At 67.4% G+C, this 458,409-nt stretch carries 400 protein-coding genes, 3 tRNA genes and 7 pseudogenes (1 of these 410 only partly in view); 200 read left to right on the top strand and 210 right to left on the bottom strand.

Features of this window, described 5'->3' with window-relative positions:
* Positions 1-1,575: the 3' portion of a regulator gene (locus tag ASF26_RS02325; protein WP_200925874.1), read on the top strand. It extends 18 nt beyond the left edge of the window; 1,575 of the gene's 1,593 nt are visible here — the last part of the coding sequence; its start codon lies off the left edge, out of view; the stop codon is at positions 1,573-1,575.
* Between the two features lie 140 nt (positions 1,576-1,715).
* On the opposite strand, the gene ASF26_RS02320 is transcribed toward ASF26_RS02325, so the two are convergent.
* From ASF26_RS02320 to ASF26_RS02265, 13 genes and pseudogenes are all read right to left on the bottom strand, one after another.
* Positions 1,716-1,952 carry a DUF2171 domain-containing protein gene (locus ASF26_RS02320; RefSeq protein ID WP_056248955.1) on the bottom strand — a complete coding sequence of 79 codons (237 nt, stop codon included), beginning with the start codon at positions 1,950-1,952 and terminating at the stop codon, positions 1,716-1,718.
* 12 nt (positions 1,953-1,964) lie between these two features.
* Positions 1,965-2,561 (bottom strand): ferritin-like domain-containing protein, encoded by a 597-nt coding sequence (locus tag ASF26_RS02315; protein ID WP_056249773.1) that lies wholly within the window; start codon positions 2,559-2,561, stop codon positions 1,965-1,967.
* Between the two features lie 195 nt (positions 2,562-2,756).
* Entirely contained in the window at positions 2,757-3,365 is a 609-nt protein-coding gene (locus ASF26_RS02310) for a hypothetical protein (protein ID WP_056248949.1), read from the bottom strand.
* A 161-nt stretch (positions 3,366-3,526) separates the two neighbouring features.
* Positions 3,527-3,739, bottom strand: a complete 213-nt coding sequence (locus tag ASF26_RS02305; RefSeq protein WP_056248946.1) for a hypothetical protein — start codon at positions 3,737-3,739, stop codon at positions 3,527-3,529.
* Between the two features lie 441 nt (positions 3,740-4,180).
* Complete coding sequence (locus ASF26_RS22450; RefSeq protein ID WP_244475809.1) at positions 4,181-5,551, bottom strand: calcium-binding protein; 1,371 nt, start codon at positions 5,549-5,551, stop codon at positions 4,181-4,183.
* A gap of 76 nt (positions 5,552-5,627) precedes the next feature.
* Positions 5,628-5,948, bottom strand: a pseudogene (locus ASF26_RS23010) (calcium-binding protein); the annotation flags it as partial.
* 74 nt (positions 5,949-6,022) lie between these two features.
* Positions 6,023-6,408: pseudogene (locus tag ASF26_RS23610) on the bottom strand (hypothetical protein); the annotation flags it as partial.
* A complete protein-coding gene (locus tag ASF26_RS23000; RefSeq protein WP_200925871.1) occupies positions 6,305-6,832 on the bottom strand; it encodes a hypothetical protein in 528 nt (175 codons plus the stop codon). The gene ASF26_RS23000 and the pseudogene ASF26_RS23610, both read right to left, overlap by 104 nt.
* A gap of 475 nt (positions 6,833-7,307) precedes the next feature.
* Positions 7,308-8,384 (bottom strand): glycosyltransferase, encoded by a 1,077-nt coding sequence (locus ASF26_RS02285; RefSeq protein ID WP_056248930.1) that lies wholly within the window; start codon positions 8,382-8,384, stop codon positions 7,308-7,310.
* A 10-nt stretch (positions 8,385-8,394) separates the two neighbouring features.
* On the bottom strand, positions 8,395-9,345 hold the full coding sequence (locus ASF26_RS02280) for a galactosyltransferase-related protein (protein WP_056248927.1): 951 nt from the start codon (positions 9,343-9,345) through the stop codon (positions 8,395-8,397).
* Positions 9,346-9,377: 32 nt separating this feature from the next.
* Entirely contained in the window at positions 9,378-10,487 is a 1,110-nt protein-coding gene (locus tag ASF26_RS02275; protein ID WP_056248923.1) for a glycosyltransferase, read from the bottom strand.
* Between the two features lie 16 nt (positions 10,488-10,503).
* The gene (locus ASF26_RS02270; protein ID WP_056248918.1) at positions 10,504-11,376 is read right to left on the bottom strand and encodes a galactosyltransferase-related protein; all 873 of its coding nucleotides are present in this window, start codon (positions 11,374-11,376) and stop codon (positions 10,504-10,506) included.
* Positions 11,366-13,420, bottom strand: a complete 2,055-nt coding sequence (locus tag ASF26_RS02265; protein ID WP_056248915.1) for an HAD-IIB family hydrolase — start codon at positions 13,418-13,420, stop codon at positions 11,366-11,368. The genes ASF26_RS02270 and ASF26_RS02265 overlap by 11 nt, the downstream gene beginning before the upstream one ends.
* Positions 13,421-13,492: 72 nt before the next feature.
* On the opposite strand from ASF26_RS02265, the gene ASF26_RS02260 reads away from it, so the two are divergent.
* Both ASF26_RS02260 and ASF26_RS02255 read left to right on the top strand, forming a co-directional pair.
* Positions 13,493-14,533, top strand: coding sequence for a glycosyltransferase family 4 protein (locus ASF26_RS02260; RefSeq protein WP_056248912.1), 1,041 nt, complete (start codon positions 13,493-13,495; stop codon positions 14,531-14,533).
* Positions 14,534-14,541: 8 nt separating this feature from the next.
* A complete protein-coding gene (locus tag ASF26_RS02255; protein ID WP_056248909.1) occupies positions 14,542-15,747 on the top strand; it encodes a glycosyltransferase family 4 protein in 1,206 nt (401 codons plus the stop codon).
* Here ASF26_RS02255 and ASF26_RS02250 read toward each other — a convergent pair.
* Positions 15,735-16,718 (bottom strand): hypothetical protein, encoded by a 984-nt coding sequence (locus tag ASF26_RS02250; RefSeq protein ID WP_056248907.1) that lies wholly within the window; start codon positions 16,716-16,718, stop codon positions 15,735-15,737. The two genes, ASF26_RS02255 and ASF26_RS02250, sit on opposite strands and share 13 nt — an antisense overlap.
* Before the next feature lie 701 nt (positions 16,719-17,419).
* Here ASF26_RS02250 and ASF26_RS02240 point away from each other — a divergent pair.
* On the top strand, positions 17,420-18,253 hold the full coding sequence (locus tag ASF26_RS02240) for an aminoglycoside phosphotransferase family protein (RefSeq protein ID WP_056248900.1): 834 nt from the start codon (positions 17,420-17,422) through the stop codon (positions 18,251-18,253).
* Positions 18,254-18,456: 203 nt separating this feature from the next.
* Here the strand turns inward: ASF26_RS02240 and ASF26_RS02235 are convergent.
* The 10 genes from ASF26_RS02235 to ASF26_RS02190 form a co-directional block, all read right to left on the bottom strand.
* Positions 18,457-18,533 (bottom strand) — tRNA-Pro (locus tag ASF26_RS02235).
* 63 nt (positions 18,534-18,596) lie between these two features.
* Positions 18,597-19,352, bottom strand: a complete 756-nt coding sequence (locus tag ASF26_RS02230) for a 4'-phosphopantetheinyl transferase superfamily protein (protein WP_056248896.1) — start codon at positions 19,350-19,352, stop codon at positions 18,597-18,599.
* A 30-nt stretch (positions 19,353-19,382) separates the two neighbouring features.
* Positions 19,383-19,583, bottom strand: a complete 201-nt coding sequence (locus ASF26_RS02225) for a hypothetical protein (protein WP_156462834.1) — start codon at positions 19,581-19,583, stop codon at positions 19,383-19,385.
* A gap of 123 nt (positions 19,584-19,706) precedes the next feature.
* On the bottom strand, positions 19,707-20,579 hold the full coding sequence (locus ASF26_RS02220) for an RNA polymerase factor sigma-32 (protein WP_026176254.1): 873 nt from the start codon (positions 20,577-20,579) through the stop codon (positions 19,707-19,709).
* A 308-nt stretch (positions 20,580-20,887) separates the two neighbouring features.
* Positions 20,888-21,490, bottom strand: coding sequence for a CarD family transcriptional regulator (locus ASF26_RS02215; RefSeq protein WP_056248890.1), 603 nt, complete (start codon positions 21,488-21,490; stop codon positions 20,888-20,890).
* A gap of 581 nt (positions 21,491-22,071) precedes the next feature.
* The gene (gene fdxA, locus ASF26_RS02210) at positions 22,072-22,410 is read right to left on the bottom strand and encodes a ferredoxin FdxA (protein WP_018045675.1); all 339 of its coding nucleotides are present in this window, start codon (positions 22,408-22,410) and stop codon (positions 22,072-22,074) included.
* 251 nt (positions 22,411-22,661) lie between these two features.
* A complete protein-coding gene (locus tag ASF26_RS02205; protein ID WP_056147056.1) occupies positions 22,662-22,961 on the bottom strand; it encodes a S4 domain-containing protein in 300 nt (99 codons plus the stop codon).
* A 56-nt stretch (positions 22,962-23,017) separates the two neighbouring features.
* Entirely contained in the window at positions 23,018-26,419 is a 3,402-nt protein-coding gene (locus tag ASF26_RS02200; RefSeq protein WP_056248887.1) for a helicase-related protein, read from the bottom strand.
* A 76-nt stretch (positions 26,420-26,495) separates the two neighbouring features.
* Positions 26,496-26,861 (bottom strand): hypothetical protein, encoded by a 366-nt coding sequence (locus ASF26_RS02195; RefSeq protein WP_056248884.1) that lies wholly within the window; start codon positions 26,859-26,861, stop codon positions 26,496-26,498.
* 70 nt (positions 26,862-26,931) lie between these two features.
* On the bottom strand, positions 26,932-27,825 hold the full coding sequence (locus ASF26_RS02190) for a DUF3108 domain-containing protein (RefSeq protein WP_056248881.1): 894 nt from the start codon (positions 27,823-27,825) through the stop codon (positions 26,932-26,934).
* 310 nt (positions 27,826-28,135) lie between these two features.
* On the opposite strand from ASF26_RS02190, the gene rpmB reads away from it, so the two are divergent.
* The 5 genes from rpmB (at position 28,136) to ASF26_RS02165 (ending at position 31,115) form a co-directional block, all read left to right on the top strand.
* Positions 28,136-28,441 (top strand): 50S ribosomal protein L28, encoded by a 306-nt coding sequence (gene rpmB / locus ASF26_RS02185; protein ID WP_018046086.1) that lies wholly within the window; start codon positions 28,136-28,138, stop codon positions 28,439-28,441.
* 142 nt (positions 28,442-28,583) lie between these two features.
* Entirely contained in the window at positions 28,584-29,513 is a 930-nt protein-coding gene (locus tag ASF26_RS02180; protein ID WP_056249770.1) for an AEC family transporter, read from the top strand.
* A 73-nt stretch (positions 29,514-29,586) separates the two neighbouring features.
* Positions 29,587-30,060, top strand: a complete 474-nt coding sequence (locus ASF26_RS02175) for a nuclear transport factor 2 family protein (protein ID WP_056248878.1) — start codon at positions 29,587-29,589, stop codon at positions 30,058-30,060.
* A 7-nt stretch (positions 30,061-30,067) separates the two neighbouring features.
* On the top strand, positions 30,068-30,625 hold the full coding sequence (locus tag ASF26_RS02170; RefSeq protein WP_056248875.1) for a TetR/AcrR family transcriptional regulator: 558 nt from the start codon (positions 30,068-30,070) through the stop codon (positions 30,623-30,625).
* 58 nt (positions 30,626-30,683) lie between these two features.
* On the top strand, positions 30,684-31,115 hold the full coding sequence (locus ASF26_RS02165; protein ID WP_156462833.1) for a hypothetical protein: 432 nt from the start codon (positions 30,684-30,686) through the stop codon (positions 31,113-31,115).
* A gap of 615 nt (positions 31,116-31,730) precedes the next feature.
* On the opposite strand, the gene cobT is transcribed toward ASF26_RS02165, so the two are convergent.
* From cobT to ASF26_RS02145, 4 genes are all read right to left on the bottom strand, one after another.
* Positions 31,731-33,632: a cobaltochelatase subunit CobT gene (cobT, locus tag ASF26_RS02160; protein ID WP_056248865.1), complete on the bottom strand. Its 1,902-nt coding sequence runs from the start codon at positions 33,630-33,632 to the stop codon at positions 31,731-31,733.
* Positions 33,633-33,637: 5 nt separating this feature from the next.
* Positions 33,638-34,135, bottom strand: coding sequence for a DUF29 domain-containing protein (locus ASF26_RS02155; RefSeq protein ID WP_056248862.1), 498 nt, complete (start codon positions 34,133-34,135; stop codon positions 33,638-33,640).
* Between the two features lie 20 nt (positions 34,136-34,155).
* Complete coding sequence (gene cobS / locus ASF26_RS02150) at positions 34,156-35,139, bottom strand: cobaltochelatase subunit CobS (protein ID WP_056248858.1); 984 nt, start codon at positions 35,137-35,139, stop codon at positions 34,156-34,158.
* Positions 35,140-35,375: 236 nt separating this feature from the next.
* The gene (locus tag ASF26_RS02145) at positions 35,376-36,008 is read right to left on the bottom strand and encodes a DnaJ domain-containing protein (RefSeq protein ID WP_056248854.1); all 633 of its coding nucleotides are present in this window, start codon (positions 36,006-36,008) and stop codon (positions 35,376-35,378) included.
* Between the two features lie 140 nt (positions 36,009-36,148).
* Here ASF26_RS02145 and ASF26_RS02140 point away from each other — a divergent pair, with 140 nt between their 5' ends.
* Positions 36,149-36,427 carry a BolA family protein gene (locus ASF26_RS02140; RefSeq protein ID WP_018046101.1) on the top strand — a complete coding sequence of 93 codons (279 nt, stop codon included), beginning with the start codon at positions 36,149-36,151 and terminating at the stop codon, positions 36,425-36,427.
* A gap of 31 nt (positions 36,428-36,458) precedes the next feature.
* Entirely contained in the window at positions 36,459-36,881 is a 423-nt protein-coding gene (gene arfB / locus ASF26_RS02135) for an alternative ribosome rescue aminoacyl-tRNA hydrolase ArfB (RefSeq protein ID WP_200925870.1), read from the top strand.
* Position 36,882: 1 nt separating this feature from the next.
* Here arfB and ASF26_RS02130 read toward each other — a convergent pair whose 3' ends face one another.
* Entirely contained in the window at positions 36,883-37,617 is a 735-nt protein-coding gene (locus ASF26_RS02130; protein ID WP_056248849.1) for a YoaK family protein, read from the bottom strand.
* Between the two features lie 230 nt (positions 37,618-37,847).
* Entirely contained in the window at positions 37,848-38,822 is a 975-nt protein-coding gene (locus tag ASF26_RS02125) for a methyltransferase domain-containing protein (protein WP_056248846.1), read from the bottom strand.
* 70 nt (positions 38,823-38,892) lie between these two features.
* Between ASF26_RS02125 and ASF26_RS02120 the strand changes: the two genes are divergently transcribed.
* Genes ASF26_RS02120 through ASF26_RS02110 form a run of 3 tightly spaced genes read left to right on the top strand, consistent with a single transcriptional unit; the run spans position 38,893 to position 42,250 of the window.
* Entirely contained in the window at positions 38,893-39,939 is a 1,047-nt protein-coding gene (locus tag ASF26_RS02120; RefSeq protein WP_056248842.1) for a ligase-associated DNA damage response exonuclease, read from the top strand.
* On the top strand, positions 39,936-41,777 hold the full coding sequence (locus tag ASF26_RS02115) for a cisplatin damage response ATP-dependent DNA ligase (RefSeq protein WP_056248838.1): 1,842 nt from the start codon (positions 39,936-39,938) through the stop codon (positions 41,775-41,777). The genes ASF26_RS02120 and ASF26_RS02115 overlap by 4 nt, the downstream gene beginning before the upstream one ends.
* On the top strand, positions 41,774-42,250 hold the full coding sequence (locus tag ASF26_RS02110) for a secondary thiamine-phosphate synthase enzyme YjbQ (protein WP_056248836.1): 477 nt from the start codon (positions 41,774-41,776) through the stop codon (positions 42,248-42,250). Before ASF26_RS02115 ends, ASF26_RS02110 begins: the two co-directional genes overlap by 4 nt.
* Before the next feature lie 36 nt (positions 42,251-42,286).
* On the opposite strand, the gene ASF26_RS22440 is transcribed toward ASF26_RS02110, so the two are convergent.
* From ASF26_RS22440 to ASF26_RS02090, 4 genes are all read right to left on the bottom strand, one after another.
* Positions 42,287-42,991 (bottom strand): response regulator transcription factor, encoded by a 705-nt coding sequence (locus ASF26_RS22440; RefSeq protein WP_162240212.1) that lies wholly within the window; start codon positions 42,989-42,991, stop codon positions 42,287-42,289.
* A 683-nt stretch (positions 42,992-43,674) separates the two neighbouring features.
* Positions 43,675-45,000, bottom strand: coding sequence for an O-antigen ligase family protein (locus ASF26_RS02100; RefSeq protein ID WP_056248830.1), 1,326 nt, complete (start codon positions 44,998-45,000; stop codon positions 43,675-43,677).
* 316 nt (positions 45,001-45,316) lie between these two features.
* The gene (locus tag ASF26_RS02095; protein WP_056248827.1) at positions 45,317-46,492 is read right to left on the bottom strand and encodes a glycosyltransferase; all 1,176 of its coding nucleotides are present in this window, start codon (positions 46,490-46,492) and stop codon (positions 45,317-45,319) included.
* Positions 46,493-46,607: 115 nt separating this feature from the next.
* A complete protein-coding gene (locus tag ASF26_RS02090) occupies positions 46,608-47,597 on the bottom strand; it encodes an NAD-dependent epimerase/dehydratase family protein (protein WP_056248823.1) in 990 nt (329 codons plus the stop codon).
* Positions 47,598-48,242: 645 nt separating this feature from the next.
* On the opposite strand from ASF26_RS02090, the gene ASF26_RS02085 reads away from it, so the two are divergent.
* Complete coding sequence (locus tag ASF26_RS02085) at positions 48,243-49,634, top strand: UDP-glucose/GDP-mannose dehydrogenase family protein (RefSeq protein ID WP_056248817.1); 1,392 nt, start codon at positions 48,243-48,245, stop codon at positions 49,632-49,634.
* Between the two features lie 290 nt (positions 49,635-49,924).
* Here ASF26_RS02085 and ASF26_RS02080 read toward each other — a convergent pair whose 3' ends face one another.
* From ASF26_RS02080 to ASF26_RS02065, 4 genes are all read right to left on the bottom strand, one after another.
* On the bottom strand, positions 49,925-51,082 hold the full coding sequence (locus ASF26_RS02080; RefSeq protein WP_056248815.1) for a DegT/DnrJ/EryC1/StrS aminotransferase family protein: 1,158 nt from the start codon (positions 51,080-51,082) through the stop codon (positions 49,925-49,927).
* Complete coding sequence (locus ASF26_RS02075) at positions 51,063-52,358, bottom strand: glycosyltransferase (RefSeq protein ID WP_056248813.1); 1,296 nt, start codon at positions 52,356-52,358, stop codon at positions 51,063-51,065. The genes ASF26_RS02080 and ASF26_RS02075 overlap by 20 nt, the downstream gene beginning before the upstream one ends.
* Before the next feature lie 111 nt (positions 52,359-52,469).
* A complete protein-coding gene (locus ASF26_RS02070; RefSeq protein ID WP_082477477.1) occupies positions 52,470-53,561 on the bottom strand; it encodes an SDR family oxidoreductase in 1,092 nt (363 codons plus the stop codon).
* Between the two features lie 664 nt (positions 53,562-54,225).
* Complete coding sequence (locus ASF26_RS02065) at positions 54,226-55,029, bottom strand: response regulator transcription factor (protein WP_162240211.1); 804 nt, start codon at positions 55,027-55,029, stop codon at positions 54,226-54,228.
* A gap of 424 nt (positions 55,030-55,453) precedes the next feature.
* Between ASF26_RS02065 and ASF26_RS02060 the strand changes: the two genes are divergently transcribed.
* The 4 genes from ASF26_RS02060 to ASF26_RS02045 all read left to right on the top strand — a co-directional run bounded on the left by ASF26_RS02060 (position 55,454) and on the right by ASF26_RS02045 (position 68,793).
* Positions 55,454-56,683: a hypothetical protein gene (locus tag ASF26_RS02060; protein WP_156462831.1), complete on the top strand. Its 1,230-nt coding sequence runs from the start codon at positions 55,454-55,456 to the stop codon at positions 56,681-56,683.
* A gap of 294 nt (positions 56,684-56,977) precedes the next feature.
* A complete protein-coding gene (locus ASF26_RS02055) occupies positions 56,978-61,618 on the top strand; it encodes a MupA/Atu3671 family FMN-dependent luciferase-like monooxygenase (RefSeq protein ID WP_056248797.1) in 4,641 nt (1,546 codons plus the stop codon).
* A 34-nt stretch (positions 61,619-61,652) separates the two neighbouring features.
* Positions 61,653-67,886 carry a type I polyketide synthase gene (locus ASF26_RS02050; protein WP_056248794.1) on the top strand — a complete coding sequence of 2,078 codons (6,234 nt, stop codon included), beginning with the start codon at positions 61,653-61,655 and terminating at the stop codon, positions 67,884-67,886.
* 52 nt (positions 67,887-67,938) lie between these two features.
* A complete protein-coding gene (locus ASF26_RS02045) occupies positions 67,939-68,793 on the top strand; it encodes an FkbM family methyltransferase (protein ID WP_056248790.1) in 855 nt (284 codons plus the stop codon).
* Here the strand turns inward: ASF26_RS02045 and ASF26_RS02040 are convergent.
* Positions 68,771-70,309, bottom strand: a complete 1,539-nt coding sequence (locus ASF26_RS02040) for a right-handed parallel beta-helix repeat-containing protein (RefSeq protein ID WP_056248787.1) — start codon at positions 70,307-70,309, stop codon at positions 68,771-68,773. The two genes, ASF26_RS02045 and ASF26_RS02040, sit on opposite strands and share 23 nt — an antisense overlap.
* 332 nt (positions 70,310-70,641) lie before the next feature.
* On the opposite strand from ASF26_RS02040, the gene ASF26_RS02035 reads away from it, so the two are divergent.
* Positions 70,642-72,834: a polysaccharide biosynthesis tyrosine autokinase gene (locus tag ASF26_RS02035; RefSeq protein ID WP_056248784.1), complete on the top strand. Its 2,193-nt coding sequence runs from the start codon at positions 70,642-70,644 to the stop codon at positions 72,832-72,834.
* A gap of 184 nt (positions 72,835-73,018) precedes the next feature.
* The gene (locus ASF26_RS02030) at positions 73,019-74,365 is read left to right on the top strand and encodes a polysaccharide biosynthesis C-terminal domain-containing protein (RefSeq protein ID WP_244475790.1); all 1,347 of its coding nucleotides are present in this window, start codon (positions 73,019-73,021) and stop codon (positions 74,363-74,365) included.
* 330 nt (positions 74,366-74,695) lie between these two features.
* On the opposite strand, the gene ASF26_RS02025 is transcribed toward ASF26_RS02030, so the two are convergent.
* Together ASF26_RS02025 and ASF26_RS02020 are read right to left on the bottom strand one after the other, a co-directional pair.
* The gene (locus ASF26_RS02025; protein ID WP_018046139.1) at positions 74,696-75,424 is read right to left on the bottom strand and encodes a Crp/Fnr family transcriptional regulator; all 729 of its coding nucleotides are present in this window, start codon (positions 75,422-75,424) and stop codon (positions 74,696-74,698) included.
* A 385-nt stretch (positions 75,425-75,809) separates the two neighbouring features.
* Positions 75,810-77,081, bottom strand: coding sequence for a polysaccharide biosynthesis/export family protein (locus tag ASF26_RS02020; RefSeq protein ID WP_056248779.1), 1,272 nt, complete (start codon positions 77,079-77,081; stop codon positions 75,810-75,812).
* A 394-nt stretch (positions 77,082-77,475) separates the two neighbouring features.
* Here ASF26_RS02020 and ASF26_RS02015 point away from each other — a divergent pair, with 394 nt between their 5' ends.
* The 3 genes from ASF26_RS02015 (at position 77,476) to ASF26_RS02005 (ending at position 81,000) form a co-directional block, all read left to right on the top strand.
* On the top strand, positions 77,476-78,480 hold the full coding sequence (locus ASF26_RS02015) for a UDP-glucuronic acid decarboxylase family protein (protein WP_056248777.1): 1,005 nt from the start codon (positions 77,476-77,478) through the stop codon (positions 78,478-78,480).
* Positions 78,477-79,439, top strand: coding sequence for a WecB/TagA/CpsF family glycosyltransferase (locus ASF26_RS02010; protein WP_156462830.1), 963 nt, complete (start codon positions 78,477-78,479; stop codon positions 79,437-79,439). Before ASF26_RS02015 ends, ASF26_RS02010 begins: the two co-directional genes overlap by 4 nt.
* Before the next feature lie 103 nt (positions 79,440-79,542).
* Positions 79,543-81,000 carry a sugar transferase gene (locus ASF26_RS02005; RefSeq protein ID WP_244475789.1) on the top strand — a complete coding sequence of 486 codons (1,458 nt, stop codon included), beginning with the start codon at positions 79,543-79,545 and terminating at the stop codon, positions 80,998-81,000.
* Between the two features lie 622 nt (positions 81,001-81,622).
* Here ASF26_RS02005 and queC read toward each other — a convergent pair.
* The 3 genes from queC to queE form a co-directional block, all read right to left on the bottom strand.
* The gene (gene queC, locus ASF26_RS02000) at positions 81,623-82,333 is read right to left on the bottom strand and encodes a 7-cyano-7-deazaguanine synthase QueC (protein WP_018046134.1); all 711 of its coding nucleotides are present in this window, start codon (positions 82,331-82,333) and stop codon (positions 81,623-81,625) included.
* A 2-nt stretch (positions 82,334-82,335) separates the two neighbouring features.
* The gene (queD, locus tag ASF26_RS01995; protein ID WP_056146969.1) at positions 82,336-82,695 is read right to left on the bottom strand and encodes a 6-carboxytetrahydropterin synthase QueD; all 360 of its coding nucleotides are present in this window, start codon (positions 82,693-82,695) and stop codon (positions 82,336-82,338) included.
* A 61-nt stretch (positions 82,696-82,756) separates the two neighbouring features.
* Entirely contained in the window at positions 82,757-83,389 is a 633-nt protein-coding gene (gene queE, locus ASF26_RS01990) for a 7-carboxy-7-deazaguanine synthase (protein ID WP_056146971.1), read from the bottom strand.
* A gap of 363 nt (positions 83,390-83,752) precedes the next feature.
* Between queE and ASF26_RS01985 the strand changes: the two genes are divergently transcribed.
* From ASF26_RS01985 to ASF26_RS01975, 3 genes are all read left to right on the top strand, one after another.
* The gene (locus tag ASF26_RS01985; protein WP_056146974.1) at positions 83,753-85,261 is read left to right on the top strand and encodes a D-alanyl-D-alanine carboxypeptidase family protein; all 1,509 of its coding nucleotides are present in this window, start codon (positions 83,753-83,755) and stop codon (positions 85,259-85,261) included.
* A gap of 31 nt (positions 85,262-85,292) precedes the next feature.
* On the top strand, positions 85,293-86,411 hold the full coding sequence (locus ASF26_RS01980) for a GTP-binding protein (protein ID WP_056248769.1): 1,119 nt from the start codon (positions 85,293-85,295) through the stop codon (positions 86,409-86,411).
* A 138-nt stretch (positions 86,412-86,549) separates the two neighbouring features.
* Entirely contained in the window at positions 86,550-87,404 is an 855-nt protein-coding gene (locus tag ASF26_RS01975) for a hypothetical protein (protein ID WP_018046129.1), read from the top strand.
* A gap of 39 nt (positions 87,405-87,443) precedes the next feature.
* Here the strand turns inward: ASF26_RS01975 and ASF26_RS01970 are convergent, their stop codons facing one another.
* The 5 genes from ASF26_RS01970 to ASF26_RS01950 form a co-directional block, all read right to left on the bottom strand.
* Positions 87,444-87,770, bottom strand: a complete 327-nt coding sequence (locus ASF26_RS01970) for an HPr family phosphocarrier protein (protein ID WP_018046128.1) — start codon at positions 87,768-87,770, stop codon at positions 87,444-87,446.
* Between the two features lie 174 nt (positions 87,771-87,944).
* Positions 87,945-88,346, bottom strand: coding sequence for a PTS sugar transporter subunit IIA (locus tag ASF26_RS01965; RefSeq protein WP_026176340.1), 402 nt, complete (start codon positions 88,344-88,346; stop codon positions 87,945-87,947).
* A 122-nt stretch (positions 88,347-88,468) separates the two neighbouring features.
* On the bottom strand, positions 88,469-88,993 hold the full coding sequence (locus ASF26_RS01960; protein WP_056248767.1) for an HPr kinase/phosphatase C-terminal domain-containing protein: 525 nt from the start codon (positions 88,991-88,993) through the stop codon (positions 88,469-88,471).
* A 12-nt stretch (positions 88,994-89,005) separates the two neighbouring features.
* Positions 89,006-90,763, bottom strand: coding sequence for a sensor histidine kinase (locus tag ASF26_RS01955; RefSeq protein WP_018046125.1), 1,758 nt, complete (start codon positions 90,761-90,763; stop codon positions 89,006-89,008).
* Between the two features lie 168 nt (positions 90,764-90,931).
* A complete protein-coding gene (locus ASF26_RS01950; RefSeq protein WP_018046124.1) occupies positions 90,932-91,642 on the bottom strand; it encodes a response regulator transcription factor in 711 nt (236 codons plus the stop codon).
* Positions 91,643-91,980: 338 nt separating this feature from the next.
* On the opposite strand from ASF26_RS01950, the gene ASF26_RS01945 reads away from it, so the two are divergent.
* The 6 genes from ASF26_RS01945 (at position 91,981) to lepA (ending at position 99,389) form a co-directional block, all read left to right on the top strand.
* The gene (locus ASF26_RS01945) at positions 91,981-92,805 is read left to right on the top strand and encodes a DUF2470 domain-containing protein (protein ID WP_082477475.1); all 825 of its coding nucleotides are present in this window, start codon (positions 91,981-91,983) and stop codon (positions 92,803-92,805) included.
* A 125-nt stretch (positions 92,806-92,930) separates the two neighbouring features.
* Entirely contained in the window at positions 92,931-95,879 is a 2,949-nt protein-coding gene (locus ASF26_RS01940) for a response regulator (RefSeq protein ID WP_056248760.1), read from the top strand.
* Between the two features lie 135 nt (positions 95,880-96,014).
* Positions 96,015-96,437, top strand: a complete 423-nt coding sequence (locus ASF26_RS01935) for a hypothetical protein (RefSeq protein ID WP_056248755.1) — start codon at positions 96,015-96,017, stop codon at positions 96,435-96,437.
* 123 nt (positions 96,438-96,560) lie between these two features.
* Positions 96,561-96,848 carry a BrnT family toxin gene (locus tag ASF26_RS01930; protein ID WP_056248752.1) on the top strand — a complete coding sequence of 96 codons (288 nt, stop codon included), beginning with the start codon at positions 96,561-96,563 and terminating at the stop codon, positions 96,846-96,848.
* On the top strand, positions 96,823-97,131 hold the full coding sequence (locus tag ASF26_RS01925; RefSeq protein WP_018046143.1) for a BrnA antitoxin family protein: 309 nt from the start codon (positions 96,823-96,825) through the stop codon (positions 97,129-97,131). Before ASF26_RS01930 ends, ASF26_RS01925 begins: the two co-directional genes overlap by 26 nt.
* A gap of 452 nt (positions 97,132-97,583) precedes the next feature.
* A complete protein-coding gene (gene lepA, locus ASF26_RS01920; protein WP_027171154.1) occupies positions 97,584-99,389 on the top strand; it encodes a translation elongation factor 4 in 1,806 nt (601 codons plus the stop codon).
* 55 nt (positions 99,390-99,444) lie between these two features.
* Here lepA and ASF26_RS21765 read toward each other — a convergent pair whose 3' ends face one another.
* Complete coding sequence (locus tag ASF26_RS21765) at positions 99,445-100,482, bottom strand: DUF4238 domain-containing protein (RefSeq protein WP_082477474.1); 1,038 nt, start codon at positions 100,480-100,482, stop codon at positions 99,445-99,447.
* Between the two features lie 385 nt (positions 100,483-100,867).
* Between ASF26_RS21765 and ASF26_RS01915 the strand changes: the two genes are divergently transcribed.
* Positions 100,868-102,412, top strand: a complete 1,545-nt coding sequence (locus tag ASF26_RS01915; RefSeq protein WP_056248748.1) for a sensor domain-containing diguanylate cyclase — start codon at positions 100,868-100,870, stop codon at positions 102,410-102,412.
* A gap of 105 nt (positions 102,413-102,517) precedes the next feature.
* Positions 102,518-105,592: an N-6 DNA methylase gene (locus ASF26_RS01910; RefSeq protein ID WP_056248744.1), complete on the top strand. Its 3,075-nt coding sequence runs from the start codon at positions 102,518-102,520 to the stop codon at positions 105,590-105,592.
* 87 nt (positions 105,593-105,679) lie between these two features.
* Here ASF26_RS01910 and ASF26_RS01905 read toward each other — a convergent pair whose 3' ends face one another.
* The 4 genes from ASF26_RS01905 to ASF26_RS01890 form a co-directional block, all read right to left on the bottom strand.
* The gene (locus ASF26_RS01905; RefSeq protein WP_056249758.1) at positions 105,680-106,108 is read right to left on the bottom strand and encodes a hypothetical protein; all 429 of its coding nucleotides are present in this window, start codon (positions 106,106-106,108) and stop codon (positions 105,680-105,682) included.
* Between the two features lie 145 nt (positions 106,109-106,253).
* The gene (locus ASF26_RS01900; protein WP_056146951.1) at positions 106,254-106,640 is read right to left on the bottom strand and encodes a hypothetical protein; all 387 of its coding nucleotides are present in this window, start codon (positions 106,638-106,640) and stop codon (positions 106,254-106,256) included.
* Positions 106,641-106,705: 65 nt separating this feature from the next.
* Positions 106,706-108,577 carry a methylmalonyl-CoA mutase subunit beta gene (locus ASF26_RS01895; protein ID WP_056248741.1) on the bottom strand — a complete coding sequence of 624 codons (1,872 nt, stop codon included), beginning with the start codon at positions 108,575-108,577 and terminating at the stop codon, positions 106,706-106,708.
* 213 nt (positions 108,578-108,790) lie between these two features.
* Positions 108,791-109,594 (bottom strand): undecaprenyl-diphosphate phosphatase, encoded by an 804-nt coding sequence (locus ASF26_RS01890; protein WP_056249755.1) that lies wholly within the window; start codon positions 109,592-109,594, stop codon positions 108,791-108,793.
* Positions 109,595-109,799: 205 nt separating this feature from the next.
* Here ASF26_RS01890 and ASF26_RS01885 point away from each other — a divergent pair, with 205 nt between their 5' ends.
* The 4 genes from ASF26_RS01885 (at position 109,800) to ASF26_RS01870 (ending at position 115,226) form a co-directional block, all read left to right on the top strand.
* On the top strand, positions 109,800-110,492 hold the full coding sequence (locus tag ASF26_RS01885; protein WP_056248737.1) for a glutathione S-transferase family protein: 693 nt from the start codon (positions 109,800-109,802) through the stop codon (positions 110,490-110,492).
* 83 nt (positions 110,493-110,575) lie between these two features.
* Positions 110,576-111,706 carry a tRNA epoxyqueuosine(34) reductase QueG gene (gene queG, locus ASF26_RS01880; protein ID WP_082477493.1) on the top strand — a complete coding sequence of 377 codons (1,131 nt, stop codon included), beginning with the start codon at positions 110,576-110,578 and terminating at the stop codon, positions 111,704-111,706.
* Positions 111,703-112,566: an SDR family oxidoreductase gene (locus ASF26_RS01875; protein ID WP_056248734.1), complete on the top strand. Its 864-nt coding sequence runs from the start codon at positions 111,703-111,705 to the stop codon at positions 112,564-112,566. The genes queG and ASF26_RS01875 overlap by 4 nt, the downstream gene beginning before the upstream one ends.
* 950 nt (positions 112,567-113,516) lie before the next feature.
* On the top strand, positions 113,517-115,226 hold the full coding sequence (locus ASF26_RS01870; protein ID WP_162240210.1) for an EAL domain-containing protein: 1,710 nt from the start codon (positions 113,517-113,519) through the stop codon (positions 115,224-115,226).
* A 105-nt stretch (positions 115,227-115,331) separates the two neighbouring features.
* Here ASF26_RS01870 and ASF26_RS01865 read toward each other — a convergent pair whose 3' ends face one another.
* Positions 115,332-116,381: a GNAT family N-acetyltransferase gene (locus tag ASF26_RS01865; RefSeq protein WP_056248727.1), complete on the bottom strand. Its 1,050-nt coding sequence runs from the start codon at positions 116,379-116,381 to the stop codon at positions 115,332-115,334.
* 246 nt (positions 116,382-116,627) lie between these two features.
* Positions 116,628-117,017, bottom strand: coding sequence for a hypothetical protein (locus tag ASF26_RS01860; RefSeq protein ID WP_056248716.1), 390 nt, complete (start codon positions 117,015-117,017; stop codon positions 116,628-116,630).
* A 159-nt stretch (positions 117,018-117,176) separates the two neighbouring features.
* Here ASF26_RS01860 and ASF26_RS01855 point away from each other — a divergent pair, with 159 nt between their 5' ends.
* From ASF26_RS01855 to ASF26_RS01780, 16 genes are all read left to right on the top strand, one after another.
* A complete protein-coding gene (locus ASF26_RS01855; protein ID WP_056248712.1) occupies positions 117,177-118,697 on the top strand; it encodes a helicase HerA-like domain-containing protein in 1,521 nt (506 codons plus the stop codon).
* A gap of 124 nt (positions 118,698-118,821) precedes the next feature.
* Entirely contained in the window at positions 118,822-119,241 is a 420-nt protein-coding gene (locus ASF26_RS01850) for a transcriptional regulator (protein ID WP_056248708.1), read from the top strand.
* Between the two features lie 195 nt (positions 119,242-119,436).
* Positions 119,437-119,751, top strand: coding sequence for a 50S ribosomal protein L21 (gene rplU, locus ASF26_RS01845; RefSeq protein ID WP_018041679.1), 315 nt, complete (start codon positions 119,437-119,439; stop codon positions 119,749-119,751).
* 32 nt (positions 119,752-119,783) lie between these two features.
* Complete coding sequence (rpmA, locus tag ASF26_RS01840; protein WP_018041680.1) at positions 119,784-120,050, top strand: 50S ribosomal protein L27; 267 nt, start codon at positions 119,784-119,786, stop codon at positions 120,048-120,050.
* A gap of 155 nt (positions 120,051-120,205) precedes the next feature.
* A complete protein-coding gene (locus tag ASF26_RS01835; protein ID WP_056248704.1) occupies positions 120,206-120,676 on the top strand; it encodes a hypothetical protein in 471 nt (156 codons plus the stop codon).
* An 83-nt stretch (positions 120,677-120,759) separates the two neighbouring features.
* Complete coding sequence (obgE, locus tag ASF26_RS01830; RefSeq protein ID WP_027171138.1) at positions 120,760-121,794, top strand: GTPase ObgE; 1,035 nt, start codon at positions 120,760-120,762, stop codon at positions 121,792-121,794.
* Between the two features lie 52 nt (positions 121,795-121,846).
* Positions 121,847-122,122 carry a type II toxin-antitoxin system VapB family antitoxin gene (locus ASF26_RS01825; RefSeq protein ID WP_056248701.1) on the top strand — a complete coding sequence of 92 codons (276 nt, stop codon included), beginning with the start codon at positions 121,847-121,849 and terminating at the stop codon, positions 122,120-122,122.
* Positions 122,122-122,544, top strand: a complete 423-nt coding sequence (locus ASF26_RS01820) for a type II toxin-antitoxin system VapC family toxin (protein WP_056248697.1) — start codon at positions 122,122-122,124, stop codon at positions 122,542-122,544. The genes ASF26_RS01825 and ASF26_RS01820 overlap by 1 nt, the downstream gene beginning before the upstream one ends.
* Positions 122,544-123,695 (top strand): glutamate 5-kinase, encoded by a 1,152-nt coding sequence (gene proB, locus ASF26_RS01815; protein ID WP_056248693.1) that lies wholly within the window; start codon positions 122,544-122,546, stop codon positions 123,693-123,695. The genes ASF26_RS01820 and proB overlap by 1 nt, the downstream gene beginning before the upstream one ends.
* Before the next feature lie 107 nt (positions 123,696-123,802).
* Positions 123,803-125,101, top strand: coding sequence for a glutamate-5-semialdehyde dehydrogenase (locus tag ASF26_RS01810; protein ID WP_056248689.1), 1,299 nt, complete (start codon positions 123,803-123,805; stop codon positions 125,099-125,101).
* A gap of 35 nt (positions 125,102-125,136) precedes the next feature.
* Positions 125,137-125,748: a nicotinate-nucleotide adenylyltransferase gene (locus ASF26_RS01805; protein WP_056248686.1), complete on the top strand. Its 612-nt coding sequence runs from the start codon at positions 125,137-125,139 to the stop codon at positions 125,746-125,748.
* Between the two features lie 73 nt (positions 125,749-125,821).
* The gene (rsfS, locus tag ASF26_RS01800) at positions 125,822-126,253 is read left to right on the top strand and encodes a ribosome silencing factor (RefSeq protein ID WP_018041688.1); all 432 of its coding nucleotides are present in this window, start codon (positions 125,822-125,824) and stop codon (positions 126,251-126,253) included.
* A 32-nt stretch (positions 126,254-126,285) separates the two neighbouring features.
* Complete coding sequence (gene rlmH / locus ASF26_RS01795) at positions 126,286-126,786, top strand: 23S rRNA (pseudouridine(1915)-N(3))-methyltransferase RlmH (protein WP_056248683.1); 501 nt, start codon at positions 126,286-126,288, stop codon at positions 126,784-126,786.
* A 62-nt stretch (positions 126,787-126,848) separates the two neighbouring features.
* Positions 126,849-128,180, top strand: a complete 1,332-nt coding sequence (locus ASF26_RS01790) for a peptidoglycan DD-metalloendopeptidase family protein (RefSeq protein ID WP_056248680.1) — start codon at positions 126,849-126,851, stop codon at positions 128,178-128,180.
* On the top strand, positions 128,180-129,502 hold the full coding sequence (locus ASF26_RS01785) for a S41 family peptidase (RefSeq protein ID WP_018041691.1): 1,323 nt from the start codon (positions 128,180-128,182) through the stop codon (positions 129,500-129,502). Before ASF26_RS01790 ends, ASF26_RS01785 begins: the two co-directional genes overlap by 1 nt.
* A gap of 161 nt (positions 129,503-129,663) precedes the next feature.
* On the top strand, positions 129,664-130,887 hold the full coding sequence (locus ASF26_RS01780) for a divergent polysaccharide deacetylase family protein (RefSeq protein ID WP_056248678.1): 1,224 nt from the start codon (positions 129,664-129,666) through the stop codon (positions 130,885-130,887).
* 301 nt (positions 130,888-131,188) lie between these two features.
* Here the strand turns inward: ASF26_RS01780 and ASF26_RS01770 are convergent, their stop codons facing one another.
* Positions 131,189-132,382 carry a murein L,D-transpeptidase family protein gene (locus tag ASF26_RS01770; RefSeq protein WP_056248672.1) on the bottom strand — a complete coding sequence of 398 codons (1,194 nt, stop codon included), beginning with the start codon at positions 132,380-132,382 and terminating at the stop codon, positions 131,189-131,191.
* A gap of 133 nt (positions 132,383-132,515) precedes the next feature.
* Positions 132,516-135,068: an ABC transporter ATP-binding protein gene (locus tag ASF26_RS01765; protein WP_056248669.1), complete on the bottom strand. Its 2,553-nt coding sequence runs from the start codon at positions 135,066-135,068 to the stop codon at positions 132,516-132,518.
* Between the two features lie 253 nt (positions 135,069-135,321).
* Here ASF26_RS01765 and ASF26_RS01760 point away from each other — a divergent pair, with 253 nt between their 5' ends.
* Positions 135,322-136,179, top strand: coding sequence for a class II glutamine amidotransferase (locus tag ASF26_RS01760; protein WP_056248666.1), 858 nt, complete (start codon positions 135,322-135,324; stop codon positions 136,177-136,179).
* On the opposite strand, the gene ASF26_RS01755 is transcribed toward ASF26_RS01760, so the two are convergent.
* Positions 136,152-136,835, bottom strand: coding sequence for a TenA family protein (locus tag ASF26_RS01755; RefSeq protein WP_056248662.1), 684 nt, complete (start codon positions 136,833-136,835; stop codon positions 136,152-136,154). The two genes, ASF26_RS01760 and ASF26_RS01755, sit on opposite strands and share 28 nt — an antisense overlap.
* On the bottom strand, positions 136,832-137,719 hold the full coding sequence (locus ASF26_RS01750) for an aldose 1-epimerase family protein (protein WP_056248657.1): 888 nt from the start codon (positions 137,717-137,719) through the stop codon (positions 136,832-136,834). The genes ASF26_RS01755 and ASF26_RS01750 overlap by 4 nt, the downstream gene beginning before the upstream one ends.
* Before the next feature lie 247 nt (positions 137,720-137,966).
* On the opposite strand from ASF26_RS01750, the gene ASF26_RS01745 reads away from it, so the two are divergent.
* Positions 137,967-139,667 carry an HWE histidine kinase domain-containing protein gene (locus ASF26_RS01745; RefSeq protein WP_056248656.1) on the top strand — a complete coding sequence of 567 codons (1,701 nt, stop codon included), beginning with the start codon at positions 137,967-137,969 and terminating at the stop codon, positions 139,665-139,667.
* A gap of 291 nt (positions 139,668-139,958) precedes the next feature.
* On the opposite strand, the gene ASF26_RS01740 is transcribed toward ASF26_RS01745, so the two are convergent.
* The 8 genes from ASF26_RS01740 to urtA all read right to left on the bottom strand — a co-directional run bounded on the left by ASF26_RS01740 (position 139,959) and on the right by urtA (position 148,233).
* Positions 139,959-140,987, bottom strand: coding sequence for an aliphatic amidase (locus ASF26_RS01740; RefSeq protein WP_056248652.1), 1,029 nt, complete (start codon positions 140,985-140,987; stop codon positions 139,959-139,961).
* A gap of 69 nt (positions 140,988-141,056) precedes the next feature.
* Positions 141,057-141,374 carry a zinc ribbon domain-containing protein gene (locus tag ASF26_RS01735; RefSeq protein WP_056248648.1) on the bottom strand — a complete coding sequence of 106 codons (318 nt, stop codon included), beginning with the start codon at positions 141,372-141,374 and terminating at the stop codon, positions 141,057-141,059.
* A gap of 234 nt (positions 141,375-141,608) precedes the next feature.
* Positions 141,609-142,838 carry a formamidase gene (gene fmdA / locus ASF26_RS01730; protein ID WP_056248644.1) on the bottom strand — a complete coding sequence of 410 codons (1,230 nt, stop codon included), beginning with the start codon at positions 142,836-142,838 and terminating at the stop codon, positions 141,609-141,611.
* Between the two features lie 228 nt (positions 142,839-143,066).
* Positions 143,067-143,819 (bottom strand): urea ABC transporter ATP-binding subunit UrtE, encoded by a 753-nt coding sequence (urtE, locus tag ASF26_RS01725; protein ID WP_056248641.1) that lies wholly within the window; start codon positions 143,817-143,819, stop codon positions 143,067-143,069.
* Between the two features lie 14 nt (positions 143,820-143,833).
* A complete protein-coding gene (urtD, locus tag ASF26_RS01720; RefSeq protein ID WP_056248637.1) occupies positions 143,834-144,619 on the bottom strand; it encodes an urea ABC transporter ATP-binding protein UrtD in 786 nt (261 codons plus the stop codon).
* Positions 144,620-144,631: 12 nt separating this feature from the next.
* Positions 144,632-145,798, bottom strand: coding sequence for an urea ABC transporter permease subunit UrtC (gene urtC / locus ASF26_RS01715; RefSeq protein ID WP_056248634.1), 1,167 nt, complete (start codon positions 145,796-145,798; stop codon positions 144,632-144,634).
* Positions 145,799-145,811: 13 nt separating this feature from the next.
* On the bottom strand, positions 145,812-146,738 hold the full coding sequence (urtB, locus tag ASF26_RS01710; protein WP_056248633.1) for an urea ABC transporter permease subunit UrtB: 927 nt from the start codon (positions 146,736-146,738) through the stop codon (positions 145,812-145,814).
* A 235-nt stretch (positions 146,739-146,973) separates the two neighbouring features.
* Positions 146,974-148,233, bottom strand: a complete 1,260-nt coding sequence (gene urtA / locus ASF26_RS01705) for an urea ABC transporter substrate-binding protein (protein ID WP_056248630.1) — start codon at positions 148,231-148,233, stop codon at positions 146,974-146,976.
* Between the two features lie 318 nt (positions 148,234-148,551).
* Here urtA and ASF26_RS01700 point away from each other — a divergent pair, with 318 nt between their 5' ends.
* Positions 148,552-151,986, top strand: coding sequence for an ATP-binding protein (locus ASF26_RS01700; RefSeq protein WP_056248627.1), 3,435 nt, complete (start codon positions 148,552-148,554; stop codon positions 151,984-151,986).
* Positions 151,979-152,881, top strand: coding sequence for a DNA-binding response regulator (locus tag ASF26_RS01695; protein WP_056248624.1), 903 nt, complete (start codon positions 151,979-151,981; stop codon positions 152,879-152,881). The genes ASF26_RS01700 and ASF26_RS01695 overlap by 8 nt, the downstream gene beginning before the upstream one ends.
* 2 nt (positions 152,882-152,883) lie before the next feature.
* On the opposite strand, the gene ASF26_RS01690 is transcribed toward ASF26_RS01695, so the two are convergent.
* The 4 genes from ASF26_RS01690 to ASF26_RS01675 all read right to left on the bottom strand — a co-directional run bounded on the left by ASF26_RS01690 (position 152,884) and on the right by ASF26_RS01675 (position 157,859).
* Complete coding sequence (locus ASF26_RS01690) at positions 152,884-153,990, bottom strand: acyltransferase family protein (protein WP_082477472.1); 1,107 nt, start codon at positions 153,988-153,990, stop codon at positions 152,884-152,886.
* A gap of 137 nt (positions 153,991-154,127) precedes the next feature.
* Positions 154,128-156,257: a TonB-dependent receptor gene (locus tag ASF26_RS01685; protein ID WP_082477471.1), complete on the bottom strand. Its 2,130-nt coding sequence runs from the start codon at positions 156,255-156,257 to the stop codon at positions 154,128-154,130.
* 362 nt (positions 156,258-156,619) lie between these two features.
* A complete protein-coding gene (locus ASF26_RS01680) occupies positions 156,620-157,003 on the bottom strand; it encodes a hypothetical protein (protein ID WP_056248621.1) in 384 nt (127 codons plus the stop codon).
* 10 nt (positions 157,004-157,013) lie between these two features.
* On the bottom strand, positions 157,014-157,859 hold the full coding sequence (locus ASF26_RS01675; protein ID WP_056248619.1) for an alpha/beta hydrolase: 846 nt from the start codon (positions 157,857-157,859) through the stop codon (positions 157,014-157,016).
* Positions 157,860-158,060: 201 nt separating this feature from the next.
* Here ASF26_RS01675 and ASF26_RS01670 point away from each other — a divergent pair, with 201 nt between their 5' ends.
* From ASF26_RS01670 to ASF26_RS01655, 4 genes are all read left to right on the top strand, one after another.
* Entirely contained in the window at positions 158,061-158,840 is a 780-nt protein-coding gene (locus ASF26_RS01670) for a site-2 protease family protein (protein ID WP_056248615.1), read from the top strand.
* Between the two features lie 56 nt (positions 158,841-158,896).
* Positions 158,897-159,151 carry a hypothetical protein gene (locus ASF26_RS01665; protein WP_027171111.1) on the top strand — a complete coding sequence of 85 codons (255 nt, stop codon included), beginning with the start codon at positions 158,897-158,899 and terminating at the stop codon, positions 159,149-159,151.
* A gap of 133 nt (positions 159,152-159,284) precedes the next feature.
* Positions 159,285-160,292: an SDR family oxidoreductase gene (locus ASF26_RS01660; RefSeq protein WP_056248612.1), complete on the top strand. Its 1,008-nt coding sequence runs from the start codon at positions 159,285-159,287 to the stop codon at positions 160,290-160,292.
* A 10-nt stretch (positions 160,293-160,302) separates the two neighbouring features.
* On the top strand, positions 160,303-161,214 hold the full coding sequence (locus ASF26_RS01655) for an alpha/beta hydrolase (protein ID WP_244475786.1): 912 nt from the start codon (positions 160,303-160,305) through the stop codon (positions 161,212-161,214).
* Between the two features lie 28 nt (positions 161,215-161,242).
* Here the strand turns inward: ASF26_RS01655 and ASF26_RS01650 are convergent, their stop codons facing one another.
* The gene (locus tag ASF26_RS01650) at positions 161,243-161,620 is read right to left on the bottom strand and encodes a winged helix-turn-helix domain-containing protein (protein ID WP_056248608.1); all 378 of its coding nucleotides are present in this window, start codon (positions 161,618-161,620) and stop codon (positions 161,243-161,245) included.
* A gap of 214 nt (positions 161,621-161,834) precedes the next feature.
* Here ASF26_RS01650 and modA point away from each other — a divergent pair, with 214 nt between their 5' ends.
* The 3 genes from modA (at position 161,835) to ASF26_RS01635 (ending at position 163,326) form a co-directional block, all read left to right on the top strand.
* The gene (gene modA, locus ASF26_RS01645) at positions 161,835-162,632 is read left to right on the top strand and encodes a molybdate ABC transporter substrate-binding protein (protein ID WP_056248605.1); all 798 of its coding nucleotides are present in this window, start codon (positions 161,835-161,837) and stop codon (positions 162,630-162,632) included.
* Positions 162,633-162,644: 12 nt separating this feature from the next.
* Positions 162,645-162,854: a molybdopterin-binding protein gene (locus ASF26_RS01640; RefSeq protein ID WP_018041720.1), complete on the top strand. Its 210-nt coding sequence runs from the start codon at positions 162,645-162,647 to the stop codon at positions 162,852-162,854.
* Positions 162,855-162,942: 88 nt separating this feature from the next.
* On the top strand, positions 162,943-163,326 hold the full coding sequence (locus tag ASF26_RS01635; RefSeq protein WP_082477470.1) for a hypothetical protein: 384 nt from the start codon (positions 162,943-162,945) through the stop codon (positions 163,324-163,326).
* Positions 163,327-163,363: 37 nt separating this feature from the next.
* Here the strand turns inward: ASF26_RS01635 and ASF26_RS01630 are convergent, their stop codons facing one another.
* Positions 163,364-163,579 (bottom strand): hypothetical protein, encoded by a 216-nt coding sequence (locus ASF26_RS01630; RefSeq protein WP_018041722.1) that lies wholly within the window; start codon positions 163,577-163,579, stop codon positions 163,364-163,366.
* A 503-nt stretch (positions 163,580-164,082) separates the two neighbouring features.
* Here ASF26_RS01630 and ASF26_RS01625 point away from each other — a divergent pair.
* Positions 164,083-165,423, top strand: a complete 1,341-nt coding sequence (locus tag ASF26_RS01625; protein ID WP_056248602.1) for a PLP-dependent transferase — start codon at positions 164,083-164,085, stop codon at positions 165,421-165,423.
* Positions 165,424-165,425: 2 nt separating this feature from the next.
* Positions 165,426-166,487: an isopenicillin N synthase family oxygenase gene (locus ASF26_RS01620; RefSeq protein WP_056248597.1), complete on the top strand. Its 1,062-nt coding sequence runs from the start codon at positions 165,426-165,428 to the stop codon at positions 166,485-166,487.
* A 436-nt stretch (positions 166,488-166,923) separates the two neighbouring features.
* Here the strand turns inward: ASF26_RS01620 and ASF26_RS01615 are convergent, their stop codons facing one another.
* The 6 genes from ASF26_RS01615 to ASF26_RS01590 form a co-directional block, all read right to left on the bottom strand.
* Entirely contained in the window at positions 166,924-169,044 is a 2,121-nt protein-coding gene (locus ASF26_RS01615; RefSeq protein ID WP_156462828.1) for a calcium-binding protein, read from the bottom strand.
* Positions 169,045-169,763: 719 nt separating this feature from the next.
* Complete coding sequence (locus ASF26_RS01610; RefSeq protein WP_056248591.1) at positions 169,764-170,918, bottom strand: VWA domain-containing protein; 1,155 nt, start codon at positions 170,916-170,918, stop codon at positions 169,764-169,766.
* Positions 170,915-173,224 carry a DUF5682 family protein gene (locus ASF26_RS01605; RefSeq protein WP_056248588.1) on the bottom strand — a complete coding sequence of 770 codons (2,310 nt, stop codon included), beginning with the start codon at positions 173,222-173,224 and terminating at the stop codon, positions 170,915-170,917. The genes ASF26_RS01610 and ASF26_RS01605 overlap by 4 nt, the downstream gene beginning before the upstream one ends.
* A gap of 225 nt (positions 173,225-173,449) precedes the next feature.
* The gene (locus tag ASF26_RS01600) at positions 173,450-174,550 is read right to left on the bottom strand and encodes an AAA family ATPase (protein ID WP_056248585.1); all 1,101 of its coding nucleotides are present in this window, start codon (positions 174,548-174,550) and stop codon (positions 173,450-173,452) included.
* Between the two features lie 3 nt (positions 174,551-174,553).
* On the bottom strand, positions 174,554-176,101 hold the full coding sequence (locus ASF26_RS01595; protein WP_056248581.1) for a DUF5691 domain-containing protein: 1,548 nt from the start codon (positions 176,099-176,101) through the stop codon (positions 174,554-174,556).
* Complete coding sequence (locus ASF26_RS01590) at positions 176,101-177,456, bottom strand: SWIM zinc finger family protein (protein ID WP_056248579.1); 1,356 nt, start codon at positions 177,454-177,456, stop codon at positions 176,101-176,103. The genes ASF26_RS01595 and ASF26_RS01590 overlap by 1 nt, the downstream gene beginning before the upstream one ends.
* Before the next feature lie 537 nt (positions 177,457-177,993).
* Between ASF26_RS01590 and ASF26_RS01580 the strand changes: the two genes are divergently transcribed.
* A complete protein-coding gene (locus ASF26_RS01580) occupies positions 177,994-178,188 on the top strand; it encodes a hypothetical protein (RefSeq protein ID WP_018041732.1) in 195 nt (64 codons plus the stop codon).
* Between the two features lie 544 nt (positions 178,189-178,732).
* Here the strand turns inward: ASF26_RS01580 and ASF26_RS01575 are convergent.
* Positions 178,733-178,921, bottom strand: coding sequence for a hypothetical protein (locus ASF26_RS01575; protein WP_056248574.1), 189 nt, complete (start codon positions 178,919-178,921; stop codon positions 178,733-178,735).
* Between the two features lie 756 nt (positions 178,922-179,677).
* On the opposite strand from ASF26_RS01575, the gene ASF26_RS01570 reads away from it, so the two are divergent.
* Positions 179,678-180,940: a calcium-binding protein gene (locus ASF26_RS01570; protein WP_056248572.1), complete on the top strand. Its 1,263-nt coding sequence runs from the start codon at positions 179,678-179,680 to the stop codon at positions 180,938-180,940.
* 127 nt (positions 180,941-181,067) lie between these two features.
* On the opposite strand, the gene ASF26_RS01565 is transcribed toward ASF26_RS01570, so the two are convergent.
* The 3 genes from ASF26_RS01565 to ASF26_RS01555 form a co-directional block, all read right to left on the bottom strand.
* Positions 181,068-181,143 (bottom strand) — tRNA-Phe (locus tag ASF26_RS01565).
* Between the two features lie 100 nt (positions 181,144-181,243).
* Complete coding sequence (gene yacG, locus ASF26_RS01560; RefSeq protein WP_056248569.1) at positions 181,244-181,438, bottom strand: DNA gyrase inhibitor YacG; 195 nt, start codon at positions 181,436-181,438, stop codon at positions 181,244-181,246.
* Positions 181,435-182,082, bottom strand: coding sequence for a Maf-like protein (locus tag ASF26_RS01555; RefSeq protein WP_056249735.1), 648 nt, complete (start codon positions 182,080-182,082; stop codon positions 181,435-181,437). Before ASF26_RS01555 ends, yacG begins: the two co-directional genes overlap by 4 nt.
* 288 nt (positions 182,083-182,370) lie before the next feature.
* On the opposite strand from ASF26_RS01555, the gene ASF26_RS01550 reads away from it, so the two are divergent.
* A tRNA-Gly gene (locus ASF26_RS01550) sits at positions 182,371-182,445 on the top strand.
* Positions 182,446-182,532: 87 nt separating this feature from the next.
* On the opposite strand, the gene ASF26_RS01545 is transcribed toward ASF26_RS01550, so the two are convergent.
* The 6 genes from ASF26_RS01545 to ASF26_RS21760 form a co-directional block, all read right to left on the bottom strand.
* Positions 182,533-183,756, bottom strand: coding sequence for an integrase (locus ASF26_RS01545; protein ID WP_056248567.1), 1,224 nt, complete (start codon positions 183,754-183,756; stop codon positions 182,533-182,535).
* Complete coding sequence (locus ASF26_RS01540) at positions 183,746-183,946, bottom strand: hypothetical protein (RefSeq protein WP_348271068.1); 201 nt, start codon at positions 183,944-183,946, stop codon at positions 183,746-183,748. The genes ASF26_RS01545 and ASF26_RS01540 overlap by 11 nt, the downstream gene beginning before the upstream one ends.
* A gap of 55 nt (positions 183,947-184,001) precedes the next feature.
* Entirely contained in the window at positions 184,002-184,565 is a 564-nt protein-coding gene (locus ASF26_RS01535; RefSeq protein ID WP_056248559.1) for a MerR family transcriptional regulator, read from the bottom strand.
* Positions 184,566-184,719: 154 nt separating this feature from the next.
* Positions 184,720-184,989, bottom strand: a complete 270-nt coding sequence (locus ASF26_RS01530; RefSeq protein WP_056248555.1) for a hypothetical protein — start codon at positions 184,987-184,989, stop codon at positions 184,720-184,722.
* A gap of 1 nt (position 184,990) precedes the next feature.
* A complete protein-coding gene (locus ASF26_RS22435) occupies positions 184,991-185,887 on the bottom strand; it encodes a hypothetical protein (protein WP_156462827.1) in 897 nt (298 codons plus the stop codon).
* Between the two features lie 11 nt (positions 185,888-185,898).
* Entirely contained in the window at positions 185,899-186,162 is a 264-nt protein-coding gene (locus ASF26_RS21760) for a hypothetical protein (protein WP_082477469.1), read from the bottom strand.
* Between the two features lie 394 nt (positions 186,163-186,556).
* Here ASF26_RS21760 and ASF26_RS22430 point away from each other — a divergent pair, with 394 nt between their 5' ends.
* The 3 genes and pseudogenes from ASF26_RS22430 to ASF26_RS22425 all read left to right on the top strand — a co-directional run bounded on the left by ASF26_RS22430 (position 186,557) and on the right by ASF26_RS22425 (position 189,312).
* Positions 186,557-187,360, top strand: a complete 804-nt coding sequence (locus tag ASF26_RS22430; RefSeq protein ID WP_156462826.1) for a hypothetical protein — start codon at positions 186,557-186,559, stop codon at positions 187,358-187,360.
* A 187-nt stretch (positions 187,361-187,547) separates the two neighbouring features.
* A pseudogene (locus tag ASF26_RS01520) lies at positions 187,548-187,954 on the top strand (Tellurite resistance protein TerB); the annotation flags it as partial.
* A 272-nt stretch (positions 187,955-188,226) separates the two neighbouring features.
* Complete coding sequence (locus ASF26_RS22425) at positions 188,227-189,312, top strand: hypothetical protein (RefSeq protein WP_156462825.1); 1,086 nt, start codon at positions 188,227-188,229, stop codon at positions 189,310-189,312.
* Between the two features lie 97 nt (positions 189,313-189,409).
* Here the strand turns inward: ASF26_RS22425 and ASF26_RS01515 are convergent, their stop codons facing one another.
* The gene (locus ASF26_RS01515; protein ID WP_156462824.1) at positions 189,410-190,234 is read right to left on the bottom strand and encodes a hypothetical protein; all 825 of its coding nucleotides are present in this window, start codon (positions 190,232-190,234) and stop codon (positions 189,410-189,412) included.
* Positions 190,235-190,628: 394 nt separating this feature from the next.
* Here ASF26_RS01515 and ASF26_RS01510 point away from each other — a divergent pair, with 394 nt between their 5' ends.
* From ASF26_RS01510 to ASF26_RS21750, 3 genes are all read left to right on the top strand, one after another.
* Complete coding sequence (locus tag ASF26_RS01510; protein WP_056248543.1) at positions 190,629-190,865, top strand: hypothetical protein; 237 nt, start codon at positions 190,629-190,631, stop codon at positions 190,863-190,865.
* Between the two features lie 647 nt (positions 190,866-191,512).
* Complete coding sequence (locus tag ASF26_RS21755) at positions 191,513-192,415, top strand: XRE family transcriptional regulator (protein ID WP_162240209.1); 903 nt, start codon at positions 191,513-191,515, stop codon at positions 192,413-192,415.
* A 182-nt stretch (positions 192,416-192,597) separates the two neighbouring features.
* On the top strand, positions 192,598-192,882 hold the full coding sequence (locus ASF26_RS21750; RefSeq protein ID WP_082477466.1) for a hypothetical protein: 285 nt from the start codon (positions 192,598-192,600) through the stop codon (positions 192,880-192,882).
* Positions 192,883-193,001: 119 nt separating this feature from the next.
* Here ASF26_RS21750 and ASF26_RS22420 read toward each other — a convergent pair whose 3' ends face one another.
* Both ASF26_RS22420 and ASF26_RS22415 read right to left on the bottom strand, forming a co-directional pair.
* The gene (locus ASF26_RS22420) at positions 193,002-194,600 is read right to left on the bottom strand and encodes a helix-turn-helix domain-containing protein (RefSeq protein WP_156462823.1); all 1,599 of its coding nucleotides are present in this window, start codon (positions 194,598-194,600) and stop codon (positions 193,002-193,004) included.
* The gene (locus ASF26_RS22415; protein ID WP_156462822.1) at positions 194,597-194,959 is read right to left on the bottom strand and encodes a DUF6516 family protein; all 363 of its coding nucleotides are present in this window, start codon (positions 194,957-194,959) and stop codon (positions 194,597-194,599) included. Before ASF26_RS22415 ends, ASF26_RS22420 begins: the two co-directional genes overlap by 4 nt.
* A 367-nt stretch (positions 194,960-195,326) precedes the next feature.
* Between ASF26_RS22415 and ASF26_RS23295 the strand changes: the two are divergent.
* Positions 195,327-195,656, top strand: a pseudogene (locus ASF26_RS23295) (transposase).
* Positions 195,657-195,864: 208 nt separating this feature from the next.
* Here ASF26_RS23295 and ASF26_RS01495 read toward each other — a convergent pair.
* A complete protein-coding gene (locus ASF26_RS01495; protein WP_156462819.1) occupies positions 195,865-196,368 on the bottom strand; it encodes a hypothetical protein in 504 nt (167 codons plus the stop codon).
* A gap of 255 nt (positions 196,369-196,623) precedes the next feature.
* On the opposite strand from ASF26_RS01495, the gene ASF26_RS01490 reads away from it, so the two are divergent.
* Entirely contained in the window at positions 196,624-197,478 is an 855-nt protein-coding gene (locus ASF26_RS01490; RefSeq protein ID WP_056248527.1) for a hypothetical protein, read from the top strand.
* A gap of 196 nt (positions 197,479-197,674) precedes the next feature.
* Here the strand turns inward: ASF26_RS01490 and ASF26_RS01485 are convergent, their stop codons facing one another.
* The 5 genes from ASF26_RS01485 to ASF26_RS01465 form a co-directional block, all read right to left on the bottom strand.
* Positions 197,675-198,304: a hypothetical protein gene (locus ASF26_RS01485; protein ID WP_082477464.1), complete on the bottom strand. Its 630-nt coding sequence runs from the start codon at positions 198,302-198,304 to the stop codon at positions 197,675-197,677.
* Between the two features lie 122 nt (positions 198,305-198,426).
* Entirely contained in the window at positions 198,427-198,912 is a 486-nt protein-coding gene (locus ASF26_RS22400; protein WP_156462818.1) for a hypothetical protein, read from the bottom strand.
* A 114-nt stretch (positions 198,913-199,026) separates the two neighbouring features.
* Positions 199,027-200,097, bottom strand: coding sequence for a hypothetical protein (locus ASF26_RS01475; RefSeq protein ID WP_056248517.1), 1,071 nt, complete (start codon positions 200,095-200,097; stop codon positions 199,027-199,029).
* A gap of 26 nt (positions 200,098-200,123) precedes the next feature.
* Positions 200,124-200,321 carry a hypothetical protein gene (locus ASF26_RS01470; protein ID WP_056248514.1) on the bottom strand — a complete coding sequence of 66 codons (198 nt, stop codon included), beginning with the start codon at positions 200,319-200,321 and terminating at the stop codon, positions 200,124-200,126.
* 86 nt (positions 200,322-200,407) lie between these two features.
* A complete protein-coding gene (locus ASF26_RS01465; RefSeq protein ID WP_244475785.1) occupies positions 200,408-200,749 on the bottom strand; it encodes a helix-turn-helix domain-containing protein in 342 nt (113 codons plus the stop codon).
* 153 nt (positions 200,750-200,902) lie between these two features.
* Between ASF26_RS01465 and ASF26_RS01460 the strand changes: the two genes are divergently transcribed.
* Positions 200,903-201,208 carry a hypothetical protein gene (locus tag ASF26_RS01460; RefSeq protein WP_056249732.1) on the top strand — a complete coding sequence of 102 codons (306 nt, stop codon included), beginning with the start codon at positions 200,903-200,905 and terminating at the stop codon, positions 201,206-201,208.
* A 344-nt stretch (positions 201,209-201,552) separates the two neighbouring features.
* Here the strand turns inward: ASF26_RS01460 and ASF26_RS01455 are convergent, their stop codons facing one another.
* From ASF26_RS01455 to ASF26_RS22395, 4 genes are read right to left on the bottom strand one after another with little or no spacing between them, the layout of a single operon-like run.
* Positions 201,553-202,488, bottom strand: a complete 936-nt coding sequence (locus ASF26_RS01455; protein WP_056248504.1) for a DUF1376 domain-containing protein — start codon at positions 202,486-202,488, stop codon at positions 201,553-201,555.
* On the bottom strand, positions 202,485-203,891 hold the full coding sequence (locus tag ASF26_RS01450; RefSeq protein ID WP_056248499.1) for a DnaB-like helicase C-terminal domain-containing protein: 1,407 nt from the start codon (positions 203,889-203,891) through the stop codon (positions 202,485-202,487). Before ASF26_RS01450 ends, ASF26_RS01455 begins: the two co-directional genes overlap by 4 nt.
* Positions 203,888-204,118 carry a hypothetical protein gene (locus ASF26_RS01445; protein WP_056248495.1) on the bottom strand — a complete coding sequence of 77 codons (231 nt, stop codon included), beginning with the start codon at positions 204,116-204,118 and terminating at the stop codon, positions 203,888-203,890. Before ASF26_RS01445 ends, ASF26_RS01450 begins: the two co-directional genes overlap by 4 nt.
* Entirely contained in the window at positions 204,115-204,330 is a 216-nt protein-coding gene (locus tag ASF26_RS22395) for a hypothetical protein (protein ID WP_156462817.1), read from the bottom strand. Before ASF26_RS22395 ends, ASF26_RS01445 begins: the two co-directional genes overlap by 4 nt.
* Before the next feature lie 324 nt (positions 204,331-204,654).
* Here ASF26_RS22395 and ASF26_RS01440 point away from each other — a divergent pair, with 324 nt between their 5' ends.
* From ASF26_RS01440 to ASF26_RS01395, 10 genes are all read left to right on the top strand, one after another.
* The gene (locus ASF26_RS01440; RefSeq protein ID WP_056248490.1) at positions 204,655-205,713 is read left to right on the top strand and encodes a zinc ribbon domain-containing protein; all 1,059 of its coding nucleotides are present in this window, start codon (positions 204,655-204,657) and stop codon (positions 205,711-205,713) included.
* A gap of 209 nt (positions 205,714-205,922) precedes the next feature.
* Positions 205,923-208,484 (top strand): response regulator, encoded by a 2,562-nt coding sequence (locus ASF26_RS01435; RefSeq protein ID WP_056248487.1) that lies wholly within the window; start codon positions 205,923-205,925, stop codon positions 208,482-208,484.
* Between the two features lie 570 nt (positions 208,485-209,054).
* Positions 209,055-209,750, top strand: coding sequence for a cellulose biosynthesis protein BcsS (bcsS, locus tag ASF26_RS01430; protein WP_056249729.1), 696 nt, complete (start codon positions 209,055-209,057; stop codon positions 209,748-209,750).
* Positions 209,751-210,049: 299 nt separating this feature from the next.
* Positions 210,050-212,500 carry a UDP-forming cellulose synthase catalytic subunit gene (gene bcsA / locus ASF26_RS01425; protein WP_200925881.1) on the top strand — a complete coding sequence of 817 codons (2,451 nt, stop codon included), beginning with the start codon at positions 210,050-210,052 and terminating at the stop codon, positions 212,498-212,500.
* Between the two features lie 11 nt (positions 212,501-212,511).
* A complete protein-coding gene (locus ASF26_RS01420) occupies positions 212,512-215,043 on the top strand; it encodes a cellulose biosynthesis cyclic di-GMP-binding regulatory protein BcsB (RefSeq protein WP_056249725.1) in 2,532 nt (843 codons plus the stop codon).
* Positions 215,040-216,221: a glycosyl hydrolase family 8 gene (locus ASF26_RS01415; protein WP_056248480.1), complete on the top strand. Its 1,182-nt coding sequence runs from the start codon at positions 215,040-215,042 to the stop codon at positions 216,219-216,221. The genes ASF26_RS01420 and ASF26_RS01415 overlap by 4 nt, the downstream gene beginning before the upstream one ends.
* Positions 216,206-218,254, top strand: a complete 2,049-nt coding sequence (locus tag ASF26_RS01410) for a hypothetical protein (RefSeq protein WP_056248476.1) — start codon at positions 216,206-216,208, stop codon at positions 218,252-218,254. Before ASF26_RS01415 ends, ASF26_RS01410 begins: the two co-directional genes overlap by 16 nt.
* Positions 218,251-219,255 carry a cellulose biosynthesis protein BcsN gene (bcsN, locus tag ASF26_RS01405; protein ID WP_056248473.1) on the top strand — a complete coding sequence of 335 codons (1,005 nt, stop codon included), beginning with the start codon at positions 218,251-218,253 and terminating at the stop codon, positions 219,253-219,255. Before ASF26_RS01410 ends, bcsN begins: the two co-directional genes overlap by 4 nt.
* A 1,188-nt stretch (positions 219,256-220,443) precedes the next feature.
* Positions 220,444-221,487: an LLM class flavin-dependent oxidoreductase gene (locus ASF26_RS01400; protein WP_056248468.1), complete on the top strand. Its 1,044-nt coding sequence runs from the start codon at positions 220,444-220,446 to the stop codon at positions 221,485-221,487.
* Between the two features lie 119 nt (positions 221,488-221,606).
* On the top strand, positions 221,607-222,164 hold the full coding sequence (locus tag ASF26_RS01395) for a TetR/AcrR family transcriptional regulator (protein ID WP_056248465.1): 558 nt from the start codon (positions 221,607-221,609) through the stop codon (positions 222,162-222,164).
* A gap of 12 nt (positions 222,165-222,176) precedes the next feature.
* Here ASF26_RS01395 and ASF26_RS01390 read toward each other — a convergent pair whose 3' ends face one another.
* Positions 222,177-223,340, bottom strand: a complete 1,164-nt coding sequence (locus ASF26_RS01390; RefSeq protein WP_056248462.1) for a dimethylmenaquinone methyltransferase — start codon at positions 223,338-223,340, stop codon at positions 222,177-222,179.
* A 161-nt stretch (positions 223,341-223,501) separates the two neighbouring features.
* Entirely contained in the window at positions 223,502-224,632 is a 1,131-nt protein-coding gene (locus tag ASF26_RS01385; RefSeq protein WP_056248458.1) for a mechanosensitive ion channel domain-containing protein, read from the bottom strand.
* A 450-nt stretch (positions 224,633-225,082) separates the two neighbouring features.
* Between ASF26_RS01385 and ASF26_RS01380 the strand changes: the two genes are divergently transcribed.
* Both ASF26_RS01380 and ASF26_RS01375 read left to right on the top strand, forming a co-directional pair.
* On the top strand, positions 225,083-225,373 hold the full coding sequence (locus tag ASF26_RS01380; protein WP_056248455.1) for a NepR family anti-sigma factor: 291 nt from the start codon (positions 225,083-225,085) through the stop codon (positions 225,371-225,373).
* Positions 225,373-225,948, top strand: a complete 576-nt coding sequence (locus ASF26_RS01375; protein WP_056249723.1) for a sigma-70 family RNA polymerase sigma factor — start codon at positions 225,373-225,375, stop codon at positions 225,946-225,948. Before ASF26_RS01380 ends, ASF26_RS01375 begins: the two co-directional genes overlap by 1 nt.
* Positions 225,949-226,002: 54 nt before the next feature.
* Here the strand turns inward: ASF26_RS01375 and ASF26_RS01370 are convergent, their stop codons facing one another.
* The 3 genes from ASF26_RS01370 to argH form a co-directional block, all read right to left on the bottom strand.
* Positions 226,003-226,668 (bottom strand): hypothetical protein, encoded by a 666-nt coding sequence (locus ASF26_RS01370; protein ID WP_056248451.1) that lies wholly within the window; start codon positions 226,666-226,668, stop codon positions 226,003-226,005.
* Between the two features lie 199 nt (positions 226,669-226,867).
* Positions 226,868-227,191: a hypothetical protein gene (locus ASF26_RS01365; RefSeq protein WP_056249718.1), complete on the bottom strand. Its 324-nt coding sequence runs from the start codon at positions 227,189-227,191 to the stop codon at positions 226,868-226,870.
* Positions 227,192-227,307: 116 nt separating this feature from the next.
* Entirely contained in the window at positions 227,308-228,705 is a 1,398-nt protein-coding gene (gene argH, locus ASF26_RS01360; RefSeq protein ID WP_056248446.1) for an argininosuccinate lyase, read from the bottom strand.
* A gap of 54 nt (positions 228,706-228,759) precedes the next feature.
* Here argH and ASF26_RS01355 point away from each other — a divergent pair, with 54 nt between their 5' ends.
* From ASF26_RS01355 to ASF26_RS01345, 3 genes are all read left to right on the top strand, one after another.
* Positions 228,760-229,398, top strand: coding sequence for a TlpA disulfide reductase family protein (locus tag ASF26_RS01355; protein ID WP_056248443.1), 639 nt, complete (start codon positions 228,760-228,762; stop codon positions 229,396-229,398).
* Positions 229,399-229,441: 43 nt separating this feature from the next.
* A complete protein-coding gene (locus tag ASF26_RS01350; protein WP_056248438.1) occupies positions 229,442-230,608 on the top strand; it encodes a hypothetical protein in 1,167 nt (388 codons plus the stop codon).
* A gap of 195 nt (positions 230,609-230,803) precedes the next feature.
* Complete coding sequence (locus ASF26_RS01345) at positions 230,804-231,088, top strand: hypothetical protein (RefSeq protein WP_348271065.1); 285 nt, start codon at positions 230,804-230,806, stop codon at positions 231,086-231,088.
* Between the two features lie 10 nt (positions 231,089-231,098).
* Here the strand turns inward: ASF26_RS01345 and murJ are convergent, their stop codons facing one another.
* A complete protein-coding gene (murJ, locus tag ASF26_RS01340; protein ID WP_056248433.1) occupies positions 231,099-232,628 on the bottom strand; it encodes a murein biosynthesis integral membrane protein MurJ in 1,530 nt (509 codons plus the stop codon).
* Positions 232,629-232,945: 317 nt separating this feature from the next.
* Entirely contained in the window at positions 232,946-233,545 is a 600-nt protein-coding gene (locus tag ASF26_RS01335) for a superoxide dismutase (protein WP_018041792.1), read from the bottom strand.
* Between the two features lie 238 nt (positions 233,546-233,783).
* Here ASF26_RS01335 and ASF26_RS01330 point away from each other — a divergent pair, with 238 nt between their 5' ends.
* Positions 233,784-234,755, top strand: a complete 972-nt coding sequence (locus tag ASF26_RS01330; RefSeq protein ID WP_056248430.1) for a hypothetical protein — start codon at positions 233,784-233,786, stop codon at positions 234,753-234,755.
* A gap of 7 nt (positions 234,756-234,762) precedes the next feature.
* Here ASF26_RS01330 and ASF26_RS01325 read toward each other — a convergent pair whose 3' ends face one another.
* The 7 genes from ASF26_RS01325 to ASF26_RS01295 all read right to left on the bottom strand — a co-directional run bounded on the left by ASF26_RS01325 (position 234,763) and on the right by ASF26_RS01295 (position 243,491).
* Entirely contained in the window at positions 234,763-236,523 is a 1,761-nt protein-coding gene (locus tag ASF26_RS01325) for an HWE histidine kinase domain-containing protein (RefSeq protein WP_056248426.1), read from the bottom strand.
* Positions 236,524-236,674: 151 nt separating this feature from the next.
* Positions 236,675-237,412: a tRNA (guanosine(46)-N7)-methyltransferase TrmB gene (gene trmB / locus ASF26_RS01320; protein WP_200925868.1), complete on the bottom strand. Its 738-nt coding sequence runs from the start codon at positions 237,410-237,412 to the stop codon at positions 236,675-236,677.
* 3 nt (positions 237,413-237,415) lie between these two features.
* Positions 237,416-238,594, bottom strand: a complete 1,179-nt coding sequence (metK, locus tag ASF26_RS01315) for a methionine adenosyltransferase (RefSeq protein ID WP_018041796.1) — start codon at positions 238,592-238,594, stop codon at positions 237,416-237,418.
* A gap of 139 nt (positions 238,595-238,733) precedes the next feature.
* A complete protein-coding gene (locus ASF26_RS01310; RefSeq protein ID WP_056248423.1) occupies positions 238,734-239,156 on the bottom strand; it encodes a helix-turn-helix domain-containing protein in 423 nt (140 codons plus the stop codon).
* A 596-nt stretch (positions 239,157-239,752) separates the two neighbouring features.
* Positions 239,753-240,937: a GNAT family N-acetyltransferase gene (locus tag ASF26_RS01305; protein ID WP_056248419.1), complete on the bottom strand. Its 1,185-nt coding sequence runs from the start codon at positions 240,935-240,937 to the stop codon at positions 239,753-239,755.
* Between the two features lie 103 nt (positions 240,938-241,040).
* Positions 241,041-242,333, bottom strand: coding sequence for a hypothetical protein (locus ASF26_RS01300; RefSeq protein WP_056248414.1), 1,293 nt, complete (start codon positions 242,331-242,333; stop codon positions 241,041-241,043).
* A gap of 6 nt (positions 242,334-242,339) precedes the next feature.
* Positions 242,340-243,491: a glycosyltransferase gene (locus ASF26_RS01295; RefSeq protein WP_056248410.1), complete on the bottom strand. Its 1,152-nt coding sequence runs from the start codon at positions 243,489-243,491 to the stop codon at positions 242,340-242,342.
* 166 nt (positions 243,492-243,657) lie between these two features.
* Here ASF26_RS01295 and ASF26_RS01290 point away from each other — a divergent pair, with 166 nt between their 5' ends.
* The gene (locus tag ASF26_RS01290; RefSeq protein WP_056248409.1) at positions 243,658-244,881 is read left to right on the top strand and encodes a DUF1972 domain-containing protein; all 1,224 of its coding nucleotides are present in this window, start codon (positions 243,658-243,660) and stop codon (positions 244,879-244,881) included.
* A complete protein-coding gene (locus ASF26_RS01285; protein WP_056248406.1) occupies positions 244,878-246,131 on the top strand; it encodes a cellulase family glycosylhydrolase in 1,254 nt (417 codons plus the stop codon). The genes ASF26_RS01290 and ASF26_RS01285 overlap by 4 nt, the downstream gene beginning before the upstream one ends.
* Here ASF26_RS01285 and ASF26_RS01280 read toward each other — a convergent pair.
* Both ASF26_RS01280 and ASF26_RS01275 read right to left on the bottom strand, forming a co-directional pair.
* Positions 246,091-247,326 carry a VpsF family polysaccharide biosynthesis protein gene (locus ASF26_RS01280; RefSeq protein WP_056248402.1) on the bottom strand — a complete coding sequence of 412 codons (1,236 nt, stop codon included), beginning with the start codon at positions 247,324-247,326 and terminating at the stop codon, positions 246,091-246,093. The two genes, ASF26_RS01285 and ASF26_RS01280, sit on opposite strands and share 41 nt — an antisense overlap.
* A 76-nt stretch (positions 247,327-247,402) precedes the next feature.
* Positions 247,403-249,526: an exopolysaccharide transport family protein gene (locus ASF26_RS01275; protein ID WP_056248400.1), complete on the bottom strand. Its 2,124-nt coding sequence runs from the start codon at positions 249,524-249,526 to the stop codon at positions 247,403-247,405.
* A gap of 294 nt (positions 249,527-249,820) precedes the next feature.
* On the opposite strand from ASF26_RS01275, the gene ASF26_RS01270 reads away from it, so the two are divergent.
* Positions 249,821-251,332 (top strand): hypothetical protein, encoded by a 1,512-nt coding sequence (locus tag ASF26_RS01270; RefSeq protein ID WP_056248396.1) that lies wholly within the window; start codon positions 249,821-249,823, stop codon positions 251,330-251,332.
* 6 nt (positions 251,333-251,338) lie between these two features.
* On the opposite strand, the gene ASF26_RS01265 is transcribed toward ASF26_RS01270, so the two are convergent.
* The 3 genes from ASF26_RS01265 to ASF26_RS01255 all read right to left on the bottom strand — a co-directional run bounded on the left by ASF26_RS01265 (position 251,339) and on the right by ASF26_RS01255 (position 254,814).
* The gene (locus ASF26_RS01265) at positions 251,339-252,526 is read right to left on the bottom strand and encodes an NAD(P)/FAD-dependent oxidoreductase (RefSeq protein WP_056249708.1); all 1,188 of its coding nucleotides are present in this window, start codon (positions 252,524-252,526) and stop codon (positions 251,339-251,341) included.
* A gap of 222 nt (positions 252,527-252,748) precedes the next feature.
* On the bottom strand, positions 252,749-254,149 hold the full coding sequence (locus ASF26_RS01260; protein ID WP_056248393.1) for an ATP-binding protein: 1,401 nt from the start codon (positions 254,147-254,149) through the stop codon (positions 252,749-252,751).
* Complete coding sequence (locus tag ASF26_RS01255; RefSeq protein ID WP_056248389.1) at positions 254,146-254,814, bottom strand: response regulator transcription factor; 669 nt, start codon at positions 254,812-254,814, stop codon at positions 254,146-254,148. The genes ASF26_RS01260 and ASF26_RS01255 overlap by 4 nt, the downstream gene beginning before the upstream one ends.
* A gap of 155 nt (positions 254,815-254,969) precedes the next feature.
* Between ASF26_RS01255 and ASF26_RS01250 the strand changes: the two genes are divergently transcribed.
* The 8 genes and pseudogenes from ASF26_RS01250 to ASF26_RS01210 all read left to right on the top strand — a co-directional run bounded on the left by ASF26_RS01250 (position 254,970) and on the right by ASF26_RS01210 (position 261,952).
* Positions 254,970-255,626 carry a hypothetical protein gene (locus tag ASF26_RS01250; RefSeq protein WP_056248384.1) on the top strand — a complete coding sequence of 219 codons (657 nt, stop codon included), beginning with the start codon at positions 254,970-254,972 and terminating at the stop codon, positions 255,624-255,626.
* A gap of 71 nt (positions 255,627-255,697) precedes the next feature.
* Positions 255,698-256,120, top strand: coding sequence for a hypothetical protein (locus ASF26_RS01245; RefSeq protein ID WP_056248382.1), 423 nt, complete (start codon positions 255,698-255,700; stop codon positions 256,118-256,120).
* 205 nt (positions 256,121-256,325) lie between these two features.
* The gene (locus ASF26_RS01240; protein WP_056249705.1) at positions 256,326-257,624 is read left to right on the top strand and encodes an MFS transporter; all 1,299 of its coding nucleotides are present in this window, start codon (positions 256,326-256,328) and stop codon (positions 257,622-257,624) included.
* A 106-nt stretch (positions 257,625-257,730) separates the two neighbouring features.
* The gene (locus ASF26_RS01235) at positions 257,731-258,873 is read left to right on the top strand and encodes a metallophosphoesterase (RefSeq protein ID WP_056248377.1); all 1,143 of its coding nucleotides are present in this window, start codon (positions 257,731-257,733) and stop codon (positions 258,871-258,873) included.
* 43 nt (positions 258,874-258,916) lie between these two features.
* A complete protein-coding gene (locus ASF26_RS01230; RefSeq protein WP_056248374.1) occupies positions 258,917-260,185 on the top strand; it encodes an arsenic transporter in 1,269 nt (422 codons plus the stop codon).
* A 24-nt stretch (positions 260,186-260,209) separates the two neighbouring features.
* Positions 260,210-261,130, top strand: a pseudogene (locus tag ASF26_RS23725) (DMT family transporter).
* Between the two features lie 307 nt (positions 261,131-261,437).
* Entirely contained in the window at positions 261,438-261,668 is a 231-nt protein-coding gene (locus ASF26_RS01215; RefSeq protein ID WP_056248366.1) for a hypothetical protein, read from the top strand.
* A 29-nt stretch (positions 261,669-261,697) separates the two neighbouring features.
* The gene (locus tag ASF26_RS01210; RefSeq protein WP_056147723.1) at positions 261,698-261,952 is read left to right on the top strand and encodes a BrnA antitoxin family protein; all 255 of its coding nucleotides are present in this window, start codon (positions 261,698-261,700) and stop codon (positions 261,950-261,952) included.
* 57 nt (positions 261,953-262,009) lie between these two features.
* On the opposite strand, the gene ASF26_RS01205 is transcribed toward ASF26_RS01210, so the two are convergent.
* Positions 262,010-264,202, bottom strand: coding sequence for a PBP1A family penicillin-binding protein (locus ASF26_RS01205; RefSeq protein WP_056248363.1), 2,193 nt, complete (start codon positions 264,200-264,202; stop codon positions 262,010-262,012).
* A 387-nt stretch (positions 264,203-264,589) separates the two neighbouring features.
* On the opposite strand from ASF26_RS01205, the gene ASF26_RS21740 reads away from it, so the two are divergent.
* Positions 264,590-265,003 carry a TonB family protein gene (locus tag ASF26_RS21740; RefSeq protein ID WP_082477460.1) on the top strand — a complete coding sequence of 138 codons (414 nt, stop codon included), beginning with the start codon at positions 264,590-264,592 and terminating at the stop codon, positions 265,001-265,003.
* Positions 265,004-265,124: 121 nt separating this feature from the next.
* Here ASF26_RS21740 and ASF26_RS22390 read toward each other — a convergent pair whose 3' ends face one another.
* Entirely contained in the window at positions 265,125-265,262 is a 138-nt protein-coding gene (locus ASF26_RS22390; protein WP_156462815.1) for a hypothetical protein, read from the bottom strand.
* A gap of 538 nt (positions 265,263-265,800) precedes the next feature.
* Between ASF26_RS22390 and ASF26_RS01200 the strand changes: the two genes are divergently transcribed.
* Both ASF26_RS01200 and ASF26_RS01195 read left to right on the top strand, forming a co-directional pair.
* The gene (locus ASF26_RS01200) at positions 265,801-266,739 is read left to right on the top strand and encodes a pirin family protein (RefSeq protein ID WP_056248360.1); all 939 of its coding nucleotides are present in this window, start codon (positions 265,801-265,803) and stop codon (positions 266,737-266,739) included.
* 72 nt (positions 266,740-266,811) lie between these two features.
* Positions 266,812-268,563, top strand: coding sequence for a monovalent cation:proton antiporter-2 (CPA2) family protein (locus tag ASF26_RS01195; protein WP_056248358.1), 1,752 nt, complete (start codon positions 266,812-266,814; stop codon positions 268,561-268,563).
* An 11-nt stretch (positions 268,564-268,574) separates the two neighbouring features.
* On the opposite strand, the gene mnhG is transcribed toward ASF26_RS01195, so the two are convergent.
* The 12 genes from mnhG to ASF26_RS01140 form a co-directional block, all read right to left on the bottom strand.
* On the bottom strand, positions 268,575-268,916 hold the full coding sequence (gene mnhG / locus ASF26_RS01190) for a monovalent cation/H(+) antiporter subunit G (protein WP_056248355.1): 342 nt from the start codon (positions 268,914-268,916) through the stop codon (positions 268,575-268,577).
* Entirely contained in the window at positions 268,913-269,197 is a 285-nt protein-coding gene (locus ASF26_RS01185) for a K+/H+ antiporter subunit F (RefSeq protein WP_018041825.1), read from the bottom strand. The genes mnhG and ASF26_RS01185 overlap by 4 nt, the downstream gene beginning before the upstream one ends.
* A 27-nt stretch (positions 269,198-269,224) precedes the next feature.
* Entirely contained in the window at positions 269,225-269,716 is a 492-nt protein-coding gene (locus ASF26_RS01180) for a Na+/H+ antiporter subunit E (RefSeq protein WP_056248350.1), read from the bottom strand.
* Positions 269,713-271,320, bottom strand: a complete 1,608-nt coding sequence (locus ASF26_RS01175) for a monovalent cation/H+ antiporter subunit D (protein ID WP_056248347.1) — start codon at positions 271,318-271,320, stop codon at positions 269,713-269,715. The genes ASF26_RS01180 and ASF26_RS01175 overlap by 4 nt, the downstream gene beginning before the upstream one ends.
* Positions 271,317-271,685 (bottom strand): Na+/H+ antiporter subunit C, encoded by a 369-nt coding sequence (locus ASF26_RS01170; protein WP_018041828.1) that lies wholly within the window; start codon positions 271,683-271,685, stop codon positions 271,317-271,319. The genes ASF26_RS01175 and ASF26_RS01170 overlap by 4 nt, the downstream gene beginning before the upstream one ends.
* A complete protein-coding gene (locus tag ASF26_RS01165; RefSeq protein ID WP_056248342.1) occupies positions 271,685-274,615 on the bottom strand; it encodes a monovalent cation/H+ antiporter subunit A in 2,931 nt (976 codons plus the stop codon). The genes ASF26_RS01170 and ASF26_RS01165 overlap by 1 nt, the downstream gene beginning before the upstream one ends.
* 197 nt (positions 274,616-274,812) lie before the next feature.
* Positions 274,813-275,376: a DNA-3-methyladenine glycosylase gene (locus ASF26_RS01160; protein ID WP_056248339.1), complete on the bottom strand. Its 564-nt coding sequence runs from the start codon at positions 275,374-275,376 to the stop codon at positions 274,813-274,815.
* On the bottom strand, positions 275,373-276,089 hold the full coding sequence (gene rnhA, locus ASF26_RS01155; protein WP_056248335.1) for a ribonuclease HI: 717 nt from the start codon (positions 276,087-276,089) through the stop codon (positions 275,373-275,375). The genes ASF26_RS01160 and rnhA overlap by 4 nt, the downstream gene beginning before the upstream one ends.
* A gap of 51 nt (positions 276,090-276,140) precedes the next feature.
* Positions 276,141-276,779 carry an urea carboxylase-associated family protein gene (locus ASF26_RS01150; protein ID WP_056249702.1) on the bottom strand — a complete coding sequence of 213 codons (639 nt, stop codon included), beginning with the start codon at positions 276,777-276,779 and terminating at the stop codon, positions 276,141-276,143.
* A complete protein-coding gene (gntA, locus tag ASF26_RS01145; protein WP_056248332.1) occupies positions 276,769-277,491 on the bottom strand; it encodes a guanitoxin biosynthesis heme-dependent pre-guanitoxin N-hydroxylase GntA in 723 nt (240 codons plus the stop codon). Before gntA ends, ASF26_RS01150 begins: the two co-directional genes overlap by 11 nt.
* Positions 277,492-277,891: 400 nt before the next feature.
* Positions 277,892-278,428: a GNAT family N-acetyltransferase gene (locus ASF26_RS21735; RefSeq protein WP_082477458.1), complete on the bottom strand. Its 537-nt coding sequence runs from the start codon at positions 278,426-278,428 to the stop codon at positions 277,892-277,894.
* Positions 278,429-278,631: 203 nt separating this feature from the next.
* Positions 278,632-280,092 (bottom strand): PLP-dependent aminotransferase family protein, encoded by a 1,461-nt coding sequence (locus ASF26_RS01140; protein WP_056248329.1) that lies wholly within the window; start codon positions 280,090-280,092, stop codon positions 278,632-278,634.
* 354 nt (positions 280,093-280,446) lie between these two features.
* On the opposite strand from ASF26_RS01140, the gene ASF26_RS01135 reads away from it, so the two are divergent.
* From ASF26_RS01135 to ASF26_RS01100, 8 genes are all read left to right on the top strand, one after another.
* Positions 280,447-280,929, top strand: a complete 483-nt coding sequence (locus ASF26_RS01135; RefSeq protein ID WP_018041839.1) for an MSMEG_0572/Sll0783 family nitrogen starvation response protein — start codon at positions 280,447-280,449, stop codon at positions 280,927-280,929.
* Between the two features lie 127 nt (positions 280,930-281,056).
* Positions 281,057-282,148, top strand: coding sequence for a Nit6803 family nitrilase (locus ASF26_RS01130; protein WP_156462847.1), 1,092 nt, complete (start codon positions 281,057-281,059; stop codon positions 282,146-282,148).
* On the top strand, positions 282,093-283,181 hold the full coding sequence (locus ASF26_RS01125) for an MSMEG_0568 family radical SAM protein (protein WP_018041841.1): 1,089 nt from the start codon (positions 282,093-282,095) through the stop codon (positions 283,179-283,181). Before ASF26_RS01130 ends, ASF26_RS01125 begins: the two co-directional genes overlap by 56 nt.
* A gap of 8 nt (positions 283,182-283,189) precedes the next feature.
* Complete coding sequence (locus ASF26_RS01120; RefSeq protein WP_056248324.1) at positions 283,190-283,735, top strand: MSMEG_0567/Sll0786 family nitrogen starvation N-acetyltransferase; 546 nt, start codon at positions 283,190-283,192, stop codon at positions 283,733-283,735.
* Between the two features lie 2 nt (positions 283,736-283,737).
* Positions 283,738-284,712 carry a sll0787 family AIR synthase-like protein gene (locus ASF26_RS01115; protein WP_056248319.1) on the top strand — a complete coding sequence of 325 codons (975 nt, stop codon included), beginning with the start codon at positions 283,738-283,740 and terminating at the stop codon, positions 284,710-284,712.
* 5 nt (positions 284,713-284,717) lie between these two features.
* Positions 284,718-285,896, top strand: coding sequence for an MSMEG_0565 family glycosyltransferase (locus ASF26_RS01110; RefSeq protein WP_056248314.1), 1,179 nt, complete (start codon positions 284,718-284,720; stop codon positions 285,894-285,896).
* A complete protein-coding gene (locus ASF26_RS01105) occupies positions 285,889-286,176 on the top strand; it encodes an MSMEG_0570 family nitrogen starvation response protein (RefSeq protein WP_056248311.1) in 288 nt (95 codons plus the stop codon). The genes ASF26_RS01110 and ASF26_RS01105 overlap by 8 nt, the downstream gene beginning before the upstream one ends.
* 25 nt (positions 286,177-286,201) lie before the next feature.
* Positions 286,202-287,485, top strand: a complete 1,284-nt coding sequence (locus tag ASF26_RS01100) for an MSMEG_0569 family flavin-dependent oxidoreductase (protein ID WP_056248307.1) — start codon at positions 286,202-286,204, stop codon at positions 287,483-287,485.
* An 80-nt stretch (positions 287,486-287,565) separates the two neighbouring features.
* On the opposite strand, the gene ASF26_RS01095 is transcribed toward ASF26_RS01100, so the two are convergent.
* The 3 genes from ASF26_RS01095 to ASF26_RS01085 are packed head-to-tail and all read right to left on the bottom strand — an operon-like array spanning position 287,566 to position 291,364.
* On the bottom strand, positions 287,566-289,821 hold the full coding sequence (locus tag ASF26_RS01095; RefSeq protein ID WP_056248303.1) for a xanthine dehydrogenase family protein molybdopterin-binding subunit: 2,256 nt from the start codon (positions 289,819-289,821) through the stop codon (positions 287,566-287,568).
* Between the two features lie 14 nt (positions 289,822-289,835).
* Positions 289,836-290,849 carry a xanthine dehydrogenase family protein subunit M gene (locus ASF26_RS01090; RefSeq protein WP_056248300.1) on the bottom strand — a complete coding sequence of 338 codons (1,014 nt, stop codon included), beginning with the start codon at positions 290,847-290,849 and terminating at the stop codon, positions 289,836-289,838.
* Complete coding sequence (locus ASF26_RS01085) at positions 290,846-291,364, bottom strand: (2Fe-2S)-binding protein (protein WP_056248297.1); 519 nt, start codon at positions 291,362-291,364, stop codon at positions 290,846-290,848. The genes ASF26_RS01090 and ASF26_RS01085 overlap by 4 nt, the downstream gene beginning before the upstream one ends.
* A gap of 443 nt (positions 291,365-291,807) precedes the next feature.
* On the opposite strand from ASF26_RS01085, the gene ASF26_RS21730 reads away from it, so the two are divergent.
* Together ASF26_RS21730 and ASF26_RS01080 are read left to right on the top strand one after the other, a co-directional pair.
* Positions 291,808-293,400, top strand: a complete 1,593-nt coding sequence (locus ASF26_RS21730; RefSeq protein ID WP_082477456.1) for an AAA family ATPase — start codon at positions 291,808-291,810, stop codon at positions 293,398-293,400.
* Between the two features lie 346 nt (positions 293,401-293,746).
* The gene (locus ASF26_RS01080; RefSeq protein ID WP_056248294.1) at positions 293,747-295,132 is read left to right on the top strand and encodes a dipeptidase; all 1,386 of its coding nucleotides are present in this window, start codon (positions 293,747-293,749) and stop codon (positions 295,130-295,132) included.
* Between the two features lie 288 nt (positions 295,133-295,420).
* On the opposite strand, the gene ASF26_RS01075 is transcribed toward ASF26_RS01080, so the two are convergent.
* The 6 genes from ASF26_RS01075 to ASF26_RS01050 form a co-directional block, all read right to left on the bottom strand.
* Positions 295,421-296,101 carry an AAA family ATPase gene (locus tag ASF26_RS01075; RefSeq protein WP_056248290.1) on the bottom strand — a complete coding sequence of 227 codons (681 nt, stop codon included), beginning with the start codon at positions 296,099-296,101 and terminating at the stop codon, positions 295,421-295,423.
* A 244-nt stretch (positions 296,102-296,345) separates the two neighbouring features.
* On the bottom strand, positions 296,346-296,753 hold the full coding sequence (locus ASF26_RS01070; RefSeq protein ID WP_056248288.1) for a DoxX family protein: 408 nt from the start codon (positions 296,751-296,753) through the stop codon (positions 296,346-296,348).
* A gap of 168 nt (positions 296,754-296,921) precedes the next feature.
* The gene (cynS, locus tag ASF26_RS01065) at positions 296,922-297,410 is read right to left on the bottom strand and encodes a cyanase (protein WP_056248285.1); all 489 of its coding nucleotides are present in this window, start codon (positions 297,408-297,410) and stop codon (positions 296,922-296,924) included.
* Between the two features lie 61 nt (positions 297,411-297,471).
* Positions 297,472-298,434 carry an ABC transporter ATP-binding protein gene (locus ASF26_RS01060; RefSeq protein WP_056248282.1) on the bottom strand — a complete coding sequence of 321 codons (963 nt, stop codon included), beginning with the start codon at positions 298,432-298,434 and terminating at the stop codon, positions 297,472-297,474.
* 10 nt (positions 298,435-298,444) lie between these two features.
* Positions 298,445-299,284: a nitrate ABC transporter permease gene (ntrB, locus tag ASF26_RS01055; RefSeq protein WP_027170993.1), complete on the bottom strand. Its 840-nt coding sequence runs from the start codon at positions 299,282-299,284 to the stop codon at positions 298,445-298,447.
* Between the two features lie 3 nt (positions 299,285-299,287).
* On the bottom strand, positions 299,288-300,649 hold the full coding sequence (locus ASF26_RS01050) for a CmpA/NrtA family ABC transporter substrate-binding protein (RefSeq protein ID WP_056248279.1): 1,362 nt from the start codon (positions 300,647-300,649) through the stop codon (positions 299,288-299,290).
* Between the two features lie 160 nt (positions 300,650-300,809).
* Here ASF26_RS01050 and ASF26_RS01045 point away from each other — a divergent pair, with 160 nt between their 5' ends.
* Positions 300,810-302,726, top strand: a complete 1,917-nt coding sequence (locus ASF26_RS01045) for a sigma 54-interacting transcriptional regulator (RefSeq protein ID WP_056248277.1) — start codon at positions 300,810-300,812, stop codon at positions 302,724-302,726.
* A gap of 141 nt (positions 302,727-302,867) precedes the next feature.
* Positions 302,868-303,443, top strand: a complete 576-nt coding sequence (locus tag ASF26_RS01040; RefSeq protein ID WP_056248273.1) for a PilZ domain-containing protein — start codon at positions 302,868-302,870, stop codon at positions 303,441-303,443.
* Between the two features lie 8 nt (positions 303,444-303,451).
* Here ASF26_RS01040 and ASF26_RS01035 read toward each other — a convergent pair whose 3' ends face one another.
* On the bottom strand, positions 303,452-304,378 hold the full coding sequence (locus ASF26_RS01035; protein ID WP_056248270.1) for a LysR family transcriptional regulator: 927 nt from the start codon (positions 304,376-304,378) through the stop codon (positions 303,452-303,454).
* 129 nt (positions 304,379-304,507) lie between these two features.
* On the opposite strand from ASF26_RS01035, the gene ASF26_RS01030 reads away from it, so the two are divergent.
* Complete coding sequence (locus ASF26_RS01030; RefSeq protein ID WP_056248267.1) at positions 304,508-305,440, top strand: ring-cleaving dioxygenase; 933 nt, start codon at positions 304,508-304,510, stop codon at positions 305,438-305,440.
* Positions 305,441-305,496: 56 nt separating this feature from the next.
* Complete coding sequence (locus tag ASF26_RS01025; RefSeq protein ID WP_056248263.1) at positions 305,497-306,144, top strand: alpha/beta hydrolase; 648 nt, start codon at positions 305,497-305,499, stop codon at positions 306,142-306,144.
* On the opposite strand, the gene ASF26_RS01020 is transcribed toward ASF26_RS01025, so the two are convergent.
* Positions 306,084-307,331 (bottom strand): glycosyltransferase family 4 protein, encoded by a 1,248-nt coding sequence (locus ASF26_RS01020; protein ID WP_056249700.1) that lies wholly within the window; start codon positions 307,329-307,331, stop codon positions 306,084-306,086. The two genes, ASF26_RS01025 and ASF26_RS01020, sit on opposite strands and share 61 nt — an antisense overlap.
* A 23-nt stretch (positions 307,332-307,354) precedes the next feature.
* On the bottom strand, positions 307,355-308,170 hold the full coding sequence (locus ASF26_RS01015) for a methyltransferase domain-containing protein (RefSeq protein WP_244475784.1): 816 nt from the start codon (positions 308,168-308,170) through the stop codon (positions 307,355-307,357).
* Positions 308,171-308,482: 312 nt separating this feature from the next.
* On the opposite strand from ASF26_RS01015, the gene ASF26_RS01010 reads away from it, so the two are divergent.
* Both ASF26_RS01010 and ASF26_RS01005 read left to right on the top strand, forming a co-directional pair.
* The gene (locus tag ASF26_RS01010; RefSeq protein WP_056248258.1) at positions 308,483-309,574 is read left to right on the top strand and encodes an adenylate/guanylate cyclase domain-containing protein; all 1,092 of its coding nucleotides are present in this window, start codon (positions 308,483-308,485) and stop codon (positions 309,572-309,574) included.
* Positions 309,571-310,053, top strand: coding sequence for a YaiI/YqxD family protein (locus ASF26_RS01005; protein ID WP_056248255.1), 483 nt, complete (start codon positions 309,571-309,573; stop codon positions 310,051-310,053). Before ASF26_RS01010 ends, ASF26_RS01005 begins: the two co-directional genes overlap by 4 nt.
* 45 nt (positions 310,054-310,098) lie before the next feature.
* Here the strand turns inward: ASF26_RS01005 and ASF26_RS01000 are convergent, their stop codons facing one another.
* Together ASF26_RS01000 and ASF26_RS00995 are read right to left on the bottom strand one after the other, a co-directional pair.
* Positions 310,099-311,040 carry an HD domain-containing phosphohydrolase gene (locus ASF26_RS01000; protein WP_244475783.1) on the bottom strand — a complete coding sequence of 314 codons (942 nt, stop codon included), beginning with the start codon at positions 311,038-311,040 and terminating at the stop codon, positions 310,099-310,101.
* A gap of 242 nt (positions 311,041-311,282) precedes the next feature.
* Positions 311,283-312,614, bottom strand: a complete 1,332-nt coding sequence (locus ASF26_RS00995; RefSeq protein ID WP_056248248.1) for an NAD(P)/FAD-dependent oxidoreductase — start codon at positions 312,612-312,614, stop codon at positions 311,283-311,285.
* Positions 312,615-312,898: 284 nt separating this feature from the next.
* Here ASF26_RS00995 and ASF26_RS00990 point away from each other — a divergent pair, with 284 nt between their 5' ends.
* Positions 312,899-313,615, top strand: coding sequence for a sulfate transporter family protein (locus ASF26_RS00990; protein ID WP_056249691.1), 717 nt, complete (start codon positions 312,899-312,901; stop codon positions 313,613-313,615).
* 12 nt (positions 313,616-313,627) lie between these two features.
* Here ASF26_RS00990 and ASF26_RS00985 read toward each other — a convergent pair whose 3' ends face one another.
* A complete protein-coding gene (locus tag ASF26_RS00985) occupies positions 313,628-314,785 on the bottom strand; it encodes a complex I NDUFA9 subunit family protein (RefSeq protein WP_056248246.1) in 1,158 nt (385 codons plus the stop codon).
* Between the two features lie 538 nt (positions 314,786-315,323).
* Here ASF26_RS00985 and sfnG point away from each other — a divergent pair.
* The 3 genes from sfnG (at position 315,324) to gltX (ending at position 319,271) form a co-directional block, all read left to right on the top strand.
* Positions 315,324-316,433, top strand: coding sequence for a dimethylsulfone monooxygenase SfnG (sfnG, locus tag ASF26_RS00980; RefSeq protein ID WP_056248241.1), 1,110 nt, complete (start codon positions 315,324-315,326; stop codon positions 316,431-316,433).
* 167 nt (positions 316,434-316,600) lie between these two features.
* A complete protein-coding gene (locus ASF26_RS00975; RefSeq protein WP_056248238.1) occupies positions 316,601-317,851 on the top strand; it encodes an SfnB family sulfur acquisition oxidoreductase in 1,251 nt (416 codons plus the stop codon).
* Positions 317,852-317,924: 73 nt separating this feature from the next.
* Complete coding sequence (gene gltX, locus ASF26_RS00970) at positions 317,925-319,271, top strand: glutamate--tRNA ligase (RefSeq protein WP_056248235.1); 1,347 nt, start codon at positions 317,925-317,927, stop codon at positions 319,269-319,271.
* A gap of 283 nt (positions 319,272-319,554) precedes the next feature.
* Here the strand turns inward: gltX and ASF26_RS00965 are convergent, their stop codons facing one another.
* Positions 319,555-321,252, bottom strand: coding sequence for a methyl-accepting chemotaxis protein (locus ASF26_RS00965; protein ID WP_056248231.1), 1,698 nt, complete (start codon positions 321,250-321,252; stop codon positions 319,555-319,557).
* On the opposite strand from ASF26_RS00965, the gene ASF26_RS22910 reads away from it, so the two are divergent.
* The gene (locus tag ASF26_RS22910) at positions 321,209-321,460 is read left to right on the top strand and encodes a hypothetical protein (RefSeq protein WP_162240205.1); all 252 of its coding nucleotides are present in this window, start codon (positions 321,209-321,211) and stop codon (positions 321,458-321,460) included. The genes ASF26_RS00965 and ASF26_RS22910 overlap by 44 nt on opposite strands.
* Before the next feature lie 110 nt (positions 321,461-321,570).
* On the opposite strand, the gene ASF26_RS00960 is transcribed toward ASF26_RS22910, so the two are convergent.
* Positions 321,571-322,509 (bottom strand): LysR family transcriptional regulator, encoded by a 939-nt coding sequence (locus tag ASF26_RS00960; RefSeq protein WP_056248229.1) that lies wholly within the window; start codon positions 322,507-322,509, stop codon positions 321,571-321,573.
* A 120-nt stretch (positions 322,510-322,629) separates the two neighbouring features.
* Here ASF26_RS00960 and ASF26_RS00955 point away from each other — a divergent pair, with 120 nt between their 5' ends.
* Positions 322,630-323,490, top strand: a complete 861-nt coding sequence (locus ASF26_RS00955; RefSeq protein ID WP_056248225.1) for a DMT family transporter — start codon at positions 322,630-322,632, stop codon at positions 323,488-323,490.
* A 24-nt stretch (positions 323,491-323,514) separates the two neighbouring features.
* Here the strand turns inward: ASF26_RS00955 and ASF26_RS00950 are convergent, their stop codons facing one another.
* From ASF26_RS00950 to ASF26_RS00935, 4 genes are all read right to left on the bottom strand, one after another.
* The gene (locus tag ASF26_RS00950) at positions 323,515-324,786 is read right to left on the bottom strand and encodes a hemolysin family protein (protein ID WP_056248223.1); all 1,272 of its coding nucleotides are present in this window, start codon (positions 324,784-324,786) and stop codon (positions 323,515-323,517) included.
* A 125-nt stretch (positions 324,787-324,911) separates the two neighbouring features.
* Complete coding sequence (locus ASF26_RS00945; protein WP_018041882.1) at positions 324,912-326,141, bottom strand: MFS transporter; 1,230 nt, start codon at positions 326,139-326,141, stop codon at positions 324,912-324,914.
* Between the two features lie 136 nt (positions 326,142-326,277).
* Positions 326,278-328,341, bottom strand: coding sequence for an OmpA family protein (locus ASF26_RS00940; RefSeq protein ID WP_056248218.1), 2,064 nt, complete (start codon positions 328,339-328,341; stop codon positions 326,278-326,280).
* A gap of 226 nt (positions 328,342-328,567) precedes the next feature.
* Complete coding sequence (locus tag ASF26_RS00935; RefSeq protein WP_056248215.1) at positions 328,568-329,578, bottom strand: DUF2865 domain-containing protein; 1,011 nt, start codon at positions 329,576-329,578, stop codon at positions 328,568-328,570.
* Between the two features lie 151 nt (positions 329,579-329,729).
* Here ASF26_RS00935 and ASF26_RS00930 point away from each other — a divergent pair, with 151 nt between their 5' ends.
* Positions 329,730-330,266 carry a CreA family protein gene (locus tag ASF26_RS00930; RefSeq protein WP_156462846.1) on the top strand — a complete coding sequence of 179 codons (537 nt, stop codon included), beginning with the start codon at positions 329,730-329,732 and terminating at the stop codon, positions 330,264-330,266.
* A gap of 67 nt (positions 330,267-330,333) precedes the next feature.
* Here ASF26_RS00930 and ASF26_RS00925 read toward each other — a convergent pair whose 3' ends face one another.
* Positions 330,334-330,675 (bottom strand): hypothetical protein, encoded by a 342-nt coding sequence (locus ASF26_RS00925; protein WP_056248212.1) that lies wholly within the window; start codon positions 330,673-330,675, stop codon positions 330,334-330,336.
* Between the two features lie 369 nt (positions 330,676-331,044).
* On the opposite strand from ASF26_RS00925, the gene cysS reads away from it, so the two are divergent.
* The 3 genes from cysS to ASF26_RS00910 all read left to right on the top strand — a co-directional run bounded on the left by cysS (position 331,045) and on the right by ASF26_RS00910 (position 334,078).
* The gene (gene cysS / locus ASF26_RS00920) at positions 331,045-332,427 is read left to right on the top strand and encodes a cysteine--tRNA ligase (RefSeq protein ID WP_056248208.1); all 1,383 of its coding nucleotides are present in this window, start codon (positions 331,045-331,047) and stop codon (positions 332,425-332,427) included.
* A 108-nt stretch (positions 332,428-332,535) separates the two neighbouring features.
* The gene (locus ASF26_RS00915; RefSeq protein WP_056248205.1) at positions 332,536-332,874 is read left to right on the top strand and encodes a helix-turn-helix domain-containing protein; all 339 of its coding nucleotides are present in this window, start codon (positions 332,536-332,538) and stop codon (positions 332,872-332,874) included.
* A gap of 289 nt (positions 332,875-333,163) precedes the next feature.
* Positions 333,164-334,078 (top strand): HipA domain-containing protein, encoded by a 915-nt coding sequence (locus ASF26_RS00910; RefSeq protein ID WP_244475782.1) that lies wholly within the window; start codon positions 333,164-333,166, stop codon positions 334,076-334,078.
* A gap of 137 nt (positions 334,079-334,215) precedes the next feature.
* Here ASF26_RS00910 and ASF26_RS00905 read toward each other — a convergent pair whose 3' ends face one another.
* Positions 334,216-336,741 (bottom strand): caspase domain-containing protein, encoded by a 2,526-nt coding sequence (locus ASF26_RS00905; protein ID WP_056248199.1) that lies wholly within the window; start codon positions 336,739-336,741, stop codon positions 334,216-334,218.
* 640 nt (positions 336,742-337,381) lie between these two features.
* Here ASF26_RS00905 and ASF26_RS00900 point away from each other — a divergent pair.
* Complete coding sequence (locus tag ASF26_RS00900; protein ID WP_082477454.1) at positions 337,382-339,556, top strand: TonB-dependent siderophore receptor; 2,175 nt, start codon at positions 337,382-337,384, stop codon at positions 339,554-339,556.
* 182 nt (positions 339,557-339,738) lie between these two features.
* On the opposite strand, the gene ASF26_RS00895 is transcribed toward ASF26_RS00900, so the two are convergent.
* Positions 339,739-339,954, bottom strand: coding sequence for a hypothetical protein (locus ASF26_RS00895; RefSeq protein WP_056248196.1), 216 nt, complete (start codon positions 339,952-339,954; stop codon positions 339,739-339,741).
* 268 nt (positions 339,955-340,222) lie between these two features.
* Positions 340,223-340,828, bottom strand: a complete 606-nt coding sequence (locus tag ASF26_RS00890) for a helix-hairpin-helix domain-containing protein (RefSeq protein ID WP_056248191.1) — start codon at positions 340,826-340,828, stop codon at positions 340,223-340,225.
* Positions 340,829-341,047: 219 nt separating this feature from the next.
* Here ASF26_RS00890 and ASF26_RS00885 point away from each other — a divergent pair, with 219 nt between their 5' ends.
* The 4 genes from ASF26_RS00885 to ASF26_RS00870 all read left to right on the top strand — a co-directional run bounded on the left by ASF26_RS00885 (position 341,048) and on the right by ASF26_RS00870 (position 347,916).
* A complete protein-coding gene (locus tag ASF26_RS00885; RefSeq protein ID WP_056248188.1) occupies positions 341,048-342,913 on the top strand; it encodes an ABC transporter ATP-binding protein in 1,866 nt (621 codons plus the stop codon).
* 203 nt (positions 342,914-343,116) lie between these two features.
* On the top strand, positions 343,117-344,253 hold the full coding sequence (locus ASF26_RS00880) for an S-(hydroxymethyl)glutathione dehydrogenase/class III alcohol dehydrogenase (protein WP_018041895.1): 1,137 nt from the start codon (positions 343,117-343,119) through the stop codon (positions 344,251-344,253).
* A 194-nt stretch (positions 344,254-344,447) separates the two neighbouring features.
* Positions 344,448-345,281 carry an S-formylglutathione hydrolase gene (gene fghA / locus ASF26_RS00875; RefSeq protein WP_056248185.1) on the top strand — a complete coding sequence of 278 codons (834 nt, stop codon included), beginning with the start codon at positions 344,448-344,450 and terminating at the stop codon, positions 345,279-345,281.
* Between the two features lie 427 nt (positions 345,282-345,708).
* Positions 345,709-347,916, top strand: coding sequence for a TonB-dependent siderophore receptor (locus ASF26_RS00870; RefSeq protein ID WP_056248180.1), 2,208 nt, complete (start codon positions 345,709-345,711; stop codon positions 347,914-347,916).
* Between the two features lie 74 nt (positions 347,917-347,990).
* Here the strand turns inward: ASF26_RS00870 and ASF26_RS00865 are convergent, their stop codons facing one another.
* The 9 genes from ASF26_RS00865 to ASF26_RS00825 all read right to left on the bottom strand — a co-directional run bounded on the left by ASF26_RS00865 (position 347,991) and on the right by ASF26_RS00825 (position 358,567).
* Positions 347,991-348,953 carry an aliphatic sulfonate ABC transporter substrate-binding protein gene (locus ASF26_RS00865; protein ID WP_056248177.1) on the bottom strand — a complete coding sequence of 321 codons (963 nt, stop codon included), beginning with the start codon at positions 348,951-348,953 and terminating at the stop codon, positions 347,991-347,993.
* A 29-nt stretch (positions 348,954-348,982) separates the two neighbouring features.
* Entirely contained in the window at positions 348,983-349,522 is a 540-nt protein-coding gene (locus ASF26_RS00860) for a cupin domain-containing protein (protein ID WP_056248173.1), read from the bottom strand.
* Positions 349,523-349,561: 39 nt separating this feature from the next.
* Entirely contained in the window at positions 349,562-350,503 is a 942-nt protein-coding gene (locus tag ASF26_RS00855) for an ABC transporter substrate-binding protein (protein ID WP_156462813.1), read from the bottom strand.
* Positions 350,503-351,606, bottom strand: coding sequence for an LLM class flavin-dependent oxidoreductase (locus ASF26_RS00850; protein ID WP_056248163.1), 1,104 nt, complete (start codon positions 351,604-351,606; stop codon positions 350,503-350,505). The genes ASF26_RS00855 and ASF26_RS00850 overlap by 1 nt, the downstream gene beginning before the upstream one ends.
* A 37-nt stretch (positions 351,607-351,643) precedes the next feature.
* A complete protein-coding gene (locus ASF26_RS00845) occupies positions 351,644-352,786 on the bottom strand; it encodes an acyl-CoA dehydrogenase family protein (protein ID WP_056248158.1) in 1,143 nt (380 codons plus the stop codon).
* A gap of 237 nt (positions 352,787-353,023) precedes the next feature.
* Entirely contained in the window at positions 353,024-353,299 is a 276-nt protein-coding gene (locus tag ASF26_RS00840; RefSeq protein ID WP_056248155.1) for a hypothetical protein, read from the bottom strand.
* A 102-nt stretch (positions 353,300-353,401) separates the two neighbouring features.
* Entirely contained in the window at positions 353,402-354,556 is a 1,155-nt protein-coding gene (gene ada, locus ASF26_RS00835; RefSeq protein WP_244475807.1) for a bifunctional DNA-binding transcriptional regulator/O6-methylguanine-DNA methyltransferase Ada, read from the bottom strand.
* A gap of 61 nt (positions 354,557-354,617) precedes the next feature.
* Positions 354,618-356,177, bottom strand: coding sequence for a PepSY-associated TM helix domain-containing protein (locus ASF26_RS00830; RefSeq protein WP_056248152.1), 1,560 nt, complete (start codon positions 356,175-356,177; stop codon positions 354,618-354,620).
* A 122-nt stretch (positions 356,178-356,299) separates the two neighbouring features.
* Positions 356,300-358,567: a TonB-dependent siderophore receptor gene (locus ASF26_RS00825; RefSeq protein ID WP_244475781.1), complete on the bottom strand. Its 2,268-nt coding sequence runs from the start codon at positions 358,565-358,567 to the stop codon at positions 356,300-356,302.
* A 556-nt stretch (positions 358,568-359,123) separates the two neighbouring features.
* On the opposite strand from ASF26_RS00825, the gene oxlT reads away from it, so the two are divergent.
* Both oxlT and ASF26_RS00815 read left to right on the top strand, forming a co-directional pair.
* The gene (gene oxlT, locus ASF26_RS00820; RefSeq protein WP_056248147.1) at positions 359,124-360,443 is read left to right on the top strand and encodes an oxalate/formate MFS antiporter; all 1,320 of its coding nucleotides are present in this window, start codon (positions 359,124-359,126) and stop codon (positions 360,441-360,443) included.
* Positions 360,444-360,532: 89 nt separating this feature from the next.
* Positions 360,533-360,718: a hypothetical protein gene (locus ASF26_RS00815; RefSeq protein WP_056147533.1), complete on the top strand. Its 186-nt coding sequence runs from the start codon at positions 360,533-360,535 to the stop codon at positions 360,716-360,718.
* A 77-nt stretch (positions 360,719-360,795) separates the two neighbouring features.
* On the opposite strand, the gene ASF26_RS00810 is transcribed toward ASF26_RS00815, so the two are convergent.
* The 7 genes from ASF26_RS00810 to ASF26_RS00780 form a co-directional block, all read right to left on the bottom strand.
* Positions 360,796-362,469 (bottom strand): methyl-accepting chemotaxis protein, encoded by a 1,674-nt coding sequence (locus tag ASF26_RS00810; RefSeq protein WP_056248143.1) that lies wholly within the window; start codon positions 362,467-362,469, stop codon positions 360,796-360,798.
* Positions 362,470-362,840: 371 nt separating this feature from the next.
* A complete protein-coding gene (gene panB, locus ASF26_RS00805) occupies positions 362,841-363,665 on the bottom strand; it encodes a 3-methyl-2-oxobutanoate hydroxymethyltransferase (RefSeq protein ID WP_056248138.1) in 825 nt (274 codons plus the stop codon).
* 340 nt (positions 363,666-364,005) lie between these two features.
* Entirely contained in the window at positions 364,006-364,725 is a 720-nt protein-coding gene (locus ASF26_RS00800) for a cytochrome c biogenesis protein CcdA (protein WP_056248134.1), read from the bottom strand.
* A 50-nt stretch (positions 364,726-364,775) separates the two neighbouring features.
* The gene (locus tag ASF26_RS00795) at positions 364,776-365,156 is read right to left on the bottom strand and encodes a thioredoxin family protein (RefSeq protein ID WP_056248130.1); all 381 of its coding nucleotides are present in this window, start codon (positions 365,154-365,156) and stop codon (positions 364,776-364,778) included.
* A 77-nt stretch (positions 365,157-365,233) separates the two neighbouring features.
* On the bottom strand, positions 365,234-365,839 hold the full coding sequence (locus ASF26_RS00790; RefSeq protein ID WP_244475806.1) for a rhodanese-like domain-containing protein: 606 nt from the start codon (positions 365,837-365,839) through the stop codon (positions 365,234-365,236).
* Positions 365,840-365,847: 8 nt separating this feature from the next.
* Positions 365,848-366,693, bottom strand: coding sequence for a quinoprotein dehydrogenase-associated SoxYZ-like carrier (locus tag ASF26_RS00785; RefSeq protein WP_056248126.1), 846 nt, complete (start codon positions 366,691-366,693; stop codon positions 365,848-365,850).
* Positions 366,694-366,728: 35 nt separating this feature from the next.
* The gene (locus ASF26_RS00780; RefSeq protein WP_244475780.1) at positions 366,729-367,676 is read right to left on the bottom strand and encodes a quinoprotein relay system zinc metallohydrolase 2; all 948 of its coding nucleotides are present in this window, start codon (positions 367,674-367,676) and stop codon (positions 366,729-366,731) included.
* A gap of 190 nt (positions 367,677-367,866) precedes the next feature.
* Here ASF26_RS00780 and ASF26_RS00775 point away from each other — a divergent pair, with 190 nt between their 5' ends.
* From ASF26_RS00775 to murC, 7 genes are all read left to right on the top strand, one after another.
* Positions 367,867-368,442, top strand: coding sequence for a TetR/AcrR family transcriptional regulator (locus ASF26_RS00775; protein WP_056248123.1), 576 nt, complete (start codon positions 367,867-367,869; stop codon positions 368,440-368,442).
* A gap of 91 nt (positions 368,443-368,533) precedes the next feature.
* A complete protein-coding gene (locus ASF26_RS00770) occupies positions 368,534-369,520 on the top strand; it encodes a GTP-binding protein (RefSeq protein WP_056248120.1) in 987 nt (328 codons plus the stop codon).
* Between the two features lie 72 nt (positions 369,521-369,592).
* Positions 369,593-369,829: a hypothetical protein gene (locus ASF26_RS00765; protein ID WP_056248116.1), complete on the top strand. Its 237-nt coding sequence runs from the start codon at positions 369,593-369,595 to the stop codon at positions 369,827-369,829.
* Between the two features lie 328 nt (positions 369,830-370,157).
* Complete coding sequence (locus ASF26_RS00760) at positions 370,158-370,379, top strand: hypothetical protein (protein ID WP_056248113.1); 222 nt, start codon at positions 370,158-370,160, stop codon at positions 370,377-370,379.
* 185 nt (positions 370,380-370,564) lie between these two features.
* Positions 370,565-371,731 carry a putative peptidoglycan glycosyltransferase FtsW gene (locus tag ASF26_RS00755; protein WP_018041921.1) on the top strand — a complete coding sequence of 389 codons (1,167 nt, stop codon included), beginning with the start codon at positions 370,565-370,567 and terminating at the stop codon, positions 371,729-371,731.
* Entirely contained in the window at positions 371,728-372,837 is a 1,110-nt protein-coding gene (gene murG / locus ASF26_RS00750) for an undecaprenyldiphospho-muramoylpentapeptide beta-N-acetylglucosaminyltransferase (protein WP_056248110.1), read from the top strand. Before ASF26_RS00755 ends, murG begins: the two co-directional genes overlap by 4 nt.
* A gap of 55 nt (positions 372,838-372,892) precedes the next feature.
* Positions 372,893-374,299 carry a UDP-N-acetylmuramate--L-alanine ligase gene (gene murC, locus ASF26_RS00745; protein ID WP_018041923.1) on the top strand — a complete coding sequence of 469 codons (1,407 nt, stop codon included), beginning with the start codon at positions 372,893-372,895 and terminating at the stop codon, positions 374,297-374,299.
* Positions 374,300-374,306: 7 nt separating this feature from the next.
* On the opposite strand, the gene ASF26_RS00740 is transcribed toward murC, so the two are convergent.
* On the bottom strand, positions 374,307-374,696 hold the full coding sequence (locus ASF26_RS00740; RefSeq protein ID WP_056248107.1) for a helix-turn-helix transcriptional regulator: 390 nt from the start codon (positions 374,694-374,696) through the stop codon (positions 374,307-374,309).
* Positions 374,697-374,707: 11 nt separating this feature from the next.
* A complete protein-coding gene (locus ASF26_RS00735; protein ID WP_082473252.1) occupies positions 374,708-374,962 on the bottom strand; it encodes a type II toxin-antitoxin system RelE/ParE family toxin in 255 nt (84 codons plus the stop codon).
* 62 nt (positions 374,963-375,024) lie between these two features.
* Between ASF26_RS00735 and murB the strand changes: the two genes are divergently transcribed.
* From murB to ASF26_RS00680, 11 genes are all read left to right on the top strand, one after another.
* Positions 375,025-375,954, top strand: a complete 930-nt coding sequence (gene murB, locus ASF26_RS00730) for a UDP-N-acetylmuramate dehydrogenase (RefSeq protein ID WP_056248104.1) — start codon at positions 375,025-375,027, stop codon at positions 375,952-375,954.
* A gap of 35 nt (positions 375,955-375,989) precedes the next feature.
* A complete protein-coding gene (locus ASF26_RS00725) occupies positions 375,990-376,223 on the top strand; it encodes an AbrB/MazE/SpoVT family DNA-binding domain-containing protein (protein WP_056248099.1) in 234 nt (77 codons plus the stop codon).
* A complete protein-coding gene (locus ASF26_RS00720; protein ID WP_056147482.1) occupies positions 376,210-376,566 on the top strand; it encodes a type II toxin-antitoxin system PemK/MazF family toxin in 357 nt (118 codons plus the stop codon). The genes ASF26_RS00725 and ASF26_RS00720 overlap by 14 nt, the downstream gene beginning before the upstream one ends.
* A gap of 47 nt (positions 376,567-376,613) precedes the next feature.
* Complete coding sequence (locus ASF26_RS00715) at positions 376,614-377,537, top strand: D-alanine--D-alanine ligase (protein WP_056248096.1); 924 nt, start codon at positions 376,614-376,616, stop codon at positions 377,535-377,537.
* Positions 377,504-378,478 (top strand): cell division protein FtsQ/DivIB, encoded by a 975-nt coding sequence (locus ASF26_RS00710; RefSeq protein ID WP_056248090.1) that lies wholly within the window; start codon positions 377,504-377,506, stop codon positions 378,476-378,478. The genes ASF26_RS00715 and ASF26_RS00710 overlap by 34 nt, the downstream gene beginning before the upstream one ends.
* A 72-nt stretch (positions 378,479-378,550) precedes the next feature.
* Positions 378,551-379,873, top strand: coding sequence for a cell division protein FtsA (gene ftsA / locus ASF26_RS00705; protein ID WP_056248087.1), 1,323 nt, complete (start codon positions 378,551-378,553; stop codon positions 379,871-379,873).
* A gap of 102 nt (positions 379,874-379,975) precedes the next feature.
* The gene (gene ftsZ / locus ASF26_RS00700; protein WP_056248084.1) at positions 379,976-381,727 is read left to right on the top strand and encodes a cell division protein FtsZ; all 1,752 of its coding nucleotides are present in this window, start codon (positions 379,976-379,978) and stop codon (positions 381,725-381,727) included.
* Positions 381,728-382,042: 315 nt separating this feature from the next.
* Complete coding sequence (lpxC, locus tag ASF26_RS00695) at positions 382,043-382,990, top strand: UDP-3-O-acyl-N-acetylglucosamine deacetylase (protein ID WP_056248080.1); 948 nt, start codon at positions 382,043-382,045, stop codon at positions 382,988-382,990.
* A gap of 221 nt (positions 382,991-383,211) precedes the next feature.
* Positions 383,212-384,090 (top strand): outer membrane protein assembly factor BamD, encoded by an 879-nt coding sequence (locus ASF26_RS00690; protein WP_018041933.1) that lies wholly within the window; start codon positions 383,212-383,214, stop codon positions 384,088-384,090.
* A 120-nt stretch (positions 384,091-384,210) separates the two neighbouring features.
* On the top strand, positions 384,211-385,884 hold the full coding sequence (gene recN / locus ASF26_RS00685; RefSeq protein WP_056248077.1) for a DNA repair protein RecN: 1,674 nt from the start codon (positions 384,211-384,213) through the stop codon (positions 385,882-385,884).
* Between the two features lie 98 nt (positions 385,885-385,982).
* Positions 385,983-386,192 carry a hypothetical protein gene (locus tag ASF26_RS00680; protein WP_056248074.1) on the top strand — a complete coding sequence of 70 codons (210 nt, stop codon included), beginning with the start codon at positions 385,983-385,985 and terminating at the stop codon, positions 386,190-386,192.
* 42 nt (positions 386,193-386,234) lie between these two features.
* Here the strand turns inward: ASF26_RS00680 and ASF26_RS00675 are convergent, their stop codons facing one another.
* Positions 386,235-386,486: a hypothetical protein gene (locus ASF26_RS00675; RefSeq protein ID WP_056248072.1), complete on the bottom strand. Its 252-nt coding sequence runs from the start codon at positions 386,484-386,486 to the stop codon at positions 386,235-386,237.
* A gap of 289 nt (positions 386,487-386,775) precedes the next feature.
* Between ASF26_RS00675 and pstS the strand changes: the two genes are divergently transcribed.
* The 6 genes from pstS (at position 386,776) to phoB (ending at position 392,310) form a co-directional block, all read left to right on the top strand.
* A complete protein-coding gene (pstS, locus tag ASF26_RS00670) occupies positions 386,776-387,810 on the top strand; it encodes a phosphate ABC transporter substrate-binding protein PstS (RefSeq protein ID WP_056248069.1) in 1,035 nt (344 codons plus the stop codon).
* Between the two features lie 141 nt (positions 387,811-387,951).
* On the top strand, positions 387,952-388,926 hold the full coding sequence (gene pstC, locus ASF26_RS00665; protein WP_056248065.1) for a phosphate ABC transporter permease subunit PstC: 975 nt from the start codon (positions 387,952-387,954) through the stop codon (positions 388,924-388,926).
* Between the two features lie 19 nt (positions 388,927-388,945).
* Positions 388,946-389,842: a phosphate ABC transporter permease PstA gene (gene pstA / locus ASF26_RS00660; RefSeq protein ID WP_056248055.1), complete on the top strand. Its 897-nt coding sequence runs from the start codon at positions 388,946-388,948 to the stop codon at positions 389,840-389,842.
* A gap of 46 nt (positions 389,843-389,888) precedes the next feature.
* Positions 389,889-390,707: a phosphate ABC transporter ATP-binding protein PstB gene (gene pstB, locus ASF26_RS00655; RefSeq protein WP_018041940.1), complete on the top strand. Its 819-nt coding sequence runs from the start codon at positions 389,889-389,891 to the stop codon at positions 390,705-390,707.
* 85 nt (positions 390,708-390,792) lie between these two features.
* Positions 390,793-391,518 carry a phosphate signaling complex protein PhoU gene (gene phoU / locus ASF26_RS00650; RefSeq protein WP_056248050.1) on the top strand — a complete coding sequence of 242 codons (726 nt, stop codon included), beginning with the start codon at positions 390,793-390,795 and terminating at the stop codon, positions 391,516-391,518.
* 90 nt (positions 391,519-391,608) lie between these two features.
* Positions 391,609-392,310 (top strand): phosphate regulon transcriptional regulator PhoB, encoded by a 702-nt coding sequence (phoB, locus tag ASF26_RS00645; protein ID WP_056248047.1) that lies wholly within the window; start codon positions 391,609-391,611, stop codon positions 392,308-392,310.
* Positions 392,311-392,615: 305 nt separating this feature from the next.
* Here the strand turns inward: phoB and ASF26_RS00640 are convergent, their stop codons facing one another.
* Together ASF26_RS00640 and ASF26_RS00635 are read right to left on the bottom strand one after the other, a co-directional pair.
* Positions 392,616-394,307 (bottom strand): methyl-accepting chemotaxis protein, encoded by a 1,692-nt coding sequence (locus ASF26_RS00640; protein WP_056248042.1) that lies wholly within the window; start codon positions 394,305-394,307, stop codon positions 392,616-392,618.
* A 314-nt stretch (positions 394,308-394,621) separates the two neighbouring features.
* Positions 394,622-394,867, bottom strand: a complete 246-nt coding sequence (locus ASF26_RS00635) for a hypothetical protein (RefSeq protein WP_244475779.1) — start codon at positions 394,865-394,867, stop codon at positions 394,622-394,624.
* Positions 394,868-395,072: 205 nt separating this feature from the next.
* Here ASF26_RS00635 and ASF26_RS00630 point away from each other — a divergent pair, with 205 nt between their 5' ends.
* Positions 395,073-395,243: a hypothetical protein gene (locus ASF26_RS00630; protein ID WP_198290806.1), complete on the top strand. Its 171-nt coding sequence runs from the start codon at positions 395,073-395,075 to the stop codon at positions 395,241-395,243.
* A 135-nt stretch (positions 395,244-395,378) separates the two neighbouring features.
* Here the strand turns inward: ASF26_RS00630 and ASF26_RS00625 are convergent, their stop codons facing one another.
* Positions 395,379-401,153: a DUF3320 domain-containing protein gene (locus ASF26_RS00625; RefSeq protein ID WP_056248033.1), complete on the bottom strand. Its 5,775-nt coding sequence runs from the start codon at positions 401,151-401,153 to the stop codon at positions 395,379-395,381.
* Between the two features lie 306 nt (positions 401,154-401,459).
* On the opposite strand from ASF26_RS00625, the gene ASF26_RS00620 reads away from it, so the two are divergent.
* From ASF26_RS00620 to ASF26_RS00605, 4 genes are all read left to right on the top strand, one after another.
* Positions 401,460-401,783, top strand: a complete 324-nt coding sequence (locus ASF26_RS00620) for a hypothetical protein (RefSeq protein ID WP_056248029.1) — start codon at positions 401,460-401,462, stop codon at positions 401,781-401,783.
* Complete coding sequence (locus tag ASF26_RS00615; protein WP_056248023.1) at positions 401,780-403,300, top strand: PepSY-associated TM helix domain-containing protein; 1,521 nt, start codon at positions 401,780-401,782, stop codon at positions 403,298-403,300. The genes ASF26_RS00620 and ASF26_RS00615 overlap by 4 nt, the downstream gene beginning before the upstream one ends.
* Complete coding sequence (locus ASF26_RS00610; RefSeq protein ID WP_056248020.1) at positions 403,297-403,635, top strand: DUF3325 domain-containing protein; 339 nt, start codon at positions 403,297-403,299, stop codon at positions 403,633-403,635. The genes ASF26_RS00615 and ASF26_RS00610 overlap by 4 nt, the downstream gene beginning before the upstream one ends.
* Before the next feature lie 75 nt (positions 403,636-403,710).
* Positions 403,711-405,000 carry an ArgE/DapE family deacylase gene (locus tag ASF26_RS00605; RefSeq protein ID WP_056248017.1) on the top strand — a complete coding sequence of 430 codons (1,290 nt, stop codon included), beginning with the start codon at positions 403,711-403,713 and terminating at the stop codon, positions 404,998-405,000.
* A 73-nt stretch (positions 405,001-405,073) separates the two neighbouring features.
* Here the strand turns inward: ASF26_RS00605 and ASF26_RS00600 are convergent, their stop codons facing one another.
* Complete coding sequence (locus ASF26_RS00600) at positions 405,074-405,820, bottom strand: glucose 1-dehydrogenase (RefSeq protein WP_056248014.1); 747 nt, start codon at positions 405,818-405,820, stop codon at positions 405,074-405,076.
* Between the two features lie 107 nt (positions 405,821-405,927).
* Between ASF26_RS00600 and ASF26_RS00595 the strand changes: the two genes are divergently transcribed.
* Positions 405,928-406,281, top strand: a complete 354-nt coding sequence (locus ASF26_RS00595) for a helix-turn-helix domain-containing protein (protein ID WP_056248011.1) — start codon at positions 405,928-405,930, stop codon at positions 406,279-406,281.
* Positions 406,282-406,678: 397 nt separating this feature from the next.
* Positions 406,679-408,499, top strand: coding sequence for a translational GTPase TypA (gene typA / locus ASF26_RS00590; RefSeq protein ID WP_018041955.1), 1,821 nt, complete (start codon positions 406,679-406,681; stop codon positions 408,497-408,499).
* A gap of 77 nt (positions 408,500-408,576) precedes the next feature.
* Here the strand turns inward: typA and ASF26_RS00585 are convergent.
* The 7 genes and pseudogenes from ASF26_RS00585 to ASF26_RS00560 all read right to left on the bottom strand — a co-directional run bounded on the left by ASF26_RS00585 (position 408,577) and on the right by ASF26_RS00560 (position 414,800).
* Positions 408,577-410,231: pseudogene (locus ASF26_RS00585) on the bottom strand (acyl-CoA synthetase).
* A 119-nt stretch (positions 410,232-410,350) separates the two neighbouring features.
* Positions 410,351-410,515 (bottom strand): hypothetical protein, encoded by a 165-nt coding sequence (locus tag ASF26_RS22990; RefSeq protein WP_200925866.1) that lies wholly within the window; start codon positions 410,513-410,515, stop codon positions 410,351-410,353.
* Positions 410,516-410,566: 51 nt separating this feature from the next.
* Positions 410,567-410,815, bottom strand: coding sequence for a hypothetical protein (locus ASF26_RS00580; RefSeq protein WP_056147424.1), 249 nt, complete (start codon positions 410,813-410,815; stop codon positions 410,567-410,569).
* Entirely contained in the window at positions 410,816-411,154 is a 339-nt protein-coding gene (locus ASF26_RS00575; RefSeq protein ID WP_056249673.1) for a hypothetical protein, read from the bottom strand.
* A 51-nt stretch (positions 411,155-411,205) separates the two neighbouring features.
* Positions 411,206-412,459 (bottom strand): DUF2254 domain-containing protein, encoded by a 1,254-nt coding sequence (locus tag ASF26_RS00570; protein ID WP_056248008.1) that lies wholly within the window; start codon positions 412,457-412,459, stop codon positions 411,206-411,208.
* Between the two features lie 92 nt (positions 412,460-412,551).
* The gene (gene cysK / locus ASF26_RS00565; protein ID WP_027170903.1) at positions 412,552-413,526 is read right to left on the bottom strand and encodes a cysteine synthase A; all 975 of its coding nucleotides are present in this window, start codon (positions 413,524-413,526) and stop codon (positions 412,552-412,554) included.
* Positions 413,527-414,305: 779 nt separating this feature from the next.
* Positions 414,306-414,800 (bottom strand): META domain-containing protein, encoded by a 495-nt coding sequence (locus ASF26_RS00560; RefSeq protein ID WP_056249669.1) that lies wholly within the window; start codon positions 414,798-414,800, stop codon positions 414,306-414,308.
* A gap of 313 nt (positions 414,801-415,113) precedes the next feature.
* Here ASF26_RS00560 and ASF26_RS00555 point away from each other — a divergent pair, with 313 nt between their 5' ends.
* Complete coding sequence (locus tag ASF26_RS00555; protein WP_244475778.1) at positions 415,114-415,434, top strand: helix-turn-helix transcriptional regulator; 321 nt, start codon at positions 415,114-415,116, stop codon at positions 415,432-415,434.
* Between the two features lie 26 nt (positions 415,435-415,460).
* Here the strand turns inward: ASF26_RS00555 and ASF26_RS00550 are convergent, their stop codons facing one another.
* Entirely contained in the window at positions 415,461-416,696 is a 1,236-nt protein-coding gene (locus tag ASF26_RS00550) for an FAD-dependent oxidoreductase (protein ID WP_056248006.1), read from the bottom strand.
* Complete coding sequence (locus ASF26_RS00545; protein WP_056248002.1) at positions 416,693-417,649, bottom strand: LysR family transcriptional regulator; 957 nt, start codon at positions 417,647-417,649, stop codon at positions 416,693-416,695. Before ASF26_RS00545 ends, ASF26_RS00550 begins: the two co-directional genes overlap by 4 nt.
* Positions 417,650-417,852: 203 nt before the next feature.
* On the opposite strand from ASF26_RS00545, the gene ASF26_RS00540 reads away from it, so the two are divergent.
* The 8 genes from ASF26_RS00540 to ruvC all read left to right on the top strand — a co-directional run bounded on the left by ASF26_RS00540 (position 417,853) and on the right by ruvC (position 426,927).
* Positions 417,853-418,914, top strand: a complete 1,062-nt coding sequence (locus ASF26_RS00540) for a class 1 fructose-bisphosphatase (protein WP_056247998.1) — start codon at positions 417,853-417,855, stop codon at positions 418,912-418,914.
* A gap of 34 nt (positions 418,915-418,948) precedes the next feature.
* On the top strand, positions 418,949-419,809 hold the full coding sequence (locus ASF26_RS00535) for a phosphoribulokinase (protein WP_018041968.1): 861 nt from the start codon (positions 418,949-418,951) through the stop codon (positions 419,807-419,809).
* A gap of 61 nt (positions 419,810-419,870) precedes the next feature.
* Positions 419,871-420,557 (top strand): ribulose-phosphate 3-epimerase, encoded by a 687-nt coding sequence (gene rpe / locus ASF26_RS00530; protein ID WP_056247996.1) that lies wholly within the window; start codon positions 419,871-419,873, stop codon positions 420,555-420,557.
* A complete protein-coding gene (locus ASF26_RS00525; protein ID WP_056247994.1) occupies positions 420,551-421,297 on the top strand; it encodes an HAD-IA family hydrolase in 747 nt (248 codons plus the stop codon). Before rpe ends, ASF26_RS00525 begins: the two co-directional genes overlap by 7 nt.
* 276 nt (positions 421,298-421,573) lie before the next feature.
* Entirely contained in the window at positions 421,574-422,320 is a 747-nt protein-coding gene (locus ASF26_RS00520) for a YebC/PmpR family DNA-binding transcriptional regulator (protein ID WP_056247992.1), read from the top strand.
* A 569-nt stretch (positions 422,321-422,889) separates the two neighbouring features.
* Complete coding sequence (locus ASF26_RS00515) at positions 422,890-425,769, top strand: PAS domain-containing protein (RefSeq protein ID WP_162240206.1); 2,880 nt, start codon at positions 422,890-422,892, stop codon at positions 425,767-425,769.
* The gene (locus ASF26_RS00510) at positions 425,762-426,133 is read left to right on the top strand and encodes a response regulator (RefSeq protein WP_056247988.1); all 372 of its coding nucleotides are present in this window, start codon (positions 425,762-425,764) and stop codon (positions 426,131-426,133) included. Before ASF26_RS00515 ends, ASF26_RS00510 begins: the two co-directional genes overlap by 8 nt.
* Before the next feature lie 230 nt (positions 426,134-426,363).
* Positions 426,364-426,927 carry a crossover junction endodeoxyribonuclease RuvC gene (ruvC, locus tag ASF26_RS00505; protein WP_056247985.1) on the top strand — a complete coding sequence of 188 codons (564 nt, stop codon included), beginning with the start codon at positions 426,364-426,366 and terminating at the stop codon, positions 426,925-426,927.
* An 80-nt stretch (positions 426,928-427,007) separates the two neighbouring features.
* Here ruvC and ASF26_RS00500 read toward each other — a convergent pair whose 3' ends face one another.
* Positions 427,008-427,625, bottom strand: coding sequence for a YceI family protein (locus ASF26_RS00500; RefSeq protein ID WP_056247983.1), 618 nt, complete (start codon positions 427,623-427,625; stop codon positions 427,008-427,010).
* Between the two features lie 83 nt (positions 427,626-427,708).
* Here ASF26_RS00500 and ruvA point away from each other — a divergent pair, with 83 nt between their 5' ends.
* The 4 genes from ruvA (at position 427,709) to bfr (ending at position 430,594) form a co-directional block, all read left to right on the top strand.
* Positions 427,709-428,326 carry a Holliday junction branch migration protein RuvA gene (gene ruvA, locus ASF26_RS00495; RefSeq protein WP_018041976.1) on the top strand — a complete coding sequence of 206 codons (618 nt, stop codon included), beginning with the start codon at positions 427,709-427,711 and terminating at the stop codon, positions 428,324-428,326.
* Positions 428,327-428,441: 115 nt separating this feature from the next.
* Positions 428,442-429,431 (top strand): hypothetical protein, encoded by a 990-nt coding sequence (locus ASF26_RS00490; RefSeq protein WP_156462812.1) that lies wholly within the window; start codon positions 428,442-428,444, stop codon positions 429,429-429,431.
* 321 nt (positions 429,432-429,752) lie between these two features.
* Positions 429,753-430,034, top strand: a complete 282-nt coding sequence (locus ASF26_RS23280; protein ID WP_082477446.1) for a (2Fe-2S)-binding protein — start codon at positions 429,753-429,755, stop codon at positions 430,032-430,034.
* A gap of 62 nt (positions 430,035-430,096) precedes the next feature.
* Entirely contained in the window at positions 430,097-430,594 is a 498-nt protein-coding gene (gene bfr / locus ASF26_RS00485; protein WP_018041978.1) for a bacterioferritin, read from the top strand.
* Positions 430,595-430,624: 30 nt separating this feature from the next.
* Here bfr and ASF26_RS00480 read toward each other — a convergent pair whose 3' ends face one another.
* The gene (locus ASF26_RS00480) at positions 430,625-431,296 is read right to left on the bottom strand and encodes a Uma2 family endonuclease (RefSeq protein WP_348271064.1); all 672 of its coding nucleotides are present in this window, start codon (positions 431,294-431,296) and stop codon (positions 430,625-430,627) included.
* A gap of 43 nt (positions 431,297-431,339) precedes the next feature.
* Here ASF26_RS00480 and ruvB point away from each other — a divergent pair, with 43 nt between their 5' ends.
* From ruvB to tolB, 8 genes and pseudogenes are all read left to right on the top strand, one after another.
* Positions 431,340-432,428, top strand: a complete 1,089-nt coding sequence (gene ruvB / locus ASF26_RS00475; protein WP_187273365.1) for a Holliday junction branch migration DNA helicase RuvB — start codon at positions 431,340-431,342, stop codon at positions 432,426-432,428.
* Between the two features lie 183 nt (positions 432,429-432,611).
* Complete coding sequence (locus ASF26_RS00470) at positions 432,612-433,556, top strand: metallophosphoesterase (RefSeq protein WP_056247973.1); 945 nt, start codon at positions 432,612-432,614, stop codon at positions 433,554-433,556.
* Positions 433,557-433,651: 95 nt separating this feature from the next.
* A pseudogene (locus tag ASF26_RS00465) lies at positions 433,652-434,526 on the top strand (metallophosphoesterase).
* A complete protein-coding gene (ybgC, locus tag ASF26_RS00460) occupies positions 434,523-434,936 on the top strand; it encodes a tol-pal system-associated acyl-CoA thioesterase (protein WP_018041983.1) in 414 nt (137 codons plus the stop codon). The pseudogene ASF26_RS00465 and the gene ybgC overlap by 4 nt, the downstream one beginning before the upstream one ends.
* 249 nt (positions 434,937-435,185) lie before the next feature.
* Positions 435,186-435,902 carry a protein TolQ gene (gene tolQ, locus ASF26_RS00455; RefSeq protein ID WP_018041984.1) on the top strand — a complete coding sequence of 239 codons (717 nt, stop codon included), beginning with the start codon at positions 435,186-435,188 and terminating at the stop codon, positions 435,900-435,902.
* 32 nt (positions 435,903-435,934) lie between these two features.
* Positions 435,935-436,378 carry a biopolymer transporter ExbD gene (locus ASF26_RS00450; RefSeq protein WP_026175616.1) on the top strand — a complete coding sequence of 148 codons (444 nt, stop codon included), beginning with the start codon at positions 435,935-435,937 and terminating at the stop codon, positions 436,376-436,378.
* Positions 436,379-436,393: 15 nt separating this feature from the next.
* Positions 436,394-437,803: a cell envelope integrity protein TolA gene (gene tolA / locus ASF26_RS00445; protein WP_056247970.1), complete on the top strand. Its 1,410-nt coding sequence runs from the start codon at positions 436,394-436,396 to the stop codon at positions 437,801-437,803.
* A 217-nt stretch (positions 437,804-438,020) separates the two neighbouring features.
* Positions 438,021-439,352, top strand: a complete 1,332-nt coding sequence (gene tolB / locus ASF26_RS00440) for a Tol-Pal system beta propeller repeat protein TolB (RefSeq protein WP_056247966.1) — start codon at positions 438,021-438,023, stop codon at positions 439,350-439,352.
* A gap of 158 nt (positions 439,353-439,510) precedes the next feature.
* Here the strand turns inward: tolB and ASF26_RS00435 are convergent, their stop codons facing one another.
* A complete protein-coding gene (locus tag ASF26_RS00435; protein ID WP_056247964.1) occupies positions 439,511-440,743 on the bottom strand; it encodes an MFS transporter in 1,233 nt (410 codons plus the stop codon).
* 309 nt (positions 440,744-441,052) lie between these two features.
* On the opposite strand from ASF26_RS00435, the gene ASF26_RS00430 reads away from it, so the two are divergent.
* On the top strand, positions 441,053-442,087 hold the full coding sequence (locus ASF26_RS00430) for a hypothetical protein (RefSeq protein ID WP_244475777.1): 1,035 nt from the start codon (positions 441,053-441,055) through the stop codon (positions 442,085-442,087).
* Positions 442,088-442,100: 13 nt separating this feature from the next.
* Here ASF26_RS00430 and ASF26_RS00425 read toward each other — a convergent pair whose 3' ends face one another.
* The 6 genes from ASF26_RS00425 to ASF26_RS00400 all read right to left on the bottom strand — a co-directional run bounded on the left by ASF26_RS00425 (position 442,101) and on the right by ASF26_RS00400 (position 449,706).
* Complete coding sequence (locus ASF26_RS00425; protein WP_056247958.1) at positions 442,101-442,733, bottom strand: redoxin domain-containing protein; 633 nt, start codon at positions 442,731-442,733, stop codon at positions 442,101-442,103.
* Positions 442,734-442,738: 5 nt separating this feature from the next.
* Complete coding sequence (locus ASF26_RS00420) at positions 442,739-444,916, bottom strand: protein-disulfide reductase DsbD domain-containing protein (protein ID WP_056249662.1); 2,178 nt, start codon at positions 444,914-444,916, stop codon at positions 442,739-442,741.
* A 146-nt stretch (positions 444,917-445,062) separates the two neighbouring features.
* The gene (locus ASF26_RS00415; protein WP_056247955.1) at positions 445,063-446,337 is read right to left on the bottom strand and encodes an FAD-dependent oxidoreductase; all 1,275 of its coding nucleotides are present in this window, start codon (positions 446,335-446,337) and stop codon (positions 445,063-445,065) included.
* Between the two features lie 178 nt (positions 446,338-446,515).
* Positions 446,516-446,779, bottom strand: a complete 264-nt coding sequence (locus ASF26_RS00410; RefSeq protein ID WP_147830911.1) for a hypothetical protein — start codon at positions 446,777-446,779, stop codon at positions 446,516-446,518.
* A gap of 121 nt (positions 446,780-446,900) precedes the next feature.
* Positions 446,901-448,745: an aminopeptidase P family protein gene (locus tag ASF26_RS00405; protein WP_056247948.1), complete on the bottom strand. Its 1,845-nt coding sequence runs from the start codon at positions 448,743-448,745 to the stop codon at positions 446,901-446,903.
* 43 nt (positions 448,746-448,788) lie between these two features.
* Entirely contained in the window at positions 448,789-449,706 is a 918-nt protein-coding gene (locus ASF26_RS00400) for a 50S ribosomal protein L11 methyltransferase (protein ID WP_056247946.1), read from the bottom strand.
* 498 nt (positions 449,707-450,204) lie between these two features.
* Here ASF26_RS00400 and modB point away from each other — a divergent pair, with 498 nt between their 5' ends.
* The 3 genes from modB (at position 450,205) to ASF26_RS00385 (ending at position 452,602) form a co-directional block, all read left to right on the top strand.
* Entirely contained in the window at positions 450,205-450,897 is a 693-nt protein-coding gene (gene modB / locus ASF26_RS00395) for a molybdate ABC transporter permease subunit (RefSeq protein ID WP_056247943.1), read from the top strand.
* An 8-nt stretch (positions 450,898-450,905) separates the two neighbouring features.
* Positions 450,906-452,051, top strand: a complete 1,146-nt coding sequence (gene modC, locus ASF26_RS00390; RefSeq protein WP_056247940.1) for a molybdenum ABC transporter ATP-binding protein — start codon at positions 450,906-450,908, stop codon at positions 452,049-452,051.
* Between the two features lie 158 nt (positions 452,052-452,209).
* The gene (locus ASF26_RS00385) at positions 452,210-452,602 is read left to right on the top strand and encodes a hypothetical protein (RefSeq protein ID WP_056247937.1); all 393 of its coding nucleotides are present in this window, start codon (positions 452,210-452,212) and stop codon (positions 452,600-452,602) included.
* 227 nt (positions 452,603-452,829) lie between these two features.
* Here ASF26_RS00385 and flaF read toward each other — a convergent pair whose 3' ends face one another.
* Positions 452,830-453,411 (bottom strand): flagellar biosynthesis regulator FlaF, encoded by a 582-nt coding sequence (flaF, locus tag ASF26_RS23275; protein WP_244475776.1) that lies wholly within the window; start codon positions 453,409-453,411, stop codon positions 452,830-452,832.
* A gap of 75 nt (positions 453,412-453,486) precedes the next feature.
* Here flaF and ASF26_RS00375 point away from each other — a divergent pair, with 75 nt between their 5' ends.
* The gene (locus tag ASF26_RS00375; protein WP_056247930.1) at positions 453,487-453,741 is read left to right on the top strand and encodes a hypothetical protein; all 255 of its coding nucleotides are present in this window, start codon (positions 453,487-453,489) and stop codon (positions 453,739-453,741) included.
* A 12-nt stretch (positions 453,742-453,753) separates the two neighbouring features.
* Here ASF26_RS00375 and ASF26_RS22985 read toward each other — a convergent pair whose 3' ends face one another.
* The 7 genes from ASF26_RS22985 to ASF26_RS00345 form a co-directional block, all read right to left on the bottom strand.
* Complete coding sequence (locus ASF26_RS22985; RefSeq protein ID WP_197031090.1) at positions 453,754-453,909, bottom strand: hypothetical protein; 156 nt, start codon at positions 453,907-453,909, stop codon at positions 453,754-453,756.
* A gap of 190 nt (positions 453,910-454,099) precedes the next feature.
* Positions 454,100-454,363 (bottom strand): hypothetical protein, encoded by a 264-nt coding sequence (locus ASF26_RS00370; RefSeq protein WP_227437903.1) that lies wholly within the window; start codon positions 454,361-454,363, stop codon positions 454,100-454,102.
* 189 nt (positions 454,364-454,552) lie between these two features.
* Positions 454,553-455,077 carry a metallophosphoesterase family protein gene (locus ASF26_RS00365; protein WP_056247927.1) on the bottom strand — a complete coding sequence of 175 codons (525 nt, stop codon included), beginning with the start codon at positions 455,075-455,077 and terminating at the stop codon, positions 454,553-454,555.
* A 13-nt stretch (positions 455,078-455,090) separates the two neighbouring features.
* Positions 455,091-456,095, bottom strand: a complete 1,005-nt coding sequence (locus ASF26_RS00360; protein ID WP_056247925.1) for an energy transducer TonB — start codon at positions 456,093-456,095, stop codon at positions 455,091-455,093.
* Positions 456,096-456,100: 5 nt separating this feature from the next.
* Positions 456,101-456,583, bottom strand: a complete 483-nt coding sequence (gene tolR, locus ASF26_RS00355; RefSeq protein WP_056147332.1) for a protein TolR — start codon at positions 456,581-456,583, stop codon at positions 456,101-456,103.
* A 111-nt stretch (positions 456,584-456,694) separates the two neighbouring features.
* Positions 456,695-457,387: a MotA/TolQ/ExbB proton channel family protein gene (locus ASF26_RS00350; RefSeq protein ID WP_056247920.1), complete on the bottom strand. Its 693-nt coding sequence runs from the start codon at positions 457,385-457,387 to the stop codon at positions 456,695-456,697.
* A gap of 86 nt (positions 457,388-457,473) precedes the next feature.
* Positions 457,474-457,950 carry a Tat pathway signal protein gene (locus ASF26_RS00345; protein ID WP_156462811.1) on the bottom strand — a complete coding sequence of 159 codons (477 nt, stop codon included), beginning with the start codon at positions 457,948-457,950 and terminating at the stop codon, positions 457,474-457,476.
* Positions 457,951-458,409 lie beyond the last annotated feature (459 nt).

Raw genomic sequence — 458,409 nt, 5'->3', positions numbered from 1 at the left:
AACACGGCCGGCGCATCCCGCCGCCCGGCCCTCTGGGTGCCCGGCGACTGGAACGCGTTCTTCGGCTTCGGCACCAACATCCTCGTCAACATGCTGGTGCTCACGGGCCTGCTGCGCTTCGTCCTCGGCATGCCCGACGCGATCACCTTCGGGCGCATCCTGCCCGCCGTCGGCCTGATGCTCTTCCTCTCCACCGCCTATTACGGCTGGCTCGGCTACCGGCTCGCCAAGACCAGCGGCCGCGACGACGTCTGCGCGCTGCCCTCCGGCATCAGCGTGCCGCACATGTTCATCGTGGTCTTCGTCATCATGCTGCCGATCAAGCTCTCCACCGGCGATCCGGTGAAGGCCTGGGAGGCGGGGCTCGCCTGGGTGTTCATCCAGAGCTTCATGCTGATGATCGGCGGGTTCATCGCCCCCGTCATCCGGCGCATCACGCCGCGCGCGGCGCTCCTCGGAACCCTCGCCGGCGTCTCCGTCACCTTCATCGCCATGCGCCCGGCACTGGAGCTGATCCAGACCCCGGTGATCGGCGTCGTCGCCTTCGCCATCATCCTGCTCGCGTGGTTCGGCGGCGTGCGCTATCCGGGCCGGCTTCCGGCCGGTCTCGTGGCCATCCTGTTCGGCATGGCCGTCGCCTGGGGCGCCAAGCTGGTCGGTATCGACATCGGCGGGGTCAGCGGCCCCGGCCTGACGAGCGCGCTCTCCGGCATCGGGTTCTCGGTGCCGCTGCCGGCCATCGGCCACGTCTTCGGCGGCTTCGAGTTCATCGGGATCATCCTGGTGACGGCGATCCCCTTCGGCATCTACGACCTCGTGGAGGCTATGGACAACGTCGAGAGTGCGGAAGTGGCGGGCGACGCCTACCCGACCACGCAGGTGCTCACCGCCGACGGGATCGTCAGCCTGATCGGGTGCCTCATGGGCAACCCGTTCATCAACGCCGTCTATATCGGCCATCCCGGCTGGAAGGCGATGGGCGGGCGGATCGGCTATTCCTTCGCCACCGGCATCGTCGTTCTGCTGCTCGCCTGGCTGAACCTGATCTCACTGATCTCCAGCGTGGTGCCGATCGTCGCGATCTCGCCGATCCTGCTCTATATCGGCATGCTGATCGGGGCGCAGGCCTTCCAGGAGACGCCGCATTCGCACGCGCCCGCCATCGTTCTGGCCTTCGCGCCGCATCTCGCGGCCTGGGCCAAGACGCTGATCGACGGGGCGCTGGGGGCGGCCGGCACGAGCGCCGCTGTGGTGGGCATGGACAAGCTCGGGCAGGTCGGCGTGCTTTATCACGGCCTCGCCGTGCTCGGCGAAGGCGCGATCCTCGGCGGGCTGATCCTCGGCGCCATCGCGACCTTCATCATCGAGCGCGACTTCCCGAGGGCCTCGGCCTTCGCGGCGGCCGGGGGCGTCTTGACCTTCTTCGGCTTCATGCACGGCCCCGCCGTCGGCTTCGCGGTGACCCCGACCCTGGCGCTCGCCTACATGCTGGTGGCCGGCCTGCTCTTCGTGGCGGCCCGGGGCGCGGTCCCGGTCCCGGCGATGGCACCGACCGCGCACGCGCCGGCGGAGTAGGTTTCGCGTCGCTCGCGGGCATGGACGAATCCGTCCGGTCTGGGGCGCGGCCTTCGGTCCCGATGCCAGACCGGGGTGAGGCCGGAAAAAAGGGGTCGCTTCATCGGCAACCCCTTCGTATCCCGGCCCGACGCGCCGCGCTATTCCGCGGTGCCCCATTCGTCCTTGGCCTGGGCAGAGGTCCGGTTCAGCTTGACCTTGCCATCCTCCACCGCATCGATCGAGTCGATGTGGAGGAAGTGGTGCCGACCCTCGGCTTCGGGATCGGTCCGGGTGAGCTTGATGCGCTGCCCGTCGAGGTGGTCCACCGTGCCCACATGCCCGTCATCGGAACCGACGACCGGCATGTGCTCCTGGATCTTGCTGGTATCGACCATGGTGCGATCTCCCTACTCGGCCTTAATCTTGGCCTTGGACCCGGACTCAACTTTGGCGCCCTTCTTCCGGGGAGCCGGCTCGCCCTCCGTGCCGGCCTCGTCTTCGGTCCCGGCCTCGTCGGAGCCCTCCACATTGAGGCTCAGGGCGATCTGCGTGAGGAGTTCGTCGGTCTTCTTCTCCTCCTGGAGGGTCTCGTCGAGGAGCTTGGCAGCGTCCTCGTAGCCGAGCTGCCTCGCCCAGGTCTTGAGGGTGCCGTAGCGGGCGATCTCGTAATGCTCGACGGCCTGTGCGCAGCCGATCAGGACCGCGTCCGCCGCCGGGCTGTCGCCGAAGTCCTCGAGATCCTCGTCCATCTCGGCGGTCAGGCCCTGCATGGCCTCGCAGGTCTTGGCCCGCGCCGACTTGCCGATGATCTCGAACACCTGCTGGAGGCGCTCGACCTGGACGGCGCTCTCCTCCGCATGGGTCTCGAACGCCTGGCGCAGCTCGTCGTGCTCGGCGGATTTGGCCGACTTCTTCAACGCGCGAACGGATTGCTTCTCGGCGTAATAGACGTCCTTGAGGGTCTCATAGAAAGCATCATTCAAGTTTTTCTGTTTGGCGGCCATGGACATCATTCCACTTCAACGAGTGTATTATTCCGTACCGACGCGTCATGGCGCTGTCAGTCATCCAAGGAACGCTCGCTTTGCCTTGAGGCTCCCAAAAATGAGAGATCTATATTTGGGGGAAAACTATGGGGATCGCGCTCGGCCGTGGAACCTTTCGCCGTCAGGCTGCCATGCTTGGCGGTCGCGCCGAGGTCAGGACGCGGCGGGAGGATGGAGCCGCAGGCGTCCGGCCTCCCCGTGGGCCGTGAACCAGTCCCGCTCGGCGTCCCAGGGGTGGCCCGACCAGCCGGCGAAGCCGAACCCATAGACGTCGATCGGGGGCAGGGACGGGCTCCGCCCCTCGAGGATGGCGAGCGCCACCAAGAAGCCCGTGCTCGGATTCGGGGTGCCGGAGACGCGGGGGGCGAGCTGCTGGCGGGCGCGGTCATGCAGGGCGGAGGGCAAGACATGGACCGGGCGGTGGGCGAGCTTGTCCCGCAGGGGAGCCGTCCAGCAGACGCGCTCATGCGCTCCCTCCTCGTCCGGCGAGAGTTCGGGGAAGGCCAGCAGGTAAGTGCGGGCCTGCCGGATCACGGGGCGATCGAGGAACCCGTCATCCTCCACCCAAGCACGGGCCTGGCCTCCGCGATTGACGAGGGCGAGGAGGGTCACGCGCGATCCCGCCGGGCCGCCGAAACCCGCGGCGTTGTTGAAGCGCACCACGCAGGACGCCCCATCGATAGCCTGGCCGTGATCGCCGATCTCCGGCGCGTTGCCGACGAGGGCGAGGTGGGGATCGTCGATGTCCGGCCATGACGACATGGGTCGAGTTCCTTGAACAGGCCGCCGGTGCGGGGTCTCGCGGATTGGCGTTGGGTCCTGAGCAGGTTTCGCAGAAGTGGCCCCCGGTTCTGCGATCGAAAACCTGCGACACAGCAAAGAGCTAAGCCGGGTGGTGCGTTGGCTTGCCAACGCGAGCCTGCTTAGGCCGGTCCGTCCGGCCGGGCCAAGGACGATCCCGGCGCCGTCCGCTCCAGGGCGTTGAGGGCGTCCGCCATCGCGTGCGCGGCTTCCCGACCCAGGCCGACCTGCCGGACGCTCTTCACCAGCGCCGGCTCCAGAGTCTTGGTGTCGTAGACCGTCCATCCTCCGAGTTCGGGAGCGATGGCGTAGACGGCATGCTCGTTGTCGTTCATGGCGTGCCTCGCATTCGAGGAGAGAGGATAGGGCGCGCAGGCCCGACTCCCAGCCTTGCGCGGCGGCCCCCTTGCGCCCGCGCCGCGTCTTCACGCCCTGTCAGCCGCCGGAATCATGGTGCACTGGTTCGGACAACACGCAAAAGCCCGCCTCGGCCGAAGCCGGGCGGGTGAAGTTTTGCTCATAGGAAGGCTCCCCGAGAGGAGCGACATCATCTTGGCCCTTCTGGTATACCAGCGTCAAGCCCGGAAGGTCACCGGGTCGGCGGAAACCGCCGCCTCGTCGGCTCCGGCGCCTCTCCGAGAGAATCGTCGCCCCATTCTGCACCGAGATCCTCGGAAGAGAGCGGCGAGCCGTCGGCTCCCCGCTCCTCGTGTGGCTTTGTCGGCGGGTCGGGCCATCCGGAGCCGGAGGGCGATCGACCGCCGGGGGAGCCCGCGTCAGACGATGAACGACCCGCTGTCGAGGACATGATGACCCTGGAGGAGGACGGCGAAGTCGGCCGCTCCGTCGCCGTTGGTATCACCCTGCAAGAGGGTGTTGCCGCCGCCGAACTTCATCCGCAACTCGCCGGCCTCGCCCGAGAACGCCTCGGTTCCGACGAACTGGAAGCCCTGGTCTCCGGCTAGTCCCGAATTCGCATCGATCGCGCTCAGGTCGATGCGATCGCCCGCGGCGAAGTCGAAGTCCTTGACGATGTCGCGTCCGCCGATGGCGACGTCGCTGTCGGTGACGTCCTTGAACACGAAGGTGTCGGCACCGCCCCGGCCGTAGAGCAGGTCACGGCCGTCGCCGCCGTAGATCTCGGTGTCACCGGCATTGCCGTAGATCTCGTTGTTGCCGGCATTGCCGTTGGCGACGAGATCCCCGTTTCCGCTCAGGACCATCTTTTCCGTATTGGCTTCCATCGTATGGCTGACGGTCGCGCGGATCGTGTCGTAGCCTTCGCCCGGCTGTTCGATGGCGCGATCCCCGGCATTGTCGATGACATAGGTGTCGTTGCCAGTGCCGCCGCGCATCGTATCGGACCCGCTGCCGCCGAGCAGGGTGTCGTTGCCGGCATGGCCCGTGACGACATCGTCGCCGGCACCGCCGCTCAGACGGTTGTTGCCGTCATTGCCGGTGATGTCGTTGTCGAGGTCATTGCCGGTACCGCTGAAGTTGCGCGTTCCCGTCAGAATGAGGTCCTCGACATTGGCGGAGAGGCCGTAGCTCACCGAGGCATAGACCGTGTCGTGGCCCTGGCCCGGGAGCTCCACGATCTTGTCGCCGACCCTGTCGACGAAGTAGGTGTCGTCGCCGAGACCGCCATGCAAGACGTCGTTGCCGGTCCCGCCGTCGAGACTATCGGCTCCGCCATTGCCGAACAGGATGTCGTTGCCGCCGGCGCCATTGAGTACGTTGTCCCCGCCGGTGCCGAAGATGGCGTTGTTCAAGGCGTTGCCCGTCCCGTCGAGGTCACCGGCTCCGGTCAGGACGAGGCGCTCGAGATTGGCCCCGAGGGTGTAGTCGATCGAGGAGCGCACGGTATCGTTGCCCTCCTGGGTCAACTCGACGACCTGATCGCTTGCATCATCGACCACGTAGGTATCGCTTCCGGTGCCCCCGCGCATCGTGTCCGCGCCGGTACCGCCGATGAGGGTGTCGTTGCCGCCTCGTCCAGCGAGAGTGTCGTTTCCGGCGCCGCCGTCGAGACGATTGTTGGCTCCATTGCCTACGAGGCTGTTGTCGCCCTCGTTGCCGGTGGCGCCGATGGCGGCGGATCCGGTGAGGATGACGTTCTCCAAATTGGCGCCGAGGCTGTAGGTCACCGACGAGCGGACGGTATCATTGCCTTCGCCGGCGGCCTCGATGACCTGATCGCCCGTGGAATCCACGACGTAGACNATTGGCGCCGAGGCTGTAGGTCACCGACGAGCGGACGGTATCATTGCCTTCGCCGGCGGCCTCGATGACCTGATCGCCCGTGGAATCCACGACGTAGACGTCATCGCCGGCCCCGCCGCGCATGATGTCGTCGCCCGTGCCGCCGATGAGGACGTCGTCGCCGCCGCGGGCGGTGAGGCTATCGGCGCCGCCCCCGCCGTCGAGGCGGTTGTCCCCGTTATTTCCGGTGATGCCGTTGTCGAGAGTATTGCCTGTTCCGTCGATGTCGCCGCTGCCGGTGAGGACGAGGTTCTCAACATTGGCGGGGAGGGTGTAGGTCACCGACGAGCGGACGGTGTCGTCGCCCTCGCCGGCATCCTCCACCACGGTGTCGCCGGCCGAATCGACGATGTAGNACATTGGCGGGGAGGGTGTAGGTCACCGACGAGCGGACGGTGTCGTCGCCCTCGCCGGCATCCTCCACCACGGTGTCGCCGGCCGAATCGACGATGTAGATATCGTCGCCGCCGCCGCCGATCATGGTGTCGTTGCCGGCGCCGCCGTCGAGGATGTCGCCGCCGTTGCCGCCGCGCAGCGTGTCGTCGCCATCGCCGCCGGTCTGGGTGCCGCCCGCGTCGATGACGATGTCGATGAGATCGGGGGTGGCGTCGAGATTGAGGCCGACCAGGGAGACCGTTTCATCGAGGGTTCCGAGCCGTCTGGGTGCCGCCCGCGTCGATGACGATGTCGATGAGATCGGGGGTGGCGTCGAGATTGAGGCCGACCAGGGAGACCGTTTCATCGAGGGTTCCGAGCAGGATGTCCACGGTGCCGCCGACGAGATCCGTGACGAGGGTTCCGACGCTCCCGAGGATCCCGGCACTCGTTTCCGATCCTAGGTCGACCGGCTGAAACGGCAGGTCGATCGTCGCCAGGACCGTATCGCCGAGCTTCACCTCGACGCCGTCATAGCCGCCGCTGGCCGAGACCGTTCCGGTCGTCAGGCCGGTCGAGGCTTCGATCTCCCAATTGCCGGTGTAGTTGTAGGTGAGCCCATTCGCCTCGATGGTGAGAACGTCGAACGTATCCGTGCGGCTGCCGCCGAGTAGGAGATCGCCCACGCTGTCGACGAGGCCGGTGAATGTGAGATCGGCACCACCCAGATTGGGAACGAAGAAATCGCGAACGTCGAAACCAGCATTGGTCAGGATCGATACGGTGGCCATTGTTTTCTCCAAACNATGTGAGATCGGCACCACCCAGATTGGGAACGAAGAAATCGCGAACGTCGAAACCAGCATTGGTCAGGATCGATACGGTGGCCATTGTTTTCTCCAAACCCACAAATCGAGAACGACGGGATAGATTGAAGATCATGCCGGCTTACATGGCATGGCGGGCACTTGATGCCCGAGCTGCAAAGACCGAGCCTCCTCGATCGGTTCCGGAGCAATGGCGTGGTTGCTACATTATTGGCGGTTAGGTACGATTTAATACTTAATGATCATTTTCGTATGCTTCATGAACTGTATTCATTTTGCTGCAGTGAGTTATCGTTTTGTGCCGTGCAGCATTCGACGGAGATCGGAGGCTAAATCCTTCGATTTCGAGCCGTTTCGGGTCGTCCGATCGGGCCTGCCAGTGCGACCGCGCGGCAGCGGCCGGGCAAGGGATCCCGGCCGGTGCCGCGTCCCGCTCTTCCTATCGATCCCGGCCGCCGGGGTGCGAACGTCGGACGTCGGCGTACAGCGCCTCACACGCGTTCAACCAGACGTCGTGGGTGAAGTGGCGGAGGACGCGCCCATGCGCGCTGCGTCGCGGGATGGCCAGCGCTCGCCCGATCGCGTCGGCGAGGGCGATGTTGTCTCCGGGCCGGGCGAAGGCGCCCGCCTCGCCGATGACCTCGCGGGCTGCTCCCCTGTCGATGCTGGCCACCGGCAGGCCGCAGGCCATGGCCTCGATGGCGACGAGGCCGAACGGCTCGTCCCAGCAGGGGGTGAACAGGAAGACCGAGGCCCGGCCGATCTCCGCCGCGAGGGAGGCCCCGTCGAGATGGCCGCCATAGCGGATCGCGCCGCCGAGGAGTGGCCTGACCGCCTCTTCCCAGTATGGGGCGTCCTCCGTCGAGCCGAAGAGGGTGAGGGCGATGCCCGCCTTCCGCGCCGCCTCGATGGCGAGGTGCGTCCCCTTGTAGGGCGTGATCCGGCCGCACCAGACGGCGCTGCCGTCGCCACGGTCGCGGTAGGGCCAATCGGCCGGGTCGATGCCGTTATGGAGCACCGACACTCCGGGCGGCGCCCCATCCGGGAACCAGGCATGCAGCTGCCCTTGCGACGTCACCGTGATCCGATGCGAGGGGGCGACACCGTCGTGAACGAACCAGCGCAGGGCATCGTAGGGCGGGACGTGGAGGGAGGTGACGGTGGGCACGGCCTCCGTTCGCCCGCGCGCCAGGGGCAGGCGGCTGAGGCTGTTGTTGTGGACCACGTCGAAGCCCCCGGCGGCGATCCGGTCGCAGGCGGCGGCGTAGCCGGCATCGAGATGAGCGATCAGCGCCGGGTTGCCGGTATGCTCCTGGCCGGGGAACGTCCGCTCCTGGTGCTCGGGCAGGACCGGGTCAAGGGTGAAGCGCGGGTCGCTGTCGCCGGAGGCGAACAGCACGACCTCGTGGCCGCGGGCCTGCAGCCCCCGGGCGAGGTGCCAGCTATGGGCCTCCATGCCGCCCTTGAAGGGCTGGGCGATGGGCTGGCGCACATGGGCGAGGAGCGCGATCCTCATCGGATGGCTTTCATGCCGGCTCGGGCTCCGCCGCGAGGGTTCCGGCCCGTTCGGCGAGGGCGGCGTTGCGCGCATCCAGGATGCGGATGACCGAGGCGGTGTTCGAATAGGGCTGGTGGCTCTGCTGGCCCGTGAGCACCAGATCGTCGGCATCCGGGCGGCGCAGGATGCGGATCGGCCGGCCGGGCGTGTCGTCGATCAGGCCCATGAGGCGGAACGCATGGAGCCAATGGCCCATGGTCCGGTAGCCCCACTTCGCCTCGAACAGTTCGGCGTTGCGCACCACGCTGTCGAGATGGTGGATCGGCGGCATGTGGTGCGGGTGGTACTGGTGATAGACGCGCGCGCCTTCGAGCCAGGCGATGGCGATGCCGCGCTGGTCGAGGAGCTTGCCGAAATCGGTGTCCTCGCCGCCATAGCCCACATAGCGCTCGTCGAAACCGCCGACGCCGAGGAAGGTCGCCTTCCGCATGGCGAAGTTCAGGGACCAGAAGCAGCGATAATCGTTGCAGATCTCGATCCCCTCGGCCGGCGGGCCGCGCCGGTCCGAATGCCGGACGGCGATATCCGCGAACCCGTCGGAGCTCCACGCGCCGGCGGTGGCCCCGCCGGGGAGATAGAGCACCTCGCCCATCAGCAATCCGTCGCATTCGCCGAGGCGACGGGCGTAATCCGCCACGAGGGTCGGCGCGGGGATGCAGTCCACGTCGAGGAAGACCACCGCCTCCCCCGACGCGGCCGCCACGGCGCGATTGCGTGCGGCGGCCAGCGGCAGCGGGTCGCCCGCCACCGGGATCTGGCGGATCGGGAACGGCGCCTCCGGCAGGTCGTAGGGCTGGTCCTGCATGCGGGCGACGACGAGTTCGGCGGGTGCTTGCGTCTGACGCATCAGGCCGAGGACGAGGTTGGTCAGATGGGCAGGCCGTCCCTTGGCCAGCGTCACGACGGAAACGGTCGACATTCTCGAAGTCCGATTTTGGGAAGCGGAAGGGCTCAGGGGGCGGGCGCGCCGGCCCAGAGTTCGTCGGTGAGGGTTTCGAGCCAGCCGGCGGCGCGGGCGGCGGCGTCCGGGGCGTGGAGCGGGCGCAGGGTCTCGCCGTCGAGCCGGCGCGCCCGGTCGAGGAGATCGCGCCAGCCCTGGAGGTCGCCGGGCCAGTGCGGGGCCTGCACGGCGACGCCGAGGCGCACCAGGGCCTCGGCCTTGCGGGTCTGCTCGCCGAAATAGCGCCATTCGGGCATCACCACGAGGCGCCCGCCCACCCGCGCGACCTCGTGGACCGTGTTGTCGCCGGCGGACGCGATGACGATGTCGGCGGCCGCGAGGTAGTCGGTCACGGACGGCACCCAGCCGAGTTCGCGCAGGTTGCCGAAATCGGTCTCGTGGCCCTCGCGGTGGGTCGGCCCCAGGGTCAGCCAGAGGGCGTCGGGCACGGCGCGCGCCGCCACGGTGAGGGGCGCGTAGGGCGTGCCGCTGCCCCCGCCGCCGGTGACGGCGACGACGATCTCCCGGTCGGGATCGAGCCGCAGGCGGGCGCGGGCCTCGGCGCGGGGGAGCACCGGATCGACGCTGGTGCAGAGGCCGCCGCTGTAGAAGGTCCTGGCGCGCAGATAATCCGGGTAATCGTCCTGCTCCAGCCGCTCGTCGAAGGGGGCGAGCATGCCGATACAGGCCTCGTAGGCGCCCACATGGCCGATGTCGGAGCGGTCGCCGTGCATGCGGATCTGCACGGCCGGCACGCTCGCCGCGCGCGCCAGCAGGGCGATCTCGGCCGAGACGTCCACCACGAACAGGCCGACCTCCCGGTCGTCGAGATGCTCGAGGATGGTGCGCATGGTCCGGCGCGTCTCCCTCACGCCCAGCGGCACGCAATGCATCACGCGGGGCGTCGGCTCGGCGAACAGGCGCGCGGTGGGCACCCTGGCGCCGATCATGTCGGGCAGGGCGACGATCTCGATGTCGCGGGAGAACCCGTCGAACAGGCTCGGATCGGCGGTGAGGACGGAGACCGGCCGCGTGGCGGAAAACTCGGCCACCACGGCGCGGGTGCGGTTGGCGTGTCCGCGCCCCTGGTGGTGGACGAAGAAGGCGATGGGTTTCGTCATGGGGCTCGGGTCGGGGTCAGGAGAACAGGCGCGTGCCGGGCTGCCGGGCGGCGGCGATCTCGGCGGGGTCGGGGGTGCGCAGGCGCCGGATGGAGGTGGCCTGCGCGTCCCAGGCGATGAGGCCGGCCTCGCGGAACTGGCCGAGCCAGTATTCCATGCACCAGCTGCCGTGCCGGGCATGGAAGCGGGTGGCGTTGCGCAGGATCGACTCGAAATGCGGCAGGGGCGGCACGTGGACCGGGTGATGCTGGTGGTAGGCCCGCGCCCCGGCGATCCAGAAGGTCGGCAGGCCGGAGGCCGCGAGGCGCAGGGCGAAATCGGTTTCTTCGCCGCCATAACCCGAGAAGCCCTCGTCCATGCCGCCGACGCTGCGGTAGGCCGAGGCCGGGAGGGCGAAGGACAGGCCCCAGAGCTCCCGCGCCTCCGGCTCCGGGCGCAGTCCGGTCTCCGGGATCGGGGGCTTGGCCGGATGCACCCGCCCGGCACGGTCGAGTGCCTCGCAATCGAGGCTGGCCCCCACTGCGCCCTCGGGCAGGTAGAGCACTTCGCCCAGCAGCAGCGCCTCGGCCTCGGCTCCGGCATAGGCCGCCACCAGACCCGGCCCGGGGATGCAATCCACGTCGAGGAAGATCAGGCGCGAGCCCTGCGCCGCCTCGGCGGCGCGGTTGCGGGCGGCGGCCAGCGGCATCGGCTCCCCTGGTACGTGCAGGTGCCGGACGGGACAGCCGGGATCCGGCAGGTCGTGGGCCGGCTCCGGCTGCATCCAGGCGATCACGAGTTCCAGGGGCGCCTCCGTCTGTTGGGCGAGCCCGCGCATCAGGTTGCGCAGATGCCCGTCCCGGTGGCGGACCAGTGTGAGAACGCTCACCGAGCACGCTCTAGCCGGCATGGACGGGCATCTTCCGGAAATGCGCCACGCCCTCGATGACGCCGCGGGCATGCGAGGCGCGGGCGACGTAGGAATGGCCGAGCGCCGCATGGGTGGCGAGGTCGTCGGAGAAGTTGGCGACGATGATCGCCTGTCGCCGCACCCGCAGCATCTCCACGTCGTTGCCGGAATCGCCCGCCACGAACACGTTGCCCTCGGCGAGCCCGTACAGCGCGCGGACATGGTCGACCGCCGTCCCCTTCGAGGCCGCCGGCGGCAGCACGTCGAGGTAGCGGCCGTGGCTGTGGATGATGGAGGCGGCGAGGCCCGAGGCGTCGAGCCTGCCCCGCACGCGCCGGGCGGTGGCGGCATCGCCGAAATAGCTGAGCTTGTGCGGGCGCTGCTCCAGGGGGCCTTGCGGAACGAGGTCGGGAACCTGCCCGAGCACGGCCCGCACGTCCTCCCGGCTCCAGCCACGGGAGACCGTGTCCCGCCACGCCCGGTCGGCGGTGTAGCTCACCCCGTTGGCGTCGAGATGGTAGATCTCCGACCCCACCGACGTGATCATCACCTGGGGGCGCGGGCTCGCCTGCTGCTCCAGGATCGCCATGGCGCTGTGGAACGACCGCCCGGTGGCGACGCCGAAGGCGAGGCCCTCCTGCTCGCTGCGCCAGAGGCGGAACGCGGTGAGGCCGGCGTCGCACCCGACCAGGGTGTTGTCGATGTCGCAGATCAGGAGCTGGCGCGGATGGCTCGACGGCGCCTCGGCCGCCCCGAGGGCGCGCAGCAGGGCGTGGTAGCGCAGGGCGTGCCGGTCCCAATCGTAGGCCGCCGCCGCCCGCTCGCCGCCGGCGACGTAGCGGTCGCGCAGGCCGGGCTCGGTGAGGATGCGCAGGCAGGCCCGCGCGATCCCGGCTGGATCGCGCGGATCGACGAGGAGGCCGTTGCCGCAGGTCTCGACGATGTCGTTGGGACCGCCGCTGTCGGTGGCGACCAGCGGCAGGCCGGCGGCAGAGGCCTCGAGCAGGGTCAGGCCGAAGGGCTCGTTGAGGGCCGGGTTGACGAACACCCCGCCGCGCTCGCGGGCATAGGCGTAGAGGGCCGGCACGTCGTCGGGGCGGTGGGTCTTCGGATAGGCCACAAGCCCGTAGAGATCGTGGCGGTCGATGAGCACGAGGAGGTCGCGCATGGTCTCGGCCATGCCGCCGTCGAGGTCGTCGAGGTCGTCGCGGGTGCCGGCCACGAGGACGAGGTTGGCCCGCGCCTGCAGTTCCGGGCTCTCGCCATAGGCGGTGACCAGGGCGGCGAGGTTCTTCCTCGCCACGGGCCGGGCCAGCGCGAGCAGCGCGGGTTTTCCGGGCTCGCGCAGGAAACGGTCGATGGAGGCGTCCACCCTCGGGCAGGTCCGCGCCGCGTGGAAGCGCGCCAGGTCGCTGCCCGGCGGCAGCACGCGGATGCGGCCGGGATCGTAGGCGGCATAGGTCGCGTATTGCACCTCGGCCTCGTCGCGCGAGGAGGCGATGACCAGGGCGGCGCGGGCCAGGGCCGTCTCCTCGGCCGCGATCCGGTGGGCCAGGGACGGGGTATCCGTCGGCGGCCGGCCCATGGCGCGGGCCTTCACCCGTCCGAGGGAATGCGCGGTGAACACGAAGGGGATGCCGAGCCGGTCCTCGACCAGGGCGGCGACGGCGGCGGCGTCGGCATAATGCGCGTGGATGATGGCAGGGCGCACGGGCTGCGCGGCGATCCAGGCGACGAGGGCTTCGGAGAAGCTCGCCACCTCCCCGTGCAGCGCTTCCTTGGGCAGGTAATCCGGCGACGCGCTGGCGAGTCGCACGATCGTCACCTTGTCCGATACGGCTTCCTCGGGCACGGCGTAGTCGGCTCCGAGCGCACTCTCGAACAGACGGGTGGCGATGACGATCCGGTCCGAGGCCGGGTCCCGGTCACAGGCCCGGACGAGATCGAGCAGGTAGCGGATATGGCCGCCCGTATCGGCGGTGAGGCCGTAGGCGACGTCGTCACCGCGAAGACATCCTTGAAGCGCGATATGAAGAACGAACATCAGCGGCGGGGTGCCGGCGCGTCAACCACGGATAAAATGTCGACTTTCATACCTAAAACACAAGAACAACCCGTGATCCGTATCGCGCAGGTCGCAACCAACATCTTTCCGACCCCTCCGACGCATCATGGCGGGACGGAGCGCGTCATCCATGATCTCAGCATAGCACTGCGAAACTTGCAGGTTGAGGTAACGCTCTTCGCCCCGGCGGACAGTGTGACAGATATACCAAGGGTCGGGGATCATCTCAGTCTCGCCGCCCTGGAGGCCCGTGAGGGCCGCGTGGCTCCGGGGGTGCCGGCGGCCCTCGAAGCGCTCCAGATGGAAGCGCTTGCCCGCCGCCTCGACGATTTCGACATCGTCCATTGCCACGGCGAGTTCGCGCATGCGCCCGTGCTCGGCGCGCGGCGATGCCGCAGCCTGACGACCGTGCATTGGCGCGTGGACGAGCGCGACCGGGCGCTGTTCTTCGCCGGCTTCCCCGACCTGCCCGTGGCGGCGATCTCGGCGGCGCAGGAAGCCGGCATCCCGGCGGCGAACCGCGCCGGCATCGTCCATCACGGCATCGCCCGCGACCGTTACGCCCTACGGAGCGAGCCGGAGGGCCATCTCGCCTTCATCGGCCGGATGACCGACCAGAAGCGGCCCGACGTCGCCATCCGCGTCGCCCGCGCGGCGGGCCTGCCGATCCGCCTCGCCGGAACCGTGGATGTGGGGAACCCGGATTACTTCGACCGGGCGGTCCGCCCGCTGCTCGGTGACGACGCCGTCTATGTCGGCCCGGTGGACGATTCGGCCAAGGGCCGGCTCCTCGGCGGCGCGCGTGCCCTGCTGTTTCCCATCGACTGGCCCGAACCCTTCGGCCTCGTGATGATCGAGGCGATGGCCTGCGGCACTCCCGTGATCGCCTGGAACCGGGGCTCCGTGCCCGAGATCGTCGAGGACGGGGTCACGGGCTTCGTCGTCTCCTCCGAGGCCGAGGCGGTGGCGGCCCTGGCGCGGGTGGGCGAGCTCGACCGGGCGCAGGTGCGCCGCCGCTTCGAGGCGCGCTTCACCGCCGAGCGCATGGCCGCCGACTACCTCGCGATCTACCGGCGCCTGCTCGGCCGGTGAGCGGGCACATGCGCACGGCGCTCATCGCCTGGGACTATCCCCCCGCCCCGAGCGGCCTTTCCACCGCCGCGCGCGAGATCGCCGAGAGCCTGAGCGCGCTCGGCGTCGCCGTCACGGTGTTCACCCTCGACCGCACCGGCTCCGGCGACCATGCGGGCGTGAAAATCGAGGGGATCGGCCTCCCGCCGGGCTCCGCCCTCGCGCGGCTGCGCCTGTGGGGATCGGCCGGGCACCTCGCCGCGCCCATCGCTTTTCGCCGGGCGGTGCTGCGGGCCCATGCCCGGCATCCCTTCGATTGCATCGAGGCCACGAACTGGTATGGGCCGGCCGCCCTCCTCGGAGGCGGCGCGGCCCCGCCCCTGGTGACCCGCAACTCCACGCCGGCCGCCTTCTCGCGCGAACCGGCCGCTTCCCTGCGCGACCGCCTCGACGGTCTCGCCGCCGACCGGCTGGAACGCCGGCAGGCCAGGGCGAGCGCCGGCCTGATCTCGAACACCGGCGAGCACGCGGCGCGGATGACGGCGCTCTACGGCCTTCATCCGGCCCGGCCCCATATCGTCCGGCCCCATGCGGTGATCGGCCTGAGCCTGCCCCCGGAGATGCTGGAACGCGCGCGTGCCGCACCCTACCCGGAGGCCGCGGACGGCCCGGTCCGCCTGCTGTTCGTCGGCCGGGCCGAGCCGCGCAAGGGGTTCGACCTCCTGCTCGCCGCCGCCGCGATCCTCGGTGCCGACTGCGAATCCGGTGCGCTTCCTCTCTTCGAGATCGCCCTCGTCGGCGTGCCCGAGGCCGATCTCCCGGCGGATTGTCCCGCCGCCGCGCGACGGCGCCTGCACCCCCTCGGCCGGATCGACGCCGTGGCCCTGGAGGCCGCCTATGCGCGAGCGCATGCGGTGCTCGCCCCCTCGCGCTACGAGAGTTTCGGCCTCGTCTACCAGGAGGCCCTGGCCCATGGCCGCCCGGTGGTGGCCTGCGCCGAGGATGCCAGCGCCCGCGTCTTCATCGGTGGGCCGGGCGCAGGCCTTCTCGCGCGGGAAGCGACGGGGGCGGCCCTGGCCGAGGCCATCCGTCCGCTGCTCTTGGATTCCGCCCTGCGCCTGCGCCTGCGGGACCGCGCCCTGGCGGCGAGCGGGGCCTTCGACCGGGCGCGGCTCGGGGCCGAGACCCTGGCGCTCTACGAACGCGCCATCGCGTCGGCGGGTCAGGGCCGGTAGGGGCGCAGCAGCGCCGTCTCCTCCTCCGGCCGCCCCCGGCCGGGATCCATCGCCTCGTAGCGCCGGGACCGCGCCTCCACGTGGGCGCGCGAGAGCCGGTGCTCGATGGCGCCGTGGAGGGTGATGAAGCTCCGCCGCCACGCGCCGCCGAGATCGGGACGCTCATGAACACGCCCGCGGAAGCGGACATGCGCGCGATTCAGACGGTACTGAACGTCCGGATAGACATCCGACAGGATTCCATCGACGCAGTTGCGCCGGGGCAGGCCGATGGAGAGGACGTCTCCCTCCTCGGCCAGGGCGGCAAGGGCCGGAAGCAGCTCACCCACGGCGGGCGCGAGCGCCTCGTCGGCGTCGAGCTGGAGCATCCAGACGCGCCGCGACAGGTCCTGCAGGGCGTTGCGCTGGGCCGCGAAATCGCCGGCGAGGGGCCGGGCGGCGATCCGCACGGCCCCGGAGGGATAACCGGCGATGGCGGCGGAAACCGGCTGGCTGTCGGGGGCGTCGACGAGGATCGCCACGTCGCTCGTCCAGGCCGCATGGGCGGGAAGGCGGGCCAGCACGGAGTCCAGATCCTGCGGCCGGCAGAGGAGGCCGAGCGAGACCGTCGCCGGCGACGCGGCGTCGAGATCGAACAGGTCGCCGCCGGCGGCCCCCTCGGAATGCGGATGCAGCAGGGCCGCCCGGTCGGCCTCGCCGACCGCACTCACGCCACGGCGCAGCCGGGTGGCGGCAAGGCGCAGAGTGTAGATGTCGAGACCGTAGGGCGCTTGCGGATCGAGGCGGAACGCGCGCCCGGCCAGAGCCCGCGCGAGATCGGCCCAGCATGCGGCCGGGTCCGCCCCGTCTTGGACAAGCACGCCGCACGAGGCACAGGCGATGGGAAACGCCCGCCGCCGCCCATCCTCGTGGACGATGTGCCGGTCCGTCGGCGCGAGGCTATCGGCCTCACAGACGAAACAGCGTCGCATGGTTCTCCCTCATCGCGCCCGGCCTCCCCGCGCCGGGCATCATCGGCATGAATGCGCGGTTTTTGAGAGGGTATGACGGGGCACGGCCCCTCCGACGAGCCCTTCCTCTGAACGAGCCGACCTGCCGGGCTGGCGCCGAGGCGAATTTTTTCGGTTGAAGCCAAGCTTCGCCGCCCTAGATTCCGCCGGCCTACCCACAAGGAAGGATATCCGATGAAAGACCTGCGCTCCCTCGCGCTCGCCGCGGCGCTCGTATGTGCCGGCTTGACGTCAACGGCCCAGGCCGCTCCCCTGGCCGTGGATGCCACCTCGCTCGGACAGCCGGTAGCGACCGAAACCGTCCAATACGGGTACGGGTACCGGCCCCGTTACGGGCATTCGCCCCAGTATCGTTATCGGAAGCACATTCGCCGACAGATGCTCCATGAACGCCGCTATGACGCTCACCTGCGTCGCCAGGACCGAAATTATCGTCGGGCTTACCGTTACGGCTACTGACGGGCTGCAGACTTCAGGGTGAAGAGCCCGCGCATTCAGACCCCGCCCGGCGAAAGCCGGAGCGGGGTTTTTGCTGCGTGATGTGTGCAGCGGCACCTCGTCCCCCTGCCGGCACCGTTCCCGTCTCGGAATGGATTGCCGGCTGATCTTCAGCGATCATACTCTCGCGCATGGCATTCAGGGGGCCATGACGATGGATCGATATGGTATCGCAGCAAAAGGTCGCGCTCGATCGGGCACATCGCATCGGTGAGGGAAGAAGCGCCGAAGTCTTCATCGAAAAATCGGGACAGATACTGAAACTCTACAAGGCGAAATGGGGAAAGTCTCTCGCCGAAAAGGAGTTCGTCGCGACGTCTTTCGCTCATTCCCAGGGCCTGCGCGTCCCGGCTCCTTTGGGAATCATCGAGCGGCAAGGACGATCCGGCGTGCTGTTCGAGCACATCGATGGCAAGACCGTTCTCGAACATTTCAGGAGGAACCCGGTCGGCATGCTGGGCGCCCTGAGGCAACTCGCCCGTATTCAGATCGGCATCCACACCATCGTCAATGCTCCGCTTCCCAACCAGCAGGACGCACTGCGTGTTCAAGTCTCCCGAGCGAGAGTGCCGGCCTGGTTGAAGCAAACGACGCTCGCCGTGCTCGATCGCCTGCCCGACGGGGACAACCTATGCCACGGAGATCTCCACCCCGAGAACGCGCTCTACACGCCGAGCGGTCTGGTCGTCATCGACTGGGAGAAATCGACGGCAGGGCATCCCGCAGCGGACGTCGCTCGCACCGAGCTCATCCTTCGATCCGGACGCACCGGCGCCGTCAACGCTTGGGCGAAGGCGGCCGATGCGCAGGTCCGCGCGAGACTGGCCGATTTCTATGTCTGGACGTATTGCCGATTGAGCGGCATCGACAGGCGGGACATCGACGCCTGGCGACTGCCCATGATCGTCGCCCGCCTTTCCGGGCAGGCCGCCCCGAACGAGGAAGACCTTCAGGCGGAAGCGAGACGGCTGGGAAACCAATTCGCGCATCTGATCTGATGCGTGACCCGCCGCCGGGACCGGCCTGAGGCACTGCGAGCGAGCCGAGCCGTAATGTAGCGGGGTGGGCGGGGCCAACGGCACGCCGTTCGAGAAGGCGGCGGGCAATATCACGCGGAAACCGACGCTCGTCATGCGGTCCACGCCGTGCGGCCGGGATTTTTTTCGGGAAGCAGTAAGAGACTGCGAACTCTCGGGAAATTTGGTCGGAGTGGCAGGATTTGAACCTGCGACCCCCACGTCCCGAACGTGGTGCGCTACCAGACTGCGCTACACTCCGACGGCCGGCGTCTCCACCGGCGAGCGGACGTATAGCGAGGCCGGCGCGGGGCCGCAAGCGCCATCATGGCCCTTGTTGCGATATGGCGGCGGGACGGGCGGCCCAATCGGGGGCGAGGGTGCGGCGGACGTAGGCGATCCCCGTCGCCATGACGGCGACGGCGGCGGCATGGCCCGGTGCCGTGGCGAGGGCGTGCAGGCTCCACGCATGCGTGCCCTCCGGCATCGTCAGCATCGTCGCCGTTCCCGGCGTGACGGAGACGGCAAAGCCGTCGAGGCGCAGGGAGAGGCCCTGGCCGGTGGCCTTCGCCACGGCCTCTTTGCGTGTCCAGCAGGCGAAGAACGCCGCAATGAGGTCGCGTGGCGGGAGGGTTTCGAGGGCGGCGATTTCCCGTGGGGCGAAATGCGCCCGCGCGATGCGCAGCAGATCGGGCATCGGGCGTATTTCTTCCACGTCGACGCCGATCTCCGCCGAGGAGGAAAGCCCGATCAGGGCGCGGCTGCCGGAATGGGACAGGCTGAAGCGGCATGACCCGGCCTGCTCCCCCGCGAGATGCGGTTTGCCGGATGGCGCCGCGCCGAAGACGAGGCCGCGCGGGTCCGATCCGAGCCGTTCCCCAAGCACGAGGCGCAGGGCCGCATGGCTTGCCTCGAACCGCCAGCGATCCACGTCGCGGACGAATCGGGCGGCGCGCGCGATCTCGTCGTCGGAGAGAAGGTCGCGGCACGTCGCCCGATGGTCGATGGCCTGGGTGAGATCGACGTCCCAGACGGTGACGTCAGAACTCGTGCTCGTGCGATCCAGCGTCTCGCTGCCCATCGGCTCCCTAGGACAGGCGACGGTCACCCGTCAGATCGACGGGCCGGAGGTGCCGCCCCACTCGTGAACGACGACGAGGCCGAGATAGGCGATCTGACAGAGGGCCGCGAGGCCATAGAACGTGCCGACGGCCGCAGGCCACGCGAGACCCTGCTCGACGGCGACGGCGGCAGTGACCGTCATGCTCGCGACAAGGATCACCGCGAGGGCCATTAGCGGTCTATGCGCCACACCGATCTCGTCATGGACTTCCCGCACAACGCACCTCGACGCCATCGACGCCCGTCATCTCACACGTGGGATGCCGAAGCGTTAATGTGCCGGGGCGGGGCGCGGGCGGCAAGTACCGTCCAATCAGACGTACACGTTACCGGCGGTCTGTGGAAAACGCTCGGCCAGGGCGCGCCGGAGCTTTTCCAGGGCGCGGTTCTCGATCTGACGGACCCGCTCCTTCGAGATGCCGAGGCGGCGGCCGAGCGCCTCCAGGGTCGCCTGATCCTCCGTGAGTCTCCGCTCGCGCAGGATGCGCAATTCGCGCTCGGACAGCACAGTGAGCGCCTCATTGAGCCAGGTGAGCCGGCGCTCGCCATCCACCGAGGCCGAGACCGTCTCGTCGGGCAGGTCGGACCCGTCCACGAGGAAATCCATCCGCTCGGAGGAGGCCTCGCTCTCTTCGCCCACGGGAGCGTTCAGGGACATGTCCGGTCCGGACAGGCGCGCATCCATCAGGGCCACGTCCTCGCGCGAAACGCCGATGGCGGTGGCGATGCGGCGATGGATCTCATCGCCCACATGCTCCTCGGTGGATTGCATCAGCTTGGCGCGAAGGCGACGCAGGTTGAAGAACAGGGCCTTCTGGGCCGAACTCGTGCCGCCGCGGACGATGGACCAGTTGCGCAGGATGTAATCTTGGATCGAGGCCCTGATCCACCACGTGGCATAGGTGGAGAAGCGGACTTCCCGCTCCGGTTCGAACCTGGCCGCCGCTTCCATCAGGCCCACATGACCTTCTTGGACGAGATCGGCCATGGGCAGGCCGTAATGCCGGAAGCGTCCCGCGATGGCGATCACGAGGCGCATATGGGCAGAGATCAGGCGGTGGAGTGCGTGTTCGTCACGCTCGTCCTTCCAGCGGACAGCGAGGCCACGTTCCTCGTCTCGCGCCAGGAAAGGCGCCTCCATGGCCGTACGAATGAACTGTCGCCGTATCCCCGCGATGTCCGCCATTCCCGCCTCCGCCTTTCGTCCGTTGCGTGCGTGCGCCGCGACGGACGTTCGGGGTCGGTCGACCCGAATGGTCCAGAGAGCGAGGGCACCAGCCCGGGGGCATCGCCCAGGCACCGAACAACGGAGCCGTTGCGTGGATAGTTCCGCAGGCTCGGGCTGACAGGGGGCCGTGACCCTGCGGCGCATCGGAGCAGTTGGGCGACGGTCGCCGGCGGAGCCGGCAGATGCGGTGCCGACAAAGAAAAAGGCCCGGCGCTGGTGCGCCGGGCCCGATCGTCGACCGGATTCGTCCGAGATCGGCTTTCCGCTCAGGCGGCTTCTTCCCGGATCTCGTCGCTATCGCCGTCCGTCTCAGCATCGCCCTCGGCTTCCGCCTCACCCTTGGCGCGGCGGGGCGACTTGGCGAGGCTCTGCTCGATCAGCTTGAGCGCCTCAGTCTCGGTGATCTTGTTCACCGAGGAGATCTCGCGCAGCACGCGGTCGAGGGCGGCCTCATAGAGCTGGCGCTCGCTGTAGGATTGCTCGGGCTGGGCCTCCGAACGGTAGAGGTCGCGGACCACCTCGGTCACCGACAGCAGGTCGCCGGAATTGATCTTGGCCTCGTATTCCTGGGCGCGGCGCGACCACATGGTGCGCTTGATCCGGGCGCGGCCGGTGAGCACGTCGAGGGCCTTCTTGACGAGTTCCGGCTCAGCGAGCTTGCGCATGCCAACGCTGTTGGCCTTGGCGGTGGGCACGCGCAGGACCATCTTGTCCTTCTCGAACGAGACGACGAACAGCTCGAGCTTGTAGCCGGCGATTTCCTGCTCCTCGATCGCAGTGATGCGGCCGACGCCATGAGCTGGATACACCACCGCTTCGCCGGTCTTGAAGCCTTGGCGGCCTGCCGTCGTCTTCTTGGCTGTGGTCATGCGAGAAGCGCCTCCAGAACATCGCGCGGGTCGAGTCGCGCTGAACCTTCATTCCCGGGGTGGGTGACCCGGCTTGAGCCCCTTGTCCGCCGGCCATCGATGCGTCATGCACCGGCCGAGCGGGTCCCAGGCTAACCGACCATCCACACCATGCGATCGGGTTCGCGGAAGGCGCACGCGCCTCCAGCGGTCGATCACATGCCGCCTCGTCTCGCCGAGGTAGCGTCCCACGAAGATGGGAAGCCGACTCTGTCGAAAAGTTTGAAAACCACCGGTGAGGTAGCCAAAGGCAGCACGTCAGGCACGAACGACGGCAGGCGGTCTACATACCACAAACCGGGCGCCGAATCAAAGGATTGCCGACGCAGGGCATGCGTGAGGGACCGGTCGGGCCGGGCTCGGCACGGCGCCCGATGCACGCGGAGAGGGAATCTCCGAAGACCTGCCGGGTCGACGCTTCCAAGGGCCGGCCCGCCATCCGCGGCGTCGTGAAGCGTCCGCGTCCGTCGGCCGGCCAGTGATCACGTGTCCGTGACTTCGAGGTGAAGCGGACGTTCCGGGCAACCGGCCAGGCTGCAGGGTCAGTCGCCGGTGCCGGGGGAGGCCGAGAAATGCGCCTCGAGCTTGCCGGCGACACCGTCCCAGTCCTTGGCGTCGGACGGGGCGTCCTTCTTCTGGGTGATGTTGGGCCAGCTCCGCGCGTAATCGGCATTGAGCTTCAGCCAGGTCTCCAGGCTCGGCTCGGTGTCGGGCTTGATCGCCTCGGCGGGGCATTCCGGCTCGCAGACGCCGCAATCGATGCACTCGTCGGGGTGGATGACGAGCATGTTCTCGCCCTCGTAGAAGCAATCCACGGGGCAGACTTCCACGCAGTCCATGTACTTGCACTTAATGCAATTGTCGGTGACGACGTAGGTCATGTGCCCTTCAGCCTTATCCGTGGTGGGGTGGATCGCGAGACCCGAGCCCGCTTTGGCCCCGATCCTAGACCGGCCTCCCGCACGGCTCCGTTAACGCGTCCGTGTGTCACGCGCCTCGCGGACGGCGCGTCGACCGCCCCGCCCGTCATTTCCGCACGGCTCTATCCCCTGCCAGAGTGGCTGACAAGCAGCGGCGGCTCACGCCGGCTGCGGCAGGTGCGTCCGTGCCACACCCCTGGGGGAGAGGCGCATCACGCCGCGCCGTCGTCGGGTTCCGGGGACGGGCCGCCCGACAGGATGGCGTAGAGGCCCCGCGCCTCGGGAGCGGGGCCGCGCCGCTCGCCGAGCTCCAGTACCCGCACCACCGCCGTCACATGGGCGGCGGCGACGGTGACCACGTCACCGATGCCGATCCCCTTTGCGGGATTGTCGGCGCGCGTCCCGTTCACGCGGACGAAGCCGTCCTCCACCAGGGCGGCGGCAAGGGAGCGGCTCCGCGCGAAGCGGGTGAACCAGAGCCACTTGTCGAGACGCTGCCGCCCCGGCTTCATCCAGATCTAAGCAGGTTCGGCAAAAGTGGTCACCGGTTCAGCGTCCCGAAACCCGCTTAGCGCTTGCCGCCGTCGCCGGCTTCGAGCTGAGCCTTGAGTGCCGCCAGCTTGGCGAAGGGCGAATCCGGGTCCGGAGCCCGCTCGCGGCGCTGCGGACGCTGCTCCTGCTGCGCGGCGGGCCGGCCCTCGTCGCGGCGTTCGGGACGGACCCGGCCGGGCTCGAACCGCTCGCGGCGGGGGGGACGTCCGCCCTCGGGCCGGCCGCCATCCCGGCGGCCTCCTTCGGGCCGGTCGCCCTGTCCGCCGCGGTTACGCTCGGCCCCCTCGGGACCGCCCGCGCGGGGAGCGCCGGCATGAGCGGGGCGCCGATCCTGACGGCCTTCGCCCGGAGCGCGGTTGCCCGCCGGCGCGCCGTCACGGCCGCCGCGTGGGCGGTTCTGCCGCGGGGCGGAACTGCGCTGATGCCGCTGGAGACGCCAGATTTCCACCAGCACCGGCTCGGTCGGGACAGAATCCGTGGCGGCCTCGGCCTCGGCGGCTTCACCGGAGACCGTCTCGGCGGTGTCCGGTTCGATACCCGCGAGGGTCGCGGATTCCGCCACGGGGACGGGGGCTGCCTCGGGCTCCTCAGGGGCCTCCACCGCCGTCTCGGCGGCGGCCGGTGCCGGCTCGTCCTCGACGGTGCCAGTCTCGGCAAGGTCTGTCTCGGAAGACGCGGCCTCCTCGGACACCGCCTCGGGATCGGGCACACCTTCCGCCACGGGCTCGGCCGTGTCGGTCGAGGTCTCGCCTTCGGAAGTGGCCTCGTTTTGGGAATTGGCCTCGCCTTCGGGCTGGGCTTCGTTCTCGGGCTTGGTCTCGCCTTCCGGCTTGGCCTCCTCGTCGGTCGCGGGGGCGGCCTCCTCGGACACCGTCGCCGACCCGTCGGTCGATGCGGTCGCCGGGGCGATGGGCTGGGTCGCAGCGGCGGGGCGCAGCGGCACGGTGATGGCCGGGCCGGGGCGGCTCTCGGCGACGTAGCCGAGGGATTTCAGGATCGATCCGAAATCCTCGCCCGAACAGCCGACCAGGGAGGTCATACCCACGGTGGCGACGAAGGCATCGCCGTCGGCGGTGCCGGCCGGGGCCTCGCCGGGAGTGGTGCCGGGCACATAGGTCACCGCCGGGCGGATCAGGTCGGCGAGACGCTCCAGGATGTCGACGCGCACGGCGCGCTCACCACAGACGCGGAAGCCGGCGGCGCGGTAGAGGCCCTTGGCGATTTCGGGATCGACTTTGATCGAGGTGCGGCCGGAACCGGCCAGATGCGCGATCTCGTCGAGGCCGCGCTGGTCGAGGCCGCCATTCTTCAGCGCCCAGAGCTGGGCGGCCAGGGTGCGCGGCGCCGGCTTGAGCAGGGCCGGCAGGAAGATGTGATAGGCGCCGAAGCGGACACCGTGGCGACGCAGCGCCCCGCGCCCTTCCTGATCGAGGGTGCGCATCTCGTGCATCACCTTCGAGCGCTCCAGGACGCCGAGCGATTCGACCACCTGGTAGCCGATGCCCTTCGAGAGGCCGACGAGGTCGGCCGCCGTCTCGATCTCGATCAGCGGGCCGAGGAGGCGGACCACATAGGCCTTGAGCCAAGCGACCAGCCGGGTCTCGACCTTGTCGCGGGCAGGCCCCGTGAGCTGCTCGTCGGCGAGCAGCCGCACATGCGGCTCGAACAGCTTGTCGCCCGGCATCAGCTTGGCCACCGGGTCTCCGGTCCAGCGGATGATGCCGTCATGGGACAGGACCAGGGACGAATCCGCCGCGGCCGAGAAGCGCTCGGCGCGCGCCTCGATCTCGCCGCCGAGCGCCTTTTCGGCGGCGCTTCGCAGGGTCTTGGCCTCGTGGCCTTCCGCGCCCGGGTCGGCGACGAACTGGAACCCGTGCAGATGGCCGACATGCTGGCCCTCGACGGTAACGTCCCCGCCGGCGGTGATCTCAGCTTCCAACATCGTATTCTCTCTCAGGCGCCGCATCAGGACGCTAGTGCGCCGATCGACGAAACGGCTCGCAAGGCGCTCGTGCAGGGCGTCGGACAGCCTGTCCTCTACCCGACGCGTCTCGCCCTGCCAATGGACGGGATCAATCAGCCAGTCCGGACGGTTCGCGACGAAGGTCCAGGTTCGCCCCTGGGCGATGCGCTGGGACAGGGCGTCGATGTCGCCGTCGGTGCGGTCGATCATCGCCACGTGCTTGGCGAACCAGTCGTTGGGAATGCGCCCGGCCATGCCCCGCATGAGGAAGCGGAACAGCTGGGCGACGAGATCCGCATGGGTCTGGGGATGGACCTTGCGGTAATCGGGCACGCCGCAGGTATCCCACAGCCGTCGCACCACCGTCGGATTGGTGGCGATGTCGCGGATGTCGTCCTCGCGCATCAGGATTTCGAGGGCGGACTGATCCTCGCCCATGGGCGCGCGGGTCAGCCCCTTCTCGTTGGGGTGCGCGTCCAGGCTCTCCTGAAGGGCCTTCAACGAGGAGAAGTCCAGGTCGGGGTTGCGCCATTGCAGCACCCGGAGGGGCTCGAAATCGTGGTTCTCCAGGGCCTCGATCATCTCGGGCTCGAATGGGGCGCAGCGCCCCGTGGAGCCGAAGGTGCCGTCCGAGAGGTGGCGGCCGGCCCGCCCCGCGATCTGCCCCATCTCGGGGGGCGTCAGCCTGCGGAAGCGGGTGCCGTCGTACTTCCAGTTCGCCGCGAAGGCGACGTGATCGACGTCGAGGTTGAGGCCCATCCCCACCGCGTCCGTGGCGATGAGGTAGTCGACGTCGCCCGACTGGTAGAGCTCCACCTGGGCGTTGCGGGTGCGCGGAGACAGCGCACCGAGCACCACGGCGGCCCCGCCGCGCTGGCGCCGGATCAGCTCGGCGATGGCGTAGACCTCCTCCGCTGAGAAGGCGACGATGGCCGTGCGCCGGGGCAGGCGCCCGAGCTTCTTCTCGCCCGCATAGGTCAGTTTCGACAGGCGGGGGCGGGTGGTGGTGTGCACGCCGGGAATCAGCGACTGCACCAGGGGCAGCATGGTGGAGGAGCCGATGAGCAGCGTCTCCTCGCGCCCGCGCTGGTGCAGCAGGCGGTCGGTGAAGACGTAGCCGCGGTCCATGTCGGCGGCGAGCTGGATCTCGTCGATGGCGACGAAGGCCACGTCGAGGTCGCGCGGCATCGCCTCGATGGTGGAAATCCAGTAGCGCGGCCTGTCCGGCTTGATCTTCTCCTCGCCGGTCACGAGGGCGACCTGCTCGACCCCCACCCGCGCCACCACGCGCAGGTAGACCTCCCGCGCCAGCAGGCGCAGGGGCAACCCGATCATCCCCGTGGGATGCGCGAGCATCCGCTCGATGGCGAGATGGGTTTTGCCGGTATTGGTCGGCCCGAGCACCGCCGTGACGCCGCGCGAGCGGGCCTGCGGGGGGAGGGAGCGGCGCGTCATGTGCGAGGGGCTGGTCCCTTCGGCCGAGAAGCCGGCGGCGGTTCTTGCGGCGGCCCGTCGAAGAAGGCCGCTTGGGTCAGTCGTCGCTGCGCAGGGGCCGTCCGGGCGGCCGGACCCCACGTTGCGTCTCTCCGCCATATGGGGCGCCGCCGCCCCGATAGCCACCGCCCCGGTACCCATAAGGATCGACGTAGATCTCCACCGGGTCCTCCGGCCGCTGCGGTGCGAGATCGGCGCAGAGCGTGTCGGGCATGGCGACGAGGGGGCCGCGCCGGGGCGGCTTGCCCTCGATCACCTCGGCCGAGGAATAGGCGTCGCCCCCGCAGGGCGAGATGTCCGTGCTCAGCCCGCCGGCATGGGCGGGGTCGGGCCATCCCGACGCGCCGATCAGAATCGCCGCGAGCGTACCGAGGCCGCGATGAGGGAAGAGGCGGCGCTTCATCGGGTGGTTCCGGGTCCGGGAGGAATGCGCCAGGCGGCCGCAGACGATTCCCGCCCGGCCGGAGCCGCGTCTATTGATCGACCAGCGTCGCCTGCGCCACCTGGCTCGAGGCCTGCCCTGCGGCTTGGGCGGTCACGGTCTGGGCTCCGCCCCGGTTCCACCGGGTCGCCTCGATGATGTTGGTGCCCAGCGTCGTGCGCACGGCGATGCGCACCGGCAGCAGTACGCGGGTGCCTTCCACGGGGGCGAGCCACACCGACATGTCGCGGTTGTCCTCCATGAACTTCACGCCCGGCCGGTCGGGGCGGTGCCCGGCGATGGCCTGATAGCGGGCGTTGCAGACGAGGACGGGGCCGGAATAGCCGGGCTTCTCGACGGTGCGCGTCTCGCCGTAGCTGAGCACCACGTTGAAGCGCGTTGCGCCGTCGAAGACCGGGATGGTGCGGTTGCAATTGGCCTGGTCGGTGAGCTCGCCGCGGCTCACCGCCGGCATCATCAGGGCGCTGGCCGGATCGACGATGCCGCGCTTGTTGGCCGGGGTCACCGGCACGCGGTCGCCCATGTCGATCAGCGGCGGCGTCACCTCCGATTGGGTGACGTTGCCGCGCGCCAGCGCCATCCGCACGGCGATGCCGGAATTCGAGGTCTTGGTGGAGATGGCAAAGGCGCTCGGCTGCGGCCCCTCCGCGATGAGGCCGCTGGCACGGGCCGAGCCCATGCCCCCGGTCACGGCGCCCACGAGGCCGGTGAGCCTTGCCGAGACGTCCATGCGGTAGCGCGCGCTCTCGAACCGGCCCGACACCTGGGCGGTGCCGATGGGAATGCCGGCCAGAGCGATGCCGTAATCGACGGTGACGGTCGCCGGGGCGGCGGCGGTGGCTTTCGGCCGCGCGAATCCCTCGGAGGCGGGAATCACCCCGAGGGTGGCGAGGAGGCTGGCGCGAAGGAGGCGCGTGGCACGCATGGCTTGAGGCTCTGAGGTTCCAGGGCGTGGCGCCGTGCGGCGGAAGGGACCGGGCGGCATCGTTCCGCCATCGTCTCCGCTCGTGGTTAACACATCGTATGAATGCCGCGGCGCCGGCCTTGAAGCCCGGCTTTTCCCATGGGCAAAACTCAGCGTCGCCCTTGACGGATACCCTGCCGCTCCCCTATAGGCTCGCGCCTTCAATGAGACGCCGCTCGATCGGTTCTGGCGTGCGTGAGGCCCGTGGCGCATTGCGACCGGCCTTCCGCCAACGCCCGGTCTGACGCGGAACGAGACGGGAAGTAGAACAATGTCGCGCCGTTGCGAACTCACGGGCAAAGCCGTGCAGACCGGCCACCTCGTGAGCCACTCGAACCGTAAGACCAAGTGCCGGTTCCTGCCGAACCTGTGCCAGGTCACGCTGCAGTCGGACGCCCTGAAGCGTCGGGTGCGCCTGCGCGTCACGGCCCATGCCCTGCGCTCGGTGGAGCACCGCGGCGGCCTCGATGCCTTCCTCATCAAGGCCCGCGAGATCGAGCTGTCGCAGACGGCCCGTCTGATCAAGCGCGAACTCCACAAGAAGCTCGCCGAAGTCGAGACCCCGGCCGCCGCCTGAGCCTGCGATATCGGAGCGCCGGCGAGAGCCCGCTTCGATCACGCTCGACGTCTCATTCTGATTTCGAACGGCCGCCGCATGCTTTGTGCATGCGGCGGCCGTTCGCGTTGATTCCACCTTCTCCGCTTTCCGGCTCTCTCCGATGACCGTGCTGTCGCTCATCGCCCCGATCTTCGGGCTGATCCTCATCGGCTGGGTCGCGGCGCTCGCCGGATTCCTGTCGGAAAAGGTCAGCGACGGCCTCTCCGAATACGTCTTCGCCATCGCGGTGCCGGCGCTCATCATCGCCACGCTGACGCGGCCGGGTCTCACCGGCGAGGTCACCTGGTCGTACTGGCTGAGCTATTTCGGCGGCGCCGGCCTGTCCTGGCTCGTCGGCTCGCTGATCGGCCTGCGCCGCGAGGGCGTCGGGCGGACGGGGGCGATCCTGCACGGGTTCGCGGCGAGCCAGTCGAACACCATCTTCATCGGCGTCCCGATGATCCTGCAGGCCTATGGCGACGCGGGCGCCTTCCCGCTCTTCATGCTGCTCGCCGTCCACCTGCCGCTGATGATGGGCTGCGCCACCTTCCTCATCGAATCGGATGGACAGCGATCGGTCCTCCAGCGGGTGAAGGGGCTCGGCCTCGTCCTCTTCCGCAACCCGATCTTCCTGTCGCTGATGCTCGGTCTCGTCCTGAGAAGCTTCGGGCTCGCACCCGGCGGCATGGTCAAGTCGCTGGTGGATGCGCTGGCCGGCACCGCCTCCACCTGCGCGCTGATCGCGCTCGGCGCCGGCCTCGTGCGCTACCGGGTGCTGCACGACCTGCCCGGCGCCATGGTGGTAACGACCCTGAAACTCGTCCTGCATCCGCTTGCGGTCTGGGTGCTGGCCTTCCACGTCTTCACCATGCCTCCCGCCTATGCCGGGGTCGCCACCCTCTTCGCGGCGATGCCCGTGGGTATCAACTCCTACCTGCTGGCCGTCCGCTACAAGGCCGAGACGGGTTTGATCGCCGCCGCCGTCATGCTCTCGACGCTGCTCGCGGTGGCCACCACCGTGGCCTGGCTCGCGATCCTCGGACACAGCTGAACCGTCCGACGCCTTGACCGGCGCGGCGCGTCTTTGTACCGATCGGTACAGACAAACGCAGGAGCCCGAGCCCATGTCCGAATCCCGCCCGCCGCTGCCCCCCTTCACCCGCGAGACCGCGATCCAGAAGGTCCGCGCCGCCGAGAACGGCTGGAACGGTTGCAACCCGGAGAAAGTCTCGCTGGCCTACACGGCGGACAGCCGCTGGCGGAACCGGTCGGAATTCTTCTCGGGCCGTCCGGCCATCGTCGCGTTCCTCACCCGCAAATGGGCGAAGGAGCACGAATACCGGCTCATCAAGGAGATCTGGGCCTTCACCGAGGACCGGATCGCCGTGCGCTTCGCCTACGAGTTCCACGACGCGGCCGGCGACTGGTTCCGGGCCTACGGCAACGAGAACTGGGAGTTCGACGCCCAGGGCCTGATGCGGCTGCGGCATGCCAGCATCAACGACCTCGCCATCTCCAAATCGGAGCGCAAGTTCCACTGGGACCGCGCCGCGCCCCGCCCCGACGATCATCCGGGCCTCACCGAACTGGGGCTCTGATCGCCACATGACGAGAAAGCCGGGGGCGTGGGAGGACGCGCTGCCCGCCATCGCCGAGGTGTTTCGCGAACACGGCTACGAGGGTGCGAGCCTCGCCCTCATCGGCGCCCGCACAGGGCTGGGCAAGGGCAGCCTCTATCACGCCTTTCCCGGCGGCAAGGCCGAGATGGCTGAGGCCGTCCTCGACACCATCGGCGCGTGGTTCGAGGAGAAGGTCTACGCGCCGCTGCGCGACGATCCCGATCCGCGGGCGGCGATCCGGCTCATGCTGTCGGAGACGGACGCCTATTTCCGCTCCGGCCGGAGAATTTGCCTCGTGGGCGCCTTCGCGCTCACCGAGGGGCGAGACGGGTTCGCGGACCGGATCGGCGGCTACTTCCGGGATTGGCGCGAGGCCCTGGCTCAGGCCCTCCTCCGCGCCGGACGCCCGGCCGCCGAGGCGGATTCCCTCGCCGAGGAGGCCGTCCTGACGATCCAAGGCGGCCTGGTCCTCGCCCGCGCCCTCGACGATCCGGCCGTGTTCGGGCGGATGCTGGGGCGGTTGGAGGAGCGGTTGCTGGCGTAATGGGTGACACTCCAGCGGATGCTATCCATCCTCGACGTTTAGGATGGTTGGAAAGCGGATGGGTTATGAAATGGGTTCACATATGGTCAGTGGATTCAAGCTTCTCGACGACGCAATGAGAATGCCAGCACCAGCCACGCCCTTGTGGAGCATCGTGGATATTCGGTTCGCTCATCTGCACGACTGGCCATTGCAAGTCATGCTAGAGCGTGAGGCAAGCCAGTTGCTCCTGACGTTCCACGATGTGCTTAGTTTTCGTGCGAACGACCATACGGCGATTGCCAATTACTGGATCGTGCGTTCCGAAGAGCAAGTTGCTGTCGGGTCAATCTACCAGATCGGCACAAGCACCTATCTGGACGAATTTTCTCAAAGCACTTCGGCTCTTGGTGGGCTGCAGATTATCCACTACCTGATCGCAGGCTATGACCTTTGTGTTGAGGTGTTGGCGATCCGCCCGCCGGAGATCGTTGTGAACGTGTCTCGTTAGGCTACTTGCTGATTTAGCGCTGTCGGCTGACCAAATATCCGGCTTCTGGCCGAGCCAAAAATCTAGGTCAACGACATCGCTGTATCCAGGCTGGGTAAGAGCGCCAACAGTACCAATTGCTGTACTTGGTTCATCTTCAAAGTCGAAGGGAGCGGCCAATGCGAGCTGCTTTCCGTCCTGTGCCGCCGCCACGATAGGCTAGCCGTAGGAAGCTGTTCTACAGCAGTTCGAGGCGTTCGTAATTTTAAATATCCTTGGTTGAATTTTAGTCCACGATGCCGTTCACGGATGATCTATTCGGGTTCTGGCGAACGCGGATCCTCTCTTCTGGAAGACTACAAGATTCATAATTCTGCTTTGCAGGCATGGCGCGTTCCTCTCCCCCTTGTGGGGAGAGGTTAGGAGTGGGGGTGGCTCCGCCAGCCTTCGTAAGCTGAGGGTCGCCCAATTACCCCCACCTCCAACTCCTCCCCACGAGGGGGAGGAGGGCCGCGTAGCACGCGAAATGTGTCAATGCGGTAGCTTGGAAGGAGAGGAAGCCTGACGCCTCCACCGGGCCCGACGTGATGAACCGAAGCCCGTATGACACATACCCCGGCCGTCGGAGCCTGACGCCTAACGCCGCCCGCCCGCAGCCCTGCGCACGGGCACGGCACCGCCCGCATCCTCCTCGAACAATTCCGCCAGCTTCTCCGTCATCGCGCCGCCGAGCTCCTCGGCGTCGATGATGGTGACCGCGCGGCGGTAGTAGCGGGTCACGTCGTGGCCGATGCCGATGGCCAGGAGTTCCACCGGGGAGCGGGTCTCGATGTCCTCGATCATCCAGCGCAGGTGGCGTTCCAGATAGTTGCCCGGATTGACCGAGAGGGTCGAATCGTCGACCGGCGCGCCGTCCGAGATCACCATCAGGATCTTGCGCTGTTCGGGCCGGGCGAGGAGGCGCTTGTGCGCCCAGTCGAGGGCCTCGCCGTCGATATTCTCCTTGAGCAGCCCCTCGCGCATCATCAGCCCGAGGTTTTTTCGCGCCCGGCGCCACGGCGCATCCGCCGACTTGTAGACGATGTGGCGCAGGTCGTTGAGGCGGCCCGGCGCGTTGGGCTTGCCCGCCGCCAGCCACGCCTCGCGCGACTGGCCGCCCTTCCAGGCGCGGGTGGTGAAGCCCAGGATCTCCACCTTCACGCCGCAGCGCTCCAGGGTCCGCGCCAGGATGTCGGCGCAGGTGGCCGCCACCGTGATCGGCCGGCCGCGCATGGAGCCGGAATTGTCGAGCAGCAGCGTGACGACGGTGTCGCGAAAATTGGTGTCCTTCTCGCGCTTGAACGAGAGCGGCTGGAACGGGTCGGTCATCACCCGCACGAGGCGGGCGGGATCGAGCTGGCCCTCTTCGAGGTCGAATTCCCAGGCGCGGTTCTGCTGGGCCAGGAGCCGGCGCTGCAGGCGGTTGGCGAGGCGGCCGACGACGCCCTGGAGATGGGCGAGCTGCTTGTCGAGATAGGTGCGCAGGCGCGCGAGCTCGTCGGCGTCGCACAGATCCTCGGCGTCGATCATCTCGTCGAAGCGGGGATTGAACACCTTGTATTCGGGGCCGCGCGGCTCGACGGGCCGGTTGTTGGGCGGACGCTTGGCCTCGGAGGCCTCCTCGGATTCGGCGTTCTCGGACTCGTCCGGCAGCTCGCCCGAGGGCGCGTCGGCGGCTTCCGTCGCGCCGTCCTGCAACTCGTCGGAGGCTTCCTCGGAGGTCTCCATCTCGGACTTGTCGCCCTGGGACTGCTCCTCGGCTTCGCCCTCGCTCGGGGTCTGCTCGTCGTCCTGCCCTTCGTTCTCGTCCTCGTTGTCGTCGTCCTCGGGGTCGAGCGGCGTCTCGTCCGCCATGTCGAGGGAGGACAGCAATTCGCGCACGGAGCGGGCGAAGGAGCGCTGGTTCTCGAGATTGCCGATGAGGCCATCGAGGCTGGGACCGGCCTTCTCCTCGATATGGGAGCGCCACAACTCGACGATCTTGCGAGCGGCCTTGGGCGGGGCTTCCCCGGTCAGGCGCTCGCGCACCATCAGGGCGACGGCATCCTCCATCGGGGCATCGGCCCGGTCGGTGATGTCCTCGTACTTGCCGCCGCGATGGTAGCGGTCCTCCAACATGGCCGTGAGGTTCGAGGCGACGCCGGCCATGCGGCGCGAGCCGATGGCCTCCACGCGGGCCTGCTCCACGGCATCGAACACGGCGCGCGCGCCGGCATTCTCGGGGGCGAGGCGGCGATGGACGGCCACGTCGTGGCAGCCGAGGCGCAGGGCCATCGAATCGGCGTTGCCGCGCAGGATCGCCACATCCTCCGGCGTCAGCTTGCGCGGCGGTTCGGGCAGGCGCGCCTTGTCGCCAGTGAGCGCCGGCCGGTCGCTGGCATAGACCACCTCGATCTCGGAGCGCTTGGCGATGGCGCGCAGGCATCCGGCCACCGAGCGCTTCAGCGGTTCGGCGATGGGCTCCCGGCGTTCGCCGGCTTTGCGGTTCGAGATGGCCACGATCGCTACTTCTTCACCGAGTCGAAATCGAAGGGGCGGTCCAGGATGTCGTCCCAGCCGTAAGGGCATTCCGCTGGAAACTCATCCGGCGGCAGATGGGTCTCGTCGGCGGCCCAGTCGCGCGCATCCGGGTAGGCATTGCTCAAGGCCTCGTCGATGCGGGGCTTGAGACCGGGGTTGCTCGCCAGGATCCGCGAATAACGCCGCCGCTGCTCACGGATCGAGAAGATCCAGCTCGCCGTACGATGCTCCGGTTGCTGGTCCCATGTCAGCATGTGCATCACGAGGACGCGCAGGGCGCTCTGGAGCTTGGCGAACTCGCTCTTCGACAACCCCTCCAACTCCTCGGCGATGTGTTCGACGTCGAGTGCATCGACCCGCCCGGCCCGGAGCAGGGCGACCTGCTCCTGAACCCAGGTGTAGAGGTCGTCCTCGTAGCGCGTCCGGCTCGAGCGGGAGGCCGCGCCTTCGGTCGGTTCGCCCTTCAGAGCCGGTTCGCCCATCGCGTCCTCCGCGTCGTTCCTCAGCTCAGCGCCACGTTCATCGCGCTCTCGGGCAGTTCCTTGCCGAAGGCGCGCTGGTAGAATTCCGCCACCAGGGTGCGTTCGAGCTCGTCGCACTTGTTGAGGAAGGTCACCCGGAAGGCGAAGCCGATATCCTGGAAGATGTCGGCGTTCTCGGCCCAGGTGATCACCGTGCGCGGGCTCATGACGGTGGAGAGGTCGCCGTTCATGAAGGCGTTGCGGGTCAGGTCGGCGACGCGGACCATGCGGCTGACGATGTCGCGGCCGCCGTCGCGCTGGTAATGCAGCGCCTTCGACAGGACGATGTCCACCTCGCGGTCATGGGCGAGGTAGTTCAGCGTCGTCACGATGGACCAGCGGTCCATCTGGCCCTGGTTGATCTGCTGGGTGCCGTGATAGAGGCCGGACGTGTCGCCCAGCCCCACCGTGTTGGCGGTGGCGAACAGCCGGAACGCCGGGTGGGGCCGGATCACCCGCTTCTGGTCGAGGAGCGTCAGGCGGCCGGAGACTTCGAGGACGCGCTGGATCACGAACATCACGTCCGGGCGGCCGGCATCGTACTCGTCGAAGACCAGCGCCACGTTGTTCTGCAGCGCCCAGGGCAGGATGCCGTCCTGGAAGGCGGTGATCTGCTTGCCGTCCTTTAGTACGATCGCGTCCTTGCCGACGAGGTCGATGCGGGAGACGTGGCTGTCGAGGTTGATCCGGATGCAGGGCCAGTTCAGGCGGGCGGCGACCTGCTCGATATGGGTCGACTTGCCGGTGCCGTGATAGCCGGTGACCATGACGCGGCGGTTGCGGGCGAAGCCCGCCAGGATCGCCAGGGTGGTCTCGCGGTCGAAGATGTAATCCGGGTCGAGATCGGGAACGTGCTCCTCGCTCTGCGAGAAGGCCGGCACCATGAGGTCGAGATCGATGCCGAAGGCCTCGCGGACGGAGACGGTCCGGTCGGGCAGCGAGGCGGGGGTGTCGTCAGAGAGCATACGGGACCTCGTCGGGGCGGGCTCCGGCATGGACCGGGCTCGCGGGATCTATCACGGTGGGCATTGCCGGTTCCCGCGCGGGGCAGGACGTGGAATGCCACCTTGTAAGGGGCTGCGTCGGCGGACGCCAAGGGGTGCGAGAACTCGATATAGGGCCTCCCGCGCGGATTGCCGCCTCACGCCGCACGAGATTTCGAAAAACGCTGCATCGTTCGTGCCGCGTTCCGGGATCCGACTCAGCACAGGCCGGCGGCGCGCAGGGTGTCGTGGGCACGGATGATGTCGCGCAGGCGCTCCTCGAACGAGCGGTCGCCGCCATTGGCGTCGGGGTGGAAACGCTTCACCAGCACCTTGTACTGCGCCTTGATGGCGGCGGTGTCGGCGTTCTCGTCGAGGCCCAGCACGTCGAGGGCCTTGAGGGCCGCCACCGTGAGGCGCGGCCGGCTCGGCTCGGGCTTGGCCCGGCGCGAGGTCTCGCCGACGCCTTCGCTGCGCAGGATGTCGAGGGGGTCGACATAGGCCCAGTCGCGCTTCGGCTCGCCCGGTTTCGCCCCGGCCGCCCGCGTCGCCGGGTTCACGCCCATGGCCCAGGTCGGGCGGTGACCGATCACGGCGTCCTTCTGGTAGGCCTGGACGGCGGCGTCGTTCATGCCGTCGAAGTAGTTGTAGGTGGCGTTGTAGGCGCGCACGTGGTCGATGCAGAAACGCCAGTACTGGCCTTCCGCCTTGCGGCCCTTGGGAGCGCGGTAGAGCCCGGCATTGGTGCAGCCGGGGGTCTCGCAGCCCGTCTGGGATGCGGCCTTGGCCTCGTCGCAGGTGGGCTTTCGCTTGATGCGGATGCTGTCGAACAGGCGCGAGTTGAGATCCATGGTGGGGCGATTATGAGAAGGCGTGTCCGAGACACAAGGGCGGCGGGCCTGATGACGCATGCGGAGATCGGGGGTTGACGATCCCGAAGCCTCCAGGCGCCTACGGGACGGGAACGAAGCGACGGAAAGGCGAGGACACGATGGCCGGCACGCTCAAGGATTGGATCACCGGAGCGCTCGACGCGCAACTGGCGCCGCAGGCCCTGGCGGTGGTGGACGAATCCCACCTCCATGCGGGCCATTCGGGCGCGCGGCCCGAGGGGGAGACGCATTTCCGGGTGGAGATCGTCTCGGCCGCCTTCGAAGGGAAGAGCCGGGTCGATCGCCACCGCATCGTGAACGGCGTTCTCGACGAGGCGTTCAAGCGCGGGCTCCACGCCCTCGCGGTGAAGGCGAAGGCGCCGTCCGAGGCCGCCTGAACGGCTCCGGCATACGAGGAAGATGGTGGCGATGGCCCTGCAATGCACCCCGCATCTCGCCATCGACGAGGCGGAACTCGAAGAGACCTTCGTGCGCGCCTCGGGGCCGGGAGGGCAGAACGTCAACAAGCTCTCCACGGCGGTGCAGCTCCGCTTCGATGCGCGGCGCTCGCACTCCCTGCCCGACGCCGTGGCGGTGCGCCTGATGCGCCTCGCCGGGCGGCGGCTGACGCTGGACGGCATCATCGTCATCATGGCCCAGCAGTTCCGGACGCAGGACCGCAACCGGGCCGATGCGCGCGAGCGCCTCGCCGCCCTCGTCGCCGAGGCGGCGGTGCCGCCGACGCCGCGCCGGGCCACGCGCCCGACCCTCGCCTCGAAGAAGCGCCGCCTCGACGAGAAGTCCCGCCGCGGCGCCACCAAGCGCCTGCGCAGCGACGGCGGGGGCGATTGAGTTACTTCACCGGTCCCCTTGCGTCCGGCGGATGGTATTCTTCGGCGCCAGTCACATAGGCGCTGCCGGGCTTCAGGACCGTGAGGGCGATGGCGACCAGGGCGAGGAGTGCCGCGAGGGCCGCCGGGAATAGGAAGGCATCCTCGCCGTAATGGGTCTGGAGGAAGCCGCCGATCACCGCGCCGGTGCTCAGGGCTCCCCAGAGCGGAGCCTGGATCCAGAACGAGGGCGCGACCTTGCCCAGCAGAAGATTGGCGAGCCCGGTCCCGAAGCGCACCACCGCGCCCGTGACGTAGGTGAGGGCGAGGCTGCGCCCGGCCTCGTCCTGCAGCGTGGCGTTCTGGAGGCCGAGCGCGATGACGATGGGATAGACGTGCAGCGGCCAGGAGAAGGTGCCGTAGGGCATGACGAGGCCGATGGCGAGGAGCACGGCCTGGAGCAGCAGCATCACCGAGAGCCGCCAGCGCCCGACCCAGGCCGCGATCAGCGTGCCCGCGAAGGCGCCGAAGCAGAACATGACGATGACCGAGCTGACCCGCGCCGTGCTCTCCCAATCGAACTTGCTCACCGAGACGCCGAAGCGGGTGGTGTTGCCGCTCATGAACGACATGAAGAGTTGTGAGAATTCGAGGAAGCCGATGGAATCGGCGCAGCCGGCCAGCGCCGAGAGGGCGAGAGCGAAGGGGATGCGCGTCGTCGGGCTGGCGGGAAACGACTTATCGGTCTTGTCGGCCATGCGTCTGCACAGGCTCCTTCGGAAGAACGGATCGGACGGATCGAGGCCCGACCTTACCGATCGGGCGCCGCGGAGGAACCGCTGGCGTCCGCCCGGAGGGCAGAGCTCGGGGAGTGCCGTGCCGTGCAACACATGACGAGGGGGTTCGGTTCAACCCAATCGTGCACAATCGGGATTACGGCGCCTAAGCCTCGGGAAGGCTCGTATTGGCATGCCAACGCGGCCCTCGCTCAGGCCTTCGGGGTGCCGCGGGTTCTGGGACGCAGCACCGCCACCCGTCCCACGACGTCGATCCCGCGCTCGCGGCGGATCGCCGCCGGTTCGAGGCTCGCGAGGTCGAAACCGGCCTCGTCCGCCACCTGCCGGAGGTAGCGGTCGCCATGGGCGTAGCGGGCGTCGGCCCCGAGGACGAGGCCGCCTTCGGGATGCCCCTGCACCGTGAAGGCCACGAGGCCCGTGGGCCGCAGGATGCGCGCTGCGTCCGCCATCACCCTCGTGAGGCCGCCCACATAGATGAAGACGTCCGCCGCCACGACGAGGTCGGCACTGTCCGAGGGCTCGTCCGCGAGAAGGCGGGTGAGATCCCCCTCCACCAGACGGTGGTAGCGCTTGCGCCGGGCCGCCTCCGCGAGCATGCCGGGCGAGACGTCGATCCCCGTGAGGGTCCGGGTCCGGCCGGCCAGCGCCTCGCCCATCAGGCCGGTGCCGCAGCCGAGGTCGAGCACGTCGCCGAAGCTCTCCGGCGCCGCTTCCAGGGCATCGAGAGCCTGCACCAGGAGTTCCGGCCCGCGATAATGCAGGTCGTTCACGAGGTGGCGCTCGAAACGCGGGGCGTAGCCGTCGAACAGGGCGCGGATATAGGCCGGCGAGATCGAGCCGAGGGCGTCGCCCTGGCCGATCTGGACGAGGCGCAGCCGGGCACCGAGTTCGTCGTGCGGATCGAGATCGAGGGCGTTGCCATAGGCCCTGAGGGCGGCGTGGTGGTCGCCGGGATCCGCCGTGGCGAGGTGGCGGGCCTCCCGCGCCCTCCCGAGGAGGAACCAGGCGGCGGCGTAACGCGGCGCGATCTCCAGGGCCTGCTCGGCCATCTCGGCCGCCCCCTGCGCGTCGCCCTCCACGAGGCAGGCCTCGGCATAGGCGTAGCGCCGGTCGGCGAGAAGGTCGCCCGAACTGTTCTGAAGTGACGTCTGCGCTCGCGGGTTCATGCGAGCGCCCTATATCACGTCGCATGATCCGCCATCCCCATGTTCGGCCCCTCTCAGTTCGGCCCCCCGCATGAGCCTGAGTGCGAGCGACCTCCTGACCCTGACCCGCGAGGGCCTGTATTGTCCGCTGGGTGGATTCCACGTGGACCCGACTTGGCCGGTGCCGCGTGCGCTCATCACCCACGGCCATGCCGACCATGCCCGGTCCGGCCACGGCAAGGTGCTGGCCACGGGCCAGACCCTGCGGATCATGGCCGTCCGCTACGGCGAGGATTTTTGCGAGACGCGCCAGGAGGCGGTGCTCGGCGAGGAGATCCGCATCGGCGACGTCACCGTGCGCTTCGCGCCCGCCGGCCACGTCCTCGGCTCGGCCCAGATCGCGATTCAAGCGCAGGGCGTCCGGGTGGTGGTGTCGGGCGATTACAAGCGCGCCTACGACCCGACCTGCCTGCCCTTCGAGGTGGTGCCCTGCGATGTCTTCATCACCGAGGCGACCTTCGGCCTGCCGGTCTTCCGGATGCCGGACACGGCGGGCGAGGTGCGTAAGCTCCTCGATTCCGTCGCCCTGTTCCCCGAGCGCGCCCATATCGTCGGCGCCTACGCGCTCGGCAAGGCGCAGCGGGTGATGGCCCTGCTGCGGGAGGCCGGCTACGACGAACCGATCTATCTCCACGGCGCCATGGAGAAGTTGACCGAACTCTACAAGCGCGAGGGCATCCCGCTCGGGGAGACGCCGAAGGTCGTCGCGACGGAGCGCGGAAAACTCCACGGCGCCATCGTGCTCTGCCCGCCCTCGGCGATCCAGGACGTGTGGTCGCGCAAATTCCCCGATCCCGTCACCTCCTTCGCCTCGGGCTGGATGCGGGTGCGGGCGCGGGCCCGGCAGAAGGGCGCCGAACTCCCCCTCGTCATCTCCGACCATTCCGACTGGCCCGACCTCTGCCGCACCATCCGGGAGACCGGGGCGGGGGAGGTCTGGGTCACCCACGGGCAGGAGGACGCCCTGGTGCATTGGTGCGGGACACAAGGGATCAAGGCCAAGCCGCTGCACATGCTGGGCTATGGCGATGACGGCGAGGGCGAAACCACCGCGCCGGCCGAGGAGGCCGCCGCGTGAACGATTTTGCCCATCTCCTCGACCGCCTCGCCTACGAGCCGCGCCGCAACGCCAAGCTGCGCCTGCTGCAGGATTACTTCGCCCATGCCCCCGATCCGGAGCGGGGCTGGGCGCTCGCCGCCATGACCGGCAACCTCAGCTTCCGCGAGGCCAAGCCGGCGATGATCCGAGGCCTGGTGGAGGCGCGGGTCGACCCGGTGCTGTTCGCGCTCTCGCATAACTATGTCGGCGATCTCGCTGAGACCACGGCGCTGATCTGGCCGTCTCAAAACCCTCCCCCCTCTGCGGGGGAGGGTGCCTGCGGAGCAGGCGGGAGAGGGGACGACCTCTCCGGAGATGGCGCTCCCCTCTCCCGACCCTCGCTGACGCGAGGGCCACCCTCCCCCGCAGAGGGGGGAGGGGACGCAGTGGCCGGCCCCGGCCACAACAACCCGCCACCGCACATCCCCACCCTCGCCGAGGTGGTGGACACGCTGCGCACCACGAAGAAATCCGACCTGCCGGCCCATATCGCCGGCTGGCTCGATGCGCTGGACGAAACCGGGCGCTGGGCGCTGTTGAAGCTCATCACCGGGGCGCTCCGCGTCGGCGTCTCGGCGCGCCTCGCCAAGACGGCCGTGGGGGCGCTCGGCGGCCACGAGGCCGATGCGGTGGAGGAGGTCTGGCACGGGCTCGAGCCGCCGTATCTCGGCCTGTTCGCCTGGGTTGAGGGGAGGGGGGAGCGCCCCACCACCCTCAACCCCGCCCCGTTCCGCCCGCCGATGCTCTCCCACCCCATCGACGAGGAAACGGACTTCGCGAAACTCGACCCGGCCGCCTTCTCGGGCGAGTGGAAATGGGACGGCATCCGCGTCCAGCTCTCGGGCGGCCGTGACGAGGCCGGGCAGCAGGTGGCGCGGGTCTATTCGCGCACCGGCGAGGACATCACGCATGCCTTCCCCGATCTCGCCGATGCGATCACCTTCACGGGCACCATCGACGGGGAGTTGCTGATCCTGCGGGAGAGCCGGGTTCAGAGCTTCAACGTCCTGCAGCAGCGCCTCAACCGGAAGGCGGTGACGCCCAAGCTGCTGGAGGAATTTCCGGCCCATGTGCGGGCCTACGACCTCCTCACGGCGGAGGGCGAGGATTTGCGCCAGCTGCCCTTCGCGACCCGCCGCGCCCGGCTGGAGGGCTTCGTCGCCGCTCTGGATCACGCCCGCATCGACCTCTCGCCGCTCGTGACTTTCGCCACCTGGGACGATCTCGCCGAGGCCCGTGCCGATCCGGCCTCGGTGGGGGCGGGCGAGGATGCCGACGCCATCGAGGGGGTGATGCTGAAGCTGCGCGACAGCCCCTATCTCCCCGGCCGCCCCAAGGGTCCGTGGTGGAAGTGGAAGCGCGAGCCGCATCTCGTGGACGCGGTGATGATGTATGCCCAGCGCGGGCACGGGAAGCGCTCGTCCTTCTATTCGGACTACACCTTTGGGGTCTGGCGCGAGCGGCCGGAGGGCGGCCGCGAACTGGTGCCGGTGGGCAAGGCCTATCACGGCTTCACCGATGCGGAACTGGCCAAGCTCGACCGCTACGTCCGCAACAACACGACGAAGCGCTTCGGCCCGGTGCGCGAGGTGGCCTACGGCATCGACGAGGGGCTGGTGCTGGAGATCGCCTTCGAGGGGGTGCAGCGCTCCACCCGGCACAAATCCGGCGTCGCCATGCGCTTCCCCCGCGTCCACCGCATCCGCTGGGACAAGCCCGCCGCCGAGGCCGACCGGATCGAGGCCCTGGAGACCATCCTGGCCCGCGGCGAGCGCGAGATCGCGCCGGGCGCCATCATCGAGGGAGAGACACCATGAGAGGTTCGGGCAGGATCGGCGGGATCGAAGGCTTTCAGGAGGGCGAGATCCGGCGCCAGGCGAGCGCCCGCGTCACCGTCTCGACGCCGGGCCAGGGATTCACGGATATCACCGCGTCCGTGGCCGATTTCCTGCGGCGCAGCGGCATCGGGCAGGGCCTGCTCACCCTGTTCTGCCGGCACACCTCGGCCTCCCTGACGATCCAGGAGAATGCCGACCCGGACGTGCGGAGCGACCTGATGACGGCGCTGGACGGTCTCGCCCCGCGCCTCCCCGGTGGCGGGTACATCCATTCGGCGGAAGGCCCCGACGACATGCCGGCGCATATCCGCACCCTCCTGACCGATTCGGGGCTCACGATCCCCGTCACCGACGGGCGGCTCGTCCTCGGCACCTGGCAGGGCATCTATCTCATCGAGCATCGCGACCGGCCGCATCGGCGCGACATCGTCCTGCATGTGGCCGGAGAGTAGGCGGCGTGCCGTCATCGGGCACGCCGCCGATTCGGATCACGCGGTCCGCCCGTTGCGCCGGGCGCCGACCTTGGGCGTTCCGTGCTTCGAGACCCAGACCGCGGCCTGCGTCCGGTTACTGACGTTGATCTTTCTCAGCACGTTCTTCACGTGGATCTTCACGGTCGCCTCGGAGATCCGCAATTCCCGGGCGATGGACTTGTTCGAATGCCCGGTGGCCAGGCAGGCCAGAACCTCGATCTCGCGGTTGGAGAGATCCGAGACCGTCGCGGGGGACGCGTCGGCGGTCTTCGGGAGCGTGGCGAGTGACGGTTTCGGGAAGCCGTACGCCCCGCCGGTCAGGTGAGACGCGGCATCGATGGAGATCACGATGTTGCCGCCCATCACCACGTTCAGCGACCGGATCAGCGCGATCGGCTGCGCGCTCCGGTTGAGGCAGGCCTGGATGCCCATCTGGAGCAGATAGCGGGGCACCGCCGGATCGGTCTCGGCCGTCAAAGCGACGATCCGGGCCTGGGGAAAGTGGGATTGCACAACCGGGACCAGCGCCGCCTCCATCTGCTCCTGGCCGAACTCCGTGAGGATGACCAGGGCCGGCAAGTGTCCGGGGCTCATGTCGGAGATGTCGTCGATGGAGTCGAGGATCGAATAACCGTTTTGATTTAATATTCCGACGAGCCCGTCGCGCTCAAGGCCGCGCGGCCCGATAATGATGGCGGGTATGCTTGCAAGAGAAGGCATTCGACCGTCCGGTCTGCCGATGAGGCTGGGAATGAAATCGGATTTGAGAGGCTCGGAGGCGGCTGTGACACTGAGTGACATCTGACTTACTCCAAATTGCATTTGGTAAATCGCTGACATTGGCAACATTCTGCCGATAGCGACCGATCGGGCCGCCGCTCGATTGGCAGGATCGTCCTTGCGCCGAAGAAGCAAAACTCACTCGCAGTTCAGCAAGTCCGAAATAATCGTCCGTATCGGGCGAGACGACTTTGTATGCGCGACGTTATTATTCTATGTTAATAAATCTACTGATGTCTCGGCGTCCTTCAAATACTGAATTTCGCTGCGGTCAGCTAACACGACAATATCGAGCGTCACAAGCAAAAACGGGAACTCTAATTCATGGCATTCGTGCCGTCGAAATCGGTGTAGCTCGATGTCGCCGGAGTCCGGCAAAGCATCCGTTTCGGATAGATTCGCCCCTTGCGGCGCTCTTACTCGCGGATCGAAACCTCGACGTGCCGCGGTGGGGGCGCGCCTGCAACGCGGCCCCGCACACCCTGGATCGACGAGATCTTGCCGGAATGTATGCCGTGGTATGACTACTTAGATCGATGTCTATCGAAGACTGTCGATGATCGCAGCACGGCGACGACCATCGACGGTGCAGGAACGTCTCGAATTGCGCGGTCGGCGATATTCTACTGGACGTTGCGCCCGAGGGGGGAACGGTAGATCATGCTGGCGCCGATGCCGAAGCCGAAGACGCACCAGAACCAGATGCCCAGCATCGGTCCTTCGAGCGCCACGTCGAAACACGCGTCCACGAACATGCCCAGCGCGTAGCAGGCGATCCAGATGAACAGCTTGGCCCAGTGCTCCTCCCCGCGCCGGCGGGCCCAGAGCAGGCTGTGGAACAGCATCGCGAACCAGGTCGCCAGCACGCCGAGCCACAGCACGAGACCGGGGACGCCCGAGCGCGCCAGATAGGTCATGTTCACGTTGTGGGGGCTGCGCAGCACCGCGTCCGCCGTCACCCATTGCTTGTAGCCGTCCTCGAGGGCGATGTTCACGCCAAAGCCCTTGCCCGTCCAGAAAAACGGCCCGCGCAGGGTGTAATCCTGGATCGTCGCCCACCAACGCAGGCGGAACTCCTTCGTCGCCTCGAAATTCGAGGCCTCGCTGACGCCGACCACGCTCTTCAGGCCCTCGACGAGCTGCTTGGGTCCCGTCGCCCGCTCGTTGCCGGGGAGCTGGATGCTGAGATCGAACACTGTCGCGATGACCGCGGCGACGAAAAAGACCAGGACGATGGGTAGGAACTGCCGCAGCCGGCGCCCGGCGATGGCCGCGACCACCACCGGCACGAGGCAGGTCAGCATGGCGCCGCGGCTCGACGTGACGATGATCATGCTCGCCATCAGCACCGCGATCCAGAGTCGCGAGAAGCGGCCGAGCCCGAGCATGACGAAGACGGCGATGGCCGCGAGGTGGCTGGCGGCCTCGCCGGCCCGGACGCTGGGGATCTGGATCTCGGTGCCCGGGATCTTCAGGAACGCCGAACTCAGGCCGTACACGATGCCGCCGGCCAGGGCATAGAACCGCGCGAACCGGCCATAGGTGTCGATGGCCCGCCAGAACCGGCCGGGCTCCTCCAGCAGCAGGGCGACGACGATCAGGGCGAACAGGCCATAGAGGGCCAGCACGCTGTCGCGGGGGGCGTCCATCCCGTAGGGACCCACATACGGCACGGTCCGGTAGACGACCCAGCCCATCAGGACGATGAGCATCCGGCTCGCCGGCGTCGCCAGGATGGCGAGCCAGCATCCGGACCGCAGCAGCGCGATGAGCCCTCCGGCCAGGGCCATCTCGCCGACGAAGAGCGGCGGGATGCCCAGATAGGCGAAGGTCTTGCCCAGGATGGCATAGCCCAGGAGCACGATGACGAGGGCGCGGGAGTAGCGCTCGTTGAAGTCGTCGGCGGACCGGCCGAGGGGGAGGGCGGTGTCGAGGCGGGACTGGATCACGCGGGCGACTTCTTTAGAGGGGGGCGGGAGTTATGTCAGCACTTTCAGCGTCGTTCGATTAGATGGTTCGTCCGATTCACTTGCGAAAATACATCATCCCACCAGACCACCTCATCCTGAGGTGCCCTTTGCTTGAGCAAAGGGCCTCGAAGGAGCGCTCCAGCCACCCAAGCGATCCCTGGAAGAGTCCTTCGAGGCCGCTACGCGGCACCTCAGGATGAGGTCGAGCCTTGGACAAACACCTGGAACCTGCCTAGCTCCTTGATGTGTCGCAGGTTTTTATCGCAGAACCGGGGGCCACTTCTGCGAAACCTGCTTAGACCGCGATCGGCATCGTCCGGTGCGAGTCCATCGCCTCGGCGTAAATCCCCAGGAGCTGGTTCGTGGTGACGGTCTCGCTCCAGCACGATTCGTATTTCGACCGCGCCGCCCGGCTCATGCGCTGGGATGCGGAGCGATCGGTGAGGATCCGCGTCATGGCGCGGGCGAGGTCGGCGGCGTCGCCCGGGGCGGCATGCAGGCCGGTCACGTCGTCCGAGACGATCTCGGCGAGAGAGCCGATCCGTGAGGCGATCACCGGCAGGCCCAGGGCGAAGGCTTCGACCACCACCATCGGCAAGCCCTCGTACCAGAGCGAGGGGACGAGGAGGGCGCGTGCCTCCCTCATCGCGGCGCGCACCTGCGCGGGGGTGACCTGGCCCCGGTAGTCGAGATCGGGCGAGGCGGCGACCTTGTCCGCCAGCGGCCCGGTGCCGACGACCGTGACCCTGCGGCCGGCGATCCTGGCTGCGGCGATCAGGGTCTCGATGCCCTTCTCGCTGGTGAGGCGCCCCACGAACAGCAATCCTTCCCGCTCGCCCTCCCGGACCGGGCCGGGATCGGCGAGCCCGTTCGCCTTCACGGCGATGCGTCCACCGGGCAGGCCGGCCGCGATGAACCGGCCGCGTTCGAATTCGGTGAGCGCGACGAAGCGATCCACATGGTTCGCCCAGGTGCCGATCTGCTTGTGATGCTGGATCGATCGCGCCACCGCCAGCGATCCGAGCCGGGAATCCCGGTAGCACCGGTGCAGCACCGCATTGTAGGCGGAGCCGCCGACGCAGACCTCGCAGGGCGCGCCGTTCCGCGTCAGCATCGCGTTGGCGCAGATGATCCGGTAATTGTGCAGCGTCTGGATCGTCGGTGTTCCCGTCTTGCGCACGGCCACATGCACCATCGGCGAGATCAGCGGGAAGTAATTGTGCACGTGGACCACGTCCGGCCGGAAACCGTCGACCTCCTTCAGGACGAGGCCGATGTTCTTCGGCGAATTCACCGACTGGAACGCCGCGCGCAGGCGGTCGATCGGCGTGACGATGGATGTGTTGCTCAAGGTGAAGAGCCGGACGTCGCAGCCGGCCCGTTCGAGGGCGCCGATCTCCTGGGCGACGACGGAATCCTCGCCGCCGTGGAACTGGTACTCGTTGTGGACGATCAATACGCGCTTCGACATCCGGATCGCCTCACGGTCGTTGCTGTGGCTGCTGCATCTTCGTCGCGAGGCCGTCGCCGAATACTTCGGCGCCGCATCCGTGCCTGTCGAATCGGATGCGGCGCCGGGCGCGGGGTCATTCGGCCGCGACGGAATGCCGGACCGGATGGGCCTGGGCGATCTCTTCCTCGATCCAGCGATAGGTCGGCACGAGCCCCTCGCGGATCATGATCGTGGGTTCCCACTTGAGGACCTTGCGGATCAGGCTGTTGTCGCTGTTGCGTCCGCGCACGCCCTGCGGCTTGGTCAGGTCGTGGCGCTTGGTGATCGTCTTGCCCGCGATCTCGGCCGCGATCTCGACGAGGTCGTTGATGGTGATCATCTCGTCCGTGCCGAGATTGATCGGGGCGCAGTAATCCTCCGCCATCAGCCGGCACAGGCCCTCGACGCAATCGTCGATATACATGAAGGAGCGGGTCTGCAGACCGTCGCCCCAGACCTCGATCTCGCCGCCGTCGGGGCAGAGCACCACCTTGCGCGAGATCGCGGCGGGCGCCTTCTCCCGGCCGCCGTCATAGGTGCCGAGCGGACCGTAGACGTTGTGGAACCGTACCGACCGGGTCGGGATCTTCCAGTCCTCGGTCATGTATTGGCACAGTTTCTCCATGTAGATCTTCTCGAGCCCGTAGCCTTCCTCCGGCTGGGCCGGCCACGCGACGTCCTCGGCGAGGGGGGTGACGTCGGGCGAGAGCTGGAGGTGCTGGGGATAGACGCAGGCCGAGGAGGAGAAGAGGAACTTCTCCAGGCCGCTGTAGCGCACGGCCTCGACCATATGGGCGCTGATCAAAGTATTGTTGAGGGTGATCTCGGCATGGGAGCCGCTGATGAAGCCGATGCCGCCCATGTCGGCCGCCAGATGATAGACCTCGTCCATGTCCTTGACGGCGATGGCGCAATTGTCACGCATGCGCAGATCGACCTGGAGGAAATCCTGCGCGGCCGAGGCTTCGTATTGCGGAAGCTTGATGTCGGCCCCTCGGACCCAATGGCCCTGGCTGACGAGGCTTTTCACGAGATGGTGCCCGATGAACCCACCGGCCCCGGTCACAAGTATCTTTTTCTTCATGACAGACCGTCCTTATTCAATGCGTGCCGCCAGAAGGACTGCATGATCGTCGACTGTATTGGTAGGAACCTTGAGAGTTAGATCGAACGCGCTCATGGTGCCGCGTATAGTACCCTTGCGCCGCACGGGGCGACTTGGCGGGGTCGGTGCCGACATCGCGGTCATAGGTGCCGGGCAAATGTGAGCCCACGGCCTCCGCCATCCTCCGGATGCTCATGCCGAAGTCGGACATCTGTCATTTGTCAGAGCAGGTCATCCAAGCCGACCACCTCATCCTGAGGTGCCGGAGCGTAGCGGAGGCCTCGAAGGAGGTTTCCAGAGACCACTGCGATCCCTGGAGGGTTCCTTCGAGGCCGCTGCGCGGCACCTCAGGATGAGGTCGTGCCTTGGAACAACAACTCGACGAGGTCCTGAATCTCGTCCCGCGCGGGTCCTGTCAGGCCACCGAATCGGGATGACGAAATGTCGGATCGACTGTTCGACGCGAAGAAGTGGCGTCGTGCGTGTAGCTTTCGGACTAGTTCCCGCCCACTCGGAAGAGATGTTCTCCAGGACAGGATGATATTTTAAGGTTGTCGCTTGCGGCGGTTGCTGTTCGGCACGAGCGGTCGCCTTTGCTCATCTGAACGATCCATGGAGGCTGGAATGCGGGTGGCGGTCATCGGCGTCGGATATGTCGGGCTCGTATCCGGGGCGTGCTTCGCCCAATTCGGGCACCATGTGCATTGCGTGGACAAGGACCCTCAGCGGATCGCCGCCCTGTGCGCTGGCCGGATGCCGATCTACGAGCCGCATCTCGATGCCCTCGTGGCCGACAACGTCGCGGCCGGGCGACTGACCTTTGGCACCGATCTCGCGGCGGCGGTCCGCGACGCGGAGGTGGTGTTCATCGCCGTCGGCACGCCCGCCCGGCGCGGTGACGGCCATGCCGACCTCGCCCACGTCTTCGCCTGTTGCCGCGACATCGCGCAAGCGATCCAGGGCTATACCGTGGTGGTGACGAAATCGACCGTCCCGGTGGGCACGGGGGACCGGGTCGAGCACATCATGCGCGTCGTCCAGCCCCAGGGGGCCTTCGCCGTCGTCTCGAACCCGGAATTCCTGCGCGAAGGCGCGGCCATCGCGGATTTCCAGCATCCCGACCGGATCGTCATCGGCACCCAGGACGAGCGGGCGCGGGCGATCATGACCAACCTCTACCGGCCCCTGGCGGAGGCCGCAGTGCCGCTGTTCTTCACCACCCGGCGCACCGCCGAACTGGTGAAATACGCCGCCAACGCCTTCCTCGCCATGAAGATCGGCTTCGTCAACGAGATGGCCGACCTCTGCGAGCGGGCGGATGCGGATGTGGCGGGAGTCGCCTACGGGATCGGCCTCGACCGGCGGATCGGCGCGCAATTCCTCCAGCCCGGCCCCGGCTTCGGCGGCTCGTGCTTTCCCAAGGATATCCAGGCGCTGATCAAGTCGGCGCAGGATTACGGCGTCCCTTCCCGCATCATCGAGACGGTGGCGGCCGCCAACGAGCAGCGCAAGCGATCGATGGCGCGCCGCCTCATCAAGGCCTGCGGCGGTTCCGTGCGCGGACTGACCATCGCGGTGCTCGGCCTCACCTTCAAGGCGAATACGGACGACACCCGCGAGGCGCCGGCCACCTCGATCATCACCGCCCTGCAGGACGAGGGCGCCGAGGTGCGGGCCTACGACCCCCAGGGGATGGACCAGGCGAGGGCGCTCATGCCCGACATCGCCTACGCCACCGACCCCTATAGCTGCGTGGCCGGCGCCCATGCGGTGGCGATCGTCACGGAATGGAGCGCGTTCCGCACCCTCGACCTCGCCCGTCTCCGCTCGCGCATGGCCGGGCCGGTCCTCGTCGATTACCGCAACATCATCCCGGTGGCGGAAGCCACGGAGGCGGGCTTCCGCCACGTGGGCATCGGCCGGCGCAGCGTCACGGCGGAGCGCCCGGCGCCACGGATCGACCTGACTCAGCCACAGGGCGCGGTACTGCCGGAACTCGCGGTCGCCGCGGGGTGATCCCGCGACGGCATCGACCGCGCGAAAGCCGCTCCGCGAATACGGGGCGGCTTTCGTGTGTCGATCCTATTCAGGAGTTTCACTTGGGGAAGTCGGTATCGTTGCAAGACGATCGATCTTCCCACCCTCTCACCTCATCCTGAGGCGCCCTTTGCGCAAGCAAAGGGCCTCGAAGGAGACCTCCAGTTCTCTGAGCGAGGACTGGAGCCCTCCTTCGAGGCCGCTTCGCGGCGCCTCAGGATGAGGTCAGGGGTTGGAAAGACGGGGAACGGGTTTCGGGAGGCCCGTGTTCACCGTCCGGTCGCGGTCCGCAGGGCGGGTTTCGGCCAGAACGCGGAGGCCTGGGCCAGCACGGTCTCGATCACCTCGTCCTGCTCGTCGATGCGCAGATCCGGGAAGAGCGGCAGCGAGAGCGTGCCCTCGCCCCATTCCTGCGCCACGGGCAGGGACGAGGCTTCCGGCACGTCGCGGTAGAGGGTCAGGGTGGGCACGCTGCGGTAATTCACCGTCGTGCCGATGCGGGCCTCGCCCAGCGCCCGGAGCATGTCGTCGCGGCGGCCGTCGGGCACGTGGATCGGGAACAGGTGGCGGGCCGAGACCACGCCCGGCTCCAGGGCCGGCCAGGTGAACGGGGTGCCGGCGAGCGCGCTCTCGTAGCGCCGGCTCAAGGCCTCGCGCCGGGCGCACTGGACCTCCACCTGCTCGATCTGGGGGGCGAGCAGGACGGCGAGCAGGTCCGGCAGGTTGGCCTTGGTGCCGAGGCGGTCGATGTCCCAATGGTTGTAGGTGCCGCCCTGGAAGCGCTGGGCCGCGCCGGCGGACATCCCGTGCAGCACCGTTTGCACCAGGGTCCGGGCGAGGTTGGGATCACGGGTGACGACGGCGCCGCCCTCGCCGCAGGTCACGTTCTTCGTCGCGTAGAAGGAGAAGATCGCCGCGTCGCCGTCCTGCCCCGGCCGGCGCCCGTTGCGGCTGCCCTCGAAGCAATGGGCCGCGTCCTCGATGATCCGGATCGAGGAAGGAATCGCCGCCCGCAGGGCCGGGATGTCCACCATCTGGCCGTAGAGATGGACCGGGATGATCGCCCGCGTCCGCTCCGTCACGGCCGCCGCCGCGAGAGCGAGATCGATCAGGAGCGTGTTCGGGTCGCTGTCGACGAAGACCGGCGTCGCGCCCACGAGGCGCACCACGTTGGCCGTCGCCGCGAAGGTCATGGCCGGTACGATGACCTCGTCGCCGGGGCCGATCCCCATGGCGAGGAGGGTCGCCACCGCCCCTTGCGTCCAGCTCGAGGTGAGCTTGGCATGCGGCACGCCGAAGAAGTCCCGCAGCAGGTCCTCCACGCGCGCCCCCTCGGGGCCCGTCGTCAGGAACGCGCTGCCGAGGACCGAGGCCACCCGCACCGCGTAGTCCGGCGAGAGCGCATGCCTATAGAACGGGACTGCCATCCGTTGCCTCCATGTCTTCGCTGAGGGCCGGCGATGCCGGTGTGGTTCGGTAGAGGGCGTGCAGGCGTGCCGCGACCACGGTCCAGTCGGCCGAGCATCCCATCCGGTGGGCGCCGCGCGACATCGCCCGCCATTCCGCGGAATCGAGGGAAGACGCCCGGGCGAGCGACCGGGCCACGGCCTCGGCCGTCAGATCCTCGATGAGGAGGCCGGCCCCGTGCCGTGCCATCGCCTCGGTCATCCCCGCCTCGGCGGTGATGAGGAGCGGCACGCCCAGGATCTGGGCTTCGAGGGCCGCCGTCGGCCAGCGGTCGAGGCGCGAGGGAAAGGCGAAGAAGTCCCAAGACCGGACGACCTCGTCCCGGTCGGCTCCGTAGCGCGGCCCCTCGAAGGTCACGGCGGACCCGATTCCGAGGCGGAGGGCCGTCGCCGCCAGCGCCTCGCGCTCGTCGCCCGGACCCATGACGACGAGGCGGCCGGTGCCGCCCTGCCGCCGGTAGAGGGCGAACCCCTCGATCAGGAGATCGAGGCCCTTGTGGAACGTCGCGAGCCGGCCGCAGAAGCCGAAGACGGGCGCGCCGCCGGCAGGGCCCAATAACCCGCCGGCAGGGCCGGGCCTGTCGACGAATCCCGGACGCCCGCCGAGCGCGCTCGAATAGACCCCGTGGGGCACGAGGACCGACCGGGCCTTGGGCGCCAGGCGGCGCAGCTCGGCCTGTTCCAGGGCGGTGATGACGTGGACGAAGCGCGCCCCCTCCAGAACGCGGCGCTCCAGCAGCCGGACGTAGAGGGCGGTCGACGGCTTCACCAGCCGGCCGGCCCGGTCGTAGAAATGCGAGAAGCAGGCGTGGAGGCTGATGACGTAGGGGATGCCGCGCCGGCGCAGCATCCGCGTCAGCGAGACCAGGAGCGGTTGGCGCGCGCCGTGGAAGTGGAAGACCGTCCGCGTGTCGGCCCCGTCGAGGAAGGCCTCGCGGGAGCGGCGCGACAGGCTCACCGTGCGGCCGAGGAGCCTGAGCCCCTCCAGCGGGACATGATTTAGCCGGATGCCCGCCGGCACCGTCATCCCGTGCGGGTCGCGCGACAGGAACAGGATGCGGGACGCCTCGCCCGACAGGGTCTGTTCGGTGACGAGGGAGCGGGTATTCTGATGAATACCGTTGGCGAAGGAGGGATATCCCTCCTTGTTCTCGATGATGACATGACGGACGGAGAGCGGGGAGCCGCCATCCGGCCGTCGGACCGGGGACGAGGAAGGCATGTCATAGGCTCGCATGGGTGTCCTCCTAAGCAGGTTTCGCAGACGTGGCCCCCGGTTCTGCGATCGAAAACCTGCGACACGGCACTCTTGGACCGGTCGATGGGAGGCGCGGGTCCGGATCGGCTCTCAGGCGCGCGCCCCGTCCGCGGCGGTCTCGAATTGCGGGCGGGGGAAGACGCCCGGGCTCGCGGCGACGGTCTCCTCGGCCGCGAGGGGCAGGCTCAACCCCTGGAGCGGATCGGCGAGCAGCATCTTGTACCACTTGACCGTGTTGCAGGCGGGCGTGTTGCGCAGGAGCTTGGCTTCGATGGCGTTCTGGATCTCGATGACGGCGTCTTCGATCCGGTACCGTGCCCCGAAGCCGAAGTGTTCGCGCGCCTTGGCGAAGCTCACATGGTAATCGCGCCGGTCGGGTCCGCCGGGCATGAACTCGATCTCGCTCGGCCTCGTGACGGTGTTCTTCACCGCGAGCGCGATGTCGACGATCTGGCGATTGTCCCAGCCGACGTTGAAGGCCTCACCGGCGACGGCTCCGGCGGGAGCGCGCAGGGCGCCGAGGAACGCGGCGGCCACGTCCCGTACATGGACCAGGGGGCGCCATTGCGAACCATCCCCCCCCACCGTGATGCGGCCGCGATCCAGGGCGTCGAAGCTCATCTGGTTGACCACGAGGTCGAAGCGCATGCGCGGCGACAGGCCGAAGACGGTGGCGTTCCTCAGCGCGGTGGCGACGAAATGGCCGGTATTCAGGGCGAGCACGGCCTCTTCGGCCCTGGCGCAGGTCTGCGCGTAGATGGTGAGCGGGCGCAGCGGCGTGTCCTCGGAGAGGAACAGGTCCTGGCCGGCACCGTAGACCGCGCAGGAACTGGCGAAGAGGTAACGGCGGACGCCGGCACGCTTGGCGGCCATCGCGGCCCGGATGCGGCCCGTCTCGTTGATGGACCGTGTCAGTTCCGGGTCGAGGTCGCCGGACGGATCGTTGGATAAAGCGGCCAGATCGATGGCATAATCGCAATCGTCATAGGCGCGGTGATCGATGGTCCTGATGTCCTGCTTGACGATCTCGAGTTTCGGATGGCCGTCATACTTCGAAAGACACGGCGTTCCAAAGTAGAACGCGTCGATGGCCCTGACCCTGTACCCGCTGCGCAGCAATTCTCCGACCATGACGGATCCAATATATCCGCCAGCTCCCGTGACAGCAATTTTTGCGTTCATGGCTCTCTTTCCATCACGTCATGAAAACGATCTACATCAGTCTTGATATTCAATTTAAAGTGATGGTTCTGGTAAATCAAAAGAACAATCGGACTAATAACTATGGAACCGTGATGTCTTCGATAGTGCCAAATCAAGCCGATCTGGTGCGCGAAGGGGTTAGTCGAGACAACTCCCGGTGCGGCAGGCTTCATCCACTCCGATCGACCGGCGATGAGCGCTGATGTGCGGTGCCGGCGGGGCGCGGGCGTCGCGTCATCCGAAGGGCCACGCGACGCGATGGCGTACAATTGGACGTGGCAGGGTTGGCCGGGGCATCGCGATATCGCGAGCGAGGGCAAGCGCCGGCCTGACAGGGTGTCGGTCGGGCCAAATGCTATGAGGTGTAGTTCAAGTCTTTATTGGGAGGATTGCCGCCCTGCATCGACCTGGCGCCGGCCGAGAGGGGAGGTCGCGCGAGGACTCTCAAGGCCGATTTGGTTGGGTGCCTCAGCGGATGCTCATGCCAAAGCAAAACATCCAATCAGACGACCTCATCCTGAGGTGCCCTTTGCTGCAGCAACGGGCCTCGAAGGAGCCCTCCAGAGACCAAAGCGGTAACTGGAAGTCTCTCTCACAGTCGCTACGCGGCACCTCAGGACGAGGGAACGCCTCGACGGTACTGTTAAACGGTCGCCATCTCTTCGAGCACGTCGTTCAGGGACGCCACAGCCGGATGATGCGCGACCAGTCGACTCCGGTCCCCGGCGTTGCAGTATCTGATACCCCAGAGCGCGGCCTGTGTTCTGTTTCGTACATTGATCTTTCGGAGGATCGCCTTGACGTTCCCCTTCACACGTCCCTCGGCAATGGAGAGGCGCTCGGCGATCGTACGGTTCGAATCGCCCTTGATCAGGCAGGCGATAATGCTGAGTTCCCGCTCCGAGAGATGGAACGCCTGATCGTCCGAGGGAGACCGATCCTCGCCGGTGGGTGCGGGCGCCTGATCCTCCTCCTCACATGGCTCGGTCTTCACATGCGCGCGAACCGACAGGTGCGGCACGACGCAGTGATCGAGGAGGATCAGTTCCAGCGCCTGAACCAGCGTATCCGAACCGGCGCTGGATAGAAGGATGGCCGCCGCGCCGCATTCCAGCATCGGTGCCACATGCTCGGCTTCACAGGTCGCGCAGATGCATATGATGAAGCTATTGGGGAAGCGAAGACGAGCGTTGATGATCTCTTCGGTCGGCGCGTCCGCGGTCGGTTGAATACTCATGACGATAATCAAATTTGAATCAAATGTTTCGGTAAAATCCTGGACTTGGTCCAGGCCTCCCACCATGGAGACGACGTCGAAGCCGCTCTTTATCAAGATGTAGCGTAAACCTTCTCTGTAGAGCGCCGTCCCACCGCTAATGACGGTTGCCGGACGTTTTGCGGGAGCAATATTGAGTCGTGGAAAGGTAGTTCCGGATACATGAATCATCGCTGGACCCCCACCGATTCGCATTGGATAAATCGACCGCTCCGTCTTCAAGTAATGTACAAACCGATACATTAAATTGAGACTCTGGTATGAATTGGAACAATCTGATCGTCAATGAAAAATGGGTTAGCTAATCCTTTTTTGGTCATCCCATTTGATCGATGCCGGATTCCGACTTCGCCGAACCATCCGAAAGCTCTATGCAGATGTTAATGTGTGGCGGTTCTTGGTGCGAACATTGAGGGGGGCACTCAGGGATTTCTACGACGTCTCAAATTCAGCGACTGTATAGATTCCGCTCGGATCCTTCGGGACCGGTCATACGCCCAGATCGTCCGTTCGGAGTAGGTCTCTTTCGATCTCCGATGACTGGCAACGCGAGGTACAATCGGCGGCATACAGCTGCGGTGATGTGAGATTCGATATGTTGGGCAGGTGGTTGCACGCTCATGACAGCTTTGCCGGCTCCAAAAGATCGCTCGATGCCGGCGATGCGGCGCAGGTCGGTTCGGTCCGCGCGCCGCTCCCCGGGGGAGGGGGGTGGGCCGAGTCGTTCCGGCACGACCATGCCGACCTCGTCGGCCCAATTCGGCCGGGCTCCCGCTTCTCGGGCAACCTCTATTGGCTGCTGGCCACCACCTCCATTCTCAGCGCGATCGTGTTTGGCCTCGTGGTCGAGACGACCCGGTCCGTGGGAGCGCGCGAGGCGCGCCAGGAGCAGGACGGGCATCGGGCCGCCTTGCAGCAGGCCGAGGACAGGATCACGACCCTCGCCTTGGCGCTTCGCTCCGAGAAGGACGCGGCCGAGATCGCCCGCTCCCTCCTGGGCCGGCAGGTCGATGAAGGGCGCCGGGCTTTGGAGGCCGTGGAGGCCGACCTGAAGCGGACGCAATACGATCGCCAGCTTCTGTCCGCCCACGCGGAAGACCGCGAGCAGGCGCTCCGGCGCCTCGAAGGGCAATTCGAGGCCAGCCGCGGGGAGGTCTCGACCCTCCGGTCCGAGGCCGCGGATCTCCAGGCCCGCGCCGATGCGGCGATCCGCGCGCAGGCGCTGGCGGATGAGGCACGCCGGGTGGCCGAGACCGCCCTGGCGGAGGTCGGGCTCGCCCGCGATAGCGATGCCCCGGCGCGGATGGAACTGGCGTCGATCGATGCCGATGCGACGGCCGACGTCGCGAAGGGCGACGCTGCGGAGGGCGGGTCCGGCGCGGCGCGGGCCGCTGTGTCCAAGGTCCGGGAGATCGCGCCGGTGGACGACGCGCCCGTGAGCGACCTGCGCCCGAGATGGTTGACGCTCGGCGGCGCCACCTTCGCCTCCCTCGACGCGCTGACCTTCGCGAGGGGCATCGCCATACCGAAGCCGAAAGCGCTGCCGACGCCCTCCGTCCTCCGCCGCGTGGCTCCGCGCCCGAATCGCGGGTGGCCCCAGGCGAACGCCGCCGCGCCGTCCTCCGCCAATGCCGCCCCCGCCGGGAAGGCGCTCTCCGACGACGGAGGCGCCGGCCCGGACGGCGAGGCCCACGACACGGTCCGGGCCTCGCGTCTTCCGGTTTCGTCGCTCATGCGCCCGCCGCTGACCCAGGGGGCACCGCAATTGAAATCCGCCCGCGGCGACGGGGCGCCATCGAGGAAAAAGCTCAGTAATCCGAAGTAGTGCTTCTCTTGAGGGGATTAACGCCGCATCTTTTATTTGAAAGGTCGAGGAAACGAGTTCGGCCCGTCATGCGGGTCCGGGTTCGTCTCAATAATCCCTTTCAGGAATGACGGCCGGTAAGATTGCTGTCAGGATCGTTGGCCCCTATTCGATCATTGCCTCAACAATTCGTCGAAATTCATGTCTTTGTTTGCCGGAACGAGCATTTTGTCTCGAATTTGAAAATTCGAAACCTCGCTTCTTGTTTCAACTCATCGATTCCCATGACGTGCAGCGGTGCCGGAGCCTGTCGAGATGGAATTCATCGGGAACCCTCCTCGGGACGATACGGCCTCGTATCACGCTGAGGACGATGCGAGACCCACCGCCTGCTTCATCGGCGATGGGACGCTGCTGATCCGATGCGCGGAGCTCTTCCTGGCCGCCGGGCATGTGATCTCCGCCGTCGTCACGCGAGATCCCCGCGCCGCCGACTGGGCGCGCCGTGTTGGGCTCACCCTCATCGACAAGGACGCGTACCTGAAAGCGGGCCAGGGCCAGGGCCACGTGCCGGTCGATTTCCTGTTCAGCGTCGGCAACCTCGACGTGATCCCGCCCGCCATCCTCGCCCGCGTCCGGCGCCGGGCGATCAACTTTCACGATGGCCCCCTGCCGAGGCATGCCGGCCTCCATGCCACGACCTGGGCGATCCTCGCCGGGGAGACCTCCCATGGCGTGACCTGGCATCAGATCGACGAGACCATCGATACCGGCGCGATTCTGGCGCAGGAGCATTTCGACATCCTGCCCGGCGACACCGTATTCAGCCTCAACGGCCGCTGCTACGAGGCCGGCGCCTCGAGCTTTGCCGCCCTCCTCGACGGGTTCGTTTCGGGCTGCGTGGAAGCGAGGCCGCAGCGGGGCGAACGCCTCTATCACGGCCGGCTCAAGCGCCCGGATCGCGCGGCGACCCTGGATTTCCGCCAGCCCGCCGCGAGGATCGCGGCCCTCGTCCGCGCCCTCGATTTCGGCCCGGTGCCCAATCCGCTGGCGCGCCCGAAGATCTTCACCGGGCGGGATCTGGTCCTGGTCCGGGGCGCTGAGATCGGTCCCGCCTCCGATCATCGTCCGCCCGGCACGATCATGCGGGTGGCCCCCGACCTCGTTTCCGTCGCGACGGCCGATCGCGAGATCGTCCTCACCGGCCTCACGACTCTGCGGGGCGAGCCGGCAGGGGCGATGTTCGACCTCGGCACGGTCCTGCCCGAGATCGAAGGACCGCGCGCCGAGGCGATCACCGCCGCCCAGCGCCTCGCCGCCGCCCACGAGGCGTTCTGGATCGAGCGCATGGCCGATGTCGCCGCGCCGACGCTGCCCTATCCCCGTCGCGGGGCCGGAGGCTCCGAGGCCGCGCCGTATTCCATCGCCATCCCGCTTGGCCCGACGGCGAGCCTGGACGACGCGGCGGCGGCCTTCGTCGCCTGGATCGGCCTCGTTTGCGACACGCCCCGGATCACGCTGGGGCTCAGCGAGGCCGCCGCAGATTCCGAACGCGATACTTGGCCGTGGTTCCTACCGGACCGTCCCCTGACCCTGGCCATCGACCGTGACGGCTCGGTCGCGGAGCTCCGGGCGGCGTTCGCAGCCGAGCGCGCGGACCTCGCCGCCAGGGGCATTCTGGCCGCCGATCTACCGCAACGCGCCGACTCTCCCGACATGCGCGAAAGGGCCGTCGCATGGCGCAAGATAGGCCTGGTCCATGGCGGTGCGAAACCGGGTCTCCTGACGCGTTCCGGCTCCGAATTGTTGCTGGTTTTGAGCGATGGGGAGAGCCGGGCGGAGCTCCTCGTCTGCGGCCAAACTTTCGAGGTCGAGGTCGCGCAGGCCATGGCCGGGCAGTTCGCGGCCTTCCTCCAAATCTTCCTGGCCGATCCCGAAATCCGCCTGGGCGCGCTCCCCCTCGTGCCGGAGAAAGAGGCGGCCATCGTGGCCGCACTCAACGCCACCACCCTGCCTTTCCTGCACAATTGCACGATCCAGGACGAGATCGCCGCCAGGGCGGCCGAGCTGCCCGAGCGGGACGCCGTGGTGGTCGGCAAAACCCGCCTCACCTATGGCGAGCTCGACCGCGCCGCCGGGGAACTCGCCGGCCGCCTCGTCGCGGCCGGAATCGGGCCGGGGACCATCGTCGGCATCTGCCACGAGCGGGTGCCGGACCTCGTCGTCGCCGTCCTCGCGACCTTGAAGGCCGGTGCGGCCTACCTGCCCCTCGATGCCGACTATCCGCGAGAGCGCCTCGCCTACATGCTCGACGATTCGGGCGCCGAGGTGCTGCTGACGAGCCGCCCGATCCAGGAACGCCTCGCCTTCGCTCCGGCGCAGATGCTCTACACCGCGGAGGCCAGCGGCGAGGCCGCGCCGCCCCCCGGTCGCGCCGGCGGGCAGGATCTCGCCTACGTCATCTACACGTCCGGTTCGACGGGCCGGCCCAAGGGCGTGGCGATCACCCATCGCAACCTGATGAATTTCTGCGCCGGCATGGATGCCCGCATCCCGCACGACCCCCCCGGCATCTGGCTCGCGGCGACGAGCCTGTCCTTCGACATCTCGGTGCTGGAGATCCTCTGGACCCTGGCGCGCGGCTTTACGGTGGTGCTGCACGGCCAGCGCTCCGAGCCGAGTCCCGGCCCCGGCTTCAGCCTGTTCTACTTCTCGAACGACGACGCGGCAGACCCGCAGGACAAGTACCGCCTGCTGCTGGAGGGCGCACGTTTCGCCGATCGCAACGGTTTCGAGGCGGTGTGGACGCCGGAACGGCACTTCCATGCCTTCGGCGGCCTCTACCCCAATGCCGCGCTCAGCGCCGCCGCCCTCGCCGCCTGCACGGAGCGGGTCAAGATCCGCGCGGGCAGCTGCGTCCTGCCGCTGCACCATCCCCTGCGCGTCGCCGAAGACTGGGCGATGATCGACAACCTGTCGAAGGGCCGGGCCGGGATCGCCTTCGCGTCGGGATGGCAGCCGAACGACTTCGTCCTGGCGCCCGAGCGGTTCGCCGAGCGCAAGGAGAGAATGGCGGGGCAGATCGACGACATTCGCCGTCTCTGGCGCGGCGAGCGCCTGCCGTTCCCCAACCCGCTGGGCAAGGTCGTGGAGATCGGCACGATGCCCCGGCCGATCCAGCCCGAACTGCCGATGTGGCTGACGGCGGCCGGCAATCCCGACACCTTCGTCCAGGCCGGGCGGCTCGGATGCGGCGTCCTCACCCATCTCCTCGGCCAGACCCTCGAGGAACTGGCGGACAAGATCCGGCAATACCGCCAAGCCTGGCGGGAGGCCGGCCATGCCGGCGAGGGCCACGTGACCCTCATGCTTCATACCTTCGTGGGCGAGGACGAGGATGCGGTCCGTGAGACCGTCCGCGAGCCGATGAAGCGCTATCTCGGCAGCGCGATGGATCTGGTCAGGCAGGCCGCCTGGACCTTCCCCACCTTCGTCCAGCGCGCGGCCTCCGACGGCCGTACGCCGGCGGAGATCCTCGACGCCGAAGACCTGTCGCCGGCCGATCGCGACGCGCTGCTGGACCACGCCTTCGAGCGCTATCACCGCACCGGCGGCCTGTTCGGCACCCCGGAATCCTGCCTCGGCATGGTCGAGGCGGTGCGGCGCATCGGGACCGACGAGATCGCCTGCCTCGTCGATTTCGGGGTACCGACCGATCTCGCCCTCGACCATCTCAAGCACCTGAAACGCCTGATGGTTCTGGCCGGGACCCTCACCGCGACAATGCCCGCCTCGGTGCCCGAGGACATCGTCCGGCACCATGTCACCCACTTCCAATGCACGCCGTCCATGGCCCGGATGCTGGTAGCCGATGCGGCGGGCCGGCGCGCCCTCGCGCAGCTCGGCACCATGATGGTGGGCGGCGAGGCTCTGAGCGCGGACCTCGCGCGCCAGCTGCGCGACCTCCTGCCCGGCAGATTCCTCGGCATGTACGGCCCGACGGAGACGACGATCTGGTCGGCCGTGGTCGAGATCGACGGCGTGGAACGCGGCGTGACCCTCGGCGAACCCATCGCCAACACCACGTTGCACGTGCTCGACGCGCACCGGCGCCCGTGCCCGGCCTATCTGGCGGGCGAGCTCCATATCGGCGGCGAGGGCCTCGCCCGTGGCTATCTCGGTCGCGAGGATCTGACGGCGGAGCGGTTCGTCCCCAATCCCTTCGGTCCGGGCCGGCTCTACAGGACCGGCGACCTCGTCCGCCGGGACGCCTCGGGAGCGCTGATCTTCCTCGGGCGGCTCGACCATCAGGTTAAGGTCCGGGGGCACCGGATCGAGCTCGGCGAGATCGAGGCCGCATTGGCGCGCCAGCCCGGCATCGCCGCCGCCGTCGTGGTGGCGCGCGAGGATACCGACGGCGACCAGCGTCTGGTGGGCTACGTCACCGCCAGGGACGGCGCGACCCTGCGGCCCGAGGCCCTGCGCGAGGCGGCCGCCTCGACCCTGCCCGCCTTCATGGTCCCGGCTGTGATCGTCGTTCTGCCTGCCTTCCCGATGACCCTGAACGGCAAGGTCGATCGCGGCGCGCTGCCGGCGCCGCATCCGTCACCGGAGACACAATCGGCATCGCCCGAGGCGCCGATGTCCTCGGTGGAGGCACTGATCGCCGGCATCTGGAGCGAAGCGCTCGGTCGCCAGGTGGCCGCCACGAACGAAAACTTCTTCGACCTCGGCGGTCATTCCCTCCTCGTGGTGCAGGTCCAGCGCCGCCTCGGCGAGGAGCTCCGCCGCGAGATCGCGATCACCGACCTGTTCCGCTTCCCCACGATCCGCACCCTCTCCCTGCATCTCGGAGGATTCGCCACCGGCCCCTCGGCCACCGACCGGGGACACGATCGGGCCAAGGCGCGGCAGGCGCTCCGACGCCGCCAGGAGATGCCGGCGACGGTCGCCTGAGCCCTCGGTCACCAGAGAATACGTGAGGTACGCCATGTTTTCGCCGACCCCCGACACAGCAGGTGATGCACCGGGCCGGATCGCCATCATCGGCATGGCGGGGCGTTTCCCGGACGCCGCCACGACCGGCGAGCTCTGGCATCTGCTGAAGTCGGGACGCGAGGCGACCCATTGGTTCAGCGACGAGGAACTGTTGGCCTCCGGCGTCTCCGGCACGCATCTGCGCGACCCGCGCTACGTCAAGGCCGGCATGGTCCTGCCCGACATGGAAGCGTTCGATGCGGGCTTCTTCGGCCTGAGCCCTCGGGAGGCGGCCATCCTCGACCCCCAGCACCGGCATTTCCTCGAATGCGCCTGGGAGGCGCTGGAGGATGCGGGCCATCGTCCCGAGGCGTTCGCGGGGGCCATCGGCGTCTTCGCGGGCTGCGGGATGCAGGCCTACTTCGCCAACAACCTGCTCACCAATGCCGAGCTCGTCGAACAGGTGGGGCTCTTCCTCCTGCGTCATACGGGCAACGACAAGGACTTCCTCGCCACCCGGGCCTCCTATCTCCTCGACCTGCAGGGTCCGAGTGTTTCGGTGCAGACCGCCTGCTCGACCTCCCTGGTCGCGGTCCATTTCGCGATCCAGAGCCTGCTCTCGGGCGAATGCGACATGGCTTTGGCCGGCGGCGTCACCATCGAGGTGCCGCACCGGCAGGGCTACCGCGCTGCTGAGGGCGAGATCCTGTCGCCGGACGGGCATTGCCGCGCCTTCGACGACGCGGCCAACGGCACCCTGTTCGGCAGCGGGGCCGGCATCGTGGCCCTGCGCCGGCTCGAAGACGCCGTCGCCGCCGGCGACCACATCTACGCGGTCATCTGCGGTTCCGCCGTCAACAACGACGGCTCGACCAAGGCCGGCTACCTCGCGCCCAGCGTCGAGGGGCAGGCCCGCGCGGCGGCCGAGGCCCTCGCGGTCGGGGGGATCGACCCCGGCAGCGTCAGCTACATCGAGGCGCACGGGACCGGCACGCCGGTGGGAGACCCCATCGAGCTCGCGGCCCTGAGCGAGGCCTATTCCCTCCCCGGCCGGCGCCAGTTCTGCGGCATCGGCTCGCTCAAGACCAATATCGGGCATCTCGACACGGCGGCTGGCGTCGCGGGCCTGATCAAGGTCGCCCTGGCGATGCACCACGAGGAACTCCCCGCGAGCCTCAACTGCGTCCGGCCCAACGGCCGGTTCGATTTTTCCGCGAGCCCGTTCACCGTGGTCACGACGGCCAGGCCCTGGCCCCGCACCGGGACGCCCCGGCGCGCCGCGGTGAACTCCCTCGGGGTCGGCGGCACCAACGCCCATGTCATCCTGGAAGAGGCCCCGGCCGCGCCTGTGCCGGGTCCCGCGCGGGACTGGCAAATCCTCGCCCTGTCGGCACGGACCGCCGAGGCCCTCGACGGGGCGAAGCGCAAATGGCGGGAGGCGCTGGCCGATCCCTCGCCGGACCTCACCCTGGCGAACGCGGCCTTCACCACCCAGACCGGCCGCCGCGCCTTCCCGCATCGCTGCGCCGTCGTCGCCCGCGATCATGCAGGGGCGTGCGAGATCCTGGCCGGCCACACGCATCGCCGCATGGGAACGGGCAGCGCCGGTGCCGGGACCGTCGGCGCGGTCTTCATGTTCCCCGGCGGCGGGGCGCAATATCCCGGCATGGGCCTCGACCTCTACCGGGACGTGCCGGCCTTCCGCGAGGCGCTGGAGGCCTGCCTCGCGCTGCTGCCGCCCGATGCCCCGGACGGCCTGCGGGCGCTGCTCCTCGACAGCGAGCCGGGCGATGCCGCCGCCGCCGCCCTCCTCGCGCGGCCGCGCTACACCATCCCGGCCCTGTTCATCGTCGAATACGCCACGGCGCGCATGATGCTCGCCTGGAACATTCGCCCCGCCGCCGTCATCGGGCACAGCATGGGCGAGTATGCCGCCGCCTGCATCGCCGGCGTGATGTCCCTCGCCGATGCCCTGTCCGTCGTCGTCCTGCGCGGGCAGATCTTCGAGGCCGCGCCCGCGGGCGCCATGCTGGCGGTGTCGCTGCCCTCCGCCGAGCTACGCGAGCGGATGGGTGACGCCCTCGACATCGCGGCGGAGAACGCCGCGACGCTCACGGTGGCGACCGGCTCCGTCCACGAGATCGCTGCCCTCGAACGGCGGCTGGCGGAGGACGGGATCGAGTTCCGCCGCCTGCGCATCGACGTCGCCGCCCATTCGCGCATGCTCGACCCCTTCCTCGACCGGTTCCGCGCGCGCCTGGACGCGATCGCCCTCCGCGAGCCCACGCTCCCCTTCGTCTCGAACCTCAGCGGCGCCTTCGTCGGGCCGGGTGAACTCACGCGGCCGGACTACTGGGTCTCGCATCTCCGGCAGACCGTCCGCTTCGCGGCCGGCGTTTCGGCGATCCTGGCCGAGCCGGACCGGGCGCTCCTGGAGATCGGGCCGGGCCACAGCCTCGGTGCCCTCGCGCGTCTCGCGGAGGGCGGGGGCTTCGCGCCTCTGGCCATCGCTCCGACCATGGGCCAGCCCGGCGATACGGAATCGGATCTCTGCGTCGCCCTGACCGCGATCGGCAAGCTCTGGGCCTGCGGCCATGACGTCGATTGGGCGGCGATCCGTGGGAGTGACGACGCGCGCCGGGTTCCCGTGCCGACCTACGCCTTCGAGAAGCAGCGGCACTGGATCGAGCCGGTGCGGGCGGCGACGATGCCGGTGGCCTTCGATACCGGGGCGGACGGGCTCCAGCGTCTCGATTCCATGGAGAACTGGTTCTCGGTGCCGCACTGGATGCCGGTGCCGGTCGCGCCCCGAGCGGCCGCGCCGGACCGGACATGGCTGTTCTTCGCCGATGCCTCGCGTCTGAGCACCGCGATCCTGGCGGCCCTGGAGAACCGGGGAGCGCGTGTCACCGTCGTGCGTCCAGGCGAGGCCTTCACCGTCCGCAACCGCCTGTTCCAGCTGACGCCCGACCAGCCGACCCAGTACCGGGACCTCGTCGCGGCCCTCGACCGGGATGGAATGGCGCCGGACCACATCCTCCACCTCTGGTCGACGAGCGCGCCGGACCCGTCCCCGGATCGCCCCTGCGCCGAACAGGCACTGGGCTTCGACAGCCTTCTCGCCCTCTGCCAGGCGATGCAATATTGCGACGTCGCGGTGCCCAAGCGCCTGAGCGTCGTGACGAGGGAGAGCCAGTCGCCCCCGGACCATGCGGCCCGCCACCCGGAGCGCGCGACCCTGCTCGGCCTGTGCCGCGTCCTGCCCCGTGAGATGCCGGGCCTGGCGACGCAGCTCATCGATCTCGGCGGCGAGGATGTCCCCGGCCGCGACGTGGATCCGGTGGCGGAGGCCGCCCTCGTCCTGGCGGAGTGCGACGCGGAGCACGGCGTCGACCTCGTGGCCCATCGCGGAGGCACGCGGCTGGTTCAGCGGATGGTGCCCACGCGCATCGAGGGGCCGGCGGGGCTTCCCCATCGGCTGCGCCGGCGCGGCGTCTATCTCGTCACCGGCGGTTTCGGCGGCCTGGGCCTCGCCCTCGCCGGGTGGCTGGCGCGCGACGTGTCCGCGCGGCTCGTGCTGGTGGGGCGCGATGCCTCCGCCCATGTGGCGGCGATCCGCGACCTCGAGGCCGAGGGGGCCGAGATCCTCGCGGTGAGCGCCGACGTGACCGACCGCGCCGCCATGGAGCGGGTCGTCGTCGCCGCGCGGCAGCGCTTCGGCGCGCTCCACGGTGTGTTCCACGCGGCCGGCTCCATCGACGATGGCCCGATCATGGAGAAGACCGTCGAATCGAGCCGCCGGGTGATGGCGCCGAAGCTGGCCGGGGGGCTGGTCCTCGACGCGCTGCTGCCGGAAGGAAGCCTCGACCTGTTCGTGGTATTCTCCTCCACCAGCGCCCAGATCGGGCCGCCCGGCCAGGTCGATTACGCCGCCGCCAACACCGCCCTGGACGCCATGGCCGCCCGGCGCGGCGACGGCCTCTCGGTGGCCTGGGGGATCTGGGGCGATATCGGCATGGCGGCCCGGATCTACGGGGGAGCGGCCCTGTCCGGTACCCCCGAAGGTCACCCGCTCCTTGGGGTCGAGACCGGCCGCACCGAGACCGCCATCACCTTCCAGGCCCTCTACGACCCCGCCCGCATGTGGGTGCTGGCGGAACACGTCCTCGACGGCCGTCCGATCCTGCCCGGCGCGGCCTATGCCGAGATCGCGCTCGCGGCCGCCACGGCGGGGTTCACGTCCTCCGGCGTCGATCTGCGGGGGCTCACGGTCGATCTTCCCCTCGTGTTCGAGCCGGGCGTGAAGCGTCTCGTGCGCACCACGCTGACGGCCCTCGACGGCGGAGGCTTCGCCCTCTCCGTCGAGAGCCGCCCCCTCCTGGGCGAGGAATGGGTCGAGCATGCGCGCGCCACCCTGTGGCCGGGATCGACCCTGCCCTGGGCGGTCCGGCGGGTGGCCCGCCGGGCGGCGCGCCGGGAGGGGGTGCACGCGCTTCCGGGCCTCGGCTTCCCGCAGGGCGAGACCGTGACGTTCGGGCCGCGCTGGCACACGATACGCTGGATCGAGCGCGGCGATTGGGAGGCCGTGGCCGAACTCGAACTGGCCGCCGAGTTCGCGGGCGACCTCGACGGGATCACGGCGCACCCGGCGCTCACCGATATCGCGACCACCTTCGGGCTGCATCTCCTCGCGCCCCCGGCCGACGACATGGTCTACGTCCCGACCTCGATCGAGCGCATGCGGATCGCGCCGGGGCGCTGGCCCTGCCGGATCCGCAGCCACGCCCGGCTCACGGCGTTGCAGCACGGCGCCTCCGCCCGGTTCGACGTGGTCATCGGCGATGTGAACGGCGTGCCGCTCGCCGTCTTCGAAGGCTTCACCCTGCAGAGCGTGTCCCGCGCGGTGAAGTCCTCGCAGGCCGAGGCGCATCCGCCGAGCCTCGAGGCGCGGCTGAAAGCCGGCATCATGGCGGCGGACGCTCCCGACCTGTTCCGCCGGGTCTTCGATTGCAGGGGCAGCGGCATCGTCGCGTCGTCGATCGCGCTGTCCGACCTGCGCCGGGAGGCCCTGTCCGCGATCCGCCCGAAGCCGCCGGTGGCACAGCGTTCGGCCGGGCCGGCCAGCGGCGAGGCGGACTATGCGAGCGAGATCGAACGCGAGATCGGCGGATACTGGGCCGACCTGCTCGGCATCCCCACGGTGCGTCCCCAGGATGATTTCTTCGAACTCGGCGGTTTCTCGTTGCTGGCCGTCCGGTTGTTCGCCCGCATCCGCAAGAACCACGACGTGGACCTGCCGATCGCCACCCTGTTCCGCGCCTCCACCTTACGCCAACTGGCGAGCCTCGTCGGCGGGATGATCGCGCCCGAACCCGCAGCCGACGGTGCCGCCGGGGCGGGCGTGTTGGACAAGGTGCTGGCGATGCCGGCCGTCGCCTGGTCGCCCCTGGTGGAGATCTGCCGGGGCGTCCCCACCCGCGCCCCGATCTTCTGCATCCATGGCGGCCAGGGCAACGTCCTGAACTTCGAGAAGCTGAGCCGGCGCCTCGGCCGGGATCAGCCCTTCTATGGATTGCAGGCGCGCGGCGCCGACGGGCGGCTCGCGCCGCAGGACTCCATCGAGGAGATGGCGGCCTCCTACATCGCGGCCATCCGCGAGGTCGATGCGCACGGTCCCTACCGGATCGCGGGTTATTCCGGCGGCGGGGTGATCGCCTACGAGGTCGCGCAGCAGCTGACCCGCGCGGGCTATTCCATCGCGCTCCTGGTCCTCTTCGACACCCTGTCGACCACCAGCGTCGCGCAGCAGCACAGCACCGTCGAACGGCTCTGGGCGGTCCGCCGCTGGAGCCTCGGCTATACGCTGGGCTGGCCCTCCCGCCTGATCGAGCGCCGCCGCCGCGCCGCGGAATTCGCGCGGGAGCGCTTCGACCCGAACGTCCCGATCCCCGACATGTACCGCGCCCAGTTCATCATGAACGCCTATCTCGTCGCGCAGGGCCGCTACAGGCCCGAGCCCTATGCGGGGAGCATGCTGCTGTTCCGCTCGACGGACGCGTATGTCCCCTATCTCCTCGCCGGCCCGGATCTCGGCTGGGGCGGCCTCGTCCGGGGGGGGATCGATATCCACAAGATCGCGGCGACGCACGAGACGCTGTTCCAGGAGCCCGCCGTCGACAAGCTCGCCGGCATCCTCCGGCGCAGGCTCGACGGCCTGATGCACTATCCCGTGCGCAAGAGCGCCTGATCCGCCCCGTTCCGCGATTGACGGCACCCCGTGCCCGGCAGGGAGACCGAAGATGGATTTCGTCGATCGCGCCTACAGGCACTACAGCGACGTCAAGCAACTCGGCCTGCCCGTGCTCCTCCGCGGGCTGCACCGCCGCGCATCTTCCCGCGAGGCCCGTCTGGTCCGGACGGTCCACGGTGCGTTCTACATCCGGCCGCACACGTCGGACATGGAGGTGCTGAGATCCGTCTTCGGCCGCATGGTCTACGACCTCGACCGGGTCCGCCAGGGGGCGGCCACCCGGAGCGAGTACGAGCGGATCTGCGCGGCGGGACACACGCCGATCGTCATCGACGGAGGCGCCAATGTGGGAATCGCGGCGCGCTACTTCGCGCGGGCCTATCCGAGGGCGGTGGTGCTGGCGGTGGAGCCGGACGAGGGCAACCTCCTCGTCTGCCGTAAGAACACCGAGGTCTGCCCCAATATCTGCGTCGTCCCCACCGCCCTCGGTGGCCGGAGCGGCTGCGTGAACCTCGAACACGGCGACGGCGACGCCGACAGGGGGCGGACCGAGCGGTCGGACCAGGGCATCCCGATCACCGTCATCCCAGAACTCAAGGACCTGATCCCCAATGGCGAGCTGCTGATCGTCAAGATCGACGTCGAGGGCTTCGAGAAGGACGTGTTCTCCGGCGAGATCGGCTGGGTCTCCGAGCCGCATGCGATCATCGTCGAACCGCACGACTGGATGCTGCCGGGCGACGGAACCAGCTTTCCCCTGCAGGACATCCTCCTGCGCGAGCGGCGGGAGATGATCCTGTCGGGCGACAACCTGATGCTTTTCAAGTCCCGCGCCGCATCCGCGAGGGGCGACACGTCGCGCTGGCCGACGAGGGGGCTTCTCAAGGTGGTGCCGTCCGCGTGACGAGGCGGCCGAGCTTCTCCTGCCCGGCCTCGCGAAAACCCGCATAGTCGATGGGCGTCCGCCCCCAGATGAAGACCGGCTTCACGTCGGCGGGCGCGGCGTAGGTGTTCCTGTCGAAACTGTTGCCGCCCTCCTCTATGATCCGGGCATTCGGGGCGGCCTCGTTCGTATCCGTGACGCCGCCGGCGCTGCCCCTGCCGGTGAACACGATCCGGTTGTCGTGGACGCGGTTGCCGGTCGTCCTGTAGAAGCCGCCGCCGTCCTTCTCGCGGCCCTGGTCGACGAGCACGATGGCGCGGCCGTCGGGCCGGACGGTGATGGTGTTGTCGGAGACCTCGACGCCGCTCGAGGCCGCCACCTGGATGTCCGCCCCCCAGAACCAGACCGGATGGCCCGCGCCGTTGAAGCGCAGCGTATTCCGGCGGATCACGGCGTCGTAGGAGATCTCGAAGAAGATCCCGGCGGTGGAGTTGTTCTCCACCGTATTCGTCTCGAACAGGACGTCGCGGCAATCGATGTCGCACCAGAGACCCGGACCCGCATTGTCGTGGACGTGGTTCCCGCGCAGGACCACCTCCTGGCTCTGGGTGATCTTGAGGCCGCCGGCCTCCCATTCGGGGTCGAAGCCGGCCGTGTTGTTCCAAGCGATGCGGTTGTTCTCGATCAGGATCCGCCGGCCTTGCGCGGCCGCGCCGAGCTGGCCGTTCCGCTCGATCGTGCTGCCGGTGATCGCCCCGTCGGAGCCCACATCGACGCCGAGCCCGGCATTCAGGCGGATCTGCGAATCCTCCACGCGCCACCCGGTGCCCTCGCCGCCGCGGATCGCCCCCATCTGGGTCGGCGTGTCGTATTTCTCCACGACGAGCCCCTTGATCCGCACATCGGCGGCCCGGCTGCGGAAGGCGAAGCGCGCCGCGCTGACCTCGACGCGGCGTCCCTCCGGATTGTCGGCGAGGATCGCGCGGCCGGCCGCCGCCTCCACCACGTAACGGCCGGGACCGAGATCGCCGCGCGACGCGACGCGGGTGAGCGGCTGTCCGTCGAGGAACACGGCCAGCGACAGGAGGCAGAGCGAGCCGCCGCCGCGACACCGGCCGGCGCCCACATGGCGCGGGTACGATCCGGTGAGGGACCAGTACGGGCCCGCCCGCTCGAACTGCCGGACGATGCGCGAACCGTCGAGGACGCTGCCGGGCTCGCCGAGGAACGTCTGACCGCGCAAGGGCGCGATCTCCTGCATCCGGTAGAGGCCGGCGCCGATGCAGATCGTCCCGCCCTCTCCGGCGCGGATCGCGGCCCGCTGGATCGATTCGCCGGCGGCGACGCGCACGGCCTTGCCGGGGCAGGCACCCTCCGCGCCCTCTCCCCGCGCCGGGTCGCCCCCCTGCCAGAGGATCAGCCCGGCGAGGGGCAGCGCAAGGCGGAGCGCGCGCCGCGTCATGGCTCCCGCCGCCCGGTGAGGGGAGCGGGCGGCGGGCATCGCCGGCGGGAAGGCCTGTGCCGAGCGGTCATTCACCGGTCCGATCCTTTGGGACGCTTTTCTCGCCCGCCGCGACAGTCACGGCGAGGTCGAGATCCCGACGCCGCCGCCCCTGTGCCGGGTTCTGCGAAACTGTGCGGTTTCCCGCTCGCGGAAAGGAAGATGAAAAACGGTCTAGAGCAGCGGGGCGAAGGGGTTAGTCCGTGATCTCACTTCCCAAGCGAAGTCGAAATCCCGCTCAATCACCCCGACCAGACGGCGGATCGGCCGGGTGCTGGATGGAAGCTCCGCCGTCATGGCCCGGATGCTCGGAAGACGGCCGATCCCCCGAGCGGAGCGTCGCGCCTGCTACGATCAACGAGGACGGAATGAACCGGGTTCTGGACCACTCGAAGAGCGGGGTCAGCGTCGTGCTCCGCCAGACCTACGAAGCCCAGACCCTGGGGTTCCTCACCGCGATCCTCCGGCACCGCCGGGTGATCGTCGGGCTCGCCGCCGCCGCCCTGGTGCTCGCGACCGCCATCTGCTGGTCGCTGCCCGACAGGTACAGCGCCGAATCCCTGATCCAGGTCGATCTCAGCCGCGTCGCCGCCTCACAGGCCACGTCGCCGAACCAGCAGGCGGCGACCAGCCTCGATGCCGGGGCCATCGTCGAGAGCGAGGCGCGGGTGATCCGTTCGCTGGCCACCGTCAGACATGCGGTCGAGGACCTCAAGCTCCAGGACGACCCGGCCTTCGCGCGGGGGCCGGGCTTCGTCTCCCGCATCCTTTCCACGGTACTGCCCGGATCGGCGAAGGAGCCCGCCGATTCCACCGCCTCGGTGGAGGCGGTGACCCGCGAAGTCTCGCGGAACCTGACCGTGACCAACGACACGCGGGCCTACCTGATCAACGTGTCCTACAACTCGACCTCGCCGGAGCGTTCGGCGCGGATCGTCAACGCCGTGGTCGACGCCTATCTGCGCAACCGTCTGGAGATGGGGGTGGCGGCGGCCGAGCGGACGAGGACCTGGCTCGAGGAGCAGATCGGCGAGAGCCGGCGCGAGCTCGAGACCGCCGAGGCGGCCGTCGATCGCTACAGGCGGCAGACCGGCTATGTGGAGGGCGGCACGCAGGGCATGAGCTTGCCGCAGCAGGAGGTGCGCGATGCCGTGGCCCAGCTCGCCGCCGCCCGCCAGACCCGGCTCGCCGCCGAGGCGCGCCTGTCGCGGGCCCAGGAGGTCTTCGCCGCCGGCGGCACCCCCTCGGCGCAGGATCTTTCCGGCGCGCCCCTCATCCAGAGGATGCTGGAGAGCGCGGAATCGGCCACGCGGGAATTCGCCAACGTCGCCGCGACCGGACCGCGTCATCCGGCCTACCTGCAGGCCAAGGCCAATATCGAGGCCGCGCAATCGCGGCTTCGCGAGGAGATCAAGCGCGCCATCGGTAACCTCGAAAGCGACGTCAAGGCGGCCACCGCCGACGAGGCGAACCTCGCCGACAGGGTCGACGTGCTGAAGGCGAACCTCGTCGAGGGGATGGGACAGGACGCCAAGCTCCAGAGCCTGCAGACCAACGCGGTGGCCATCCGCGAGCGCCTCAAGTTACTGAGCGACGGCCACGCCCAGGCGCTGGCGCTCACGGGGATGAAATCCTCGACCACTCAGATCGTCATGGTGGCCAAGCCGGTGACGGTCCCGTCGGGGCCGAACCGGCTCCTGCTGATCTGCCTCGGCGTCCTCGGGGCGGGCGGCGTGGGGGTCGGCTACGCCGTCATGATGGACCGGCGCGACACCGGCTTCCGGTCCGATGCGGAGATCGCGCACGAAACCTCCCACCGCTGCCTCGGCATGGTGCCCGAACTCACCGGCGGTTCGTCGGCCGCCGAGGTTAGGATGTTCGACGAATCGATCCGCCTCGTCAGCGCGGCGCTCACCGGAGCCCGCGCCCTGGCCGAGCCCCGCGTCGTCATGGTGACGTCCTCAGTGCCCGGCGAGGGCAAATCGCTTCTCTGCATGGCGATGGCGACCCTCCTGGCTCAGCGCGGCATCCGGACCCTCGTGATCGACAGCACGCCGCGCCTCCATGCGGAGACCGACCGGCCCAGCCTCGAGGATGTCGTGTTCGGCGACCCGGCGGGTTTCCCCCCGCGGAACGACCCCGGCAGGGTCGTCGTGCTGCATCGGGCCGAGCACGGCGACTCGCACGACCTCTTCCTGACACCGGCCTTCGAGGGTTTCATCGAGCGGGCTCGGGAGAGCTTCGATCTCGTCCTCTTCGAGGCTCCCGCCGTGATGCTGTCCGTGGATGTCCTGACGATGGGCGGCCTCGCCGATGTCACGATCCTGGCCGTTGCCTGGAACCGGACCCCGCGCGAGACCGTCCAGGCGGCATTGCGGCGGCTGCAGGACAATTCCGTGCGCCTGCGCGGCCTGGTCCTGACGCATGTCAATCTGACGGAGCACAAGGACTTCCGCGTGGTCGACCAATGCTCCCACTACAACGATTACCGGGGGCATTTCGAGGAAGCCGGGGCGCATCACGCCCGCGGCGACCTGCTGCCGTCCAGGCTGTCCTCATAGGACCGCCCCGACGGACCCGTTCCCTGTCTGCACGACTTCTTCTCGGCGGCCATCCAGCGGATGTCGATCATGGCTTCGATCATCATCGTGTTCACGCCTGTCGGCGGAGGCGGCGCGCCGCTGTCCCGCGCGGCCGTGGCCTGCCCGACGCCGCCGGCGGTGGAGCCGGCCGGTGCTCGCTAGAGTGCGGGCTGCACGGATCGCCTGGCCCCTGATCGATCAAGGCGTCGCGAGCCTCGGCAACTTCCTGTTCACGATCGCCCTCGCGCGGACCTTGCCGCCGCAGGAATACGGCGCCTTCGCGCTGCTCTTCGGGATCCTGATGATCCTCTACACCGTCATGGCGTCGGTGCTGTTCTATCCGATGTCGGTCCTGGCCGATCCCGCTGACCGGGACCGCATCGGCGAACTGATGAGCGTGAGCTTCATCCTGCTCGTCGGCCTGTGCGTTCCGGCCGGTCTCGTCCTGGCCGTCACGGCCTTCCTCATCGGCCGGCCGGACCTCATCGCGGCCCTGCTCGTCTACTTCCTCGTCTGGCAGGTGCAGGAGGCGTTCCGGCGCTACCTGTTCGTGGAACTGCGCTTCGGAGCCGCCGTCCCTGGCGAGATCGTCAGCTATATGGGGCAGATCCTGATCGCCCTCTGGCTCGCGCTACGGGGTGACCTGACCCTGGAGACCGCCCTCTATGCCATGACCGTCACATCGGCGGCGGCGGCCGTCCTCCAGGGGATACAGGTGGGATTCTCCCTGCGCCGGCATACGATGACCCGCATCCGGACCGTCGCCCTGGAATTCTGGCGCCTCGGCGGATGGGCGCTGGCGAACAACCTCTGCGCCGCCCTGCGGGTCCAGTTCCTGTTCTGGTTCCTGGCCGCCCTGTCCGGGGCCGCTCTGCCGGCGCTGCTCCAGGCCGGCTTCAACATCGTCAACCTGCTCAACCCGCTCATGATCGGGCTCGGCAACGTCATCCTTCAGGTCTCCTCGCGGGCGCATGCCGGGGGAAAGGCGGCGGCATGGCGCGCCACCCACCCCCTCGCCCTGTCGGGGATGCCCATCGTGATCGTGTTCCTGGCGGCCATCGTGGCATTTCCCCACGAGGTGCTGGGCCTCATCTACGGTGCCCACTCTCCCTATGCGGACATCGCGACCCCGGTCCGGCTCCTCGCCATCGCGGCCCTCGCCGCGTTCGTGACGGACATCGTGTGCGCCTATTTCCACGGCGTCTCGCAAGCCAAGCAGGCCCTGATCGTGAATGCGGCCGGGGCCGTGGCGACGATCCCGATCGCCATTCCGCTCATCATCGGGTTCGGCCTCAACGGAGCCTGCATCGCCCTCTGCCTCGCCAACGCCGTCCGCCTCGTCGTGCTGCACCTCCTCTTCACCAGGATGATCGCTACCGACACCGCCGACGCATCCTCCGGCCGGGTGCGGGAGGCCGTCCCGGCCAGCTCTGCGGACGATCCGGGCGAGGCCATAGGCAACGCCGTGGCGTCGCGCGTCGCGGCGCTGCCGGCCTCGAAAATGAGGTAGACCTGATCGGCGCTCACACCGAATCCGGCCCCGCCGCGGATGAGTGCATTCGCCGGTACGGCAGGGCCTCGCCGTACCTGTCCGACCAGCCTTTGCGGGGGATTCCACTAGGCCGACGCGTGAGGGTGGGTCACTCCCATCCGATGGCCTCATCGTCCGGCGCCGTTCGAGACCACCGCGCGGCGCCTCGGCGGTTTGGACGTGGAAGACCCAACGCGCCGTCATGGCAATCGACGCTTGTTCCGTCCGATGCTCGTCCTCGGCGCCTTCGGCGGACACCCGTCATCGCACGGTCGGAGAGTGATGCGTTCCCCTCACCTCCGTCCGGTCTCAGATGAAGGGGCCGATCAGCCGCTCGTACTCGGCCTCGGCGAGGCCATAGCTGTCGCCGGCCAGTTCGACGAGCTTGAGCCGGTCACGGATCGTGATCTGCCCGCGCCGCATCACGATCATCCGCGTGCGCTCCAACTCGTGCAGGGCGACGGTGACGCGCGGGCGATGCATGCCGAGCATCAGCGCCAGCATCTCGTGGGTCATGACTACGCGGCCCTCGTCGAGCCTGTCGCTGGCCAGGAGGAGGCAGAGCGCCAGGCGCTCCTCCACCGAATGGTGCCGGTTGGCCAGGGCCATCTGGCTGGTCCAGAGGATGACGACCTGGACGTAGCGCAGGAGGATGTCGCGTAGGGCACTGCTCTGGGCCATCGCCTGGCGCAGGGCGCCCGCGCCCATGCGGAGGGCACGGCCCGCCACGCGGACCTCCACGGTGAGGGGCGTGTGCTCGATGCCGAGCACGAGGGCGGTGCTGACCATTCCGTCGCGCCCGACGACAGCGATCTCGACAGTGCCGCGTTCGGCGATCGCCATGGTCACGGAGGCCAGTCCGCTCTCGATGAAATACGCGTGCGGGATGGGCTCGTTGGCCATGACGATCCGCTCGCCGACGGTCAGCACCACCTCTTCGAGCTGCGGCAGCATCTGGCTGAAGACTTCGATGGGAAGCGCCCGCAGGAGGCGGTTCTCGACCAACGGCGCCTGGAGCGGCTGGAGTCGTGAGTTCATGAGTGACGCTCCGGCAAGCATCTCGCCTATACTTTCAAGGAACTCGGAATAAACAGTGGCGAAGAGCCGCATTCTGCAGAATATTGATTAAAATTCTAGTAAAATAGCACAATATTAAGTACTAGCTTGGGCTTCGATGTGTATTTTAATTCGCAACATTTGAACCTCCGCGATGTGCCCGAGCGATCCGGGTGCCGAGGCCGAGCGGCGCGTCAAAGGCGATCGGCTCCCGCGTCCGCCCGTGGCGTGGGAAGGGGGGGAGCCTGCGCCTACATGCGTCCTGCAAGTGCGAGGCGGATGATCGTTGGGACGTCGACGGGCCCGCGACGCCCGGGCCGCGTCGGCGTCTGCCGCACCGGCTGTGGGAGAGGTGCCGGTTCCCGTATCAGCGCGCCGGGAGGGAGCCCGGTTCCGGCAGGGCCAGGCTTGTCCGGATCGGACTCGTCGGCGGCTCGCGACGGACGTCGATGATGTCGCCCGGCTGGAGGAGCGCACGCTCGTTCGCCTCGAAGGTCTCCGTCCGCTCGCCCACGGCGCGCGTAATGAAGACTTTCCGCGCCGGGGTACCGGGGCTGGCGGCCCCGAGCATGCCGCCGGACTGGAGGCGCGCCTCCCGGATCTCGCGGGCGCTCGGCAACTGCATCTCCACTTCCGTCAGGCGCGTGGTCACGTCCTGCAGTTCGGCGAGGATGCGGCGATGATAGGTGTCGGTGAGTTCCTGGGCGCGCAGGGCGAGGTCGCCGATCGCCAGATCGAGCCGGGCGAGTTCGGAGTTCAGCCGCGCGATGGTCCCCTTGTTCCGGGCCTCCTCGCGCTGCAGTTCGATCCCCTGGTACCGTCGCGCCAGACCGTTGCTGATGAGCTTCTCGTAATCCTCGAGATGGGACTGGATCAGCCGGAGCTGCGTCTCCTCCGCCTTGCGCTGCGCCTCGACGCCGGCGATCTCCGCCTCGATCCGCGGCTTCTGCGCACGGAGCATCTCGGCGGATTGCGCGAAGGCGCTCCGCTGCGCCTTCAGGATCCTGCGTTCCTCCGCGAGGAGACGGGTGAAGCCCTCGTCGCGTTCACTGCCGCGCGGCGGGGTGAAATCCTCACGGTCTTGCCGCTGCGCTTCCAGCCTCTCGCGCCGGACCGTGAGCAGGCGCAGGGTCGCCTCCAGGACCCGGACCCGTTCGTCGGCACTGAGGAACTCCGTGCGCTGGGAGATCTGCGCCTGTTCGGGCAAGGCGAAGCCGCCGGCCAGGGCGATGCCGCTGAGAACCGAGGCCCCGTAGCGGAACGGGTAACTCCCCGCGACGCGCACGTCGCCCAGGAGGTAGATCGGCCGCATCTCCGTGATACGCAGGCTCACCACCGGCTGCTGCAGAAAGCCGTCGGCCAGATGGCTGATGATCTGCTTCTGGGCCTCCGGCAAGGTCATCGCCGAGACGGAGACTTCGCCGACCAGGGGCAGGAACAACGCGCCGCTGCCATTGACCACGAACTCGCCCGAGAGTTCGGCCTGGCCGTAGACCGACAATCCGAGCCGGTCTCCGGGCGCGAGTCGATAATCGGAATCCTGGGCGCCGGCCGCCCCGCCGAGGGCGACCCACAGGGCGAGTGCCGCGATGCGGTAGGGCACGCGCGCCAGGCGCGTCCGTCGATGCTGTCTCATCATGGATCAACCGACCGCTTGTCTGGTGAGGCCTATCTCGCAGGATCGCCAATAGTCTAAACCGCGGAAATTCCGGCTCCGTCATCGCCTTTCGGACGATCCCGGCCCTACAAGGAGTTAGTCCTTCCGAATATCGGCCATGCTATAAAATCTAATCGATGATTTTCGGCGTCGAGTCGCGACAATATTCGATGGTACTATTCCTTATTCGGTCATGAAGCCTGCCCTATGCACCGGATGCGCCACTTGTAGCATGCGATGATTGTCCTCCATGGTTCGGCTGCGCTCCGAGTTCCTCCCCGAGGGGACGGTCGAGCGAGATCACCGACGGAACGCTCGTTCCAGTCTCGGACGCGACGATCGTCGGTCCTGGGAATGAGCCGGAGGGGCACCGACAATGAAGCGCATCCTCGTAACGGGTGGGGCCGGGTTCATCGGGTCTCATCTCTGTGGACGGCTGATCAAGCAGGGAAACGAAGTTCTCTGCGTCGACAATTTCCTGACAGGTGCGCGCTCGAACCTGGATAAGCTGCTCACACACCAATCCTTCGAGCTCCTTCGCCACGACGTGACGTTCCCGCTCTACGTGGAGGTCGACGAGATCTACAATCTCGCCTGCCCGGCCTCTCCGGTTCACTATCAGCGGGACCCCGTCCAGACGACGAAGACCAGCGTGATGGGGGCGATCAACATGCTCGGCCTGTCCAAGCGCCTTCACGCCCGCATCCTCCAGGCCTCGACCAGCGAGGTCTATGGCGATCCGGACGTTCACCCGCAGCCCGAGAGCTATTGCGGCCATGTCAGCATCGTCGGGCCGCGCGCCTGCTACGACGAGGGCAAGCGCTGCGCCGAGACGCTGTTCCACGACTACCGCCGCCAGCACCGGATGTCGGTGCGCGTGGCGCGGATCTTCAATACCTACGGGCCGAACATGCATCCGCAGGACGGCCGGGTGATTTCGAACTTCATCGTCCAGGCGCTGACGCATCAGCCGATCACGATCTACGGCGACGGCTCCCAGACCCGGTCGTTCTGCTACGTGGACGATCTCGTCGAAGGCTTGCTCCGGCTGATGGCGGTGGAGGAGGAGCCCGGCGACGTGGTCAATCTCGGCAACCCGTCCGAGATCAACGTCCTCGCCCTGGCCGAACGCATCGTGCAACTCTGCAACTCGCGCTCGACGATCGAATGCCGGCCCTTGCCCCAGGACGACCCGAAGCGGCGCTGCCCCGACATCTCCCGCGCCCGGGAGAAACTGAGATGGTCGCCGCGGGTCGATCTCGACACCGGTCTGGTGCGGACGATCGCGTATTTCGAAGCGCGGCTCATCCAGAAGGGCTCGCCGATTCATGCCCTGCGCGAACTGGCCCGCTCCGAACCCCTGACGCAGGTCGCGGGATGACCGACGATCTCACGCCGAGTGGCGCCGATCTCAATCGCCGGGCGCGATCCGTGCGCCCGGAAACCCGCCGCCGCCACGCGGTCGAGCTGACGGGCGCGGAAACGGCGGGGGCTTCCCCCGCCCCTGCCGGGGGCTGGGAACTGCCGCGCGCCGAGATTCTCGGCCTCGGCGTCAGCGCCATCACCTTCGCTGACGCCATCGACGCCATCGATGCCTTCGTCCGCTCGCGGACACCGCATTACGTCTGCATCACCGGCGCCCACGGGGTGATCGAGAGCAGAAGCGATCCGCGACTGCTCGCCATCCACAACGCGGCGCATCTCGTCACGCCGGACGGCATGCCCCTCGTCTGGATGTCGCGGCTCCTCGGCCACACGGCGACCGAGCGGGTCTACGGCCCCGACCTGATGCGCGCGATCACACGCCTGTCGCCGGCCCGCGGCTATCGCCACTTCTACTACGGCGGAGCGCCCGGCGTGGCCGAGGCGCTGAGCACCCGCCTCCAGAATGCAAATCCGGGACTGTCCGTGGTCGGCACCTGCTGCCCTCCGTTCCGCAGCCTGTCGCGGGAGGAGGACGAGGCGGTGGTGGCACAGATCAATGCCGCGCGGCCGGACATCGTCTGGGTCGGCCTCAGTACGCCCAAGCAGGAAAACTGGATGGCCTCCCATCTCGGACGCATCGATGCGCCGGTCATGATCGGCGTCGGCGCAGCCTTCGATTTCCTCGCGGGCACCAAGCGGCAGGCCCCGGTCTGGATGCAGAAGCGGGGCCTCGAATGGCTGTTCCGACTCGTGAGCGAACCGAAGCGACTCTTCGCCCGCTACATGAAGATCGTCCCCCTGTTCCTGCTGCTCGCTGCCGGGCAGCTTCTCAGGACCTGGTTCAGCCGTCGGTTCCGCGACGGCGACGGAGCCTCCCCGGCGATGCCGGCCCCGCCGCCTCATCGTCCCGGGTGATGCCCGCTCCCGGGCCGTGGCGGGCCTCGCCCCCGTGGCCCCGGTGTCCCGCCTTCTCTCGTTCCAGGGCCGGTATGGCCTCGAACTTCCGGAATGGCTTCCCATGAGCACCACCGACAGCATGATTCTCGCGGGCCCTGCGATCGAGCGGATCAAACCGGTGGGGGTCGAACTCCGACCCGGACGGCGGCGGGCCATCGTCACGTCGGTTCTGGTCGGAGGGGACCTGTTCTTCTCGGGCATTGCCGGTGCAGTGCCCTGGCTACTGACCGGCTGGCTGCCATTGACGGATTGGTTGGGACCCTCCACCTCGGTGCCGATTCCCCCGGTCGGCGTCGTGCTCATCCTGGCGGTGTTCGGGCTCTATTCCAGCTATGGGCCGAGCCCGCCGGAGCGGTTGCGATTGCGCGTCCTCGGGGTCTGCATCTACGCGATCAGTTGCCTGCTGGTGGTGAGCGCTCAGGGGCCGTCGGCGCGGGGCGTTGCCGAGATCGCGGTGGTATCGGCGCTCCTGGTGGTGATCGGCTTCTATGGCGAATCCGCGCTGCGAAGCGCCCTGATCCGGTGGAGGCTCTGGGGGGCTCTCACCGTGATCGTGGGGGCCGACACCGCCGGGCGCAGCCTGGCAGACACGCTCCTCGCTCAGCCGGAACTCGGGTTCCGGCCGGTGGGCTTCCTCGCCGAGCGCGGGCAGGAGCCGGTGCGGATAGAGGGGCTGCCCATCCTCGGCATGATCGACGAGATTCCGGCGGTGCCGGTGGAGGTGCTGCTGTTCTCGTGCTGCGCCACCCTCGCCCTGTATGACGGTAAGGCGGCGAGCGGGACTCCCGCTCCTCGCACGGTCCTCGCCCAGCAGATCCACGAGTTGCAGAACATGTGGGTGCAGGTGCAACCCCTCGGCAGCGCCATCGGCCTCGAGATCCGGCGCGAGCTGTACCGGCCGCGCAACCTCGCCCTCAAGCGCGTGATCGACTGCACCTTCGCAGGCCTCGGCCTGATCGTGGCCATTCCGGTGATCGCGATCCTCGCGGCGATGATCCGCAGCCTCGATCCGGGCAGCCCGTTCTATGTCCAGATCCGCGTGGGACGGCATGGACGGCCGATCCGGGTCCTGAAGTTGCGGACGATGTATTCCGACGCGGAGCGCCGGCTGCATGCCCACCTCGAATCCTGTCCGGCGGCCCGCGAGGAATGGCAGCGCTTCTTCAAGCTCTCCGCCGATCCGCGAATCCTGCCGAGGGTCGGGCATTTCATCCGGCGCACGAGCCTGGACGAGCTGCCCCAGCTCTGGAACGTCCTGCGCGGCGACATGAGCCTCGTCGGTCCGAGGCCGTTTCCGGCCTATCACATGGACGGGTTCGATCCCGACTTCCGAGCACTTCGCACCAGCGTGCCGCCCGGCCTGACCGGCCTTTGGCAGATCTCGTCGAGAAGCGACGGCGATCTCCACGTCCAGCGCAGCCAGGACACCTACTATATCCGCAACTGGTCGCCGTGGCTCGACCTCTACATCCTGATGGGAACGGTCTCGGCGGTCCTGGGCGCCAAGGGTGCCCGGTAACCTCCGGCAATCCGGGGCGACGAGGGATGATTGTCGACGCATTCGCCAAGCCGATCCGCCGGCGGGCCGGTCACCAACTCGCCCAACGAAGGTGCGGGCGATACCGGCGATATCCTATGGGCCGATGTAACCGAGGCGGACATCGCGCCCCAGGCGCACTCGACCAACGCGTCCGCTTGGAACCGAGACCCATTCGACGAAATCGGGCATCCGAATCGATGTGCTTGTCCCGAAGATCCATCCTCCGGGACAAGCATTCTTATGGTTTTCATTCAATCGATCGAATTGTCGTCCCACTCGATATGCTGCCGCTTCTCAGGCCATAAGAATATAACGATCAATCCTATGCTGCCAAAAATCGAAACAAAGGCAGAGATCCAAAATATGATTTCCAGCACGGCACCCTCCGGTCGTGCAATGGCGCCGAATACTTTTTCGCCGATGAAGAATCGGCTGTCAATTATCCCACGACTTCTACGATCTATTGATCGAATATTTGAGATGAACCTGAATCCAGTCCTGAAACAGGACGGATGTCGCTGATCGTCTCGTGCGAGAAATGGCGTGGGGAGCCCGGCACGGCGAAGGGGTCTCGCTGTCCGCGACGGCGCAGGCGCCCACTCTACTCCGTCACCGCCTCGGCCACGAACTTCGCATGGCCCTTCGCCCGCAGGTCGCAGGCGGGGCAGGTGCCGCAGCCGTAACCCCAGGCGTGGCGTTCCCCACGTGTGCCGAGGTAGCAGGTGTGGGTGTCCTCGACGATGAGGTCCACCAGGGGCTGGCCGCCGAGGTCCTTGGCCATCTTCCATGTCTCGGCCTTGTCGATCCACATGAGCGGCGTGTGGAGGACGAAGCGGCGGTCCATGCCGAGGTTCAGCGCCACCTGGAGCGCCTTGATCGTATCGTCCCGGCAATCGGGATAACCGGAGTAATCCGTCTCGCACATGCCGCCGACGATGTGGCCCAGCGACCGGCGGTAGGCCAGTGCCGCGGCGAAGGTCAGGAAGATGATGTTGCGGCCGGGCACGAAGGTGTTGGGCAGGCCGCCCGCCTCGAAGGCGATCTCGGTGCTGCGGGTGAGCGCGGTCTCGGAGACCTTGCCCAGGGCATCGAGGGCAATGGTGTGGTCGCGGCCCAGACGCCGGAACCAGGCCGGGTTCATGGCCGCCATCGTCTCGCGCAGGGGCGCCCGCCCGTCGAGCTCGACCCGGTGGCGCTGGTTGTAGTCGAAGCCAAGGGTCTCCACCCTGGGAAAGCGCTCCAGCGCCCAGGCGAGGCAGGTGGTGGAATCCTGTCCGCCGGAGAACAGGACCAGGGCGCCGTCGTCGCTCATGGTCAGGCTTCGCCTTCGTATTCGGCCCAGGACATCGGCGTCTCCATCACCTTGACCGAGGACAGGCCGGGCAGGGCGGGCTTCGTCCGCTGCCAGATCCAGGCCGCGATATGCTCGGCGGTGGGGTTCTCCAGCCCCTCGACCTCGTTGAGGCAGTAATGGTCGAGCTGGGCCAGGATCGGCGCGAAGGCGTGCTCCACCTCGAAGAAGTCCACCACCCAGCCCGTCGCCGGATCCACGGCGCCGGAGATCGTCAGCTCGACCCGGTAGGAATGCCCGTGCATCCGGTGGCAGCGATGCGTCTCTGGCACGTTGGGCAGGCGATGCGCCGCCTCGAAGGTGAAGGCCTGGGTGATCTTCATGACAGTCGACTCTGAGGTTCTCCGCGCGCCGAACTGACCGGCACAAGGTCACGGAAGGGGGTCACGGGATACCGATGATCTTGTGGGTTTGCAGCGAGAGCCGCCAGCGCGCGTCGCGGCGGCAATACTCCACCGCCGCTCGGGTATGGGCAAGGCGGTCGGGCCCGTCCATGGGCTGGAGCCAGTGGTGGCGGAAGTCGAGGGCGGCGAAGCGCTCGGGACGCGCGTCGTCCTGGGGGTAGACGAGCTTCAACTCGTGCCCGGTGGTCTGGACCAGGGCATTGCCGGCCTTCGGGCTCACGCAGATCCAGTCGATCCCCTCGGGGGCCGCCAGGGTACCGTTGGTCTCCACCGCGATCTCGAAGCCGCGCGCGTGCACCGCCGCGATCAGTGCGGGGTCGAGCTGCAGCAGCGGCTCGCCGCCGGTGAAGACCACGTAATGATGCGTGGCGCCGCCCTCCCAGGTGGCGGCGATGGCGTCGGCGAGCGCCTCCGGCGTCGAAAAGCGCCCGCCGCCCTCGCCGTCCATGCCGATGAAATCCGTATCGCAGAACGTGCAGGCGGCCGTGGCGCGGTCTTCCTCGCGGCCGGACCAGAGATTGCAGCCGGAAAACCGGCAGAACACCGCGGCCCGGCCCGCCTGGGCTCCTTCACCCTGGAGGGTGTGGAACAGTTCCTTGACCGCGTAGCCCATCGCTCTCTCAGCCGATCTCCCCGGAAGACCCCGTCCCGCGCGGGGCAACGGCCTGCCTCCGACATCGCGACGCGATGGGACAGCCCATAGACGCCTCCTCGCTCCGAGGCCATGGCGCGGAGCCCAACGCAACCATGCGCGCGCGGCAACGTCCGCCCGTCCGGACCTGTGCATCGCACCAATCGTTCGGCCGCATCGCCATGGTCTCGCCATGGAGACGGCGTTGATGGGCATTCGCGCCGAGCCCTCTCGCAGGGATGGCCGAAGGCTGGCATCCCTCGCCAAAGCTCGGCCGTTGCGCTATTTTTCTTCGGACGGACCGACCATGATGGCGTCGGGGCGTTCCCTTTCGAGACGGGCCTGATGTCGAACCGATTGTTGCGCCGCCTCGTTCTTGGTCTCGCCACGGCCGCGGGATTGCTCGGAGCGGGTGCGGCCGGCGCGGTGACGGCGCCGATCCTCGTGGTCGAGGTCGATTCCGGCAAGGTCATCTACGCTCAGGGCGCCACCGACCCGTGGTTCCCCGCCTCCATCACCAAGCTGATGACCGCCTACGTCGCTCTCGACATGGTGCGGCAGGGCAAGGTCTCGCTCGACACCCTCATCACCATCTCGCCCGCCGCCGCCGCCGAGCCACCCTCGAAGATGGGCTTCAGGCCGGGCACGCAGCTGACCCTCGACAACGCCCTAAAGATCATCATGGTCAAGTCGGCCAACGATGTCGCCTGGGCGATCGGCGAGAATCTCGGCGGCTCGGTCGAAGGCTTCGCCGCCCTCATGAACGAGACCGCCGCCCGGATCGGCATGCGCGAGAGCCGCTGGACCAATCCCAACGGCCTTCCGGACGCCCGGCAATGGACCTCGGCCCGCGACATGGCGGTGCTCGGCCGGGCACTGATCCGCGACTTTCCAGACAACCGCGCCCTGTTCTCGATCAGCGCGATCCAGTTCGGCAAGTCGATCATGGCCAACCATAACGGCCTGCTCGGCCGCTATGCCGGGGCCGACGGCATGAAGACCGGCTTCATCTGTTCGGGCGGTTTCAACGTGGTGGCCAGCGCCACCCGCAACGGCCGCCGTCTCATCACCATCGTCATGGGCCAGCCGAGCGCCCGCGAGCGCGACCTCAAAGCGTCCGACCTGTTCGATTACGGCTTTGGCCAATCGGCGGGATGGACCGCGCAGACCATCGATTCCCTGCCCGCTTCCGCCATCTCCGAGCCGCCGGACCTGCGCCCCTATATCTGCGACAAGCGCAAGGCCCTGCCGGTCGACGAAGGCCCCGGTCCCATCGCCTCGCAGGCCGGCAGCGAGAATGCCTCGATCCTCGCCGCCGCCGCGCCCGTGGGCTCGGCGCTCGCTTTCGCCACCCTCAACAACGGCTCCCTGAAGGGCCGTGCCCTGCCACCGCGCGCGCCACTGCAGCCGATCCTGGTCTGGATCGGCCGCGATCCGGCCGAAGGCGCCATCGCCCTGAACGAGCAGGCCGAGGCCGAGAAGGCGGAACGCGCCGCCAAGATCGCGGAGGCCCGCAAGGCGAAGCTCGAGGCCGCGAACGCCAAGCGCGAGGCATCGAGGCTCGCCAAGCCGGCCGCGAACGGCAAGGGCGCCGTGCCGGCCACAGCCAGCGCCTATGCTCCGGTGGAGACGACGCCCGTGATCGCGGGCGGCGCGAAATCCTCAGCCAAAGCCGATGCCGGCAAGAAGCCCGCTGCGAAAGCCGCGACGAAGCCGGCCCACAAGTCCCCGGAAAAGCCTTCGGCGAAGGCTGCGGACAAGTCCACGGCCAAGCCTGCGGCCAAGTCTTCAAAAAGCGCCGCCAAGGCATCAGGCACCGGCAAGACCTCCGCTGCGCGATCCGCCGAGGATTGAGCCGGCGGCGGCGGCGGGGTAGGCCGGTTCCATGCCCAATCCCTCCCAGCCCACGTCTCCCAACGACGATCCCCGTCGTCCGAAGCCGATCCCGCTCACGGTGCTCACCGGCTTCCTCGGAGCCGGCAAGACCACGCTCCTCAACCGGATGCTGCGCGATCCGGCCCTGTCGGACACCGTGGTCATCGTCAACGAGTTCGGCGAGATCGGCCTCGATCACCTGCTGATCGAGACGGTGGACGAGGACATGATCCTGCTCGGCGCCGGGTGCCTGTGCTGCACCGTGCGCGGCGACCTCATCGCCACCCTCGAAGATCTGCTGCGCAAGCGCGACAACGGCCGCATCACGCCGTTCCGGCGAGTCGTCATCGAGACGACGGGCCTCGCAGACCCGGCCCCGATCCTCCACGCGCTGATCTACCACCCCTATCTTGCCCTGCGGTACCGGCTGCAGGCCGTCGTCACCGTGGTGGACGCGGTCAACGGCGCATCCACCCTCGACGCTCATCCCGAGGCCGTGCGCCAGGCCGCCGTGGCCGACCGGATCGTGCTGGCGAAGGAGGATCTCGTCGACACGGGAAGCGACGCCCTGCGCGACCGCCTCCGGGTTCTCAATCCCACAGCGCCCATTCATGGTCCCGACGTGGCGCCGGCCGAGCTTCTCGGCGGGTTCTTCGGTCTGGACTGCAAGAGCGCGGATGTCCGCGCCTGGCTCGGCGCCGAGGCCTTCCCGGACCACGATCATCATCACGGCCACCACCATCACGACGTGAACCGGCACGACGCCGCGATCCGGGCCTTCACCCTCACCAGCGACGTGCCGGTGAAGCGGGCCGCCTTCGAGATGTTCCTCGATCTCCTGCGGTCCGGCCACGGCCCGAAGCTCCTGCGCCTGAAGGGGCTGGTGGCGCTCGCCGACGAACCGGACCGTCCCGTGGTGGTCCACGGCGTCCAGCACGTGATCCATATGCCGGTCCAGCTCGCCGCATGGCCCGACGACGATCACCGCTCTCGCCTCGTCCTGATCGTGCGCGATCTCGATCCGGCCTTCGTCACCGGCCTGTGGGATGCCTTTCTGGGGCGTCCGAGGATCGATGCGCCCGATGCCGCCGCGCTGACGGCCAATCCGCTGGCGATCCCCGGGGGCTAGTTCACCGGTCTCTTCGGCAGAGGCCGTCCTATTTCGAGAATAGCTGGGCGGCATTCATTTTGATTCTATATACCATGCTTGGCCTTATGGCCGAGGATGATGTTCCATTTCGGAACACATCGGTAGCGGAATCGCCGAATGAGACAGGGGCTGAGCATCATCGAGGGTGGCCGGTTCGTCGAAGCGGGGCGAATCGGGACGGGTGTCGACGCGGAGGAGTGTCGCATCGTCTTAAGGCGGCCCAACGTGGTGGAGCCGGTGGAGATCGACGCGTGGCGCGCGCTCCTCACCCGTATCCGCTGGCCGGAACCGATCTACGCCGACCCGGACTACCTACTCACCGCGGCCGTGCACCAATCCGGCGGTCGCGATCTCGTCTTCGCCTTCGCATGGAGCGGCCAGGGCGAGCTCGCACGCCTGCGCGGCGTCATTCCCCTGTCCATGCCGCACGGCCTGTGGGGCAATGGCCGGGCACAGGGCTGGTATCCGCCCGGTCCGGTCGTCGCGCCCACCATCGAGCCCGGGTTCCTCGATGAGGTCGAGGGCGCGTTGCGTGCGGCGGTCAAGGCGGTCCATCCCCGCTCGACGCTGATCATGATACCGCCCCCCGCGGTGCCCCTACCGGAGGAGACGGTCCTTCTTTCGGATGCGTCCGATGCCCAGGTCGTGCCGGCGCGGGATCGCGTGGGCGTGCGGCTTGCCGGACCGTGGACCCGTGATGGCGTCGAGATCGAGCGCATCACCGAGCCCTTCCGCATCCGCGATGCCGTCGAGACCTATCTCTCGTTCGATGCGCGGGTGTCCGGAAACCCGATCGTGCGGGATCCGTCCGCCTCGTCCATGGTCAGGGTGGTGACGCGGCGCTTCGCCCAGAGGCGCCAGACCAGCGTCGACTTCGCGCGCAAGGATGGCGTCATCGTCGCCGCGGTCCTGCGCCTCGGCGCAGGTCCGGGCTCGATCGTATGGCGGCAAGCCGAGACGCGGGCGGCCTGACGACCCCATAAGCTTCGGATATCAAAGGCCGCTCCCGGCCTATTCGTCCTCGCCGAATTTGTTGGCGAGGAGGTCGGTGATGGCTTGGAGGCAGGCTTCGGCGTCGCTGCCAGAGGCCACCACGGCGATAGAGGTGCCCTGTGCCGCGCCGAGGGTGAGCAGGCCCATGATCGAGCGTCCGCCCACGGTCTCGCCCGAGCGTGTGACGGTCACCGCGGCCTCGAACTTCTCCACCGTCTGCACGAACTTGGCCGAGGCCCGCGCGTGCAGGCCGCGCCGGTTGATGACCGGAAGGATCCTCAAATGGCCGCCCTCCGGGACCGTGATCTCGGGCTCGACATCGTCGTCGTCGTAAGCGTCGCTCATGGGCCTGTGCCGTCCCTGTCCCGTCCCTGTGCCCGGCGCGCCAACGGTGAGCCCGGCCCGATCCTCGTCCAGTGATGGCACGGCCGAGCCGGGACAACGCCGCGCGAAATCGCCACGCTTGCCTGATAAGCCGACAGAGGATGTTTGGGAAAGTCCGTTCGTCTCGCGGACGTGTTATTTGCCGGCGAGGACGCGGGAGGCGACGTTGATGTACTTCCGGCCCGCCTCCTGGGCATGGAGCACCGCATCCCCCAGGGGCTCGGCATCGCGCACGCTGGCGAGCTTGATCAGCATCGGAAGGTTGATTCCGGCCACCACCTCCACGGTCCCGCCATTCATGCAGGACAAAGCGAGGTTGGAGGGCGTGCCGCCGAACATGTCGGTGAGCACGACGACACCCTTGCCGGTATCGACCCGGTCCACGGCGGAGACGATGTCGAGCCTGCGAAGCTCCATATCGTCGTCGGGGCCGATCGTGATCGTCTCGATCTGCTTTTGCGGACCGACCACGTGTTCAAGGGCAGCCTTGAACTCGGTGGCGAGCAGCCCGTGGGTGACGAGCACCATTCCAATCATAGACGCGTGTTCCGACACCCAGTGGGAGCCGCCATTTTGTGCAGCGCAAGGTCGGACGCAAGACGAGAGTGACGTTTTGCGTCTCCTAGCCCCAGGATCATGTCATGTGGGTGGGCGCCACGCTATATGGGAGAGCCGAATTCGCATGAGACGGTGCGGAGGTGCGTCCGTGGGGCAACGCTCGCACTCGGGATGAGAGCATCGAGCACGAGCCCCGGCGCCAAGGCACGGTCGCGGATGTTGCGGTCCAGCATGATCCGGCGAATCGCGACGTCAAGGACATCGACCGAATCCATGGGCGTGTCGGGCAGTCGCGGCAGCGTCCCGACGAGATCGACAACGAGGCGGATGACGGCCGCATCGGCCAGTGGCGATGCCCGGACGAGCCCCATGCCCCGGATCTCGATCAACCCGTGAAGGGCGGGGTGGCCGCGAGCGACCACGCGTCCGTGATGGGGGCTCAGCCCGATACGGTCGTCGCCCACCAGCGCGCCGTAGCCGCCCTCCTGCCGCGCCCGGTCGAGGAGAGCGAGGGCCAGGGACGATTTGCCGGCGCCGGATTCGCCCCTGATGAGGATGCCCGCTTCACCCAGGACCAAGCAGGTGGCGTGGACCGTGAGGGCCGGCACGGGAGGGGGCCGCTCCACGGGCCGGCGTGCCTAGCGGGACGCCGCGGGGAGGCGCACGACGAACCGTGCGCCGCGCACCGTCGCCTCCCCGTTCTCGTCGGCGGGTCCGGGGCGGTTCGCGGCCCTGATCGTGCCGCGATGGGCCTGGACGATCTGGCGCGAGATCGACAGGCCGAGGCCGGAATTCTGGCCGAACCCCTGTTCCGGCCGGTCGGTGTAGAAGCGCTCGAAGATCCGCTCCAGGGCGTGTTCGGGGATGCCGGGGCCCTCGTCCTCGACGATCAGTTCCACCTCGGCGCGGACCCGGCGCAGGGCCACCCGCACCTTGGCATCGGGAGGCGAGAACGATCGGGCGTTGTCGAGGAGGTTGTTGACGACCTGTCCGAGCCGGCTGTCATGCCCGAAGATCATGAAAGGGGCCTCCACGTCGCCGGGGGGCGTGTCCACGTCGAACTGGATGAGCGCGTCCTTCGGGCGCCGCCGCTCGTTGGCGACGGAGACCACCGTCGTCATCAGCTTGTGCAGGTCCACCTTGCGCGCCTCGGCGCGGGCGAGCTCCGCATCGAGGCGCGAGGCGTCTGAGATGTCACTGATGAGACGGTCGAGGCGCTTCACGTCGTGCTGGATGATGGCGAGCAGGCGCGAACGGGAATCGTCGGACTTGGCGAGGGGGAGCGTCTCCACGGCACTGCGCAAGGAGGTGAGGGGGTTCTTCAACTCGTGGCTGACATCGGCGGCGAAGCTCTCGATGGCGTCGATGCGCCGATAGAGGGCCTGGGTCATGTCGCGCAGGGCACCTGACAGGTGGCCGATCTCGTCGGTCCTGCCGGTGAAATCGGGGATCTCCTCGCGAGACTTGATGCCGAGGCGGACCTTCTCGGCGGCATCCGCGAGGCGGCGCACCGGGCCGGCGATGGCCCCGGCCAGCAGGATCGACAGGACCAGCATCACGGAGGCGGCGATGAGGAAGACCTGGAGCAGGCCGAACCGCTCCGAGGCGATGACCCGGTCGATGTCGCCGCCTTGGGTCGAGAGCATCAGGGCGCCGCGGACCGCCCCCGACCGCAGGATCGGGACCGCCACGGAGACGTTGGTCTCCCCGGCCTCGTTGCGGCGGACCAGGGTGCCGCGAGCGCCGCCGAGGGCGACCTGGACTTCCTTCAGGCTGTGGCCGCTCGCCGGGCCGACCTCTTCCAGGACCGACGTGCGGGCGGTGCCGAACAGCTTGGCCTGGACGAACTCCCAGGCCTGTTCGAGGAAGTTGTGCTTGCTCCGCACGACGATGCCGTCGCTGCGGCCCATCTCGCCGCGGGCCGAGAGCGTACGGGTGTCGAACAGCAGGCCGCCATCCTGGTCGTAGACCCGCGCGCGGTTGCCGGTGGGCGTGATGAGACGGCGCAGGAGCGGCGCCACCCGCTCGGGGTTGAGGGAAAAGGTGAGCGGAGAGGGGGTGTCGTCGCCCGCACCGCCTTCTCCGGCCTGAAGCTGGAGCAGCTTGTCGGGATCGATGCGGATCGCGTCGGTATCCACCGAGGCCGAGGAGGAGATCGCCCCGGCGATGATCTCGCCCTGGATCAGCAGGCTCTGCACCCGCGCCTGGATCAGTCCCTGCCGGAACTGGTTCAGGTAGAGGAAGCCGAACAGGAGGGCGATCAACCCGACGAGGTTGAGGACGACGATCCGGCGCGTCAGGCTCGAGGAGGCGCGCTGGCCGATTCCGCGCCAGATCGTGCGCGGCAGGGAGAGGAGGCCGCGTTGCGGAGCGTCGGCTTGGTCTTGGGAATCCACGATCGTCCGAAGTTGGAGATTTTGCCCGGAATGGGCGCCATCGCTGCAGCAAAACCACCGCCATGCGACGCCCGTAAACACCGCCACGCGACGCCCATACCCGTCCGGTCGGGCGGGCGGCGCGTGGCGGTGACGTTCTCAAGGGAGTTCGACGTCCGTGAGTCGCGCTCAGCCTTCCTTGAAGCGGTAGCCGACGCCGTACAGGGTTTCGATCATGTCGAAGTTGGTGTCGACCACCTTGAACTTCTTGCGCAGGCGCTTGATGTGGCTGTCGATGGTGCGATCGTCGACGTAGACCTGATCGTCATAGGCCGCGTCCATCAGGGCGTTGCGGCTCTTCACGACGCCGGGCCGGTGGGCCAGGGCCTGCAGGATCAGGAACTCGGTCACCGTGAGGGTGACGGCCTCGCCCTTCCAGGTGCAGGTGTGCCGCTCCGGGTCCATCATCAGCAGACCGCGCTCCAGGGAGCGGGCGGCGGCATCGGCCTCGCGCGCGGCGGCGCCCGGCCCGTCCTTGGGGGCGAAGCGGCGAAGCACGGCCTTGACCCGCTCCACCAGGAGGCGCTGCGAGAACGGCTTATGGATGAAGTCGTCGGCGCCCATCTTGAGGCCGAAGAGCTCGTCGATCTCCTCGTCCTTCGAGGTGAGGAAGATCACCGGCAGGTCGGATTTCTGGCGCAGGCGACGCAGCAGCTCCATCCCGTCCATGCGCGGCATCTTGATGTCGAAGATCGCGAGATCGGGGGGCGAGTGCTTCAGGCCGTCGAGGGCCGAGGCGCCGTCGGTATAGGTCTGGATCCGGTAGCCTTCGGTCTCGAGGGCAATCGAGACGGAGGTGAGGATGTTTCTATCGTCGTCCACGAGGGCGATGGTGGGCATTTCGCGTTCCCTGTTGCTCGGATGCGGCCTTCGCGGACGTCGGTTCGCTCATGTCGTCTCCGCATCCCGCCCTCAGAAGACGAGGGCCGGCAAGACGCGCTGGCGACCCCCTCGGAAACGGGGCCGCATTCGCGCGGAGAGTCAGGCTGTGTAAAGACTTCGGTTGAAAAAAGCGAGCTTGCCCGGTGGATATGTCGGTTTGACGCTTGACTGAGGCCCTCGTGCCGCAGTCCGGCGGCCTCGCGCAAGCGGTCCTAGAACACCTATCATCGCGATTCTGAATGAAGGCCGGCGGTCGGAAAAGCCCGGCGCGGAACCACATGAGAGCAGGATACACCATGGCTGACGGAAACCGGATCGAGGATGGTCGGGGCGGGGGCGAGGCGGGCGAGGCACCGCCGCAGCGGCGGGGTCCCGCCGCGCCGCTCCCGGCCTCGGAGGCCCCGTTCGATGCCATCGGCCTCGCCAGGCATCTCCTGCGCAGCATCCGCTCCGGGGCGCTGGCGACCCTCGACGTCGAGGACGGGACGCCCTTCGCCTCGCTGGTGACGATCGCCACGGATGTGGACGGCACCCCCCTGATGCTGCTCTCGCGCCTCTCGGCCCATACGCGCAACCTCCTGGCCGATCCCCGCGCGTCGCTGCTGTTCAGCGCCGGCGGCAAGGGCGATCCCCTGGCCCATCCCCGCCTCACCATCACAGGCCGGGTGAGCCGGACCACGGAGCCGCGCATCCGCGAGCGCTTCGTCGCCCGCCACCCGAAGGCGAAGCTCTACGCGGACTTCCCCGATTTCGGCTTCTTCGCCCTCGAACCCGGCGCCGGGCATCTCAACGGGGGCTTTGCCAAGGCGGCGACGCTGACCCCCGCCGAGCTCCGCCTCGACCTGTCGGGAGCCGAGGCCCTGATCGCCGGCGAGCGCGGGGCGGTGGAGCACATGAATGCCGACCATGCCGACGCGCTCGCCCTCTACGCCAAGGGCGAGGGCGGCGGGGACGGACCCTGGCGCCTGACCGGCCTCGACCCGGAGGGCATGGACCTCCTGGCCGGCGACCGCACCGCGCGCATCCGCTATCCGGCGCCGGTCACCGACATGGGCGGCCTGCGCAAGGTCCTGGTCGAGATGGCCGCGAAGGCGCGCGAGGCCCCGGCTTCCGGCGAATGACTACGCATTTGAAACGACTCCGCGCCTAGGAAGAGCGAGGCGGCGTCCCATCGGGGCGTCCATCGACAAGGTAGAGAGCGGTGCGCAGGCGCGGAGAGCGGAGGCAACACTCGGCGGTGGCGGCCATGATGGTCTTCGCCCTCGCCATCGCGCTTCCCCTCGTGGTGCTCGCCGTCGTTACCACCGACTGGTACGTGACGGCCGAGCGAGCCCGTCTGCAGACCATGGGACAGCTCACCGGAGACCATCTCCGCGAGCGCCTCGACCGTGATCTCTCCGAGATGAGCGCAATGGCCAGGACCCTGGCCACCTCGCCCTCCATCGACGCAGAGGACTGGGCGCGGTTCGACGCTCAGGGGCGGGCACTCGTGGACACCACCGAATTCACGGTGTCCCTCGTCCATGTCGATGGCCGTCAGATCGTCAACACGCGCGTGCCCGCCGGCACGGCTATGCCGTCCTCCCCCCGTCCCGAGCTCGCCGCGTCCCTCATCGCGACCCGGCGCCCGGTCATCTCTCCGGTGATCAAGAGCGTGGTCACCGGAGCCGATATCGTCCTGATCTGCGCGCCGGTCCTGCGCGGCGGCGCACCGGAGATGTTCGTCTCCATCGCCGTGCGCACGGATCACTTCGCCCGCCTGATCGCACAGGCGGAGATCGACGACCCGTTCTCCGCCGTCTTCGTCGATGGCGCGAAGCGCATCGTCGCACAAACCGACGATGCGCCCGACTCGGCCGGCCGCTCCACGAAGGAGCCGCGCCCGTCTCCGGCCAGGCTCCAGCGCCTGGAGGATTGGGAGAAGGCGGAAGCCAGCGTCAGGGAATTCCACCACCGCTCCGGGCTCTCCGATTGGACGGTGGTCACTGGCCTCGACCGGAATGCGTTCGAGGCCTCGCTCTATCGTTCGCTCGCGGTTCTGGGCTTCCTCGCCGTGACGCTGCTGGGCAGCGGCGGGATCGTCGCCTGGATCTATGCCCGGCAGGTGGCCAGGGCGGTGCGGAACCTGAAGCGGGCCGCCGGGGCGATCGGGCGCGGCGACCCCGTCCACCTTCCCGCCAGCGAGATCCGCGAGGTGGAGCAGATCGGCCGGGCGCTCGTGACGGCGTCCCGCGTCTCGGCCGAGCACCACGCCGCCATCGCGGAGGCCAATGCCAATCTGGAAGTCCGGGTGGCCGAGCGCAGCCGCGAACTCGCGGCGAGCCAGGCGCATTACCGGCTCCTCGCCGAGACCATGACCGACGTCGTCATTTTGCGCCATGCCGACTGGCGCATCGCCTATGTCTCGCCCTCGGGCGCGGCGCTGTTCGGCACGGAAGGGTCGGATTTCGATCCGCGCGCGCGCATCCACCCCGACGACCTCGCCGCCTTCTCCGCCGCGGATGCCCGCCTCGCCCCCGAGCGGCCGAGCATCGTCTCCCTGTTCCGGATGCGCCATGCGGATGGCCGCTGCATCTGGATCGAGGCGGTCAACGACCTTCTCACCTCGGCGGAGCCGGGGGACCCCAACGTGATCTCGACCCTGCGGGACGTGACGAAGCGGCAGGATCAGGCCGACGAATTGCGCATGGCCCGCGATGCCGCCGAACTGGCCCAGGCCAAGGCCGAGAATGCGAGCCGGGCGAAATCGGAGTTCATGAACCTCATGAGCCACGAGATCCGGACGCCGCTGACGACGATCAAGGGCTTCACCGACCTTCTTGCGCACACGAGCGGGCTCTCACCCGATCAGGTCCGCTATCTCGCCCTGGTGGGGGCGGCCACCGACACGCTTCTCGGCACGGTGGACGACGTCCTCGATTATGCCCGGGCCGGGGAAGGCGACCTGCGCCTCGACAGCATCCCCCTCCACCTGCCCGCCCTGGTGAGCGGGACGGCCGATCTCGTGAGGCCCATGGCCGAGGCGAGGGGGGTCGCCATCGACGTGGCCGTTCCCGGCGAAGGCTCTCGCCACGTCCTGGGCGACGAGCGACGCCTCAGGCAGATCCTCCTCAATCTGCTCAACGACGCCATCGGCACGTTGCGCCGGGGCACCGTCACCCTCGCGCTGCAGGGGCCGCGCGCCACCGAGCCCGCCGAGCGCTGGCGCGTCTTCGTCACCGCCCATGCCGGTGAAGACCCGGAGCAGTCCGTAGCCCGCACCGTGGCCCTCGACGGCAGCGGCCTCGGCTTCATCATCGCCCAGCGCCTCGTCGGACTCATGGGGGGCGGGCGCATCGACCGGAGCACGCCGCTGGGCGAGACGGCGGCCTACCGGTTCTCCCTCTCCCTGGCGCCGGCGCCGGTGCTGACACGCGCCGCGCCGGCTCCGAGCCCGGACGCGCCCGGGGCCGGCCGCATCCTCGTGGTGGAGGACAACCCGATCAACCGGGAGGTCGTCCAGGCGATGTTGAAGCGCCTGGGGTACGGCGTCGACATGGTCACCGACGGAGAGGCGGCCATCCTGGCGGTGCAGGCCAGCGCCTACGACCTCGTCCTCATGGACGTGTCGATGCCCGGAATGGACGGGACCACGGCCATCCGGCGCATCCGCTCCCTGCGGCATCCCGCGCGCCGGGTGCCGGTCGTGGCCATGAGCGCCAGCATGATGCCGGACCGGGTCCGCACCCTCACGGAGGCCGGCGCCAACGGCCATCTCGGCAAGCCGTTCGATCTCCCGACCCTGTCGCGGGTGGTCGGCGACCAGATCTCCTCCATCGTCCTGCGTGAGAGCGACGCGGGCGCGCCGACGCTGGAACGGCCGCCGATCTTCGACCGGACCGCCTTCGACACCCTGATCGCCGGCATGGGCGAGGAAGCGGCCCGCGAGGCCGTGCGCGCCTTCGTCAGGCTCGTCGACCGTTTTGGACCCGACACGGACGCGGCCGGCGCGGAAACCCTGGCCGCCCAGGCAGACAGGACGGGATTCCGCGACCTCGCCAAGGCCTGCCGGACCTTCGCTGCGCTGCCCGCCGGTGCCGCGCGGGACGAGGCCCATGGGCGCTGCCTCATCGCCCGCGACCTGATGAACCGCATGGTCCACGAGATCACGGGGCCGACCATGCCCGAAATCCGCCAGACGGTGGCCCTGCTCTGAGTGGCTCTCACACACCTCCCGCTGCGCCGGGGTGCTTCGAGAGAGAACCGACCGTGACCGGAAGTTGTGTGAGTCACTCGGAAAGCGAAAGCGCCCTGCCATCTCCAAGCGTCCCCATGAACCCGTGACTTGCCAATGCACCCCTTCCTCGTTGCAGCCCTGCTTCTGACCTCGACCGTCGCGCTCGCGCGCGATGATGCGGCGGTCAGCGTGCCCGATCTGATCGCCAATCCAGCAAAGCGCATCGGAGAAAGCATTGTCATCCGACGTATCCGATGCGTCGACCCGGGCGGGGCCGGACTTGTTTGTGTGGCCGTGAGGGGACGGCTCACTCTTCGGATAGAGGCAAGCCTGTTGGGGCCTTTCACCAAAGTCGACATCGCGGAGAAGCTGATCGGCCTCTGCAAGGGAGAGGCGAAGCTCGATGCGGCGGCCTGCACATTCGATATCCTGATCACCCCCAAGACGACACGCCAGGATGACGGAACCGGTGGCCGCGGTACGGTCACGGTCATCTACGGCAACGAGATCGAAATGTACGCTCCGCGTCGTATGTGACCGCATGACCCTTCTAGGCCTTGAAGGGACGGAATCCGCGACGTCATAGGGTCGTATGGGCTATTTTCTGCTATAGCGAAAAATTGCTTGCGGCTGCTATTAAGCGCCCCTACATCTAATCGTGTGACCGCGACCTGGGACGAGCGTAAGCGCAAGGCCAACCTGCTCAAGCACGGGCTGGACTTCGCCGACTTTGATGCTTCGTTCGATGCGGAACGGGCACTCATTCGCCCGACCAGGCCGAGCCGCACCGGCCGCAACCGCTACATGCTCATCGGCGAGTGGAACGACGTCCTCGTCGTGGTCGTCATCATTTCACCCCTGGGGACGGAAGCGTTCGATATCGTCAGCCTTCGCCCAGCCAACGGGAAAGAGAGGAAGACCTATGACGACCACCAATCCCAAGCCTGAGGGCGTCAGCTTCTCCCAGGAGGACTGGGACGAGGTATCCGACACGCCCCCGATGACCGACGCAGAGCTCGCCGAACTCAAGCCCCTCAAGGAAGCGGCGCCGGAGATGTATAGGCTCATGACGAAGCGCGGGCGCGGCCGACCGCCTGTCGAGTCCCCCAAGGTGAATCTGACGCTCCGCGTCGATCCCGCCGTGCTCGACGCCTACAAGGCGACGGGCGCCGGCTGGCAGACGCGGATGCACGAGGCCCTTGCGAGGGGCGCGGGAGAGCTAGCGCGATGACGGGCGAACGGATCTATTCGGTCGCGCTTCGGCGAGAGGAAGACGGCTCGCTCCACGCCTATTGCTCTGCCGTACCGGAAGCGATCGCCTGTGGGGCGACCCGCGAGGAGGCATTGCATGAAATGGGCGAGGCCCTGTTGGCCGTCCGGCGGGGACATGGGCGCCGTGGCCTTGCTATGCCGCCGCCAACCGAGGGGACGCCGGAGGAAACCGAGCGGGTCGTCCTACGGGATGTCGTCTCTACCAGACGACGATGAGGTCTGCTCACTGTTGGCTGCTCTGAGAGCCGTCGCGCCCGGAACCGAGGGGCGCGACCACGTGCGGACGCGGCTCCGCTTGGCGTGCCGGTGCCGCACTGCTATCTCCCGACACGCGTCCACACACCGAAAAGCCGTGCGCCGGGCCCGTCCTTACGCCGACGGACCGCGACCGCGCCGGAGACAGACCCCTCGATGACCACCGTCCCCATCGACAACATCCGTAATTTCTCCATCGTCGCGCATATCGACCACGGCAAGTCGACGCTGGCGGATCGGCTGATCCAGACCACCGGCACGGTGGCGCTCCGCGACATGAGCGAGCAGATGCTCGACTCCATGGACATCGAGAAGGAGCGCGGGATCACCATCAAGGCCCAGACCGTGCGCCTCGAATACCGCGCGGAGGACGGCAAGGACTACATCCTCAACCTGATGGACACCCCCGGCCACGTGGACTTCGCCTACGAGGTGTCGCGGTCGCTCGCGGCCTGCGAGGGCTCGCTGCTGGTGGTCGACGCCTCCCAGGGCGTCGAGGCGCAGACGCTCGCCAACGTCTACCAGGCGCTGGACGCCAACCACGAGATCGTGCCCGTCCTCAACAAGATCGACCTGCCGGCCGCCGAGCCCGAGCGCATCCGCGCCCAGATCGAGGAGGTGATCGGCATCGATGCCTCCGAGGCCGTCGCGATCTCGGCGAAGAGCGGCCTCAACATCGAGGCGGTGCTGGAGGCCATCGTCAAGCGCCTGCCGCCGCCCAAGGGCGACCGCGACGCGCCCCTCAAGGCCCTGCTGGTGGACAGCTGGTACGACGTCTATCTCGGCGTCGTCGTGCTGGTGCGCATCGTCGACGGCGTGCTCAAGAAGGGCATGAACATCCGCATGATGCGGGCCGACGCCGTGCACGGCGTCGACAAGATCGGCGTGTTCCGGCCGAAGATGGCCGATATCGGCGAGCTCGGCCCCGGCGAAGTCGGCTTCTTCACCGGCTCGATCAAGGAGGTCGCCGACACCCGCGTGGGCGACACGCTCACGGAAGACAAGCGCCCCTGCAAGGAGATGCTGGCGGGCTTCAAGGACGTGCAGTCGGTGGTGTTCTGCGGGCTCTTCCCCGTGGATGCGGCCGAGTTCGAGACCCTGCGCAGCGCCATGAGTAAGCTCCGGCTCAACGATGCCTCGTTCTCGTATGAAATGGAGACCTCGGCGGCCCTCGGCTTCGGCTTCCGCTGCGGCTTCCTCGGGCTGCTGCATCTCGAGATCATCCAGGAGCGCCTGGAGCGCGAGTTCAACCTCGACCTGATCTCGACGGCCCCTTCCGTGGTCTACCGTCTGCAGATGACGGACGGGACGATCAAGGAGCTGCACAACCCGGCCGATATGCCGGACGTGATGAAGATCACCGCCATCGAGGAGCCGTGGATCCGCGCCACCATCCTCACGCCCGACGAGTATCTCGGCGGCGTCCTGAAGCTGTGCCAGGACCGGCGCGGCACCCAGGTCGACCTCAACTACGTCGGCAAGCGCGCCATGGTGGTCTACGACCTGCCGCTGAACGAGGTGGTGTTCGACTTCTACGACCGCCTGAAATCGATCTCGAAGGGCTACGCCTCGTTCGACTATCACATCTCGGATTACCGCGAGGGCGACCTCGTGAAGATGTCGATCCTCGTCAATGCCGAGCCGGTGGACGCGCTCTCGATGCTGGTCCATCGCAGCCGCGCCGAGCATCGCGGCCGGGCCATGTGCGAGAAGCTGAAGGACCTGATCCCCCGCCACCTGTTCCAGATCCCGGTCCAGGCGGCGCTCGGCGGCAAGATCATCGCCCGCGAGACCATCAAGGCCCTCTCCAAGGACGTGACCGCCAAGTGCTACGGCGGCGACATCTCGCGCAAGCGCAAGCTCCTCGACAAACAGAAGGAGGGCAAGAAGAAGATGCGCCAGTTCGGCCGCGTGGAAATCCCGCAGGAGGCGTTCATCGCCGCCCTGAAGATGGACGACTAACCTGAAATTCTAGGCGCTTCAGGGACGGCTGAGGCGCCTAGAGTTTTTCTTTGCTCTAATTCAAATCCCACAGATTTTTCAATAGGGAGGACATTTCCTCCTCGTTTAATATCGCAGAATTAGTGTTAATGTTGTCTCTCAGCATGAGATTTTCTTGATTGATGCGGGACGAGAATATTTCGTTTATTGACGATTTTGAGATTGCTGAGTTTAAATCTGAACTTGTCATCCGTTTTAGATAACTATTTCTATTGCCTACAATGCAGCGCCCTGGGTCTATTGGCAAAATGATATGATCCCAATTAGTGGCGTCCTTCACGGGTCCAAGGTCTCCGCCGGATTTTGAGCAAATTATTCCACAATCTCCTAATACCAAGTCTAATTCTGGAAAGTCCCAAACTTCCCAATTGGGTATATTCCAGGCTGAAGCGCTTTCTCGATAGCTTGCTGCTTCTAGAAGCGTCTTGTTAAAAGATTCTTTTATAGCATCGTTCATCACTTCTGGATCGATCATTCGATGAACTGATTTATAAAGTTCTTCCTGAAAAGCTCCGCCTGAAATATATGCCGTCACAGCTAATTCGACAGTTGTATATATTCCAAAAACCCTGCAGTTCTCATATGCAAATAGTAGTTCTTTGTTGTTGAGTGTGGATAATTTTTGCCAAAAACGATATGCTAAATGGGGATAAATCTTCTCGATAAAATTTATTTTATAGATCTGGTCCCGCATTTCTGTGAGTAGATTTAGTATTAAATCCTCAAAGCGCATACGGATAGAGCGGGTTCTCCAGGCTTGTAGCCAAATCAAATTAGAAAGATCCGCAGAAAAGTCGTTTGGGTTTTGGCCGTTTGCAATTTCTCTGAATATATGGGCCCAGTCGCCTTCTTTTTCGGACAGTCGGTCTTCAAGGTCTGGGTCTAAACCATACATTTTTTTCTTGACGGCAACATCTTTAGTACTTAGCTCGCGCGGTTCACCTAATTTTGGGATTACCCAGATTTTGAACTTGTTTTTCTTTGGGTCAGCTTTAGAAGCAAATCGGTTCAAAAGAAAACGGGGAAGAAAATGATTTCTACGTTTGGCCGACAATAGTTGCTATCCTTGACATTAAGGGGATAACTGATGCAATTCCATTCCTGAACATATCTCGGATGCTGGTTGCTGGCAAATCGGAAAACAGCGGAAGGCCCTGCTGGGATCATTACTTAAGTATATGGTGCGGGGGCTGGTTTCCTGCGTTCAGTTCGGTTGTCCAAAAACATCCCGCGGGAGGCATTCATCGCCGCGTTGAAGATGGACGATTGAGAAAGAGCCGGAGCGGGAGCCTCTGTTTCCACCTAAGGTTGTGCTTCGGCGCGTTTAACACCGCATTAAGCCCTGTGGCTTAGAACCCGCGGCTCGCCGTGTCCCGGCTGAAGAGGCGGGTAACAGGGTCTGAACCAGGCACCTCTGAGTAACCTGGGAGGAGATGCCGATGGTCCTGCCGCGCCGATTCGCTCGCAGGTTCCGCTCGGCGCGCACGTGGATTCTCTTCGGGATCCTGGCGCCGGTGGGCATGCTCGTCGTGTCCGCCCTCATGCTGCTCGACCTGCGCAAGGACGCCTGGGACAAGGCCGAGCAGACCTCGCAGAACCTGCTCCAGATCATCGAACGCGACATCGCACGCAACATCGAGATCATCGATCTGTCGCTGCAGGGCGTCACCGAGAACCTGAAACTCCCGGCGCTCGCCCATCTGTCGCCGGAGTTGCGCCAGCTGATCCTGTTCGATCGGGCGATCTCGGCACAGGACATGGGCGTGATCCTCGTCCTCGACGAGCGGGGCGACAGCATTCTCGACGGCCATGCCATCCCGGCGCGCCACACCAACAATGTCGACCGCGACTACTTCAAGGCCCACAAGGCAGGGGGCGGTCGTGGCTTGCTGATCAGCCAGCCGCTGATGTCGCGTTTGACGGGCGCACGCGTCATGGTGCTGAGCCGTCGCGTCGACAAGCCGGACGGGTCGTTCGGCGGGGTGGTCCTGGGCACCCTGAAGCTGTCGTACTTCACGCGGTTGTTCGACCGCCTGGGCCTCGGCCGAGACGGCGCGATCAACCTCTACCTGCGCGATGGGACGCGCGTCATGCGCTACCCGAATCGGGACTCCGATTTCGGGACGAGCCTCGCCGGAACGGCCAATTTCGAGCGGTTCGTCCGCGAGGGCAGCGGTAGCTTCGTCGGGACCTCCAGCCTTGACGGGGTGGACCGGCACTATGCCTTCACGCAGGTCGGGACCTTGCCCTTGATCCTGAACGTCGCCCTGGCGGTGAACGAGATCGAGGCCGAATGGCGCGCGAAGGCCATCGTCATCACCGCCATCGTGGTGGCGCTGTGCGGCCTGACCATCTGCCTCTCGCTGCTGTTCGGACGAGAGTTGGAGCGGCGCGGCGCGATGCAGGTCGAACTCGCCCGGCAGTCGCTCACCGATGCGTTGACCGGCCTGCCGAACCGCCGCCGGTTCGAGGAGGCCCTGACCGCCCTGCGGGGCGATGCCGGCCATGCGGCCCGCTCCTTCGCGCTGCTGGTCATCGATGCCGATCACTTCAAGCGTTTCAACGACCGCTATGGGCATGCGGTGGGCGACGAGGTGCTGCGCGGCCTCGCCCGCTGCCTGCTGGGGAGCATTCACCGTCCCGTCGATCTCGTCTGCCGGGTGGGCGGCGAGGAATTCGCGATCCTGCTGCAGGATGGCGACGAGGACGAAGCCCTGCGCATCGCCGAACGGATTCATGCCAGGGTGGCGCTCCTCGCGGTGGAGGCGGCCGGGATCGAAGCCGGATCGGTGACCGTGAGCATCGGCGTCGCGACCATGGGCGCGCCGGGAGCCGACCCCCTCACGCCGTCGGATCTGTTCAGTCTCGCGGACGCCGCGCTCTACGAGGCCAAGGCCAACGGCCGCAACCAGACCCGGTTCGTCGAGCGCCGTCGCGGCGTGGTGGACCGGCGCCAGGCGAGCTTTCGTCTGGCAGGCGCCTGAAGGGCGCGCACCCACGCCTCGCGTACAAGCTGTGCGTGGTCGCGTTCCGTGCTTGATGGGCAACCTCAGGTATATATAGTCCGCAGCCTCACGTGAGGGCTGGCGATGGCGATCGACGACGATGCTCTGACTGCGATCATCGCGGAACTCTCGATCCGTCCGGGACATGAGAAGGTCAGGGCGCTGCTCTATCGCCTGCTGATCGAGGCGCTGGGCGCCAAGAGCGAGCAGATCTTCTTCGAGAGAAAGATACCTGAGGTTAGAGGACGCCTCGATGCCCTGCTTGGCCGTACGATCATCGAGATCAAGTCGGACCTGCGCCGGGAGGCCAGGGACGCCGAGGCTCAACTCACCCGCTACCTGCCCGAACGCGAGAGTGCCGCTGGCCAGCGTTACGCGGGGCTCGCCACCGACGGCGCCACCTTCACCGCCTACGAGATGCGGGACGGCGTCCTAGTGCGCCTCACCGAGCACGAGGTGAAGCTGGCGGATGCCCGTGGCCTCACCGCCTGGCTCGAAGGTGTCGTCGCCGTCCTCGACTGGCTGCCGGCGGATGCGGCCGGGATCACCAATGAACTCGGCCGCCAGAGCGCCGCCTTCGCGCGGACCCTCGGCCTCCTCGCCAAGGCTTGGGAGGCGCTGGCGGCGGACCCGGAGGCGGTGCTGAAGCGGCAGCTCTGGTCGCGCCATCTCGGCTTCGTCTACGGCAAGGCCATCGACGACGACACGCTCTGGCTCCAGCACACCTATCTGGTCATCCTCGCCAAGGCGATCGCCGCCGGAACCATGGGCGCCACCGGGCGCTCGCCCGAGGATCTGCTATCGGGGCGCGCCTTCCACGAGGCGGGGGTCCACGGCGCGGTCGAGACGGATTTCTTCGGCTGGGTGATCCAGGTGCCGGGCGGGGAGGCCATCGTCGCCAGCCTGGCCGCACATGCCGCCCGGTTCGACCTCGGCAGCGTCGATGTCGACCTTCTGAAGGTGCTCTACGAATCCCTCATCGATCCGGCCCAGCGCCACGATCTCGGCGAGTACTACACCCCCGACTGGCTCGCCCGGAAAGTGGTGCGGCGCGCCCTCGACCGGCCGGCCGAGCAAACCTGCCTCGATCCCGCCTGCGGCTCGGGCAGCTTCTTGTTCCACGCGGTGCGCCTCAAGCGCGAGGCCCTGATCGCGGCCGGAGTGCCGCTCGCCGAGATCGCGTCCCGCTGCTGCGCCTCCGTCACGGGGCTGGACGTCCATCCGGTCGCCGTCATCTTCGCCCGCGTCACCTACCTCTTGGCGCTCGGCGACGCCCTGCCGGGGCGAGGCGGCGACATCTCCCTGCCTGTCTATCTCGGCGATGCGCTGCAATGGAACGTGAAGCGCGACGGGTTCGAGCGCGACCTCGTGGTCGAGGTGCCGCGCGACCCCCGCGAGGGCCGCAAAGGCGCGCCGACCCTGCGTTTTCCCCTCGGCCTCTGTGCCGATCCGCCCCTGTTCGACCGCGTCGTCACCGCCATGCACGATGCCAGCGAGGCCGGCCGCACGGCGGACGCCTTCGCGCGTGGGCTCACGGGGCTCGGCGTCGCGGCGGAGCAGCACGCGACACTCGTCACCACCTTCACGATCTACGACCGCCTGCGCCGGGCCGGCCGCGACCATGTCTGGGGCTTCTTCGCCCGCAACCTCAGCCGCCCGGTGGCGCTCTCGGACGGCGCCAGGGTCGATGTCGTCATCGGCAACCCGCCCTGGCTGTCCTACCGCTACATGGCTCCCGCCCTGCAGGCCCTGTTCCGAGATACCGCGCGACGGCTCGGCATCTGGGTCGGCCCCGACGAGGCGCGGCTGGTGACGCAGACCGATCTGTCGGGCCTGTTCTTCGCGCGGGCGGCGGAACTCTATGTCCGGCCTCCGGAAGGCGACCGGCCGGGCGGGCGGGTCGCCATGGTGCTGCCGCTCGCCGCTCTCAGCCGGGGCCAGTTCCGAGCCTTCCGAACCGGGGACTGGACCGAGGTCCGTGTCGCGTTCTCGGAAGCCTGGGTTCTCGACAACCAGGCTGTCTCGCCCCTGTTCAGGGTGCCCACCTGCGTCCTGTTCGCCGACGTCACGGCGGGCGAGGCGCGGCCGACGCCCATGAGGGTTACGGCTTTCGCCGGGCGACTCCCCTTCAAGGACGTGCCCGAGGAGGTGGCGGATCGCTGCCTGCGGCAGGCTCCGGCCGATGCGCCGGTGCCCGCGACGTTCGAGGCCGGGTCGCCCTATCGCCCGCTCTTCCATCAAGGGGCGACCCTCGTTCCTCGCATGCTGTGTCTGGTGGATCGCGTTCAGTCCGGCCGTCTCGGCGGCAACGCCGCAGCGCCGCTCTTGAGAAGCAGGCGGTCCCCACAGGAGAAAGCTCCTTGGCGAGACCTGCCCGCCCAACAGGGGGCTGTCGAAAGCGGTTACGTCCGGCCGGTCTATCTGGGCGAATCCATTGCGTCGTTCCGCGTTCTGAACGCATTCGAGGGCATCGTGCCCGTGGCGTCCGATGGGAATGTTCTCGACGCAAAACAGGCGAGCGATCGTGGTGTGAACCGTCTCGGAGCCTGGATGCGACAGGCCGAGGCAAGCTGGGCGCAACACAGCGCCGGACGCATCACCCTCAAGCAGCGATGGAATTTCCAACGCGGATTGTCCTCACAATTTCCGCTGCCGCCCATTCGCGTGGTCTTCGCCAAGGCCGGCTTATGGCCCGCGGCCTGTATCGTCAGGGATCGCCGGGGAATCATCGACCACAAACTCTACTGGGCGGACGTTCCTTCCGAGGACGAAGCCTGCTTCCTCGTCGCCATCCTCAACAGCGAGGCGGTTCGCGTCCGTATCGCCCCGCTGCAGAGCCGGGGCGAGCGGGGCGCGCGGGATTTCGACAAGCTGATGTTCACGCTTCCGATCCCCCGGTTCGACCCGCGCGAGGCGGCCCATGCCGGGCTGGCGGCGGAAGGCGCGGTGGCGGAGGAGGTGGCGGCCGATGTCGCGCTGCCCACGGGGGCCTCGTTCCAGAAGGCTCGGGCCCTGGTGCGGGACGCCTTGCGGGAAGAGGGCGTGTCGGCCCGCATTGATACCCTTGTGGAGACGCTCCTCGGGCCTGATCCGCGCCTCGCCCTGCCGGACGACGAAGCCGTTCCTGCCCGCGACGAGGAGGAGACCGTCGACGCCTGAAACCGAGGCCCGGCGGAGGGGCGCCGCCGCGCGGTCGCGCGGACAGGCCTGAGTGAACCGGACCCGGCGAGGCTCGGTTCGAGGCCGCTACTGGGCCTTGTCGCCGGTTTCCGGGGCGGTCCGGTCGGCGGGCGGTTCGGCGGTCGCCACCGCCGTGCGTTCCAGCATCGGCTGGAGGCGGATGGCGAGTTCGCCGCCGAGATGGCGGGTATAGGCGGCCTTGAAGTAGCGCTGGCCGGTGCCGTTGCCGAAGAGCCGGTCATGGGTGCGGATCATCGCATCCACTTCGGGGCGGCAGAGGAAGCCGATGATCCCCGCCGCCTCGTACCAGCGGCCCGCCCGGGCATGGCGCATGGCCGCCGGGTTGGCCATCACAGTCTCGGCGAAGCACTCCGTGGCGGCGCGCTCCAGCGGCGCCATGGCCGCATGGGCGTGTCCGGGTGTACGGGGCGCCGCGTTCGCGGCACCCGCCGTCGCGACAAGGGTCAAGAGAGCGCCAAGCAGCCGAGCTTTCATCGCGCACATACCTCGAGGTCGATCGAAGTCGATTCGCCTCGAGTATTCATCGAAGACTTGGACAGGAACAGGGCATGGCGCGCGGCTGAGCCCGCCATGCGCGATTTCGTGAGCCGACTGTGCCCGGCCGATCACATGGGCCGGATCAGCCCCGCTTCTCGGCGTTCCAGCGGCCGGAGCAGCGGATCATGCCGTTGCTCGACCAGGTGCCGCTGCCGTAGCCGCCGCGATCGAGTTGGCCGACCACGGTGGCACCATCGGAACCGCGCATGATCGTCGCCCGCACGGAGCCGTTGCCGGAGACGCGCCCCCGGATGTCGAAATCGCCGCCGGGATAACTCGCCTCGCCCTTGGCGATCCGGACGCCGTAGCGGTAGGCGCGGTCGCAGGGGCCGTCCTGGGTGATGACCTCGATGCTCCAGGCGCCGTCGTAGCGGTTGGGCACCGAGACCTTCCGCGTGGCCGCCTCGGTGGTTCCGAGGGACGTCGTCAGGAGAGCGAGGGAGCCGGCGGCAAGGAGGAAGCGTCGCATCGTAGCCTGTTCTGCAAGGACGTGATCGGGGCTGGGAACGCCCCGGATCGCGTATCGGTTGCGGTTCACGCTCGTGTGGCTTCGCCCAAGGCGGCCTGAAGCAGCGTGAGGAGATCACCTCCCGCGTGCAGATAGGCATCGACCCCCGCGGCTTTGAGCCCCTCCGCGAGATCGCCGGGCTTGCCCGCGAGGTACACGGTCGTCGCGCCCGCTTTCTTCAGAGCCTCGGCCGCCGCGACGGCGTGAGTGGCGTAGAGGGCGTCCGATGAGCAGAGACAGGCGATGCGCGCGCCGGATGCGGCGAAAGCCCTGGCCAGTGCGTCGCTCTCCGAAAAACCCTCTTCGTTCACCGCCTCGATGCCGCCGGCCGCGAAGGCGTTGGCGGCGAAGGTCGAGCGGGCGTTGAAGACGGCGACCGTCCCGAGATTGGCCAGGAACACCAGGGGGCGCCGCCCGGTCTTGGCGAGATGGGCGTCGGACGCATCGCGCAGGGCCTCGTAGGGCTCTGCGAGGCGGAAGGAGGGCAGGGCTTCGCAGGTGGTCGTCCCGGCCCCGTCGAGGGCGAAGGCAGGCGCCACGACATCGGAGGGCGGCAGGTCGAGGACCGTGACCGGCTTCTCGGCGAGGAAGGGGAACTCGCTCGCCCCGGTGAGCGGCTCGCGGCGCGTGGCGACGTTCTGCGCGCGGGTGGCACGGGTCTCGCCGATCCGGGCCTGGATCGCGCCGGCCTGCAGGCTGGCGACGATGCCGCCCTCCCGCTCGATCGCCTGGAAGGCGGCCCAGGCCGTGGTGGTGAGTTCCTCGGTGAGCGCCTCGAACCCGCCGGCCCCTGCCGCCGGGTCGGCGACGCGGGCGAGGTTGGATTCCTCGATCAGGACGATCTGGCTGTTGCGGGCGACGCGCCGGGCGAAGGCGTCGGCGAGGCCCAGCGAGGCGGTGTAGGGGATGACGGTGACGGAATCGGCGCCGCCGAGACCCGCCGAACAGGCGGCCATGCCGGTGCGCAGGATGTTCACGAACGGGTCGTTCCGGTTCATCATCCGCCACGCGGTCTCGGCATGCAGGCGCAGGGGCTTCGGGTCGAGCCCGCAGGCCGCCTCCACCCGCGCCCAGAGGCGGCGCATGGCGCGGAATTTGGCGATGGTCAGGAACTCGTCGGCATCGGCCACGAGGAGGATGGCGACGGCATCGCGGGCGCGGGCGAGGTCGTGCCCGCCGGCCTCCAGCATGCGCAGATAGGCGACGGCCGTCGCGAGGGTGGCGGCGAGTTCCGCCGCCTCGCTCGCCCCGGCCTCGTGATAGGGGCGCCCGTCGGCGAGCATCGCGCGGCCGGTGAAGCCGGCCCCGTCGAACTCCGACAGGAGCGCCGAGACCGCGGCACCGATCTCCGGCAGCGTCGCGTCGAGGCGGCCGGTGGCGGCGAGCGTCCCGATCGGGTCGAGGCCGAGATCGAGATCGAGGGCGCCGAGATCCTCGCTGCGCTGCGCCGCCAGCGCCTTGACCAGGCGGGCCGCCTCAAGGCCGCGCCCGCCGGCATCGAGGCGGGTCGCGATGAGGGAGAGCATCACGCCCGAGAGGGCGGTGTCGAGGGCGGGGACATCATCGGCGGCGAGGCCGAAGCCGCGCGCGAAAACGGAGCCCGAGAAGACGAGATTCAGGGCATCGGCGCCGCCTTCGAGATCGGCCATGGCGAGACCGTGGGCGGCTTGCGCGTCCGGGTGGTCCACCCGCTGGGCGATGCGCCAGGGGCCGGGCGTCCGCATGGGCTGCGCCACCGGGGCGGCGGGCTCGTAGAGCGGTTCGATCCGGATGCCGTCCGCCGTCTTCGAGACCAGGCGCTTCTCGAAATCGCCGCCCTTGAGCACGCCCTCGACCAGGCCGAGCCACCGCTCGCGGGTGGGCGTGGGGAACAGGTCGGCGAGGGGGCGATTGTCCATCGTCAGGGCCTTGGCGCACGCTTCCGCCGGCCGCGTGTGGCCGGACGCTGTCGGCGACAGCCCTCGCACGGCGAGGCTTGCCGGGCAACACGCCGGACTCATCAAAGAAATCAGCGCGGACTCAAAGAAAAACGAGGATCCCCGCCGCCTCCCGAGTCCCCGGCTCCGGGCCCCTGCGCCTGAGCGCGGGTCCGGGGCCGCGAGGCGGGTTCGTCAGCCGAACAGGATCAACCCCGCGAAGCCCAGCGAGCCGACGATGATGCGCCACCATGCGAACAGCCGGAAGCCGTGGGACGAGACGTAGTCCAGCACGGTGCGGACCACGACGAAGGCCGAGAGGAAGGCCACGACGAAGCCGATGACGATGAGCCCGGCATCGTCCTGCGAGAGGTTCTTGTAATTGTCGAGAAGATCCTTGGCGAAGGCGCCGGCCATGGTGGGAATCGCGAGGTAGAACGAGAACTCGGTGGCCGAGCGCTTGTCCGCCCCCATCAGCATCGCGCCGACGATGGTGGCGCCGGAGCGCGATACGCCCGGGATCATCGCGATGCACTGGAACAGGCCGATCCTGAAATCCATCGGCAGGGTGAAGTCGAACACGTCGCGCTTCTTCACCTCAAGGTCGGTCTCGTCGAGGACGAGGAGGACGAGGCCGCCGGCCACCAGGGTGGCGCAGACGATCCAGGGATTGAACAGGTAGAACTTGATGTATTTCGAGAACAGGCCGCCGATGATCGCCGCCGGCAGGAAGGCGAGGAGGATGCCCAGAACGAAGCGCCTCGCGTTCGGATCGCTCGGAAACGCCACGGCGATTCCGAGGAGGCGGCGGAAATAGACGGCCAGGATCGCCAGGATCGCGCCGAGCTGGATCAGCACCTCGAACGTGTTGTTGGGCGATTGGAAGCCGATGAAGTGGCCGACCAGGAGCTGGTGGCCGGTGGAGGAGACCGGAATGAACTCGGTGGCGCCTTCGACGACGGCGAGCACGACCGCCTTCACGATGCTCATGGCATCCATCATGTCTCGCCTCGGTTGTTGTGGGGTGGGAGCGCGGGTCGCCGGACGGTGTCAGCGATCAGAGTTGACGAGCGGTTACCGGAACATGTCCAGCGTGTTAATGAGGCGGCAATGATCGGGCAATAAGTCTCGACCGGCGACCCTCACCCACCGGCGGTCCCGATACGGCGCGTCCCGCGGTTCCATCCCCTTCGAAACGGCCTCTATGGCGACGCTTCACCACTCACCCTTCTGTCCGCATTCGCGCTTCATCCGCCTCGTGCTCAGCGAGATGGGCATGGAGCCCGCGCTCGTGGAAGAGCGGGTCTGGGACCGGCGCGAGGCCTTCCTCCTCATCAATCCGGCCGGCACGACGCCGGTCCTGGTGGAGGAGACCGGGCTCGCCGTGCCGGGGGCCGGCATCATCGCCGAGTATCTGGACGAGACCCGCGGCCTCGGCCTGTCCGGGCGCCGGCTGCTGCCGGAGGCCACCGCCGCTCGCGTGGAGGTCCGCCGCCTGCTCGACTGGTTCTTGGTGAAGTTCGACGCCGAGGTGACCGGCTACCTCGTCACCGAGAAGATCTCGAAGCGCTTCATGACCAGCGCCAATGGCGGCGGTCCGCCGGACATGCACGCCATTCGCGCGGCGCGCACCAATGTGCGCTACCATATGAAGTATATCGGCTACCTGATGTCCCGCCGGAAATGGATCGCCGGCGACCATCTGACCTATGCGGATCTCGCGGCCGCGGCCCACCTCTCCTGCGTGGATTATCTCGGCGACGTGCCATGGGACGAGGACGAGACGGCGAGGGACTGGTACGCGCGGCTGAAATCGCGCCCCTCCTTCCGGACGCTGCTGGCGGACCGGGTTCCGGGCATGGCCCCGGCGGATCATTACGCGGATCTCGATTTCTGAACTCCCCTTCGGGCCAGTTCCGGGCAGAGGGCAAGCAGGCGGCCGGCCGCCGGGAGCAGCGCAAGATTCTCTCCGGCGATGCCCTGAGGCAGGCGCTCGAGGCCCGCGCCCGGCATCTCGGTTTCGACGCTTTGCGGGTGACCACCCCCGATGCGGTGCCGGCCCTCCGCGAGCGGCTGCCGGCCTGGCTCGCCGCCGGGCATCACGGGGAGATGGACTGGATGGCGGAGCGCGCGGACCAGCGCGCCGATCCGTCGATTCTCTGGCCGGGCGTTCGCAGCATCGTAATGCTGGGCATGAACTATGGCCCCGAGGCCGATCCACTCTCACTGCTGGCCCTGAAGGATCGCGGCGCCATCGCGGCCTATGCCCAGCGCCGCGATTATCACGATGTGGTGAAGGGCAAGCTGAAGGAGCTCGGCGGCTACCTCTCCGCCAAGGGCGACGTGCGGGTGAAGGTCTTCGTCGATACCGCGCCGGTGATGGAGAAGCCGCTCGCCGCCGCCGCCGGCCTCGGCTGGCAGGGCAAGCATACGGTCCTCCTCTCGCGCGAGCACGGCAACTGGCTCCTGCTCGGGGCGATCTATACCTCCGCCGATCTCGTGCCGGACCTGCCCGAGGCCGACCATTGCGGCTCCTGCCGGCGCTGCCTCGACATCTGCCCGACGGCGGCGTTCCCCGTCCCCTACCAGCTCGATGCGCGGCGCTGCATCTCCTACCTCACCATCGAGCACGAGGGGCCGATCGCGCCCGAATTCCGCGAGGCCATCGGCAACCGCGTCTTCGGCTGCGACGATTGCCTCGCCGTCTGCCCCTGGAACAAGTTCGCCGCCGCCGCCTCGGAGGCGCGCCTCGGCGCGCGGGCCGATCTCGCCGCGCCTCCCCTCGCCGAACTGGCGCGGCTCGACGATGCGGCCTTCCGGGCGCGGTTCGCCGGAACCCCGGTGAAGCGCACGGGGCGCGACCGCTTCCTGCGCAACGTCCTCATCGCCATCGGTAATTCCGGCGATCCGGCGCTCGCCGCGGAGGCCGAACGCTGCCTCTCCGACCCGTCGCCCCTGGTACGCGGCATGGCCGTATGGGCGTCGAGCCGCCTCACCGACGCGGCGGCGATGCGCGGCCTTTTCAACGACCACGCCATCGGCGAAACCGATGCCGACGTCGGCGCCGAATGGCGTGCGGCACTCGATCACGCGGGAAACACGACGGCATGAACCTCTTCGTCTTCGGTCTGGGTTTCACGGCGCGCCGCTTCGTCGAACGCGCGGCGGGGCGGTTCGGTGAGATCCGCGCCACCGTCACCGGCCCGGCCCGGCCGGGCGCCGGCCTCGGCGACGTCGCCCTGCGCGGCTTCGGTCCCGAGGCGGACGACGCGCGGATCGCGGGCGACCTCGCCGACACGGACGTGCTGCTGGTCTCGGCACCGCCGTCCCGCGACGGCGACACGGTGCTGGCCCGCTACCGGGACGCCATCGCCCACAGCCGGATCGGCTGGATCGGCTATCTCTCCACCATTGGGATCTACGGCGACCAGCAGGGCGCCTGGATCGACGAGACGACGCCGCCCAACCCTGCCAGCGGCCGCTCGCATGGCCGCATCGCCGTGGAGAAGGCCTGGCTCGCCTTCGGGCAGGAGACCGGCAAGGCGGTGCAGGTGTTTCGGCTCTCCGGCATCTACGGGCCGGGCCGCAACCCCATCGTGAAGCTGCGCGAAGGCAAGTCGCAGCGCATCATCAAGCCGGGTCAGGTGTTCAACCGCATCCACGTGGACGACATCGCCACGACCCTCCTCGCCTCCATCGACAGGCCGAGGGCGCAGGCGATCTACAACGTCACCGACGACGAGCCGACGCCGCCGCAGGTGGTGACCGAATACGCCGCCGGCCTCGCCGATCTGCCGCTGCCGCCCGAAATCGATTTCGAGACGGCGGATCTCAGCCCCATGGCGCGCAGCTTCTACGGCGAGAACAAGCGCGTGCGGAACCGCCTGATCCGCGAGGAGCTCGGCGTCGATCTCGCCTATCCGACCTACCGCGAAGGGTTGGCCGCACTGGTCGCCGATGGCAGGGCGTGACGCTCGAGAACATATCCCATCGCGAGAACGAAGCAGATTTCGGTCATTTCCCTCACAGGAGGGAGCCGAATGACAGCGGGGCGTCTGGTGTCGCGGCTGCTTTTTTGCTCGGGCAGGGATGATCGACGGCGGAATGAATGATTTCAGGTTATCTTTAATCGTCCCCCGACCGCAGGAATCTCTCTTGCGCGACCGGTTTTTGGACTGGACTGTAAAAAATGTTTCGAAGCATGCTCCTAGTTTTTTTGCGAAGACTTTCTCTATTTGATGAGGAAGAATTCATGTCGACTCGCATTCACGCTGATCCATAGAATTTCTGTGTCCATATCTCGACTCATCGGACCCGTATGTGATCTAATCATCGGCCAATTTTGGCCCAATCCTATGTATAATAACATAGACTTATAAGGAATGTGTCGCACCGGCAAAGTCATGGCTAGTAAATTTATACCGGTAGATTTTCGGATTGTTGTCGTATCTTGCCTCAAAGTATGGTGCGTCAATTTGAATGATAGTCGAGTACGCCATGTCGCTGCCTCATCGACTTCTCATTAAGGCGCTCTTCGCATAACGATGCTTGTGGCATGAGGGGCGCCGGCTGATTCTGGCGGTTTTGCGCAAGTATCGCCATTGAATGGAAAGCGGGTCGTGGCGGCACACGGTTCATGGTCGGAGCGGAATTCGTTCAGCTCGCGCGGGTGCGGGCGATTCCAACATCTACCTCAGACTTGCCGGTCGTGAGTGAAGCGATGGCGTCGCCGCTGAAGATGGCCGCGTGGCTTCGAGCGATCGTCTGGCGGATGCGATCGTCTTCAACCGATGCCCGACCCGCCAGCGGGGATCTGCCGACGGACATGTCTTGCCGGACTCATTCCCCCGGCCGTGCCTTTCCCAGTGCGGAAGCCCGGCGGACTGGCCTCCTCATCGATCCGGGGAGCTGGTTGAGATCCGTGCGGGCCTTGCGCGCCAGCGCGGAGAGAAGGCGGCTGGGCGAGGAGCGTCTCGCGCTCGCCCTCGATAGCGGCGTGGAGGGGATCTGGGATTCGAACCTGGCCAACGGGACGATCTGGATCTCCGAACGCTGGCTGGCGCGGCTCGGCTATGCCGTCGACGCGATCGAGGCCTGCCAACCGATGGATCATATCGTTCATGCGGAGGATCGTGACCGCCTGACCCTCGCCATGGTCGAGCATGTCAAAGGCCTCACCTCCACCTACGAGTGCGAGCATCGGGTAGTCTGCCGCGACGGCACGTCGTTCTGGGTCCTGACCCGTGGGCGAGTCGTGGAACGGGACGGCACGGGCCGGGCCCTCCGCGCGGTCGGAACCCAGATCGACATCACGCATCGCCACGAAGCCGAGGCGCGCGCCGAATACTTGGCCCTGCATGACGACCTCACCGGTCTGCCTAATCGCCGCCTGCTTCGCCAGCATCTCGAACGGGCCGTGATGCGCCCCTGGGAGGGCCGCTCCACCGTCGCGGTCCTCACCTGCGATCTCGATGGCTTCAAGGCCGTCAACGACACGCTGGGCCATAGCGGCGGCGACCGTCTCCTTCGGATCGTCGCGGACCGCCTGCTCCAGGCCGTGGGCGACGGCGGTACCGTTGCCCGGTTGGGTGGCGATGAGTTCGCGCTTGTGCTCGAGGGACTCGCGGGGCCGGACGAGGCGGACGCGGTCGCCCGGCACGTGATCGCGCTGCTCGGTGCGCCGATCGAGATCGACGGCATGGTGGTCGAGATCGGTGTCGGCATCGGCGCCGCGATGCTGCCGAGCGAGGCCATCACCGCCGACGATCTGCTCCGGCGGGCGGATATCGCGCTCTACGAGGCCAAGACGATCGGGCGAGATGCCTATCGGCGGTTCGAGCCCGCCTTGGCCGCGCGCCATTCCTCGCGGCATCTTCTCGCCTTCGACATGAAGGAGGCGATCCGGCGGGGGGACTTCTTCCTCGCCTATCAGCCGGTCATTGACCTCGTCACCGATAGGGTCACGAGCTTCGAGGCTTTGATGCGCTGGCATCACCCCGAGCGCGGGCTCATCTCGCCCGGCGAATTCATTCCGGTGGCCGAAGAGACGGGGCTGATCGTGTCGCTCGGCGCCTGGGCCCTGGCGGAGGCGTGCCGGGAAGCGATGACGTGGCCGGACGAGATCCGCGTCGCCGTCAACGTCTCCACGGTGCAGTTCCAGTACGAACTGGAGCACGCGGTGCTAGGCGCCCTCGGCGGCGCGGGCCTGTCCGCCGACCGGTTGAAGCTCGAAGTCACCGAGAGCGCGCTGATGCGGGACCCGGAGGGCGTCGTGGCGACGTTGCACCGCCTGCGGGCGCTGGGTGTCAGGATCGCCCTGGACGATTTCGGCACCGGCTACTCGTCATTGAGTTACCTGCGACGGTTTCCCTTCGACAAGATCAAGATCGACCGCGCCTTCATCAAGGACATCGCCGAGCCGGATGCGGCGGCCATCGTGAGGGCGGTGGTCGGCCTCGGCGAGCGGCTCGGCATGGGGATCGTGGCCGAGGGCGTCGAGACGACCGAGCGGCTCGAACTCGTCAGGAGCGAGGGCTGCGACGAGGTGCAGGGCTTCGTGTTCAGCCGGCCGCTCCCCGCCAATGAGGTCGCGGCCTACCTGAAATCCCGCCGCGTGAGCGCGGCGGCCTAAGCAGGTTTCGCAGAAGTGGTGCCCGGTTCTGCGATAAAAACCTGCCACATATGAAAGACCTCAGCAGGTTCGCGTTGGCTTGCTAACGCGAACCTGCTGAGGGGATCACGCCGCGCGCTTGTTCGCGGCCGGGCCGAAATGGCCGATGTAACGGGCGGCGATGGCCGAGACTGGCAGGACGACGAACACGTCCGTGGTGCCGAATTGGTGGTCGATCACCGCACCGTCGCCGAAGGTGGCCCCCACCCGCAGGTAGCCCTTGATCAGCGGCGGGAGCGACTGGAGCGCGGCCTTGGCATCCACCACCTCGCGCGGCAGCCGGTCCATGGCGACATGGCGACCGGGTAGCGCCCTGGCGCACCAGGGCTCGGGTGCGCGGGCGTGGTGGTGGAGGAAGCTTAAGCCCAGGGCGAGCCTGTCCGGGTCGGTCCCCTCCAGGCTGGCGCAGCCCAGCATCGCGTCGATGCGGTGGTGCTGGACATAGGCCCAGATCCCGGCCCAGAGCAGCTCCACCGTGCGCTTGGTCCGGTAGGGTTTTAGCACGCAGGACCGGCCGAGCTCGAGGAAGCGTTTGCCGGGATGCGCGGCGAGCAGGGGCGCGATGTCGTATTCGCCGGCGGTGTAGAAGCCGAAATTGCGGTCGGCCGCGTCCTGGCGCAGCAGGCGGTAGGTGCCCACCACCTTCGGCCTCGGACGGCGGAAGGGTTTCGCCTCCGTCGCCGCATGGTCGATCACCAGCAGGTGGTCGCAGACCGTGTCGTAATCGTCGATGTCCCGCCGGGACAGCAGGGACATGCCGGAGGCGACCGCCGACATCTCCTGGTAGAACACCCGGTAGCGCAGGCGCTGGGCGCGGCGGATCTCGGAAACGGTGGTGGCCAGGCGCACTTCGAGGTCGCCGATGCGGCCGAGGACCGGGTCGAGCCCCGGAGCGGCCAGAGGCTTCTTCAGGCGCGGCTTGAACCGGATCGGCGTTCCGCCCGGTGGGACCAGGGACCGGCCACCCGGAAGGCTCGCGAAGCCCGGCAGGCCGGAGAAGCCGGCATGTCCCGCCTCCAGGCGCTTCTGCTTGAACCGGGCGAAGGGCGCATGGACATGGGCCTCCCAGCCGTTGAGCCAGGCCGTGGACGCATCACGCGCGAAGTTCGGGACCATCAGTCCATTCCGCTCTGCCGGACCCGCGAGGCCGGCTCCCGATGGAGCCTGGAGCCTCATATCCGCGAGGCCACATCACCACGAAGCCCGAACGCTTTTATGACAGGCTTTTGCGTGAATCCAGAGACGGTTAGTGTCGCGCCAAAATGGTTCGCCGGCGACCCTTCCATGGGTAGCCGCCGAACCTTTTCCGTTCCCCTCTTCTCCGGCTCAGGCAACGGGGAAGAGAGGGCAGCCGGACCGGTCTCAGACGAATTGGTTCAGACCGGGGATCGAACCGACGATCGGCCCCATCACGTCCTCGCCGGCCTTCTCGCGGCCGAAGGCGAACAGTTCGGCGCCCAGCGGCTGCATCTGCCCCATGGGAACGCCGGCTGCCATCAGCTTCTGGCCGAGGGCCATCACGCCCCCGCCCATCATGCCGCCGAGCATGCCCATCAGGCCGCCGCCGCCGCCCTCGCCCTGGTTCGCCTGGGCCGCCGCAGCGTCCGCGCCGGGCATCGCCGCGAAGAGCTGGGCGACTTCGGTGGCCGGGCCTTCCTTCTGCAGGAAGGCGAGGATGTGGCCGATGGCCGTCTGCGCCGTCGCGGCGTCGAGCCCGGTCTTGGTGGTGACGCGGGCGATCAACTCTTCCATGTAACGATGCTCCAACGCATGAGTGTGCGTAGTCCATCTGGTCTGTCCGCGATGAAATCAAGCGCCGGGTGCGGTGCTGCTGGAAAATGCGTCCCCCGGGCGTCATAACCCCAGAGTCGCTGCGCTGGGCGCGACGCGAAGCGGTGGGTTCAGGCGATCATGCAGAGCGACGGCACCATCCTCGTCGGCAAGAGCGGCACCAAGCCGGAGGCGCTCACCCTCAGGCTCGCCAACCGCCACGGCCTCGTGGCCGGCGCCACCGGCACCGGCAAGACGGTGACGCTCCAGGTCCTGGCCGAAGGGTTCTCCAATGCCGGCGTCCCGGTCTTCGCCGCCGACATCAAGGGCGACCTCTCTGGGCTGGCGGCGGCGGGCGAATCGAAGCCGGTCTTCGTTAAGCGCGCGGAGGAACTCGGGATCGCCTACGAGCCCGACCGTTTCCCCACCGTGTTCTGGGACCTGTTCGGGGCGCAGGGGCACCCGATCCGCTGCACGGTGATCGAGATGGGGCCGCTGCTGCTGGCCCGGCTGCTCGAACTCAACGACACGCAGGAAGGCGTGCTCAACATCGCCTTCCGGGTGGCGGACGACAACCAATGGCCGGTCCTCGACCTGAAGGACCTGCGCGCGCTGCTCCTCTACTGCACCGAGAACCTCAAGGAGATCTCGGGCAAGTACGGCAACGTCTCGGCCGCCTCCGTCGGGGCGATCCAGCGGCAATTGCTGATGCTGGAGAACCAGGGCGCCGACCAGTTCTTCGGCGAGCCGGCGCTCGACCTCAACGACTTCATGAAGCGCGACCGCGACGGGCGCGGCATAATAAACATCCTGGCCGCCGACAAGCTGATGCAGCGGCCGCGCCTCTACGCCTCGTTCCTGCTCTGGATGCTGTCGGAACTGTTCGAGCAGCTGCCGGAGGTGGGAGATCTCGACAAGCCCAAGCTCGTCTTCTTCTTCGACGAAGCGCATCTTCTGTTCGACGACGCGCCCAAGGCCCTCCTCGATGCCGTGGAGCAGGTTGTCCGCCTGATCCGCTCAAAGGGCGTCGGCGTCTATTTCGTCACCCAGAACCCTCTCGACCTACCGGAATCGGTGCTCGGCCAGCTCGGCAACCGTGTCCAGCACGCGTTGCGCGCCTTCACCCCCCGCGACCAGCGGGCGGTGAAGGCCGCCGCCGACACGTTCCGGCAGAATCCCGGTTTCGATGTCGCCTCCGCCATTACCGAACTCGCCGTCGGCGAGGCGCTGGTGAGTTTCCTCGAGGCCAAGGGCACGCCCTCGATCGTGGAGCGCGCCCTCATCGCCCCACCTCAGGGCCGGGTCGGCCCGCTTACCGAGGTGGAGCGCGCCGAGCTGATCGCGAAAAGCCCCCTGCGCGGCAAGTACGACGAGGCGGTGGACAACGAGAGCGCCTACGAGATCCTCGCAGCGCGCAAGGGCCTCGATTCCGCCCCAGCCGAGGCCGCGCAGCAATCGGAGGGTGGCCTGAGCGGCATGCTCGGCAATCTGCTCGGCGGAGTCCTTGGCTCCAAACCCGCCGCGAAGGGAGGCCGACGCCCGCCGCAGGGCCTCGCCGAACAGGTCATCGGCAACGCGGCCCGCTCGATGGCGCGGACGGTGGGAACGCAGGTGGGTAACGCGATCCTGCGGAACGTGCTGGGCGGGCTGATGAAGCGGTGACGATTCGGAAAGAGCGGCTCGTTATCCGATGGCCTTGTCGTTGAAGGAAGCATGCGCACGACGGGACGTACCAAAGGCCGAATCCAGCGACCGTTCCGGTACCCCCATTCGTCTGCGGCTGCGCATGAACGCTAAGATCGACCGGCCGGTCGATGTAGCGCGCCTCCTGGTCTCGCAGGGCGTGTCCCTCAAGCGGGCACATGCCTTTCTTCAGCGGATCGCCGCGGGCGATATGGTCGCCGCTCAGATGTGGAGCGAGGATTCCGGCGCTCTCGTGGCGCGATTCTCCGAACTCGGAATCCAGGCCGTCGAGTTGCGAATTCCGGAGGTCAGTCCCAAGGAGATCCGGACGCGGATGAACCTGTCCCAGCCGGATTTCGCGACGGCATTCGGATTCGAGCTCGATACGGTGCAGAACTGGGACCAGGGCCGCAACCGGCCGGACGCCTCCGCGCGCATCTTGCTCGCGATCATCGCGCGCCATCCGTCCATCGTGGAAGCCGTTCTCGCCCAACGGGACGACACCGGAGTCGAGCCGCACTGAGCGGTGCTCCGGCAACGTCGCATTGACAAATCACCCCCTCCACGCTTATCCACCGACGCTCGCGCGGCTTCCTCGACGAAGTCCGCGCGTTTCGCGTTCGCAGCATCGCTCGAATCGGTGTCGCGGATGACCTGAATAAGAAGACGGTCCAGGCTCGCTAGGCTGGAGGCCGGCAGAGAACACGAAGAGAGAACGATGTTCGCAGTCATCAAGACGGGCGGCAAGCAGTATCGCGTTGCCGCCAACGACACCATCACGATCGCCACCGTCGAGGGCGAACCGGGCTCCGCCGTGACCTTCGGCGAAGTCCTCCTGTTCGCGGACGATGCGGGCGCCACCCAGGTCGGCGCGCCGCTCCTGTCGGGCATCAGCGTCGCCGGCGAGATCGTCAGCCACGGCCGCGACGCGAAGGTCATCGCCTTCAAGAAGCGCCGCCGTCAGAACTCGCGCCGCAAGCGCGGTCATCGCCAGCACCACACCGTGGTGCGCATCACCGGCATCAGCGCCTGACGTTCTGATCGAGACATTCGGAGTCAACCACAATGGCCCATAAAAAAGCAGGCGGCTCGTCCCGCAACGGCCGCGATTCGGCCGGCCAGCGCCTCGGCGTGAAGAAGTTCGGTGCCGAAGCCGTCATCGCCGGCAACATCATCGTCCGTCAGCGCGGCACCAAGTTCCACCCCGGCGTTAATGTCGGCATCGGCACGGACCACACCCTCTTCGCCAAGGCGGACGGTCGCGTGCTGTTCCAGGTGAAGCGCGGCCGCGCCTTCGTCGCCGTGGTGCCGCACCAGGAAGCCGCGGAGTAGTCCACGGCCTCCCACAGCGAGGCGGCGCCCGCACCGGGCATCCCGTCATCGACGATCGTCGGACATCGAAGGGAGGATGGTGCGCCATCCTCCCTTTCGTCGTCTGCGCGGGTCTCCGTCATCCGGAGGGTGCCGCGCTCGGAAGCGGAACCGCGATGACGCAACGCACGCTCGTTCTGGCGGCACTCGCCGCGACCGGTTCGGTCGCGGTCGCCCTGGCGCTTCTCAGCGGCGGAGGCGAGCCCCCCGCGACCCCGGTCGCGGACATTCCGAGACCGTCGCCACGGAGCCCGACGCTCTACTGCGAATTCTACAACTTCGTCGGGCGGAGCCCCAGGGTCGGCTTCACCTTCGCGATCTCCGACCATGACGAGCGGCCGGTCTTCGCCCAGGTGAGCCAGTTCGAAATGGACGGAAGCCGTGCCGAGTTCGGCGCCGATTCCCGCCCGACCTGGGCCTTCGACGACGCGCAGGTTCCGGCGACCCTCACGTCTCCGGACGGCGCCATCGTCATCAATCTCTACGCCTACGACCGGACGAAGTCGGGTGGGGCGTGGTTCGAGGCGGGCCTGCGCAGCGTGCAGTACCTGAACCTCGACGGGAAGTGCCGACAAGGCGCAGCCTGAACCCGAACCCGGATGTGATTCGCCAAGGTCTGGAGCCGGCAGGCCCCGCCCTCGGCGAATGAACGACAGAGACGAGAACACCCGTGAAATTCCTCGACGAAGCCAAGGTCTATGTGCGCTCCGGTGACGGCGGCGCCGGCTGCGTCGCGTTCCGGCGCGAAAAGTTCATCGAGTTCGGCGGCCCCAACGGCGGCGACGGCGGCCGGGGCGGCGACGTCTGGGTCGAGTGCGTCGACGGCCTCAACACGCTGATCGACTACCGCTACCAGCAGCACTTCAAGGCCAAGAAGGGCGAGCACGGCATGGGCTCGAACCGCCACGGCGCCAACGGGGCGGACGTGGTGCTGAAGGTGCCCGCCGGCACCGAGATCATCGCCGAGGATGGCGAGACCCTGATCGCCGACATGACCCATGTCGGCCAGCGTGTGCGTCTGGCCAAGGGCGGCAACGGCGGTTTCGGCAACGCCTATTTCACCACCTCGACGAACCGCGCCCCGAAACATGCCAATCCGGGCCTGGAAGGCCACGAGCAGTGGATCTGGCTGCGCCTGAAACTCATCGCCGATGCCGGCCTCGTCGGCCTGCCCAATGCCGGCAAGTCCACCTTCCTCGCCACGGTGACGGCGGCGCGCCCCAAGATCGCCGATTATCCCTTCACCACCCTGCATCCGGGCCTCGGCGTGGTCCGCTCGGACGAGCGCGAATTCGTGCTCGCCGACATTCCCGGACTGATCGAGGGCGCCCATGACGGCGTCGGCCTCGGCGACAAGTTCCTCGCCCATGTGGAGCGCTGCCGCGTGCTGCTCCACCTCGTGGAGGCCACGAGCGAGCATGCCGGCAAGACCTACAAGCTGGTGCGCAAGGAACTCGAAGCCTACGGCAACGGTCTCGCCGACAAGCACGAGATCGTCGCCCTGTCGAAATCCGACGCCGTCGATCCCGACACGCTGAAGGAACAGGTGGCGCGCCTGAAGCGAGCCTCCAAGGCAAAGCCGCTGATCCTGTCCTCGGCCACGGGCCTCGGCGTGCAGGACGCTCTGCGCGCGATCACCCGCGAGATGATGGAGGCCAAGGCGGCCGAGGCGGAAGCGCAGCCGGCGGAGGCTTGGCAGCCTTGAGGGCATGGGCATGTAGCGCTACGCTACGTGCTGCCGTCGGTGGAGTTCGAGGATGACGAAGCAACTGAATGTGAGGAGCGACGTCGCCTACGAGATCGCACATTCCCTGGCTCGCTCCCGCAGGACATCCATCGCCGATGTGGTCGAAACAGCCTTGAGGGAATTCAAGGATCGCCGGTCCCAGGCTTGGGACGTGCTGGCCCCCGAGGAAGTGGAGCGGCGGTATCGGGAATTGCGGGCCTTGTCGGCTCGGAGCGCGGCCACCAAGCTGCCCGGCGCGACGTCTGACCATTCCGACATGTACGACGAGAACGGCCTGCCGATTTGATGACCGCGGCGGATCATACGATCGCCGTCGACACGTCGGCCCTCGTGGCGATCTTCCTGCGCGAAGACAGCCCCGTTGATTACGGCCGCGTTCTCCACCGTTCCATCTGCCTGATCGGCACGCCGACTCTTGCGGAGCTTCACCGTGTCATGACCGTGAAGACAGGACGCGACGATCAGTGGACACTCGTCGAGTATCTCGATGAGCAGCCCAACATCCGCGTCGTGGCCTTCGATGCGACGCACCTCCGACTGGCCACGGAGGCCTTCCTGCGCTTCGGCAAGGGACGCCATCCCGCGGCTCTCAATTATGGCGACTGTTTCGCTTATGCCGTCGCGAAGGCGGCCAACGTGCCGCTCCTGTTCAAGGGCAACGATTTTTCACGAACGGACCTCGCCTGCGCCGTGCAAAGCTCCCGATAATGACCTCTTCTCCCCAATCCGCCTCTCCCCAGATCCCCTCCCTTCAGGATTTCCGCCGCGTCGTCATCAAGGTCGGCTCGGCGTTGCTCGTCGACCGCGCGCGCGGTCGCCTGCGCCATGCCTGGCTGGCGGCGCTCGCCGAGGACATCGCCGACCTGCATGCGCGGGGCGTCGACGTCCTCGTCGTCTCTTCGGGCGCCATCGCCCTGGGGCGGACGGTGCTCGGCTACGCGCCCGGCACGCTCCGGCTGGAGGAGAGCCAGGCCGCCGCCGCCGTGGGGCAGATCGCACTCGCGCGTTACTGGGCCGAGGCGCTCGGCCATCACGGAATCGCGGCGGGGCAGATCCTGGTGACGCCGCAGGACACCGAGGAGCGCCGGCGCTACCTCAATGCCCGCGCGACGGTGCTGAAGCTCCTCGAAGTCCGTGCCGTGCCGGTGGTCAACGAGAACGACACGGTGGCCACCAGCGAGATCCGCTACGGAGACAACGATCGTCTCGCCGCCCGCGTCGCCACCATGATCGGGGCCGACGTGCTGGTGCTGTTCTCCGATATCGACGGCCTCTACACGGCGCCCCCCGCCAGCGACCCGAACGCGCGCCATCTGCCCCTTATCGAGCGGATCACGCCGGAGATCGAGGCCATGGCGGGCGGGCCGGCCTCGGAACTGTCGCGGGGCGGCATGCGCACCAAGGTCGAGGCGGGCAAGATCGCCGCGAGCGGCGGCACCCACATGGTCATCGCCGACGGGCGCGAGAAGAACCCCCTGCGCACCATCCTACAGGGGGGGCGCTGCACCTGGTTCCTGTCCGGCTCGAACCCCGTCGCCGCGCGCAAGGCCTGGATCGCCGGTTCGCTCGAGCCGCGCGGTATCCTCGTGGTCGATGCCGGAGCGGCCCGTGCCCTGCAGGGCGGCGCGAGTTTGCTGCCGGTCGGCGTCACCGGATTGTCGGGGAATTTCGGGCGGGGGGATGCGGTGATCATCCGGGACGTGCAGGGCCGCACCCTCGGGCGCGGCCTCGTGGCTTATGACAGTGCACAGGCGGCACAGATCATCGGTCGCCCGAGTCGGGAGATCGCGGAATTGCTTACTCATCCCGGTCGCGCTGAAATGGTGCATCGCGATGACCTCGCGATGGTCGGAGAATAGGCTCGACTATTATGCAATGTGCTTGTTTTGCCGCCTCGACGCGTGGCATGAGGGCACAATCGATATGCCGCCATCGCCTTGAACGGTGAGCTGCGAGGAAACAGACCGTGCCCGTTCTGAACCTGAGATCCGATTTCGCCGCCGCTCCCGATCTCACAGAGCAGATGCAGGAGATCGGCCACCGCGCCCGCGCGGCCGCCCGCAAGATCGCCCAAGCCTCGGCCCAGGCGAAGGATGTCGCCCTGCGCCAAGTGGCCGAGTGCCTGAGAGCGAGCCGGGAGGCGATCCTGGCCGAGAACGCCCGCGACGTCGCCGCGGCGATGGCCAGCGGACAGACCCAGGCGCTGATCGACCGCCTCACCCTCGACGAGGGCCGGCTCGCCGCCATGGCCGATGCCGTGGCCAAGATCGGCGCGCTGCCCGATCCCGTCGGTCGCCAGCTCGCGGCGTTCGAGCGCCCGAACGGGCTGCTGATCGAGCGGATCGCCGTGCCGCTCGGCGTCGTCGGCGTCATCTTCGAGAGCCGTCCCAACGTCACCGCCGATGCGGGGGCCCTGTGCCTCAAGGCCGGCAATGCCGCGATCCTGCGCGCCGGGTCGGACAGCCACCGCACCGCCATGGCCATCGCGCGTGCCATGCGCGAGGGGCTGGAAGCCGCCGGCCTGCCGGCGGACGCGGTGCAGATCGTTCCCACCCGTGACCGCGCGGCGGTGGGCGCCATGCTGTCGGGCCTCGACGGCTGCATCGACGTCATCGTGCCCCGTGGCGGGCGCGGCCTTGTGGAGCGGGTCCAGTCCGAGGCCAAGGTGCCGGTCTTCGCCCATCTCGACGGCATTTGCCACGTCTACGTGGCGGCCGGCGCGGATCTCGACATGGCCCGCACCCTGGTGATCAACAGCAAGATGCGCCGCACCGGCATCTGCGGCGCCGCCGAGACCCTTCTCGTCGATGCCGCCGTGGCGGAGACCCACCTCGCCCCCCTGGTCACGGCGCTGATCGAGGCCGGCTGCAGCGTCCGCGGCGATGCGGCGACGCAGGCGGTAGATGCGCGGGTCACCGCTGCCACCGAGATCGACTGGCGCACCGAGTATCTCGACGCCATCATCGCCGTGAAGGTGGTGGACGGGCTCGACGCGGCGATCGCCCATATCGAGGCCAACGGCTCGCACCATACCGACGCCATCGTCACGGCCGACGCCGCCGAGGCGGCGCGCTTCCTGGCGGAGGTCGATTCGGCCATCGTCACCCACAATGCCTCGACGCAATTCGCCGATGGCGGCGAGTTCGGTTTCGGCGCCGAGATCGGCATCGCCACCGGGCGCATGCATGCGCGCGGTCCGGTGGGCGTCGAGCAGCTGACGACCTTCAAGTACCGGGTCCATGGCCGCGGGCAGACGCGTCCTTGATGCGGCCTGCCTGATGCGGCGTGTCGGCTCCACCCGTGCGGCTTGAGGCGGAGGGGCTCGTCCGGCTGCCTCCCGCCGTACCCGGCCTGCGGATCGGCCTTTATGGCGGGTCCTTCAATCCGGCCCATCTCGGCCATCGCCACGTGAGCCTCGTGGCTCTGAAACGGCTGCGGCTCGACCGCATCTGGTGGATGGTCACCCCCGGCAACCCGCTCAAGGACCGCACGGCTCTCGCCCCCCTCGAGACGCGGATCGCGGTGGCATCCGCCGTCGCCGACCATCCGCGCATCGCCATCACCGGTTTCGAAACGCAGATCGGCGCCCGCTACACCCGCCAGAGCCTGGCCTACCTCCAGGCCCGCCACCCCGCCGTGCGCTTCGTCTGGATCATGGGGGCCGACTCTCTCGCGGCATTTCACCGCTGGCGCGATTTTCGTGCTATCGCCGCCACGATGCCGATTGCCATCATCGATAGGCCGGGCTTCACCCTGACGGCGCCGAGCGCCCGAGGGGCGCAGGCGATGGGACGATGGCGCATCGACGAATCGGATGCGGGTCTCCTCGCCGATCTCGAACCCCCGGCCTGGGTGTTTCTCCATGGCCCGCGCTCGACCCTGTCGTCCACGGCCCTCCGGGCCGGACGATGACGAGCGCGTCGCGACTCTTGAAAACGGAGAGTGATCGTTCCACTCTCTCCAGACTATAGATTGTTCAGGTAAAATGACCGCCGTCACTTCGGGAATCGAGACACTGACCGATTCGCACCCTTCCGGGACCACAGGTTCCGACCACGCCACCGATCAGCGCATCGGCGATCTCAAGGCGCTCGCGCTCGATTGTCTCGAAGACATGAAGGCCGAGGAAACCATCGAGATCGATCTCGCCGGTCGGACCTCGCTCGCCGACACGATGATCATCACCTCCGGCCGCTCGCAGCGCCATGTCAGCGCCATCGCCGACCGGATCCTGCAGGAAATGAAGTCCAAGGGCTTCGGAACGGCCCGGGTCGAGGGCTTGCCCGCCTGTGATTGGGTGCTGATCGATACGGGCGACATCATCGTCCATATCTTCCGCCCGGAAGTCCGAGGCTTTTACAATCTCGAGAAGATGTGGGGCGCCGATCGTCCCACCACCGACCTCATGGCCGGCTGAGCACCGGCCCGATGGCGCGGGGCGCCTGACGCGTGCGTCTGCTCGTGACGGCGGTGGGCCGCCTCAAGCCCGGTCCCGAGCGGGATCTGGCTTCGCGCTATCGTGAACGGGCAGTCCAACTCGGTCGTGGATTGGGTCTCACGGCCTGCGACGTCGTCGAAATCCCGGAGAGCCGGGCCCGGCGCGCAATCGATCGCAGCGTGGAGGAGGGGGCGGCCATCCTGTCCCATGCCCCGGCCTCGTCGAGCGTGCTGCTGGTCTATGACGAACGCGGGCGCTCGGATTGGACCAGCGAGCGCATCGCCGAGCGGATCGCGTCCTGGCGCGACGCGGCCACGGCGACCCTGGTCGTCGCCATCGGCGGCGCCGACGGGCTCGCCCCAGCGGTGCGCACGCGCGCCGACCTCTCCCTCGCCTTCGGGGCGGCCACCCTGCCTCACGGCCTTGTGCGAGTGCTGGCCCTGGAGCAGGTGTACAGAACGCTGACGATCCTTGCGGGACATCCCTATCATCGGGGCGACATCGACGCATGAGGGGCGGATACGCGCGGCGCGGGCCTGACGGCGGAGCGATCCGCATCGCTGCCTGTGCGGCGATGGCGGTGCTGACGCTCGGTCCTGCCCATGCCCAGGACAGCCTGAAACAACCGGACAGTTCGAAACAGCAGGACGCGTCGAAACTGCAGGATGCCGCCGCCGCCGACGCGATCCAGCGTGCCATCGACGAGAAGGCCCGCCGCGCCGAGAATCTGAAGCGGATCGAGGAGCAACTCGCCGCCTCCACCGGCGCGCGGGCCAAGCTCGAAGCGGAGATCGCCTCGGTCGCCGGAGACCGTGCCAAGTTGAATGCCGCCCTCCTCGATGCCGCCCGTCAGGCGCAGGCGACGGAGGACCGGATGAGTCGGCTGGAGGAGCGCCTGAAGACGCTCACCGCCAGCGAATCCGGCATCCGCCGTTCCCTTGAAGCGCGACGGGGCGTCATCGCCGAAATCCTCGCCGCCCTGCAGCGCATGGGCCGGAGGCCGCCCCCGGCCGTCCTGGTCCAGCCGGAGGACGTGCTCGCCGTGATCCGCACCTCGATGCTGCTCGGGGCCGTGGTGCCCGAACTGCGCGGCGAGGCCGAGACACTGGCCGCCGACCTCACCGAGATGGTGCGGCTGAAGGGGCTCATCGCCGCCGACCGCGAGGGCCTGCAGAACGACCTCACCGGCTGGGCCAGGGAGCAGCAGCGGATCAACGCCCTCATCACGGCGCGCCGCACCCGCCTCGCCGAGGTGGAGAGCGGGCTCGTCACCGAGCGCGCGCGCACGGCCGAGCTCGGCGTCCAGGCGAAAAGCCTGAAGGAGCTCCTCGACCGGATGGAGAACGAGGTCGCCTCGGCCCGCCGGGCGGCGGAGGAGGCCCGCGCCGCCGAGACGCGGGAGGCGCGCGCGACCCAGGAGCGCTTCGCGGCGGCCGGCACACGCGATCCCGCGCGGCTCGCCCCCAAGATTCGCTTCGTCGACACCCGCGGCGAGGTGCCCAAGCCCGTGAGCGGCGCGACCTTGCGCGGCTTCAACCAGCCCGACGGCAATGGCGGAACGACCCGCGGCATATCGCTCGCGACCCGCCCGAAGGCGGTGGTCTCGTCTCCGTCCGATGGGTGGGTGTCGTTCGCCGGGCAGTTTCGCTCGTATGGACGACTCTTGATCATCAATGCCGGCGATGGCTACTATCTGCTGCTGGCCGGTATGGATCAGATCAGCGTCGAGGTCGGACAGTTCGTGCTTGCGGGGGAACCGGTGGCGGCCATGGGTGAGGGCGGCCAGGGCGCCGCTCCGGGCGACCGTGACGGGCCGGTTCTATACGTCGAGTTCAGGAAAGACGGCGGCTCCATTGATCCGGAGCCGTGGTGGGCGAAGAGCCCCAGCGAGAAGGTTCGCGGATAATGCGCAAGATTTCCCTAGTCCTGGCCGGCGCGTTTCTTGGCGTCGGTTCCTCCCTCCTCGCGACCCAGACGCATCTGCTCTCCGGGACCAGCGCGGTGGCGGCCTCCGCGGAGACCTATCGCCAACTCAGCCTGTTCGGCGACGTGTTCGAAAAGGTGCGGACCGACTATGTCGAGAAGCCCGACGAGGCCAAGCTGATCGAGGCGGCCGTCAACGGCATGCTCACCTCGCTGGACCCGCATTCGAGCTACATGGACTCGAAGAGCTTCCGTGACATGCAGGTGCAGACCAAGGGCGAGTTCGGCGGCCTCGGCATCGAGGTCACGATGGAGGACGGCCTGATCAAGGTGGTCAGCCCCATCGACGACACCCCCGCCTCCAAAGCCGGCATCCTCACCAACGACATCATCACGCAGATCGACGAGGATCAGGTCCAGGGCCTCACCCTGAATCAGGCCGTCGACAAGATGCGCGGACCGGTGAACTCGCCGGTGAAGCTCAAGATCTCCCGCAAGGAGTCCAAGGATCCCATCGACGTCGTGCTCAACCGCGATGTCATCAAGATCAAGCCGGTGCGCTCGCGGGCCGAGGGCGGCGATGTCGGCTACATTCGCCTGACGCAGTTCACCGAGCAGACCTATGACGGCCTGCGCAACGCCATCGACAAGCTCTCCACGGAAGTGGGCCAGGACAAGCTGAAGGGCTACGTACTCGACCTGCGCAACAATCCGGGCGGCCTCCTCGATCAGGCCGTGTCGGTCTCCGACGCGTTCCTCGACCGGGGCGAGATCGTCTCTACCCGCGGCCGCAACCCGGACGAGACACAGCGCTTCTCGGCCAAGTCCGGCGACCTCACCAAGGGCAAGCCCATCGTCGTCCTGGTGAATGGCGGCTCGGCCTCGGCCTCGGAGATCGTGGCCGGCGCCCTGCAGGATCACAAGCGCGCCACGGTGCTCGGCACGCGCTCCTTCGGCAAGGGCTCGGTCCAGTCGATCATCCCGCTGGGCGGCAGCGGCGCCCTGCGCCTGACCACGGCGCGCTACTACACGCCGTCGGGCCGCTCCATCCAGGCCAAGGGCATCGAGCCCGATCAGGAGGTCCTGCAGGAGATCCCGGACGAGCTGAAGGGCAAGGACGAGACCAAGGGCGAGGCCGGCCTGAAGGGTCACCTCAAGCAGAAGGATGTCGAGGAGCGCGGCGGTTCGTCGGCTTACGTCCCGCCGGACCCGGCCAAGGACAAGCAGCTGATCGCGGCCGTCGACTTCATCCGCGGTATCCAGAAGGGCGCAGCCAACACGCCGAAGGCCGCCGTTCCGAACTGACGATCCCTGCACCGTCCTGAAACGCGACTCGTGTCGCCGAATTTAAACAAACGTTAACCAGCGCGGCCCGCAATGTCGGTGAGAACCGACTCTGCGGGCCGCTTCGTTTCTCACATCGTGCGCGCCCAGCATCCGTCGGTCGCGAGCCTTCAGGGAAACGGCTGACCGTGGCCACCGATGACATCCTGACCCGTCCGCTGGGGACTAAGAGTGCTGCGGCGTCCCGCACGCTCGGCCAGCGGTTGCGCGGCGTCTCGATGCCCCGGATGAGCCCGGCGGCCGTGGTCGCCATGGGGGGGGCAGGCCTCGCCGTGGGCCTCACCCTCTTGGCGATGTTTGGCGATCCCCAGGGCGGCGAGCCGTCCGCCGTCGCGACGATCAGCCTGCGCGAACCCGCCGCTCCTCCCCCCGTGGCGAAGGCCCCCGAGCCCCCGACATCGGCTCCGCGCTCGGCCGGCGAGGTCGAGACGGCATCGGGCGTCCAGGTGGTGCGGCCCGCCGGCACGGCGGCTCCCACCGAGGCAGTGATCATCCGCGTGCCCGACAGCGAACCCGTGCGCCTCGCCGGTCCCGATCCCCGGCTGATGGAACGGGGCCGTCACGGCAACGTGCCGAAGATCGGCGACGGCCGCCGCCGGCCCCTCGACGTCTATGCCCGCCCCGATTCCAGTGCGGGGGCGCCGGGCGCACGCATCGCCATTCTCGTCACCGGCCTCGGCGTCGGGCAGGCCGCCACGGCGGGCGCCATCGCCAAGCTGCCGCCCGCGATCAGCCTCGCCTTCTCGCCCTATGGCGGCGACCTCGAACGCAGCGTCGCCCGCGCCCGCGATTTCGGCCACGAGATCCTGGTCCAGGCGCCGATGGAGCCGTTCGACTATCCCGACAGCGATCCCGGCCCGCAGACCATGCTGACGAGTTCGCGACCGCCGGAAAATCTCGACCGGCTGTCCTGGGTGATGAGCCGGTTCGGAGGCTATGTCGGCCTCGTGAACTTCATGGGAGCCAAGCTCGAGGGCGATGCGGCCGCCTTCGAACCGGTGCTGCGCGAGATCGGCGCCAGGGGGCTCGGTTTCGTGGATGACGGCACCTCGTCGCGCTCCCTGGCGACGTCTCTCGGCGGGAAGCTGAAAATTCCCGTCGCCCGCACCGAGATCGTCCTCGACGCCCTGCCCCAGGCCGAGGCGATCGACCGCGAACTCGCCCGGCTCGAAGCCCAGGCCAAGGCCAACGGGTTCGCGCTGGCCTCGGCCGGGGCGATGCCCTTGACGATCGAGCGGATCGCCCGCTGGTCGCGCGACCTCGAAGCCCGTGGCATCCGCCTCGTCCCCGTCAGTACCGCCCTGCGCGGGACGCCGCCCGCGCGCCTGTCGAGCGCGGGGCCGTAAGGGGGCTCCGGTCGATCGGTTCGGCTGAATCTGCTGGTCGCTGAAGGACGAGGGCAAAGGCTTGTCGCGCGTCGTGCGGTCCCTGCGTGAGCATCCCCTCGCCCCGCCTGCGGGGAGAGGGGCGCGTCTCCCCCTCGTTGGGGAGCGCGTCGAGGCGGTAGCCGAAAGTGAGGGGGCTCGTCCGGGTGAGGCTCACTCGGAGCTGCCCCCTCACCCTCGCTCCGCTCGTCACAGGCACGACGAGGTGCCTGTGACCCTCTCCCCGCGCGCGGGGAGAGGGGAACCCGCTCATCCGTATGTGTCAACGCTGCGCCAGGGTCTCGATGATGGCCGGCGGGGTCGGGGCCGGCATCTGTCCGGTGAGAGAGGCCGAGAGCATCGCCGGCAGGGTCTGATCGTAGCGCACGACGAGAGCGGCGAAGCGCGGCGGCGCCTGCTCGTAGGCCGGCTCGAACCCGCGCACCCGCAGGAGCGCGGGAACCGAGGCTGCCACCATCCAGCGCGACCAGACCGCCTCGGCGACGAGGACCGGGCGGCGCTGGGCCGGGATCACGATCACGTCCTGGCCGGCATAGGCGAGGGCCTCGGGCCGGCTGACATCGCCGAGGGAGACGCCCTTGGCGGAGAGGGCGGCCCAGAACGGATGCTGCGCTCCGTCCGAATAGGTGGTGCGCACGGCCGCACTCCCGTCCTCCACGAGGCTGGCGATGCGCGCCTCCTCCTGCACACGGCGCGCCGTCACCAGGGATTCGAGGGCAGGGTCCTTGTAGGGGAGGAAAGCGTAGCGGCCGGCGGTGACGGTGACGTTGGGCTCCTCGCCCGTCGCCTCGAACCGGTCCGAGCCTTCCTTGAGCTGGCGCCAGAAGGCGATGTTCGGGTCCGTCCGGTAGCGGGCCATGTTCGCCGCGCTCATCCGGAACGGGTAGGACTGGAATTGGAACGCCGCCTGACCGCCGGCGAAGGCGTCGCGGGCGATGGCGTAGATCTCGCCGACCACCTGATCGGTCATGGCGAAACACCCCATGGACGAGCAGACGCCGTGGACCATCACGGCCGAGCCGGTGGAGCCCTGCGCGCGGTCATAGGCGTTGGGGTAGCCGACATCGAAGGAGAGGTAGTAGCTCGAATTCGGGTTCATCTGGCGCGGGGGCACCGAGTAGAACCCTTCCGGCGTCTGGCGGTCGCCGGTCTTGCGCTTGGGGCCGAGCTGGCCCGACCAGCGGCAGATCGGGAAGGTCTTGATATGGACGAAGCGCCCGCTGGCGGCCTTCTTCCAGACTTCGATCTCGGATTCCTTCTTGTAGGCCCTGAACAGGACCGGCGCCGAGGCGCTGGTGCCCTTCTGGCTCATCAGCGCGAGGGTCGCCGCCGGGATCGGAGCCGTGGCCTTGGCCGATTGCGCCCGTGCGAGGCTGGGCACGGCGAGCGCTAGGGCTAACAGGAGAAGCCAGGCGACGGCGCGGCGCTGTACGACTGGCGAGGGTAGAACGACCATGCCCGGCCCTGGAGAGGGATGCGCCGACCGATCGCCGGCGCCGTGCAACAGGGTGCACGAAGTCCTGCTTATCCGATCTCAATGGGGCGGCAATAGGGGAGGGGGCGTAGTCCGTTGCTATGCCACCGCCGTGTCAGGCGGCCAGCACCGTGTTGCGCTCCACATGCAGCACTGCGCCGAAGGGATCGTTCGCGTCGAGGGTGTCGGCGCTCGGCAGGCAGACGATGAGGCCGCGACCGGCCCTCGCCGCGCGCAGGCTGGCGAGGCGCTCCCGGATCTCGGCGGCCTTGCCGTCGTCGAGGGCGATGGCGACGACCACGATGTCGGGCTTCCGCACGAGGCAGCGGGCGAGGTCGATGCCGATGCGCTCGCGCGAGCCGATGGCGTTCTCCCCGAGGCTCGACCCGCCGCCGCCCATGCCCGGCTCCACGCGGCTGGCGAGGCCGAGCCGGTAGACGGCGGATTCGAGGTGCTGCTGGACGAGGACGCGGCGCACCAGCGCCCGGACGCGCTGTTCGGCCCCCGCCTCCTCGCCGTTGATCCGGCCGAACAGCAGGTTTTCCTCGAGGCTGGCGGCGGGATTCAGCCGGGTGGGATCGTAGAACTCGACGCTCGCGCGCAGGCTCTGCGGCATCAGCCGGGCGAAGGAATGGCGCGCGGCGACGATGCGGTCCTCGAAGGCGCCGTCGATCAGGCCGAACCGGTGCCGGGTCTCGCTGTAGCGGAGCGCCAGCCCGATCAGGCGCTTGCGGTCGCGCTGGCCCGCCGGTCCCCGGCGCCAGCCCTTCGCCTCCGGCTGACGGCTGACGAGATCCTCGAAGAATCCGCGCTCGGCCGCCGGGAACAGCGAGAACGCATCGAAGAGGGGGTGATCGTCCGGAAGGTCGGCGAAGATCTCGATGGTGCTGCGCGCCACCTGCAGCCCGATCTCGGTGAAGGGCCGGGTCAGGTCCTCGGCCTCCAGCACGGCGCGCAGGTAGGGATGGGCGGCGATATGGCTGCCGGAGAAGGCGGAGCCCACGGCCTCGCCGAACAGGATGTTCTCGCCCACCGTCGCCTGATGGTTGTAGCGGGCGGGATCGAACGGCTCCACCAGCCGCGCCGCCTTGTCCGCCACCAGGGCCTCGCGCACGGCGTGGCGGGCGGCGACGATCGACTTCGCGACGGCCGGCTCGGCCGCCGGATCCACGGTGCCTTCGAGGCCGCGCGCATAGACGAAGGCGTCGAGCCCGGTCAGGCGCAGCACCTCGACGAGGTCCGCCTCCGAGGGACGCTCCTGGCGCGCCGCGCCGTAGAGGATGTTCTGCTCCAGCGTGCCCTCGATCAGGATCGCCTCGGCGCCCGCCAGGGCGATGTGGCTGGCCCGCTCGGCCGGATCGAGGCTGCGCAGGTCGATCCCGTCATAGGTCACCGAGCCCGCGGTCGGTTCGAGCTGGCCGGCCAGCAGGGCGGCCAGCGCCCGCGCGCCGCTGCCGTGTTCGCCCACGATGGCGAGGTGAGACGGCATCGCCACGGTGACGTCGACACCGGTGAGGCGCTCCCCGCTGGCGGGATCGTAGACGCCGACCCCGGACGCGGCGAGCGTTCCGCCCTTCGGCAAGGCGGCGAATGGCCCGGGCCTGTAGCCGCCGCGACTTTCGAGGGAGACGAGGGTCGCCGCCAGATCTCGGAAGACCGGCGCCACGGCCTCATGGATCGAGCGCAGGCGCAGGGTCACCGCCAGGGCGAGGACGGCGAGGGCGAAGCCACCGCCGGCCGCCACCAGGGCGCCCGGCGCCACGGGAGGCGCCGTGCCGCTCTCGCCGCGCCACAGAGCCACGGCCAGCATGATGGCGGGCAGCAGGACGCCGAGGGCGAGGGAGGGCGCACGCGCGAAGGCGAGGGAGGATTCGGCGGACGCGAGGGCATCGCGGATCGCCGCCCCCCTGGCTGCGAGACGGCCGCGCTCGAACGCCTCGGCCCCATGGGCACGCACCGCCGGGACCCGCCGGATGAGGTCGGAGAGGAATCGTTCCGCCGAGACGCCGGAACTGAGGCGCAGGATCGTCCGCTTGCGGGTGCGGCGGAGGATCAGGAGGCGGGCGAGGGCGGCGGCGAGAAGGCCCACCGCCACCGTCGGCACCAACCTCGGGGCCGCGAGGCCGGCCATGGCGAGGGCCAGGATGATGGTCGCCAGAGCGGTGACCGGGACGACGATGCCGAGGCCGAACAGGGTGTCGAGCCGCGCCAGCATCGCGCCCACATGCTGCGCCAGGCTACGGGCCTCGTCCCGTGCGGCCGTGGGGGCGTGCAGGATCGCCGTGGTCACCCGTTCGTTGAGGAGACGGATCGTCCGGGACTGGGCGGAGAAGCACAGGCGGGCCACGATCCAGCCCAGGGCCGCCGCGAGCATGGCGACGGCGGCGAGGCCGGTCAGCGCCCACAGGATCACGTCAACGGGCGGAAGGGGCCAGCCGGAGACGGCCACCAGGGCCGGCTCACCGGCCGCGTTCCAGGGCCGTTCCATGGCGATCCGGAGGAAGGGGACGGTCTGCGCCGGTGCCTGGACCAGGACGCTCACGAGATCGCGCAGGCAGAGCAGGGCGAACAAAGCGAGGGGAAGGCCGATCCCCAATGTCAGGGCGATGGCGGAAACCTGGAGTGTCCGCGCCGACTTCCAGGCGAAGGCGATCGGATCACGATCCATCGACGTTTCCCTCCGGCGGCCCGCGCCGGGTACGGTCCATCATCCGAGGTCGGCTTAGAGGATCGCCGCCGGGCAGGGAAGGCGCGAGTCGACGGGGGAGGAATCTCGTCGTGTCGCCCGGCACATGCGCCTCCGCGGTTGTCGAGCGTGTCAAACACTCCTAGGTTTGTGTCTCCCCGGCATTCCCGACGCCCGCTCCCCCATAATCCGCTTTCTCGTCGCAAGCGCATCGCCAGAAGCTGCAAGATTTTCCATGTGCGAATTGCTCGGCATGAGCGCGAACGTGCCCACCGACATCCGTTTCTCCTTCGCGGGCCTCGCCCGGCGCGGCGGGGAGACCGGGCCTCACGCCGATGGATGGGGCATCACCTTCTACGAGGGGCGGGGGGCGCGCGCCTTCCACGAGCCCGAGCCGAGCGCGCGCTCGGTTTTGGCCAAGCTCCTGCGCGACTACGCGATCAAGAGCCGGATCGTCATCGCGCATGTGCGCAAGGCCAATCGCGGGCGGGTCGGGCTGGAGAACACCCATCCGTTCAGCCGCGAGCTCTGGGGACGGCGCTGGACCTTCGCCCATAACGGCCAGCTCAAGGGCGTGAAGAGGTGGCCGCTGACCTGGTTCAAGCCGGTTGGCTCCACCGACAGCGAATACGCCTTCTGCTGGATGCTCGACAGGCTGCAGGCCCGCTATCCGAGCCTGCCGAGCCCGGCGCGGCTCGACACTGCCGTCGCTGAACTCTGCGCCGAGCTGCACGGGCTCGGCGTGTTCAACATGCTGCTCAGCGACAGCCGGACGCTCTATGCCCATTGCGGCAAGCGCCTGTGCTACCTCACCCGCTGCGCGCCCTTCGGTACCGCGACCCTGATCGACGAGGATTGGCACGTGGATTTCGCGCAGGAGACGCGGACCGACGACGTGGTGACCGTCATTGCCACCAAGGCGCTCACCCGCGACGAGTGTTGGACCGATGTGGAGCGCGGCCACATGCTCTCCCTACGCGACGGCATCGTCCGCATCGTCAAGCCGGGCGCGCAAAAGCCGGTGCGGGTTCCGCCTCCGTGTTCCGGGGTCGGGCGTCCCGACGGTCAGACCGGCCAGGCCGCCTCGCGGTAGGCCCCGTCCCAGAACATCCATTCGAGCTGGGTCGCACGGGTGAAGGCGCGGTGCATCCGTTCTCGCAGCGAGGACGAGACATCCCGCGCGGCGGCATCCGTGGCCGCGATCATCTCGGCGACGGCGGTGCCGAATTCCTCGCCCGCGTAGGTGTCGATCCAGGCGGCGTAGGGATTGCCGGCGCCCGCCCGCGACAGGATGTCGGAGCCGATCTCGGCATAGATCCAGAAGCACGGCAGCAGGGCCGCGACCAACACCTCGTAGGGTTCGGCATAGGCCGTGGCGAGGAGATAGGAGACGTAGTGGTCGCAAGGGGGCGACAGCGGCGTGGCGGCGAAGGTCTCGGCCGAGATGCCGTAATCCCGGAAGAACCCGCCATGGAGCGAGCGCTCGACCACGATGGCCGTCTCGGCGGCCTTGGCGAATTGCACGATGCCCTCGGGCTCCGGCGACTTCGCCGCCGCCAGAGCCAGCGCCCGACCGAAGCCAATGAGGTAATGCGCGTCCTGCAGGATGTAGTGGCGAAAGCGGGCCTCGCCGAGGGTGCCGGAGGCGAGTTCGGCATTGAACGGCATCGTCCGGATGGCTTCGTAGGCCTCTCCGTTCCGTGCCCAGGCTTCGGCCGCGAAGCCGGTCTCGTCGACGGGGCGGATCATGAGCGCGGACCTTCCAGGGTGAGGCTGACGCCGTGGCGGGCACGCTGGCCGGGGGCGATGAGGCGCTGCGAATCCCGGCGGGTCAGCTCGCCCTCGAACCCGGCCCAGTCGGCGTAACCGGTCCAGCATTCCAGGGACAGGAACGGTGCCGTCGGCTTCGTCCAGATGGCGAGATGCGGGAAATCCGAGACGTTCATGCGGATGGCGCTGCCGTCGGGCGCGGTGAAGCGCATCCGCGCGCTCGCCGCATCGCGCAGGACGATGGCCTCGGCGAATAGGTCGGGATCGAGGGGGAGTATCCGCCCGTCGAGGGGAAACGGGCGTTCCTGGCGCAGGAGCAGGCCGCCATCCCCAACTTCGGGCGCCATCGCCCGTTCGGGATGCTCGAACTCCACCGCGTAGCCGCCGCCCGCCTTGCGCTCGCCGCCGGCGAAGGGCCAGGGAAAGGCCGGATGAAAGCCCAGCGCGTAGGGCAGGTTCGTCCCGCCGGTATTCTCGATCCAGATCTCGAAATCGAGATGGGCCGGGCCGACCCGCGTGGTGATATCGAGTTGGAACGGATAGGGGTAGTGGGCGCGCGTCGCCTCGCTCTCGGTGAGGCGCAGGGTGACGGTGTCGTCGCTCTGCGAAACGATGGCGAAGGGCAGGTCGCGGGCAAAGCCGTGCTGGCCCATCGGATAGGCCGTGCCGTCCACCCGGACCACGCCGCCGGACGAGGCGCCCACCACCGGGAAAAGCCAGGGCGCGTGCCGGTTCCAATGCGCCGGATCGCCGTTCCAGAGATACTCCCGGCCGCCCACCTGCCAGGAGACGGGCTCGGCACCGGACAACGAGATCACCGCTACGGTACCGTCGCCGGCCTTGAGAGTGATGCGGTCGCTCATGCGGTCTTCCTCGGTGCTGTCACGCTCGGGGCTTTCATGCTGACGCGGTTGTGGCCGCAGGCGGAGCGCCGGTCCAGCCTCAACGGGGACGATTGAGCGTTCACCGTCGCGGAGAAATCCCGTCGCCGTGCCAAATTACCGATACGACCGCCCCGGCAAGTCAGGCATACAGAATATGGCCAAGCTGATTCGGTCGGCTGAACCGGTTCCGTCTGGCTGAAACGTTCCCCATGGCCGACCTCCCGTCATGACGCTCACATCCCGTATCGTCGCGCTGGTCGTGCTCGCCCTGGTCCCTGCCATCGCGGTCCAGAGCTTCAACGAGCACGCCCTGCGCAGCGCTCGCGAGGATGCAGTGACGGCCTCGGCCCTGCGCAATGCTCACGCGGTCTCTGAGGATCTCACCCAATTCGCCGGCGGCATGCGCCAGCTCCTCGACATCCTCGCGGAGGCTCCGTTCATCCGCGACCAGGAAGCGGCGGGGTGCACCAGTTTCCTGCGCTCCATCATCCGCAAGCTGTCGGGTGCCACGATCCTCATCGTCGCGGATGCGAAGGGGCAGCTCGTCTGCAACAGCCTGGGAATGGAGCAGGGCGCCTATTCCATCGCCGATCGGACCTATTTCCAGAAGGCGATGCGCTCGGGCGTGCCAGTGATCGGTGAATACGTGGTCGGTCGCGGCAGCGGGGTTCCCACCATCCAGTTCGCCTATCCGATCCGGGATTCCGACGCCAAATCCTCCGGCCTGCTCATCTTCGGCTTCGATCCCGCTTGGCTCGGTGACCGCCTGGCCCGTGCCGGCCTGCCGAAGGACGCCGCCGTCACGGTGGCCGACCGGAGCGGCACGATCATCGTCCAGAATCCCGACCTCGGCTCCTGGGTTGGCAAGGCGCTGCCGGCGGCCTTCGCGTCCGACCTGAGCAAGGCGGATTCCGAAGGCAGCGTTGGGGAGATGCCCGGTCTCGATGGCGTGCGCCGCATCACCGGCGTGGTCCATCCCGGCGGCGCCCTCGACGGGATGACCGTCGCCGTGGGCCTCGCCCGCGACACCGCCTTCGCCGATATCGACGCGGCGACCCGGCGTGGGGTGATCCTGATCTTCCTCGGGACGCTGGTTGCCATCGTGGCAGCCCTGATCGGCGGTCGCGTCTTCATCCGCAAGCCGGTGCGGCGGCTGTTGAAGGCGTCCCGCGCCTGGCGTTCGGGCCAGCTCTTCGCCCGGTCGGGCCTGACGGGCCGCTCTGAATTCGGCCAGCTCGGCCAGGCCTTCGACGCCATGGCCGCTGGGCTGGAGAAGCACGAGGACGGCCTGCGGGCCGAACTCGAACGCACGCGCAGCCTGCAGGAGCAGCAGGTGACGATGATGCACGAGCTGAATCACCGGGTGAAGAACACCCTCGCCACGGTCCAGTCCCTCGCCCGGCAATCGCGCGGCGGCGAGGAGCAGGCGGCGCAGCTGGAGGGCCGTATCCTCGCTTTGTCGAAGACCCACGATCTCCTGACCCGCGACGACTGGACCGGCGCGCCGCTCCGCGCCGTGCTCGAGAACGAGCTCAGCCCCTACCGTAGCTCGGCAGACCACATGGAACTCGTCGGCCCCGATATCGACCTGCCGCCGCGCTACGTGCTGGCCCTGGGGATGACCGCCCACGAACTCACCACCAACGCGGCGAAGTACGGTGCCCTCTCGGGGACGCAGGGCCGCCTGTCGGTGATCTGGCGCGTCGTCGAGGACGGCATGGGCGGTCGCCGCCTGGAGATCGAGTGGCGGGAGCGCGGCGGCCCGGCTGTGTTGCAGCCGAAGCGCCGCGGCTTCGGCACCCGGCTCATCACCGGCGGCATCGCGCGCGAACTCGCGGGCTCGGTCGAGCTCGATTTCCAAGCCGAAGGCCTGCGCTGCCGCATCGACGTCCCCATAGAGACAGCGCCGCCGGTCCGTTTCCATTGATCTACTTGAACCAAGTCTCGATCAGCGCGACGCATGGATCGGGCTCATCGAGACTTGGTTTAGAGTCTGCTCGATCGAATTTCCCGGCGGACGCTCATGCCAGAGTCGATCATCTGCCAAAGTCGATCACCCCAGCAGACCACCTCATCCTGAGGCGCCCGCGTCAGCGGGCCTCGAAGGAGACCTCCAGTTATCGCGCGATCCCTGGAGCCCTCCTTCGAGGCCGCTACGCGGCACCTCAGGATGAGGTAAAGCCTTGGACAAGCACTGCAAACAGACTTTTGGCGAACCCTACTTGGCGGCGTTGGGGATGCCCTCGATCGGGCATTCCGGCGTGCCGAGATCGGGGCGGGTGATGGCGCGGACCGCCTCGCGGGTACCGGCCGGGTCCTCGATCCAGCGACGATAGAAGTCGTAGGGACAATCGGCCTTGCCGGGCTCGTTTTCTTTCGAGTTGATCATGCCCGTATAGCCGCGATGCAGCAGCTTGAAGAGGTGGTTCTCCGACTGCATGTTGGCGCGGGCATCGCGGATGAGGAACTTCGAGAGGGCGGCATATTGCACGCCCATCTCCTCGGTGCCGCATTCGCCGAGCGTCCGGCCGTCGAAGCCGATGATCGCCGAATGGCCGAAATAGCTATAGACGCCGTCGAAGCCGGCCGCATTGGCCACGGCGACATAGGTGTTGTTGGCGAAAGCCATCGCCTTCGACATCAGGATCTGCTGCTCCTTGGCCGGATACATGTAGCCCTGGCAGCGGATAATGAGTTCGGCGCCCCGCATGGCGCAGTCGCGCCAGATCTCGGGGTAATTGCCGTCGTCGCAGATGATGAGGCTGATCTTGAGGCCCTTCGGCCCGTCCGAGACATAGGTGCAATCGCCCGGATACCAGCCCTCGATCGGAGTCCAGGGCATGATCTTGCGGTATCTCTGCACGATCTCGCCCTGATCGTTCATCAGGATGAGGGTGTTGTAGGGCGCCTTGTTCGGATGCTCCTCGTGGCGCTCGCCGGTCAGCGAGAACACGCCCCAGACCCCCGCCTTCCGGCAGGCCTCGGCGAAGATCGCCGTCTCCTCGCCGGGCACGGCGGAGGCGGTCTCGTACATTTCCTTGCCGTCATACATGATCCCGTGGGTCGAATATTCGGGGAAGATCACGAGGTCCATGCCGGGCAGGCCGGACTTCATGCCCACCACCATGTCGGCGATCTTCCGCGCGTTCTCCAGCACCTCTGCCTTCGAGTGGAGACGCGGCATCTTGTAGTTGACGACCGCGACGCCGACGCTGTCGTTGCTCGAGGAAATGTCGCCGTGCATCATCGGTGGGGTTCTCCTGGTGTGTGCGTTGCCTCTCCCCGCCCGACGGGGAGAGGAATGGGCGCCCAGCCGTCAGTGGCTGATCATCCACGGTCGCGCGTTGGGGAAGCTCTTCGCGGCCGCGGGTTGCTTGGTCTTCGAAGTCCCCGAGCAGCAGCCGCAGCCGACCCCATGCCCGGACGACTTGCGGGGCGCGTGGGCGCTCCGCTCATTGACCGCATGCGCCTTGCGCCGGCCCGCATCCATGGAGGCGAGGTTCGGTGCGGTGAGAAAGGCGCGGCTGCAGGACGACCCGCAATCGGGGCAGTCATGCGGGTCCTTGAACTGCGCCATGGGGCGCAGCACCGTGAAGGGCCCGCAGGCGTCGCAGGCGTAATCGTAGACGGGCATGGGGGCCTCTCGAAGGATCGACAATAGGCGAGGCGACGGGGGCGACGTACTTCCCCCTCAAGGGCTGTCGGTCTCATGCATCGCGCGCCTTCCCTCCCCTTGTGGGGAGGGATCGAGGGTGGGGGTGGTTGGGTGACCCTCCCACTGGCGGAGGCCAGCGGAGCCACCCCCACCCCTAGCCCCTCCCCACAGGGGGGAGGGGGACGCGCCTTTACTCAAGGACAGAACTGCCTCTCAAAGATCCGGCGAGAGCGGCATCTGGATCGAGCCGTCGATATGCTTGATCGGCCCGTCCGCACCCGGATTGATGTCGAAGTCGAAGATTTTCGTCGGAATCCAGAGCGTGGCGCAGGCGTTCGGGATGTCGACGACGCCGGAGATGTGGCCTTGGACCGGGGCGGTGCCGAGGATCGAGTAGGCCTGGGCGCCCGAATAGCCGAACTTCTTCAGGTATTCGATGGCGTTGAGGCAGGCCTGCCGGTAGGCCACCGTGACGTCGAGGTAATGCTGCTTGCCGTATTCATCGACGGAGACGCCCTCGAAGATCAAGTGGTCGTCGAATTTGGGCGTCACCGGCGACGGCTTGAAGATCGGGTTCTTGATCCCGTATTTCGACATGCCGTCCTTGATGAGACTCACCTTGAGATGGACCCAGCCCGCCATTTCGATGGCGCCGCAGAAGGTGATCTCGCCGTCGCCCTGGCTGAAATGCAGGTCGCCCATGGAGAGGCCGGCGCCCGGAACGTAGACGGGGAAGTAGATCTTCGAGCCGCGCGACAGGTCCTTGATGTCGCAATTGCCGCCATGCTCACGGCCCGGCACCGTGCGGGCGCCTTCCGCCGCGGCCTTGTCCTTCGCCTCACCCTTGAGCCGGCCCATATGGGCGGTGGGACCGAAGGGCAGCGTGGCGAGCGCCGGCACTCGGCCGGGATTGGTGTCGTAAAGCGCCTTCTCGCGGGTGTTCCAAGTCTCCAGCATCTTCGGATCGGGCAGGCAGCCGATCAGGCCGGGATGGATCAGGCCGGGGAAGCGCACGCCGGGGATGTGGCGCGATTTGGTGAACATGCCCTCGAAGTCCCAGATCGACTTCTGGGCCTGGGGGAAGTGTTCGTCGAGGAAGCCGCCGCCGTTCTTCTTGGAGAAGAAGCCGTTGAAGCCCCACTGGCTCTCGGGCTTGGCGCCGATATCGAGGAGATCGACCACCAGGAGATCGCCGGGCTCCGCGCCCTCGACGCCGATGGGGCCGGACAGGAAGTGGACGATGGACAGGTCGATGTCGCGCACGTCGTCGGCGGAATCGTTGTTCTTGATAAAGCCGCCGGTCCAGTCGTAGGTCTCGACGATGAAGTCGTCGCCGGGCTTGACCATGGCCACCATCGGAATGTCCGGGTGCCAGCGATTGTGGACCATGTCGTTGTCGTAGGCCGACTGCGTCAGGTCGACCTTGATCAGGGTCTCAGCCATATTTTGCGCTCCTCCAGAAAGTGGACGGCCGCTCGCATCGCGTATCCGGCGTTGCCCGGCCGCTCTCGTGAAAGCCTTGAGTTCCGCGCGTGCCGGAACGCGCTCTCCTCCCCCTTGTGGGGAGGAGCCGGAGGTGGGGGTGCTGTAGGATCGAGCTTCACGGTGCCTTCGGCACCACCCCCACCCCTACCCCTCCCCGCAAGGGGGAGGGGAAACAGCGCCCTTTCTTCAGACCGAGAGAAAGCGGGCGACCTGCGCCTCGTCGATGTCGGCCCGCATCGCCTCGTGGACGATGTTGCCGTTCTCGATGACCAGCACCCGGTCGGCGACGTCGAGGGCGAAGCTCAGCACCTGCTCCGAGACGACGATGGAGAGGCCGCGCTCGTCGCGGATCTTCTTCAGGGTCCGTCCCATCTCGCGGATGATCGAGGGCTGGATACCTTCGGTGGGCTCGTCGAGGAGGAGCACCTTCGGACGGCTGGCCAGCGCCCGCGCGATGGCGAGTTGCTGCTGCTGGCCGCCGGAGAGGTTGCCGCCGCGTCTTGCCTTCATCTCCAGCAGGACCGGGAACATCGTGTAGAGGTCCTGCGGAACCTTGCGCTCCTTGGTGACGGTCAGGCCCGTCTCGATGTTCTCCTGCACCGTCATGGCTGAGAAGATCATCCGGCCCTGCGGCACGTAGGCGAGGCCGGCCGCCACGCGCTGGTGGCTCTTGAGGGCGGTGATGTCCCGACCGTCGACGGTGATGGTGCCGGACTTCACCGGGACGATCCCCATCAGGGTCTTCATCAGCGTGGTCTTGCCCATGCCGTTGCGGCCCATCACGGCGACGATCTCGCCGGGGGCGATGCTGATGTCGAGGCCGTGCAGCACCTCGCTCTGGCCATAGGCCGAGTGGAGGTCGCGGATCGCCAGCATCGGCTGAACCCCTAGGGAGGGCATCGGCGGGAGCGTGGCCGGGGCGGAACTGGTCTGAAGCATGGCGCCGGTCCTGTTCAGTGGCCGAGATAGACTTCGATGACCTTCGGGTCGTTCTTCACCCGCTCCATCGAGCCTTCGGAAAGCACCTTGCCCTGGTGCAGCACGGTGACCCGGTGGGCGATGTCCTCGACGAACTTCATGTCGTGCTCGATCACCAGCACCGAGCGGCCGACGATGATCTGGTTGAGGAGTTCGGCGGTCTTGATGCGCTCGCCGACGCTCATGCCGGCCACCGGCTCGTCGAGCATCAGGAGTTCGGGGTCCTGGATCAGCAGCATGCCGATCTCGAGCCATTGCTTCTGGCCATGGCTGAGGAACTCGGCCCGCTCCTTGAGCTGATCCTTCAGGAAGATCATGGTCGCGACTTCGTGGATGCGGTCGCGGACCTCGGCATCGCGCTTGAAGGTCAGCGCGCCCCAGACCGTGCGCCCGCGGGGGAAAGAGATCTCCAAATTCTCGAACACCGTGAGGTCGTCGTAGATCGACGGCGTCTGGAATTTGCGGCCGACGCCAGCCTGGACGATGGCGCTCTCCGAGATCTTCGTGAGTTCCTGGCCCTTGAACTTGATCGAGCCGGCACTGGCCTTGGTCCGCCCACAGATCAGGTCGAGCACCGTGGTCTTGCCGGCGCCGTTGGGGCCGATGATGACGCGGATCTCGTTGGGATCGACGTAGAACGACACGTCGTTCACCGCCTTGAAGCCGTCGAAGGAGACGGTGAGGGCCTCCACCGAGAGGAGGAAATCCTTCGCGTCGGGGGATTCGCCGATGAGCGACGAGTTCAGGATGGCGGCGTTCATCTCAAGGCGCTCCTATTCGGCGGGGGTGCCGTGGGGGACGGGGCCGCCCGCCGGCGCCAGGGCCTTCACCTTGCGGGTCAGGCGCGGCTCGACATAGCTGCGGTAGATGCCGGCGAGACCGTTGGGGAAGGCGAGCACGACGGCGATGAACAGGGCGCCGAGGCCGAAGAGCCAGAGTTCGGGGAAGCTCTCCGAGAAGGTGGTCTTGGCCCAGTTGACCAGAAGCGTGCCCCAGACGGCGCCGAACAGGGACAGGCGCCCGCCCACGGCGGCGTAGATCACCATCTCGATGGAGGGCACGATGCCGACGAAGGACGGCGACATGAACCCGACCTGCAGGGTGAACATCGCACCGCCGATGGCGGCGAAGCCGGCCGCGAGACAGAAGGCGAAGACCTTGAACCCGGCCACGGAATAGCCCGAGAACCGGACCCGGTCCTCCTTGTCGCGCATGGCGAGGAGGATGCGCCCGAGCTTGGCCTTCTTCACGTATTGCGCCGCCAGGATGCAGCCGATGAGCAGGCCGCCATTGACGAAGTAGAGGATGAACTTCGCGCTGTCGGTGCGAATGTCCCAACCGTGCAGGGTGCGCAGGTCGGTGATGCCGTTGATGCCGCCGGTATAGCCCTGCTGGCCGACGATGAGGATCGTCAGGATGGCGGCGATGGCCTGGGTGATGATGGCGAAGTAGGTGCCGCCGACCCGGCGCGTGAACATCGCGAAGCCGATGACGAAGGCGAAGAAAACGGGCACGGCGATGACGAGGATCAGCGTCAGCGGCAGGCTCTGGAACGGCTTCCACATCAGGGGCAGTTCGGTGATCTGGTTCCAGTCCATGAAGTCCGGGATGCCCGGCGTCGACTGGATCTTGGTGTTCTCGACGCTGGAGGCTTCGAGCTTCAGGTACATGGCCATGCAATAGCCGCCGAGCCCGAAGAACACGCCCTGTCCGAGGGAGAGGATGCCGGCATAACCCCAACACATGACGAGGCCGAGCGCCACGAACGCATAGGTCAGGTACTTGCCGACGAGATTGAGGCGGAACGCGTCGAGGGTCGCCGGCAGGACGACGAGGACGAGGCCGGCAAGGAGCGCGAGGCTCACCCACTCCATCGGCTTCATGAAGGGATTGTCGTTCACGGTGAGCGACTTCGACAGGGTCTGGACGGGGCTTGTCATCAGGATGGCCTCCTCAGCGCCGGACCTTGAGGGTGAACAGACCCTGCGGGCGAACCATCAGGATCCCGACGACGGCGAGCAGCGTCAGAACCTTGGCGGTGGAGCCGGACAGGAAGAATTCGAGGGTCGACTGGGTCTGCGAGATCGAGAAGGCCGAGGCGATCGTGCCGAGGAGGCTCGCCGCGCCGCCGAATACGACGATCAGGAAGGTGTCGACGATGTAGAGCTGGCCCGAGGTCGGCCCGGTGGAGCCGATCATGGTGAAGGCCGAGCCCGCCACACCGGCGATGCCGCAGCCGAGGCCGAACGTGTAGCGATCCACCTTCTCGGTATCGATGCCGACCGCGCCCGCCATGGGGCGGTTCTGCATCACAGCACGCACCTGCTGACCGAAGCGCGAGCGGTACATCAGAAGGCCGACGCCGACGGTGATGAGGGTGGTGATCGCCATCACGAACAGGCCGTTGATCGGCACCTCGATCGTGTCGGTGACCTGGACCGAGCCGATGAGCCAGGAGGGCAGCTCGACGCCGACTTCGCGGGCCCCGAAGATGGTGCGGTAGGCCTGCTGCAGGATCAGCGAGAGGCCCCAGGTGGCGAGCAGCGTATCGAGGGGGCGCTTGTAGAGATGGCGGATGAGCGTCCATTCGACGATCATCCCGAGGGCTCCCGAGGCCAGGAAGGCCAGGATCATCGCCACGAAGAAGTAGCCCCCGAACAGGCCGGGCAGGTGGGTCTGGAAGAAGGTCGAGCACAGATAGGTGACGTAGGCGCCGAGGATCATGAATTCCCCATGCGCCATGTTGATCACGCCCATCTGGCCGAAGATGACCGCGAGGCCGAGCGCCATCAGCACGTAGACCGAGAACAGGATCAGGCCGGCGAAACCCTGCATCGCGAAGATCGCGCCGAGATCTCCGAGGGAATAGTCACCGAGCATGTTTTCGACCTTCCGAAGAATGCGGCTTCTGGTTTGCAAGCATCAGGCCGTTTGTGGGCCGGCGCCACGCAGATGAAAGCTTTGCCGCCGACTCCCTCTCCTGGAAGGAGAGGGTTGGGGTGAGGTGTGGTCCACATCCGGAAAGGTCACACACCTCACCCTGTCCCTCTCCTTCCAGGAGAGGGGACCCGCGCCACGGCTGGAACTCGTCCTGCGATGGCGGGGGGGCGCAGTCCTACTGGTAGCCCTTCGGGAAGGGGTTCGGCTCGATGAGCGCCGGGCTCTCGTAGACGATCTCGAACTGGCCGCTCGGCAGAGCTTTGGCGACGCGGGTCTTCGACCAGAGATGGTGGTTTGGGTGGATCTTGACGTAGCCTTCGGGGGCCTCCTTGAACTCGATGTCGGCCGAGGCCGCGACCACCTTGTCGACATCGAACGAGCCGGCCTTCTCGCAGGCCATCTTCCACAGGAACGGGCCGAGATAGGCGGCCTGGGTCACGTCGCCGATGACGGTCTTCTCGCCCCACATCTTGTGGAAGGCGGCGACGAACTTCTCGTTGTTGGCGTTCTTGAGCGACTGGAAGTACTTCATGCAGGAATAGGCGCCCGCGATGTTGTCGCCGCCGATGCCGTCGATCTCGTCTTCCGTCACCGAGATGGTCAGCAGGGTCTGCTTGTTGAGGTCGATGCCCGCCGCCTTGAGCTGCTTGTAGAACGCCACGTTCGAGCCGCCGACGACGTCAGTGAAGATCACGTCAGGCTTGGTCAGCTTGATCTTGTTGATGACCGAGTTGAACTGGGTGTGGCCCAGCGGGAAATATTCCTCACCAACAACCTTGGTCTTCAGCACGTTCTCGATATGCTTGCGGGCGATCTTGTTCGAGGTGCGCGGCCAGATGTAGTCCGAGCCGATGAAGAAAAACGTCTTGGCGCCCTTCTCCTTGGTCACCCAGTTGAGCGACTCCAGGATCTGCTGCGTGGCTTCCTGGCCGGTATAGATGACGTTCTTGGACTGCTCCAGGCCCTCGTAGAAGGTCGGGTAGTAGAGCAGGCCGTTATACTGTTCGAAGACCGGCAGCGCGGCCTTGCGCGAGGCGGAGGTCCAGCAGCCCATCACGGCGGCGCAATGGTCGTTGACGAGGAGCTTCTTGGCCTTCTCGGCGAAGGTCGGCCAGTCGGAGGCGCCGTCCTCCTGGATGATCTTGATCTTGCGGCCCAGCACGCCGCCCATCTCGTTGATCTGCGCGATGGCGAGCTTCTCCGCCTGGATCGATCCGGTCTCGGAGATCGCCATCGTGCCGGTGGCGGAATGGAGGATGCCGACGGTGACTTCGGTATCGGTCACCGCGAGGCCGGTGGTGTTCACCGCCGAGGTCGGAGGAGCCGCAGCGAAGACGCTGCGCGGCATCATGGCCATGGCCGGTATGCTCGCCAGACCCATGAGAAGTTTGCGACGGAGGGCCGAGTGCGGTCCGTGCTCGTTGTCGGCTGCCATCCTGCGTGAACCCCTTCCAGGAAATGTCCCGCCGGCTCCTGCATAAGGCGGGCCGTTGCGGATGGCGGAAGCTAGGCGTGATGGCGCGGCGCAGCATATACGCTGTTTTGCGTAGGGAGAGGGACGCGCTCTGCATGAAACAGCAGAGGTGTGAATCCCGTAGCCCCATTAAGGGAGGCCTCGACGCGGCTCTCCTGGTGTACCAATGTCTTCCGGCCCCGCGGCACGGGGATTGCTGATCGACCTCCGTTTGCCCGTGACCCCATGCGGGCCGGCCCTTTCCTCACGTGACGCTGACCGGGCAGACTGAACGACCCCATGAGCGGCCGCCAGCAGATTCCCCCGATCCGGCGGGCCTATAACCGCTTCGTCGCGGACGAGACCCTCGAAGATTACGCCCTTCGCTTCACCGCCAAGAAGGCGCGGCGCTGGTCGAGCCTGCGGGTGGCGCAGACGGCGCTGGGCTCGCTCTCGTTCCTGGCGCTGGAGGCGATCGGAGGCACCCTGGTCCTCGCCACCGGCTTCACCAACACGGCGGCGGCGGTGCTGTTCGTGGGCGTACTGATCTTCACCACCGCCGTGCCGATCAGCCTCTATGCGGCGCGCTACGGCGTCGACATCGATCTCCTCACCCGCGGGGCCGGTTTCGGCTATCTCGGCTCCACCATCACCTCGCTGATCTATGCGAGCTTCACCTTCCTGTTCTTCGCCATCGAGGCGTCGATCATGGCGCTGGCGCTACAACTCTGCCTCGGCCTGCCGCTCTGGATCGGCTATATCGTCAGCGCGGTCGTGGTGATCCCCCTGGTCGTCTACGGGATCAGCCTGATCAGCCGGTTCCAGATCTGGACACAGCCGCTCTGGATCGGGCTCAACCTCCTGCCGCTCGGCTTCATCGCGTGGAAGGGCGGCCCCGCCCTCAGTAACCTCCTGTCCTATCCGGGGGCGTCGGAAGCCGTCGACTCGATCTCCACATTCATGGGCTACCCGATCTCCGGCTTCGACCTCGCCCAGTTCGGCCTCGCCTCCGGCATCCTCCTCGCGCTGCTGGCGCAGATCGGCGAGCAGGTGGATTTCCTCCGCTTCGTGCCGCCGGCCCAGACGTCCGAATCGGGGAGCAATCCGCGCTGGTGGCTCGCCGTGCTCGGGGCCGGGGCGGGCTGGATTCTGCCCGGCATGTTCAAGATCATGCTCGGGGCCTTCCTGGCGGTGTTGGCCCTGGGACAGGGCGTGCCGCACGAACAAGCGGCCGAACCGACGCAGATGTACGTGGTCGCCTTCGGCCACGTCATGCCCTCGCGGGAGGGGGCGGTGCTCCTCACCGGCCTCTTCGTGGTGATCTCGCAGCTCAAGATCAACGTCACCAACGCCTATGCCGGCTCCATCGCCTGGTCGAACTTCTTCTCCCGCCTCACCCACAGCCATCCCGGCCGCGTGGTCTGGCTCGTCTTCAACGTGGCCATCGCGCTGCTGCTGATGGAACTCGGCATCGACAAGACCCTCGCCAGCACGCTTTCGCTTTACGCGGTGGTGGTCTCGGCCTGGGTCGGCGCGCTCTCGGCGGACCTGGCCGTCAACAAGCCCCTCGGGCTGTCGCCCCCGGGCATCGAGTTCAAGCGGGCGCATCTCTACGCCGTGAACCCGGTCGGCACGGGGGCCTCGGCGCTGGCGCTACTCGCCGGCTTCCTCGCTCATGCGGGCCTGCTCGGCGCGGGACTCCAGAACTTCGCGCCCCTGCTCTCCCTCGTCACCGCCTTCGCGGCGGCACCCGCCATCGCTTTCGCCACCGGCGGGCGCTACTATCTGGCCAGGCCCGCCATCGCCGATTGGGGCGGCCGCTCGGAGATCCAGTGCACCGTCTGCGAACACCCGTTCGAGGGCGAGGACATGGCCCATTGCCCTGCCTATGCCGGGCCGATCTGCTCTCTCTGCTGCTCGCTGGACGCTCGCTGTGGCGACCTGTGCAAGCCGCATGGCCGTCTGGAGGCACAGGCCCAGAGCGCCTTGACCCGGATCATGCCCGCCAAGACCGCCGCCTGGATCGGGGCGCCTCTCGGGCGCTACATCGCCCTGATGCTCACGCTGGTCTCGGTAATCGGGCTGATCCTCGGGATCGTCCATGCGGGCATCGCCACCGCCCAGCCCGAGCACGGCGAGACCCTGCGCGCCGCGCTGACCAGCGTGTTCTTCATCCTCGTGGTCATCCTCGGCATCGTGGCCTGGCTGTTCGTTCTCGCCCAGGAGAGCCGCCGCGTGGCGCAGGAGGAGACCGCCCGCCAGACCGCCCTCTACGAGGCCGAGATCGAGGCCCACAAGATCACCGACGCCAAGCTGCAGCAGGCCAAGGAGACGGCGGAGGCCGCCAACCTCGCCAAGAGCCGCTACGTGGTGGGCATGAGCCACGAGTTGCGCACACCACTCAACGCCGTCCTTGGCTACGCGCAATTGCTTGAGGGCGACGACGACATCCCCGCTCCGCGCCGCAACGGCATCCGCGTCATCCGGCGTAGCGCCCAGCACCTGTCGGGCCTGATCGACGGGCTCCTCGACATCTCCCGCATGGAGGCGGGGCGTCTCCAGATCCACCGCAACGAGTTCCGCCTCGCCGAATTCCTGGACCAGATCGTCGACATGGTCCGGCTCCAGGCCAACGCCGCCGGCCTCGAATTCCGGTTCTCGCGCCCGCCCGTGCTGCCGGCCGTGGTGGCGGCGGACGAGAAGCGCCTGCGCCAGATCCTGCTCAACCTCCTTTCCAACGCGATCAAGTTCACGGAAACCGGCTGGGTCGCCCTGGAGATGAGCTATCGCAGCCAGGTGGCGGTGTTCTCGATCCGCGACAGCGGCCTCGGCATTCCCGAGGGCGACCTGCAGCGGATATTCGGACCCTTCGAGCGCGGCTCGCTGCCCGCCGCCCGCAACACGCCGGGAACCGGGCTCGGGCTCACCATCGCGCATCTCCTCGCCCAGGTGATGGGCGGCGAGGTCAGCGTGGAGAGCGAAGTCGGACGCGGCACCTGTTTCAGCCTCAGGCTCATGCTGGCCTCGGTGCATCGTCCGGCCGGTCCCAAGCCCGCCGAGCCGTCCGAGCGCGCCGCCGGCAGCCGGCGGGAGAGGCCGGTCCATGACGGGCCGCCGCGCGTGGTGCTCGTGGCCGACGACGATGCCGCGCATCGCGCCCTCATGCGCGAGGTGCTCGAACCGCTCGGCCTCGTCGTGCTGGAATCTCCCGACGGCCCGCATTGCCTGAATCTGGCGATGGAGCGGCGGCCCGACATCATCCTCCTCGACATCGCCATGCCGGGGATGAGCGGCTGGGCCGTGGCCAAGGCCCTGCGCGATGCCGGGCTCTCCTCCCGTATCGCCATCATGTCCGCCAACGTCCACGAGATCAGCCCGATCCGGGGTGACGACGCCCCGCATGACGAGATCATCCCGAAGCCCTTCGACCTGCGCGACTTCCTGGAGCGGATCGACCGGCTGCTGGCGCTGGGCCAGCCCGCCCCGCCCGCCCCCGTACTTGCGGAGGCCCCGCCCCGGAGCGGACAGGGCGGCGAATCCCTGCGCCAGGACCATATCGCCGAGCTGATCCGCCTCGGCCGGATCGGCCATGTCCGCGGCATCGAGGCCAAGCTGACGGAGCTCGAAGGCCAGTCGGCCATGCCCGCCGAGATCGCCGCGCAGATGCGCGGGCTCGTCGCTTCCTACGACCTCCGGCGCTACGTGCGCATCCTCGAAGGGATGCGTGATGGCTGAGATGCAGCGCGACATCGTCCTCGTCGTGGACGATTCCCCCGAGACCCTGAGCTTCCTCACCGAGGCGATCGAGCGCTCCGGCGCCACCGTCCTGGTGGCGGTGGCCGGCGACCTCGCCTTGGCGCTGGTGGAGGAGATCACCCCCGACATCATCCTGCTCGATGCGATGATGCCCGGCATGGACGGGTTCGAGACCTGCCGGCGCCTGAAGGCGCGCAGCGACCTCGCCCTCGTGCCGGTGATCTTCATGACCGGCCTGTCCGAGACCGAGCATATCGTGAAGGGCCTGGAGGCGGGCGGCAGCGACTACGTCACCAAGCCCATCGCCCCCGACGAGATCCTGGCCCGTATCCGCGTGCATCTGGCGAGCGCGAGGGCGGCCCAGAGTGCGCGGGCCGCCCTCGACACCACCGGGCGCACGCTCTTCGCCGTGGACCGCCAGGGCGTCGTCCTGTGGAGCACGCCGCAGGCCGCCCGCGTGCTGGCCAAGCTCGGCGACGGGGGCGCGCGCCTGCCGGAGACCGGCCGCGTCTGGCTCGCCGAGCAGCTCAAGGGGGGCAACGCAGCCTCCGTCACGCTGCCGGATACGGAGGGCGCCGCCCATAGTCTCAGCCTGATCGGCACCACCGGCGACGAGGTGCTGCTGCGCCTCTCCCGCGATGCTTCCGCCAGCGGCATCGAGCGCCTGCGCGCCAATCTGCCGATCACCGCCCGCGAGGCCGACGTGCTGTTCTGGTTGTCGCGGGGCAAGGCGAGCCGCGATATCGGCGACATCCTCGGCCTGTCACCGCGCACGGTGACGAAGCATCTGGAGAGCATCTACGCCAAGCTCGGTGTCGAGAACCGCACAGCCGCCTCGATGACCGCCTCTCGCTACATCGACGACCAGGCCTGATTTCAGCCTGTTGCCGCTGTCCTCGCGGATCGTGGCGGCGTCTCGGCGACGATATGGAATGCCGCCGGGCGGCGGAACAGGAAGACGAAGGGCGTGTGGCGCACCACCCGTTCGATGGCGAGGGGGACGAGCACGGCGACGAGGGTCACGACGAGGCTGGCCAGCCCGATATCGGTGACGGCGCCGGTCTTCACGATCAGCATCCGGGTCGCCGCCATGGGCAGGAAGAAGGCGAGGTAGATGACGATCGAGCGCTCGCCGCAGGCTCTGAGCGCCGCCGTCAAAGGCCCCCCGGCGAGGGTGAGCAATGCGCCGACGGCCACGATGGCGAGCGCCCCGGCCCCGCCGAGGGCGAGGCTGACGAGGGGCAGGCTCGCCAGGGTCGGGAAGGTCGCGTGGCCGGTGGCGGTGAAGGCGAAGAGGCCGTTCACCACGGCCCAGGCCGCGAGGCCGACGAGGGCGGCGCGGGGGTGGCGACGGACGAGGTCGGCGAACCGGAAGATCCGGGCCGCGAACAGGTAGCCGGCGACGAACCAGACGTAGCGGCCGCAGAATTCGGTGACGAGATCCGAATATCCATCGAGGGGAAGGCTCTGGAGCAGGGCGGCCCCGCCGAGGAGCAGCGCCGGATGCAGGCCCCGCAGCAGCTTCGTCAGCACCGAGAACACGGCGAGCAGGTAGATGAACCAGAGGGTGGAATAGGGCTCCACCAGAGCGTGGGCGAGATGGGCGAGAAAAGCCCCCGGCCCGGCGCCATCGACGATCTGGCCGTATTTCACCGCCGATTGGATGAGGACCCAGAGCAGATAGAAATAGGCGAAATGCACCACCCGCCGGTCGGCGAAGAGACGCCAGTCCCGGTCGATCACGCGGCCGACGAACAGACCCGACAGGAGGAAGAAATCGGGGATGCGGAACGGCTTGGCGAAGGCGACCACATTGTGGAGGAAGCCCTCGCCACCCATCTCGTTGCCGGTGCCGAGGGTCGAGTGCATCATCACCACGAGGACGATGCACAGGCCCTTGGCGACATCGACCCAGGCGAGTCTCAGGGCCTCCTCGGCCCCGGCGCCGGCGCCGGGGCCTGGGATCTGGGTCGCTGGGGCCAAAGCTGCACTCCGTCGCAATCCGGGGACGAGCATGGCCGATCCGGGGTCAAGGCCGGCTGCCTGTGATGCAGCTTTCCTTGATCGATGCCGGATGCACGGTCAACGCGACGGCTCGGATTGCCGAAGGGTCCGCTCCCTCAGAAGTCGAGGGAGGCGGACAGGATGAAGGTGCGGGGCGATGCGACGGTCACGAAGGTGCCCGTCGTGAGCCAGTAGCGGTTGTCGGCGACGTTCTCGACATTGAACCGGAAGGTGATCGGCCGGTCATAGACCAGCGTCGCGTAGCGAAGGCCGAGATCGACCCGCGTCCAGTCGGGGAAGCGCAAGGTGTTGGCGTTGGTGAGGTAGGGACCCGACGTGTAGATCACCCGGCCGTTCAGTGAGAGGCCCGGCACCCAGGGCGTGTCCCATTCGAGGCCGGCGGAAGCGGTGAGGTCGGGCACCCCGGAGGCATCGTTCCCACGCTGGAGCGGATCGTCCGGCTTCGTCAGTTCGGGGCGCAGGAAGGTGGCGCTCGCGAAGCCGCGCAGGCTCGGCAGGATGGCGCCGTAGGCCGACAGTTCCAGGCCCCGGTTACGCTGCTCGCCGTTATAGGCCACCACGTTGGTGGCGGACACGGCCTGGTTGGGTCGGCTGATCTGGAAGAGGGCGGCCGTCGTCGTGATGGTCCCCCAATCGACCTTGATCCCGACTTCCTGCTGATCCGACTTGTAGGGGCTGAGGATCGCGCCCCCATTGCTGAAGTTGGGGGCGACGATCATGCCCGCCGTCAAGCCTTCCGCGTAGTTGGCGTAGAGGGAGACGTTCTGCCAGGGCTTGATGACGATGCCGGCGAGGGGCGAGGTGGCATCGGAATCGTATTCGCTCGTCCTTGCCTGGGTCACGGTGTCGAAGCTCTTCTGGTTCACCATCTGGTAGCGCACGCCCGCGGTGAGCAGCAGGGAATCGTTGAAGGCCGACATCGTGTCGACGACGGCGACGCTCGTCAGCGAGGTGTCGGCATAGCGTTGGGGATTGAGGCGCGCCCCGGTGACCACGGGAAGCGGTGCCGGCCGGTAGATGTTCGACGGCACCGATTCACCCGGTGTGTTCGAGACGTAGGCAAAGCCGTCCTCCCGGGTGAACCCCGTGAAGACGAGGTTGAGCGAGTGGTTGATGGGGCCTGTGTCGAACCGGGCCTTCACGCCTGCATTGCCGCTGATCGTGCTGCTGTCGGAATCGTAGAAGGCGTTGATGAGCCGGAAGTTGCCCAGGGCGTCGGCACCGTTCGAGAATCCGAAGACGCGGGAATCCGGGAAAGTCTGCTGATTGGAGCCGGCGCGATAGCCGATTCCGCCATAGGCGGTCAGCCAATCGGTCAAGTCGTATTCCACGAAGGAGGCGACGGTGTTGTCGCGCTGCTTGAGCAGCGTGCCCGGATACCAGTTGCCCCGGGCGTCGGGCGGCCGGGGAATGAAGGGGATGTCCGCTTGCAGGGTCATCTGCGGCCGGAAGTTCTTCGTGTCGTCGTTCTGCGAGATGACGTCGAGGGCCCAGCGCAGGCGCTCGCCGCGATAATCGAGCGAGAGGGCGCCGATGCCGCTCTGGACGTCGCCGCCGTTGATCGAGGCCTCGCCGGTCCGGCCCAGGCCGTTGAAGCGGATGCCCCATTCCTTGTTCTCGCCGGCGCGGGTGCCGGCATCGACATGAACGCCGAAATTGCCGTCGCTGATGAATTGCGGCGTGACGCGCACGAACGGGATATCGAGCGCCCGCTTGGTCACGATGTTGATGCTGCCGCCGACGCTCCCGCCCGGAGGGATGCCGTACATGAAGGCGCCGGGCCCTTTGAGCAGCTCGATGCGCTCGATGTATTGGGCGGCCACGCGGTTGGAGGGGACGAGCCCGTACAGGCCGTTCAGGCCGACATCCTGGGACGGGACGTCGAAGCCGCGGATCTGGAACGTGTCGTCGAACCCGTTGCTGCCCGTCGTGAGGCGCACCGAGGAATCGTTGATGAGCGTGTCGGCGACGGTGCGCGCCTGCTGATCCTGGATCACCTGCTGGGTGAAGTTGACGGTGCTGAAGGGCGTGTTCAGCACGTCCCGGGTGCCGAGGATCCCGAGGGACCCGCCGCGCGCCACCTGACCGCCGGCATAGGGAGGCGGTAGGTCTCCCAGGCGCCCGGACCCCGAACTGCCCCGGCCCGCGCCGCCGGCCGAGGCCTCCACCGAAAGCTCGTCCAGCCGCACCGCGGTCTGCGCCCACGCGCTCGAGGACGATCCCATCCAAGCGAGACCGAGGGAGGCGGCACCGATTGCAGAGTAACTCAGGGTTGTTGCCAGTGTCGAGACGCGCTTACGCACCGTTGCATTCCTGCTTTTGCGACGGGCATGCGAGTTTTCGGCTCGGAGCCAGCGCATTTAAGATTCAAAAATTTGTGGAACGACTTCGTGTATACGTAAGCGAATAATTTATTACATGAAATCGAGCAAGGACTTGGGAGTCATTGCTCAGACTGCGTGCTTCCGGGGCAACAAAAACGAATTGTTCTAAAGAAAAACAGCCGATCTCATGGGGTGGCAACCGCGCGCCGGACATCCGGGCAGGGGGAGCCATCGAAGCGGATGGCGGGACCGGGATGGGGGAGTCAGGAAACCTTGCGGCGCGAGAGCTTGCGAGCCCGCGTCATCCGTGTGGCGACGTGGAAATCATCCGGCTTGGTCCGCACCCAGGCGAGGAAGCCGCTGATCTCGGGGTCGGCCCGCAAAACCTCGATATCGGCCAGACGCCGGGCGATTTCGGCCTCGCTGTAGCGGGCGTGGATCGCCGAATGGCAGATCTGGTGCAGGCGGACGGTGCCGCCCTTAGCGCCACCCTTCAGCTTGGGCGTGAGGTGATGCAGGCTCGATTTGGCGCGCGGCGGGATCGGCCGTTCGCAGAGCGGGCAGATCGTGGGGCCGGACGAGCGGTTCCCGGTCTCCTCGTCCTCCCGCCATTGCCGGGCGCGTCGTCCCAAATTCCCGTCTCCCATCCTGCCGGTATCAACGCGGCAGTGTCGGAATGGGCTCGGCACTCCTGACGGGACGGAACGTCGCTTCCGCCTCCGCGTCGCGCTGGCCGAGGAGCGAGACGTGATCGCCCGGTACGGCGACGAACCGCGCCCTGGTGCCGGCGAGGGCAGCGAGGTCGCGCCCATGCGCCACGGGAATCACGGGGTCGCCGGTGCCGTGGACGATGAGGATGCGCCCCGCCGCCTCGCCGATGCGGCGATCCGAGCGCCAGGTATCGCGCAGGAGCAGCCGGGGCAGCAGAGGGAAGTGCTCGCCGACGAGGCGGGTGAGGGAGACGAAGGGCGCTTCGAGATAGAGGCCGAGATGCGGCTCGCGTGCGGCCACGGCCACGGCCACGGCCACGGCCACGGCCGCCCCCATGGAATGGCCGTGGAGCAGGATCCGTGCGTCCGGGGCGCGGTCGCGCACGAAGCGGTAGGCCGCCAGCCCGTCTTCGATGAGGCCAGCCTCGCTCGGTGATCCGGTCGAGCCCGGATAGCCGCGATAGGCGATGGCAAGGGTGCCCCAGCCGGCGGCGCGCCAGACCCCGTTCGAGAATCGCTCGGCATGCGGCTCGGGCAGCGAGCCGTTGCCGTGGAAGGTCAGCACCACGCCGTGTCCGGGTTCCGGCGCCCGCCACAGGCCGTAGAGGCGGTGGCCGTCGGCCGTGATCAGCGTGACCGCCTCCGTCCCGGCCGGCACCCCGCGCTCGCCCCCGCCGAAACCGGCCCCGAAGGCGCCGGGATAGATGAGATGACGCTGGAACAGGAACAGGGCGCCGAGGGCCGAGGCGGTAAGCCCGAGGGCGAGGAACAGGATGACGCGGAGCAGGGTCATGCGGGGCGGGCTTCGCTCACGGACGAGTGGACGGGAAGCGCCGTCGGGGACGGTGCGCTGTTGAGACCACCACTTTATCGTGTCATGCGCACGAAGCATCCCGCGTTGCGACAGTGCCGCGCGGGGGTGCGCGCGGAGGGAAGGCCGGGATCGTCACCCGCTGCCGCCCGTCCGTCGGTCCGAGGCTCCATCGGGGGTGAGATGTCGTCAGAGCTTCCGCCAAGCCAGGTTCGCGCCGCGACCCTTCCGGTCGGCCCGAGCGCGAACTTCCTGCTGATCGCCCTGATCTTCCTCGGGACCGGCCTCGCCATCGGCACCGGCGTCGTGGAGGGGTCCGGCGCGGCCTTCGTCTTCGTGATGGCGGGCTGGCTGCTCAGCCTGTGCCTGCACGAATTCGGCCACGCCTTCGTCGCCTGGAAAGGGGGCGATGCGGACATCCCGCGCAGCGGCTACCTCACCCTGGACCCGCGGCTCTACGCCGACGCCCTCTCCTCCATCGTCCTGCCGCTGCTGTTCACGATCCTCGGCGGGATCGGGTTTCCCGGCGGACGCGTGTTCGTGAACACCCATCTCCTGCGCAGCAAGGTCTGGATCTCCGCCGTGTCGGCGGCCGGCCCGGCGATGAACGGCCTCGTCCTCCTCGCGCTGGCCCTGCTCTATTCCCTCACGGGCGAGGAGTCCGACACGCTGCGGGCGGTGCTGGCCGTCTCCGCCCTGTTCCAGGGCACCGCCATCATCCTCAACCTGATGCCGCTTCCGGGCCTCGACGGCTACGGCATCCTTCAGCCCTGGCTGCCCGAGCCCGTGCGCCGCGTCGCCGACCAGGCGGCCCTGCACGTCAACCTGATCCTGGCGGGGCTCTTCCTGTTCTCCAGCGCCTTCGGCCCGGCGGTGTTCCGGGCGAGCCTCCTCCTCATTGGCCTTCTCGGCATCGAGATCGTGGATGCGCGCGTCGGCTACGGCCTGATCCGTCTCTGGTAAGGCGTCCGCGCCCGGCCTATGAGGCAGGGAGGGCGGTGCGGCCCACGGAGACGGCAATGGCCCTGAAGACGACGTTCGTGGTCCAGACCTTCGTGATCAAGCGCAAGCGCCTCGTGCCCGGTGACCGCGAAGTGGCGCCAACGGAGAGCGGTGCGCTGAAGAAGGCGGAGGCCATGTCCGGCCGCATGCCCGGCACCGCCGCCCTGAAGGTGGTGGCCGACGACGAGACCGGCGAACTCGAAAGCGCGACGATCCTCGGCCAGTTCGGCGAGGTGCCCGACGATTTCGCCGAAAGCCTCACCGGCGGCTGACAGGCTCACGGGCGGGTGAGGGGCGGGCGCGCGTGAAAACCGCGCAGGCCGGCGGCGCCGGCAACGCACTCCCGGCTCACGCGTAGGTTTGGAGGTTCTTTCCAACCCCTGCAGCGACCGGGAGCCCCCGCCGATGAGACATAAACCCCTGCGCGAGCAGGTGATCGTGATCACGGGGGCATCGAGCGGCATCGGCCTCGCCACCGCCCGCATGGCCTCCGCGCGGGGCGCACGTGTCGTCCTCGCCGCACGGAGCGGGGATGTCCTCGCCGGACTCTGCGAGGAACTCGGAGGCCCCGGCCGGGCCGTCTCCGTCGTGGCCGATGTGGGGTTCCGCGAGGATGTCCAGGCCATCGCCGACGCTGCCATCGCCACCTTCGGCGGTTTCGACACCTGGGTGAACGTCGCCGGCCTCACCGTCTACGGGCCGCTCTCGGCAATCGCCCAGGAGGACCACGAGCGGCTCATCCGGACGAACCTCTGGGGCACGGTGAACGGCTCCCTGATCGCGGTCGAGCATCTGCGCCGGCGCGGGGGAGCGCTCGTCAACGTCGGCAGCATCGCCTCCGACCTCGCCTTCCCGTTCCAGGGCCTCTACGCGACCTCGAAACACGCGGTGAAGGGCTTCACCGACACGCTGCGCATGGAGCTGATCGCGGAGGATGCGCCGGTCACCGTGACGCTGATCAAGCCCGCTTCCATCGACACCCCGCTCCCCGACCGCGCCCGCAACTACATGGACCGGCGCCCGACCCTGCCGCCGCCGATCTACCCGCCGGAGGAGGTCGCCAACGCGATCCTTCATGCGGCGGAGCATGGCCAGCGCGACATCATCGTCGGCGGCGGCGGCAAGCTGTTCGTCATGGGCAAGGACTTCGCGCCCGGCGCCTACGACCGGTTGGCCTCCGCCATCATCGCGCTCCAGCAGCGATCCGAGCCGGCGGAGCATTCCGAGGGAGCCTTGCACGCTCCGCGCGGTGCCGGCGCGGTCAGGGGCTCGCCGCCGTTTCCCGTCATGCGATCGAGCGCCTATACCCGGGCGACCCTGCATCCCCTCGTGACCCTGAGCGCGGTGGCGGGCCTGGCCGCCACCGCCGCCCTTCTCCTCGGCGGCAAGCCGTCTCCGCGAAGGCGGTCCTGAGATTGCGGGCGTGATCGACGACCGGTCCCGGCGGGATGAATCGTCCTCCACGGCGCCGGTCCGGGCGGACAGGCCGCCACGCCGCTTCCTCGACATCCCGGCCGGGCCGAGGATCGCCTACGTGGAAGCGGGGTCGGGGCCGGACCTGATCCTCGTCCACGGCGCAGTGATGACCCTGGACGACATGCGGCTCGGCCCGATGGAGGCGCTGTCGCGGCATTTCCGCGTGGTCGCCATCGACCGCCCCGGCCATGGCGAGAGCGAGCATATCCCCTTCAGCGATGCGTCGGTCTGGCGGCAGGCCGAGATCGTCCGTGAGGTCGCACGGGACCTGGGGCTCCGGCGTCCGGTCCTCGTCGGCCATTCCTTCGGCGGGGCCGTCTGCCTCGCCTTCGGCATGGCCTATCCCGAGGAGGCGGCCGGCGTGGTCGCCATCTCACCCATCTGCTTTCCCGAGCCTCGCCTCGAGCAGGTCCTGTTCGGGCCGCGCGCCAGCCCGATGGGCGGGGACGTGCTGTCCAGGATGCTCGCCGGAAGCGACGCTTTCCTGATGCCGTTGCTGTGGCGGGCCATGTTCCTGCCGCAGCCGATGCCGGCGCGTTTCGCCGCCGAGTTCCCCTTCGGCCTCGCGGGCCAGTCCCGGCGCCTCGTCGCCGATGGCGAGAACGCCAACATGCTGTGGAGCGACCTCTCCCGCAGCGCGCTCGGCTACGCGACCTGCCGTGTGCCCGTGGCAATCCTGTGCGGCAGCGCCGACATCGTCACCAACCCGCTGATGCACGGGCGCCAAGCCGCACGCCTGATCCCGGACGCGACCTTCCGATGGCTGCATGGCCTCGGCCACATGCTGCACCATTTCGAGGTCGACGCGGTGGTGGAGGCGGCACGCGAGATCGAGCGGCGGCTGGCGAGCGTCTCCTGAGGCCGGCCGTGATCCGGCTGTGGCGCCCTCATTCGGTGGGTCCGACGGGCGCTCCGTCGCCGTCGCCGGGCGTGACCGTCTCCCCATCGAGCCCGTTCAGGAACGGCGCGGCAGCCTCGGCCGCCGCCGTCTCGATGGCACGGTAGGCGCGGACCAGATCGGTACCGAAGGCCGTCAGCCGCGCGCCGCCGCCGCTCCTGCCGCCGATCTGGACTTCCACCACGGGCCGGCCGAAGCCGGCGTTCAGCGCCTCGGTGAGCGTCCAAGCCCGCCTGTAGGACATGCCGATGGCCCGTCCCGCCGCCGAGATCGAGCCATGTTCGGCGATCATTTCGAGGAGCTGGATCTTGCCCGGACCGACGCGGTTTCCGGGGCCGAGATCGACCCGGATGCTCAACCTCGCCATTTGCCCGCCTCTCGCCCGCCCGACGCCCCGGACCCATTCCGATGAGGGTCGACGATAGGCCGAATGGAGGGCCATTTCGACCGCACGCGCCAGGCGGTCGAACCTTGAGCAACCGATATGTCTCGATGTATATAGCGCTGCACCGGGCTATCGTCGCCGATGCGGCCGCCTGACGGCTGTCCCCTTACTGTCCGCCTTCGAGAGACGATCCGTCATGCTCACCGCCGTCCGTGCCCTGGTCCTCGCCGGCTCCGTCATCCTGGCCCCCGTTATCCTCCCTCCCGCCGCCAGGGCGGCCGAGACGGCCACGGTGTTCGCGGCGGCGAGCCTGAAGAACGCCCTCGACAACGCGGGCAAGGCCTTCACCGCCAGGAGCGGCGTCGAGGTGAAGGCAAGCTACGCCGCGTCCTCGGCCCTGGCGCGGCAGATCGAATCCGGCGCACCGGCCGATCTGTTCGCCTCGGCCGATCTCGAATGGATGGACTACCTCGCAAAGAAGAACCTCATCCGTCCCGAGACCCGCGTGAGCCTGCTCGGCAACCGCATCGTCGTCATCGCGCCGAAGGATGCCGCGACCGCCGACGTGCCGTTCACCGCCGAGGGCTTCGCCGCGGCGCTTGGACCCGACGGGCGTCTCGCCACCGGCGAGGTCAATTCGGTGCCCATCGGCAAATACGCGAAAGCCGCCTTCGAGAAGCTCGGCCTGTGGGGAGGCCTGCAGCCGCGCCTCGCCCAGGCCGACAACGTCCGGGCCGCCTTGCTCCTGGTATCGCGCGGGGAGGCGCCGCTCGGCGTGGTCTACGAGAGCGATGCCAAGTCCGATTCGGGGGTGAAGGTGGTGGGCGTGTTTCCGGCGGACAGCCATCCCCCGGTGGTGTACCCGTTCGCCGTCACGGCCGAGGCCAGGGGAGAGGGGGCCGCCAAGTTCCTCGACTTCCTGAAGAGCGCCGAGGCGAGGCCCTTCTTCGAGGCCCAAGGCTTCACCATCCTCGGCCCCAATTCCGCACGGTAAAAGGGAAACACCATGAAGATCAGCGCGCGCAACACCCTCAAGGGCAAGATCGTCGCCGTCGAGAAGGGCGCCACCACCGCCCATGTGAAGATCGAGATCGCCGACGGCACCGTCGTCACCGCCTCGATCACCAACGAGTCGGTGGATGCGCTCGGCCTCACCGTGGGCGGCGAGGCCTATGCCGTCGTCAAATCCTCCGACGTGATGATCGCCGTCGACTGAACGAGCCGACCCGCCTCATCCTGGCCGGCACCTTCGTTCCGGAGGAAGAGGCGGTCCCCCGCAGGGGCGGGGGAGGGGAGGTGACGCCGTGGCCTTGAATTTCACGCAGATGGGGGCCGCCGGCTGGGTCGCCCGGATCGATGGCATCCCCCTCTACCTGAGCGACGAGAGCGGCGCGGTGGACCGCGCCCAGGCCGATCTGGCGGCCAAGGTCGCCGCCTCGCTCCCGGCCGTGCGGGACGCGGCCTCGGCCTATCTCGACCTGTTCGTGGACAGGACGAAAGCCTGCGGCCGCTCGGACGAGCCCTGGTGGCTGGACGAGATCGAGTTCCGTGGCCTCGCCTGTGAGGGCCATGCCGCCTACGCGCTCCATTTCACCCTGGCCGGCGACGATGGCGGGCTGTGGACGGTCGAGATGCGGGCCTTCGAGGACCAGCACCGTCCTTTCCGGTTCGAGCGACGGCAGGGGTGAGGGGCGGGCCTGCGAACCTCGACAGCCCGCGCTTCGGCTAATCCTCGGCGGTCTTGGCCGCATTCCGCCGGGCGATGAGCCATGTCCCGCCCTCGCCGAGGGCGATGGCGAGGAAGCCGCCGACCCAGAGCGGGACGAGATGCGGACCGAGGGTGTCGCGGAAGGCGAACAGGCCGACGAGGCCGATGGTCGTGGCCGTCGATCCCGCCAGGGTCAGGATCTTCAGCGCCAGCATGGCGATCAGAACGTTCATCGGGCCTCCGTTCGACGAGGATACGACGGGCGGCATCCATGGGCCGATGGACGACACGGCCCGCCCGACATTCCGAGGGGTGGGACTTCCCAAAGTGCAGGACCATGGCCCGTCCGCTCTGTCCAGGCCGGAGCGGCGCGCCGGCGTTAGAGAAGCACGAGGCTGAAACCGCGGAAGAGAGTCCCGGCCGGTGGCAGGCGGGCCGATGTGAGGGAAGGAACGGTCTCTTCCCCCTATCGCCCCTGCCGCCGAAGACTTTGTGTCGATCGATCTCGAAAATCGAAATTCCATTTCGTTGACATGGGCGGCCCGTGTCTCATGATACGGATGTCATCTTGATTAGTCGCCAGGCGGCCTAGTCGAGGGCCGGAACAGACTTCATCGTCGATGGAACTGTAGTTCCGATCATTCCGCTCGATGCCGGGATCACGCCGCTTCTGCGAAGCGGTGACCGATATCCCTTGGCCGATGCCCTGCCCCGTTCCCTTTCCCGGAGCCACCCCATGTCGAACCAGAACACGCCGAACTCGCCCCGGCCCGCCTCGCTTCACCCCGAGACGCTCGCCCTGCATGCGGGCTGGCGCGCCGATCCGACCACGGGCTCGGTGGCGGTGCCGATCCACCAGACCACCTCGTTCCAGTTCCGCGACACGGCCCATGCCGAGAACCTGTTCGCCCTGAAGGAACTCGGCCACCTCTACACCCGCGTGACGAACCCCACCGTGGACGTGCTGGAGCAGCGCCTCGCCGCCCTCGAAGGCGGGGCGGCGGCGCTGGCCCTGGCCTCGGGCCAGGCGGCCTCCGCCCTGTCGGTGCAGAACCTCGCGCGGGTGGGCGACAACATCGTCGCCTCCACCGATCTCTATGGCGGCACCTGGAACCTCTTCGCCAACACCCTGGCCGAGCAGGGAATCGAGGTTCGCTTCGTCGATCCGGCCGACCCGGAGAATTTCCGCCGCGCCACCGACGACCGCACCCGCGCCTATTACGGCGAGACGCTGGCCAACCCGAAACTCGCGGTCTTCCCCATTGCGGAGGTGGCCGAGATCGGCCGGGGCTTCGGCATCCCGCTCATCGTCGACAACACCGCCGCGCCGCTCCTGGCGCGCCCGTTCGACCATGGCGCGGCGATCGTGGTCTATTCCACCACCAAGTATCTCGGCGGCCACGGCATCGCCATCGGCGGGGCGATCATCGATGGCGGGCGGTTCGACTGGGCGGCCAACCCCCAGCGCCAGCCCGCCCTCAACACCCCCGATCCGAGCTATCACGGCGCGGTCTGGACGGAGGCGGCCAAGCCCCTCGGGCCCATCGCCTATATCCTGCGCGCCCGGGTCCGACTGCTGCGCGACCTCGGCCCGTCGGTCTCGCCACTCAACGCCTTCCTGACCCTGCAGGGGCTGGAGACCGTGGCCCTGCGCATCGAGCGCCACAGCCGCAACGCGCAGGCCGTGGTCGATTACCTTGCCGCCCGGCCCGAGATCGAGCGGGTCATCCATCCCTCGCACGCCACCGGCAAGGCGCGCGAGCGAGCGGAGCGGTACCTCAAGGGCGGCTATGGCGGCCTCGTCGGGTTCGAGCTCGCCGCCGGGCGCGAGGCCGGCCGTCGCTTCATCGAGGCCCTGTCGCTGTTCTACCACGTGGCCAATATCGGCGATGCCCGCAGCCTCGCCATCCATCCGGCCACCACCACCCACGCGCAGCTCACGCCCGAGGACCAGCGCGCCACCGGCGTGTCCGACGGTTATGTCCGCCTCTCCATCGGCATCGAGCACATCGACGACATCCTGGCCGATCTCGACCAGGCCCTGGCCTCGGTCGGGTCCTTCGCGAAGGCCGCCTGACCGTGGCGGCCTCCCCGCTGGCTTCGTGGGCGGCACCGGAATCCTCTGCTCCCGCCGCCTCGATCCCCCGTCTCGACCTGCGCCGGCTGGATGCCGGGCCGGCCGAGCGGGAGGCCTTCCTGGCCGAACTGCGTGATGCCGCCCGCGATGTCGGCTTCTTCCACCTCGTCGGCCACGGCATTCCGGCGGCGGAGATCACGCAGGTCCAGGCCCTGGCCCGGCGCTTCTTCGCCCTGCCTCTTCCGGAGAAGCAGGCGGTGGCGATGGTGCGCTCACCGCATTTTCGCGGCTACACGGCGGCCGGACGCGAGATCACGCGGGGCGCGCCGGATTGGCGCGAGCAGTTCGATGTCGGCGCCGAGTGCGAGGCCCTGGCGCAGACCGCTGCCTCGCCCCCCTGGAGCCGGCTGCAGGGGCCGAACCAATGGCCGGTCGGACTGCCCGACCTCCGCGTCGGCCTGCTGCGCTGGCAGGCGGCGGTGACGCAGCTCGGCATCCGCCTGCTGCGCGCCTTCGCCCTCGCCTTGGGCCAGCCCGAGGACGTGTTCGCCCCGATCTATCAGGGCGCGCCGAACCAGCACATCAAGATCATCCGCTATCCCGGCCGCGAGGCCACGCAGGGAGAGCAGGGCGTCGGCGCCCACAAGGACAGCGGCTTCCTCACCCTGCTTGTCCAGGACGGGCAGAGCGGCCTCGAAGTCGAGGGGCCTGACGGTTGGATCGCGGCCGAGCCGGTGGAGGGGAGCTTCGTCGTCAATATCGGCGAACTGCTCGAACTCGCCTCCAACGGCTACCTGCGGGCCACGATCCACCGGGTCGTCACCCCGCCGGCGGGGCGCGACCGTCTCTCCGTCGCGTTCTTCCTCGGCGCCCGCCACGACGCCACGGTGCCCCTCCTCGCCCTGCCGCCCGACCTCGCTTCGGAGGCGCGCGGGCCGGCGAGCGACCCCGACAACCCGCTCTTCCACGAGGTCGGCCGCAACTACCTCAAGGGCCGCCTGCGCTCCCATCCCGACGTGGCGGCGCGGTTCTACGGCGATCTCGCCGTGACGGGGGGCGCATGAGCGGCGGCCCTGGGCGCCTGATCTCCGGCCTGCTGAACGCGTTCCTGCGCGGTTCGCCCTGGCACGACAGGCCCTGGGAAGGCCCGATCTGGCACGGGGCGCCTGATGCGGCGCATCTCGTCGGAGTTGCCGCCATGTTCAGCCATGACGGCGGACGCGGTGCGTGGTTCGGAACACGGCCGCAAAAACCCCCGCCTCCTGCTCTGACGCTGGCCCCGCGATCCGCGCGACCAATGCCCGATCGGGTCCGACCATGAGGCGTACGCTGTGGCCGATGCGGCCCCGATCCCGCCTATGCCACCGGAGCCTGTGGCGCCGCCGCCGACGGGCACGGGCCTTCCACGCGGCCCTGCTCCGCGGCCCCCCCAACCCAGGCTTCGACATCTGGCCGGCCCGACGGGCGCGGGCGCGGGCGAGGGGTTGAGCTACGGCGCGATCAGAGGATGAAATCGCCGGCCTGAAGCGTGTGGACACCTTTGATCAGAATGGCGAAGTCGGCAGCGCCGTCGCCGTTGACATCGCCGCTAACCAGTGTGTTGCTACCGGACACCACGGATCGGAGTTCACCGGACTTGTCGCGGAAAGCCGCATCACCGATGAACCTGAAGGCTTGGTTGACGACGCCTCCTGCGACCGCGTCGATAAGATTCAGGTCGATCCGGTCCCCCTGTGCATGGCTGAAGTCCTGGATCGTGTCCCGCCCCGCCGCTGCAGTGACTGTGCTGTCGGCGAGCGATCTGAACTGGAACAGGTCGGCTCCAGCCCTGCCGAAGAGCGAGTCGCCGGCCCCCCCGCCGACTAGAATATTGGCACCGGCGTTGCCCACGATCTTGTTCGCGAGATCGTTGCCGGTGAGGTCGATGCCGGCGGTGCCCGCATCGTTCATGGTTCTCAGCGTCTCGATGGATTGGCCTGCGGCCAGGGCGTAGGAAACCGAAGTCTGCGCCGTGTCGTTGCCCTGACCGATCGTCTCGAAGACCCGATCCCCGGCCTCCGAGACGATAAAGACGTCATCGCCCCTCCGGCCGTAAAGGATATCTGCACCGGCTCCGCCGGCGAGGATGTTAGCGCCGTCATTTCCCACGAGCCTGTTGGCGAGTTCGTTGCCCGTGAGATTGATTCGGTTCGTGCCGGAATCGAGCGTCGTCCGTAGGTTCTCGACGGAGAGTCCGATGGCCAGCGCGTAATCCAGGCTCGCCCTGATCGTGTCGGTTCCTTGGCCGGCTTGCTCGATGACGATGTCGCCGTAACTGTCGACGACATAGGTGTCGTTGCCGTCGCCGCCGATCAACATGTCGCCGCCTGCTCCGCCATCGAGCAGATCGTTTCCGGCGCCGCCGTTGATGATGTCGTTCGCGCCCATTCCGTAGAGGGCGTCGTTCCCGTCCAGACCGTTGATGAAACTCGCGTCGAGTCGGCCAATGAGGACGTCGTCGCCGTCGGATCCGGTTATCGAAGCCTCGCGTGGGTCGAGAATCACGAAGGCGTCGTAATGATTATCCGTCGAGTCGCCAGTTTCGGACTCATATGTAACGATAATCCGACCGTCTGCGGTCAAGGATACATCGGAAAGAGTTTGATCTCCAGACTGATCGATCCGGTACTCGGCGCCAACGCGGTTCCCCGATGCATCGAAGCGCTGGACGGCGACATCGCCGTCCGGGCTGCCATCCGATTCCAAGCCACTGTAGCTGGACCATGCCATCACGAAACCGCCATCGCGCAGGCCTATGATTTTCGGCAGTATTCCAAAATACTCATCGATATGACGGAGGACCGTCACATCCTGACCGTCTCCATCGACGATCTTGTAATACATCCGTTGGTCGGCTTGGTCTTGCCACGCAATAATTGCATTGCCGTTCTCTAGGGCTGACACGGTTGAAAACGCTGGATTACTTGTTGTCCCGATGACCCGTTCGGGCAACACCAAATTGCCGTTCGGATCATAAATTGCGATGCGAATCTCTCGTGCGATGCCTGACGAGTCGCTGTTGCTCCAAGAAACCAAGACGTTGCCATTCTTCAAGAACGACACATCGGCTTCATACTGGTAGCCGCTCGATTCGGTGTGTACCTTTGTTAAAAACACTTCCGACCCTGCTGGGTCGCGAACACTCAGCCAGACGTCTGAATCTGATTCCGAATCTACAACTTCGTAAACAAACGCGATACCGTCATCGGTCCCAACTCCGATGCCGGCAATCCTTTCGCTTAGAGTAGAGCGTGCAGCCGAGTATCCGGACAAAATATCTCCGGATCCATCTACGTATATGTATCTAATATCGTAATCGCCATCTTCATAAAGATAATCATACGTGATAACAGCGCCGGAGCTTGTGCTTTTTACATGCGGATTGCTTAGGGGTTGGCCATCGCTCATGGAATAAATCTTGCTGTCGTCTAAGTTTATATTGCCGAACGCATCATATTTCCAACTGACTATCTGGCCGAGATCCTCCTGAACAAGCACGAATCCGCCATCGTTCAGTGCGCCGATACGCCCCCCTGCCGTGACGACAATCTCAGATTTCCACAATGCCAGTGTGTTTGTCATGAGTTGCTCCCTATAATTAAAAAACGATGTAAGTAATTATAGCGTGTCGCTTCATTAATATAGATCGGACGAAAGTCTTTGGAGTATATTGTCGATGTAAGACAGGCGTCTTCAGTTTATATAGTTTTATAATTGTGATTCGGCATAGGTGTCTGAATTTCTACGGATTTGTGGAAAAATCAAGAACTATTTTCAGGAAAGAGTGTTGTTTGCGGGGTAATTATTGCTTGCTGGGCACTCCTGCCTGCCAGGGCGTCATTGCGGGGTCCTTTTGCAGCGTCGATGATGTGGTCGGGGCCGGCCTCGCGGCGGAGGCCGGATCGCCGTTGGTCCGGGCATGGAGCGTTTGGCGGCTGCGTGCTGCAACACGAGTACGTCCTGCCCCCTTTGGTGGGGCGTCAGCCTCGAGAAGATGTCGTCCATGACCTTGAGCCGGTAGGCCGAAACCAGGGTGAAGGGGAACACGCCTTCCATGCGGTCCGCCTGCGGCCGGCCGAGCCCAGAGCTTCGACATTGAGCCGGCCTGACGGGCGCTGTTGAAGAGCACGCCCGTTCGTCGTGACCGGGTGTCGCCGTTGGGTTCGGAGCGGGCGCGGCCGTGCTGACGTATCGCGGGTTTCGCTGCGCGGCCCCGGAAAAGGCACGGGTGTTGGTCGGGGCGTGCATTCGGGTCGATTCGATGATACCGGCCAGCGCTCCGCGAACCGTCGGCCGATCCCCTACGCGCCCGCCGCCGGGATCGCCGCGATGCCGGCCGAGGCGGCCCAGGCGGTGAGGTCGGATTTCCGGATCGCCGCCGCCATCAGGTCGGGGAACAGGTCCGGCGTGCAGGCGAAGGCCGGCACGCCCAGCGCGGCAAGCCGGCCCGCCAGCGCTCGGTCGTAGGACGGCGCGCCCTCGTCGGACAGGGCCAGCAGCGCCACCACCTGCACGCCCGACGCCACCATCCGCTGCGCGCGCGCCAGGAGCCCGGCCTCGACGCCGCCCTCGTAGAGGTCGGAAATCAGGACGAGGATCGTGTCCTCGGGCCGGGTGATGCGGGATTCGCAATAGCCCATCGCCCGGTTGATGTCGGTGCCGCCGCCGAGCTGGACCGAGAACAGCACCTCCACCGGGTCTTCCAACTCGTCGGAGAGGTCCACCACCTCGGTGTCGAACACGACGAGGCGGGTGGTCACCGCCGGGAGCGAGGCCATCACCGCGCCGAAGATGCTCGAATAGACGACCGAACTCGCCATCGAGCCGGATTGGTCGATGCACAGGATCACGTCCTTGAGGCTGGCGCGCTGGCGCCGGCCGTGGCCGAACCGGGTCTCGGGGATGATGGTGCGGTACTCGGCCTGGTAATGGCGTAGGTTGGCCCGGATGGTCCGGTTCCAGTCGATCTCCGTGTGGCGCGGGCGCCGGTTCACGCTGGCGCGATCGATGGCCCCCGTCACCGCCTGGCGCAGGGGCTCTTCGAGCTTGCGCATCAGGGCCTCCACGACCTTGCGCACCACGAGGCGGGCGGTGTCCTTGGTCTTGCCGCCCAGCAGCCCGCGCATGGAGATCAGGGTCGAGACGAGGGCGACGTCGGGGACCACCGCCTCCAGCATCTCGGGCTCGGTGAGCATGCGCTTGAGGTCGAGGCGCTCGAAGGCGTCGCGCTGCATCACCTGCACCACGGAGGCCGGGAAATAATCGCGGATGTCGCCGAGCCAGCGCGGCACGGAGGGGGACGAGGCACCGAGGCCACCCTTCCGGTCGGAATCGTAGAGGGCGCCGAGCGCCCGGTCGATGCCGACATCGCGGCCAGACAGGCCGCAGCCGGTGCCGTCCGCCGCGCCCCCGCCGAGGACGAGGCGCCAGCGGCGCAGGCGCTCGGTGCCGCTCATGGCGTGTCCTCCGTCGTCTCGTTCTCCACAGGCGCCAGGAGGAGGCGCAGGATCGGAAGCACCCTGGCGGCGCGTTCGGCATCGAGGATGCGGCCCGATCCCTCTCCCTCGGAAACACCCGTCCCATGGCGGTTCAAAGCCTCGCCGATGGCGCGTCGCTCGCCCTGCGAGATCGTCGCGAAGGTGCGTCGCAGCAGGGGGAGCAATTCGGCAAAGAGCGTCCCGTCGAGGCCGGCGAGCCATTCGTCGATGACCGCGAGCAGGGTGCCGCCATGGATCAGGGCCGTGCCGCTCTCCTCCAAAAACCCCTCGATCCAGGCGGCCGCCGCCATCGTGCCCGAGGCGCGGGACAGAGCGAGGCGAAGCCGGTCGCCGGCCTGTTCCGCATCGAGGGCCCGATCATCGAACAGCAGTCGCACGGCGCGTCCGACGACGCGGCCATGCACATGGCTCTGGTCGGCAAGGCCGCGAAGGGCCTCCTGCCAGACGGCCTTCAGGTCGGGCTCCTCCAGGAGGGAGATCGCGGCGTGGACGCCGACGATCCGCGCCTTGGCGGCACTCGCTGCATCGTCGTCGAGGCTCTGGCAGGCCGCCGTCAGTCCTGCGGCCGCCCGCGGCACGAGCCCGCGCACCACGCCGAGCACCGGCTCCGTATCGGAGGAGCGCACCGAGCCGTAGCGCGCCAGTTCGGCGAGCGGTGGCAGCGCCTCCATCAGGTCGAACACGTCCGCCGAGACGGCGGCGCGGTCGTTGAGGGCGCGGATCACATCCTCCCCGGCTCCGGCGAGATCGGCGTCGAGGAGCGTGCCGATGAGGCCCGACAGTTCCGCGACACGGGTCGCTTCGTGCGCCCGCCTGCGCACCCGGCTGGCGGCGGCCTCCGCCACCGTGCCGCCATCGGCCGAGGCGGCGACCAGATCCACCACCCATTCGGGCTGCCAGGACAGGAACCACGCCTCCTTGAAGGTGCCGCGCCCGCGTGCCTGCTGGCGCCGGCCCCAGGGGATGCCGATGAGGTGGAGCCGATTGAGGAAATGGCTGCGGGCGAGGTCGTTGTCCTTGCGCAGGTCGAGGACGAGGTCGCCCGCGACCGCCTCCGGCTTGAGGCGCAGGCTCTTGCAGGTCGCGGCGAAATCCGCCTCCACCGGCGTGCCGGGACTGTCCGGCGGAGTCGCGCCCAGGCGCTCGCCGATGACGAGCTTGCGCCGGATCAGGGCCATCGGGGCCGGATCGGCAAAGCACAGGGTCGCCTGCGCAGCCTCGTGCAGGTCGTCGAGGGACGGGCGTGCCCGGCCCCGGAACCCGGCCAGCGCCTCGGCGAGGCGGGCTGCCTCGATCACGGAGGCCGGCGAGGCATCGAGGTCTTCCGCGCGGAGAAGGGTCGCCGCGCGGGCGAGCCAGCGGGCGGCGACCCGGCCCTCGTGGTTCCACAGGGTATCGTACCATTCGGGCGAGAGCACCCCGGCCCGGTAGCCGCTGGCGGTGGCGAGGCGCTCGTAGGACCAGGGCGCCCAGGCCGCGGCGACCTTGGTCTTGGGCAATCCCTTCAGGGTCGCCGCATCGAGGCCGACCTGCCCCTTGGCGTCGTGGCGCGCCAGCGCCGGGGCGTGCCACGCCCCGCAGATCACGGCGATGCGGGCAAAGTCCTCCCGTGCCGCCTTGCGGAGGCAGGTGCGCATATGCGCCTCGCGCGCCTCCTCGCGAAACGCGTCCCCATCGGCGCCCTGACGGGGAGCCGCCTCCGCTCCCTCGCGTAAGGCCGCCATGGCTTCGTGGATCGCCGCGAACACGTCGCCGTCCTCGCCCGCGCGACTCTCGACGAAGGCGTCCCACCAGCGCTCGCCATCGGGGAAGCCGGCGATTTCGGCCAGTTCGCCGAGGGGATCGCGCCGAACGGCGACGGAGGGCGCCTCGGCGGGCGCGGGCGTATCGAGCCCGGCCGGCGCCGTCTCGCCTTCGGGCGCCTCTCCCCTCGTTTCGAACCCGTCGGCGAGCTGGATCGCGTGCGGCAGGTCGATGAAGCGCAGGGTCGCCCCATGGTCGAGTCCATGCCGCATGGCCACCCATTCGGGCGAGAAGGCCGCGAAGGGGAAGAAGGCGCAGGTCTGCGGCCGGTCCGCCCGGTAGACGAGCAGCGCCACCGGCGGCTCCATCGCCGGGTCGGCGACGAGGGGGATCAGGGCGTCGGCATCCGGCGGCCCCTCGATGAGCAGGCAATCGGGCTGGAAGGCATCGAGGGCCGCGCGCAGCGAGCGGGCCGAGCCCGGCCCGTGATGGCGGATGCCGAAGATCCGAACCTCAGGCATCGCGGCCGGGGGTGGTGGGGCGAAGGCTCATGGCACGAACGGTCTCGTAGGTGGGGTGTCGCGGTGGATGGCGCGCGGGGCTTTCCCTCCCCCCTATGCGGGGGAGGGTGGCCCTCGCGTGAGCGAGGGTCGGGAGAGGGGAGCGCCATCTCCGGAGAGGTCGCCTCCTCTCCCGCCTGCTCCGCAGGCACCCTCCCCCGCAGAGGGGGGAGGGTGAGAACGCCCTCACGCGCTCTCGCGGGCGGCGCGGTAGAAATCCTTCCACTCCGGCCGTTCCTTCACGACGGTTTCGAGATATTCGCGCCAGACGATGGCGTCCTGCACCGGATCCTTGATCACCGCGCCACTGATGCCGGAGACGAGGTCGTGGGCCGAGAGGTGGCCGTTGCCGAAATGCGCGGCCAGCGCCAGCCCGCTGCCGACGACGCTGATCGCCTCGGCCGTGGAGAGCGTGCCGGACGGCTGCTTGACCTTGCTCTTGCCGTCCGCGGTCACGCCCTCCCGCAACTCGCGGAAGATGGTGACGACGCGGCGGATCTCGTCGGCGCCGGGCGGTTCGGCGGGTATCTCGAAGGCGCGCCCGAGGGCGGCCACGCGGGATTCGACGATGGCGATCTCGGCCTCGATCGTGGCCGGCGAGGGCAGCACCACGGTGTTGAAGCGGCGCTTCAACGCGCTCGACAACTCGTTGACGCCGCGATCCCGGTTGTTGGCGGTGGCGATGAGGTTGAAGCCCCGGGCGGCTGCGATCTCCTCGTTGAGTTCCGGGATCGGCAGGGTCTTCTCGGAGAGGATCGTGATGAAGCTGTCCTGCGTCTCGGAGGGGATGCGGGTCAGTTCCTCCACGCGGGCGATTCTCCCCTCCTCCATGGCGCGTACGATCGGGCTCGCCACCACGGCCTCGCGGCTCGGCCCCTTGGCCAGCAGCAGAGCGTAGTTCCAGCCGTAGCGGATCGATTCCTCGCTGGTGCCGGCGGTGCCCTGCACGATGAGGCGCGAGGTGCCGCAGATCGCCGCCGCCAGATGCTCGCTGACCCAGCTCTTGGCGGTACCCGGCGTACCGAGGAGAAGGAGCGCCCGGTCGGTGGCCAGCGTCGCCACCGCGACTTCCATCAGGCGCCGGTCGCCGATGTATTTCGGCGTGACCTCGAAACCGGAGTCGAGCTGCCCGCCCATGAGGTAGGTGACGACCGCCTGCGGCGAGAGCAGCCAGTTCGGCGGGCGCGGCCTGTCATCGGCGCCGCGCAGCGCCTCCAACTCCTCGGCGAAGGCATCCTCGGCGGCCCGGCGCAGCTGCGTCGTCTTGGTTCCGTTGGTCTGGCTCATGCCTCAGGCGAACTCCTGTCTGATGGTGGCGCGCAAAGCGAGGGTTTCGGCGAAATCCTCGATCTGCCGGCGCAGGTTGTCCTCTGCCTCGTCCGGCAGCCGGGCGAGGATGGCAGCGGCGGAGGCCGCATGGTCTTCGTCGGGCCAGGCCCGTTCGGCGAGGCGGGTGAGCAGGTAAGCGGAGGCGAGGTCCTTGCGGTCGGATTGCGAGGTCCGCGTCACCGCGGCGAGCCAATCGAGGAGGGCCGCCGTGAAGGCCTCCGACAGGGATGAGGGCGTCTGCCGCAGCAGGGTCAGGATCGTATCGATCTCCCCCTTGGCGAGCATCTGCGTCACCGTCGCCTCCCATTCCGCGGCGGGGAGCGACCGCACGGCGCTGGCCCAGGTCTCACGGAGGGCATCGCCCGGCTCGATGCCGGAGAGGCGCCCGGCGGCCGCCTCGGCCAGCACCGACACCATCGCCCGTACCCAGTCGAGGTCGCGCTCGCGGCGCGCGGCGGTAAGAAGGCCATCGACGATCTGCATCGGCCACTCGCTGCGCAGGGCCAGCTCGATCCAGAGCCTCGGCGGATGTTCGGCGAAGGCGTGGAGGGGAGCGGCGCCGATGACGCTCTCGAGCAGACCGGCCCTCGCGCCACCGCGCCTCCGCTCGTACGCGTTCGGCTCGATTCCATCCCGCGCGAGCGTCGGAGATTCCTCCGGCAGCGTGACTAACAGAGTGTGTTTCGTCCCGCCGAGGAGCGTCCGGCTGCTTTCGACCACGAGGGCGGTTCGCGCCCGCGCCGCCATGCGGGCGGCGAGGAGCGAGTGGGTGAGGCGCGGCAGCAGGCCCCTCGCCGCCGCGCGCACGCCGCCCGCGCGATCGTCCAGGCAGGTTTCGAGAAAGGGCGCGTCCGCCTCCGACAGGCCGATCTCCAGGATGTGGACGAGGCGCTCACGCATGTCCGCCTTCTCGGCGCGGAACCCAGCCTCCAGTTCGGCGCGGGCTCCTTCGGGATCGCGCAGGCGGAAGGCGGCGAAGGCGGCGTGGCGCTCGGCGGGGCTCGCCTCCGCGCCGTCCAGGGCCGACGTCGCCGTCTCGGCGCCTCGGGCGGAACAGGCCGCGTCCAGCCAGGCGAGCTCCGCGCCCGCGACCGCGTCGATGGTCTCTTCCCACTCGCGCCGGTAGGGCGCGAGGGCGGGGAGCAGCCAGGGCGGCGCGCGCATGCCCCGCTCCGCCGCGATCTCGCACCACTCCTTCACGCGGCCCCGCGCCTCTGTGCCCCCGGCGAGGAGCAGCCCGAGCCGCGCCGCCGCGTCAGGCGGGCAGGGCCGGCCCTTCGGCTGGCACGGCGGTGCCGGCGTGAAGGCGTCGGGCGGAAAGCCGCTGCCCGCGAGATGGTGGATGCCCGCGACCGCGACCCGCGCCAGCAGGGCCATGCCTGGTTCTCCGCGGGGAAGCGCGCCGGCGGCCGTCTCGAGATCGGCGGGAGAGGGGGAGCGGTCGGCTCCCAGCAGGGCGGAGACGAGGGCCGAGTCCCAATCGTCGGGGGCGGAGACGTCGAGGCTCATCAGGCCGCCCTCACCAGGATCGGCCGGGGATCCTGGGCGGGGACCGCGTAGAGGTGCCCGTCGGCCACCATGGCCAGGGGCGCCAGCGCGAACCCGTCATAGAGCCCGAAAAGATCGACAGGGCCGCCCGCCGCCACCGCCATCAGAGGGGGGACATGTGCGGAATCGGCGAGGGTGAAACAGCCGGTGGCGTCACCCGCGCCCATGCCGCCATCCGCCAGATGTCCGAGGCGCAGGCCGGACAGCCGGACCGGCCAGCGGTCGATCCACGGCGCCCTCGCCAGGGCCCCGGCGAAACCGTCGAGGGCCTCGGCGACGCTCGTCGCGCCGGGCAGGGCGCCGGCCGGTGCCGGCCCGGCGCGCCCCTCGCGAAACGCGGCCTTGAGCGGCGGATCGCCGGGATGGAAGGCGAGGGCGCCCGAGAAATCCTGCCCCGCCGCCGGGACCGGCGGCAGCGGCGAGCCCGGTGTGCCGTAATCGATCACCTGAGCCATGGCGTCACTCCGCCGTCCGGCGAGCCAGACGGTGCGGGCGGTGAGCTTGTCCTCCTCCTCTACCGCATGGGCGAGGACGGTCCACTCGTCCACGAGACCCGGCCGGCTCGCCATCTCCTCGGCGGTCACGGGATAGCCGATGGCCGCGCGGACGCCCGCGGCCTGTTCGGGGTCGAGCCTTTCCAGGCGCCGCGCGGCCCGGGCCAGCAGCGAGAGGCGGGCGAGGGCGAGGGCGAGGGCCGCTTCCGGACGTGCGTCAGAACCGGGCGCGGCCGCGACGAGGCCCGGCATGGCCCGGACCCTGCGGGCGAGGCCCGGGGCCTGCCCATCGACGAGACGCCCCGCCATGCGGTCCCAGAAGGCGTAGGACTCACGCCGCGCCGTCGCGAGACCGCGCCGCATCAGGTCGCCGAGCCAGAGGTCGAGTTCGCCGAGGGCCGCCGAGACCTTGTCCTCGCGGGCCTGACGGCGCTTGGCCTGCCCCTTCTCGTCGACGGGGGCGGAGGCGTGCTGGGAGCGCGTTTCGGCGGAGACGGCGCGGCTCTCGCGGCCCCGGATCCAGGCGGCGACCCAATCCGGCGGTCCGGCCTCGGAGATCGGCGCGGCGGCATCCACCAGCATCAGGCCGATTGCGTGCTTGCAGGGAAACTTCCGGCTCGGGCAGGTGCATTTCGAAGCCGGACCGGAGAGATCGGCCACCGTGCGATAGGGGTTCGCTCCGCTCCCCTTGATCTCGCCCCAGACGACGTCGCCCGCCCGCCCGAGCCCGCCCCACTTGGCCGGTTTCGCCTGATCCTGACCGGCCTTGCGGCTCGATGCATCGGGAGCGAGGTCGAGGATTTGCGCGGAGGTGAGGCTCATACGGAGATGGGGCGGCGTTTCCGAAGCGGGATGATTCGACGGAGCCTAACCAGCGGAGGCGGCAATGCAAGCATCAATCGCCAGCTCAAATATTTCATAAGCACATGTTGAGAAACAATATCGAAAAATCAGCCTGGAAAAACTTCAGACAAGGCTACAACGCCGGGAATAACGGATTCGCCTGGACTATGAGAGTGGTCGAAACTTCGCTTATCCGCGATCGCCGGGCGCGCCGACATCATTCGATCTCGACAGGTGCTCTCGTTATTCCGGCGGCAAGCTCGTTCGATGGTCATTGGCACAGCAGAGATGGCGGTTCGGCGCCTCCGCGAAACACCTGCTGCGGCTCTCTGACCGACAAGGGCGCGGACTTCTGCCCGGGGATGCCCTCGCCCAAGGCCACCGGTGTCGCCAAGGGCCTCATGTCCAGGGCACCCGCTCTCTCCGCCTGAGGGAGACCGTCCCCCATGAGGCGCGACATATGAACCTATCGTCGGCCTTCGCGTTTACAGTCTTCGTGTCAGAGAGGGAGTTGGGATGCGCATCGAGGAATACCGCGAGCCCAGTTGGCCCAGGCCCCGTGCTACGGATCTGAACAGCGCATTGACCGAGACGACCCGGCGGCGTCTCGGCGAAGAATTGCAGGCCCTCTATGAGCCGGTCATCGACGAGCCGCTGGACCCGCGCCTTGCCGAACTCATGAAGCAGCTTGAGGCGGATCGGGACCGGTAGGGCCGGGTCTGATAGAAGGATCGCGGGTGATCCACTCGGTGTGGCGAGGGGCGGATCGTGGAGGCGAGTTGCTCGATCATTGACCCCGGGCGGCCTTCGATCTCGGCGGGTCATTCCGCTGACTGATCCTACCGATCGACCGTCGATCGTATGGGACTGGCTGAGGACATCACGAGGATGGGGACACAACGATCCCCAGCGTGGGTTTAATGAATATCCAGACCGCCCATGTGAGACGGCAATGCTGTTCCGTCGCCCCGGAAATTAGCCGCCCACAATGATCGTCGAGTCATGGTAGAATAAGTCTCGCCTTGCTTTTCCTGTGACTCGTCTGGCATTCATTCTGCGCCGTCAGTCGCACCGCCTCACTTATGCGACACGATCTACCTAGCAGCCTGGCACGCACGATGGGCGACGGGCGGAGCGAAGGGGAAGAATTCCTGCTCCAAGCGCAAGCGAGCCGCCAGTACACCATCAAGGACCATGCAGATGCGGGCCAAGAGGGCGGCACGTTTCGCTCAATACGTACTGTCATAGCCCAAGGTTACACGGCGCATTCCTCAGGCACCGCTATAGGCTCTGCCAGACCTCGGGCATAGAGCTTGGCCACGGCCGCCCAGAAGCTGACTCCGTCCTCGCCTGGAGACATCTGCAAGCGGAGGTCGATGGCCTCCCTCGCCGCCTGCGCCATGGCGGTCAATTCGTCTTCGGCGGCTTCGAGCAACGACGGCATTGCGGCATCCTCATGCTGTGTCGCACCATGTGAAACGTCGGCAGTGCACAAAACGATCCATTGGCCGCGCGAAGCTCGTCCGGCGGCCTGACCGTTTGCGCGACGAACCAGAGGATCAGATCAGGCACACCATAAGATACTGCTTAATCGAGCCGCGCTTTCTCCTATTCCTGGCGTCTCCGACCTCATTGTATCCCAGCCTTCGCAAAGGCATGTCTGCCAGTCATTGAACTGAGCCTTGATTGTCGGATCGCAATCCGCGCTCGCCTCTGAAACGAATGTCAGTGTAGGCGGCTAGTGTAAATTCAGCCACGACATATTTTATGTATTTTTATAAGTATTCGCATTAAAGTCACGCTGAAATGGAAGTTTCCACTATGAGTTATGCAGGATTGGCAATTTTCGACGACGGCCGCCTCGGAGAAGTGATTTTTTGAGCAATAACGCCGATCCGGACTCTAAAGGTAGGCTTCGCCGGCGGGTTCCTGGGCCTGTCATTAGGCGGAGCACCTTCCATAAAATATACCTATCTAAGCGGTGGCGCCCAAATAAATGTTGCCGATGGGGCCGGATCGTTAATTCTCGCCTATGACGACAGGACTGGCGATTCCGTTCTGCAGGGTGGTAAAATTGGTGACTTCCTATACGGCGGCTCGGGCAATGACGTCTTGAATGGCGGTGGCGGCGACGACACCTTGATAGGCAATCTGGGTACCAATATCATCCGAGGCGGTTCCGGAAAAAATACTGCCAGTTATGTGGGATACAGCGGACCAGACGCTCCAGATACTTTGGGCGTTCAGTTTTTTTATTGACGAGCGCGAGGCCTACAACAGGGACGGCTTCGGATTTCATGACACGCTCATCGACATTCAGAATGTTGTCGGCACTCGTTTCCTCGATATCCTGGTCGGTGATGCGGGTGACAATATCCTGGAAGGTCTCAACGGCGCCGACGTCATCCGAGGTGGCGCAGGTAACGACACTTCGAGCTACGAGACGTCGGCCTTTTCTGTCGATGTGAACCTGACGACCAAGGTCAACGATGGTGGGGCGGCATGGGGGGATACTCTCGAGAGCATCGAGAACGTTCGCGGAAGTGACGACGCGGATTCTCTGACAGGCGATGCAAAAGCCAATGTGCTCGAAGGGGGCGCGGAAGCCAACCAGCTTTTCGGCGCGAGTGGCAGCGACACGGCGAGCTACGAGGATTCTCTCTTCGGTGTAACCGTCAATCTGACGACGGGGGCCAACACCGGTGGCGACGCTGAGAGCGATATCCTGACGGACATCGAGAACCTTCGCGGCAGTCGATACGAAGACGTTCTCACGGGCGATGCGACGGCCAATGTGCTCGAAGGCGGCGCGAAAGCCGACCAGTTTTTCGGCGCGGGTGGCAGCGATACGGCGAGCTACGAGCATTCCCTCCTCGGTGTGACCGTCGATCTAGCGACGGGGTCCTACAGTGGCGGTGACGCGCAAGGCGATATCCTGACCAGTATCGAGAACCTTACCGGAAGCCAGAACGCCGATACGCTGACGGGCGATGCGGTGGCCAACGTCCTCGCTGGCGGCGCGGGAAATGACCGGCTTTTCGGAGGTGAGGGCAACGATACCCTGCGCGGAGACGCTGGCTCTGATACGCTGGACGTGGGAGTCGGCGACGATAGGCTGGTGGTCATCGAGGCGCCGACGCTGGTCCAGGGGGATGCTGGCAACGACAAGCTCTTCCTTCAGGGAGCGGAAACCTTCACGTTCACCGACACGAACTTCAAGGAGATCGCGGCGGTTTGTGGCTGCCTCGTCGCTGGATGCGAGCGATTTCGGGTTGCTCCTCACCTAAGTTTCGCTCCCATCCCCTACCCCGGCCGGATCACTCCGTGCCGGGCTTTTTGCTGGCATGATGCCGGCCGCTGTGCGGCACGTCCCATCGGGCGTGATCGGAGTCTCACCGGGGATCCGTCGAAGGTACCTGCGGACCTCGCTCGCCAGCGCTGGTGTTCGTCATCGCGACGGTGAGCGGTGCAATCAGGCAGGTAAGCGTGTCGCAGTACCCTCCGAATGACAGGGCGGCGTCCCCGCTTCCGTAAACCGGCGCGGGCGAAAAGGACCGGCGATCTTGATGCGGAAATGCCATAAAAAGGAATGGTGCCCAGGGACGGAGTCGAACCGCCGACACTGCGATTTTCAGTCGCATGCTCTACCAACTGAGCTACCTGGGCCTCCGCCGAAGCGCTTGGCGCCGTCGACTGGAGCGGGGGTATAGTGAGGTCATGTGGCCCTGTCCAGCCTCCTTCTCACGCATCCTGCAATCGGATCGATTCAGGATGAGCGCGGCGGGACCTCGTCCTCGGTTTCGTCCTCGTCGGTGGGGATCGCATAGCGGTCGGTGAGCCAGCGGCCGAGGTCGATATCGGCGCAGCGGGTCGAGCAGAAGGGCTGGAACTCCGCCTGCGCGGGCTTGGCGCAGACCGGGCAAGGCTCCGGCTTGTGCTTGGGGGGAACGGTCCCGCTCATGCCATCGCCCCCCAGGCCTGCCGCACGGGAAAGCCCTCGCCGTCGAGGAGGCTGATCGTCTCGTAGAGGGGAAGACCGACCACGGCGCTATACGAGCCGACGAGCTTGACCACGAAGGAACCGGCAAGGCCCTGTATGGCGTACCCGCCGGCCTTGCCCCGCCACTCGTCCGAGGCGATGTAGCTTTCGATGTCGCGGCCGGAGAGGCGCTTGAACCGCACCCGCGTCTCCACCACACGCTCGCGGCGGTTGCCCTTGGGGGAGAGCACGCACACCGCCGTGTAGACGCGATGCTGGCGCCCGGAGAGCAGGCGCAGGCAATCCGTGGCCTCATCGGCCAGTTCCGCCTTCGGCAGGACGCGCCGGCCCACGGCCACCACCGTATCGGCCGAGACGATGTAGCTGTTGCGCATGTCGTCGCGGCGACGGGCGGCGTCCGCCGCCACGTCGAGCTTGGCCCGGGCAAGGCGCCGGGCGAGTTCGCGCGGTGCCTCGGACGTGTTGGGGGTTTCGTCGATATCGGCGGGTAGCAGGGCGTCGGGCTCGAGGCCGGCCTGCTGCAGCAGAGCCAGCCGGCGCGGCGACGCCGAGGCGAGAACGAGGCGTGGGCCAGGGCGGGGCATCCCGCCGGAGGCGTCGTTCATCGTGGCGTGCGTGCCGCCCTGCGCGGAGGAGATATCCATCGGTGCTTTTTGACAATCCGCATGCTGGGGATGGGCGCCGTGCCGAAGAGGCGAGCCGACCCGGTCGCGCGATGGGCCGGATCAATGGGCCGGACCGGCCCATACGCTATCGGAAAGCCCGCCCCTTGGGAACGTGAACCCTCGCGGCCCGCCGCGACGAGACCGTGGACAAAGCGGGCCGCTCTGATATGGTCCGCCCCGCTGAAGGGCCGGAACTCGCGTGTCGAGACCGTTTCCGTCTGTCGGCACGCGGGCGTAGTTCAGTGGTAGAACGTCAGCTTCCCAAGCTGAATGTCGTCGGTTCGATCCCGATCGCCCGCTCCAACTAACTCGTTGAAGCATCAGCTTTTCTAACCCTCTACCGCTGATCTCGCGTTCCCCATGTTCCCCGTCGCGTTCCCCAAGGCCTGTTCAGGCCCCGTTCTTCACGGCCCGATGCGCGACCCGAAGATTCGCTACCGCCCGTGATTTTCCGACCGCGCCGCGCGAGTAGCGCTGCGTCGTCGATGTCTGTGCGTGCGCTGCAGCCGACCTGATGTGGTCGAGATCTGCGCCAGCATCCTCAGCTTCCGTGATCGCTCCCGCCCTGGCGTCCATGTTCCAGACGTGGTCCGGCACACCCGCAGCCTTGGCGACGATTCGCCATTCGCGCCCGTAAGCGGACTCGGCGAAGGGCCGGCCGGCTGCCTCGTCTAGGATCAGCGGACCGACGCGGCGATTAGTTGGCACCTTGTCCAGCAAAGCCACCACGAGGGGGCAGAGCTTCAGGTCGTGTGCGGCGAAGGCGCCCGTCTTCGTCGTTGCCTTCCTCACCACGAGGTCGGTCGCGATATCGGACCACGTCAGGCCATTCACCCACCGACGCCCGTTCAGGACAATACCCGAGGCTGCTGCGCCTGCAGTGATAGGCTCCCACTCGCCGATGACGTCCTTCTGACGCATCGCTGTCTCGAACTGGATGGCGGTCCCCAGCGCCAGGGATAGCCGGCCCATCTCAAGCGCCTTGGCTATGAAAGCCTCGGCATGGCTAAGCTCCATCGAGACACGGCGCCGGGCCGGCTGCGAAAAGCGGGCATGCTGCAGAACGTCGTAGAGGCGCTTGCACTCGGGAAGCTCAGCCATGATGCCGAAAGCCAGCATCTCACGGAGCTTTTTGATGATGCCGTAGGCCTTCCGAACACGCTCGGGACCACCCGGCTCCTTCGGTGCCTTGGCCACTCCATACCACCGATAAAAATCGTTGATCTTCAGGGCTGCAAGTGACCGCGTTCCGAAGGCCTTCTCGATCAGCGCAAGGGTGTAGGTGTCCTTTTGGCGGGTCGAGTGCTTCAGCCGCTTGAACGGGCTGGCCTCGTCCGTCTGGTAGCGTCGAGAGAGGCCAAGGATCGTTCCGTCGAACCGATTGAGCTCCCGCTTCCGTCCCGACGACCATTCCAGCATCTCGGCCTGAAACCGCATACAGGCCGCGGAGATCAGATCGCGGTGGCTCTCGTCATCCGTAGTGTAGGGAAGGCGGACGGTCTCCGGCCGGTAGCCGGCTTTCACGAGATCCGCACGGGCGACCCAATAAAGGATATCTGGTCCGGACTTGCGCTTCCGGCGCTTCAGTCCAGGTGCGTTGAGATCAGAGGGCATTGAGGTTCTCCATTCCGTCGGGCGACATCGCCGCGGCGGCAGAGAGACCATAGCGCCGGTTCCAGTAAGCCAGCACAGCCGGCCAGTACCGAGCGCCCATCATCGGATCGATCCGGGGCAGCCCATCGCGCTCAAGAATGGTCGCTTTCGCTTTCCACTCGGCCGGATCCTGGCTGAGACGGCGCGCCACCTCAGCCTCATTCGGAAACAGACCCTGATCGTGGTGGGGGCGACGTGCCATTGCTTCAGCCCTGTGCCTCGTTCCAGCGAAGGGCGCGAAGGTCGGCGATGTGCTTCTCGAAGGCTGCGATGCCTTCGGTGACGTTGCCGGGGTAGGGGGGACGATCTGAGGCGCCTTCCTTCTCGATCTGCGCACGGACCCGGGGCCAGAGTTCGTTGAAGAGGGGCCAGCAGCGGATCTGGATGCTCACCTGCGTATCGGCGCTGTCGGCCTCGACGAAGTGCCCATCCGGATTGCGGGAGAAGAACAGCGTCCCCGGGAAGGTAAAGAGGGGCTCCTGCTTATCGCCGTAGCCGTCGTTGAGCATGGCGCTGTATGGCCCGCGGCTGCGCCGCAAAGCCCCGGCGGCTTGCTCGGGCGTAAAACCAAGCTGGATGAGTGCTTTGACCGCACACAGTTTCAGAAGCTCCGGGAGCTTGAAGCTGACGTGGTGGCCCTTACCCTTGGGGCGAGCCGGAAAAAGATCATAGCGCGTAAGGTAGTTGCCGACTTGGCCGCTTGTCATGCCGACCAGGGCGGCCGCATCGCTCCGGGCGAATGCCCATGTCTCGATCTGCTTTGCGTCCACGGCCTGCCTCCAAAAACTCACATTGATGCTACGTTGTCGAACATGCGTTGTAAAGCATCGAGTTGAGTTTTTGATTGGCTGGCGGGTGTTCGTGCGTAGAAGCATGCCGTCCCAGCCAGGCCTCCTTGGGGCGGCCCGGCTGGGTCGTGGTCGTTCAGCAGCTTTCAAGATCACGGCTTCCGCCCCGTAGCCATGTCACTTGGCTCTCGTGTCCTTCAGGCGCACCGAGAGACGGCTCACCTTCTACGTCTGGCTCCTGGTCGGTGTCGGCTTCGCGATCGGGATCACCGTCTGCCTCATCGAGAAGCGCCACGATGCGATCAACGACATCGAGGGCGAGCTCGGCCAGGCGCTCGAACTCCTCGCGGGGGATGGTGGTGGCCTGGATCCGGCGCGAGGCCGGGAAGCGAACGACGTTGGTCATATCAGGACCTCGCCGAATTGTGGGTGCTGGCGTACTGATGCTCGAGCTCTGCGAGATCGACACCGGACACGTTGGCTGCGCTCCGCAGCAGGTCCGGCATGCCGTACCCCGAGTCCTTCCACGAATAGCTGCCTATCAAGCGTGTGAGGACAGCCAAGCCTTCAGGGGTGGTCGCCACCATGCCGTGAATGGCAAGCCTTGCAGCATGAAGCTCCATCTCAGCCTCGCGTCTGGCCAGCCTGAGGCCCTGATAGTTCGATGCGGCCTCAATGCCCTGCATCTGCGCATCGAAGGCGTCTGCGATCGGAAGCATTTGGTGCCAACGGCGGATGCGGTGCGGTGTCTGTCCGCCGCGGCCCATTAGGGTAACAGCCTGGCGGATGGCTTCGCGTAGCGCTTGCCCCGTCCAAGCCTCACCGATGTAGTCTGCCGCTGTGGGCTTTCCCGAATCCTCGGGTCGCGTTGGAAGATGGCGCAGGTTCACCCCCAGGCGCGATGGCCATCTCCATCCACCGAGAACGGCAAACTTTTCGTCCCTGGTCACGAGGAGAGCAGGTGGACACGTCTGTAGTACGGGATACACCTGCCTCCAGGCATTGCCCCAAGCTTCCCGGGCCGCCTCTTCGGCTTTCTTGGCCCGAAGGTATCGCTCACCGGCGGACAGCAGGTCAGCGTCCGGCGAAATGGTCGAGACCGGCCCTTCCACCATCGCAATCGCTGGAAGAGGCATGGCAGCGGCAAGCGATCCAGCAATGAGCACGCGTCGGTCGTTGCCGGCCTGATCCAAAGGCTCGCGACGGATCACGCGGGCAGCTGAGGCCCTCAGCGCTGCAGCTCGGTCACGGATAGACGGCTCGTTGGCATCACGGGCGAGCCCGAGGAAGCGAAGCAACTTCATGTCGCCCTCCCTCAAGCCAGATGCACGAAGCCGTAGGCAAGAACGCCCCCGGCGATGATGAGGACGGCGGAGACCAGATCGCCGACCATGTCGAGAAAGCGAGGCGCGCGAACGTGATCCGTGTCAGGTCGGTCAGCACGGATGACGGGCCAATGCTCTCCCGCCTCGACCTCGGGAGCCTCAATTTTGGGGAATGGACGGGCGTATGCTGCTGCAAAATGCGAGCGAGAGCGTTCACCGGCGCGAGCCGATGCTGTAGAATTGCGGATAGCCATGATGCGTCGTCCCTCGACGTGAGTGGTCAGGGCCGTTCAAGAGCACCACCTCTTGTTCGGCCCGGTAGTTTCTGACACTATCAACTCGCGTGAGGTTGTCAATGTCAGAAACTAAAAAGGATAAGGGCGGCCGACCACGTGTCGACGCAACGCCGATTACAGTGCGCGTGCCTCCCGGGCAGCTTGCGCCTCTCGACGCTTGGATTGCCGACCAGCCTGACCCAAAACCCTCGCGTCCCGAAGCCATCCGGACAGCTATTAACGAGCATCTTAAAGCTAATGGGTATCTGGAGTAAATTCATATAAACGCAGTTGTTTTCGCAGTAAATGCAATATTTCCTTTGCTTTTGCCTTCGTTTTTTGCCGCAAACCTCACATGAAAAGGTAGCTTGAGATGGGGTGGATATGGAAAACTACAGCTAAAACTTTCGAGGTCACTGCGAAGATTATGCAAGCTGAAGGTCTTAAGGAATACCTTGAAAACCAATCGGGAGATTATTTGGAGAAATACGCCCTCGGCCGATTCACCGGCCCATTCAAAATCTATCGGGCGAAAAACGAAATTACAAGACAGTTTATATCAGAATTAAAGTCTCAAGGACTTCGTGAAAAAATCGAAGATACGAAAGAAGTATTTAAATCGAGTATCAAAGAGAGTATTGATGCGATCCGCTACCTGTCTGACGGAGGTAGCTCTCCCTCCGTGTTCATAGTTCCGAAATTTTTTATTGATTCTATAGCCATGACCTCTGTTAAGAGCGATCTGGAAGGAACAGCTGATTTCGAGGCTGCTTATACTGACTCCGTACTAAGGAATTATTTTTACCAGAAGCTTGAAAATACGCTCCAGGATCATCTGAAAAATGCAAAGCCGAGTCCGGGAAGGCCGCTAAAAATCAGCGACGATGTCTACCTAGTCGGAGTTGAGACTGGTGAAGAATGGCTAGACGAAGACCCCGGTACATACTCATTTCTCTATGTGAACAGTTTTGATTGCAATTTTATCAATAAAAAATCTGATATAGAAAATAAAATGAAGAATGCTAGGCGTAAGCGCGCAAACTCACAACTTGCTGATCTGCACAAGCAAGTGAATCTGTACAAAGATATTAAAACTAAATATTTTTCTCGTAAAGATTGGCACGATGTAAAGATAGAATTTTTTGGTCAGAAGTTGATTTATGTCTCGGATTATTGAAAAAGGTTGCCTATTCATTGAAATGGCGCGGGACATAGTTGCGATTTTGCCACGTTGAGGCGGCTAGCTGTTATGCTAGAGCACATGAATGCGACGGGCTATTTGAAATAAGCAGGGGCTCGCGTCCGCTGCCACCCACAAGCGCTTCAAGCGTTGCGATTGCGCGGGTTGTGCCAAGGAATTCAAGATGGGCATTTTCCAAGATCTCGTCGAAAGCGTCACGGCCTATATGGGCGACAAGAAGCTCATGTATGCCGCCGTCTCGGCGGCCTCCAACGTTATCGTGGCCGACAGTGAGGTCGACGAGGAGGAGGTCGAGGTTGCCCTGGCGCCCATGCGCGCCAATCCGATCATCGAGAAGGGCTGATGCTCGAAGCCGAGCTGTTCGATGGCATCGCGCGTGCGCGGACCCGAGTCGGACATGCCGACAACCTGAGCCGGGCGGCCGCCATCGCCGACAGGTCCATCGAGCAGCGTAACGACGTGTTCCTGATCGCGGCCGATGTCGCCGATCACGAGGGGATCGGCGACGTCGAGCATCTAGCACTTGATGAGATCGCCAACGCATTGGCGGTAGACAAGAGATCGCTGCTCCCGCAAGTCTCGCGAAGTCACCTACCGCTTCCTGAGCCGCTTGCTTTCTCGTCGTCAGGCTTGCGGATCATTGAGACGCGAAGTGTTCCCGTCGTGAGGCTATCCTAGAAGCTAGGACCAGGAACCTAAAAGTCACAGGCGGTTAAAAATGCTGCTAATATTTGCGAACATCAAGGGTGCCATGTGTATAATATAATATATTACAAAATATATTTACATTTGCTTGGTTGCTAAAGCCATGCTGATACGGCTCTATAAATAGGGTTAGATCCATGTCAATGTTTAATTTTGAAGCACTTCAGGTTCTAGAGAAAACGATCTCATCTGCAGTTAATCTATGCGCATCTACATTCAAAAGTATTTTTTTACTTATAACTAAGCCGATAATCGCTCCGCGTTTACTCCAAAGACGTTTTAATTCCGACTCTGAAATTCAAATTGGTCCTCTAACGCTTACATTTATTCTATTTAATCTATTCCTGATCGTGAGCGATTATGGCGACAATTCTAGCGTGTTTCGTGATTTCAGCAAAATTTTCCAAGAAACTGGTCAGTCCACCTTAATATCGATTGTATTTGCTTCATTGCTTGGAAGCTCAATGGTAGATTTGTACGCTAGAGTCACTTCTAGAAGCAAATCACTTAAGCTCTCAAATAAAAGTCTCGGATATTTAGCTACAAAAAATACGGACGCAAGGAATCGTATTTCTTACTCAATATCTCCAATTATACTTTCAGTTGCAATTTTCTTTTATATAAACCTTTATTCTCTGCCGGATTATGGAAGATATTTGAGTCTAGGTCTGCCTATTTTAGCGTCGTTTTTATTTACAAACACTTTTTACCAACGTAGATATTTTCCCGCAAAAGTGAGAAGCCCTAAGCGAACTCATAGATTTAAGGCGTTCCTATGCATGAACGTATGCATACTCTCTATTATTGTTTGCGTAGTATTTATAGAATCAAATATAAGAAGTGCATATCCTGATGGCGAAACAATAAAAATTGCATCTACTGAGGATCTGAAGCTGTATGACAGGAGCTGCATAGCGCTGAACGATAAGGCTATCGTGTCCGCAAAAATATTCAATAAAAGCAAAGGGCCCGCCTTAGTTAAGCTGCCTCTAAATATTGAACTAATGACAAAAGATTACAAAACTATTTACAGGCCAACAGCAGAAGGCTTGAGTGAAAAAGATAACGAAAGAATAATAGACTCTGGCAGAATGTTATCGGTGACAATCCGTTATAATATAACAAGCATTGCCCCCAGCGGCATAGCAGTCTGCACGGTTGACATGCCAGTGATGTCCCGATCGGATTATAAGAACGTAACATTAGCTCATGATAATTGGTGATTTTAAACGCTAATTTTCTAGTTTAATTTTTCTAAGCTAGGATCGCCATCGCTGTGAACGAATAAAAATAAGCTGACCTAGGCACAGTACGGCGGAACTATTTGTTTGGACGCGATATCTCGAACTCCTTCGCCCAGGTCGCGAGGGACCGACGGGCTTCGGATGGCCACTCGGCCACCGCCGGCCGGACCTCGATCTTCTTACCGTCGGGCTTCCAGGCCAGGAACAGTCGCCTGCCGGGGATGTCCAACGCCACGATTGATCCGGAGCCAGTGTAGGAGCAGTTATGCCTCTGACAGGCCGTCCCAATGAACCAGTCCCCCTCATAACGGCCGATCCCGGGGCCATTCATCGCTGTGAGGAATTGAGCTTTTCGATCGCCCAGCAGCTGATCGATGCGAGTAGCTACAGGGCCATAGTCGAATAGGCCCATTGGGTGGTTGAGGCTTCGGTCACGAAGGTCCGACCAGCCCTTTTCGGCACTAGGCACGAACTTCACTTTACCGTCGGATTTCAGCCCATCCGCTGGCGTCCACGTCCACTTTTCACCGTCCGCGTCCGGCATGGCCGGGGTGCTGAAAGTGATGCGGTCGCTCGCGATCTTGTGGGTGACGATCCAGCAGGTATCGACCGGACCGTCGAACCGAGGGGTCTTTCCATCCGGGAAGGAGATGACGAAGGGCGTCGCCTCGCAACTGTTCCCTCCGTTCCCTGAACTCCCTAGGAGGACGGGTACGCCCCCAACGAGAGCCACTTCGTCGAGGGACAGGCTCCAGTTTTGGTGGATTGATCTTCCGTCCACCTCAACGCGCCCCTCGGCCGCTTTTGGGCGAATTAGTTCCACCTTGTGACCGAACGCGACGATCGAGTTATCTGACGCCATCACAGACGTTGGAAATGCGAGCAGGATAGCGAAAGGCATGGAGCGCATTCAGCTATCGAGCATGACCTTCAAGCCGGTGCAACCGCTCTTTGTCACCCGTTCCAATCGTGGCAGCAGGAGGATACCCGGCCCGCTGTCACCCCGTCATGCACCTTGGCCAGCCATTTTGGCTTGTGAGGCTCGCCGAACCTCCAAGTCGTCAACCGCGTTGGTCACGTGGAGCAATGGAGCACGAAGGCAGGCGAAAGGGCGCACCAACGGCGTGCCCTCATGTCTGAGGTGTCCCTCAATTTGGAGTCGGGCGGGCTGATGCTTCTCCCAACGCAGCCTTGCGCCACCTGCTGTAGAACATTTTTAACACGCCTGCTCGTCGAGCGCACTGGTGTAGAGGGTAGTCAAGCGGTGTGGCACCGCGCCGATCAGAGGAATCCAAGTGACGGATGACAAAGGCGGCCATCAGGATCGCAAGGACACCAAGGCGGCCAAGGCAGCAGAGCGCGCGGACACCGCCGGTCAGGTCTGGGAAGAAGTCAGGGGCCGAGAGACGGCGCGTGACGATCAAATCGTTCGCCTGAAGGCGCAGCGCCTGGAGCGAGATGCCGTAGACGCGGCAGCTCTCGCCGCCGACACTGCGAGCAAGGGCAGTCGTAGCACCAAGCGAGGAGGCTAGCGGTGTCGATCCCAGATCGCGAGCTAGAGCACTCCCCCCTTGGCGGTCCTATCACCCGAGACGGCCACACGGTGACGGTTCACATCTACCGGTTCGCGGGCACCGAGGATGTGTGGACCCAGGAGGTTGTAGGCCAGGACAGAGGCTCGTTGGTTTGGACGGAGACGTTCACGGATGACGTCGGCGCTTACGAGGCGTTTGAGCGTGCCGCCGCTAAGGATGGTATCCGATCGTTTTTTGAGGATGCCCCCGCAGGCCACTGAGAGCCCCTTGAAGCCGCTGGCGTTTTCTTCATCGAGCAGAACGGGGAGGGGCTGGGAGCGAGGCTGAGTAAGCTCTAAAGGTCAAGCGGGCATGAACCCTCTGGCTCGGCCGATCCTGTTAGCCCTGGCGGTTGCGATTGTAGCCACCACCGTTGTTTGGCTGTCTGTTATGCCGGACGGACCCAGACCCGACTTTTAAGCTGGCCTAACCGCGTCATTGTTGGCCTAGTTGATCGTTCTCATCGTGAGCCGGAGGTCTCTATGGCTGAGGTAAGCAAAAGCGCAGGTACGGCACGACGGTCTCGGCTCGATCGCAACAAATTAACCAGATCGGTTGACTGGCGGGTTTGCATGGGGTAGCTTCCGGTATCGGAGATGCCTATCATGCTGACCCCCTTTGGAATTGCCATCCGTAAGCTTCGTCTTGATCAAGGAATGCGGCTGCTTGATCTTGCCGAAACGATGAATCGCACTTCAGCTTTCCTGTCCGCGGTGGAGACTGGCAAGAAGCCGATTCCTCGGGGTTATGTGGCTGAAGTGGCTGACGCTATGTCGTTAAGCGAGTGCGATAGGAGGCTTTTGCAGAGAGCTGCTGACGAAAGCAAAGATAAAGTCAGCACTGAAAATATGTCAGCTGATCAGCGAGCTCTTGTTGCCGCGTTTGCCAGAAGACTGGACGAGCTGCCTCCAGAATTTTTGGAGGAAATAAAAAAGCGGGTATTCAAATCTGTCGCAGGTGAGATTCCATTTAAACGGAGGCGCAAAGGGTTGTTGGTTTCGCCCGCAAGTGCTGACACAATTTGGCAGCTATCAAACCAAGTCCGGTCAGCTTTCGTGTCCCAAAGCGACGTTAATTTTCCAATAATGGATGTGTTGGAATTTAGGCTTGAGAAGTTCTCGCCGGGATTTTATTTGGATGTTTGTGGTGTCTCCGAGATGGGAGAAGAAGAGGGCTTGGTTATTGCCGGAGAGGAGTGCATCAAGTTGAGGGAGGATGTCTATGAAGGCGCATGGTTTGGGCATGGGCGAGCAAGATTTACTGCTAGCCACGAACTAGGTCACTTCATCATGCATCGTAAAATTAAGATGGCTCGAGTTCGTTCGGAGCATCAGCCAATCTATCAAGATGCAGAATGGCAAGCAGACACTTTCGCCGGATCTCTCCTGTTCTCGGCTTCACACCTCGGGAGCCTGCGCGACGCAGATGATGCTGCCGATCAATGTGGAATGACACCATCTGCTGCACAGGTCATGTGGGCAAAGTACGAACAAAAAGGACTTTGCTAACTAAGAAATTTGACCATCGAAAATGAAAAGACCGCCGAGTGGTCAGACTCGACGGTCTAGGATTTTCGACCCCGCACAGGTTGAAGCCGGGCGCGGGACAGGCTGCTAGACAGCAGGTGCTACTATGGCGCCTGCGAGCCCTTGGTCAAGTCCGGCTCTGTTTGAAGAGGAGTCAGTGGGCAATGCCACGCTTTGAAGTCGCACACCTGCGCCAGCAGAATCAGGACATGATCATCTTTCCGCTTGATCGGACGTTCGGATACAAGTCCGACGCCGAACAGGACGAGATCCTTTCCGAGTTAGAAATCCGCGCGAACAACGCGGGGCTACGTGGAACAGCCGTCGCAGTCTGGGATGGAGGATCAGGACGAATGTCGTTCCGCGCTCCCAGCCCGTGGCATCCGTTTTTCAGAAGCATGGGACTTAGTGACGTTTTCCAGAACGTGAATAAGCAACTTACCTGGTGAGCTTCGTCTGCCCGGAGGATGAAATCTCCGGGCAGCTATTTTTCTTGGATGTCATGACGCTCGGCGAAGTTATGAGTCTTGTAGCAGCTAAAGCTAATCTTGCTTTACCGTTTTATATGCTACATCCTGTAATTATTCTCATATTGTCTAGATATAGCATTGAAAGAAGCACCATAGTGTTTTGCTACTCTAGCGATTGGCACATCTTCTGCGTCAATCATGTGAATAACCCCGGCGGCAGGAGCTATGAATTCAGCAGCAAACGCTCGCCCTACGGCTTGGCGACTTGTATAAAGATCAGTCACGCTTGCATTGTCGCTTCCAAACGCAACAAAATCACCAATAGCTCGACATAGCACAAATACGTTGGCCGACTGCGATGCCCTATCTGACATGACTATCGACGGATTATCTCTAATCTTAGACTGGAACGCAGTCATCGCACCGGGAGCCTCACCGCTGAGAATGATTGGATGCTCCCCACCCATAAGCCGACGAATACCCTCCATTCCACCCAGCGATGCATCTACGCTAATTCCCAAAGCATTACGCACGGCTCGCGCGTATGCTGTGCCCCGCTCATAAGGGCGTTGACCGTGGGCATTTGCGAACGGCTTGCAGGCTTTTCGGATCTCGTTGAGTCCTAAAAGACTATTGCTTTCACCAAGTCTTGCCAACTCAGTCGCTATCCACTGCTGTCCCACCTCTATCTCATCTACTGTCATCGCTGACGCGAAATCCAGGCGAGCACTGTCATCTGCGATCTGCGCAATCAGGCTTTGAAGGACGCCTGCCAACTCGTCGCTCAGGTGGTATGGAGAAAGCCCAAGTGCTCCAGCAGTTTTACAAAATATTCCATCATTTCCGTAGCTATAAGCTTCCTTTATTCTATTCATCATAGACTCTAGCGGCCTATCGTGTCTCGCAGTCCGATGAAGGCACTTGACTATTGGGTCAATCAGATCGACGGCAAGGTACCTTTCAAAACTTTCTATAGGCTGCGATAAGACAGATTTAGGCATACCCATAGGGCCAAAGCCATTTGAAGTATCCACAATGTCTATTTCAAGCCCAGTTGAAGCGACCGATACTCCAAATTTTCCAGCAAAACTGCCCTGTGTATAAAAATTACCAATGTGAAATGGCGCGCTTCGCCTGTAGAGCATCCGCCACCAATTGTTCAATATGCGTGTAGCGAACTCGGCTAGATCCACAGATCCTGAGTCAGCCCAAACACGTGGTCCCCCTTCTGCTGGTAGGCGAAGCACCACATTTCCGGGAACAACATCGGAGCTTCCCTCTTCAGGAGACGGTGCTTGCATTTGAACGTTGGGCAGTACCAGGGCGCGCCCATCACTCCGTTGGGGGGGATCGGGCAGTTCCTCGTCAGCGGTCTCTGTAGGGCCGATTTCTTCAAGCTTGCTCCGACCAGCAGCAGTCAGCACAGGCTTGGATCGACGACCGTCGGATTCAACCTCAACGAGCCCCGTCATAACGAGCGTATTTAGGGATCTGCTGACATTTGGTTGAGCACGACCTGCTAGCCCAGCCAGCTCAGTGATGCTGGTCGGAGATTTTTCGCCGATAAGGCGCAAGAGATCTCGGTTCGGCGCAGATGCCAAAGCCGTGAATACTTCCACAGGTGTAGCCTCGGCAGCTTTAGCAAAGCGACCGACAAGGCGTTCGCGTAAAGCGCTACCTTTGATAATCTCGGTCATAGCATCACCTCAAATTCCATTCCATGTGATGCGAAGTATTCCTCGCATCTATCAAAGCCATCTCCGATAAGTCCTCCTGCAGTCTTGAAATCGTAGCGAATACGCTTATCGACTCGCCCTGCCGGATGCTCATGATCGAATGGCTCATCGGGACTTGCACCATCGTATGCATGGGAGTTATCAAATCCCAAGACGCGCTGCTCTTGCTGATCCTGCAGGATGAAGGCATAGGATAGCCCGTGAGGTCGCTGCGGAGTTGCATCTACTAGTTCAGCTCGAATTACGATCTGCCACCCATTCCTAATGGGATACACGCGCGCCATATCTAACAGCGTCGCGATGTCGGCTGTTCCAAACATATATCACCCGGTGATATGAATCAATACGGAACGGTGCGAGTGAGGCGCACGTTCCCTTTGAGATCAATTTAGCGCTAAAGTGCGTGGCGTTCAAACGGTGGTGAGCCTCAAACGTATCTATCATGCCGATTGCATTTATGGTGTGGAGGCGGGGTGTAGGATGGACGCGCGTGAGACCGGAACTGGTATGACGTAGCCACCATCGGCGTAACCGCGTGCACCCTTGCGAATTGCGTCCAGGGTGCCGATGCCAATCCGGACCACCGATGCCCGGTCGATGACGTACTCGCCGCGGTGAACGATGCCGGCCGGCTCGAGGCGCATGCCCGCTCCGGTGTAGCCGCCGTCCGCGAACCCGAAGAAAATCTTGGCGAATGCCAGGAAGGCCGATATACCGCCGCTTTCCCCCAACCGCAGGGGCGAGCGGTCGCTGGCGCATCTGGCCGGGTTCCAGGGCGTACTGCAAGCAGATGGCTATGCCGACTTCAACCGCCTCTACGAGGGCGGGCGCACCGGCGGTGCCCTGATCGAGGCGGCGTGCTGAGCCCACGCCCGGCGTAAGTTCTTCGACGTGTACGCCAAGACCGGCTCGGCCATCGCCGGGGAGGCGTTGGAGCACATCGGCACCCTCTACGCCATCGACCGCGAGATCGCCGGCCAGGCGCCTGATCGGCGACACCGACCGCGACAGGATTGATCCCGACCGCTGGCCGATGCCTTGAGAACCTGGGCCGAGACGATCCTGCCGCAGCTCTCCGGCCCCTCGGACCTCGCGAAGGCGTTCCGCTACATGCTGACCCGAGGCGCGCCCTGACCCGGGTGTTCGACTACGGTCGGATCGGTCTTCGACGCAGACTCGTCTGTGCTCGGGGAGCTACATTCCTCCGATCACCGATGGTGCGGATTCAGCAGGCCAGACGTAGCTTCCAGGTCCTGCTTTCGGTCCCATACATAAGCCGCGTGCAGCCCTGGCGGATTTCGTCCTTACTGAGGTGATCCATGCATCCGAGGAACCACGACGTGCCACGGCTCGTGGGCCCGTATTCGCCAAGGTGATAGAAGCGGCAGCTCTCTGCCCGGCTCTCGTGGATGACCCCACCCAGGGTGCCCCATTGGACCTGGTAGGCCATGAAAGCCCCAAACAAGAGGCCGCCGGCGATTAGAAGCCGCTTGCTGTCAAGGCCGCCCCCATGGGCCCGTACCCGTCCGACGCGCCAGGCGACGAAGGGGAGAATGAGCATGCAGGCGCCGAAAAACACCGGACCGGGATGGGCGAACGCCTGAAGCCCCAGCGCCCCCAGGGTGATGAGAACGCAGAGCGCGAGGAACGGCCCCGGGCCCGCGGCGAACATCAGGCCCATGGCCGATCCCACCGAGGCGGTCATTTGTTCTTGATGTCTGTTGATCACGGGCCGGATTCCCTCTTCGTGCCATAGTGAGGGTGCCAGCAAGATGTTGCCTGCCCCCTAAGAGCCCGTCCGATAGTGTACTGCCGGTGTTAAGTGGTTGGATACATGTTTTGCAGCCGTCCAACGCGGGACTGGAAAGCGGTGCTTAACCCTCGCACTAAGCCGCCACGGATTACGGCCGCAAGACAGTACCTTTGCGAGAATTGCCGACGACTGCGAAATCCATTGTTCACGAGGACTGAACAGGGTGCCCGAATGAAGATCAGATCGCTCGCTGTCGTCGCAACATTCGCCCTTGTCAGCTCCGTCCACGCTGGGCCGATCCGTGACCGCTTTACGGCAGAGACGCGCGAGACGCGCAACGGACGAGAATACCGCACCCTCCTCACCATGACCTACGATGGCGGCGTTCAATTCAACGGGTTGGCAGAGTGGAAGGGCGACGTACTCTGCGAAATGCGGGATACGAAGACAGGCAAGGTCGAGACCTTTACGGGGGCCGGCCCGGCTGCCCTGGCGCAAGGCGCGTTCGAAGGCAGGACGAAGACGGTCGGCGAATTCCACATTCAGGAGCCTGACGTCGACGGAGGCGTCGTCGTAAAAAAGGGCGTCCTCGAAATGTCTGACAAGCGCTGCGCGTCCGGCACGCCGGTCGTCGTCAACGGTCAAGCGCCGAAGGCGGCGTCGCTGACGGATACGAGCACCGCGCCGGCCGGGAAGGCCCTTGGCAACAACGGCAAGCCGTTCGACGGCTACACGTGGTACCATAACGGCAGCGATATGCTCGTGGACGAGGACTACGGCGAGATTCGCTACGACAAACCGAAGGCGTTGATCGCCAAGGCGGTGAAGCCCGGGGACGTCCTCTTCCGCGGCGCCTTTCATAAGGACGGCACGGTCGAGGGAACTGCCTTCGCGTTCAAGCTCGGTTGCCCACCGGCGCCCTATCCCGTGAAGGGGCGCTATCCGAAGCCGGCCACCTTCGTCGATGGACGGATGGTGCTCACCGGACCAGGACCAAGGCGCAAGGAGGGCTCCTGCGAGGTCGACAAGCTGACATCGTCAAGCAGTCATTCCAAGCTCGTTTTCGACGTCGGCGGTGACATTTGACCGATGTCACGAGTCCGGGCCCGCGCCGTCTCGGCAGTTGCGATCGCATCTCTGCCGGCTTCGGCGAACCCTGACGCCGCTTCGCTGGCAGGCGTCTACAAGCATCCCTCGGCCCAGCGCAGCACGAGGTTGCTCTGCTCCTCGAGCATCGCTGCGGCGCGCTCGCTGGCCTTAGCCATCGTCATCGTGTCGTCGGTCATTTCGGCGCCTTCCATTCGGGGTCGGACGGCTCGCCCATCTCGGCGAGATGCTGGCGCACGTAGTCGCTCAGGACGGCGACGAGGCTGCGCGGATCGACTTTGCCCGTGGTCGGATCGATCTTGATCTCCTCCGCCATCGGAATGCCGACCCGCGCCGGCCAAGAGAGCCACGCGTCACGGCCCTCGCGAGCCATATCGAAGAACAGCTTCTCGGCGGCGGCCCGATCAACGAGGGTGCCTTCCTGCTCCGCTTGGTCGAGGTGGCGCTGGCGGGCCTTGAGGATCAATTCGGCCGTGCGAACCTTGCCGAAGTCGATTCCTTTGCCGTCATCCCGCATGCCTTCCTCGGCCAGAATGCGGGCAATCAGGGTGACGGCTTCGCGGGCTTCTGTCTCGGTGCGTACCACCGCGCGGGGGTGCGTACCTTGGGTGCGTACTTTCTCTGAGGTACGCACCTTTGTACGCACCGGGTCCGTTGTCGCGATCCAGGCCGCCCGCGCGGCGTCGGGATCGATAAGACCTCCCGGCAAGCGACTGATTCGATTGGCTCTTATGGCTCCACGCACCGCGCCTTCGCTGACGTTGAGGAGCTTCGCCAGTTGCCGTTGTGAGACGCTTTGGGCCATGAGTGCGTACCTAGAATTTCGAAGCTGGCGCTAGAAATATTGGGGGCCCCGACCACCCGTATAGGCGTCCGGGTGCCAGGGTCCCCGGCGGTCGGTCGACCGGTCGGGAGGGGGCACGCCCCTCACCGCGGGATCAGGCCGGCCCGCTTCAGCTCGCGGGTCATGCTCGATGGCGGGCTGACCGCGAGCACATCGATCTTTCCGGCGCTTGCGCCTGATGCGGCGAGGCCAGCGCGCTTGAGCTCGCGCTCCATGCTGGCTCGAGAGGCTGCGACGCTGCCATTCTGCAAGGTCACTGAAGCGCTCGATGGGGGTGCTGCTGCCGGGGCGAGCGTCGGGCTGGGTGGTGAGGGCCGAACCACACTGGCCGTCGCCGGCATTCCACTGGGACCGTCGAAGCTTGATGCCGGTGCCCCGAGGGCTGAGCGGGTGTCGAAGTCCTGAACCGCCGAGGTGATGGCTCGAATGGTCGTCGCGCGCTCGTCGCTGTGCCCATCCCGCTGCTCGGTCAGCAAGTGGCCCAGGACGGCAACGGCATCGTTGCGGTCCTGCTCGCCCTGGAACGGCCGACGAGCTCGGTCGAGTTGATCCTGGCTGTAGCCGGGCATGAGGTCATCCTGCGATCTGAAAGGAAAGGGTGGTGCCCACGGGACGGAATGGATCCGCCTCACCCCCGCGGGCACCTCACCGAGAGGAGGAGACAGCCCCTCGGCGATTGGTGATCACGCTGCCTGACGTCGCTCGGCCAGCCAGGCGTTGCGGGCCTTCTCGGCCTCGGCCTTCTTCCAATCCTCCAGGACGAAGCCGATGGGCGGGTAGGCCGAAAGTGGGATGTTCTGCTGCGGGCCTGACCGGGCGGCATTGCGCAGCTGACGCCAGTTGTACGGCTCGGTCTCGGACGCGACGCCTCGCGCGATGGCGAAACGTGCGACCGGTTCGGGCAAGTATGCCTGCGATACGCAGATGATCTCCGGGACGTGGCCGTGCTTGGTGAGATAGCTGAACGGCTGCAGCGCATAGACCTGCATGCCTTTCGGGCGAGCCTCGAAATCGGGCTCAGGCTCGATGTAGGTGCGGAGGTCTGTGGCTGCCTCGCCGCTGCGGATGCGCTCGGCCAGTTCGCGCATGGGGGTGACGAGTAGCGGGACGGCCGGGGCGTCGCCATCCGTGATCTCGATGGGCTTCGGGCTGACCCAACCGAACCCCTTTTTCTGACCCGCCTCCGAGACCTCGATCGCCGGGATGGTGGTGGCGAGCATGTGGCCGGTGATGTAGGCGGCGATGGTCTCGGGGGCCTCGCCGTCTCGCGGTCCGTGCATATCGCGCTTGCCGAACAAAGGGGCCGCGACCGGGCTGATGGCGGACGCCAGGGCGGCATTGGCCTTGGCGAGATCGTCGACGGCCTTCCGGACCTTTGCGGCGGCGGCATCGATGGCAAGGCTATCGCGCTCCAGGCGGGCCGCGACGTCCTCACGCTGGTTGGCCTGACGATCCTGCTCGATCCGGGCTTCCGTATCGGCGATCAGGCGGTCCACCTCCTTCAGCGCGTCAGTGATTCCGAAGGCGGCGCCCTCTGCCTCTCGGCACCGGCGCTCGGCGTCGGCGATGCCGGCCGCGTCGGTGCCGGCGATGAGAAGCGCTCGACGCTCCGCCATCGCCTTCTCGGTGTCCGTAGCAAGGGCAGCCTGCCGTGCTTGCAAGTTCTCACGGGTGCGCATGAGGCCGGCGAGGTCGTTCTCGGGCGTCGCCTTGTTGGACTGGGCGGCGGTCTGGTGGGGCTTGGCTTTGACCATGATGAGTATCTCCTCTGCGATGCGGATCAGGCGGCCATCTGGGCAGCCACGGGGCTAGTCGACGTGAGGGAATAGCCATCTCGCTTCAGCTTCTCGGCGATGGCCTGCCGAATGTAGGCCGAAGGCGAGATGAAGGCATTGGACGCTGCCGTAGAGATGAGCTGCGGCATCTCCTTCGGGAGACGGGCAGCGATGCAGGCGTCATAAGAGGAGCGGTTCGACATGGTGCCTCGCAAGCGGTCGGTTGCTGGCTCTTTGTCTTCCCAACTCACACACAGCGATACGTCACGATTTCCGCGACGTGCATAGATCAGCCGAAAGTGAGCTCCTCCAGGCCGTGGACAGCGAAGTACGCTAGGACGCTGGAGCTCTGCCGGTCACCAGCAAGATAGGCTCGAAGGGCTGCTTCATCGCCGTTCAGAAACATGGCGAGCGCGACCCGGGACACCAGCCAGGGGCCGCCCGCAATCCGCCGGCCGATGTCGTGGTCTCGGCACCATATCCGGATCGTGCGCTCGGTGCGGTTCGCCTGCTGAGCCGCCTCCGCGGTGGTCATGCCCTCTCGCCGATCGAACGGGATCAGGCACCGGCTGTTCGTGGGTAAAGCGGAGGCCCGGCGGCTCTGATTGAAATTGGGAGTCTGGGTCAGCATGGGTACGCACTCCAACAGGTATTCGGGGTTTGGTCTTGAGGAGGGTCAGATGCCGGGCCGCGGCAGCGCTACGTTTGCCGTCAAGTCGAAGCGGCGCCGAACCTTCCGAACTGCCGGCCGTTGCTGATCGACTTCAGTCGCACGGACGGACAAATGACACGGACGAAACTCGCTCTCTCCGCCACGCTGGCCATGATGCTGGCCGCGCCGGCTTTCGCCGAGCAGCTGGCTCCCACCGGAGGCGCGGGCAACACCGGCGTGATGACGCCATCCATGGAGCCGGGCCCGGTCCCGCGGGCGAGCGGTTCCAGCAGCCGTCCTGCCGATGCCATTCCCGGCAATCCGAGCCCGGCGTCCGTTCCCGGCAGCACGCCCGACGTGAACATTGGCGGCACGCTCACCAGCAGCCCACCCGGCACCGGCGGGACGTCTGGGGGGCCGTCCCTCAGCGGCCGGTAGCTCAAAGGCCGAGGGCAACTCGCCGAGGCTGGTTCGGCCGACGCAGTTTTGCACCGGTCGGATTGCGGACCTTCCAGAGATTTCCTTCCATGCCAGATAAGACAACGCAATTTTGCGTCGTGCTCCAGCTGTCGACTGCTTTGAGGGTTTCCGCCCGATCTGGCGGAAACCAAAACCCCCGATGATCCACCCAGCGCGGGGAATCAACCGGTGAGCTCCCCTGATTCGGGGAGCGCAGATTACCGGTCCCCAAAACGGGGGAGCGGCTACGGGCCGGCTAAGCCATTGAAAAGTAACGGCTGAAAATTCAGCCGCAGCGGTGAGGCCTGAATTTTCAGGGCTGCTCATCGGCCTGTCCCTGTCATCTGAGCCGGCTCGCCCTGAAGATGCCTGGCACCGAGGCCAGCCTCAGCCAGGATGTGCTTCGGGACCTTGGTGTCGGGGTGATCGGGCGGCGGTGTGCGCTGCCCCAGCAGCCACTGGCCGCCGTTGTTGCGCCAGCGCCTGACGTGGCCGCGCCAGTCGTCCTCCGAGATGCCGGCGAGGAACGTGTCGGGCCCGGACGCTTCTCGCCCGGCCGGATTAGGCATCGCAGTGAAGCGCTCGAACCGTTCCTGGTTCAGCCAAGTCGAGGCCTGCGGCACGAACTCCGTGCCGAGCTTGCCCTTGGCAGTGAGATCCGCGGCATGCGCTCGAACGGCTCGAAGGATCTGCGGCGGGTCGGCGCCCTTGCGGAGCGCGGTGGCGTAGGCTCGCAGAGCCGTCTTCCGGGGGTTGTCGCCATCCCGTTTCGGATAGGCAGCCCAGAAATCGGCAAAGCCGTCCGGCTCCGTCCCCTTGGGGACTTTAGGGGTTAATGTAGCTGTAGCTGTAGCTGCTTTCGGTTCGCTTTCGTTCTGCTTTTCGTTTTCAGAACCTAATGCTTTCTCCAGATCGTTATTTTTCAACGACTTAGGTCTTCCGCCAAGCTTCCCGGCGGCGCGCTTCTTCTCGATTTTACCCGTAACGAATTCGTGCTCGCGAGCGACCTGATCGTTGATCCAAGTGCCATCTTTCAGGGTCCAGAGCGCCATGACGGCCGGCTTCAGCGAGGCCCACCGCTTCGGTGTGATGCCGAGCATGCGGGCGAGCATCGCGTCATCATCTGCCAGACAGCATCCCGGCGAGCGCCAGGCATAGATCTGCAGCCTGAAATGGACAGCCTGCTGCTCGAGCGTCAGGTGCGCAGTATCGGCGAGATACCGGTCGACGCCCACCGGCATGGTCGGAAGCTGGCTCATCGGGCCACCTCCGCCAGCACGTTGCACCCGATATCGCAGAAGCAGGTGAGCCGGACTGTCGGCCCGGACCGCTGCTTCAGGATCTCGATCTCGAGCTCGGTCTGGCAGTTGAACAGGCGAATGGTTTCGTCGTCCGTCCGGTCGGCCTTATGCTCGAGGTAGTAGGCTTCCCGGTACAAGCCGAGCACCACGTCGGCGTCCTGCTCAATCGATCCAGATTCGCGCAGATCCGAGAGCTGCGGGCGCTTATCCTGACGCTTCTCCACCTCGCGGTTGAGCTGGCTCAGGCCGATGACGGGAATGCCGAGTTCCTTGGCCAGCCCCTTCAGACCGGTGGTGATCTCGGTCATCTCCTGAACCCGGTTGCCCTGGTAGCGCTTGGATGGCCGGATCAGGCCGATGTGGTCGATGATGATGGCCGCGAGCGGGATGCCCCTACGCTCGGCGCGCAGGCGCATCTGACGGGCCCGTGCTGCGATCTGCGCCAGCGTGAGACCGGACTGCGGCTCGATCCAGAGGGGGATGTCGGCGCATGCCTTCTCAGCTTCCTGCAGGCGCCACATGGCTTCCGGCGAAAGGCTGCGTGCCTCGGCGATGGCGCGATAGGTGATCGGCTCCTGCGAGCGCGGATCGTAGGCCACGGCAGCGAGCACCCGCTCCGAGAGCTCGTCGGCCCCCATCTCGAGCGAGAAAAAGCCAACGGCGCCGGCGCGTCGAGCGGCAGCGAGGGCGATGTGCAAGGCGACCGTCGATTTACCCATGCCGGGCCGACCGGCGAGCACGATGAACTGCGCCGGCCGCATGCCGAGGGTGGCGGTATCGAGCTTGGGCAGACCGTAGGGGGCGCCGCGAGGGGCCAGCCCCTGCCGGGTCTGCTCGACTCGGGCGAGAACGCTGGCGACGCTGCTCCCCAATGTGACGCGGCGGGCGTGCTCGGCGAGGCCAGCGCTGGCCACCTCATCGAGTTGCTCGATCATGTGCGTGGCATAGTCGGCCGGGCTGTGAACCGAACCGTCCGTCATCCGCGCGACTGCGGCCTGCGCCGTCTCCAGCACCGTCCGCATCTGAGCGGCGTCGGCGATCATCCGGGCGTACCCCGGCGCACCAACGACTGTGATGGCCTCTGATGCCAGGCGAGCGAGGTAGGCGCCGGCGGTCAGTCCACCGAGATCGGCATCACCGAGGGCGGCCTTCATCAGCTTCCAGTCGATGGCGTCGCCGGCATCGCGGCGCTCGCACATCACACCGAAGATGTGCCGATGCACGTCCTCGAAGAAGTCCTCAGCCCGGACGTGATCGCGAGCGCGGTCCAGCGCCTCCGGGTTGGTCAGGATCGCACCGAGCAACGCCTGCTCCGCCTCGATCGTGCTTGGCGGCACGACGTCATGAACGGCCGGCATCATCGCGCCAACTCCCGCTCGGCGGCCTGCAGCGCCTGGATCAGCTCGGACAGCTTCGCTTGGTTCACACAGATGCCAGCCTTCGTCGGCATCGGCTCACCGTGGGTGCCACGCGGGGCGGAGAACACCCGCATGTCGATCAGGCTGTAGCCGTCGCGGATCGCGAGGCTGATCCGGATCTCCTCTGAGTTGTTTTTCCGAATGGTCGCGATGGGGCGAAGGTCGCTCATGCGCAGCCTCCCACCAGGAAAGCACGCACCTCGGCAGGGCGGCGGAAGAGCCCAACGACCGTTCCATCGCGGCCGATGACAGCCACCATGCGGCTTGCCAACGAGATGGCCGGAGCCGTATCATTGCTGCCGGGTTTCTTGGTCGAGACCTTCCGTTTAGCGCCGTTGCGGGCCTTCACCCCCGCGACGGCGTTCTTCGTTTTTGCACCCACGATATGTTCCCTTCGTCGCTATGCGACGAGGAACAAGGTTCAACGAAATCAATGGCCTACCAAGGCTTCCCAAGCTGAATGTCGTCGGTTCGATCCCGATCGCCCGCTCCAGTCCGACGATGTGAAGCCTCGGGCTTTTCCCCGGCACGCGCGACCTTTCGTTCTCCTCTCGGCCCAGCGACCGATCCGTGAGCAGCCCCGGCTCGGGTCTGTTCCCAAGGGTCGAAGGCGACTACACCCGGCTTACGGCACCGTCACGCGCGCGGGGCGTGCCAACCGCGATTTCGCGGATTTGGGGGCGGGGCCTTCGACAGGAATCATCGCATGCGGTCCAGCCGAAGATTGTCCGAACGCTGGTTGACGCTCGGGCTCTGGCTCATCGCCTTCCTGTTTGCCTGGTTCCTCATCGGCCTCGGATCCCTCGTCGTCGGCGACCTGCCGCAGGTCGAGCACCGCCAGACCCTCGAACAGTTCCTCGACGGGCCGACGGACGAGGCGGCGGCCGAGTCCCTGAAGCGGATCCGCCGGGAGCAGGACGACAACCGGCGCCGGACCGAGCAGGAGCAGCTCGCCCTCGATGCCGCGCGCTCGGCCTCGGAGGCGGCCCGCGAGACCTTCGCCAATTGGCTGAGGACCCGCGACGCGACGCAGCGCGTCGATCAGGATCCCGACCTGATCGCGCGCACGCAGGCGCTCGATGCCTTGAAGGGGGCCGAGCGGACCATCGAGGAGAGGCTGGAAGCGTTGGCCAAGGCCCGGCTCGATCTCTCCGAGCAGGAGGAGCCGCTCACGCGGGCGGAGAGCGAACGGCGTAGGGCGGCCGAGGTCAAGCTCGGCGCGGCGGAGCGGGAGCAGGAGCTGCGCGTCTTCGGATACCGCCTCGCCCTGACGCTGCCGCTCCTGGCGCTGGCCGGTTGGCTGTTGCTCAAGCGACGGCGGAGCCGCAACTGGCCCTTCGTCTGGGGCTTCGCCTTCGCGGCCACCTTCGCGTTCTTCGTGGAGCTCGTCCCCTATCTGCCGAGCTATGGCGGCTACGTGCAATACGGTGTCGGCGTGCTCGTGACCCTCATCGCCGGCCGCGCCGCGATCGGCACCCTGCAATCCTACAACGAGCGGCAGAAGCTCGCGGAAACGCGCCCGACCGAGGAACGCCGGGGCGAGATCGCCACGGACCGGGCGCTGGAGCGGCTTGCCAAGAAATCCTGCCCGGGCTGCGAGCGGCCCATCGCCCTCGACGATCCGAGCCTGAATTTCTGCCCGCATTGCGGCCTCGGCGCCTTCGAGCGCTGCCCCGCCTGCGACCACCGAAAGAGCACCTTCGAGCGCTTCTGCCGGGCCTGCGGAACACCCTCGGCCCATGAGGTGCACCCGGTCGCCTCGTGACGACAGAGGGGGCGCGGTTCTCGCGGCCTCGGTAAGCGCAGGAGCGCACGGGCGAAAAATCCCGCTCGGTTCGAAACCCCTCAGCGATCGCAACCCACTAACCGTCGAGCTTAAAGGATTTTTTAACGCTGATCGGTATGTTTGATCTCGGCCCGACAGTCTGGAACGCTCTCTCGGCGTGATGTCGAGAACCATCAGCGTGAGATGAGATGAAGAAGTCCGGCTTGAGCCTGATGTCGCTGAAGTCGCTCTATGCCCTGGTGGCGGGAGGCTCCGCCCTCGTCGGCATCGCCGTCGTCGCGGGCGGCATGACGATCTCCGGCCTGGGCCGGACCGACGCGCGCAAGCCCCTTGATGCCGCCCAGACCTCCCAGCGCTTCGCCACTGCGGTCGATCGCGGGGTCTATGACGTCGTCCAGGATCTCAAGACCCTCGCGATCACCCTGAAGCAGGCGTCCCCGCGCCTCGATGCGGATGAACTGCAGCCGGTGCTGAGCGCATGGCTCAGGTTGCGCCCCGATTATGCCGAGCTCAACCTCGTGGCCCCGAATGGCCGTGTGAAGGTCGCCGGCAACGATCTCGGATTCGGCCGGGACGTGTCCGGCCGGTCCTGGTTCCTGCGGGCCAGGACCTCCCAGGCCATCGTCGCCGTTCCGTCCCCGGGGGGCAGCGGCCAGACCGTCTTCGACATCGCGCTCCCGGTTTCGGCGACGGTGTCCGGGGGCGACGACGTTCTCGTCGCGCGCCTCAACGAGGCGTGGCTCGGCGATATCGGGGACAAGGTACTCGGGCCGTCTCGCGGCGCGGGCGGTGCCATGAGCCTGTTCGTCCTCGGCGCCGACGCGCGGCCCGGTTCGGGCCTTATGGCGCAACAGGCGGCCGGTGGACGGGAGGTGGTGGAGCAGGCGACGCCGAGCGCTGGATTCCGTGACCTCGGCCCGTCGGGCTGGCTCGCCGTGGCGCGGGTGCCGAATGCCGGGCTGCCGCGGAGTCTCGAGGCGGCCTTGCCCGACAACGGCAGCCTGGCGCTGTGGCTGGCGGCGTGCGTTCTCACGGCCTGCGCCGGCTGGGTCGTCGGCGACCGCATCGTGCGGCGGCTGAAGCTGATCGGGGAAAGCGAGCAGGGCGTCTCGTCACCCTCGCGCATCGCCGAACTGGTGGAACACGAGGAGCGTCTCGTCGCGCGGGAGCGCAGCGGCGTCCGCGCCCTGCAGGAGACGCGCTCGGCCCTCTCGCGCATCCGGGAGCGCTTCCGCACCTTCGAGGCCATGTCGGGCTGGACTTACTGGGAGATCGACATCGATGCCGGCAGCGTCACCTGGTCCGATCCCGCCACGCGTTCGGCCCATGCGGTCCCAGACCGCGCCGTCGCCCTCACCGACCTGAAGAGCGGCATTGCCCCGGACGACCGCGACCTCATGGATTTTACGATGCAGGCGGCGCTGGATCAGCCCGGCCCACACGACGTCGTTCTGCGCACCACCGGGAACCTGGCGGAGAATGGACAGCGTCGCCTCTTCGTTCGCTTCATCCGCGCCGAGGGCGACACTCAGACGGCCAAGCCCACGATCCTGCATGCGCTGAGCCGCGAATTCGTCGGCGAGTCCGTGAAGGACGTGGATCGCGTCGGCGGTTCACCGGCGGATGGCAGCGCGTCTCCGATCGATCGCCGGCGCCGGGAGAGCGACGCTCCCGCGGAATCCCGCACTGGTACCGTCCTGCGCAAGGTGGTGGACGGGGTGATCCACGACTTCAACAACGTCCTCACCATCGTCATCGCCAATCTCGCGACCCTTCAACGGCGTCATGACCTTCCCTCGGATCAGGGGCGCCTGATCGATGCCGCCCTGTCGGGCGCGCAACGCGGATCGAGCCTGACCCGGCGCCTCGTCAACTTCGTGCGCCGTGACGATACCGGCCTTCAGGAGACCGATGTCGGTGTGACGCTGGCCGCCTTCGGCCCGTTCCTCGGCGCCAACGTGCTGCACCAGACCACGGTCGAGACCCGCGTCCGCCCGGGGCTGGCCAAGGTGCTGTGCAGCGAGAAGGTTCTGGAGGCCGTCCTCCTCAATCTCGCTTTCCATGTCCGCGACATCGGGTCGGAAGGGTTCGCCATCGGCGCCGACGAGAAGGTGCTCACGGACGACGAGGGCATCGCCCTCGCCTCCGGCCGCTACGTGCGGATCGTCCTGGCCAGCGGAACGCCGGGCCGCCATGCCGCCGAAATGCCTTCGAGCGACAGCGAGGCGACCAAGGCGGTGTCGGCCCTCCTCACCCAGGTCGGCGGCGGCTTCCGGCTCCTCTCGGATGGCAGCGGCGGCACGGGCTTCCTCGCGGAGCTCTGGCTCCGGGCCGGAGAGGCGCCCTCGGAAACCGAGGCGTCCGAGACCGGTGCGCGGATGCCCGCCCTTCGGGTCCTCCTCGTCGACAGCGACAGCCTCGTGCGACAGAGCTTCGCCGATGCCCTCGTCGATCTCGGTCACGTCGTCGTCCAGGCCGGCTCGGCCGAGCACGCCCTGGCGCTCATCGACGAGGCGAAGGATTACGACGTCATGATCGCCGACTGGGCCATGCCTGTGGTGAGCGGCCTCCAGCTCGCGGTGACCATGACCAACCGCCACCCCCAGATCCGCGTTATTCTCGCGAGTCCGGGGGGCCAGTTGCCGGCGAGCGCCCGCGCCTTCCTGCATATCGAGAAGCCGTTCCGCTATCCCGCCCTCGCGGCCGTCATGCGCGAGGCTGCCCGGACGGCCCCCTCGGCCGCTGCCTGAGACGGGCCGGCGCCCGCATCGACCCGACGGATCTTGCCGAACGAAAGACGGGCCGATGGCCGGCCTGAGCAGGTTCGCATTGGCAAGCCAACGCTTCACCTCGCTTAGATCCCTGGGGTGTCGCAGGTTTAAGGACGCCAAACCGGTGACCACTTTTGCGAAGTCTGCTTAGCCGGGAGCGCGTCGAGCGGATCACGCGCGTCGAACAACCGGTCCCCTGCCTGCCACCATGTCGACCGGCCGTTCCCGGCGACGCGCGCCGTTCGGGGCTTATGTGAGGCTCCGGCGCCCGGTTCGGGGATCGGCCGCCCTGCGACGGATACGTCCGCGTTCGATTACGGCACGGAATGAAGTCAAGCCACGCAAGATTTCGGTAAGGTTTCGAGGGGCCGCGAATTCTCGGATGCTGTTAGGCCCTAGTTAACGTTGACGCAACATAAAGGAACCAGCGTCGATGGTAACGGTACCCGCTGAGGGATGCAGCCGGGCGCGTCGGGACAACAGGGTCGTGCCGCCATGAACCGCTTTGCAGGTCTTACCGCTGTCCTCATCCCCGCCTTCCTTGGCGGGATGCAGGCACAGGCGGCGGATTGGTACACGGGTGCCGAGCCGGTCGCCCGCGACGATGCCTGGACGACGGCCGTGGATGCCTCGGCGGCGGTGACCTCGAACAGCTCGGCCTTCGGCTCGGTCACCGGCACCTTCGCGACGGAAGGCACCCTGCTTCAGAGCGGCCCGCGCGTCCGGGTCGAGGCCGTCGCCGGAACCTACAGCTATCCTGGTCAGGGGGTAGGCCAGCGGGTTGACGGCTATCAGCAGGAAGCCGCTCTCAGCGCCGGCTACGAGTGGATCTGGCGCGATGCCGCCCTGGCCGGCTTCGTCGGCTTCAACGTGCGGAGCAACCAGCTCTCGATCCTCGATCCGGGCAACCCGGTGGTCGGAACCGGCGTCGGTGCCAAGCTCGCTGCGAATTTCTATGCCAGACCCTCGGAAAACACGATGGTCTCGGCCTACGGCTCCTACTCGACGCAGTTCAGCGCCTATTACACGCGCTTCCGCGCCGGATACATGGTCACGGACGGAGTGTATATCGGCCCCGAGGTGATGTTCCTGGGCGACAATTTCTTCACCCAGTATCGCATCGGCGCCCATGTCACCGGCTTCTCCATCGGCCCGATCAAGATGGCCGTGGGCGTCGGCTACGTGAAGGACCGGATCCAGGGCGCCGGCTATTACTCCAGCGTGGAGGCCCGGGCTGCGTTCTGACGTCGCACAGGCGGTGTTCCTTTTTGGTGCACCGCACTCTCGTGCATGGCCGCGGCGTCGCAGCTGGCCGGTTCTGTCCAAAACGACACATTAAAAACGCGATTTCTCTATTTCGAGCCTGGCAAGATAATCGCAACCGGTTGGTCGCACTCTGTGCGCGCGGCCCGCCGGGCTCTGTCGTGTTTCGGGATTTGTGAAGTTAAGCATCCTTCCTCACGACAGCTTCATCCAGCCGCGCGATACTTGCCTACGTCGACCCATTGCCCGCCCCCAGAGGGATACTCGTTTTGAGATCTGCATTGCGCTGGACCGTGTGGCTGGTGTCCACGGTCGCCGTACTCGCTCTGCTGAGTCAGCCGATCAGCACGCAGGATCAACTCGCCATGAGCCTGTGCGCCATGGCGGCGATGATCGTGCTGTGGATCTTCTTCGACAATCCGCCGGCGCGGTTCGTCTTCCTGGCCCTCGGGAGCCTGGTGGTCCTGCGCTACATGTTCTGGCGCGTCACGAACACGCTGCCGTCCCCGTCAGATCCGGTGAGTTTCGGGTTCGGCCTCGTCCTGCTGCTGGGCGAACTCTACTGCGTCTTCATCCTCTTCATCAGCCTCATCATCAACGCCGATCCGCTTCGTCGCAGCACGCCGCGCATGGGCGCGCCCGAGGACCTGCCCACCGTCGACATCTTCGTGCCGAGCTACAACGAGGATGCGGGGATCCTCTCGACCACCCTGTCGGCGGCCAAGCTCATCGACTACCCGGCCGACAAGCTCCACGTCTGGCTGCTCGACGACGGCGGCACCGACCAGAAATGCGCCGATCCCGACCCGGCCAAGGCGCAGGAGGCGATCCAGCGGCGTAGCGAGCTTCAGGCCCTGTGCATGGCGCTCGGCGTCACCTACCTGACCCGCTCGCGCAATCAGCACGCCAAGGCGGGCAACCTCAACAACGGCCTCAAGCATTCCCAGGGCGAGATCATCGTCGTCCTCGATGCGGACCACGTTCCGTTCCGCTCCTTCCTGCGGGAGACGATCGGACATTTCGCCGCCGATCCGCGCCTGTTCCTGGTGCAGACCCCGCACGCCTTCCTCAATCCGGACCCGATCGAGCGGAACCTGCGCACCTTCGACCGCATGCCGTCCGAGAACGAGATGTTCTACTCGGTAACGCAGCGCGGCCTCGACAAGTGGAACGGGTCGTTCTTCTGCGGCTCGGCCGCCCTCCTGCGCCGGCGCGCCCTGGACGAGGCCGGCGGATTCTCCGGCGTGACGATCACCGAGGATTGCGAGACCGCTTTCGAGCTGCATTCCCGGGGCTGGAACAGCATCTATGTAGACACGCCCCTCATTGCCGGCCTGCAGCCGGACACGCTGGTGGCCTTCATCGGCCAGCGCTCGCGCTGGTGCCAGGGCATGTTCCAAATCCTGATGCTCAAGAACCCGCTGTTCAAGCGCGGGCTCCACCCGATCCAGAAGCTCGCCTACCTGTCGAGCATGACGTTCTGGTTCTTCCCGGTACCGCGCATGATCTTCATGTTCGCGCCCATGCTGCACATCTTCTTCGACCTGAAGATCTTCGTGGCCAGCGTCGACGAGTCGATCGCCTACACGGCGACCTACATCGTCATCAACCTGATGATGCAGAACTACGTCTACGGCAAGTTCCGCTGGCCGTTCGTCTCGGAGCTCTACGAATACGTCCAGGGCCTCTATCTCTTCCGCGCGATCATTTCGGTGATCGTGTCGCCGCGCAAGCCGACCTTCAACGTCACGGCCAAGGGCGCCGCCCTCGACCAGGACCATCTCTCGCCCATGGCCTGGCCCTATTTCGCGGTCTACGGCCTTCTCCTCATCGGCTGCGGCACGGCCCTCTACCGCTACCTGTTCGAGCCCGGCGTCACCAACCTGATGCTGGTCGTGGGCCTGTGGAACTTCTTCAACCTCCTCACCGCCGGCGTGGCCCTCGGCGTGGCGGCCGAGCGCCGGACCACCGAGGCGAGCCCTTCGCTGGCGATCGACCGGCAAGGACGCCTCGTCTTCGGGGGCCGCGCCCTTGATGTGGCCATCGAGCGCGCCTCGGCGCTGGGCTGCACCATCCGTTTCGGGGCCGAAGGCCTGCCGCCGGGAGCCGGCAGCACCCACCGCATGGGGCAGCTCTCCGTGGTTCCCATCGACGGTGCGCCCGTGCAGGTCCCGCTGCCGGTGGAGATCGGCGAGATCACGCAATCGGGTGACGAAATGGTGGTCACCCTGCAGTTCCAGCCCCTCGATCCCAAGGGTTACGGGGCGCTGGCGAGCCTGATGTACGGCGATGCCGGCGCTCTCCTGCGCTTCCAGCAGAGCCGCCGCCGGCACAAGAACATTCTCTCCGGGACGCTGCAACTGATCTGGTGGGGCCTGGTCGAGCCGTTCCGCGCGGCGAGCTATGCCTTCAAGGCCGGGCACGCCTCGACGGAGGAGGCCGCAACCAAGGCCGCCAAGGCGCCCGCCGTCCTGCCGAAACCGGAGGCGAAGGCCCCCCTCCTGGCCCAGCGTCCGGCGCCCTTCACCGCTCCCGGAGACACGCCTCCCACCCCCCCGCCCGGCCCATCCGACAATCCCCTCGTCGTCCGCCAGGGATCGAGCCGCATTCCCGGCAGCGAGGCCGCCACGGACTGGGTCCGGCTGATGCTGGAATTCGAGAACGACCGCCTTCTCGAAGGAGCCGGAAAGCAGGCGAACCGCGGGTCCAGCGACCCGCTCGTGCGGACGTGAGGGAGATCGCCATGCAGTCCGTTCGCGTCCTCGCCTGCCTCATCGCCCTCGGCCTGATCGTGCCGGGGCCAGCGAGCCAAGCCCAGAGCTTTCTCGGATCGGGGCCGACCGAGCGTTTCTCGGTTCCCCCCGTCGGCGATGCCCTGCGCCGCCCGGACGCACCGCCGCCCCGCGCTAGCGCGCCGCCAGAGGAGGCCCGGCGCGACACGCCCGTCGCCAAGATCGCCCCGGCGCGGCGCCTGGCGGCCACCACCGACGGGTTTCGGATGGATGGCGAGGAGGCGACGCTGCGCTTCCCCGTCTTTCTGACGGAGGCCCAGACGCGGGGCCGCCCGCGCCTGCGCATCTCCTACCTGTCGGCGATCTCGGTGGCGCCGGAAGCCTCGGAACTGAGCGTGAGCGTCAACGGCGCCGTGGTCGGCCGCACCAGCATCCAGGCGCCGGGCGCAGTGAAGGTGGTGGAGTTCGAGATACCCGAGGGGAGCCTCAAGCTCGGCTACAATTCCGTCTCCCTGCAGGCTAGCCAGCGCCACCGGGTCGATTGCTCGCTCAACGCCACATACGAGCTCTGGACGCAGATCGACCCGTCGCGCTCAGGCCTCGTGATCGCGCCGGTCGCCGCCGCCAGCCTCGAACTCAAGGATCTCCCCGCCCTCGAACCCGACGACAGCGGTGCCCTGCCGGTCCGGGTGGTGGCGAACGACAAGCCGAACCTGCCCCGGCTCGAACGCATGATCCACGCCGTGGAGGCGGTGGGCCTCATCGGCCGCATCGCTCGCCCCGTGGTCGAGTTCGGCCCGCCCATGACGGGTCGGGCCGGTCTCAACCTCATCGTCGGGACGGCGGCGGAACTGCGGGAGATGCCCGATCTCGAATCGATCGGCGCCACCGGCGGGCCGAGGCTGGTTGTCCTGCCGCCGCGCCCGGACCGGGCGCCGACCCTGGTCGTCAGCGGCACCAGCTATGCCGAGATCGAGGAGGCCATCGCGTCCCTGGCGCGGGGAGGCGAGGTCTACGGCACCCCGGCCGGCCTGAAGGCCGCGTCCCTGGCGCGCGGCACCGTCATGGAGGGGGACGAGACGGTCTCGCTGCAGAGCCTCGGCGTCTCGACCCGCGAATTCTCGGGGCGGCTCCTGCGCACCGCCTTCGACGTCTACCTGCCGGCCGACTTCCTGCCCGCCGACTACGGCAAGGTCATGCTGAACCTCGCGGGCGCCTACGCCTCCGGCCTGACCTCGGACGCCCGCATCCTCGTGGATCTCAACGGCAGCAATGCCGCCAGCGTGCCCCTGGCCCAGACCCGCGGCGAGGTGTTCGAGAACAACACGATCCCGCTACCCCTCGCGAGGTGGCGTCCGGGCCTCAACCGGGTCGCGATCATGGCTCAGGTTCCCACCCCGGCGGACGAGACCTGCGGCCTCAACGCCACGGATTCGAAGCGGGAGCGGTTCCTGATCCTCGACCGCGCGAACCTGTCGATCCCCACTTTGGCGCGCGCGGCCCGAATCCCGGACCTCGCCGCGACGACGAGCGGAGCCTTGGCCTTCGTCAAGTCCGAGCGCCGGCCGCGTCTCGTCCTGCCGACCCTCGACAAGGATACGGTGGCCGCCGCCGCGACCCTCGCCGCCAGATTGGCGGGGGCCGCCGGGCGGATGATCGATTTCGAACTCGTCGGCGACCTGCAGGGCGTCTCGTCCGGTCCGACCCTGGTCGTCGGCCCGGTGCGCTCCCTGTCACCCACGACCCTGTCGGGACTGGGCCTCGACCCGGACCAGATCAAGTCGATCTGGCAGGCGCGGGCGGAAACGGCGCGGGCTCCCGGTCAGTCAGGATCGGTACCGGCGCCGACCCTGGACCGGCTTCGCCGCAACCTGCCGCCGCGCTGCAGTCTTCCCGAACTGATCCTGCGCCCGGCGCCGGTATCGGCACCTCCCGTGGCCTCGGCCGGAGAGACGCGGCGCGCCCCCCAGGCCAGGCTGTCGGACGGGGATCTCGTGACCAAGTGGGACGAGACCCTGCGCGCGCGCCATCCCCTCCTCGAGGCGGCGGACGGCGTCGTCGAGCGGGCGGGGGCCTTGGTCAATTCCCTCGTCGGCGATCCCCGCGCGTTGTTCAGCGCGGCACCGTCGACGCCCGCCACCGTCACCGTCCCCACCGGCGCCAGCCTCCTCATGGCCCAGGGCTTTCCCTCGAAGGCAGCGGTGCAGAGCGGATTCGACGGGTCGGTCACCGTGGTCACCGCCCCCAACGCCCTGCTGCTCAAGGCCTCGACGGCCTGCCTCGTGGATCCCGAGGTCTGGTCGCGGATCGACGGGCGCTTCGCGTTCCTCGATGCGTCCGACGGCTCCCTCGAGACGGTGGGAGCCCGGAACGTCGACCTCATCGAGACGAAGACCCGCTCCCTCTCCAACATCCGCCTCGTCACCGCCGGGTGGCTGTCGATGAACCCGGCGATCTACGTGGCCCTCACCCTCGGTCTCGCCCTGCTCCTCGGCCTGACGACGACATCGCTGGTGCGCAATATCGGCCGGAAGAACTCATGACCCGCACCATGCGTCCCCTCTCAGGCCTGGCGCTCGGCGCCGCGCTGGCCGTCGTGAGTTCCTGGATCGGTCCCGCGAGGGCGCAGGACGGCGCCTCGCCTGTTCCGCCGGCCACCGCGATCCCCGGCGCCCCCAGCGCGAAAGGCGATGCCATGCCCGGAGCCGCCAAGGCGACAGTTCTCGTCGACTCGCTCAAGAACCCCGATCTCTGGCGCTCCTACCGGTCCCGCTTCGTCACCGAGGCGGGCCGCGTCGTGGATACCGCCAACGGCCTAATCAGCCACAGCGAGGGGCAGGGCTACGGCATGCTCCTCGCCGTGGCCGCCAATGACCGGGTCACCTTCGAACGGTTGTGGGGATGGACCCGCGCCAACCTGATGGTCCGCTCCGACGAGCTGATGGCCTGGCGCTGGGAGCCCGGCAAACGGCCGGCCGTGGCCGATCTCAACAATGCCTCCGACGGCGATGTCCTCGTCGCCTGGGCGCTCACGGAGGCGGCCGAGGCCTGGGACGAACCCTCGTACCGGGTGGCCGCGCGGCGCATGGCCGTGGAGGTCGCGCGCAAGACCATCCTGTTCAAGGACAAGAACGGGGCACTGCTGCTGCCGGCGGTCTCGGGCTTCTCCGCCGCGGAGCGCGCGGACGGGCCGCTGATCAACCTCTCCTACTGGGTGTTCCCAGCCTTCGCCCGTCTCCCCATCGTGGCCCCTGAATTCGACTGGGCGGCCCTCACCGCCAGCGGCCTCAACCTGATCCGCCGCTCCCGCTTCGGTACGGCCAAACTCCCGACCGAATGGATCTCCCTGAAGGGCGACGAGCCACGTCCGGCGGACGGCTTCCCGCCGCTGTTTTCCTACAACGCCATCCGTATCCCGCTCTACATGGTCTGGGCGGGGGTCGGGCGCCCCAGCGATTACGAACCCTTCGTCGCTCTCTGGTCGGGTCCCGACCGCGAGCGCCTGCCCATCGTCGATACCGCCGACGGCCGGACGGTCGAGTCCTTGAGCGAGAGCGGCTACACGGCCCTGTCGGCGCTTCTCCTGTGCGATAGGAAGGGCACGCCGCTGCCCGACGGATTCGGACGGCCGCAGGGGAACGAGAACTATTACCCGACGACGCTGCACCTCCTGTCGATGGTGGCGCTGCAGATGAGGAACCTGTCATGTCCGGCACGGTGATCCGCGTGAGGGAAAGGCCGGCCACCGCTTCCTCGACGGCGCGCGCGCGCGGGCTGGCGCTGCTGTGCGGCGTCTCCCTCGCCGGCCTCTGCCTCGTCACCCCGGCAACGGCGCAGACCGAGAACCCGGACGACACGGCGCGTGCGCCCGCGATTATCGCCGTGCCCGGCAGTTCCGCCGCCGCCGGCATGGTCGACGAGAGCGCCCTGCGCTACTACGCGTCGCAGAAGCAGACGGCGCGGATGAAGGCCGAGGCCGCCCGGCTGAAGCAGCTCTATCCCGGCTGGGTCGAGCCCACCGATCTCGACACCCTCCAGCCGAGCCCGCCGGAAGAAGCGCCGCTCTGGGACCTGTTCACCGCCGGGCGTTTCGACGACCTCGATGCGGCGATCGCGGCCCGACGCGCCGCCGCCCCGAACTGGCGCCCCTCCGACGAGCTGTCGCGCAAGCTCCTGCGGGCCAGTTTCCGCAGCCGCCTGAAAGCCCTGACCGCAGCGCGCAAGACGGCGGACATCGTCACCCTCTACCGGGCCGACCCGACCGCCCTCGATCCCAGCGACGTGGAAAGCTACTGGACCACGGCGGAGGCCCTGGCCTCCGAAGGCGGGGCGGCCGGTTCGGACGAGGCCCTGGCCCTCTACAAGACCGTGCTCGACACAAGCAACGACACCAGCGTGCGGTTGGCCACGATCCAGAAGGCGATGTCGACCCTGCCGATGGCCCTGGCGGAGAAGCTCCTGGCCATCGGGCGCACAGACGCCGAGGGAGGCTCCGAGTTCAAGGCGATCGCCAACGACATCACCCGCGCCCGCATCGTCGCCGATCTCCACGGCGCGCCGGCACAGGAGCCGAGCCCGGCGGACATGGCCGCGTTCCAGGCCTATGCCCGCGCCTCCGGTGATTCGAGCCAGACCGGGCTGCTTGGCTGGTACACCTACAACCACCGCCAATTCCGGGCGGCCCTCGACTGGTTCAAGCTCGCCATCACCCGTGGCGGCGATGCCATGATCGCCCACGGCCTCGCTCATACCCTACGCGAACTCGGGATGCTGCGGGAGGCCGAGGAGGTCGCCTATGCCTGGCGGGACAAATATGTCGGCAACAGCATCCTGTTCATCGACCTCATGGGCCGCAAGCTCACACAGGCCAATCCGAGCTTCATCGATCTCGACCGGATCAACCGCTACGCCAAGGTGACCCTGGCCACGGCGTCGGGGGAGGGGGCCGAGGCGCTGGGCTGGTACGCCTACAATTCCTGCCAGTTCGAGGCTGCGCTCGAGTGGTTCCAGCACGCGGTGGCCTGGCTTCCGAGCGAATCCGCCGTGACCGGCTATGCCCTGTCGCTGCAGCGCCTCAAGCGCAAGCAGGACTACCTCACGATCGTCAACCGCTATGACGGCCTGTTCCCCAAGGTGGTGGATCTGCTGTTCCGCGAGGGACCGGCCGGACCGCCCCTGGCCTGCGCGGCCACGGCGGACGCATCCCCGCCCCAGGGCGGGCGCCCGGCACCGGGGGCGCCCGCCCCCGCCTCCGCCCCGGCCGCGCCTGCGCGGAACACCGCCGCCTATGGCCGGGTGCCCAAACCGGATTCGTCGGGGGACGGCCAGGCCAAGCCCCTGCCGGTCCAGCGCAGCGAGTTCCCCCTCGCGGTGCCGGCGGAGAACCCCCTGCGCTACGCTCCCCCGTCCCTGGCGCGGGTGGCGGCGGATCGGCAGGACGGGGCCTTCCTCGCCGAGCCGCCCGTATCGAAGACCATGCCGCTCGTGGCGCGCCGGGTATCCGGAGCGGGGCCGATGCCCTACGAGAGCTATGGCTTCAACCTGATGCCGGGCTATGATGGCTCGGAACGGTCCTCTACCCTGTCGGAGCCGGGCGAGGGCACGATGTGGCGAGCCCAGCAGGCCGCGCGAACCCGTGCCCCGCAGGAACGGGCGGCGTCGGAGACGGACCGCTTCACCTTGCCCAACTCTCCGGCCGCTAACCGCGGCTACGATAACCCCGACACCGCGCCGAGCTCGATGCAACGTCCATGATCCGCTCCAATCGGTCCGCAGCCGCCCCGCGATCCGGCGTTTTCGCCGCCCTGATCCTCCTGCCGTTGGTGCTCACGACACGGGCGGCGCTGGCGGAGTCCGTGGTCGAGATCCCCGGCGCGGGCCGCATCGCGGATGTGGCGCAGACCGCGTTTCGCGATGGCTACGCCCAGCGCGTCACCTATGCCGGGGGGGCGCGCAACTACGCCGAGATCAGTGTTCGCAACGGCACCGAAACCGGCTCGCGCTTCGGCCCGGCCCTGTCCATGGGAAAGCCGACGCGCCTCGGGATCGCCGCGGAGCTTCTGGCCCGCTTTCCCGGTGAGGTCATGCGCGTGTCCACCGTACCCAAGCGGAACGCCTACGGCCCCGTGGGCCTCGCGGTGGGCAGCAACTGCCTTTACGCGTGGCAATGGATCGACCTCGCTCCACGCTCCGGCGGGCGATCGGCTCCAGACAGCCTGTTCGGTGGCAGCACCGAGCGCGCGGCGTCCCTTCGGGTCAGCCTGTGCCGGACGGCCACCGCGACCCTGGCGGATCTCGTCTCCGGCGTCGAACGCATGCACCTCTCCATCGGCGCCGGACGCGATGACGGCGGAGCGCGCGTGTCGACCCGTCCCGCGCCCAAGGCGCGGCGCGAGCGGCCCTCCGCCCAGGCCGCGAAAGCAGTCGAGAAACCCGTAAAGGCGGATCCGCAGCCTCCCGGAGCCATGGAGCGGCCGAACGCGCGGGCTCAGAAGGCCGAGGACAACCGGCGGGCGCCCCCGTCGCCCACCGTGGAGCGCAGCGTCCCGACCGTTCCACAGCCCGCCGCCGGCACCGCCACCGTGCCCCTTCCGGCCGGTCCCGCCTCCGGGGCACCGCGGTACATTACTGATACCGCACCCGCTCTCGCGCCCACGGCTCCCGTCGCCGCCCCCAAACCCGCGTCCAGAAGCGTGGAAACGGAAGAGCGTTTGTCTCCAGATCTGCCCCTGCGAGCCTATCGTCCGCCGCCGTAACGATAGTCATACGGTTAGATCTCGCCCCGATACCCCTATCCTTGGTCAACGCCGAGCGGCCAGCCTTTTGCCGCGTCCTATCGCCGAGCCTGAACCGATCGTTCTTCGCTCGTGGGATGCGCGAATGCATCGCTGCCGAAGTGTCCTGGCCTGATGATGTACTTTGACCGGCCGCTTGCTGCGCCGGTCGCTGGTATGTTGATAAACACGTGTTCAAATAGCCACTCAATCTATCGTCTTACGAGTGAGTGATCGCCTGTATCCAGTGTCGATCTAAACATATTCGTGGCGATCCGATGATGCTAGCGGCGGAATAGCCTCATTATGAGGTGTCGCCATACAACAGCACGATTTAGTATCTATACATTCAACTTTAAAGTGTATCGGCGTCGGGTCTTTAAAAGGTTACGGAATGGTTTATGAATCGTTGAAATTTAGTCGGTAATTTGCGTCGGAGCGATATTGGCAATGCAGCATTTCGACAAGGGACATTTGCCCGAGCCGAGTCGTCATTTTGCCGATCACTTGGCCCTCCAAGCCATCTTGGTCTGTCGCGTTGCGATGGAAGTCGTTCTGATCGGAGCAGTGGTGTTTGGGGCTATGTCCTTGGTTTAAACCTAGGATCAGACCTCATCTATATGTTGATTAATCTATGAATTTGTTGCTTATATTACTTTTATAAATCTGATATATGTTTGTATTAACATGGATATGGCTAGAATATATTAGAATGACGATCAATCGATATTGATTAGTGATCGAGGATGCGGCGGCCGAGCGCCATCCGATCGGTCTACCTGAGACCGGGCTACCGTTCTGCACCTCTCGACGACGGCAAGCGTCGCCGGCTTGCCGGCAAGGAGCCGGGAAACAATCGTCCGCAAAAGCACTGAAATTCAAAAAACCATTTTCTTGCGAACGTGTAACTCGTCTCGCTAAGACATGCCACGTCAACGTGGTTCCTCATCGGACGGGTTGACGATCCGCAGTCGAGACCAAGCTTTCGTCGTGGCTTGATCTGGGTTTCGTTTCGCGCCGGACCGCTTTTTCCGTTCTGGAGACGATGATGACCGACGACACGCCGCGCGTCAGGCTGGACGCCGATTGGCCGCCGCCGGCCCACGCCTTCGTCCGCTGGAGCGGCCGGCGTTATACGAGCCCGCCCGTCGAGAGGGTGACGATAGGCCCATGAGTGACGCACCCCGCTTCGGGATCTGGGCGGCCGTCCACGGCTCGCGCGCGTCCCACCACGATCCGGACGAGCCGGACGATGCCAGCTGGACGCGTAACCGGGCTCTGGTGCTGGAGGCCGAGGCGCTCGGCTTCGACGCGGTCCTGGTGGCCCAGCACACGGCGAACCCTTACGACGACGAGCGCGACCAGTTGGAAGCCTGGACGGCCTCCGCTGCGCTCGCCGCCCTGACCTGTCGCATCGAGATCATCGCGGCGATCAAGCCAGGGCTCTACCATCCGGTCGTGCTCGCCAAGATGGCCCTGCAGATCGAGCATGTGAGCGAAGGGCGCTTCGCCCTCAACCTCGTGAATGCATGGAACAAGGCCGAGTTCGAGCGGGCGGGCCTGCCCTTCCCGGCCCATGACGAACGCTACGCCTATGGCCAGGAATGGATCGGCCTCGTGGACCGCCTGATGCGGGGCGAGCGCGTGACCCATGCGGGCCGGCATTTCCAGGTCGAGGATTACCAGTTGCGCCCGGCCGGGACCTTCCGGCCTCGCCCGACGATCTATCTCGGCGGCGAATCCGAGCCGGCCCGCGCCCTGGCGGCGGAGCGGGCGGATGTCTGGTTCATCAACGGACAGCCTCTCGACGACGTCAAAGCCCTGATCGCGGACGTGGCGCGCCGCCCCGCCGCCAACGCGCCCCTGCGCTACGGCCTGTCGGCATTCGTCATCGCCCGCGAGACGGATACCGAGGCCCAGGCCGAACATGCCCGGCTCCTCGCCCTGGCGCGGCGTGACGAGGGGCTGCGGAATGCCACGAGAGCCCGGACCGATGCGGCGAGCGTGATGTTCGCCAAGACCGACGCGGCAGCGACCCAGCATGTCGGCACTAATGGCGGCACGGCGGCCGGGCTCGTGGGCAGCTACGAGACCGTCGCCGCGCGCATCCGCGCCTTTCATGAGGCCGGCATCGACCTGTTCATGCTGCAGTTCCAGCCGTTCGAGGCCGAGATGCGGCGCTTCGCCGAGCAGATCTTATCGCGCCTGCGGTGAGCCCGTTGGACGGCGGGTGAGGTGGCGACCCTCATCGTCCGTCCCGGGGGTGTCACGATGTCTCTTTTGCATGAGGACGATCATCTATATATCGGGACGTCACGCAGGAGGATCTCACGATGCCGAAGGTGTCACAGGCGCAGGCCAAGCTGAACCGGCAGCGGGTCGTCGAGGTGGCCGCCGCCCTGTTCCGCGAGCGCGGTCTGCACGGCGTCGGCGTCGCCGATATCATGGCCTCGGCGGGTCTGACGCATGGCGGCTTCTACGGCCAGTTCGCCAGCAAGGAGGCTCTGGCGGTCGAGGCGTTCGACCTGGCCGCCAACCAGAACTGGCGCCCCGACGATCTCGACGGATGGATGGCTGGTTACCTGACCCTCGGTCACGTTCGAAATCCGGGGGTCGGTTGTCCGCTGGCGGCCATGGTCAATGACGTGTCGCGCGAAGCGCCCGGTTCTCCGATGCGGGCGCGGTTCCTCCATGGTGCCCGCGACCTGATCGAGCGCATGACCGGCCTGCTTCCTGCGGCCCTGGCCAAACGGCGGCGGCAGCGGGCCTTGGCGAGCCTGTCGCTCATGATCGGAGCCGTCGCCCTGGCCCGCGCCATCGACGACGACGAGCTCAGCGAGGAGGTGCTGGCGGCTGCCCGCGGCGTCCTCACCACGGGCAAGGTCGGCTGAGGAGGCGCCGGTTCAACCCTTCCAGGCCTTGAGCGCCGCGAAGGGGCTGGAGGCCGGATCGGGCTGGGGCGGGTTGAGCACCGGCTCCACCTGGGAGACGGCATCGGCCAGGGAGAAGGCCGATCCGGCATTCAGCTTGCCGCCGGCCGCATCCTTGTGGCCGCCGCCACGGAACTTGCGCGCGCCGTCCAGCGCCGTTTCGTTGTTCGAGCGGAACGAAAGCGACCCCGTGCGCTGGACATTGACCACGCGGGTCGCCCTGCCGCCCTCCATCACGAGGTCGGACACGCGCTGGAACATGCCGGAATCGAGGCCGAAGGAGAGCAGCGTCCCATCCGAGAGCCGCTGGAACAGGGCATCCGACCGGGCGAGCGCCCGGGCCATGCGCATGCGGGTAGTGAGGGTCGGGTCGTCCTGAGGCTCGTCGGCCAGGAGCGCATCCACGAGGCGACGCCGGGTCGCGGCGATCTCGGCCTCGACGCGGGCCGGCGATGCCCCCTCGCGCAACAGGGCGGAGACCGCCCGCAGCAGCGCGCTGATGAAGCGGTCATGCCAGGGATGACCCACCGGGATCAGGGTCGCGACGTTGTCCCAGAAGATCTCGTCCAGGGCGAGGCCGCCCCGGAAGGTCGGGCGCTCCTTCTTCCATAGGTCGAGGGCGTCGACGGCGGCGACAAGCGTCTCGAGTTCCTCGGTCGTCCCGGCCTCGACCTCGCGTGAGGCGTAGAGCTCCCGATGTTCGTAGGCGAGGCGGGTGGCGCAGCGGTCCTCGTCGATGAGGACGATCACGTTCGGGTCGGCGAGTTCGACCTTGGTGAGGCCTGGTCTCTCCGGCACGGGCGCGAGGGTGAGGCCCTGCTCGCGCAACTGGTCGAGGGAGGAGGCATGGTGGTCGAGCACGATCAGCCGATGTCGGGCGGCCTCGTCGCGACGCAGGTTCATGGAAGTGAACCGGGTGATGAAGGTGACGGCCACGGCCTCCAGGCCGAGATCCGTCATGATCAGGCATTCGGGCGCCTGGGCGCGGGAGAGCCGCTTCAATTCCGCGTCGACCACGGGGCCGACATCGGCATAGCGCGGGATATGGACGATCCGCGACACGTCGAGGAAGGCACCGACGATGGTCGAGGCTCCGTAGCCGTCGAGGTCGTGGTGGGTCAGCTGGGTGACGGTCAAGGTTCGTCCTCGTGGCTCGGGTCTTCCGCTCGCCTTATGGGGCAGACCGACGGCCTCGGCGAGCCATACCACCGGGGATCGGGTGAAATTCCCCGGCGGTTGTCTAGGCGTGATCGCAGGTTTTGGGCCGCAAAACCGGTGGCCGCTTTTGCGAAACCTGCTCAAGCCGCGCGGCGTGGCCTCTCCGGTTCCTGCCGGTCGAGGGGGGCGGCCTCCGCCTGCATCCATTCCGCCCGCTGGCGCGGCAGGGCACCCGGATATTCCATCTGCAGGAAGAAGATCATCTTCTCGCGCACCTCGCAGCGCAGGTCCCAGGCCTGCGGCGCGTTGCGGGCGCTCACCAGCATCCTGATCTCGATGACGCTCTCCTTGGCGTCGGACACCTGGAGATTGACCACGTTGCGGTCCCAAAGACGCGACTGCGCCGCGATCTCCGAAAGCTTCGCCCGCATCGCCTCCACCGGTGCGCGGTGGTCGACATAGAGGAAGACGCTGCCGATGAGCGAGGCGCCCTCGCGGGTCCAGTTCTGGAACGGCTTCTGGATGAAGTAGGTCAGCGGCAGGACGAGGCGGCGCCAGTCCCAGAGGCGGATGACCACATAGGTGGAGTTGATCTCCTCGACCCAGCCCCACTCGTTCTCCACGATCACCGCGTCCTCGATCCGGATCGGCTGCGTGATCGCGATCTGGATGCCTGCCACGAGGTTCGAGAGGACGGGCTGCATCGCCAGGCCCAGGATAAGTCCCGCCGCCCCGGCCGAGGCGAGCAGGCTGACGCCGTATTGCCGGACCGGTTCGAAGGTCATCAGCGCGATCGAGATGGTCAGCAGCGCGACGAGCGTCACGCCGGCGCGCTCCAGGATGCGCATCTGGGTGAAGTGCTTGCGCGCGAGAAGGTTGTCCTCCGCGTCGAGCTTGAACCGGCGCAGGTAGATCACCGTCGCGATATGCAGCGCGGTGGCGCAGCACCAGCCGGCCAGCGCCACGAGCGCGACGACGAGGATCTGGTTGAGGACGATCCGCACTTCCCATGAGAGGGGTGCGGCAGACGAAGCCGCCGTGACGGAAACGATCAGCAGCGCGAGACGGCTCGGCCCATGCGTCCGCGAGACCAGGGAGCGCCAGAACAGGCTCCGATCCGCCACTGCCCGCTGCATGGCGCGGAACACGACGCCATGCAGCGGGAGGACCACGGCACAGCATCCGGCGACGAGAGCGAGGGTCTGCGCCCACCAGGGTAGCCACGTGAGCCAGCGGATCGCATCGCCTGCAAGCGATTGGATGATCGGCATCGGACCTCCTGTATCAGCAGGGCCAATGATCCCGTGGGATGGCGGTTCCGCGCCGCACGGGCAGCCCCGTGCGGTGCACAACCGTGCGATACCGAAGGGACATCCGAGGTCGCAAATTCATATTTCCGCTCGATTTCAGGCGGCGCGATCGATGCCCCCTTACGCTGTTTCGAGGGTCTTAAACCGTCAGGATTCGCAAATCGGTCGGGCCGGCCTTCGTAATCCCCGCGCGGGGCACTGTTCTCGTTCAGCATCCATCCAGATTTGCAAATGTAGTGTGGATCTACGGCTCAGCTTGTCCTGACTGTGTTTCCGTACGAAATCTCTTTCGACACATCGAATCACGCGAGAGACGCTGCTTTTACAAGCTTAAAGGTTTCTGAATACATTTTTCAGAACGCGTTAAAGCGCTCGTCACTAGGACCGACACCGACATAACGGTGGAGAACCATGACGATCGACGCCAGCGATATCCACAGCCCTTTCGAGGTGCAGGACGCGGGGAAGCGGGCCTCCGGTTCCCACGCCGCCGGCGGCGAAGCCCCGTCTCCCGAAACGGGAGACTTGGCCTGCCCCGCCGTGGCCGGGGCGCGAGCCGGCATGAACACGGAGACCCGGCGCCGGATCGGCCGAAACCTCCGTATCCTCTACGGCGACGTCCTGAATCTGCCGCTGCCCGACCGGTTCGAGGCCCTCCTCACCGAACTCTCGGCCAAGCCTGCTTCGCGGGAGACCTCATGATGACCAGCCTCCTTCATCCCGTCGGAACGCCCGCCGGCGCCGATTCCGAGATGCGCGATCTCCTGCTCGGCGCGATCCCGGCCCTCAGGGCCTTCGCCTATTCGCTGACCTACGATCTCGACCGCAGCGACGACCTGGTTCAGGACACCCTGGTGCGTGCCTGGACCAAGGCGGACAGCTTCGCTCGCGGCACGAACCTGACGGCGTGGCTGTTCACCATCCTGCGCAACCTGTTCTATTCCGAGCAGCGCAAGCGCAAGCGCGAGGTCGAGGATGCCGACGGTGCCCATGCCGCCCGGTTGACCAGCCTGCCCGAGCAGGAGATCCGGGTCGAGATGCGGGAGTTCCAGGCCGCCCTCGACCTGCTGCCCCTCAGCCAGCGCGAGGCCCTCGTCCTCGTGGGCGCGCAGAGCTTCACCTACGAGGAGGCCGCCGAGATCTGCGGCGTCGCCGTGGGGACGATGAAGAGCCGCGTCAGCCGCGCCCGTGGTCGACTGATCGAGACTTTGGGCATGAACGGCACCGAGGATATCGGGGCCGACGCGCTCACGCGGGCGGCGCTGGGCGGCGCCTGACGCCGCCGCGCCGGCCTCCCGTAAAGGCGGGCGCTCGTTTCGCGGAAAGTGCCCTTACTTGCACTCCTCGCGGGCGCGCTTCATCGCGTCACCGAAGCCCGCCAGCGCGTACTCGTCGCTGGTGGAGGTGCCGCGCATGGACACCGTCTTGACCTGGACCTTCGCTAGTTTGGCCATCTCGCCGACGAGGCGGGCTTCCTCGGACGGGTTCTGCAGCCAGGCGTTCTCGTCCTTCACCACCAGGCCGTATTGCGAGGTGCCGAGGCTCAGGGTCGGATCGGAGGCGGCGGTGGCGTTGGCCTTTGCCTGGCTGGCGGCGGGCTTGGGCGGGAAGCCGAACATCACCGCGACCTCGTTCTGGACGTTGTCGCTCTTGCGGATGGTCACGAACAGGTAGGCGGTGTCACGCTTGAGGGTCTTCGGCGAGCGGGCCTGGGGCTGGGCGATGGCGTAGCAGGTGCGCGACTTGCCCTGGCCGTTGGCGAAGACGTTCCAGTCCCCGAAGATCGCCACCGGCGTCGCCTGCTGCATGCCCGGCGCGCTGACCGCCTTCTTCCTCTCCCGCCCGCGTCCCCGGGATTTCGCCGGAGCCTCGGTCTCGGCGGCGGCCTCCTGTTGCGCCATGGCCGGCGAGAGGCCGGTGAGATGGGCCGGACCGAGGATCGGCAGGACAGCCGCCGTGGCGCTGACGACGAGAAGGCGGCGGAGAGGATGCGGCATCGTGTTCAGGTTCTCGAATACGAAAGAAAGGCCGCCGGCAGCGCGCGCGGTGGACCTGCGTCGTCAGCGGCGGCTCGGCGGCGTTCGTCGTGGTGTCGACACATGCTGCCAAATTGTCCGGAATTGCGGCGGGACAGCATCCCGCCGGACCGGATCGAGCATCGGGGCCGCGCGCATGAGCCCCGCAGGCCCGGACGGTTCAGGCCGGGTGTGCCTCCGGTCCGAAGGTCGATCCGGCGAGGATGGCACCCATCGCCACCCCCACTTTCGGCGGCTCGGCGACCGCCACGCCGACCGTCGACAGATCGGCGATGGAGGCCGCCACATGCGGTGCGGTGGCTGTCGCTTCCATCACGTCTCGGACGGGCAGGGCGCGGGGCTTCGGGTCGTTGTAGGGCGTATTGTAGCATTTGCGGATCGATGCCCAGAAGGCCGCGCGGTCCGCCTCAGGCAGATGGGCCAGAACGGCATCGATCAACGTGGTGGCTTCCGCCGCGAGGGCGGCGGTGTCTTCGGTGTTCATCCAACTCTCGACGGGCATCGACATCTCCGGCGTGCTTGGTCCGAGCTTTAGGCAGGATCACATAGCTCGACCGTGAACGCATCCGCTCCGGCCGAGCTTTTTTGTCGCCCTGTGAATCACGCCGCTCCGGATGGCGCGTCGAGCAGCGCCAGCCAGCGCGTGGCCTGCGCCCTCACGTTGTCCGGCGCGGTGCCGCCGTAGCTGGTGCGGCTCGAAACGGAATTCTCCACGCCCAGCACCGCATAGACCGCATCGGTGATCCTGGGCTCCGCCTCCCGCATCTCGGAGAGCGACAGTTCCTCCAGCCCGATCCCCTTGGCGGAGGCGGCGCCGACGAGGCGGCCGGTGACGTGGTGCGCCTCGCGGAAGGGCAGGCCGAGCTCGCGCACCAGCCAATCGGCGAGGTCCGTGGCGGTGGCGTAGCCGGAGCCGGCGGCGCGGGCGAGCACGTCGACGTTGGGCTCCAGATCGCGGACCATGCCGGTCATGGCGGCCAGACACAGGGAGAGGGCCTGCAACGCGTCGAACGTGCCTTCCTTGTCCTCCTGCATGTCCTTGGAATAGGCCAGCGGCAGGCCCTTCATCACGATGAGCAGGCCGGTCAGCGCGCCGATGACGCGGCCGGACTTGGCGCGGACGAGCTCGGCCGCATCCGGGTTGCGCTTCTGCGGCATGATCGACGAACCGGTGGTATAGCCGTCCGACAGTTTCACGAAGTTGAATTGGGCCGAGGTCCAGACCACCAGTTCCTCGGCGAAGCGCGACAGGTGCACGGCGCAGATCGAGGCGGCGGAGAGCGATTCCAAGGCGAAGTCGCGGTCGGCTACGGAATCGAGGGAGTTGGCGGTGGGCCGGTCGAACCCGAGCGCCGCCGCCGTGGCATGCCTGTCGATAGGGAAGGAGGTGCCGGCCAAAGCCGCCGCTCCCAGGGGGCACTCGTTCAAGCGGGCACGGGCATCGCGAAAGCGGCCACGGTCGCGGGCCAGCATCTCCACATAGGCGAGGCAATGGTGGCCGAAGGTGACGGGCTGGGCCGATTGCAGATGGGTGAAGCCCGGCATCACCGTGGCGGCGTGCGCCAGCGCCTTCTCGGCCAGGGCCCGCTGCAGGCCGGCGGCCTGCTCGTCCAGGCTGTCCAGGGTGTCGCGCACCCAGAGCTTCATGTCGGTGGCGACCTGATCGTTGCGCGAGCGGGCCGTGTGCAGGCGCCCGGCGGCGGGGCCGACGATCTCGGTGAGGCGGCTCTCGACGGACATGTGGATGTCCTCGAGCTCGCGCTTGAACACGAAGCCGCCGCCCTCGATTTCCGCGCGCACGGCCTTGAGACCGTCCTCGATCGCTGCCACATCGGCGACAGGCAGGATGCCCGCCTTGCCCAGCATCGCCACATGCGCCAGCGAGCCGCGGATGTCCTGGGGTGCGAGGCGCTTGTCGAATCCGATGGAGGCGTTGATCTCCTCCATGATTTCGGCGGGGCCGCTCGCGAAGCGCCCGCCCCACATCCGGTTGCTCATGTCGACACTGTTCCTCTCGGCCGCCCCATCCACCCGTCGGGCGACGCAACGATGATGCCCGGAGCCAAGGCGACCCTGGCTGCGGGAGCCGTCGTCGTCCTGATCGCGGGCGGTCTCGCCGTATACGGGACGCGTCCGACCGGCGGCAACAGCGAGGCGGTGGCCGAGCCGTGCCGTGGCGCAATCGAGACGATCGCGCGCATCGCGCCCCACGCCCGTGGCGAGGTGGCGGCCATGGAAGTCGCCAAGGTTCCCCGCCCCGCCCCGGACCTCGTGTTCAAGGGGCCGGACGGCACCGACCGGACGCTCGCCCAATTGCAGGGCCGTCTCACGCTGGTGAACCTGTGGGCGACTTGGTGCGCCCCCTGCAAGGCCGAGATGCCGGCCCTGGACCGGCTCGAGCAGACGCTGGGGGGGACGGACTTCACCGTCGCGGCGATCAATGTGGACACGCGCAATCTCGAGAAGCCGCCGCAATGGCTGAAGGAGAACGGGATCGGGAACCTTGCTTACTATGCCGATCCCGGCGGGCGGGTGCTGCCGGCGATGCAGAAGGCGACCGGTTCGCTCGGCCTGCCCACCACGATGCTGGTGGACGCCAAGGGCTGTATCCTCGGCGTGATGAAGGGGCCGGCCGATTGGGGCAGCGAGGATGCCAAGCGGCTGATACGCAGGGCGCTCGGCCGCGACTGATCTCGCCGCTTCACGGCGCGACCGCCAGCCGGGAGGAAGAACGATGCGCCTGTTCGTAGGTCTTCTGGCGGGGCTGCTCGGCCTCGCGCCCGCCTGCGCCGCCGACGCACCGCCCTATCTTCTCGTCGGGCTCGACGGAAAAACCTTCTTCCTACCCGAGGGCGGCCGGAACGGCCCCAATGGCCGGGATGCGCTGGCCATCGTCGATGTCAGCGACGAAGCCCGCCCCCGCCTCGCTCACGTTCTGCCCCTCGACAATTCCGTCTATGGGCCTCCCACCAACCTGCAGATCACCCCCGACGGACGGCTCGGCCTCGTGGCCAGTTCGGTGCTCATGCGGCAGGAGGGTGAGGCCTGGTACGCGCAGGCGGACGACCGGCTCCACGTGATCGACCTCCTCGTGGACCCGCCGCGTCTGGTGGAGACCATCCGCGTCGGGCGCCAGCCCTCGGGCCTCGCCATCGCGCGGACAGGCGATGTCGCCCTCGTGGCCAACCGCGAGGGCCGCAGCGTCACGATCCTGTCGATCGCGGGGACGAGCGTGCGCGCCGTGTCCACCGTGGATGTCGGCGACGAGGCGGCGGCTTTGGCCATCGCCCCGGACGGGCGCCGCGCGTTCGTGGCCAAGAACAAGGCCGCCAAGGTGGGGGTCCTCGCCCTCGACGGCGCCAAAGCCACCTACGATCCCGCCCTCGACCTTCCCGTCGGCCCCGGCATCTATGGCCTGGAGGTCACGCCCGACGGGCGTTTGGCGCTCGCCGCCAACACCGGCCCCGAGCCCAGCGACGGCCATGCCGACAGCGTCAGCGTGATCCAGGCCGATGCGCCGCGCCCGGTGGTGATCGATCATCTCGGCATCGGCGATACGCCCGAAACCCTGGCGATCTCGCCCGATGGCCGGCACGCGGCGGTGGCCGTGGTGCGCGGATCGAGCGCTCCGGCGAACGCCCCCGGCTACACCCCGACCGGAGCCGTGGCGCTGCTCACCATCGATCCGTCGGGGACCGTCCGTCGCACGGGAGAGGCCGAGGCGGGAGCGGTGACGCAGGGCATCGCCTTCAGTCCCTCGGGCGCGCATGTCTATATCGGCAATTACGTGGACCGAACCATCGGCGTCTACCGCATCGAGGGAGACGCGGTTCACGATACGGGGTTCAGGCTGAGCCTGCCCGGCCAACCGGCCTCGATGCGGGGACGGGCAGGGCGGTGACACTGCCGCGGCCGCAGGCGCTCGCCCGATCTGATCGGCCTTGTCAGCCGGGCGGACGGCATTAATCCCCGCATCGTCGGCAATTTAATTCTGGAACTCCCGCCACTTAACGCCGGTTTCGGGTTCGATGCTGGGACGGCCCGCCAGCCGAAATCACGGGCCGTGCGGGAGCGTCGGCGCTACGATGCGGAGAGGATGATGCAGGGACGATACAAGGGTTCGGCGCGACCGGGACGTCACCGTCGCGTGCTCGCCGCCATTCTCGGTCTGTCGTTCCTCATGGCCCAGCCCGAGGCTTGGGCCGCCGTCACCGGAACGGGGGGCGGTCCTGAAACCACCGTCACGGCGCCTCATACGTCGACCACGGGCCAGACTGTACCGCCGGGTGCGGCCGGCGCCCCCATCGTCGATCCCAGTGAACGGACCGACCGCCAAAAGCAGTTGGACCGCGTCCTGAACGGGATCTGCCAGGGCTGCTGATGCGAGAGGATCAGGCCCGGCGCAGGCGCAGGCCGAAGGCCCGCAGGGTCCCCAGCAGCAGGGCGGCGTAGATGAGGGCGCCGACGAGCCCGAGAAGCCCGAGCACCACGATCTCGCGGAAATGCGGCAGGGCCGGCACCGACCGTTCCGCGATCGGAAGGCCGTAGATCGCCGTGGCGGCGAGGGCGGCGCAGGCGACGACCACGCCGATGACAGTGATGCCGAGGCCCCGGCTCGGCGCCGTCCAGCCCCGGCGCCAGGCGAGCCCCACGAGGAGCGCGAGGTTCAGCCACTGGCTAAAGGCGGTGGCGAGCGCCAATCCGGTCACCCCATAGGGGCCGGTGAGCACGATCTTGAGCGCGACGTTGAGGGCGATGGAGGCCAGCGAGGCGATGAGCGGCGTCATCGTGTCCTGGCGCGCGTAAAAGCTCGCCACCGCGCTGCGCACCAGCACCACAGCGGGCAGGGCGAGGCCGTAGGCGGCGAGCACGGAGGCCGCCCGCGCGGCATCCTCGGCGCTGAACGCTCCGCGCTGGAACAGGGCCGTCATCATCAGGCCCGGCAGGGTGAGGAAGGCGATAGTGAAAGGGGCCGATAAGGCGAGGGAGAAGCCCGCCGCCCGGTTCTGCGCCGCATGTGCGCCCGGCACATCGCCCTTGGCGATCCGCCGGCTCATCTCCGGAAGCAGCACCGTCCCCGCCGCGATGGCGATGACGCCGAAGGGCAACTGGTAGAGCCGGTCGGCGTAGTAGAGGGCCGAGACCGCCCCGGTGGGCAGGAAACTCGCGATGATCGTGTCCGCGAAGGAGGCGATCTGAAACCCGGCTGCGCCGATCACCGCCGGACCCAGCACCTTGAAGAACCGCATCATCGCTGGATCGCGCAAGGTCGGTGCCCCCAGCTCCGGCGCGATGCCGGCGCGCCGGCATGCGAGCCAGACGAGCCCGAACTGCAAAATGCCGGATACGGATACGCCCCAGGCTGCGGCATGGGCGGCGTTCGGGAAGAACCCCGTCAGGGCCAGGGCCACCAGCATCGAGAGGTTCAGGAGGACCGGCGCCCCCGCCGCCACGGCGAAGCGCCGGTGGGCATTGAGGATGCCCGACAGCAGCGTCACCAGGGTGATGAAGAGGAGGTAGGGGAAGGTGATCCGCGTCAGTGCGACGGCGAGGTCGAAGCGCAGGGGATCGTCCGAGAAACCCGGTGCCAGGGCCCGTACCACCCAGGGCATCGCCGGCAGGGCGACGGCCAGGAGAACGATCTGCGTGAGCAGCATCAGGGTGAAGACGCGGGTGGCGAAACGCTTGGCCGCCCCGTCCTCGCCGGTCTCGGAGAGGCCGGCATAGGCCGGGACGAAGGCGGTGTTGAACGCCCCCTCGCCGAAGATTGCGCGGAAATGGTTCGGCAGCCGGAAGGCAACCACGAAGGCATCGGCCACCGGGCCGGCACCGAGCACGGCCGCCATCACCACGTCGCGGGCAAAGCCGGTGACGCGGGAAACCAGCGTCCAGCCGCCGACGGAGAGGATGCTGCGGATCATGAATGCTCGGAAGGGTGACGCGAAAACCCTCCCCCCTCTGCGGGGGAGGGTGCCTGCGGAGCAGGCGGGAGAGGGGGCGACCTCTCCGGATAGGGCGCTCCCCTCTCCCGACCCGCTTCGCGGGCCACCCTCCCCCGCAGAGGGAGGAGGGACTCGTGTACGCTGGAAACGGGATGGGAAATGGCCGGGCCGCCTCTGTCGGGGCCGGCATCGGCCGGCTCGGCGTATCAAGAGCCGGTTTTCCCGGTAACCTCAAGGACCCGCACACAACAACGCCGCGGGCCAGAAGACCCGCGGCGCGACCGTGAGAGTGAAGCTTACTTGGACGCTTCGCCGTAGAGCTTCTCGACGTATTCCCAGTTCACCAGGTTCTCGATGAACGCCTTGAGGTAGTCGGGGCGGCGATTGCGGTAGTCGATGTAGTAGGAGTGCTCCCACACGTCGACGCCGAGGATCGGCTTCGCGCCGTGCACCAGCGGGTTCTCGCCGTTGGGGGTCTTCAGGATCGCGAGCTTGCCGTCCTTGACCGCGAGCCACGCCCAGCCCGAGCCGAACTGGCTGACGCCAGCCTGGATGAAGTCCGCCTTGAACTTGTCGAAGCCGCCGAGATCTTCGTCGATCTTCGCGGCCAGGGCCGCCGGGGCCGCGCCGCCGCCATTGGGCTTCATCCAGTTCCAGAAATGGAGGTGGTTGAAGTGCTGGCCGGCATTGTTGAACAGCGGCTGGTTGGTACCGTAGGACGCCGTGACGATCTCCTCGACGGTCTTGCCTTCGAGACCCGTGCCTTCGAGCAGCTTGTTGCCGGTATCGACATAGGCCTTGTGGTGCTTGTCGTGGTGGAACTCGAGGGTCTCCTTCGACATGTAGGGGCCGAGCGCGTCGTAGGCGTAAGGCAGTTCGGGCAGGGTGAAGGTCATCGGCAGGTCTCCCGGGTCTGGTGGCACAGGATGGCGGGTCTCGCTCCGAGGGATGCGAGGGTCGCGCCGTCATCCGGCCAACGCGTTCGTACCTAAGTCGCTCCTCCGCCAAGGGCAACGGGCGTCCGATATCGAACGGTGAACGGGGATTTCTCCACGGATCGATTTTGCAAAACCCGGGCCGGGCCTTACTGTGCGCGCCGCACTTCCTACGTGCAGGCGTCATCTAGAGAGTTCCATGATCCTCGCGCTGTTCGCGCTCGCCGTCGTCATGATCGTCGGCGGCATTGCCTCCGTCGTCCAGGGCTTCCCCTATGTCAGGCTGGAAAGCGGATGGACGATGACCATCGCGGGGGCGGCCACGGCCTCGTCCGGCGCGCTCCTCCTCGGCCTCGCCGTGGTCGCCACCTACCTGAAGCGCCTGGAGCGGGTCCTTTTGGAGCAGGGGGCCGGGCTCGGCGTCGATCCTGCGGTGTTCGAGGCACGGGGCCGGATCGAGCCGCCGGAGCTCGGCGCGGCTGATGGGGCGGAGGAGGCGGTCTCCCCCGGGCGGCAGCGCCCGAGCGCGGTGGGGCTCGCCGAGCCGAGGCTCCCGTCGCCGCCCCGTTTCGCCGACGAGGCCGCGCCCGCATTGCCCCTCGGCAGCGACCCGGCATCGCCCCTCCTGCCGGATCTCCTGCCCGATCCGCCGCCGCCCCCCGTCGAGGACGCCCGGCAGAGCCCGATCCGCGCGCTCGAGCCCGATCCCGAGGCGGCACCGGCGCGCCGGATCAAGCCGAACAAGCCGCCGCGGGCGGTCAAGCCGACGGCCATGGTCGATACGGTCATTCCGGCACCGGAGCCCGCGCCCATTGTCGCGGACGCCCCCCCGGCGCCAGTCGCGGTGCCTCCATCGCCGCCTCGCGAGGCCGATCGGGAGGAGCCCCTGGGCCTGCGATCGTCCGTCGTGGATGAGCCGGAGCCTACGCCGGAGCACGTGCCCGCCCCGCCGCCGCCGCCCGAGGAAGCCGATCCGGCCGCGAGCCCCGCCAAGAGCGGTCTTGCGGTGGTGGGCACTTACGCCTCCGGTGGCAACACGTACGTGATGTACTCGAACGGCTCCATTGAGGCGGATACGCCGCGCGGCCAGTTCACCTTCGATTCCCTCGACGAGCTCAAGGCCTTCGTCGAGGCGGGCGGCGAAGAGGGGGCCGCCCGCGGCGCGGCGTGACGCTCCGTCAGGCCAGCGGGTTCAGCCCCTCGGTCCGGGCGGGCAGCGGCGCCGTCATGGTCAGGCGAAACCCTTCGGGCGGATAGCTCGTGGCGATGTCGGCACGGACCTGGGCCGTGAGCACGCGCTGCAGCAGGCGTGAGCCGAAACCCTGGCGGGTCGGCGGTCGCACCGGGGGCCCATCGGATTCCGACCATTCGAGATGCAGCGTCTTGCCGCCCGCATCCTCCGTGACGTTCCAGGTAATGGTGACCCGTCCCTCCTGCGTCGAGAGCGCGCCGTGTTTCGCCGCGTTGGTGGTCAGTTCGTGGATCGCCATGCCGATCGGGACCGCGATCTCGGAGGCGAGGTCCACCGGTGGCCCGTCGAGGACGATCCGCCTCGCGCCCGGACCGTCCGAGGCACCGTCGCCATAGGGTCTGAGCTCGTTCTCCAGGAGGTTGCGCAGGGAGGCGGTCTGCCAGGTATCCTCGGTGAGGACCGAATGGGTATGGGCGAGCGACATGATCCGCCCGACGAAAGCCTCGTAGAAACTCTCGATGCTCGACGCCGTGCGGGCGGTGGAGCCGACGATGGCCTGGACGGTCGCCAGAGTGTTCTTCACCCGGTGGTGCAATTCGCGGATCAGCAGGGCCTGCCGCTCTTCGGCGATCCTGCGTTCGGTCACGTCGGCGACGACGCCGATGAGCCTGCGGGGGAGGCGGTCGGGGGCGTCGCTCTCGAAACGCCCGGCCATGTCGATGATGCGCCACGCGCCGTCATGCGCGCGTTGGATGCGGCCGCTGGCCTGAAGGGTGGAATCCTCGCGCAGAGCCGTCGAGATCGCCCGGCGGAATGCGGGGCGGTCGTCGGGATGGAGGACGGTACTCAGGAATTCGCGCTTGCCGAGTGCCCCCTCCTCGGGGCGACGCCCGAAGATCGCGAACATGCGCTCGTTCTCCCAGACGGCCTGATCGTCCAGCATGTGCCATTCGAAGATGCCGAGTTCGGCCAGCGACGTGGCGATGCGCAGGCGCTCCTCGCTCTCGCGGAGGGCGTCGCGCGCGCCCACCCGCGTCGTCACGTCCTGCAGCACGCCCACCACGATTCCGGACCGGTCGCCCATGGCACCGATCGCCTGCCCCCTGGCACTGACCCGGATCTCGATATCGTCGCCCGCGCGACGCAGGCGGGCCTCGATGGCGAAGGGGGTGCCGGCGCGCATCGCCGCACGGGCGGTCGCCTTCACCCTCTCCACCTCGGGTGCCTCCATCAGGCCAGCGACCTGCGGCCAGGTCAGTGACGTACCGGGAGGGAAGCCGAGGATATGGGCCGCCCGCCGCGACACTCTGAGGAGCCCGTCCGCGAGATCGATCCGCCATTCTCCGAGCCCGGCGGCGGTGAGGGCGGCGCGGTTCTCCTCCGAGCGCACGATGTCGTCGGCGTCGACCCGTTCCACTACGAAGGTTCGAAGGTGGCCCTCATCCGTGGCCGCCGAAGGTCGGATGCGGACGTCCAGGGGCGTGCCGCTCGTGGTGGTCCAGCGCCGGATGCCGGCGAAGAGCAAGTCGGGATCGTCTCCGAACACGGTGACGGGTTGGCCCGGTAGGCTTCCGGCTTCGTATCCGAGCAGGGTCGTCAGGAACCGGTTGGCATCGTAGATGCGATTCGTGGCGGGATCGACGATCACCAGGCCGATCCCGGCCTCCTCGAAGCCGCGCCGATAGGGGTCGGCCGGGGAGCGCGCATCCCCTGGCACTGGCGATCCTCGATCAGATCCGCTGCCCACTCCGCACCCTCACTCGGCGGCGCCCCGGACTCGTATGGGGCATCATCGCTCGATCCGGTAACCCCGGATGCTCGTTGCCTCGGCATCTGAGGTCGCAACGCTCTGCGCCGCAAGGGCTTACGACGAAAAAGCAGTGCTGGACCGCACCCGCTCAGCCGAGGCGGCGGAACTCCAGGTAGGTTGGGCCACGGCCAGCCGCGATCGCCTTGGCCTCGTAGCGGGTGCCCGGCCATTCCGGGAAGGGTCGCGTCCAATCGGCCGCCGCTTCGGCGGTCCAGTCGAGGGCGTCGCACCGGGCCGCCCGCACCAGGGTCCAGCCCGCATAATCGTCGATGTCGCTGGCAAAGCGGAAGACGCCGCCGGGCTTCAGGACCCGGGCGATCTCGGCCAGTGTCTCGTCCGAGACGAACCGCCGCTTGCGCTGGCGGCGCTTGGGCCAGGGATCGGGATAGAGCAGGTAGACGCGGGCGAGGCTCGCATCCGGAATGGCGGCGAGGAGTTGCGTGGCGTCCTCGTCCCAGATCCGGACATTGGCGAGGTCGCCGTCATCAACGGCCCGCAGCAGCTTGACGACGCCGTTGACGAAAGGCTCGGCGCCGATGATGCCGACCTGCGGGTGGCGCGTAGCCTGGGCGGCCAGATGCTCGCCGCCGCCGAACCCGATCTCGAGCCAGACCTCGTCCACCGGATGGGGGAAAAGCGCGGGCAGGTCGAGCCGCGCACCTTCCGCCGGCAGTGAGACGCGCAGGCGCGGCAGCAGATCGGCCAGACGTTGCTCCTGTCCGGCCCGAAGGCGCTTGCCCTTGCGCCGGCCGTAGAAGGCGCGGTCCGCGCCCTCGATTGCCGTCCCGCCCTCGTCGGGCGGGAGTTCATCCCGCCCGTACGCCACGGGTCAGGACAGGGCCGACTTGAGCTTGTCGGCGAGGTCGGTGCGCTCCCACGAGAAGCCGCCGTCATCCTCGGGCTTGCGGCCGAAATGGCCGTAGGCGGAGGTGCGGGCGTAGATCGGCTTGTTGAGGCCGAGGGCGAGGCGGATGCCGCGGGGAGAGAGGTCGAGGGCATCCATCAGCACGGTCTCGAGCTTGGCCTCGTCGACGGTCCCGGTGCCGTGCAGGTCCACGTAGATCGAGAGCGGCTTGGCGACGCCAATGGCGTAGGCGAGCTGGATCGTGGCGCGGGTGGCGAGGCCGGCGGCAACCACGTTCTTGGCGAGGTAGCGCGCGGCGTAGGCTGCCGAACGGTCGACCTTGGTCGGATCCTTGCCCGAGAAGGCGCCGCCGCCATGCGGTGCCGCGCCGCCATAAGTGTCGACGATGATCTTGCGGCCGGTGAGGCCGGCATCCCCGTCCGGGCCGCCGATGACGAACTTGCCGGTGGGATTGACGTGCCAGACGGTCTCCTCGCCGACCCAGCCCTGGGGCAGGGCCGCCAGGATGTAGGGCTCGACGATGGCGCGCACGTCGGCGGAATCGAGGGTTTCGTCGATGTGCTGGGTGGATAGCACGATCTGGGTGACGCCGACCGGACGGCCGTTCTCGTAGCGGACGGTGACCTGGCTCTTGGCATCGGGGCCGAGCTTGGCCGCATCGCCCTGCTTGCCCTTGCGGGCGTCGGCCAGATCCTTGAGGATCTTGTGGGCGTAGTAGATCGGCGCCGGCATCAGCTCGGGCGTCTCGTCCGAGGCGTAGCCGAACATGATGCCCTGGTCGCCGGCACCCTCGTCCTTGTTGCCGGACGAATCCACGCCCTGCGCGATATCGGCGGACTGGGCGTGGAGGTGGATGGCGATGTCGTTGTTCTTCCAGTGGAAGCCCGACTGCTCGTAGCCGATGTCCTTCACCGCTTCACGGGTGAGGTGCTCCAGGTGCTCGAAGGTCACGGAATCCGGGCCGCGCACCTCGCCCGCGATGACGATGCGGTTGGTGGTGGCCAGGGTCTCGACCCCGAGGCGAGCTTCCGGCATCGCAGAAATATAGGCATCCACGATGGTGTCCGAGATCCGGTCGCAGACCTTGTCCGGATGGCCTTCGGAGACCGACTCGCTGGTGAACAGGTAGTTGGAACGCGGCATCTGAGGCCCCCCGGTTTCGGGTTCGCCTCGGCAGCGTTCGACCCGGTCTTCGGAACGGAGAGCTTCTGGCACTCCCTCCTCAGGCGGTCAAGATGACAAACCGAACGTATCCGCTAAAACGAACGAATCATACTGTAGATCAGCCGTTCAGCTTCTCGTCGAGGGCATGGATGGCGGCGGCGAATTCGCGGCGGTTGGCGTCCGAGAAATGCTCCGTCACGTGCTTGGCGACGACATCGACGAGACCGCTCCACGCGGCCTGCGCTCCATCCCGGGGTACGAAGGCCTGCTGGGGTGCCTCGCTCAGCCCACGGGGCGGGGCGTCGTCGCTACGGTTCATGCCATCGAAGAAGTAATCGATCGGCATGCCGGTCATGCGGCTTAGAATCTCGAGATGGATCGCGCTGATGCGGTTGATCCCCTTCTCGTACTTCTGGAGTTGTGCCGCAGACATGCCGAAGCTCTGGGCGACACGTTTCTGGGTCAGGGCCGATTTCTTCCTTTGCTCCGCGATGCGCATGCCGACATGGACATCGCGTGCATCGGTCTTTTGCCCAGCCATGTCAGATCCCGTCCAGTCTCATGAGCTTTGCCGCGCACCTTGCCCTCGGGCAGATCCTCGACGCTCATGCTTCTTATGGTCGCTGTTTCTTCCACGTTCCCTTGTTCAACCCAACCCGAAAAAGACGGCACGGCCGCACAATTCCACGCCCTTGCCCGGCATTCGGCCGGCGATGAGGACGATCGGTCGAGGATGGGGTGATGGTGGCGTCCCCGGCAGGTCTCGAACCTGCGACCCCAGGTTTCATCCCACTTCGGCTTCCGCCGCCGCCCCGTGCCGGAGCGTTCGTGGTCTGGACTATCCCTTCGCCATGGATCGGTCGGGAATGACCCTTCGCGATCTTTAGGCGCCGCCCGTCTAGTCTCTACACCTTCCCCGAATGGCTCCGGGGCTTGGCTCGGGATCGGCCGGACCAGCAAGCGTGCGGGCCGTGGGCGTTCCCCGAATTTGAGCGGATCCGCCGCGTGGTTTCCCCTCGCGACGCCCAATTGAAGTTTAGGAAACCTGTGCTCTGTCCAGCTGAGCTACGGAGACTCACCAAGCGTTTCCCTAGCATCATCGGACGGGGAGGCCAACCGGCGCTTGGAGCGGCAGTTTCAGGCCACCTTGCGCCGCAGCCACCGGCGCGCCTTCTGCGCGCGGGCGAACCATTCCGGATGGCTGCGCAGCCAGACCTTCGAGGCCTCGGCTCCGGCGATCGCGTGCTTCACTAGGCGGCCGCGCAGGGTCACGACCTCGTAGAGCTCGCTCAGGTCACGGGTCTGGACGCCGAAATCGGATTTGTAGGGCATCACGCCGACGGTGAAATCGAAATAGCCGAGTCCCTCGGCGCGGGCCCAGCGCAGGGTTTCGGCGACGATGTGGAGGCCCGGCGAGGTGTTGCGCCAGGCCTCTCCCGCCATGGTCAGCAGGATGCCATGGAAGGTCCCGCCATGGACGAGGCCGTAGGCGCAGGCGATCCATTCCCCATCGACCGCCAGTCCGAACAGGCGGACCGGTCCGCCGACGAGGCCCCGATGGGCGCCCTCACGGTAGAACGCCTCCACATCGGGCCGCGAGAGCAGGTTGAACCGGCCGATCTCGGCGAAGCGCGAGCGGCGCTGCTCCACCAGCGCATCGAAGATCCGGTCGATCTCCTCGGCGCTTCGCGCCTCCACGAAGGTGACGGTGCCCGCCCGCTCCATTCGCCGGCGCAGCTTGGCCATGTCCTTCAGGGTGCTGGGACGGCACAGGCGCGCGAGCAGCGTCTCGGCGTCGCCCTCGATGGCGACGCCCGAGGCCTGCATGTCCATCCGGCTGCAGCCGGGCAGGGTGGCGAAGGGATTCGGCCGGCCGGTCACGTCGTCGGGGATGCGGCTGATCTGGATCAGGTCGGCCCGGGGGAGCACGTCGCGGATCGCCCTCCAGGCCTGGGCCATCTCGTCGGCGGAGAGGTCGATGCCGGGGGCGAGGATCGGTGCCGCATAGTCGCAGACGCCGAGATCGAGCCAAGTGATCGTCCGGTAGCCGCGATGGCGCAGACGTGCCAGGGGCACCAGCATGACCGGACGTCCGTTGGCGTCGGTCACCTCGACGATGACCGGCTCGGCCTTGGAGGCGGTGCCCAGGCGCTCGACGACGGCCGTCGCCCAGTCGAGGCGCTGATAGGCCGTGGCGGTGCCATCGGATTCGAGCCTGCTCCAGAGATGGGTGACCGTCGCCATCGTCGTGTGGAGGCGGGCGCCGTAGCGGCGGGGGGAGGCGGGGAGCATCGGTGCGGGACGTTCCGGGATCACGCTCATGACTGGGATGTCCTGGCTATCGTGGTATGGCGGAACGCTCCCGCCTGGGCGGCGGACGGGCCGCGATGGACGGCGCGAGGGGCCTCGCCGAGGGAGTGGAGGGTCATCGCCCGGGCCTCGCTTCGAGATCGCTGCTGAGTCCGGGCCGCATCGGGTGACGGGCTGAGCGCCAGGGCTTGAGCATCCACAGGCAGCCCGCGAGGACCACGACTTCCGAACCCAGGACGCCGAAGAGCGACCAGGCCGGCTGAGCCACCAGTAGCAGGCCGATCACGGCGACGGCGCCGATTCCCACGCTCACGCCCGCGATGACCGCCAGGGGACGGAATTCCTGCATCGTTTCCATCAGCACGCGCATCGGCGCGTGGATGAGCGAGACCGTGACGATGGCCCAGGCCGCCACCGCGATCAACGTCATCGGCGCCCCCGTGAACTGGCCGGCAAACAGCTTGTGCTCGATGAGTTCGAGCGCCCAGAGGATGATCACGCCGTAGGCGATGCAGCCGAGCCCCAGGAGGCCGGAGCAGATCAAGGCGAAGCGGCGGGCGAGGGCGAAGTCGCCCCGGGCGAGATGGCCCGCCACCTCGGGCTGGACCATGTTGATGAGGGCGGATGCCGAGAGCCGCAGGGGTGAGAACAGCACGAAGGTGGCGGCCATCGGCGCATAGGCGGCCGGCCCCGCCATGGCGGCCACGAGAAGGCTCTGTCCCTGGCCCTGGACGTTGGCGGTGGTGACGTTGACCAGCGACCACGACAGGGTCGGTATCATCGCCCCGTAGCGGCGGCGCACCGAGCGGCCGAGGCTAAGGCGGATCGGTTCCCGCAGCAGGGCGAGCGATGCGACGATGCCGAGGCCGTTGGCGCAGGCCAGGGCGAACAGGGTCTCGTCGAGACCGGGCGCGCCCTGGAAATGGATCATCGCCGCGGTGAAGGCGGTGCCCGAGAGGGCGAAGACCACGTCTCCCAGTCCCGAGATCGCCGGCCGGTGCTTGGCGAAGAGCGCGAGGCGAAGATAGCTGCGCAGCGACCACAGGCCGACGAAAAGGCTCCCCGCGAGGGCGTTGATGTCCGAAGTGGCCATCAGCGCCGCGCAGACCCCGGCCCCAATTGTCGCGGAGAGGATGACCGCCACCGTACCGAAGGTTACGTCGAACCCGCGCGCCGCGCGTCGTCCGGCGCGCGGCGGAATCGCGATGGTGGCCGGCACGCCGGCCAGCGACCGGATGTAGGTGAGCGCCAGTCCACCCACGAGGAAGAGAATGGCGAAGCGCCCGTAATCGTGCGGGCTCAGGCTTCGCGCCAGGACGATGTTGATCCCGAAATGGAAAGCGCTCTGGGTGACTTCGCCCCCCAGCATGAGGATGAAGCGGCGCGCGAGGCGGTTCAGACCGTGCATGACGATTCAGCTCGCCGCGACGGCGCTGGCATCGGCGCCCGCGCGCCCGCCGATGCGGGCACTGATCATCGCAACCAGCCCTTCCGCGGCGGCTTCCTCCCCGAACAGGGCCGCGTAGCGGGCGCGGGCGGCCGCCGGGAACGCCTGCCAGGAAGTCGGGTCGGTGACGATCCCCTTCAGGGCGGAAGCCAGGCTCTGCGCATCGTCGGGCGTGACGACCCAGCCGCTCGACCCCTCCTCGACCACCTCCGTCAGCCCGCCGATGCGGGACACGACGGGGGGGCGGCCATAGGCCATGGCCTCGATCGCCACGCGGCCGAGGGATTCCGGCAGGCGCGACGGCACCGTGACCACGTCCGCCCAGCGATAGAGATCGGATGGATCGTCGACGAAGGGGGACAGGCGGATGATCGAGCCGAGCCCCGCATCGGCGATCTGGCGGCCGAGCGCTTCCTCGCGTTCCGTATCCTCGAAGGCGCTGCCGACGATGCGCACGTCGAGCCGCGCGCGCACCTCCGGCGGCAGCGAGCGGATCGCCTCGACCAGGATCTCCTGGCCCTTGATGCGGCTGATCCGGCCCAGCATCAGCAGGCGCAGGGGACGCGAGCCGTCATAGGTCGAGGCCGGTGGCGTCTCGGGCCCCGCGATACCGTTATAGACCACCCGCATGGCGACCTTGGAGGTCAGCGAGAAAGCCTTCGCGGTGGCGCGGGAGTTGAACACGATGTCGGCCCAGCTCCAGCGGATCAGCCCGCGCAGCAGCTTCAGGGTAGCACCCTGCGGGATCTCGTGGACATGCACGATGGCACGACCGGGGCAGAACCGGGCGGCCAGGAGATAATCAGCCACCACGGAGGTGTTGATGTAGACGAGGTCGCTCGCGCGCAGCCGCCGCCAGGCGCGCAGCATCGCCACCGGCAGCGTCAGTAGCCCGAGGGTGGCGAGGCGCGGCAGGTCGCGGCGCCGGAGAATCCAGAGCGGCTCGAAGACGATCCGCGAAGCAACGCCTTCGAGGGCGCCCACGATGGGGCCGGTGCGGGGCAGGACGACGTCGATGACGGCGGTGGGATAAGCCGCGCGAAAGATCCGCACGCTCTCAACGAAGCTGCGGTCGGACCCGTAGAGTTCGTATCCCTGGTGGACGCAGGTGATGCGCATGCCGACTCGACCCTAATCCCAACCTGAACTGCCCCAAGATGACATGCCACGATGTTTCCAATCGTTACCGGGCAAGAACCTCACCCAGTGTAATCATGGGGCATGGTTGCCTGGAGATGTTTCTCGTGTCCCGTTGCGGGACGCTTAGGGGCTAAAGGAGACTCGGATGCCGTCGCACAAGCCCTCTCTGCTGATCCTGGGGACGCGTGGCATTCCCGCATCCCATGGCGGCTTTGAAACCTTCGCCGAGAAGCTCGCGCTCTTTCTCGTGAAGCGCGGCTGGCATGTGGCGGTCTATTGCCAGGACGAGGTCGAGGCGGTGAGCGAGCGTTTCCGCACGTCCACCTGGCAAGGCGTCGAGCTCATCCATGTGGCCGTCTCCACCAGCGGCCCGCGGGCGACCCTGGATTTCGACTGGCATTGCGTGCGCGATGCCGCCAGGCGGGGCGGCGTCAGCCTCGTCCTCGGCTATAACGGGGCGGTCTTCCTGCCGTATTTGCGCCTCTCCGGCGCGAAGATCATCACCAATATGGACGGCATCGAGTGGAAGCGGCCGAAATGGTCCATGGCGGTGCGCGCCTGGTTCTGGACCAATGAATGGATCGCCGCCTGGGCTTCGCACCGCCTCGTGGCGGACCACCCCGCCATCGCCGACCATGTGGCCACGCGCCGTCCGCGATCCGCCATCGCCACCATCCCGTATGGCGGCGATCCGATCTCGGCGGCGCCGACCGCGCCCATCGAGGCCATGGGCCTGAAGCCGGGGCGGTACATGACCTCGATTGCCCGGATCGAGCCCGACAACAACATCCTCACCATGGTCGATGCCTTCTCGCGCAAGGTGCGGGGCATGCGGCTCGTGGTCCTCGGTACGCTCTCCGACAGCAATGCCTATCATCGCGCGGTGAGGGAGGCGGCCAGCGACGAGGTCCTCTTTCCCGGCGCCATCTACGAATCCGAGACGATCAGATCCCTGCGCTTCCATGCGCGGGCCTATCTGCACGGGCATACGGTGGGCGGCACCAACCCGTCCCTGGTGGAGGCTTTGTGGGCCGGCAACGCGGTGATCGCCCACGACAATCCGTTCAACCGGGGGACGGCGGGCGAGGAGCAGTTCTACTTCGCCGATGCGGATGCCTGCGAGCGGCACATCGAAACACTGATCGCGGACGATGGCGCGGCAAGGAGGGCGGGTGTCGCCTCGCTGGCCCGTGCCGCCGACCGCTTCGAATGGTCGGAGATCCTGAAGCAGTACGAGGCCGAGGCGATGGCGCTCGGGGGCTTCGCCGCGCCGGCGGGCCAGGAGTCGAAGCACTCCGGCACCTCGTCCGCCCATCTCCCCCCGGCCCCGATGGCGATGGGAGGCCAGAGCCGAGATCGCGCTTCGTGAGGCCAGCGCCCACGCGCAGGGCGGTCCTCGCGGCCGCGGCATGGGCGGCGGCACGGGTTCCGGCCGCCGCCGCCCCGGCGCCGCTCCGCCTGAGGCGCGGCGTCAACACCTGGCCCTGGTTCTCCCTGACGCGGGAATTTCCGGCCCCCCGCACGGATTATGGGACGCCGCCGTTCCAGGAGGGCCGGCCCGTCCCGACCGGCCGCGACCTCGCCCGTCTGCGCGCCGCCGGGTTCGATTTCCTGCGCCTGCCCGTCGATCCCGGCCCCTTCGCCGCCGCCGCGCCGGAGGAGCACGAGCGCCTCATGCGCGACCTCAAGGCCGCGGTGGAGGCGGCGCTGCGCGCGGACCTCGCGGTCCTGGTCAACGTGCAGGCCAATGGCGCGACCCATCACTGGAACCCGCAGAATTTCTACGGCGATCCCGGTGCGCCGCTGTTTCCCGCCTATCGCCGCTTCGTCTCCGACCTCGCCCGCATGCTGGAGGGGATTACCCCGGACCGGCTGGCACTGGAGCCCGTCAACGAACCGCCTCAGGGATGCGGCGCGGCATCGTGGCTGACGATTCAGGACGACCTCCTCGGCGAGGCCCGCCGGGTCGCGCCACGCCTGACCCTGGTGGCCTGCGGCGCTTGCGGCAGCATGATCACCGGGCTCACCGCCCTCGACCCCAGGCCGCTGGCCCGTTTCGCGCCGCTGCTGTTCACCTTCCACTATTACGAGCCCTACCTGTTCAGCCATCAGGGGGCGCCCTGGATGCGGGAACCGGTCTACCGCGCGCTCAACTCGGTGCCGTGGCCGGCCTCCGCCGGTCGCCTCGAGTCGACGCTGGCCGCCGTGAAGGCCAGGATGGCGGGTGATGCCGGCCTGTCGGCTGAGGCGAAGCATGACGCCTACACCCTGACCGAGGCCAAGCTCGGCGAGTATTTCGCCGCCCAGCCCGATAAGGGCTACCTCGCCCGCCACCTCGCCATGGTGGGCGAATGGGGCCGCGGCCACGGCATCGCGCCGGCGAATATCGTGCTCGGGGAGTTCGGGGCCCTGCGCAGCGATGCGCGCTACGTCGCCTCCCATGCGGAGGACCGGGCGCGCTACGTTCGCGACGTGCGGGAGGCGGCCGAGGCCGAGGGCTTCCCCTGGGCGTTCTGGAACCTGTTCGACGGGATGGGCCTGATGGACGATGCAACCAAGCGGTTCGATCCGGCCATCGTCACCGCCCTCGGTCTGCGCGTCCCGGCGGACGATCGCTGACCGCGTGGAACAGGCCGAGAAGCAGGATGGCGAACTTGGCGAGCAGCGTGGTCTTGGCGCCGATCCCCTCGAAGGTGTTCACCAGGATGACGAAGGCGATCACGGGCAGGAACGTGCCGGGGCGGCAATGGCGGACCAGCTCGATCATGTAGAGCGTCACCGCGACGGTGAGCAGCACCGTCATGAAGATGCCTTGGTAGACGAGGGTCCGGACGATAGGATTCTCGATGCCCCATTCGAGCCCGCTCACGCGCCGTAGCGAATCCACGAGGCTCATATCCGGCCCGACGAGCAATTCGCGGAAGGGGATGCTGGCGACGAGGTCGAGCATTTCAACGCGGGCATTGGCGCTGCCGCCATCCGCCATGAACCGGCTGAGCAGCGCGTCGAAGAACCCGCCGGCCGCGAGGCCGCCGATGCCGAGGGGCACGAGGGTGAACAGGAAGATTCCCGCCGCCGCGGCCAGGAGTGGGATCCGGCCCGCGCTCAGCACCTTGTGCAGGGCGAAAAGGCCGTAGCCGCCGCCGAAGATCAGCGTCACCACCATGGCCGAGCGCCCGCCGAAGGCGACGAGAGCGGCGAGCTGCAGCCCGATCATCGCGAGCCGTTGCGGAACCGTCATGCGTCCGCCTCCCCCGATGAGGGCGAGGACGTAGCAGGCCGTGAGGGTGGCGTTGCCGAGGGGGTGTCCCTGAAGTGCGGCCGAGCGCGTATCGGTTGCGAAGACCTGCCCGTCGAGCCGGTATGGGAAGAACAGGGTCTTCGTCGCGAATTCCGTGAGGCCGAGCAGGGCGTTGACCAGCAGCACCGCATGCACCGTCAGTTCGAGGCGCCTCCAGGTGAGCGCGTCGCGGTCGGCCAGCAGGACCACGAAGAGGCCCGGCAGCAGGAACGTGTCCAGCGCCCCCGCCATGCCGGGGCCGCTGCGCAGGACGATGTGCAGGAACAGCCCGATGCTGCACGCGGCCAGCAGCATTCCTGCCGGCCGCACCTGCACGGCATAAACGAGATACCCCGCCGGGTTGCCGGACCTGAGGGCGGCCCAGCCGAACAGGACGATGACCAGATAGGTCGAGGGATGGATCTTCTGCGGCGCCGCGCCGGTGAGCCCGTCGTAATTGATGCCGACATTCCACAGCATGCCGCCCGACACGCCGAGGATCAGCACGGTGAGGGCGATCAGGCCGAACGGCATCGGACTGCGCGACGCCGCTCCGGCTTCCTTCCGTCGTTGGGCCGGGGAGTGGACCGCGCTCCTCATGGCCCGCCCGTCATGCCGCCGCCGCGTAGCGATCGACGAAGAGGCTGCCTGAGACCGGCCGGCCGAGCACTTCCGAGATGTCGAGGATATCGAGGAGGTCGCGTTGGCGCGTGGCGCCGTTCTTCGCCACGATCAGGAGCCGGTCGCTTGCCGAGGCCAGGGGGCCGATCCGCAGGTTGCCGGTGAGCACGCCGCCATCGATGAGGATGAGGTCGAAGCTCGATTTGGCGGCTGCGAGGAACTGCTCGATATTGGCCCGGCTCAGGGCCTCGCGCGAGGCCTTGGCGAGATCGCCGATGCCGATCCGCGCCGCACCGCTCTCCGCATCCGCCTTGGCCGCCGCCGCCATCCCGACCTCGCCGCGCAGGACCTCGATGAGGCCGGGGCCGGAGGCGCTCTGCTCGGGCGTCGCTTCGAGGTCCGCCTCGACCACGAGCACGCGCTCGCCGCGCGCCGTCGCCACCGCCGCCAGGAGATGGATCGTCGAGCGCCGGTCCGTCGTATCCGAGGCCGCCGAGGTGACGAGCACGCTCAACGCCTGGCCCGGCGGGTGGATCTGGCCGCGCACGCTGGCCAGCCGGTCGAGGGTCAGGCTCGCGGCGACACTGGCCGGACGCTCGCTTCCCGCCTTGAACTCCGGATAGGTGGCGACCACGGACGTGTGCGAGAGCCGCTCCATCTGGCGCCGGGACAGGACGGTGGGATCGAGATATTCGCGCACGAAGGCGAGGCCGGCCCCGAGGCCGAGGCCGCTGACGAGGCCGCCGACGAACAGGAGGAGGCGCAGGGGCCAGCTCCGCTCGGCGGGCGGACGGGCCCAGCTGATGACGCGGGCATTGGTGGTGTCGATGCCGGTCTGTTCCTGAATCTCACGCGAGCGATTGAGGAAGTTGCTGTAGACGGCCCGGCTGGTATCCACCTCACGTTCGAGCTCACGCAGGCGCACGGAGGCTTCGCCGGTGACGATGGAGCCCCGCTTCAGCTCGTCGAGATTCGCGGTCAGCGCTTTCTCGTTGGCGACGGCGCGCTGGTAATCCGTCTCGGCCGAGCGGGCGATGCGGGTCAGCTCCGTCTCGGTCAGGCGCTTGACGTCCTGCATCTGTGTCCGCACCGCCTCGATAAAGGGGTGGCGGTTGCCGAGCTGAGTGCGCAAATCCGCCTCCTTGCTCGCGAGTTCCGCATATTGGCTGCGCAAGCGCTCGATCACCGCGGACTGGATCGCCTCCGGGGCCGTGTCCGGTCCGAACGCAGTACTTCCGCGTGCGTCCTTGATCTGCTGCAGCCGGGTGCGCGCCTCCGCCGTGCGGGCGCGGGCGGCCACGATGCGGTTGTTGCTCTCGGCCAGTTGCTGCTCGCTGATGAGCTGGCCGCTCGCCGTGATCAACCCGTTCTCGGCCTTGAACTTCTCGACCTTGTTCTCGGCAACGTTGACGCGCTTGCGCAGGTCGTCGAGGCGCGACGCCATCTCGGACGAGGCCCGCGAGGCCGCGTCGGCGCGGGCGGAAGTCTGGTCCTTGAGGTAGGCGGCGGCGATGGCGTTGACGATCCTGGCCGCCTTGTCCGGGTTGCCCGCGGTGACCACGACATCCACCACGAAGACCTTGTCGGCGCGCTTTACCGCGAGCCTGCGCCGCAGGGCGCGGACGGCTCGGGCCTCGGCGGCGGCATCGGTGGCGGGGGCGGCGCCTTCGCCCTGGAAGGTGCGCAGGGTCCAGCTGAGGAAGCCGGTGCCCACGCCGCCGAAATCCGGGTCGTCGAGCAAACCGGCATCGCGGGCCGCACGGGTCAGGACCGAATCCGATTCGATCACTCGCGCCTGGCTCTCCACCTGCATCACGCCGCCATCCGGCGCCATGGCGACGGGATTGACGTCGTTGGTGACGATCTGCTTGTCACGCGGGTCGATGAGGATCTGGGCGGTGGCCGCGTAGAGCGGCGGCGCGAGGAAGCCGTAGGCCACCGCGATGAAAGTGAGCAGCGCGGCGGTTCCGAGCACCCAGGCCCGGCGCACGGTGAGGATGCGCCAGAGATCGCCGATCTCGGCGCTCTTGTCGGGCTCGGAGGAGGGCGGCCGGTCGATGCTGGATCGACCGATCCAATCCGCCGCCGCGATATGTCTGTCGATCTGTGCCATCGGATGCTCGGGCCGTGGCCGGGATACAGCCCGTCCTTCGGATACAGGCATGATCCGACTTTACTGACGATTCACCAACACCCGGAGATTTTCCCGATCTCGGCCCCCTTCGTGCGGGGCATGGTTAGCGAGTCATTAAAGTAATTCCGCCGCCGGTGCTTATGCCCAGGGCAGTGAAGGGTTTCTCAATCGTGATGGTGTAGCGGGAAGACATGGAGGGCGTCCTGCGTCGGACCGATCCCGCCATCCGGTGGCTTGCGGCCTCGGCTTTCGACTGTCCGGGGACCGACGACGATGCGCCTGCGACTGAGGCTGGATGGACGTGCTCCCCGCCGCTGGCATCTCCGCCTTCTGGAACGGCTCGCAGCACTTCCCGGGCTGGACGTTGAGGTCGACCGCTCGCCGGGGCCGGGGGGGCTGCCGGACAATGCCGCGCTGCTGTTCCGCCTGGAAGCTCTGCTGAACCGGCTGTCCCTCGGCGGTCTGTCCGCCCCCGTCCCGAGGAGCGCATTCGCTGCTTATCCCGAACCCACGGCGGGGGCGTCCTGCATCCTCGATCTCTGCGGCGATGCGAAGGGTGGCCCGGACCTTCCGGTCTGGCGCCTGGGCTTCGACGGGGTGGCGGGCGAGGGCGCGCTTCTCGCCGCGCTTCTCGCCGGCCGCTCTCCCGTGGCGGCCCTTTCCACGGATGGCAGGATCATCGCCTCCGGGCGCTTCGGCGCCGAGGATCGCGGCACCATGCTCACCGCGTTCGAGGATGGGCTGATCCGCAGCATCACGCTCATCGTCGGCGCGCTGTCGGGCGCCCGGCCGCTTCTCTGGGACGGCGTCCCGGTGTCGCCCGGGGCGCCCGCCCTGACCGTGAAGACGATCGGCACCCGCGCCGCGAAGATGGCGGCGCGGCTCGTCATCCGCCGCCTCTATTATCTTTGCTACCGCGCCCCGCACTGGCGCGTCGGCTGGCGCCGGCTGGCCGGCCCCGATCTCGTGGATCTGCGTGCGCATCCCTCGTCCGGCTGGCGTGACCTGGCGGATGACGGCCTGCGCTTCTACGCCGATCCGTTCGGGATCGAGCACGAGGGCCGTACCATCCTCTTCGTCGAGGACTTCCCGCACGCGACGGGCAAGGCGCTGATCTCGGCTGTGGCCTTCGATGGGAATGGCCCGGTCGGAACGCCGGTCCCGGTGCTGGAGGAGCCGTATCACCTATCCTACCCGTTCGTGTTCGAGCGCGACGGGTCGTTCTGGATGATCCCGGAGAGCTGCGCCAACGGCACGGTCGATCTCTACCGGGCCTCGGCCTTTCCAGGCGGCTGGGTCAAGGAAGCGACGCTGCTCAGCGGCATCACCGCCAGCGATCCGACCCTGCTGGAGCGAGACGGCCGCTGGTGGATGTTCGCGACGGTGCGCGATCAGGCCGCCGATGTCGGCGGAGGGACGGGGCTCGGCTCCTACCACGACAGCCTGCATCTCTGGTCGGCGCCGGATTTTCGTGGCCCCTGGACGCCGCACGCCCGCAATCCGGTCCTCATCGACATCGCCTCCGCGCGGCCGGCGGGACGCATCGTCGAGCGGGATGGGGTCTTGATCCGCCCGGTCCAGGATTGCCGTCTGGGTTATGGCGAGGCCCTGGCGCTGGCGCGGATCGACCGCCTCGACGACGAGGGTTACGCGCAGACCGTGGAGACGATCCTGCGCTCGGGCCCGCTCTTTCCGGGCACCCGTCTCCACACACTCAACCGCACCTCGGCCTTCGAGTTCATCGACGGCTCGGCCCGCTCCCCCCGCTGGCGCAGGGGACGATAGCCCGGCTCAGACGGTCTTGGTGCGCCCGATCGTCGGTCCGCGCGGCTTTGCGAAGGCCGTGCGCAGCAGGTGGAGGGCGTGCAGGCCGTAGCGGCCGACGCGGTTGCGCAGGCGCCGCAGGGTCCATACCGCACCGCTGCCGACCGTGATCTGGCGGGCATAGAGGCTCGCCTGAAGGCATTGCCGGTCGGAGGTCTGCTTGATCGGGTCGGCGTAGAATTCGGCGATCTTGTCCTTGCTCATTCCCGGGGTGGCGAACCAGCGCGGGAGGTGCTCGGAACAGAGCCGGTCGACATCGGTGAGCACCTTTCCGATCCCGGTCCCGGGGATCGGGCAGGGGGTCAGGAAGGCGTCTCCCAGGAGCACGACCCCGTCGCGTTCCGCATCGGCCGCCTGGACGACGTCGATGGGGCGCATCTCCACGGGGCCCGTGACGGTGAGGTCCGGGCAAATGCGGGCGAGGCCGGGCATAGCCTGCCTCATCAACGCCTCGGGCGATTTGCGGAACTCCTTCACCCATGGATCGGAGAGCGCGCGGTAGACGAAGAGATTGGCCCGCATCGTCGCGCCGATGGGAAAGAGCGTGACATAGGCCACCGACGTGTCCGCGCTCTCGCCGTAATAGGTGAGGGATTCAAAGCCGAAGGACGAGGGCGGGGCCGCCATGTCGAAGCCGAAGCACAGGGAATGCTTCTCGCTGATCATGGTCCTGCCGATGCCGACCTTGCGCCGGAGCACGTCGCCAAGGCCGGTGGCCAGAAGAACCAGCCGCGCGGTGCGCACGCTGCCATCGGCAAGGGTGACCGTCTGCCGTTCCGGGCCGGTCTCGATCTCCGCCACGCGCCCGATCACCAGGGGCGAGGAGGCGGGCAGGGCGCCGCGCAGGTCGTTGATGAGGGGCGTGTAATGGACGCCGTATTCGCGCACGGCATGGCGCGAGACCAGATGGCCGAAGCGCGTGACGCAGACCTCGTCCACCGGCGTCGTCACGGCCCGCGCCAGTTCGCCGAAGCCGAGCTTCTCGAACAGGTCCATCTGCGGCACGCCGAGCTTCTCCGCCCGGAAATCGGGGGGATAGACCGCGTGAGTGTCGATGATCGCCGCGTCGTAACCGGCCCTGGTGAGCGCAATGGTCGCGGTAGTCCCAGCGAGGCCTGCTCCGATGACGATGACGTCGTGGTGGATCTCAGACATCCAGAACCTCCCGCCCGAGCCCGAATGGGCCACCTGTCCTCCGCCCTGTGTCCCCATCGTGCCATCCCGAGACGAAGGCGAGGCGCATGCGGAGCGGGACAACCCTTCACAGCAGGGGATATGCCGCCCGCTCCGTCCCGATCAAGGTGCGCCAGCGGTTTAAAGAATCCGTGCGGTTAACGCTGCCGTTTCGAGTCGGGCCGGCAAGTTCACGTCGGCAAATTACGTTGGCAAATCGAGCCGCGCGCGAAGACCATGGAAGCTTCCGCGGTCGAGACGAAGCGTGCCGCCATAGAGTTCGGCCAGTTCCGTGGTGATCGACAGGCCGAACCCGTGGCCGGGCACGGTCTCGTCCAGGCGTTTGCCGCGCCCGAGAACCCCGGCGGCCGCGTCCGCGTCGAGGCCCGGCCCGTCATCCTCGACCGTGACGGTGACGCCCCGTTCGTTGAGCGCGGCAGCGATCCGAACCCGCGCCCGGCACCAGCGGCAGGCATTGTCGATGAGGTTGCCGAGCATCTCGTCGACGTCCTGGCCGTCGCAGGCCACCGCGATGCCGCCCGCCACCTCTACGGTGAAGGCGATGCCCTTCTCCGCGTAGAGTCGCGCGAAGGTGGAGCGGAGATCGGCCACGGGCACCTCCAACGCCGTCCTCTCCCGGGTGGCCCCGCCCAGGGCCGCCGTGCGGGCGCGGCGCAGATGATGGCGGATCTGCCCATCCATGCCCGAGACCAGGGTTGTCAGCCGGCCGCCGGGGTCGCGCTCCCCATCCCGAAGCGCCATGGTCAGGGTCGCGAGCGGCGTCTTCAATCCGTGGGCGAGGTTGGCCACATGGGTGCGCGCCCGTTCGAGATTCGCCGCGTTTTCGCCCAGCAGCGCGTTCACCTCGCGGACCAGGGGGCGGATCTCCGCCGGCTGCGTCTCCGGCACCTGTGCGCGCTTGCCGGCGCGCACCTCGGCGAGGTCCCGGCGCAGGCGTTCCAGCGGTCGGAGCCCCAGGCGCACCTGCACCACGAGGCCGGCGAGGAGGCAGAGGCCGAGCACGGCGAGGATCAGCGCCAGGGTGAGGCTCGCCTCGCGGACGGGGCCGCGCAGGGCCGCCATGGGCGCGGCAGCGGCAATCGTCGCCGGGCCGATCCCCGCCGCATCCGGCAGGGCGAGGATGCGCAGGATCACGGGGTTGCCCCAGGGATCGACAGCGTCGGCCGGGCGTGGGCGGTCGCGGTAGCGGCCCCCGCCATCCGGGCGGTCATCTTCGGGGACGGTGAGGTCGCGGCCTTCCAGGGAGGCGGAGCGCAGGACCGAGTCGCCCTGCCGGACCTGCCAGGACCAGCCCGCTCGGTCGCGGTCGAAGGGCGGCCCGTCGAGGTTGCGCCCGAGGGCGAGGCGGCCGTCGCGGTCCCGTTCCAGGCTGGAGGCGATGGCGACGATCTGGCTGTCGAGGCGGCTGTCGAGCTGGCCGCGCACGAAGCGGTGCAGGATGAAGCCGATGGCGATTCCCGCCACAACGAGGGCGACGGTGACGAGGACGAGGGCGGCGAGGATCAGGCGCCGCTGCAGGGAGCCGCGATGCGCATGGGGCGGCCCGTGGGGCGTCGGTCCGTGGGGAGGTCGCGGCGGGGTCATGGCGCCTCCCCCGGCAGGAGCTGGTAGCCGTGGCCGCGCACGCCCTCGATCCGGGCCGGCGCGATCTTGCGGCGCAGGCGCGTGATGATGACCTCCACCGAGTTCGAATCGACCTCCGCGTCGCCGTCATAGACCCGCTCGATCAGCTGGCCACGGGGCACCACCCCGTCCTTGCGCAGGATCAGGCAGGAGAGCACCCGCCATTCGAGCCCGGTCAGTTTCAGGGGCAGGCCATCCCGCTCGAACGTGCCGAGGCCGGCATCGTAGGTGAGAGGCCCGCAGACGATCCGGTTGGCCCCGTGCGCCGAGGCGCGGCGCACCAGGGCACGCAGGCGGATGACGAGCTCCTCCACCCGGAACGGCTTGACGAGGTAATCGTCCGCCCCCGCCTTGAAGCCCGCGACCTTGTCGCTCCAGCCATCCCGCGCCGTGAGGATCAGCACCGGCACGGTCCGCCCGGCGGCCCGCCAGGCTTGGAGCACCGAGACGCCGTCGCGCTTGGGCAGGCCGAGATCGAGCACCACGGCGTCGTAGGTCTCCGTTTCGCCGAGATGCTGGCCGTCCTCGCCGTTGACCGCGTGGTCGAGGGCGAAGTTCTCGGCGCGCAAGGCCTTGGCGATCTCGGCGGCGAGCACCGCATCGTCCTCCACCAGAAGGAGCTTCATCAGAATCCGTATCCTTGGGGATGCAGGGGCAGCCCCGGCGCCTACGCGCCGCGCTTTAACCGGGGCTGAACCGCGCGGTTCAGATCGGGTTGGAGGGGCGAGCCTAGAACGGCGTCAACCCGAGAGGGGATCCGCTTTTCCAGGACATCGACACCATGACGACCGAGACAACCATCGACGGAACCGCCACCGAGCTGCCGAGCCCCGCCGCCCCGCGCCGCTCGCGCCGCGGCTGGATCGTCGGCGCCATCGCCGCCCCCCTCGCTTTCGGAGCCGTCGGCCTTTCCCTGGCGCAGAATTCCGGCGTGACCCTCACCCCCGTCGCGCCGGTCACCATCGCGCAACTCACGCCCTCCGGAGCCATCGCCGCCAAGGGCGACGTCGCGGAAATCTTCGGCAACAAGTTCATCCTGCAGGACGGCTCCGGCCGCGCCCTGGTCGAGACCGGCAAGCAGGGCGAGGGCGGCACGCTCGTCACCAAGGGTGAGGCAGTCACCGTGCAGGGCCGCTTCGAGAACGGCTTCCTCCACGCCACCCTCCTCACCCGGGCCGATGGCAAGACGGTGGTGCTCGGTCCGGCGCGCGGCCCGAAGCCCGGTGGCCTCGACTGGGCGAAGGACAAGGTCGGCCTCGGCCCCGAAATCGATGCACCCGCGCTCACCGCGAAGGTCGAGGCGGCCGGCTATTCCGACATCCGCGTCACCGGGCGCGGTCCGCGCCATCTCGACATGGCGGCCAAGGGCCAGGACGGGCGCGAGCGCCTGCTCCATGTCGGGTTCGACGGCGACATCCGCGAGAAGCGCAGCTTCTGACGATGACATTCCCCTCCCTCGGACCTCCGGGGGAGGGCTTCCGGCCTGCTCCATCATCAGGATCGACCAAAATGCCAAAGACCGCGACCACTACTGGAATCGTCTGGGCCGTCTTCGGCCATCGCCTCGCGCTGGAGGGGAACGGCACGAGGAGTCTCGCCGATCTCGGTCCCAAAGCGGTGTCGGAAGGGATGCCGAGGGTCGGAGACGCCGTCACCGTCGAGGGCGAGGTCACGCCCTGCGAGATCAAGGTGTCCCGCCTCGTCCTCGCCGACGGTACGGTCCATATCATCGCGCGGCCGGAGAAGGGGCACGGCAAGGGCGATCCGGATGCGGCGGTGCGCCTCGTCCGGGATGCCGGCTACCGCGTCGAAGGACCGCCGCTCCGCAAGCTCAGGCATTTCGAGATTCGCGGCATCCGGGACGGGGAGACCTTCGACGTCCATGTCCACGACGACGTTGGAATCCGGAAAGAAAAGCGGATCGCGGTCTAGAGGCCGAGTATTCCACATGCGGAATACACTGCTGATCTTGTCTGCCGTGCCGAGACTTTGGCGCTCACGCAGAATTTAATCCCCGCTGAGGAACCTTCATTTCGGGCCGGGGTTTGCCGCTCCGATCGACCCGAGGCCTTGGCTCCCGAGCCAGTGACACGCGCCGATCGGTCCCCTTGATGACATGCTTCGAAAGATCGATCGGATGACGAGCGTGCCCGCCGCCGACCAGGATCGGAGTCGCGCCCCGTCGCAGCGGACGCTGCGCGGGCTCGACGCCCTCAACTTCTTCCTCGCCGACGTCCGTGACGGGCTCGGCCCCTACCTCGCCATCTACCTCATCGCCGTGCGCGGTCCCGACCAGGGCTGGAACGAGGCGACGACCGGCATGATCATGACGATCGCCGGTATTGCCGGACTGATCGCGCAGACGCCGGCCGGGGCCTTGATCGACCGGACCAACCATAAGCGCGCCATCGTCATCGCCGGGGCGCTGGCGGTCACGGCGAGCTGCCTGCTCCTTCCCTTCGTGACGAATTTCTATTTGGTGGCCGCGACCCAGTCCGTCGCCGGCATCGCTGGTGCAGTCTTTCCGCCGGCGCTCGCCGCGATCACCCTCGGCGTGGTGGGGCCGAAGATGTTTTCCAAGCGCATCGGCCGCAACGAGGGCTTCAACCATGCGGGCAACGCGGTCTCGGCGGCCATCGCCGGCTCGACGGCTTATTTCTTCGGACCCATCGTGGTGTTCTGGCTCATGGCCGTGCTCGCGGTGCTGAGCGTCGGGGCCATGCTGATGGTGCCGGCCAAGGACATCGACGACGACCTCGCCCGCGGCCTCGACGAGACGGCGGGCGAGGGCGGCGAACAGGCCTCCGGGATCAAGGCCCTGCTGCAGAACCGCACCCTGATGCTGTTCGCCCTGCTGGCCGCGATCTTCCACCTTTCCAATGCGGCGATGCTCACATCGGTGGGCCAGTTACTGACCAAGCTGTCCGGCAAGGAGAGCGCGACCTCGCTCATTTCGGTCTGCATCGTGGCCGCGCAGTTCGTCATGGTGCCGGTGGCGGTCTTTGTCGGCGCCAAGGCCGATGCGATCGGGCGCAAGCCGATCTTCCTCGTGGCCTTTGGCGTGCTCGCCATCCGGGGCGTGCTCTACACCTTCTCGGACAACCCCTTCTACCTCGTTGCCGTGCAACTCCTCGACGGGATCGGAGCCGGCATCTACGGCGCGCTCTTCCCCATCGTCGTCGCCGACCTGACCCGGGGCACCGGCCGGTTCAACGTCTCGCAGGGGGCGGTCGCGACGACGCAGGGGCTCGGCGCGTCGTTCTCGGCGACCCTGGCCGGTCTCATCATCGTGTCGGCGGGCTATTCGACGGCGTTCCTGGTCCTGGCCGGCATCGCGGCGGCGGGGTTCGTCCTCTACCTCGTGGCCATGCCGGAGACCTACGGGTTCGAGCCGCCGAAAACGGCCTCGAAGCCGATGGCCACCGCCATCGCCTGACAAAGCCGGCGGTCAAGCACCGTACCCTCCGTTCAGGCCCCCGAGACAAATCCGGTTCCGTCCGACGCCCCGCCGGGACCAGGCGGGGCGGCACTGGAGACATGCCATGACACAGCCCACTGTGACACAGCCCGCGAGCGGACGGGACGACATCCTCGCCTTCGCCCATATCGGCGACCTGCACCTCACCGAGGAGCATCTCCAGAACGCCCGCGATTTCCTCGCCATCGTCGCGCAACTCAACGCGGTCGAGGGGCTCGATTTCGCGTACCTGCCCGGCGACAACGCCGAGAACGGCCTGCCCGAGCAATATGCCCTCGTCCGCCAGGGCCTGGCCGGCCTTTCGCTTCCCGTCCATGTCGTCACGGGAGACCACGACATGGAGAGCGGCAGCCTCGACGCCTTCCATGCCGGCCTCGGCGCACGGCCACTTCCCTACGCCACCGACATCTCCGGCATTCGCTGCCTCTTCCTCGACATGTGCGGGCCGGGAACCGGCGGTCCGGATTTCTGCCTGGGCGACGCACAGCTCGCCTGGCTCGAAGGCGAGATCCAGCTGGCCGAGCGCGACGGTCTCGACTGCGCCCTGTTCATGCACAGCTACCCCGCAGACCTGAAAGGCGAGGGCGAGGCCGCCCGCGTCGGCAATCTCGTCTCGCGGTCGCGCGTGCGCCTCGTCGAAATGGGCCACACCCATTACAACGAGCTCGCCAATGACGGCCGCACCATCTTCGCGGCCACGCGCTCCACCGGGCAGGTCGAGGAAGGGCCGGTCGGCTATGCCATCGCCGCGATCGATGGCGGCGTCGTCAGCTGGCGCTTCAAGGAGCTGGTCGAACCCTGGCCCTTCGTCCTCGTCACCGCCCCCGCTGACCGGCGCCTCGCCCATGACGACTGGCACCGGGTGCGCGACACGGTGGAGGTGCGCGCGCTCGTCCTCGGCGCCTCCGCCGTCACCGCTTGCGAGGTCAGCGTCGATGGCGGGCCGTGGCAGGCGATGACCCGCGCCGACGGCGACCGGCGTTACTGTGCGTCGATCCCCTGGGACGCGGCGGCGCGCCGCCTCACCGTGCGGGCCTCGGACGCGGCCGGGGGCACGGGACAGGACGTCGTGGAGCCCGCCACCGACCGGTCCCGCTTGCCGGTCTCAAAGGGGATCGGCAGCGACGCGGATTCCATCGGCGCCTGGCCCGAGAAGGGCCTCCTCGGTACCCAGCTTGGACCCAATCGGAACGGCCGGCACTGGTAGTCGTCACGCCGCTCCCTCGACCCTGACAGGATTTCGCCCGCCCATGTTCGCACTCCCCGTGACGCCGCATCTGGCGACCTGGATCATCGCCGGACTGGCGACAATCGGGGTCATCACCCGGCCCTTCGCCTGGCCGGAGGCGGTCTGGGCCGTGCTCGGAGCCGGGGCGCTGCTGGTGCTGGGCCTGATCTCGCCGGAAGCGGCCTGGGACGGCGTGCGCAAGGGGACGGATGTCTACCTGTTCCTCGTCGGCATGATGCTGCTGGCCGAGATCGCCAGGAAGGAGGGCCTGTTCGATTGGCTCGCCGGCATCGCCGTGCGACAGGCCAGGGGGTCGGCGACGCGCCTGTTCCTGCTGGTCTACCTCGTCGGCACCGTGGTCACGGTGTTCCTCTCCAACGATGCCTGCGCCGTCGTGCTGACCCCGGCGGTCTATGCCGCAGCCAAGGCGGCGGAGGCCGAGCCGCTGCCCTACCTCTTCATCTGCGCCTTCATCGCCAACGCGGCGAGCTTCGTACTGCCGATCTCGAACCCGGCCAATCTCGTCGTCTACGCCGCGCACATGCCGCCGCTGACCGAATGGCTCGCGCGCTTCGCGCTGCCTTCGGTCCTGGCCATCCTCGCCACCTACATCGTCCTGCGCCTGACCCAGAACTCCGTGCTCCGGCGGCAATTGCTCGCAAAGGACGTCGAGGCGACGCCGCTCTCGGGCACGGGCAAGGTCGCCGGCCTCGGCATCGTCGCCACCGCCGGGGCTCTCATCGCCGCCTCGGCCTACGATCTCGAACTCGGCCTGCCGACCTTCGTCGCCGGCCTCGCCACCACGCTCCTCGTCCTTGCGATCAAGCGGGGCGGAGCGGTGGAGGTCGTCAAGGACGTGTCCTGGGGCGTGCTGCCCCTGGTGGCCGGACTGTTCGTGCTGGTGGAGGCCCTGGAGAAGACCGGTGTCCTGACCCTGCTCGCCGATCACCTCAAGCGGGCGGCGCAAGCCTCGCCCGATGCCGCGGCCTGGGGCGGCGGAACCCTGATGGCGGTGCTCTCCAACCTCGTCAACAACCTGCCGGCCGGCCTGATCGCGGGGGCGGCCGTCCAGCAGGCCGACGTCTCCGAGAAGGTCGCCGGGGCGATCCTCATCGGCATCGATCTCGGTCCCAACCTGTCGGTGACTGGATCGCTCGCCACCATCCTGTGGCTCACCGCCATCCGCCGCGAAGGGGAGGATGTCGGCTTCTGGCGCTTCCTCAAGCTCGGCCTGCTGGTGATGCCTCCGGCCCTGATCCTGGCCCTAGCCGGCCTGCTCCTCCTGCCCTGATCCCCATTCCGAGGACGATCCGACATGAACGCGGCCCTGCTCTATCCCTTCATCCTTGTCGCCGGCGCGCTTCAGGCGGCGGGCAATTCCATGAACGCGCGCCTGCGTGTGGCCCTGGTCAATCCGTGGCTGGCGGCCTCCGTCTCGTTCTCGCTCATCGTCTTCGTCTTCGTCACGCTGTTCGTGGTGATGCCGACGCCGTTGCCCAGCCTGGAACAGCTCGGCGGCATGCCGTGGTGGGCACCGTTGGGCGGGCTCGCCGGAGCGGTGGCGGTGTTCGGCGGCCTCGCCTTCGTCGACAAGGTCGGGGCCGGGCCGTTCAACGGGCTGCTCATCACCGCCAACATCCTGACCTCCCTGGCCATCGATCATTTCGGCTGGCTCGGGATGCAGGCGAGCCCGCAGGGGCTGCTGCACCTCCTCGGCGGCGGCCTGATGGTGGCCGGCATCGTCTTGATCGCCCGGTTCTGAGGTCGGACCTATGGAGATCCCACGCTCATGACCGGCCCCCTGTTCTATCCCTTCATCCTCGTCGCCGGCGCCCTTCAGGCCATCGGCGTCACCATGAACGCGGCGCTTCGCGGCGCGCTCGTCAATCCCTGGCTCGCGGCGGCGGTCTCGTTCCTGCCCATCGTCTTCGTCTTCGTCGCGATGCTGGCGATCCGTCCGGTCCCGCTCCCGACCCGCGACGATCTCGCGGGAATGCCGTGGTGGGCGCCTCTCGGCGGCATTGCCGGGGCGGTGGCGGTGTTCGGCGGGCTGCTCTTCGTCGACAAGGTGGGGGCCGGCGCCTTCAACGGGCTGCTCATCACCGCCAATCTGCTGACGTCGCTGGCCATCGACCATTTCGGCTGGCTCGGGATGCCGAAGCACCGCGCCGGCAAGGCACGGATCGCGGGCGCCGCGTTGATGGTGGCCGGAATCGTCCTCATCGCGGCGTTTTGACGGGGACATCCACCGGGATTTACCTGCGCGACCCCCGCGAGTCCTTGCCAGGGTTCGCTTTTTGGTGCCCGGACGTGCTATGTCCCGGCGATCCCGCCTGAAGCCGGTCCCGTGCGAAGGGTGTGTGGATCACCCTTCCTCGCTGCCGATCGCGGAATTTCACGTCCGCCGGCACTCGTCTCAATCGTCGACATGATGCGCCGCGAGAGCGGGCACGAGCGGTTCATCCGCCGCTGCCGCCCCCGCCCCGGCGAATGATGCGGTCGATGCGCGGGCGGCGGGGCGAGGGGAGCCAGGAAGGACGACGATGAGCGACGAAACCGACGCCAGGACCCGGTCCGAAGAGCGTGCCGAGCGCGCCGAGCGGATGGCCAAGGAAGGCGCCCAGGCGATGGCGGAGCATCTGCAATCGGTGAAAGCCATCGACGAGCGCACCGTGAAGCTGCGCGCCCTGCGCCTCGCCAAGGAAGCCGCCGAGGCCGAGGCGAAGGCCGCAGCACCTGCGCCGGCCCCCAAGCGCAAGCGCTCCGCGAGTTGAGCCGACACGCCCTACCAGGAAACCGACCCATGGCATTCGATCGGACCCGTCGCGCCAGCGACCCCCGCCAGGCGGCGGAAGCCGCCTTCAAGGCCGCCACCACCAAGGCGCCCGACACTCCCAAACCCGTCGAGCGTGCCCCCGCCGCGCCGCTCAGCCCGCCTGGTGCCCGCGAGATGGTGTCCCTACGCCTCGACCGCGCCGTGCTGGAGCATTTCCAGAAGGACGGTCCCGGCTGGCAGGACCGGATCAACGCCGCGCTGAAGGGCATCGCCGGTTTGTAGAGCCCTGCCGAACTCAGACGGTCCAGCCCGCCTTCGGCAGGCGCGTCTCTTCCGCGCCTATTCCCCCACGCCGAACAGCTTTTCCAGGAAATTCCGGTCGTCCTGGCTCGGCCCGCGGGCGCGCTGGTTGGCGGCGACGCGGGGCGGCGGGGCGGCGGATTGCGGCTCTCCGAGGAGGGCGCCGATGAGGCCTCCCGGTGCGGTGCCGGTGGTGGCGGGAACCTCCGCCGGTGCGCGGTTGCGCCAATGGTTGGCGCCCGGCAGCATCGTCGGCGTCTGGCCCTTGAGGGCCACGGTCATGTAGGTCTTCCAGATCTCGCCGGGGAGGTTGCCGCCGGAGACCTTCTTGGTGGATTCCCCGTCGTCGTTGCCGAGCCAGACGCCGGTGACGAGGGTCGACGAGTAGCCGATGAACCAGGCATCGCGGAAATCCTGGCTGGTGCCGGTCTTGCCGGCGAGGTCCCAGCCCGGAACCTCGGCCTTCTTCGCGGTGCCCGAGACGAAGGTCTCGTGCATCATCGCGTTCATCATCGAGACGGTCTCGGCATTCATCACCCGGCCCAGATTGGTGTCCTTGCGCTGGTAGAGCGCCTTGCCGGTCGTGCTCTTCACGTTGGCGATGACGTAGGGGTTCACGCCCGTGCCGCCATTGGCGAAGGCGGCGTAGGCGCCCACCATTTCCAGCGGGGTCACTTCCGAGGTGCCGAGCGCCAGTGAGCCGTTGGCCTGAAGCGGCGAGGAGATGCCCAGGCGCTGGGCCGCCTGCACCACCGCCTTCGGGCCGACTTCCTGGCCGAGGCGCACGGCCACGGTGTTGAGCGACAGCGCCAGCGCCTCGCGCAAGGGAACCGGCCCGCGATAGTCGCGCGAATAGTTCTCCGGGTTCCAGCCCTTGATACTGATCGGCGCGTCGTCACGCACGGTGTCCGGGGTCAGGCCGCGCTCTACGGCGGCGAGGTAGACGAAGGGCTTGAACGAGGAGCCCGGTTGGCGCTTGGCGGTGGTGGCCCGGTTGAACTGGCTCTGGGAATAATCGCGCCCGCCGATGAGCGCCCGGATCGCGCCGTCCGGCCTCATCGAGACCACGGCCCCCTGGGCGACGTTGTAGCGCGAGCCCTTCTGGTTCAGCTCGTCCACCAGTGCCTTCTCGGCCGCGCCCTGAAGGCGGGTGTCGACGGTGGTGGTGACGACGATGTCGGTGTCGAACTTCGGCAGGAAGTCGTCGAGGACGTCCATGACGAGATCGGCCACGTAATTGGCCGAGCCGCCGCCACGGCTGCTCGCCGGCCGCGCCGGGGTCGCCAGCGCCAGCTTCACCTCGGCGGGCTTGGCGAAGCCGAGCTCCTCCATGGCCGCCAGAACCTGGGCCGCCCGCGCCTGGGCGGCGGGCAGGTTGCGGTTGGGGGCGAGACGCGAGGGCGCCTGGACGAGGCCGCCGAGCATGGCGGCTTCCGCCAGCGTCACCGCCTTGGCGGGCTTGCCGAAGTAACGCTGGGCAGCGGCCTCGATGCCATAGGCGCCGGCGCCGAAATAGACCCGGTTCAGGTAGAGTTCGAGGATCTCGTCCTTGGTGTAGCGATGCTCCAGCCACAGGGCGAGAATCGCCTCCTGGATCTTTCGCGAGGCCGAGCGTTCCGGCGTCAGAAACAGGTTCTTGGCGAGCTGCTGCGTCAGGGTCGATCCGCCCTGCGAGACGCCGCGGCGGGTGACGTTCTGGGCCACGGCGCGGGCGATGCCCACCGGGTCGACGCCGAAGTGGCTGTAGAAGCGCCGGTCCTCGATCGCCACGAAGGCGCGCGGCAGATAGGGCGGCAACTCGCCGATGCTCACCACCCGTCCGCCGGTCTCGCCGCGATTGGCGAGCAGCGAGCCGTCGCTGGCCAGGATGGCGATGTTGGGCGGACGCTTCGGAACGGCGAGCTGGTCGATCGGCGGCAATTGCGAGGCGTGGTAGGCCACCAGCCCTGCGATGGCGATGATCCCCCACAGGCCGAGTACGAGGGTGCCATAGAAGAGACCGCCCAGGAACGAGCGCCGGCGCGGCTTGCGGGCCGGTGCCTTGGCCCGCGCCGAGGGGCGCCGGGGGGCTTCGCCCTGGCCGTTGCTGCTCGTCGCGCGTATGCCCACACCACCTCCGGCGCGATCGTCGCCGCTGAGCCGCAGGTTGAGGTCGCCGCGCCCACCGATGCGCCCTTCCGGCACGTCGAAGTTCGGTTCCTCCCGCCCGCGTCCCTTGCGTCCGTTCGCCATGCGTTTCGTCTGAACCTGTGAGCATCCCGTGATCCGAGAGGCTCAGGTACCGCATGGTAAATACGGCGGGTTTAAGGGTTCCTAACCCGGATCGTTTTCGGATTTTGGAGTCGTAGGGAAATGTTAATGCGTTCCTCTGGCGGTCCAGCCCGTTAAAACTGCCGCGGTGCGCGTGCGCAGGCACGCGTGTGCGAAGCGACGGTGGGCCTCCAGGCTTTCCCGGTCGTAAGCTTCGTCGACGCAACTGCTTTTCGTATGGCCTGCGTCTCGGCGAGCTTTTTTTGTCTCCGGCGTTTCTCGTCGAGTACGGAAGCCGTCAGCACGCGAAGTGACTTCCGATTCTGGGCTTGCACAGATCAAGCACATAAATCAGTTTAATCGTGATCGATGGTGGAGGATGCCTTGTTTCACGGACGCACACTTATTGCAGCTGCAATTTCTTGCGCAATTATAGGCTCTTTCGCCGGAAAATCCCAAGCCGAAGATAATGAGTTCGGACCGACCATTCAACAAAAATATCTCGGAACATTAACGAGATTTGTCTATATGAGGCATCAATCTTCAAGAAGGATGTATAAATCCGATTCGGATGTTGTTGTGATCGTAAAATTTCTTGTTGGAAGGGATGGGCGGGTCATAGAATCGGATGTGGTCAAATCGTCCGGGTCTCCCGATTTCGATAGATTGGCCCTATTCACCGTAAAAACTGGATCAAGTTTTCCTCCATTCCCAAAGGAGGTCAAGGCGAATTCGTTAAATGTAACGGTGCCGCTGAAATACGCGCGCAATGTATTTGATTGATATAAATCGGAAAGCCTACGCGCTATTTGTGATGACCTGCCGTTTGCTGCGCGCGCAAGCTGAATCCCGACGGTATGGGCGATTGGTCCGCAACAAACCGGGACGGCGAGACCGGGCCAGCTCACTGTGAGGGGCCAAAACCGATGCCCGTTTTCGGTTCGATCACCGGCAAATGAATCGCCATTGCCGGAGCGGTCAGGAAGCAATTTTGCTGTGCTTCTACTGAATCGGACATAACGAACATCACTTGATCCATCATGGCGAAGTCTGCCAGCCACCGTCGAGCCGGTTCAGGGCTTCTCCCCAAACCCCACCGTCTCAGCACTCGTGGCGTGTTTGGGCCTTGCCGCCGGATCGGCTTCTCCTCGAAATAGGCGTGGCTGAGCTCGCTTTGACGCTAAGCTCGATTGGAACGGAGTCGAATAGTTTGAGTGGCTTAAGTTCGACAGGTTCCTGACCCAGGTCATTCTACGGGTTCGACGAGGCAATGGAATTTTAGACTGCTTTGCGGGTGACCGGCCGTGCGATTTTCAAAAGACCTCCGCCACGTAGGGGTTGGTAGGCAAGGCGGCATATTCAGAAACGATCGGTTTCCATTGTTTCTATTTCATCGCATTCAGCGATGTCCGATACCGCCCTCGAGGCGGACATGCCGGGTTTCTTCAAGACCCGGCGCCGGGCACAAGCGTATGTCCCCACCCGATCACGTGGGTCGCGGGAACGATTCCATGGATCGGAATGCCTGCCTCGCAAACCACAAGAGACGTCAATCGGACCGAGCAGAAGGGAAACGGGCGATGAGCTGGCACAGTGCGGACGACCCGGTTCCGGGCGATCATTTCTCCTGCGACGCGATCAAGACCCTGATCGTTCCCCGCTCGCGGGATCTCGGCTCCTTCTCCGTCCGGCGGGCTCTGCCATCGACTCAGTGCCGGATGGTCGGCCCGTTCATCTTCTTCGACCAGATGGGGCCGTCCGAGTTCCTGCTCGGCCAGGGCATGGACGTGCGGCCCCATCCGCATATCGGCCTCTCCACCGTCACCTACCTGTTCGACGGCGAGATCATGCACCGGGACAGCCTGGGCACCGAACTGCCGATCCGTCCGGGCGAGCTCAATTGGATGACGGCCGGTCGCGGTATCACCCATTCGGAGCGGACCGGCGCCGGGCTGCGCCGAACCGGCTCGAAGCTGTTCGGCATTCAGGCCTGGGTCGCGCTCAGCGGCAAGGACGAGGAGACCGCCCCCGCCTTCGAACATTACGATGCGGATGCGCTGCCGGTCCTTTCCGGCGAGGGCAAGACCGTCCGTCTGATCGCCGGCGAGGCCTTCGGCGCCAGATCGCCGGTGCGGACGTCGAGCCCGATGGTCTATGCCGACGTGATGCTCGAGGCCGGCGCCGTGCTGCCCCTCGACCCGACCTATGACGAGCGCGCGATCTACACCGTCTCCGGCGCCATCGACATTGCGGGCGACGGGTTCGGCCCCGGACAGCTCCTCGTGTTAAATCCCGGCGACCGCATCAGCGTGAGGGCGATCGAGGCCGCGCGTTTCATGGTGCTCGGCGGCGAGCCCATGGACGGGCCACGCCATCTCTGGTGGAACTTCGTCTCCTCGCGCCCCGAGCGGATCGAGCAGGCCAAGGAGGACTGGCGCCAGGCCCGTTTCGACACCGTGCCCGGCGAGTCCGAGTTCATCCCCTTGCCGGAATCACCCCCGCCCGTGCGCTATCCGTAGAGATGCGCGAGATCGGGGCGGGGCCGATGGGGCGTCGCCCGCGAATCCCTTCCGAGAGGACATATCGACATCATGGCCGTTGAAGCATCCGGTGCCGCGAGCGAACTCGTACAGGTCGTGGCGCTGCTCGCCGCCGGCGTCGTCGCGGTGCCTGTGTTCAAGCGGATCGGCCTCGGCTCGGTCCTCGGCTACCTCGTGGCGGGGCTCGCCATCGGCCCGTTCGGCCTTGGCCTGTTCTCGGATGCCCACGCCATCCTGCATGTGGCGGAACTCGGCGTGGTGATGTTCCTGTTCATCATCGGGCTGGAGATGGAGCCGTCCCGGCTCTGGGGCATGCGGCGCGAGATTTTCGGGCTCGGCCTCGCCCAGGTCGGCGCCTGCATCGCCGCGCTCATGCTCGTCGGCATCGCCATGGGGTTCTCGCCTGCCATCGCGTTCGTGGCCGGCACCGGCTTCGTCCTCACCTCCACCGCCATCGTCATGCAGCTTCTCGAAGAGCGCGGGTCGCTCTCGACGCCGAAGGGCCAGCGCATCGTGGCAATCCTCCTGCTGGAGGACCTCGCCATCGTGCCGCTCCTCGCCATCGTCGCGCTGCTGGCCCCCGGCGGGCAGGCGACCGGCACGATGGACCGCGTCTATGGCATCGGCGTCGCCCTCGGGTCCGTGGCTGCCCTGGTGGCGGCGGGGCGCTGGCTGCTCAACCCGCTGTTCCGCCTGCTGGCCGCGGCCAAGGCCCGCGAGGTGATGACGGCGGCGGCCCTCCTCGTCGTGCTCGGCTCGGCCCTGGCCATGCAGCTCGGCGGATTATCCATGGCCATGGGCGCGTTCCTGGCGGGCGTCCTCCTCTCGGAATCGAGCTTCCGGCACCAGCTGGAGGCCGATATCGAGCCGTTCCGGGGCATCCTGCTCGGCCTGTTCTTCCTCGGCGTGGGCATGTCCCTCGACCTCACGGTCATCGCCGCGAACTGGGCGCTCATCCTCACGAGCGTCGCCGCCTACATGGTGGTGAAGAGCGTCGTCATCTACGCCGTCGCCCGCCTCCTGCGCGCTTCGCATCCCGAGGCGATGGAGCGTGCGGCCCTGATGGCGCAGGGCGGCGAGTTCGCCTTCGTGCTCTATGCCGCCGCCGCGAGCGCCGGCATCATCGACGGCACCACCAACGCCGTCCTGACGGCGACGATCATCCTCTCCATGGCCCTCACGCCGCTGATGGTGATCGCCTTCGACCGCTTCGGCCCCAAGGCCTCGGTCTCCACGGAGGGTGTCGAGGTGCCGGAGAACCTCGTGGGCAGCGCCCTCATCATCGGCTTCGGCCGTTTCGGGCAGGTGGTGAGCCAGCCGCTGATCTCGCGCGGCTGCTCGGTCTCGATCATCGACACCAACCCCGCCTATATCCGTGTCGCCGAACAATTCGGCTTCAAGGTCTATTACGGCGATGGCACGCGCCTCGACATCCTGCACGCGGCCGGGGCCGCCACGGCACGGGCGATCCTGATCTGCATCGACGACCGCGAGGCCGCTCGGCGCATCGCCGAACTGGCGAAGGCCGAGTTCCCCCTCGTGCCCGTCCTCGCCCGCGCCCGCGACCGCGAGCACGCGATCGAGCTCATCCATGCCGGCGTCGCCTACCAGCTTCGCGAGACGCTGGAATCCGCCCTGGCCTTCGGCGAGCAGGCGCTCCTGGCCATCGGTGACGAGCCGGATTCCGCCAGCGCAGTCATGGCCGAAGTCCGCCGCCGCGACGCCGAGCGTCTCGAGATGGAGACCGTGGGCGGGATCTATGCCGGGCGCGACCTGATCCGGGGGAATGCGGTGGAGGCCTGAGGCGTGGGGTCTCACACCTCCGGCGGAGCGTCGGGATTGCGCTCTTGGCGGTCGCGCTGCGCCGCCGCGCGGGCGAGGAGCAGCAACGTCACCGGGGTCGTCACGGTGAGGAACACGCCAATTAGCGCGTCGCGCAGGACGAGGCGGCCCTCGATCAGGGACAGGAGCAGCATCGAGCTCATGAGGATCAGCGCCATGCCCAGGGTCGCTCCCAGGGTGGGGGCATGGACGCGCTCGTAGAACGTCCGGAGGCGGATGAGGCCGAAGGCGCCGGTGAGCGAGAACCCCGCGCCGACGATGGCCAGCGCCACCACCAGCCACGCGGCCCAGACGGGCAGTTCGGTGCCGTTCACTGGATCACCTCGCCCTGCATCAGGAACTTCGCCAGCGCCACGGTGGCGGTGAAGCCGATCATGCCGAGGATCAGGGCCGCCTCGAAATAGAGGCCGCTGCCGGTGCGCATGCCGTGGACCACCACCGCCAGCATGCCGTTGAGGTAGAGGGTGTCGAGACCGAGGATGCGATCCTGCGCGCGGGGGCCGCGCAGCATCCGCCATGCGGCGAGCGCCATGGCGAGAACCAGCATCCCCTGGGCGAAGCCGAGCCCCCAGTCGAGAACGGTGTTGGCGCTCATGGGAGGAACCTCATGGGATGAAGAAAATCATGGGGCGAAAATCTGCATCAGGGGGCGCTCGTAGCGGTCCTTCACCCGCCGCACCCATTCCTCCCCATCCGTGTAGTCGAGCACGTGGATGAGCAGGCAGCCCGTGTCGGAATCGTACTGGACCCAGAGGGTGCCGGGCGTGCCGGTGAGGATGATCGACAGGATCGCGAGACCGAACGGCTCGCGTATGTCGAGGGGGATCGTAACGAAACCGGTCCGCCGCTCGCCCCCGCGAAGCCCGAGGATGATACGGGCGACATCGATGTTCGAGCGAACCATGTCGTAGAGCACGATCACGGCGAGCCGCGCGAGGGTGCCGGGCGCCCGCACTCGTACCGAAGGGGCCCGCAGCGCCAGCATGACGGCGGGAACGGTGAGGCCGATCGATAACGCCAGCAGGACGTTGCCCGGTGAGAGCGGCGCGTTCAGGAGCAGCCAGGTCGCGGCGAGGCAGGCCGACAGGATGGGGTAGGGCAAGAGGCGGCTCACGATCCACCGCCTTCCCGCGTCGGCCCGAGGACGGCGCGAACGTAATCCTGCGGCTGGGCCAGCCAGCGCACGGTCTCGTCGGCATAGGCGAGGGCCGGGCCGCCCCAGAGGGCGAGGGCCATGCAGGCGGCGAGCAGGCCGGCGAGAGCGGTGAATTCCGAAAGGCGCAGGACCGGCGGCGGGTCGTCGCTCGGAACCCAGAGGTTCTTGATCCCGAGCCGCACCATCGGCATCAGCGTGGCGAAGCTCGACAGGGTCAGCGCTGTGATGAGCCACCAGGCGGACGCGGTCATCGTGCCCGTGGTGAGCCCCGTGAAGATCGCGAGCTTGCCGACGAAACCGGAGAGCGGGGGAACCCCCGCCAACATCAGCGTGCAGACGAGGAAGCCGCTGCCGAGGAGCGCCACCGCGGCGGGGATCGCCCGGCCGATCTCGGTGGCGTCGGCATCGTCGAACGGATCGCGATACTCGTCGGCGAAGACGGCCTTTGCGGCCTCCAGCGGGTCGCGGCCGCGCTGTAGGATTTCGGCGAGCAGGAAGAGGGCGCCCGCCGCGAGGGTGGAGCCGAGGAGGTAGTACAGGGCACCCGAGAGCGCCCCGTCATTGCCGCTCCCCAAAGCCGCCAGCACCGTGCCCGACGAGATCATCACCGCATAGCCCGCCGCCCGTGTGAGGTCGCGCGCCGCCAGGATGCCGATGGCGCCATAGGCCATCGTCGCGAGACCGGCCGCGAGAATCCAGGTCTGTCCGAACCCCTCCGACAGTCCCGCCCCGAACAGCAGCAGGCTCAGGCGCACCACCACGTAGACGCCGACCTTGCTCAGGATCGCCAAGATGGCGGCCGCCGGCGCGCTCGCCGCCGCGTAGGTGGTGGGCAGCCAGAACCCGAGCGGCCAGGCACTGCACTTGATCAGGAAGGCGATGCCGAGGATCGCGCAGCCGATCTCGAACAGGGCGAGTTCCCCCGCCTCCGGCGCCGCGAGCCGCCGGGCGAGGTCGGCCATGTTGAGGGTTCCCATCGTGCCGTAGATGAGGCTGACGCCGACGAGGAAGAACAGCGAGGCGACGAGGTTGACCGCGATGTAGCCGAGGCCGGCCCGGATCCGCGTCTCGCCCGATCCGTGCAGGACGAGACCGTAGGAGGCGGCCAGCATCACCTCGAAGAACACGAACAGGTTGAACAGGTCCCCGGTGAGGAAGGCGCCGTTCACCCCCATCAGGAGCAGGAGGAACAAGCCGTGGAAGCGCGGACCCGCCCGGCCCCAGCGGGCGAAGGAGAAGATCAGGGCGCACAGGCCCAGTACGCTGCCGAGCGCCAGCATCAGGGCCGAGAGCCGGTCGGCCACCAGCACGATCCCGTAGGGGGCGGCCCAGTTGCCGAGGCGGTAGATCTGCGCCGCCTCGCTCGCGCGCCAGACGAGGATGAGGGATATGCCGAGGAGGGCCAGCACCGTTGCGAGGCTCAGCGCCCCTTTCAGCCGACTCCGGCGCTCGTCCATGAGGAACATCGCCCCGGCCACCGCGATCGGCAGAACGATGGGCAGGACGACGAGATGGTCGGTCCAGTCGCTGACGAGGGGGGCATTCAGAACCGTGGCGTTCATGGATGCGGGTTCTCTGGATTCGGCTCCGCCAGGTGTGGCTCGCGGCCGTCCACATGATCGCTGCCGGTGATGCCGCGGGCGGCGAGCAGCACGACGAGAAAGAGCGCGGTGAGCGCGAAGCCGATCACCAGGGCGGTGAGGACCAGGGCCTGCGGCACCGGATCGTCAACGGAGACGATGTCGGCCCCAGCCCCGAGCACCGGCGGCGCGCCCACCGTCAGCCGGCCCATGGCGAAGATGAACAGGTTGACGGCGTAGCTCAGCAGCGAGATGCCCAGCACGACCTGAAAGGTGCGGGGCCGCAGCATCAGCCAGATGCCCGAGGCGGCGAAGACGCCGATTCCCAAGGACAGTACGATCTCCATCAGGCGGGCTCCTTCTCGACGGCCCGCTCAACCCCCGCCTCGGCGGGGCGGGTGCGCCGCAGGGATTGGTGAGCCAGGGCGACGAGCATCAGCGCGCTCGCGCCCACCACCAGCACCATGATCCCGAGATCGAACAGCAGCGCGCTCGCCACCGGAACCTTGCCCAGCAGAGGCGGCTTCCAATAGGCGAAATAGGCCGTGAGGAACGGACGCCCGAACAGCCAGGAACCGGCGCCGACCGAGACGGAGACCAGCAGGCCGATGCCGATCCACGAGATCGGCTGGATCCGAAGCCGCGCCTCCACCCACTGCGCGCCCTGCGCCATGTATTGCAGCATGAAGGCGATGGTGAGCGCGATGCCCGCTGCGAAGCCGCCGCCCGGCAGGTCGTGGCCGCGCAGGAACAGGTGCAGGGCGAGGAGGACGATGAAGGGGAACAGCCACGTCATCACCACGCGCGGGACGAGGAGAGCATCGGCGGTGGTGTCGCCGAGCTCGCGGCCCTCGCGGGCATCGTCATAGGCGTCGTGGTTCACCTGCTGCTTGGGAGGCCCCAGACTGTCGGAGGCGGGTCGGAAGCGGCGAAGGAGCGCGAACACCGTCAGGCCGACGATGCCCAGCACGCAGATTTCGCCCAGCGTGTCGAAGGCCCGGAAATCCACCAGCAATACGTTGACGACGTTGCGTCCGCCCGCCTGCGGGTAGGCCTCCTCGATGAACCAGCGGGCGATTCCGTCGACGGCGGGCCGGGTCATCACCGCGTAGGCCAGCCCGGCGAGCCCGAGGCCGGCAAAGGCGGCGATGCCGAGATCGATCATCCGTCGACGGCGGGACCGCGTCTTCTCCCAAGCCGGCGCCGGGATCGCCGCGTCGCGCTTGGGCAGCCAGCGCAGACCCAGCAGCAGCAGCACGGTGGTAACGATCTCCACCAGGATCTGCGTCACCGCGAGATCCGGGGCGGAGAGCCAGAGGAAGGTGAGGCTGCTCACGAGGCCCGCCCCGCCGACGAAGATGGCGGCGGACAGCCGGTGGTACTTTGCCCGCTCCGCCGCGCCGATGGCGCAGGCCGCGCCCACGAGCCACATCAGCGCGAAGGCCGGGTCGAATTCCGTGGTCTTGCCCGGCGCGAACAGGTCGAGCCCCCGTGCGGCTCCGGTCACCGATGCGGCCAGGAGCACGGTGAGGAAGAGAATGCGCAACTGCGCCTGGAGGCGCTCGGCGCCGAGCCCGGCTTCCAGGCGCCGCGCGCCGTTCACGAGGCCGGTCATGGTCCGCTCGAACAGCCAGCCGCCGTCGATCCGGTCCATCAGCCAGGGTCCGCCGCGGGGGTTGGTGTTGATCCGCCGCCCGAACGCAACATAGAGCGCGATGCCGCCCAGCAGCGCCACCATGCTGAGTGCGAGCGGCGCGTTGAAGCCGTGCCAGATGGCGAGGTCGTAATCGGGCGTCCGCTCGCCGAGGACCGCCCGGACCGCGCCTGCGAGGAGGGGACCGATCGTCAGGTTCGGCACGAGGCCGATGGCGACGCAGACGAGGACGAGCAGCTCGATCGGGATGCGCATCCAGCGGACCGGCTCGTGAGGCGCGTGCGGCAGGTCGTGCGGGGCGGGTCCGAAGAAGGCCTGCCGGATGAAGCGCACGGAATAGAGCATGGTGAAGGCGCTCGCCAACGTCGCCAGCACCGGCAAGGCGAGATTGAGCAGGTGGCCGTCCGCGTTGTCCACCGCCTCCGCCAGGAACATCTCCTTCGACAGGAAGCCATTGAGGAGCGGCACGCCGGCCATCGCGGCGGCGGCGACCATCGCCAAGGTGGCGGTATAGGGCATGGCCTGCCACAGACCGCTGAGGCGGCGCATGTCGCGCGTCCCGGTCTCGTGGTCGATGATGCCCACTGCCATGAACAGCGAGGCCTTGAACGTCGCGTGGTTCACCGTGTGGAAGATCGCCGCCACGACGGCCAGCGGTGAATCGAGGCCGAGGAGCAGGGTGATCAGCCCGAGATGGCTGATGGTGGAATAGGCGAGCAGACCCTTGAGGTCGTGCTGGAAAATCGCGCTCCAGGCGCCCACCAGCATCGTGATCATGCCGGCGGTGCCAACGATCCAGTACCAGGCTTCGGTATGGGCGAGGACCGGCCAGAACCGGATCATCAGGAAGATGCCGGCCTTCACCATGGTCGCCGAATGCAGGTAGGCGCTGATCGGCGTCGGTGCCGCCATGGCGCGCGGCAGCCAGATGTGGAACGGGAACTGCGCCGATTTGGTGAGCGCACCCGCCAGGACCAGGACCAGGGCCGGCAGGTAGAGCGGGCTGCGGCGGATCGCGTCGCCGGAGGCGAGCACCACCGAGAGGTCGTAGCTGCCGACGATCTGCCCGATCAGCACCAGCCCGACGAACAGGCAGAGGCCGCCCATCGCCGTGATGGTGAGCGCCATCCGCGCGCCGTCCCGGGCGGAGGCGTTGTCGGACCAGTAGCCGATGAGCAGGAACGAGACGATGCTCGTCAATTCCCAGAAGACGAAGAGCTGGATCAGGTTGCCCGAGAGCACGATGCCGAGCATCGCGCCGACGAAGGCGAGAAAATACGAGAACAGGCGCGGCACCGGGTCCGCTTCCGCCATGTAGTAGCGCGCATAGAGCACCACGAGCGCGCCGATGCCGAGCACCAGGACGGCGAACAGCCAGGACAGCCCGTCGAGGCGCAGCACGAAGCGGACGCCGAGCGTCGGCAGCCAGTCCACCGCCCAGATGACGGGATCCGGGCCGGCGACGGCAGGGTAGAGGAGCCCGATGCAGGCGAGGCAGGTCACCATCACGAAACCGGCGAGGATCGCCGCGGCGTTGCGCGCGTGGCCCGGCAGGCAGATTGCCGCGACACTGCCGAGGAAGGGCAGGATGGCGGCGGTGGCGAGGAGCAGGTGGGGCGGCATCGGCTCGGGCAAGATCCTCGTTGGGCGGGACCGCCATCCATGGGGTGCGGAGGGGATTCCAGCGAAGCGAAGAGCAGAGCGTTCGCGCGGATAAGCTGCGGTATAAGCTGCAACATCAGACGTGGCGAGGGCGGAGAGCCGCGAGATTCCGGGGATTGCCGCGACATCGAAGGCACTTCTTCCCCGTTTTCGCCGGTCTATTCCCGTCGGCGCGACACCGGCTTGCTGAGATGAGCCGATCCGGCGAGGAGGAATCGCCAGGGGGTGTCCGCCCCGCGCGTGATGCCGATGCGGCGGTCGGCCAGGATCTCCGGCGTCGCGCTCCGTCGCTCCAGTTCGAAGGGCGGCCGGTCGAGGGGGAGGCCGTCCAGCAGGTTCGTCACCGCCAGGGCCTGACACAGGCGGCCCGGCCCCGCGCAGAGAAGGCGGAGGGCGTCGAGGCCGCGCCGCTCCCGCATGGTCTCGATCCCCTCCCTCGGCTCGATCGCGCGGATCAGCACCGCGCTCCCCGGTTCGCAGACGAGATTGAGGCACCAATGCATGCCGTAGGAGCGGTAGACATAGGCATGGCCCGGCGGCCCGAACATGCTGGCATTGCGCCGGGTCGGCCCATTGAAACTATGCGAGGCGGGGTCGCTCCTGTCATAGGCCTCGGTCTCGACCACGAGCCCACCGATCCCGGAGACGAGGAGACGGCAGCCGATCAGGTCGGCGGCGACCGCCGCCGCCGGCCGCGCGTAGAAATTCGCGCCGAGGCTCACGGCTTGGCGGAACCGCCATCCAGCACGCGGGCGATGCCGTCCGGCCCGAGTTTCAGCGCCACGCGGATCGCCCTTTCGACGAAGGCCTGCGGCGTCAGGCCGGCGAGCTTGGCCGCCCGCGAGACGTCGAGGCCGAGCCCGAGATCGATCGCCACCGGCGTCGTGCGGGGGGCAGGGGCCGGCGGTTCCGCCGTCACGCCCGGAGGAGGCACCACTGCGGGGACGGCGGGGGACGGCACCGGCTCGCCGGCCGGAGCGAGACCGAGAGCCTGCCGCCGGCCCTGCGCCGCCAGCCGGTCGGCGCGCTCGTTGCCGACATTGCCGGTATGGCCCCGCACCCAGGTCCACTTCACGTCGCGGGCGGCGTTGAGGGCGTCGAGTTCCTGCATCAACTCGACGTTCTTCACCGGCCCGGTGCTGGTGCGCCAGCCCTTCGCCTTCCAGCCGCGCATCCACTCGGTCACCGACTTGATGACGTACTGGCTGTCGCAACGCATCTCGATCGCCGAGCCGGCGGGGAAATGCGACAGGGCCTTGATCGCCGCCGTCAATTCCATCCGGTTGTTGGTGGTGGCGCGGTCACCGCCGCAGAGCTCGATCTTGCCCTCCGGACCCTCGATCACCACGCCCCAGCCTCCCGGGCCGGGATTGGGATCGCAGCCGCCATCGGCATAGGCGACGGCGCGGGCGAGGGCGGGCTTCGTGGTCGTCATGACGCTGATCTCGTGTCCGGGGCAGCGGGGCCCCTAGCACGAGCCGCAGGGTCAGGGCGATTGCGGCGCCGCACCTGCGGGCCGGATCTCGTAGTGGATCGGCTTGAAGGCATTGTTGTTCGATTGCAGGGCCGAACACGCGGTGAGCCCGATGATGAGGTCGGTCTCCGCCTCGAAGGTCACGTGGTCTCCGGCCCGGCTGAGGGGGGGGGTGACCTTCAATTCCCCGGTCTCGCCGTTCACCACGACGTTCATGAACACGTTGAAGGCCACCGGGATCCGGTCCGGCTCGATGCCGTAAGGCGCGAGCGCGGCGACGAGGTTGCCGAAACAGCCGCGGTGCGGATGCGCGTCACCATAGATGATGCGGAACGTGTCGGCCGAGCAGGGGGTGAGGAGGAAATCGTGCCGACCCACCGTGTCCTCGACGATGCGCATGAGGACGTTGGAGCGGTTGGAATAGATCGGGTCGCCTGTCGTCAAGTAAATGCGGCTGGCGTAATCGAGGGTGCGGCCGGACGAGATCACCTCGTCGCGGTCGGCCACGGAGAAGGCAAGGAGGTCGGCCACCTGTTCGCCCTTCGGGTCGATGATGGTCAGGCGGTCGCCCTTGGCGAGCTCGAAGGCGACGCCACTGCGGGGCGCGATCTCGTGGCGGCGGATCGGGGTAAGGGCGGTGTCAGGCTGCATCGCGGCCACCCTCCGCGACGCGGTCATTGTCGCCCTTGGCCCGCCCCTGGAACGGGCAGACCCAGTCGCCGCCGACGGCGCGGCCGCTGTACTGGCGGGCCTCCGAGGCAACGCCGTGCCGGGCCAGCATGGGGTTGATCGAGCCGGCCAGCGCCTCGTCGCGGGCGAGGATCGCCGAGCGCAGCCCCTCGTAGCGGCCCTCCTCGCGCAGCTGCTCGAACTGTGCGCGCACATTGAAGACGAGGACGGGATGGGAGAAGCGGCGGGCCGGACGGCTCGCGCCCGGATGCATGCCCACGAGGAAGAACGCCTCGCCGCCGAAGGACAGGGCGAAATGCGGGTCGTCCGGGTCGGCCTGCACGCGCTTGTCGTAGCGCTGGCCGAGGAAGGCGTCCTTGTCGGACAAGGACTGCACGCGGTCCCAGAGGTGACCCTCGAACCGCTCCTCCGACAGGGGCGACGCGTCCTCGAACACCACGGCGAAGCTCTGGAACAGTTTCGGGTTCGCCCGATAACGGCAGATGAAAGCGAGGAGCGCCGGGTAGATCCGCGTGTCGTCCCAGCCCGAGGCGACGTCGCGTGCCACCAGCACCTTCAGCTGCCCCTTGGCGAGGGCGGATTTCGCGCCGACGCAGGGGAAGGGCTGATCCTTGATGAAGGCGTGGAATTCCAAGGCGAGGGGATGCGCGGCATCGTCGGTGGGAAACAGCATGAGGCTCCGGATCGTCGTCGGTCGAGGCTCGCTCTCGAGACTGGCCCCGAGCAGGACATGGCAAACCGATCGCCGCTGGGGAGGTTCCGCGTCGCGCAGGGACAGGACGTCGCCATCCACAGGATTACCCGAGCTCAGCCAAGATGAGGGCGGATACGCCGCAGGCTCTTAAGTGAATCGATTGGTCTTGTTTCATACATTGCGCCGCGCTGACCGAGCGTTCCGCCCAGTAAATCTTGAGCTCGACTTCCGGCGGAGTCGCCGGGGCTCCGGTTCGGCTGGCAGTTTGAATCCGGCGGAGGGAGCCGGCGCCACGCGGCCGGTTTTGCCTCAGCGGCGTCGATGGGGTCGCGTTCTCCTTTTCTCGGAAGCCGACGCTCACCGTCACAGAATCGTCAACTCATCCAGGTGATCGCAATCGATACAAGACATGGCGCCTGAATGGATCATCTGACTTACGATGTGGATGATTGAAATCATCGCGCTGGTCGTGATGCATTCCGAGTCGCTCCATAACTCGGCGTGAAGGCATATTGCCTTCGACGGCATAAGCCACGATCTCGCTCATGCCGAGACGCCCGAAGCCATCGTCAAAAGCTGCGCGGGCGGCTTCGATTGCATAGCCTTGCCCCCAATATGCCCTGGCCAATCGCCAACCGGCCTCGATGGCTGGCGCAAACGGCATATCCGCCTCTTCGTTCTGCAAGCCTACGAAGCCAATGAAGGGACTGACCTGCGAAACCTCGACGGCCCAAAAGCCGAATCCGTGGTCCTCGATATGTCGACGGAGCCGTTCGGCCTGCGCGTGACTATCCGCCTGATTCAGTGGGCCTGCGGACCACCAACGTCGAACAATCGGGTCCGCGTTCAACGCCGCGAAGGGAATGAAATCTTCGTCTCTCCAGCGTCGCAGCAGTAAGCGAGATGTCTCGATCATGCAGTGTGCCCCCGGCGAATATTCGGGTCAGGTCAGGATCCGCCTATGCTCATGTCTCGTGAGCCGTGATGGGTTAATATCGTCGGCTTTGTCGCCTGTATGGATGAGCGTCTCTTGCAGGCCGTCTGACTCACAAAACGGAAACGCAGCAAGCCATCCATGATAAACCCTTCGAGTGGCTTCGAAGCGTCAGATCTGATCGGCTAAATATAAGCCGAAGCCAGCGCAGGCGAGTGCGATAGGGCGTGGGCCAAAATTTCCAGCGATTGTGCGATCTCCGCGCGGCTGGCGAGGCCGCCGAGGCAGATCCGCACGGCTTCGGGTGCTTCGCCGGCGGCGAGGAAGGCATCGCTGGTGACCGCGCCGATTCCCGCCGCGCGGGCCTGGCTGGCGAAGGCCGAACGGGTCCAGCCCTCGGGTAGCGAGAGCCAAAGATGGAAGCCGGCCGGGTCGGAGGTCACGCCGTGCCGCCCCAGCATTCCGGCGGCGATGGCCTGGCGCGCCCGGGATTCCGAGCGGACGAAGGCGAGGATCGCCTCGGCGGTGCCGTCGCCGATCCAGCGTGTGGCAAGGGCCGTGGTGATCGGCGAGGCCATCACCGTGGAGGCGCGCAGGGCCGCCGTCAGCTGGAGCGCCGCCCGCGCGCTGGGTGCCAGCATGTAGGCGAGTCGCAGGCCGGCGCCGAGGCATTTGGCGAGGCCGGCCACGTGATAGGTGATCTCCGGCGCCAGCTGGTAGAAGCTCGTCGCCGGTGTCACCGGCACGAAACCGTAGGCGTCGTCCTCGATGATCGCCACGTTGTATCGTCGTGCCACGGTGACGATGTCCGCGCGCCGCGCCGGCGAGATGGTGATCGTGGTCGGGTTCTGCAGGGTCGGGTTGAGGTAGAGCGCCTTCGGCGCGTGCCGGGTGCAGGTGGCCGCGAAGGCGGCGGCGTCGATCCCCTCCGCATCCATGGGCAACCCGACGAGGCGCATGCCGAGATGGGCGGCGAGCGCCCGCGCGCCGGGATAGGTCAACGTCTCGCAGCAGATCGTGTCACCCGGTTGCGCCACGAGACTCATCACGGCGCCGATGGCGGCATGGGCGCCGGGGCAGATCAGCAGGCGGTCGCGGGACGCTTCGAGGCCGCGGCGGCGCAGCCATTCGATCGCCGCGTCCTTGTCCTCGGGGGTACCGCCGAAGCCCTGGTAGCGCAGCAGGTTCGGCAGGTCCTCCGAGACCGAAGCGAGGCCGCCCTGCATCCGTGCCAGCAGGGCCGGGTCGTCGGGTTCGGGGGGCAGGTTCATGGTGAAGTCGACGGGGCCGTGCCGGCGCGGGGCCATGATCCTGGGTGCCGGCACCGGCATCGCCGGACCGGCCACGAACGTGCCCTGGCCGACCCTCGCCTCCACGAGGCCACGGCGCTGCGCCTCCACATAGCCGCGCGCCACGGTGGTGAAGTTCAGCTCCAGCCGCTCGGCGAGCGCGCGCTGCGGCGGCAGGCGTTCGGCGACGGCGAGCCGTCCGGTGCGGATATCGTCGGCGATGGCCTCGGCGATGGCGAGGTAATGCGGCTTGCCCCAGCGCCCGAGATCCGGCGTCCAGCCGTCCGGCGGCGGAGATGGGCTCGTCGTCGGCCCGGCGCTGCGGCCCGGCTTCCTCGATCCTCGTCCGATTGCCATCGCAGATCCAGTCAATATCCATCCCATGTTGGATTGTATGGATAGCAATCGTCGTGCCGCCGAACCCCTGAGTTGGTTCCGCATGGAATTCCAGTCAATACAGTCAAATAAGTCGGCAGTATCCGGATGCATGTGTCCAGCATCTATGCATCCGGTGTTCGGTTTTTAGGCATCTTCGCGAGTGAGAGAGATGGCGCATCTCACTGCGTATTGACTGCATGATTGTATGAATTGCCCAGCGTGGAATTGGCTGGATCGCATTGTCTTCGACGCTGGCACACGGATTGCCATCCCCTGATAGGCCGTCGCCGGCAATGATCGCGGCGGACATCGCGATATCAGGGAGTGTTTCCGATGCCAGCCGTCAGTGCCGAGCACCATAAGAAAGGCGATTACTTCGTCGATTACGAAGAGAAGGTCTTCGAGGACGTGAAGGCCGAGCCGGGCCAGAAGGCCCTCGTCACCTTCCACACGGTGGCGTTCGAGGGCTCCATCGGTTTCGTGAACCTGCTGCAGGCCACCCGTCTGCTGCGCAAGGGGTTCGAGACCTCCGTCCTGCTCTACGGGCCGGGCGTGACGCTCGGCGTCCAGCGCGGCTTCCCGACGCTCGGCGACGAGGCCTTCCCCGGCCACATGAACATGAACAATCAGATCGTGAAGTTCCTCTCCGAAGGCGGCAAGGTCTATGCCTGCCGCTTCGCGCTCCAGGCCCTTTACGGCCACGGCGAACCTTCGCTGATCGAGGGTATCCGCCCCATCGCCCCCACCGACGTCCTCGACCTCGTCCTCCTGCACAAGCGCGACAACGCCGTGGTGATCGACACCTGGACGGTGTGAGGTTCGCCTGCCCCCTCTCCCCGCGGGCGGGGAGAGGGGGCGCTGCGCTGAGTGTCGGGCGTGCCAGTCCCTGCGGCGGCATGGCAACCACTGATCCCCAAGGAACGGACCCATGTCCGAGTCACGCTTGTCCGAGCCACGCATCGTGCGCGCCGCCGCCGTCCAGATCTCCCCCGATCTGGAGCGGCCGGGCGGGACGCTGGAAAGAGTGCTCGCCGCGACAGACGAAGCGGCGGGGAAGGGCGCGCGGTTCATCGTGTTCCCCGAGACCTTCGTGCCGTACTACCCGTACTTTTCCTTCATCGCCCCGCCGGCGGCGCAGGGGCCGGAGCACCTGCGGCTCTACGAGGGCGCGGTGACGGTGCCGGGGCCGGTGACGCAGGCGGTCTCGGCGGCAGCCCGCCGGCATGGCGCGGTGATCGTGCTCGGCATCAACGAGCGCGACCACGGCTCGCTCTACAACGCGCAGCTGATCTTCGACGCCGACGGCACGCTCCTGCTCAAGCGCCGCAAGATCACGCCGACCTATCACGAGCGCATGATCTGGGGGCAGGGGGACGGTGCCGGGCTCACCGTGGTCGAGACGGCGGTGGGCCGGGTCGGGGCTCTCGCCTGCTGGGAGCATTACAACCCGCTCGCCCGCTACGCCCTGATGGCGCAGCACGAGGAGATCCACGCGGCCCAGTTCCCCGGCTCCATGGTGGGTCAGATCTTCGCCGACCAGATGGAGGTGACGATCCGGCACCACGCCCTGGAGGCCGCCGCCTTCGTCGTCAACGCCACCGGCTGGCTCACCGAGGCGCAGATCGCAAAAATCTCTCCCGACGAGCGGATGCGCGGGGCCCTGCGCGGCGGCAATTGCACCGCCATCGTCTCGCCCGAGGGCAAGCATCTCGTTCCGCCGATGAATGAGGGCGAGGGCATCCTCCTCGCCGACATGGACATGGCGCTCGTCACCAAGCGCAAGCGGATGATGGATTCGGTCGGCCACTACGCCCGCCCCGAACTCCTCAGCCTCAACCACGACGCGCGTCCCGCCCGCACGGTGGTGACCACGCCCGCATCGGACATCCCGCATCCCCGGAGCACCGACCATGAGCGACTCTCCGCTGCTGACCTCCCCGGCCGCTTCGTCGCCGGCGCCGTCCCCGGTCTACCAGGGGATGCCGACGGAGCACCTGATCAACGCCCTCCAATCCTACGGAGTCAGGCTGGCTGACACCCGCGCCGGTGTCGCCAGCCGCCGGGGCGGGGCCGGGCCCTCCGACCACAAGGCGATGACCATCGCCGGCCGCACCGTGATGGTGCCGGTCCATACGGCGGGCGCCTTCGATTCACCCTACCTCGTGCGCCGGCCCGATGCCGACGGGTCGAGCGTGATCGAGCATGACGGCACGGTGATCGGCCGGGTGACGTTTCCGGGCAAGCCGCGCTTCTACGGGCTCCAGACCCTCGACGGGGTGCCCTATTCGAAGATCGCCGTGCTGCACGGTCGCGACGTGCTCGCCACCACGGTGCTGCAGACCTGCATCCGCTACCAGAGCCGCACCAAGACCTGCCGGTTCTGCTCCATCGGGCAGTCGCTCGCGGCCGGCCGCACCATCGCCCACAAGACGCCGCAGCAACTCGCCGAGGTTGCCCGCGCCGCCGTCCTCCTCGACGGCGTCAAGCACATGGTGATGACCACGGGCACGCCCAACGCCACCGACCGCGGCGCCGCGGTCCTGTGCGAGAGCGCCTTCGCGGTGAAGGCGGCCGTCGACCTGCCGATCCAGGCCCAGTGCGAGCCGCCGGACGACGACCGCTGGTTCGCCAGGCTGAAGGCGTCGGGCGTCGATGCGCTCGGCCTGCATCTCGAGGCGGTGACCCCGGAGGTGCGCGCCGCGATCATGCCCGGCAAGGCGAGCGTGCCGTTGGAGCGCTACGTCCAGGCCTTCGCCGCCGCCGTGCCGGTCTTCGGCAAGGGTCAGGTCTCGACCTACATCCTCGCCGGTCTCGGCGACACGGCGGAAGCCATCCTGACGATGTCCGAGCGCCTGATCGGCATGGGCGTCTACCCGTTCGTGGTGCCGTTCGTGCCGATTTCCGGCACGCCGCTGGAGGACCATCCCGCCCCCTCGCCGGATTTCATGCATTCCGTGCTCCAGCCGCTCGCGGCGATGCTGGCGGGGGCGGGGTTGCGCTCCACCGACATCAAGGCCGGCTGCGGACGCTGCGGCGCCTGCTCGGCCCTCTCCACCTACGAGCGGTGAGCGGGACGATGTTCGAGCCCGTCCCCGCCTACCGGTCGAGCCATTTCCGGATCAAGTTCGCCACCGCTCCCTGGGAGCGGGCCGGCACGGCGTCCCTGCGCCGGCAGGTCTTCTGCGCGGAGCAAGGGATCTTCGAGGGCGACGACCGCGATGCCATCGACGCGGTGGCGATCCCGATCTGCGCCCTCTCGACCCTCGGCGGCGCGCCGGATGCCGTCGTCGGCACCGTGCGCATCCACGAGACCGCCGACCGGCCCGGCGAATGGTGGGGCTCGCGCCTCGCGGTGGCCCGCGATTACCGCCGGGTCGGGGCGCTCGGCGCCGGCCTGATCCATGTGGCGGTGGCCTCGGCGCATGCGCGGGGCTGCACCCGCTTCCTCGCCCATGTGCAGAGCGCCAACACGTCCCTGTTCCAGGCGCTGCACTGGACCAGCCTCACCGAGGTCGACCTGCATGGCCGCGCCCATCACCTGATGCAGGCCGATCTCGCGCATTACCCGCCCATGGCCGACCCCGAGCGCGGCCTCGTCACGCTCCTCCGGCGGGCGGCCTGACCATGACCCTGCCGCCCTCCCTCGCCGAGATCGCGCACGGCATCCGCCATGGGCGTGGCCTCGCCCACAAGCGCGACATCGACGCCGTGATCGGGCGTCTCGGCCTCGGCGGGCGCGCGGCCGCCATTCCACTGGGCGACGATTGCGCCGCCATTCCCGATGGCGACGGCTACCTGCTCCTGGCCATCGAGGGGTTCATGGACGGGTTCGTGGCCGCCGATCCCTACTTCGCCGGGTTCTGCGGGGTGATGGTCAATGTCAGTGACATCGCCGCCATGGGCGGCCGCCCCATCGCGGTGGTCGATGCCCTATGGAGCCGGGACCAGATCCATGCCGATCCGGTCCTGGCCGGCCTGAGGGCGGGGGCCGAGACCTTCGGCGTGCCGGTGGTCGGCGGGCACAGCAACACCCGCAACGCGGACGAGCATCTCGCTGTCGCCATCCTCGGCCGGGCAAAGCGCCTCCTCACCAGCTTCGACGCCATGCCCGGCGACAGCCTCGTCGCGGCGATCGACCTGCGCGGCCGCTTTCGCGATCCGCATCCCTATTGGGATGCGGCCACCGGTGCCCCGGCCGAGCGCCTGCGCGGTGACACCGCGATCCTCGCCGGCATCGCCGAGGACGGCCTCGCCAAGGCCGCCAAGGACATCAGCATGGCCGGGCTCGTCGGCACGGCGCTGATGCTGCTCGAATGCTCCCGCGTCGGCGCCGCCATCCGGCTGGACCGCATCCCGCGCCCCGAGGGGATCGATCTCGCCCGCTGGCTCACCGCCTTTCCGAGCTTCGGCTACCTCCTCAGCGTACCGCCGTCGAACGTCGCGCCGGTCCTCCGGCGCTTCACGGATCGCGGGATCGCCGCCTCCGTCATCGGCGGCGTGGATGCGGGCCGCATCGCGACGGTGTCCGACGGGACGGAGGAGGCCGTGGTCTGGGACTTCGCCGCGAGCCCCCTCATCGGCTGCGGGCAGGAGACGTGACGAGAATGACCGGGCCTCTGCGCATCGCGATCCTCGCGCATTCCACCCATCCGCGCGGCGGGGTGGTCCACGCCCTGGCCCTGGGCGAAGCGCTCGCCGCCCTCGGCCACAGCGCGACGGTCCATGCGCCGGATCCTTCGGGGACCGGCTTCTTCCGCAAGACGTCCTGTCCGGTGATCTCGGTGGCGGCGCGGCCGGTCTCGGGATCGACGGTGGACCTCGTCCGCACCCGGATCGAGGATTACCTGCGCCATTTCGCGTCGCCGGCGGCCTGCGATTACGACGTCTTCCATGCCCAGGACGCGATCAGCGGCAACGCGCTCGCCACCCTCACCCGCCGTCGCCTGATCCCCGGCTTCGTGCGCACGGTCCACCACGTCGACCTCTTCTCCGATCCGCAACTCGCCTACTGGCACGACCGGGCGATCTTCGACGCCACCGCGCTCCTCTGCGTCAGCAGCCTGTGGCAGGGCGCGCTCACGCGGGATTACGGGCTCGCCGCCCTCAATGTCGGCAACGGGGTCGATACCGGCGCCTTCGGGCTCGAGCCGGGGGAGGGGGACACTGCATTGCGGAGCGAGTGGGGCCTCGGCGAGGGGCCGATCCTCCTCAGCGTCGGCGGGTTCGAGGAGCGCAAGAACAGCCTCGCCATCATCGAGGCCTTCGCCCGGCTGAGGCAGGAGCGGCCGGCGGCGCAGCTCCTCGTCGTCGGGGGCGCCTCGCTCCTCGACCATTCCGGCTATCAGGCCCGCTGCCGCGCGGCCCTCGACCGCAACGGCCTCGATGTCGGCCCCGCCCGTCCGGTGGTGCAGACGGGGCCGGTGCCCCAGGCCGCGATGCCGGCCCTCTACCGCCTCGCCGACGCCCTGGTGTTTCCCTCTCTCAGGGAGGGATTCGGCCTCTGCGTGCTCGAGGCGATGGCGAGCGGCACGCCGACCATCGTCTCCGACCGGGCTCCCTTCACCGAGTATCTCACGGCCGCGGACACGGTGTTCGTCGACCCGGAGGACGAGGGATCGGTCCTCCACGGCATGCGCGCCGCCCTCCGGCCCTCCGCCAGGGAGCGGTTGGCCAAAGCGGGCCTCGCCGTCGCCGAAGCGCATTCCTGGCGCGCCTGCGCCGAGAAGCACCGCCCGGTTTACGCGTCCATCGCTGCCCGCAAACAGGAGATGTCGGATGCCTGAAATGCATTTTCACGTGCGCTGGCCCGATGGCCAACGCGAGGCCTGCTATTCGCCCTCCCTCGTGATCAAGGAGCATTTCGGGGTCGGCGAAACCTATGCCGTCGCCGATTTCGTCGCCCGCAGCCGGGCGGCGCTGACCATCGCCAGCGCGCGCGTGGAGGCCCGCTACGGCTTCCCCTGCAGCCTCGCCCTCGGACAGCTCGCCCGGATCGAGGCGCGGGCGACGGCGCTCTCCGCCACGCCCGACGCCCGCGTCACCGTCGAAGCCTTCGAGGAGTAGCGGCCCGAGCCGGAAGGACGCCCCCATGAACCAGACCCCGACGCCCCCCTCGCACCATCCGGTCATCGTCGTCGGCGGCGGCCAGGCCGGCCTGTCGATGAGCTACCAGCTCCGCCGGCACGGCATCGACCACATCGTGTTCGAGAAGAACACCATCGCCCATGCCTGGAAGACCCAGCGCTGGGACAGCTTCTGCCTGGTGACGCCGAACTGGCAGTGCCAGCTGCCGGGCTTCCCCTATCCGGGTGAGGAGCCCCACGGCTTCATGCCCAGGGACGAGATCGTCGGCTACATCGAGGCCTATGCAAGGGCGATCGAGGCCCCCGTGGCCGAGGGCGTGGCGGTGACCGCGATCCGGCGCAGGCCTAAGGGCGGCTTCAGCGTGGCGACGAGCCGGGGCGAACACACCGCCGATCAGGTGGTGATGGCGATCAGCGGCTATCACGTGCCCGCGATCCCGGCCTTCGCCGCACGCCTGCCCGCCGGATTACGGCAGATCCACTCCTCGACCTATCGCAATCCGAGTCAGATGCCGGACGGCGCGGTGCTGGTGGTGGGCTCCGGCCAGTCCGGCTGCCAGATCGCCGAGGACCTTCACCTGTCCGGCCGCAAGGTCCATCTCGTGGTGGGCTCGGCTCCGCGCTGCCCGCGCGTTCATCGCGGGCGCGACGCCGTCGATTGGCTCGCCGATATGGGCCAGTACGACCTCCCCGTGGAGGACCACCCGCTCAAGGAGGATGTGCGGCGTAAGGCCAACCATTACCTCACCGGCCGGGACGGGGGCCGCGACATCGACCTGCGCCGCTTCGCCCTGGAAGGCATGAGCCTCCACGGCCGCCTCGAATCCATCGACGGCCCGGTGCTGCGTTTCGCCGACGACCTGGGCCGGAACCTCGACAATGCGGATGCGGTCTATACCGGAATCCAGGGCGCCATCGACAGGCACATCGCCGCCAAGGGGATCGCCGCTCCCGAACAGGCGCATTATACCCCGCTCTGGGTGCCGGGACCTCACGCGCCGAGCCTCGATGCCGAGGCGGCCGGGATCGGCAGCGTGATCTGGGCGACGGGTTTTCGCGCCGATTTCGGCTTCATCGACGCCCCGGCCTTCGACGGGCGCGGCCTGCCGATCCATACCCGCGGCGTGACCCCGGTGGACGGCCTCTATGTGGTCGGCCTGCCCTGGCTCCACACCTGGGGCTCGGGACGCTTCTCCGGGATCGCGCGGGATACGGAGTATCTGGCCGAGCGGGTGGTGGAGTTGCGGGCGAAACGCTCTGTCGGGGAGTCGCTGTCGTTGGCGAGTTGAGCCGACTGCCGTCAGCGAACGACCCGGACCGCCGCGGATGGCCCGGATCGCTTGGTGGTTCCATCATTCCGTCGCTTCGATCACCCGATGATCTTGTCGATGGTGATCGGCAGGTCGCGGATGCGTTTGCCGGTGGCGTGGAACACCGCGTTGGCGATCGCCGCCGCCGTGCCGACGATGCCGATCTCGCCCAGCCCCTTGACGCCCATCGGGTTGGCCTTGTCGTCTTCCTCCACGAAGATCACGTCGATGTCGTGGATGTCGGCATTCACCGGCACATGGTACTCGCCGAAATTGTGGTTCATGAACCGGCCGACCGTATGGTCGAGCATGGACTCTTCCTCCAGCGCCGAGCCAATCCCCATGACCACGCCGCCGAGAATCTGGCTGCGGGCGGTCTTGAGGTTGATGATCCGGCCCGCCGCGATGGCCGAGACGATCCGGGTGAGGCGGACCTGGCCCAACTCCTCGTCGATCTTCACTTCCGCGAACACGGCCGAGTGGGTGTAGGAGGCGAACTCCTTCATGTGGCCCGCATCCGGACCGGCGCTCTCGGTCGCCTCGACCTTGTCGACGCCGGCCGCCTTCATGGCGTCCACGAGGGAGACGCTGCGCGACGGGTCGCCCGCCATCTCGATCCGGCCGCCGGTGAAGACGACGCGCTCGAGATCGACATTGGCGAGCGGCGAGTCGTCCATGGCACGGGCCATGGCGAAGACATCCGCCGCGATCTTGCGGCAGGCCTTCATCACCGCCGTGCCGGACGAAGCCGCCGTCCACGAGCCGCCGGCCACGGGCGCCTCGGCGAGGTCGGTGTCGCCGAGCTTCGTCGTCACGTCTTCCATCGGCAGGCCGAGGGCATCGGCGGCGATCTGGGTAAGGATCGTATAGGTGCCGGTGCCGATATCGCCGGTGGAGTTACCGACCACCAGCTTGCCGTCGGCGGTGAGCGTCGCCTGGGCCGAGGATTTCTGCATCAGCGCTTCCCACACGCCGGTGGCCATGCCCCAGCCGACGAGTTCCTTGCCGTCGCGCATGGAACGCGGCTCGGGATTGCGCTCGGACCAGCCGAAGCGCTCGGCGCCCTGCTCGTAGCAAGCGCGCAGGGCCTTCGAGCCAAAGGGCTTGTCCTCGGTGGGGTCGCGGTCGGTGTAGTTCTTGAGGCGTACCGCGATCGGGTCCTGGCCGGTGGCATGGGCCAGTTCGTCCATGGCGATCTCGAGGGCGAACACCCCCGTCACCGCCCCCGGCGCCCGCATGTCGGCGGGAGTGTAGGTGTCGATCTGCGTCAGCTTGTAGTCGAGGGAGACGTTCTCGCAGGCCCCGTAGAGGATGGCCGACCAGTTGACCACGACCTCCTGGTAATCCTCGAACCGCGAGGTACCCGACAGGGCATCGTGCTTGATCGACCGGAGCTTGCCCCCCTCGTCCGCGCCGAGGGAGATGGTCTGGCGCACGTCGGGGCGGTAGCCGAAGGTGAACATCTGGTCGCGTGTGAGGGTCACCCGCACCGAACGTTCGAGCTCACGCGCGGCCATGACCGCGAGGAAGAGCTGGTATTGCGGGCGCAGGCCGAGGCCGAAGCCGCCGCCGAGATACGGGTTGAGCACCCGCACCTTGTCCTTGTCCATGCCGAACACGCCCGCGATGTAGCCCTGGCTGTTCGAGACACCCTGGATCTTGTCGTAGACGGTGATCGCGCCGTCGCCGTCCCATACCACCGTGGAGGCGTGCGGCTCCATCGGGTTGTGGTGCTCCACGGCGAGCGTGTAGTCGCCTCGCAGCTGTATCGGGGCCGAAGCGAAGGCGGCATCGGCATCGCCCCAGGGCTCGGGCGGCGGCTTGATGCCGGCGCGCTTCTTCGGCGGCTCGTAGCCGAATTCGCGCTGGCGCTCGACGTCGGTCAGCGGCTCCTCGGCCTCGTAGGAGACCTTCACCAGGGACGCGGCATAGCGGGCGGTGCCGAAATCCTCGGCTACCACAAGGGCCACCGGCTGGCCGCTGTAATGGATCTTGTCGTCGTAGAAGGCACGAAACGGTGAGCCGGGGGGCGCCACGGCGTCCTGGTAATTGTAATCGAGCCAGGCCGTGCGCGGCCGGTTCTCGTGGGTGAAGACCTTGAGCACACCGGGCACGGCTTCCGCCGCCGCGCTGTCGATGGCGGTGATGCGGCCCTTGGCGATCCCACCGGAGACGACGTAGCCATGGGCGAGATCGGCGGCGGTGAATTCACCCGCGTATTTCGCGAGGCCGGTGACCTTGGCGGGGCCGTCGACGCGGCTACGCGCGGTGCCGACGAAGCTGTCCGTGCCGGTGGAGGAGATGCTGTTTGCCATGTCTGGACGGGTCCTCAGGCGATGCGCTTGTCGGATTGCGACTGGGGCGTGCCGGCAGCGGCCTGGGTCAGGCCCCGGATGATGGCGCGCCGGGCGAGCTCGATCTTGAAACCGTTCTCGGATTGGGGCTTGGCCTCCCGCATCACGATCTCGGCGGCGGCCTCGAAACTCTCGCGGGTGGCGGACTTGCCCTTGAGGGAGGCCTCCGCCTCGGTATTGCGCCAAGGCTTGTGCGCGACGCCGCCGAGGGCGAAGCGGGCCTCGGTGATCGTGTCGCCGTCGCGCTTCATCACGGCGGCCACCGAAACCAGGGCGAAGGCGTAGGAGAGCCTGTCGCGCAGCTTCAGGTAGGTGTGGTGGCCGGCGAAATCCGCGTCCGGAAGATCGACGGAGAGGACGATCTCGTCCGCCTTCAGGGTGGTGTCGTATTGCGGTGTGTCCCCCGGCAGGCGGTGGAACTCGGCGAAGGGGATGCGGCGCTCGCCGCCCGGTCCGGTGACGCGGACCTCAGCCTCGAGGGCCGCCAGCGCCACGCACATGTCGGACGGGTGGGTGGCGATACATGCCTCGCTGGTGCCGAAGATGGCGTGGATGCGGTTGACGCCGCCGATCGCCTGACAGCCCGAGCCCGGCTCGCGCTTGTTGCAGGGCGTCGCCTCGTCATAGAAATAATAGCAGCGGGTGCGCTGGTTGAGGTTGCCGCCCGTGGTGGCGGCATTGCGCAACTGGCCCGAGGCACCGGCCAGGATCGCGCTCGACAGAAGCGGGTAGCGCTCCTTGATGCGCTCGTCGTAGGCCACCGTAGAGTTTGTGACGAGGGCGCCGATGCGCAGGCCCCCGTCATGCTCCTCGATGGCCTCCAAGGGCAGGCGGGTGATGTCGACGAGGCGCTCGGGCCGTTCGACATTGTACTTCATCAGATCGACGAGGTTGGTGCCGCCGGCGATGAAGCGGGCATTGGCGGCGGAGCCGATGGCCCGCACCGCCTCCTCGACCGTGGTCGGACGAACGTAATCGAAGCGGTTCATCGGGCAGCTCCCGCGTGCATCACGTCTTCGATGGCATCGACGATGTTGGTGTAGGCTCCGCAGCGGCAGATGTTGCCGCTCATGGCCTCGCGGATTTCTTCGCGCGACGTGGCGTGACCTTCCGCGATCATGCCGGCGGCCGAGCAGAGCTGGCCGGGGGTGCAGTAGCCGCATTGGAAGGCGTCGCGCTCCACGAAGGCGGCCTGGAGCGGGTGCATCGCGCTGTCCTGGCCGGCATGCTTGGCCAGCCCCTCGACGGTGACGACCTCGGCGCCGTCCTTCATCACGGCGAGCGCGAGACAGGAATTGATCCGCGTGCCGTTCACCAGCACGGTGCAGGCGCCGCACTGGCCGTGGTCGCAGCCCTTCTTGGTGCCGGTGAGGTCGAGATCCTCGCGCAGTAGGTCGAGGAGCGTGGTCCAGGGCGCCACCTGAAGCTGGCGTGCCTCGCCGTTGATGGTCAGGGTGATGCCGATTGTGGCCGGAGCGCCGGGCGATCCGCTGTCGATGAGCATGGGCGTGTCCTGAAGGATCAGGGGCCGGGCAGAGCACCGGCCGCGTTTCTCGAATGGGCGGAGGCACGAGGGGAAGAAACGTCCACGCCCCGCGCCTGTCACTCGATAACCGTTCCAATCTGTGGGTGTTCCCTCGAGGGTCAGTTCTGTGTTTGGGGAGGAGGATCAGTTCTGTGTTTGGGGAGGAGGATTAGCGATCGACGTTTTAGATGCTGAAGAGTGCGGGTTCGCACCATGTGGCAGTGACCCCGCATTCTTTCCGGTAGCCACAGAATTGTGCACCCAAGAGTTCAAAAGACGATGGATCTGATTCGCTGATCGTACTGGCGGTATTCAGTCGGCGCTTCTCTAAATTTTTCTTCTTGAAATTCACGCACAAGATGCGATATCTCGAAGTTAGTTGTAGCCTATAACAGCATGCACACTAAGGGTTGGTGCCTTTCATGCCATTTTCAATATCGATACCGGGTCCGCACACTAGTACTGAAATTACGGCTAATGAAGGTAAAACAGTTATCTTTGTAGGAGCTAATGGTGGTGGCAAGACTCGACTTGCTGTTTTAATTGAGAGAACTTTCGGTAGTAGGTCTCACCGTATTGCTGCGCACAGGGCGCTAAAGTTAAATCCGAGCGTTGCAAAAATTAGCAAAGAGTGGGCAATTCGAGGGCTTAAGACCGGATATGCTCCGCAATTTACTGACAACAGGGATGGAAATCGTTGGGGCGGAAAGGCTGAGACTAGTATTCTTGACGATTATGATTTTATTGTACAGGCGTTGTTTGCTGATCAATCGAATACTGCGCTTGAGTCGCACAAAAATGCACGAGCGGGTAACTATCAAAATATTGCCTATACAAACTTCGAAAAGCTAGTTGAGATTTGGGACAAGATATTGCCGCATAGGAAACTTTACATCTCAGGCGACGATATTGAGGTTTCCTCTCCGTCATCGCAGTCTAGGTATAAAGCCTCAGATATGAGTGACGGTGAAAGGGCAATTTTTTATATTCTAGGTCAGGTATTGGTTGCCGATGCAAATTCCTTGCTGATTTTTGATGAGCCGGAGCTTCATGTCCATCGCGCCATTCTTGGGCAGCTTTGGGATGAAATTGAAAGCGTGCGCCCCGACTGTGCTTTTGTGTTAATAACTCATGACCTTGATTTCGCCGCGTCGCGTATTGCCGATAAGTTTGTTATAAGTGAATACTCTCCTGTCAGCAATTGGTCCATTGAGGCTGTTCCAGAAGACTCTGGTTTTAGCGAAGAAATAACTACTTTAATACTAGGAAGTCGTAAGCCGATTTTGTTTGTCGAAGGAGCTTCGACAAGTCTAGATCGCATGATTTATCGAGCGTGCTATCCTGAATGGACAGTTATCCCGCGTCAATCATGTGAGCAAGTTATACATGCGGTTGCCACTATGCGAACTAATAAAAATCTAACTCGCATAACTTGTTTTGGTATAGTTGACGCGGACGATCACGATGCCGCTCATTTGGCGGGACTTGGTGTTGCTGCGTTACCCGTATCAGAGATTGAAAATCTGATTTTACTACCTGATGTTAGCCGTGCAATTTTAGAGAAGGAAGGTTATGTTGGGGCCGAGCTTGATAGCCGTCTTAATGCACTTATGTGTGAAGTGTTCAAGAAGATTGACGAGCCAGACGCCTTGGAGAGAGTGGTAGCACGTCACTGTCGTAGGAGAATCGACCGCACTCTCAAGAAAATCGATCTTAGTTCAGCCTCCTCAGTTGCCGATATCGCGGAGGAGTACCGTCAGCAAACAGCCGCACTTGACGTCGCTGCTGTTGGCGCTGCCGTTGAGTCACAAATTCGAGATGCAGTGAAGAGCAACAATCTTCCGGGTTTTTTAAAAGTCTACGATGATAAGGCGTTTGTTGCTATTGCAGCAAAGCATCTGAAGAGTACATCTGCCTCTGAGTTCAAGTCATGGCTGGCGCGAATGCTCCTTAACGATAGCATACCGGCTCTTACCGCCGCAATACGCGGGCATATACCGGCAATTACAGCTTAATATCCCATGATTTAAATATTAATAGAATAATCTTTTATTTTATAAAGAAAATAATTAGTAATATATATTAATGCTTTATTGTTTCTATGTGTTGTGCTGACGTCTGTTTAATTGTTTGAGGTGGGCGTAGGCCTTGGATCGAAAACATTAATCTCCCTATTTGAACCTATATTTGTCGTCCGTGTCTGATGAGCCATGGAGGTAAGGTCATGTTCTGCGCAGATATCTCTGGGGAATGATATGAAGCTGCCCTGACTAAACCTCGTAACGACCCTCACGTCGGTTTGCGCCCGCCCATCCCCTCGGTTAACCCTGTCGCCATCCCCGCTTGCCACAAGGACGCGCGATGGCCGCCCTCGACCCGGTTCTCAACGACATCGACCGCGACCTCGACAATGCCCTGGAGCGGTTGTTCGCCTTCCTGCGGATCCCGTCGATCTCCACCGATCCGGCCTATGCCGGGCATTGCCGCGACGCGGCGCAGTGGCTCGAGGGCAATCTGACGGCGCTCGGGTTCGAGACGGCCATCCACGAGACTTCGCTGCATCCGGTGGTGCTGGCCCATGCGCCGAAACCCGGCAAGCCGCACGTGCTGTTCTACGGCCATTACGACGTGCAGCCGGTGGACCCATTGAACCTCTGGGAGACGCCGCCCTTCGAGCCGCGCATCTCGGTGAACGCCAAGGGCGACAAGCAGATCGTGGCGCGCGGCGCCTCCGACGACAAAGGTCAGGTCATGACCTTCGTCGAGGCCTGCCGCGCCTTCATCGCCATGGAGGGCGAACTGCCCTGCGGCGTCACCCTGCTCATCGAGGGCGCCGAGGAGAATGGCTCTCAAGGCCTGCCCGAATGGGTCGCGGCCAACCGCGACAAGCTTGCCGCCGACATCGTCCTCGTCTGCGACACCAGCATGTGGAACCCGACCACGCCGGCCATCACCACGTCGCTTCGGGGCCTCGCCTATTTCGAGGTGAAGGTCACATGCGCCGACCGTGACCTGCATTCGGGCTTCTTCGGAGGTGCCGCGCGCAACCCGATCCACGTCCTGTCGACAATCATCGCCGACCTACACGATTCGGATGGAAGAGTGGCCCTGCCGGGCTTCTACGACGGCGTGCGCGAGACGCCCGCCGACATTCTGGAGCAGTGGCGCGGGCTCGACTTCACGGCCGAGAAGTTCCTCGGCCCAATCGGCCTCAAGGAGCCTGCCGGCGAGCGCGGGCGCATGCTGATCGAGCTGATCCAGTCGCGCCCGGCCTGCGACGTCAACGGCATCATCGGCGGCTATACCGGCGAGGGCACCAAGACGGTCATCGCGGGGGAGGCCAGTGCCAAGGTCTCGTTCCGCCTCGTGGACGATCAGGACCCCGAGCAACTCGCGAAGACCTTCGAGGCCTTCGTGCGGGAGCGCATCCCGTCGGACTGCTCGGTGGAGGTGATCTGCTACAAGGGCAGCCGCGCCATCAGCCTGCCCTTCGACATGCCCGAACTGGACATCGCGAGGGGGGCGCTCGCCGAGGAATGGGGCGTGCCGGCCGTGACCATCGGCGCGGGCGGCTCGATCCCCATCGTCGGCGATTTCAAGCGGCTGCTCGACCGCAACACGCTCCTCATCGGCTTCGGCCTCGACGACGACCGCATCCACTCGCCCAACGAGAAGTACGACCTTAAGAGCTTCCACAAGGGCACCCGCTCCTGGGCGCGCATCCTGGCGGCATTCGGGGAGCGCTGAGCGGGTTTCGCGTCCTGAAACCCGAGACATCGACAGAGCTTGTTTGCGGTGTTCGTCCAAGGCTTCACCTCATCCTGAGGTGCCGCATAGCGGCCTCGAAGGAGGCTTCCAGGGAGCGTGCGCTGATTGGAGGCCCCCTTCGAGGCCTCCGATACGCTCCGGCGCCTCAGGATGAGGAGGTCTGCTTGGATGATCGACTCTGCCATGAGTATTCGCCGCGAGCCGATCAGGCAGGCTTCAAAAAAAATCAAGGCGCGGTGACGGGTCGGTTCGCCAATGCGAATCCGGTCAGGATGCTTCCGCACCCGATCGGCTCATCTTCGCGTCGAGCCAGCCCCACAGGGCACGGATCTCCTCGGCGGCCCGGCCGCGGGGCGCGTATTCGGTGACGCCGAGGCCGGAGGCCACGGCGTCCTGGTGATCCACCCGGTGCACGATGCTGGGTTCGGCCAGCACGCCTAGCGAGCGCAGCTGCGCCGCATAGGCATCCGTGCGCGGGGAGGGCGGGGGCGGACATTGGTTGAGAACGAGGGCGAGCCGGTTCCGCATCCCGAGGCCGACGAGTGTCTGGAGGGTTGGCCTCGCGGCCACGAGGTCGAGCCGCGACGGGCGCACCGGCACGACCACGAGGTCGGCCATGCGCAGAGCCGGGGCCAGACCCGTGGCGGAGCCGGCGGTGTCGATGACGACGAGGGTGGTTCCGTTCTCGCGGCAGCCTTCCAGGATCTCGGGCATCTGCCCGATCTCCCAGGCCTGGATGCGCTCGACGGCCACTCCGTCCTTGCGGCGCAGGGCGCCCCAGCCGGCCAGCGACCCCTGCGGATCGAGGTCGAAGGCGATCACGCGTTCGCCGTCCTCCGCCGCCGCCACGGACAGGGAAGCGGCGAGGCTCGTCTTGCCGGTGCCGCCCTTCTGCACGGCCACGGCGACGACGCGGATGCGCCGGTCGTCGGCAGGCTCCTCCGTCATCACGCCGGCCCCCCGACGCGCGGCCCCGGAGTTTCGTCAGGCGCCATGCGACCTGACTCTGTATGCGACCCGCCTCCGTCACCTCGACAACCGGGCATCGGCCGCGCCCGGCGCGAGCGTGAAGGCGACACGCCCGCCGGCTTCAGGGGACGCCGTACGGCAGGGATCGTCTCTGGATCGGATGGAGCGCGGCCCCTCCGATCGATCCGGCCGGGCATCGCCGGCGCAAGCCCCGAGCCCCGGCTCAGAACCGCCCGCGGCGCTGCGCGTCGAGGCTCCACGGACCGGCGCCGGCCGCGGCGAGGTAGAGGAAGAGGAAGCAGAACAGGATGGCCGCGTCGCCGCCATTGAGGGCCGGGAACTGGCTCTTGGGCGCATGGGCGATGAAATAGGCGAAGGCCATCTGGCCGGAGAGGATGAACGCCACCGGCCGCGTGAACAGGCCCAGGATGATCAGTGCGCCGCCTACGATCTCGAGGACGGCCGCGAACCAGATGAGGGTGAACAGCGCCGGTGCCGCCCCGCCGCCCATGCGCACGGGAAACCCGAACAGCTTCTGCGTTCCGTGCTCGAGGAACAGCACACCGGCGACGATGCGCAGGACGCTGAGAAGCCGGGGTGCCCAGGTTGACGAGATCGCGTTGAGGTTCATGCGGAAACAATCTCCGAGGGGGAGGGCCGTGCGTGCGGCCAAGTCTCCGCAATCAGCACGAAACCCCCTCCGCCGTCGACTCGCCGCGCGTGAGAAAAGTCACCGCGGCCTCCTTTGAAGCCGCGGTGCCGCTACAGTCTAGAACGCTTTCGAAGTATGGCCGCAGATTTACGGCTCCTTGAAGCCGTAATCCGGCACGCCTTCTTCGTTGTCATAATATTTATACGGTAAAAACTTTCCGGAAAGGTTCATCTTCACCCGGTCGCCCTTGTTGTTGGGCTCTCGTTCCATGGTCATGTTGAAATCGATCGCCGACATGATGCCGTCACCGAAATCCTCTTGGATCAGTTCTTTCCAGGTGGTGCCGTAGACCATCACCAGTTCATAGAAGCGGTAGATCAGCGGGTCGGTGGGCGGCATCTGCGGGATCGAGCCGCGATAGGGCGCCTCGTTCAGCATCCGCTCCTCGGATTCGGACAGGCCGAACAGCTCCGCCGCCTTCTTCGCCTGGGCCTTCGGCAGCTTCATCTGTCCCATGCAGGCGGCGGTGATGAGGATCGGCGAGAGTCCGCCGATCTCGGCCTGGATGTGTTTCCAGGTCCAGCCCTTCTCGCGCTTGATGTCGAGGAGCTTTTCCGTGAGGTCTTCGCGCTTCATGTGAGGTCTCCGATGAAGGAACGTGGGTGAGAGGCGGCGCGCGGATCCGAGAGCCGCGGATTCACGAGGCGGCGGGGACGGGGATCGGCGCCGGCCCGTCCGAACCCGGTCGCACCACCGGCGGGTGGCGCTGGTCGTAGCCGGCGGGCATGGCGTCCCGCAGGGTCTTCGAGCGGCTGACGAGGAAGTCCATCAGGTGGTTGCGCAGGGCGTAGTAGCCCGGGGCGTGATGGAGGTTCGCGCGTTCGCGGTGCTTGGGCAGCGGGTTCTCGACGATCTCGGCCACCTTGGCCTCGGGGCCGTTGGTCATCAGCACGATGCGGTCGGCGAGGTAGATCGATTCATCGACGTCGTGGGTGATCATGAAGACGGTCTGGCCGGTCTCGATGCAGATGCGGCGCACCTCGTCTTGCAGGGTGCCCCGCGTGAGCGCGTCCAGCGCCGAGAACGGCTCGTCCATGAGCAGGATCTTGGGCTCGATAGCGAGCGCCCTGGCGATGCCGACGCGCTGCTTCATGCCGCCCGAGAGTTCCGAGGGGCGCTTGTGCTCGGAGCCGGCGAGGCCCACCGTGGCGATGGCCTTGCGGGCACGCTCCTCCACCTCGGCGCGGGACGCCTTGCGCCAGCGCGAGGAGACCGCGTAGGCGACGTTGCCGAGCACCGTGCGCCAGGGCAGCAGGGCATGCCCCTGGAAGATCACTGCCCGGTCGAGGCTCGTCCCCTCGATCGCCTGCCCGTCGACGATGACGACGCCCTCGCTCGGCGCCTCCAGCCCGGCCAGGATGTTGAGCACCGTGGTCTTGCCGCAGCCGGAATGGCCGATCATGCAGACGAACTCGCCCCGCCGCATGGGCAGCCACAGGTTCTCGAATACGGTGTTTGGCTTGGCCCCGGGGGCGGGATAGCGCCGGGCGATCCCCTCGATGGAGATGAACTTCTCAGACGACGACATGCGGCTGGTCCCGGCATCGGGGTCGGGAGCGGCGCTCGTGGAGCGCCGCGAAAAGGGGATGAGCTTGCTCATGGGCGCGGCCTCACTCGGGGAAGGTGACGAGGCGCTGGGCGCGCGCCAGCAACTGGTCGAGGATCATGCCCACGAGACCGATGACCAGGATCGAGACGATCACATTGGTGATCGAGAGGTTGTTCCACTCGTTCCAGACGAAGTAGCCGATGCCGGTTCCGCCCACGAGCATCTCGGCCGCCACGATGACGAGCCAGGCGATGCCGATGGAGATGCGCATGCCGGTGAGGATGGTGGGCGCGGCGGCCGGCAGGATCACCGTGAAGGCCCGGCGGATCGGCCCGACCTCCAGGGTCCGGGCGACGTTGAGCCATTCCTTGCGCGTTCCGGCGACACCGAAGGCGGTGTTGATCAGCATCGGCCAGAGCGAGCAGATGAAGATCACGAAGATCGCCGACAGGCTCGAATCCTTGATCGTGTAGAGGGCGAGCGGCATCCATGCGAGCGGCGAGACCGGCTTCAGGAGCTGGATGAACGGGTCGAGCGCCCGGCCCATCAGCGGCGACATGCCGATGAGGAAGCCGATGGGGATGGCCACCAGCACCGCGAGCCCGTAGCCCAGCGCCACCCGGCCGATGGAATAGGCGAGCTGGATGCCGAGCCCCTTGTCGTTGGGACCGCGATCGTAGAACGGGTCCTTGAGGTGCTTCCAGGCGGTGGCGGCGACGTCGAGGGGGCCCGGCATCGCCGATTTTCCGGTTGTGGCGCTCGCACCCATGAGGGCCGCGTATTCCGGGTCCATGGCCTCGGTCTTGGCGACCCCGCCCACCGCGATCTGCCAGAGCAGCAGGAAGGCGGCGAGGACGGCCAGGGAGACGATGCCGGCGCGGAGCGAGAGGGAGGCCTTCATGGCTCAGCCCGCCCGCTTGATCGCGAAGGAGTTCAGGTACTCCTCAGGTTTGGCCGGATCGAAGGCCTTGCCCATCACCGAGAAGGATTTCGAGGTGGCCGTCGGCGGGGTGAGGCCGGCCTCCTTCATCAATCTCGCGGCGTCGGTGGCGAGATAGACCTTCTCGGCCACCGCCTTGTAATCGACATCGCCCTTGATCTGACCCCAGCGCTTCATCTGCGTCATGATCCACACCGCGAAGGACGACCACGGGAAGGCGTCGAAATCGACGCGGTCGGGCACCTTGCGGACGTTGCCCAGGCCGTCGGCGAAGGTTCCGGTGAGCACCTGTTCCACCACCGTCACCGGCTGGTTGAGGTAGTTGGCCGGCGCGATCTGCGCGGCGATCTCCTTGCGGTTCTCGATCTTCGAGGCATAGACCGTCGCCTCGATCACGGCGCGGAGCAGGGCGGCGTAGGTGTTCGGGGTCTGGGTGACGAAATCCTGCGAGGCCGCGAAGGCGCAGCACGGGTGCCGGTCCCAGATCTCCTTCGACAGGATGTGGATGAAGCCGACGCCGTCATAGACCGCGCGCTGGTTGACCGGGTCGGGCGCCAGGAAACCGTCGATATTGTCGGCACGCAGGTTGGCGACCATGTCCGGCGGTGGGACGGCGCGGATCTGCACGTCGGTATCGGGGTCGATCCCGGCCTCCGCGAGGTAGTAGCGCAGCAGGTAATTGTGCATCGAATAGTCGAAGGGCACCGCGAGCTTGAAGCCCTTCCAGCTTTTCGGGTCGCGCCTGTCCTTGTGCTTCATGGCCAGGGTGATCGCCTGGCCGTTGACGTTCTCCACCGCCGGCATCGTGTAGGGAACGGGGTTCGATCCGACGCCGAGGGAGATGGCGATGGGCATCGGCGCCAGCATGTGGGCGGCGTCGTATTCCTTGTTCAGGGTCTTGTCGCGGATCACCGCCCAGCCGGCGGTCTTCACCACCTCCACGTTCAGCCCCTGCTTCTCGTAGAAGCCCATGGGTTTCGCCATGATGATCGGCGTGGCGCAGGTGATCGGGATGAAACCGACCTTGAGATCGGTCTTCTCGGGCTTCGCCCCTTGCGCGAAGGCCTCGGCCACGAACTTCGTCGGGAAAAACTGGCTCACGGCGGCCAGCGCCGTCGCCGCCCCGACGCTCCTCAGGAAGGCGCGCCGCTGCGCATCCTCCGGGAACAGGGCCCGCATCACCGCCCCTTCGACGGCCCGCGTGATCGCGGCGTCGCCGGACGGAGCGTCGGCATCGTGCGCGGCTTGATCGCGGTGGTTTCCGCAGGAGCAGCCCCCGCGCTTCAAGGTCAGCCGGGCGTTGAACGGATCGTCGAAGAGCGCCATGTCGCGGACCTTTCTGCGGAGACGGTCTCGTCATGGCAAACGCTGTGCCAGCCGCGATTCCAATAAAAAGCACAATTGGAACAATAGTTTGATATGAATGAAAAAATTACGAAATATCGTTGATTACGATTTTTCGTGACGTATGCTACGAGATATCGTGATGGAAAGATCGGTCGCGCCGCCCGCCTCGCCCTATGGCCCCGCCTTCGACAGGGCGGCGGAGGCGATGCTGGTGCTCGATCCGGTGGCCGACGAGATCCGGGACGCCAACCCGGCGGCCGCGCGGCTGCTCGGCTACGATCCCGATGTCCTGCGGGGCATGCGCGTCACCGGCCTTCATCCCGATCAGGTGCCGACGCTGATCGTCTTCACCCAGGCCGTGCAGGCGCGGGGCCGCGACTGGACCCACGCCCTCTCGCCGAGGCACGCGGAGGGGCACGGTCTCCATGTGGAGTATAGCGGCACGATCCTGCCAGGCGAGCCGGCGCTCCTTCTCGTCAGCCTGTTCGACCTCGACGAGCGCCGCCGCCGCCTCGTGGATACGGAGGCCGATGCGCATATGCGGGCCGGCCTGACCGAGTGGCAGCGGATGGAGCGGATCTTCCGCGATATCGAGCGCGAGAACCAGCTGATCCTGCGCGCGGCCGGCGAAGGCATCTACGGGGTCAATGCCGAGGGCATCACCACCTTCATCAACCCGGCGGCCGAGCGGATGCTGGGCTGGGACGCGGCCGATCTCGTCGGGCGCGACATGCATGCCACCGTCCACCACAGCCACCCGGATGGCTGCCATTACCCGCATCAGGATTGCCCGATCTACGCCGCCTTCCGCGATGGGGCCGTGCATCAGGTCGACACCGAGGTGTTCTGGCGCCGGGACGGCACGCCGATTTTCGTGGAATACACCTCGACGCCGATCCGCGACCGGGGCCGGCTCCTCGGCGCGGTCATCGTGTTCCGCGACATCAGCCAGCGGCGAGAGGCCGACGAGCGTCTGCGCCAGGCCCTGGCGGAGGTCGATTCCCTGCGCCAGCGCCTGGAGCTCGAGAACGCCTATCTGCGCGAGGAAATCCGCGAGGGCGGGCACCACCAGGGCATCATCGGCCGCTCGCCGGCCATCGAGGCGACCCTCCGGCAGATCGACCTCGTGGCCGGCACCGACGCCACCGTCCTCGTCACCGGCGAATCCGGCACCGGCAAGGAGCTCATCGCCCGCGCCATCCACGAGGCCAGCCGCCGCCGGGACCGGCCCCTGATCCGGGTGAATTGCGCGGCGATCCCGCGCGAGCTGTTCGAGAGCGAGTTCTTCGGCCACGCCAGGGGCGCCTTCACCGGCGCCCTGCGCGACCGGGTCGGGCGGTTCGAACTCGCCGATGGCGGCACCCTGTTCCTCGACGAGGTCGGGGAAATTCCCATCGACCTGCAGGGCAAGCTCCTGCGCGTGCTGCAGGAGCGGCAATTCGAAAGGGTCGGCGAGGAACGGACCCGTATCGTCGACGTACGCCTCGTGGCCGCCACCAACCGCGACCTCAAGGCCGAGGTGAAGCGGGGGCGCTTTCGCGAGGATCTCTACTTCCGCCTCAACGTCTTTCCCATCGCGGCCGTGCCCCTGCGCGAGCGGCCCGAGGACATTCCCCTCATCGCCCAGCACTTCCTGAAGGGCGTGGCCCGACGCCTCGCCATGCCCGACCTGCGTCTCACGGAAGGCGATGTCCGCCGCCTCGCGCGCTACGACTGGCCCGGCAATGTCCGCGAGCTGGAGAACATCGTCGAGCGGGCGGCGATCCTCGCCGTGCGCGGGCGGTTGCGGTTCGACCTGCCCGAGACCGAGAGCGCCGGTCCCGTCGAGGGGCGACGCCCGCAGGGCGCGGTCTCGCCCGGCATCACCCCCGCCACCGAGGCCGAGCGAAGGGCACGCGACCGGGCCGACATCTCGGCCGCCCTCATCCTCGCCAAGGGCCGCGTCTTCGGGGCCGGAGGGGCGGCCGAACTGCTGGGCGTCAAGCCGACGACCCTCGCCTCCCGCATCAAAGTGCATGGCCTGGCGGGGGGCGGCCGGTCGGGCGGCGGAGCCTAATCCGATCCGCCTCACTCGCCTTACGTGTAATAGCTGTGGATCGAGTTGTTGATGCAGGATATTGAATCGAATTCTCTCGATCGTGAAAGCTTCGCCTGAAGACTCGCCAGCATAGGAAGGCTCGACGCAACAAGGAATGCGATGAGCGACAGGCGGTCGGAGGCGCGATACAAGGTCATCCTGCCAGCTCTTTGCTGGGGGCGGCATCGGCAGAATTTCTATGCGGTCACCGACGATCTCTCCTCGGACGGAATTCGTTTCAAGTCCTCGGTCGTGCCCGCCGTCGATGAGCGACTGACCTGCAGTATCCGCCATGCCGGATCTCTCGAAGCCATCGTCGTGCGAGCGGAGACATCCGCCTTCGCCATACGGGTTCTGAGCGCCGACCATCCCCTCGGGCTCGTGGTGCAGAGCCTCCTCAGCGTCGCGAAATCGCAAAATCCCCCGCCCCTGGTGACGCGCGCCTTTCCGCGCATCGTGCCGGAGATCCAAGACGTGCTGGTCACGACCGAGGCCGGATCGATGCTGCCGGGCCGTGTCATCAACCTCTCGGCATCGGGGGTCGCCGTTTCCATGGAAGAGCCCCTCGACGTCGGCACTCTGATCGTCATCGGCAGGACCAGGGCCAAGGTCGCCCGCCGGTTCGACAACGGCATCGGCGCGGCCTTTCTCTCGCCGCTCCACGAAGACGCGGTCGGCCCGCATATCGTGCTCTGATCGCGGCCTCAGGGCTGTACGGCGGCGCCGTTCGACCAGGGCGCCGCCGCGAACCGGGCCGCCAGGAAGGCGATGAGCGCGAGGACGCGGGCGGGGCGCGGGTCGCCCGGCGGCGTCACCAGATGCAGGGCGATGGGCGGCAGGTCCCAACCCTGCAGCACCCGTTCGAGCCGCCCGGCCCGAAGATCCTCCCAGACCATGAAATCCGGCTGGACGGCGAAACCGAGCCCGGCGCGAAGGGCGGGGGTCAGGGCGTCGGCATTGTTGGCCCGCAGCGGCCCGGCAGGGACGATGACCGCTTCCTCGCCCTCATGGCTGGTGAAGATCCAGCGGTCCGGGCTCGGCAGGTAGGCGTAGCCGAGGCAGGGATGGTGGGCGAGGTCGCGCGGATGCTCCGGCCGGCCATGCCGGTCGAGATAATCCGGCGATGCCACGAGGGCGCGGTTCACGAGGCAGAGGCGCCGCGCCCGCAGGGAGGAATCGGCCAGCGCGGCGATGCGCAGGCCGATATCGAAGCCCCCGCCCACGAGATCGACCAACGCATCGCTGAGATGGAGATCCACCGAGACCTCCGGATACTGGCCCAGGAAATCCGGAAGGATCGGCGCCACGTGGAGGATCCCGAACGACATGGGGGCGGCCAGCCTCACCATGCCGCGCGGAACCGAGGACGAGGCCGTGGCCTGGGCTTCCGCCGCCTCGCCCTCCGCGAGGATGCGCGCGGCTCCCTCCCGCGCCGCATGGCCAAGTTCCGTCAGGGCGATCTTGCGCGAGGTCCGGTGGAACAGGCGGCCACCGATCCGGGCTTCGAGGCGGGTGATCGCCTTCGAGACCGTGGCCTTCGACAGGCCCAGGTCATCCGCCGCCCGCCCGAACGCACCCGTCTCGGCGACTTTGGCGAAGATCGCCCAGGCTTCGAAATCCGGCAGTTTCATAGGCGCATTTCCAGAAACGATAGGTTTCCATCGTTTCTGTTTTCATGCGTCATGCCAAGCCCCAGATTGTCGTCATCACGAAGCGGCGCGGTGGCCCTCCACCGGCCAGCGCGTCCGGGAGACACGATCATGTCCGATAACGGCCTGCACCACGTCACCGCCTATGCCAGCGACATTCAGCGCAACCTCGATTTCTACCAGCGCGTCCTCGGCCTGCGCCTGGTGAAGAAGACCGTCAATTTCGACGATCCCTCGACCTATCACCTCTATTACGGCGACGAGGCCGGACGGCCCGGCACGATCCTGACGTTCTTTCCCCTCGCCCATGCCGCGCGGGGACGGGTCGGGATCGGCGAGACACAGGAGACCGCCTTCCGCGTTCCCCGCGCCTCCATCGGCTGGTGGACTCACCGGCTGATCGAGAAGGGCGTCGACCACGACGTCCTGGTGCAGCTCTTCGGCGAGCCGGTCCTCCGCCTGCGCGATCCCGACGGGATGGTGCTGGCCCTGGTCGGGGTCGACGAGGCCACCGAGGCAGCGCCTACCCGGACCGGCGCCGAGGTTCCGGCCGAGCACGCCATCCGGGGCTTCCACGGCGTCACCCTGCTCCTCAACGAGGCGGAGCCCACGGCGCGGATCCTCACCGGGGTGTTCGGCTTCTCCGAGAGCGGACGCGACGGAGCGATGACCCGCTACGCCAATGGCAACGGCGTCGGCGGGTTCGTCACCCTCCGGGCGGTGGGCGAGTTCCTGCGCGGCCGGCCCGGTGCCGGCTCGGTCCATCACATCGCCTTCCGGGCGAAGGACGATGCCGAGCAGGCGTCCATGGTGGCCGATCTCACCGGCACCCACGGCCTCCAGGTGACCGAGCAGCGGGACCGCGCCTATTTCCGCTCGGTCTACTTCCGCGAGCCCGGCGGCGTGCTGTTCGAGATCGCCACCGACATCCCGGGCTTCGCCGTCGACGAGCCGGCCGAGGCCTTGGGCCAGGCGCTCAAGCTCCCCGCCTTCCTCGAAGCGCACCGCGCGCGGATCGAGGAGGTTCTCCCCGTCATCGCCTGACATGGCCGCCCCTCCGTGAGGAGGGGCGGTTCCCACGCACTCTTCGCGAGGCCGTCATGACCAAGCTGTCCTTCACTCACCGTTTCGAGCCCGCGACCGTGGCCGGCTCGCCTCCGCTCCTGCTGCTCCACGGCACCGGCGGCGACGAGAGCGACCTGCTGCCCCTGGGGCGCGCCGTCTCGCCGGGCTCCGCCCTGCTGTCGCCCCGCGGGCCTGTCCTGGAGAACGGCATGCCGCGCTTCTTCCGCCGTCTCGCCGAGGGTGTCTTCGACGAGGCCGATCTGCGGCGGCGGGCACGGGATCTCGCGGACTTCGTCGCGGAGGCCCGTGAGGCCTACGGGATCGCCGCACCGGTGGCGCTCGGCTTCTCCAACGGCGCCAACATCGCCGCCGCCCTTCTCCTGCTCCATCCGGGCGTGCTGGCGGGCGCGGCGCTGCTCCGGCCGATGATGCCGCTCGCGGAACCGCCCGTTCCCGACCTGACCGGCACGCCCGTGCTGATGCTGTCGGGCATGGCCGATCCGATCGTGCCGGCCGGGAACGCCGCGCGTCTCGCGGGTATCCTCGGCCGGGCCGGGGCGGATGTCGCGCACGACCTCCAGCCGGCCGGGCACGGGCTCGGCCAGGCCGACGTCGCGGCGGTTCAGGCGTGGCTGGCCCGGCTGGTCGAGGGGGAGGGCACGGAGGCGAGGCGGCTTCGGTAGACCGCCTCGATGCCGTCGAGATGCCGGTCGAGGGTCAGCGGATCGGCCCAGAACAGGTCGTAGGCGGCATTCGACATGCGGCGTGCCTCCGCGTCGTCGGAAAGACGCATGAGGGCGGCGGCGAGGGAATCCGGTTTGCCCGAGGCGAACCAGAGACCGTTGACGCCGTCCTCCACCGCCTCCCGGCCGGCGCAGATGTCGCTGACGATCACCGGCGTCCCCGCCGCCAGGGCTTCGAGCACGGTGAGGGGCTGGCCCTCGTACCAGACCGAGGGAAAGACAAGGGCGCGGGCCGCGCGCATCAGCGCCTTGACCTCGGCCGGGTTCTTCCAGCCGAGGAAACGGGCCTCCGGATACTCGGACTCCAGCTGCGCCCGCTGCGGGCCGTCGCCGATGAAGACGGCCGTCTGCCCGGCGCGGCGGGCGGCCTCGGCGAAGACGTTCGCGCCCTTCTCGGGCGAGACCCGCCCGACGAAGACGATGTCGCCGAGCGGCCGATCCGCCTTGCGGCCGAGGGGCTCCGCGTCGACGGGGTTCGAGACCTCGAAATAGCGGGTCCGTTTCGGCAGGTAGGGGGCGAGAACGGTCTTCTGCAGCCGGCTGATGGTGATGACGGTGGCAGCACTCCCCACCAGCCCCGACCCCCGCATCAGCGCGTGGCGGCCGACCCGCATCAGTTTGCGGGCGTAGCTCCGCGAGTCGCAATTGTAGGCGATGCACGCGGGTGAGAGCGGAGTGCGGTGGCAGGCGGCCGAGATCGGGTAATCGTAGAAGCCGCCATTGGGGCAGGCGAGGTAGTATTCGTGCATGGTGAACACCACCGGCACCCTCGTCGCCTTCAGCACCGGTCCGATGGAGGGCGACAGGGCCTTGGCCCAGCCATGGACGTGGACGACGCTGTCGCCCGGATCGTAGCCGGAGAGGAGCGCTTGAAGGCGGAGCGCCGCCGGCCGGTTCCAGAGCCATTGCACGCCGAAACTGGCGAGTGAAGTGGTGAGCGCCACGTCGGTCTGGCCAAGCACGATCACCGCGATGCCGGCGGCCGCGAGACGCGGATCGGCCGGGCCGACGGCTGCGAAGAACACGACCCGATGGCCGCGCCCGGCGAGGCCCAGCGCGCTCTCGATGGCGACTTTCGCCTGCCCGCCGTTGATGAAGGCGTGGTCGGCGACGATGATGACATTCATGACCGCATCGGACCGGGTGATGGTCATTTACGCGCGATGACGAAGGCGAAGCTCGTGAAGGTCCGCCAGTCCCGGCTCCGGGCGAGGCGGGTGAACGCGTCGTCGATCTGGCGCAGGCCGGGCAGCTTGTGGAAGTAGCTGTAGCCGTAGAACGGCAGCACGACGATCTCGCGGAAGCCGATCTCCTTCAGGAGCGGTACGATCGCCGCCTCGCTGCCCCGGCAGTAATTGTAATGCGCCGGGAATTTCGGATTGTCGCCATCGTCCCTGCGGTCCGGGAACAGGGTATGGAGCACGGCGCGCGACAGGGCCTCCGGCATGAGCTGATTGGCCACGAAGGGCGGGGCGAACAGGGTGGGAAAGAAGCTCAATGCCGCGCCGCCAGGCAGGAGGAGGCCATGGATGTTGCGCCACATCTGCGCCACGTCCGGCACGTGCTCCATGACCATCGAGCAATAGGTAAAGTCGAACCGGTTGCGGCCGATGGCGTCGAGGGTGGAGGGCGAGGCGATGTCGCAGCAGAGTTTCGAGAATTCGGGCGGGGCGAGATCGAGCTCCTTCTGCGAGATGTCGTTGATCGTCACCTTGATCCCGTGCCGGACCAGTTCCGGCGGCTGGAAGACCGGGTCGCGCCCGCCCCCGATCTCCAGATGGTCGCGAAGGCCGTACTCGTTGGTGAGGGCGACGATCGTGTTCTTGTAGTTCTCCCAGCTCCAGTTCCAGTCGGGCGAATAGCCGAGGTCGCGCGCGATGGCGCGGATGTCGCGCGGGGCGACCAACGGGCGTATGGCCGGTGTCCCGGAAGCGGTCGGGTCTGAGTTCGCATTCGTCATGCTCATCGCGATGCGCGCCTTCTGAAGCGGTCGAGCTGCGTTGCAGCAGTGAGAGCTGCCCGTCTGACAACGAGCCTAAAGCGTACCCGGTTACGGAGATCTCACGGTCTTCCGGGTGGTCAATGAATTTCGAGGGCAGCCTTAACGGCCCATGGCCTTAATCGCGCCATCATGGACCGTTGTTCAAGGTGGGTCGATCGTCTCGGCGCGGTTCCTCGTCCGCGCCCTCCGACGATGGCCTTCCGAAGGATGCCACGCCTTGCTTCTCCCCGCGCGACGCCATCGTCTTCGTGACGAGCCAGACCGGGGTGGTGTCTGATGCTGCCGCCGCACCGTTGGTTCTGGATCCTCATTCTCGTCGCCTGCAGCGGCGCCGGGCTCCTCTACGACCTGCTGTTCGCCAACGGTGCCTCGCCGCTGGCCGGGGTGATCTATGGCCTCGCGGTGGGGGCGACCACCCTCGCCTTCGACCGTGGACTGATCTTCGGCGGCCTTCAGGCGCGCCTGCGCCAGTTGCCGGCCAAGATCTACGTCCTCACGGCCGAGCTCGCCTATGTCCTGATGATCGCCAGCGGCATCGCGCTCGGCGGCCTCGTCGTCTGGGCACTCGGCCTGACCGGGGACGCGCTCAGGGACGCCGTCAAGATCACCCCGCGGGTACTCGCCTATTCGCTGGCGGTGTCGGCGATGCTCGTCTTCGTCATCCGCATGCGCGATCTCATCGGCGGCGAGGTATTCGTGAACTTCCTCGTCGGCCGCTATCATCGGCCGGTGCGCGAGGACCGCATCTTCCTCTTCCTCGACGTCGTCGGCTCCACCGCCTTCGCCGAGACCCATGGCGACCTCAAGGCCCAGGCCTATCTCGGCGCGGTCTTCGCCGCCCTGGCCGAGCCCGTGCGCCGCAATCACGGTTCCACCGACGATTACATCGGCGACATGGCCATGATCACCTGGCCGATGGAGCGGGGTCTCAAGGACGCGCGCTGCGTCGCCTGCGTGTTCGACGTCCTCGACAGGATCGAGGCCGAGGCGGCAGCCTGGCAAGCCCGTTTCGGTGTGGTGCCCCGCCTGCGGGCGGCGCTGCATGGCGGCTCCATCGTCACGGCGGAAGTCGGGGTCGACCGGCACAAGATCGCGTATTTCGGCGACACGGTGAACGTGACCTCGCGGATCGAGGCCCTGTGCCGGCCCTTGGGCACCGAGATCCTGATCTCGGACGATCTCCTCGCACGCCTGCCGCGCCTGCCCGAGGGTATTCATGCCCGCTCGCTCGGCGCCCATGCCCTGCGCGGCCGGGGCCAGCCCCTCGCGGTCTCGACCCTGGAGCGCACGGCTCCGGCGCTCGAGGTGAGCGAGGGCGGACGGACCGTGACCGCGCCCTCGGCCGTGCCCTTGGCGGCGTCCGCATGAGCGAGCCGGCCGCCGACCGTTCGATCGTCGTGTTCATCGATGCCGATGCCTGCCCGGTGAAGGACGAGACCTACCGGGTCGCCGGCCGCTACGGCCTGCATGTCTACGTGGTGGCGAACAGCTTCATCACCCTGCCGCGCGAGCCCTGGATCGAGCGCGTCGTCGTCAGCGACGGTTTCGACGCCGCCGACGACTGGATCGCGGAACGGGCGAGACCGGGTTCGGTCGTCGTCACCTCGGACGTGCCGCTCGCCAGCCGCTGCGTGAAGGCGGGCGCCGAGGTCCTGGCACCCAATGGAAAACCCTTCAGCGAGAGCGGGATCGGTCTCGCCCTGGCCACCCGCAACCTGATGCAGGATTTGCGCGAGGCGGGCACGGTCACGGGCGGCCCGCGACCCTTCTCGGTGCGAGACCGCTCCGCCTATCTCGGCGCGCTGGATCGGACCGTGATGCGGCTCAAGCGGGGCGGCTTCGGCTGACCTTCGCCCTGTCCCGAGCCGCGTCCGGGATCCGTTTCGGCGTCGTCACGAGCCGTTCCCCATGGCCTCGCCGAAGGACTGGACCAGCCTGTCCTCTAGCCGACCCTTCATGTCCGAGAGGATCGCCATGGCGACGGCGTTCGGCATGGCCGGCTTGTAGGCGCGTTTCTCGGTCAGCGCCGAGTAGATGTCGCAGATCGTCATTAGCCGCACGGTATCGCCGATGGAGTCCCCGCTGAGGCGGTCGGGATAGCCCGAACCGTCGAGCATCTCGTGGTGATGCCGAACGGCGCCGAGGGTGAGGGCATCGCAGCCGGACTCCTTCAGCTTCTCGTAGCCGATGACCGGATGGGTGCGCATGATCGCCATCTCGGCATCGTCGAGCCGGCCAGGCTTGTTGAGGATCTCCAGCGGAATCCGGGCTTTCCCGAGGTCGTGGAGCAAGGCGGCGCGGACGAAGTGATGGCGGTCGCTGGCCGAGAAGCCGAGGTGAAGCGAGAACTTGGCGGCCACGCCCGCCACCAGCAGGCAATGCTGATAGGTGGCGTCGTCATGCGTCCAGACCCGGTCGAGCCAACGGGTCAACCCACCTTCGCGAACCGCCGCGATGATCGGTTCGAGGCTGGCATCGATCCGCGTCAGGGGGACCGGATCGTTCGACCGCGCCCCGTCGAACAGGCGGGTCAGGACTTCGGTGGCCCGTGCCACGCCGCGCTCGATGCTCCGGGCCGGCTTCTCCGCGCGATCCTGGATCACCTGCGTCATCATCGTGCGGGCGACCATGGCGGGGTTCGTCAGAGCCGAGAGGCAGCAGGTCGCGCCGAGATTCCTGGCATTGCGCATGCCGATCTCGCTCATGTTCCGAAGAAGGCAGATGACGGGAACGTCCGCGATCCTCAGCCGCGCGAAGGCCCTGCGCATGGCGGAGGCGGCGTCGCGCCGGTCCAGGGTGACATCCGACACCGCACCGATGGGCACCGGCTTCATCTCTATCGCTGAATCGAATCGAAGAACTTTGCAGTCCGCGACGAGGCTCAGCTCGTGGCGCAATAATTCACTGCTGTCGGGCCGGTCCGTAATGAGAATCACTGTCCCATCTAGCATTCGGAGTAAGCCTGAGGTCCCACGATTTCCGCAGGTTCGTGATAAATTGGAAATATGGAGGGAAGCTTAATCCAATCACTGAGTGCATTACTACGATCAGGGCGTGGCATTTGTCAGGCTCGGCGTTACTGTTCGCGCAACTTGAGATAAGTCTGGACGACATGCGCAGCCTCCGCGGCCGCTCTCATGCCTTCTTGATAGGCTCCGCCGGCGGTTCCCCATTGCAGGCGGGACAGCGCCTCTCCGGCGAACCAGACCTTGTCGGCCAGTGGGGCCTGTAGCTGTCCGCGTGCCGGCGCGTGTCCGGGCGGGACCACGGCCCATGAACCGAGCGACCAGGGGTCGTGGCGCCATTCGCTGATCGCCGGAATGGCAAGGTCGTGCAGGGCGCGGTGACCGAGATGCTCCGCCAGGACGGCGCGGACGAGGCGTCGGGTGGTATCCGGGTGCCGGTCCCGTGCGTCGAGGGCCCGGGTCATCGGCGTGTCGAGCTCGAAGAAGTGGAACGGCGTCCCGTCCACCCGGGTGAGCAGTCCGGGGGGCTTGTGGCGTCCGCCGACCAGGGCGGCGAGGCGGTCGCGACCGAGGAAGGGCGCGGAGGGCCAGTGCAGCACGGCGTGTTCGTAGATCCCGCTGGAGAATCCGTCGATGGCCGCGCGCGTCTCGGGCGGCAGGGACGGGGTGAAGAGCGGCGCGGCGCGCAGCACCATCATCGGGATCGTGACGATCACCGCCTTGGCCCGTCGCACCGATCCGTCCGCCGTCTCGACGGCGACGCCCGTCCCCGACCAGTCGATGCGCACCACCGGCGTGTTCAGCGCGATGGGCAGCCCCTGCGCCAGGCGGGCGAGATAGCCGCCGAAGCCGCCGGCGATGAAACGGTTGTCGCCGTATTCCATGCTGGGAAAATCATGGAGGGAGACGTCCGTCAGGGGGCGACCCGACACGAGGCCATGGACGAGGGCGATGCGCTCGGCCCAGGGGCCGAGGCCGGGTGGGAGCGCGCTCGAAGCCGGGCGGTCGGGGCCGCCGAACCCGGCCTGGGTTGTCAGGGCGCGATCGGCCACCGAGAAGGCGCGGGCATGGGCGGCGGCCTCGGCCGGGCGCCCCTTCCGCCCCGATACCAAAAGATGCCCCTCCTGCGCGGCGATCCTCAAGGGTTCGCCCCGGATCTCGCCCAGGCGCACCAGCGGGTTGATCGGGCCGGCATGGAGCCAGTGCCCGCCGAGATCCACCGGATGGCCCCGCAGCATCGTGGTGATCAGCCGCCCGCCGACCCTGTCGCGCGCCTCCAGCACGGCCACGGAGACGCCGCGCTCCGTGAGCGTCCGCGCCGCGGCGATCCCGGCGGCACCCGCGCCGACGACGATCACATCTGCGTGGTCAGGCAGTGGCGCGAGGCGCGGGGCGATGCTCGGCCGGAAATGCGCGTGGGCGGGACGGGGTGTCGGCATCATGCGGTGGGCAGGCATCCGGGAGGGCGGGTCGTGATGGGCCGAAGGCCGGCAGAGTGACCCGTGAGTCTCTACCGACCGTTACGGGAGAAGGGATCGCATGGCCTCAAACCGCGCCGATCTCTTGCGGGTCTCCTGCAGGAACGCGCGGCAGCGGCAAAAAGGTTCAGCGCGGTAGGGCCGGCCGGGGTTGCGCCGCAACGCCGCCGCCGCCACAACCCGGCGTTGACGGCGGCTCCCGGATGGACGCCGCCCGCCCTCGCGCGGAACTCAAGGATTCGGGCGCCATGCTCATTCAGGCGGCCTTCGCTGCGGTCAAGCAGGTGCTCTCGCCGCCCCTGCGCGCGATCCTGTGGAAGTCGTTGGCCCTGACCCTCGGGCTCCTCGTCCTGATCTGGGCCGGCCTCACCAAGGCGATCGACTGGTTCCTGGCCAACCATCACCTGTCGGCGAGCTACCCGTTCCTCGATACCCTGGCGGTGTTCTTCGCCGGCGCCGGCCTGTTCATCGGCCTCGCCTACGTCATGCCGGCGGTCTCGATCCTGGTGGCGGGCTACTTCCTCGACGATGCCGCCGCCATCGTGGAGCGCACTGACTTTCCCCAAGACGCGCCGGGCACAGCCCTGCCGATCGGCTCGGCGATGCTCTACGCCCTGCGCTTCGCGGGCCTCGCCCTGCTGGTGAACCTCGTGGCGCTGATCCTGTTCTTCGTGCCGGGCGTGAACCTCGTGGCGTTCTTCCTCGCCAACACCTACCTCCTCGGGCGCGAGTATTTCGAACTCGCTGCCGGGCGCTTCCGGCCCATGCAGGAAGCGGGCGCCATGCGCCGGCATTTCGGCCTGACCACCATGACCGCCGGCGCCATGCTGGCAGGCCTGATGGTGGTCCCCGTCCTCAACCTGCTGACGCCGCTCTTCGGCATCGCCCTGATGGTCCATGTCCACAAGAGGTTGAGCCGGAAAGCGGCCCTGGCCGGACCGGATGTGCGCAAGCGGATCGGTTGAGCGCGGGTCGCCTCAGCCCCGCGTCCCCCACCGCACGCCCATCCGGCTCGGGGCCGTCGCGTCGGGGCCGATCGGAGGACCGCTCGGGCGTGTGACCGGCGGGGATGACGGCTCCGCGGCCTCCTCCTCGGAGATAGTGATCGTCTCCTTGGCGAACTGGCCGGCCTTGCGGAAGGTCCAGAGATAGCCCGGCACGACGGCCGCCATGGCGGTGGGCAGGATGCGGAGGCCGTCGAGGGTCCGCCCCTCGGCCTTGGCCGCGTCCGAGACCACGTTGTCGGTCTGGAGCAGGGTGACCTGGTCGCGCGTGAGCTTGAGGCTGTCCGGCAGCAGGCCGAGGCTCAGGGTGTCCACGGTCTCGATCACACGGGCCTGCAGCATGGCGAGGGGCTTGGGCAGGTCGACCACGAGGCGGCGGCGCATGGTGGTCTTGAGCATGTAGCGGACGAGGGCGTCGAGCGTCTCGATTTCGGGGCCGCCGAGCTCGAACACCCGGCCCGCCTCGGCCTGTCCGTCCACCGCACGGGCGACCGCCTCGGCCACGTCGCCGACGAAGACCGGCTGGAAGTGCGTGCCGGCGCCGGCCAGGGGCAGGACCGGGAGCACGCGGGCAAGCGAGGCGAAACGGTTGAAGAAGCTGTCGCCGGGGCCGAAGACCAGGGAGGGGCGCAGGATCACCGAGCGGGGCTGGGCGGCCAGGACGTTCGCTTCGCCCAGCGCCTTCGAGCGCGCGTAAAGGGAGTCGGACTGCGCGTCCGCTCCGATGGCCGAGACATGGACGACCGGCGCGCCGACGCCGGCGGCCGCGCGGGCGATCTCGCCCGCCCCCTCGGCCTGGAGGCGCTGGAAGCTCTGCTTGCCGCTCTCCTGTAGGATGCCCACGAGGTTCACCACCACGTCGGCACCCTCCACCGCCCGGGCGATGGAGTCGGGATAGCGCAGGTTCGCCTGGACGGCGACGATCTGCCCGACCTTGCCCAGCGGCTGCAGGAAGAGCGCGAGGTCGGGGCGGCGGACGGCGACGCGGATGCGATAGCCGCGCTTGGCCAGCGCCCGCACCACGTGGCGCCCGAGGAAGCCGGAACCGCCGAAGACGGTGACGAGCTGCGATGACGGACGCGGCAAGGACGGTCCGGCGAAAGGAGAGGTCGAAGCGTCGAAGCCGGTCATCGCCTGGGTTCCACCTGTCATCCGAGATGCCCCGCCATGCCCCGTTCGGGGCGGGGCCGAGCCCGTGTCCGTCACAATCGAGCGTCTCTCACACGACTCCCCTGCGCAATCGTGCTCCGCGCGAGAACCGACCGTGACCGGGAGTGTGTGAAGCCCTCTGAGTGCGGGGATTACCATCGCTGGCGCATCGATAGCTAGGGCCGTTTGCCACCGTGCGGGAGGCTCCGGTGACCGGGAAAGGTCGACGCCCGGGAAAACCTCGCGGACCGGCCATCCTGAGATGCTGCGCCCCCGCCGATGCCGGTCCTGCCGGAACACGATCGTGTCGTTCGAGGCCGGTTTGCCGGAAGATTGTCCCGACATGGCGCAAGAAAAAGTATTTCTCTTCCTTTGACTATGCCCCGTCTTCGTAAGACATTCGGCACACCAAAGCTACAACGCAAGCTTATCTTCGTCTTGTGCTTGATATCATAATGTATTCACTTGCGGTCGCGGTATCGACGAGGCCGCACGATGTCTCGAATTCGCGGATAGATGCATGACTCTCCCGAACCATCTCGCCCCGGAGCCGATCCGTTTCGCCTACTGGGTGCCCAACGTGTCCGGTGGCCTCGTCATCAGCAAGATCGAGCAGCGCACCAGCTGGGATGCCGACTACAACCGCAAGCTCGCCCAGATCGCGGAGGAGGCGGGGTTCGACTACGCCCTGACGCAGATTCGCTTCACCGCCGGCTACGGCGCTGAGTTCCAGCACGAATCGGTGGCGTTCAGCCACGCCCTGCTGGCAGTGACCACGAAGCTCAAGGTCATCGCCGCGCTCCTGCCCGGCCCGTGGAATCCGACCATCGCCGCCAAGCAGATCGCCACGATCAGCCAGCTCACCAACGGGCGCATCGCCATCAACGTCGTGTCGGGCTGGTTCTCCGGCGAGTTCCGCGCCATCGGCGAGCCCTGGCTCGACCATGACGAGCGTTATCGCCGCTCCGAGGAGTTCATCCGCTCCTTGCGCGGGATCTGGACCCAGGACGACTTCACCTTCCGCGGCGATTTCTACCGCTACACCAACTACACCCTGAAGCCGAAGCCGGCCGACCCGCAGCCCGAGATTTTCCAGGGTGGCTCGTCACGCGCCGCGCGCGACATGGCCGCCCGCGTCTCCGACTGGTACTTCACCAACGGCAACACGCCGGAAGGCATCCGCGCGCAGGTGGACGACATCCAGGCCAAGGCCTCGGCCAACGGGCATTCGGTGAAGGTCGGCGTCAACGCCTTCGTCATCGCCCGCGACACCGAGGAGGAGGCCCGCGCCGTCCTCCAGGAGATCATCGACAACGCCGATCCCGATGCCGTGAAGGCCTTCGGCCACGAGGTGAAGAACGCCGGTAAGGCCTCTCCGGAAGGGGAGGGCAACTGGGCGAAATCGAGCTTCGAAGACCTCGTCCAGTACAATGACGGCTTCAAGACCAACCTGATCGGTACGCCCGATCAGATCGCCGAGCGCATCGTCGCCCTGAAGGATGCGGGCGTCGACCTCGCCCTCCTCGCCTTCCTGCATTTCCAGGAGGACGTCGCCTATTTCGGTGCCCACATCATCCCGAGGGTGAGGGCGCTCGAGGCCGCGCTAGAGCGCCGGGCCGAGGCCGCCTGAGCTGACGCAACGCTCCTCCCTCCCCCTTGTGGGGAGGGATCGAGGGTGGGGGTGGTGCCGGATATGGCGCGACATCTTCGGGGCCACCCCCACCTCCAACTCCTCCCCACAAGGGGGAGGAGAGTGCGCGAGCCGCCGCGCGACACCCTTCGACTTCGGAGCCATCCATGAACATCGCCGTCAGCGCCCAGTCGCTCGAAACCGCCCGGGGCGCGCCGCCGGTTCCCCGTCCGGCATCCCCCGCCTATGTCATCCGCGACGATGCCGAGGCGATCCGCGTTGCCCATGCCCTCGCCAGGGAGTTCCGCGAGGGCGCGTCCGAGCGTGACCGGACCAACCGGCGGCCCTATGCCGAGCTCGACGCGTTCTCGCAGAGCGGGCTGTGGTCGATCAACGTGCCCAAGGCCTTCGGCGGGCCGGAGGTGTCCTATAAGACCCTGGCGCAGGTCGTCGCCATCATCTCGGCCGCCGACCCCTCGATCGGCCAGATCTCGCAGAACCACCTCGGCATCGTAGCGGCGATCCGTACGGTGTCCGACCCGGAGCAACAGGCGCTGCTGTTCGGCGAGGTCCTCAAGGGCACCCGCTTCGGCAATGCCTTCTCGGAGATCGGCACCCCGCGCGCCACCGACTTCAAGACCCATTTCGTCGATGACGGCGATCACGTCATCGTGCGCGGCAAGAAGTTCTATTCGACGGGGGCATTGCTCGCCCATCTCGTCCCCATCGTCGCCCTCGATGGCGAGGGGCGCGCCTGGTACGCCATCGCCGACAGGGGCGACCCCGGCCTCACCGTCATCGACGACTGGTCGGCCTTCGGGCAGCGGACCACGGCGAGCGGCACCGTCCTCATTGACGACGTCCGTGTGCCCAAGACCCATCTCGTGCCGGCCTGGAAGGGCTACGAGCAACCGCGCTCCGACGGGGCGATCTTCCAGATCATCCAGGCGGCGGTGGATGCGGGCATCGCCCGCGAGGCCATCGACGACACCATCGCGTTCGTGCGCACCAAGACCCGCCCCTGGGTCGATAGCGGCCAGGACCGCGCCTCCGACGACCCCTACACGATCCAGGCCATCGGTGAGCTGACGATCCGGCTCCATGCGGCCGAGGCCATCCTCGACAGGGCCGGCCTCGCCCTCGACGAGGCGGTCGCCAACCCGAGTGCCGAAACGGTGGCTGCGGCCCAGCTCGCGGTTGCCGAATCGAAGGTGCTCACCACGGAGATCGCCGTGCAGGCGAGCAGCAAGCTGTTCGAGCTTGCCGGCACCCGCTCGACGCTCGCCGAGAGCAACCTCGACCGGCACTGGCGCAACGCCCGCACCCACACCCTCCACGACCCGGTGCGCTGGAAATACGCCATCATCGGCAACCACGCCCTCAACGGCGTGAACCCGCCGTTCCACGCCTGGAGCTGAGGGGCCCGTCTGAACTGACAGTCTCTCGGGGCCGACAGTCCCCAGAGACTCGAAAATCGGCTAGAGGGCGGACATGACATCTGCCCCCCTCGTCCGCTTCGCTCCCTCGCCCACGGGCTACCTCCATATCGGCAACGCCCGCCCGGCGCTGCTGAACGCTCTGTTCGCGCGGGCGCGGGGCGGGCGTTTCCTGCTGCGCCTCGACGACACCGACCGGGAGCGATCGACGGAGGAATTCGCCAACGCCATCGAGGAAGACCTCGCCTGGCTCGGCATCGTGCCCGATCTCTTCGCCCGCCAGTCGGACCGCTCCGCCATCCACGATGCGGCGGCCGAGCGCCTGAAGGCGGCGGGCCGGCTCTATCCCTGCTACGAGACGCAGGAGGAACTGGAGCGCCGCCGGCGGCGGCAGCTCGGACGGGGCCAGCCGCCGATCTACGACCGGGCGGCGCTCGGCCTCACCGATGACGAGCGCGCGGCTCTGGAGGCCGAGGGGCGCACGCCCCATTGGCGCTTCAAGCTCGATGCCCGCACCGTCACCTGGGACGATCTCGTGCGCGGGCCGGCGCATGTGGATTGCGCCTCACTCTCGGACCCGGTGCTGATCCGCGCCGATGGCAGCTACCTCTACACGCTGCCCTCCGTGGTGGACGACGCGGAGATGGGGATCACCCATGTCATCCGCGGCGAGGACCACGTCACCAATACCGGCGTGCAGGTGCAGATCTTCGAGGCCCTGGACCAGCCGGTGCCGATCTTCGGCCACCACAACCTTCTCACGACCGCCGACGGCGAAGGTCTGTCGAAGCGCCTCGGCCACCTCTCGCTCCGGGGCCTGCGCGAGGCGGGCTACGAGCCCGGGGCGGTGCGCTCTCTCGCCGTGCTCACCGGCTCGGCCGAGGCGGTGCGCGCGGTGCCTGGCCTCGACGAACTCGCCGCCCTGGTCGATCTCTCCCATATCTCGCGGGCGCCCGCGAAGTTCGATCCGCAGGAACTCGACGGGCTCAATGCCCGGCTGATCCATGCCATGCCCTATGAGGAGGCGCGCGAACGCCTTCTCGCGATGGGCATCCCGGAGGAACGCGCGCAGGCGTTCTGGACGGTGATTCAGGCCAACCTCACCAAGGTCGCGGACGCCGCCGAATGGTGGCGAATCGTGGCCGGGGAGGTGACGCCGATCATCGCGGATGCGGTCTTCGCCGCCGCCGCCCTGGACGTGCTGCCGCCCGAGCCCTGGGACGGCCAGACCTGGAAGGCCTGGACCAATGCGGTGAAGGAGCGAACTGGCGCCAAGGGCAAGGCCCTGTTCATGCCCCTCCGCCTCGCGGTGACAGGGCTGGAGCACGGGCCGGACCTCTCGGGCCTGTTGCCCCTCATCGGCCGGGACATCGTGGCGGCGCGGCTCGGCGGTCGAGGCTGACAGAATCGGCCCGAAAAGCGGATCCCGCTTCTCGGACCAAGCGGCGTTGATCCCGACCGAGGGTCGTTCTCAGCGCATTCGGCGGACGCCCGCCGCAGCGCAGTCGCGCGGGCGGCCGACGATGAGTTCGCCTCATCGTCGGCCGGGATCAGACCGATTCCGGTCGGCCTCATACCCGCTCCGGACGATCGCTTCGGTCGGTATGCCCGGAGCAGGCTCCCTCTCCTTCCAGGCGAGGGGACCCGCGCTCGCCGGACGCCGAATGCAGCGGCCGGAGACGTCCTCAGGCCGCGCGCACGGTATCGAGGAAGCGGCGGACCTCGTCATTCAGGTGTTCGGACTGGCGCGAGAGTTCGCCTGCCGCGCCGAGAACCTGGGATGCCGCAGCCCCTGTCTCCTCGGCGGCTCCCGCGACGCCAGAGATGTTGCTCGTCACTTCGCTCGTCCCCGTCGCGGCCTGGGCCACGTTGCGGACGATCTCCTGGGTCGCCGCCCCCTGCTGCTCCACCGCCGCGGCGATGGTGGTCGCCACCGAATCGATCTCGCGGATGCGGGACGTGATGGAGGCGATGGCCGACACCGCCTCGCCGGTGGCGCCCTGGATCTGGGCGATCTGACTGGAGATCTCGTCCGTCGCCCGCGCCGTCTGGCTGGCCAGTTCCTTCACCTCCGTGGCCACCACGGCAAAGCCCCGGCCGGCTTCCCCCGCGCGGGCCGCCTCGATGGTGGCATTGAGGGCGAGTAGGTTGGTCTGGGCGGCGATGTTCGAGATCAGCCCGACGACGTCCCCGACGCGGGAGGCCGCCTGGGACAGGGTCTGCACCAGGGCCGCCGTCCGGTCGGCTTCCGTCACGGCGCCCTGGGCGAGATCGGCCGATCCGCTGACCTGGCGTCCGATCTCCTGCACGGAGACGCCGAGCTCCTCGGCCGCCGCGGCCACGGTGTTGACGTTGGTGGCGGCTTCCTCGGCGGCGGCGGCCACGGTCATGGACTGGCTCGCCGTCTGCGTGGCGGTGGAGGTCATGGTCTGGGCGGTGGCCTGGAGTTCGGTGGCCGAGGCCGACACCATCTCGATGATGCCGCCCACGGCGCCTTCGAAGCTGTCAGCCATCGCGATCATCGTGCGCTTCCGTTCCGCCTCAGCGGCGTCTTCGGCGATGTGCCGGATGTCGGCTTCCTCGGCGGCCTTCCGGGCCACCATGGCCTTGATCTCTTCCACGGCCTTACCCACGGCGCCGATCTCGTCGCCACGCTTGGCCTCCTCGATCTCGGCGTCGATGTCGCCCTGCGCCATCCGCTGCAGGACTGAAACGAGATGGCCGAGCGGGCGCGTGATACCGAACGTGACGATGAGGCCGGCCAGGATCGCGGCAGCGGTGAGGCCGATGGCTGCGATGGCGATCAGGCTCCGGACGGTGTCGGCGACCTCGGATTCCAGTGCTCGCTTTCCCGCCTGCATTTCCTCCGTGATTCGCTGGGTGCGCTGCTCGATGAACGCGTTCAGCTTCGTCCGTGCCGGCTGGCCTTCCTGTTGCACGACCTGCAGCGCCTTGGCGATCTCGTTTTCCAGGGCGAGCGCCGTCGCACGATGGAGGATGACGAAATATGCTTCGGCCATCTGCCGGACATCCTGGCCGATCTTGCGACGTTCGGGTGTTTCGGCCAGGAGGATCAGCCTGTCGATATGCTCGATCGTCGTCTTGGCCGCCTGTTCATACCGTGTCTTGTAATCGAGAATTTTTTCCGGCTGCTTCTCCAGCAAAATGTTGCGGCTCAGGAGGGCCGCTTCCGCGAGTTTGACCTGAGCCCGCAGATAGACTTCCTGGCGGACTGTGAGAACGTCGGCATAATATTTTGTCTGTTCGGCGACGCTGTTCAGGACCGTGCGCGAATAGACCACCAGTCCGACCGCCACCAAGCCCATCAGGGCCAGCGGGATGGCGATCTTCAGCATCACGCTGGCTTGCCTAACGACCTTCATCTCAAACCCCGGATTTATTTGCGCTCAAGCGCAACAGAATGCGGAGCAAGATTACAAGAGATCATCTAAATATAAGCTTAAGCGCGTATTTTTGGGCAAGCGATTTGTCACCGGCCATTTTGGTCAAGCAAGTGAGAAGGAAGCATTGCGTCAACCTGCAGTATCGTGCCGGATATCAGGACTGGGATATGCCGTGACTTGGGTCTGACAGGAGCGATCTTGTCGCTCGGGCGCACGTCACTGAGCTAAGCTCTCGATATGGGGTCGCTCATGTGGGGCTCTGCAAGGAGGCGAAGCGTTCCGTCGCGCCGAGTGCCTTCAGCCTGGTGGCTCCGTCCCGATCCGGCGCGGCTCGGGTTCAGTCGCCTTCGGCAGGAGCGCATCCCGTTCTCGGAGGAGATGTCCCACGAGCCGTTCCGCCGCTTGGCTCGGCAACCGTCCCGCCGGGCGGATCAGCATCGTCTCGATGGGCAGGCGCGGCCGGAACGGTCGCAGCACGATGGGAAGGCCGCCGAGGTCACGGGCGGGAAGGGGATCGACGATGGCGATTCCGAGTCCTTCGGCCACAAGGCCGCAGCGCGCGGACGTATACTGCGCCATGAGGCCGAAGTGCGGGGCGATACCGGCCGCCGCGAAGGCCGCTTCGATCGCCTGCTGGAACACCCCGGTTCCGCCCGCGATCAGGGGCTCGTCGGCGAGATCGCCCACCCCGATCACCCGCCTGGCCGCGAGGGCGTGCCCCCGGGGCAGGGCGCAGACCGCGTCGATGGCGAGGAAGGGCTCGCAGACCACGCCCGCATAGCCGGAGCGGGGCCGCACCAGGCCGAGATCGCATTGACCGGAGGCGGCCCAGGACCAGATCGTCTCCGGCGCCGGCACATGGACTGCGACCCGGATGCCCGGTGATTCCTCGCTCAACCGCCGGATCGCCCGCGGCAGCAGCCGTGAGGCCAGGGATGGTTGGCAGGCGATGCGCAGCGGCCCCGTGCCGAGGTCGCGGATCTGGCGGGCCGCCTGGGACAGGTGGTCGAGCCCCGCATAGGTCCGCTCCACCTCGCGGGCGAAAGCCTCACCCTCCTGCGTCGGCAGAGCGCTGCCATGGCCGCGCACGAACAGCGCGAAGCCGAGATCGGCCTCGAGCTGCGCCATCGCGCGGCTGACATGGGGTTGCCCGATGCCGAGGGCGGCAGCGGCCCGCGTCATCCCGCCATGGCGGAGGACGGCGCGAAAAAGATCGAGATGGGCCGGGTTCATCATGCCTGTTTCGCATGGACAGCGACGGGTCAAGCATTTGACGGCATGAGTGCCGGATGGTTGTCAAGGTGTCCGCGCCGAGACCTCTCCGGTTTGGCGGTCCGATCGGGGTGGGACGAAGCGATGCAACGGATCACGGCGGGATGGGGCAGCGGCCTTCTGGGCGTCATCATCTTCAGCGCCTCGCTGCCGGCGACGCGGGTGGCGGTCGGCGGTTTTACGCCCCTCTTCCTGACCTCGGCGCGCGCGGTGATCGCCGCCCTGCTCGGCGCGGCGATGCTGTTCGCCCTGCGGCAGAAGCGTCCCGAAAGATCCGATCTCGCGCCGCTGGCCATCGTGGGCCTAGGTGTCGTCGTCGGTTTCCCTCTCCTGACGGCGCTGGCGCTCCAGCACATCACGTCGGCTCATTCCATCGTGTTCATCGGCCTGCTTCCGCTCGCCACCGCCATCTTCGGCGTGATCCGGGGCGGAGAGCGTCCAAGCCCGGCCTTCTGGCTGTTCTCCGGCATCGGCAGTCTCACGGTGGCGGGCTTCGCGCTGTTCCAAAGCGGGGGCGGCTCGCTCACGGGCGACCTCCTGATGGTGGCCGCGATCGTGCTCTGCGGCCTCGGCTACGCGGAGGGCGCGACCCTGTCGCGCCGGCTCGGGGGATGGCAGGTGATCTCCTGGGCCCTGGCTCTGTCCCTGCCGCTCATGGCCGCCATCGCCCTCGTGAACCTGCCCCCGGCCTGGGGCGGCATCGGCTTGCCGGCCTGGATCGGCCTCGCCTATGTCTCGGTCTTCAGCATGCTGGTGGGGTTCGTGTTCTGGTATCGCGGGCTGGCCCTGGGCGGGATCGCCGGCGTCGGGCAGCTCCAACTGCTGCAACCGTTCTTCGGCCTGGCTCTCGCGGGCCTGCTGCTCCACGAGCCCGTGGCCCCGAGCATGCTGGCCGTCACCGGCCTCGTGGTTCTCTGTGTGGCGGGGGCCAAGCGCTATGCCTGAGGGCGCCCGCTTCCCGGGGGAAGCTCAGGCGATCCGCGACACCAGGATCTTGTCCACCCGGCGCCCGTCGAGATCCACCACCTCGAAGCGCCAGCCGGCGATGTCGCAGGTCTCGCCGGTCTCCGGCAGGCGCTGCAGCTTGGCGATGACGAGGCCGGCGGCGGTCTCGTAGTCGCGGCTCGATTCGAGCTTGATGCCGAGCTGGTCGGCCATCTCGTCCACCGGCATCCAGCCGGCGATGAGCCAGGACCCGTCCTGGCGCTGCACCGCCTCGGGCTCGGAATCCTCCGAATGGAACGCGCCCGCGATGGCGTCGAGGATGTCGGCCGGGGTCACGAGCCCGTCGAAATGGCCATACTCGTCGTGGACGAGCGCCATCGGAACGTCGGCCGCCTGAAGTGCCGTGAGCGCGTCGAGGGCGTCGAGGGTGTCGGGGAGCACCGGGGCGCTGCGGATATAGGCGCGCAGGTCGAACCGCTCGTTCTCGATGAGCGCTTTGACCAGTTCGCGCACCTGCACGACGCCGAGCATGTTGTCCGGGTTGCCCTCGCCGACCGGGATGCGCGAATGCGGGCTCGAGACCAGCATGGCGCGGATCTCCTCCGGCTCTTTGTCGAGGTCGATCCAGTGGACGTCGGTGCGCGGGGTCATGACGCCTCGCACGGCGCGGTCGCCGAGGCGCAGCACGCCGGCGATCATCTTGCGCTCGTCGGTCTCGATCACCCCCGCCGTCTCGGCCTCCGCCACGATGGTGCGGATCTCCTCTTCGGTCACCGCGCTGGCGCTGGAGGCTTCCTGGCCGAACAGCCGGAACACCGCGCGGGTCGAGGCGTCGAGGAGCCAGACCGCCGGAAGCGCGATCCGCGAGATCAGCCGCATCGGCCGGGCGACGAAACAGGCGATGCCCTCAGGGTCGCGCAGGGCCACGTGCTTGGGCACGAGTTCGCCGATGATCACCGACAGATAGGTGATGATGGCGATGACGATCCCGTAGCCGAGGGGATCGGCCACGGGTTTCGACAGGCCCGCCTCGAACAGGATCTCGGTGAGGCGTTCGCCGAGCGCCGCGCCGGAGACGGCGCCGGACAGGATGCCGACGAGGGTGATGCCGATCTGGACGGCGGAGAGGAAACGTCCCGGATCTTCGGCGAGGGTGAGGGCGGCCTCGGCGCCGGGCCGGCGCGCCTCCACCATCATCCGCAGCCGGGACTTCCGCGACGAGACGACGGCGAGTTCGGACAGCGCGAAGGCCCCGTTGAGGGCGATCAGGGCGACGGCGACGGCGAGCTCGAACACGTTCGGTTCCGTAAGCCGGAGCCGCTTGGACCAAGCGTGCCGGACTTCCTAGTTTGCGGCGATCGCTCGCCTGTCGCTCCGGTGAGCGACGACGAGCGCCTAGATGGGCTGTCGCCGCGGACGGGTCAACGGTCGGGGTCGGACGATGGACCCGGAACGAGGGGGGGCAGGCGCGAAAGACGGAGCGCGATGGCCAGCGCGAGACCGTAGAGGGCGCCGAAGAAGGCGACGACCCCCGACCATCCCGCATGTTCGAAGAACCAGCCCCCGGCCGTGCCGAGCACCGACGAGCCGAGGTAATACAGGCACAGATAGACCGAGGAGGCCTGCGCCCGGTCGCGCAGGGCGCGCCGCCCGATCCAGGAACTCGCCACCGAATGGGCGCCGAAGAAGCTCACCGTGACCACGACGATCCCCGCGATGATGAGGGGAAGGCGCTCGGACAGGGTCATGAGGATGCCGACGAGGCCGAGCAGGATCGCGAGCCACAGCACTCGGCGCCGCCCGAGCCGGCTCGCGATCTCGCCCGTCACCGCCGAGCTGAACGTGCCGGCGAGATAGACCACGAAGATCGCGCCGATGGCCGACTGGCTGAGGTTGTAGGGCGGATCGAGCAGGCGGAAGCCCACGTAATTGTAGACGCTGACGAAGCCGCCCATGAGCAGGAACGCTTCGGCGAAGAGCCAGGGCAGGCCGGGATCGCGGAAATGCTGGCCGAACGTGCCCGGCACCTGACGCCAGCGCATCCGGTTGGCGAGAAAGCGCCGCGAGGGCGGCAGGCCGCGCCAGAACAGGATGGCGGCGACGAGCGCCAGGATTCCGATGGTGCCGAGACCCACGCGCCAGGAGGCATGATCGGTGATGATGCCGGCGATCAGCCGCCCGACCATGCCGCCCATGGCGTTGCCGCCGATGAGGAGCCCCATGGACAGGCCGATGGCGCGGGAATCCATCTCCTCGCTGAGATAGGCCATGGCGACGGCCGGCAGGCCGCTCGCGGCCAACCCCGTGAGCGCGCGCAACGCCAGGAAGCCGTGCCAGCTCGGCACGATCACGGCGATGAGGGTGAGGATCGCCGAGGCGAAGAGGGAGGCGACCATGATCGGCTTGCGCCCCCACACCTCGGAGAGCGGGCTGACCACGAGGAGCGCCAGGGCCAGCATCGCGCAGGGGAGCGACAGCGACAGGCTGCTCTCGGCCGGCGAGACATGGAACTCGTCGGCGAAGACCGGCATCAGCGGCTGCACGCCGTAGAGCACGGCGAAGGTGGAGAAGCCTGCGGCGAACAGAGCGAGGGTGGTCCGACGAAAGATCGGCGTCCCGGCCGTGATCAGGCGGTCGCTCTCCTCGGCCATGGTCGCCGGTCTCCTCGATGTCGCGCGCTCGCGGGAGTGTTGCAGAAGCACGGAACGACGCGGGCCGCACCCCTCTTTCGAGACATGCGGCCCGTGACGTCACGACAATGCGGCCAAGCCGCCTTACTTGCCCGGCTTACTTGGGCGGAGCTTCCGCAGCCTCGCCCTGCTGCTGAATCAGCGGGGTGATTCGGCGCACCGTGACCCGGCGGTTCTCGCGCGAGGCTTCCTGGGTGTTCACCTTGAGCGATTGCTCGCCGTAGCCCTGGGTGGTGAGGTTCTCCGGCGGCACCTGGAAGTTCTGGCTGAGCACCGTCGCCACCGACTGGGCGCGGCGATCCGAGAGCGATAGGTTGTCGACCTCGCTGCCCACCGCATCGGTGTAGCCTTCGATCAAGAAGACTTCCTGCGGGTTGGCCTTCACCGCCTGGTTGATCGCCGCCGCAATGTTGCCGAGCCGCGAGGCCTGGTCGGGTGTGACGTCGAACGATCCGGTATCGAAGGTGATCGTATCGATGTCGACGCTGCGCATCCGTGCCCTCAGCTGCGGGCTGTAGCGCACCTGATCGAGGGTGTAGCGGCGGTCCACCGCCACCACCGGCGGGGCGGACAGGGCCTCGTAGACCTGCCGCTCGTCGGCGCCCTCGTAATTCACTACGTAGCGCTCGCGGGGGATGCGGATGTCCGGCGGCGGCAGGTCGACGACGTCCTCGTAGATCGGACGCTGGGGACCGCCGAAGCCGTTGTCGATGATCACGACCTCGCGGCCGTCGCGGAAGCGGCGCGAACGGCGCACGAGGCGGCCGTCATCGTCCACCACGGTGACGATCTGGATGCCGCCCGGACGGTCGAGATAAGTGATCGTGTCGCCGCCACGGCGCTCGCTGCGATAGGCACCGCGGTCGAGATAGCGGAAGCGCTCGTTCTCGTCGTGACGAATGAAGTAATTGTCGCGATCCCGCACGATGATGCGGCCGGGCTCGCGGATATAGGTCCGTCCGCCCTCGTTGAACTCACGCCGGTCACGACGGACTTCGTCGTAGGTACGGACGTCGTTGCCGCGGAAGCCACCCTCGACATAGCCGGGTCGGCCCGGACGGTTGAAGTCGTCGCGGCGAGCGCGCTCGTCCCGACGCTCGAACGCCTCACGGCGTTCGCGGTCGCGGCGCTCGATCTCGCCACGCCGCTCGGTGTCGCCCGCCGCCGGGCGGTTGGCGCCGCCGGGCCGGTTGTCATCCGCTCCGCGCCTGTCGTCCGCACCGCGCCGGTCGTCCGGTCCGCGCTTGTCGTCACGGTCGTTCTTCTCCTGCGCCTGACCCGGCGGGACGAAGGGCTTACCCGGAACCCCCGGCCGGGTGTTGGGAGCCGGCTTCGCGTCGGGGGCTTTGGTATCGGGTGTCTTAGCATCCGGCGTCTTGGCATCCGGCTTCTTGGCATCCGGAGTCGCGTCCGGCGCGCCGCGACGGGCGGGGTCGGTCTTGTCGTTCCGGTCCGGCTTCTCGTTCCGGTCTGGCTTGCCCTCACGCTCGGGCTTGTCCCCGCGCTCGGGTTTGGTGCTCGGATCGGGCCTTTCGCCACGCTCGGGCTTGGCGCTTCTGTCCGGCTTGTCGCCGCGGTCGAGCTTGTCGGGCCTGTCCGGCTTTTCGGTCCGGTCCGGCCTGTCGCCACGCTCGGGGCGGGCGGGACGGTCGGGTGTCGCGTCGCGCTCGGGAGCGGCCGGGGCACGCTCGCGCGGGGCCGGAGCCTCCTTCGGTGCCGGCTTGGCGGGGGCGGGATCCGGATTGCGCTCGCGCGCGGCCGGAGGGGTCGGCCGTTCGGCCGGGGCGCGGTCGGGCTTCTCGGGACGATCAGGCCGCTCGGGGCGCTCCGCGCGCTCGGGCCGCTCAACCGGAGCCCGCTCCTGGCGCGGCTCGGGACGTTCGGGACGCTCCGCTCTCTCGGGGCGCTCGGCCCTCTCCGGCCGTTCTGCGCGCTCGGGGCGTTCAGCCCTTTCCGGGCGCTCGGCTCTTTCCGGCCTAGCCGCGCCGCCACGGGGGGCATCGCCGCCTCCGCGCGGGTCGCCGCGCTCGGCTCCCGGACCCGCTTGGGCGAGCAGCATCACGCCCGGCCCGCCTCTGTCGGGGCTGGCCGCAAGGGGGCCCGATAGGATCAAGGCCGGCAACATGGTGCCGGTCAGAAAGAGCAGGCGGAGGTTCCGCATCGATGGTCACTCACAAACGTTGATGTGGCCATCGGAACCGAATGGAGCCGGGATGGTTCCGAATTCATTCCCGGATCGTGCGCCCGCGATCCGCCATCTCGACGCGGAATCGAAGGCGAGCGCGAAGGAAATCCTTCGCCCTCAACCGGTTAGGGGACGTGTCGCCCGGGTCGCTCGTGACATCGCGGCGGGACCGACGATCTCCCTCGCTCGCCGTGAATGTCCGCTAGGGCGCGGCGGCGCGAGCCGGGACCGCGATCATGCTCGGCGCGATGATGCGGATGGCCGCGCGCTCGTCGCGGCCGGTGGCGGACGCTTCCGTGGCAGCCCCGTCGCGAACCACGCCCCCATCGGACAGGATGGCTCCGTTCCGGGTAGCCGCATCGGCGGCGATGGCCGCCACGGTCTTGTCCGCACGGCCCGCGAGGGTGACGCGCACCTTCGGCCGCGACATGGCTTCCGCCTGCATCGGTGTCACGAAGATGTCGCCCTTGTGCCGGACGAGCATGCTCTCGGCCTTCACCAGGGACTGCGCCCAGGTCTGGTTCGCCTTCTTGCATGAGCAGTCCGGCGTGAAGCTTTTCTGGAACTTGAAGGCGTTGGCGAGCGACACGTAGGCCCGGCTGCCCTTGATCGATGCGGCCTGTTTCAGCCCGTCATCGCCATTGGGCATCGAATAGGCCACCGCCTCCGTGCCGGGGCACAGGGCCTGACACAGCTCGTTGGCGCCCTCGCGACCATCGGGCAGATTGTTCATCGGAAAATAGGCGCCGTCGCATGTCCGGACGCAGACCACCTGAGGTCCGCCCCGCCCGCGCTGCTCGCCGACCACGCCCTCGACGATCTTCGGACCGGTCTCGGCGCAGGAGGAGGCGATGGCGGCCGTGAGCTGGCGCCGCCGGGCGGCGGTCACCTCGCCGTTCTCGGCGCCGTAGCCGGCCTGGAGCGCCCGGATACGCTGCTCCACCGCGCCGCATTGCGGCGGGCGCGAATCGAAGAACAGGAACTTGCCGCCCTCGCAGTTCAAGGTCCGGTAATAGGCCTCCAGCCGGCCGATCTCGTTCTGCAGGGCGCGGGCGGTGTTGGCGCCGTCGCTGAGATTCGCGAGTTCGACGCGGTATCGCTGGCACTGGGCGTTGGGTGCCTGCGCCTGGACGGCTGTCCCGAACGCGATGGCGGCCATGGCGGCGCCGAGCGTTGCGACGAGCTTGCGGATCTGTGGAGGGATCAGCGGCATGACCTGTCAGAAACGGGTGTGAAGCTGGGCGGTTCCGGCCCTCGGGCAGGGTACGGAAGAACGCCTTTGCAAAGGGTGTCTAACCGCCCTCGCCAGAGCGCGACAGTGTTCCCACATGCCCATCGGCAAACTTGAGGGGAATGATGTGATGATGTGTCTTCGGAGTCTCACAAGCCGCGCGGTGGCGGCTGGATTGGCGGCGCTGGTGATGGGCGGGACGGCGGTGCTCGCCGACGACACCGACCGGATCTTCGACAAATCCACGGTGTGGCGTCCGCTCACCCCCAACGACAAGCTGGTGGTCTACGGCATCGACGACCCCGAGGTCGCCGGAATCGCCTGTTGGTACACACAGCCCGAGAAGGGGGGAATCAAGGGCACGCTCGGCCTCGCCGAGGACGTCTCCGACATCTCCCTCGCCTGCCGGCAGGTCGGCCCGGTATCGTTCAAGAATCCGAAGGACAAGCTCAAGCAGGGCGACGTCGTGTTCAGCGAGCGGCGGTCGCTGATCTTCAAGTCGATGCAGATCGTCCGCGGTTGCGACGCCAAGCGCAACACGCTGATCTACATGGTCTATTCCGACAAGGTGATCCAGGGCTCGCCCAAGAACTCCACCACGGCGGTGCCGCTGATGCCGTGGGGCACCTCCGAGGCGCCGCCCCGCTGCGGCGATTTCTTCAAGGGCTGATCCGGCCCGGAGGCGGCGCCGGCACGAGGCCGGACCGCCTCGAACGAGCGGGTGTGAGCCCTGCGGATCAATCCTTGCAGGTGATGCGGATCGGCGGCTCGACGGGTTTCGGCGCGGGCGGCTGGTCGATCGCGCCGGTATAGTCCTCAGGGGAGGCCAGGCCGAAGGAGCCGGCCACGGCGAATCCTTGCGCCTCGCACCAGGCATCGGCCACCACCTGCCCGCAGGAGCCGCTGCCCGCCACCAGGCATTCGCCGACGCCGTAGCCCTCGCCGGCGGGAATCAGGAACGTCTTCTCCACCTGTGCCGGCGCGCGGGCGGGCTTCTCGCCGTCATCGACGGCCAGGGCGGCGGAGGAAATGAGCGCGAGGGCGCAGAGAGCGCCGAGACCGGCAGCCGAGCGTCGCATGGGCAGTGACCTTGATGACGGGATCCGCGAAAGGCTGGATTCACCGGATGGGAGGATTCGCGTTTGGGAAAATCTCGGCCTCGTCGGTAAACAAATCCTTTCCGGATCGTCGCGACCTCGACCGAACCTCTCCCGGCGTCGTTCTCGAATTCATCACCGTTTTGGGGTAGCGCAGTTGGTCGGCAGGGTCCGTCGCCTCCGTGCAACACGCATGGTGCTTGGCGTCCGGCCGATCCGGTCGTCGCGGTTGCGGGGCGCATGCCCCGCGACTCGTAAAAGTTGATCGGTTCTCGGGATTTAGGGCATGGGGACTGGCGGCATCCGCAGGTGGCGGAGCCGTCGCGTCCCAGGGTTACGAAAGACGGTTTCATGGCGCCGATGTTGCGGCTCTACAACACGCTGACCCGCGAGAAGGCGCCCTTCGTGCCGATCGATCCGACGCATGTGCGGATGTATGCCTGCGGGCCGACGGTCTACGACGCCGCCCATATCGGCAATGCCCGGCCGATCATCGTGTTCGACCTGCTGTTCCGGCTGCTGCGTCATCTCTACGGCGAGGCGCATGTCACCTATGCCCGCAACGTCACGGACGTGGACGACAAGATCAACGCCCGCGCGGTCGAGCGCGGCATTACCATCCGCGAACTCACCGACGGGACGCTCGCCGCTTTCCACGGCGACATCCGCGACCTCGGCGTGCTGATGGCCGAGGACGTGAACGTGCCGGGCGAGCGCCCGCGCTTCGTCGAGCCCCGCGCCACCGACCATATTTCCGAGATGCACACGATCATTGAGGGGCTGGTCGCCTCCGGTCATGCCTATGTGGCGGAAGGCCATGTGCTGTTCGATGTGCCCTCAATGCCCGATTACGGCGCGCTCTCGAAGCGGCCCCTCGACGAGATGGAAGCCGGCGCACGGGTAGAGGTCGCCCCCTACAAGCGCTCGCCCCTCGACTTCGTCCTGTGGAAGCCCTCCAAGCCCGGCGAGCCGTCATGGCCCTCGCCGGCCGGCATCGCCGAGCCGGGGCGGCCGGGCTGGCACATCGAGTGCTCCGCCATGTCGTGGAAGCATTTGGGCAAGACTTTCGACATCCATGCCGGCGGCATCGACCTGATCTTCCCCCATCACGAGAACGAGGTGGCCCAGTCGCGCTGCTGCTTTGCCACCGACGTCATGGCCCATGTCTGGCTCCATAACGGCTTCCTCCAGGTGGAGGGGCAGAAGATGTCGAAGTCGCTCGGCAACTTCATCACCCTGCGCGAGGTGCTGAAGGACTGGCCCGGCGAGGTCGTGCGCCTCGCCATGCTGAAGACGCATTACCGCCAGCCCATCGACTGGACCGTGCGCGGGCTCGAGGAGGCGGCGAAGATGATCGACCGCTGGTACGGCATCGTGGGCGACGTGGCCGCCGGACCCGAGGTGCCGGCCTCCGTGGTGGAGCCGCTCCTCGACGATCTCAACACCGCCGCCGCCCTCGCCGAGCTACACCGCCTCGACGACCCGGCGAGGCTGAAGGCCGGGGCGGGGCTCCTTGGCCTCCTCGGGCGGACGCAGTCGGCGCGGGCGGACAGCGCCATCGCCGCCGCCGGCGTCGACGTGGCGGCGGTGGAGGCCGCGATCGAGGCCCGTCGTATCGCGCGCGCCGCCAAGGACTGGCCCGCCTCCGACCGCGCCCGCGACGCCCTCGCCGCCATGGGCGTCACCGTGAAGGACAACAAGGACGGCACGACCACTTGGACGGTGTCACGATAGACGCCAATGGAGATTCCGAAGACGCCGCGCCTCATCGTCGACGGGAGACATCCTCCAAAATAGAAAACATGCTTTCATCTAAGCGGCCTGAGATGCAAGGATGGTGGCATGACGAACGAACGCTCGGCACATGCTCCCTTCGAGGTTTCGGAGGGGCTTCGCGAGATCGGACAGGCCATCAGGGCCGCGCGACTGCGCCGACGTCAGCCCGCATCCGACCTCGCGTCCCGCGTGGGGGTCTCCCTCCCGACCTTGCGCAAGCTCGAGAAAGGCGATCCTTCGGTGTCGCTCGGCGTCTTCGCCAGGGCCGTCTGGACCCTCGGCCTGTTCCCGGCCGTGCGGCGCGCGGTCTGCCCCGAGAACGACCACCTCGCTGCGTCCATCGAGACCAGCCGCCTTCCTAGCCGTGCGCGTCGCCCGCGCGAACTGAACCTCGATGACCTCTGACGTCTATGTCCATGTCCGCCGCGAGGATGGCGCCACGGACCTCGTCGGCCGTTACCGGGTCGTCATGCCAGCGGCCGGTCGGTCCTATGGCGAATTCGCCTATGTCGGGTCCTGGCTGAGGAACGGTCATGGCCGGGCTTTCGCACTGGATCCGGAACACTTGCCGCTTCAGCCGGGGCCATTCAGGAGCACCATCCGTGGCCGACTTCCGGGCGTCCTGGCGGATGCCACTCCGGACCGTTGGGGGCGACGGCTCGTCGAACATCGTCGGCCTCACGATTCTCCCCCGATGATGCCGTCTGACTGGTTGCTTGCCTCCGGAGACGAGCGCGTCGGCTGTCTCGCCTTCTCCGAAACCCCGGCTCCCCCGTCACCGCGTCCGGGCTACGCGGCCACGGCCGATCTCGACGGCATCGCGGACGGGTTCGAGCGTCTCGAACGAGGCGAGGCGGTCGAAGGGCTGGCTGCCCACCTCTGGACGGCGGGCATGAGCATGGGCGGCGCCCGACCGAAGGCCGTCATCACGTACGAGGGGGCCTTATGGATCGCCAAGTTCCAGAGGCGGGACGACACCTACGACCAATGCGGCGCGGAGCACGCGACGATGCGTCTGGCATCCCGTTGCGGGATCGACGCCGCCGAAACCCGGGTTCTCGCCGTCGGGCCTCGCAAGGTCGTCCTGGTGAAGCGCTTCGACCGCGATGCGGCCCCCTACCACCCGACATGCCACTACATGAGCGGATTGACCGCTCTCGGACTGGATGAAACCTCCGATTCCGGGTCCTACCCCGACCTCGCCATGTTCCTCCTCCGGCACGGCGCGCGTCACGTGTCCGACCGCCATGAACTGTTCCGCCGCATGGTGTTCAACGTCCTGTGCGGCAACCGGGACGATCACCTCAAGAACCACGCCTTCCTCCGATGCGGCGACGGGTGGCGGTTGTCCCAGGCCTTCGACGTGGTCCCCCAACCGGATATGGATCCCCAGCAAGCCATCGGCGTCGGTCGATCCGGGAGCTACCCCACCACCGGCAACTGCCTGACGCGGGTCGAGGATTTCGACCTCTCGCGGGACGAGGCCCAAGACATCGTCGCCACCCTCGCCATCCGCATGAGCTCCTGGCGTGCCGACTTCGTCGCCGACGGCGTCGACGATGCGACGGTCGAGCGCCTCGCGCGCGCATTCTCGAAAGACCTCGACTGACCTCAGGCGCGGCGGGCCTCCGCCGAACGCGCTGAGGACAACCATCGGTCGGGATCAGCGCCGATGGATGCAAGTCGCTCTCATCGACGCCCGGCACGAGGTCCAGGCTCATCCTCCCGTTCCCGGGATAAGCCTCCTCAGCGGCAGGGCCGGCCCGGATGGCAGTTCGGGTTCCCGCCCGATGGCGGAGCCTGCCGCTGCTGGCGCTGGGCCGCCTGTTGCTGCTGTTGCTGCATCATCTGTTGCCGCTGGGCGGCCTGTTGCTGTTGTTGCTGGGCCTGCATCTGCTGACGCTGCATCATCTGTTGTTGCTGCATCATCTGCTGGCGCTGGGCCTGTTGCTGCTGCTCCATCTGCATGCGCTGGTGCTGGCGGGCCTCCTGGATCTGCTGCCGCTGCATCATTTGCTGCTGCTGGGCCTGGCCCTGCTGGCGCCGGGCGGCCTGTTGCTGCTCCATCTGCATGCGCTGGTGCTGGCGGGCCTCCTGGATCTGAAGCCTCTGCTGCTGGCGTTGCAGGGCATCGGAATCCGGGCCGCGTCGCGGCGGCTGGCCGGCCGCTTCGCGATTGGGGCTGGCCGGCTCTCGTCTGGCGCGCTCGGGGCCGTTCGGCTCGAAGCCCGGACGGGCCACCCGATCATGGCCCGGACGCCCTTCGCGGGCGCGCTCGTCTTGCGGCCGGTCGAGGGCGGGACGCAGCTGCGGTCGTTCGGCTCCGGCAGCGGCGCGGGCAGCGTCTCGACGCTCGATCCGTTCCCGGCGCAAGGCCGCCCGGTCGGCGGGATCGGCGTTGCCGCGCCCCGCTCCGGCTCCGGCGGGGTTCACCGCATCGGCCGGGGCACGACGGTCGATGACGGCCTTCCGGTCCGGCCCGGTCTTGCCGTTCCCAGGGCGCACACGGTCCGGCGGTCCGCCGACGTCACCGGACGGGCGCGTGTTCGCGACCGGCTTCGGCTCGGGCAAAGCCTTCGGGTCCGGCCGTGCGGCGCGCGGGTCTGGGGCGCTCACCGCGGGGAGCGGGCGGCCGATGGGGGGAGCGTTCGGCCGTTCGTCGCGGGCACCCGGCGGCAGGCCGGGGCGGTCGCGGCGAGGGCCGTCGGCGTTGTGACCGACGTCGTGACGGCCGGTGCGGTGCGACAGGGAAGGCGGTAGCGCCACCCGGACGGCGGCTGCCGCTCCGAGACCGGCGGCACCGCCCATGAGGGCCGCGGCCGAAGGTCCGCGCGGCCGCTCGATGACGCGCCGGTTGATCTCGTTGATCACCACCCTGTTGTGGATGTTCTGGTAGATGACGTTGTCCGGCGGCGCGACGATATAGGCGGGCGCGCTCACATAGGCCGGAACCGGCTCGAAGAGGGGGACGGGGAGGGCGAACAGCTCGTCCTCGGGCGGTGGCGCCGCGATGTCCACGAGATAGGCCGGGCGGGGTGCTAGCACGCCGGGGGGCGGCGGGGGCAGGGCATAGGCCGGGTCGTCGAAGGCGACGACCTGCCTGTCGAAGTAGCTCTCTTCGTCCGGTGGCGGCGGGGGCAGGTCGAAGGACAGAGCGGTGAAGGCCTCGGGCGGTCGCGGCGGGGCGGAGAGGCGGGCGAGGCGACGTTGCGCATCCGCCGCATGCGGTCCGCGCGGGTAGCGCGAGAGGTAGGACCAGTAGGCGTCCTGCGTGCCGGACGACAGGGCGCGGCGCCAGGTCGTCGCCTCGCGCCGGGCGGCCACGATGGCGCGCACGCGCTTGGCCATCGGGTCGTCGGGATAGGCCCCGAGGAAATCCTGATACCCCTGCAACGTGTCGCGCTCGACCGCCACCGAATAGGCGTGCCGCGCGCCGATGTCGCCTAAAGGCCGGTCGCGCAGCGCCGTGATCGGCTCGGGCTGTGCCGGGGCGGGCGCGTCGGCGTTGCGCTCGAAGAACACGAACGGCACCTCGATCCTGGCGTCGTCCCAAGGCATCGCCGCGCCCTTGGTGGTCTCGTTCACCCGCAGGCGCACCCGGTCGAAGAGCGGCGCCGGCTGGAGACCGCCCTCGCGGATCATCTCCACCAAGGCCTGCGCGTAGGCGCCATAGGCCCCCGTCTCGGGCGGCGCCACGGTGCTGGGCGCCGCGTTGTAGGCGATGAGGCTGCCGGGTTCTGCCTCCACCAGGGCGAGACCGCCGGCGAGCGGCTCCCCGGTCTTCACGAACGGGTTGGCGCGGGCCGCGTCGAGCACCACGAACCGGGCCTTCAAGGGGACGGTGGAGAGGCGCTTGATGTAGTCTGACACGCGCAGGGCCGCGACCGGAACGTCGACGGCGGTGGCGATGCGGGCATCCACCGGGGCGAAGAAGGTGTCGCCCTCGAGCTGAAGCCCGTACCCGGCGAGATAGACGAAGGCCACCGTGTCCGGCCCGGAGGCCGCCGCCTTGTCGAGGAAGTCGCGCAGGGCCTTGCGCAGGGCATCCTCGTCGAGGTCGCGCGCGCCCACCACGTCGAAGCCCGCCGCCTGCAGCGTCTGCGCGATGAGGCCGGCATCGTTGGCGGCGGTGGCGATGGGCGCCCCCTCATAGGCGCCGTTTCCGACCACGAGGGCGATGCGCTTCTCGGCCTGCTGCGCATGTCCCGGAACGGATATCAGCAGGGCGGCGAACAGGGCCGCGAAGACGGCGAGACATCGGGACAGGACCATCGCCGGGAACCTCCGTCGCCGCATCACGCTGCGAGCGACATCATACGGAGCATCGCGGACGATTTGAGCGCGAGCGGTCGCACAATCGTGCAGAAATAAGCACGCGTCCAGGGATGCCCGGAATCGGGCTTAACCTAATCCTCGCTCGGGGCGGCCCCGATCCCGGCGCATGCATGCGCCTGTCCGCCGGGCCGGTGACCGAGGAGGCGCGTTTCGTGTTCCCCATGGCTTGGTGCGATTGATCCGCTCGCGGAGCGCTTTCGCTGCGGTGTCGGTCACGTTCCCGCGGTCCTCCTCGGGAACGAGCCGGCCGTCGTGATAGATGTTGTGCTCCCCATAGAGCCGCTCATCGTCCCACCGCACCACATTGTCGGTCTCAGAGGTCCCCGTCACCCCGAGATCGTCCCGCAGGGTGATGGCGTTCGACAATAAACGAACTGCTCTACTATGGATTTCCTCTGCTATTTCTTGATCGTACATAGTTTAGAGCATTTCTAGAGCGTCGTCGAATTGCAACAGGGCTGTATGAACGGAGTTGCGCCCGCCCGTTTCGAGTGAAGCGTGCTTGTTGCGGAGAGATTTGTCCTTCAACGGATCTCGACGGCGGCAATGACGTGCCGAGACTTGAGACGACGAGACAATGAGCAAACTAGCAGTTGAGTTATGTTGCAGCACATTGCTGCGCCCGCTCGTCGTCCTGAATATAGCCGCCCTTCTGGCGATCGGTGTCGGCCCGTTCTCTGATGCGAAGGCCCAGACGCTTCCGTCCGAGAGCGCGGTGGTTCTGTCGGAGCTGTCGGTGATCGGCAGTGGCGAACGGGCGAGCGGCCCCGTCACCGGCTACCGGGCGGGCCGTTCCGCGACCTCGACCCGGACGGACACCGCCCTGCGCGACTCTCCGCAATCGGTCCAGGTCGTTCCCCGTGACGTGCTCGTCGACCAGCAGGACGTCCGCCTGACCGATGCGCTCACCAATGTGAGCAATGTCCAGCCCGCCGGCACCATCCAGGGCCGGTCCGACACCTATGTGCTGCGTGGCTTCAACACGCAGACCTATGCGATCGACGGCGTGTTGCTGAACCCGGCCAACACGTTCCAGCCGACACAGCGCGACCTTGCCAATGTCGAGCGCGTGGAAGTGCTCAAGGGCCCCACCTCCGTCCTCTATGGCAGGGGCGATCCCGGCGGCCTGATCAACATCGTCACGCGCCAGCCCATGCTCACGCCCTCAGCGGACCTCACCCTGCAGGGCGGGTCTTACGCCTTCCGGCGGCTTCAGGGCTCGGTGACGGGAGCGGTCCCGGGGACGGAAGGGCTCGCCGCCCGCTTCAGCTTCGCCACGCAGGAGGACCCCACCTTCCGGGATTTCGGCGGCCCTTCCAATTCGCGCCATTTCTTCGCGCCGTCCTTGTTGTGGACGCCGGATTCTTCGACGCGGATCTCCCTCAATGCCGAGTTCTCGCGCCAGCACAGCCAGTATGACGAAGGTCTCACGGCTTTCCAGGGTCGGGTGCCCCTGGACAACATCCGCCGTTACTACGGCGAGTCCTGGTCCCGGTATTACGGCGAGTCGAACTCCATCACCCTGCGGGCCGAGCATGACGTCAACGAAAGCCTGACCCTGCGGCAGGTGATCAACGGTCAATGGGGCCAGTTCGACGTGTTCGCCACCCGCGCCACCGGGGTGAGCGCGAACGGGGCGTCGCTGACGCGGCGTCTGTCCGAGATCGAGTCCATCTACAACTCGATCGACAGCCAGACGGAAGCCGTCGCCCGTTTCGATCTGTTCGGTTTCCGCCACACGGCCCTGTTCGGCGTCGAAATCGTCGATGGGTACCGGCATCCCTATTCGCAGCAGGGCACGGCCAGCCCGGTCTCCTTCCTCAACCCGATCCGGGGATCGATCCCGCAGATCGGCACGCTCGCCCTGCAGAGTGACCTGCGGCAGAAGCTGTTCATGGTCGGCACCTACATGCAGGACCAGATCGAGCTGGCCCAGGGACTGCAACTCGTCCTCGGCGTCCGCGTGGATACGGCCAACCAGTTCTATTTCCAGCGCACCGCCACCAACAACACCGTGCCTCCCACTCAGGACGTCACCGGAACCTCGCCGCGCGTCGGCCTGGTCTGGCGGCCGATCGAGCCGCTCACCGTCTATGGAAGCTACACGACCTCCTTCACGCCCCAGACCGCCAACGTGATCGGTGGCCTTACGCCGGCGCCGGAGACCGGCGAGCAGGTCGAGATCGGTACGCGTGTCGACCTGATCCCCGATCGTCTCACCCTGAGCGCGGCCGCCTTCCGGATCGTTCGGGCGAACGTCGCCGCGGCCGATCCAATCAATACCGGCTTCTCCATCATCACCGGCGAGCAGCGTTCGCAGGGCGCCGAGGCCGACATCGCCGGCGAGATCCTGCCCGGCTGGAGAATCATCGGCGGTATTGGCTATGTCGATGCGCGGGTGACGCAGGATACGACGATCGCCATCGGCAACCGCCTCCCGGCCGCCCCGACCTTCAGCACGAGCCTGTGGTCGACCTACCAGTTCCAGAACGGCCCGATGCGGGGCTGGGGCTTCGGCGGCGGCGTCACCTATGTGGGCGAGCGCTTCGGCGACATCACCAACAGCTACAAGGTCGGCGCCTATGCGCGCCTCGACGCGACATTGTTCTACGAGATCGACCCGACATGGCGTTTCGCCGTGAACGGCCGCAACCTCACGGATCGCCGCTACATCGAGCAGCCCTTCAATCAGTTCAACAATCTCCCCGGCGCACCGCTCACTGTCCTGGCCAGTGTGACGGCCCGCTACTGAGGCGAGGCTCGCGGCCTGCCGCTAGTCCCACCTCGCGCCCGGCCGGTTGCGGGATGCGACGCGCCCCGGCGGCCGACATCGTCGACTGGTTCGGGGCCCCATTACCGGACCCGGCAGGGCCGATCCCGCCTGTGGCGCGCCGGTCTCCTGTGGCAGTGGGGCCTGACGGACGCCGCCCATGCTTATTGCTTGGCGCGGTTGATCAGCGCCTGGAGTGCCTTCGCCACGGGTTCGGTGACGTTCTTGCGGTACTTTTTATGGACGAGCTGGCCGTTGTGATAGATGTCGTGCTCCACATAGAGCCGTTCGCCGTCCCACCGCACCACGTTGTCGGTCTCGGAGGTCTCCGTCACCCCGAGATCGTCGCGCAGGGTGATGTTGCTGGACTGTGTCAACATATCGGGTCCTTTCAAGCGTTTCCGGTGCATCGGGCGCGTGGGATTCGGCTTTGTCCCGTGGCTAGCTGAGCGGGCTTTGCGAAAACGGTCCGTGCGATGCCGGCGAACCGGGCCGTTCCTCGCCGAGCCGTGGTGGCACGCATCTCACCCATCCGGCCCCGGCGCCTCGTTGTCTCTTCGGTCGATCGCATGGCTGGCGCCCACGACCCTCTCGCCGATCTTACGAAGCGGCGGCGTCCGATGCCAGCGCGAAGCCGGCCTCCATCGCTCAACGCACGGTCACCTGGTTCTTGATCCGCTCATAGGTCGACCTGCTGAGGACGCGTTTCGAGAGAAGCTGATCCACCGAGGCATAGGGCCGGCGCTGGGCGATGGCGCGGCCGATCATGCCGCCACCCTTGAGGCCGTTGAGTTCCGCCACCGAGGCGGTGTTGAGATCCACCACTGAGACCGCCGCCGGACCCGCATTGTCGATGGCCTGCTGCGTTTCGGATGGGGTCGCGTTCAGCGGAGGGCTCTCGGCCAGGGGCGCCACGGGGCCGCCATAGGGGAGGGGGGCCGGGTCGAGCGCGGAATTCGCTCCCTCCGGAGAGGCGGGCGGCGTTTGCCGCGGCAGCGGCCGGATCGGAGACGGCGGCAGCACGGCTTGCGGGGCGGGAGCGGCGGGCTGCGGAGCGGAAGGCGCCGGCTCCGCACGACGCTCGGGCGGCGGGGGCGCGGGTTGTGGCGGAGTCACCTTGGTCGGCTCGGTGCGCTGCACCAGCGCCGCCGGATCGTCGCTGCCCTGCGGCCAGAAGGCCTGGACCAGGCCCGCCAGCGCCGCCGCCACGACGAAGAGCACCACCACCCGTAGAAGAGTCGAACCGCTGAGCATCCAACCCGCCTCACGCGCACAATACATGCGGGACGCTAACATGGGAGAGAAACCAAAGTCTTGCCGTCCTGGCCGATGTCCTCAGGCGTCTGCGTCACGAAGCGCATCATCTGAAACCACGCGTCGCATGAGGCGGTCGCGGCATCGCCGTCGGGGACGGTGACGGAGCACTCTACGACGCATCGACGGACGGGGCCGCTCCGGTCATGGTCCGCCGCGATGTCCACCGCCTCCCTCGCTGCCTCGCTGAACCGGTTCGTCGTCGAGCGCGTGGGCGCCCTGCGCTACCTGCCGGCGCTGTTTCGCCTCGTCTATTCCGCGAGCCCGCGCCTGCTGATGGCGAGCATCGCCCTGCGCCTTGCGCGGGCGAGCCTGCCGGTGTTGATGCTCTATCTCGGCAAGCTCATCCTCGACGCCATCGTCGCCGAACACGCCCGGCCCCATCCGGCCGGAACCGGCTTCGCCGGCTGGATGGCGGACCCGGCCCTTGCCCGATTGGCCGGTCTCGTGGCGGTGGAACTCGGCCTCGCCATCCTGTCCGATCTGCTCGGGCGGCTGAGCACCCTCACCGACGGGCTGGTCGCGGACCGCTACGCCAATGCCGCCACGCTGCGGCTGATGCGCCACGCCGCCGCCCTCGACCTCGAGCAATTCGAGGACAGCGCCCAGCAGGACCGGTTGGAGCGCGCCCGCCGGCAGGTCACCGGGCGCTCCAACCTGCTGTTCCAGCTCTTCGGGCAGGGGCAGGATCTCATCACGCTCGTTGCCTTCGGCATCGGGCTTGCCGCCTACGCTCCCTGGCTGATCCTGCTGCTCGCCGGCTCCCTCGTCCCGGCCTTCCTGAACGAACTCTACTTCAACCGGCAGGGCTATCGCCTCGCCTGGACCCGCACCCCCGAGCGGCGGCAGATCGATTACCTGCGCTATCTCGGGGCCAGCGTGGAATCGGCCAAGGAGGTCAAGCTCTTCGGCCTCAACGCCTATATCGCCGAGCGCTACCGGATCGTGGCTGCCAAGCTCCTGGCCGACAATCGCTCCCTCGCCATCCGCCGGGCCGGCTGGGGCGGCCTCTTCGCGGCTCTCGGCACGCTCGCCTATTACGCGGCCTATGCCACCATCGTCTGGCGCACGGTGGCGGGCGCCTTCTCCATCGGCGACCTCGCCTTCCTCGCCGGCTCGTTCCAGCGCCTGCGCGGCCTGATCGAGGGCCTGCTGCTCGGCTTCTCGCAGATCTCCTCGCAGGCCCAGTATCTCGAAGACCTGTTCTCGTTCTTCGAGGTGGTGCCGCTGATCCGCTCGCCGGAGCGGCCCGTGCCGTTCCCGCAGCCGATCACCCACGGCATCGTCTTCGAGGAGGTCGGGTTCCGCTATCCCGGCACCGAGACCTGGGCGGTCCGGTCCTTGAGCTTCCGCCTCGCCGCCGGGGAGGTGCTGGCCCTGGTGGGTGAGAACGGCGCCGGCAAGACAACCATCGTCAAGCTGCTGACCCGGCTCTACGACCCCACCGAGGGCCGCGTGCTGCTCGATGGCCGACCGCTCTCCGATTACGACCTAGACGACCTTCGCGCCCGAATCGGCGTCATCTTCCAGGATTTCGTGCGCTTCGATTTCACCGCCGCCGAGAACGTCGCCGTCGGGCGCATCGAGGAGCGCGAGGACGCCGCCCGCGTCGCCCGTGCCGCCGGGCGCAGCCTCGCCGACGGCGTGATCGAACGCCTGCCGCTGGGCTACGACCAGCCGCTCGGCAAGCGCTTCGCCGACGGCGTCGACCTCTCCGGCGGCCAATGGCAGAAGATCGCGCTGAGCCGGGCCTATATGCGCGAGGCCGAGATCCTGATCCTCGACGAGCCCACGGCCGCCCTCGACGCCCGCGCCGAGTTCGAGGTGTTCCAGCGTTTTCGCGATCTCAGCCGGGGGCGCAGCTGCGTGCTGATCTCGCACCGCTTCTCCACCGTGCGCATGGCCGACCGCATCCTCGTCCTCGACGGGGGCAAGGTCATCGAGGCCGGAACGCACGAGGAACTTCAGGCAAGGGGCGGGCGCTACGCCGAATTGTTCGAACTGCAGGCCGCCGGCTACCGCTGAGGTGCCGGCCGGTATGCTTCCGCGACAACACAGGGGCGACGCGACCTCCCGCGCGGCCCGAGGGCGTTGCATCTCGTCTCCAGAACCATCATTGCACGAAACAGATTTTCGGGCCGTTCGGCTTGCCCTCCCCTGGATGAGGCGAAGCCGAAGAGTCGGCAGTTCGACACCGTCCGTGATCGTCCAGACATGAGAATAATGACATGAAGACGCGCGCTGCGGTCGCGTGGGAGGCCAAGAAGCCCCTCACCATCGAGACCATCGACATCGAAGGCCCCAAGGCCGGCGAAGTCCTCATCGAGCTAATGGCCACCGGCATCTGCCACACCGATGCCTACACCCTGTCGGGCCTCGATTCCGAGGGCAAGTTCCCGGCGATCCTCGGCCACGAGGGCGCGGGCATCGTCCGCGAGCTCGGCGCCGGGGTCACGGACCTGAAGGTCGGCGACCACGTCATCCCGCTCTACACCCCGGAATGCCGCAGCTGTAAGTCCTGCCTGTCGCAGCGCACCAACCTCTGCACCGCGATCCGTTCCACGCAGGGCCAGGGCGTGATGCCGGACGGCACCTCGCGCTTCTCCTGTGTCTCCACCGGCGGCAGCCCGAACGGCGCGAACACCCTGTTCCACTACATGGGCTGCTCGACCTTCTCGAACTTCACGGTCCTGCCGGCCATTGCGCTCGCCAAGATCCGCGAAGACGCTCCCTTCGACAAGATCTGCTACATCGGCTGCGGCGTCACCACCGGCATCGGCGCGGTGATCTACACCGCAAAGGTCTGGCCCGGCGCCAACGTCGTGGTGTTCGGCCTCGGCGGCATCGGCCTCAACGTGCTCCAGGCCGCTCGGATGGTCGGTGCCGACAAGATCATCGGCGTCGACATCAACCCCGACAAGCAGGAGATGGCCCGCAAATTCGGCATGACCCACTTCATCAACCCGAAGGAGGTCGGCAACGATCACGTGGTCTCGGCGATCCTCGACGTCACCGGCGGCGGCGCGGACTTCTCGTTCGACTGCACCGGCAACGTCCACGTCATGCGCCAGGCGCTGGAATGCTGCCATCGCGGCTGGGGCGAGTCGATCGTCATCGGCGTGGCCGAGGCCGGCAAGGAGATCTCCACCCGTCCGTTCCAGCTCGTCACCGGCCGCGTCTGGAAGGGCTCGGCCTTCGGTGGCGCGCGCGGCCGCACCGACGTGCCGAAGATCGTCGACTGGTACATGGAGGGCAAGATCAACATCGACGACCTGATCACCCACACCATGCCGCTGGAAGACATCAACCACGGTTTCGACCTGATGCACGAGGGCAAGTCGATCCGCTCGGTGGTGGTTTACTGATCCCATCCAGACGAAGCGCCTCGACCCTCCCCCCTCTGCGGGGGAGGGTGCCTGCGGAGCAGGCGGGAGAGGGGGCCCCCTTTCCGGATACGGCGCTCCCCTCTCCCGACCCTCGCTGACGCGAGGCCCACCCTCCCCCGCAGAGGGGGGAGGGACGAGCCCGCACCGACCATCGCCCATCAGGAGATCACCGCATGGAAACCATCTCGAAGGCCCGCGCCCATGGCGGCACGCAGGGCGTCTACAAGCACGATGCCAAGACCACCGGCTGTCCCATGACCTTCGCGGTGTTCGTGCCGCCGCAGGCCGAGAACGGCCCGGTGCCGGTGCTCTGGTACCTGTCCGGCCTCACCTGCACCCATGCCAACGTCATGGACAAGGGCGAGTACCGCCGCGCCGCCGCCGAGCATGGCGTGATCATCGTGGCGCCGGATACCAGCCCGCGCGGCGCGGATATTCCCGACGAGGCCGGCAACTGGCAGTTCGGCTCGGGCGCCGGCTTCTATGTCGATGCGACGGAGGCGCCCTACGCCACCAATTACCGGATGTGGAGCTACGTCACCGAGGAGCTCCCCGCCCTCATCGCCGAGAATTTCCCCGCCGACATGTCTCGCCAGGGCATCTTCGGCCATTCCATGGGCGGCCACGGCGCGCTGACCATCGCGCTGACCTATCCCGACCGTTTCAAGTCCTGCTCGGCCTTCGCGCCCATCGCCCAGCCCTCCACGGCCGGATGGTCGAAGCCCGCCTTCGAGAAGTATCTCGGGACCAACGAGGCGGCCTGGCGCGCGCATGACGCCACCGCGCTGATCGAGGACGGCAAGCGCTTCCCCGAATTCCTCGTGGATCAGGGCACGGCCGACAGCTTCTTGGCAGACGGCCTGCGCCCCTGGCTCCTGGAGGAGGCTTGCAAAAAGGCCGGCATCCCCCTGACGCTGAACATGCGCGAGGGCTACGACCACTCCTACTTCTTCATCTCCACCTTCATCGACGACCATATCGCCTGGGCCGCCGACCGCCTGAAGTAAAAGGCCTCCGCCGCCCACCCCATCCCCGGCCGGCCGCGCCGGGGATGGGCTCCATCGGCCGTCATCCAGGACAGGCCGCACTCCGCCACGCCAAGCGTCGCGTCGAGAACGGGCCCCGGCCCTCATCCGGTTACACCCCTTCGATCCACTGGCTGACGCCCCGATCCCGCATCGTTGTCGCCGCCGACACCTCCAGCAGGCTGAGTGCGCACAAGCATTACAACCTGCGCGGCCTGTGTCGAAGCAGCAACGGCGAGTGACGAAGGGTGTTCGGTATCTTGCCACCGGCCGAGCCGAAAGCTACGGCGGAAGGGCGAATACATGTTGTATTACAGTAGTTTATCATAATTCTAAAGAGCGCAGCAGGCTACGTCTCGCCATTTGCGCGAGCCCGTTCTGCTGCCCGTCATCTGGAGCCAGGCCGTCCATGTCGTCGTCCCCATTCGCCCGTTCCGCCGTCCTCGCGGCCGGGGTGTCGATCACGGTCCTCGCCCTGACGGGAGCCGGTTCGGCGCAGGAACGGGCCGTGACCCTCGATACGTTGAGCGTCGAAGGATCGGGCGCGGGGAACGGCACTGGTGTCGGGAATGGTCGTCGCGCGCCCGAGACCGCCCGTGGCCCGGTGGATGGCTACGTCGCCACCCGCAGCGCCACGGCCACCAAGACCGACACGCCGATCATTCGCACGCCGCAATCGATCAGCGTCGTCGGTGCCGATCAGATTAGGGCGCAGGGCTCCCAGACCCTGTCCGAGGCCGTGCGCTATACGCCGGGCATCTACGCCAACCAGTTCGGCCCCGACACGCGCCTCGACTGGTTCCTGATCCGCGGCTTCTCGGCCACCGAATCCGGCCTGTTCCGCGACGGACTCCAGCTGTTCCAGACCTCCTTCGCGAATTTCCGCATCGACCCGTTCGGCGCCGAGCGCATCGAACTGCTGCGCGGCCCCGCCGCCACCCTGTTCGGCGGCAGCCCCGTGGGCGGGCTCATCAACATCGTCTCCAAGCGTCCGACCCTCGAGCCGCTGCGCTACCTCGAACTCGGCGGCGGTTCGTTCGACCAGCGCTACGCCGCCTTCGATCTCGGCGGCCCGGTGGATGATTCCGGCCACTGGTTCTACCGCTTGACCGGCCGTTTCCAGAACGGCGACGCCCAGGTGAACTTCGCGCCGGAGGACCGCTACTACATCGCCCCGAGCTTCACCTATAAGCCCGACGGCGCCACCACCTTCACCGTGCTCACGAGTTTCCAGCGCGACGAGACCGGCGGCGCCGGCCAGTTCCTTCCGTATTCCGGCACGGTGCGGAACAACGCCTCGGGATTCCGCATCGACCGCAAGCTCAACGCCAGTGACCCGCTCGTCGACCGCTATACCCGGAACCAGGCCAATCTGGGCTACGAGTTCGAGCATCATGTCGACGATGTCTGGACCGTGCGCCAGAACTTCCGGTTCTCATTCACGGAAGTCTCGGATTCCCGTTACGTCGCCAACGGCTACAACAATGCCACTCAGACGGAGCTCGCCCGCTATGGCTTCCTGACGACGCCGCGCGCCGGGATATTCACCGTCGACAACCAGGCCGAGGCCCGGTTCAACGACGGTTACTTCGGTCATACCCTGCTGATGGGCGTCGATTACAAGCGCTACAGCTTGTCGGACAATCAGGGCGTCACGCCGTTCATGACGCCTCCGCCGGGACTCAACGTCCTATTCCCGCGCTACTACCAGTCGGCCGCCGCGACCGTGCCGTACCGGGTGATCAACCAGCAGCTCCAGCAGGTCGGTCTCTATGCGCAGGATCAGATCGCCCTCACCGAGCGCCTGACCTTCCTCATCGGCGGCCGCCAGGACTTTGTCACGAACAACGTCGACGACAAGCTCCTCCCCAACAACTCGACAAAGATCAACGAGGGTGCGTTCACCGGCCGTCTCGGCCTGATCTACAATTTCGACAATGGTCTGGCGCCCTACGTCACCTACGGTACGTCCTTCAACCCGACTGCCGGCGTGCTCGCCGGCAACGTTCCCGCCAAGTCCGAGAAGGGTGAGCAGATCGAGGTCGGCGCCAAGTTCCAGCCCGCGGGCTGGAACACGCTGTTCACCCTCGCCGCCTTCGATCTAGTTCGCGACAACGTGCTTACCGCTACGGCGGAGAACCCATTCGTCAACGTCCAGGTCGGCAAGGTCCGTTCGCGCGGCTTCGAGGCTTCGGCAGTGGCGACCCTGGCGGAAGGTCTGAACCTCGTCGCATCGTATACGATCTACGGTCTCCGGACGATCGAGGGCGCGGGCCCAACGGATCCCCGCATCGGGTTCGTCCCGGTGGGCATCCCAGAGAATCTCGCATCGCTCTGGGCCGACTACACGATCCCGGTGGGTGATTTCAAAGGCTTCGGCTTCGGCGGTGGCGTGAACTATGTCGGCCGTTCCTTCGCCGATATCCCTAACACCCTCACCGTGCCGGAATACGTCACTTTCGACGCCTCGGTGCATTACGACTATGCCGGTTGGCGTGCGGCCGTGAACGTCATCAACATCGGCGACCGCCGCTTCGTGTCGTCATGCTCGTCCGAGTTCGCCTGCTTCTACGGCACCCAGCGCAAGGTCGTGGCGAGCGTCTCCTACAAGTGGTGAGCCCGTTCTTCACGCGGTGAGGAACGCTCCGATCCCGATGAGCCCGGCTCATCGGGATTTTTCATGGGCGGCGATCAGGACTTGGTCGGCGCCCAAATCCCCAGCGACGAGGCGTCGACGGGGCGCGGCAGCAGGCCCTCGGCGCGGAACGCGTCGGCGATGGTCTGCTGCTCGGTCAGCCCCTCGCGGGTCACCGGCTCGACGACGTAGGTGCGGCGGGCATTGGCCTTGGCGACGATGGCCGTGTCGAGCTTCCAAAGGGCGCCGAGGCGGGTCGCGGATTCGTCCGGGTTGGCCTTCACCCAGGTGCCGGTGTCGCGCAGCTTGGCGAAGACGATGTCGAGGATGTCACCGTGCTTGGCCGCGTATTCGTCCGAGGCGAGATAGTAGCGCTTGTAGAGCGACAGGCCGGTGCCGTCCTTCAGGATGCGGGCGCCCGATTGCAGTTCGGCGGCCGACAGGAACGGGTCCCAGGCGACCCAGGCCTCGACCCCGCCGCTGGCCAGCGCCGTGCGCCCGTCCGCCGGGGTGAGGTAGGCGGGGGTGATCGCCTTGAACGGGATGCCCTCCGCCTTGAGGGCGGCCAGCAGCAGGTAATGGCTGCCGGCGCCCTTCGTCACCGCGACCTTGCGGCCCTTGAGGTCGGCCACCGACTTGATGGGGGAATCGCCCCCCACGACGATGGCTTGTGCGGCCGGCGAGGCGGCCTCCTGCGCCACGTAGGTGATCCGCGCATTGGCGGCCTGGGCGAAGATCGGCACCGTGTCGGCCACATCCGCCGAGAGGTCGATCTGGCCTGCGTTGAGCGCCTCCATCACCGGCAGGCCGCTGGTGAATTCGTGCCAGGTGAGATTGACCTTGAGGGGCTCCAGCGCCTTTTCCAGGCTGCCGTCCTGCTTCAGCAGGGCGATCAGCGTCGAGGATTTCTGGTAGCCGATGCGCAGCGTCTTCGGCTCGGCGGCGAGCACGCGTCCCGGAGCGAGGGCGAGAAGGCTCAGCGCGGCGGCGGCCCGCAGCGCGTGGCGACGATGGATCATGGAGCGGCGTCTCTCGGTATGGCGCGGAATCAGGGATGCTTGTGGATCGGGTCGACCCAGTGGACCGTCTCGGGGCGCTCCACGGGGTCCACATCGGTGATGTTGACCACCACCGCCTCGTTGTCGGAGCGCACCAGGACGCAGTTCAGGGGCTGGTCCGGATCGGCGTTGATCTCCTGGTGCGGCACGTAGGGCGGCACGAAGATGAAGTCGCCGGGGCCGGCCTCGGCCACGAATTCGAGCTTGTCGCCCCAGCGCATGCGGGCGCGGCCGGAAACCACGTAGATCACGCTCTCCAGGGCGCCGTGATGGTGGACGCCGGTCTTGGCGTCGGGAGCGATCGCCACCGTGCCGGCCCAGATCTTCTGCGCCCCGACGCGGGCATGGTTGATCGCCGCCTGCCGGAACATGCCCGGCGTCTGGGCGGTGTTGGAATCGAGCTTGTCGCCGGGAATCACCCGCACGCCGTCATGCTTCCAGCGCTCGGTGGCGGGCGCCGCCTCGTGCTCATGTGTATGCCCGTGGTCGGGATGGGCGTGGTCGCGGCTATGGTCGGAAGGGTCGTGCATGGGTCCGGTCCTTGGCGGCAATCCTCGGCGGCGGTCTGGTCAACGTACCGCGATCGCCGACGGTTCGAAGCTCCGGTCGAGGATCAGGTCGGCGCGCGGCGCCCGCGCGGCGGGGATCAGCCCGGAACGGACATAGAGGTCGATGTTGCGCTGCTCGTCGGCGATCACCGCGTCGTCGATGGGCACCGCCCGATACTCCGCCCGCGAGAACCAGCGCAAAGGCACGGTCTCCGGCAGGCCGATGAGCTTCGACCACACCGCCGCGTAGGGCGCGGGGTCCTTGAGCGCCCATTCGCGCGCGTTCACGAGGCGACGGCCGAAATCGGCGAGCTGCGCGCGCTTGGTCTTTAGCGCGGCGTCAGACGCCACCGCGAAGCTCAGGCCCGGCGTGATGCCGTTGCCGTCGCGCACGACTCGGGCGAGGCCTGCAAGCTCCGCCGTGGAGGTGTAGGGCTCCCAGGTCGCCCAGGCATCGACGCTGCCGCTGGCGAGCGCGATCTTGGCATCTGCCGGGGGCAGGAAGCGGAGGGTCACCGCATTGGCCGGAAGGCCCGCTTCCTCCAAGGCGGCGAGCACCACCTGATGGCCGATGGAGCCGCGATTGGTGGCGATGCTCCGGCCCTTCAGGTCGGCCACGTTCTTGATCGGCGAATCCTTGGCGACGAGAATCGCCAGCCCGTTCTGCTTGTTGCGGAAGGCGACGAACGCCTTCACCGGCACGCCTGCCGCCGCCGCGAAGGTGAAGGGCGCGTCACCGACCCCGCCGGCATCGATCGCCCCGGCATTGAGGGCTTCGAGGAGCGGGGCGGCGGCGGGAAACTCGCTCCATTCGAGCTTGTAGGGCAGGTCGGCGAGGACGCCGGCCGCCTCCATCAGAGCGCGGGCGTTCCCGCGCTGATCGCCGACGCGAAGCACGGTTTCGTCGGCGCGGGCGATGCCGGTGAACGCCAGCAGGGCGAGGATGGCGATGAGGGCGCGCATCAGGCTGCCTCCGCCCGGGCGCCACGCTGGGCGAGGAGTCGCTTGAAGGCGGGGATCAGGTCCCGGCCATACGCGATGGCGTCTTCCAGCGGGTCGAAGCCGCGGATCAGGAAGGTCCGCACCCCGAGGTCGTGGTAATCGAGAAGGGCGTCGGCCACTTGCTCCGGCGTGCCGACGAGGGCGGTGGAATTGCCCGAGGCGCCCGTCTCACGGGCAATGGCGGTGTAGAGCCGCTTGTCGAGGCGCGAGCCCTGCGAGGCCGCCGCGAGCAGGCGGCGCGAGCCCTCGTTCTCGGGCGCGGCTGCCGGGCCGAGTCCCCTGGCGGCGCGGGTGGCGCGGGTGCGCGCCAGGATGTCCTCGGCCCTGGCCCAGGCTTCCTCCTCCGTCGCGGCCAGGATCGGCCGGAACGACAGGCTGAAGCGCGGGTCGCGGCCATGGGGGGCGGCGGCCGCCCGGACCCTGGAGATCGCCTCCCGGACCTGATCGAGGCTCTCGCCCCACAGGGCGTAGGTGTCGGCGTGCCGTCCGGCGACAGCGATGGCGGCCGGGGAGGCCCCTCCGAAGAAGACTGGGATGCCGCGCGGGTTTACCGGCTTCACCTCGGAGAAGCCCCGGTCGATCCGGTAATGCGCGCCGGCGAAATCGAACGGTGCCTCGGCGGTCCAGACCTGCCGGGCAATGGTGAGGAATTCGTCGGTGCGGGCGTAGCGCTCGTCCTTGGTCAGGTGGTCGCCGTCCTGCGCCAGTTCCCTGTCGTCGCCGCCGCTGATGGCGTGGATGGCGACGCGCCCGCCCGTCAGCTGGTCGAGGGTCGCGAATTGGCGCGCGGCCACCGTCGGTGCGGTGAATCCGGTGCGGTGGGCGATCATGAGGCCGATCCGGTCGGTCACCGCCGCGATCTGGGCGGAGAGCAGCAGCGCATCGGGCTGGGTCGCGTAGAAGGCCACCAGGATGCGGTCGAACCCGCCCCATTCATGCGCCTGGGCGAGCAGGCGCAGGTAGTCGCGGTCGATGGCCGGTCCCGAAGCCGCATGGGTCTCGGAAGTGTAGCGCGGGGCGGCGAAGCCGATGAACTCGACGGCGTCGGCTGGAAGGAAGCTCATGGCGATCTCCTTGTCCGTGTCGGAAGGGGCGGTGATGTCAAAGCCCGAGGGCGGCGCGCCCGGCGGAGACGCGGACCGAATCGGCCTGCGGCCAGTGGATGCGCCCGCACAGGACGTCGCGCAGGTGCCGCTCCAGCGGGTTCGCCCGCGACAAGCCGGGATTGCCGGCGAGTTCCACGGCCCGCTGCACCACCTGGATCGCGTTCTCGGTGACGGTGGCCTTGAGGAACCCGGATTCGGCGATGGAGGGGCAGGCGCCCCCGTCCACCTCCGCGGCGACGCTCCGGATCAGGCGGGCATTGAGGCTGAGCAGCCGCTCGTTCTCGCCGATGGCATCCTGGAAACGCGGCAGGGTGGCGAGGCTCTGGCCGAGGCTTCCGGGTTTGCGGTCTTTTGCGAAGGCGATGAACCAAGCCTGCGCCGACCGGGCGACGCCGTCGTAGAGGGCCGACAGCATCGTGGTGCTCCAGGCCTGCTGGTCGGTGTCAGCCTTGCGCCAGCCTTCGGGCGGGCGAAGGTCCACCGCATGGTCGGCCGGCACCTCCACGTCCTCGAAGATCACGTCGTGGCTGCCGCTGGCGCGCAGGCCGAGATGGTCCCAGGTCTCCTCGATTCGCACGCCCGGCGAGGCCATGGGCACGAGGATGTTGCCGATGCGCGGCTCCGCCTCGTCTGTGCGGACAAAGACGAGGCCGTGCGTGAGGGCCGGGCTCCCGGTGGAATAGATCTTCCGGCCGCTGACACGCCAGCCCGTGACTGTTGCCCGCGCCACCGTCTCCGGCAGGCCGCCCCTGGCGGGGGTCCCGAGCTCGGGCTCGACCCGCAGGGCGTTGATGAGCGCGCCGTCCTCCACCGCCGCGCGGCCGAGCCGGTCGGCGATCGCCCGCGGCCAGTGTTCCCGCGCATGGATCAGCCCGTGCTGGAGGAAGTGCATGGCGACCACCAGGGCGGTGGACGGCTCGCCCCGCGCCAGAGTGCCGACCACCATCGCGGCCGCCCCGAGCCCCGCGCCGCCGCCGCCGAGCCGGCGCGGCACGATCAATCCCGGCAGGCCGGCATTCCGGAGGTCGGCGATGTTGTCGTGCGCGAATCGGCCGGCGCGGTCATGCCCCTCGGCCCGTTCGGCGAAAAGCCGGGCGAGCCCTTCGGCGGTGTCGCGCAGAGGCGGGGAAAGGATCATGGGGAGGCGGGATTCTTCGGACGGATCGGAGGGCCGGGCGCACGGGAAGACCCGCTCGATGGCCCTGGCCGAGTGCCGGGATGGTCCCGCCGAAAGCCTGCCCTGTCAACGAGAACGTTCTTTTTTAAGAACAAGAGATCGGAGAAGGCTCTTGCTGCCGCCGCTCCCTGCGCGGCAAGTCGTTCCCCGGGGGGGACCGGATCAGGAGAGAAGGCCTGTGTTGCCCCCCGTCGGCCGTCATTTGCTCCGCGCTCGTTCCGCCGGGATCGTTCGACAAAACAAACGGTCCTGCGGCGCGGGTGGATGCGCTGCGGCAAGCGGCGGCGGCTCGGCGGCGTCGAGATCGTCGGGATCGGGGCTGGCGGCGGAGGCGAACTTGCCGAACTCCCAACCGTCGATCCAATCCAGCCGCTCGGCGGAGTCCTCGCCGCCCGGGGCGCGGTCGATGGTCTCGCCACGCCCGTAGGCTTCGAAACCCAGCCAGTAGAAATCCGGCGTCGCGGCGGTGGTCACGGCATTCTCCCTCTCCGGGAACGGTCATGCCACGGGACGGTCCGCGCCACATCCTCCGGATGGGGTAGCGCGGTCATCGGTATCGGGGCGCGAATGTCGCGGTCAGGGGGCGGCGCCCTCGCGGGTGAGGAGGTCGCGCTTGCGCGCGACGCCCCAGCGGTAGCCGGAGAGCGACCCGTCCGAACGGACCACCCGGTGGCAGGGTATCGCCACGGCGATGGGGTTCGCGCCGCAGGCCCGCGCCACGGCACGGGTCGCCGCCGGCGCGCCGATGGCGCGGGCGATCTCCGCATAGGTCGCGGTGGTGCCGATGGGGATCTTGCGCAGGGCGTCCCAGACCCGATGCTGGAAGGCGGTGCCGCCGATATCGAGCGGCAGGTCGAGACCGCCTGAGGGGCAGGCCACGAACCCCACCACCTGCGCCATCCACGCCTCGAAGGCCGGGTCGCCGCCGGAGAGTTCGGCCTTCGGGAAACGGTCCTGGAGGTCGCGGACGAGGATGTCGGGATCGTCTCCGAGCAGGATGGCGCAGAGGCCCTTGGCTGTTGCCGCCACCAGGATGGCGCCGAGGGCGCATTGGCCGATGCCGAACCGGATCGCGACGCCGTCGCCGCCCCGGCGGTAGACGTTCGGGGCCATGCCGAGGCGGTCCGTCGCGTCGGCATAGAAGCGGCTCGGCGAGGCGTAACCGGCCGCGTAGATCGCCTGCGTCACCGATCCGGCCTGGCTCAGGCCCGAGGCGAGGGAATCCGCGCGCCGCGCCGCCGCATAGGCCTTCGGCGTCACGCCGGTGACCGCCTTGAACACCCGGTGGAAATGGAACGGGCTGAGACCGGCCGCCTCCGCCAGGGCGCCGAGGCCCGGTACCGTCTCGGATTCGTCGATGAGGCGGCAGGCGCGGGCGACGGCCTCCGTCCGGCGCGCGGCAAGGCTCGGCGCGTCGGGCCGGCAGCGCCGGCAAGCGCGAAAGCCGGCCGCCTCCGCCTCGGCGCAGGTGGCATGGAAGCTCACATTCTCGCGCCGTGCGGCGCGCGCCGCGCAACTCGGCCGGCAATAGATTCCCGTGGTGCGCACCGCATAGACGAAGTGGCCATCGGCGGCTCGATCGCGGGAGGCGAGGGCGGCCCATCTCCCCGCGTCGCCGGCCTCGGACACGGACAGGGCCTCCGGGGAGGAGGTGGGTTCGCGGACGGGCACGGGGGCGATCTCCTGATCGGGCGAAGCCGGCGCGGATGGGGCGCCGTCTCCTCCCGTCATCCTGGCCCGCAGGGACGGGGATCGCATCCCGGTTCTTGCTCCCGCTTTCGCTTATCCGGTTTCAGGCGGTCCTCGGCGCGCCGACGGGAGCGGATTTCGCGCGCGTGCGGGTCTGGAACCGCGCCACCTTGCGGGCAACGAGCGCGAACAGCCCCGCGAGCGCGATCATGGCCGCATCGAACCAGAGGAAGCGCGGGTCGTGCCGCAGCAGGGCGCTCGGGCCGGGCGCGGCGGCGGCGAGGAGGTCCGCCAGGGCCACGGCGAGGAACAGAGCGGCGGTGACGAGGGCCATCTCCCGCCATGCGGCGCGATGAGGCCGGAACAGCGGTACCACGCTCATGACGATCCAGGCGGCGAAGAAGGCCCGCACCTCCCAGTCGAGGCGGCCCTCGAGGCCCGGAGGGAGGATCCGGTTGGCGAGGAAATACACCGCGATTCCCGCCGGCAGGCCGATGATGGTGCCGATGTTGAGGGCCTGCACCACGCGAAGGCCGAGAGACGGGGCCTCGCCGGGTTTCGGCAGCCGGGCGACGGACCACAGGATCAGGCCGCTCGCCACCATGACGCATCCCATCAGGCCGCAGAGGAAGAATAGGACGCGCAGGGCCGGCCCGGCGAAATGGGCCTCGTGTAGGCCCACCATGGTGGTGAAGGTCTTGGCCGCCGGCTTCAGGCCGCCTTGAAGGGTTTCGACGATCTCGCCGGTGGTGCCGTCGAAGGCGATCTGCGGATGCTGGTGGGCGAGCCCGTGCGGCTCCTCGAAGATGGCGATCACGGTGGCCCCGGCATCGCCCGGATTGACGATGGACAGGCGTTCCAGCGGTTCTTGGATCGTCGCCACGGCACGGGCGACCATCGGCCCAATGGGGGCGAGGGTTCCGGGCTGGCCGACGGGCGGGCGCTGCGTCGTGATCTGGGCGGTCTCGGCGTAGAAGCGCGTCGCATCGCCCTTATAAGCCGCGGTGACGCCCCAGGGCATGTACATCATCGCCAGGGTGACGATGCCCGTATAGGTGATCATCAGGTGGTAGGGCAGCGCCAGCACGCCGGTGACGTTGTGCGCGTCGAGCCAGCCGCGCTGGGCCGACTTGTCCCGGCGCAGGGTAAAGAAATCGGCGAAGATCCGGCGATGGGTGATGATGCCGCTGATGAGCGCCACCAGCATCACCATCGCGCAGATGCCGACGATCCAGCGCCCCCAGAGCGGCGGCATGTGCAACTCGAAATGGAAGCGGTAGAGGAAGTCGCCGCCCCTGGTCTTCCGGAAGGAGGCCGGCTCGCCGGTATGCCCGTCGAGTTGAACGATGTTGGGTGGCGCCCCCGGCTTCGTCCGCCAGAACAGGTCGATGATCGGCCGGTCCGGCTGCGGCAGGCCGATGGACCATGTCCGCGCGCCTACGGCATGGGCCTGGAGATGGGCGATCCCGATCTCGGCCGCGCGGGGCAGGTCGAGGGCGGTCTCCGCCGCTTCCCGGCGCAGTTCCGGCTGCATCCAGGCCGTGATGTCGGTGCGGTAGTAGCTCGCCGTCCCGGTGACGAAGACGGCGAACAGCACCCAGCCGACCACGAGGCCGGACCAGGCGTGCAGCCAGGCCATGGATTGGCGAAGGCCGTTCTTCATGCCGCACATCCTCCAGGCATGTCGCTCGCGATCCCTTTAGACCGGGAAGGCATGAAGCAGGCCTCCGGGCGAACGGGCGCCCGCGAGGCCCATGGGGATGACACACGCCGCGAGGCCATGGTCTACCAGCGATACCGGAGCGTCGCGAGCACGGTGCGCGGCGCGCCGTACCAGCACCAGGCCTGGAAGGCGCAGGATTGCACGTAGGTCTCGTCGAGGAGGTTCTGGGCGTTGACCTGCAACTGGACGCCCTTCAGGTTAGGCGACAGGTAGCTGAAGTCGTAGGAGGCGACGGCGTCGACGACGAGGTTCGCCGGCACCTTGATGCTATTGGCGGCGTCGCCCTGCGATCCGCCGAGATAGCGGAAGCCGCCACCGAAGCCGAGCCCGGCGAACATGCCCGTGCGAACCTGGTAGTTGCCGAAGAGCGAGATCGTGGTGTCCGGCACCTGGATCGGGCGCAGGCCGATCACTTCGGGGCTTCCTCCCGAATTGATCGCGTCGATCAGGGAAAATCCGCCGATGACGGTCAGGTTCTCGGTGACGTTGGCCCGCGCTTCGAACTCGACGCCCTGAACGCTCACCTCGCCGGTCTGGACCGAAAAGTTCAGTCTGTTGGGGTCTGGAGAAAGCGAGTTCTGGCGCTTGATGTCGAAGGCGGCGGCCGTGAGCAGGATGTCGGTTCCCGGCGGCTGATATTTGACGCCGGCCTCGAACTGCCGGCTCGTCACCGGGTCGGGCAGGCGTCCGAATGTGGGATCACCGTTGTAGATCTGCCCGGAGACGAGGGGCTCGAAGGCCTCCGAATAGCTCACGTAAGGAGCGACGCCGCTATCGAAGAGGTAGAGCAGGCTCGCCCGACCGGTGAAGGCTTCGCTTGGCGCGTTCTGCTCGCTCACCAACTTGCCGGCCATATCTCTCGTCGGCCCGGTCTGGCTTGCCCAGTCGTAACGCCCGCCCAGCGTCAAGGTCAGGCGATCGACCTTGATCTGGTCCTGGAAGTAGATGCCGGTCTGCTGCGCGGTGATATCGGAATAGCCCGAGAAAGCCGGAAAGGGGATGTTGGGCAGCCCGTAGACTGGGTTGAGCAAGTCGAGGCTCTGGGGCACGGGCGGGAACGGAGTGCTGAACGTCTTGGTGTAGAGCGTCTGGTGATCGAGCCCCACCAGGACGGTATGGGCGACCGGGCCGGTCTCGAAATCGGCGACGAGGTTGTTGTCGTTGGTGAACGCGTCGATGGCCACGTTGGTGCCGCCGGCGGCCCGTCCGAGGAAGCGACCGCCCCAGGCGAGGGTGTTCGTGGTGGCGTCGTAGAGGCTGCGGTAATCGCCGAGGGTGCGCAGGAAGCGCCCCGACGAGTGGACGCGGATGCCCTCGTCGAACCGGTGATCGAAGATGTAGGTCGCCGAGGCCTGCGTCCGATCCGAGCGCTCGATGTTCGGGTCGCCGTCATAGAAGTTGCGCGGCAGGCGGCCGAGCGGCCCGTTGGCGACGCCGAAATTCGATGGGAACAGCGTGCCCTTGGCGGGCAGGGCACCGTAATAGCCGGAATAAGGGTCGCGTTGGTACAGGCCGATGACCGTTAGCGACGTGTCGGCGGACGGGCGCCACGTCACGCTTGGGTTGATGAAGCTGCGCTCGATGGAGGTGGTCTTGGCCGGGCCGTCGGCGTTCCAGCCCGCCGCGATGATGCGGTAGGCGAACTGGTCCGCGAGGACGCTGTGGCCCTCGATCGGGCCGCCGACATCCACGCCGCCGCGCACGGTGTTGTAATCGCCGCCCTGGATGAAGATTTCGCCGTGGCGGACGAAGGACGGAACCTTGCTGACGAGGTTGACGATGCCGCCCGGGCCCGACTGCCCGTAGAGGACCGAGGCCGGCCCCTTGATGATGTCGACGCGCTCCAGCCGGAACGGATCGACGGACGGGCCGGCGTCACGGTTGCCGGGTAGGCGCATGCCGTCGAGGAAGAGGGGGGCCTGGAAGCCGCGGATCAGGAACTGCTCGAGGCGGGTCGAGCCGGAGCCGCCGCGTTGCTCGGTGGTCACGCTCGGCGTGTAACGCAGGGCCTGATTGACGGTGAGCGCGTTCTGATCCTCGATCTGCTTGCGGGAAATGACAGAAATCGACTGGGCGGTTTCGAGAATAGGGGTGTCCGTCTTGGTTCCGACGACGCTTCGCGTTGCAGTATAGCCTCTCACCGGGCCGACGGGGCCGCCGGCATCCGCGCCCGATGCACTCGGACGTCCACCGGCGCCATCGACCGACAAAGTATCGAGGGTCACCGCGTGGTCCGCGCCCTGCGCCGAGACCTGCGCCGAGACCTGCGCCGAGACCTGCGCCATGACGGGTTTCGACAGAACCGCCAGGACGGCCACGCTCGACAGCATGGCAAGGAGGACACGACCGCGAACGGACGAGACCGCGGCTTGGCCGCGATGATTGAGCGAGAGTTGATGCAAGGCGGAACCCAATTTGCCAGGACTTGATGAGTTCAGAGGCGTTACAAAGAACGACTGGTCTCTAATTCGTGTTCTGCATTCTTCTGGCGAAGAAGGTAATATGCACGCAAGTGCTATCTTCTGGAATTAGTATGGATCTAAAGTACGATTTTATACTTTCAGTGGTACTGAGTCGTCTGCCCCGGTGAAGTGATTTTCGACCCTGATCGAGGCTCTGCGCTCTGCTTCGGCTGGCTTGTGGGACCAACCGCGGATTGCGTGTCCGGACGGCCGTCCCCGATTCGGTGATGAAGCGGGATCGCCGTTTCGATGTGGATCGTGACCGTCGTGCAACATTCCCGTATCGCTGCCCTGGTGTCGCCCTCCGCCCACGAGCGAGCCTGAATTTTAATCCGTGGTATATTGTATGCCTTGAATTTTGATGCATGATGGCCGGAGCGACGCCACGCATCACCAAGCAAGAATGGATTCAGGGATGGCACCAATGGATACCGCGACGGAACGTCAGGACCCGCCGTCGGCCAAATGGCGGCAACTCGCCTTCGGCGTCCTATGCATGGCGATGATCGCCAATCTGCAATATGGCTGGACCCTCTTCGTCGATCCCATCGACGTCAAGTTCCATTGGGGCCGGGCGGCGATCCAGTTCGCCTTCACGATCTTCGTCGCCACCGAGACCTGGCTGGTGCCGGTGGAGGCCTGGTTCGTCGACCGCTACGGCCCGCGCATCGTGGTGTGTTTCGGCGGCGTGATGATCGCGCTCGCCTGGCTCATCAACTCCCAGGCCTCGTCCCTGTGGATGCTCTACGGCGCGGCGGTGGTGGGCGGCATCGGGGCCGGGTCGGTCTACGGCACCTGCGTCGGCAACGCCCTGAAATGGTTTCCGCATCGGCGCGGCCTCGCGGCCGGCGCCACGGCGGCCGGCTTCGGTGCCGGCGCCGCGGTGACGGTGGTGCCGATCGCCAAGATGATCGCCAGCAGCGGCTACCAGGACGCCTTCCTGTATTTCGGCCTCGGCCAGGGCGCCATCGTGGTCCTGCTGTCGTTCCTGCTGCGCAAGCCCTCCGTCGCGGTGCCGATGCAGCGCAAGAGCCTGCGCCTGCCCCAGACCAAGGTCGACCGCACGCCGCGCGAGGTGGTGCGCACCCCCGTCTTCTGGGTGATGTACGCGATCTTCGTGATGGTGGCCTCGGGCGGCCTGATGGCGGCGGCGCAGATCGCGCCCATCGCCCATGACTTCAAGGTCGCCGACGTGCCCGTCAGCCTGTTCGGCCTGCAGATGGCGGCTCTCACCTTAGCCATCTCGCTCGACCGGATCTTCGACGGGTTCGGGCGTCCGTTCTTCGGTTTCGTCTCGGATACGATCGGGCGCGAGAACACGATGTTCATCGCCTTCGCGACGGCCGCCGCCGCGATCGTCCTGCTCCTCGGCTACGGCACCAACCCGCTGGTCTTCGTCTTCTCGACGGCGATCTATTTCGGCGTCTTCGGCGAGATCTACTCGCTGTTCCCGGCCACCTGCGGCGACACGTTCGGCTCCACCTTCGCCACCACCAATGCCGGCCTGCTCTACACCGCCAAGGGAACGGCCTCGTTCCTCGTGCCGGTGGCGAGCGTCATTTCGGCAACCTACGGCTGGTCGGCGGTGTTCTCGATCATCATCGGGCTGAACGTGGCGGCGGCGGCGCTGGCCATGTTCGTGCTCCGGCCGATGCGGGCGCGCTACCTCGCGCAAGGCCCGGCGGCCGCCCCGGACACGATGGAGGAATCCGGCCCCGCCCGCCTCGCACGGACATCCGTCTGATCCGTCCGGATCGCGTCACCGGTCCGGCCTCAGCAGACCCGGCCCCCGGGGAGGGGCCGGGACTATCCCCCGACCCTTCGAGGACCGTCATGCACCTTCCCGCCATCCTGGCGCTCCAGACCGTTCCCTTCGCCGGCCTGATACTGGCCGGCAAAGAGGACAGGGACCTGTTCACGGTCGTCTATATCGCGGTCCTCGGGCTCATCCTGGCCCTCGACATCCTGCTCGGCGGCACTTCTGAGATTGCCACGGCCTTCGGAGGCGGGGTCCGATAGGGACACCCGCGCCCGGTCTCACTCCGGAACGCCGCTCCGAGTAGTTGGGCGACGGTCCGCTTTCCATTCCTGTCGGGTCAGGCGGCGCGGATGGTCGAGAGGAAGCGCGAGACCTCCGCGCCGAGATGCTCGGACTGGCGCGACAGTTCGGAGGCGGCGGACAATACCTGTCCGGCCGCCATCCCGGTCTCCTCCGAGGCCTGCGCCACACCGGCGATATTGCCGGTCACCTCGTTGGTGCCCGCCGATGCTTGGGCGACGTTGCGGACGATCTCCTGCGTCGCCGCCCCCTGCTGCTCCACCGCTGCGGCGATCGAGGCCGCCATGTCGTCGATCTCGCGGATCCGCCCGGTGATGCCGCCGATCGCCATCACGGCCTGAGCGGTGACGCCCTGCACCTCGCCGATCTGGCGGCCGATTTCCTCGGTCGCCTTGGCGGTCTGGGCGGCGAGGGCCTTCACCTCGCTCGCCACCACCGCGAAGCCCCGCCCCGCCACGCCGGCACGCGCCGCCTCGATCGTGGCATTGAGCGCCAGCAGGTTGGTCTGGCTGGCGATGGTCGAGATCATGCCCACCATGTCGCCGATCCGGGCCGACGTGGTTTGCAGGGCCTGGACCAGATGCACGGTCTGGTCGGCCTCGCCCACGGCCGATTGAGCGAGCATGGCCGAGCCGGACACCTGGCGACCGATCTCCTGCACCGACGAGCCCAATTCCTCGGCCGCCGCCGCGACCGTGTTGACGTTGGTGGCGGCCTCCTCGGCGGCCGCCGCGACGGTTGACGACTGGGCCGCCGTCTCGTTGGCGCTGGCGGTCATCTGCTGGGCAGTGGCCTGGAGTTCGGTGGCCGATGAGGACACGGTCCCGACGATACCGCCGACGGCACGCTCGAAGCTGTCCGCCAACTCGATCATCGTGCGCTTGCGCTCGACCGCCGCAGCCTCGTCCGCCCGGCGCTTGATCTCGAATTCCTCGGCGGCCTTGCGGGCGACCATGGCCTTGATGTCCTCGACGGCCTTGCCGACGGCGCCGATCTCGTCACCGCGGGCGGCTTCCTTGATCTCCGCATCGATCTCACCCCGGGCCATGCGCTGGAGCACGCTGACGAGGTTGCCGAGCGGGCGGATGACATGCGCGATAATCGTATAGACACCGTAGGCAATGGTGAGGGCGGCCAGACCGAGCGCGGCCAGCAAGGTGAGCCGCGTCCAACCGGACGTCGCCTCGGAGCGCTGGTATTCCGCTTCCGCCTCACGCACCTGCAGCGTGGCCAGTTTCGTCAGTATCGGGTTGGTGGCCTGCAGGCCTTTCAGCAAGTCCACATGCGTCGTCTCGAATTCCGAACCGTCTCCGGCAGCGATGCGCTTGAGGATCTCGGCCATGATGACGGCGTTCCCATCGATCCGCCCCTTCAGATCCTTGGCGAGGATCTCCTCTTCCGGTGTGAGGTAGGTCGCCAGATAGGCCGACCATTGCGTGGTGATGTTCGAGAGGTCCCGCTCGATCTTCTCCCTGGCCTGGGCCGGTTCGATCTGCCGGCCGCGCAACGCGCGCGAGACGTTGGTCAAGTCGTCATAGGAATCCCGGATGACGATGAATTGCCGGAGGGGGATGACACGATCGTCGAAGGTGGTTTTGAGGCTTTGGTGACTCCAATGCAAAGCCAGATTAGCGATGCCTGACGTCGCGAGGAGAACCAGCCCGATACAAGCCAGAAGTGCTACGAGCCTCAGCTTGATCGTCATCTTCATTGCGAATGCCTTCAAATTATACAGATTGAGCGCCGCGAGTCCACAAATTGGTCCACAGCATCAATCAAGATGATTAATTGTTATGCAAAATGCTTATAATCTTCTAAAAGCTTCTGTTCAGGCGACGAACATTCAGCCTTCTGCGTCAATTTGGCGTCATGGGAGAAAAGGCAGCGGCGCAGCCTGATGCCGTCTGCCTGCGAGCCTTCGACAATGGGGATCGAAGAACACCGCCGTGAGGCCTAGCAAGGACCCGAACGAGGTCTTTCGGGCGCTGAACCCGCTGCAGTCGTCAGCGGGTTCAGCGCGACATCGGCCCCGCTCGCGGGCGCCCGGCAACGAGCGAGCCCGAGGCGGCGCGCCGATCTCGCTCAGTTGGGCTGGTAGGTATGCTCGTCCGCCGGGAAGCGGCCGGCGCGGACCTCTTCCGCATAGGCCTCCACGGCGCCCTCGATCTGCCCGCGCAGGGAGCCGAAGCGCTTGACGAATTTCGGCACCCTTTCGCTCAGGCCCAGCATGTCTTCGAGGACGAGGATCTGGCCGTCGCAGGCGGTGGAGGCGCCGATCCCGATGGTCACCGTGGTGATGGAGGGGGTCGTGGCGATGGCGCGGGCCACCGGCTCGACGATGCCCTCGAGCACGATGGCGAAGGCGCCCGCGTTGCTGATCGCCTGGGCGTCCTGCATCAGCTTGCGCTCGCCCTCCTCGCCGCGTCCCTGCACGCGGAAGCCGCCCATCGTGTTCACGGATTGGGGCGTGAGGCCGATATGGCCCATCACCGGGATGCCCCGTTCCACCAGGAAGCTGACCGTCTCGGCGAAACGCGCGCCACCCTCCATCTTGATCGCGCCGGCGCCGGTCTCCTTCAGCACGCGGGCGGCGCTCATGAAGGCCTGCTGAGGGCTCGCCTCGTAGGAGCCGAACGGCATGTCCACCACGATGAGGGCCCTGGAGGTGCCGCGGATCACGGCCTGCGCCTGGACGATCATCATCTCCAGGGTCACCGGCAGGGTCGTCTCCATCCCGTGCATGACCATGCCGAGGGAATCGCCCACCAGGATGAAGTCGCAATGGGGATCGAGGATGCTGGCAGTGTGGGCGTGGTAGGCCGTCAGCGCAATGATCTTGGCGCCTTCGGCCTTGCGCTTGGCGAGGTCGACAGCGCGGATGCGGCGTGACTGAACGACTTGCGACATCGATCTCAACCCGGTTCGCCGGCGGCGCGAGGGCCGGGGGCATGTCGGGGATGTCTATACGCTCGGATTGCCGAAATCACGCGCCGAGATGACGGTCGCGGTCGACTGTATGCAAGAATTCGGAGAGGCTGACTGATCTTATGCTGACGATGTCGGCGATGGCGTCGCCTGTCGTCGCAACCCTTGCCGGGCGTTTCCTCCCTAGACGTCGGGCCGTCTCCGGTGGCTTTATTCTGCCACAATCGGAGCCGTGTCAACGGGTGACTTAGTCCATAAGCCCCTGATGGTGCTGAATTCGTCGGCACGTCGCGGTCTTCCCCATGGGGCCGCGTGGTATACCTCAAAAACGGGTGGTCAGGGCGGTCAGCCAGGCCGGCGAGGCCGCCACGAGGGCCGTCTCGAGACGCTTGTCGAGCCCCGTCAAAATCGCGAGCCCGGTCAGGACGAGGACGAGTCCCAGAACGGCCTTCAGGCCCTTGCCCGCCCGCATCATCCGCGCCCGCCACGCCATCAGCACCCGTCGCGACAGCAGGCCGAGGCCCAGCAGGGGCAGGGCGGCACCGAGACCGAAGACCAGCATGGTGAGCGCGACCTGCGCCAGATCCTTCCCCTGCGCGGCGAGGAGGGACGCGGCGCCCAGGGTCGGCCCCACGCAGGGGCTCCACACCGCGCCGAGCAGAAGGCCGACGGTGAACTGGCCGGCGAGGCCGGTGGTCGCGATGCCCCCGAAGCGTCGCTCTACCCGGTCGCTCAACGGCCCAGCGGCGGCGGCGAGGCGGGTCTGAAGGGCGGGCAGGATGAGGACCGCGCCGATGATGACGAGGAGGAGCGCCGCCACCGGGCGGAAGACGTCGCCGTCGATCCCGAGGCTGAACCCGATCGTCGCCACGAACAGGCCGAGCGTCACGAAGGACAGAGCGAGCCCAGCCGCCAGGGCCGCCGGCCCGAAGCGATGCTCGGAAGCCGCGGCCCCCAAAACGATGGGAAGCAGCGGCAGCACGCAGGGAGAGAGGATGGTGAGCAGGCCGGCGAGGAAGGCGAGGCCGAGCGAGGCATTCATGGAAGGGACGTATTCATGACAGGGATGCCCGATGGATTCCCGGCGCCGCTCTACAGGGCCTTCTCCACCAGGGACTCGATCCATTCGCCCTGCGTCTCGCCCACGGAGCGGCCGACCTCCTCGCGTCCCTTGAAGACGATGAGCGTGCTCTGCATGCGGGCATCGAACCGGCGCATCAGCGCCTTCTGCGTGTCGAAGTCGATCTCGTAGATCGTCAGATCCTTGAAGCGCGGCTGTTCGGAGACAGCCTTCAGGATCGGCCTCTGCGCCTTGCAGATCGGGCACCAGGGGGCCGTCACCTCCACGATGATCGGCCGGCCGGCACCTTGAGCGGCGGCGAAGGCCGCCTCGTCGAAGGGCTCCGCCGCCGAGGCGGCATAGGGGGCGGCGAGGAGGGCCGTCGTGAGGAGGAGGGCGCGACGGCTGATCATCGGGGCTGTCTCGATCGGGGATCGTGTGCGGGTCGGAACCGGCGGCGATCCCGCGCGCCGGTTCCTCTCGTCCGTCTTTATCGTTGTGCCTCGCCTGCGGGCTTGGTGGCCCAGGTGGCATCGACCTTGAGGATCGTCGTCTCGTGCCTGTCCTGCCAGCCCTCGACCCCGTCGGCGAACCAGTAGACGCGGGTATAGCCGTTCTGGAGCAGGCGCTTGCCGGCATTCCAGCTGCCCCAGCATTCGGGATGGCAGAAGGTGACCACCGGCTTCGTCTTGTCGCCGCCGGTGAGGTCGGCGACGCGGGCGAGGAACTGCGCCTCCCGAGCCGGGGCCATCGGCGCTCCGCCCGCGCCGGGCATCCAGACGCTGCCGGGAATCGAGCGATGGGCGGGCAGCCAGGGCCGGTCGGTGGGAAAGCCCACCGGCTTCTGGTCGGCCATGGCCACGTCGATCATCACCGGTTTCTCGGCGGCGACAAGCCGGTCGAGGGCGTCGATATCGACCACCGTCGCCCCCGTCAGGGTCTTGGGGGTGTAGCCCTTCGGCGGCCCGGTCCAAAATCCTTCGGGCTCCGGCACGTTCACGGGCGAATCGGCGGGGCTCGCCGCCCAAGCCGGCGCGCCCGCCAGGGCGGCGAGGACGAAGGCTGCGGCTCCGAACAGTCGGATCATGCGCGGCATCCTCATCGTCAGTTGCTCGGGGTCGGCGTGTTGAAGCTGTGTTCCCAGCGGCTCTGCTGGTTGTCCGTGGCCACCACCTTGATCGGGCCCTTCGCATCGGGCGCGAGGGCAAAATTGATCACCGGGTTCGACGCGATGGAGATGTCGCCGTTCATGGAGAAGACGAGCGTGCCGTTCGAGGAGACGTCGAGCTTGTTGATGTAGCGGGCCGGCGTGTAGTCGCGGGTGATCTGGTTCATCTGCATCCCGCTAAAATTCGGGTGACGGACCATTAGCGTCGCCTCCGTCGGCTTGCCCTGGCCGCCGTCAGCGAACTTCATCTTCATGTCGCCGGCCCCCTTCAGGGCCTCCTCGTCGCTCATCCCCATGGGGGCGGAACAGCCGCCCGAGGCTTTGACGAATTTCACGGCCTCGTAGAGCTTGCCGTCCTTGGTCTCGGCCACGGCATGGACGTTGGTGTAGTTGTTGATCCGCACCCGGAGCTTCACCTCGCTCGGGTCCGCGGCGGGGCCGAAGGTGATGTGGGCGGCATAGGGCGAGGGATTGTCGTCGATGATGAGATGAACGGCGGCGATCCTGTCCTTCTCCGGCATCATCAGGGTGATCGGCACCAGGGAGGCGTCGAGGGCGCGCGGCGGGGCATCGACCTTGATGAGCGCGTCGGTCGGCTCGATCGTGCGGTCGCCGAAGATCGATTTCGAGATGTCTCGCCAGCGCTCCAGCCGCTCCGCATCGGTGTCGCTGGAACCGGCGGCGAGGGCGGAGCCGCCCATCAGCATGGCGGCGGACAGGCACAGGGCGGCGGTGAAGGACCGTTTGGTCGCGGAGACCGGTGTCGGCGCAGAGGTGGTCATGGCGTCTCTCCTCGTCGTGATGATGTGGCGCTGGCTCATTCCCACTCAAGCTCCTTGTAGGCCTGAGTGACGTTGCGGCCGTTATAGGTGTCGAACAGGACCCATTTCTCGCGCTCCGACCGGCCGATACTGTCGATCGCCTTGTCGATGGGTTGATCGGCGGCGATGGCCTTGCGGGTCTCGTCGCGGAGCAGCGTGAGGTAGCGCGTCAGGTCGGCGAAGGCGGGCGCGGCGTCGACCAGGGTCGGGCCATGGCCGGGCACGGCCTTCGTCGCGCCCAGTCCGGTCAGTGTCTCGACCTCCTTGAGCCAGCCGAGCAGGCTGCCGTCGAGGGAGGGGACCCGGCCGACGAACAGGAGGTCGGCCGGGAACAGGATGCCCGTGCCCGTATCGACCATGGAGAGGTCGCAATTGGTGTGGGCGGTGCCATGGGCGGTGAAGCGCAAGCTCCGTCCGCCGAGGTCGATCTCGGCCGTGTCGGCGACCTCCATGGTCGGGTAGACCACCGATCCGGCCTTGTCGGCCCCGAGGATCTCCACGAGACGCGTCCTGTAGAAGTCGCCGCGCGAATCGAGGGCCGACCGCAGGGCGTGGTGACCGACGAAGACCGGCTTGTCCGGCGCGAAGGCCTGCGCGCCGAAGCAATGGTCGGGATGGACATGGGTCAGCACCACGTGGCTGACTGGCTTCGACGTGCGTTTCCCGATCTCGGCGCGCAGCCATTCCCCATCGGCGAGGCTGCCGCCCGACTCCGTCACGAGCACGGATTTTTCGCCGACGATGAAGCCGATATTGGCGATGGCGTCGCCGTTCTCAGGCGTCGCCTCGGCATCGAGGCCGCGCCGCATGAAGATGCCCGGCCCGATCTCCTCCATCGTGAAGGAGTTCGCCGCCCGGCCGAGGCTCGGCAGGCAGCACAGGCACAGCCCGCCGAACAGAGCGGAGCGGCGCGTGGCCAAGCTCCGCAGAGGCTGCGGAATCATGGCATATCCTGCGAGGATCGCCCGGAGAAGCGACCTTTCATGAATTATCCTCCCGTTTTTATGGCTACCATCTAGTAGGTAGATTTTCGTCGCCGTCAACGGCATAAGTACTGAGGCGCGGCGTGTGCGCATCACGCCTCCGTGCCTCCCTCTCCGGATTCGCGAAGCCCCCGACCATGATCGACCGACCATGAGAGACACCAGAGCGGAGCTGCTTGCCCAGGCCGAGATCCTGGTACGGGGCCGGGGCTATTCCGGTTTCAGCTATGGCGACCTCGCCGAGGCGGTGAGCATCCGCAAGGCGAGCATCCATCACCATTTCCGCACGAAGACCGACCTCGCCCTCGCTCTGGTGGAGGCCTACGACGCCCGCTACGATGCGGCGCTCGCCGCCATCGTGGCTGCCGAGTCGGACGCGATCGCGCGGATCGAGGCCTATGGCCGGCACTATCTCGCCGGGGTCGAGGACGGGCTCGGCTGTCTCTGCGCCGTCCTCGCCATCGAGAGGGACACGCTGCCGGACGCCCTGCGCGCCGAGCTCGCCCGGTTCTTCGACAAGCACATTGCCTGGCTGGAGCGGGTTTTGGCCGGGGGGTGTGCCGACGGGAGCCTGCGCCCCGGTCTCGACCCCGCCGCCACGGCGCGGATGGTGGTGGCGACCCTGGAGGGCGCGCTCCTGCTGGAACGGCTGCTCGCCGGATCGACCGGTTTCCGCTCCACCCTCGCTTCCCTGTGCGACAGCCTCAGGCCCCCTCGGATCGGGTGACCGAACGCTCTTTCATCGGGGCGGGGTGATACAATATAACAGCCACCATACAGCTGACGCGGGGGCACCCCGCGAACCCGAAGAGCCTCGCATGTCCGACAGCCCGACCACCGCCGTCTCCAAGATTCCCGTGACCGTGCTCACGGGCTATCTCGGAGCCGGCAAGACCACGCTCCTCAACCGCATCCTCACCGAGAACCACGGCAAGCGCTACGCCGTCATCGTCAACGAGTTCGGCGAGATCGGCATCGACAACGACCTCGTCATCGGCGCCGACGAGGAAGTGTTCGAGATGAACAACGGCTGCGTCTGCTGCACCGTGCGCGGCGACCTTATCCGCATCATGGACGGGCTTGTGAAGCGGCGCGGCAAGTTCGACGCGATCATCGTCGAGACCACCGGCCTCGCCGACCCGGCGCCCGTGGCCCAGACCTTCTTCATCGACGAGGATGTCGGCGGGGCCGCCCGCCTCGACGCGGTGGTGACGGTGGCGGACGCCAAGTGGCTGGCCGACCGCCTCAAGGACGCGCCCGAGGCCAAGAACCAGATCGCCTTCGCGGACGTGATCCTGCTGAACAAGGCCGATCTCGTGGAGCCCGCCGATCTCGACCGCGTCGAGGGCCTGATCCGCTCCATCAACCCCTATGCCAAGGTCCACCGCACCAGCCGTTGCGACGTTCCCCTCGATCAGGTGCTCGACCGCAACGCCTTCGACCTCTCGCGCATCCTCGATATCGAGCCCGATTTCCTCGAAGAGGGCCACCACCATCACCATGACGACGAGATGCAGTCGGTCTCGGCTAGGATCGACGGCCCCGTGGACCCCGAGAAGTTCATGCCCTGGATCTCGACCCTGACCCAGGTCCAGGGGCCGGACATCCTGCGTTGCAAGGGCATCGTGGCCTTTCCGAACGAGCCCCAGCGCTTCGTCTTCCAGGGCGTCCACCAGATCCTCGACGGCGACCTCCAGGGGCCGTGGAAGGACGGCGAGGCCCGCGTTTCCCGCGTGGTCTTCATCGGCCGCAAGCTCGACCCTGAGGCGATCCGCGAAGGATTCTACGACTGCAAGGCGGCCTGACGGGCCTCGTCCGGAATCGAACCGATCGGGGGCGGGCGCATTGTCCGTTCGTCCCCCGGTCTGGATATCCCGATGATTCTGCGCTTCGCCTTCGCTTCCCTCCTCGCGCTGACGGTGGCGGTTCCCTTGGGAAGCGTGGCGCTCTCTACACCGGGGGCGGCGAAATATTCCATGGATCGCGAAAAGCGCTTCGGCAGCCTATGCAAGCCGCCGCTAAAATTCGCGGCCGGGGCCTGCGTCAAGCGGTGCCCCGCTGGCTATCGCGATACCGGACGGGGCTATTGCCGTTTCAAGAATATGAACCGCTGAGATCCCACTTTGATGGGATGTCTCCCCGGACGATCCCTCAAAGCCAATCATCCCATCAGACCACCTCATCCTGAGGTGCCCGCGTCAGCGGGCCTCGAAGGAGCCCTTCAGATGGCGCGCGATCCCTGGACGCCTCCTTCGAGGCCGCTACGCGGCACCTCAGGATGAGGGACAGCCTGGGACAATCACTTTAAACACGGTCTTTACGATCGCCAGGACGAGGGCGTTTCTCCGCGCCGGGTCATTCCCAGCCATCTCATCCGGATCGTCTTGACCCAATCGCCGAGGTATCGGCGAGTAGCCGCACCCATCTCGATCGGAAACAGCGATGATCCTGCGCCTCGCCTGCTCCACCGCTCTCCTGTTCGCGGTGTTCCTGCCCCATGCCGCGACCGCCGGTCCGGCGCAGGACTACGAGTTCCGGCCGCGGAGCGTCCGCAACGCCTGCCGCCCGCCGCTGAAATTCGCCGCCGGCGCCTGCGTCCGCCGCTGCCCTGCCGGCTACCGCGACAACGGCCCCACCTGCGGGTTCAAGTCGATGAGGCGGTAAGCGCGGCGCGGCTCCGCGTCCCGCCTCGCCCTCCTTTCGGCGGCGCATGGCCGTCGTTCAGTCGGGCGTCGTGAAAGACTTGGTTTACCATTCCGGCACAGGATCGCGCCCGTGCCGGCTCTTCGCTGCCGGCAACCGGCGGCTGCCCACCCGGGCGCTCGCCGGATCACGGAGAGCGACGCCCCATGATGTCCCGCGCGGAACGCACGCCCCTGACCGACTGGTGGTGGACCGTCGATCGCGGCCTGCTGGCCGGTCTCACCGCCCTGATGGTGGCCGGCCTCGTCTTCCTCATGGGCGGCGGACCGCCGGTGGCCGAGAAGATCGGCCTGCCGACCTTCCACTTCCTCAACCGGCAGGCGATGTACCTCGCCCCGACGATCCTCATCATCGTCGCGGTGTCGTTCCTGTCCCTGCGCCACATCCGGCGCGTGGCCCTGGCCACCTGGATCGTCGGCGTCACCCTCTGCATCCTCGCCGGCAAGTTCGGGCCTGAGATCAAGGGCGCGCATCGCTGGATCCAGTTCGGCCCCTTCGGCCTGCAGCCCTCGGAATTCGTGAAGCCCGCCTTCGTGGTCGTCGCCGCCTGGGCGTTCTCAGAGGGCGCGCAGCGCCGCGACATGCCCGGCGGCCTGCTGGCGATCCTGCTCCTGCCCGTCACCATCGTGCCGCTGATCCTCCAGCCGGATTTCGGCCAGACCATGCTGATCACCATCGTCTGGTGCTCGCTCTTCTTCGTGGCCGGCCTGCACTGGTTCTGGGTCGCGGGCCTCGGCGTCGCCGGCCTCGTCGGCGTCGGCGTCGCCTACCAGTTCCTGCACCACGTGCGCGAGCGCATCACCCGCTTCCTCGACAAGGATTCCGGCGACAGCTTCCAGGAATACTGGGCGCGCGAATCGTTCAATTCCGGCGGCTGGTTTGGCACCGGCCCGGGGGAGGGCGTCGCCAAGCGCCACCTGCCCGACGCCCATACCGACTTCATCTTCTCGGTGACCGGCGAGGAATTCGGCGTCCTCGTCTGCCTCGGCCTCGTCTGCCTCTTCGCCTATATCGTGATGCGCGGGCTGAAGCTGGCGCGACGCACCGACGACACCTTCTCGCGCCTCGCGATCACCGGGCTGACCACCCTGTTCGGCCTGCAGGCCTGCATCAACATGGCGGTGAACGTGCGGCTGATGCCGGCCAAGGGCATGACCCTGCCCTTCGTCTCCTATGGCGGCTCGTCGCTGATCTCGCTGGCGCTCGGCATGGGCTTCCTCGTGGCGCTCACCCGCAAGCGGCCGCGCATGTCGACCCTGAGCCAGAAGCCCCCGGGCACCGCGCCCGCCACGGTCGCCGGAGTGATGCGGTGACCGTGCGGACAGCCACCATCCTGCTCTGTGCCGGCGGCACGGGCGGCCACCTCTTCCCGGCCGAGAGCCTCGCCCATGCCCTGCGCGCGCGGGGTGCGCGCGTGGTGCTGGCCACCGACGCCCGCGTCGATTCCATCGCCGGCGAGTTTCCGGCCTCCGAGATCGTCACCATCGCCTCGGCGACGCCGTCCGGCCGCTCCATCGTCAAGCGGGCGGGTGCGCTCCTCACCCTCGGGCGCGGCTTCGGCGTGGCGGCGCGCGAGATCCGGCGCATCGACCCGGCCGCCATCGTGGGCTTCGGCGGCTATCCCACCGTGCCCCCGGTTCTCGCCGGGCAGATCCTGCGCGTGCCGACCATCCTGCACGAGCAGAACGCCGTGATGGGGCGCGCCAACGCCTTCCTCGCGCGGGGCGCGCGCGCCATCGCCACCGGTTTCAGGCAAGTGCGCGGCATCCCCGTGAAGGCGACAGCCCCGCGCACCCATACCGGCAACCCGCTGCGGCCTGCCGTACTGGCCGCGGCCGAGAGTCCCTACCCCTCCTTGGGCGAGGCCGACGGCCTGCATCTCCTCGTCTTCGGCGGCAGCCAGGGGGCGGCGGTGATGGGGCAGGTGGTGCCCAAAGCCATCGCCCAGCTGCCCGCCGACCTCCGCGGCCGGCTGACGCTGGTGCAGCAGGTGCGGGCGGAAGACCTCACCGAGGTCCAGAACCTCTACCTCTCCCTCGGCCTCGCTGGTCTCGAGACGGCGCCGTTCTTCAAGGACCTGCCGGCCCGCATGGCCCGCAGCCACCTCGTGATCGGACGCTCGGGCGCCTCCACCGTGTCGGAACTCGCCGCCATGGGCCGGCCGTCGATCCTGGTGCCGTTGCCCGGCGCCCTCGATCAGGACCAGGCCGCCAATGCTGCGACCCTCGCCGGCATCGGCGCCGCGCTCGCCATTCAGCAGAGCGCCTTCACCCCCGACCGCCTCACGGCCGAGCTTCTCGACCTGTTCACCCATCCGGCAAAATTGACCGCGGCGGCCGCAGCCGCCAAAAGCGCGGGCATCCACGATGCCGCCGAGCGGTTGGCCGATGTCGTCCTCGAGACGGCGGCCCGCACCTGATTCCGAGCCGGGGCGCCCTCACGCGCTCCGCGACACGACGAGACTGGTTCACACCATGAAGCTGCCCGACAAGCTCGGCCCCATCCATTTCATCGGCATCGGCGGCATCGGCATGTCCGGCATCGCCGAGGTCATGTCGAACCTCGGCTATACCGTCCAGGGGTCGGACGCCAACGACAATGCCAACGTCCGGCGCCTGGCCGAGAAGGGCATGAAGACCTTCATCGGCCACGCGGCGCAGAACGTGGAGGAGGCCGCCCTCGTGGTGGTTTCCACCGCGATCCGGCGCGACAATCCCGAGCTCATCGCCGCCCGCGAGCGCCGCCTGCCGGTGGTGCGCCGGGCCGAGATGCTGGCCGAGCTGATGCGCTTCAAGTCCTGCGTCGCCATCGCGGGCACGCATGGCAAGACCACGACGACGTCGCTGGTGGCGACGCTGCTCGACGCCGGCAACATGGACCCCACCGTCATCAATGGTGGCATCATCAACGCCTACGGCACCAATGCCCGCATGGGCGAGGGCGAGTGGATGGTGGTGGAGGCCGACGAATCCGACGGCACCTTCCTGAAGCTGCCCGCCGATGTCGCCATCGTCACCAATATCGATCCCGAGCATCTCGACCATTTCGGCTCGTTCGAGGCGGTGAAGGACGCGTTCCGGCGCTTCATCGACAACATCCCGTTCTATGGCTTTGCCGTCATGTGCATCGACCATCCGGTGGTGCAGGACCTCGTCGGCCATATCGAGGACCGCCGCATCATCACCTACGGCGAGAACCCGCAGGCCGATGTCCGCCTCATCGACGTGGACCTGCGCGGCGGCCAGAGCCGCTTCCGCGTCATGATCCGCGACCGCCGCCCCGGCTTCCGCATGGAGATGGAGGATCTGGTTCTTCCCATGCCGGGCAAGCACAATGCGCTGAACGCCACCGCGGCGCTGGCCGTCGCGCACGAGCTCGGCGTCGAGCCCGAGGCCATCCGCAAGGCGCTCGCCGGCTTCGGCGGCGTCAAGCGCCGCTTCACCAAGACCGGCGAATGGAACGGCGCGCTGATCTTCGACGATTACGGACACCATCCGGTGGAGATCAAGGCGGTGCTCAAGGCCGCCCGCGCCTCCACCGAGGGCAACGTCGTCGCCATCGTCCAGCCGCACCGCTACACCCGGCTCGCTTCGCTGTTCGACGATTTCTGCACCTGCTTCAACGATGCCGACACGGTCATCGTCGCTCCCGTCTACGCGGCCGGCGAAGCCCCGATCGAGGGCATGGACCGCGACGGCCTCGTCTCGGGCCTGAAGTCGCGCGGCCACCGCGACGCCATCGCGCTCCAGCGCTCCGAAGATCTCGCCGGTCTCGTGGCGACCCGCGCCAAGCCCGGCGACTACGTCGTGTGCCTCGGCGCCGGCAACATCACGCAATGGGCCTACGCCCTGCCGGGCGAATTGGCGGCGTTGCAGGGGTGAGCCCCGCTCAGATCACCGGTGCGGCCGGGACGAGGTCTTCCAGGTCGACGCCGAGCGCGTCGGCCAGTGAGCGAAGGACGACGATGTCGCTCGTCCCGGTGCCGTCCTCAATGGCCGTCAGATCCGCGTGTGAAATGCCGCTGCGTGCCGCAAGTTCGGTCGTCGACAGGCGACGTCGTGCGCGCCAGAAGGCGAGCGGAGACTGTGCGTGGCGCAAGGCATCGAAATCGGCTTCATTCAGCAACTCGTCCTCGCCGGAAGCGAGCCGAGTCTGCGACGTGACCAATGTCTGCAGGTCCGATGCATCCTCGGCCAAAGCGGCCAGCCGCTCGAACTCGGCTTCGGGCATGATGACGATGGATTCGCCGGACGGTGTCTGCGTGCGCACGATGGTCATGGTGCTGGATCCTACCCGTAGATCGAGCCGCGGGGACCGACGGCATGCACAATGACCCGATCCGGCTCGATCGTGAAGATCACGCGCCAATCGCCGATCCGCAGGCGAAACCCCTCGGCCCCTTTCAGGGCCTTGATGTTGTTGGACAGAGCCGCGGGATCGTCGGCGAGGGTTCTCAGTTTCTCGCGTATCTGCGCTTCGGTGTTGGCCGGCATACGGGCGAGCGCCCGAGCCGCGGGACGGGTGTAGACGATTGTTCGGCCCATGCCACCACCTGTTGCAGCCGCCAACAACTTTCCGTTGAATATGCCGGAAGGCAAGGGATTCGATGACCGCCTTTCCCGACATCACTCCCGAGATCCGCGCCGCCGCTCCCGGCTTGCGCGGGCGGCTGCTGGCCAACCCGTCGCTGGCCGACCTCACCTGGTTCCGCGTCGGCGGGCCGGCGCAGGTGCTGTTCACGCCGGCCGATGAGGAGGACCTCGCGCACCTCCTCGAGGCCCTCGACCCGGAGCTTCCGGTGACCGTGATCGGTCTGGGCTCGAACCTGATCGTCCGCGACGGCGGCATTCCCGGAATCACCATCCGCCTCGGCGGCAAGGCCTTCGGGTCCGTGGCGATCGACGGCGAGACCCTGCGGGCCGGGGCCGCGGTGCCGGACATGCGTGTCGCCAAGTCCGCGGCCGAGGCGTCCCTCGCCGGATTGGCCTTCTTCCGGGGCATTCCCGGCTCCATCGGCGGCGCGCTGCGCATGAATGCCGGCGCGCATGGCGGGGAGACCACCGACGTGCTGGTGGAGGCGCGCGGCATCGACCGCACGGGCGCCCTGCGGCGCTTCACCCATGCGGAGATGGGCTTCACCTACCGTCACAGCGAGGCGCCCGAGGATGTGATCTTCACGAGCGCGCTGTTCCGGGGCCGTCCCGGCGACCGCCAGGACATTGAGGCCGAGATGGACCGCGTCACCGCCGCCCGCGAGGCGGCCCAGCCGATCCGCGAGCGCACCGGCGGCTCGACCTTCAAGAACCCGCCGGGCGGCAAGGCATGGCAACTCGTCGATGCCGCCGGCTGCCGTGGACTGACGATGGGCGGCGCCCAGGTCTCGGAGATGCACTGCAACTTCCTGATCAACCGCAATGGTGCCACCGCCGCCGATATCGAGGGGCTCGGCGAGGAGGTCCGCCGCCGGGTGCGCGAGACGTCGGGCGTCGAACTGCATTGGGAGATCAAGCGGATCGGTTTGAACGCAGCGGCGTAAGCCGGTAAGACGTAAGGCCAGAGCCGGAGGGATGCATGCTGGATCGTAGCGTTCGCGCCGCCTATTCGAAGATCTCGGTCAAGAGCCAGACGGTGCTGCCCGCGGAAGTGCGCGAGCGGCTCGCCGTTGGGCCGGGGGATCGTCTGCGCTACGTCCTGACCGAGGATGGCGTCCGCATCGAGAAGGCCCCTCCGGAGGGGGACGACCCGTTCGTGACCTTCACGGAATGGGCGGGCAGTGCGGACGACGAAGATTATGCCCACCTCTGATCCGGGCGGCTTCTCGCCCGGCGCGGTGATCGTCGTTCCCTTCCCCTATGCGGACCGGCTTGTCGAGAAACGCCGGCCGGCCCTGGTCGTCTCCGGCGCGGATGTTGCGCGGGCCGGGTTCGTCTGGGTCGCGATGATCACCAGCGCCCGCAACGCCGCCATGCCCGGCGATCTCGCGATCGAGGATCTCGACGAGGCCGGCCTGGTCACCGCATCGGTGGTGCGTCCGATCAAGATCGCCTGCATCGAGCCGTCCCGCATCCTTCGCCGGATCGGCTCCCTCCGAGCCGATTCGGCGGACCTCGTGTTCACACGCATCCGCGCGCTGATCGGCGGCGCGTGACGCTCACCCGTACATTCGTTTCCCCGCTCGATTCTGGAGCCTCACCCATGTCCCAGCACGTCGCCGTCCTCATGGGCGGATGGTCCTCCGAGCGACAGGTCTCCCTTAATTCGGGCCGCGCCTGCGCGGACGCCCTCGAAGGGGAGGGGTTCCGCGTCACGCAGGTGGATGTCGGGCCGGACATCGCCACGGTGCTCACGGACCTGCGCCCCGACGTGGCCCTCAACGCCCTTCACGGCCCGGCGGGCGAGGACGGCACGATACAGGGGCTCTTGGAGATCCTGCGCATCCCCTACACCCATTCGGGCGTCCTCGCCTCGGCCCTGGCGATGCATAAGGAACGTGCCAAAACGATCATGAAGGCCGCCGGGGTGAGCGTTCCGGAGGGGCTGGTCGTTAACCGTCATGATGCCGCGAAGTCACACCCGTTAACTCCGCCCTACGTGATTAAACCCATCGCCGAAGGCTCCTCCATGGGCGTCATCATCGTCCGGGACGGGCGCTCCCATCCGCCCCAGATTCTCGGCTCGGACGAGTGGGTCTACGGGGAGCAAGTCCTTGCGGAGACTTACGTTGCTGGCCGCGAGCTCACCTGCGCAGTGATGGGGGACAAGGCCCTCGGCGTCATCGAGATCAAGCCCGCCTCGGGGGAGTGGTACGACTTCGATGCGAAGTACGCCGAGGGGGGGTCGATCCACGTCCTCCCGGCAGAAATTAAACCAAAAATTTACCAGCGTGTCCAAGAGTTGTCGTTAACGGCGCATCAAGCACTTGGATGCCGGGGCATCAGCCGTGCGGACCTTCGATACGACGACACACCGGGTGGAACCGGTGCCCTCGTCGTCCTGGAGGTCAACACGCAGCCCGGGATGACCAAGACGAGCCTTGTGCCGGAGATCGCAGCCTACGCTGGCTTGAGTTTCGGTGAGCTCGTCCGATGGATGGTGGAGGACGCTACTCTGGGTCGTTGAACGCCGCCGGTCAGGCTGGCGTCGACGGAACCCCCGCGCCCGGATCGGGCTCGCTCGTCGCCGGTCTGGCGGCGCGCCTGCCGCGACTGGTGCGACCCATGCTGCGCTCGCGCCGTTCGCGGCCCGGGCAGCCGATCGAGCGGCGCATCCCGCGGCATGCGGGCACGCTGACCCTCGCGGTCACCTTCGCTGTCCTGTCGGTGACCGGTTTCGTCGCCAGCGGCCGCTACGACCGCTTTGTGCTGGAGAACGGCCACGTCTCGGACGTCCTGGCCCGGCTGGCCGGTTTCGGCGTCGAGCGCGTCACCATTTCGGGCATCTCCCGTCTCTATGAGCGGGAAGTGCTGCAGGCGGCCGGCATCGACGGCCACTCGTCCGTGGTCTTCCTCGACGTCGCCGAAGCGCGCCAGCGCCTCCTCGATGTGCCGCTGATTTCCAGCGTCTCGGTGCGCAAGGTCTATCCGAACGAGATCGTCATCAACCAGGTCGAGCGCGAGCCCGCCGCCCTGTGGCAGCGCAATGGCGAGATCTCGGTCATCGCCGCCGACGGCACCGTCATCGACGAGATGCGCGACGACCGCTACGCCGCGCTCCCCCTGGTGGTGGGCGAAGAGGCCAACGAGCGCCTCAAGGACTACCTCGCCCTCATCGAGGCGGCGGGGGAACTCGGCGAGCGGGTCAAGGCCGGCACCTACGTGTCCGGCCGGCGCTGGACCCTGAAGCTCGACGGCGTCGACATCCGCCTGCCCGAGACCGGGGCCGCCGAGGCCCTGGCCCGCCTCGTCAAGCTCGAGCGCGACAGCCGCATCCTCGAGAAGGACATCATCGCCGTGGACCTGCGGCTGCCCGACCGGGTGGTGGTACGGCTCACGGAGGAGGCGGCCGCCACGCGCGCTGAATCCCAGAAGAAGAAGCCGAAGGGCAAGGGGACCGAGACATGAGCCGTACGATCCGTCCGGCGCCTCTCGCGTCCCGCCAGCCCGCCCTTCCCGCCTCCTTCGCCCGGTAATCCGATGCACGCGCAACACGGCCTCACGCCGCGTATGAAACCGCTCTCCGCGCGCCGGAGCACCATCCTCTCGGTGCTCGATATCGGCACGAGCAAGGTGGTCTGCCTCATCGCCGAGCTCCAGCCGGCCGAGGCCCTCACCACCCTGCGCGGACGGACTCATTTCGCCCGCATCATCGGCATCGGGCATCAGCGCTCACACGGACTCAAGGGCGGTGCCATCGTCGATCTCGAGGCCGCCGAAGGGGCGATCCGCCAGGCGGTCCACGCCGCCGAGCGGATGGCCAAGGTCGAGGTCCAGTCGGTCATCGTCAACATCTCCGGCGGTCGCCTCGGCTCGCAGCATTTCGAGGCGAATGTCGGCGTCCGCAGCGGCACCGTCATGGGCGCCGACGTGGAACGCGCCCTGGAGACGGCGAGCGCCCATGGCGTCAGCCCCGGCCGCACCGTGCTCCACGCCCTTCCCACCGGCTACGCCATCGACGGACAGGGCGCGGTCATCGATCCCACCGGGATGATCGGCGAGTCCCTCGGCGTCGATCTCCACGTGGTCACGGCGGAGGCCGCCGCCGCCCGCAACCTGATGCTGGCGGTGGAACATTGCCATCTCGGCGTCGAGGCGGTGATCGCCACCCCCTATGCGGCCGGGCTCTCCGCCCTCGTCGACGACGAGGCCGAGATGGGCGTCTGCGTCGTCGACATGGGCGGCGGCACCACCAGCTTCGGCGTCTTCGAGGGCGGGCACCTCGTCCACGTGGACGCCCTGGCGGTGGGCGGCCACCACGTCACCATGGACATCGCCCGCGGCCTCTCCACCCGGGTGGTGGCGGCCGAGCGTCTCAAGACCCTGTACGGCTCGGCGATCTCCACCGCCTCCGACGAGCGCGACATGATCGCGGTCCACGGGGTCGGCGAGGACGAGGGCGACGCCCCCACCCACGTGCCGCGCTCGCAGCTCGTGCGGATCATCAAGCCGCGGGTGGAGGAGATCGTCGAACTCGTTCGCGATCGTCTGCGCAACGCAGGCTTCGCCGCCCAGGCCGGCCGCCGGGTGGTGCTGACGGGGGGCGCGAGCCAGCTCGTCGGCCTGCCCGAGGTCGCCCGCCGGGTGATGCAGGGCCAGGTGCGGATCGGCCGGCCGCTGGGCATCCGCGGCCTGCCGGAGGCCGCCAAGGGACCCGCCTTCTCCGCCGCGGTGGGCCTGCTGGTCTACCCGCAGGTGGCGCATGCGGAGCATTTCGAGCCGCGGGGGCAGGGCGCCTTCGCGGGCACCGGAACCGACGGCTACATCCCCCGCGTGTACCGCTGGTTGCGGGAGAGTTTCTAGGGACGAGGCCCGCCCCCGAAAGGGGGTGCGGCGACGACACAATCGGCGCCTTTGCGGAGGCGCTCATCGGCAACGCGAAAACGGCACGAAGGGCTCGACACCATGGCCATCTCTCTCCAGGCGCCTGACATCCGCGAACTCAAGCCCCGCATCACCGTCTTCGGTGTCGGCGGCGCCGGCGGCAACGCCGTCAACAACATGATCGAATCCGGCCTGCTGGGCTGCGAGTTCGTCGTCGCCAACACGGACGCCCAGGCGCTCACCTCCTCCAAGGCCGAGCGCGTGATCCAGATGGGTCTCGGCGTGACGCAGGGGCTCGGCGCCGGTTCGCACCCCGAGGTCGGCTCGGCCGCCGCCGACGAGGTCATCGACGAGATCCGTGACCAGCTCTCGGGCGCCCACATGTGCTTCATCACCGCCGGCATGGGCGGCGGCACCGGCACCGGTGCGGCTCCGGTCATCGCCCGCGCCGCCCGCGACATGGGCATCCTCACCGTCGGCGTCGTGACCAAGCCCTTCCAGTTCGAGGGCGTGCGCCGCATGCGCACCGCCGAGGCCGGCATCCAGGAGCTCCAGGCCGCCGTCGACACCCTGATCGTCATCCCGAACCAGAACCTGTTCCGGGTCGCCAACGAGAAGACCACCTTCGCCGACGCCTTCGCCATGGCCGATCAGGTGCTCTATTCGGGCGTCGCCTGCATCACCGACCTGATGGTCAAGGAAGGCCTCATCAACCTCGACTTCGCCGACGTCCGCGCGATCATGCGCGGCATGGGCAAGGCGATGATGGGCACCGGCGAGGCCTCCGGCGAGAAGCGCGCCAACCGCGCCGCCGAAGCCGCCATCGCCAACCCGCTCCTCGACGACGTGTCGATGAAGGGCGCGCGCGGCCTCCTGATCTCCATCACCGGCGGCAACGACCTCACCCTCTACGAACTCGACGAAGCCGCCACCCGCATCCGTGAGGAAGTGGATTCGGACGCCAACATCATCCTCGGCGCCACCTTCGACGAGAGCCTCGACGGCATCATCCGCGTCTCCGTGGTGGCCACCGGCATCGAGCCGGCGCTGATCACCGCGCATTCGCAGAACAACCCCGAAATCGTCCAGACCGAGCAACGGATCGCGGAAGTGGCCGAGCGCCTGCGTGCGGAAGCGAGGGCCAGGGCGGCACAGCCCGCCCCCACCTTTCGTGCCCCCGAGCAGCCGCTGACCGCTCCGAACGCCGCCCCCCAGGCGCAGATCCAGCCGCAGGCCCCGCGCCCGGCGGCGTCCGAGCCGGTGGCCATGGCCCCCGAGCCCCTGCGCATGGAAGCCCAGGCCGCTCCGATGGCCCGCGACGAGGTCGTCCTGACCCAGACGCAGCCGCGCACCGCCATGGCCTACGAGCCCGCCCCGGCCCCGGTCCAGGCTCCGGCCCCCGTGCAGCAGGTCGCCGGCCCGTTCGTGCCGCCGCGTCCGGCTGTGGCCGTGGCCCGCGCCCCGCGCATGCCGCAGATCCAGGACCTGCCGATGCCCGGTCAGGCCCAGCTCCGCGCCCAGCGCGGTGAGGAGCCGGCCGAGCCGGCGGGGGATTCCAAGCGGATGACCCTGCTGCGCCGCCTCGCCACCGTCGGCTTCGGCGGACGTCGCGAGGAGGCCGAGGCCGCCCCGCTGCCGCCGATGCGCGCTCCCGCCCCGCAGCAGCCGGCCCCCCAGCCGGAATACGCCAAGCGGGCGCCCGTGGCGGCTCCCCCGGCCTATCGTCCGGCCCAGGGCAACCTCGATGCACAGGGACGTGTGGCGCCCCAGCCCCGTCTGATGGATGACGACCAGCTCGAAATCCCGGCCTTCCTGCGTCGTCAGGCGAACTGAAACGCCACGCTAAGCGGCCGTAGCGGTTTTTATGCAACAAACCCGGGGTCTCAGGACCCCGGGCTTAACGTGCTTTTAAGTCATTGTCTGAAAACGCTTATTTGGAACGTGTCCGAGAAGCGTGTCTGTAACAGAGCGTAAGAAAGCGTGATTTGGCTAACGCTTCGGCCGCCGCGTATACGATTTTTGGAACGAAAAAGGCGCGGCGGTTTCGCCGTCAGCGCTCGCAGGGGCTTCAAGCAGCGGACGGGTCAAAAGGCGGCGCAATCCCGTAATCCAGGGAGAGCGAGCCTGATCACGGCCGAGGGCTAGGGAATGCGGACGAACCAACAGATCACTCTCAAGGGCCCGGCCACGCTGCGTGGCATCGGTGTCCATTCCGGCAAGCCGGTGGAGATCACTCTCCACCCCGCTGCGGCCAATCACGGTATCTGCTTCCTCCGTACCGGAATGCCCACGGGCCACGATCGGCTCATCAAGGCCCACCACGCCTGCGTCTCCGCCACCGAGTTGTGCACCGTCATCGGTGACGTGGAGAGCGGCGCGGTCGCCACCATCGAGCACCTGATGTCCGCCCTCTTCGGACTCGGCATCGACAACGTCCTCGTCGAGATCGACGGGCCGGAAATGCCGATCCTGGACGGCAGCGCCCGCCTCTACGTCGAAGCCATCGACGCCGTCGGCATCGCCACATGCGGAGCTCCCCGCCGCTGGATCAAGGTGCTTCGCACCGTCCGCATCGAGGTAGGACGCGCCTTCGCCGAACTCCGCCCCATCGATCGGGGCTTCCGCCTCGACGTCGAGATCGACTTCGACAACCCGGTGATCGGCCGCAGCCGCAAGGCGATGGACCTGAACCCCGCCTCCTACCGCCGCGAAATCGCCAATGCCCGCACCTTCGGCATGATGAAGGATGTGGAGCGCTACTGGAAAGCCGGCTTCGCCCTCGGCGCCTCCCTCGAGAACACCGTGGCGGTCGGCGACAACGCCGTCGTCAACCCCGAGGGCCTGCGCTACGCCGACGAGTTCGTGCGGCACAAGTATCTCGATGCCGTCGGCGACCTGGCGCTGGCCGGCCTGCCGATCCAGGGTGCCTACCGCTCCTATTGCGGCGGCCACCGGATGAATGTTGGCGTCCTCGACGCGCTGTTCGCCGACCGCGCCAACTACACGATCGTCGAAGCGTCCGGCGCCCGCCGCGAGACCACCCGGCCGGAATTCGGCGTCGGTCTCAGCCTCGCCGCCTTCGCCAGCGACCTGTAACCGACAAGCAACATCCTCGCTTCGAATGCGTCCGCCGCTCGGCCGCCGCTTTCACGCCCAAATCGGACGCCACTGGTGAATCGTCCGTGACAAGAGGCGAGGTCGCGTGTGCCCCATCGAGGCACATGGGCCGTGGCACCGTGCCGTCAGCCGCTCGACCGACATATGTATGGCTTGACGATGCGGCCCCCTTGCAGGGCGCATCTGTTGGGGGAACCGGAATGCGTCTCAACGATCGTAACCGCGGGGCGACGGCAGCCGTGCTCCTGACGCTGTGTGGCTTCGGCCTCGGCGGCTGCGACGCCCTCGACTCGATCAATCCCTTCGCCGAGAAGTACAAGCCCGAGGTCATTCCCGACGTCCCGGCCGACAAGCTCTACAGCGAGGGCCTGGCCAAGATGGAAGACAAGGACTTCGAGGGCGCGTCGAAGAAGTTCGGCGAACTCGACAAGGCCTATGCCTATTCTGACTGGTCGCGCAAAGCGCTGCTGATGACCGCCTACTCGAATTACGAGGGCGCCAAGTACGACGACGCCATCAACGCCTCGAAGCGCTACCTGCAGCGCCACCCGGCGAGCAAGGACGCGGCCTACGCCCAGTACCTGATGGCGATGTCGCATTATAAGCAGATCCCCGACGTGACCCGCGATCAGGACCGCTCCGAGAAGGCGCTGGCCGGTCTGCAGGAGCTCGTCCAGAAATATCCGACCTCCGAATACGCGGCGGACGCCAAGGCCAAGATCCAGATCACCCGCGACCAGCTCGCTGGCAAGGAGATGGAAGTCGGCCGCTTCTATCTGGAGCGCCGCAACTTCCCCGCCGCGATCAACCGGTTCCGCGATGTGGTGAGCAAGTACCAGACGACCCGCCACGCGGAAGAAGCGCTGGAGCGTCTGGTCGAGGCCTACATGGCGCTCGGCATCACCGCCGAGGCGCAGACCGCCGCCGCCGTGCTCGGCCACAACTTCCCCGACAGCCCCTGGTACAAGGATGCGTTCGCGCTCCTGCAGAACGGCGGCCTTGAGCCCCGCGAGGAGAAATCCTCCTGGCTCAGCAAGGTCTATCGTGGCGTCATCGGCCGCACCGCCGACGCGCGCTAACAGCGCATCGTCCCGGCCCGCGACGACACGCTTATCGTCAGCGGGCCATTTTTCGGGTGAAGCGGCCGCCGCTTCGCCGTAAGACGTGGCCACCGTATCCAACGAGGCCCACCCCGCGGCATGCTGAGCCAGCTCGCGATCCGCGACATCGTTCTCATCGATAAGCTCGCCCTGAACTTCCGCGAAGGCCTCAGCGTCCTGACCGGGGAGACGGGTGCGGGCAAATCGATCCTGCTCGACGCCTTCGCCCTGGCCCTGGGCGGGCGCGGCGATGGCGGCCTCGTGCGCCACGGCGAAGGGCAGGGCGGTGTCACCGCCGTGTTCGACGTACCCCTCGACCATCCCGCCCGCCGCCTCGCGGCCGAGGCCGATATCGACACCGAGGGCGACCTGATCCTGCGCCGCGTGCAGATGGCCGACGGCCGCACCCGCGCCTTCGTCAACGATCAGGCCGTGGGCGTGCAGGTCCTGCGGGCCATCGGCGCCACCCTGGTGGAGATCCACGGCCAGCACGACGACCGGGCGCTGGCCGATCCCGGTACCCACCGCGCCATCCTCGACGCTTTCGGCGGGTTGCAGGCCCCCCTCGCGGCGGTGGGCGAGGCGGCCAAGCGCGTGCGCGCCGCCCGCTCGGCTCTCGCCGAGCACCGCGCCAGGGTCGAGGCCGCCCGCAAGGAGGTCGATTTCCTGCGCCATGCGGCGTCGGAACTGGAGACGCTCGATCCCCAGGCCGGGGAGGAGACGTCGCTCGCCGAGCGCCGCATGGTCATGCAGCAGAGCGAGAAGGTGGCCCGCGAGCTCTCCGAGGCCATCGAGGCGGCGGGCGGCCCGAATTCGGCCGTGTCCCATCTGTCCTCGGCCATGCGCAAGCTGGAGCGGCGGGCGAGCCAGATCCCGGCTTTGGTGGAGCCCTGCATCGCCGCCCTCGACGCCGCGCTGTCCGCCCTCGACGAGGCCCATTCGGTCCTCGACACGGCCCTGCGCGAATCCGAGTTCGATCCGCGCGAGCTGGAGCAGGTGGAAGAAAGGCTCTTCGCGCTCCGCGCGGCCTCCCGCAAGTATCAGGTGCCGGTGGACGACCTCGCCGCCTTGCGCCAGCGCTACGAGGCCGATGTGGCCGCCATCGATGCCGGCGAGGAAGCCCTCGGCGGCCTTGAGGCGACGCTGGCCCAGGCCGAGGCGGCCTATGCCAAGGCCGCCACCAAGCTCGGGGAGGGCCGCCGCAAGGCCGCCAAGGCCCTCGACCTCGCCGTGAAGGCCGAACTGCCGCCGCTCAAGTTGGAGCGCGCCCGCTTCATCACCGAGATCGTTACCGACCCGGAATCGCGTGACCCGGCGGGCTACGACCGCGTCGAGTTCTGGGCGCAGACCAACCCTGGAACGCGGCCCGGCCCGATGATGAAGGTGGCGTCGGGCGGCGAGCTCTCGCGCTTCATGTTGGCCCTCAAGGTGGTGCTGGCCGACAAGGGCTCGGCCCCGACCCTGATCTTCGACGAGATCGATACCGGCGTCGGCGGCGCCGTGGCCGATGCCATCGGCGCCCGCCTCGCCCGTCTCGCGGCCGGCGTCCAGGTCGTGGCCGTCACCCATGCGCCTCAGGTCGCCGCGCGGGCCGAGACGCATTTCCTCATCGCCAAGGACCCGGTGAAGGGCCGCGACCGTGTCGCCACCCGCGTCTCCGCCCTGGAAGCGCCCGCCCGTCGGGAGGAGATCGCCCGCATGCTGGCTGGCGCCACCGTGACCGACGAGGCCCGCGCGGCGGCCGCACGCCTTCTTCAATCTACGGATGCCTGACGCGCGATCTTAACCTTCGGTTAACCATCTTGCGCGATGGTATGGGTACGACGCAGGGAATCTTATGGAAACGCGTCGCCACATCGGGAGATCGCGTGATGGATCTGGGAGACGGTGAGACCGATCCCCGGCCTGTGAACGAGTCGGACGGAATGCCGATTCTGACGAGTCCGACCCGCCACCATCTCGGCGGCACCCTCCGGGCGATCTACGAAGACACGTTCGACACGCAGCCGATTCCGGACGGCCAGATCGACCTTCTGCTGCGCCTCCGGCACAAGGAACGCGACCGCCGCCGCGTGGGCTGAGGCGGTCCCGGTTCCTTCATCCCGGCCGGCCGCCCGTCGCCGCTACCAGCGGCGAGCCCCCGGCATGCGCTGGTACTCGGCGCCGCGGATCAGGGTCATCACCGCGTCGAGCTCCGCCAGCAGGGCGCGCTCGTCCTCGCCGGCCTTCGCGACCTCGTCCGGATCGGTCCCGAACTGCCGGCGCTGCTCGGCACGGGTGAGCTCGAGCTCCAGATCCTCCCTGCGCGCATGCAGGGCGAGGAAATCGGCATCGCCTTCACCCCCGGTGGGTGTCACGCTCGATTCGTTCTCCAAGTCGCTGACCTTCCAGGACGGCTGGCGAGACGGGCTGCTCCGTCGTCGACATCGCCGAATCGTATAACGCGCGAGGCCGCAAAACCGTGCCGCCTCGTCCGGGCATCGGTCCACACCCCGCGTTCTCCCTGTCCCACACCGCTCAGGCGGTCAACGGGTGGCCCCTGTCATCGATCTGTCATGGCTCCGTCATAGAGCCAGCATGATCGGGCAGGTAACGGTGCGCTGCAGCAGGATTGCTCTTGCAGCGCGGCACGTATAGCGCCCGGACAGAATACGGAGAGCCACCGTGAAACCCTTCCATTTCGCCCTTGCCATCGGGCTCGCCACCGCGCAGTTCGGCGCCGTCGCCCAGGCCGCCGACATCACCGGTGCCGGCGCGACCTTCCCCTTCCCGGTCTATTCGAAATGGGCCGAAGCCTACCGCAAGGAGACCGGCACGGGCCTCAACTACCAGTCCATCGGCTCGGGCGGCGGCATCAAGCAGATCCAGGCCAAGACCGTCGATTTCGGCGCCACCGACGCGCCGCTCAAGGGCCCGGCCCTGGAGAAGGACGGCCTCGTCCAGTTCCCCACCGTCATGGGCGGCGTCGTCACCGTCGTGAACATCGCCGGTGTCGAGCCGGGCAAGCTCAAGCTCACCGGTGAGCTCATCGCCGACATCTACGCCAACAAGATCACCAAGTGGAGCGATGCCAAGATCGCTGCGGTGAATCAGGGGCTGAAGCTCCCCGACTCGCCGATCACCCCGGTCTACCGTTCGGACGCGTCCGGCACGACCAGCATCTTCACCACCTATCTCAGCGCGGTCTCCGAGAGCTGGAAGAAGGAATTCGGTGCGGCCACTACGGTCAGCTGGCCTGCCGGCCAGGGCGGCAAGGGCAACGAGGGCGTCACCGCCACCGTCAAGCAGGTGCCGAACTCCATCGGCTACGTGGAATCGGCCTATGCCAAGCAGAACAAGCTCAGCTACTCGCTGATCCAGAACAAGGCCGGCAAGTTCCCGGCTCCCGACGACAAAGCGTTCCAGGCCGCCGCCGCCTCCGCCGACTGGAAGGCCGCCCCGGGCTTCGGCATCTCCCTCGTCAACCAGGCCGGTGACGATGCCTGGCCGATCACCGCCGCCACCTTCATCCTCGTCTACAAGGACCCGGCCGATCCGGCCAAGTCCGCCGACGTGCTGAAGTTCTTCGACTGGGCCTACAAGAACGGCGACAAGCTCGCCACCGACCTCGACTACGTGCCGCTGCCGGACAACGTCGTCTCCCTCGTCCACACCGAGTGGAAAGAGATCAAGGGCAAGGACGGCAAGCCCGTCTTCTAAGGCAGCCTTCCAGCTGAAATCCTAAAACCGCGCAGGCCCGGCAAAAACGCCGGGCCTGCGCCACGAGTGGACGCGGTGTTCCACCTCGCCACTCGCTACCTCGCACTATACGAGCCCTCAAGGTGAAGAAGCAGACGTCGGATGGCCGCCTTGACTGAACAGATTTCGTTGGCCCGCACGGGCTCCCCCGCTCGCAAGAAGCCGGGCGGCCTCGGCGACCAACTCTTCCGCGCCGCCTCCTACGCGTCGGCGCTGCTGGTCCTCCTCTTCCTCGCGGGCATCCTGGCCTCCATCGCCTATGGCGGCTGGCCGGCCTTCAAGGAGTTCGGCTTCGGCTTTGTCACCTCCAGCGCCTGGAACATCGGCCAGGAGCAGTACGGCGCCCTCGTGGCCATCGTCGGCACCCTGGTCTCGGCCCTTCTCGCCCTCGTCATCGGCGTGCCGATCTCCATCGGCATCGCCGTCTACCTCACCCAGCTCTGCCCCGGCTGGGCGAGGAAGCCCGTCTCGATGACGATCGAGCTCCTCGCCTCGGTGCCGAGCATCATCTACGGCATGTGGGGCCTGTTCATCTTCGCCCCGCTCTTCGCCCATTACGTGCAGATGCCGGTGTCGAGCCTGGTCGAGGGCCTGCCCATCGTCGGCACGCTGTTCTACGCCCGCGTTCCCTCCGGCGTCGGCATCCTCACGGCGGGCATCATCCTCGCCATCATGATCGTGCCCTTCGTCGCCTCGATCACCCGCGACATGCTCGACCAGATCCCCACCGTGCTGCGCGAGAGCGCCTACGGCATCGGCTGCACCACCTGGGAGGTGGTCCGCCACGTCCTGGTGCCGCAGGCGTCCGTGTCGATCATCGGCGCGGTGATGCTCGGCCTCGGCCGCGCGCTCGGCGAGACCATGGCGGTGACCTTCGTCATCGGCAACGCCAACCGCCTGTCCGGCTCGATCTTCGATCCCGGCTCCACCATCGCCTCGCGCATCGCCAACGAGTTCAACGAGGCCGACGGCATGCAGCTCAACTCGCTGATGGCGCTCGGCTGCATCCTCTTCGTCATCACCTTCGTCGTCCTGATCGTCGCACGCCTGCTCGTCCGGCGCGTGAAGGTCGCCTGAGCCCTCTGGAGCCCGAACCATGGACGCCGTGAACACCCTCACCACCAACGACGCGCCGCCGCTCAAGGCCAGCCGCGTCCGGTCGAGCCGCCGCGTGGCGGACAAGCTGCTTATCGTCGGAAGCACCGTGGCGACGCTGATCGGCATCGTGGTGCTGGGCTCGATCCTGCTCATGCTCATCGTCGAGGGCGTGAAGGGCTTCTCGCCGCTGCTTTTCACCGAGCCGACGCCCGGCCCCGGATCGGAAGGTGGCGGCATCGCCAACGCCATCCTCGGCAGCCTGGTCCTGACCCTGATCGGCATCGTCATCGCGACGCCGGTGGGCGTCATGGCCGGCACCTATCTCGCCGAGTACGGCCGCCACTCGAAGCTCGCCGACGTGATCCGCTTCCTCAACGACATCCTGCTCTCGGCGCCCTCGATTCTCATCGGCCTGTTCGTCTACACCCTGATGGTGCGGCCGATGGGGACCTATTCGGGCTGGGCCGGCGGGGTGGCGCTGGCCATCATCGCCACCCCGGTGATCGTGCGCACCACCGAGGACATGCTGCGCCTCGTGCCCTCGACGCTCCGCGAGGCCGGCGCGGCTTTGGGCGCACCGCCCTCCATCGTCATCAAGAGCATCACCTGGCGCGGTGCCAGCGCCGGCATCGTCACCGGCATCATTCTGGCGCTCGCCCGCATCGCCGGCGAGACCGCGCCGCTGCTCTTCACCGCGCTCAACAACAACAGCTGGTTCTCACCCAACCTCATGGGCGGCATCCCGAACCTTCCGGTGATGATCTACCAGTTCGCCCTCTCGCCCTACTCGAACTGGCAGCAGCTCGCCTGGGCCGGCGCCCTCCTCATCACCGCCACGATCCTCGCCCTCTCGATCGTGGCCCGCTTCGTCATCAAGAGCGAGCGGGCGCGCTGACCCCGCGCCCCCGTCCCATCCCGCCCTCGACAAGGACACGCACCCGATGAACGCCGCTCCCGCGATCACGCAAGCTCAGCTGACCGGCCGCCACAAGGCCGACGAGCAGGCCCCCGTGCGCATCGCCGTGAAGGACCTGAACTTCTATTACGGCTCCTTCCACGGCTTGAAGTCGGTCAACCTCAACTTCCACGACCGGCAGGTCACCGCGCTGATCGGCCCGTCCGGCTGCGGGAAGTCGACCCTCCTGCGCACCTTCAACCGGATCTACAGCCTCTACCCCGAGCAGCGCGCCGAGGGGCAGATCCTCCTCGACGGCCAGAACGTCCTCGACGCCAAGGTCGATCTCAACGAGCTGCGCTCGCGCATCGGCATGGTGTTCCAGAAGCCGACGCCGTTCCCGATGTCGATCTATGACAACGTCGCCTTCGGCCTGCGCCTCTACGAGAAGCTGCCCAAGGCCGATCTCGACGTCCGCGTCGAGGAATCCCTGCGCAAGGCCGCCCTCTGGGACGAGGTGAAGGACAAGCTCAAGCAGTCGGGCATGGGTCTGTCGGGCGGCCAGCAGCAGCGCCTCTGCATCGCCCGCACCGTGGCCCAGCGCCCCGAGGTGATCCTGTTCGACGAGCCGACCTCGGCCCTCGACCCGATCTCCACGGGCCGCATCGAGGAACTGATCGAGCAGCTGCGCTCCGAGTTCACGATCGTCATCGTCACGCACAACATGCAGCAGGCGGCACGCATCTCGCAGTTCACGGCGTTCATGTATCTCGGCGAGCTGGTGGAGTTCGGCCCCACCACGCGGATCTTCATGAACCCCGAGAAGCGCCAGACCCAGGACTACATCACCGGCCGCTTCGGCTGAGCCCGCCGGGGCCGCGTTCCGCGGCACCGGTCCCGATCTACGCGATGCGGGCCGCCCGAGGCGGCCTCGGTCGAGGAGTGCGAGCATGTCCACCCACATCGTCAGTTCCTACGACACGGAACTGGAAAACCTGCGCCGCTCGATTTCCGAGATGGGCGGGATCGCCGAGAAGATGATGACCGATTCCGGCAACGCCCTGGTGCGCCGGGACGTGCCCCTGGCCCAGGCGGTGATCGGCGCCGACAAGCGCCTCGATGCCCTCCAGCACGAGATCGAGGAGCGGGCGATCCTGCTCATCGCCAAGCGTCAGCCCCTCGCCATCGACCTGCGCGAGACGGTCTCGGCCATCCGCGTCTCGAACGATCTCGAGCGCATCGGCGACCTGTCGAAGAACGTCGCCAAGCGCGTAGTGGCCATCGCCGAGCAGATTCAGCCGCAGAAGATCGTCATCGCCGTCCAGCACATGGGCGACCTGGTGCAGGAGCAGCTGAAGGACGTCCTCGACGCCTATGCGAGCCAGGACGTGAAGGCCGCCCTCGACGTCTGGGAGCGTGACGACGCCATCGACGCGCTCTACAACTCGCTCTTCCGCGAATTGCTGACCTACATGATGGAAGACCCGCGCAACATCTCGTTCTGCACGCATCTGCTGTTCTGCGCCAAGAACATCGAGCGGATCGGCGACCACACCACCAACATCGCCGAGACGATCCACTACCTCGTCACCGGCACGAACGATCTGGCCGAACAGGATCGCCCGAAGAACGACGCGTCGAACTACGCCACCGTGTCTTTGCCCGCCAGCGCCTGACCGTCCCTCCGGTCGGGCCATTCCGGCACGATCCTCGCGCGGTTGTCCTGTGCGTGACGGGACGGCCGCCCTCACCCTGAAAACACCCGCATGAGTACGCGCATCTTGATCGTCGAGGACGAGGAGGCCCTGACCCTTCTCCTCCGCTACAACCTCGAAGCGGAAGGCTTCGTCGTCGATACCGCCGCCCGCGGCGACGAGGCCGATCTGCGCCTTCAGGAGCAGGTGCCCGACCTCGTCCTCCTCGACTGGATGATGCCCGGTCTCTCCGGTATCGAGCTGTGCCGCCGTATCCGCGCCCGGCGCGAGACCGAGCGGCTGCCGGTGATCATGCTGACGGCGCGGGGCGAGGAGGGCGACCGCATCCGCGGCCTCGGCACCGGCGCCGACGATTACATCGTCAAGCCGTTCTCGGTGCCGGAACTGCTCGCCCGGGTCCGCGCGCTCCTGCGCCGGGCCAAGCCCAGCCACGTGGCGGACCTGCTCGTCGCCGGCAACATCGAGCTCGACCGCGTCAGCCACCGCATCCGCCGCCAGGGCCGCGAGATCCATCTCGGACCCACCGAGTTCAAGCTCCTCGAATTCCTGATGCGGAGCCCCGGCCGGGTATTCTCGCGCGAGCAACTCCTCGACGGGGTCTGGGGGCACGACGTCTATATCGACGAGCGCACGGTGGACGTGCATGTGGGCCGCCTGCGCAAGGCCATCAACCGCCCGCGCCAGAGCGACCCGATCCGCACCGTGCGTGGCTCCGGCTATTCCTTCGACGAGATGTTCTCGACGGACGAGTGAGACCACGGCCGGGTTCGCGCTGCTCCGTCCAGACGAGCACCCCCATCGTGACGAAGGCGGGTGGCCTTGCCTCCGGGCCACCACCGCGAGCCGATGCCATTCCTGCCGATACGAGATCGTGAGGTCGATCCCGGACTTCCGGCGGTCGTTCCGACACGATCTCGCTTCCCGGAGGGCTAAGCAGATTCACGTTGGCAAGACAACGCTTCACCCTGCTTGGCTCTTCGCTGTGTCGCGGGTTTTCTATCGCAGAACCGGGGGCCGCTTCCGCGAAACCTGCTCAGGGACACGCCGCCTGATGAGGGTCAGGCTGCTCGTACCGTCGTCAGGAACTGCCCGACCTCGGTGGCGAGGTGCTCGGATTGGCGCGACAGTTCGGAGGCCGCCTCAAGCACCCGGCTCGCGGCCGTACCCGTTTCTTCGGCCGCGCCAGCGACTCCCGAGATATTGCTCGTCACCGCGCCTGTGCCCGTCGCCGCCCTGGAAACGTTGCGCACGATCTCCTGGGTCGCCGCACCCTGCTGCTCCACGGCCGCCGCGATCGAGGTCGCCACACCACTGATCTCGCGGATACGCCCGGCGATGCCGTCGATGGCCGTGACCGCCTGACCTGTCGAAGACTGGATGCGGCCGATCTGACCGACGATCTCTTCCGTTGCTTTCGCGGTCTGGTTCGCGAGTTCCTTGACCTCGGCTGCGACCACCGCGAAGCCTCGTCCGGCCTCGCCTGCGCGGGCAGCCTCGATGGTCGCGTTGAGCGCCAGGAGGTTGGTTTGACCGGCGATGCCGGAGATCATTGCCACCACGTCACCGATGCGGGTGGCCGCTTCGCTCAAATCCCGCACCAGCACGGCGGTCTCGCCGGCCTCAGCCACCGCGCGGGTGGCGAGATCGGCCGAACCGTCGACCTGCCGGCCGATCTCCTGCACCGACGAACCGAGTTCTTCCGTCGCCACCGCCACTGTGTTGACATTCGAGGCCGCTTCCTCGGCCGCTGCCGCCACTGAGATCGACTGCGAGGCGGTCTGTGCCGCAGTACCCACCATTGCCCGTGCCGTCGCCTGCATCTCGGCAGCGGCGGCATCCACCCGAGCCACAATGCCGTTCACCGTCGTTTCGAACGTTCGCGTCGTCGCATCGATCTGCTCGGCTTGACGCAGTTTCTGTGCCTGCTCGGCTGCCCGCTCCTCCGTCAGGCCCCGTGCGACGAGGGCATTGTCTCTGAACGTGCGCACCGCCCGCGTTATGTCACCGACCTCGTCGCGCTGCCGCGTTTCCGGAACGGCGGCGTCGAGTTCCCCCTTGGCGAGCTTCAGCATCACGGCGGTGAGCGGGCGAAGCGACCGGATGGCCCGGTAGGCCCAAACCGCAAAGCCGCAGCCGATGAGCGAGGCCATCGCGCAAAGCGCCAGCATGAGGACGGTAAAGGCTTGAGAGACCGCGCGGACATCGGCGCCGGTGGCCTGATTGCGGGCTTCCTGGAGGTCGATGAATCGGTTGATGCGCGCAAGCCATTCGACGAAGGCCGGCCGCGCATCCTGCATGAGGATCGCTCGGGCTTTGCCGACGTCCCCGGACTGCTGGCTGTCGATCACGGCCTTCATGAGCGGCAGGGTCCTGGCTTCCGTCTGCTTGATGTCCCCGAGGATCGCCCGCTCTTCGGCAGAGGTGTCGGGCCGTTCGGCGAACATCCGGTCCATGCTCGCCGCCGATCGGGCGTAAGCTTCGGTCAGCCGCGTAATGTCGGCGAGCGCCGCGTCGCGGCCCGCTTGATCCGCCACGAGCGTGACATCACGCAAACTGATGGCTCGGTCGTGCACGCTTCCACGGAAGTTGATGGCATAACGCTGCTTGACGGAATTCAAATTATTGATTTCTATCAGCTTGCTGTCTATGGTTTTTACTTGGAATACACCATAGATGGTCAGTACAATCATCATTGTCAGCAAGGCAACGTAGCCAATGGCGACTTTTGTGCCTAATTTAAAACTGGTCACGTGCAACCCCGCCCACAGCGTGTGAATGGGTTTGGATATGGGGAAGATGTTAACAGAAGCAGAAAGGGGGGATGGTTTGCGGTGAGCCTGCGATTTGTAGACAATCCATTGCTGCGTCGACTATAAACATAATAAAATCATGTATTTATACGGCAAACACTAATATGACTTTGATTTAATATGTTTTGTTTTATAATAAATATTATTTCATGTATAAAAACTCTCGATCCAGATCGTATCGCTCACATGTCTTCTTTTGTAGTCAACGCATGATGGTTGGTATGACGAGATTGCGTCGCATGCCGAACGTCCGCTCAGCGGTCGAAGCGTCGCATCGAACGGCTGTCCCGCTCGGCGTTGCGCCGGGTCCTGTCACCCGCCCGCGCCCGGTCGCGCTGGACGGTCTCCATACGCCGGAGCGTCTCTGTCTGCTCTCGGTACGCCCGCGCCAGGTCGCTCACCGCGTTCATCGCACGCACCCGGTTCGCATCCTGTGCTCGCGCGTCGAAGGACCATGCCGCGAGCAGAAGGGCGAGGACGGCTGAGGTGGGGCGGGGCATCGGGTTGGGACCTTCGGGCAGGAGAAGGGTGGATCGGGCGTGCTGCCCGACATGCATCATAGTGCGTCAAATGCAGGGCTTCGCGGGATAATGTGCATTCCATGCGCGGGCTGCATAAGTGGTATTTGGCGTTTGGTATACCAGAAAGGCGGGGAGGCTGTCATACATGCTGCAACGCAAACGCATCGCCCCGAGGAACATCGATATGACCGCTCTCATTCTCACCGCCGTCGCCGTCGCCGCAGCCGCCAACATCTCCCTGGTGGCCTTCGTCGCCGATCGCCTGACCCCCACGACCAGCACCTCCACCGTCACGGCCGGTGAGCTCGTCCTCGTGAACGACAACGCTCCCGAAGCCCTGAAGCTCGCAGCCTAATTCACGTCGCACGGCTCCAAAGTCACCGCCATCGGCCCCGCCTTACCAGGCGGGGCTTTTTCACGTCGCGTACCGCCATAAACCCCGGCGCATGGCGGTCGAAACGGGGGTCGCGTGGCGGTCGATCCGCCCGTCTCATCCGACGGGTTTCGGGGCCGGTGCTTCGCTCTCCCGCGCGAGGGAGGCGGCCTCGGCGAACCGGGCGCGGACCGCCTCGCTCATCCGGCCGAGGCCCAGCTGCGCGGCCATCCGAGCCTCGATGCCGAGTGCCGGTTCGAGGTCGCGGGCGAGGCCTGCGAGCTCCTGCAGCGGGATGTCGGCGGGGGCTCGCCCCTCTCCTTCAGCCGGCCGGAACCTCACCGGCCCGGCAGGGGCGGCCTCCGGCCAGAGCACGATGCGGTCGCCCTCGCTGGTATGGGGGCAGCGGGGATCGACGGCCCCCAGGGCGCGCTGGCGCAGGCGGGCCGTGATCCGGGCAAAGCCATGGGCGCGCAGGAGGCGCTCGGCGAGAACGTCAGCAAATACAGGGCCTTCCCGCTTGACCACCTCGGCCGCCATCGCCGCCAGCGTGGCCTCGTAGCCCACCTCGTGGAACCGCGCGGCATCGGGAGAGAAGCCCGATAGGTCGGCGGGTTCATAGAGGCCGGGGGGCTCGGCCCATGGTATGTCAGGGGCGGCCGGCGCGATCACGACCGGCTCCGGCTTCGCCCTATCGGCGTCGAGATCGGCCCGCAACGCCCTGTCGAGCCGGTCGAGGGCGCCTTGCGGATCGTTCCACCAATCGGTGCTCCAGACCCGGTGGATGCGCCATCCGAGGTCGGTGAGCACCCATTCGCGCAGGCGGTCACGGTCGCGCGCGGTCGCCGCCCGGTGATAGGTCGCCCCGTCGCACTCCACTCCCGCGAGGTAGCGCCCCGGAGCGTCGGGATGGACGATGCCGAGGTCGATCCGAAAGGCGGATACGCCCACCTGCGGTACGATTCTCCAGCCCCGTGCGGCCAAAGCCGCCATCACCGCGCCCTCGAACGGTGATTCGATGTCTCCCCCCGTCGGCGCGGCCGCCGTCTCCAAGGCGCGGGCTCCGTGTTCGGCGAAATCGAGGAAGTGCTTGAAATCGCGTACCCCGCGGGCGCTGCCGCGGCCGAGATCCACTTGATCGGCCCGCATCGACGCGAAGACAACGAGTTCCTGCCGGGCCCGGGTGATCGCCACGTTGAGGCGTCGGTGGCCGCCCTCGCGGTTGAGGGAGCTGATCTGCCCGGTGATCCGGCCCGCCGCGTCGGGACCCGCCGCCACCGAGAACAGGATCGCGTCGCGCTCGTCGCCCTGCACGGTCTCGAGGTTCTTCACGAAGACCGGTTCTTTCCAGGTCCTCCCGTCGAAGAACCGCTCCAGTTCCGGCCTTCCCCGCCGCTCGGCATCGAGCAGGTTCTCGATCAGCCGCTGCTGCTCGCCGTTGAAGGTGACGATGCCGAGCGAACGTTCCTCCGCCGCGAAGGCCGGGGCCGTGATCCGGGCGACCACCTCCGCCACCAGGGCGCGCGCTTCCGGTCGGTTCACCCGCGCCCCGCCGCGCTCGTAGACGCCGTCTGCCACGTAGTGCAGCCGCACCGCCCGGTCCTCGGTGACGGGGGAGGGGAAGGTGACGAGGTCGCCGCGATAATAGTGCCGGTTCGAGAAGGCGATGAGGCTCTCGTGGCGGCTTCTGTAGTGCCAGGCGAGGCGCCTTTGCGGCAGGTGCGCAGCCAGGCACTCGTCGAGGATGCTTTCCTGGTCGGCGACGTCGAGGCCGTCCGAGATCTCGTCGACGCCGCGATCGCCCACATTGGTGGGCGGCAATTGTTCGGGATCGCCGACGATGACCACCTGCCGGCCCCGCGCGATGGCGCCGATGGCGTCCCAGGGGGCGATCTGCGAGGCCTCGTCGAAGATGACGATGTCGAAGGGCTTCGCCTCGGCCGGCCAGTACTGGGCGATGGAGAGCGGGCTCATCATCAGGCAGGGGGTCAGACGGGTCAGCGCGTTCGGCATCCGCGCGAAGAGCTGGCGCAGGGGCATGTGCCTGGCGTGCTTGGTGATTTCGCGGGCCAGCGTGCCCCATTCGGGATCGGTGCCGAAGGCGCCGGCGAGCGGCACGCCGCCGCCGATGCGGGCACGCACCGCCGCCCCGGCGAGGCCGGCGAGCCGGGAATCGGCCTCGCCGAAGCCCCGGATCGCCTCCTCGTGGCGCTGGCCCATGAAATCGCGCAGGCGGACGTCGTCGGTGACGGCGTGGTCGATCCACCAGCGCGCATAGGCGCCCTCGAAGGCCGGGAGGATGGCGTCGTCCTGCAGCGTTCCCGCCTCGATCTCGGAGACCAGAGGACCGAGGCCCGCCCTCGTCGCCTCGCTCACCGCCCTCTGCCAGCTCGCCCAGGCCTGCGCCTTGGGCAGCGCCCTCCGCCAGCGTTCCGCAACGGCGAGGGTGCCGGCGACCCAATCGCCCTCCGTCTCCAACGGGCGGTCGGGCTTGGCCCTGCCGGCCAGACGCCCGAGCATCTCGATGACCTTCACGGCGGCGTTTTTCCGCGTCGTGAAATCCTCCTTTGCCAAGGCCAGGCTGCCGCCAGGTTCGAGCCTGCCATCCTCGGTGTCGAGGAACTCGGCGAGCCTCGCGCGGATGATGTCCGGGCCTCCGACGAGCGGCGCCATGGTGGTGATCACCGGTGCGAGCCGCGTCGCCCAGGCCATCGGAGCGGTGAACAGGTCGGCGGGGGCCGTCATATCCGACCAGGGATGTCCGAGCTCCGCGGTAGCGCTCGCCAGAGCCTCCGCTAGGGCAGGCCTTGCCGCCTGCAGGGCCTTGATCTCGGCGAGTGTGACGAGGTCCGGCCCGATATCCTCCGGTACGCGCCCTTGCGCGAAGTGGGCGAGGAGGTCGCGAACTCGGCTCAGACGCCGCCCCCGCAGGAAGAAGTTCGAGGCTTTCGCCGCGCGCCACTCGGCCAGCAGGCGGTCGAGGTCGCTGCCGAACACCGAGGGGGCGTAGGGGACGAAGAGCCGGGCGTTCAGCCGGGCGAGCTCGTCCTGTCGGGTGCGGCGGGCCTCGACGGCATGGCGCAAGGCCGCGCCTCCGGGGCCGAGGAAGCGCAGGCCCATCCGCGCCTCCGGCCGGAACAGGGCGGCGGCGAGGGAGGAGAGCGCGCGCAGGCCGTCATAGGTCCGGCCGAGGGGCGTAAGGCCCATCGCCTCGGCGAGATGCTGGCCGGCTGTCGCGAAGTCCAGCAGGGTGCGGGCGAGTTCGGGAACAGCCTGCTCCATCTCGGCCCGCCACAGGGGCGACCAAGCGATCGCTCCGATGCCCCGGAGGGGATGGTTCGCGATGTCCCCGACGATGGGGCGAAGGGCGGCAAGCTCACCGCACTGGGCCCGCAGGCCATCCCGGTGGCCGGGCACGGAGGTCGTGTCCTTCGGCCAGGCGAGGCTGAGCCCGTCCCGGCCGGCCTGCCGGTCGGCGATGACCCGCCCCATGGCCGAATGGGCGCTGAGGCCGTTCGCCCGTGTGGCGTGCAGGCTCTCCACCACACCGTTCAGGCCCTCCCGGCGGCGCTGGAGATCGGTGGCCGCCTCGTCCCAAGGGACGGGCTCGCCGCTCCTCGCGGCCCAAGCCTCGCGGAGTTGCGCGATGACGTGCGTCTTCTGGGCCTTGGCCGCATGGACTTCGAGGCAGCAGGCGCCCAGCCCCACCGCGTCGAGTCGCCGGCGCACCACCTCCAGGGCGGCGCTCTTCTGCGACACGAACAGCACCGTGCGCCCGAGCGCCAGGCACTGCGCGATCATGTTGGCGATGGTCTGGCTCTTGCCGGTGCCGGGTGGGCCGAACAGGACGAAATCCTTGCCGGAGGCCGCCGCGAGGATCGCCGAGACCTGAGAGGAATCGGCGAGGAGCGGCGTGAAGATGCCGGAGGGTGGATGCTCCGCGTCGAGGCGCTCCGGCACGGGAAAGCCCGTCCCGTCGCCGTAGGCCTGTTTCGGCGTGTCGAGGAGGTGGCGCACCACCGGGCTGCGCTTCAGGAGGTCCGTCCGCTCGCTCAGATCCTTCCACATCAGGAACTTGGTGAAGGAGAAGGCCGAGAGCACCACCTCGGTCGTGACCTCGAACCCCTTTAGGTCGCGGATATGGGTGCGCACGATCCGCCAGACGGCCTCGACGTCGATGCCGGATTCGTCGCCCGGCACGCCCTCGGCGAAATCCGGCATGTCGAGGTCGAAATCCTGACGCAGCATCTCCAGCAGCGTCGGGTTGAGGCGCGCCTCCTCGTCGTGCCGCACCAGGCGGAAGCCGGCGCGGACGCTGGCGCGGGTCAGGGCCGCCGGCACCAGCAGCAGCGGTGCGCGGGCGGGCGGCATGCCGTTGCCCCGTGTCCAGGTGAGGAAGCCGAAGGCGAGGAACAGGACGTTGGCGCCGCCCTCTTCGAAACTGCCGCGGGCGAGCCGGAACAGGTCGGTGAGGCGGGCCTCCAGTTCCTCCGCCCCGACATCGGCGCCGATCTCGCCGCGTTCGTGATCCGTCGCGACGACCGATGCCTCGGAGGGCGGACGGGCGACGAGCCTGAAGGCGCGGCCCGCCGCGAGGGCGTCTTCGAACGCGCCCGGCTCAGGGCAATCGAGAGTGAGCGATCCCTTGCCCGGTTTGAAGTTGAGGAGCTTGTTCCGCAGGGTCAGGTCGAGGAGCCGCAGCTTCCAGGCTTCCAGCCGGTCGCGGGGCTCGCGACGGGGCAGATCGAGGCGGGGAGCGGGGAGATCCTCGACGAAGGACGGCGGCGCGCCGAGCGCTTGGACGAGCGCAGCCGCAATCTCAGGGGCCGGCGCCTGTGCGCCGGGCTCGCCCGTATCGAGGGGGGAGATACCGGATAGGCGGGCGCGCCGCAGATCGAGGACCATCTCCAGGGGGGACTCGGCATCCGCATCGATCAGGCGCGCGCCGGCCGCCACCGCATCCGCGAAACTCCCTGGCGGATCGGCGGTGAGAATTGTGGTCTCGATCAGGATCAGTTCCTGCAGGTCACGGCGCTTCCGCAGGGCCTGGGCGTCGTCGCCGGCCGTTTCCGGCAGGGTCTCGTCCACGAGCCACAGCCCGAGGAGCGCGTGATCGCGGGTGAGGATCAGGAGCGGATTGAGCCCGGCCTGCTCGCAGCAGGCGGCCCAGAGCAGGGTGAGGTCGAGGCAGGTGGCGAGCCTCCGCTCCACGATCGCGCCGGGCTCGCGGACCTTCTGTCCCGACCGTTCGAAACTCGCGGGCGGCAGCACGTAGGTGATCCGCAGGGCCGCCATCGCCGCGTGGATCGCCTCCGCCATCTCCCACGCCCTGGCCCTTCTTCCGCTGCGATAGCCGTCGAAGGCGGTGCTTCGCCTTGCCCGTTCCAGGATCGCGGCGGCGGAGCGCAGGATGCCGTCCACGGCCGGGTCGTTGGGCCTGACGAAGGCCGCGAGCAGTTCGGGCGCCGTATCCGCGCCTCCCCAATGGGAGGGCGGCAGGAGCCGCAGGTCGAACTCCTCCCGGGCGAGCTCGCCCGCCCGATCGCTCCCGTCGGCTGGAGCCGTCAACGTCAGCGTGACGGTACAGAGCCGGTTCTCCCGCAATCCTGCGAGGATCGCTCCGTCGATCCGCAGATCCGGTGCGTCGATGCGTTGGAGGCCCCCAGCCCCGATTTGCTGGATCGGCAGGGTGACAGGGCGGAACAACGGCGGAATCGCTGAGATGCGGAGCGTCACATCGGACAGGTCGGTCTCGCCACAATGGGTCAGGGTGATGTCCCGGAAGAGGGGAATCCCGTTCTGCCAGGATGCGACGCTGGCATGATCGGCGATCGTGCAGGCAAGAGCGCAACGCGTGCGAGCCCCCTCCGACGCTTCGAGCGTATCGTCCATCGCGCCCGGTTCCCCGCCATTCGGCAAGAGTTCTACAGGCGTGGCGTTCGCACTCGCAAGACTCGCCCGGCGACCGCACCGAAGCTCGTCGGGCTCATGGTTGGCCTGGACTCCCATGGTTCGGCGTATCTGGAATCGTTCCACAACATAGTGATTGCCCGGGCAAGACGAGGGTTTGTATAGCGATGGTGACTGGCATCTCGATGATGCTGCCGGTCTTCGCGGCGTCGAGGCCATCCGTTTCGCTGGCGTTGCCGTTCCGAGCCCGCCTGCCATTCGCTCCTCGCAATCCGGTGCTGCCTGCCGATGACGGATACGACCAAGCCGAATGCACGGCCATCGCAGGGCCGCTACCGCCTGATGGTGGCGGGCCGGACCCTCCTCGCGATCTTCGGAGGCTATGCCCTCGCGGCCATCGCCACGGCCTTCCTATCCCTGACCTTGCCCCTCGACCGTTCGGAAGCCGTTGCCTCCGCCACCCTGGCGAGCTTCGCGATCATGGCGGGTGCGGTGATCTGGGTCTTCTCCGCCCGTACCCTCGCCCGCGCAGCGATAGGGCTGGCGCTTCCGGCTTTGTGCCTGGGTGCCGGTCTCTGGCTCGCCCTGGGCAGCACGGTGCAACCCGCATGAAGCAGGGGTTTCGCCAATCGATGGCATGGCTGCACACCTGGGCGGGGCTCGTCACCGGCTGGGTGATGTTTGCCGTCTTCGTCACCGGCACCGCCACCTACTACAAGTCCGATATCTCTCTCTGGATGCGGCCCGAATTACGCGCGCAGGCGGACTACGACGTTGTTCGCGCGACCGAACTCGGAGTTGCGTATCTCAAGGTCCATGCCCCGAAGGCGATGGCTTGGTATGTGGGCGTGCCGCAGCCCGACAAGCCGTATATCGGCGCCTATTGGATGGTCACGCCGGACGGCGAGTTTGGAAAGGCTCTCCTCGATCCGGATACCGGTGCGCCGACAGAGGCCCGGGCGACACAGGGCGGCGACTTCTTTTACCGCTTCCATTTCGAATTGCAGATGCTCCCGGCCCTCGGCCGCTGGATCGTCGGCATCTGCGCGATGGTCCTGCTCGTCGCCCTCATCAGCGGCATCGTCACCCATCGCCGGATCTTCGCCGACTTCTTCACCTTCCGCCGTTCGAAATCCGCCCAGCGCGGCTGGCTCGACGCGCACAACGTCACTGGTGTTCTGGCGCTGCCGTTCCACCTGATGATCACCTATACGGGCATCGTCTCGCTCGCGCTCATGTACATGCCGTGGGGAATGGTGAGCGCCTACAAGGGCGACGAGCTGCGCTTCTACGTCGAGTCCGGCCAGATGCCGGCCTGGCGAGCCGCCGAGGGCAAGCTGGCCGAGCCGGCGCCGCTTGGTCCTCTCATCCGCCGCGCCCAGGCCGAGGTGAGCGAGCCGCTCGAGGTGGTCTCGATCAACAATCCCGGTGATGCCAATGCCACCGTGGTGGCGGTGTTCGAGGAGCCCCATGGGCTCGCCCATCGCCATCCGCAGATCGCCTTCCACGCGGTGACCGGGGAGGTGGTCGAACGGACCGGGCCGCTGAAGCCGGCGGCGCATGCCTATACGAGCTTCGTCGGCTTGCACGAGGCGCATTTCGCCGGGCCGGCCCTGCGCATCCTGTTCTTCCTGTCCGGCCTGATGGGCTGCGCCGCCATCGCCACTGGCCTCGTCCTGTGGACCGTGGCGCGGGCGCCGAAGGGCGTCGTCCGTCCCGCCCCCGGCTGGCGCCTCGTTCATGCGCTCAACATCGGCACGATCCTCGGCCTGCCCATCGGAATGGCGGCGCTCTTCCTCGCCAACCGCCTCGTTCCGGTAGAATGGGCCGCTAGGGAATCCTGGGAAGGCGGCGTGTTCTTTGGAATCTGGCTCCTCGCCGCCCTGATCCCCCTCGCTCGCCCGCATCGTCGAGCATGGAGCGAGATGAGTTATGCTGCCGCGCTTCTCTTCCTCGCCGTTCCCCTGGTCGATTGGGTGCAGACGGGATGGCGTGCCGACTTCCTGAGCTTCGACGCCGCCATGTTGGCCCTCGCGCTGGTCTTCTTCTTCGGCGCGCGCAAGCTCGGGCGCCACGAGGGGGCGCGGATAGAGTCCGCCCGTACCACCGGAGATCTCGTCCAAGCATGACGCCCGTCGCCGTATCCCTCACCTCACTCCTGAGCTTCTCCGGTCTCGCCTGCCTCTGCCTGAGCATGGACCGGCATGGCCGGACCCTGTTCCACGGGCGTCCCTCCCGGCGGCGGGACAGTGCGTTCCGCGTGGCGGGTTGGCTTTTCATCGGCCTGGCCTTCGCTGCGGCCGTCATCACGGCAGACTGGAATTTCGGTCCGGTGCAATGGCTCGGCTCGCTCACCGGGGGCGCGCTCATCGTCGTGGTGCTGATGTCCTATCGTCCGGCCTGGATCCGCCCGGCGGCCATCGCCGCACTTCCTCTCGCCATGGCCACCGCCTTCTTCGTCTGAGCCGGCGGCGGGTTCCCGGCAGATCGGATGGGCCTATGTGACGGGCTGTTCGACAGGCTTTCACGAGGACGATCGATGGAGCTCGACCCTGCTCTCGCGGACCGTATTGCCACCTCCGTGGAACGGGGCTTCGCCGAGCAGGTGGCCCATATCCAGTCCCTCGTCCGGTTCGGCTCGGTTCGGGGCGCCGAGCACGCGATTCAGGACCACGTCTTCCGCTGCCTGAGGGAGCGTGGCTACGCCATGGAGCGGGTCCGTATGGACCATGCGGCCATCATCGCGCATCCCGGCGGGGGACGGATCACGCCGGAGCATTCCGATGCGCCCCTCGTCGTCGGCATCCACCGGCCCCGGCATGAGACCGGCCGCTCATTGATCCTGCAAGCGCATGTGGACGTCGTACCCCCCGGTCCCCTCGACCTGTGGAGCCACCCACCCTTCGATCCCGTGATACGGGGCGACTGGATGTATGGAAGGGGTGCGGCCGACATGAAGGCCGGCCACGCCGCCAACCTTTTCGCTCTCGATGCGCTGGCCCGGATTGGGCTTCAGCCGGCTGCCACGGTGACGGTCCAGTCCGTGGTCGAGGAGGAATCCACCGGCAACGGTGCTCTGATGGCCCACCTGCATGGCTACCGGGCCGATGCCGTGCTGATCCCCGAGCCCGAGGACGAGAAGCTCGTGCGCGCCAATACCGGCGTGCTGTGGTTCACGGTCGAGGTGCGGGGTACGCCTGTCCATGTCCGCGAGATGGGGGCGGGAGCCAACGCTATTGACGCGGCCTACCGGGTGATCGGGGCCCTGCGCGAACTCGAGGAATCGTGGAACGCCCGCAAGACGGGACGCCGCCATTTCGAGGGTGAAGCGCATCCGATCAACCTCAATGTCGGCCGGATCGAGGGGGGCGATTGGGCCTCGTCGGTGCCCGCCTGGTGTCGAATCGCGTGCCGGATCGCGATCTATCCGGGCGTCGGCGCGGCTGATGCGGCCCGCGAGATTGAGGCGGCGGTGGCGGACTTCGCCCGGACCGACGCGTTCCTGGCGAAGACGCCGCCGGTGGTGACCTTCAATGGCTTCTTCTCCGAAGGCTATGAGCTGTTCGAAGGCTCGGAGGCCGAGGCCGTACTCGCCACCGCGCACGTGCGGGCCACGGGGACCGACCTTCGGAGCTTCATGTCGCCGAGCTACCTCGATACCCGCGTCCATGCCCTCTACGACCGGGTTCCGGCCCTCTGCTACGGGCCGATCAGCGAGAACATCCACGGTTTCGACGAGCGCGTCAGCCTCGCTTCGGTCAAGCGGATCACCACCGCGATGGCGCTGTTCGTGGCCGAATGGTGCGGGACCGAGGCGCTCGGGCGATAGGCGCGGGCGTCGCGGTCTGTGTTCCCGTGCGTGCTCCTGCCGACGGGGCACGCACGGGCCGTGTTGCCTCGCGTCAGCGAATGCCGCCGCTGGCGGTGATGTTCTCGCCGGTCAACCAACGGGCATCGTCTGAAGCGAGGAAGGCGACGACCTCGGCGATATCGTCCGGCTGGCCGGCCCGGCCGAGCGGTGTCTGCGCGATGAACCCGGCTTCCATATCGGAGCCGACGATGCCGGCTGTGTGGGTGCCCTCGGTCACCACGAAGCCGGGGCTGACCACGTTCACACGGATCTTGCGTGGGGCAAGCTCGTTGGCAAGGACGTCCGAGATCGCGTTCAAGGCACCCTTGGTGCCGGCATAGACCGCCGCGCTCGGCGTATGCACAAGGGTGATCGCCGAGGAGATGTTGACGACGCTGCCGCCTTCTCCGAGATGCTTGGCCGCCGCCTGGGTCGCAAGCAGGACGCCGAGCACATTGACGTCGAAGAGACGGCGATAATGCTCTTCGGTGATGTCCTCGATCGACGCGAATTCATAGACGCCGGAATTGTTGACCAGCACGTCGAGCCGGCCGAACCGCTTCACGGCTGCCTCGATCAATTCCTGTGCCTGGGCAGCCTTGGACACGTCCGCCTGGACTGCGATGGCCTTGCCCCCGGCCGACGTAATGGCCTCGACCACGGCTTCGGCTCCGGCCTTGCTGGATACGTAGTTGACAACTACGGCGGCGCCGTCCTTCGCCAGGGCTTTGGCGATCGCCGCACCGATGCCCTTCGATCCGCCGGTCACGACAGCGACCTTTCCGTCAAGCTTCGACATGTGTGCTATCCTTCGTCGGGAACCGGCCGCCGACTGGCTGTCTTGGTCCCATAGTTCGGAACTTCAGAACTAAACGAACGAAGATCAAGTCCCCATATGGACAAATTATGAGGCCACTGTTTCATCCCGCGATCGAGGACGTCCAGCCGCAAGCGATCCTCCACGCCCTGTCCGATCCTCGCCGCGCGGTGATCTTCGCGCGGATCAGGAGCGCGGGCTGCGTCGAGGCCTGCTCGGCCTTGTCCGCGATGGGAGACCAGATCATCCCGAAATCCTCGCTCTCGAGCCATTTCAAAGTGCTGCGCGAGGCCGGATTGATCCACTGCGAACGTCACGGCGTGGAAATGCGGAACCGATCGCGTTGCGCCGAGGTGGAGTCTCGCTTTCCGGGTCTGCTGTCAGCGATCATAGGCGCCTACGCATCGAGCATCGACGCGAGCGCGTGCGGGACAGGCAAGTAACCGTCAGGGCCTCGCCTCGCGAATGCTGATGGCCTCGGACGGATTCCGGATGTTGTCCCTCGGCCCGTTGGCGTTCCCGGTCACTGCGGTGCCATCGCTCAGGACGACCCTAAGGCGGACGGTCGCCTCAGGGTCGTCCTGTTCCTCCGCGGCAAACTGCATGTGGACCACAGGAGAGCGTCACCGGCCCTCGCCGTTTCCGCTCATGAAGCGACGGACCTGCTGCCATGGTGCGCGGGTCTGCGTGAGATGAGTGGTAGACACGCGGTCCATGCCCCTTGCCGGAACGCCCGACACCTTCTATTGCGACGCGATAGCTCGATCCCGTGACCCGGCGCTGCCGGCCGCATCCCTGCGGCCCGTCGCGTGACGGGCTCTTCTCGCTGCCGGATACCTTATGAAGCTTCGCAACATCGCCATCATCGCCCACGTCGACCACGGCAAGACGACGCTCGTCGACAAGCTCCTGTCCCAGTCGGGGTCGTTCCGAGACAACCAGCGCGTCGAAGAGCGCGCAATGGATTCGAACGATCTCGAGAAGGAGCGCGGCATCACCATTCTGGCCAAGGCGACTTCGGTCGTCTGGAAGGATACCCGCGTCAACGTCGTCGACACCCCCGGCCACGCCGATTTTGGCGGCGAGGTGGAGCGTATCCTCTCGATGGTGGACGGCGTGATCGTCCTCGTCGATGCCGCCGAGGGCCCGATGCCCCAGACCAAGTTCGTGGTCGGCAAGGCCCTCAAGATCGGCCTGAAGCCGATCGTGGCGATCAACAAGGTCGACCGTCCGGACGCCCGCATCACCGAGGTGGTGAACGAGGTGTTCGACCTCTTCGCGGCCCTGGACGCCACCGACGACCAGCTCGATTTCCCGATCCTCTACGGTTCGGGCCGTGCCGGCTGGATGGCGACGTCGCCCGACGGCTCCCAGGAAGACGGTCTCGCGCCGCTCTTCGACCTCGTGCTCTCCCACGTGCCCCAGGCCAAGGTCGAAGAGGGTCCGTTCCGGATGCTCGGCACCCTGCTCGAAGCCAACCCCTTCCTCGGCCGCATCATCACCGGCCGCATCGCGTCCGGCACCGTGAAGCCGAACCAGGCCATCAAGGTCATGGATCGCACCGGCAAGCTCGTGGAGACCGGCCGCGTCTCGAAGATCCTGGCCTTCCGCGGCCTGGAGCGCGCACCCATCGACATCGGCGAGGCGGGTGACATCGTCTCCATCGCCGGTCTCGTGAAGGGCACCGTGGCCGACACCTTCTGCGACCCGCAGGTCGAGACCCCGATCCAGGCACAGCCGATCGATCCGCCCACCGTCACCATGTCCTTCATCGTCAATGATTCGCCCCTGGCAGGCACCGAGGGCGATAAGGTCACGAGCCGCATGATCCGCGACCGCCTGTTCAAGGAGGCCGAGGGCAACGTCACGCTCAAGATCGAGGAAGCGGCCGACAAGGATTCGTTCTTCGTCTCCGGCCGCGGCGAGCTGCAACTGGCCATTCTGATCGAGACGATGCGCCGCGAAGGCTTCGAGATCGCCGTCTCGCGTCCCCGCGTGGTGCTTTCCAAGGACGAGAACGACAATGTCCTTGAGCCGGTTGAGGAGGTCGTGGTCGACGTGGACGAGGAATACTCGGGCGTCGTCGTGCAGAAGATGTCCGAGCGCAAGGCCGAGATGATCGAGATGCGGCCCTCGGGCGGTAGCCGCCTGCGCCTCGTCTTCCATGCGCCGACCCGTGGCCTCATCGGCTACCAGGGCGAGCTCATGACCGACACGCGCGGCACTGCGATCATGAACCGCCTGTTCAAGGCCTACGAGCCCTACAAGGGCGAGATGCCCGGCCGCCGCAACGGCGTGCTGATCTCGAACGACAAGGGCGAGGCCGTGGCCTACGCCATGTGGAACCTGGAAGATCGCGGCCCGATGATGATCGAGCCCGGCGCCAAGGTCTATCAGGGCATGATCATCGGCGAGCACAACCGCGAGAACGACCTCGAGGTGAACGTGCTCAAGGGCAAGAAGCTGACCAACATCCGCACCACCTCGAAGGACGAGGCCGTGCGCCTCACCCCTCCGATCCGCATGACCCTGGAGCGCTCGCTGGCCTGGATCCAGGACGACGAGCTGATGGAAGTCACGCCCAAGTCGATCCGCCTGCGCAAGACCTACCTCGACCCGAACGAGCGCAAGCGCTTCGAGCGCTCGGGCGGCGTCGCCTGAGGGGCGCCCACGATTTGAACCATACGAAGGCCGGGCTCATCGCCCGGCCTTTTCTTTTTTGAGCGGAGCCGGCGCCCTCACTCGGTCTTCGCCCGCTCACGCAGCAGATACTTCTGCACCTTGCCCGTCGAGGTCTTGGGCAACTCTCCGAACACGATGTGGCGGGGCAGCTTGTAGCCAGCCAGCCGCTCGCGGCACCAGGCGATGAGGGCGTCGGCCTCCACGCTCGCATCGGGCTTCAGCTCTACGAAGGCGACGGGAGTTTCACCCCATTTCGCGTCGGGCTTGGCCACCACGGCGGCTGCCGAGTCGGCGGGGTGGCGGAACAGGGCGTCCTCCACCTCGATGGACGAAATATTCTCGCCGCCCGAGATGATGATGTCCTTCGAGCGGTCCTTTAACTGGACATAGCCGTCCGGGTGCTTGACCCCGAGGTCGCCGGAGCGGAACCAGCCGCCTTTGAAGGCGGCCTTTGTGGCGGTGGGGTTCTTCAGGTAGCCACGCATCACCACGTTGCCGCGAAACATCGCCTCGCCCATGGTCTGTCCATCAGCGGGCACGGATTCGCAGGTCTCGGGGTCGCGGATGTCGAAGCCTTCGAGAACGGGGTAGCGCACACCCTGGCGCGCCATTTTCTCAGCACGCGCGTCCGCATCGAGGGCGTCCCAGTCCCGGTGCCAGGTATTCACGACGGCCGGGCCGTAGGTCTCGGTGAGGCCGTAGAGATGGGTGACGTCGAAGCCGGCGGCTCCCATGGCGCCGAGCACCGCCTGGGGCGGGGGCACCGCCGCCGTCAGGAAGGCGACGCGCCGGGGCAGGGGGCGGCGCTCGGAACCGGTGGCGTTGAGCAGCAACTGCATCACGATCGGCGCGCCGCAGAGATGGGTGACGCTGTGCTCGGCAAGTGCTTGGTAGAGCGCGCCGGCCCGAACCTAGCGCAGGCAGACATGGGTGCCGGCCACCACCGACAGGGTCCAGGGGAAGCACCAGCCGTTGCAGTGGAACATCGGCAGGGTCCAGAGATAAACCGGGTGCTGCCCGAGATTGCCGGTGATGACGTTGCCGAGAGACAAGAGCGCCGCGCCGCGGTGATGATAGACCACTCCCTTCGGGTCGCCGGTCGTGCCCGAGGTGTAGTTGAGCGAGATCGCGTCCCATTCGTCCGCCGGCATCGCCCAGTCGGACGTCGGGTCGCCCCGGCCAGCAGGGCCTCGTAGTCAACGGTGCCGATGGCGGTGCCTTCGCCGGTGAACACCGGATCGTCCACATCGATGACGAGGGGCTTTGCTTCGACCTGCTCCAGTGCGGGGCCGACGACCCGGCTGAACTCCCGATCGGTGATCAGCACCTTGGCCTCACCGTGGTCGAGGCAGAAGGCCAAGCCGGCCGCGTCGAGACGGGTGTTCAAGGTGTTGAGCACCGCGCCGGACATCGGCACCCCGTAATGGCACTCGATCATTTCGGGGGTGTTGGCGAGCATGACAGCCACCGTGTCGCCCCGGCCGATGCCGCGCGCTTTGAGCGCTGCCGCGAGACGTCGGCTGCGCTCGTAGAGGTCGGCATAGGTTCGGCGCAAGTCACCGTGGATCACCGCCACATGGTCGGGAAACACCCGCGCCGCCCGGTCGAGGTAACTCAGCGGTGTCAGCGGCTGGTGATTGGCCGGGTTTCGGTCGAGGTCCCGATCGTAGATCGACGTCGCGTCTCCTACGACCGAATCGGGGGCATTCATGGCGTCTGTCTCCCTTTGGAACACAGTACCCGCCTCACCGGTGCGCTCAATGGTCTTCGCGATTTGTGGACGAAGGGCATGTTTCGATCGAAGACCACGCCCTTCATCGTCATGACGCTTCAGCCGCCGCCGGGATCGGTCTCGTCATCAGGCGACTTGTCGCCCTGCGGCCCTTGTCCCGGTTTGCCTTCGGTCTTCTCATTGGGATCCATCACGGCATCGGGTGCCGAGTTGGCCGGCTTTCCCTGCGGTGGCTTATCGTTCTTGTCCACATCGTCCACCATGGGTGTTGCTCTCCTTATTCGAAGCGTCACGTCGTCCCCTGACGATGCGTCTCACCGCTTGCGGTCCGATTGGCCATTCGACGAACCGCCCACGGGAGTCGGGTTGCGCCCGGCCTTGTCGGCGTCCTTGTTCCAGTTCGCCTTCCGGTCGGCATCGCTGAGGCCGCCCGGATCGATGCCGGTGATGGCCGCCTGTTGCGCGGTCTGGTGTCCACCCTCCAACGCAGGCTCGCCCCGGGATCCGACATTGTTGGGCTTGCGCGTCGCGGCATCGGTGGGCTGCTTGTCAAAATCCGACATCTAGCTCTCCTCGTCCTTGCCGACGCTCGCGGTGGCGCGATCTATGGAATCCTTCGCCGCCGCGCTCTGAGGCTCGGCTTTCTGCGAAGCATCACCGATGGCCCGGATGTTCTCGGCCGGAACTTCCATCTCCGTCTGGTCGGTGGCGTCCTCACTCGGCGTCCCGGACGCGATACGGGCAGTCTCCGCCTCTCCCGAGGGATCGCCTTTGAGATCGGCTTGTGTGCGCGACGGGATGCCGACATCACGGGCATCGTCCTGGCCGGGATTTTGGCCGTTTCGATCGGTATAGGTGTCGAAATTCTTCAGCGAAGGGCGCTGGCGCGGCTCAACCGTCATGGTGTCCTCCAATGTTGGAGGTTCAACCACTCCATGGGCCGCGAGGTTGCGTCAGCCTCGATGGCCGACAAGGGCGTGAGCGGCTCGCAGGACTTCGAGATCGTCGGGCAAGTCGAGGAGTTTCTCCGCCCGCGCGAGTGCATTGTCCGCCTCCCGGCGTGCGGCCGCCTTAAAGTCGGGGCCGCCAATGGCGTGAAGGGCGGCGAGCGCCTTTTGCAGGCGCACCCCAACCTCGGCGCAAGCGGCACCGTCGCGGCCGATGGGACGGAACGCGTCGGCGAACAGGTCCGCCACCTCGATGCCCGGTACCCGCAGGCGTGGGTAGATCTCGCCCCGTGTCGGGGCGGCCCGGCATTCGGCCCAGAGCGTCAGAACCCTTACTTGCGTCCCGATGACGTCGATCGGCGTGCCGGGATCGTTGATAGCCGCAGACAGCCCGCGCGAGGCGACTTCAGTAAGGACGATGATACCGAAGCGCGGATCATCGTCGAAGCTGCGCCTGTCGCCGATGACGAAGGCCTTGGTGATGCCGGCCAGGGTCGCGGCGTCGGGATTGCCGTCGATCTCTACCAGGAGTCGGCCCCGATGGACGAAGCTGCCCGGTAGGACCGCAAGGTGCAGGACGAGGTCCGACGCTTCGCCGAGCGCCTCCAGCGCCCCGGAATCCACATGCTGGATGTATCCCGTGCTCTGCGCTTGCACGGCGATCGCGCCCTCCGGCGCGGGGCACCAGGGCAGCCCACCGAGATAGGGTGCCTCGGCCCGCCGCCTGATCGCGGCACAGGCCGCCTCTTCGATGGCGTCGACGGTCTCGCCGACCCGGCCGAGATGGGCCAGGGTGTCGATCCAGCGTACCAGGGTGACGACCACCGAGGCGAGGACGACGAGGGTGAGGCCAAACAGGATGACCCGGCCCTGGTCGCCGTAGAAATGGGTCTTGAGCGCGATCAGCCCAACTACGCTGTAGACGAAGGCGCCGATGAAGCTCGCCACGGCATTCTGCGCGCGGGTATCCTCCATCAACAGGGTCACGGCACGGGGCGTCACGTTGCTGGTGGCGCCGCCATAGGCCTGCACCATGATCGAGAGCGAGAATGTCGCCACCGGCAACATGCTCGTCGCGAGCACGGACAGGATCTGGTCGACGGCGTCGGCGCCGATCGATCGGGCTATCTCGATGGGGATCAGCGGCGCGCCGAAGGCCGAGGCGAGCGCGGCCGCGACACCGGCTCCGCAGAATGCAGCCACCCGCAGCCAGGGGCGGCGGGTGGCGCGGCGGATCCGATACAGGGCAGTCGAGGACAAGGGCGGCCTTCAGAAAGGGGCTCGAAAGCCACAGGGAGCAAGCGCCATCGTCCTAGAAAAGTCGGCCCCGTGGCAGGGCCGGCCGTCGGAGGTCAGATCCCCTCGAAGAGCGCCGAGGAAATGTAACGCTCGGCAAACGAGCAAGCCACCGTGACGATGCGCTTGCCCTGGAACTCGGGCCGCGCCGCCAGCTTCAACGCTGCGGCGACGTTGCCGCCGGTGGAGATACCGCCGGGGATGCCTTCGAGCTTGGCGAGAAGCCGGGCGGTGTCGAAGGCTTCCTGGTTCGAGACCGTGATCACCTCGTCGATGACCTCGCGGTCGAGGTTGCCGGGGATGAACCCGGCGCCGATGCCCTGGATCTTGTGCGGGCCGGGCTGGCCGCCGGAGATGACGGGCGAATCGGTCGGCTCGACGGCGATGACCTTGAGGTTCGGCAGGCGCGGCTTCAGCACGCTGCCGACGCCCGTGATCGTCCCGCCGGTGCCGACACCGGCGACAAAGGCGTCGAGCTGGCCCTGAGTGTCGTTCCAGATTTCCTCCGCCGTGGTCTTGCGGTGGATCTCGGGGTTTGCCGGGTTCGAGAATTGCTGCGGCATGATCGAGCCGGGAATCTCGTTGAGCAACTCCTCGGCCTTGCTGATCGCGCCCTTCATGCCCTGCGGGCCGGGGGTGAGGGCCAGTTCCGCGCCGAGGAAAGCCAGCATCTTGCGGCGTTCCAGGGACATGGTCTCGGGCATGACGAGGATCAGGCGGTAGCCGCGCGCGGCCGCCACGAAGGCCAGGGCGATGCCGGTATTGCCGGAGGTGGGCTCCACCAGCGTGCCGCCCGGCTTCAGTTGGCCGGAGGCTTCGAGGGCGTCGATCATATTGACGCCGATACGATCCTTCACGCTCGCGATCGGGTTGAAGAACTCGAGCTTGAGCAGGATTTCGGCATCGACGCCGCGTTCCTTGGTGATGCGGTTGAGCCGGACCAGAGGCGTGTTGCCGATCGTCTCGGTGATCGAGCCGTAGATGTGGCCATGGCCGGGTTTGCGGGTCTGCGAGGGGCTGGTGTCGGCCATGACGAGATCTCCTGATCGGCTCTTACGCATTGCGAAGGCCTCGACAGGCCCTGCGCTCGGTGTGCGCCGGGATATCGCGTCGCTCTATGCGAGGCAATCGGCAATGGCCGCAGGGCAAAGACAAATCTTCTCTGTCTTCAACAGTCTGAATCATCAGTAGAAATATTGATTTGCTTGGTGGCGCATCGAGAGAATATTGTTCTTGCGGCGTCGCAGGCGGCCTGTCATCCCAGATCTTTCGGGCAGTCAAGTGCCGATCAATGCCGGGATCGGGCGGCGTTCATGAGAAAAGGACCATCGCCGACAGCATTAGCAGAGTCGCGCAAAGCGGCGTCGACAGCGCGATCCGGAAGGCTCCCGGATGCAGGCTCGGCGGGCAGGTATAGACGGCCTGTTCGTGGGCGCCGCTGCGGACGACGCTCCCCGTCGCCCATTCGAGTCGCTTCACCATTTCGCTTCCCCTCGCCTCAACCGCGATTGGCAGAAGGCGACGGGGGCATTGAACGAGGGGTAAAGCCGGACCGGAGACCTCGGATCGTCGTCAACGCGGTCTTAAAGCGAGGTCGATCTTCGCGAAGGAGTCGGCGTCAGTTCGCCCGACGAATCTGCACCGAGGGTTGGGCAGGGCGTCGGGCCGCCCCGCCTGCGCCGTCATCGCTGTCCTTCCGACCTCGGTTTCCTTGCGACCGGTCGAGTCGTCCGTCTAACGCGAGACGTTCATCGTAGCGCGTCTTCGCCCGAGGGAATGCGTCCGGTAACCGGCCGCGTTGCAGCGAAATCTAGAGCGCGCGATCGAACTTCAGCTCGCCCTTCTGGCTCTTGATCACCAGCTGCGACCCGACGAGGTCCCACTGGGCAGCGGTGCGCAGGGCGATGAAGAAGTCCTGCTCACTGGCACCGGTACCCTTGTCGCAGGGCTTCTTCGTGAGAGCGAGGGGGCCGACGGCGAGGTGCTGCTCGCGCAGTGGGAAGGCCGTGGCGGCGAAGGTGTTGCAGCCGCCGTAGCCGCGGGCGCGGTACTGCTTGTCGATGATGAAGCTCGGCCGATCGTTGCCGTTGAAGGGCTTGCCGTTCAGGCTCACGGCGGTCCAGGTCGCATCGAGCGGAAACATCTTTTCCTGGGGCTTGGCCGCCGGAACGTACTGCTTCTTCTCGGGCTTCTCGCGATTGTCCTTGCCGAAGCCGGTGACGTTGGATCCCTGCGCCATTGCGCCCGTCGCCAGCATCCCCGCCGTCGCGGCACAAGCCATCGCGGCGAACAGCATCGCTCTCATCGTCAGGCCCTCCTTCGTCATCATCAATCGAACTCGCATGGTCGCGCACCGCGTCCCGGTTGCAAGAGTTCGGGCCGCGCGTTCCGTGCGGAGCTCCGTGTCGGACGAAGCTCGCCTGAACAGCGTACGGACGCCCTTCGGATAAGATTCCAGCACAAATATGGTCAAGACTGTCTATCGTGAGTTTTCCTTGTCATCCCCTTCCAAACGTCGCTCCACGCTCGCTCTACGTGAACAATCCCGCTGCGAGCCTCGTTAAAGCAGCTTAGAGGCCGGCGCGCTTCGAGCGCCATTGCATGACGGAGAGCTTCCTGTGTCGGGATTGGACGAGAACGGACGCGGCGAGGCAGGGCCGAACACGATGAGCCCGGCGCAATCGCGGGCCGCTCGCGGCATGCTGGGCTGGTCGGAGGCGGATCTCGCCGCCAAGGTCGGTCTGGCCGAGCAGGACGTGAAGGCTTTCGAGAATGGCATCGGCGATCCGGCCTCGGGCCGGATCGAGGCTTTGAGAAGCGTCCTCATGACCGCCGGCATCGTCTTTCACGAAGGCAGCGAGAGCGGGGTCGGCCTGCGCGCGACGGGCGGAGACGAGGGTACGCGCCTCGGCTCGCTGACCACGGAAAACGATCACTGAGGTTACGAGGCCGTTTCTGAACCTCTTCAGGCGCCGCCGCGTCCCATCGCGAGGGCCTTCAGGTCGAAGGTCGGATCGGCGGCCTCGTCTTGGGTCGGCGATAGACCGCGCGCGATGATCCGGCGAGCAGCCATATGCTCAGCCGCCGAATCCACCGTCTCGATGCCAGTGAGGTGCGGACCGCGATAGCGGAACACTGCAAAGCCCCCGGCGGTGGCGCGTCGCACCGAGACGTCGCTCGGAACCGGCAATCCCACCATCTGCAGCTTGTGGCCGCTTTGATCGCTCCAGAACCAGGGGACGGCATCGTAGGGGGCGGGGCGCCCGGTGATGCGGGCGGCGAGGCAGCGGCCGTGGTCGATGGCGTTCTGGACGGATTCGACGCGCGCCGTACCATGGGCGGCGAAGCGTGTGGGAAACCGGGCGCAATCGCCGATGGCCGAGATCGAAGGATCGTCGGTGAGAAGGACGGAATCGACGACGATGCCGTCCTCCACGTGAAGGCCGGCCTCGGCCGCGAGGTCCTGGTTCGGTAGGACACCGATCCCGATCAGGACCAGATCCGCCGGGCAGGCGGCGCCGTCCGACAGGACAATCGACGCGGCCCTACCGGCCCAGCCCTCTATGGCTTGCACGCCGCCGCCGAACAGGAAACGGATGCCGGCGCTCTCGTGGACCTTTCGGAAGAAGGTGGCGATCGGCTCGGACACTGCCCTGGCCATCGGGCGGTCGGCGGCCTCGATGACGGTGACGGACAGACCGCGCGCGGCGCAGATGCTAGCGAATTCGAGCCCGATGAACCCAGCGCCGACGATGGCGATACTGCGCGCTTTGCCGATAGCCGCCTGGATCCGGTCGGCATCCGCGATCGAGCGCAGCTGGTACACGCCCGCAAGCTCCGTCCCTGGCACCGGCAGAGGCCGATTTCGCGATCCCGTGGCGAGGACGAGGTGATCGTAGCCGAGGTCGCGTCCGTCGCTGAGGCGGACTTGGCGGGCCCCCCGGTCGATCGCCACCGCCCCGACCGAGGTCTCGCAGGCGATGCGGTGGTCGGTGTAGAAGCCCGGCGCGCGCAGGAACAGGCCCGCGGCATCCACCTTGCCGGCGAGATAGGCCTTCGAGAGCGGCGGACGCTGATAGGGAAGGCTCGGCTCGTCGCCGATCATCGTCAGCGGTCCGGCATAGCCCGCCTCGCGCAGGGAAGCCGCCGCCTGCAAACCGGCCTGACCGGCACCGACGACGACGATCCCGGTGTCGCTCACGCCTCGAACTCCGCGGTGACCGAACTGACGGCCGGTGTCAGGGCCAGACGCGGCAGCTTCCGGCCGCCTTCCTTCACCGTGTAATCCCAGAACGCCGCCGCCGCCGGCCCGAGCACCTTGTCGGCGCGGCGGACCACGTACCAGTCGCGGCGGATCGGTAATCCCTGCACGTCGAGCAGGATGAGCCGCCCGCTCTCCACTTCGGCCGCCACCGTGTGGCCGGAGATGAGGGCGATGCCGAGCCCGGCCATCACCGCCTGTTTGATCGTTTCGTTCGAGCCCGAATCGATCCCGAGCTTCGCGCGCTGGATCATGATGCCCGACATGAACTCCTCGAACACCGTACGGGTGCCGGATCCTTCCTCGCGCACCAGAAAGGATTCCTCGGCTAGATCCGCCCGCGTGAGGTTGGTGCGTGTACTGATGCGATGGCTCGGCGCCGCGATGATCACCAGCGGGTGCGCGCCGAACATTTCGGCCTCGATGGCGAAGTCGCGCGGCGGACGGCCCATGATGGCGAAGTCGATTTCGTAGTTACGCAGGGCCTCGACCATGGCGCCGCGATTGCCGACGACGAGATTGATCTCCACCGCGGGATAACGGTCGACGAAGCCGGCGATGATCTGAGGCGTGAAGTATTTGGCGGTGGACACCACCCCCATGGCGACCCGGCCGCCGCTTCCACCCTTAAGGGTCTGGAGCCGGTCGGCGCAGGTCTCCAGCACCGTGTTGATGCTGTCGATCGCCCACAGCATTTCCCGCCCGGCATCGGTGGGCTTCAGTCCCGTGGGGGTCCGGTCGAAGAGCAGCAGCCCCGCCTCCTCCTCCAACTGGCGGATGCGCGCGTAGAGCGCCGCCGAGGTGACGTTGAGTTCCTGGGCCGCACGGGTCATCGTTCCGAGTCGGGCGACCGCTGCGACGGCCTGGAGTTGCTTGAGCGAGAGGTTGCGCATCCGGCGTTTTTAGTTTTTTTGGAACCGCCCGCAAGTTTTTTCATAATTCCTTCTTTGCACGGGGAATGCCCGTCTGGCGCTCTGGTTGAACCCGGCGCTATCGTGCAAAGGGCGGTGCTCCGGGCTTTCGAAGGCCCGGTACCTGGACGGATGATGAGCGGCCGGATGGTCTCCGGCATGTCTGTGGAAGAGGACGTGAGCCGATGTCGTTGGGGTCTCTGGAAATCGGGTCGCGGCTCGATGCGTACCTCGCCCAGGCGGTCGCCGCCGATCAGGGCCTCGCCGATGTCGCCGCAGTCATCGCGGCCTGTGCCGAGGCGGCCGTGGACGTGAGCGAGGTGATCGGCCGCGGCGCACTGGGCGGCGGTGATCTCGCGGCGCAGGGCGAGCAGAACAGCGACGGCGACGTGCAGAAGGCCCTCGACGTGCTGGCGCACCACCGCTTCACCGAGGCCCTGCGCGGCGCGCCGGTGGCGGAGGTCGCCTCCGAGGAGGCCGAAGGCATCATGCTCCTCAACGCCGGCGCCCCCCTTGCCGTCGCCATCGATCCCCTGGACGGCTCGTCCAATATCGGCGTGAACATGGCGGTGGGCTCGATCTTCGGTATCCGGCCCGTGGGCGCAACGGCGGAGAACCCGCTCGGCTCGTTCACGAGCCCCGGCACTGCCCAGCTCGCCGCAGGCTTCGTCACCTACGGCCCGGCGACCTCCCTGGTGCTGACGCTCGGCTTCGGCACGCAGATCTTCACCCTGGACCGGGCCGAGCGCGTGTTCCGCCTCACCAGCCCGCGGATCGAGGTGGTGGCCGCCGCCAAGGAATACGCCATCAACGCCTCCAACGCCCGCCATTGGGACACCCCGGTGAAGGCCTATATCGAGGATTGTCTGGCCGGTTCCGACGGGCCGCTGGACAAGAATTTCAACATGCGCTGGCTCGGCTCCCTGGTGGCGGATGCGCAGCGGGTCCTCCTCCGTGGCGGCGTGTTCCTCTATCCCGGCGACAACCGGAAGGGCTACGCGCAGGGCCGCCTGCGCCTCCTTTACGAGGCCGCGCCCATCGCGATGCTGATGGAGCAGGCCGGTGCCGCGGCCACCGACGGTGCCAACCGCATCCTCGACATCTCCGCCACCGGCATCCACGAGCGCGTGCCGCTGGTGTTCGGTTCGAGCGAGGACGTGGCCTGCGTCGCCAAGTATTACGGTGGCCGCAACGCCGCCGCCGGCCGCTCGCCCCTGTTCGGGCAGCGCGGCCTGATGCGCAGCTGACCGGGAAAAGACCGGAACCGGACGGGCATCGTTCATGTCGGCGCGTCATCCCATCATTTCGGTCACCGGATCGTCGGGCGCCGGCACGACCTCCGTGCGCAACACGTTCGAGCAGATCTTCCGCCGCGAGGACGTGAGCGCGGTCTACATCGAGGGGGATGCGTTCCACGCCCTCGATCGCAATGCCATGCGCAAGGCCATGGCCGAGGAGCCGACCCTCAGCCACTTCGCGCCCCGCGCCAACCTGCTCCTGGAATTGGAGGAGGTGTTTCGCAGTTACGGCGAATCCGGCGGCGGGCGCACGCGCCACTACGTCCACGACGTCGCCGATGCGCAGGCCTATGGTGCCGAGCCGGGCACCTTCACGCCCTGGGAGGATTTCCCGCCGGGCTCCGACCTGCTGTTCTATGAAGGCCTTCACGGATGCGTCGTTGACGACAACGTCGACATGGCCCGCTACGCCGACCTCAAGATCGGCGTCGTGCCGGTGATCAACCTCGAATGGATCCAGAAGCTGCATCGGGACCGCTCGTTCCGCGGCTATTCCACCGAGGCCGTCACCGACGTGATCCTGCGGCGCATGCCGGATTACGTGCAGACGATCTGCCCGCAATTCACCTGGACGGACATCAACTTCCAGCGCGTGCCCACGGTGGACACCTCCAACCCCTTCATCGCCCGCTGGATTCCCACCGCCGACGAATCGATGGTGGTGATCCGCTTCAAGGACCCGAAGGGCATCGACTTTTCCTACCTGATTTCGATGATCCAGGGCTCCTTCATGAGCCGTGCCAATTCCATCGTAATTCCAGGCGGCAAGCTCGACATCGCGATGCAGCTCATCCTGACCCCGATCATCATGCAGCTCGTGGAGCGCAAGCGCCGGCTCGCCTGAGACGACCCGACGTCCGCGCGACGGCACTTGCCGGACCGACAGAGTGAACGAGATAGCCCGTATGACGACCCGCACGGCCGGCCCCATCATCTCTCCCTCCATCCTCGCGGCGGATTTCGCCGCCCTCGGCGAGGAGGTCCGTGCGGTCTCGGAGGCCGGGGCGGACTGGATCCATCTCGACGTGATGGACGGGCATTTCGTGCCCAACATCACTTTCGGCCCCGACGTGGTGAAGGCGCTCCGGCCGCACAGCGCCAAGATGTTCGACGTCCACCTGATGATCGCCCCCGCCGACCCGTATCTCGCGGCCTTCGCCGAGGCCGGGGCGGATGCGATCTCGGTCCATGTCGAGGCCGGACCGCATATCCACCGCTCGCTCCAGACCATCCGAGCCCTCGGCAAGCGTGTCGGCATCGCGCTGAATCCGGGCACCCCCGCGAGCGCCATCGAGCCCCTGATCGACATGGTCGATCTCGTCCTGGTGATGACGGTGAATCCCGGCTTCGGCGGTCAGAGCTTCATCCCCTCGACCCTGGAGACCATCGCCCGGATCAAGGCCATGACCGCCGGACGTGCCATCGACATCGAGGTGGATGGCGGCATCACCTCGGAGAATGTCGGCCTCGCCGCCGCTGCCGGAGCCAACGCGTTCGTGGCCGGCAGCGCCGTGTTCAAGGGCGGGCCGGCCGGATATGCCGAGCGCATCGCTGCGATCCGGGCGGGCGCCAGCGGCACCGTCGCATGTTGAAGGCGCTGATCTTCGACGTCGACGGGACGCTGGCCGAGACGGAGGACCTGCACCGGCAGGCTTTCAACCGCGCCTTCTCGGAACTGGGGCTGGACTGGCACTGGTCGCCGGAGCTCTATGCCGACCTCCTCACCGTCATGGGCGGCAAGGAGCGGCTCGCCCATTACGTGGCCACCGAACACGGCGAGCCGGATGCGGAACGCCGCGCCCAGATGAGCGAGATCCACGACCGCAAGACCGGGATCTACGGCGACCTCGTCACGAAAGGAGCCCTCGAACTGCGCCCCGGCATCGCGCGGCTCGTGGGGGAAGCCAAGCGCGCGGGCCTGCTCCTCGCGGTGGCGAGCACCACGAGCCGCCCCAACGTGGACGCGCTCCTCGCCGTCAACTTTCCCGAGGGCAGCCCCTTCGACGTGGTGGCCTGCGGCGACGAGGCTGAGCGCAAGAAACCGCATCCGGACGTGTTCGTCCTGGCCCTGACGCGCCTCGGCGTGGCGCCGGGGGAAGCCATCGCCTTCGAGGATTCAGTGGCGGGCATCCGCTCGGCGCTGGATGCGGGATTGCCCGTGGTGGCCACGCGAAGCCGTTACACCGGCGGACACAGCCTGGAGGGCGCCTTTTCTGCGGTGTCGGATCTCGGTGACCCGGGGATGCCCCATACCCACCTCTCGGGGATCCCATGGGCAGGGGGCGTCGTCACCCTCGCGGAGCTGGCGGCCTGGCACGGGCAGGCGGGCTGACCCCCTTCGCCGGGCGGGGGAACAGCGTCGCTCCGGCGAGAAGACCGAGGCCGGCGGTGAGGGCGAGGCGCCACCAGGGTCGCCCAGCCCCGTCGTTTCGGGGGGATGTCGCCATGTTCGTATCCGCCGGGATCGGAAAAGCCCTGTCCCGCCAACGCGGCGGGCGCGCTCGCGTTGCCTCCATGGGCGGACCCGGCCTATAACCCGGCCAAATGCCGCTGCGGCGACGCATGCGTGCCCCTCCGTTCCACCTCCGTATCGATCCAAGGTCACGCCATGGCCGGCCATTCCCAGTTCAAGAACATCATGCACCGCAAGGGCCGCGTCGACGCGGTCCGCTCCAAGATCTTCGGCAAGCTCGCCCGAGAGATCACGGTGGCGGCCAAGCTCGGCATGCCCGACCCGGCGATGAACGCGCGCCTGCGCGCCGCCATCATCGCGGCCCGGGCCGAGAACGTGCCCAAGGACAATATCGAGCGCGCCATCAAGAAGGCCTCGGGCGCCGACGCGGAGAGCTACGACGAGATCCGCTACGAGGGCTACGGCCCGGGCGGCGCCGCCCTCATCGTCGAGGCGCAGACCGACAACCGCAACCGCACCGCCTCCGACGTACGCTCGGCCTTCACCAAGTCCGGCGGCAGCCTCGCCGAGACGGGGGCCGTCTCCTTCATGTTCGACCATGTCGGCGTGGTGGAGTTCGACGCCTCGGTGGCGGATGCCGACACCATGCTGGAAGCCGCCATTGAGGCCGGTGCCGACGACGTGCGCTCCTCCAAGGACGGCCACGAGATCACCTGCGCCCAGGATTCCTACGGCGAGGTCTCGAAGGCGCTGGAGGCCCGGTTCGGCGAACCGCGCCGCACGGCCTTGGTCTGGAGGGCGCAGAACACCATCGAGGTCGACGACGAGACCGGCGAGAAGCTGATCCGCCTCGTGGAGGTCATCGAGGACCAGGACGACGTCCAGAACGTCTACGTCAACTTCGCCCTCTCCGACGCGCTGGTGGCCAAGCTCGAAGGCTGAAGGGCCACCGTTACCCTTCCCCTCGATCTGAGGATTGCCCGAGACGGATCGATCCGAATTGGGTCGGGGAAGAGCGATCGTCCATGGCCTCGCCCTCGAACCGAGGAGGGAATTCAACCTCCCCGCGTGCGGGGCGAGGGGATGCACACGCCCTCGTCTCCGCGCGCGACGGCACCGACGTGAGGCATCGCCTCGCCGCCTCTCCTCGTCAGGCCGGCCCGACCGTGATCGTCGGACCGGGCAGAGGTCTGGGATCGGCCGGAAGGACTGTCATGGTGGCGTTTCGCCCGACCGCTACGGGAAATCGCGGACCAGAACGCGACAACCGGCGGTAGGCGGACGTGGTTTGGTTCGTCCTTGATCGGACAGGTATGGAACGACGATATCCGCATCCATCCCCCGATCCATGTAACGATACTGCGCTCGTGTCTCCGCCAAGGTCGTAAATGGAATCCGGTGATGCGGGCAGAGGTTGCATGCGTCGCGTCATCCCATAGCGTCAGGCGCGAATGACCGTCGAGCACCGTAAAGAGAAGACACCGGCGGTTTTGCCCGACGTTCTTCTGGACTTGAACGAGGTCCCGATCACCGAAGCGTTGGCAGGACGTCCCACCCGCCCTCCCGACTTCGAGGCGGAAGCCCATGTCCTCTCCGAACTGGCGCTGGAACTGACCGTCAGTCCCGGCAGCATCCTGCAGCGCCTCGTCGACCTGATCGTCGAGAGGGGGATCGCCGGATCGGCCGGCATCAGCATCCTGAGATCCCACAACGGAGTGAGCGCTTTCCGATGGGATGCTGTCGCCGGGCTATGGGCGGCGCGTCTCGGCGGCATCATGCCATACGAAGCGAATCCATGCGGCATCGTGGTGACCCGTAACACCCCCCTGCTGTTCTCGCGTCCGCACACCCACGTCCCCGCCGCCGCCGCCGAACCTTTCATCCACGAGGTTCTACTGATCCCTTTCCCTGCCCGCGACGAGCCTGTCGGTACCCTGTGGGTCAGTGCCCATGACGGGGAGCGTGCTTTCGATGGTGAGGATCTCAGGCTGCTCACGCGCCTGACGCGCTTTGCCTCCGCCGCCTACGTCATGACCGGGGCCCTCGATGAGGCGCAGGCTGCGAGGGAAGATCTGGAGCGGCGCGTCACCGACCGCACGAAGGCGTTGCGGGAAAGCGAGGAGCACCATGCGTTCCTGCTCCGCTTGAGCGACATTCTCCGACCGCTCAAGGCACCGGCCGAGATCGCGGAGGCTGCGGCCCGGCAACTCGGCGATCACCTCAATATCAGCCGCGCTTGCTACGGTGAGATCAGCGAGGGTCGCTTGACGATCCAGCGCGAGCATGGCCGCGGTGTCTCTTCCATCGTCGGCGAGTATTCCTTGGACGCTTTCGACCCGGAGTTTCTCGCGGCCTACCGTGTCGGCGAAGTCGTGGCGGTGTGTGACGTCGAGACGGACGCACGTCTCGGCGCTGCCGCGAAAGCCGAACTCCAGTCACGAGGCATCGCTTCCTTCGCCGATGTCGTTCTGCTCGGGGACGGTCAGCGGACGAGCATTCTCTGCGCCCAACACGCGACTCCTCGTTCATGGACCGAGGCCGAGCGGTTCCTCATCCGCAGCGTCGGCGAGCGGATGCGGTCGGCGATCGAGCGTGCCTGTGCCGAGGTGGCACTGCAGGAGAGCGAAGAGCGATTCCGTGCCTTCGTCACGGCGAGTTCGGACGTGATCTATAGAATGAGCCCGGACTGGTCGGAGATGCGTCGGCTCGACGGACCGGGGTTCCTCGCGGACGAGGGAAGCCTGGGCCAGGGCTGGGTGAACGGCACCATCCTGCCGGAGGATCGCCCCACCATCGACGCTGCCATCGACGGAGCGATCCGTGGCAAGCAGGTCTTCGAACTGGAGCATCGTGTTCGACGGACCGACGGCAGCGTCGGCTGGACGCACTCGCGCGCCGTTCCGATCCTGGCCGGCAACGGCGAGATCGTCGAGTGGTTCGGAGCCGCCAGCGACGTGACGGCACGGAAAACGGCGGAGGCGGCGTTACGCGAGAGCGAGGAGCGTTATCTCGGTCTCTATAATGCCCTCGACCAGGGTTTTTGCACCATCAGGGTGGCGTTCGACGGCGAGGGCAACCCGACCGACTATCGGTTCGAGGAAGTCAGCCCCGCCTTCGAGGCGCAGACCGGCATCAGGGATGCGGCTGGCCGGTGGATGCGTGACATCACGCCCGGCCTGGACCAGTTCTGGATCGACGCCTACGGTCGGGTCGCCCTAACGGGAGTACCCGCGCGGTTCGAGGCCGGGTCCGAGCAGCTCGACCGGTGGTGGTCGGTCTATGCCTATCGCATCGGCGATCCGAATGCGCGCACCGTGGCGCTTCTGTTCTCCGACATCACCGAACGCAAGCGTACCGAAGCGGCCCTGCGCGAGAGCGAGGCGCGCCTCAGCCAGTTCGGCGAGGCCTCTTCCGACGTGCTCTGGATGCGCGACGCCGCGACGTTCCAGTGGATGTATCTCACACCCGCCTTCGAGACGATCTACGGCCTGGACCGAACGGCGGCCCTCTTCGGCGACAACATGGTGGGATGGGCCGATCTCATCGTGCCGGAGGACCGCGAGCGTGCGGTCGCCAATCTTCAGCGTGTCACGATGGGAGAGCGGGTCAGCTTCGAGTACCGCATCCGGCGGCCGACCAACGATGAGATCCGCTGGCTGCGCGATACCGCCTTCCCGATGCGTGACGCGTCCGGAACGGTGCGTTGGATCGGCGGCGTCGGAAGGGACATCACCGAGGAGAAGGAGAGGGCCGAGCATATGAGCGTGCTCGTCGCCGAACTGCAGCATCGCACCCGCAACCTCATGAGTATCGTGCGCGCCACGGCTGAAAAGACCTTGCGGAACAGCGCGGATCTGGCGGACTTCAAGGCACGCTACATCGTTCGTCTGGCCGCCCTGTCCCGGGTACAGGGCCTTCTCTCCCGCCTCGCCGAGGGGGCGCGCATCACCTTCGACGAGTTGATCCGCAGCGAGGTCGCCGCCATCGACGGGGAGGGCGCGAGGATCGTCTTGCAGGGGCCATCCGGCGTGGCTCTGCGCTCGTCGACGTTGCAGACCTTCGCGCTGGCCGTGCACGAACTCGCGACCAACGCGGTCAAGTACGGCGCCCTCGCGCAACCGCAAGCCCGCCTCGAGATCAACTGGCACTTGGAGCATGCCGAACCGGAGCAGAGGCCCTGGCTGCACGTGGACTGGCGCGAGCGTGGCGTCGTCATGCCGTTGCAGACGGGCTCGCAACGGAATGGGGCGGGCCGCGAGCTGATCGAGCGGGCCTTGCCCTACCAGCTCGGTGCCAGGACAACCTACGTGATGGAATCCGATGGGGTTCACTGCACCATTGCGCTGCCCGTATCGGGACGCATGATGTCCGGGAAGATGGCCGATGCCTGAGGACACGCTCCAAGCACGACGCATCCTCGTCGCGGAGGATGAGTATTTTCTCGCGGACGAGCTGAGCAGCGCGCTGCAGGACGTAGGAGCCGAGATGCTCGGTCCGGTCGCCTCCGTGGAGGGCGGATTGCGCATGCTGGAACGAGGCGCCGCGCCGGACGGCGCATGCCTGGACGTGAATCTCGGCGGCGAGAACGTCTACCCGCTCGCGGACGCCTTGATCGCACGCGCCGTGCCGTTCGTGTTTACTACGGGATACGACCAGGCCGACGTCCCGGACGCCTACGCTCACATTCGCCGCCTGGAGAAGCCGGTCGAGGTCGCGACGGTGCTGAGAGCGCTGGAGGACCTTTTCAGATCCTGAGCAGGTTTCGCAGAAGCGGCCCCCGGTTCTGCGGCAAAAACCTCCTCAGTGGTCAGGGCCTGACGCTGGGTACCGCCGCGACATACGCCGAAGGTCGGGCTTGGAAGCCAGTGTTGCCGTGGAGCATGTCGGCGGCCGGAAGGCCTCGGTCGGCGAGGGAGGGGGCATCCGCGGCCGGCCGTCTGGCCTATGATGGCGCGCCATAGGCAGTCACCGCGATACAGGCCCCCATGACCCCCATCCGCATCCTCGGCATCGATCCCGGCCTGCGCCGTACCGGCTGGGGGCTGATCTCCGTCGTCGGGGCGAAGCTGACTTACGTCGATTGCGGCGTGGTGACCTCGGACGGGGATCTGCCGCTCGCCCTGCGCCTGCGGGAATTGCACGAGGGCATCACCCGCGTGGTGTCGGGGTTTTCGCCCGACGAGGTCGCCGTGGAGGAGACCTTCGTCAACAAGGATGCGCAGGCCACCCTGAAGCTCGGGCATGCCCGCGCCATCGCCCTGCTGGTGCCGGCCCTGGCCGGGTTGCCGGTTTCCGAATACGCCGCCAACCTGGTCAAGAAGACCGTCTGCGGCTCCGGGCACGCCGAGAAGGTGCAGATCCAGGCGATGGTGAAGTTCCTGATGCCCAAGGCCGACTTCAAGACTGCGGACGCGGCGGATGCCCTGGCCATTGCCGTCACCCATGCCAACCATCGCGGGGCGCATGCCCTGAAGAAGCTTCACGCCCCCGTCGCCGGGGTGAGCGGGCTTGCCGCCGCGCGGATCGCGGCGGCCCTGGCGAAGGGGTGAGCATTCTCCTCTCCCCCTTTGCGGGACGAGGCGGGGGGCGCACTGTCTGAAACGCCTCCCCGCGCGGGGGAGGCGGCCGCTCACGGCGCTTTGAATTCGCCCTCCAGCCGCAGGGACACGTCGTCGCCGATCGCGGGGAGGAAGGCGCTGACGCCGAAATCCGAGCGCTTGATCACGGCCCAGCCGTCGAAGCCCACGGTGTAGCGCTTGTCGATGGGGTTGAGGCCGGCCCGGTTGAAGGTCGCGTCGAAGGCCACGGGCTTCGTCACGCCCTTCAGGGTGAGGCTGCCGGCGACGCGGGCCGTGGTTGGGCTCGTGGGCTCCACCAAGGTGGCGGTGAAGGTGGCGGTGGGAAACTTCTGGGTGTCGAAGAAGTCCGGCCCCTGGAGATGGCGGTTGAGCGCTTCGTTCAGGGCGTTGATGCTCCCCATGCCGATGGTCACCGTGAGCCGGTTCTTGCCCGGATCCTTGGGGTCGAGGTCGGCCTGTCCCGACACGTCGGTGATCTGGCCGTAATAGGTGGAGTAGCCGAGGTGGCTGACCGACCAGGTGATCTTGCCGTGGGCCGCGTCGAGCACGTAGCTGCCGGCCCGGACCTGGGTCGGGTCGGTGGTGGGGCCGGCATCCTGGGCCGGGCTCTGGGCATTTGCGGCAGCGGCGGTCATCACGACGAGGAGGGCGGCGAGGGGTGTGCGCATCGGGCGGTCACTTTCTCTCGGTGGCGTGTCGGACAGGCGGGCCTGTCCCTGGTAAAGACCCGTCCGTGATGACGGGATGACGTATGATCGGCAAGTTGAAGGGCGTGGTGGATTCCTACGGCGAGGATTTCGTGATCCTCGACGTACAGGGCGTCGGCTACGTGGTGCATTGCTCCGCCCGCACCCTGCAGCGGATGCCGGAAGCGGGCGAGGCGGCCTCGCTGGCCATCGAGACCCATGTCCGCGAGGACATGATCCGGCTCTACGGCTTCCGGTCGGATGCGGAGCGCGAGTGGTTCCGCCTGCTCCAGACCGTACAGGGGGTGGGCTCGAAGGTGGCCCTCGGCCTGCTCTCGGTGCTGGAGCCGGAGGCCCTCGCCACCGCCATCGCCATGGGGGACAAGACCTCCATCGCCCGTGCGCCGGGGGTCGGTCCGCGTCTGGCCGCTCGCCTCACCGCCGAGCTGAAGGACAAGGCGCCGGCCTTCGCACCCATCGACCCCGCCGTGCTCGCCTTGTCCGGCGCCGTGGAGGATCGCACCGCGCCGCAACCCGCCGCCGATGCGATCTCCGCCCTGGTCAATCTCGGCTATGCCCCGGTCCAGGCCTCCGCCGCCATCGCCGCGGCGATGAAAGGGGCCGGGGAGGGGGCGGAGGCCAAGACCCTGATCCGCCTCGGGCTCCGCGAACTCGCTCGCTGAGCGCGGCGAGCCCGCATCCTTCGCCGGGCGGATCGGCTTTCGTGCTTCCGACGATCCGTGAAACCGGCTACTGATCCGAGCCCCGACTGGGCGGAACCGCTCTGCCGGGGTGAACATGACGGGCTTCTGGACATCGCTGGCGGCCGCGCTGGTCTCATGCGCGGCGCTGGCACCGGCCCTGGCGGCCGATCCGGCCGGCGCGCCGCCGCCCGTTCCGGATACGCCCTCGCCGTTCTTCCTCTTCGCCGACACCCAGGTGAGCTACCACTACCAGTTCCCCGCCGCCGAGCCGGGCGTGCGGGTGCGGAACGCGGACGGGTCGTTCCGCTCACGCGGCATCCCCAAGCAGATCTTCACCCTCTCGCATGCCAATGCCTGGGCCTACGGCACCAATCTCCTCTCCCTCGACATCCTGAAATCCGGCTCGCAGGAACGCGCCGGCACCACCAACGCGCCGGGCGGGTTCCTCCTGCGCGATGACGGCGCGACGGAGGTCTACGGCCTCTATCGCGGCACCCTCAGCCTCAACGCCCTCACCGGGACCAAAGCGTTCATAGTGCCGGGCCTCGTCAAGGACGTCTCCCTCTCCTACGGGTTCGACGCCAACACGAAGGACACCGCCTTCGGTCCGCGCAAGCGCAACGTCGTCGGTGGCCTGAACCTCGCATTCGACGTGCCGGCCGGTTTCCTCAGCGCCTCGGTCCACGCCTACAAGGAGTGGAACCGAAACGGCTTCAATCCCTATCCGAACCGGGACATCAGCTACGACACCGTTCCCGAGATCGAGATCGCCTACAGCTTTCCCCTGGCCTTCACCGGCCTGCCGCTCAGCGTCACGGGCATCAACAACATCGTCCTGCCCAAGGGGCGCGGTGTCCGCAATCCGGCAATCTTCGCCTTCAACCGGGAGACGGGGCTCGAATTCGTCTCCCGCACCAACCTCGTGCTCGACCTCGGCAAGCTCGTCTACGACCGGCCCGACCGCGTCGATGTGTTCATCGGCTTCCAGTACTGGCTGAACAAGTTCGGCAATCTCGAAACGGCGACCCTGAAGGGTACGGAAGAGAAGAGCTTTCTCGCCGGTGTCGCGTTCCACGTCTTCTGAGCGGGTTCGTCCCCGCCAGGATATTCGCTGCCGTGAGGACGGTCGCTGTACCGATGGCCACGGCTGTGTGACCTGCCCGACTTCGACCCGAGAGACCGCGCCCCAGAGACGGCGTTGCACGCCCACGGGACTGGCCCCCGTCGTCGCAGGCTGGTCCGCGCGCCTTGCGCAAAAATCCCATGCCAGTTAAGTTATTGAGAATGCAGTAGATTTTAAGAGTTCTAAAAAGGCGCTCAAGTCGATGCACGAAACGAGGAATCTGCCTCGCGCACGATTCTCTCGTGCTCGATCGAAGCCTCTCATCCCGTCCAGCGAGCTGTCATGATCGTCTGTTCCTGTAACGTGTTGTCCGACGGCGCCGTCCGCGCCTGCCTCAAGGATGGGCCTGATTGTCCGCGCACGCCGGCACAGGTCCAGGCCTGTCTCGGTTGCAGCCCGAAATGCGGTCGCTGCGCCCGGACGATCCGCTCGATCATGCAGGCGGCTCTGCAGGGTGCTCTGCAAGACGCAGTGGCGGAGGCCGGCCATGCGTGCGGAAAGGGTTGCGCAAGCAGCTGTAGTTTGGTTCAATTCCAAACTGCGGGGGAGGGGATCGCCGCCTGAGGGCCTGTGCGAGGCCCCACGCTCCCCTTCGAGCTTGAAATAGCCGGACGGGAGTGAGTTTTATGAAGGGTGATGCGAAGGTCGTCGAGTACCTCAACAGAGGTCTGCGCAGCGAACTGACGGCCGTGAGCCAGTACTGGCTCCACTTCCGCATGCTGAACGACTGGGGCTACATCGACCTCGCCAAGTTCTGGCGTAAGGAATCCATCGAAGAGATGAACCATGCCGACCGGTTCATCGACCGGATCCTGTTCCTCGACGGGTTTCCGAACCTGCAGGAGCTCGATCCGCTGCGGATCGGTCAGAATATCGAAGAGATCATTGCCTCCGATCTCGCGGCCGAGACCGAGGCCCGCGCGCTCTATCTCGAAGCCGCGCAGTACTGCGATTCGATCAACGACCGCGTGTCGAAGATCCTGTTCGAGGAGCTGGCCGCCGACGAGGAGGGCCATATCGATTTCCTCGAGACCCAGCAGACCCTGATCGCTCAGATCGGCCTGGCGCTCTACGCCCAGAAGCATATCGGCGGCCTGGAAGCGATCGCTCCCGAAAAGGATTGATCCCAAGCTGAGCGCCGGCCCGGCCGGCGCTCAGCGCGCGATCACCCGATAGTAGATGTCGCCCAGGGGCAACACAGCCTGGATTGCCGCGAGATCGAGATTTGCATCGAGTCCCTCGATGACACGGAGTCCGCTCCAAACGCCGTCGACCCGGTCGAAGACTTCGATATGCGGTCTGTCGCGCGCCACCAGCACGTAGTGCTGAAGGGATCCGAGCTGCTGATAGACGTGCCACTTCTCGAAGCGGTCTCGGGCTTCCGTCCCCGGAGACAGTACTTCGAACAGGATGGTTGGGTTGTCCACCGAGGTCGTTCCCGGTTCGAGGTCGCCGCAGACGACGAGGACATCCGGCAACATCGCCGCATCGAGCGGTTTGCTCTTCATGTAGAACGTCTCGGTGAACGTCTGACAGGAAGATCCTCGGGCGCGAAATCCATTCTCAAGTCCGGTCGCGATGTTTTGGACGATGCGCCCATGCTCCCAGCGGGCTCCGACCATCATCCGCACGACGCGGCCGCCGATCAGCTCCCAGCGCTCGTTACGCGGCTTGTCGGCCAGCAGCTCCTCGAAATCGTCGAGGGCCATCATCTCGAATTGCTGTGAGGTGTCACTCATCGCGAACCCCCTGCGGCGGTCGCGTGCCGCCGATGGCGCAGTGTAGCGCGCCGGGCGGCGTTGTGCGACATCGGGCGAAACGCCCATCCACCGGAGCAGGCCCTGTGCCGGGCCCCGACCGAGAGCCCGTGTGAGCAAGCTCCCCAGATCGCCGAAATCGCCCACCCTTCATCCGCTGCCGGAATCGCTCCTGACGCCGGAGCGGCGGCCGGACGACGTGGAGCAGTCGATCCGTCCGCTCAGCCTTCCCGAATTCATCGGGCAGCGCGCGGCGCGCGCGAACATGCAGATCTTCATCGAGTCCGCGAAGAAGACCGGCTCGGCCCTCGACCACGTCCTGTTCGTGGGGCCTCCCGGCCTCGGCAAGACCACCCTGGCGCAGATCGTGGCCCGCGAACTCGGGGTGAACTTCCGCTCCACCTCCGGCCCGGTCATCGCCAAGGCCGGCGACCTCGCGGCGCAGCTCACCAACTTGGAAGAGCGCGACGTGCTCTTCATCGACGAGATCCACCGCCTCAACCCGGCGGTGGAGGAAATCCTTTATCCGGCCATGGAGGATTACCAACTCGACCTCATCATCGGCGAGGGGCCGGCGGCGCGCTCGGTGAAGATCGAGCTGCCGAAATTCACGCTGGTGGGCGCTACCACCCGCGCCGGCCTGCTCACCACGCCGCTTCGCGACCGGTTCGGCATCCCGATCCGCCTCGAATTCTACGATGTCGACGAGCTCGAGCTCATCGTCTCCCGCGGCGCGCGGGTGCTCGGCATCGGCATGTCGGCGGAGGGCGCGAACGAGATCGCCAAACGGGCGCGGGGCACGCCCCGCATCGCCGGGCGCCTCCTGCGCCGGGTGCGCGACTTCGCCATCGTGGCCGATGCTCCCACCGTCACGCGCGCTATCGCCGACCGCGCGCTCCAGCTCCTCGACGTGGACCCGGCCGGCCTCGACGTGATGGACCGGAAATACCTGACGATGATCGCCACCTCCTTCGGCGGCGGCCCGGTGGGGATCGAGACCATCGCGGCGGCGCTCTCCGAGCCGCGCGACGCCATCGAGGACATCATCGAGCCGTTCCTGATCCAGAAGGGCTTCGTCCAGCGCACCCCGCGTGGGCGCATGCTGACCCCGCACGCCTACAAGCATATGGGTTTTGCCGTGCCCCGGCGCGATCCGGCCTCGCAGTTCGGGCTGTTCGGGTCGGCGGATCCCGATGGCTGAGGCAACCTGTGGCGTCTGCGTTCTGCTCCCTGCAAAGACAGTGCGATGACGGACGGGCAGCGTGTTTGAAGTGAGACGATGTGTGCACATCTCCTCTCCCCGCTCGCGGGGAGAGGAGGGCTAACGTCGCTCCGAACAGCAAGTCCTCTGCGATAGACCCGGCCGAAAGGCGACCTCCACCCCATGAGCTCCGACCCCGCATCCTCCCCGGTCCGGATCACCCGCCGCACCGTCGTGCTCGGCCTCGGCGCCGTGGCGCTCGCGGGCAGCGGTACGGCCGCCTACGGAATCGGTATCGAGCCGATGCGTCTCGCCATCACGCGCTACCGGATCACCCCGATGGCGCCGTGGCCGGCCGGCCTGACCCTGCGGATCGTTGCCGTCTCCGACGTCCATGCCTGCGATCCCTTCATGACGCCTCAGCACATCCGGCGGATCGTCGAGGCGGCCAACGGCCTCGGCGGCGACGTGATCGTGCTGCTCGGCGACTACGTGAATGGCATGGACCGGCTCGCCGGCATCGCGGACTCCGCCGATTGGGCACCCGTCCTCGGGGCGTTGAAGGCGCCGCTGGGCACCTACGCCATCCTCGGCAATCACGATTGGTGGGCCGATCGCGCCGCCTGCGAGCGCGGGCACGGCCCGACCTTCGCCGGGGAGGCCCTGACCCGCGCCGGCATCCGCGTGCTCGAGAACGAGGCCCTGCCTCTGCGGGTGAGGGGACACGAGGTCTGGCTCGCCGGGCTCGGAGATCAACTGAGCTTCGAGCGCACATGGTGGCGCTTCGGTCTCCCCCGGAAGGGCAGCGACGACCTGCCGGCCACCCTCGCGGCGATCCCCGACGGCGCGCCCTCCATCCTTCTCGCCCATGAGCCGGACATCTTCCCGCAGGTGCCCGCCCATGTGGCGCTGACCCTTTCGGGCCATACCCATGGCGGACAGGTCCGGCTCCTTGGCTACGCCCCCGTCGTCCCCTCCCGGTATGGGCGGCGCTACGCCTATGGCGATGTGCGCGAGCAGACCGACCTCGTGGTTTCCGGTGGCATAGGCATGAGCGGCCTGCCGGTGCGCTTCGGGGTTCCGCCAGAGATCGTGGTGGTCGACCTATCCTCGGAGCCCATGGCATGAACCCGGTTGACGATCGGATCGGCGAGGAGGCTCTGCCCTCCAAGACACAAGCAGTGAGGATCACGCGCCGGACGGTTCTCGCCGGCCTCGGCGGCATGGCACTGGCAGGAGGTGCGACGGCCGCCTACGGCGTCGGCATCGAGCCCATGCGCCTGTCGGTGACGCGCTACGCCATCACGCCGAAGGGCCACTGGCCCGCCGGGCTGAAGCTCCGCATCGTGGCGCTGGCCGACATCCATGCGTGCGAGCCGTGGATGAGTGCCGCCCGCATCGCCGGCATCGTCGAGACCGCCATGCGCTCGGCGGCGACCTGACGGTGCTCCTCGGCGACTACGTCACCGGGCAGAACTTCGTCACACGCTATGTCGAGGCCGCCGAATGGGCACCCGAACTCGGCCGCCTCAGGGCGCCGCTGGGCACCTGTGCCATTCTCGGCAATCACGATTGGTGGGAGGACCGTTCAGCGCAGGCGCGCGGGGCGGGGCCGACCATCGCCGGGGAGGCCCTGACGCGGGTCGGCATCCGCGTCCTCGAGAACGAGGCCATCCGGTTGGAAAAGGACGGGCGCGGGTTCTGGCTCGCGGGACTCGGCGACCAACTCGCCCTGCTGCCGGGCGCCAAGCGTCACGGCCATGCCCGCATCGGGGTCGACGATCTCGACAAGACGCTCGCCGCCGTGCCGCAGGGCGCGCCGACGGTCCTGCTGGCGCACGAGCCGGACATCTTTCTGCAGGTTCCGGCCCATGTGGCGCTGACCCTGTCCGGCCATACCCATGGCGGCCAGGTGCGGCTGTTCGGTTACTCTCCCGTGGTTCCGTCGCGTTACGCCAACCGTTACGCCTACGGCCATGTCCGCGAGCAGGCGGATCTCGTCGTCTCCGGCGGCCTCGGCAACAGCATCGCGCCGGTTCGCTTCGGCGTTCCCCCCGAGATCGTCGTGGTCGACCTATCCTCGGAAGCCATCGCATGACCTCTCATCGCATCGATATCCGCGTCTATTACGAAGACACCGATTTCTCAGGTTTCGTCTATCACGCCAATTATTTGCGCTACATGGAGCGCGGCCGCACCGAGCTGCTTCGCGCCCTCGCCATGGAGCAGGTCGACCTCGCGCGCGATGCCGGGTTGATCTTCGTGGTGCGGCGCATGGTGCTGGACTTCCTGAAGCCGGCGCGGATGGACGACATGCTCGCCATCATGACCACCGTCGTCGAACTGCGCGGCGCTTCGATGCCGATGATCCAAGAAGTGCGGCGCGGCGACGAGGTCCTGCTCAAGGCCGAGGTCACCGTGGCGGCGGTGCGCGATGGCCGCGCGGTTCGTCTTCCGGACAGCCTCCGCCGGGCCATGGCGCAGCGTTTCGCGACTCCGTCGCTTTAGGCCCCGGCGGGGCCGGCCCGGCTTTCGGTCGGCAAAGCGATGCGTCGAGGACAGTGAGACGTCCGGCAGGAGAGAATCCGACACTTCCTCATGGTTCATTAACCTTGACGGCCGAGGAAGGTGCGGCGTGCATTTTGCGATGCACCCCATACTTTCGACAGATTCACCAGCGATCTGGGGAACATACCGCCCGGGTCAGGTGGAGCGCGGGAGTCGACCTCCCGGTCGACCCGGGACGAGGACGAACGCATGAATCCCGCCGATGCCATGCAGGCGCTGCCGCCGCCGGACATGAGCTTGTTCAACCTGTTCTGGCACGCTCATTTCGTGGTGAAGCTGGTGATGGTGGGCCTGCTCGGCTGCTCCGTCTGGTGCTGGGCCATCATCGTCGACAAGACCCTGCTGTTCCGCCGCACCAAGACCGAGATGGATGCGTTCGAGGAGGCGTTCTGGTCCGGCCGCTCCCTGGAGGAGCTCTACCGCTCGTTCAACGACCGGCCCGCCACCAATCTCGGCGCCCTGTTCGTGGCCGCCATGCGCGAATGGAAGCGATCGTTCGAGGGCTCCGGCCGGCAGATCCAGAGCCTGTCCCAGCGCATCGACAAAGTGCTCGACGTGACGATCCAGCGCGAGGTCGAGCGCCTCGAGTCGCGCCTGCTGTTCCTCGCCTCCATCGGTTCGGCCGGCCCCTATGTCGGCCTGTTCGGCACGGTCTGGGGCATCATGACATCCTTCACCGCCATCGCGGCGTCGAAGAACACCTCCCTGGCCGTGGTCGCACCCGGCATCGCCGAGGCCCTGTTCGCCACCGCCATCGGTCTGTTCGCGGCCATCCCCGCGGTGCTCGCCTACAACAAGCTGCAGTCGAACGTGTCGAAGGCCCAGTCGCGGCTCGAGGGCTTCGCCGACGAGTTCTCCGCCATCCTCTCGCGTCAGATCGACGAGCGCCTGTCGCTCGCCGCCTGATCCCGCATTCTTAGAAGCATCGAGGCACGATCATGGGCATGGCCCACGGAGCGGCGCAGGGTGGCAGCAGGCGGCGTCGCGCGCGGCGCGGCGGTGCCATCAACGAGATCAACATGACGCCGTTCATCGACGTCGTGCTCGTGCTGCTGATCGTGTTCATGGTGGCCGCGCCGATGATGACGGTGGGCGTGCCCCTCGACCTGCCGCAATCCAAGGCGAGCCCCCTCAATTCGGACAGCACGCCCGTGACCCTGTCGATCCGCCAGACCGGACAGGTCTTCCTCGGCGAGGCCGAGCTCACCGATGACACCATCGTGCCGAAGCTGGTGGAGACCTCCAAGTCCGGCTTCGAGGAGCGCGTCTTCGTGCGCGGCGACAAGCGGGTGGATTACGGCCGCGTGGCCCAGGTGATGGCGATCGTGACCGGAGGCGGCTTCAAGAAGGTCGCCCTCGTCACCGAGCCGGACCAGAAGTAACGGGCGCGGCGGATCGTGAAGCTTTCCTCCAAACTGCGCGAACCGGGCGTCTGGATCTCCAGCGGCGTCCATGTCGCCGTGCTCACCGTGGCGCTGATGTCTGTCGCCGCCCCGGCCCTGCCCGACGCGCAGGAAGGCGTGCCGGTGGAGGTGATGACCGAGCAGCAATTCTCGGAACTGACCAAGGGCGAGAAGAACGCCGACAAGCCGATGCCCGACGCCAAGCCCCGCGCCGACAAGGTCGCGGAGAAGGTCGAGGAGCGCGAGCCAGAGAATGCCAAGGTCGATGCGCCCGCGCCGCCGAAACGCCCGGCCGACATGAAGGTCGCCAGCGCCGAGGAGATGCCCCTGCGCATGCCAGACCACGAATCCGAGAAGGAAGCGGCGGAGGCCGCCGCCAAGGCCGAAGCGGCGAAGCTCGCCAAGGAGGCCGCCAAGGCCGAAGCCGCCAAAGCGGCGGAAGCCAAGGCCGCTGCCGAAGCCAAAGCTGAAGCGAAAGCCGCCGCCAAGGCGGAGGCTGCCAAGGCTGAAGCCAAGGCCGAAGCGGTGAAGGCCGCCAAGGTCGAGGCCGAGAAGCGCGAGAAGCTGGCCGAACTCATCGAGCGCCAGGAGGCCGAGGCCATCGCCAAGGCGGAGGCCGCCAAGGCGGAGAAGGCCAAGGCCCTGGCGGAAGCCAAGGCCCAGGCGGAAGCTAAAGCTCTGGCCGAGGCGAAGGCGCGGGCCGATGCGAAGACCAAGGCCGAAGCGCTCGCCAAGGCGGAGAAGGCCGAGGCGGAGGCGGAAGCCAAGGCCGAAGCGAAGGCGAAGGCCGAGGCCGACCGCCAGCAGGCCGTTGCTGAAGCCAAAGCCGCTGCGGATGCCAAGGCCCAGGCCGAGGCGAAGGCCAGGGCGGATGCAGCAGCCAAGGCCAAGGCGAAAGCCGTGGCGGATGCGCGCGCCAAGGCCGATGCGGAGGCCAAGGCGAAGAAGCAGGCCGAGCTCGCCGACAAGTTCAATTCCGGCGACATCAAGCAGCTGCTCGCCTCGCGGGCGCCTTCGCAATCCACCGGAGCTACCGGCCACGAGGTCCAGCGCACGGCCTCGCTGGGAGCCGCCAGCGGCACCTCACAGCGCCTCTCGCCCTCCATGCGCGATTCGCTGATCGGGATGCTGACCCAGCAGATCGAGCGCTGCTACTCGGCGCCCCCCGGTGCCTCGCAGGGCGTGGTGCTGCCGATGCTCGATATCCGCCTCTCGGCCAACGGTTCGCTGAGCACCGAGCCGCGGATCATGCGCGGCGGCGCCAATGCCGTAGACCGCTCCCTCGCCGAGGCTGCGCTTCGTGCCGTGAAGCGCTGCGCGCCCTACAAGATCCCGCCCCAGTTCGCGCCGTACTATGACGACTGGAAGGCGATCAACGCGGAATTCGAGTTCTCGCGGGTGTGATACAGGTCGGTGATCCTTCCTTCGGATTCGTCCAATCCCTCTCCCTCATCCTGAGGTGCCGAAGCGTGAGCGAAGGCCTCGAAGGAGGCTTCCAGGGCCCTCGTGCTGTCTGGAAGTCTCCTTCGAGGCCCGCTGACGCGGACACCTCAGGATGAGGTCGAGGATAGGAAGAACCGACGCTCCCAGAATCCCTGTTCAAGGTTTTCGGAATCTCCTCATGACCGACATTCTCCACCGGCGGCTCGCCTCGCCCCTGGCGTCGCTCCTCGCGGTGCTGGCCCTCGTGCTCGCCTTCGCCATGCCCGCACAGGCGCAGCTGAACCTGCGGATCGGCGGCGGTTCGTTCCAGCCGATGCCCATCGCGGTGGCCGATTTCTCCGGCGATCCGAGTCTCGGCCTGCTGGTGTCGAGCGTGGTCACGAACAACCTGAGGCGGTCCGGCTATTTCGTGCCCCTGGAGAAAGGGAAGTTCCCTGAGAATCCCGGCTTCGATGCGGTGCCGGGCTTCGACAAGTGGCGTGCCGCCGGCGCTCAGGCCCTCATCACCGGCCGGGTCGGGCGTGATCCTTCGGGCAAGCTCAAGGTCGAGTTCCGGCTCTGGGACGTCACCTCCGGCCAGCAACTCACCGGTCAGCAGTATGGCGCGGACGTCGCCAATGCACGCCGCACCGGGCACCTCATCTCGGACGTGGTCTACACCAAGATCACTGGTCTCGGCGGCTGGTTCGACAGCCGCATCGCCTTCGTCGACGAATCGGGATCGAAGGAGAACCGCCGCAAGCGCTTGATGGTGATGGACCAGGACGGCGCCAATGTCCGTGCGCTGACCAACGGCGAATCCGCCGTGGTGGCCCCGCGCTACTCACCCTCGACGCAGGACATCGCATTCATGACCCAGGCCACCGGCCAGCAGCCGCGCGTCCAGGTGATCAACCTGGAGACCGGTGCCCGGCAGGCCATCGGCCGGATGGATTCCATGAGCACCAGCCCGCGCTTCGCGCCGGACGGTCACCACCTCGTCATGAGCGTGCAGCAGGGGGGCAACGCCGACATCGTCAAGATGGATCTCGGCTCGAAGGCGCAGACGCCGATCACCAACGGCAACGCCATCGACACCTCGCCGACCTATTCTCCCGACGGCAGCAAGATCGTGTTCGAATCCGATCGCGGCGGCTCGCAGCAGGTCTACGTGATGGGGGCCGACGGCTCGAACCCGACCCGCATCTCCTTCGGCGAAGGATCGGCCTCGCAGCCGGCCTGGTCGCCCAAGGGTGATCTCATCGCCTTCACGCGCCAGCGCAAGGGCGGTTTCGCCATCTGCGTGATGAAGCCGGATGGTTCGGGCGAGCGCGTGCTCACGGAAGGCTTCCACAACGAAGGGCCGACCTTCGCGCCGAACGGCCAGTACGTGTTGTTCTTTCGCGATCCCGGCGGCCAGGGCGGCGGCAAGCTCTACATGGTCGATATCACCGGCAAGGTGGAGCAGCCCGTCCCGACGCCGTCCTACGCCTCCGACCCAACCTGGTCGCCGCTGCTGGCGGGGAAGTAGGGGAAAGGCTGGTGACGATGTCGACCGGCATTCCCACCAAGACCAAGTGCTTCCGTCGAAAGGCTTTATCCCTCACCGAGCGTTTGCATGACGGGAAAGGGATAACTCCATCGTAGGATGTGGCGGGGATACGAGCCGCGGGGCTGCGGCGCTCTCGATCACTCCCCCGCCAGCAGCCTGTCCCGCGCCTTAAGCGCCGGGAACAGGCGGCCCCACAGCACCGCCACGAGGATCGTCGCGAGCCCGCCCGCCACCACGGCGGGCACCGCACCGACGAGGGCGGCGAGTGTACCGGATTCGAACTCGCCGAGTTCGTTGGAGGCGCCGATGAACACCGTGTTCACCGCCGAGACCCGTCCGCGCATGGCATCGGGCGTCTCGCCCTGGACGAAGGTCTGGCGCACGTAGACGCTGATCATGTCGGCCGCCCCCGTGACGAACAGGCAGGCCATGGAGAGCGGCAGCGAGGTGGACAGGCCGAACGCCGTGATGGCGAGGCCGAACACTGCCACCGCCTGGAGCATCCTCTTGCCGGCATGGCGTTCGAGGGGGCGATAGGCGAGGAGGATGGCGGTGACCACGGCTCCCGCCGCGGGCATGCTTCGCAGGGCGCCGAGCCCGAGGGGGCCGACATGGAGGATCTCGGCGGCGAAGATCGGCAGCAGGGCGGTGGCGCCTCCCAACAGCACGGCCACGAGATCGAGGCTGATCGCGCCGAGCACTACCGGCTGCGACCGGATGTAGGACAGGCCGGCCGAGAGGGTGGCCCAGGTGACGGGCGGGCGCTCCGTCACGGCAGCGGGGCGGAAGCGGATCGCGACCACGAGGGCGCTCGCCAGGGCGAAGCTCGCCGCCGCTGCCCCGAACACGGCGGCGGGCCCCAGCATATAGAGAAATCCGCCGGCGGCCGGGCCGAGAATCGATGCGCTCTGCCAGAGCGAGGCGTTCCACGCGATGGCCGATCCGAACAGGGGGCGCGGCACCAGGGTCGGAAGAAGCGCCTGGAGCGCTGGGTTGGCGAAGGCGCGCGACGTGCCGATGACGACGACGAGGGCATAGATGGGCCAGATCGAACCGGTGCCGGACAAGGCGAGGCCGACGAGCCCGAGATCGGCCGCGGCCAGGGTCGCATAGGCGACCGCCGTCACCAGACGCCGGTCGTAGGTATCGGCCACGTGCCCGGTGATCAGGGCCGAGAGCATCGCCGGGAGGAAGCTCGCGAGCCCCACGAGGCCGAGGGCGAGGGCCGAGCGGGTCAGGTCGTAGACGAACCATCCCACCGCCACGGCCTGCATCTGGTAGGCGAGGCCGGTGAGGAACCGCGCGACGCCGTACAGCCGGAAATCGCCGTTGCGGAAGACGGACCAGCGCGGGGCGGCAGATTCTGTCATGAGGGTTCGGCCATAGGCTTGGAAGAAGGCGTCCTTCGCATCGTCTGTAGACGGCCGAAGGGGGTGATAGCGATGCCCCAGATATGCCGCATGCGAAGTGCTGCCTTGTCGAATTACTAATATCTGGGCCGAATAATTACGGTCGGGGATCGAGCGTCATCGGGTTGTGTCAGCATGAACCAAATTAGCCTTGAACAGGACCCGGCAGGCCAAGCTCAATACCAGGCTGACGTTCAAAACATCGTGTCTTCGTCTTCGCGCGGATCGATCAGGGCGTTCCAGAGGAGCGATATTCCGCAGGTCTGCCACTTGTTTTCGCAGACCTTCCGCCTGGGCAGGAGCTATCGGGCAACCAAGCTCGCCGCCTGCCTGGAGGCGACCTATTTCCATTCGCCGGGCTATACCGAAGGCACCGGATCCATCGTCCACCTGGACCGGAACGGGGTATTGGACGGCTTCATGGGCGTCATTGCCATGACCATGGTCGTCGGGGAGCGGACCCTGCGTGCCGGCATCCTCAGCGCCTACATGGCCGCCGATCCCGACAACAACCCAGGCATCGGCGTCAGCCTCATCCGGGGCATCACCGCCCGCGATTTCGACCTCCTTTTCACCGACACCGCCAACCGCACGTCCCTCGATATCGCCCGTGCCACCCGCTTCGTGATCCTGCCGGCGCAGAGCCTCGAATGGGTCAAGATCCACCGGCCCACGGGGACGGCGGCGTATTTCCTCGGCAAGCGCCTGCCCCGGCTCGCACGTTGGATCGGCCCGCTCTCGCGCGCGGTGGATAGCGTGCTCCAGCGATTCCTGCCCTCCGGCTTCCCACGCCTCGACGGTATCGTCTCGCGCGCCATCGCCGCCGCCGATTTCGCGGAGGCTGCCCGTCCCTTCCTCGCTCACTACGATCTAAAGCCAGACCCGGCCGAACTCGGCTGGTTCGTCGAACAGGCCGGTCTCCAGACCAAGTATGGCCCCCTCCAGATCCGCGAGGTGGTGGACCGGACCGGCCGCCGGATCGGGTTGTATCTCCTCTACGCCCGCTGGGACGGCGTTGCCTACGCGCTTCAGATATTGGCCCTTCCCAACCGCGAGGAACTCGTCGTCGGCCAGATGTTCGTCGATGCGGCTGAATTCGGGGCCGTGGCCGTACGCGGGGCGACTTCACCCGCCCTGATGAAAGGGCTCTTCCGCCAGAAGGGGCTCTTCTATCACCACGTCATGGGAACCATCGCCTGGACGCGAGATCCGGAGGTGGCGGCGACGCTTCGCGGCGGCAACGTGTTTCTCGGCGGTATCGCCGGCGAGACCTGGGCTCGGATCGTCACCGAAGATTTCTCTTGACGGGGCGGCGTCCCTACGAGGCGTATTTCACCGTGCAGCCATAGGGCTTCGCGGTTCTCACGCTCACCGCTTTGCCGGCGGCGATCTCGGTGAGGGCGAGGTCCACGTAATTCTTCGCGGTCTTGAGGTCGTCGAGATTGGCGGAAGGCTTGTCGTCGATGCCGCCCTGATAAAGCAGGGTGCCGTCACCCGAGACGATAAACATGTGAGGCGTCGTTTTGGCGTCGTAGGCGCGGCCGATCGTGCCGGCGGGATCGAGGATCACGGCGGTGGGGGCGGCCCCCCGGGTCTGGGTCAGGCGGTTGGCGGCCTGTCCGTCCACCGCGCCCTGCTCGCCGGGAGCGGAGGAGATGACCGACAGCCAGACGATGCCGGCCTCGGTCCACTTCCTCTGCAAAGCCTGCATCGCCTGTCCGCCGTAATGCTTCATCACGAAGGGGCAATCGTGGTTGGTCCATTCGAGGACAACCGTCTTGCCCCTGTAATCCTCCAGCCGGACGGTGCGGCCATCGGCATCCGTACCGGTGAAGAGCGGAGCGGGTTTGCCCACCTGCGGCCCCGCCGCTACCGCCTCGCCGATGGGCAAGAGTCCGACGAGCCCGGCGGCGAACGCGGTTGCGAGAATCGTCCGGCGGGGCAGGGCCATGGCTCTCACCTTTTCGTAGTCTCGAGGGTGGCGCGCCGGTCGGCGGCATTCGCCGGGATCTTGGAAAGCTCGTCGAGGACGATACCCGACGTGAGGATCTGCGGCAGCACGATGGGCTCGCCCGTGCCGGTATAGAGCAGGTAGAGCGGCACGCCGCTGCGGCCATGCTTCTCCAGCAGGGCGGTGATCTCGGGGTTCTGGTTGGTCCAGTCACCCTTGAGATAGGTCACGTCCCGCGCCTTGAACGCGGCCTCCACACTCTGCGTGCGGAGCGCCGTGCGTTCGTTGACCTGACAGGTGATGCACCACGCCGCCGTCATGTTGACGAAGACCGGCTTGCCTTCCGCCACCAGGGAATCGAGGCGGGCCTGGGTGAAGGGGGTGATGCCCTCGGCCGTCGTATTCCTCATATCCGCCGAGGCCCGATCCTGGTCGAGGCCGAAGGTCAGCGCGAGGGTCGCCGCCAGGGCCGCGACGGAGGTCAGGCGGGCGAGCCCGGCGCCGATGCCGCCCGCGTGGCGGGCCCGCTCCCAGGCCCAGGCAGCGAGGCCTACGAGAACGAGGCCGATGAGCGCGGCCAGAAGGCCGGCCGAGCCGACTTGCTGAGACAGCACCCAGACGAGCCAGGCCACGGTGGCGTAGATCGGGAAGGCGAGCGCCCCCTTCAGCGTCTCCATCCAGGCGCCCGGACGTGGCAGGCGCCGTACAGCCGCCGGCCATGTAGTGAGGACGAGGAAGGGCAAAGCGAGGCCGAGGCCGAGGCTCGCGAACACCGTGAGGCTCACCAGCGGTGCCTGCGTCAAGGCGAACCCCACCGCAGAGCCCATGAAGGGGGCGGTGCAGGGGGTGGCCACCACCGTCGCCAGGATGCCGGTGAAGAACGAGCCTTCGAGCCCCGCCCGCCGGGTCAGCCCATCGCCGAGTCCGGTTATTCCCCCGCCCAGATGGACCACGCCGGAGAGGCTGAGGCCCATGGCAAAGAGCAGGTAGGCGAGGCCCGCCACCACGAGGGGCGATTGGAGCTGGAAGCCCCAGCCGATCCCGGCGCCCGCGCCCTTGAGGGCGATGAGCAGCCCCGCCAGGGAGAGGAAGGCGGCGAGGACGCCGCCGGTGTAGGCGAGGCCGTGAAGGCGCACGCGGGCGGCCGGCTCGCCCGAATGCTTGACGAGGCTCAGCACCTTGATCGACAGCACGGGGAAGACGCAGGGCATCAGATTGAGGACGAGCCCGCCGAGGAAGGCGAGGCCGGCCGCGCTCCACAGGGTCAGGCTCTCCTCCGGCGAAGTGTATCGCGACGGGGAGTCCGATGCCGTGGGGATCACCCCGGCGGGATCGGCAGCTGGCGCGTCGCCGATGGCATAGGAGCGCTGGACCGTGCCATCGGCGGTCTGCTCGTCGAAGGTGAGGACGCCGGGAAGCGCGGTGGGGGCGGGCTCGCCCGGTGTCGCCCGCGCGAGGCTCAAACTGAAGCCCTTGTCGTCGATGGTCAGGGTCTGTGGAGCGGCGTTCTCGATCGCCGTCTCGGAATAGGGGAAGAAGGCCGGTTGGCGGATCGCGTCGGGTTTCAGGCCGGGCGCGTCGGCGGTGAGGACCAGCCTGTCGCCCTCGCTCGTGAGTCTCACCGGCCAGGGCGAGGGAACGGGGAGGGCCGCGCGGGCATCCTCGAACAGCTGGATGTTGGCGGCCGAGCTCCCGGTGCTGGTGCCCGGAGCGGCCACCGGCACGCTCAGCTTCAGATCGGTGGAACCCGGAATGCATTCGCGCTCGCAGACGAGGTAGGTGAGCTTGGCCGTCAGTGTCACGGGCTTGCCGGGTGGCAGCACCGCCGGCGGGGTGACCTCGGCCAGCAGCACCGTCTCGCCCTCGAAACCGAAATTCACCAGATGCGCCACCGGGATCCGGCTCGGCGTCGGCCACTGGATCGCGCCCGCCGTGAAGCCCTGTGGTAGCGACCACGCCACCTCCGGCGACAGGCCGGAATCGCCCGGATTGCGCCAGTACACGTGCCAAAGCGGGCGCATCACCATGCGGATGCCGATGGTGAAGGGTTCCCCGGCCCGGATCGCCCCCGGCTCGGCAACGAGGTTCGCCTTGACGAGATCGGCCGGCGGCTTGAGCCCCTGCGCCGAGGCACCCGAGGCACCGATCAGCGCGAGGAGCAGGAGGGCGAGGGGCCGGATCATCGAAACCTTGAGGCGGAGGAGTGGGGCACCGGACATGACACCCTGACGCCTAGATATGGCCGTTTGGTGCCGGGGTAAAACCGGCGGCACGCAATTGCCCGCGACGGAATCGTCGAGATGGGGTGCCCCACGCGAGCCGGCGAGGTTCACAGGAAGCGTCGGGGGTCGAAGGGCGCGAGGGGTATTTCCGGTGTCTCGCCGCCGACGAGCTGGGCTACGAGTCGCCCGGTCCGCGCCGAACCGACGAGGCCCACATGGCCATGGCCGAAGGCGTAGACGACATCCGCGGTCTTGCGCGCCGGACCGATGCAGGGCCGTCCATCCGGCATGCTCGGGCGATGGCCGAGCCAGACCTTCAGGCGGTCGGCCGGTATCGGGTTCGGCAATCCGGGAAACATCGAGATCAGGTGATCGTGCAGGATCTCGGCGCGCTTCCAGTTCGGAGCCGCCGCCAGCCCCGCGAACTCCACCTGACCGGCCGCACGCAGGCCGCCATTCATGAAGTTCACGATCATCTTGGCGTCCGAGGCCATGACCGGGGTGCGCGGCCCCGCCTCTGCGCCCTCCACCATGACGTGGTAGCCGCGCTCGCTCTCCAGAGGCAGCGGATCGCCGAGGGACGCGGCGAGGGGCTTCGATCGGGCGCCGGCCGCGACGACGGCGCGGTCGCAGGGGATTTCGCCCTGTTCCGTCGTCACGGCGGCGAGGCGCCCGCCTTCCAGTCGGAATCCCGTCACGCGGGTGACGACCAGGGTGGCGCCGCGCGCCTGTGCCAGTTCGGACAGGGCGGCAACGTAGCCGCCGGGATCGCGGCAATGGCCGGCCTCCTCGACCACGAGGCCGAATGTGTAGCGCCGATGCAAGCTCGGCTCCCGCTGCCGCAACTCATCGGCCGAGAGTTCGAGCCAGGTGACGCCGACCCTGCGCCTGATGGCCCAGGACCGGGCCTCGCGCTCGAACGCCGCCCGGTCGGGATAGACGTGCAGCACGCCGCGCCGCTCGACGAGTTGCGGGACGCCCGCCTCCTCGGCGAGCGTCGCGTGGAGCTTCGGTGCATCGAGGAGGAGTGTCCGCATGGCGCGGGCGGTGCGCTCGATCCGGGCCGTGGTGGCGGCGGCGAGCAGAAACCGCGTGAGCCAGGGCAGGACCTTCGGCAGGTAGGCCCAGCGGATCGAGAGCGGACCGAGCGGATCGAGGAGGAAGGAGGGCACCCGCTTCCACATGCCGGGCTCCGCCGGCGGGATGACCGAATGCGACGAGAGCCAGCCGGCATTGCCATAGCTCGACGCCTGCTCGCCACCGGGAGAGCCGGGATCGACCACGGTGACCCGGTGGCCCGCCCGCAGGCATTCGATGGCGCTCACCGTCCCGACCGCGCCGGACCCGATGACGACCACGTGGAGGTCCGTCTGGGCGGTCATGTCGTGTGTTCCTGTGTGGGCATCCTCTCCACCTTCGGCATGACACGGCCGCTGCGGCACCCATCTCGGATCGATCCGCAGTCGATCGTAAGGCCTTGCCAACCATCCCCATCATGCTCTCGATGTGGACGGGGACCGCGAGGTCGCAATGGAGAAACCAAAACTGCCAGTTTCTGACTTACCCGCGACTTTTCACGAATGCGAACATCGCGATGATGAGGGGCCAAAGGCTAAAGCCGAAGGCGGCGAGGACGCCGAATCGGACAGGCGCGGAAGATGGCGGAGCGAGGCGGAAGCTGATCGCCCGCGTCGCCAGACCCGTATAGAGGCCGATGACTCCGACCATCAGGATCGCGAAACCCAACGGCCCACCTGCGCCATTGCTGCTGTGGAGGCTGTTCACCGCAAACGACGTGACGAGCTGGCCCGCGAATGCCGCCAACCCGAGGTGCCTCCATCGGCGCAGCAAGAGAGCGAGGACGAAGGGGCCTCCGTAAAGTGCGACAAGAGGGCCATAAAAGGCCTTCATCCCAAGGGGCCTTTGGCTTGGCTCTCCTGAAGGATCACGCGTCTGCGTCCTTCATCCGACGCAACGGCTGCGTCACCGCCTCGAGCCACGCCCGCGTCTCCCCGTCGAGATCGGCGCTCAGGGCCTGCCGCACCCGCGCGTGATACGAATCGATCCAGGCGATCTCGGCCTCGTCCAGCAGCGAGAGGTCGATGAGGCTGGCATCGTAGGGGGCGAGCGTCAGGGTCTCGAAGCCGAGCATCGGCCGGTCCCCGCCGGGGATCGCGCGCTCCTCCACGAGGACGAGGTTCTCGATGCGGATGCCGTAGGCGCCGGCCCGGTAATAGCCCGGCTCGTTGGAAAGGATCATACCGGGCGAGAGGGCGGTGGTGCCGGTCTTGGCGATGCGCTGCGGGCCTTCATGGACGGAGAGGAATGCGCCGACGCCGTGGCCGGTGCCGTGATCGAAATCGAGCCCCGCCTGCCAGAGCGGCGCGCGGGCGAAGGAATCGATCTGCGCGCCGGTGGTGCCCTTCGGGAACATGGCCCGCGCGATGGCGACATGGCCCTTGAGCACGCGCGTGAAGCGGTCGCGCATCTCCTCCGTCGGCGTGCCGATCGCGACGGTGCGGGTAATGTCGGTGGTCCCGTCCGCATATTGCGCGCCCGAATCGACGAGGAAGAGTTCGCCCTCGCCGACCGTCCGGTCTGTGTCGCGGGTGACGCGGTAATGCACGATGGCGCCGTTGGGGCCGCTGCCCGAGATGGTCGGGAAGGAGATGTCCCGCAACAGGCCGGTCTCGCCGCGAAGATCCTCCAGCGCCTCCACGGCGGCGATCTCGGTGAGGAGGCCGCCCGGCGCCTGCCGCGAGAGCCAGGCGAGAAAGCGGGTGACTGCGATCCCGTCGCGATGATGGGCCGCGCGCGATCCGGCGATCTCGCCCGCATTCTTCACCGCCTTCATCAGCGTGATCGGATCCGGGCCGGGATCGACCCGGCCCCCGGCCTGTTCCACCAGTGTCGCCAGGGCCGACGCGCCGGTGGCGGAATCGAGCCTGATCCTGGACGCTCCGGCAGCGAGAGCGGCGAGGGCGGCGTCGAAATCCGCCCGCCCGGCGATGTCCGCGGAGGGCGAGAGCGCCTCCCGCAAGGCGGGATCGATGGCCGACGAGGTGAGATACAGGGCGGCACGCCCGGTCCGGGGGACGACGGCATAGCCCAGCGCCAGGGGCGTATGCGCCACGTCGCTGCCGCGCAGGTTGAACGCCCAGGCGAGATTATGCGGATCGGAGATCACCAGGGCGTCGCAGCCGCCGCGCCCGAGCGCCTCGCGGATGCGGCGGAGCTTGGCCTCGACGGAGTCTCCGGCGAGTTCGAGGGGATGCGCCACCACCGCGCCTGCGGGGGCGGCGGGCCTGTCGGCCCAGACCGCATCGACGGGGTTCTCCGCAACCGGTGAGATGCTGGCCCCGGCCTTGGCCGCCGCCTTCTCCAATTTGGCGACGCCCTCGGCGGTGTGGAGCCAGGGATCGTAGCCGAGCACGGCGCCCTGCCTAAGGTGCTCGCCGATCCAGGCCTCGACACTGGTCTCTGCGAGCTGAACCGGGGTGAGGATCGTGGTGTCCACCTGTGCCGGAGCCTGGAGCGTGTAGCGCCCGTCCACCACCAGGGCCGCCTCATCGGCGAGAATCACGGCGGTGCCGGCCGAGCCGGTGAAGCCTGTGAGCCAGGCGAGGCGCTCGGCATTCGCGGGCACGTATTCCGATTGATGCTCGTCGGCGCGGGGCACCACGAACCCGTCGATCCCCGCCCGCCGCATTGCCTCCCTCAGGGCGGCGATGCGCGTCGCGCCCTCCCGGTGGCTCGGATCGTCGAAGGTCTGGAAGCGGGCGCGGCTCATGGCATCGAGAGTTACGCGCCGCCGGACGAGGCGGCAACCGCCCTCAGAGCGGGCGCGGTGCCGCTCCGCCGCGCTTGAGCACCAGCGTCGCCCAGCCCTCAATCAAGCCATGCCGGGCGAGGTGGAAGCCGCGATGGCGATAGGTGGAGAGGACGCCGGGCACGTCGCGTTCGATCAGCCCCGAGAGGATGAGCACGCCGTGATCCGCCACCGTCGCCGTGAGGGTCGGCGCGAGGCGCTTCAGGGGCCGAGCGAGGATGTTGGCGAAGACTACGTCGAAGCGCCGGCTCCGGTTCGCGCTCGCATGGCGCACGCCGGGTCCGACATAGAGCCGGACGAGACCGCCGAGACCGTTCAAACGGGCATTGCCCTTGGCGGTGGAGACCGCCTCGGGGTCGAGGTCGCCGGCATGGACCGGCTGATGCAGGGCTTTGGCCGCCGCGAAGGCGAGGATGCCGGTGCCGGTGCCCACATCGAGCACATGCGCGGGACGGCCCTGCTTGAGGATGCCGGCCAGCGCCTTGAGGCAGCCCAGCGTCGTGCCGTGGTGGCCTGTGCCGAAGGCGAGGGCCGCCTCGATCTCGATGGCCAGATCGTTGGGCCGCACAGTGTGGCGGTCATGCGCGCCGTGGACGAGGAACCGCCCGGCGCGGACGGGATTCAACCCCTCCAGGGAGGCGCGGACCCAATCCTGCTGGTCGATGGTCTCGAATGCAGCCGCATCGGCCTGCTCGCCGACCAGGGGGCGGATCAGGTCGCGGACCATTTCCTCATCCGGTGCGTCGGCGAAATAGGCCTCCAGCCGCCAGGTCTTGCCGTCCTCCGCCTCGAAGGCGGCCACCGCCGTCTCCGTCGGATCGAACATTTCGCCGAGGATGTCGGTCATGGCGCGCGCCGACCGCTCGTCCGTGAGGAGGCGCAGCACATGGGTGGGGCGGTTGGGATGAAGGCCTTCGAGCATGGTGCGGGCTCTAGCATCCGCGGGGATTGCCCGCCACCATCGCGGAACCGAGTCCGAACCTTCGCGTTTTTCTGCGCTTCTCCTGTCGTCCCCGTGGCGTTCGAGGGTGCGGTGTTGAGTACGAACCAGAAGAAAAACATAACCCGGGCCCCCGTGGCCATCGTCGGCAGGAGGACCACCCGACGCCTCCGTGCGAGCGGAGCCTCGGGGCTGCTCGATTCCGAGCCGCATTTCGAACCGATCCCGGGTTCGATGCTGGTTCTGTTGAGCCGCCTCCATCGCGCCGAGCTCCGGATCAAGCCGGAGGACGAGCCGCCCGCGGCCTGAGCGCATGCCTCCTGGGTGGTGGCGATCCGTGCTATCGACGCTGGCGACCGGCAGGCGCGGTTCGCGAGGATCGGCTTGCGGAGAGAGGGATGCGCGTCTCCATGATCCAGGCTAGCGGCTTTCGAGGCTCGGGCATGCGCTCCTCCGAGACCGGAATCTGATCCGTCTCTCGTGTTTAATTTCACCCCCGACGAATGGAGCGCCATCGGTCTGAGCTTGAAGGTCGCCTCCGTGGCGACGCTGGCGAGCCTCGTTCCCGGTCTCGGCATCGCCATGCTCCTGGCGCGCGGGCGTTTCCCCGGCCGCGCGCTCCTCGACGGTCTGGTTCATCTGCCCCTGATCCTGCCGCCGGTGGTGACGGGCTATCTGCTGCTGCTGTCGTTCGGGCGGCGTGGCATCTTCGGCGCGGCGCTCGCCGAGGTCGGGATCGTGTTCTCGTTCCGCTGGACCGGAGCGGCCCTGGCCTGCGCGATCATGGGGTTTCCGCTCATGGTTCGGGCCATGCGCCTGTCCATCGAGGCGGTGGACCGGCGCCTCGAACAGGCCGCGGCCACCCTCGGAGCGAGGCCGAGCGCGGTCTTCCTCACCGTCACCCTGCCGCTCGCCATGCCCGGCATCCTCGCCGGTTCGGTGCTGGCTTTCGCCAAGGCGATGGGCGAGTTCGGCGCCACCATCACCTTCGTCTCCAACATCCCTGGCGAGACCCAGACGCTGCCCTCCGCGATCTACAGCCTGACTCAGGTGCCCGGCGGGGAGGGGGCCGCGTTGCGCCTCACCCTGATCTCGGTGGCCCTGTCGATGGCGGCCCTCCTCGTCTCGGACCTGCTGGCCCGGCGCCTCGCGCGCCGCCTCGGCACGGGGTGAGGAGGCCCATGTCCGCCACCCGCGACTCCGCGACTCAGGACTCCGTTACCCTCGACATCGACGTGTCGCTCACGCGGGGGAGCTTCAGCCTCGACGTCGCCTTCACCGCCGGTCCCGGTCTCACCGCCCTGTTCGGCCGTTCGGGCTCGGGCAAGACCACGGTGATCGACCTCGTCGCCGGGCTGGCGCTGCCCGACCGGGGCCGCATCGCGGTGTCGGGCGAGACGCTTCTCGATAGGGACCGGGGGATCGCCGTTCCGGCCCATCGTCGGCGCATCGGAGTGGTGTTCCAGCAGGCGCGGCTGTTGCCGCATCTCAGCGTGCGCCGGAACCTGGGCTACGGCCGGGCCTTCGCGCGGAGCCGCAGCGACGGGATCGCCTTCGACGGCGTCGTCGATCTCCTCGGCATCGGTCATCTCCTCGACCGGCGGCCGGCGGGGCTGTCGGGTGGCGAGGCGCAACGGGTAGCGATTGGCCGGGCCCTGCTCAGCCGGCCCCGGCTCCTGCTCATGGACGAGCCCCTCGCCGCCCTGGACGAGGCCCGCAAGGCCGAGATCCTGCCCTATATCGAGCGCCTGCGCGACGAGGCTGGCCTGCCCATCGTCTATGTCAGCCACGCGGTTTCGGAGGTGGCGCGCCTGGCGCGCACCGTCGTGGTGCTCGAGGCTGGCCGTGTCGCCGCCGTCGGCGCGGCCGATACGGTGCTTCGCCGGGTGGACCTCCTTGCCGCGCAGGGGGGCGAGGCCGGCGCCATCCTCGACATGGTCGTGGGCGAGACCGATCCTGAGACCGGCCTGACGCGCCTGAGCGGGCGTGCCGGTCGGCTCTCCGTTCCCCGCCTGACGCGGAGCCCCGGCACGGCGGTGCGCATCCGCGTGCCGGCGCGTGACGTCCTCCTCGCCACGCAGCCGCCGTTGGGTTTGAGCGCGCGCAACCTGCTCGAAGGGCACGTCGTCTCGATCAACGCCGTCGGCGAGGCGGCGTCCATGGTGGAGATCGACTGCAACGGCGCCTTGCTGGCGGCCCGCCTGACCCGCGCCTCGGTGCGCGATCTCGCCCTCGCGCCCGGCCGCGCCGTCTACGCCGTGGTGAAAAGCGTCGCCTTCGATCCCGAGGGCGTCGGCACCGCGAGGCCGGACGCGGTGGAAATCTGACCGCGCGCCGGCCTGATTCTTAAAAAACTATCTATCCCCTTGAGAATTCCTTTCTCATCTTCGGGAACAGTGGTGGGTAATCGGCGGGTTTTAAAGACTGGTTTACCCTCGCCGTCGTTTTTGGTTGCATGCCACGACCACCTTCGAAAGGGCGTGCAATGACGATCCTCAGTATCTCTCCGATGTCGATGCCCAGCGTCGCGCCAGTCGCTCCGACCGTGAATGCCCCGGCTCCGGTGCGCAAAGCCGGCGCGGCGACGACGGTCGGCATGCCGTTGGACCCACCCGTGCGCTTCGATGTCCGGCTGGACGACGCACCCGTCGCCGACGACCAGGAGCCGAAGTCCAACACAGAGACGCCGACGCCCGATGAGCGCCGCATCACGGTGGATCAGGACACCAAGAGCCTCGTCTATCAGGTGGTGGACCCGAATTCCGGCGATGTCGTCGTTCAGTTGCCCGAGGCGACGATCCTTAGAGCCCGCGCCTATGCGGAGGCGACGGCGATGCGGGCGAAGGAAGATCAGCGACCCGTGGATCGGACCGCCTGACGGGATCGGGCCGGCATTACAAATCGAGGGCGAGTGGAAGAGGAGGGCCGCGGCGCAAGCTATGGCCTTATCGCCGTTTGCCCGTAGGGTCCGCGTCGTCCGGCATGCGACGGGGAAACCCGTCGGCGGTTTGTCGTCGTCACCCGCACGCATCGACCAAGCGGCATAGTGGGGCCTGGACGCGTTTCGATCCGTGCGGCCCCCTTCGAGAGACAGCCTTTCGCTCGTCAGGTGCGCAGACCTGCGGCGATCTGGTGATTGATGTTGATGAGGGCCGATAGCTTCTCCGCCTTCGGGTCGATCATCGTGTCGATCATCCGCTTGAAGACGAAGGTCGAGAGTTCGGCAATGCTCGTCTTGATTTCGATCGGCAACTGGCTCTCGGGACCCGTCGCGGCACCGGCAATGATCGTCCAGACTTTCTGATTGAAGTTCAGGGCCTCGTTCAACGCTCCCGACTGGTTCTGCCAATCTGCCTGTATCGTTTGGAGCCGGCCCGCCGCCTTGATAAGGACGGCTGCTTCCGCCTCCCGAGGCGACAACGCGGTCTGCGCGACCCGTGCATAGGCACTGGCTCCGTAGGACATGGTCGATCCTTCTCCCGAAGCGGCCGAGCTGATTCGGGCCGCTAGAGGCAGACGTTGACGGGGTAAGGTTAAAATCTGGTAGCGGACGGATTTCGCCCCAATCATGCCGATAAGCTGGGGGAGGACGTGGAGTGAGGTGGATGACCTCGCCTGTCCGACTGGATCGACCGACACGATGGCGTGCGCTGCAGCAAGGGAACGACGCCGGACGGCATTGTGCAACGTATCAGTTAGATTTTACGGTCATGCTGCGTTGAGACAGACCCGCGCTGCGGGCGGGCACGACTTTTCACAGACATGATGAATTTTCTGCTCGGTACGATTGCCGGAGGGCTCATCGCCGGGGTCGTCACCATCGTCGCCGTCCGACAGCCGGTGGTCCAGGCCAGACTAGGTCTCTATCCCGTCTCCTCCGCGCTGCTACTCCCGGCGGCTCCGCCGCGCATCGAGCCCCCTTGCAGCCTCGTCCCGGCCCGACCTCAAGGCGATCAGAGCATCGGCCACCCGGACATGCTGTTCTCCAAGCGGCGCTTCTGGTTCGTGGCCCCGTGATGGGGCCGACGATCACAGGCTGCTGAGGAGGAACATCACCATCGTCGTCGCCACGGTGGTCGAGAGGAATCCGCACAGCGCCGCCGCGAAAGACGGGCCGGTCGCCGGCGAGTGTGCGGCGTGGGACGAGAGCAGGGTGAGGTCGCTGTGCTGGGCGGACGCGTTCATGACGGAAGTCTCCCGACGGACAAGCTTTCCGTCGTTCGTGAAGCTGTGACGTGAGGATGGCGGTGCGGCTGTGCGTCGCCGCACCGGACAGGCGCGTATAAAGACATTTCGCAGTAAAGCGGATGCCGTTTTGGGCTCGAATTGTCAGCCGGATGTCGCCAGCACGCAGTATCCGCGTTCAGTCTAACGTTTAGTCGCAGCGGTTCACCGATTTGGCGGCCCGCAAAGCCCGTGTCTCGCTGCGAAGATCGATAGCGACGATGCCGGCACCGCAATCCTCGAACGCTTCCTTCGCGTCCTCGTACCGATCACCAACTTCGTCGAGGGTGTCGCAGACCCGGTCACGGTTGCCGAGACGTGCTTCCTCACGAGCCTGGTATCGCAGCGCCGCGGCCTCCTGGATCTTCCGTTCACCCTTGAGGCAGGAGGGAGCCGCGAGGGTGGGGGCGATCATGCACAGCACGAAGCCAAAAGCGGCGATGGGCGTTGCAGGAGCGAAGCGCATGGGAAAATCCGATTGTGCGTCTCGTTGAAGGTGGGCTGTTCGTCCTTCGACCCCGGCGACTTGGTCCGGTCGGTCCCTGATCAAATTCAAGGCCAGTGATCGGTCGTCATCGTCGAGTCTGCCGTTCAAACGGCGAACTCACGGCGAAGGTTCCGCAGGTTTCTTGCGCCTGCGAGAGGCCAGAATCTGGTCGAGGCGCACCGGTACACAGGCATGGACGTCGACCCCGACATCGTATTGCCGTGGGGCCGGCGTGAGCTTGCCGTGGGAATGGCCGTGGAGATTGAGGGCGCCGCGGCCGATGCCGTTCCAGGTCCGGAATGCGTAATGGCAGAGGACGAGCCGCTGCCCCTCCACGTCGATCTCGGCATAATGGGCTACCGAGGCCCAGTCCCGCAGGGCGAGCGTGCCCGGACCGTCATTGTTACCGACGATCAGGTGCTTCACGCCGTTGAGGGCGCCGACGATCTCGGCGATGCGCGCGTCGGAGGGGCCGACCGCCACGTCGCCGAGATGCCAGATGGTGTCCTCCGGCACGACCCTCTCGTTCCAGTTGGCGATGAGACCGGCATCGTGGGCCGCAAGGTCCGGATAAGGACGCCGGTCGATGTTCAGCGCACGCCTGTCGCCGAAATGCGTATCGCTGGTGAACCAAACCGCCACGACCCCGACCGGCTCAGCCGCCGGGCCGGAAGCGCATGGGAACGGTGACGGCGAGGCTGCTCACGGAGACGCCGGGAGGAGCCGCCGGCAGCGAACCGCGCACTGCGGCCAGGGCCGCGCCGTCGATGACACTGATGCCGCTGCTGCTGGCGAGCCCGGCACTGAGGACCTGACCCGAGCGTGAGACGGTGAAGCGCACCACGGCGGTGCCCCCCGCCGTCCCGGCCGCCGCGTTGCGGTTCATGCGGCCGTTGATGGCCGAGGCCAGGGCTCCCTGCCATTGGCGCAGGGCGCTCGGATCGTTCCCGCCTGCGGCGGAGCCGGTGCTGGCCTGCCTCGCCGACGAGGCCGAGCTGCTGGGCCCGCCCTCTCGGGCGGCGCGCGTGCTGGCTTCGCGTGCGGCTCTGAGCTTGGCCTCCTTGGCCGCCTTCAGTTTAGCTTCGCGAATGGCCTCGCGCTTGGCTTCCAGTTCTTCCCGGCGCTTGGCCTCGATCTTCGGATCGAGCTTCGGCTTCGGTTTGACGACCTCGACGGGCTTGGGCGGCTTGATCGGCTCGGGCGGCTTGGCCACGACGGGTGGCGGCGGCACGAGGGGTTCGGCCACCTCGGCGGTGGAGGTGACCACCTGCTCCTCCGGCGGCACTTCCGTGACCGTGTCGGGGGTTACCACGGGCTGGGTCTCTTCGGGCGGGATTTCCGCCGTCTCGGGCGGCGTTACCTGAGCCATCTCCGGTGGCTGCACCTCTTCCACGACGTCGGGCGTCTCGACGGGGGCCTCCTCTGCCGGCGGGGGCACAGCCTCCGTCATGGCGGGGGCGGACGGGGCTTCGGCTTCCGTCGATTGCGGTGCCAGATCGATGGTGATCGTGTTCTCGCCGGGGGGGGCCTTGGGCGGCTGGCCGAACAGCATCATGCCCGCCAGAACCGTCAGGTGCAGGACGAAAGCCACGAGGAAGGCCGCAGCGAGTCCCGTGGGACCTTTTGGTCCGGGTTCACGTGTCGAAACGAGGGCGCTCATCGGGTCTACCGCGGTGCTCCACTCGCGGCGGGGGCCGCCGGAAGCGCTCCGCCCGGGGATTGCGCGATGAGGGACACCTTGGTGAAGCCGGCCTGGCCGACGAGGCCCATCACTTCCATGATCTTGCCGTAGGGCACCTCCTTGTCGCCGCGCACCAGCATGACCTGGGTCGGGTCTTCCGCCGCCAGCGCCTTCAGGCGCGGCATGATCGTCTCGGGCGTCAGCTCGTCCTTGGCCAGGAACGGCTTGCCTTCCTTGTCGATGGAGATTTCAAGCGGCTTCTTCGCCTGAGCGACCTTGGCGGCCGTGGTCTTCGGCAGTTGCACGGGCACGCCCGTCGTCATCAGCGGCGCCGCGACCATGAAGATGATCAGCAGCACCAGCATCACGTCCACCATCGGAGTGACATTGATCTCAGACATCGGCGCGGAATCGAGGTCGTCCTCGTCATCGCCGCCGCCGCTGGCGCGGACCGAACCCATACCCATCGTTCGCCCTCCGGGGCTTCGGCGGCCGGCTCCCTGGCCCGCCGCATGTCGTCACTGGGCCGCCGCGTCCGCGCCGGCCATGGAATGTTTCAGTGCGTGAGAGGCGCCGTGTTACTCGGCGGCGGCGGCGTGCGGCACGCCCTTACGGTCCCGCGCGAGGCGGTTGCCGAGGGTGCCGATGCTCGCGACGAAGGCGGATTGCACCCGGCCGAGATCGTTGGTCAGCTTGTTGTAGGCCATCACCGCCGGGATCGCGACGATGAGGCCGATCGCCGTGGCGAAAAGCGCTTCGGCGATACCGGGGGCCACCACGGCGAGCGAGGTGTCCTGGCTCTGGGCGATGGACGAGAACGAATTCATGATGCCCCAGACCGTGCCGAACAAACCGATGAAGGGGGCGGTGGAGCCCGAGGTCGCCAGGAGCGGCAGGCCAGTCTGAAGGCGCTTGACCCGCAGGGTCAGGGCGGCCCGCATGGCGCGCTCGATGCGCTCGCGGCGCTCGGCGCGGGTCTCGGTGGTATCCTGGTCGCGCCACGCTTCGAGACCGGCCTGAACGATGCCCGCATCGATCCCCGATCCCGTCGCTTCGAGCGAACCGCCGGAGCGGACCAGGGCATCGAAGGCCTTGGCCTGACGCTTGGCGGCGGCGAAGCGGACGAGCTTCTCGAACACCACCGTCCAACAGGCGATCGAGGCGACCACCAGCAGGATCATGACGCTTTTGACGATCGGGTCCGCCTGGAGAAACAGGCCGATGAAAGAAAAGTCGTGGGCGGCAGCGGCCGGCGCGGAAGTCGGATCCATGGCGGGCTCCTCGGGGTTCGTTGGGTGGCGATCGCCGAGGGGCGACCGGATCGGCGTTCGGATGGGCCGTCTGCCCGTCTGCGGAGTTAGCGCGTGAACGTCGCGCTCGTCTTGCTCTCGGTCTCGATCCGGTCGAGGCAGCTCTCGCGGCTGGCCTCGCCGCCTTCGCAGGCGAGAACGTCGTTGAGGAGGACGCGGCCGATCTTCGGGCAGGCGAGGGACGGGAAGTCGAACAGCCGAACCATGGTCTTGCGGTCCTGGACGGGGCCGAGTTCGACGGCGAGGCGCTTCTGCGCGACGCCTTCCGTATCGAAGGCGAAGAGATCGAGCTTGAGGGATTTCAGCGCGGTGCCGCGGCTATTGTCCACGAGCAGATAGGTACGGCAGGCCTCGCCCGCCGGCTCGAGCCGGTTGAGTTCGAGCTTCAGGACGGGAGGCTTCGCATCCTGCGCGACGGCGGAGCCGGCCCATCCCAGCGTGAGGGCAGTGGCCACCAGGGCGGCGCCGACGGCCCGGACGGGAGAAAGAGTTGGGAAGTCGATCACGCAGTGCGCCTCTTTCATAACGGTCCGGTTCTCCTCGGTTGCGGCAGTCCCTGGTCGCCTGCGTCGAAACGCCATGGCAAACGGGAAGCGCCGAGACCCCTGGCAGGGCTCGTCTTCGGCGGTTCCTCGGGCAATGAGCGCGACGCTCGCGTTCCAGTGTCGCTCCAGCCTGACCCGTGGCGCCCGGCTTGCGCACCGCCGCATCGTTCGACGTGGCGCGGAGTATCCGAATTGATCCGGTAAGATCAAGCTTTGGGCTGAAAATCAGAGCAGTTCCAAACTGTTACTGCGACGCTCCCCTCGGGCATCGTCGATTTCCTAAATGCCCCAATTAAGTTGCCTGATCGTCCCGGCTCCTGGCGCCTCCTCTCGAACCGCAATCATCCTCCCCGCCCGATGCGATGGTATTCCGGGCGGGCCTCTGAGGTTGGGGGGCGGACGGTGCGAGGAGCCGGCGGTGAGCCGAACCCTTGATGC

Source organism: Methylobacterium sp. Leaf93 (assembly GCF_001422345.1).
Lineage (GTDB): Bacteria > Pseudomonadota > Alphaproteobacteria > Rhizobiales > Beijerinckiaceae > Methylobacterium > Methylobacterium bullatum.
Note: the sequence above shows the minus strand (reverse complement) of the source record. Positions and strands in the feature narration are given on the sequence as shown.

Excerpts from the sequence above, each read along its gene's own strand:
- ASF26_RS02320 (WP_056248955.1), bottom strand. The coding sequence starts at position 1,952 with ATGGTCGATACCAGCAAGATCCAGGAGCACATGCCGGTCGTCGGTTCC.
- ASF26_RS02315 (WP_056249773.1), bottom strand. The coding sequence starts at position 2,561 with ATGGCCGCCAAACAGAAAAACTTGAATGATGCTTTCTATGAGACCCTC.
- ASF26_RS02310 (WP_056248949.1), bottom strand. The coding sequence starts at position 3,365 with ATGTCGTCATGGCCGGACATCGACGATCCCCACCTCGCCCTCGTCGGC.
- ASF26_RS02305 (WP_056248946.1), bottom strand. The coding sequence starts at position 3,739 with ATGAACGACAACGAGCATGCCGTCTACGCCATCGCTCCCGAACTCGGA.
- ASF26_RS23000 (WP_200925871.1), bottom strand. The coding sequence starts at position 6,832 with ATGGCCACCGTATCGATCCTGACCAATGCTGGTTTCGACGTTCGCGAT.
- ASF26_RS02285 (WP_056248930.1), bottom strand. The coding sequence starts at position 8,384 with ATGAGGATCGCGCTCCTCGCCCATGTGCGCCAGCCCATCGCCCAGCCC.
- ASF26_RS02280 (WP_056248927.1), bottom strand. The coding sequence starts at position 9,345 with ATGTCGACCGTTTCCGTCGTGACGCTGGCCAAGGGACGGCCTGCCCAT.
- ASF26_RS02275 (WP_056248923.1), bottom strand. The coding sequence starts at position 10,487 with ATGACGAAACCCATCGCCTTCTTCGTCCACCACCAGGGGCGCGGACAC.
- ASF26_RS02270 (WP_056248918.1), bottom strand. The coding sequence starts at position 11,376 with ATGCCGGCTAGAGCGTGCTCGGTGAGCGTTCTCACACTGGTCCGCCAC.
- ASF26_RS02265 (WP_056248915.1), bottom strand. The coding sequence starts at position 13,420 with ATGTTCGTTCTTCATATCGCGCTTCAAGGATGTCTTCGCGGTGACGAC.
- ASF26_RS02255 (WP_056248909.1), top strand. The coding sequence starts at position 14,542 with ATGCGCACGGCGCTCATCGCCTGGGACTATCCCCCCGCCCCGAGCGGC.
- ASF26_RS02250 (WP_056248907.1), bottom strand. The coding sequence starts at position 16,718 with ATGCGACGCTGTTTCGTCTGTGAGGCCGATAGCCTCGCGCCGACGGAC.
- ASF26_RS02240 (WP_056248900.1), top strand. The coding sequence starts at position 17,420 with ATGGTATCGCAGCAAAAGGTCGCGCTCGATCGGGCACATCGCATCGGT.
- ASF26_RS02230 (WP_056248896.1), bottom strand. The coding sequence starts at position 19,352 with ATGGGCAGCGAGACGCTGGATCGCACGAGCACGAGTTCTGACGTCACC.
- ASF26_RS02220 (WP_026176254.1), bottom strand. The coding sequence starts at position 20,579 with ATGGCGGACATCGCGGGGATACGGCGACAGTTCATTCGTACGGCCATG.
- ASF26_RS02215 (WP_056248890.1), bottom strand. The coding sequence starts at position 21,490 with ATGACCACAGCCAAGAAGACGACGGCAGGCCGCCAAGGCTTCAAGACC.
- fdxA (WP_018045675.1), bottom strand. The coding sequence starts at position 22,410 with ATGACCTACGTCGTCACCGACAATTGCATTAAGTGCAAGTACATGGAC.
- ASF26_RS02205 (WP_056147056.1), bottom strand. The coding sequence starts at position 22,961 with ATGAAGCCGGGGCGGCAGCGTCTCGACAAGTGGCTCTGGTTCACCCGC.
- ASF26_RS02200 (WP_056248887.1), bottom strand. The coding sequence starts at position 26,419 with ATGACGCGCCGCTCCCTCCCCCCGCAGGCCCGCTCGCGCGGCGTCACG.
- ASF26_RS02195 (WP_056248884.1), bottom strand. The coding sequence starts at position 26,861 with ATGAAGCGCCGCCTCTTCCCTCATCGCGGCCTCGGTACGCTCGCGGCG.
- ASF26_RS02190 (WP_056248881.1), bottom strand. The coding sequence starts at position 27,825 with ATGCGTGCCACGCGCCTCCTTCGCGCCAGCCTCCTCGCCACCCTCGGG.
- rpmB (WP_018046086.1), top strand. The coding sequence starts at position 28,136 with ATGTCGCGCCGTTGCGAACTCACGGGCAAAGCCGTGCAGACCGGCCAC.
- ASF26_RS02180 (WP_056249770.1), top strand. The coding sequence starts at position 28,584 with ATGACCGTGCTGTCGCTCATCGCCCCGATCTTCGGGCTGATCCTCATC.
- ASF26_RS02175 (WP_056248878.1), top strand. The coding sequence starts at position 29,587 with ATGTCCGAATCCCGCCCGCCGCTGCCCCCCTTCACCCGCGAGACCGCG.
- ASF26_RS02170 (WP_056248875.1), top strand. The coding sequence starts at position 30,068 with ATGACGAGAAAGCCGGGGGCGTGGGAGGACGCGCTGCCCGCCATCGCC.
- ASF26_RS02165 (WP_156462833.1), top strand. The coding sequence starts at position 30,684 with ATGGGTTATGAAATGGGTTCACATATGGTCAGTGGATTCAAGCTTCTC.
- ASF26_RS02155 (WP_056248862.1), bottom strand. The coding sequence starts at position 34,135 with ATGGGCGAACCGGCTCTGAAGGGCGAACCGACCGAAGGCGCGGCCTCC.
- cobS (WP_056248858.1), bottom strand. The coding sequence starts at position 35,139 with ATGCTCTCTGACGACACCCCCGCCTCGCTGCCCGACCGGACCGTCTCC.
- ASF26_RS02145 (WP_056248854.1), bottom strand. The coding sequence starts at position 36,008 with ATGGATCTCAACTCGCGCCTGTTCGACAGCATCCGCATCAAGCGAAAG.
- ASF26_RS02140 (WP_018046101.1), top strand. The coding sequence starts at position 36,149 with ATGGCCGGCACGCTCAAGGATTGGATCACCGGAGCGCTCGACGCGCAA.
- arfB (WP_200925870.1), top strand. The coding sequence starts at position 36,459 with ATGGCCCTGCAATGCACCCCGCATCTCGCCATCGACGAGGCGGAACTC.
- ASF26_RS02130 (WP_056248849.1), bottom strand. The coding sequence starts at position 37,617 with ATGGCCGACAAGACCGATAAGTCGTTTCCCGCCAGCCCGACGACGCGC.
- ASF26_RS02125 (WP_056248846.1), bottom strand. The coding sequence starts at position 38,822 with ATGAACCCGCGAGCGCAGACGTCACTTCAGAACAGTTCGGGCGACCTT.
- ASF26_RS02120 (WP_056248842.1), top strand. The coding sequence starts at position 38,893 with ATGAGCCTGAGTGCGAGCGACCTCCTGACCCTGACCCGCGAGGGCCTG.
- ASF26_RS02110 (WP_056248836.1), top strand. The coding sequence starts at position 41,774 with ATGAGAGGTTCGGGCAGGATCGGCGGGATCGAAGGCTTTCAGGAGGGC.
- ASF26_RS22440 (WP_162240212.1), bottom strand. The coding sequence starts at position 42,991 with ATGCCTTCTCTTGCAAGCATACCCGCCATCATTATCGGGCCGCGCGGC.
- ASF26_RS02095 (WP_056248827.1), bottom strand. The coding sequence starts at position 46,492 with ATGTCGAAGCGCGTATTGATCGTCCACAACGAGTACCAGTTCCACGGC.
- ASF26_RS02090 (WP_056248823.1), bottom strand. The coding sequence starts at position 47,597 with ATGAAGAAAAAGATACTTGTGACCGGGGCCGGTGGGTTCATCGGGCAC.
- ASF26_RS02085 (WP_056248817.1), top strand. The coding sequence starts at position 48,243 with ATGCGGGTGGCGGTCATCGGCGTCGGATATGTCGGGCTCGTATCCGGG.
- ASF26_RS02080 (WP_056248815.1), bottom strand. The coding sequence starts at position 51,082 with ATGGCAGTCCCGTTCTATAGGCATGCGCTCTCGCCGGACTACGCGGTG.
- ASF26_RS02075 (WP_056248813.1), bottom strand. The coding sequence starts at position 52,358 with ATGCGAGCCTATGACATGCCTTCCTCGTCCCCGGTCCGACGGCCGGAT.
- ASF26_RS02070 (WP_082477477.1), bottom strand. The coding sequence starts at position 53,561 with ATGAACGCAAAAATTGCTGTCACGGGAGCTGGCGGATATATTGGATCC.
- ASF26_RS02065 (WP_162240211.1), bottom strand. The coding sequence starts at position 55,029 with ATGATTCATGTATCCGGAACTACCTTTCCACGACTCAATATTGCTCCC.
- ASF26_RS02060 (WP_156462831.1), top strand. The coding sequence starts at position 55,454 with ATGTTGGGCAGGTGGTTGCACGCTCATGACAGCTTTGCCGGCTCCAAA.
- ASF26_RS02055 (WP_056248797.1), top strand. The coding sequence starts at position 56,978 with ATGGAATTCATCGGGAACCCTCCTCGGGACGATACGGCCTCGTATCAC.
- ASF26_RS02050 (WP_056248794.1), top strand. The coding sequence starts at position 61,653 with ATGTTTTCGCCGACCCCCGACACAGCAGGTGATGCACCGGGCCGGATC.
- ASF26_RS02045 (WP_056248790.1), top strand. The coding sequence starts at position 67,939 with ATGGATTTCGTCGATCGCGCCTACAGGCACTACAGCGACGTCAAGCAA.
- ASF26_RS02035 (WP_056248784.1), top strand. The coding sequence starts at position 70,642 with ATGAACCGGGTTCTGGACCACTCGAAGAGCGGGGTCAGCGTCGTGCTC.
- ASF26_RS02025 (WP_018046139.1), bottom strand. The coding sequence starts at position 75,424 with ATGAACTCACGACTCCAGCCGCTCCAGGCGCCGTTGGTCGAGAACCGC.
- ASF26_RS02020 (WP_056248779.1), bottom strand. The coding sequence starts at position 77,081 with ATGATGAGACAGCATCGACGGACGCGCCTGGCGCGCGTGCCCTACCGC.
- ASF26_RS02015 (WP_056248777.1), top strand. The coding sequence starts at position 77,476 with ATGAAGCGCATCCTCGTAACGGGTGGGGCCGGGTTCATCGGGTCTCAT.
- ASF26_RS02010 (WP_156462830.1), top strand. The coding sequence starts at position 78,477 with ATGACCGACGATCTCACGCCGAGTGGCGCCGATCTCAATCGCCGGGCG.
- ASF26_RS02005 (WP_244475789.1), top strand. The coding sequence starts at position 79,543 with ATGAGCACCACCGACAGCATGATTCTCGCGGGCCCTGCGATCGAGCGG.
- queC (WP_018046134.1), bottom strand. The coding sequence starts at position 82,333 with ATGAGCGACGACGGCGCCCTGGTCCTGTTCTCCGGCGGACAGGATTCC.
- queD (WP_056146969.1), bottom strand. The coding sequence starts at position 82,695 with ATGAAGATCACCCAGGCCTTCACCTTCGAGGCGGCGCATCGCCTGCCC.
- queE (WP_056146971.1), bottom strand. The coding sequence starts at position 83,389 with ATGGGCTACGCGGTCAAGGAACTGTTCCACACCCTCCAGGGTGAAGGA.
- ASF26_RS01985 (WP_056146974.1), top strand. The coding sequence starts at position 83,753 with ATGTCGAACCGATTGTTGCGCCGCCTCGTTCTTGGTCTCGCCACGGCC.
- ASF26_RS01980 (WP_056248769.1), top strand. The coding sequence starts at position 85,293 with ATGCCCAATCCCTCCCAGCCCACGTCTCCCAACGACGATCCCCGTCGT.
- ASF26_RS01975 (WP_018046129.1), top strand. The coding sequence starts at position 86,550 with ATGAGACAGGGGCTGAGCATCATCGAGGGTGGCCGGTTCGTCGAAGCG.
- ASF26_RS01970 (WP_018046128.1), bottom strand. The coding sequence starts at position 87,770 with ATGAGCGACGCTTACGACGACGACGATGTCGAGCCCGAGATCACGGTC.
- ASF26_RS01965 (WP_026176340.1), bottom strand. The coding sequence starts at position 88,346 with ATGATTGGAATGGTGCTCGTCACCCACGGGCTGCTCGCCACCGAGTTC.
- ASF26_RS01950 (WP_018046124.1), bottom strand. The coding sequence starts at position 91,642 with ATGCCCACCATCGCCCTCGTGGACGACGATAGAAACATCCTCACCTCC.
- ASF26_RS01945 (WP_082477475.1), top strand. The coding sequence starts at position 91,981 with ATGGCTGACGGAAACCGGATCGAGGATGGTCGGGGCGGGGGCGAGGCG.
- ASF26_RS01940 (WP_056248760.1), top strand. The coding sequence starts at position 92,931 with ATGATGGTCTTCGCCCTCGCCATCGCGCTTCCCCTCGTGGTGCTCGCC.
- ASF26_RS01935 (WP_056248755.1), top strand. The coding sequence starts at position 96,015 with ATGCACCCCTTCCTCGTTGCAGCCCTGCTTCTGACCTCGACCGTCGCG.
- ASF26_RS01925 (WP_018046143.1), top strand. The coding sequence starts at position 96,823 with ATGACGACCACCAATCCCAAGCCTGAGGGCGTCAGCTTCTCCCAGGAG.
- lepA (WP_027171154.1), top strand. The coding sequence starts at position 97,584 with ATGACCACCGTCCCCATCGACAACATCCGTAATTTCTCCATCGTCGCG.
- ASF26_RS01915 (WP_056248748.1), top strand. The coding sequence starts at position 100,868 with ATGGTCCTGCCGCGCCGATTCGCTCGCAGGTTCCGCTCGGCGCGCACG.
- ASF26_RS01910 (WP_056248744.1), top strand. The coding sequence starts at position 102,518 with ATGGCGATCGACGACGATGCTCTGACTGCGATCATCGCGGAACTCTCG.
- ASF26_RS01905 (WP_056249758.1), bottom strand. The coding sequence starts at position 106,108 with ATGAAAGCTCGGCTGCTTGGCGCTCTCTTGACCCTTGTCGCGACGGCG.
- ASF26_RS01900 (WP_056146951.1), bottom strand. The coding sequence starts at position 106,640 with ATGCGACGCTTCCTCCTTGCCGCCGGCTCCCTCGCTCTCCTGACGACG.
- ASF26_RS01895 (WP_056248741.1), bottom strand. The coding sequence starts at position 108,577 with ATGGACAATCGCCCCCTCGCCGACCTGTTCCCCACGCCCACCCGCGAG.
- ASF26_RS01890 (WP_056249755.1), bottom strand. The coding sequence starts at position 109,594 with ATGGATGCCATGAGCATCGTGAAGGCGGTCGTGCTCGCCGTCGTCGAA.
- ASF26_RS01885 (WP_056248737.1), top strand. The coding sequence starts at position 109,800 with ATGGCGACGCTTCACCACTCACCCTTCTGTCCGCATTCGCGCTTCATC.
- ASF26_RS01875 (WP_056248734.1), top strand. The coding sequence starts at position 111,703 with ATGAACCTCTTCGTCTTCGGTCTGGGTTTCACGGCGCGCCGCTTCGTC.
- ASF26_RS01865 (WP_056248727.1), bottom strand. The coding sequence starts at position 116,381 with ATGGTCCCGAACTTCGCGCGTGATGCGTCCACGGCCTGGCTCAACGGC.
- ASF26_RS01860 (WP_056248716.1), bottom strand. The coding sequence starts at position 117,017 with ATGGAAGAGTTGATCGCCCGCGTCACCACCAAGACCGGGCTCGACGCC.
- ASF26_RS01855 (WP_056248712.1), top strand. The coding sequence starts at position 117,177 with ATGCAGAGCGACGGCACCATCCTCGTCGGCAAGAGCGGCACCAAGCCG.
- ASF26_RS01850 (WP_056248708.1), top strand. The coding sequence starts at position 118,822 with ATGAACGCTAAGATCGACCGGCCGGTCGATGTAGCGCGCCTCCTGGTC.
- rplU (WP_018041679.1), top strand. The coding sequence starts at position 119,437 with ATGTTCGCAGTCATCAAGACGGGCGGCAAGCAGTATCGCGTTGCCGCC.
- rpmA (WP_018041680.1), top strand. The coding sequence starts at position 119,784 with ATGGCCCATAAAAAAGCAGGCGGCTCGTCCCGCAACGGCCGCGATTCG.
- ASF26_RS01835 (WP_056248704.1), top strand. The coding sequence starts at position 120,206 with ATGACGCAACGCACGCTCGTTCTGGCGGCACTCGCCGCGACCGGTTCG.
- ASF26_RS01825 (WP_056248701.1), top strand. The coding sequence starts at position 121,847 with ATGACGAAGCAACTGAATGTGAGGAGCGACGTCGCCTACGAGATCGCA.
- ASF26_RS01820 (WP_056248697.1), top strand. The coding sequence starts at position 122,122 with ATGACCGCGGCGGATCATACGATCGCCGTCGACACGTCGGCCCTCGTG.
- proB (WP_056248693.1), top strand. The coding sequence starts at position 122,544 with ATGACCTCTTCTCCCCAATCCGCCTCTCCCCAGATCCCCTCCCTTCAG.
- rsfS (WP_018041688.1), top strand. The coding sequence starts at position 125,822 with ATGACCGCCGTCACTTCGGGAATCGAGACACTGACCGATTCGCACCCT.
- ASF26_RS01790 (WP_056248680.1), top strand. The coding sequence starts at position 126,849 with ATGGCGGTGCTGACGCTCGGTCCTGCCCATGCCCAGGACAGCCTGAAA.
- ASF26_RS01785 (WP_018041691.1), top strand. The coding sequence starts at position 128,180 with ATGCGCAAGATTTCCCTAGTCCTGGCCGGCGCGTTTCTTGGCGTCGGT.
- ASF26_RS01770 (WP_056248672.1), bottom strand. The coding sequence starts at position 132,382 with ATGGTCGTTCTACCCTCGCCAGTCGTACAGCGCCGCGCCGTCGCCTGG.
- ASF26_RS01765 (WP_056248669.1), bottom strand. The coding sequence starts at position 135,068 with ATGGATCGTGATCCGATCGCCTTCGCCTGGAAGTCGGCGCGGACACTC.
- ASF26_RS01760 (WP_056248666.1), top strand. The coding sequence starts at position 135,322 with ATGTGCGAATTGCTCGGCATGAGCGCGAACGTGCCCACCGACATCCGT.
- ASF26_RS01755 (WP_056248662.1), bottom strand. The coding sequence starts at position 136,835 with ATGATCCGCCCCGTCGACGAGACCGGCTTCGCGGCCGAAGCCTGGGCA.
- ASF26_RS01750 (WP_056248657.1), bottom strand. The coding sequence starts at position 137,719 with ATGAGCGACCGCATCACTCTCAAGGCCGGCGACGGTACCGTAGCGGTG.
- ASF26_RS01745 (WP_056248656.1), top strand. The coding sequence starts at position 137,967 with ATGACGCTCACATCCCGTATCGTCGCGCTGGTCGTGCTCGCCCTGGTC.
- ASF26_RS01740 (WP_056248652.1), bottom strand. The coding sequence starts at position 140,987 with ATGATGCACGGCGACATTTCCTCGAGCAACGACAGCGTCGGCGTCGCG.
- ASF26_RS01735 (WP_056248648.1), bottom strand. The coding sequence starts at position 141,374 with ATGCCCGTCTACGATTACGCCTGCGACGCCTGCGGGCCCTTCACGGTG.
- fmdA (WP_056248644.1), bottom strand. The coding sequence starts at position 142,838 with ATGGCTGAGACCCTGATCAAGGTCGACCTGACGCAGTCGGCCTACGAC.
- urtE (WP_056248641.1), bottom strand. The coding sequence starts at position 143,819 with ATGCTTCAGACCAGTTCCGCCCCGGCCACGCTCCCGCCGATGCCCTCC.
- urtD (WP_056248637.1), bottom strand. The coding sequence starts at position 144,619 with ATGAACGCCGCCATCCTGAACTCGTCGCTCATCGGCGAATCCCCCGAC.
- urtC (WP_056248634.1), bottom strand. The coding sequence starts at position 145,798 with ATGACAAGCCCCGTCCAGACCCTGTCGAAGTCGCTCACCGTGAACGAC.
- urtB (WP_056248633.1), bottom strand. The coding sequence starts at position 146,738 with ATGCTCGGTGACTATTCCCTCGGAGATCTCGGCGCGATCTTCGCGATG.
- urtA (WP_056248630.1), bottom strand. The coding sequence starts at position 148,233 with ATGGCAGCCGACAACGAGCACGGACCGCACTCGGCCCTCCGTCGCAAA.
- ASF26_RS01700 (WP_056248627.1), top strand. The coding sequence starts at position 148,552 with ATGAGCGGCCGCCAGCAGATTCCCCCGATCCGGCGGGCCTATAACCGC.
- ASF26_RS01695 (WP_056248624.1), top strand. The coding sequence starts at position 151,979 with ATGGCTGAGATGCAGCGCGACATCGTCCTCGTCGTGGACGATTCCCCC.
- ASF26_RS01685 (WP_082477471.1), bottom strand. The coding sequence starts at position 156,257 with ATGGGATCGTCCTCGAGCGCGTGGGCGCAGACCGCGGTGCGGCTGGAC.
- ASF26_RS01680 (WP_056248621.1), bottom strand. The coding sequence starts at position 157,003 with ATGGGAGACGGGAATTTGGGACGACGCGCCCGGCAATGGCGGGAGGAC.
- ASF26_RS01675 (WP_056248619.1), bottom strand. The coding sequence starts at position 157,859 with ATGACCCTGCTCCGCGTCATCCTGTTCCTCGCCCTCGGGCTTACCGCC.
- ASF26_RS01670 (WP_056248615.1), top strand. The coding sequence starts at position 158,061 with ATGTCGTCAGAGCTTCCGCCAAGCCAGGTTCGCGCCGCGACCCTTCCG.
- ASF26_RS01665 (WP_027171111.1), top strand. The coding sequence starts at position 158,897 with ATGGCCCTGAAGACGACGTTCGTGGTCCAGACCTTCGTGATCAAGCGC.
- ASF26_RS01660 (WP_056248612.1), top strand. The coding sequence starts at position 159,285 with ATGAGACATAAACCCCTGCGCGAGCAGGTGATCGTGATCACGGGGGCA.
- ASF26_RS01650 (WP_056248608.1), bottom strand. The coding sequence starts at position 161,620 with ATGGCGAGGTTGAGCATCCGGGTCGATCTCGGCCCCGGAAACCGCGTC.
- modA (WP_056248605.1), top strand. The coding sequence starts at position 161,835 with ATGCTCACCGCCGTCCGTGCCCTGGTCCTCGCCGGCTCCGTCATCCTG.
- ASF26_RS01640 (WP_018041720.1), top strand. The coding sequence starts at position 162,645 with ATGAAGATCAGCGCGCGCAACACCCTCAAGGGCAAGATCGTCGCCGTC.
- ASF26_RS01630 (WP_018041722.1), bottom strand. The coding sequence starts at position 163,579 with ATGAACGTTCTGATCGCCATGCTGGCGCTGAAGATCCTGACCCTGGCG.
- ASF26_RS01625 (WP_056248602.1), top strand. The coding sequence starts at position 164,083 with ATGTCGAACCAGAACACGCCGAACTCGCCCCGGCCCGCCTCGCTTCAC.
- ASF26_RS01615 (WP_156462828.1), bottom strand. The coding sequence starts at position 169,044 with ATGACAAACACACTGGCATTGTGGAAATCTGAGATTGTCGTCACGGCA.
- ASF26_RS01610 (WP_056248591.1), bottom strand. The coding sequence starts at position 170,918 with ATGAGCGGCACCGAGCGCCTGCGCCGCTGGCGCCTCGTCCTCGGCGGG.
- ASF26_RS01605 (WP_056248588.1), bottom strand. The coding sequence starts at position 173,224 with ATGCCTGAGGTTCGGATCTTCGGCATCCGCCATCACGGGCCGGGCTCG.
- ASF26_RS01600 (WP_056248585.1), bottom strand. The coding sequence starts at position 174,550 with ATGAGCCAGACCAACGGAACCAAGACGACGCAGCTGCGCCGGGCCGCC.
- ASF26_RS01595 (WP_056248581.1), bottom strand. The coding sequence starts at position 176,101 with ATGAGCCTCGACGTCTCCGCCCCCGACGATTGGGACTCGGCCCTCGTC.
- ASF26_RS01590 (WP_056248579.1), bottom strand. The coding sequence starts at position 177,456 with ATGAGCCTCACCTCCGCGCAAATCCTCGACCTCGCTCCCGATGCATCG.
- ASF26_RS01580 (WP_018041732.1), top strand. The coding sequence starts at position 177,994 with ATGCGCATCGAGGAATACCGCGAGCCCAGTTGGCCCAGGCCCCGTGCT.
- ASF26_RS01575 (WP_056248574.1), bottom strand. The coding sequence starts at position 178,921 with ATGCCGTCGTTGCTCGAAGCCGCCGAAGACGAATTGACCGCCATGGCG.
- ASF26_RS01570 (WP_056248572.1), top strand. The coding sequence starts at position 179,678 with ATGTGGGATACAGCGGACCAGACGCTCCAGATACTTTGGGCGTTCAGT.
- yacG (WP_056248569.1), bottom strand. The coding sequence starts at position 181,438 with ATGAGCGGGACCGTTCCCCCCAAGCACAAGCCGGAGCCTTGCCCGGTC.
- ASF26_RS01555 (WP_056249735.1), bottom strand. The coding sequence starts at position 182,082 with ATGAACGACGCCTCCGGCGGGATGCCCCGCCCTGGCCCACGCCTCGTT.
- ASF26_RS01545 (WP_056248567.1), bottom strand. The coding sequence starts at position 183,756 with ATGCCCTCTGATCTCAACGCACCTGGACTGAAGCGCCGGAAGCGCAAG.
- ASF26_RS01530 (WP_056248555.1), bottom strand. The coding sequence starts at position 184,989 with ATGACCAACGTCGTTCGCTTCCCGGCCTCGCGCCGGATCCAGGCCACC.
- ASF26_RS22435 (WP_156462827.1), bottom strand. The coding sequence starts at position 185,887 with ATGAAGTTGCTTCGCTTCCTCGGGCTCGCCCGTGATGCCAACGAGCCG.
- ASF26_RS21760 (WP_082477469.1), bottom strand. The coding sequence starts at position 186,162 with ATGGCTATCCGCAATTCTACAGCATCGGCTCGCGCCGGTGAACGCTCT.
- ASF26_RS22430 (WP_156462826.1), top strand. The coding sequence starts at position 186,557 with ATGGGGTGGATATGGAAAACTACAGCTAAAACTTTCGAGGTCACTGCG.
- ASF26_RS22425 (WP_156462825.1), top strand. The coding sequence starts at position 188,227 with ATGTCAATGTTTAATTTTGAAGCACTTCAGGTTCTAGAGAAAACGATC.
- ASF26_RS01515 (WP_156462824.1), bottom strand. The coding sequence starts at position 190,234 with ATGCCTTTCGCTATCCTGCTCGCATTTCCAACGTCTGTGATGGCGTCA.
- ASF26_RS21755 (WP_162240209.1), top strand. The coding sequence starts at position 191,513 with ATGCTGACCCCCTTTGGAATTGCCATCCGTAAGCTTCGTCTTGATCAA.
- ASF26_RS21750 (WP_082477466.1), top strand. The coding sequence starts at position 192,598 with ATGCCACGCTTTGAAGTCGCACACCTGCGCCAGCAGAATCAGGACATG.
- ASF26_RS22420 (WP_156462823.1), bottom strand. The coding sequence starts at position 194,600 with ATGACCGAGATTATCAAAGGTAGCGCTTTACGCGAACGCCTTGTCGGT.
- ASF26_RS22415 (WP_156462822.1), bottom strand. The coding sequence starts at position 194,959 with ATGTTTGGAACAGCCGACATCGCGACGCTGTTAGATATGGCGCGCGTG.
- ASF26_RS01490 (WP_056248527.1), top strand. The coding sequence starts at position 196,624 with ATGAAGATCAGATCGCTCGCTGTCGTCGCAACATTCGCCCTTGTCAGC.
- ASF26_RS01485 (WP_082477464.1), bottom strand. The coding sequence starts at position 198,304 with ATGGCCCAAAGCGTCTCACAACGGCAACTGGCGAAGCTCCTCAACGTC.
- ASF26_RS22400 (WP_156462818.1), bottom strand. The coding sequence starts at position 198,912 with ATGCCCGGCTACAGCCAGGATCAACTCGACCGAGCTCGTCGGCCGTTC.
- ASF26_RS01475 (WP_056248517.1), bottom strand. The coding sequence starts at position 200,097 with ATGGTCAAAGCCAAGCCCCACCAGACCGCCGCCCAGTCCAACAAGGCG.
- ASF26_RS01470 (WP_056248514.1), bottom strand. The coding sequence starts at position 200,321 with ATGTCGAACCGCTCCTCTTATGACGCCTGCATCGCTGCCCGTCTCCCG.
- ASF26_RS01465 (WP_244475785.1), bottom strand. The coding sequence starts at position 200,749 with ATGCTGACCCAGACTCCCAATTTCAATCAGAGCCGCCGGGCCTCCGCT.
- ASF26_RS01460 (WP_056249732.1), top strand. The coding sequence starts at position 200,903 with ATGACACGGACGAAACTCGCTCTCTCCGCCACGCTGGCCATGATGCTG.
- ASF26_RS01455 (WP_056248504.1), bottom strand. The coding sequence starts at position 202,488 with ATGAGCCAGCTTCCGACCATGCCGGTGGGCGTCGACCGGTATCTCGCC.
- ASF26_RS01450 (WP_056248499.1), bottom strand. The coding sequence starts at position 203,891 with ATGATGCCGGCCGTTCATGACGTCGTGCCGCCAAGCACGATCGAGGCG.
- ASF26_RS01445 (WP_056248495.1), bottom strand. The coding sequence starts at position 204,118 with ATGAGCGACCTTCGCCCCATCGCGACCATTCGGAAAAACAACTCAGAG.
- ASF26_RS01440 (WP_056248490.1), top strand. The coding sequence starts at position 204,655 with ATGCGGTCCAGCCGAAGATTGTCCGAACGCTGGTTGACGCTCGGGCTC.
- ASF26_RS01435 (WP_056248487.1), top strand. The coding sequence starts at position 205,923 with ATGAAGAAGTCCGGCTTGAGCCTGATGTCGCTGAAGTCGCTCTATGCC.
- bcsS (WP_056249729.1), top strand. The coding sequence starts at position 209,055 with ATGCAGGCACAGGCGGCGGATTGGTACACGGGTGCCGAGCCGGTCGCC.
- ASF26_RS01420 (WP_056249725.1), top strand. The coding sequence starts at position 212,512 with ATGCAGTCCGTTCGCGTCCTCGCCTGCCTCATCGCCCTCGGCCTGATC.
- ASF26_RS01415 (WP_056248480.1), top strand. The coding sequence starts at position 215,040 with ATGACCCGCACCATGCGTCCCCTCTCAGGCCTGGCGCTCGGCGCCGCG.
- ASF26_RS01410 (WP_056248476.1), top strand. The coding sequence starts at position 216,206 with ATGTCCGGCACGGTGATCCGCGTGAGGGAAAGGCCGGCCACCGCTTCC.
- bcsN (WP_056248473.1), top strand. The coding sequence starts at position 218,251 with ATGATCCGCTCCAATCGGTCCGCAGCCGCCCCGCGATCCGGCGTTTTC.
- ASF26_RS01400 (WP_056248468.1), top strand. The coding sequence starts at position 220,444 with ATGAGTGACGCACCCCGCTTCGGGATCTGGGCGGCCGTCCACGGCTCG.
- ASF26_RS01395 (WP_056248465.1), top strand. The coding sequence starts at position 221,607 with ATGCCGAAGGTGTCACAGGCGCAGGCCAAGCTGAACCGGCAGCGGGTC.
- ASF26_RS01385 (WP_056248458.1), bottom strand. The coding sequence starts at position 224,632 with ATGCCGATCATCCAATCGCTTGCAGGCGATGCGATCCGCTGGCTCACG.
- ASF26_RS01380 (WP_056248455.1), top strand. The coding sequence starts at position 225,083 with ATGACGATCGACGCCAGCGATATCCACAGCCCTTTCGAGGTGCAGGAC.
- ASF26_RS01375 (WP_056249723.1), top strand. The coding sequence starts at position 225,373 with ATGACCAGCCTCCTTCATCCCGTCGGAACGCCCGCCGGCGCCGATTCC.
- ASF26_RS01370 (WP_056248451.1), bottom strand. The coding sequence starts at position 226,668 with ATGCCGCATCCTCTCCGCCGCCTTCTCGTCGTCAGCGCCACGGCGGCT.
- ASF26_RS01365 (WP_056249718.1), bottom strand. The coding sequence starts at position 227,191 with ATGAACACCGAAGACACCGCCGCCCTCGCGGCGGAAGCCACCACGTTG.
- argH (WP_056248446.1), bottom strand. The coding sequence starts at position 228,705 with ATGAGCAACCGGATGTGGGGCGGGCGCTTCGCGAGCGGCCCCGCCGAA.
- ASF26_RS01355 (WP_056248443.1), top strand. The coding sequence starts at position 228,760 with ATGCCCGGAGCCAAGGCGACCCTGGCTGCGGGAGCCGTCGTCGTCCTG.
- ASF26_RS01350 (WP_056248438.1), top strand. The coding sequence starts at position 229,442 with ATGCGCCTGTTCGTAGGTCTTCTGGCGGGGCTGCTCGGCCTCGCGCCC.
- ASF26_RS01345 (WP_348271065.1), top strand. The coding sequence starts at position 230,804 with ATGATGCAGGGACGATACAAGGGTTCGGCGCGACCGGGACGTCACCGT.
- murJ (WP_056248433.1), bottom strand. The coding sequence starts at position 232,628 with ATGATCCGCAGCATCCTCTCCGTCGGCGGCTGGACGCTGGTTTCCCGC.
- ASF26_RS01335 (WP_018041792.1), bottom strand. The coding sequence starts at position 233,545 with ATGACCTTCACCCTGCCCGAACTGCCTTACGCCTACGACGCGCTCGGC.
- ASF26_RS01330 (WP_056248430.1), top strand. The coding sequence starts at position 233,784 with ATGATCCTCGCGCTGTTCGCGCTCGCCGTCGTCATGATCGTCGGCGGC.
- metK (WP_018041796.1), bottom strand. The coding sequence starts at position 238,594 with ATGCCGCGTTCCAACTACCTGTTCACCAGCGAGTCGGTCTCCGAAGGC.
- ASF26_RS01310 (WP_056248423.1), bottom strand. The coding sequence starts at position 239,156 with ATGGCTGGGCAAAAGACCGATGCACGCGATGTCCATGTCGGCATGCGC.
- ASF26_RS01305 (WP_056248419.1), bottom strand. The coding sequence starts at position 240,937 with ATGAGCGTGATCCCGGAACGTCCCGCACCGATGCTCCCCGCCTCCCCC.
- ASF26_RS01300 (WP_056248414.1), bottom strand. The coding sequence starts at position 242,333 with ATGCACGGTCTGAACCGCCTCGCGCGCCGCTTCATCCTCATGCTGGGG.
- ASF26_RS01295 (WP_056248410.1), bottom strand. The coding sequence starts at position 243,491 with ATGCGCATCACCTGCGTCCACCAGGGATACGAACTCTACGGGTCCGAC.
- ASF26_RS01290 (WP_056248409.1), top strand. The coding sequence starts at position 243,658 with ATGCCGTCGCACAAGCCCTCTCTGCTGATCCTGGGGACGCGTGGCATT.
- ASF26_RS01280 (WP_056248402.1), bottom strand. The coding sequence starts at position 247,326 with ATGCCGTTCGGCCTGATCGCCCTCACCGTGCTGATCCTCGGCGTGTCG.
- ASF26_RS01275 (WP_056248400.1), bottom strand. The coding sequence starts at position 249,526 with ATGGCACAGATCGACAGACATATCGCGGCGGCGGATTGGATCGGTCGA.
- ASF26_RS01270 (WP_056248396.1), top strand. The coding sequence starts at position 249,821 with ATGCGCCTGCGACTGAGGCTGGATGGACGTGCTCCCCGCCGCTGGCAT.
- ASF26_RS01265 (WP_056249708.1), bottom strand. The coding sequence starts at position 252,526 with ATGTCTGAGATCCACCACGACGTCATCGTCATCGGAGCAGGCCTCGCT.
- ASF26_RS01260 (WP_056248393.1), bottom strand. The coding sequence starts at position 254,149 with ATGACCCCGCCGCGACCTCCCCACGGACCGACGCCCCACGGGCCGCCC.
- ASF26_RS01255 (WP_056248389.1), bottom strand. The coding sequence starts at position 254,814 with ATGAAGCTCCTTCTGGTGGAGGACGATGCGGTGCTCGCCGCCGAGATC.
- ASF26_RS01250 (WP_056248384.1), top strand. The coding sequence starts at position 254,970 with ATGACGACCGAGACAACCATCGACGGAACCGCCACCGAGCTGCCGAGC.
- ASF26_RS01245 (WP_056248382.1), top strand. The coding sequence starts at position 255,698 with ATGCCAAAGACCGCGACCACTACTGGAATCGTCTGGGCCGTCTTCGGC.
- ASF26_RS01240 (WP_056249705.1), top strand. The coding sequence starts at position 256,326 with ATGACGAGCGTGCCCGCCGCCGACCAGGATCGGAGTCGCGCCCCGTCG.
- ASF26_RS01235 (WP_056248377.1), top strand. The coding sequence starts at position 257,731 with ATGACACAGCCCACTGTGACACAGCCCGCGAGCGGACGGGACGACATC.
- ASF26_RS01230 (WP_056248374.1), top strand. The coding sequence starts at position 258,917 with ATGTTCGCACTCCCCGTGACGCCGCATCTGGCGACCTGGATCATCGCC.
- ASF26_RS01215 (WP_056248366.1), top strand. The coding sequence starts at position 261,438 with ATGAGCGACGAAACCGACGCCAGGACCCGGTCCGAAGAGCGTGCCGAG.
- ASF26_RS01210 (WP_056147723.1), top strand. The coding sequence starts at position 261,698 with ATGGCATTCGATCGGACCCGTCGCGCCAGCGACCCCCGCCAGGCGGCG.
- ASF26_RS01205 (WP_056248363.1), bottom strand. The coding sequence starts at position 264,202 with ATGGCGAACGGACGCAAGGGACGCGGGCGGGAGGAACCGAACTTCGAC.
- ASF26_RS21740 (WP_082477460.1), top strand. The coding sequence starts at position 264,590 with ATGGTGGAGGATGCCTTGTTTCACGGACGCACACTTATTGCAGCTGCA.
- ASF26_RS22390 (WP_156462815.1), bottom strand. The coding sequence starts at position 265,262 with ATGATGGATCAAGTGATGTTCGTTATGTCCGATTCAGTAGAAGCACAG.
- ASF26_RS01200 (WP_056248360.1), top strand. The coding sequence starts at position 265,801 with ATGAGCTGGCACAGTGCGGACGACCCGGTTCCGGGCGATCATTTCTCC.
- ASF26_RS01195 (WP_056248358.1), top strand. The coding sequence starts at position 266,812 with ATGGCCGTTGAAGCATCCGGTGCCGCGAGCGAACTCGTACAGGTCGTG.
- ASF26_RS01185 (WP_018041825.1), bottom strand. The coding sequence starts at position 269,197 with ATGAGCGCCAACACCGTTCTCGACTGGGGGCTCGGCTTCGCCCAGGGG.
- ASF26_RS01175 (WP_056248347.1), bottom strand. The coding sequence starts at position 271,320 with ATGAACGCCACGGTTCTGAATGCCCCCCTCGTCAGCGACTGGACCGAC.
- ASF26_RS01170 (WP_018041828.1), bottom strand. The coding sequence starts at position 271,685 with ATGGAGATCGTACTGTCCTTGGGAATCGGCGTCTTCGCCGCCTCGGGC.
- ASF26_RS01165 (WP_056248342.1), bottom strand. The coding sequence starts at position 274,615 with ATGCCGCCCCACCTGCTCCTCGCCACCGCCGCCATCCTGCCCTTCCTC.
- rnhA (WP_056248335.1), bottom strand. The coding sequence starts at position 276,089 with ATGACGACCACGAAGCCCGCCCTCGCCCGCGCCGTCGCCTATGCCGAT.
- ASF26_RS01150 (WP_056249702.1), bottom strand. The coding sequence starts at position 276,779 with ATGCAGCCTGACACCGCCCTTACCCCGATCCGCCGCCACGAGATCGCG.
- gntA (WP_056248332.1), bottom strand. The coding sequence starts at position 277,491 with ATGCTGTTTCCCACCGACGATGCCGCGCATCCCCTCGCCTTGGAATTC.
- ASF26_RS21735 (WP_082477458.1), bottom strand. The coding sequence starts at position 278,428 with ATGATCGAGACATCTCGCTTACTGCTGCGACGCTGGAGAGACGAAGAT.
- ASF26_RS01140 (WP_056248329.1), bottom strand. The coding sequence starts at position 280,092 with ATGGCAATCGGACGAGGATCGAGGAAGCCGGGCCGCAGCGCCGGGCCG.
- ASF26_RS01135 (WP_018041839.1), top strand. The coding sequence starts at position 280,447 with ATGCCAGCCGTCAGTGCCGAGCACCATAAGAAAGGCGATTACTTCGTC.
- ASF26_RS01125 (WP_018041841.1), top strand. The coding sequence starts at position 282,093 with ATGCCGACGGAGCACCTGATCAACGCCCTCCAATCCTACGGAGTCAGG.
- ASF26_RS01120 (WP_056248324.1), top strand. The coding sequence starts at position 283,190 with ATGTTCGAGCCCGTCCCCGCCTACCGGTCGAGCCATTTCCGGATCAAG.
- ASF26_RS01115 (WP_056248319.1), top strand. The coding sequence starts at position 283,738 with ATGACCCTGCCGCCCTCCCTCGCCGAGATCGCGCACGGCATCCGCCAT.
- ASF26_RS01110 (WP_056248314.1), top strand. The coding sequence starts at position 284,718 with ATGACCGGGCCTCTGCGCATCGCGATCCTCGCGCATTCCACCCATCCG.
- ASF26_RS01105 (WP_056248311.1), top strand. The coding sequence starts at position 285,889 with ATGCCTGAAATGCATTTTCACGTGCGCTGGCCCGATGGCCAACGCGAG.
- ASF26_RS01100 (WP_056248307.1), top strand. The coding sequence starts at position 286,202 with ATGAACCAGACCCCGACGCCCCCCTCGCACCATCCGGTCATCGTCGTC.
- ASF26_RS01095 (WP_056248303.1), bottom strand. The coding sequence starts at position 289,821 with ATGGCAAACAGCATCTCCTCCACCGGCACGGACAGCTTCGTCGGCACC.
- ASF26_RS01090 (WP_056248300.1), bottom strand. The coding sequence starts at position 290,849 with ATGAACCGCTTCGATTACGTTCGTCCGACCACGGTCGAGGAGGCGGTG.
- ASF26_RS01085 (WP_056248297.1), bottom strand. The coding sequence starts at position 291,364 with ATGCTCATCGACAGCGGATCGCCCGGCGCTCCGGCCACAATCGGCATC.
- ASF26_RS21730 (WP_082477456.1), top strand. The coding sequence starts at position 291,808 with ATGCCATTTTCAATATCGATACCGGGTCCGCACACTAGTACTGAAATT.
- ASF26_RS01080 (WP_056248294.1), top strand. The coding sequence starts at position 293,747 with ATGGCCGCCCTCGACCCGGTTCTCAACGACATCGACCGCGACCTCGAC.
- ASF26_RS01075 (WP_056248290.1), bottom strand. The coding sequence starts at position 296,101 with ATGACGGAGGAGCCTGCCGACGACCGGCGCATCCGCGTCGTCGCCGTG.
- ASF26_RS01070 (WP_056248288.1), bottom strand. The coding sequence starts at position 296,753 with ATGAACCTCAACGCGATCTCGTCAACCTGGGCACCCCGGCTTCTCAGC.
- cynS (WP_056248285.1), bottom strand. The coding sequence starts at position 297,410 with ATGAAGCGCGAAGACCTCACGGAAAAGCTCCTCGACATCAAGCGCGAG.
- ASF26_RS01060 (WP_056248282.1), bottom strand. The coding sequence starts at position 298,434 with ATGAGCAAGCTCATCCCCTTTTCGCGGCGCTCCACGAGCGCCGCTCCC.
- ntrB (WP_027170993.1), bottom strand. The coding sequence starts at position 299,284 with ATGAAGGCCTCCCTCTCGCTCCGCGCCGGCATCGTCTCCCTGGCCGTC.
- ASF26_RS01050 (WP_056248279.1), bottom strand. The coding sequence starts at position 300,649 with ATGGCGCTCTTCGACGATCCGTTCAACGCCCGGCTGACCTTGAAGCGC.
- ASF26_RS01045 (WP_056248277.1), top strand. The coding sequence starts at position 300,810 with ATGGAAAGATCGGTCGCGCCGCCCGCCTCGCCCTATGGCCCCGCCTTC.
- ASF26_RS01040 (WP_056248273.1), top strand. The coding sequence starts at position 302,868 with ATGAGCGACAGGCGGTCGGAGGCGCGATACAAGGTCATCCTGCCAGCT.
- ASF26_RS01035 (WP_056248270.1), bottom strand. The coding sequence starts at position 304,378 with ATGAAACTGCCGGATTTCGAAGCCTGGGCGATCTTCGCCAAAGTCGCC.
- ASF26_RS01030 (WP_056248267.1), top strand. The coding sequence starts at position 304,508 with ATGTCCGATAACGGCCTGCACCACGTCACCGCCTATGCCAGCGACATT.
- ASF26_RS01025 (WP_056248263.1), top strand. The coding sequence starts at position 305,497 with ATGACCAAGCTGTCCTTCACTCACCGTTTCGAGCCCGCGACCGTGGCC.
- ASF26_RS01020 (WP_056249700.1), bottom strand. The coding sequence starts at position 307,331 with ATGAATGTCATCATCGTCGCCGACCACGCCTTCATCAACGGCGGGCAG.
- ASF26_RS01015 (WP_244475784.1), bottom strand. The coding sequence starts at position 308,170 with ATGAGCATGACGAATGCGAACTCAGACCCGACCGCTTCCGGGACACCG.
- ASF26_RS01010 (WP_056248258.1), top strand. The coding sequence starts at position 308,483 with ATGCTGCCGCCGCACCGTTGGTTCTGGATCCTCATTCTCGTCGCCTGC.
- ASF26_RS01005 (WP_056248255.1), top strand. The coding sequence starts at position 309,571 with ATGAGCGAGCCGGCCGCCGACCGTTCGATCGTCGTGTTCATCGATGCC.
- ASF26_RS01000 (WP_244475783.1), bottom strand. The coding sequence starts at position 311,040 with ATGAAGCCGGTGCCCATCGGTGCGGTGTCGGATGTCACCCTGGACCGG.
- ASF26_RS00995 (WP_056248248.1), bottom strand. The coding sequence starts at position 312,614 with ATGATGCCGACACCCCGTCCCGCCCACGCGCATTTCCGGCCGAGCATC.
- ASF26_RS00990 (WP_056249691.1), top strand. The coding sequence starts at position 312,899 with ATGCTCATTCAGGCGGCCTTCGCTGCGGTCAAGCAGGTGCTCTCGCCG.
- ASF26_RS00985 (WP_056248246.1), bottom strand. The coding sequence starts at position 314,785 with ATGACCGGCTTCGACGCTTCGACCTCTCCTTTCGCCGGACCGTCCTTG.
- sfnG (WP_056248241.1), top strand. The coding sequence starts at position 315,324 with ATGACTCTCCCGAACCATCTCGCCCCGGAGCCGATCCGTTTCGCCTAC.
- ASF26_RS00975 (WP_056248238.1), top strand. The coding sequence starts at position 316,601 with ATGAACATCGCCGTCAGCGCCCAGTCGCTCGAAACCGCCCGGGGCGCG.
- gltX (WP_056248235.1), top strand. The coding sequence starts at position 317,925 with ATGACATCTGCCCCCCTCGTCCGCTTCGCTCCCTCGCCCACGGGCTAC.
- ASF26_RS22910 (WP_162240205.1), top strand. The coding sequence starts at position 321,209 with ATGGCGATCTTCAGCATCACGCTGGCTTGCCTAACGACCTTCATCTCA.
- ASF26_RS00965 (WP_056248231.1), bottom strand. The coding sequence starts at position 321,252 with ATGAAGGTCGTTAGGCAAGCCAGCGTGATGCTGAAGATCGCCATCCCG.
- ASF26_RS00960 (WP_056248229.1), bottom strand. The coding sequence starts at position 322,509 with ATGATGAACCCGGCCCATCTCGATCTTTTTCGCGCCGTCCTCCGCCAT.
- ASF26_RS00955 (WP_056248225.1), top strand. The coding sequence starts at position 322,630 with ATGCAACGGATCACGGCGGGATGGGGCAGCGGCCTTCTGGGCGTCATC.
- ASF26_RS00945 (WP_018041882.1), bottom strand. The coding sequence starts at position 326,141 with ATGGCCGAGGAGAGCGACCGCCTGATCACGGCCGGGACGCCGATCTTT.
- ASF26_RS00940 (WP_056248218.1), bottom strand. The coding sequence starts at position 328,341 with ATGCGGAACCTCCGCCTGCTCTTTCTGACCGGCACCATGTTGCCGGCC.
- ASF26_RS00935 (WP_056248215.1), bottom strand. The coding sequence starts at position 329,578 with ATGCCGCTGATCCCTCCACAGATCCGCAAGCTCGTCGCAACGCTCGGC.
- ASF26_RS00930 (WP_156462846.1), top strand. The coding sequence starts at position 329,730 with ATGTGTCTTCGGAGTCTCACAAGCCGCGCGGTGGCGGCTGGATTGGCG.
- ASF26_RS00925 (WP_056248212.1), bottom strand. The coding sequence starts at position 330,675 with ATGCGACGCTCGGCTGCCGGTCTCGGCGCTCTCTGCGCCCTCGCGCTC.
- cysS (WP_056248208.1), top strand. The coding sequence starts at position 331,045 with ATGGCGCCGATGTTGCGGCTCTACAACACGCTGACCCGCGAGAAGGCG.
- ASF26_RS00915 (WP_056248205.1), top strand. The coding sequence starts at position 332,536 with ATGACGAACGAACGCTCGGCACATGCTCCCTTCGAGGTTTCGGAGGGG.
- ASF26_RS00910 (WP_244475782.1), top strand. The coding sequence starts at position 333,164 with ATGATGCCGTCTGACTGGTTGCTTGCCTCCGGAGACGAGCGCGTCGGC.
- ASF26_RS00905 (WP_056248199.1), bottom strand. The coding sequence starts at position 336,741 with ATGGTCCTGTCCCGATGTCTCGCCGTCTTCGCGGCCCTGTTCGCCGCC.
- ASF26_RS00900 (WP_082477454.1), top strand. The coding sequence starts at position 337,382 with ATGAGCAAACTAGCAGTTGAGTTATGTTGCAGCACATTGCTGCGCCCG.
- ASF26_RS00895 (WP_056248196.1), bottom strand. The coding sequence starts at position 339,954 with ATGTTGACACAGTCCAGCAACATCACCCTGCGCGACGATCTCGGGGTG.
- ASF26_RS00890 (WP_056248191.1), bottom strand. The coding sequence starts at position 340,828 with ATGCTCAGCGGTTCGACTCTTCTACGGGTGGTGGTGCTCTTCGTCGTG.
- ASF26_RS00885 (WP_056248188.1), top strand. The coding sequence starts at position 341,048 with ATGTCCACCGCCTCCCTCGCTGCCTCGCTGAACCGGTTCGTCGTCGAG.
- ASF26_RS00880 (WP_018041895.1), top strand. The coding sequence starts at position 343,117 with ATGAAGACGCGCGCTGCGGTCGCGTGGGAGGCCAAGAAGCCCCTCACC.
- fghA (WP_056248185.1), top strand. The coding sequence starts at position 344,448 with ATGGAAACCATCTCGAAGGCCCGCGCCCATGGCGGCACGCAGGGCGTC.
- ASF26_RS00870 (WP_056248180.1), top strand. The coding sequence starts at position 345,709 with ATGTCGTCGTCCCCATTCGCCCGTTCCGCCGTCCTCGCGGCCGGGGTG.
- ASF26_RS00865 (WP_056248177.1), bottom strand. The coding sequence starts at position 348,953 with ATGATCCATCGTCGCCACGCGCTGCGGGCCGCCGCCGCGCTGAGCCTT.
- ASF26_RS00860 (WP_056248173.1), bottom strand. The coding sequence starts at position 349,522 with ATGCACGACCCTTCCGACCATAGCCGCGACCACGCCCATCCCGACCAC.
- ASF26_RS00855 (WP_156462813.1), bottom strand. The coding sequence starts at position 350,503 with ATGCGCGCCCTCATCGCCATCCTCGCCCTGCTGGCGTTCACCGGCATC.
- ASF26_RS00850 (WP_056248163.1), bottom strand. The coding sequence starts at position 351,606 with ATGAGCTTCCTTCCAGCCGACGCCGTCGAGTTCATCGGCTTCGCCGCC.
- ASF26_RS00845 (WP_056248158.1), bottom strand. The coding sequence starts at position 352,786 with ATGATCCTTTCCCCGCCTCTGCGCGACACCGCCGAAGGGCTCGCCCGG.
- ada (WP_244475807.1), bottom strand. The coding sequence starts at position 354,556 with ATGACGGGAGGAGACGGCGCCCCATCCGCGCCGGCTTCGCCCGATCAG.
- ASF26_RS00830 (WP_056248152.1), bottom strand. The coding sequence starts at position 356,177 with ATGAAGAACGGCCTTCGCCAATCCATGGCCTGGCTGCACGCCTGGTCC.
- ASF26_RS00825 (WP_244475781.1), bottom strand. The coding sequence starts at position 358,567 with ATGCTGTCGAGCGTGGCCGTCCTGGCGGTTCTGTCGAAACCCGTCATG.
- oxlT (WP_056248147.1), top strand. The coding sequence starts at position 359,124 with ATGGATACCGCGACGGAACGTCAGGACCCGCCGTCGGCCAAATGGCGG.
- ASF26_RS00815 (WP_056147533.1), top strand. The coding sequence starts at position 360,533 with ATGCACCTTCCCGCCATCCTGGCGCTCCAGACCGTTCCCTTCGCCGGC.
- ASF26_RS00810 (WP_056248143.1), bottom strand. The coding sequence starts at position 362,469 with ATGAAGATGACGATCAAGCTGAGGCTCGTAGCACTTCTGGCTTGTATC.
- panB (WP_056248138.1), bottom strand. The coding sequence starts at position 363,665 with ATGTCGCAAGTCGTTCAGTCACGCCGCATCCGCGCTGTCGACCTCGCC.
- ASF26_RS00800 (WP_056248134.1), bottom strand. The coding sequence starts at position 364,725 with ATGAATGCCTCGCTCGGCCTCGCCTTCCTCGCCGGCCTGCTCACCATC.
- ASF26_RS00795 (WP_056248130.1), bottom strand. The coding sequence starts at position 365,156 with ATGATCAGCCGTCGCGCCCTCCTCCTCACGACGGCCCTCCTCGCCGCC.
- ASF26_RS00790 (WP_244475806.1), bottom strand. The coding sequence starts at position 365,839 with ATGCCGCGCATGATCCGACTGTTCGGAGCCGCAGCCTTCGTCCTCGCC.
- ASF26_RS00785 (WP_056248126.1), bottom strand. The coding sequence starts at position 366,693 with ATGACCACCTCTGCGCCGACACCGGTCTCCGCGACCAAACGGTCCTTC.
- ASF26_RS00780 (WP_244475780.1), bottom strand. The coding sequence starts at position 367,676 with ATGATTCCGCAGCCTCTGCGGAGCTTGGCCACGCGCCGCTCCGCTCTG.
- ASF26_RS00775 (WP_056248123.1), top strand. The coding sequence starts at position 367,867 with ATGAGAGACACCAGAGCGGAGCTGCTTGCCCAGGCCGAGATCCTGGTA.
- ASF26_RS00770 (WP_056248120.1), top strand. The coding sequence starts at position 368,534 with ATGTCCGACAGCCCGACCACCGCCGTCTCCAAGATTCCCGTGACCGTG.
- ASF26_RS00765 (WP_056248116.1), top strand. The coding sequence starts at position 369,593 with ATGATTCTGCGCTTCGCCTTCGCTTCCCTCCTCGCGCTGACGGTGGCG.
- ASF26_RS00760 (WP_056248113.1), top strand. The coding sequence starts at position 370,158 with ATGATCCTGCGCCTCGCCTGCTCCACCGCTCTCCTGTTCGCGGTGTTC.
- ASF26_RS00755 (WP_018041921.1), top strand. The coding sequence starts at position 370,565 with ATGATGTCCCGCGCGGAACGCACGCCCCTGACCGACTGGTGGTGGACC.
- murC (WP_018041923.1), top strand. The coding sequence starts at position 372,893 with ATGAAGCTGCCCGACAAGCTCGGCCCCATCCATTTCATCGGCATCGGC.
- ASF26_RS00740 (WP_056248107.1), bottom strand. The coding sequence starts at position 374,696 with ATGACCATCGTGCGCACGCAGACACCGTCCGGCGAATCCATCGTCATC.
- ASF26_RS00735 (WP_082473252.1), bottom strand. The coding sequence starts at position 374,962 with ATGGGCCGAACAATCGTCTACACCCGTCCCGCGGCTCGGGCGCTCGCC.
- murB (WP_056248104.1), top strand. The coding sequence starts at position 375,025 with ATGACCGCCTTTCCCGACATCACTCCCGAGATCCGCGCCGCCGCTCCC.
- ASF26_RS00725 (WP_056248099.1), top strand. The coding sequence starts at position 375,990 with ATGCTGGATCGTAGCGTTCGCGCCGCCTATTCGAAGATCTCGGTCAAG.
- ASF26_RS00720 (WP_056147482.1), top strand. The coding sequence starts at position 376,210 with ATGCCCACCTCTGATCCGGGCGGCTTCTCGCCCGGCGCGGTGATCGTC.
- ASF26_RS00715 (WP_056248096.1), top strand. The coding sequence starts at position 376,614 with ATGTCCCAGCACGTCGCCGTCCTCATGGGCGGATGGTCCTCCGAGCGA.
- ASF26_RS00710 (WP_056248090.1), top strand. The coding sequence starts at position 377,504 with ATGGATGGTGGAGGACGCTACTCTGGGTCGTTGAACGCCGCCGGTCAG.
- ftsA (WP_056248087.1), top strand. The coding sequence starts at position 378,551 with ATGCACGCGCAACACGGCCTCACGCCGCGTATGAAACCGCTCTCCGCG.
- ftsZ (WP_056248084.1), top strand. The coding sequence starts at position 379,976 with ATGGCCATCTCTCTCCAGGCGCCTGACATCCGCGAACTCAAGCCCCGC.
- lpxC (WP_056248080.1), top strand. The coding sequence starts at position 382,043 with ATGCGGACGAACCAACAGATCACTCTCAAGGGCCCGGCCACGCTGCGT.
- ASF26_RS00690 (WP_018041933.1), top strand. The coding sequence starts at position 383,212 with ATGCGTCTCAACGATCGTAACCGCGGGGCGACGGCAGCCGTGCTCCTG.
- recN (WP_056248077.1), top strand. The coding sequence starts at position 384,211 with ATGCTGAGCCAGCTCGCGATCCGCGACATCGTTCTCATCGATAAGCTC.
- ASF26_RS00680 (WP_056248074.1), top strand. The coding sequence starts at position 385,983 with ATGGATCTGGGAGACGGTGAGACCGATCCCCGGCCTGTGAACGAGTCG.
- pstC (WP_056248065.1), top strand. The coding sequence starts at position 387,952 with ATGGCCGCCTTGACTGAACAGATTTCGTTGGCCCGCACGGGCTCCCCC.
- pstA (WP_056248055.1), top strand. The coding sequence starts at position 388,946 with ATGGACGCCGTGAACACCCTCACCACCAACGACGCGCCGCCGCTCAAG.
- pstB (WP_018041940.1), top strand. The coding sequence starts at position 389,889 with ATGAACGCCGCTCCCGCGATCACGCAAGCTCAGCTGACCGGCCGCCAC.
- phoU (WP_056248050.1), top strand. The coding sequence starts at position 390,793 with ATGTCCACCCACATCGTCAGTTCCTACGACACGGAACTGGAAAACCTG.
- phoB (WP_056248047.1), top strand. The coding sequence starts at position 391,609 with ATGAGTACGCGCATCTTGATCGTCGAGGACGAGGAGGCCCTGACCCTT.
- ASF26_RS00635 (WP_244475779.1), bottom strand. The coding sequence starts at position 394,867 with ATGCCCCGCCCCACCTCAGCCGTCCTCGCCCTTCTGCTCGCGGCATGG.
- ASF26_RS00630 (WP_198290806.1), top strand. The coding sequence starts at position 395,073 with ATGACCGCTCTCATTCTCACCGCCGTCGCCGTCGCCGCAGCCGCCAAC.
- ASF26_RS00625 (WP_056248033.1), bottom strand. The coding sequence starts at position 401,153 with ATGGACGATACGCTCGAAGCGTCGGAGGGGGCTCGCACGCGTTGCGCT.
- ASF26_RS00620 (WP_056248029.1), top strand. The coding sequence starts at position 401,460 with ATGACGGATACGACCAAGCCGAATGCACGGCCATCGCAGGGCCGCTAC.
- ASF26_RS00615 (WP_056248023.1), top strand. The coding sequence starts at position 401,780 with ATGAAGCAGGGGTTTCGCCAATCGATGGCATGGCTGCACACCTGGGCG.
- ASF26_RS00610 (WP_056248020.1), top strand. The coding sequence starts at position 403,297 with ATGACGCCCGTCGCCGTATCCCTCACCTCACTCCTGAGCTTCTCCGGT.
- ASF26_RS00605 (WP_056248017.1), top strand. The coding sequence starts at position 403,711 with ATGGAGCTCGACCCTGCTCTCGCGGACCGTATTGCCACCTCCGTGGAA.
- ASF26_RS00600 (WP_056248014.1), bottom strand. The coding sequence starts at position 405,820 with ATGTCGAAGCTTGACGGAAAGGTCGCTGTCGTGACCGGCGGATCGAAG.
- ASF26_RS00595 (WP_056248011.1), top strand. The coding sequence starts at position 405,928 with ATGAGGCCACTGTTTCATCCCGCGATCGAGGACGTCCAGCCGCAAGCG.
- typA (WP_018041955.1), top strand. The coding sequence starts at position 406,679 with ATGAAGCTTCGCAACATCGCCATCATCGCCCACGTCGACCACGGCAAG.
- ASF26_RS22990 (WP_200925866.1), bottom strand. The coding sequence starts at position 410,515 with ATGGTGGACGATGTGGACAAGAACGATAAGCCACCGCAGGGAAAGCCG.
- ASF26_RS00580 (WP_056147424.1), bottom strand. The coding sequence starts at position 410,815 with ATGTCGGATTTTGACAAGCAGCCCACCGATGCCGCGACGCGCAAGCCC.
- ASF26_RS00575 (WP_056249673.1), bottom strand. The coding sequence starts at position 411,154 with ATGACGGTTGAGCCGCGCCAGCGCCCTTCGCTGAAGAATTTCGACACC.
- cysK (WP_027170903.1), bottom strand. The coding sequence starts at position 413,526 with ATGGCCGACACCAGCCCCTCGCAGACCCGCAAACCCGGCCATGGCCAC.
- ASF26_RS00560 (WP_056249669.1), bottom strand. The coding sequence starts at position 414,800 with ATGAGAGCGATGCTGTTCGCCGCGATGGCTTGTGCCGCGACGGCGGGG.
- ASF26_RS00545 (WP_056248002.1), bottom strand. The coding sequence starts at position 417,649 with ATGCGCAACCTCTCGCTCAAGCAACTCCAGGCCGTCGCAGCGGTCGCC.
- ASF26_RS00540 (WP_056247998.1), top strand. The coding sequence starts at position 417,853 with ATGTCGTTGGGGTCTCTGGAAATCGGGTCGCGGCTCGATGCGTACCTC.
- ASF26_RS00535 (WP_018041968.1), top strand. The coding sequence starts at position 418,949 with ATGTCGGCGCGTCATCCCATCATTTCGGTCACCGGATCGTCGGGCGCC.
- rpe (WP_056247996.1), top strand. The coding sequence starts at position 419,871 with ATGACGACCCGCACGGCCGGCCCCATCATCTCTCCCTCCATCCTCGCG.
- ASF26_RS00525 (WP_056247994.1), top strand. The coding sequence starts at position 420,551 with ATGTTGAAGGCGCTGATCTTCGACGTCGACGGGACGCTGGCCGAGACG.
- ASF26_RS00520 (WP_056247992.1), top strand. The coding sequence starts at position 421,574 with ATGGCCGGCCATTCCCAGTTCAAGAACATCATGCACCGCAAGGGCCGC.
- ASF26_RS00510 (WP_056247988.1), top strand. The coding sequence starts at position 425,762 with ATGCCTGAGGACACGCTCCAAGCACGACGCATCCTCGTCGCGGAGGAT.
- ruvC (WP_056247985.1), top strand. The coding sequence starts at position 426,364 with ATGACCCCCATCCGCATCCTCGGCATCGATCCCGGCCTGCGCCGTACC.
- ASF26_RS00500 (WP_056247983.1), bottom strand. The coding sequence starts at position 427,625 with ATGCGCACACCCCTCGCCGCCCTCCTCGTCGTGATGACCGCCGCTGCC.
- ruvA (WP_018041976.1), top strand. The coding sequence starts at position 427,709 with ATGATCGGCAAGTTGAAGGGCGTGGTGGATTCCTACGGCGAGGATTTC.
- ASF26_RS00490 (WP_156462812.1), top strand. The coding sequence starts at position 428,442 with ATGACGGGCTTCTGGACATCGCTGGCGGCCGCGCTGGTCTCATGCGCG.
- ASF26_RS23280 (WP_082477446.1), top strand. The coding sequence starts at position 429,753 with ATGATCGTCTGTTCCTGTAACGTGTTGTCCGACGGCGCCGTCCGCGCC.
- bfr (WP_018041978.1), top strand. The coding sequence starts at position 430,097 with ATGAAGGGTGATGCGAAGGTCGTCGAGTACCTCAACAGAGGTCTGCGC.
- ASF26_RS00480 (WP_348271064.1), bottom strand. The coding sequence starts at position 431,296 with ATGGGCGTTTCGCCCGATGTCGCACAACGCCGCCCGGCGCGCTACACT.
- ASF26_RS00470 (WP_056247973.1), top strand. The coding sequence starts at position 432,612 with ATGAGCTCCGACCCCGCATCCTCCCCGGTCCGGATCACCCGCCGCACC.
- ybgC (WP_018041983.1), top strand. The coding sequence starts at position 434,523 with ATGACCTCTCATCGCATCGATATCCGCGTCTATTACGAAGACACCGAT.
- tolQ (WP_018041984.1), top strand. The coding sequence starts at position 435,186 with ATGAATCCCGCCGATGCCATGCAGGCGCTGCCGCCGCCGGACATGAGC.
- ASF26_RS00450 (WP_026175616.1), top strand. The coding sequence starts at position 435,935 with ATGGGCATGGCCCACGGAGCGGCGCAGGGTGGCAGCAGGCGGCGTCGC.
- tolB (WP_056247966.1), top strand. The coding sequence starts at position 438,021 with ATGACCGACATTCTCCACCGGCGGCTCGCCTCGCCCCTGGCGTCGCTC.
- ASF26_RS00435 (WP_056247964.1), bottom strand. The coding sequence starts at position 440,743 with ATGACAGAATCTGCCGCCCCGCGCTGGTCCGTCTTCCGCAACGGCGAT.
- ASF26_RS00425 (WP_056247958.1), bottom strand. The coding sequence starts at position 442,733 with ATGGCCCTGCCCCGCCGGACGATTCTCGCAACCGCGTTCGCCGCCGGG.
- ASF26_RS00420 (WP_056249662.1), bottom strand. The coding sequence starts at position 444,916 with ATGATCCGGCCCCTCGCCCTCCTGCTCCTCGCGCTGATCGGTGCCTCG.
- ASF26_RS00415 (WP_056247955.1), bottom strand. The coding sequence starts at position 446,337 with ATGACCGCCCAGACGGACCTCCACGTGGTCGTCATCGGGTCCGGCGCG.
- ASF26_RS00405 (WP_056247948.1), bottom strand. The coding sequence starts at position 448,745 with ATGAGCCGCGCCCGCTTCCAGACCTTCGACGATCCGAGCCACCGGGAG.
- ASF26_RS00400 (WP_056247946.1), bottom strand. The coding sequence starts at position 449,706 with ATGCTCGAAGGCCTTCATCCCAACCGCCCCACCCATGTGCTGCGCCTC.
- modC (WP_056247940.1), top strand. The coding sequence starts at position 450,906 with ATGTCCGCCACCCGCGACTCCGCGACTCAGGACTCCGTTACCCTCGAC.
- ASF26_RS00385 (WP_056247937.1), top strand. The coding sequence starts at position 452,210 with ATGACGATCCTCAGTATCTCTCCGATGTCGATGCCCAGCGTCGCGCCA.
- ASF26_RS00375 (WP_056247930.1), top strand. The coding sequence starts at position 453,487 with ATGATGAATTTTCTGCTCGGTACGATTGCCGGAGGGCTCATCGCCGGG.
- ASF26_RS22985 (WP_197031090.1), bottom strand. The coding sequence starts at position 453,909 with ATGAACGCGTCCGCCCAGCACAGCGACCTCACCCTGCTCTCGTCCCAC.
- ASF26_RS00370 (WP_227437903.1), bottom strand. The coding sequence starts at position 454,363 with ATGATCGCCCCCACCCTCGCGGCTCCCTCCTGCCTCAAGGGTGAACGG.
- ASF26_RS00360 (WP_056247925.1), bottom strand. The coding sequence starts at position 456,095 with ATGAGCGCCCTCGTTTCGACACGTGAACCCGGACCAAAAGGTCCCACG.
- tolR (WP_056147332.1), bottom strand. The coding sequence starts at position 456,583 with ATGGGTATGGGTTCGGTCCGCGCCAGCGGCGGCGGCGATGACGAGGAC.
- ASF26_RS00350 (WP_056247920.1), bottom strand. The coding sequence starts at position 457,387 with ATGGATCCGACTTCCGCGCCGGCCGCTGCCGCCCACGACTTTTCTTTC.
- ASF26_RS00345 (WP_156462811.1), bottom strand. The coding sequence starts at position 457,950 with ATGAAAGAGGCGCACTGCGTGATCGACTTCCCAACTCTTTCTCCCGTC.